This window comes from Coriobacteriia bacterium (assembly GCA_030652115.1).
Taxonomy (GTDB): domain Bacteria; phylum Actinomycetota; class Coriobacteriia; order Anaerosomatales; family Anaerosomataceae; genus UBA6100.
In genome coordinates, this window is sequence record JAUSBK010000001.1 from 55,043 (window position 1) to 509,538 (window position 454,496).

Consider the following 454,496-nt stretch of genomic DNA (forward strand, 5'->3'; position numbering starts at 1 on the left):
GACGGTCGCACGTTTCTCGACGCGAGCGACGGCGCCTACGACATCATCGTGATAGACGCCTACGACGACGATCACATCCCCCGCCCGCTCGTCACCGAGGAGTTCATGCGATCGGCCTACGCGCATCTGACCCCGGACGGTGTGGTCGCCTACAACGTGATCGGGACGATCGCCGGAAGCCAGAGCAAGCCCTTGCGGAGCCTGCATCGCACGGCGTCGAACGTGTGGCGCACCGTCTGGCTCTTCCGCGTCGATGCAGCGGTGTCCGGCGAGCAGCGTCCGGAAAACGTGATCCTGCTCGCGAGCGATGCCGAGCTCACCGACGACATCGTGCTTGAGCGCATCGCGAGCCGGGTCGACGGCAGCGTATCGGTTCCCGGCTTCGAGTGCTTCGGCGAGCAGCTCTACCGCGGCCCGCTGCGTTCGGGTGACGTGCCGATCCTGACCGACCCTCCATCTCGGCGCGGGCGCTAGCCCCACGCTGCGCCCTCGACGTGCAGCCCCCTCACCGTGCTACAATCCGCCACCTAAGGCCCGTATCGAGACGCGACCCACCCAGGGCGTGTACCCGAGGGAGCAACTCAAGTGAAGCGCACCATGCTCGGCGGCAAGATCCACCGCGCCGTCGTTACGGAAGCCAACGTGGCGTACGAGGGCAGCGTCTCGGTCGACGAGGACCTGCTCGACGCCGCCGGCATCCTGCCCGGCGAGTTCGTCCACATCTGGGACGTCACCAACGCCGCGCGCCTCACCACCTACGCGATCGCCGCCCCGCGCGGCTCGGGCGCAATCTGCGTGAACGGCGCTGCCGCCCACCTCGTTGCTGCCGGCGATCTCGTGATCATCGCGTCGTTCGTGGAGCTCGAGGACGCCGAAGCCCGCGCCTGGGCTCCGCGCGCGGTGTTCGTGGACTCTGCCAACCGCGCAGTCGAGGTCCGCGCCGAAGAGGCGTTCCGCGCGCACTAGCGCGTGCGGCGCCTCTCCGCTTCGGGTATCATCCCGCCGAAGGGGAGTAGCTGCCCGGCGTCGCAGCCGGGAGGCAGGCCGTCATCACGGGCATCCCGGCCCCGGCCCTGCTGCGCGGAACACCTCGCGTGCGAGACCTTCAGGATCGTTCGTGTCCTGACCCGCTGCGCACAGGAGGATGCATGTCCAAACGGATCCCGCTCGACCCCGCGTCTCTCGACGGGGCCTTCGTCGTCGAAGCGGCACACACCGTCCCCGCCGACGAGGTCCTCTCCCATCTCGCCAGCACGCCCGATGGCCTGACTGCCGATGAAGTCGCGCGGCGTCAGGAAGCGGTGGGCCCGAACGAGCTTCCCGAGGGCGAGAAGCGCACCATCCCCGCGATGATCCTGGACCAGTTCAAGGACTTCCTTATCCTGCTGCTCCTTGGCGCGGCTGTGATCTCCGGAGTACTCGGAGAGTTGGCCGACACCATCGCCATCCTCGTGATCGTCATCCTGAACGCCGTCATCGGTGTGGTGCAGGAGTTCCGCGCCGAGCGCGCGATGGAAGCACTTCGCGAGATGGCCGCCGAAACCGCCACTGTGCGCCGCGACGGTGTGGCCGCTGACGTACCCGCCGCCGACCTCACCGTCGGCGACATCGTGCTGCTGGACGCCGGGCGTGTGGTGCCCGCGGACCTGCGGCTCATCGAGTCGGCCGGCCTGCGCGTGGCCGAGGCGGCACTCACTGGCGAATCGCTGCCGGTGGAGAAGTACACCGAGGCCGTCGAGGGCGCCGACTCCCCCATCGGCGACCGCTCGAGCATGGCCTACCGCGGCACGCAGGTCGTCTACGGCCGTGGCGTGGGCGTCGTGACCAGCGTGGGTCTCGCAACCGAGCTCGGCAAGATCGCCCACCTGCTCGGCTCGACGGGCGACGTCAAGACGCCGCTGCAGAAACGGCTCGCGCAGTTCAGCAAGCAGCTCGGCCTGGCCGCCCTCGGGCTCTGCACGATCGTCTTCATCGTCGGCATGGTCCAGGGCGGCGACATGCTCGAGATGTTCATCACCGCCGTAGCCCTGGCGGTGGCCGCCGTGCCGGAGGCGCTGCCCGCGGTGGCGACCATCTCACTCGCCCTCGGCGCAAGCAGGCTCGTGAAGACCAACACGCTCGTCCGCAAGCTGCCGGCCGTGGAAGCGCTCGGCTCGGTCACCTACATCTGCACCGACAAGACCGGCACGCTCACGCTCAACAAAATGACCGTGGAGCACCTCGCCGCTGGCGACGCACAGACGATTGCCACCACAGCACTCGACGGCAGCGGCGAGGGTCTCACGTGGCTCGGCCGTGCGCTCGCACTCTCGAACGACGTCACCGGTAGTGACGACGCGCTCGTGGGCGACCCCACCGAGATCGCCTTCTATCGCATCGCCGCCGAGAACGGCTTCATCCCCGCCACGCTCACCGCCGAGCTGCCGCGCTCGGCCGAGGTGCCGTTCGACTCGGACCGCAAGCTCATGACCACCGTGCACACGCTGCCCGACGGTGGGTACGTGTCGTTCACCAAGGGCGCCGCCGAGGCGATCCTCGAGCGCTCGCGTGAGGCAATCGCCGCCGATGGCGCTCCCGTCGCACTCGACACCGACGCATCGTCCGCGCTGGTAGACAGCTGGTCGGCCGAGGGGCTGCGCGTGCTCGCGTTCGGCATGCGGCGTCTCGACACGCTGCCTGAGGACGGCAACATCTCCGCACTCGAGCAGGATCTCACGCTCATCGGCTACACGGGCCTCGTCGACCCGCCCCGCGAGGAGGCGCGCGAGGCGGTAAGCACCTGCAAGACCGCCGGCATCATCCCGGTGATGATCACCGGCGATCACCCGGCCACCGCGCTCGCGATCGCCAAGCGCCTCGGCATCGCGGACCACAAGGAGCAGATGATCACTGGCGTCGAACTCGACGCGCTCTCGCTCGAGGACTTCGAGGGCCGCGTGGAGGGCATTCGCGTGTACGCGCGCGTGGCGCCCGAGCAGAAGCTCAAGATCGTCCAGGCGCTTCAGGACCGCGGTGAGTTCGTGGCGATGACCGGCGACGGCGTGAACGACGCACCCGCGCTCGCCACCGCCGATATCGGCGTGGCGATGGGCATCACCGGCACCGACGTGGCCAAGGAGGCCGCCTCGATGGTGCTGTTGGACGACAACTTCTCCTCGATCGTGTCGTCGGTCCGCGAGGGTCGCCGCATCTTCGACAACATCCGCAAGTTCATCAAGTACACGATGACGTCCAACTCCGGCGAGATCTGGACGATCCTGCTCGCTCCGCTCCTCGGCATGCCGATTCCGCTGTTCCCCATCCACATCCTCTGGATCAACCTCGTCACCGATGGCCTGCCGGGCCTCGCCTATGCAAGCGAGCCGCACGAGCGCGCCATCATGGAGCGTCCGCCGCGCGCGCCCAAGGAGTCGATCTTCGCCGACGGGCTCGGCACGCACCTCATCTGGGTGGGCCTGCTCATGGGTGGCGCATCGCTGTTCATGCAGGCGTGGGCGATGCCGCGCTCACCCGAGGGTCACGACCTCTACTGGCGCACCATGGTCTTCACGGTGCTCTGCCTCTCGCAGATGGGCCACGCCATGGCCATCCGCTCCGACCGCCAGTCGCTCTTCCAGATCGGCCTTCTCTCCAACAAGCCGATGCTCGGAGCGGTGGCGCTCACGTTCGCGCTACAGATGGCGACCATCTACGTGCCGTTCATGCAGAAGGTCTTCAAGACCGAGGCGCTCTCGCTTGGCGACCTGCTGATCGCGCTCGCACTCTCGAGCGTGGTGTTCTGGGCCGTGGAGATAGAGAAGTGGGTCAAGCGTCGCAAAGACGCGCGCTCGGAGCTGGTGGCCGCTGCGGCCTAGCGTTCGAGCCACTCCAGCAACTCGACTATGCGCCGCTCGTCCGCACCTTCGACGAGCGGCGCAGCTGCTTCCAGCAGCGCGCGAGCGCGGACACGCTCGGTCGCTGCCTCGGCATCATGACCCTGCATCGCGAGAGCCTCGGCACGCGCCACGAGCAGCTCGGCAAGCATGTGCGCCCGGAAGGTGTCGAGGGTGCCGCCCGCCGAGAGCATCGTCACGAGGCCGTCGCCTGTGAGCGCGTCCACGAGATCGGGATCGGTATCGAGCAGCTCGTGGACCGCTTCGCGGGAGAGTTCGATGGCCTCCTCCGGGCGGTGCTCGCGGAGCGCAGCGAGCAGGCGCCGAAGCGCGTCACCCATCTGCTCGATCTGCCGCAGGAGCCAGTCGGTCTGATACACGCTAGTCCTTGCGGTCGGTGAAACCGACGTCCCAGTGCTTGCCGTCGCAGCGCGGCTTGTTCCGCGACTGGCCGCATCGGCACAACGTGCAGTGCTCGTGCGACTCGCCCTCGGCGTGCGGCTCGTCGATGACGCGTACCCCGCCTTCGAGGAAGTACGGACCCTCGGCCGACGCGATCACCGTGGGAGGGCGGTCTTCGTAGTTGCGGTACAACACGCCGTCAACCGTGCAGCTGAGCGCACCCGACGGACACTTGCGGACGAGCGCGATGATCTCTTCGGCACTCGCACCGTCCGGATCGACCCAGGGACGCTTGCTGCGATCGAACACGCCCGGCAGTTCCAGCACGCAGTACTCGACGTGCGCGCACAGCGCGCGGTTGTCGTGGATGGTCACGTGGGCGCCCACATGGTCCACGAGCCTGCCTGCGCCGGGCTTCCACACGCGCTTGCTCGAGAAGCCAGTCGCGACATGGGATCCATCGCAGAACGGCTTGCGGTCCGAAGCGCCACACCTGCACAGTAGCGCGCTGTCGCGGATGGAGAGCGGCATCCGGTCGGGACCCTGAAGCGTTCCCTGGTGCTCCGAATCGTCGCCACGACGGTAGCGCAGCGGGCCGTCCTCGAGGGGCTCGATGTGCGGTCCGCCGTGTATGTCGTCACCCATGAGCACCTCGACTCTCCGGACGATGGCCGATGACACGAGCATACCAGGCGGGCCCTCGTGTATCCTCGCTCTACTGACCACTGCTCCTGGGAGGCATCTGTGTCGCTCGGCAACGATTCCCGGCTGGCCCGGTACGACGACCTGCTCGACCTGTGCGGCGACGTCGACCATCCCACGCCGCTCGTTCGGCTCAATCGCACGCTCCCCAATCCCGCCGTGGACCTCTACGTGAAGTGCGAATGGGTGAACCCCTTCGGCTCGATCAAGGACCGCACCGCCAAGTGGCTGCTCAGGGGCCTCGCCGAACGCGGTGAGCTCGAAGGCAAGACGCTCGTGGAAGCCACGAGCGGCAACACAGGAATCGCGCTCGCGGCCATCTGCGCGCAGCTCGGCGTGCCGATGATCGCCACCGCTCCCCACGTTCTCTCCCCCGAGAAGACCGCCCTGCTGCGCGCGTTCGGGGCCGAGGTGCGCCTCACGCCCGCCGACGACGACTCGGGCCTGCACCCGATGGACGTGGCGTTTCGCATGGCCGAGGCGATCCGCGACAGCGACCCTGCAAAGTACGTGATGCCCAACCAGTACGACAACGCGGACAACGCGCGCGCCCACTACGAATCGACGGCGCCGGAGATCTGGGCGCAGACCGAGGGGAAGATCCGCTACTTCTTCGCGGGCTTCGGCACGTGCGGCACGCTCGTAGGCACAAGCCGCTTCCTGAAGGAGAAGGATCCCTCGATCCGCACCATCGGCGTGCAGCCGGTGCGTGGGCACCACATCTCCGGCCTCAAGAACATGGAGGAGACCGCCGTGCCCGCCAACCTCGATATGTCGGTGATCGACGAGATCGTGTGGGTCGATGACGCCATGGCAGACGAGGCCACGCGCCGCCTGTACCGGGAAGAGGCGCTCATGGTGGGTCCGTCGGCGGGTGCGATACTCGCTGGCACGCTCCAGTACCTCGGCGACGACGCCCGGAGCGGGATCGCGGTGGCGATCGCACCGGATAGCGGCCAGAAGGCCGCCACGTATCTCGCGCAGATCCTGGAGTGACCGGAGGCTCACCGTGAGCACGCCGAAGGCCGACCGCCCGCTGCTCGAACTCAGCTCGGCCGCCAAGTGGCACGCCTGGCTCGCCGCGAATCACGCAACCTCCGACGGCGCCTGGCTCGCGCTCGCGAAGAAGCACGCTGGCGCAGCGGCGCCTGGCTACGAGGAGGCCGTCGAGGAGGCGCTCTGCTGGGGGTGGATCGACACCACGGCGCGGCGTCTGGATGCCGAGCGCTACCTCCAGCTGTTCACGCCGCGCAAGCCCGACGGCACGTGGGCGCGCTCGAACAAGGAGCGGGTCGAACGCCTGATCGCCGAAGGCCGGATGCAACCGGCCGGTGCTGCGGTGATCGACGCCGCGAAGGCGAGCGGCGCGTGGACGCTCCTCGACGAGATCGAGGCACTCGTGATGCCCGAGGACCTCGCGACCGCACTCGCGGCGGACGGGCGGGCGGCGGCGGGGTTCGCGGCATTGCCCGACTCGGCCAAGCAGATAGCGCTCTACTGGATCGCGAGCGCGAAGCGGGCCGAGACGCGGGCGCGCCGCATCACCGCCACGGTCGTCGCCGCCGCCGAGGGCCGCTCGCCGCAGTGAACGCGGGCGGTTCGTGCGTGCGTGGTCAGCTCGCGCCCGCCTAGAACGCCCGCTCCGCCAGCCGGTGCGCGTGGTCCCGCACGTCGGGCGCCCAGGCGTCCGTGCGCGATGCGAACGCCGCGGCATCTCCTGCGTAGAGCGCCCGAACGGCCTCCTCGAATCCCGGCTCGTTACCGGCCACAGCGTTCATGAAGCGGAATGCGGCCTCCTGCGCGGTGCGCCGCGTCCCATCACCGACGCCGCTCCGCCGCGCCTCCTCAACGAGCTTGCGTAGCGTCACTGACGCGCCGCCCGGCTGTGCGGCGAGCCACTCCCAGTGGCGCGGCAGCAGCGTGACTTCGCGCGCCACCACGCCGAGCTTGGGGCGGCCGGGCGAGCGATGCTCGCGTGCGGCCGGGACTGCCTCGGCGGGAGCCATCGCGGCCGCCAATCGCTCCATCACGTCCCGCGCGTCGCCGCGAAAGTCGATCTCCACCGGCTCGGACGTCTCGTCGTCGAAGATGAACACGCTGGCATCAGGCCGCGCGTCGAGCTCGGCTTTGGCGGCCAGCGCCACTTCGGCGAGCCGACCGCGCTCGAGGCAGCGGCTGCCCGCAAATGCTATGCACGTGCGTGTGAGATCGGTGTTCATGAAGCTAGCCTCCTGCATCGCGTGGGCTGCGGCCAATTTTACCCGTATGAAATTCAGCACGTCAATATCACCCGGGTGAAATTCTCCATGCCCTGGCGCCATCCGGCCCGCCACTGCGACCTTTCGGCCGAAAGGCGGTGAGGCGCCGCGGCCCACGGGTACTATGTGAGAACACGCTGCCCCGTTCGGCGGCCCCGTCCCGTCCCCGACAGTGAGGAGTCCGGAGTATGACCATCAAAGGAACCCGCACCGAGCAGAACCTGCTGAAGGCCTTCGCCGGCGAGAGCCAGGCCCGCACGCGCTACACGTACTTCTCGAGCGTGGCCAAGAAGGACGGCTACGAGCAGATCGCGGCCATCTTCCTGGAGACCGCCGAGAACGAGCGCGAGCACGCTAAGGTCTTCTTCAAGTATCTCGAAGGCGGCATGCTCGAGATCACCGCGATGTACCCCGCCGGCATCATCGGCACCACCGCCGAGAACCTGCTCGCCGCCGCCAACGGCGAGCACGAGGAGTGGGGCGAGCTCTACCCCGAGTTCGCGACGATCGCCGAGGAGGAGGGCTTCCCCAAGGTTGCCGAGTCGTTCCGCGAGATCGCCGAGGTCGAGGAGAAGCACGAGGCCCGGTATCGCAAGCTACTCGCGAATGTCGAAGGCGGCACCGTCTTCAAGCGCGACACCGTCGTACGATGGAAGTGCCGGAACTGCGGCTACATACACGAAGGCCCCGAGGCACCCGAGCTCTGCCCGGCGTGCGCGCACCCGCAGGCCCACTACGAGATCTTCGTAGAGACCTACTAGGCGCTCTACCGCCTCCGCACATGAAGAGGGCCCGTCCGGAATCACCCGGGCGGGCCCTTCGTGCTTCGCGGACCCCGTCGAGTCTTAGCCGAGGAAGCGCCTCACCAGCGCAGCGCGCAACACGAGGTCTCGGGGAGCAGCATCTCCTGCCGCGCGCCGAGCGCCTCGCGTATCCGTCGTACGAGCTCCAGATGGGTGCTGTCGGGCTCCCAGTCGTAGCCTGCGCGCACCACGGCGTCGCTGACCGCCTTCGGCACCTGCGGCCCGTCGAGGTCGGCGAAGCGCAGTGCCTCGGCGATCTTGGCGTCGAACGACGGGTAGGCCTCGCGCACGAACACCAGGTCGTCTGCGGTGAGCGCATCGAGCGCGAGCAGCTCGGGCGGCAGCCCGATCGAGTAGAGCGCGCAGGTGAACGCGATCGCCCTCGGGAGCGTCACGTCGCCGAGCTGGCGGGCATAGCCGAAGAGACCGACGTGCAGCTTGCGGGCGCGCCGCTTCGGCACGAAGGCCGCGAGGCGGTTGATGGCGTCCGAGAGCGAGACGACCTGCGCGCGGTACGCCTCGCTGTAGCGTGCGATGATCGCACCGGCGCGCTCCTCGTCGATCGCAGGTGCGGGCCCGACCTCCTGCGACTCCAGCAGCCCGATGGCCGCGCGGACTTCGTCGGGCGGGTAGTCGTACTTGAACGCCGACTGGATGGTGAACGTCGCCACGCTCGGATACTCGCGCCCCACCCGTTCGGCGGTGACCGGCGACAGCCCGCCCCGGAACGGCGCGGAGCCCATGCCGAGGATCGGGTGGATGCGCGTGCCGCATCGACCGGCCAGGGCGTCGAGCCGCGCAAGCGCGATCTTGTTCGAGAGCGCCGCGCTCACGAGGCCGTAGTTCATTGCCGTATCCGAGCGCGCCAGGAAGACGCGCTGATCGGCGATCTCCTTGTCGGCGAGATACGCCTCCACCACCGAAGCGGCGTTGTACATGCCGTCCAGGTCCTCGAAGAGCGGGATGACGCTGATGCGGTCAGGACGTGTGGGGCCAAGCCACTCGGCCACCGAGATATCGCCCGGACGGAGCGCCTGGTACTGACGGCCGACCATGAAGTCGGCGTAGTAGCGGTAGATGCGGTCGATGTCCTCCACCGAGGTCGTCATCGGCAGGATGACCTCGAAGATCGGGGTCACGTCGCGTCCGTAGAAGAGCTGCGCGGCGTCGAAGGATCGCGGGATGCTCTCGAGCGTCTCCAGCAGGACCTTCGCCTCGGCGGTCTCCACGGCGGGGTTGGGCACGCGCACGGTGAGCCGCACGTCTTCGCCAAGCGTGTTGGTGCGGAAGAACGGCTCGTAGTACGAGAGCAGCTTCTTCACCACGAAGGAGTCGATCTCCTTGCCCTCGACGTCCCACATCTGTTCGTCGCAGCCGAGGTGCGAGTAGGCGTAGAAGGCCTCCTTGATCTCGTCTTCGCCGGCGAGCACCTGCGTTGAGGCGAAGAACGGCACCGACGCGTTGTCGGGGTGCTGGGTGCTCATGCAGCGGGGAACCGATCGCATTCGGCGGGTCTCCTTCTATCGGGTCAATCCGGCCCTGCGCGCGCCGACCGTGCGCGACTATTGTAGCCCGCGCGAAGCGCGCCTCTCCATCCGCACTCCACGACATCACCACATCCGTCCGACAGGCGCCGCACGCTGCCGCCCTACGGTAGTTCGTGAACGGCCAGCGAACGAGATGGGGGCGGCATGTCACTGTCGAAGGGAATCAGGCGATATCGCGGCTGGATAGCCGCAGGGATGCTCGTCGTCGTGGCGGGCACGGCGTACGTGCTCATGCGCGGCGGCAGTGAGGCGGAGAGCACCATCAGCTACCAGACGGAGGCTGCCTCCGTGGGCACGATCTCCTCCACCGTCTCCGGAACCGGGACGCTCGCGGTCGGCACCACGACGGACGTCTACCCGGAGACCGGCGGCACGGTCGCCTCGCTTGCGGTCGCCGAGGGCTCGGTCGTCGCAACGGGCGACGTGTTGTTCACCATCGACCCCGCCGATGCCGAGGCGGCCTCCGCCCAGGCGCTCGTGGGCCTGCGCCAGGCGCAGCAAAGCGTCACGCAGGCCGGGCTGCAGCTCACCAAAGCGAAGTCCACGCTGAGCACGCTCTACGCGAGGAGCGCCGAGCCCACCCCCACCGTCACCTCGGCCGACATCGCGGCAGCCGAAGGCGACGTCGCAGTCGCAAAGGCGCAGGTGGCCTCCGCCAACGCGCAGGTCGCCGCAGCCGACGATTCGTATGACGAGGCCGTCGCTGCCGAGGACGACCTCACGGTCACCGCGCCGTGCAGCGGCCAGGTGTACACGCTCTCCGTCGAAGTGGGCGATAGCGTGTCGACAAGCAGTGGCAGCACGGGTTCCGCCACCACGTCGGGCGCGACGAGCACGATGGGGGCGACCACCACGAGCGCGAGCTCCTCGACCGCGCCTGTCGTGATGGCGCCCGAGCAGCCACTCATGGTGCACCTCACGGTGAACGAGGTGGACCTCCCCACGCTCGAAATCGGGCAGCGCGCCGACATCGGGTTCGACGCCTTCACCGACATCACCGCGACAGGCAAGATCTACGAGATCGCCGACGAGGGCACGAACTCCTCAGGCGTTGTCACGTTCGACGTGTACGTGTCCATCGACAAGGCCGATCCGCGCCTGCGCCCCGGCATGTCGGCCTCGGCCACTATCGTGACCGACGTCGCGCAGAGCGTGCTCGTCGTCTCCAACTCGGCCGTGCAGTCCGACGGCGACGGCGGCTACTACGTGCTCCTGATGTCCGACGGCGCAGCCGAGTCCTCGCAGGTGACGGTCGAAACCGGTCTGGCGAGCGACACCCAGACCGAGATCCTCTCGGGCATCGCCGAGGGCGACATGGTCGTCACCCAGACGATCGACAGCAGCGATGAGTCCGACATCGAGGACAACGACAGCGGCTCGGGACTCCTCAACTTCGGCGGCGGAGGCGGCATGGGCGGCGGCACACCTCCCAGCGGCGGCCCGATGGGCGGCCAGTGATGGCGACGCACGTACTGGAGACTCCAAAGCGTCCGCCGGTGATCGACGCCCGCGACCTCGTGAAGATCTACGACGCCGCCGACGCCGAAACGCGCGCGTTGCGTGGCGTGTCGCTCAGCATCGAAGAGGGCGAGTTCGCGGCGGTCATGGGGCCGTCGGGCTCGGGCAAGTCCACGCTCATGCACATCCTCGGCTGTCTCGACACGCCCACCGAAGGCCAGTACTTCCTCGCGGGACGCGATGTGGCCACGCTTGATGACTACGAGCTGGCCGAGGTCCGGCGTGAGACCGTGGGGTTCGTCTTCCAGGCGTTCAACTTGCTGCCGAGGTCATCGGTCATGCGCAACGTGGTGATGCCGATGATCTACACTCGCGTGCCGCGCGACGAGCGGGAGGACCGGGCGGCGGCGGCGCTCCGGGCGGTGTCGCTCGACGAGAAGCTCTGGACGCACCGCTCCAACGAACTGTCCGGCGGGCAGATGCAGCGCGTGGCGATCGCGCGGTCGCTCGTGAACGACCCGTCGCTCATCCTCGCCGACGAACCCACCGGCAACCTCGACACAGTTACCGGCGATGCGGTGATGGAGCTCTTCGCGCGCCTGAACGACGAAGGCCGGACGATCCTGCTCATCACGCACGAGCCGGATATCGCCGGGAAGACGAAGCGCGTGGTGCGCATCACCGACGGCGTCATCATAGAGGACGCCTCCACGGCGTCGGCGCACGTCCCGCGCTACGGCGACGGGGCCGGTGAGCCCTCATGAGCTTCGCCGACCTCATCGCCGAGACGATCAACTCGCTCACCTCGAACAAGGTGCGCAGCGGCCTCACCATCCTCGGCATCGTCGTGGGCATCGCCTCGGTCATCGCCATGGTCGCCATCGGCGAAGGCTCGAAGGCCTCGATTGAAAGCAGCATCCAGGCGGCCGGCTCGAACATGCTCACCATCTCGCCCTCGGCAGGCGGGCAGATCGGTGCAGGCGCGCGGTCGTTCGGCACGAGCGTCGACTCGCTCACGCGCGAGGATGCCGAGGCGCTGTCCGGCCTCGAACTCGTAGGCGACGTAGCGCCCTCGTCTTCAGGTCAGGCGCAGCTGGTGGCCGGTGAGGCGAACTCGAGCACGACCGTCTACGGCGTGACCCCCGAGTACGCCACCGTCAAGGGCCTCACGGTCACGACCGGCTCGTTCATCTCCACGCGAGACGACGAGAAGAACGCGCAGGTGGTGGTGCTCGGCGCCACGCTCGCCGAGGACCTCTTTGGTGAAGGCGTGAACCCTGTGGGCGAGAAGGTCCGCTCGGGCAACATGCTGCTCACCGTCATCGGCGTGCTCGAGGAGAAGGGCACCTCGGGCTTCACCAACACCGACTCGGCGGCGCTTATCCCTCTTTCGACCTGCCAGCGCTACGTCACCGGGAGCGAGTACCTCTCGGCGATCACGGTCACCGTCACCGACGAGGAGCAGATGGATACTGCCGAGGCGACGGTCGAGGCGCTGCTGCTCCAACAGCACGGCATCGCCGATGTCGACTCTGCCGACTTCCAGATCCAGAACATGACCGACATGCTCTCGACCATCGAGGACGTCACGAGCACGTTCACCACCCTGCTCGCCGGCATTGCGAGCATCTCGCTCCTGGTGGGCGGCATCGGGATCATGAACATGATGCTCACCACCGTGACCGAGCGCACGCGGGAGATAGGCCTGCGCAAGGCTATCGGCGCGGACAGCAGCGCGATCTCCGCGCAGTTCCTCACCGAGTCGGTCGTCCTCACGCTCCTCGGCGGAGGCTTCGGCGTGCTGGCCGGATGGGGCATCGGCACGTTGGCCGCCGAGCTCCTCGACTACTCGGCGATCATCACCCTCGATTCGGTGCTGCTCGCCGCCGGCGTGTGCGCCGCCATCGGGATCGTCTTCGGCTACTACCCTGCCCGTCGGGCCGCAGCGCTCAGCCCGATCGAGGCGCTCAGATACCAGTGATCCGACCCGTCGCCCACGGGCGGCAGCACGAAAGGAGACAGTCATGAAGGGTCCCGTGAAGGCCATCATTCTCGCGGTGGCGGTGCTCGTCCTCGTGGGCGGCGCATTCTGGGGAGGCACGCTGTTCCAAGGCTCGCAGACGCAGACCGGATTCCCGGCCGGCGGCGGAGCGCAGGGCATGCGCGGCGGGGCGATGCCCGGCCTGACCGAGGAGGAGCAGGCCGAGATCGAGGACATGACCGATGAGGAACGGCAGGCCTGGCTGCAAGAGAACATGGGCGATGGGGCCGCCCTCGGCGGTCCAACGCGCGGCGGCAACCTCGAAGGCGAGGTCATCGAGGTCGCCGAGGACAGCATCACCATCTCGCTCGAAAGCGGCTCGCAGACCGTCTATACCGATGAGAACACCGTGATCGCGTACGTCGAGGGTGCGGGCGACCTCGCTGCGGGTTCGACCGTGATCGTTATCGCAGAGCCGGTGGGCGGCCCCACGGGCGACACCAGCACGAGCTCGATCACCACAGCGTCCCTCGTGGTTGTGGAGTAACCGCGCTGCGGAGCGACACTCAGAGTGATACCGGCTCGATCTCCCTGTAGCGGTCGCCAAAGGGCCGCCCCGCCGATAGAGCGGAGCGGCCCTTCTTCGCGTTCGAGCCGGAAGCGTCGCGGCCCTGTGCTAGTCCGTGACCACCAGGATCACGCCGAACGTGGTCCCGTCGTTCTCGGTCGTCATGCTTACGGTTGCCTCCATGTCGCCCTTCTCGGCGGTCAGCATCCCGCTGCTGCTCCCTGAGTCCGTGAAGAACGTGTCGCCGGTCGTCGTCCAGCCGTCGTCGAACTCCGCCTTGTACCACTCAAATACCTCGGTGACCTCGTCTTCGGAGGTCATGTTGATGTAGTAGGTGGTGGTTCCGCCGCTCGCGACGCTCGACGCGCCATCAAGCACGTAGTCGTCGTACAGCGGGAAGTCGGACGGGAAGCCATCGGGCATCTCGCCCGTGTCGTTCGCGATCGTGACTTCGCCATCGTCCGTCTGGATCGTGACGCTGTCGTCGTTGACCTCCACATCGCTATCCGTGGCCGCGCCGACGATCCCCTCACCGATCTCCTCGCCGATCTTGTCCTGGATGCTCTTGCACCCGACGAGTCCGAGCGCGAGCGCTATCACCACGATGCCGACCAGTACTCTCTTCATGCGTTGGTCCCCCTTCGTCTGTCTGCACATCGGCTCCGCGGCGCGCGAGCCGTCGCATTCCCACGCGCCCGTGTCCGTCGCGCACTCTGCGGGCATATACCCGTCCCGGGGGGTGGTTCTCATGACAGAACCCAGCGTGATCACGACAGAGCCCGTTGCCATAGCCTACATCACAATGCACGGCCGGTACGCGCAAACACCCGAGGGATACGGTCGGCTCTACGCGTGGATCGGGCAGCACGGGCTGCAGCCTTTGGGCATGCCCGCGGCGGTGTACCTCACCATGCCGCCGGAGACCCCTGAGGCCGATGCGGTGTGGGAGCTCTGGGCGCCTGTTGCGGGCGATCCCGCCGAGGCTCCTGCCGACGCCTCGGGCATTGGGATCAGGCACGTGCCGGCCACGCTCGCTGCCTCGGCGATGCACAAGGGGCCGTACGAAACGGTGGCTCCCACCTACGAGATGCTCTGGCGCTGGATCGGCGAGAACGGCTACGTGCTCGATGGGCCGCCGATGGAGCGCTACTACTCGGATCCGGCCGAAGTCCCGCCGGAGGAGTACCTGACCGAGGTCCTGATGCCGGTGAGGAAGGCATGAGCACTCGCCCGGCCGTCCCCGACCCCACGATCGCCTGGCTCACCGCCGAAGACAACCCGGCGGTGGCGGTGCTCGTCAGTCGCGAGGTGCTGGGGGAGTCGGTCACCCCGGCGCTCGATGCGCTGTGGTCGCGGCGCAACGAGTACGAGCCGGTTGCCCGGATCCTCGACCTCATGGACGAGGACGGCTCCTGGGGCAGGCCGTCGCAGGACTACCGGAAGTACGGCGGGTCGCTGTGGCAGGTGCACTTCCTCGGCGAGCTCTACGCGAGCGGTGACGACGAGCGCGTGCAGGCGGCGGCCGCGTACGCGTTCTCGCGCCAACTGGAGGACGGCTCGTGGTCGTGCAACGGCCGTCCGGCCGCATCCATCCCCTGCCTCACGGCCAACGTGGGCCGCGCGCTCGCCCGCCTCGGCTACGCCGACGATGAGCGGCTCACGAATGCGCTCGCCTACTGCGTGAAGCTTCTCGACACCTTCGGTTGCCTCACCTGCGGCGCCATCTACTCCCAGAAAGACGACGCGCCGAAGGATTGGGGCGCGAGTTCGTCCACGCTCAACGGCTACTGCCACATGCTCGCGCCGAAGCTGCTGCTGTTCCTCGCCGAGATGCCGCAGACATCGTGGCCCGACGGCGCGGAGCCGTTGCGAGACGAGTGCGTCCGCGTGCTGCGCGACAAGCAGGTGCATCGCTGTCTGCCCGAGGAGGGGCGCGAGTTCTTCGACGTCTTCTACACGGCCAAGTCCTCGGAGCGCGACGGGCTGCGCGAGCGGTATCTCGGGGAGCACCCGCTGCTGCACTACAAGGAGAAGGCCGGGTGGCTGCGCTTCGGCTATCCCCTCTCGTACAACTCCGATGCGCTCGAGGCGCTGTTCGCGCTCGCGCTCCACGGCGGGCCCGCGCGGCCCGAGTACGAGCCGGCCCTCGACGTGGTGCGCGCCGCCGCCGATGACCAGATGCGCTGGAAGCTGCGCAACACCTTCAACGGCAAGATGCTCGCCGACGTTGAGGAGAAGGGCCAGCCGAGCCGGTGGCTCACCTACCGGGCGCTCCGCGTGCTGCAGCACTTCGGCACGTGAACCCGGAAGCGCGCCGGGACGTCCAACGATCAGCGACATCCACTCAAGGAGGCCCGCAATGAAGACGCGAATCCCACTCATGCTGCTTGCGATGGTACTCGCCCTCACGCTCGGCGCATGCGCGGCCGAGACACCGGCACCCGACGAAGGCGCCTCACCGCCCGCCGACGATTCGACCGGCCTGCGGCTCGCGAACGGACTGTACGACCAGGAGGACGGCACCGTCCTCGCCCTCGGCACGCTCGAGTGGATCGATCTTGAAGGCGGCTTCTACGCGCTGACCGGCAGCCCGGAAGGCGACGGGAACATCGCCGTGATCGCGAACGCCGGCGAGTTCGAGGCCGAGCTTGAGGCGCTGCTCGGCAAGACCGTCTCGGTCACCGGCACGCGGTTTAGCGGCGTCTCGGTCCGCATGGCGGGGCCGGAGATCGTGATCACCTCGATCGAGGAGATGACTGACACCCCGGGCGCCGCCGAGTAGCGCTATCCGATGCTCGCGTGGTAGCTCTGCAGCGAACGCACCGTGCCCGCCGACTCCCGGTGGGCACGGATCCCCTGTGCCGCCGCAAGCGCCGCCGAGGTGGTGGTGATGTACGGCACGCGGTGCTTGATCGCCGTCTTGCGGATGTAGGAGTCGTCGAACTCGCTCGACTTGCCCGCCGGCGTGTTCACCACGAGCTGGATCTCGCCGTTAGCGATCGCGTCCTCGATGTTCGGCCGACCCTCGTGCAGCTTGAGCACCGCCGCAGTCTCGATGCCGTTCTCGGCGAGGAATGCGGCCGTGCCGCTCGTGGACATGATGCGGAATCCGATGTCGGCGAACTCGCGCGCCGCAGGCAGCACGTGCTCGCGATCGCGCGCGGCCACGGTGATGAGCACGCAGCCCTCTTCGGGCAGCTTCGTGCCCGTGGCCTCCTGCGCCTTGAAAAACGCGAGGCCGTAGGAGTCGGCGAGACCGAGCACCTCGCCGGTGGAGCGCATTTCGGGGCCGAGCAGCGGATCCACCTCGGGGAACATGTTGAACGGGAAGACCGACTCCTTTACGCCGAAGTGCGGGATCGGCTTGCGCTCGAGCGCGAGGTCGGCGAGCTTCTCGCCCATCATCACCCGGGTGGCAAGGCGCGCCATCTGGATGTTGCAGACCTTACTCACGAGCGGCACCGTCCGCGACGCGCGAGGGTTGGCCTCGAGCACATATACGACACCGTCGGAGATCGCGTACTGCATGTTCATGAGGCCCACGACGCCCAACTCGATGGCGATGCGCCTGGTGTAGTCGTCGATGGTGGCGAGGTCCTCGTTCGAGATGATGACCGGCGGGATCACGCATGCCGAGTCGCCCGAGTGGATGCCCGCGTACTCGATGTGCTGCATCACCGCGGGAACAAAGGCGTCCGTACCGTCGGCGATGGCGTCGGCCTCGCATTCGATCGCGTTCTCGAGGAAGCGGTCGATCAGCAGCGGCCGCTCGGGCGTCACGTCCACGGCGGCGGCCACATACATGCGCAGCATGTCCTCGTCGTGGACGACTTCCATGCCGCGCCCGCCGAGCACGTAGCTCGGCCGCACCATCAGCGGGTAGCCGATGCTCGCCGCCGCCTCGAGCGCGTCGTCGAGCGTCGAGACCATCGCCGACTCCGGCATCGGGATCTCGAGCTTCTCCATGATCTCGCGGAAGCGGTCCCGGTCCTCGGCGAGGTCGATCGTCTCGGGCGTCGTGCCCACGATCGGCACACCTGCCTCTTCGAGCGCACGCGCGATGTTGAGCGGCGTCTGACCCCCGAACTGGCAGATGATGCCCTCGGGGCGCTCTTTGTCGTAGATGGCGAGCACATCTTCGACCGTGAGCGGCTCGAAGTAGAGCTTGTCCGAGGTGTCGTAGTCGGTGGAGACGGTCTCCGGGTTGCAGTTCACCATGATGGTCTCGAAGCCGAGTTCGCGCAGCGCAAACGCTGCGTGGACGCAGCAGTAGTCGAACTCGATGCCCTGACCGATGCGGTTGGGCCCGCCGCCGAGCACCATGATCTTGCGCGCATCCGAGACGGGCACCGCGTCTGTGGCGTTGTATGTCGAGTAGTAGTAGGCGGCGTCCTCGACACCGCTCACCGGCACCGGCTCGTAGGCGTGCTTCACGCCGAGCGCGAGACGCCGGGTGCGGATCGAAGCCTCACTTACGCCAAGGAGGCGCGCGAGGTACGCATCGGCGAACCCGTCACGCTTCGCACGCACCAAGATCTCGTCGGGTAGCGTCTCGCTCGCCTTCGCGCCCGCACCCGCAACGCCCGCGTCCGCCGCGTACGCGAGAATCTCCTCCTCGAGCGCCACCAGCTCGGCCATCTGCTCGATGAACCATCGCTTGATGTGCGTCCGCGCGACGAGCTCGTCGATGTCGGCACCCTTGCGGAGCGCCTCGTACATCACCCACTGCCGCTCACTCGTGGGCTCGGCGAGCATCGACATGAGCTCGAAAAGGTCCCGGCGGTAGAAGTCCTTCGCAAAGCCGAGGCCCATGCGCCCGTTCTCGAGCGAGCGGATCGCCTTCAGGAGCGACTCCTTGTAGTGTTTGCCGATGGACATGACCTCGCCCACCGCCCGCATCTGCGTACCGAGCTTGTCGACCGCGCCCGGGAACTTCTCAAAGGCCCAGCGCGCGAACTTCACGACCACGTACTCCCCGCCCGGCGTGTACTTCTCGAGCGTGCCGTCACGCCAGTACGGGATCTCGTCCATCGTGAGGCCGCCCGCCAGGCGGCTCGAGACGAGCGCGATCGGGAAGCCGGTGGCCTTCGACGCGAGCGCGCTCGAGCGGCTCGTGCGCGGGTTGATCTCGATCACGACCACGCGGTCAGTCTCCGGGTCGTGCGCGAACTGCACGTTCGTGCCGCCGATGACCTCGATGGCCTCGACGATGCGGTACGAGTAGTCCTGGAGTCGCGCCTGCAGCTCGGGTGAGATCGTCAGCATCGGCGCGGTGCAGTACGAGTCGCCGGTGTGTACGCCCATCGCGTCTACGTTCTCGATGAAGCACACCGTGATCATCTGCCCCTTGGCGTCGCGCACGACCTCGAGTTCGAGCTCCTCCCAGCCGAGCACCGACTCCTCCACGAGCACCTGCCCCACCATGGACGCCTGCAACCCGCGCGCGCAGATGGTGCGCAGCTCCTCCACGTTGTAGACGATGCCGCCGCCGGTGCCGCCCATCGTGTACGCCGGCCGGATCACCACGGGGTAGCCGAAGTCAGCCGCGATCTTCTCGGCGTCCTCCACGCTCTGGACCGTGATGCCCTTGGCGGTCTCGATGCCGAGGCGCTCCATCGTCTTCATGAACTCGAGCCGGTCCTCGCCTCGCTCGATTGCATCCGGGCTCACGCCGATGATCCGCACGCCGTACTTCGCGAGGATGCCGCGGCGGTTCAGCTCGAGCGAGAGGTTGAGCGCCGTCTGCCCGCCGAGGTTCGGCAGCAGCGCGTCGGGGCGCGAGGCGGCGATTATCCGCTCGAGCGTCTCGATGTTGAGCGGCTCGATGTACGTCTCGTCGGCCATCACCGGGTCGGTCATGATCGTCGCCGGATTTGAGTTCACCAGCACGATCTTGTAGCCAAGCGCGCGCAGCGCCTTGCACGCCTGCGTGCCCGAGTAGTCGAACTCGCACGCCTGACCGATGACGATCGGGCCGGAGCCGATGATCATGACCTTGCTGATGTCGTCGCGACGCGGCATGCGGGCGCTCCTTACGGTGGCGTGGCCGGGCGGGAGTGGCCGGGTACCACCGGGGCGCATGTGCGAAGCCTGTGCCGGCGTGTTTCCGTGGTGTTGCGGCGACTCGATACATTCTAGCGGATACAGACTGCCGGGTGGCCTTTCTGACACGACGAAACGCGCCTGACATGTTCTCTCGAATCGGGCTTGACGGACCGCGTGGCGCAGCGTACCCTTACGCTGTACGCTTACAGTGTAAGGGTGTCAGGGGACGCCCGGGAGAGGAGTCACGATGTTCAAGATGCAGACCTGGCAGCTCATCGTCGTCGCGGCCGTTGCGGTCGCGTGCGTCGGGTACATGTCGTTCACCATCGTCCGGATGCTGTCGCGCCCGGCCGAGGGGACCGCGGCGGTCCGCCACTCCACCCCGCTCGAGACCGGCCTCGTGGGTGCCACGCCCGAGAGCGGCGAGCACGCGTTCGACGGCTTTGCGTACCGGGTGACCTCGCGCTACGCCGGTCGCGTCCGTGTGGTCGTGCGTGACGACACCGTCACAATCGCCGGCCCACGCGCGCCGCGCGGGCTCTACGTGCTGTGGATCTGGCTGCAGGGACTCACCCTCGCACTCGTGCCGCCCGCCCTCGTGCTTGCCATCGTGAAGCTCGACTGGCGCGCGCTGCTGCTCTCGCTCGGGATCATGCTCGCCAGCACGCTCTTCATGGCGATCGGCGCCGGGGTGTGGCCAGGCATGGGCGAGACGCTGTTCGTCGGCGAGGGCCGCTTCGACGCGACCGAGATCCCGCTGTCGGCGGTGCGCAACCTCACCATCGGCGACGACTGGGCGCGCGACGGGATGCGACTCGTGATCGCACCGTACGCACCGGGCATCGACAATCTTGCGATGGACACCGCGGTCTGCTTCAACGCGCCCGATGGCGAGGGCCGCGACGCGAGCTACGCGATCCACATGCTCTCGAAGGAAGATGCGATCGCACTGCGCGATCTGCTCGCCGAAGGGTCCACACCGTGACCCCGCGCGAGCAGACGCTCACGCGCGACGAGATCCTCGGCGCCGCGCTCGCCATGATCGACGCAGCGGGAACGGACGCACTCTCCATGCGCAAGCTGGCCGGCACCCTCGGCGTGGAGGCGATGACGCTCTATCATCACTTTCCCAACAAAGACGCGATCCTGGATGGCGTGGTCGAGCGCGTGTTCGCCGAGATGCGCATCCCAGAGCCGCTCCCCGAGGAGTGGATGGCATTGGCCGAGGAGATGTTCGTCGCATTCCGTCGCGTGCTTGTTGAGCACCCGAACACGATCGTCCTGCTGGCGCGCCGCCCACTCAATACCGAGGGCTCGGCTGACTTCATCGAGGCGCCGCTGTCCGTGCTCGCTCGCAGCGGTCTGCCGCCCGAGCGCGTCGGGCAGCTCTACCAGTCGCTCGTGGCCTACGCGTTCGGCAACGCCTTCATCGCGAGCGACAGGCCGATCGCGCCGGACGGCTCGGCCCTGCGCACGGACGACGACCGGTACCCCGTGGCGCGCGCAAGCGGCAGCGCCATCTCCCGCTTCGACGAGGCCACGTTCCGCGAGACGCTCGAGCACATCATGCGCGGGTTTGGCGGGAGCTGAGCGGGCTGCTCGCCGACTGCGCTGCGCAGCCTACGCAGTGAGTCCGAGTTTCGCAGCGACAGCCGTTCCCCACGCGGCGGCGGCCTCCGTGTCGCGGAAGTCGCCCTCGGGGGCCTTCATCGCCTTCATGACGAGCCGCTCGGGGAGCGAAAACGTCTTCGGCACGTTCATGCCGGGAAACAGGCCGATGTCCACCGGCTCGAGGCCGGTCTCCTTGAGCAGCAGGTCGGTGTACGCGCGCACCTCGTCGGCCTTCTCGGGGTTGGTGTGCATGGTGAGGCAGGCGGTGAACAGCGCGAGCGGACGCTCCTTGAGATCGGACGCATGCCCGACCAGCCACTGCTTCACCGACGCATGCCACATGCTGGCGCGAACGCCGCTCCCCACGAGCACCGCATCGTACGCCGAAGGATCGGGCTTCTCGTCGGCCGGCTTCACGTCCACCGTGACGCCCACGCTCCGCAGCCCTTCAGCGATCGCCTCGGCGACGCCCGCCGTGCAGCCGCTCTTGGTTCCATACACCACGAGTGCCGTGCTCATGTGTGCGACTCCCTGCTCGGTGACATCCGGCAACTAGCGTACCCCAGATGTCAGTGCGTCTCACGCCGTCACGCGAGACCCCCCAGCTCGGGCGGCCTTGGCGTGTATCGCTCGATGAAGAAGCCGCGCCACAGCTTGACGCGTTGCCCGTAGCGCTCGACGACCGGTTCGGCCGGATCGAGCGGAACGTCGAGGACCACGTCGTCTCGACGCGGATGGTTGGGGTCGTAGATGCGCACGGCCACGCGCTGCTCGCCAAAGTCGGCTGCGTACGCCAGCACCTGATGGTTGCGCGCGAGGTGCTTGAGCGTCATCCCGCTCACCATGCCCAGCGGCACCGGGCGACCCGACCGCAGCATGTCGAAGAGCGTCAGTAGCTCGCGCCTGGTGGCCACGCCGATGCCGAGCCGGCCTGCCGAGGGCAGGTACGTGTAGCGCGCGAACTCGACGAGGTTGACGCCGGTGCCCGCCACCACGCTTTCCACCTGCCGGCGCCAGATGGCGCGAGCCGCAGGTGAGCCATGGGGCGGCAGCTCCCGACCGAGCGCTTCGGGGCCGAGCGGCTCATCGGCGACGAATGCATCGAGTGCGGCGAACACCATGCCCCCGCAGCGGCCGCGTGAAGCGACGACGCCGAGGAGTGTGTCCTTCCAGGTATTGGGGAAGCCGAAACCGTGCTTCGACGGGCGAAATTCGGTGTCGAGCTCCATATGAAGCCGCCTGACGGTCGGAGATGCGCGGTTAGATGATAGCGCGCCGCGGCTAGGCGAGCGGTGGCTCCGCAGGTGCCTCAGGGTCCGGCTCCGCAGGTGCCTCAGGGACAGGCGCCGCGCCGATGATCTGTGCAACTCGCCCCGCCACCGTTGGTTCGTCCCAGGCCGGGTCGGCCGTCTCGCCGAGCGTGAGCAAGACCTCGCGCGCGATCACATCGCGCGCCTGGGCTGTGAGCGAGTCCCGGCGCCTCAGGTAGTCGAAGCCGAGTTCGGTCTTCTCGGACACAAGCGTATCGCCGATCTCGAGCGGGCGCTCCTTCGGCTCGTAGACCACCACTGTGCCCGCGGCCATGTCGCCGACACGCTGGCGCTGACGTGACAGCAGCACCGCGAGGATGCCCACGAGATACGCGCTTGGCAGCGCGTCGACGATACGCAGGAGATTGCGCGTCGCCGAGGTGCCGAACGAAACCCTGCCGCCGCCCTCACGCACGACCCGGATCCCCGCGATCCGCTTACCGGGAGTGCGACCGTTGCGTCGGACCTCGAAGAAGATGTGGTACCCGTAGCCCGTCAAGAACACCAGGACCACGCCCAGAGCGATCGCACCGTAGACGAACGCGTCTTCGCTGAACGCCTCGGTGAGCCCCGTCGCGGTGAGCAGCACGACCAGGAGGACCAGCAGGAGGGCCTCAGCGGCGATCGCAAGCGCGACGAAGAGCTGATCGATCACGAATGCGACACCGCGCGATCCGACGCCTGCGAGCTCGAGATCGAACGCCACGGCCTCCGGCGTCTCGACTGTGAGCCTGTCATCAAAGACCGTTGCGCCCACCGACCTGCCCTCCCCCTGTCCGAATCGGCTGCGCTGAATGCTAGCATAGGTACGCGGCCGGGCCGGGTGCCCGACCACTCCGTTCTTACCTCGCGCAAGGGGGCGTCTTGGACGAGCGGCAGTTCGTAGCCGGATCGCAGGCCACATGGAATCGCCTCGCCGAAGCGGCGGAGCGCTCGAGCAGGCACGGAGCTGCGAGCCTCGGCGCTCACGACCTCAAGCGCATGCACGAGGACTACCGGACCGCTGCCGCCGATCTCGCGTACGCGCAGACCCACTTTCGCGGCTCGGCTGCCTCAGCCCACCTGAATGCCCTCGTCGCGCGCGCACATGCCGAACTCTACAGCGCCCCCCAGGGTCGCATCTCGGCGGTATGGCGATTCCTTGCCTCAGGCTATCCACGGCTCGTGCGACGGCGTTGGCGCCCGATCGTGCTCGCCTCGGCAGTGCTCCTCGCCGCGGCGCTGAGCGGGTTTGCCGCATCGTACGCGAATCCGTCCCTTGCCCGGGTGATGGTGCCGGCACAGGTGCGCGACCTCGTTCCCGAGGTCGGCCGCAGCGAGCGTGCGCTCGTGAGCCCTGCAGAGTCGCCGGTCATGTCGGCGGCGATCACGGTCAACAACATCCGCGTCTCGTTCCTGGCGTTCGCCGGCGGCATGACGTACGGCCTCCTCACCGTCTACGCGCTGCTCATGAATGGCGCGATGCTCGGCGTGCTTGCGGGGACAGCGCACCAGGCGGGCGCCGCATTCGACTTCTGGGTGCTGATCGTCCCGCACGGGGCGCTCGAGCTTCCCGCGATCGTCCTCGCCGGTGGCTCCGGCCTTCTTCTCGCGGGGGCGCTGCTCTTCCCGGGCGACCTTCCGCGCGGAGCCGCACTCCGGGCGGTGACCGACGACGCCCTTAAGCTCGCGCTCGGCGCGATTCCGCTGCTCGTGATAGCTGGCTTCATCGAGGGGTTCGTGACCCCGCGGGCGTATGGCACCGAGCTCAAGCTCGCGGTCGGTTTGATCTCCGCCGTCTTGCTCACGGCATACATCGCACTGCCGGGCAGACGTACCGAGACCGCTGCCCGGGAGGCGGACGCCGAGAGCAGCGAGCTCTCTGCTCCGCGCATTCGCATCCTCTAGAGTCGCCCGCGCGCCTTGATCTCCAGGTAGCGGTTGACTGCCGCCACCGACAGCTCCTCGGGGTGCACGTCGAGGATGAGACTGCCCCGCGCGCCGAGAATCGCAAGTGCCTCGGCCTTGTCCCTCAGCAGATCCTGCGCAACGGCGACGCGAAACGCGGAGATCTCGTCATCCACCGATGCTGACGCCTCGACTTCGGTCAGGCGGTTGCGCTGGCAGATCACGAGCGGCAGGTGTCTCGGGACCAGGGCGCCGACGACCTTGAGAAGACGCTCGGACGGTCCGCGTCCAACGATGTCCGTCATCAGCACGATGAGCGCGCGGCGGCCAAGACGGCTGGTCAGATACGCCATCGCACCCGCGTAGTCTGGCTCTTCTACCCTCGCCTCAACGCTGTAGAGGGCTTCGAGGATGGCGTGAAACTGCCGCTGCCCCTTGCGTGGCGGCACGTATCGCACCACGTCTCGCCCGAAGACGAGTAGCCCCACGAGGTCACCGTGCTCGATGGCGAGATAGCAGAGCAGCAAGGCGGCGTTGACCGCCCGATCGAGCTTGGAGAGCGGCCCGGCCATGGCGGTCATCATGCGACCCACGTCGATCGCGAGCACGACCACCTGGCTTCGCTCCACCTCGTAGAGACGTGTGACCGGTGTGCCACGCCGCGACGTGGCTTTCCAATCGATATCACCGTAGTCGTCGCCCGGCAGGTAGTCGCGAAGCGACTCGAACTCGGTGCCTTCACCCGCCCGGCGAAGCGCGCGTATACCAAGCTCGCGCAACGCCCCGCGCCGGGCCAGGAGTGCGTACCTGCTCACCGCCATGATGTCCGGGTAGACACGGACGTCCTGGTCGAGCGGCGCCTGCCACTGCCAGCCTGCCAGGCCGAGGCCGCCGATGCATCTGAGCGCCACAGGACCGAAGCGGTATCCGCCTCGCCGCGGTGGTGTGAAGTGGAAGGTGATCTGCACTTCACCGTGCGGCGGGACTTCAACGAGTCGAACTTCGCGCTCACCGCTGAACCCGACCGGGGGCGTTTCGCGGAGGGAGAGCCTGGCTCGCTGTCCAGACGTGTTGACTAGGCGGACATCCACTGGATTCGGTACGCCGATCGAGAGCTTCACCGGCACAGTGCGCTCGCATCGTATGTCGCTCGCGCGCGCGGCTCGCCGGGCGTCTGCGACGACAAGTGCGATCAACACGCCGATCCCGGCTCCCGCAAGGACGACCGCGAGCACCGCAGGCAGTGCGGCCACGGCTGCCGCAGCGATAGCGAGCGCCACCGCGACACGTGTGGTCACGAAGAGGCGATGCCGGATCGGTCTGTCGGTGCGATCGGTCACCGCGGTACCGGCACCCTGTCGAGAACATCGGTAAGCACGGCGTCGGCATCCGTGCCCTCGATCTCCACCTCGGGGCGAACGAGAACCCGGTGGCGGAGGCATGACCCGGCCATCGACTTCACGTCATCCGGCGTCACGTACTCCCGCCCCTCGAGTACGGCACGGCCCTTCGCCGCTACGAGCAAGCTCACCCCCGCCCGAGGACTTGCGCCCAGCCACACCCACTGGTGCTCGCGCGTCGCCCGGACGATCGCACTCACGTAGGCGAGCACCCCGTCTTCGACCACGATGCCCGCGAGCGCCTCACGCGTGGCCATGACGTCCTCGGCGGTCGCGACCGGCTTCATCCCGAGGTCCGCGAAGTCGGTCTCCTCCATGCCACCGATGTGTCGCTTGAGGATAGCGACCTCCTCGGCATCGGATGGATAGCTGACCTTCAGCTTCTGCTGGAATCGATCGAGTTGGGCCTCGGGAAGCGGGTAGGTGCCTTCGTACTCCACAGGGTTCTGTGTGGCGATCACGATGAACGGCGCTGGCAGGTGGTGGGTCGTGCCGTCGATGGTGATCTGCCGCTCTTGCATCGCTTCGAGCAACGCCGACTGCGTCTTGGGTGGCGTGCGGTTGATCTCATCGGCAAGCACCATGTTGGCGAAGACGGGGCCTTTGCGCAGCGTGAATACCTGGCGCCCGGCATCGAAGACGTTCGTTCCAACCACATCGGCCGGCATGAGATCGGGGCTGAACTGGATGCGCTTGAAGCTCATGTCGAGCGAGTACGCGAGAGCCCGCGCGAGCAGCGTCTTGGCGGTTCCAGGGACGCCCTCGAGCAGCACATGGCCGCCGGTCACCAACCCGATCAGGAGCGAGTCGAGGATCGCGTCCTGGCCCACCACCGCCTTGGCAACCTCCCCACGTACCGCGCGTGCCAGATCCCGTGTCGCCTCGATATCAGCCATTTCTGTCCTCCACCTCACGTCGAGCCCGAACGAGCGCCCGGGCTGCTGCGACGAACTCCTCAACCTTCACCTTGTCAGCCGACCGAATCCGCTCCGACCGCTCCAGGGCCTCCGCCGCCCCGGGATGGCGGGCGAGCCCCACCGTGAGCATCCCATGCCGCCGCCGTAGTGACCGCGCGAGCGCGTCCTCGAGCACGCCGAGTGCGTGCGCGCGGGCACCCGCGCTTCGGTAGACCTCGGCCAGCTGCGCGATGTATGCGCCGGTACGAGCCATCACGGTCTGCGGCTGCGGGATCGCCGGCCCCAGCCGTCTGCTACGAGCCCCAAGTGCGACGACGAGCGCGGCCAGCGCGAACAGCAAGCCGATGCGGCCGCCGGGACTCAGACGATCCCAGATCGAACCACCGCGCGCATATCCCTGGTGATACTCGTCGAAGTACACCGGGCGCGCGCCTCCGGCAACCAGCAGCGTTGCCAGGCGAGCGTTGTCCTCCTGCCCAAGCCCATCGTTGGTCATCGGATACGGCGAGGACAGCACGACAACCTCGCCCGCCCCAAGACGTCGGGTAGCCACGAGAGACTCGTCTTCGCCCACAACCGTCACCCACTCCGCCGTGACCCCGGTGAGCCGGGCGGACCCGAACGATGCGGTCGTCACACCGCTCGCATACCGCGTGGGGATTGCAGGTGAATCCTCCATGGGCTCCGCGACCGTGGTCCAGACGTCCCCGAGGAGCGGGCCCGCGAACGCATCGATCGCGACCGGCCCCGCAAGCACCACCCGGCCGCCATCCTCGACCCACTCGGTAAGCCGATCGACGTCGGCTGCCGAGGGCCACTTGACCAGGAACGTGTCCGAAGCGACGACGATCGTTCCCTCGGCGGGCAGCGGGTCGAACTGCTCGAGCGGCTGCGCGTCCATTCCCAGTTCGCCAAGGTAGCGATACAAAGACTGCGTGCCCTCCGGCGCCGCGCTGTAGATGGACGATATCGGCAGCTCCTGTGAGTACTGCCGCTGCGCAAGACCGACCACCAGGGAGTAGAGGCCGGCGAGGACGCCGAGGATCAGGACGGTCACGACCAGCCTCGTGTCGAGACGTCGGAGGCCACGCCGCTGGCCGGCGCGCGCGCTTGGTACCCGCTTGCTCACGCGTCGCCCCCCTTCCAGCGCCCGGCGCCGTCGGTGATGGCGAGGTAGTGCGTGCGGGCAAGATCGAGCCCCGCCTTGCCAGGATCGCGCCGACCGTACCAGGCACTCTCGAAGATCCGGGCGAGCCCGTCCAGATCGGAGACCACACCGGGTGCGGACGTCCGCACGTCGTTCAGGAGCTCGCCGTTCGTGCGCGTCTTCGTTCGTGCGATCGCGCCCACATCCACGAGCGTGCGTGCAGCACCACCGAAGAGCGCTCGAACGGCCTCACGGAAGCGACCCGCCCCGGCGAGCCGGTCGGCATAGGCAAGAGCGTCAGGCGGCAGATCCTCGGCGGCTGCCACGACGGGCGCGCCATCCTCTTCGGCCGCGACCACGGCCCGCATACGGCGTCTCGCCATGACCCACATTCCCAGACGCACAAGCAGGCCCGCCGCTACCGCCGCGGACAAGGCGACGATGTAGGGCCAGGCGCCAGACAGATCGATGTCCGGAGCCTCGGGAGCGTTGACACCGGGAAGCCCGGCGAAGAGTCCCTCAAGCCAATCGGCCAGCCTCTCCGCCAGGTCGATGAGCAGGTCGCCGAGCGTTGTGCCCTCGTCGTCATCGTCCGCCTCGAGGATCGTGGCAAGGGCCTCCCGGTCCTCGGGCACCTCGACGACTCGACCCGTCCCGATCGCCTCGAGCAGGGCGATCGCCCGCGCCTCGACTTCATCCGCCGCAATCCGGATGCCGCTCGAGCTCCTCGCGCTGCCGAGGCGCCCGGCAAGCTCGAGCAGCTTCTTGTCGCGCACCGGGATCCGGGAGCCGTCGAGATCCACCGTCTCATCGGAGGGGAGCGCACTGTCGATCGCCTCGGCTACCTCGGCGGCGCGCGCGGGCGTCGCCTCGGTCAGGTCCGCCGCCTCATCGCGGATTTCGCGCAGCACTATGCGGTACTCCACCACGGACATCGCCGTTGCCGATGCGGCACCGACGCTCAGGGCGAGCAGGGCGATCGCGAACGAGACGAACGCGAACCAGATAACGCGCTTCCGGCAGAGGCTTTCGCGCGAGATCATCCTCGGCGCATGTGGCATCAAGCGACTCCGCGAAGCGTCCGTGCCCGCATCAGGAGGTCCATGCCTTCGCAACGCGACCGCAAGTCGAGGTAGTAGGAGTAGGTCGCGATGCTCGTGAGCGGCACGGTGATGGACAGCGCGATCGCGTTGATCAGGCCCGTGACCACGGTCAGCCACACCATACCCGGAGCGCCGAACCCGCCTGTCGCCCACACGGCATCCGGGTTCTGCACGATCGATACGATCAGCGGGATGAACGTGATCGATGAGATGGCCTGCTGCAGCACCGAGTTGATCAGCGCCATCATCACGAGGAAACCGACCGTGCGCCACTCGTTGCCACGCACGAGGGAGGCGCTCCGCGTGAACGCTGCGCTGAGCGACGCGCGTTCGACCACCACGGTCGGGCCGATCATGGAGAACCGGGCCCAGAAGTACAGCGAGCCGACGACGCTCCCGATCAGAACCGCTGGCAGTAGACAGATGATGAATGTGCCGATCATGCTGGCGACCGTCACGACGCCGTACAGGATTATGCCGACGACGATCGTCGCCCCAAGATAGGCGAGCCACCGCTCACGTCCGGCCTTCAGGAACTCACCGGGTGTGCTCCGTTGACCGAAGAGCATGACTTCGGCGGAGCTGTAGACACTCGAAGCGTAGTAGGCGCGAGCGAGTCCGGCGGCGGCGATGCCCACCAGCAACACCCCGTACAGAGCAATGAAGGAGACGAGGAATGCGGCGGCCTCCTCCTCGGATGCCGCGGACATCGACATGACGGAGTCCATGTACACGTAGTTGTAGACACTCGACGCGGCCAACTGAAGAAGCATCGCCGGGAAGATGATCCACAGGGCCGCAGTCGCGTAGGTCTTGAAGTGTGCGCGGTACATGGCGATCGCATCATCGATCACGCGCCCGATGCTTCGAGTACCGAATCCCATGCTCACCGGCGGCCGTCCTCCCCGTACCCCCACGGACACACCCTGCAAGGATACCGCACCGGCGGGGGGCGCGAGCCTCTCCGCCGGAGCCATCCCTCGGCCGTGCACAGCGCCCATCACAAGTCGACCTTCACGCCATCGAATCCGTCTTCTGGCGTTAGTCCTCCGTGGATGCGGGTATCTTACTGACTGACCGTCAGTCATTAGCGTGCAGGGGGCCCTCTCCCTGATCCCGGGAGGCGGATGGGCAATGAAACTCGGCAACCTGATCATCAAGAACGTGCTGCGCCAGAAGACGCGCACCGGGCTGACCCTGCTCGGGATCAGCATCGGCATCGCAACGATCCTCACGCTCGGCGCGGTGGCCGACGGGCTCACCGTGGCGTTTTCGGGCATAGTGAGTTCCGGCGAGGCGGACTTCCTCATCGGTCAGGCCGGCTCCTCGGACCTCACCTTCAGCCGCCTGAACGAGGACATCCTCGACCGCCTGCGCGACGAGGACGGCATCGAGCAGATCGAGGGCGTGAGCCTCGGCGTGACCCGCTACGGCGAGAACCCGTTCTTCATGGCGTTCGGGCTTTCCGAGAGCGGCGTGAAACTCGGCGGCTTCTCGCGGGTGCGCGGCGATGCCCTCTACCCCGGCGAGGACGAGGTGGTGCTCGGCAAGGTCGCCGCGAGTGTGACCGGCAAGGAGCCCGGGGACACGATCGAGCTCTTCGGCGAGGAGTTCGAGGTCGTGGGCGTGTACGAGACAGGCGAACAGCTCCAGGACGGCGGCGCGATGTTCCGCACGTCCACGCTGCAGCGCGTCACCCAGACCGAGGGCAACATCACCATCGCATTCGCCAAGGTGACCGAGGGAACGGATGTGGCGGAGATCACGGCGCACCTCGATGAGAAGTACGCCAAAGAGATCGTCACGATCAAGAGCGCCGACGAGGTCTCGCGCATCGACCAGGGCACGGAGATCATCAACGGGGCCACCTGGATGATTTCCGCACTCGCGGTGATCATCGGTGCGATCGGCGTGATGAACACGATGATCATCAGCGTCTTCGACCGCATCCGGGAGATCGGCGTGCTCAAGGCCGTAGGCTGGCGCCGCCGCACCGTAATGGCGATGGTGCTCGGTGAGTCGGTCATCATCGGGCTCGTGGCTGTGGTGGTGGGCTCGGCGATCGCAATGGCCGTGCTCGTTCCGATGTCGCAGACCGACATGGCCCGTGCGTTCCTGCAGCCTGCATACAGCGTCGAGCTCTGGCTGCGCGCCACGGCAGTAGCCGTGCTGGTGTCGGTCATCGGCGCGCTGTACCCGGCGTGGAAAGCAGCGAGTCTCTCCCCCGTTGAAGCCCTTCGGTACGAGTAAAGGAGTCGGCAATGGCAATCATCGAAGCCATCGGCGTGAAGCGTCACTTTGACCGCGGCGCGATCAAAGCGCTCGACGGCGTGGACCTCGCGATCGAGTCCGGCGAGTTCGTGGCGATCATCGGCCCGAGCGGTTCGGGCAAGTCCACGCTCCTGCACATGCTCGGCGCGCTCGACACGCCCGATGAGGGGCGCGTCGTCATCGACGACATCGATCTTGCCGAGGAGCGGGACCTCGCCTCGTTCCGACGGCGAACCGTCGGATTCGTATTCCAGCTGCACAATCTCATCCCGACCCTCACCGCGCTCGAGAACGTGCAGATCCCGCTCATGGAAGACGGACTCGGTTCAGCCGAGCGCCGCACCCGCGCGCTCGAACTGCTTGAGCGAGTAGGGCTTTCCGACCGGGTGGACAGCCTGCCCACTACGCTCTCCGGCGGGGAGCGTCAGCGTGTGGCGATCGCACGCGCGCTGGTGAATCGGCCGCGTATCCTGATTGCAGACGAGCCGACGGGCGCCGTCGACTCGGCAAACAGCAAGCGCATCATGGACCTGCTGCGCACAGTGAGCCGCGAGACCGGCATGACGCTGGTGGTCGTGACGCACGACCCGCAGGTGGCCGAGCAGGCCGACCGCGTGATACGGGTGCTCGATGGACGGGTGGTGACCGAGGCGGCATGAGTCCCAGGCAGCGCAAGGACCCGGGAGTCCGACGTGCGGAGCTCGTGGCGGCGGCCGCCGCTCTGTTCGCGGAACGTGGCGTGAGCGATACCGCTGTGAGCGACATCGTGAAGACCGCCGGTGTGGCGCAAGGCACCTTCTACCTGTACTTCGAAAGCAAGGACGCCATCATCTGCGCGGTGGTCGAGACGCTTATCGACCAGATGGTGGGCCACATCGAGGACGCCCTCGCCGATCCCGACCGGCGCGCGGTCGAGAAGCTCGAGGCGATGGCTGCAGCGCTCGTGGAGATCAACGACGAGCCGTTCGAGGTCGAGTTGATGGCGGTCTTCCACCGCCCGGACAACCTGCCCATCCACGACCGGGTGATGCGGAGCCTCGTTCCGCGGCTGATGCCGAATCTCGCCGCGATCATCCGCCAGGGGGTCGAGGAGGGGGATTTCGTCTCCGAGGACCCCGAAGCAACGGCCTGGTTCGTCCTCGGCGCACTCCAGGGCATGGAGACGGCGTTCACCGACGTGAACAAGACTCAAAGCGCGATCGTGCAGCTCAGGGCATTTGTGCTGAGGGGACTCGGGTACGCCGACGAGCGCTCCTGATGTCTTCCGCGATGACCCGGCTCAGGCGGTATCGTCCGCCTGTGGCCGGTGTTCCGCCGCGGGCGTTACCTCGGACGATGCCTCCATCGGCGCCGCAGCCGTCGGCTGCCTTCTCGGATACGGCTTCATCACGATGAAGTAGTACACGACGGCACCGATCACCCCCACGAGCAGCACGATGAGCAGCCAGATCATCCGCTCGTTCGGGTCATCCCGTCCGGCACGTGCGTTGGGGAAGTCCTCCGGCGCGCGCTGGACGACGTCCACGAGCGCGATGACCCACACCACGACCGAAGCGACACCCAGCACCAACGGGATCAGGTACATCAGGCACATCATCGAGGTCCAGAGCGCAACGAGCGCTCCGGCTGTCGCGTCGCTTCCGGCTCCGTACTCCATGACTCCCCCATTCGCGTGGACTGTCTTCTACAGAGAGAATTCCCCGCGCGCCACCACAGCGGCGCTTCCGCCGACGTCGACTCTCATGATGCCGTCCGGCCCGCCTTCGGCGCGTGCGTGCAGCGTGCTCGGGCGTCCGATCTCAGCGCCCTGCGAGATCACGATCTGATCGCCCCAGGCGATGCGTCCGTGCCGGGCGAGGTGGACCGCAAGGGGTCCGGCTGCCGAACCGGTGGCGGGATCCTCCCCCACGCCGAGCTCGGGGGCGAACATGCGGGTCTTGACCCGGTCCCCCGCTGCGCAGAAGCAGCTCACACCCGCCACGCCCGAAGCTTCGGCGAGCAACCGCATGTCGGGCTTGAGCGCGGCGACCTCGGCTTCACTCTCGAGCGTCACGAGCAGGTGCTGCACGCCGTTGTCGTAGCGCTCTACCGGAAGTGCCGAGCCGCCTACGCCGAGCGCGTCGAAGAGCGCCCCGGGTTCGGCGACCGGCTCGACCGACGGGATCGGTTGCTCCATCCAGCCGAAGACGATGCGCGCGCCTTCGCGCTCGAGGGTGACCGGCACCACACCGGCAGCGGTCTCGATACGCAGCACCACCTTCTGGAGCGGTCCCGCCACCGCAAACGCGGTCCCGAGCGTCGGGTGACCGGCGAATGGCAGTTCGCGTACGGGCGTGAAGATGCGCATGCGGATGTCGGCGTCGCCCTCGGGAGGCAGCACGAACGTGGTCTCGGAGAAGTTCAGCTCCCGCGCGAGCATCTGCATCTCGGCGTCGGACAGCCCGCCCCCGTTGGTGAACACGCCGAGTTGGTTGCCGGCGAACGGCACATCGGTGAAGACATCCACGATCACGAAGCGGTACCTGCGCGGCACAGCGGCTCCCTCCTGCGGGGATACACAATTGGTGGCGAACATCGCGAGCTGATGTCAGCTCTGATGATAGCGAGTCACGCAGGGAGTGTACGCTGGGCCCGTGTTCGCACCGCCGGACCGAGGAGAGAGCGATGACCTGGTACGAGGAACTCGTCAAGCCAGCGTGGGCACCGCCGGCACCCGTCTTCGGCATCGTCTGGAGCATCCTTTACCCGATCATCATCGTGGCGTACGGCTACGTCATCTACCGAATCTTCCGCGGCGATTTCCCACCGACGTTGCTGGTGCCGATCCTCTTGAACGTAGCCACCAACATCGCATTCACGCCGATCCAGTTCGGCCTGCGGAACCTCTGGCTCGCCGAGTTCGACATCATCGTCGTGCTGGCGACGATCGTCTGGTCGATGATCGCGATCTGGCCGCACACGCGCTGGGCGTCACTCGCGCTCACCCCCTACCTCGTGTGGGTGATGATCGCGACCGCGCTGCAGTCGAGCATCACGTGGCTCAACCGGTGAGCGTTGTGATGGACACGTCTGCGGCCGCGTTCGAGCGCAGCATCGCAGCCGTGCTCCCGAAGGCGCCGTATGCCGAGCGCCTGGAACTCCTCCAGGTCAACCTCGGCCGGCGCTGCAATTCGGCGTGCACGCACTGTCATCAATCGTGCTCGCCGTCGTGCACGGAGATGATGGACGAAGCGACGCTGGCTGCCGTGTCCCGGATCGCCCTCGACGTACGACCAGCGCTCGTGGACATCACCGGCGGCTCGCCGGAGCTCCACCCCGGCCTGCCCGCGCTGGTGTCTCAGCTGCGGTCCGCGGGTCTGCGCACCCGGATGCGCACCAACCTTACGGCACTTCTTGAACCGGATGCCGAGGGACTGATCGACCACCTCGCCGAGGCAGGCGTTGAGCTGCTTGCCTCCGTACCCGCGCTGACCAGCGACGCTTACGCCAGCCAGCGTGGCAGACAGCTCGATAGTGCGCTCGCGGTGCTCCGACGTCTCAACGATGAGGGGTGGGGGCGTCCCGGGGGCGTCCGCCTCGATCTCGCCGTGGACTCCAGCGTATACGGTGCTGACTGCGCGTCAGACGACCTCACCGCCCGCTACCGCGCTGAGCTCTGCAGTGGTCTCCGCATCGACTTCAACGACCTGATGCTCATCACCACGATGCCGATCGGTCGTTTCAGGGCCGCGCTGGAGCGGCGAGGTGAATACGAGTCCTATCTCAGCGGACTTGCCGGGCGATTCAACCCCGCCACCGTGGCGAACCTTTCGTGCCGGACAGCGATCGAGATCGCCTGGGACGGCACGCTGTCCGACTGCGATTTCAACCTCGGCGCCGGCCTGGGCACCGCCCGGGGAGAACCGGCGCACATCTCCGAGTTCGACGCACTGCGTCTCGCACAGCGCCGCATCCGGTTCGCGTCGCACTGTTGGGCGTGCGCGGCGGGTGACGGCTCGGGTTGACAGGGCGCACTTTTGTGACCCGGTCGGGACACGGCGTGCGACCCCGGCTCATCGTCCTGACGCGCTATCCGGTCCTCGGCACCGTCAAGAGCCGGATAGCCGCGGAGCTTGGCGCCGAAGCAGCGCTCGCGCTACACCGCGAGCTTGCGGAGCACGCGCTCAGGCGTGCCCGTGCCGTCGAACTCGCAGGCGCTGTCGACATGGAGATCAGGCTCGCCGACGGCTCTGCCGCAGACGGCAGACGCTGGCTGGGACACCGGCTCCGAGTGCGCCCACAGCGCGAAGGCACCTTGGGCGACAGGCTCGCCGAAGCCCTGGGGACGGCGATCTCCGAGGGTGCGCCGGCGGCGATCGCGATCGGCGCGGACTGCCCTGATGTGGGCGGATCGATCATCCGTGAGGCGATCGCCCACCTCGACCGCGCCCCCGTCGCACTCGGACCGGCCGAAGATGGCGGCTACTACCTGGTCGGCGTGCGCGCGGACGTTTCAGAAGCGGTCACGGCCGCGCTGTTCGAGCAGATCCCCTGGGGCACGTCGGAGGTGCTCGCCGTCACGCTCGCGCGGCTCTCGGCACGTGAGATCTCTCCGGTGCTGCTGCCCACGCTCGCCGACATCGACCGACCGGAGGACTCACGCCGTTGGGAAGCGCGGCGCAGCGAGGACGGATCACGCGTGAGCGTGGTCGTGCCCGCACTCGACGAGGAGTCGACCGTTGCGAGTGCGGTGCTGAGTGCCCGTGTAGCGGGCGCATACGAGGTGATCGTGGCCGACGGCGGGAGCACTGACGCCACCGTTGCGCTGGCCGAAGATGCGGGGGCACTGGTCGTGCACGCACCCCGTGGCAGAGCCGTGCAGATGAACGCGGGTGCTGCGATTGCCACCGGCGACACGCTCCTGTTCTTGCATGCCGATACCGTACTGCCCCCCGACGCCTGCGCACAGGCCGCTCGCGTGCTCGACGATTCCCGAGCGGTGGGCGGGGCCTTCGGCTACTCGGCGGGAAGTGAGACCGACCGGCTCGACCGCTTCATCTCGGCGATGGGCCAGCTTCGCTACGCCATCTTCCGCCTGCCCTACGGCGACCAGGCGATCTTCGCGCGGCGCAGCGTCTTAGAGGACCTCGGCGGCTTCCCGGAGCTTCCGGTGATGGAAGACCGCGAGTTCGCGCTCAGGCTCAAGCGTCTGGGTGGCCTGGGTCGCGCACCGGGCGCGGTCCGCACATCGGCGCGCGCGTGGCGTGAGCGCGGGCTGATCGGCGCCACCGCTCGCGACATGGCGACGATCGCGGGGTACCGGCTCGGGATCGACCCGGCGCGGCTCGCACGTTGGCGGAGCGGTCGCTAGACCCGTGCACCTCCCGGAGTCAATACAGGCTAGTAATCGACGTGCGACCCGTCGCAGTAAGGCGGGTTGCCGGTGAGACCGCAGGTACACACCGCGATCGACGTCACACCATCCGACTCGAACTCAAGTGGCGTGATCTCCGAGCCCGCGTGCGACCCGTCGCAGTACGGCGGCGTCTTAGTCTTGCCGCATTGGCACCAGGAGTACGTGCCTTCGGCCAGCACGCCCACCGCAGGCTTCTCCACTGATTCCGCATTCTCGAAACGCATGGCTGCTCCCGTCGTCGCATGAGGTCGTGGAATGTCCATACCCGCTGGGACCACGACCCAGATGACCGCACGTCAGGTGCTTGACGCCGCGTAGCATCCTGATTATTCTGATTCTGCTGATTCTGCCGAATGGAGGTCCCCGTGCCCGAGGACGCGAAATGCCCCACCTGTGGCCCCGCGGAGTGCTGCGCACTCGAAGCGGTCGTAAGCGTAGACGAGCGCGGCCAGCTCGTCTTGCCGAAGGATCTCAGGACACGTGCCGGAATCGCCCCCGGTGAGCGGCTCGCTCTCATGAGCTACCGCGGCGAAGACGGCGAGATCTGCTGCATCACGCTCGTGAAGACCGAAGCGATGGCGGGCGCGGTGCGTTCGCTCATCGGCCCTGCGCTCGGCCTGTGACGGCCGCACCCACCCCGCGATAGGAGACGACGATGAACGAGCAGGACACCATCAAAGACGCGGTGCGTGACCGCTATGCCGGGCACGCCGTGAACAAGACCTCGTGCTGCGGCTCCGGATCGTCGTGTTGCGGCCCGACCGCGGCGACCGCGGTACCCGACGGCGCGTACGACCTCGGCGACCTCTCGGCTCTGCCGGCCGATGCCGACCTGGGACTCGGCTGCGGCAACCCGTTGGCGTTCGAGTCGCTTGCCGAAGGCGAGACGGTCATCGACCTCGGCAGCGGCGGCGGCATCGATTGCTTCCTGGCGGCGCGTAAGGTCGGTCCCACCGGGCGCGTCATCGGCATCGACATGACGCCCGAGATGATCGCGCTCGCACGGCGCAACGCCGCGCAGGGCGGCTACACCAACGTGGAGTTCCGCCTCTCCGAAGTGGAATCCATGTCCGTGCCGGACGACACGGCCGACATCGTGATCTCGAACTGCGTGATCAATCTCGTGCCCGACAAGCACGCGGCATTCGCCGAGGCATTCCGGGTGACCAAGCCCGGCGGACGCCTCTCGGTCTCCGATATCGTCACGACCGAGCCGCTGCCCGAACTCGCGCGTGAGTCGGTGGCCGCCTACGTGGCGTGCCTCGGCGGCGCGTCGGTGCTCGACGACTACCTCGCGGCCATCCGGGACGCAGGATACACCGACGTGCGCGTGACGAGCGACGTGGCCTACGCGATGGATGATGAGGAGGCGGACGCGCTGGCATCCTCGTTCGGGATCGATGTACCGGCAGGCCTCGATGAGGCCGAGATGCGCCGGGTGGCGAAGCTCTTCCACAGCGTCACGGTGCAGGCGCTCAAGCCCGCGTAGGCTGCCCCGCCGCAGGGCCTGATCCGGCGGACGCGCTACACCTCGTAATCGACGACAGCACGTGATTCGCGCATCTCGCCGATGAGCTGGGCGATCCTCACATGCTCGGGATGCACCTGGTACGCCTTGAGATCGTCCACGGTCTCGAACTCCGAGTAGATCACCAGGTCGCACGGGTCGTGATCCGCGCGGATGTCCACGCCCACCTCGAGGTGTCGCACCTGCGGTACCGATTCGCGAAGCGACTCGATCGCCGCCTTCGCGTGCTCGAGGTTCTCGGCTCTGCTCGCGCCGAGCGCTTCATCTTTGAACCGCCACACCACGATGTGCTTGATCACCTGGACCGCCTCCCGTTCGGGAACCTCCCAATCATCGGGCGAGACTGTAGTGGCCGCAAGCGAGCGCACCGTCATCCGACCGTCACCGGCGCATGCGCGCACACTCTGCTAACGTAGAAGTCCGCCCCACCCCCGTCCAAAGGTCCCTCGTGAAGCCTGTTCTGATCGAAGCGTGGCGCGCCGGTCTGTTCCGCAAGGAGCACTGGCTGCCCAACATGGCTGCCGGGGTGGTCGTGGGCGTGGTCGCCATCCCGCTTGCGATGGCCTTCGCCATCGCGGCAGGCGCCAAGCCCGAACAGGGACTCTATACGGCGATCATTGCCGGCCTCGTGGTCACCCTCTTCGGCGGGAGCCGGGTGCAGATCGCCGGGCCCACCGGCGCCTTCGCTGTACTGCTCGCGGGCGTCACCGCGCGCTACGGACTCGGCGGGTTGCAGGCCGTCACCATGCTCGCAGGCGTCATGCTCGTCATCTTCGGCCTGGCAAAGCTCGGCACGGTGATCAAGTACATCCCCGAGTCGGTCGTGCTTGGCTTCACCGCGGGTATCGCGGTCGTCATCTGGGTCGGGCAGTGGCCCAACTTCTTCGGGCTGCCCGCCTCCGAGGGCGAGCACTTCGCAACCAAGCTCTTCTCGATGCTGCAGTCGTTCCCCTCGCTCGACCTCACTACGACGCTCCTCGGCATCGTGAGCGTGCTCGTGATCGTGCTCTGGCCCCGCATCCCGAAGCTCGGCCTGATCCCCGCACCGCTCGTCGCTCTCATCGGCGGCACTGCGTTCGTGGCGCTCGCCCACCCGGCCGGTGTGGCCACCATCGGCTCAGCCTTTGGCGGGCTGCCCGGCGGACTGCCGTCGCTCGCGATGCCCGACTTCGCGTGGGCCAACCTGCCCGAACTCGTCCGGCCCGCGTTCGCGATCGCGATGCTCGGCGCGATCGAGTCGCTGCTCTCGGCCACCGTGGCCGATGGCATGACCGGCACGCGGCACGACTCGAACCAGGAGCTCCTCGGCCAGGGGGCGGCGAACATCGCAGCCTCGTTCTTCGGCGGGTTCGCGGCCACCGGGGCCATCGCCCGGACGGCCACCAACATCCGGCACGGCGGCACGAGCCCGATCGCCGGCATCTTCCACGTGCTCACCGTGCTGCTCGTGGTCCTCGTCCTTGCGCCGCTTGCCGCCAACGTCCCGCTCGCGACGCTCGCCGCGATCCTCTTCGTGGTGGCGTTCAACATGAGCGATATCGGCCGCATCGTGCGCATCGCGCGCCGGGCGCCGCGGTCGGACGTTGCGGTCATGCTCATAACGCTCGCGCTCACGGTGTTCGCCGATCTCATCGTGGCGGTGGAGGTGGGCGTGATCCTCGCGATGCTGAACTTCTTCCGGCGGATGACCGCCGCTGTGGGTGTGACCGAGCTCGGCGAGGAAGCGTTTGCCAAGCACGCGCCCGAGCAGGTTCCGGCCTTCAAAGACGTGCTCGTGTACACGATCGACGGTCCGTTCTTCTTCGGCGCGGTCGAGCAGTTCGAATCCGCGCTGCTCCACACCCATACCGAACCTCGCGGCGTCGTCGTGAGCCTCGAGAACGTGCCGTTCGTGGACCTCTCCGCACTCGCCAGCCTCGCCGAGACGCTCGAGCGGCTCGAGAAGCACGAGGTACGCGTCGCGCTGTGCTGCGCAAACGCCACCGTGGCCGGCCACCTCGAGAAGTCGGGCATCACCGAGGGACTTCCGGTCCCCGCCACATCGACCCTTACCGAGGCGATCACAGCCGTTGCCGAGTAGCCGCCGCTGACGCACTATCTGAGGCGTCGGGTCGGGTTACGAAAGGAGCGTGCGTGCGACCTCGAGTGGCGCTGCCCGTCGCCGCTACGGCGCTCTCCGCGTTCCTGCTCTTCGCCCTCGAGCTCTACGCCGGGCGTATCGTCTTGCCCGTCTTCGGGGGAAGCCCCGCCGTGTGGACGACGGCGCTCTGCTTCTTCACCGGCGCCGTCTTCCTCGGCTACCTGCACGCGCACCTGCTCGTCACTCGCATGCAATGGCGCACAGCACGGGTGATCCAGCTGGTCGTGGTGGGCGTGGCGCTCGCGTCCGCCGCCCTGGCACCGGAGGACCTGGCGCAGCTTCGGGTCTCCGGGATGCCGCCCGCGCTCAACGTCCTGCTGGTCCTCGCCGCGATCGTCGGGCTCCCGGCGTTCTTGCTCGCGACGACGACCCCGCTCGTCTCGGCGCGCTTTGCCGCGCGCGGCGACGACCCCTGGTGGCTCTACGCGGCATCGAACGCGGCGAGCCTCGGCGGGCTGCTCGCCTATCCCTTGCTCATCGAACCCTGGATGCCGCTCTCGGCCCAGCGCACGGGCGCGCTCGCGCTCCTCGGCGTGCTCGCGGCGCTCCTATGCTGGCTGCTGATCTCCGACGCGTCCGGCCCCGCCCTGCCGGAGCACGCGGCGGCGCCACCCCTGCCGCGCAAACGGCAGCTGATCTGGCTGCTCGCGGCCTGCATGCCCGCAGGGCTGCTCTCCGCCACCACCACGCTGCTCGCGACCGATCATGCGTCCGCGCCGATGCTATGGATCGGCCCGCTCGGTGTGTACCTGGGCAGCTTCATCGTGGCGTTCTCCGCGCGCGGACGGCGCATCCTGCCCCTCGCCGAACGCCTCGTGCCTGCCGCCGTGACGCTGCTGTGGATCGCCTACGTGGCGCGCATAGACTGGCCGGTTCTCGTGATAGTCCCGATGGTCCTGCTCTCCTACGGCGTCCTTGCGGTCGCGGTCCACGGGCGTCTTGCCGAGGACAGACCGGGCGAGGAGCATCTCACGCGCTTCTACCTGTGGGTCTCGGCAGGCGGCGTGCTGGCCACGGGGTTCGTCGCATTGGCAGCGCCCGTGATCTTCGAGGACGTCTTCGAGTACCCGCTGCTGCTCATCGGCGCGCTTGTCGCCATCGCGGCGCTTACGCCACATGCACCATCGGGCGTCCGCGTGCCCGGCGCAACGCTCCGGGCCGCCGGCGCGCGACTCCTGCCGCTGCTCGCGTTCGGGCTGGTCGTCTTGGCCACGATGGCGCCCGCAGCCGGTCCGGGCCCCGCATTCGTGGGCATCCTGCTGGTGCTCGGCGCGATCGCCGTTGTGCTCGGAACGTCACCGCGTGCGCTCGCGATCAGCACCGTCTCGGCGATTGCCGTCGCGCTTCTGCTCTTCGCGCCGCACCCGGTCGAGCGCGTGCGGTCCTTCTTCGGCGTGACCGACATCATCGAAGCTGCAGACGGCGCCGCGTTCGCCGAGATCCACGGCACCACGCTGCACGGCCTGCAGTACCGCGACGAACGGGCAAGCGAGCCCACGGCGTACTTCGTGCGCGAGGGGCCGCTCGGCGACGTCATGGCCGACCTGCAGCAGCAGCATTCCGAAGGCGCCGACATCGGGGTCGTGGGATTGGGCGTGGGCACGATCGCCGCGTATGCGCGGCCAAACGACAGCCTCACGTACTTCGAGATCGACCAGACGATCGTCGACCTCGCGCGCGACGACCGCTACTTCACGTACCTCGCCGACGCAGCGACCGAACCCGAGGTGCTGCTCGGCGACGGGCGACTGCTGCTCGCCGAATCGCCGTCCGGGCAGTTCGACCTGCTGATACTCGACGCGTTCTCCTCCGACGCCGTGCCGACCCACCTGCTCACCCGCGAGGCGATGGACACCTACGCCCGGACCCTTCGCCCCGGGGGCATGATCGCCTTCCAGCTCACCAACCGCCACTTCGACCTCGTGGGAGCAGTGGCCGAGACCGCGCGCTCCGTCGGCTTGGACGCGCGGACGAAGTCGTTCGAGCCGGGGAGCGGCGATGATGTCGTCGCGCTTCCGTCCACCTGGCTCGTGGTGGGCGACTCCGAGGACGTATCGCGGCTCGACGCGCTCGGCTGGGACCCCGCACCGGACGGGCCCGTGCTCACCGACGACTACCACGACGTGAGGCGCCTGCTCAAGAACGCGTGGCGTCCCGCTCCCCGCCCGATCATCTAGCGGCCCGCGCTACGCCACCCACATCGCGGGCTCGTCGAGCGGCGCGGCCACCTGCAACGTGCCGGGCTCGCCGAGAGTGTCGGGCGCCAGTTCGAGCACCTGCCAGCCCCACGCGGGCTCGGCGGGATGTGGCGTGCGCACCCCGCTGGCCCCGGCCTGAACGAAGCCGAACCGCCCGTAGAACTTCGGATCGCCGAAGACGAGCATCGCCACCTCACCGCTATCCTGCGCAAGCGTGATCGCCGCCTCCACGAGCGCCGTGCCCACACCCTCGTGCTGCGCGGCGGGAACGACTGCGAGCGGCGCAAGGAGCAGCAACGGGAAGCCCGGCATGCCGTCGTCGCGGTTGAGCCATGCGCGCGTGAAGAGCACGTGACCTACGAGCTTCCCATCTTCCTCGGCGGCGAACGAGAGCGACGGCACGAACGCGTCGTCGAGCATCAGGTCGCGCGCGAGGTCCGCCTCGAGGTCGCTGCCAAAGGCGGCGCGATGCACCTCGGCGATCTCGGCAGCTTCAGAGGCGTCGGTCGGTCGGATGATCATGGCGGCCCCCTCAACAACGGCCATGCGTGTAGCATGAGGCGCGCAGGTATCTGAAACGGGAGTACCCATGCGCGACCCGCTCGACACATACGGCGATGCCAGCTTCCAGGCTGAAGGAGCGGCCTTCCTCGCCACACATCCCGGCTACGACGCGGACGCGATCGCCGAGCTCCGCGCCACCGAGTACGGGCGGCTGGATGCGTCCGGCTCGACCTACCTCGACCATACGGGCGCCGGGCTCTACGCGGCGTCGCAGGTGACCGGTCACCACGAGGTCCTCGCCACCGGCATCTTCGGCAATCCGCACTCACACAACCCGTCGGCGCTGGCCTCCACGGCGCTCGTTGAGCGGGCCCGCGCCGCGGTGCTGGAACACCTGAACGCCGACCCGGCCGAGTACGACGTTATCTTCACCGGCAACGCGAGTGGCGCGCTCAAACTGGTGGGCGAGGCGTTCCCGTTCACTCCCGCGAGCACGTACGTGTTGCTGTACGACAACCACAACTCGGTCAACGGCATCCGCGAGTACGCGAGGCGCGCCGGGGCGCGCGTGGTGTACGTACCCGTGCGGCCCCCGGAGCTTCGGCTCGATGCCGAGTTGCTCGAGCGCGCGCTGGCTGCACCGTGCGACGCAGGCGCACCGCGGCTATTCGCCTACCCCGCGCAGTCGAACTTCTCCGGCGTGCAGCACCCGCTCGAGTGGATCGCTCGCGCTCGCGCGCTCGGCTGGCGCACGGTGCTCGACGCGGCGGCGTACCTGCCCACCAATCGTCTCGACCTCGCCGAGGTGAAGCCCGACTTCCTGCCCATCTCGTTCTACAAGCTCTTCGGGTATCCCACAGGCGCCGGCGCGCTCGTCGCGCGCCACGAGGCGCTGCGCGAGCTCTGCCGCCCATGGTTCGCAGGCGGCACGATCACGCTCGCCTCGGTGCAGGGCGAAGGATGGTACCGGCTCGCTCCGGGCCATGCGGGCTTCGAGGACGGCACGGCGGACTTCCTCGGCCTGCCGGCCGTCACGATCGGGCTCGAACACCTCGCACGCGTGGGCGTGGAGCGCATCCACCAGCGCGTGATGGCGCTCGCGGACTGGCTGCTCGGCGAGATGGCCGCCGCCACGCACTCCAACGGGGCGCCGCTCTTCACGGTCTTCGGCCCCACCGATCTAAGCGCACGCGGCGCAACGATCGCCTTCTACCTGCTCGATCCCACGGGCGCGGTCTTCGACTGCGCGAGGATCGAACAGCTCGCGGGCGAGGAGCGCATCTCCCTGCGCACGGGCTGCTTCTGCAACCCGGGTGACGGCGAGGTCGCGCACCAGATCACGCGCGCCGAGATGGCGTCGTGTTTCGAGGAGCCCGAGGTCCCGGTCACGCTCTCGGACTGCCAGGCGATCATCGCCGACCACACCGGCAGGCTCCCGAACACCATCCGCATCTCGCTCGGCATCTCGTCTGACTTCGGCGACGCGTGGCGGTTCATGCGCTTCGCCGGATCGTTCCGGGACCGTGCAGCCGCGGAGATCGTCGCCTAGCCGCGGTTCCGCGCCCGACTCATCGGGGCGAAGGTCGGCGAGGCGCGAGCTGTGCCTGGCCGCAGTCGCAACGAATCGTGTGCGATTCTCTAACGCACCGCCCGCCCGGAGCCGATAGACACCTCGGCGACCGCATCGGTCGCTGGGTAAGAGGACCGCCTCGGCGACGCCGGGACGGACGTATGAGGGGGTGTTCAGTTGGCAGGCAGAGTCCATTCCATGATCGCCACGCTGATCGATCGTCGCGCCAAAGGAGATGCGGTGGCCGCCGCAGGGATCCGGGTCAGGCTGCTCCTGCGGGGCATCGATGCCGATGACTGGGGTCCGACGAGTGATGACGACCCCGCGGTGATTGCGAAGCTCGAGCAGATGATAGCTGAGACCGAGACGATGGGAGCGAGCCGATGAGCGTTGCGACTGCATACTCGACCAAGGCCGACCCGGCGGCGGCTGTGGCGGAAATTCGCGCCGGCCTCGCCGCCGTCGAACCTGCATTGGTGCTTGCGTTTGGATCGCCTGCGCTCGCGCCGGAGGCGACCGCTGCTGCCCTGGCCGCAGCCTTCCCCGGTGCCCGTATCGCCGGCTGCACCACCGCCGGCGAGATCGTGAGCGGCCAGATGCTGAAGGGCTCGCTCGTCGCCATGGCATTCGATGCCGCACATCTCTCTGAGCTCGACGTGCAAGTGGTGACCGGCCTGAGCGACGGAGTGGACGTGGATCCCGCCTTCGCAGGTTTCGCCGAACACTTCGGCACGCCGGTCTCTGCCATGCCGCTCTCCGAGTACGTCGGCATCGTTCTTGTCGATGGCCTTTCCGGAGCGGAAGAACGCCTGATGGAGGCCATCGGCGACCGGACGAACGTGGTCTTTGTCGGCGGCTCCGCCGGTGACGATGTGGCCTTCAAGCAGACACACGTCTTCGCGGACGGCAAAGCCGTGAGCGACGCCGCGGTCCTGGTTCTGATGAAGCCGGGCGTCGGGTTCAGCATCCTGAAGACGCAGAGTTTTGTCACCTCCGAGGCCACCCTCGTGGCCACCAAGACCGACGAGGCCGCGCGCGAGGTGCTCGAGTTCGACGGTCGCCCGGCGGTCGAGGCGTACGCAGAGGCCGTGGGCCTTCCGCTCGAGAGCGCGTCGGACGGCTTCATGAGCCACCCCGTCGGCCTCATGGTGGGCGATGAGCCGTACGTGCGGAGCCCGCAGCAGGCGCTCGAGAACGGGGGCATCCGCTTCTACTGCAACGTCGTTCAGGGCATGGAGTTGGCGGTGCTCAACAGCACCGACATCATCGCCGAGACCCGCACCGCACTGTCCGAAGCCGAGGCGCAGGCAGGCGGACTCTCCGCACTCGTCAACTTCAACTGCATCTTGCGCACGCTCGAGTTGGACGCAAAGGGCCTGAGTGGCGCCTACGGCGAGCTCTTCACCGACATCCCCACGGTCGGGTTCTCCACGTACGGCGAGCAGTACTTCGGCCACATCAACCAGACGGCCACCATGCTCGCGTTCGCCAAGGAGTAAACGGAGCCGCACGGTCGGCGACCTGCGGGTCGCCGACCGTGCGCCCCTAGTTCCGCCGCGCCTTCTTGCGGTCGTTCTCGGCGAGCATCCGCTTGCGCAGGCGGATGGACTTCGGCGTGATCTCCACGAGTTCGTCGTCCTCGATGTACTCGAGCGCCTCTTCGAGTGTGAAGGTGATGGGCGGCGCGAGCTGGATGCTCTTGTCGGCCGACGCGGCGCGCATGTTGGTGAGCTGCTTGGCCTTGGCCACGTTCACGACGAGGTCGTTGTCCTTGGCGTGCTCGCCCACGATCATGCCCTCGTAGCACATCTCGCCCGGGCCGACGAAGAGCTTGCCGCGGGTCTGCAACGCGTCGAGGGCGAAGGCGACGGACTTGTCAGTGGACATCGCGATAAGCGAGCCGTTGATGCGCCCGCCGATGTCGCCCTGGTACGGTCCGTACTCGAAGAAGTGGTGGAAGAGCGTGGCTTCGCCACGCGTGGCGTTCAGGATGCGCGTGCGAAGGCCCATCACGCCGCGGGTCGCGATCTTGAACTCGAGGTGCACGTGCTCGTCGCGCTGCACCATGTCGGTCATCTCGCCGCCGCGGCTGCCGAAGATCTCGATGACCTTGCCGGCGTACTCGCTCGGCACGTCCACCACGGCCTGCTCGATGGGCTCGAGCTTCTTGCCGCCGTCATGCCTGATGATCACCTGCGGCCGGCCCACCTGGAACTCATGGCCTTCCCGGCGCATCGTCTCCATCAGCACCGAGAGGTGGAGCACGCCGCGGCCGGCGACCTCCATGCCGCTCTTGTCCTCACTCTCGGTGATGCGCATCGAGATGTTGGACTCGGCCTCGCGGAGCAGCCGCTCCTTGATCTGGCGGCCACCGACGATGGTGCCCTCCTTGCCCACCAGCGGGCTCGTGGAGGCGGCAAAGACGACGGACATCGTCGGCTCTTCCACGTGGATCGGGTCGAGCTGCACCGGCTCCAGGCGGCAGGTGAACATGTCGCCGATGTCGGCGTCGTCCACGCCTACCACGGCCACGATGTCGCCGGCGTGTGCGCGTTCCGCTTCGGCTCGGCCGAGTGCTTCGAACGTGTAGAGCGCCTTCACGGTGGCCTGATAGCGGCTGCCGTCGTTCTTGATCACGAGGATCCTCTCGCCGTTGTGCATGGTGCCCGAGAAGATGCGCCCGATGCCGATCCGGCCCACGTACTCCGAGTGGTCGATCGTGCAGACCTGCATGGCCACCGGGCCGTCAGGATCCACGTCGGGGGCCGGCACGTGCTGCACGATGGCGTCGAGCAGCGGGGACATGTCCATGTTGCCGTCGTCGGGCTCAAGGCGCGCGTAGCCGTTCACGGCGCTCGTGTAGATGATCGGAAAGTCGAGCTGCGAGTCGTCGGCACCGAGGTCGATCATGAGGTCGAACACTTCGCCGATGACCTCGAGTGGACGGGCACCATCCCGGTCGATCTTGTTGATGACCACGAGCGGCTTGAGCCCATGCTCGAGCGCATGCCGGAGCACGAAGCGCGTCTGCGGCATGGGGCCATCGAAGGCGTCCACGATGAGCAAGCACCCGTCGGCCATCTTGAGTACGCGTTCCACCTCGCCGCCGAAGTCGGCGTGGCCAGGGGTGTCGATGACGTTGATCTTCACGTCACCCCAGCGCACGGAGATGTTCTTGGCGAGGATGGTGATCCCGCGCTCGCGCTCCTGGTCGTTGCTGTCCAGGACCTGGTCGACGACCTGCTGGTTGTCGCGGAAGACGTGCGTGGACTGAAGCAGCCGATCCACGATCGTGGTCTTGCCGTGGTCGACGTGGGCGATGATGGCGATGTTGCGGATGTCAGCGGCGCGCATGGGGAACTCGACTCTCTCGAAGGTGGTGTGCGAAAGCGGTACAGAGTACCACGCCGAGAGCGGAACGCGCACGCACCGCCCCGCTCGCTTCTACAGCGCCTCTCGCCTCTTGCAGTCGTACATCCGGTCGTCCGCCTCGGCCAGCACCTCGGACACCGTCCGCTCACCGTCGATCGTCGAGGACCCGATGCTGAGGCCGATATCGAGGTCATGCCGTGCCCCACACGTCTCGACCGCCTCACGTAGCCGTTCCTCGATGATGTCGAGCTCGGCTCCGCTCTGGCCCCGGAGGAGGATGCCGAATTCATCGCCGCCGATGCGAGCCACCATGTCGATGTCCCTCACGACGGCTTTCATCGCCTGCGCGATCTCCTGCAGCACACGGTCGCCCCGTTCGTGGCCGAAGCGGTCGTTGCACAGTTTGAAGCGGTCCAGGTCGGCGAACATGACCGCCGAGTGGAGCCCTCGGCGCGCGGCGGCCGCCGCCTCCGTCACCGCGACTTCGAACGCCCGGCGATTTGGCAGTCCGGTGAGCGGGTCGTGCGCGGCGAGGTGCGAGAGATCCTCGGCCATCTGTCGCAGGTCGGTGATGTCGTAGCACGCGCCGATGTAGCCAAGAAAGACCCCATCCGGAGCGTAGAATGGCTGACCGAAGTCCCGGATCCAGCGATACTCCCCGTCGTATCGCCTCAGGCGGTACTCCATCACGAAGCGGCTCCTGGCTGCGAAGTTGTGGGTCCAGACGTCCATGCAGTGCTGCGCGTCGTCCTCGTGAACGCCCTCGACCCACCTGTCGCCGATCTCTTCTTCCAGGGTGCGCCCCGTGAACTCGAGCCATGTGGTGTTGAACCAGTCGCACGAGCCCTCCGTGCTGCTTCGCCAGATGAGCGCCGGGAAATCCTGAAGCACCTGCAAGTAGAACTCGTTCGGCTCCGGGCCGAGGCTCGCGGCAGTCGTGCCGCTATCGCGTGCGGTCGGCTCCCCCTTCGCCATGCTGTGCCCCTTCCCGGGCGTTCCGGACATTAGTAGATACCCGCATCCACAGGGCCGTCCCACCTCGCGCCACGACGTCGCCGCATCGAGCCACCCTGCGTGGATACGCAGAGAGGGCCGCCGGTTGCCCGACGACCCTCTCCCATCGCTGCGTTAAGACAGCGACTTGCATGTGTCCTTTGCAGGAGCGCACTCGCGCCTTACGAGGTGGACACCTCCGCAGCGATGCTGTTTCTACTCAACGCTGAATCACCTCCTCGTATCGGCGGAACGCCGGATCGCGCCCTCGGGCGTTGCACCCGTGCCCGGGGTGTAGCGAGCAGCGTGCCGAGATGGGCGATACAGCGATGTTCGACGCATATCAGCGACGAGGACGGCGCACCCTCGGATTCCCGCTCCTGCAGGCGCGTTTGGCTCGCCTCTTGCACGGTGCTACCCTGTTGAGGTTCGTCGCACCCCTCGCCGGCATGGGGCTGCAGGCATCACTCCATTACCAGGAGGCCCACCGCATGGCACACGTCCGCTCGCTCTTCTTCGACGGTCCTCTCGCCGAGTCAGAGAACAAGGCGTTCAGAAACGCGCAGCTCGGCCGTCCGAGCGACATCATCTGGAACATCACCAACCGCTGCAACCTGCGGTGCGACCACTGCTATATGGCGGCCGACGGTCACGTGCTCCCCGAGGAGCTCTCCGATGAGGAGAGCATCGACCTCGTCCGCCGCATGGGTGAGGCCGGCGTGCCGGTCGTCTTCCTATCCGGCGGCGAGCCGATGATGCGCCCCAACTTCTGGGAGATCCTGGCCGAGGTGAACGCACAGGGCGTGCGCCCCACGATCTCGACCAACTGCACGATGATCGACGAGGCCACGGCGAAGCGTCTGAAGGAGTACGGCGTTCGCTGGATCGCGACCTCCATGTACGGACCAGCCGAGTTCCACGACGCGATGGTCGGTGTCCCGGGCACTCATGCGCGCGTGTTGCAGGCGATCAAGGCCCTGCGCGCCGAGGGCGTCGGCGTCGTGCTGAAGACCGCGCTTTCGCAGGACACGTGGCCGTACATCTTCGACATCATCCAGATGGCCAAGGATCACGACTGCGGCATGATCTACATCTGCGACCTCATCACCTCCGGCCGGAGCGAGGGTGAGGACGACTCTCGCGTGACCGTCGAACAATGGCGCGAACTCGCCGACTTCATCGTCGAGGACATGCTCGACCCGGACCTTGAGTTCGAGTACGACGTGGGTGCGCTCCCCTCGGTCATCCCCTACATCGCCGAGCGCTTCATCGAGCGTGGCGTGGACGTGAGCAAGGGACTCGAGCGGCTCAAGACGATCAGCGCCTGCCCGGTCGGCAAGGGCCACATGAACATCAACTCCGAGGGCGGCGTGATGCCCTGCCAGTTCGCGCAGGACTGGGTGGTGGGCAACATCCGCGAGATGAGTCTCGCTGAGGCAACCGAAGCGTGCTATCAGATCGACTTGCAGGAGTCCACGGGTATGTGCGCCCCGGAGAACTGCGAGTACTCGCGCATCTGCCGCGGGTGCCGCGCCAAGGCGTGGCAGCGCGAGGGCGACTCCATGGCCGAGGACCTCACGTGCATCCTGCACCCCGAGCGTGTGCGGACGATCCCTGTTTCACCTCCGGCCGGCCATTCGCCGAGCGCGCCGTGCGCCGTCCCGGGCGGCTGCGGCTAGTCGAACGCGCGCGGCTCCGTAGGCCCGAGCAACGCCGGCTCGATGGCCTCAGGCCGGAGCACGGGGTTGCGCGGCTCGCGCACGGGTAGCATCGCGCGATACTCCTCGAGCGCAGCTGCAGCACGTGCTGCCCTTCGTGGTTCGGTGAAGCCCCAGACAAGTAGGCCGAACGCCGCAAGGACGAGCAGCACCGACAACACGCGGACTCCGAGGGCGATGCCGTCGGTCACATCGAGCGCATCGAACACGCCCGGCCCCAGCAGGTACGCCCAGTCATGCCCGCCCTGCCCGCCGAGCAACGGCAGTACCCGCCTGGTGGCGTCGTAGATGTAGACGCTCACGTTGTTCGTCGAGGCGCCCGCCCAGGCAAGCATGATCGCCGCGGAAACCCGATCGCGGCGGGCGATCGCGAAGTATGCGCCCAGGCCAAGTGGGACCGCCACTTGCAGGAACGAACCCGCGGACGCGGTCAGCGGCCTGGGCGCCCAGAACATCGTGAGCAGGTGGCCGAGCTCGTGAAAGCCAAGGTCGGCGTAGCTGAAGGGAAAGACCCAGCCGTCGCCGGTGTACGCGCCGAGTGCCACGTATGCCACCGCGACGGCGCCGGCAGCCCAACGCCACGTTGTCTTCCATGCCTCCGGCGTGTCCATGCCCAAGGTATCGGCGACGCGAGGCCCACTCTGAAGTCGCTCCGGACAGGCCCCCACGCCGCGAACACGCCGGTCCGCCTCCCACCCGTCTGCGCTATCCAGTAACGTAGACGCGTCATTCAACGTTATTGGAGTTGTAGTGCATGGATAGGCCGGCGTCGAGCCCGCAGAAGATCGCGCGTCTCGTGCAGCGAGCCCGCAAGGGCGATGTCGTTGCGTACGGCGGTCTCTACGACGAGTACGCCGACCGGGTCTATGCGTTCGTGCGGACACGGACGCGTTCGGTGCACGACGCCGAGGACGTCACTGCGACCGTGTTCTTGAAAGCATGGGAGTCGATCCGGTCGTACGACGATCGGGGGCTGCCGTTCTCGGCGTGGCTGTTCCGCATCGCGCGCAACGCCAGCATCGACGAGCACCGGCGGAGCGCCCGGACGCCGATACCGACCGAAGAGCCGGCTGCCGACCGCGCGATCGAGGGTCCCGATGAGACCGTCATCGCCAAGGTCGACACCGAGAAGCTTCGCCAGGCGGTGCGGATGCTCACCGAGGAACAGGCATCGGTGATCGCGCTGCGGTTCTGGTGGGACCTGAGCCTCAAGGAGACCGCCGAGGCACTGGGCAAGAACGAGAATGCGGTCAAGGCGTTACAGCACCGCGCGACGAGAACGCTGGCGCGGATGCTGCAGGAGGACGGCGCAAATGAGCACTCATAACGATCGCATGCCGGAGAATGTGGCCGAGGCGCTGTCGCGCTCGGCCGAGCGCATGACGGACGACGCACGCGCAGGCGTCCGGCAGACGGTCATGGGCGCCATCCGCCACGATTCTCGCGCGCACTACCTCGCATCGATCTCCCACCGGGTCGCGGCCACACTGGCAGCGCTCGGACTGCTCGGCAGCGGGGTAGCATACGCCGCTGACAATGCCCTGCCCGGCGATACCCTCTATGAACTCAAGCGCGCCGCGGAGAACGCCCTCGTGGCTGTTCTTCCGCCCGGAGCGCTCGAGGACAGTGTGCTCGTAGGCGTCGCGGGCCGACGTGCCGAAGAGGCGGCCAGTCTCGCCTCGAAAGGCGCGGCCCAGCACCTCGTCAACGACGCGATCGGCGAACTCCGTATCGCCGTCCAGGAGGCCGAGGCTGCGAACGGCCCGCTCACCAACGAGGATGCCACCCGCATCCAGGAACGTGGCGAGGATGCTCCCGAGCCCACGCGCGAGGCGATCTCCAGCGCCGTGAACGCTCCTGACGGCGCCGGAACGAGCGGCGGCTCCGGCTCGTCGCCCGCCACACCGGGCGACGGCGGCACCACGCCGGGCGGCGGCTATCAGGGAAACCCTGACGCACCGGGCGGCTCGCCCGATACGACCGGCGGCGCCGGACCCCGGTAGCGCGCGGCCGCATTCTCGGCTTCAGGGATTCGCTTCCCGGTTTCCCCACAATGGCCGTAACCCAGATTCGTCCCGCACCGTTCTTCCTCATGTAGCGCGGGGGCGACGGCCGTGTCTACTAGTCAAGGAGTGATGCGTGATGAGGAAGACCCTGATAGCGGTACTAGCAGTGGCGATGTTGGCAGCCATGGTGGTTCCGGCATTCGCTGCCGAGCAGGCCGCGACGCAGGCCAAGGTCGGCGGGCAGGATCTCGAAAATCCCGTCCAGGCACAGGTCCAGGCACAGGTGCAGGCCGAGGAATGCGCCGACTGCGTGGGCACGCAGGCGCAGACCCAGGCCCAGGTGGGCCAGTCCGACGACGAGTCCTCCGACGTGACGGCCGCCGGCGACGAGCTCCAACTCAAGGACCGTGAGCAGCTCCGCGACGGCAGCTGCACCGACTGTGACGGAACCCCCGACCAGGTGCGCGATCGCATCGGTGTCGATGATGAGACCTCTGACGTAGCGGAATCGGATGGGGAGCCGATGGGATGGCTCGCCAAGTTCCTCTACAGGTTCAAGGAGGCATTCGCTTTCACGTCCGGGCGTGTCTGATCGTTCCCCCGCATCGACAGCACGCCAGGAAGGCGCCCGCACTTCGGGCGCCTTTCCCTATTCCGGGGGACGGTTGCCGACCTGCAGACTGACCCTCAGCGCACGATCTTGGTGATCGGCATCTCGAGGATGTCCTCGGCACCTGCACCCTTCAGCCGGGGGATCAGGATGTTCACGGTCGCCTTGTCGGCTACCGTCGTGATCTCGTAGTCGTCCGACCCGTAGAGCTGGCTCACCGTGGGACGCTTCATGGCCGGCAGTTCGGCGATGACCGAATCGAGCCGGGCGGCCGGCACGTTCATGGACAGCAGCACGCGACCCCGGGCTTCGATCACGCCGAGGAGCAGGGTGCGGACCTCCTCGATCGCCTGGCGCTTCTCTGGATCTTCCCAGGCGGCGCGATTCGCGAAGAGCCGTGTGGTCGACTCGAGAATCACATCCACGATACGAAGGCCGTTCTGCCTGAGCGTCGAGCCCGTCTCCGTCAGGTCCACGAGGGCGTCCATGAGTTCGGGCACCTTGGCTTCGGTGGCGCCGTAGCTGTAGAAGACCTCGACGGGCACGCCGAGCTGCTCGAAGAAGGCCCGTGTGACGTTCGGGAACTCCGTGGTGATGCGGCTGCCGGGCGCGATCTCGGCCGCGGAGCGCACGGGCGAGTCCTCGGCCACGGCGAGCACCATCTTGACGACGCCCGTCCCCGTCTTCGCGTAGGGCAGCTCCGCAACCTCCACGATGTCGGCCCCCGACTCGGTCACCCAGTCGTGACCCGAGATGCCGAGGTCGAAGTGGCCGTCTGCAACGTAGTGCGGGATCTCCTGCGGTCGCAGGATCTTCACGCGCGCGATGCGCGGATCGGCGATCGTGGGATTGTAGGCGCGGCCCGTCGCCCGTATGGCCAGGTCGGCTTCCGCGAAGAGCACCTTCGTCTGCTCCTCGAGACTGCCTTTGGGAAGTGCGATGGACAGCATGGGTTCTCCTGTCGGCGAGGGTGCGCGCGCGTCACTGTCACTACACTATAGTGCACTGCAGTGCTGCTGTACCGCAGTGCTTCCGTTGACCCCCTCCCGCCGGTGATAGACAATCACGGGGGGCACCGGCTCGGCGCATGGCCGTGCACAAGCGGATGCGAGAGGGGACGCAATGGGGGGACTGGCTACGACCGCGATCAGCGCGCTCGAGCCGCTCGTGGGCAGCATGGCAGCGTCCACCTGTGTTCGGGCGACAGCGCTCTCACTCGGCAAGACCGCTGACAGTCTGGCGGGAGAAGACCTTCCGGCTCTCGAGGAGAACATACGGCGCCTCCTGGGGCCCATCGCGCCCGAGGGCGTTATCGCCGAAGTCATCCGCGAGATCGAAGGAGGCCTGTGATGAGCGCTTCTGCATCTGCTGCTGACCGCGGCGCGTCACGACCCTCCTCGCGCGCACCCATCGCGATCCTCGTCGCACTCTCTGCGCTCTACCTCCCGCTCCGCTACATGATGGAGTCGGAGTCCGTGAGCGACGCGCTGTACAACGGCGCCTACCTCTACGGCACCGCACTGCAGATCGTGCTCGCGGCGGTCATCATCGCAGTCGCCGTCACGGTCGGCATGAAGCAGAGTATCGGCCGGCAGTGGCTTCTGATCGGCGTGGGCGTCTCGCTGTACGCTCTGGGCGACGTCACCTGGACGATGTTCGACCTGTTCCTGGGCATCGACCCGTACCCGAGCATCGCCGATGTCTTCTACACCGCCGAGTATGTGTTCTTCGTCGCTGCGATGGTGCTCGCGATTCGCGCCTACAGCGGCCTGGTCAAGACACGGACTCCGATCATCATCGGCGCGACCCTAGCGGTCATCGGCGTCGCCATCGTCTACTTCGTCCTGCTCAAGCCGTACATATTCGCCGAGGGTGTTGCGGGACTCGGGTTATGGGGTTTCGTCGTCAGTACGCTCTACCCGGTGGGCGACATCGCGCTCATGCTCGCTCCCGCCGTCGCACTCGCGCTCGTGGTGCGACAGCTCGGCGCCGGCAGACTCGCCCGCCCCTGGTGGCTCGTCGTCGTCGGCGCCCTGGTGTTCGCGCTCGTGGACTCGTTCTTCGTCTACGCCGAATGGGCTGGTACGGGACTCACGCCGGCGATGGACATGGGCTACGTACTAGCGAACCTGCTGTTCGCCTGCGCGGCTCTCGTGGCCAAGGACGCGTACCGGGTCGGCTAGCCGAGCGGAACCTCGCCGGAAGCCTGCTCGCAGGGCCCGAACCGGGCCCTAGTGTCGGCCGTCGGTGCGGTGGTACCGCTTGATCGCGCGTGCAAGCGACTTGTCGGCGCTCTTGCGCTCCTGGCGCGCGCGCACGTCGAGCTGCTCGCCCACGAATCGCGCTTCCGCCTGCAGTTCTCGGTAGCTTTCGAGCCGGCGCGCGGGCAGTTCGCCGGCCGCGACCGCCGCCTCCACCGCACACCCCGGCTCGCCGTCGTGACGGCAGTCCCGGAATCGGCAGTCCTTCGCGAATTCGGCCACATCCGCGAACGCGTGATCGATGCCGTCGCCCGACTCCCACATCCCCACCGCGCGAAGCCCCGGCGTGTCGATGACCAGGCCTCCCCCGGCAAGCTGCACGAGCTCGCGGGAGACCGTGGTATGGCGCCCGCGTTGGTCCGAGACCCGTACCTCGCGTGTGGCCCGGATGTCCTCCCCGGCGAGCGCGTTGATGAGCGTCGACTTGCCCGACCCCGACGGACCGATCAGCACCATCGTGGTGCCGGCCTGCAAGTACGCACGGATCTCCTCGAGCCCCTGGGTCGTGACCGTGCTCGTCGCGTGGACGGGCGTCCCGGGCGCGATGGACCGGACGCCATCGAGGGCCGCCTCCAGATCCGCGGACAGGTCGGACTTGGTCAACACGACGACCGGCTGTGCCCCGCTGTCCCACACGAGCGCGAGCTCGCGCTCTATCCGGGCCAGGTTCGGAGCCTCCTCGGACAGCGGATGGGTGATCAGCACCAGGTCGATATTGGCGGCCAGCACCTGAACGCGTGCCGCCCGGCCGGGATCCCGGCGCACGATCGCGGTCGTCCGTTCCAGCACGTACTCGGCCAGAGGCTCGGTCGCATCCCCGCCCAACAGCACCCAGTCGCCGGCCACCGGCATCCCACCGTCAGTGGCGGTCTTGACCAGTCGTGTTGCGGGCCGCGCCATCACGATGCCATCCGCAGTGAACACGAGCAGGAACCCCCGGTCGGAACGCACGACCCGGCCGGGCACGAGTTCCGGCGCGCATTCGGCAGCTTGAGCTGCAAAATACGGGGTGTACCCCAAAGCGATGAGCGGGTCTGCAGGGATCACGGACTGACCTTCAGCCTAGACGACACCCCATCCTACCGTTCGTAGCTGGGGCGCGCCATTCAGAAGCCTGCAGTGGGGGGCGCAGGTGCCGAGCCGTCGGCCTGTTGGCGGACCCACTCGTCGTATTCGGCGGGCGCGAAATTCGGGCGTCGCTCGAGGAACGAGTCCGCATGCTCCACGGTCTCACGCTCGAAGGTAGCCTTCACCGCACCCCAGGCCGCTACGCCCATGCCGATGAGAATGCAGACGATCGCGAACGCCTGAGCCACGAACGCGAGCTCCTCGACTGCCCCCATCTTCCCGAGCCCCTCAAGGACGATCGCCCAGTCATGCCCGGTATGGCCCAGTCCGGGAACGATCGTCTGCGCGACCGCGTCGCCGATGTAGACGCTCGTCTCGGCGGCCGAGACACCGGTCCACGCGAGCATGAGCGACACGCCGAGCAGGTCGCGATGAAACAGCAGGAAGTAGCCGGCGAGTCCGAGCGGGACCAGCACCTGGAAGGCGGATCCCATCATCGCTGCGTACGAGCCGGGCAGGAACCACGACATCAGATGCCCGAGCGCGTGGAAGCCATACGAGGCATCCGCGAGAATCGGGATGCGCGCGCCTTGCATGACGCCGAAAAGACCCAACACGAGGCATGCGGCAACGCCCATCGCGTGCCGCGCGAATTCCCACCGTTGTGGCTTGTTGCTGGCCATAGCGTCCTAATCGGCACGCTCGCACCGCAACGTGACGATGAAATGCCGAACGGCACACGAGGTGACGGCGGTTACAGGATGACCAGATGACCGGGGTACTGGCGCGGCAGAGTGACCGTGAAGACGGACCCTTTCTGCGGCGCGCTCTCAACTGTCAACACGCAGCCCAGCACCCCACACAGTTCGCGACAGATGACCAGCCCGAGACCGGTGCCCTGGGGCCGTGTCCGGTTCGGCGTTTCGACCTGTTGGAACGCTTCGAAGATCCGCTCGTGATGCTCCTCGGCGATGCCGATTCCCGTGTCGGCCACCGAGATTGCGACGTAGTCCTTGTCAGGTGCGACAGTCACCGTGACGCGCCCGCCCGGATCAGTGAACTTCACTGCGTTGGAGATGAGATTCCGCACGATCTGATCGAGCTTTTCGGCGTCGGTCGCCGCCACTTGCGCACCGGAGCAGTCGCACACGAGTGCGACCTGGTGGATCGCCGCTATCGCGCCCATCGAGGCGACGAGATCTCGCATGTGTGCGCCCACATCGACCGTCGAGACCGACACCGGGCTGTACCCTGCCTCGAGCCGCGATATGTCGAGCACGTCGTTGACCATCTCGAGCAGATGCTGGCCCGAGTTCCGCACCATCCCCAGCTGAGTCGCCTGCTCGTCGGTGAGCGGACCGGAGAGCCCTTTGAGCATGATCTCGCTGAAACCGATGATCGCGTTGAGCGGAGTGCGCAGTTCGTGGCTCATCTTCGTGAGGAACTGCTGCTTCGCGTCGCTCGCGTACTGTAGCCGGCGGTTCACCTCCAGCAGTTCACCCGTTCGGAGATCGATCGCCCGCTCGAGGCCCTGGCGGTACTCCTCGGCCTGCACGTCGTTGCGCACGCGATCGGTCACGTCCTCGAGCACCACCACTGCGCGCTCCGGTCCGGCCGCCCCCGCGGAGAGCAGGGTACAGCGTACCGCCACGTAGACGATGTCCTCGCCACTCCCAACCGGCTCCCGGTGGCGCGGAAGCCCGCCCGAACGGACGATGGCACCCAGGTCCAGCTGCCCCGGAACCACACGTTCGAGCATGCGCTCCGCGAGTTCGTTGGCGAAGTACACGACGCCGTCTGCATCGACGACCAGGATGCCCGTGGGGGTGGTCTCAACGATGCTCGTCAGCAGCTCGTGCTCGCTCCGGATCGCCTCTTCGGCACGCCGCGCGGCCACCAGCCGTTCGGCGCCGAGCCGACTGTAGATTGCTGACGCCACCAATGGCACGTAGAGCACCTCGGCGAAGTCCTCGTAGACATCGAAGAATGCGGTGACTCCCGCGTGCTCGAGAAGGTTGGAGACGCTCACGAGGGCGTACATCGCGGCCACGGCGAGCGTGGAGTACTTGACGAGACGCCCGACCGCCGGGGCCTGAATGGGCACACGTAACGCGAAGTACGTCGCCACGGCGAACGCGAGCAGTGCCACCAGGTCGGCGATCGCGTCGGGCTTCACAGCGGTTCCACCCGGCGTCGCAGATCTCGCGAGAAGCGGTACATGGCAAGAGCCAGGAAGACTCCTCCCACCGCGTAGGAGACGTGCTCCAGGATGTTCATCAGGTCGGCAGCGACGTAGCCCTCCGCGACCGTGAGGATGTAGCCGCATACCATCGCCAGGTACGAGGCAGCGAACCATCGCTTGCCGGGGACTGTGATCGAGTGGATCCCGTACGCGATCATGGGCGTCAGAAGGACGACCAACATCAGCTGTACGATCTCACTCGCCTGGTACACCGGATGCACCTCCTGCAGCAGCTGCCCCTTGATTGTAGCCGTGTGGCTACCGCTGCGCAGCAGGATCGAAGTCGAGTGCGATCGAGTTCATGCAGTAGCGGAGACCCGTCGGCTGCGGGCCGTCCGTGAAGACGTGGCCGAGATGTGATCCGCAGGCACGGCACCGGATCTCGGTGCGCGTCATGCCGTGGCTGGAGTCGACACGCTCCTCCACCGCATCGGGCGACACGGGCTCGAAGAAGCTCGGCCAACCACACCCGGAATGGAACTTGGTCTCGGAGCGGAAGAGGGGGTTTCCGCAGGCCCGGCAGCGATAGGCGCCCGGGTCCTCGGCATCGACATATGCGCCCGTGAACGGCGCTTCGGTGCCCGCCTCTCTGAGCACCCGGTACTCCTCGGGACTGAGAAGCGACCGCCAGCCATCCTCATCGCGTTCGATCGCATACTGCTTCATCTCGATGCTCCTACTGTGCTATTGCGCACGCCCGCCCGAGCATGCCGTTCTTCTCATAGTAGTGCTGGTGGTACTCCTCGGCGAGGTAGAAGCGCTCGAGCGGCACGATGTCGGTGTACACGCGGCCTACCGACTGTTCGACCGCGCGCTTGGATGCCTCGGCGGCTTCGCGCTCGCCCTCATCTGTGTAGAAGATGACCGACGCGTACTGGCGTGACCCCGCCGGTCGCGTGGGCCGATGGCTCGCCCAGAACTCGGCGAGAAGCCCGTCGTAGGTGATGACCTCCGGGTCGTAGTCGACCTGCACCGTCTCCGAATGGTCGCCCATCGAACGGTACGTGGGGTCGGGCGTGCTGCCGCCCGCGTAGCCGACTCGCGTGGCGGTCACCCCGGGAAGCTGCCCGAACCGGGCATCCGGATCCCAGAATCAACCGAGTGCCAACGTGATGGTGGCCATTATGGCTCCTTCCCTTGCACCCAGGCCAAGCAAGCAACGCGCCGACTCTCGTCAGGTGCGCTCGAGCTCGTCGGCGAGCATCTCCAGGAACAGGCCGACGTCGGTCACGATACCGATCGTCTGGAAGCTGCCCCGGTCGGCGAGCTTCGTAACCACCGCGGGGTTGATGTCCACGCAGACGGTGGTCACCTCGGCGGGCAGCAGGTTCCCTGTCGCGATAGAGTGCAGCATCGTCGAAAGCATGATGCACGCGCCTGCCTGCTGACAGTACGTGCGCATCGTACGCTGTGACTCAAGTACGTCCGTGATCACGTCGGGTAGCGGACCGTCGTCACGGATCGAGCCGGCGAGGACGTACGGCGTGCCGGTCGTCACCAGCATGTGCATCAGGCCTTCGGTCAGCACGCCCTGCTCAACCGCCTGGCGGATGCCGCCACAGGCGCGGATCCGGTTGATCGCCCGCAGGTGGTGCTCATGGCCGCCCACGGTGGGCACGCCGGCTTCCATGGAGACGCCGAGCGAGGTGCCGTAGAGCGCGCTTTCGATGTCGTGTACGGCAACGGCGTTGCCGCCGAAGAGCACCGAGACGTACCCCATGCGCACGAGGCGCGCAAGGTGCTCGGCCGCCCCCGTGTGAACGACTGCCGGCCCCACCACCAGGATGATGCTCTGACCGCGTCCTTTGACCCGGCGAAGCATGTGGGCGACATCGCGAATGACGAGTGCCTTGGGCTTCTCGGCTGAGACCTCCGAGTTCATGAACTCGAACTCCTGCTTGTCGCGCGGCCGCTCGATCGGTCGCACGCGGACACCGGCGTAGCCGACCACGATCGCCTCGTCGGCACGCACGTCGGCCATCGCTACGGTGTGCGCCGTCTCGCCTTCGATGACGATGCCGAGGTCCATCTCCGGACCGGCTACGGGCACCCACCGTCCGCCCATCCGCACCGCGGTCTCGAGATTGGTGGTCGCGTAGAACCCCTCGGGGAAGACGCCGTTGGCTGGTGCGGGCGTCGTGCGAACGTCGGCGACGTCGAGCGGCTCAGCGCCGAGCTGCCCGATCACGCCGAGGATCTTGTCGGTGTGCGCTTCGTCGCGTCCGCGGATGCGGAGCACCGCCACGGAGGCGTCCTGGTTGGTGCGGCCCACCTCGAAGGTAAGCGTCTCGAACTCACCGTCGAGCGCGACGATGTCGTCCATGATCTGGGACATGATCCCCGAGTCGATGAGGTGACCGGTGATGCGTACGTCCTCGTACGGGCGGTGGGGCATGGTACTTCCTCCGGCGTCGGTATGCGGCCACGACCGATTATCATGCATGCGCGCCCGCCGCGCACGCACAACGGGGCGCCCTTAGTCGGGCACCCCGTTCAGGTGGGTCCTGCGGTGTGGTCAGGCGGCCTGAGGCACCGCATCGGTACGAGCGACCGAACCCCGGCGGACTTTGCCGTACACCACGAAGAAGTAGGGAAGGGCCGCAAGCTGCACGAACGCGATCAGAAGCACCCAGAGCACACGGTTGTTGCTCGTGGGAGTGGCGCCCGGGTACTCGTGCTCCTCCCGGAGCAACGCGTCGATGAGCATCCACAGCCACAGCACCGGGGCGGCCACCGAGAGCAGCGCCCATGTGAGTGTCATCGACACGGCGCTTACCGCCGTCAGTAGTCCGAAGATCTCCATTGAAGTCGTGTCCTTTCGTTGTCTGAGCGACCGGCGTCGGTCGCGTCTACTCGATGGTCTCGATCGTCACATCGCCGAGCCCGCGCCTCAGCACCAGGTCGAAACGCACCTCGGCAGTCTCATACGCGTCGTTCACGAGCGCGTCGCCGTCTTGCTCGAAGCCATCCGCACGGTAGGAACCAAGCCCGTCGCGGTAGCCGACGATCCGTACGCCCACGTCGGCGGGCACCTTGAGCGTCAGCGAACCCGCGCCGGCATTGATCTCACCGGTGATGTCGTCGTCCCATGCGCCCGACAGGTCGATCGTCGAGTCACCCGCGCCGAGATTCACACGGATCTCCCGGAGCTGCGTGCCGCGCAGGTCGAGATCGGCCTCACCCGCGCCCATGTCCACCGCAAGCTCGAGCGGCAGATCGCTTGGCAACGCCACGTCCCAGTCGTAGCGCAGCCCGCCCTGCATGGTGAAGTTCGGCACCCGCGGGGTCCGCACCGAGAGTCGGCCGGTGCCGTCCGTGACTTCGTACGACACGTCGGGACGCCATGTTTCCCGGCTGAAGTCGAAGGCGGCGTCGAGCGCCCCTTCGGCCCCGCCGGTCACTGCGAGCTTGCCGGCCGCTATCTCCATCGACACGGCGAGCTCCGTCGCATCGCCCGACTCGATCACCTCGGAGGCGGACTCGTACTCGCCTTCCGGCAGTTCGACACGGACGCACCCCGCAGTAGCGACGAGTGCGAGACTGGCGAGTACCGCAGCCGCGCGATGGATCGTGTTGCTGGTCATTGCATTCCCTCCTTCTTCATTCCTACTGATCGCCCGAGGGCGCATCGGTGTACCTGCCAACGAGCAGCGCCTTCGCATAGGCCGCGTGAAGCCACCCGATCCCCTTGCACAGGTGCAGGGTGAGCACGAAGCCGAGCAGACCTGCGGCGATCACGAGCGGCGTGGCCCACGGCGCGAGCATGTAGCCGTAGCCGCCCCACTGGAAGAGCGGGTAGTCGGTGAACAACTGCACGATCGGGTATGCCACGCCGGACGCGGAGAGCGAGAGTGCGGTCACCACGAGCGTGAAGTAGATCACCCCGAGCGGGAGCTGCAGCACCATGTACAGGATGCTCGTCCACGTGCGTCCGTCCGTGAGCCAGTACTTGATGCGTTCGCCGAGGTCGCCGCTGCGTATCACGCCGCGCGGGCGTCGGGGCATCCGCACGCCGAGCAGCGCCTCTACGACACGGCCTTCGGCGAGCGAGATGGCGCGAACCATCGCGAAGAAGAGAAGCAGCAAGAGCAGCCCAACGCCGATCGGGAGCAGCGCGAGACTCGTCGGCAGCAGCGCTGCGACGAGCGTGAAGTACACGGCGCCGGTCACGAGCGACAGCAGAAGGTAGACGAGCGCGGCGTAGCTGCGCGGATCGGTCACCGCGCCGAAGAACCGGCCGAGCGGACTGCCCGGAGCGCTCACTGCAGGCGGCCTGAGGGCCCGGGCGACCGTTACCTCGGTCTCGAGGTACGCCGCAGCGACCTCCTCGGGCGTTCCGTACCGCTCGACGATCGCGGCGAAGCAGGTCTCCTCGTCGCCTTCGCAGTCGGCCATCTCGCTTCGGAGATACTCCTCGGCATCGTAGACCGCGTCCTGCACGAGCGCAGGGTCGGCGCCGGCGAGCGCTGTCCTGAGTCCATCGAGATACTGTTCGGTGTTCATCTAGCTCCGACCCCCTTCCAATGTCCCATCCACGAAGTCCCTCGTGCGGATCCATGCGTCCTGCCAGGCCGCGAGGACCTCTGTCCCTGCTGCGGTGATTGCGTAGTACTTGCGCGGCGGCCCTGCGACCGACGGCTCAACGCGGCTCGACAGAAGACCTTGCGCCTCGAGCGAACGGAGCACCGGGTAGAGCGTACCCTGCTTGGCGGGCACTCCCGCCGAAGTCGCCCGCTCGAGCTGTTTGGCTATCTGATAGCCGTACAGGGGCTCGCCGGAACGCTCGAGGATCGCGAGCAACACGAGCGCTGCGGTCCCTGCGTTCAGCTCCTTCTGGAACTTGCGGACCGCGCTGTCCACTACATCAGCCACTGGCTCACCTCCCCGCCTCCCATGTCGTTACTGTGAACTTCACACTAGTGCACGACCACAATACTACTAAGTTCACACTAGTCAACCCGCATTCTGAGAATTTCTGGACCGAGAGTGCATGCGTCACGGCGGAGTTCGGGTCGTGGTCGCATATCGCGCCCACCTCCGGCCCAGTCGGGACTCTCGACGTCCGCCGCGAATGACCGCCTCGGTCGCCCGATAACGGGTAGGAACCCCGTATGTCTAACCCAAGCGAAACCCTGCGCGGAGTCAAGCGCGTACGGCCCGGCCCAGGACAGGAATCGGTTTGGGACTACCCACGTCCCCCGGTGGTCGAGCCCACGCCCCGGCGCATCGAGGTCGTGTTCGCGGGCGCGGTGATCGCCGACACGACGAAGGCACTGCGCGCGCTCGAGACGAGCCATCCGCCCGTCTACTACATCCCGCTTGAGGACGTCAGGCCTGGCGTGCTCGCCACGAGCGGACACGCTACGTACTGCGAGTTCAAGGGCGAGGCCCGCTACCACGACGTGCGCATCGACGGGCGCAGCGCTTCGGACGCCGCCTGGGTCTACGAGACTCCTTCGGCTGGCTACGAGGTGCTCACCGGCCATGTCGCCTTCTACCCGCAGGCAATGGACGAGTGCCGCGTTGACGGCGAGGTCGTCAGGGCTCAGCCGGGCGCCTACTACGGCGGATGGATCACGGCCGACGTCGTGGGCCCCTTCAAGGGCGGCCCGGGTACGAACGGCTGGTAGCGCGCCTACACCTCGGTGGCGAGCGCGTCCTCTCTGGCTTCAAGACGCCAGCGCGACAGGTGCACGCCCAGCTGCGCCGCAACGATCGAGAGCAGGAACGTCGCAATGAAGTTGGCCGCGCCGAATCGCCCGGCAAGCCCGTTCACGCCACCTGCGAGTTCGAAGAACTGCTGCTGCATGGCGCCGAGGGTAAACGGGACGAAGAGCGCGAAGAAGACGTGCGGCAGACCCGACGGCAGACGAACGCCACCCGCGAACGAGATCGCCAACACGCCGAGAACGAGCACCGCATCGGCCCCAAGCAGCGGCACGAGCGCCGCGGTCGTGTCAGCGCTGCCGCCGGCGGTCATCGACCCGTAGATGTCGTACGCCACCTCGGCAAGCGCCCGCCCGAAGGGGCCGAAGCCCAGAAGCGCGACGGCGGTCGCCACCGCGAAGGCAAGGACAGTGCCGAGCTTACCCATCGGCGAGCGCCCGCTTGTAACCGGCGATGCGCTCGCGGTACTCCGGCATGCCGGCGCCGAGGATCTGAGTGGCAAGGATCGCCGCGTTCCTGGCACCGTTGATGGCCACACACGCCACCGGCACGCCGGTGGGCATCTGCACCATCGAGAGCAGCGAGTCGAGCCCGCCGAGATCGCTCGTCTTCATCGGCACCGTGATGACAGGCAGCGGCGTGTAGGCGGCCACGACCCCGCCGAGATGCGCGGCCTTGCCCGCCGCAGCGACGATCACGCGAATCCCCCGACCTGCTGCATTCGTCGCCCAGTCGTGCACCTTCGTCGGCTGGCGGTGTGCCGAGGCGATGATGACTTCGTACGGAACGCCAAGCTCTTCGAGCTGGGCGGCGCACTCGTCCATCACGGCCAGATCGCTCTTGGAGCCCATGATGATTCCCACGAGCGGCGTCTCTTCGGTCACAAGCTGCCTCCCTACGCGTCGTCCGCGCACCCGGTCGCGCATGCCGTAGCCCCGTCGCCGAAGAGCAGCTGGCGCTCGTCGGAGGCGAGCGCATTGCGCGCCGTGTCTCGCAGGTTGTTCAGGTGCGCGAACATCGTACGCTGCATCACGACCGCGAGATAGCGGCCCTTTGGCGTGAGCGTGAGCTCCTCGTCGTTGTCGGTGGCGAAGCCGCCGAAGGTGCGGAAGAAGAGCATCTCTTTCCAGAGGCCACGCTCCACACCCACGCCGAAGTCCCGCTTGAAGGCCTTCTTGTCGAGCCGAAGCCCGAACAGCCGCATCAGGAACCGGTAGCGCATCTGGTTCGCGAGGCTGTTGTTGGCGCTTCCCACCGCCACCGGCATGCGACCCTCGGCTATGGCGGCGCTGTAGTCGCGCAGCGAGAACGTGGTGAGGTAGATGTCACCGCGCAGGTAGCTGAACGCGCCGCTGCCGATGCCCACATACTCCTCGTAGTCCACGATGTACTCGTCGATCATGCCACCGCCGATGCGCGAGAAGGTCCAGGCGGTCGACAGCTCGAACGTGTCGGCGAGCTCGCGCGAGAGGATCTCGTAGTAGCGGGCCTCCCGGTCGTAGTCCACCATGCCGACCGTGCGCTTGAGCTGGGTGGCCACCGAGCGAGAGGCCATCAGCGGGTAGAACGTCGTCTGGTTGCAGCGGCTCGCCTTCACCATCTCGATGTCCCGACGCAGGACCTCCTCGGTCTGCGAGGGGAAGTTGAAGATCATGTCCACGTTGAGCGAGTGGAAGAAGCCCTCAAGCGACTGCAGGCGCTCGTGGATCTCGGCGCCCGAACCATACTTGTCGTAGCGGTCCATCTGCTTCAGCAGGCCGTCATCGAAGCTCTGCACGCCCACGCTCATGCGCTGCACCCGATCCTTGAGCGGCTCGAGGATCTCGGGGATCAGATGGTTCGGGTTCGTCTCGGTGGACACCTCAAGCGCTCCGAACAGCTCGCGCGCGAGATCGATGGTCTCGCAGAGCTCGTCCACGAGGATCGTAGGCGTGCCTCCGCCGATGTACAGCGAGTCGAACGCATAGCCGAGGTCGGCGACCATCCGCATCTGTGCGCGCAGGCTCTTGAAGTAGGCGCGCGCAGGATCCTCGGAAAACGGGAAGCGATTGAAGCTGCAGTACGGGCAGAGCCGCTCGCAGAAGGGCACATGCGCGTAGAGCAGGTACTGCTTCCCGGATTCAGGCCCCTGCAACGATGGCACCTGGCGAGGGGCCTTGGCGAAATAGCCGCCCTGCGTCGTAGCGACCGCTGCCGACAGGAGCCGCTCGGCAAGCATCAGGCGCCGTCCGCCTGCTGCAGCGCGCGCAGTCCGATGTCGGTGCGGTAGTGCATGCCGTCGAAGTAGATGCACTCGACGGCGCGGTACGCGCGGTCGCGCGCCTCGGCGAACGTCGGTGCTACGGCGGTCACGTTCAACACGCGACCCCCCGAGGTCACGAACGAGCCGTCATCGCGACGTTCGGTGCCCGCGTGGTACACCGTCACGCCTTCGATCGCGGCCGCCTCGTCGAGGCCGCTGATGACCTTGCCGACCGAGTAGCTGTCCGGATAGCCGCCCGAGGCGAGCACCACGGAGATGGCAAACCCATCACGCCACGTGAGGTCGATCTCGGAGAGGCGGCCTTCGGCGGTGGCCAGGAGCACGTCCACCAGATCGGTCTCCAGTAACGGCAACAGCACCTGCGTTTCGGGGTCGCCGAACCGGGCGTTGTACTCGAGCACCTTCGGCCCATCGGCGGTGATGATGAATCCTCCGTAGAGCACGCCGCGGTAGACGATGCCGTCGGCCCGCATGCCCGCAACGGTGCGCTCGAGGATTGAGACCATCTCGTCGAGGGTCGCCTGGTCGATCGTAGGCACCGGCGCGTAGACGCCCATCCCGCCGGTGTTCGGCCCCTCGTCGTTGTCGAGCGCGCGCTTGTGGTCCTGCGCGGTGAGCATCGGAAGCACGGTCTCACCGTCGGTGAAGGCGAGCAACGAGCACTCGGGACCCTCGAGGTACTCCTCGATCAGCACGAGGTAGCCCGCCGCACCGAACTTCTCGTCGACGATCGACTCACGCACCGCCGAGATCGCCTCCTCGACGGTCTTGGCGACTGTGACGCCCTTCCCTGCCGCGAGTCCGTCGGCCTTCACGACCACGGGCGCACCCACCTCGTGCAGGTATGCGCGCGCTTCGACCTCGCTCTCGATCACTCGGTACGCTCCGGTCGGGATGCCATGCGAGTCCATCAGCTCCTTGGCAAACGCCTTCGAGCCTTCGATCTCCGCACCGGCGGCCTTCGGGCCGAAGACCGGAACCCCGAACGCACCGAGCAGGTCGGCCGCACCCATCACGAGCGGCGCCTCCGGCCCGATGACTACGAGGTCGACCTCGTTGTGCTCGACCCACCCGACGACGTACGACGGATCCTCCAGGTCGATGGCCACGTTGGTCGCGATCTCGGCGGTACCGCCGTTGCCGGGTGCACAGAAGACCTCCGGCCGATGTTTCGAGGCGAGAAGCGAGGTGACGATAGCGTGCTCGCGGCCACCGCCGCCGAGGACAAGAATGCGCATGAGACAACCCCTCGGGTCCAGGACCTGCAGTGGGACGATTGTAGCCGATTGTCGGCCGTCAGCGGCGGCGGTGGGCCGCTACTGGCCAAGCCAGAAGGCGACGCCCTCGAGCTGGTAGATGTCCGGCCAGTTCGCGATCACGTGGTCGGCCTCCTCGGCAGAGGCCGTATAGAAGTGGCTGCCGTTCTTCAGGTTGAAGAACCGCCACACCGGCGCCTTGCCTGCTTCGGCATAGGGCGTCACCGGATACGACGCGCCATCGTACTGGAAGACGTTCATCCAGCGGCCCAGGACCATGTCGCGTTCGGTCGGCGATGACGTGTAGAAGTGACTGCCGTTCGCGCGGTTGTAGAAGCGGTGAAGCGGCTGCGTGTTGCGGGCCGGGTTGACGGTATACGCGATGCCCTCGTACTGCCAGACGTCGGGCCACCGTGCGATCACGATGTCGCGCTCCTCGGCCGATGGCGTGTAGAAGTGCGTGCCCGACTTCCGGCTGAAGAAGCGGTAGATCGGGACGATCGTCGGCACCGGGACGAACGGGTCGCGCACCGTGACGGTGACGGTCACCGCACCTGAAAGAGCCGAGGGGCTGACCGGGGCGCTCGACGCGCCCACTGCCGGCTCCACGTAGCCGGCCGCTACCGCTCCGACCGCGCTGGCTGCGCCAGATCGCGCGCCAACCGAGTCGTTCGCGTGCAGCGCGCTCATCGCCCCGTCCGGGGCGAGCACGGTCAGCACTCCGACGAGCAGGGCCGCCACGATATGTGTGCCTCTCGTTCGCATGCGCGCTCGTCCACACCTTCCGTGCACGACCAGCCTGCCTGAGGACGGCTCGAACGGCCGGGTTGCGCCTCATCGCCCCCGAGCCGTGGTCGTCGTCTTCGTTCCGTGCTGCACCTTACGTATCGGCTGAACGCAGTTCGTGCATGAAGGGATGCGAGCATCCCTCCGTTCAGCGGTGACCAGGGCCGGACGGACGGCACGCTTCGGCAGACGAACGACAGGCCCGCCAGCCGAAGCTGACGGACCCGTCGGTCGATCGAACGTGGTGTTCGGCTACTGCGCCAGCCAGTACGCGGGACCTTCGAAGCGGTAGACGTTCGGCCAGTTGGCGATCACGAGGTCCGCCTCCTCGGCTGACGCGGTGAAGAAATGGCTGCCATTCTTGAGGTTGTAGAAGCGGTAGACGGGGGCGGATCCCCCGGCGGCGACGGGCGTGACCCTGTAGGTCTCCCCCTCGTAGCTGTACACGTTGGACCACTGCGCGACCACGGTATCCCGCTCCTGCGCGGAAGCGGTGTAGAAGTGGCTCTGGTTGCTGCGGTTGTAGAAGCGGTAGAGCGGCTGGATGTTCTTCGCTGGGTTCACCCAGTACGCCACGCCCTCGTACCGGTACACGCCGGACCAACGGGTGATGACGCCATCCCGCTCGTCATGCGACGGCGTGAAGAAGTGCGTAGCGCCGGCCGGCTTGTAGAACCGGAACACCGGCTCCAGCCCCGGCGCGGGAGGCGCCGCCACGGTGAAAGCGACCCGGCGGGTGTAGGGCACTCCGCCGAGCGAAGCCGTCAGGGTGAGTTCGTGTGCTCCTGCCGACGAGACCGTGCTGCCCGAAGCGACGGGCGCACCGTCGAGGGTCGCCGTTAAGGTGCCCGCGTCGGCGCCCGTGCACGAGAAGCAGAGCGTCACGGGACAGTAGTAGGGCGGCATTCCCTCGGAGACGCCGGTCACGGCGAACGCGACCGGTAGGGGGCCCGCCGACGTGTACTGCGTGCCGAGACCGCTCGTTGCGGGCACGATCTCGTGTCCCGAGAGGATCAGCGGCGCCGGCTGGCCGTCGACTGCACGTGAGACGTGCATGTGGTCGCCTGTGGAGTTGCCCGTGCTGCCGGCATACCCGATGAGCGTCCCGCCGGCCACGGCGCCGGTAGCGCCGAAAGCGCTCAGGTGCGCCACGTGGATCTGCTCGCGCCCGTCGGCGGACATCCAGATGATCGAGTTCCCGTAGCCGTCGCCCCATCCGGTCGAAAAGATGGTCACGCTGCCCGCTTCGGGGGCGAACACCGGCCGCCCGGCATCGCCTTCGTTCGCGTTGATGTCCACGACCCACGCGTCCGGGCATGTGCCGAAGACGCTCCGGTGGTTGGAGTAGGTGGTCGCCCGATACGGGGTGCCTGCCGCGTAAAGGTCCCCCTGAGCGGCATGCGCGGCCACGGGCAGCACAAGCGCGGACAGAAGCGCGAGAGCGAGTGCGATGGCGAAGCGCCGAACCCTCACAGGCGCCCCTCCCACCGCCGCATGATCGTCTGTTCGCGGCTCGGTCCGACCGCGATCATCGCGACCGGCACCTCGGCGAGGTCCTCGAGGAAAGCGATGTAGTCCTGCGCCGCCTTCGGCAGTGCCTCGAACGTGCGGCAGCCGGTGATGTCGGTCTTCCAGCCGGGAAGCTCCTCGTAGATCGGCTTCGCGTGATGGAATGCCGTCTGGTGCGCGGGAAGGTCATTGTAGCGTTTGCCCTCGTACTCGTACGCCACGCACACCTTGATGCGGTCGAGGTCCGAGAGGACGTCGAGTTTGGTGATGACGAGATCCGTGAGACCGTTGACCTGCACCGCAAAGCGGGCGATGAGCCCGTCGAACCACCCGGCGCGCCGCTCGCGGCCGGTCGTGGTGCCGTACTCGTGGCCCACCTCGATGAGGTGCCGCCCGGTCTCGTCGAAGAGCTCGGTGGGAAACGGGCCGCTCCCCACGCGCGTGATGTACGCCTTGGCGATGCCGAGGACGCGGTCGATGCGCCGGGGGCCCACGCCCACGCCCGTGCAGGCGCCGCCCGCGGTGGGCGAGCTCGACGTCACGAACGGGTAGGTGCCGTGATCGAGATCGAGCAGGGCGCCCTGCGCGCCTTCGAAGAGCACCCACTGATCGGCGTCGAGCGCTTTGTTGATGAGCGCGCTCGTCTCGGCGATGTGCGGCTTGATGCGCTCCGCGTAGGGCAGGTACTCCTCGGCGATCTGGTCCACCGTGTAGGTAGGCAGGTCGTACACCTTGGAGAGGATGTCGTTCTTCTCGTGCAGCGCCGCCTCGATCTTCTTGCGGAAGATGTGCTCGTCGATGAGGTCCTGGACGCGGAGGCCCATGCGCGAGGCCTTGTCCATGTACGCCGGACCGATGCCGCGGCGCGTGGTGCCGATCTCCTGGCTTCCGAGCCGGCGCTCGCTCGCGCCGTCCAGGTCGCGATGGTACGGCATGATGAGGTGCGCGTTGCAGCTGATAAGCAGCCGCCGGGTCGAAAGACCGTCTGCCTCAAGGCGGTCCATCTCCTCGAGCAGCACCTTCGGGTCGATGACGCACCCGTTGCCGATGACCGGCGTGATGTGCGGATACATGATGCCGCTCGGGATGAGATGAAGCTTGAGCGTGCGGCCACCGTGAATGACGGTGTGCCCCGCGTTGTTCCCGCCCTGAAAGCGCACGACGTAATCAAAGTCGTCCGCGATGAGGTCGGTGATCTTGCCCTTGCCTTCGTCGCCCCACTGGGCGCCGACCAGGACGATGCCGGCCATCTGGTGAGCTCCTCGAAGTGTTCGGCCCCGCGGACTCTCGCCGCCGCTCCCGGGCCGGGCACGCCGCCGAGCCAGGCGGCATGCTCTGCGTCCCCCTCAGCCAAGGACGCCCGGGCTAGTATGCCCGAGGAGCGCGCGAAGCGCTAGTGCAGGTGTGCTCGGCGGCGGCGCACGCTGATCACTCGAATGCGCGACGGAGCAGATCGTTCGCCTCGCTGTTGCACTCGGGACATCCGACGCGCGGGTCACCGGCGATCGGCCCGTGAAGGCTGCACCACGCTTCGGCGGTCACGCGGCGACCGCTCCGGAGCTTCCGGCCGCCGATGCCGATACGGATCTCCAGGTAGGGACTGCCGTTGGCCGCGAGGATCGCCGGCACCGGGCAGCCTTTGCAGTCGCCAGGCTGCCACTCGGCCGAGCGCGGTGCCTTCGCGACCCGGCACTTCTGCCGGCTCGCGCCACGCGCGAAGTCCTCGTAGTAGTGGACGCACTCGTCGCCTGTGGGTGTGATCATCGGGCCGCTCCTCGGCACGCACGCGTGTACTCGCCGACACCAGTCTACCCGAGCCGGAACGCTCATCGGGACTTGGCAGGCGTGCGGAGCCGGGTGGATACTCGCTCAGGAGCATTCGACCGGGAGGGACGCCGATGAAGCGCATGCCGATGACCCGCATACTCACGATCCTGCTCGTGCTCGCCCTGTTCGCCGCGCTGCCGATTGCAGGCGGATGCGACAAGGACGAGGAGACGCCCGACGTCCCGGTGGCCGAGGAGGCAGACTCCGGGTCCGAGAGCGCCGATGGCGAAGCCGTGACCGACGCAGATGACGCTGTCGAGACGCCTGCCGAGGACGGCAGCGGCGCCGGCGAGGCCACAAACGCCCCGGCGACGATCACCGTGCGTCTGTACTGGGTCGAGGCCGGCGAGAATGCGATCGGCATCGAGCGCACGCTCCCCTACACGCAGGCGGTCGCCACCGCCGCGATGAATGCGCTGCTTGCCGGACCCACGGCCCAGGAGCAGGCCACCTGGCCTGCCATCAGCAGCGCGATCCCGGCCGGCACGACGCTCAACGGCGTCACGGTCGCCGGTGGTGTGGCGAAAGTCGACCTCTCCTCGGAGTTCGAGTCGGGCGGCGGCACGTTCTCGGTCACCGCGCGCCTCGCACAGGTGGTCTACACGCTCGAGCAGTTCCCCACGGTGGATGCCGTGGAGTTCTACCTCGATGGCGTGAAAGTCGAGATGTTCTCGGGCGAGGGACTCATCCTCGACGGCCCGCAGACACTCGACGACTACGACGGCTACCTGCCGATCGACGCGTAGGAACGCACCCGTCCCGGTGCATCGGCACGGAATCGCACGCACGCAGCCGCAATCACATCCTGCTGACAGTCGGACGGTTATGCTCTGCCAATACCGCATGACGAAGGGAACCTCGTGGCCGCCGGCACCACGCTGAGAGCTCGTCTCATGATCGGATTCACGGCAATCATCGCCGGTGCGCTTCTGCTCGCCGCGGCCTTTGGCATCTGGCGTTTCGATGCCACGATCACCCAGCAGGCGCAAGCCTCCGTGTCGTCCAACATGACCGTCGCCTCCAGCCTGCTCGCCGATGAGATCGCCGCGGTGACGGCTGCAACCGCCGAGACCGCCGTCGACGGCACGCTACCCTTTGCCGACGATGAGCAGCGTCTCGCGCTCACCAACGGCCTCGCGCGCAGGGCCGAGCTGACGGGGATCACCTACTTCGCGTTTGTCTCGCCGTCCGGCGAGGTGGGGGCAACGAGCATGGGCACGGCGGGCTACCCGTCGCAGTGGCCCCTGCTGCTCGAGTGGGCGGCTGCGGGCAGTACCGACGGCGGGCTCGCGATCGTCCCGGCCGAGGACCTCGACGCGATCGGCGTTGGGAGCCACCTCCGGTTGACGGCGAAAGCGACCGACAAGGGCACGGTCGTGGAGGGTGAGGGAGACGGAGCCCTTGCCGTGGTGTCGGTGGCACCCACGAACGGCGGCGTCCTCGTGGGCGTGCGCATCCTCAAGCTCGACAACGAGTTCGTGGACTCAGTGGTCGCGAAGGTCGGCGGAACGTCAACGCTCTTCCAGGGCGGCGTTCGCGTAGCGACGACCCTCACCGACGAGGACGGCTATCGGGCGCTCGGCACCGTGGTCTCCGACACCGTGCGCAGGGCCGTTCTCGAGAACGGCGAGTCGTATCTGGGTGACGCGTTCGTCTTCGATCGCACATACCTTGCCGCGTACGAGCCCCTCCGCGATCCGACCGACACGGTCGTCGGCATGCTGTACGTGGGTGTGGACGAGACCCCCTACTCGGACGCCACTCGAGGCTTCGCGCTCGCCTTCTCGGCCGTGATCCTGTTCGCGCTCGTGGCCGCGCTCATCGGAGCACTGAACGTGAGCAAGTCCCTCGCCACGCCGCTCATGCAGATGAGCGACGCCGCCGGGCAGGTGGCAAACGGCGACCTGACGGCTCAGGTGCCCACTGCGGGTTATCGCGAACTCCGGCAGCTCGGCGAATCGTTCAATACGATGACCGGCGGCCTGAAGACGATGATCTGGCACGTTGACCAGTCGGTGAGCCAACTCCGGACGGTCGCCTCACAGATAACGGCTGCCTCGCGGTCGTCCGCCGAGCAGGCCACGGCGCAGGCCTCATCGGTCGCACAGACCACGGCGACCCTGGAGGAACTCTCGCGGAGCTTCCAGTCCGTTGCCGACGGCGCGCGCAAGGTGCTCCACGTGGCCGAAGACGCGCTCGAATCCGCGCAGACCGGCGCCGCGACCATCGACCGCGCCCACGACGCTATGGACGAACTCGCGACGGGCGCGCGGGACATCGCCGGAGCCGCGTCCGCGATGAACGAGGTCGCCGACGGCATCACGGACATGACGTCGATCATCGGCGGGATCGCCGAGCAGACCAAGATCCTCGCGCTCAACGCCGCCATCGAAGCCGCGCGCGCCGGCGAGGCCGGCAAGGGCTTTGCGGTCGTCTCCTCGGAAATCCGCACACTCGCCAACAGCGTCTCGGTGTCCGCAGCGCGGATAGCCGAGATGGTCACCGGGATACAGGACGCCACCGCGCGACTCCAGGCCGCGGCCTCCCGCCAGACGGCGCTGTCCGACGGCACCGTGCGGTCGAGCGACGAGTCGCGCGCGACCTTCGATGCGATCGTGCAGCAGATGGCCGACACGGCCTCGGCCGCGCGTGAGATCGCCGAGGCCACCGTGCAGCAGACGCGAGCGTCCGATCAGCTCGTCGAGGCGATGCACCAGGTGAGCGTCAGCACGCGTGAGACGGCGTCGGCAGCGAAGCAACTGGCGAGTTCGGCCGAGTCGGTCGAGGCCGAGGCTGGGACGCTCACTGCCGGATTCACCCGCTTCAAGACCCGCTAGCGGGCAAGCGACTCCAGCGCTGCGCGCGCGGCCACCATGCCGCTCGAGCCTGACTGCACGAGGCCGCGGGTGACACCCGCGCCGTCTCCGACGGCGTAGAGTCCGGCGATCTTCGTCTGCAGCTGCGGGCTGAGCTCGAGTCGCGAGGAGTAGAACTTCACCTCGATGCCGTACAGCAGCGTTCCGTCGGCTGCCACGCCCGGCGCCAGCGTGTCCATCGAATCGAGGAAGTCGAGAATGTCCACGAGGTGGCGGTACGGCAGCACGAACGACAGGTCGCCGGGGGTGGCCGACGGCATCGTGGGTGTGACGACCGACTCGGCGATGCGCTTTGCGGTAGAACGCCGTCCCGCACGCAGGTCGCCGAGGCGCTGCACCAAGATGCCCTCGCCGAGCAGGTTCGCGAGCCGAGCGATCGACGTGCCGTAGGTGATCGGCTCGTGGAACGGATGGGTGAACTGCTGGCTCACGAGCACTGCGAAGTTGGTGTTCGCGGTGCGCTTCTCGGCATACGAGTGGCCGTTGACGGTGACGATGTCGCCGTAGCTCTCGGCCGTGACCGCACCGTACGGGTTCATGCAGAACGTGCGCACCTGGTCGCCGAAACGGTGCGACATCTGGATGAGCTTGGCCTCGTAGAGATGGTCGGTAAGCGGCTCCATCACGGGTGCGGGGACTTCGACGCGAACGCCGATGTCCACGGCGTTGTTCACGAGGCCGATGCCGAGCTCCCGCGCCTGGGCCGCGAGCCAGTCCGCGCCTTCGCGGCCCGGGGCGGCGATCACGACCTCCGTGCTCACGGTCGTGCCGTCGGCCAGTTCCACGCCACGCACGCGGCCTTCCTCGGCAAGGATCCGTGTGACTGCCGTGCTCGTGCGCACCTCGACGCCCGCCGACGTGAGGTACCCGTGCATCGCCTCAAGGACCGCTGGCGAGCGGTCACTGCCGATGTGGCGGATGCGCATCGGGACGAGGCGCATCTCGGCGAGCGTCGCCTGGCGCATCAGCCTGTCGGTCGCCTCGGGATCCGGGGTGTGCACCACGGTGGTCGCGCCGAACTCGAGCCAGATGCGGTCGCTGTCCTCGATGAGCTGCTCGAGGGCCGCGGTGCCGGTGTACTCGCCGAGCCACCCGCCCACCTCGGTCGAGAGCGTGAGCTTGCCGTCCGAGAACGCGCCCGCGCCTCCCCAGCCGGTCGTTATGGCGCAAGTCGCGCAGCCGATGCAGCTCGCCTGGCGTGCCGGGCACGAGCGCTTGTCGATCGGCTTGCCGCGCTCCAGAAGCAAGATGCGGAGGTCCGGACGTGCCCGTACGAGCTCGATGGCCGCGAAGATGCCCGCGGGACCCGCACCGATGATGACGACGTCGTAGCGCTGCTCGCTCATGCAAGGCCCTCCGTGGGTGGCGGGACGCGCTCGCTACGGATTCCTGGCGAGCGACACGAACCGCGTGAACCGCTCGAGATACGAGAGGCGGCAGCTATCGGTCGGGCCGTTGCGGTGCTTGGCCACGATGATCTCGGCCTCGCCCTTCTGCGGGCGGCCCGGTTCGTCCTGCGCACCGGGGTCCGTGTTGCGGTCGATGAAGATGACCACGTCGGCGTCCTGCTCGATGGCGCCGGACTCGCGCAGGTCGGAGAGCATCGGTCGCTTGGAGGTGCGCTGCTCGACGGCACGCGAGAGCTGCGAAAGCGCGACCACGGGGCAACCGAGCTCCTTGGCGAGGATCTTGAGCCCTCGGGAGATCTCGGCGATCTCAACCTGCCGGTTCTCTGAGCGCCGTCCATGCGGCTGCATCAGCTGCAGATAGTCGACGATGATGAGTCCGTTCTCCACGCCGCGGAACAATCGCCGCGCCTTCGCCCGAACCTCAAGGATGGAGATCGAGGGCGTGTCATCCACATGGAGCCGGTCGAGGGGCAGTCGGCCCATCGCCTGCATCAGAAGCGGCCAGTCCTCGTCGGCCAGATACCCCGTGCGCAGTTTCTGTGAGTCCACGCGAGCCTCCGCGCACATGATGCGCTGCACGAGCTGGGCCGAGGACATCTCGAGGCTGAACACGGCGGTTGTCGCACCCGCCTTGGCCGCGTTCACCGCGATGTTGAGCGCGAGTGCGGTCTTCCCCACCGATGGACGGGCCGCGAGGATGATCAGGTCGCCCTTGTGCATGCCGGCGAGGATCTTATCCAGATCCGGGAAGCCGGTGGGCACGCCGGTGACGTGGCTCTTGTGGTCGTAGAGCTTCTCGAGTTCAGCGAAGCTCTCCTTGACGAGATCGTCGAGCACCCGGAAGTTCGACGACACGCGCTTGTTCGTGACCGCGAAGATGGTCTTCTCGGCGCGCTCGACAACTTCATCGATGTCGTCGGGGTTCTCGTAACTGTACGCCTGGATGGTCGTCGCCGCGTCGATGAGCTGTCGCAGCATCGACGTGCGCTTCACGATCTGCGCGTAGTACTCGGCGTTCGCGGCGGTCGGCACGGCGCCGGTGATGTCCAGCAGGTACGGCTTGCCTCCGGCCGCGTCCAACTCTCCCGACGACTCGAGCCGCGCGGCCACGGTGATCTGATCCACGGCGTCGCCGCGCAGGTGCAGGTACTTGATGGCCGAGAAGATCTTGCGGTGCGGCGGGCGATAGAAGTCGTCCACGTCCACGATCGTGATGCAGTTCTCGACCGCATCCGCCGACAGGAACATCGAGCCGAGCAGCGACTGCTCGGCCTCTATGTTGTGCGGCGGTACACGCTCGCGGAGGGCCTGGACTCCATCGTCAGCCATCGTCGGACTCCAATCGGGCAGACGAGGCGCCGCACTCGCGGCGCCCCACCGGTTCCCGGCGCCTTAGACCTCGTCTTCGGCCTCGGTTGCCTCATCGGCGACCTCGGCTGCTTCATCATCCTCGTCAGCGGTGACATCGTCGTCCGCCTCGGCGGGCTCGGCGTCGTCGGCCACAGCCTCTACTACCGGCTTGGCCTCGACGGGAGCCGCCTCGAACGGCAGAAGCACGCCGCCCAGCGGAACCACGTTGAGCACGAGATGCGCCGTGACGTCCTGGTAGATCCGGACATCGATCGTGTGCTCGCCAACGGTCTTGATGTGACCGTGCAGGTCGAGCTTCTTGCGGTCGACATCCACGCCGAGCTGCGCGCTGAGTGCGTCGGCGACCATGCCCGAGGTGACCGAGCCGAACAGCTTGCCGCCGTCGCCCGCCTTAGCCTCGATCACGAGGGCCTTGCCCGCGATCAGTGCGGCCTGGCCTTCGGCCTCGACACGCTTGGTCTCCTCGCGCTTGCGGATGTTGTGCATCCGGGCCTCGAGCTGCTTGAGGTTCCCGGACGAGGCCAGTATGGCCATGTTGCGGGGCAGGAGGTAGTTCGTGGCGAAGCCACGCGCGACATCGATGACGTCGCCTTCCTTTCCTCTGCCCTTCACGTCAGTCAACAGAATGACCTTCATCGTTTCTCCTACTCGTTCTTTGAGCCGCTCCGCGGACGCGCGGCGCGGTCGTGCACTGTCTCTAGTCCTTCTCGGGCGTGGTGCCGGACTGTGCCGACGAAGACGCCTCGCGCGGCAGCCGCCGCAGGTTCAGCCACATATCCGCCAGCCCCGTGAGACTGACCGCCGGAGCGAACGCCTCGGTCACGCCCAGGAGGACGAAACCTGCGATCCTAACCGGCCGGGAGAACTTGGCTCGTTCGTACAGACCTGCGAAGACGGCCACACCCTGCAGGAAGAAGACCAGCCGAGCGACCATCAACAGGTTACTGCCCACGATCTCGAGCGACGGTGCAAGGTCCACCGGCAACCGTCCTGCTGCAAGCAGGGCGATCGCGACGATCGGCAGTACGACCATCCGCACGTCGAGATCGAATGCCGCCAGCGGCGGCATGCGCTTGAGCGCCACGCCGAGGCGGGCTCCCATCGCACCAACCGCGACCACGACCAGAACGGCGGTCAGCCCGTTCACTGTCACGAGCGCACCCGGCCACAGGGCCACCAGCGGCTGCATGACCTCGTCGCCCAGCTCCGCCTGCGCGAAGAGGGCCCGAACGGCAGCTTCGACGTAGGCGTTCACACTCTGGCCAGCTTCGGCGGCGTACACCGAGAGCTCGACCACGCTGAGCGCGGTCAACAACGCAGTCACGACGGTCATCGTCTCGAGCGCGGACCTGTACCGCATCAGGACCGCGGTCAGCGGTCCCACGATGAGCAACGAGATCACCAGCAGTGCGGTGTAGACGTACGGCTCGCTCGCTCCGACCGCCGAACCCAGCAGCGGCACGATGATGCCGTACAGAAGACCGCCTGCTGCAAGACCTCCCAGGATGACTGCGACGATCGAGACCGCCACCTGACGGCCGTAGACCAGCCCGGCCAGACCAGCTGCCGCGATCGGCAGCCCGATGACAGGATCGATCAGCACCGCCGTTAGGGCGCCCATGATCGCGACGAGTGCCAGAGACACCGCCCGCCGACCGTTGAGCGCTCCAGGCGCCGTGTTACCTGCGACCCTTGCCATCGACCTTGCCACTCACAACCGGAACGGCGTAGGGGATGAGCGCCATCTCGCGCGCGCGCTTCACGGCCGTGGCCAGCGAATGCTGATGCTGTGCGCAGTTGCCCGAGACCCGGCGCGGCTTGATCTTGCCACGGTCGGTCGTGTACTTGCGTAGCATGTTCACGTCTTTGAAGTCGATGTACTCGACCTTGTCCTTGCAGAAGGCGCAGTAGCGGCGCTTCGGCTTCCTCGAGTAATCACTCATGCACGTACCTCCTTCCAGCCCCCTGCGGGGGCGGTGTATCGACCGCGCAGCGGGAGGGTACCGCCTGCGGCTGATGCGTCATCTAGAACGGGATCTCTTCTCCCGAATCGTCACCGGAGTCGGGCGCCGGCGCATCGGCCATAGCCGAGCCACCGCCGTGTCCGCCATCCCTCGACGACAGGAACTCGATCTCGTCGGCGACGACCTCGAGCTTCGAACGCTTGTCGCCCTGCTGGGATTCCCACTGGCTCCAGCGGAGCTTGCCTTCGATCGCGACTTTCGAGCCTTTGAAAAGGAAGCGCGAAAGCGCTTCAGCCCGTGCGCCGAAGACGGTCACGTCCACGAAGTTCGGGACGTCTTCCCACTCACCCGTCTGCTGGTTCTTGCGACGATCGTTCACGGCAACGCCCATCTTGAGGACGTTCATGCCGCTCCCGGTCGCGCGCAGCTCGGGATCGCGGGTCAGGTTGCCAGTTATCACCACTCGATTGATGCCCACGTGTGCCACCTCACTCGTTGATACCGGTCGTTACGACGCCGGCCAGATGTCTAGTCAAGATCGTCGCGACGGACGATCATGAATCGGAGCACCTGGTCGGTGATGTGCAGGACGCGGTCGAGCTCGGCGACGACGGCCGTGGCAGCGTGGAATTGGACGACCTGGTAGTCGCCCTCCTCCGTGTGGTCGATCTCGTGGGCAAGACGGCGCTTGCCCCAGGAATCCTCGGAATCGACCGTGCCGCTCTCGGCGGTGATGAGGCCCCTGATCTTCTCAAGGACGGCATCACGTGCCTCGTCCTCGAGGTTGGGGCGCAAGATGAGCATAAGTTCGTAAGCCTTCAATGTTCACCTCCCTCGGACTATGCGGCCCCGGGACCATTGAAGGCGATGCCCGGAGCAGGAAATGAAGCTTCCGAAGTGTACCAGAGGCTCGACAGCCCTACAATGACGTCTACCCCAACCCTCTGACACCCTGCGGCTTCGCCTTCAGTCCACGTGAACGGGAGCTGCTCGGCGCACAAGCACCAACCCGGCGGCTGCAACGCCCACCCCAAGCGCCAGCACTGCGCCGGCAGCGTTCCGCCCTGCGGGAACCGCGACGTGCGGACGATCGCGCACCGTGGCGCGAACGACGTTTGGAACCAGAGCGGAGGCTTCAGGCACGCCCGCGTCGCGCAACGCTGCCTCCACTGCTGCACCGCTTCTGCCGGCCGATGGCGCCGGGATGGCCGACTCGATGCTCGTCAGCGAAGCCGCAGAGCCCGCCTGCTCGGACACGGCGCTGGGACCCGGCACTGGCACGGCTGCTGGCGCGGCTGCTGGCGCAGACACGATGGCCGCCGAGCCGCCGGCCCCCAGTACCGTCTGCCCCGAGTCGGGCGTTGCGGCGGGTACCGCTGCAGGCACCTCAGCACTAACGGGCCCGACCGCAGTGAGCTCGCCCGGGTCGAGGTACAGGTCGCCGCTTCGCAGCCCCACGTGAAGGTGGGCCTCGGACGACGAGTCATCGCCGGATGCGGCCGCGTGGCCCAGGGCATCACCTGCCGATACCGCATCTCCGGTCGTCACCGTCATCCCGTCGAACGGCAGGAGGCTCATCCGTCTGCCGTCGGCAAGCTCCACAGTGACCGCGCCGCACGTTCCACCGCCATCGGCTGGCACCTGCCCCGCGAACGCCACCACCCCGGCCGCGGGAGATGTGACCAGCGCACCGGCGGTGGCGCGGATGTCCACGCCACGGTGCATGCCCCCCGGATAGACTGCGCCGAATCCCAGAAGCATCACGCCACCCTCGATCGGTGGCTGCCACTCGGATGCATGCGCACCTGTCACGTGCGCGAGAAGTGCGAGCAGAACCGCCGCAGCGATGATCGATCCCGTGAGACGCCTCGACATGGTGGACCCCCTTGACTCGTGCTTCGGAGGGGCCGAGGCAATCGAACCTGTGTTCGGTAGCATACGTGACTGCTGCGCGCACGCGCCAGGTGTCTGGCGACGAACGGCAGTATCACTCGACCGGCGGGGCTACTCGCACACAGGGGCCCCTCTCGGGGCCCCTCGGAACTCGTATGGAGCGGGTGACGAGACTCGAACTCGCGACACATGGCTTGGGAAGCCAATGCTCTACCACTGAGCTACACCCGCACGCGTCTGCATAGTTTAGGTCACCGCTCTGAGGGCGGCAAATCAGCGGCGACGAGGCTCGGTGCCGCGCTGCCAGAGCCGGTTGACCAGGTAGAGGCCGAGCGCCAGCAGTGCGAGACCGGCCGCCCAGGCGACCTTGGCGGGCCGGATCTCATCGACGACCTCGCGGCCCGTCTGCACGACGGTGAGCGAGGTCGCATGGATTTCGAGATCTCCCCCGTGCTCCGGACACGCCGCGTTGAAGGTGCCGGTGACCTGGACGATGTCGCCCTCGTGCTTGTAGTCGCCGTAGTACTCGATGTCCTCCACGAGCGCGGCGGGCAGCCACACCGCCATCCCGCTGTTGTAGCCGCCGAGCTGAGCGCCCTCTTCGACGTTCTCAAGGTAGTAGGCGTCATCGTTGATGTGCAGCCACGCGTTGTCTCCACGGACCATCGCCTCGCCGATGACCTCACCGGTGAAGGTGACCTCGGTCCCGTCGTGCTCCTTCGGCTCTTCCACGAGTCCGGCACTCGACGGCGAGTTCGGACTGGACTGAGGCGTGCCCTCGGCCCGGCAGCCCACCGTGAGAGCGAGCAGTCCGAGCAGTGTCGCCGCCACGAGGGCACGTGCCAGCCGGGTGCTCATCGACGACCCCTGATCATGGTAACGATGTAGCCGCCGAGCGCGAAGACGGACATGAACTCCAGGCGGCCGAGCCACATGGCAGCGATGTAGAGCACCTTCATGACATCGGGCATGGCCGGGGAGGTCACGCCGCACGAAAGTCCGGTGTTCGACCCTGCCGACACGCCCTCGAATGCCGCCTGCAGAAAGTCGTAGCCGTAGAAGGCGCCGACGATGGCGTTCAGTCCGTAGAGCGCCAGGTAGGCGATCGTGATCGTCATCGTCGTGCGCACGAGCGGGTCCTCGAGAAAGGCATCCTTGATGTGATGGTACTTCGAGGCCACAACGGCGCGCTCCGGAGAGAGCACTCTGCGGATGTCCTGCATGAACGCCTTGAAGATGATGCCGATGCGCATGCCCTTGATGCCGCCGGCCGTCGAGCATGCCGAGGCGCCGATAGCCATCGCCACGGTCGTGGCGATGAGCCCGACCGGGCCCCACTGCGTGACGAATGCACGGGAGTAGATTGTCGAGAACCCGGTGGTGGTGTGCCCGGATGCGAGCTGGTAGAAGGCCTTGCGGAAGAGCGTCATCGCGTCGGGGTATACGCCGGCCTTTGCGAGTGCGAAGGTCGCGATCAGTACGGTGAGCGAGAGTGTGATAGCGAACGAGACGGTCTCGATGTTGCGCAGGATCTCCTTGCGCTTCCCGGTCCACACGGCCCAGTGAAGCGCGAAGTTGAAGGAGCCGGCCACGAAGATGATGATGGTCACGATCTCGTAGGACAGCGCGTGATAGTAGAACGTGTTGTACGAACTCGGCGCAAAGCCACCGGTCGACCATGCGCCCATGTACACCCACAGCCCGTGAAGCGCGGCACGCAGCGGCTCCTGGCCGAGCGCGAGTCCTGCCACGGCCAGCACGACCGTGCCCACAGCGAGCCACGTGAGCGACACGAGCCAGATGGCGCGCGCGGTCTGCACCACATTCGGCAGGAGCCGTTCCTCCTTGCCCTCGCTCGCATACACCTTGTACGCGCCGGCGGTGCCCTTGAACAGAAACGTGAGCGCGATGACGACGATTCCCTGGCCGCCCGCGTACGTGAGCAGGTGTCGCCACATGTTCATGCCGTGCGAGAGATGGTCCAGGTCCTGCAACAGATACAGTCCTGTCGTCGTGTAGCCGCTCATCACGTCGAACATCGCGTCCAGATACGAGCCTTCGTGTCCCGAGAGCCAGTGCGGCATCGCGCCCAGAATGGTCGCCACGATCCACGACCCGGACGCGACCACCATGCCGTGGCTCCAACTCAGGTCGCGGTCCGTGCGACAAACGATCTGCGTACCGAAACCGAAGATGAGACACAGCGACATGCCGATCACGAAGTCGAGGACCGTGTCCCACTCACCCAACGCCAGCGACGTGAGCATCGGCAAAGTCATCAGCAGGCCGACGCCGATGATGATCTTGCCGGTGTACTTGCCGATGACGAGGTGATCGTCGCGGCGAGGGCGCAGCAGCATCCTAGAGGACCGCCTTCGCTACAAGCGCCATGACGAATGCGATGAGCGTCAGACCGAGGATGAATGCCGCCTCGGTCACGAGGCCGCCGATGTACTCGGGCCAGTTCTCCCGACTGGTGAGCCCGCGCTCACTGGGCTGTTTGCCGCGCATCGCCTAGGCTCCCGTCAGCGCCTTCTTGAGCGCGCGCTCGTGTTGCACGTTGGTGAACGCGATGACCACGTCGCCCGGCTGCATCTCGGTGTCTCCGTGAACGGGCATCGCATCGTCCCCGCGGATGAGCGCAACGATAAGGCAGTCCACCGGGAGGTTGAGGTCGACCACCTTCTTGCCACAGACGACGCACCGGTCGGTGGGCAGCTCGATCTCGACGATGGCCATGTTCCCCTTGCGCAGCGCCATGAGCGTGCGGATGTCGCCGATCGTGGCCTCTTCTTCGATGAGGCGGCTGATGATCGTCGTCGAGGAGATCGCCTCGACACCGAGCGCGTGGAAGATGTGCTCGTTCTTCGGGTTGTTCACGCGCGCGACCGCCCTCGGCACGCCGAAGGCGACCTTGGCGAGCTGGCAGGCGACGAGGTTGTCGTCATCGTCTCCGGTAGCCGCCACGAAGACGTCCGCCCGGCTGAGGCCGGCGTCCTCGAGGTAGATCGAGTCGCAGCCGTCGCCGTGGATGATGAGCGGCTCCCCGGGCAGCTCGGTGACGAGCTTGCGGGCGATCTCCTCACGCTTCTCGATCACGGCAACCGCGTGACCGTTCTCGAGGAGCTGCCGGGCCAGGTACGACGCCACCTTGCCGCCGCCGTTGATAACGACGTACATCGCTCACTCCTCCATGAAGCGCTCGACTTTGGGGAAGACCTCGTCCTTGACCGCGGCGAAGATGATGTCGCCCTGATGGAGCACCATCTGCGGCTCAGGGATGTGGGCGACCCGCCCGCGGACGACCGAGAAGATACGGAAGCGACGCTCGATCTCGATCTCGTCCACCTGCTTCCCCTCGACCGCTGATCCGCCTTTGAACTCGATCACCTCGATATCGTCGATGCTGTTGAGGTGGTGTCCGTGACCGGACTTGATCTTCTCCATGAGCGACTCGGCCACGAGCGTGGTCCCGCAGACGTAGTCGAGGTCCAGCAGCTGGTAGGTGCGCTCCCGCACGGGATTGTAGAGACGCGCCACCACGTGCCGCACGCCGAAGATGGTGCGCGCCACCTCGGCGGCCATGAGGTTCGTGTTGTCGAGGTCGGTCGTGGCCGCGAAGGCATCAGCCTCCCGGATGCCGGCCTCCTCAAGAACTTCTTCATCGAAGCCGAGACCGAGAATGGTGACGCCATTGAACGTGCCGCCCAGCCGACGGAAGGCCGACTCGTCGCGGTCGATCACGACGACGTTGTGCCCCTCGACCGAGAGCATCATGGCGAGTTGTGAGCCCACACGCCCACATCCCACAACGACGATGTTCATCGCCTGCGACCGCCTTCTTCCCCGGCCGGGACTCCCCTACCGGCTGAACAACAACGCTCGACGCTACTCCTGGCCGTATGCCCCGTCAAGATAGAACGTTACACCCCGCATGCGGTGCCGTCCCCTGTCACGACCCGGGAACACGAACGGGCGCCCGGTGTGGGCGCCCGTTCGATACCTATGAAGCGAAGACCGGCTACTTGCCGATCTTGAAGATCTTCGTCCCGCAGACGGGGCACAGGCCCTGCGTGGCCGGACGGCCGTTCTTCATCACGATGTCCTTGGCGTCCTTGATCTCACGCTTGGCCTTGCACTTGACGCAGTAACCTTCCTTGGCTGCCATGCGCCTAACCTCCTTGATTCCGTCGTCGCGTCCCCCAACGGGAAGCGGATACCCACTCGGAGCATCGCGCTCCGAGGCAACTATACACCGTAGTTACCCCGTGTGAAGCCCAAGCGTCGCCCAACGATGAAGAGCATGAGGGCGGACATAAGGACAAGCACCCCCCAGAGCGCTCCTGCTGAAACCCAGAACGCGATGGGGAAGACCCGTATGAGCAGGGCATTCTCGGGGAATGTCCACGTTCCGGGCTCGAAGAACAGGCTGTGAAACCAGGAGAAAAACGAGCCGAAATCGACTGTCCCCACGAGTACGCTGAGCACGGCACCAATCGCCAGAAGCAGTGCTGCGCCGCGCAGGCCGGAGCCCACGACGCGTCGGCCGTCGGCCGTCCTCGCACGCAGCACGGCCCACATGACCGCGAGCACCAGCAGGACGAACGTGAGTCCTCTGGCGGGCAGCAGCACGTCCCTGACGTCCACCAGGTGCGATACCGCCGCCTCGTCGAACGCCGGAGCACCCGCGATAGTCTCGGGCAGCGCTGGAGCATCGGCCTCGAGCACGAAGACGCGCACCGCCTCGGCCGCCTCGATGGTGGCGTCCTCGCCAAGGCCGGTCAGGCTTGCCGAGTCGACCGCCAGCACGATCGCGCGAACGCAGGGCGCCGTCGTGACGGGCAGCAGAGCCACGCCGATGGCGGTGATGGCGAGCAGGATGGCCGCGAGTGCGGCTTCGGCACGCGCTAGGCCGCGAAGGCCCGTCTCACGCGTCATCGTCGGCATCGTCGACCAGCCAGGAAGCCCGGACGGTGTTGCCGCCGGCGCGCACCGCGGTCGAGAGCATGCGGTCGGCCGCGTCGATGAGCGCATCCGAGGACTCACCGTCACGCGGAGCGACTGCGACACCCACGCTCACGGTGGCGCTCACCCCGCTTGCTCGCACGGACTCGACGCCTGCCCGGAAGGCCTCGGCGATCGCCAGCGCCCGATCGCCGATCGGCAACGGCGCTCCCTGGTACCGGCCCACCTCGGGAAGGATGAGGGCCAGCTCCTCACCGCCAAAGCGACACGGCACATCCACGTTGCGAGACCACTCCCCTGCCTGCGAGTCGCTGACCTCCCGCAGCTTACGGCCGATCGCTGCGAGCAGCGCGTCGCCAATGTCGACCCCGAACGTGCGATTCACCTCGCCCAGCCCGTCGATGTCAGCGAGCACAAGCGCAACAGACCGATCGTTGCGCCGTGCTCGTTCGATCTCGGTCGGGAGCACGCGCTGGAAGTACGGGCGGTTGAACAGGCCGGTCAGCTCGTCGACGAACGAGCTCTCCTGGAGCTCGCGCTCGCGAGAACGGATCGTCTTCATCATCAGCATGCCGACAAGCGCGGCTCCGGCGTACAGGGTCACCTTCCACAGATAGCGCACGAGAACGTACGTAAGATTCGCGTGGAGCTCATTCGCCACGAAGGGCAGATCGATGTGGGGCAGCCATCCCAGGTACTCGCCGAACAGCACGAAACCGTAGAGCGCCGAGCACGCTGCAACGAGCATCCAGACTTGCGATCGCTTCGGCAGGATGAACGCGGCCTCGAGTACGAACAGGACGTACATCGACGAGAACCACGAGTAGACACCGCCGCTGTAGTACACCAGCACCGTCACGACGATGGCGTCGAAGAGCAGCTGCGCCTGGTTCAGATAGGCGATGTTGGCGAACCTGCGGTACGTGACCTGATACAGCCCGTTGTAGAGGAGCACGCCGAGGAGCGCGATCGCGGGGATGATCATGTTGCGCATGAGGATGTCGAGGTCGGTGCTCAGTCCGTAGATCGACGCCGCCACGACAGAGTAGGCGGCGAGCACCGCGACGATCGCCCAGCGCACGCGAATGACCAGCCCGACTCGCTCGGCGTTCGCGCGAAGCGCTTCGATGTCGTACTGTGTCGGCTGCTCCCGCCATGAGACGACCGCGGTGCGGGCCAGCGTCTTGGCGATCTTGCTCTGGTTCACACGCTGCCTCCGAGCGCCCGGACGTATCCGTCCGAGCCATGCGCTGGCGCTGGCCGGGACCCTACAGGTCGCGTACCAGCGCGGTGACGAATCCTGCGGCCTGCTCGACGGTCTTAGCTGTCACGTTGTCGACCGTGTCGGTGCGCCAGCGCCAGTTCGGCACACGCCCGTTGATGTCGAACGCCATGATCGTCATCGCTTTGAACCGCCGGGCGAGCGCCGGCGTGACGCTGGTGGTAAGGCCCCTGCGAGTGCCGCCCTTCACCGCGATGCCGTTCTCGCGTGCGGTCCGCTTCGCCTGGGTCACCAGGCGCCGGTCGGAGCGATAGGTCCGGCCCATGCCCTCTTCGGTGACGTAACCGACTGCGCCAGCGCCGACGTTCTCGATGTTGATGATCAGCGCGTCGTCGAGATCGTCTCCGTACTCTTCGAGCAGGGCCCGGATGCCGCACCCGCCGGCGTCGTCTGCTCCCGTCGCGACGAACCAGATCTCCTTCTCCACCAGCGCCCGGTCTACGTTCTCGGTCACGCGCCTGCGTATGCGTGCTGCCGAATCGACCGCCGAACCGTCTTCGCCCGCTGGGTCGCCCGCCGTTCCGGCCTTGAATCCGAACTCGTCGTCATCGTCGATGTTGTCCCAGCTGCCGATCTGCTTGCCCGCCTTGCGGACGTCGAAACCCTTGCCGATGCCGAGCCATGCGCTGATGCCGTGACCCTGATGGACCTCGTCGTCGTCATCGGGCTCCGGCGACGGCCCGGCTGTGGGTTGTGGCTTCGGCGCGGGGGCCGGTGCCTCCTGGGCAGGCTCGAACATCAGCCGCTCCTGCCCCTCGACCAGGTCCTCGTCCTCCGCGGGCGGCGGCGGCGTTGCGTCCCAGCGCGCGGGGATAGGCGCAGGGGCCGGTTTGCTTGGCGCCGCTGGGCGCGATGTGCGCCACGAGTCAACGACCGGGCGAGGCGTCTCCGCCGGCGTCTCAACGTCCTCCCAGAGCGGACCCACACCGGCCTCCTCGGCCCAATCGCCTGAGGGCGCGCTCGAGGCAGGCGCCGACTCCGGCACCACCGGGCTCACCGGCTCGGACACGCGCGGGCTCACCGGCTCGAGTGTCCCGGTCTCCCAGTCGATGTCGCCGAAGCCGCCGAGCGACGCATCTTCGACCACGGGGACAGAAGCGTCGTCGACAGATCGGTACTCGAGCAGCGCCTCGTCGGGCGCCACGCCGGCGTCGTAGGCGGCCTCCACGCTCCGGCGCAAGGGCCGGTCGTGGAACTGCACCTCGTCGGGCTCGGGAACCGTCGCTTCCATCACGCTGATCATCGCGGCCACGCCCGATGCGTTGGCGTTCGCGCCGTCGGTTGCGTGCATGAGAAGCTCGCGATGCACGGCGATCAGCAGCGGAACGACGAGGCCGCCGCCAACCACGATCGCCGCCACCCCAGTCCACGGCTGCCAGGCGGACGCGAACGGCAGCGCCGCGAACACGATCACGAACGGCGTCGCGAATGTCATCACTTTGGTGGCGGTCACGATCGTCCGCTGGTGCTTCACCATGCCCGGGCTGTACGCGAGCGAGGACTTGGCCGAGTCGTAGTGCGCGACGATGACGACGCGCTTCAGCCGCTCGCCCCGACGCTGCCTCGGCACGTGCCTGGCGATGATGTTCTGGCTGGGGCCCTTCGGCATGAAGCGGGAGAGCAGCGACCGCGTCGAGAGCTCGAACCACAGAAGTACGGCTGCCAGGACCGCGGGAACGACCGCTACCAGGGGCAGCCAGAACGTGAGCGCCACTGCAAGCAGCGTGAGCACGTGGCAGATGACGAACGGCCACGATGTCGTACGCGCTGCGTCGAACTCCTGGCGCTCGACGTCGAGCCCCCGGGTCCGGAAGACATCTTCGATGTAGTCCGCCGCGTTCGCCTCGGCGTCAGTCGCCGCCGGACGCGGGCCGATGACCTCGGCTAGTTGGTGGACGTGTTCCATGACCTGCGACATCGGGCCTCCCGAAGCTCATCGCGAAAGAGTGCGGCTGTCGCTCATGATACCGCAGGCACCGTCACATCCCCGACGCGGAGTCCTCGTCAAACACGGTACGCCGTATCGCCGACTGACGCGTCTTGCCGTAGACCTCGATCTGGTCGACGGCCACGAGCACGCCCGGTTCCGTGCGCGAGAAGTAGAGGATCGCCGCACTGTGCGGAATGTGCGGATCGGAGCGCAACTCCGTGAAGTGGACCCCGCCCGTGGTCCCCGCGCCGAGAAACACCGTCCCGTCGCGAGTCTCGAGCGCGGGCGCGTGCGTGTGGCCCGATAGCACGATCGTCGTCGCACCCGCGAATGCCTGCCCGGTCGCCGGGTCGTGCACCGCGACGATGTCGAAGACCTGCCCTGCCCGATCGTCCGCCACCTCACGGCCCCGCTCAGCCGCACGCGCCGAGTCGGGCTCAACGTCGCTGCCCGCGCCGGCCGGGTCACCGACGCCCAGGATCGCAAGACCGCCCGCGGTAATCGTCGTCTCGGCGTCGAGAACCGTAACGCCGCTGTCGGCGATCGCAGCCACGATCGAAGGCGAATCGTGGTTTCCGGGCACGAACACGTACGGGCGGCCGCTCATCTGCGCGACCGCGAGTGCTGCCTCCTGCTCGGTCCCGAAGTGCGCGATATCGCCCGTGTCGATCACGAGCGCTACGTCGTACGCCGAGGCCAGATCCAACGCGAGTTGCATGCCGACAGGATCAAGATGCAAGTCGCTCACGTGCAGCACTCGGTACGTATCGGAGAGCAGTCCTCCACCGACGTACGCCTGGTCCACTCCGTAGTAGGCGGCAAGGCCCTCCGCGAGTGCGCCAATTTGTCCCTGCAGTGTCTCGACATCGGCGATGCGGCCCTGCACGAGTGAGATCGCCTGGGGCGCATAGCTGAGCGCGCCTTCATACGTGGGTTCCTCGAATGCGGCAGCGTCGAAGCTGCCGGCGCCGATCGCAAGGCCCAGGCCGAGAAGAACGAGCACGATCAGGCTGGACGCCGCCGTCACGCGGCGCGACCGCACGAGCGCCCGTGCCACCACCGCGCTCGCGGCCACGGCCGCCAGCAGACCCTGGATTCCCGCGAGGGCGACCGCCCAACGGAGCGATGCGACCCACGCATCGATCTCCTCACGTGAAGGGACGCCGTTGTTGGCGAGTGCGGTGATCCCAGCGACATCCACTTCTTCAAGTGAGATCGTCGCCGAGATCGGCCCGGCGTGCGTGTCTGCCGAGACGCTTCCGAACGGAGGCAGCACGAGCGTGAGGACTCCGTCAGTCGCAGGCGACAGCCGGACCCCGATTCGAGCCGGACCAACCGCACGGACGGTGGATGCGGCCAGTCCAAACACCACCAGGCCGGTCACCACCGCCAAGAGCACGGAACCGATCGTCCTCACACGGTCGGCGCGCACGGACCCGATCCAGCGTTGGATGTAGCTCTCTGCCTCCATGGGACAACGATACCCCGCGACCGGCGGTCGCGGGGTATCGTTTGCGCCGCACGCACGGGTCCTAGGGCCCCATCGCAGACGTGCCGTCCTGGTGGCAGCCGAAGCACTCGCTCATGCGATAGGTGGCGTGCTCGGCCGCCACGTCGGGATCGTCGCTGTGGCACACGCAGCCCGGGATCTCGATCGCGAGCGGATCGGACTTCTCGTCCTGTGTGGGGACCAAACCCCCGGTCTCCGAAGTTGTCACTGCCCCGGAAACCGCGACAGGCGCTGCCGCTTCCGGACGCACCTGCGTGTTCACGGGCTTGCCGAGCGCGAACATGACCACGGCGATGCCGCCCAGCACGAATAGGCCCACAACCACAATGAGGCCGGTGCGCTGCAGCGTCTTCATCTGCTTCAGGCCGCGCTTTCGCCGAGGATGACGTCGAGGTCCTCCTGCGCGGTGGCCGCGATCGGCTTGATGGCGAAGGTATCCACGAGCACCTGGAGCACCGCAGGCGTGATGAACGCCGGAAGGGTGGGCCCAAGCCGGATGTCGGTGATGCCGAGGTGCAGCAGCGTGAGCAGGATCGCGACCGCCTTCTGCTCGTACCACGACAGGATCATCGAAAGCGGCAGCTCGTTCACGCCCACCTCGAACGCATCGGCAAGCGCGACCGCGATCTTGATCGCCGAGTAGGCGTCGTTGCACTGGCCCACATCGAGCAGGCGCGGGATGCCGCCGATCTCGCCGAGCTGGTGGTCGAAGAACCGGAACTTGCCGCACGCGAGCGTGAGGACGATCGTGTCCGCCGGGGCAGCATCGACGAAGTCGGTGTAGTAGCTGCGGCCTGGCTTCGCGCCATCGCAGCCGCCCACGAGGAAGAAGTGCTTGATCGCGCCGGTCTTCACGGCCTCGATCACGGTGGGAGCCACCGAGAGCACCGCGTTGCGGCCGAAGCCGACCATCACGGAGCCGCCGTCGACCTCGTCGGTGAAGCCGGGCAGCTCGAGCGCGCGATCGATGACGGCCTTGAAGTCGCCGTTCTCGACATGCGCGGCCTTCGGATGCGCCACGCGGCCGGTGGTGAAGATGTTCTCGGCGTAGGTGTCCTTCGGCAGCTGGATACAATTTGTCGTCATGAGGATGGCACCGGGGAACTCGTCAAACTCCTTGCGCTGGTTCTGCCACGCAGTGCCGTAGTGCCCGTAGAAGTGCGGGTGCTTCTTGAGTTCCGGATAGCCGTGCGCCGGCAGCATCTCTCCGTGCGTGTAGATGTCGATGCCGAGGCCCTCGGTCTGCTCCAGCAACTCCTTCAGGTCCTTGAGGTCGTGGCCCGAGACGACGATCGCCTTGTTCGGACGGTGGCCGAGCGGCACGGTCGTGGGCACGGGGTGCCCGTAGGTGCCGGTGTTGGCGGCGTCGAGCAACTCCATGACCCACAGGTTGACCTCACCGGTCTTGAGCGCGAGACCGACCCAGGCCGTGAGGTCGAGATTCCTGTCGGACAGCGCTGCCAGCAGCTCGTGCATGAACGCGTAGACCGCAGCGTTCTCGTGACCGAGGACGCGCGCGTGGTCAGCGTAGGCCGCGATGCCCTTGAGACCGTAGATTGAGGTCTGCTGTAGCGCCTGGATGTTCTCGTCCCGGTCGTGGTCCGAGAAGATGCCGACCGCCTCACCTTGCGTGATGAGACCCGTAAGGTCGGCGGCGGGCTCGAACGCGACTGCCGGATCGTCCGCCGGAATGGCGCCCCCCGCCGCTTCGACCGTCGCACGAAGCGCTGCCTTCATGGCGGCGCCCTCGGCGATGACGCCGGCGAGATGCTCCGCGTCGAAGTCCACGTTGGTGACGGTTGTGAAGAGCGCCTGCGTCGTGTACGCGGCAGCCGCATGGTCGACGACGCCGACCCTGTCTCCGGCCACAGCGATCGCGGCGATGCCCTTGAGCTGGTGGATCAGCAGGTCCTGAAGCGCCGCCACTTCAGGCGTCTTGCCGCACACCCCCGACTTGGTGCATCCGACTCCCCCGGATGCCTGTTCGCACTGATTGCAGAACACCTGCCTCACTCCTTCTCACTCGTAGGACGGCCGACCCTGCGGTACCTAGCCGTGGATGAGCGCCGGCAGGCAGCGGGTGCAGACCCACTCGCTCCGGCCCTGCTGCCGCACCGGCAGCAGCGGCGCGCTGTCCTCATCGGTACCGCAGCGGAAGCACGCCTGCGGGATGTAGGTCCGCTGCTTCTCGGCGATGATCGGCTCGGCGGCTTCGTGGTCGAACGGCACCGCCTCGCGCACCTCGATCGTGAGCGCACCAGTAGGACACACGCCGAGGCAGAACCCCGCGCCATCGCACAGCTCCTCGCGGATGACCCTGGCCTTGCCGTTCACGATCTCGATCGCGCCCTCGGCGCAGGGGCTGACGCACAGGCCGCAGCCGGTACACAGCTCCTCATCGATCCGCACGATCTGCCGATTGGTGGTCGTGGACATAGATGGTTCCTCTCTCGCTTTGGCACCGCTACTCTGCGGTGTGGTCGCCTGACCTGTCGGCTGGCGGCGCTTGCGCGGCACGCCTCGCCATCTCGCCCTTCCACCTGCGGGCCTCGAGCGCGTGCCTGATGCCCGCGATCGCGTAGCCGTGCCACATCGAGCGCGGCCCGGCGTACCGCATCATCTGCCGCTGCCACTCAGCCTCGCCGGGCTTGTAGCAGTGGGTGTCGCAGTGCGCGCAGAACGGCTTCGGATCCCTGGGGCAGTAGGCCCGCCGCTTCTCGGCGTAGCGGACGTGCTCGGCGCACTCGGCGCACAGTTTCGGCACCCGTCGTCGATACACGCCGAGGGAGACTGCGTCGCTCGCCAGGTGCTCGCGCTCGCGGTCGCGGTGGTTGCCCACGCAGTAGATGGCAGCCAGTCCCGCCACGATGCGCGTGTCGCTGCGCACCTTGTCGTCGGCCATCCGTTCCGCGAACCGGTCGCTCACGCGAGCATCCTTCCTTCGGGGCTGTCACACGTTGGAACGTACCCGCAAGCGGCGGCGGCGTCCTTGACGCACGTCAATCCGACGCCGAATGTATGAGCGGTCCTGAGAGGAGGTGCCCGTGGGAGATGTTCGAGACGATGTGGTGGCCGCACTGCGTGCGTGCCGTCTATGGCATACCGCCAGCGACGAGGGCGTGTTGCGGATAGCGCGCGCCGCCTCGGTCCAGGAGGTTCCACGCGGCACGGCGCTCGCGGTGGAGGGCGACCCGGCCGACCGGCTGGGGGTGGTTGTCGCCGGCCGCGTGCGCGTCTTCCACGCCGGGGCCGACGGCCGGGTGATCGTGCTCGAGGCGCTGGGGAGCGGCGAAGCCTTCACTGCCGTGGCCGCGCTCGCAGGCAGCCGCTATCCCGCCAATGTCGACGCGGCCACACCCGCCACGATCGCCTGGGTCTCGCGCGAGTCGCTCTTCGCGCTCCTCGACGACGAACCCGAGATCGCACGGGCCCTGATCGCGGACCTTGCCGGTCGCGTCATGAGTCTCACGAGCGTCGTCCAGACACTCGCGATGGATGTTCCCTCGCGCCTGGCCCGCTACCTCTTCCAGCGCTCGCTCGCCGCAGGTGAGGCGACCGCCGAAGGACTGCGCGTGCCGCTCGGCATGCCGAAGTCCGAGCTGGCCGCCTCACTCGGCACAGTTCCCGAGACGCTCTCGCGCGCGCTGGCGCGACTCCGCGATGACGGCGTCCTCGAGGTGCGTGGCAGCGACGTCATGGTGCTCGACGTGGGAGCGCTCGCGCGGCTCGGCAGCGGCTACGACGAGTAGGCGGCCGAGGCTACTCCTCGGCGAGCCCCTTGGCAGCGCCGTCGCGCTCTGTCGCGATGCGCTCCCTCACCGCTGCGGCACCCTTCTCGAGCGTGCCCGCGAGCAAGAAGCCGGCGAGCAGCACCGCGCTCGCCACCATCTCAGCCGGATAGAGCCCGACCGTAGAACCCGCGCGCGCCATCGAGCCCGCGCCCGCGATGATGAGCGTGCCGAGGATGATGAGCGCGTTCGCCCACACCCGATAGCGATACTCCCGCTTGGGCCAGAACTTGATGATCGACCACAGCGATCCGCCGATGAGCAGGAGCGTGCCGGTGATGTTGAACGGCAGCGACATCACGCGCGGGAACGACGAGCCCGCGCCGAGCGCCGAGCCGCCTACGGTGATGCCCGCCACAAGGTTCTCCTCGACCAGCGTGGTATCGAACACGCCCCACAGGAAGATGGCAAGGCACGAGAGCACGAAGACGAGGTAGATGGTCGGGAGCGTCCGCTTCTTCGTGATCAGGTAGAGCGTGCCGAGGCCGAGGAAGCCGACCATCGAAGCCGCCATCACGATGTAGAAGCGGTAGATGGTGGGATCCCAGGTGCCGGTGTACTCCGAGTAGGCCTCCATGAGCGCGGCGACCGCGTAGAACAAGAACCCCGTGGCCCACGCGAGCTGATGCGGCTTGCGACGCTTCGCCCACTGCGAGAGCAGTAGCCCCACGTAGACGAACCCGATGAGTCCGGTGGCCAGCGGCCACCACCAGCTCGACCAGAACGCGTCGCCCATGCCCGCCCCTTTTCAGTCGTCGGTGATGGCGGGCTCTCCGAGCTCGCTCACCCGCTCGCCCGCTTTCCGCGCGCGCTCGCGTGCATCAAAGTACCGTTTCGAGACATCGGCTGTCTCGGCGTTGTAAGCGTTCGCGATCGGATCCCGTACCGAGGCCGGCAGTGCCTGCGCCATCGCGACGATCTCCGCGTCACGCTGATTGTAGGTGTCGAGCTTGGTATTCGATCCGGCGATGTCGCCCGCGAGCCACACGGCATCGATCTCTTTGGCAAGTGCAATGAGTGACACCTTCGCGTCCACGTAGCTGCTGAACGCCGTGAAGTCGGCTCCCGGGAACGATGCCGTGGCGCTCGCGATGAGCGAGTGCGCCACCTGAAGCCGGGCCTCTGCCTGAACCGAGTAGTCGTCGGAGGCCCTCACGCCGTCCGCCGTGTGCTTGTTGAACTCGGCCACTGCCTGCGCGCTGAGGTCCTCGGCTGCCTTGATCTCGACCACTGCCTGATCCGCGTACTGGATGGCTGTCGCCGCCCTGATGTCGGCCTCGAGGATCACGGGTGCAAGCTCCATCATCTCGGCGCGTGCGTCCGCGCTATCCCTCAGCGCATCGGCGTACGCGACCCGCTCCTCGGGCAGGTTGCCGAGGGCCCGCTCGACGATCTCAGCTGCCTCGAGGACATCGGACCGCACGTCGTCGGCAAGATCGACCGCCTCGATCGTCGGGGTGGCGATCACTGCCGAGATCTCTATCTGGACCGCTTCGTCCACAAGCAGCAAGTCCTCCTCCGCGTCCTCGAGGATGGTCGCCGCCTGCGCAAGGTCCGCCTCGGAGGACCGCACGCGGTCGTAGGAGCTCCAGGCGTACCAGCCGGCCGCGACAAGCGCGATCACGGCAACAACGGAGAGCACCCATCCGAGGACGCGGAACGGCTTGCGGGGTTGCTCGACAGCTGGCGCGGAAGGCCGGGTAGCCGCGCCCGTCGAACTCGGCGCGGCGAGTGGCGCGGTCGTTTCAGGCGCCGGGGCGGCGGCGGGCTCAGCTGCAGTGGCATCGTGATCGCTCATGGCACCCCCTTCATCGTCACAGTTGTAACGCCCCCCGCACACAAGGGCAACCACGGCGATATGAGAGCAGGCCAGATGCATAAGTTGGGGCCTGTTTCGCATACCCTTGTGGCATACGTTTCGCTATCATGACAGCGGGACGGGCGACCCGCCCTCTCCTCCCCCCTCAGGGGCGGGGAACGCCGCCCACTATAGCCAGGCGCGCATCCCCCCGCGCGCCTGGCTTGCTTCTTCCCCGGGCTGCATGCTGAATGCGGGCACCTGTCGCGCTAGAATCGACACGGAGCCCAACGACAGGAGCCCGGTCATGCCGGATGCGGTCGAACGACTGGTCAATCTCGCCCTCTTGCTTGCCTCGACACGGCAGCCGGTCACGGCGGCACGGGCCCGGGCAGCCGGCCTCGGTTATCCGGATAGCCAGGACGACATCGCGTTCATCCGCATGTTCGAGCGCGACAAGGACGCGTTGCGCGCAGCGGGCCTCGTGATCGAAGTCGTCACAGACGGAGGCACCGAGGCGTACCGCCTCGATGCCGACGCCACGTACGCCCGGCCGATCGAACTCGCTCCGGATGAGATGGCTGCGATCGGGGCAGTCGCGGCCGCACTCGCCGAGGATCCCGGCTTCCCCTTTCGCAACGACCTCGTGCTCGCGTTGGGCAAGCTCGGAACGAGCTCACTCGAGCATCCGCTCTCCACGACACAGACCGTCGACGACGACTCAGCCGGTCAGGGTCTCTACGCACGAGCGCTGGCAGAGGCGATCCAGACGCGCAAGACGGTCACCTTCGACTACACCAACGCGCAGGGCGAATCTCGACGTCGCATCGTGGACCCCTACGGGGTCTTCTTCCGCGGCGGCATCTGGTATCTCGCCGGCCAGGACCGCGATGCCGACGCGACACGCACGTACGCCGTGAGCCGGATCCGCGACCTGGACGTCAATCCACTCCGCCCCCACACACCTGACTTCGAGCGGCCTGAGGAGTTCGATGTCCGCGAGCACGAGCGGCTGCCGTTCGAGCTCGGCGCCACCGCCATCACCGCGCGCATCCGCTTCGAGCCCGAGATCGCATGGCGCGCCGAGAGTCTCGCACGCGGTCGCGGTTCGATTGCGATGCTCTCTGACGGCTCGGCTGTATGGACCGTGCCCGCTGCCGACCTGCAGCGCCTCGCCTCCTGGCTCGTCGATGAGGGCCCGGGACTCCATCCGGTGGAGCCGCCCGAGCTCGTGTCCGCTCTGTGCGACGGTCTCCGTGCGGTGGTGTCGGCACATGAGTAAGCAACTCGATGCCGCCACCCGCGCGCGCCGGCTGCTTGCGCTCCTCCCGCACCTGCGCAAGGGCGACTGCGTGCCGTTGACCGACCTCGCGACGGCGGTGGGCTGCACGGCCGAGGAGGTCGCCTCCGACCTCGGCACGCTCACGATGTGCGGCATCCCGCCGTTCACACCCTTCGATCTGGTCGACCTCGACATCGAGGGCGACGCTGTCTGCGTGTACATGGACCCGCCCGGTCTTGAGCGACCACTCAGACTCACGACGGCCGAGGCACGTGCACTTGGCGCCGCGTTGGAGGTCGCCGGGTACGCCGCCGACGCTCCGCTTCGCGTGCGCCTTTCCGCCGTGTGCTCCCAGGACGTCCCGCTCGAGGAGCTCGAGCGCACCGTGCGCACGGGCGCTGCGCCCGGCGGTGCCGCCGATGTTTACTCGGCACTCGCAGTCGCCGCCGAGGAGCACGAGAAGCTGCGCATCGCGTACTACACCGGCTCGTCCGGCCGAGTCGCCGAGCGAGTGGTCCACCCGTGGGCGCTCGTCCAGCGCCTGGGCATCTGGTACCTGGTCGCATGGTGCGAGTCCGCAAGCCAGGAGCGGGTGTTCCGCCTCGACCGCATCCGCGGGATCGAGCACACAGGGGCCACGTTCCCACCCGCGAGCCAGGTCTCCACCCTGGTGACCCCCGATACCTCGACCTTGCCTCCCGCCGAGATCCGATTCGCGCCGGGAGCAGCACTGCCCGACGATCGCCAGTGGCCCGGCGTGAGCTTCGAGCCTCAAGCTGACGGGAGCACCCTCGCGCAGGTCCCCTATCAGTCGGCTGCCTGGATCGCCCGGCGCGTTGCGGCATACCTCGGCATGGCCGAGGTCGTATCGCCGGACGAGGTCCGCACGGCCGTTCAGGCACTCGCCGAGGACCTGCTGCACCGCGCGCGGTAAGACCTATGCCTCCCGACCGAAGCGCGCCTTGATCACTCCGGGGAGTTCCACCGCGGGCAAGTGCTCGACATCGCGGACCGGCAGCGCCTCGAGAAAGCGATGCGCGTACGACTTCGGCCCGGTGAGACGAGCGTCAGCGAGCACGAGGCATCCCTCGTCTGTGGACGAGCGGATGAGTCGGCCGGCCGCCTGCTTGAGCTCGAGCACGGCCTCGGGCAGGTAGTAATGCGCCCACCAGTCGCGGTCCCGGTCACGCCGCTCCTCGAGCACCGGATCGTTCACCGGACCGAACGGGAGACGCGGCACCACGACGCACCTGAGCGTGTCGCCCTTGGCGTCGAACCCCTCCCAGAACGACTTCGTGGCGAAGAGCGACATGCGTTCGTCAGCGATGAACTCGTCGGCCACCCGTCTGCGCGATACGCCTCGCGACTGCACGAGCAGAGGCAGTCCCTCGCGCTCGAGCGGCGCGGCGAGCCGGCCGTACAGTTCGTCCATGTCCCGGCGGTTGGTGAAGAGCGTGAGCACCGACCCGCCCATCGCGGTGTGAACGCCGAACAGTAGCTTCGCGAGCGCGTCGACGTATGCCGCGTAGCCGCGTGAACCGGGCTGACACGGCTCGGGCAGGTCGGTGGGCACGAAGACCGCCATCTGCCGCTCGAAGTCGTAGCTGCTCTCGAGCCGGAGCGTGCGATAGCCGCCCGGTCCCAATCGATCGAGTCCGACGGCGCGCTCGAAGTGCGAGAAGTCGCTGCCCGCCGCGATCGTTGCCGACGTGAACACGACCGAGTACACCTTCGGGTACAGCTGATCCGCCAGCGCCTCGCCCACATCGAGCAAGAACGCGTCGAGCCGCTCCGCCGAGTGGTCGCGCCTGCGATCCACGGTGACCGAGTAGACGTACGAATCGTCGGTGCCGTCGAGGACGGCTACCAGCCCCGACAGCTGCTCCGCGATTCCCGAGAGCTGGCCGACGAGGTCGGCCCGCTGTTCGGCCAGCGTTTCAGATGATGCCTCGAGCGCCGTCACGAGCGCCCGCCCTCGTTCGAGGAGCGCCTCCAGCCGCTTCGCGAGCGAGCGGCCCACCCCCGCCGCCGTACCCCACGCGCCACTCTCCCTGAGCTCGCCGGTGACGCGCAGCTCGGTGCGATCGTACGCGCTGGCACTGTCCAGCCCCAGATCCTTCACGAAGTCGAAGAACGAGGCGGCAATCGTCGCCGTCTGCTCGGCCAGCTCCCGCATCTCATCGATGATGCCGAGCGTGGCGGCCAGGCCGTCCGCGCCCTCGAGCCCGACCTTCGCCCTGAGTGCGCTCAGGAATCCGCCCCGGCCCTTTGCGTGCAGGCCACCGAGCAGCCCGCGCACCTCCGCGCATCCTACGCCGAGGGAGAGCTGATCGCGTGCTTCGGCCTCCGCCGCATGCGCCTCGTCCACGATCCAGTGGCGGATCGGCGGCAGGATGCCACCGTCGGTCATCAGGTCCCGGAAGAGCAGCGCGTGGTTGGTCACCACGATGTGGGCCGCGCCGGCCCGACGGCGCACGCCGTGCAGGTAGCAGTGGTTCGGGTAGTAGCGGCACCGCTTCTTGGTGCAGTCCGCGAACGACGCCAGTACCTGCGGCTTGAGAGGCGGCGGCCAGTGAAGGTTGATCGCCTCCTTGTCGCCCCACGACGACTGCGCCACCCACGTGACGAGCATGCCCAGTGCGGCTGCGGTCTCGGCATCCCGGGGCGCATCGAGCAGCCGCTGGAGCTTACGCAGACACAGGTAGTGCTCGTAGCCCTTGAGAGCGGTGTACCTGAGTTCATCTCCGAGGACCTCGGCGAGCCGCGGCAGCTCGCGGTACATGAGCTGGTCCATGAGCGTGTTGGTCTTCGTCGCCACGCCGACCGGTACGCCGTTGCGCTGCGCGAAGCGCGCCGCCGGCAGCAGGTACGCGACCGACTTGCCCACACCGGTGCCGGCCTCCACAGCGGCGCATCGCGCCGAGCCGAACGCCTCGAGCACCGCTTCGGCCATCCGCGCCTGCTCCTCGCGTGGCTCGTAGCCGTCGTACATGCGACCCACCGCGCCGTCCGGTCCAAACTCGGCGAGGACCTCACAGGTCTCCGGCGCGCTGATCGAGGTCTCGCACGCGTCCGAGAGCGTTTCGAGGCGCTCGGCACGGAGCCTGTCCGTGCGGAGCTGCCGCAAGTCGAACGGTTTCGCGGGCGCTCCTGCTGCGAGGTGCGAGAGCAGCGGGCCGAGCTGCCACCCCGGCACTGCCGAAGCCAGACGCGCAAGCTCGTGCAGCATGCCCGGAGGCAGATCGCCGAAGGCGGTGAGCGCAACGCGCCAGACGGAGAAGAGCGCTTCAACATCGTGGGTGGCGCGGTGCTCGTGGCCGGTATCGCACCCGAATGCCCGCGCCATGTCGGCGAGCCGGTGTGACTTCAGCCGAGGGAGCGCGAGCCTGACCACCTCGAGAGAGTCGATCCACACCCCGCGCAACCCCGCCGAGACCGAATCGGCTGCCTCGAGGAACGCCCTGTCGAACGCGGCATTGTGCGCGACGAGCGTGCGCGCGCCCGCGAACGCCGCCAACTCCGCAAGGGCTTGCTCGACGGGCGGAGCATCGGCCACCATCGCATCGTCGATGCCGGTGAGTTGCGTCGTCTCGTGCGGGATCGACCGGACCGGGCGCACGAGCGTGCTCCACCGGCCAAGCACCTCGGGGCCGCGAGCGATGAGCGCAGCGGCCTCGATGATCTCGTCGCGTACGGGATCGAAACCAGTGGTCTCGAGGTCGAGGATCACCACCTCGTCCTCGAAGCCGTAGACCGTTTCGAGGGCGCGCGCGGCAAGCGTGGCATACGCCCCCGCGATGTCGGAGTCGGTGCCTGGCTGAAGGAAGGACGAAATCGGCTCGGTGACCATGCCCCGAAGAGTAGCACGGCCGTATGACCCGGATCTCAACGGGATCTCACCGTGTTCGGCCCCCTCAAAAAAGGAAGAGGCGACGCCCCGGGAAGGGACGTCGCCTCTGTCAGTACGGTCGATCGCGGGCTAGTTCATGCCCGGAAGGGTGCGCGACTTCACGAGCCAGTTGTCGCCGTCCTTCACAAAAGTCCAGAGGTAGCTGAAGTTGCCGCCCGGCATGGCCGCAGTGGCGGTCACCTCGGTCTCCTCACCGTTCTCGACCGTGGAGTCGATCGTGAACGATGTGATGCCGTAGCCCGTCAGCTGCGATGCGAACGCGGCCTCGTCACCGTACTCGGCCTGCTTGGACGTGGGAAGCATCTTGAACGCGGTTGTGTAGTCACCCGCGAGCACCGCGTCGAAGTACGCGGTCACGTGCTGCTCGGGCGTGACACCCTCCTCGACGACGGTGGCGGTCGCCGCGTCGAATGCGACGTCCTGGCTCATCGTGCCCGTGGTGGTCATCGAGCCCGAAGTGTCCCCCGTGGTCGTGTCGGTGGTCGTGCCGGTACCGGTGCCCCCGTCGGCGAACACGAAGTACGCGACCGCCGCCGCCAGCAGAACGATGATGACGACGAGCAGGATCACGATGTTGCGGTTCGGTGAAGCGGTGGTCTGCGTGCCGTTCTCCGTGCTTTCTTCCATGATCGTCCTTCCGCATGCTTGCCTGAACAGCGCCTGAGCGCTCGGACAGCATACGCCCTCACGCTCGGAGCGTACAACCGGTCGCGCTACAATAAGCGAATGGCGCGCCAGCGAAGCATTTTCGATGTCGTCGGACCGATCATGGTCGGTCCGAGTTCGAGCCACACCGCGGGTGCGGTGCGGCTAGGCGCGCTTGCCCGGGCAATCGCGGGAGCTCCGGTGCGTTCGGCCGAGGTGACCCTGCACGGGTCGTTTGCGTCCACCGGTCGCGGCCACGGAACCGACCTCGCCATCATTGCGGGACTGCTTGGTCTCGCTCCGGACGACACGCGCATCCCCACAGCACGAGCACTGGCGTCGGCGGCCGGCATGCACGTGACCTTCGCCGCGGCCGACCTCGGCGACGTGCATCCGAACACGGCGGAGATGCTCATCGAGACCGAGGCTGGAGAGCGTGTGCTCGTGCGCGGCTCGTCGGTCGGCGCGGGTGATGTCGAGATCACGCTCATCGACGACTTCCCGGTTCTCCTCACCGGCGAGCTGCCGGCGCTCGGCGTCATCCATCACGATCAGCCGGGCGTGGTGGCGTCGGTCTCGGCCGGCCTTGCCGCCGAGGCGATCAACATCGCGTCGATGCAGGTCTTCCGGGAGCGGCGCGGCGCGCGTGCGCTCATGGTGATCGAGACCGACAGCATCGTCCGCGAAGACGTGGTCGCAAGCCTCGCAGGGGTCGACGGCGTGATCGGCGTGCGGGCGATCCCTTCGGTCTAGGAGCGGCGACACCCCGGCAGGCCGCCGTTGGCACCGAAAGCGCCCAGTCGTCGTGGCGCGTTCTCGGCCAACTCGATGCGCATCTCCGACGTAGGCTTGAAGCCGAGCTGCTCGTAGATGGGACGCGCCTTGTCGGCCGCGTGAAGCGTCACGAGATCCCACTCCCGCTCGCGTGCGTACGCGACTGCCGCGGAGACCAGACGGGCTGCAATGCCCTGACCGCGCTCGGCCGGATCCACGTACAACCCGTAGATGGAGGCCACCCTGCCCGCGAGCGAGCGATACTGGGGCAACGTCGACGAGAGCGTCATCGAGACGCCTCCGATCACGAGGCCATCACGCTCGGCTATCCACCCCGCGAGACGCCCATCGGCAAGTGCGGCGTCGGACCACTCGATCGAGACCCGGGCGAGTTCGGCCAGCCGGCCGGGGTCGTCGGCGCCGAGCTCGATGAGCATGCGCCCCCGAAGCTCGACCAGAATGCCCGCCTCCGTGGGCCCGGCAGGTCGTATGAGGATGTCGTCGGCCATGCGGAGGATGTTACCGCGTGGCACACCCTTCGCGCGACCGGCATGAAGAGCACGCGCCCGAGCACGAGGTGAGCTTGAACGCATTGCAGCGCGGACAGCGCACCCCTTCGGCCAGAAGCCCGCAGACCGGGCACGGGGTTGCCCGCCGTGCAGGTGCGTCCGACGGTGTCCGACGGCTCACGCGACCACCTCCAGCGCCCGGGTCAGCAGTCCGCCGAGCAGGAACGCGAAGCCCACCGAACCCGAGAACAGCCCCAGCAGGTATCGCCAGCCACGCTCTTTGAGGATCACCATCATACTCGCGATGCATGGTACGAAGAGCGTGATCGTCACCATCGCCACCAGAAGCTGCACCGCCGAGAGATCCATGGCGAAGAACCCTGCGGCCCCGAAGTCGCGCCGCACGAAGCCCATCACGAACGCCGTCGCGGCCTCAGGCGGAAGGTGGAGCCACGAGACTGTGAGCGGTGTCGCAGTCGCCTGGATCGCCGCGAGGGCACCGGTGAGGTCCAGCACGGAGATGAGCGTCGCTCCTGCCAGGAAGAAGAGCGCGACCTCGCGCATGAAGCCCCAGACCTTGATGGCCGTCTTCTTGACCACGTTGCCGATCCTCGGCAGACGAAGCGGCGGAAGATCGATCAGGAGATCGGTCGACGCACCCGGCGTGAGCCGGTTCAGCAGCGTCCCTACTCCTACGAAGATGACGAGCAGGACCGCCAGGTAGGCGGCCGCATACCAGCCGCCGACTCTCCCCATCAGAGTCGCGATCACCGCGATCTGCGCCGAGCACGGCACCGCGATAGCCATTAGCGCTGTGGCGATGAAGCGCTCGCGCTTCGAGCCGAGGATCCGCGTGGTGAGCGTGCCCATGGTCACGCACCCGAGCCCGAGAATGAGCGGGATCACCGCGCGCCCGTTCAGGCCGAGGCCTGTGAGCGCGCGATCGGCCAGCGCCGCGATGCGCGGCAGGTAGCCAGAGTCCTCGAGGAGCGCCATCAGCAGGTAGAAGCCGGCCACGAGCGGCAGGATGACGCCGATGAGGTAGGTGGGCGTCATCGTGAGCACGCCGAACTCGCCTGCAAGGAAGGTATGCAGCGCCGTCCCGGGGACCGAGAACGACTCGACGAGCGAGCGCACGAACGGTTCCCAGTATCCGGCCATGAGCGTTCCCTCGGTGAAGCCCACCACCCCGCCCGCGATCCACTGTCCGAGGACCACGTAGACGGCGGCAAGCAGCCCCAGCAGGAGCGGGATGCCCGTCAGCGGTTCGAGCATGATGCGCGAGATCCGCGTCGCGAGCGACAGGCCTTGGTCTGACGCCGACAGCACGTGGCCAACGATGTCGTCCACGCGGGCTCTTCGGCGGGTGTAGATGACGTCACGAAGATCGCCGGGGTCTACGCCGAGACGACCGGCAACGGTCTCGTCCCCCTCAAGAACGAGGAGCGCCGCGGCGCGGCTGCCGACGAGGGCGGCCACAGGCAGCAAGTCCGTCTCCAGCACGGGGTCGCTGTGTCCCGGTCGGGCCTCGGGCAGTCGGGCCAGCAGCGTATCGAAGCCGGCGCCGTCCACCGCGACCGTCTCGACCACGGGCACGCCGAGAAGGTCCTCGAGCAGGTCCCGATCGATGGCCACCCCCTGCGCCCTGGCCTCATCGGCCATGTTGAGCGCCACGATGATCGGCAGGCCCATGTCCACCAGCTGCAGGGTCAGGAAGAAGTCCCGCTCGGGATGTGCGGCATCGACCACGTTCACCACACAGTCGGCGTCGAGGATGACGTCGCGCGCGACAGCCTCTTCGTCGTTGAAAGACCCGACACCGTAGACACCGGGCGTATCGAGGACTTCGCGGTCGCCGTGACGCCCGCGCATGATCTCCACGGTCGTGCCCGGGAAGTTGCTGACGTCGACGTAGGTGCCGGTGAGACGGTTGAAGAACACCGACTTGCCCACGTTCGGGTTGCCGGTAAGCACGAGCGTCGGTGACGTGCCCCGCACCTCCGTGGCGACAGGCGTGCGGCAGGTGCTCATCGCCTACGCCACCTCCCCGCCGGTGCGGATGCGGCGAGCCAGACCGCGGCCGACTGCGACCTCCTGCCGGCCAGACCGCAGAACGACAGGCCCGGCGGGAATCGAGGTGATGCAGCTTACGGTCGCGCCCTCGCCCATGCCGAGCCGCAGTGCCTGAGCGCGCGCCTGCGGGCAGTCTATGCGCTCGATCGTGGCACGCGCGCCGGGACGGAGCGCCGCCAGCGTGTGCGCGTCCTCGATCGTGCGGCCGAAGCCCGCGCGCCGACCGCCGCCTGCGCCGCTCTGACCGTGGTGATGGCGGGATGTCATGGGTGAGTCTCCTCGTGTAGTTAGTCGGTACTAATCGCAAGTGATTGCTCATACTAAGTGCGGCGGGCGATTCCGTCAACTTCCGTGTCCCGGATGCTCGTGACGCCGACGGCCCGCCCGTCGGGATACAATCCATAACGGACCCCGATCCGAGAGGGCACCGATGGCGCACACGACGTTCGCCGCGCTTGCCGAGGCGGCACGCACGCACGGTTCGTTGGGAGCGGCGGCGCTCGCGCTCGAGAGCGACGAGAGCGGACGGTCTGCCGCCGACTTGCGAGCGGCGATGGATGCCGAGCTCAGGGTGATGGAGGAGGCCGTGGCAACGGGCCTCTCACACCGCGAACGCTCGCGCTCAGGGCTCACCGGAGGGGATGCCGCACGCGTCGCCGACGGGCCGGCGCTCCTCGGACAGCCGTTTCGTGACGCGCTCGCCGATGCGCTCGCCGTGGGCGAGACCAACGCGCGCATGGGACGCATCGTGGCCGCCCCTACCGCCGGAGCCTCCGGCGTGCTCCCCGCCGTCTTGCTCGCCCTCGGAAAGTCCCGTCACGCGTCGCGCGACGCGCTCGTGAACGCCTTGTTCGCCGCGGGAGCCGTGGGGGCGGTCATCGCCGCCCGGGCCAGTCTCTCAGGAGCGGCCGGTGGCTGTCAGGCCGAGATCGGGGCAGCGTCGGCCATGGCTGCCGCGGCAGGGGCCGAGCTGTACGGTGCCGACCCGGAGACCTGCGGGCACGCGGCAGCGATCGCGCTGCAGGCGCAGCTCGGACTTGTATGCGACCCTGTCGGCGGGCTCGTCGAACTGCCGTGCGTGATGCGCAACGCCACCGGAACGGCCGTCGCCCTCTCGGCGATCGAGCTCGCCCTCGCGGGCGTGTGCTTCCCCATCCCGTTCGACGAAGTCGTTGTTGCGATGGGGCAGGTTGGGCGCAGTCTGCCACCAAGCCTGCGCGAGACCGCGCTGGGAGGACTCGCTGCGACACCGACCGGCCGGAGTCTGGCCGAAGATGCATGCACGCCGCTGTCAGACGGAGCGGTAGACTGAGGGTGTCCGTGCGTGTTGGGGTCGCACGGTTCACGCCGGCTGTTGAGGGGAACGATGGCGGGTCGCACGACATCTCGGAACGGGTGGCTGTACAAGCTGGTTCCCGCGCGCCTGGGGGCACGCCTCACCACGAGCATCATGCTCGCGGCTGCGGTGGTGTTCATCCTCGTCGCGACGATCATCGGCGTCAGCCTCTCCTACTACACTCGGTCCCTGGCGACCGTCAGAGCCGAAGGCCAACTCACCGAGGCGCGCACCCAGCTCGACTTGCGGGCGCGCGAGCTCGACGCACTCGTTCTTGCGCTGACGGACACCGACGAGTTCTACCAGCAGACGACCGGTCCTGACGCGGCCTTCATAGACGACCGCTTCGACCCATGGCTCAAGAACCATGCGTCGGCCTCGGCGGTGCTGTGGATGGACTCGGACGGCACCGTGATCAGCTCGTCCGGCGACGAGGACGACCTGCGTTCGCTCACCGAGCTTGCCGACCGCAACCCGGACGGCGCTCGCGGGCCCATGACACTCCCCACAGGTCCGGCGATCGTGGCGATACGACCCGTGGTGGGAAGCGTGAACGGGAGCTCGGTCGGCTTCGTCGCTGTCGCTCGCACGATCTCCCCGGACTGGTTCGCTTCTGGTAACGGAGGCAACACGACGGTAGTCGCTGTCGAGTCACTGCCGGAGGAAGGCGGCGGCTGGAACGCGGTCTCTCCGCCTCACGGCTACAGGATCGCGCTGAGCCGTGTCGACGCCGGGATGCTCCTGATCCGCGGGGCCTTGAGCGGGATTGATGGACGCTCCACCCTCGTGATCGAGATCAGCCAGCCCGACCCCTGGCTGGGTGAGGGCCGCGCGTGGACCGTCGTCCTCGTGCCGTTCGGACTGGGCGTGGTCGTTCTCGGCGTCGCATACCTGCTCGCCACGGCGCTCGGTCGTAGCATCGTCGGACCGCTCCAGCGCTTCGTCGCGTACCTGCAGGACCAGGGGTATCTCGCGCTTCAGGGCCTGCGCACAGACGAGGGGTTGCTGGTGGAACCGGGCCTCCCGACGGACTACGCCAAGCTCGGCGAGGTCATCACCGACCTGATGACGCAGCTGCGCATCAACCAGTCGGAACTTATCGAGGCGGGCGACCAGGCCCTCGCAGCAGAGCGGGCGTTCCGTACCGTGGTCGAGGAGTCGCCGGAAGTGAAGATCCTCGTGCGCGGCGGGGTCGTCGAGATCGCCAACCCGGCAGCCGCGCACTTCTTCGGACTGCAGCTGGGGGACTTGCTCCGCGCTGCGCCGGACGGCCTGTTCACCGGCATCCAGCTCTTCGACGAGGAAGGCGCGCCGCTGCAGCTCCTCAGCATCGCGCGACAGGCCTTCGAGACGCCGGTCGTGGCCCGGTGCGTCGCCCCTGAACAGCCCGACCGGTGGATCGAGTTCAGCATTGCCTTCATCGATCCGATGGCCGTCGACTACGTCATCTCCGCGCGCAACATCACGGAAGAGCGACGGCTCGAAGCGTTGCGCCAGGAGGTCCTGTCGCTCGTTTCGCACGACCTGCGCAGCCCGCTCACCGTGGTGCGTGGCTACCTCGACATCCTTGACAGACCGCTCGACGGGGATCGCAGGACCACCGCCATCGACAGCGCGCGCAGGGCCGCACAGCGCATGGAGGGCCTCCTCGACGACCTTCTGCATGCCACTCGCGCAGAGACCGTGTTCGCGCCGAGAGTCATGCGGCCCGTCGACCTCTCCGTGCTCGTGGAGGGCATCGCGACGTCGCTGCAGATGGGCGCCGAACAGGAGATCGTCACCTCGCTCGAACCCGGCGTGGCGGTGCTCGGCGACCCCGTGCGTCTGGAACAGGCCATCGCTAATCTCGTCGGCAACGCCCTCAAGTACGGACCGGCCGAAGGGCAGGTGCGCGTTGGCGTGATCGCCCACAACGATCGGGCTGTCGTGAGCGTCGAGGACGATGGCCCCGGACTCTCGGACGACGAACGTGAAACGATCTTCGAGCGCGGTGCACGGGGAGCGGCGCCGCAAACCACGCCCGGCATGGGACTCGGCCTCTACATCGTCCGGGTCGTCGCGGAGGCACACGGAGGGCTCGCGTTCGTGGACGACGACGCGAAAGGCACGCGGTTCGTGCTCGATCTGCCGCTGATCAAGCCGGACGGTATCAGCTAGCGCTCGAGCGCGAGTTCCACGAGCCGGTCGCACAGGTCCGGGAACTCGATCCCCGCCGCGCGCGCAGCGTCCGGCAGCAGGCTGGTCGAGGTCATGCCGGGAATCGTGTTCACCTCGAGCAGATAGACCACACCCTCGTCCGACACGATCGTGTCCGCGCGCGACATCCCTCGACAGCCGAGGGCGACGTGCGCCTCGATCGCGACGCGCTGGCACTCGGCCCTGGCTATCTCGCTCACGCGCGCCGGGATGATGTGCCGGCTCATGCCGGGCACGTACTTCGACTCATAGTCGTAGAACTCGTGCTCCGGCACTACCTCGAGTGTGGGCAGGGCGGTGAGATCCCGATTGCCGATGACACCGACCGTTACCTCGGCACCTGCGATGAAGGCCTCGACCAGCACGGCCTTGTCGTGCTTGAACGCCAGCTCGAGCGCCGGCAGGAGCTCCTCAGGTGTATGCACGATCGACATGCCCACCGATGACCCCTCACTCACGGGCTTGACCACGAGCTTCGTCCCGAGCGCTGCATTCACCGCCGCGGCGTCCTCGGGCATCTCGGTGAAGGCCATCGACGCCGGCGTCGGCAGCCCTGAGGCGGCGAAGATGTGCTTGGACGCTACCTTGTCCATTGCGAGCGCGCTCGCAAGAACGCCAGAGCCCACGTAGGGAACGCCGAGGATCTCGAGCAGACCTTGAATCGTCCCGTCTTCGCCAAAGCGGCCGTGCAGGCAGATGAACGCCACATCGAAGCCGCCGGAACGCAGACGCTCTATGAATCCGAGGTCGTCCGTGTCCAGACACACGACCTGATGGCCGTGCTCCTCAAGGGCGCCCGCTACCTGCGCTCCCGTGTTCAGCGACACCTCTCGTTCGGCCGAGCGGCCGCCCATGAGGACGGCGATCTGTCGCGCGGAACGCGACATCAGAGAGTGCCTCCCACCGCGACGATCTCAAGCACGAAGAGTGTGGCGACCCAGATCGCCACGCCGAAGAACGCGACCAGCGCACCACGCGTCATCGCCGAGGCGAAGAGCCCGCGGCGCGCGGACTTCGGCCTGCGTGCCCGGGCGAACAGCCACACCGCCACCGAAAGGATCGGGCCGAGCGCCGTGAGACCGACCCCGGACCACAGCAACGGGACGTACTCCGGCATCCAACGCGCCGGCTGGTCGGGGGATGCGCCATAGAGGAAGTATGCGGACAGCCCGGCAAGCACGATCCACAGACCGAGATAGCACGCGAATGGAATCCAGGTGAGCCCGCCGCCGACCGCCTCGACCAGCGCGGCGTCGGCGGAGTCCACCGCGGGTGCGGGTGTGGGTGCGGGTGCGGGCTGTGCCTCTTCGGGCGCAACGACGTCGGCGTCCGGCCCGGTCTCCGCGTCCGGCGAGTCGGTCTCCTCAGGGCCGGGTGCGCCGTCGGCTACCGGTGCGTTGCTCTCGTCCGGGTCCCTCACGGTGTCGGCTTCGAGTCCGGCGATGTCGTCTGCATCTGACACGTGTTCGCTCCCCTCCCTGGCTCTCCGCGCCAGTCTAGTCGAGCGGGCGCAGCCCGACAACGTGAACCGCCGTGGTGTGGAGAGTTCGTGGATTCTGGCCTACGAGAGCCTGGCGAGCACCATCCCGGCGTAGTATTGGCTTACCGCGTGATGTGACCGCGGAGAAAGGGACACACAATGGACATGGACGGTAACGAAAACGTCACGAACGAACCGATCGGCGGCACAGCCGATACCTCGCCTGCTGCTTCGGCAGGCTTCGCCGCACCTGCACCACCGTACGAACCCGCACCGCCGACCATCCCGGAGCCGGCAGCGGAACCCAGCCCCGTGGCCGGTGCGACGCCCTCACGGCATTCGCACGCCGCACCGATCGCGATCGCGGTGATCGCCTCGCTGCTGATCGGCGGCCTCGCGGGTGTCACGGGCGGCTATCTCGCATACAGCGGCCTGAGCTTGACGGAGTCCGAGGGCGAAAGCGCGGACGGCGGCGGCACCACCCAGGTCGAGCTCGTGAGCGGTGAAACCGATGAAGTGGTCGCAGCCGTGGCGGCCGTCGGGCTGCCAAGCGTCGTCGACATCTACGTGACGGCCGGCGATAGCTCCGGCAGCGGTCTTCCCTCCACCCACCCGGACGTCCCGGTCGAGGGCGAGGGCTCGGGAGTCGCGTACAAGGTCGCCGAGGAGGGCGGCACGTACATCCTCACCAACGAGCATGTCGTCGAGGGCGCTGCCACGATAACCGTGACCGACTCCGAGGGCGAGAGCTACGACGCTGAGCTGGTCGGATCCGATAGCGAGAGCGACATCGCCGTCGTGCACGTGGATGCGGAGATCCCCGTGATCAGTGTTGGCGACTCGGAGGCACTCGTCGTCGGGGAGCTGGTCGTCGCGATCGGATCGCCCTATGGTTTCGAGCAGTCGGTCACCTCGGGCGTGGTCTCGGCGCTCCATCGGTCGATCACCGACTTCGGCGGCGACGAGGGCGAGTATCCGTACGTGGACGCCATCCAGACCGACGCCGCGATCAACCCGGGCAACTCGGGTGGCGCGCTGCTCAACAGCGACGGCGAGCTCATCGGCATACCGGCCGCGATCTACACCGAGACCGGCAGCTCGGCAGGCGTGGCGCTCGCGATCCCGATCAACCGTGCCGCGCAGGTCGCTGACGAGCTCATCGGCGATGGCACCGTGGACACGCCGTTCCTCGGCGTGCTCGGTCAGACCGTCACGCCCGACTTCGCCGAGGAGGAGGGCCTCCCTGTTGACGAGGGCGCCTACGTCGTCGAGATCACCGAAGGCACCGAGGCCGAAAAGGCGGGTATCCGCCCGGCCGATGTGATCGTGGCCGTGGATGATGATCGGGTCCGCTCGATGGACGACCTCATCCTCGAGGTCCGTCAGCGCTCGGTGGGCGATCAGGTCACCATCACGCTGTGGCGTGACGGCGCGGAGACCACGATCGACATGACCATTGGCGCCAAGCCGACCAACGACACGGCCAGCTAGGCGTTCGCACGGCAGTGCCGACATGATGCAGGGGCGCCCCTCGGGGCGCCCCTGCTACTCTCCGCGTGCTTCGTGCGCCTACTTCTTCCTGCGCATGAGGATCGCGATCACCACAGCCACGGCCACGACGGCCGCGACGACGAGCAGCCACGTCGAGCCGCCCGGGCCACCGTCGTCCTCTTCGGCCTCATCGGCAGCCGCGTCGCCCGCGGCCTTGGCCTCCGCCGTCGGATAGACGGTCTTGGTGACCTCGGCCATGGTCGTCGTGGGAATCTCGACGCCCGCCTTCTCGGCCATCTCCTCCGAGCACGAGCGGTAGTAGAGCGTAGCCGTCACCGTCACCGCGTCGGTGGCCATCGGGAAGGAGTAGTCGTTCGACGTCGACTCGCGGGGGGGGATCCGGTCGTCGCTCTGGAAGTCGACCGCGTCCCACAGCTCCGCGGGGTAGTTGCCGTCCGCGTCTTTGAGCACGCTGCCGAACTCGCGGCGCTCGCTCAGGAGCTCCGTGCCTGACCCATCAGTAGCAACGACCTCGAGCCACATCTGCCGCACCTCGGTGAGACCGGTGGGCAGATAGTGGCCCGCGCCGACGTTGGTGATCGTCGTTGTGACGGCCACCTCGCCGCTCTCGACCACGTCAGGCACGTCGATCTCAAGCTCGGCTGCAGCCTTGAGCCGCTCTTCGGCCAGAGCCGCGTCACCCAGGCCCACATTGCCGCCGGCAAAGGTCATCGTGTAGATGTGCTCCCGGTCCGGTCCCATGCTCGCGGCCTTGCCGGGATTCGGCTTGGTCACGCCCGCGCCCGGCGTCATATGGCAGTCCTGGCACACGATTCCCTCGGCGGCGTAGGGGCCGCTCTTCCATTCCGAGTACGTCGCCTCGAGGTGCATGCCGTTGCCCGGGTGGTCGACGTTGTGGCAGTTGCCGCAGAACTCGGCGGTCTCGTGGAACGGCGAGTACGCCGCCGCATGCGGCGCCTGCGGATCCCGCAGCTGCGCGAGCTTGATCCCGTCGCCGGTCACCGCCGTAGACGTGTTTCCGAGCGCCCCCTCGGTGCCGTTCACTTGGTGGCAGAAGTCGCAGGTGACGCCCTCCATGCCGACCTTCGAGACACCGGACTGATCGAGGCTCGTGAGCTCACCAGCCATCACCGCGATCGGCGCGTGGCACCCATTGCAGAAGGGACCGAGGGCGCCGTTGGTGGCCTCCTCGGCTTCCTTCAGCTTGAGCAGGTACAGGGGGTCGGTGATCGCCTTGGCGTGCATCGACTCCTGCCACTGCGAGAGGAGCGCTGCGTGGCAGCCGCAGCCGGACGAGGAGCCGAACGTGGCACTCGGCATCGACGGGAGCGCGCACGCGACTGCCGGCATCGATACGATCACGAGTGCGAGTACGATAGCGAGCAGCAACCGCTTCCTCATGCAACCACCCCTCTCTGTCACCGGCGCGTCGCCGGCATGCCCCTAGGTGCGCAGCATCAACGTACCCCAGCCGGCGCAATCCCGACCGGGCAGCCCGCCAAACGGCAGACGCTGACGGACGAGTGGTGCGATGGAACGCGGTCGCAGGGACGCCGCGGTAGAATGGTCAACACCGGCTCCGGCCGGTCAGATCCCGTGAGAGGAGTCCCGATGGTCGAGATGTATCGCTGCAAGGGCTGTGGCTACCTGCATGTGGGTCCCGCACCCGAGCGTTGCCCGGTCTGCGGCGCGCCGCAGTCGTTCTTCCTGCCCTCTGAGGGTCCGGGCGATCTCACCGGCACCAGAACGCTTGAGAACCTCAAGGCAGCCTTCGCCGGCGAGTCGCAGGCCAACCGCCGCTACACGCTGTTCGCTCGTATCGCGGAGCTCGAAGGCAACGACGCAGCCAAGGCCGCCTTCGACCACGCGGCAACCGAGGAGACCGCGCACGCCCTCGGCCACCTCGCGTACATGGGTGCCTTCGGCACGACCGCCAAGAATCTCGCCGCCGCCTACGAGGGCGAGGAGTACGAGACGACCGAGATGTATCCCGAGTTCGCCCGGATCGCCGAGGAAGAGGGCCACGCCGAGATCGCGCAGTACTTCCGTGCTGTGGGCGGCTACGAGCGACAGCATCGGGACGGCTTCAAGAAGGCTCAGGGTTAGCGTGGCGCAACCCGCGTCCACCGACGTCGCTTCGCTCGACGCCGTCGGACTGTCCGGCGCGCTCACGGAACTCGGTCAACCCGCGTTCCGCCGCGCCCAGATGGTCGCCTGGCTGTACGCCCGGCTCGCTCAGTCGTTCGATGCGATGACGGATCTGCCCGCCGGCCTACGTGCGGAGCTTGCGTCGCGCTACACACTGCAGCACCCAACACCCACAGAAGTGCAGCACTCGGCCGACGGCACGCGCAAATATCTCTGGCAGCTGGCCGACAGCGTACTGGTCGAGAGCGTGGGAATCCCTGCGGGCGACCGGCTCACGGTGTGCTTCAGTACCCAGGCCGGATGTGCGATCGGGTGCTCCTTCTGCGCTACCGGCCGGGGTGGCTTCGTCCGTGACCTGCTGCCGGGTGAGATGGCCTGGCAAGTCGCGCTCGTGGCGGCCGACTTCGGTATGCGCGCCTCGAATGCTGTCGCCATGGGTCAGGGCGAGCCGTTCAACAACTACGCGGCCACGCTCGGCGGCCTCCGGCTCATGAACGCGAAGGAGGGGCTCGGCATCGGCGCGCGCCACCTCACGGTCTCGACCTGCGGCGTCATCCCGGGTATCGAGGCGCTTGCCCGCGAGCCCGAGCAGTTCACCCTCGCTGTGTCGCTCCACTCGGCGGTCCAGTCGACCCGCGACCGCATCATGCCCGGCGTGCGGCGCTGGCCGCTCGGCCTGCTGCAGGCGACGCTCATCGACTACACGCAGCGCACCGGCCGCCGACCGACGCTCGAGTTCGCGTTGATCGCCGGAGAGAACGACACACCCGCCGAGGTCTCGGCGCTCCTGGCGTTCGCGCGCGGCTGGATGTGCCACGTGAACCTCATCCCGGTGAACCCGGTTGCCGGCACGAGCGCCGGACGGCCCGCCGATTCGCATGTGGCCGAGGTTGCGGCGATCCTCACAGCCGCAGGCGTCGAAACCTCGGTCCGCGTCGAGCGCGGCACCGACATCGAGGCGGCCTGCGGTCAGCTCACCCAGCGCCACCGTCCGAAGGACGCGTGACCGGGCACATCCCGCCCAGACCGGGACAGGTCTCGCACAGCTCGCGTTCGTAGGTCTCCCGCGGCAGATACCCTTCGTCGGCCATGCGTCGAACGATCGCCCGCACGTCCGCCTCGATCCGCTCACGATCGGACTGTCCATACTCGTAGGCGGTCTCCCGCCCGCGCTCCAACTCCGCGAACACAACGCGCACCGACGCGGCTCCCACGGCGAACGCGGCAAGCGCGTAGCACTCTCCTTGCAGCCGATAGCGCTCCGCCGCCTCGGCACCCGACAGCGGCGCAGTGCCCGTCTTGTAATCGACTATCAGAGCACGGTCGTCGTTCCACGCGATCGCGTCGATCGCGCCCGCAAGGACGGTTGCGCCGAGCGGCACGGCGATGGGCGCCTCGCGTATCACGCGGTCGGCGGCGAACACGTCGGCTGCGACCGGAGAGGCCAGGTACGCAGCAACAGCCTCGTGCAGCCGGCGAACCGAGGCGCGCTCGAGGCTGGCAGCCCGGGCCGCAGCGGCCACCGGCTCCCCGGTTTGCGCATCGGGCGAGCGGAGGCCCTCGAGCACCGCATGCACGGCGCTACCGAAAGCGAGCGCATCACCGCCCTGCATCGCAGGCGGGGCCGGCAGGTGCACCACGCTCGTAAGGAAGAAGCGGTACGGGCAGCGCTGGTAGGTCGCAAGCCCGGAGTACGAGACCTGTTGCGGCGCCTCGGCTGCCGGAAGCGCGGTCTGCGCCGCGGTTTCGGGCACCGGCGTTCGTTCGACCGGGGAATCGTCCGGCCCCGTGAGCGCGCATGCTGCGGCGCTCGCGGCATCGCTCCTCTGCTCCGGTGGCTGCAGGAGCGTCACGTTCGCCCCGCCCCCGTACACCGTGGTCGTGCCGTCCGGAATGCTATCGGCGACACCAAGACCGAGCGCCTGCCGCACCCGTCCACCAAGGGAGCTCTCGGCATCCTTGGTAGGGTCGGTTCTCGTGACGATGGTCAGCGACTCCTCCGCACGCGTGCATCCCACGTAGAGGAGCCGAACGGACTCCTCGTCCGCTGCCTCGGAAGCAGCTGCTCGTACCGTCTGCGAGCCGATGGTGGGCAACGTGGCATCGGGTGTTCGCAGTTCCATGCCGAGGAGCGGACGCTCGCCTATGCGCTCGATCGCGATTCCGGGAACCTCGCCACCACTGCCAAGCCCGGCGAGCACCACGACCGGGAACTCAAGGCCTTTCGCCGCATGGATACTCATCACGCGGACCGCGTCCGACTCACCGTCGAGAATCGCTTCCTGCTCGCCCGGCGCGTGGGACTCCCGCAGTTGCAGGTACGTGAGGAATCCGCCGAGGTCGCCCGTCGATGCCGTCTCGTACTCGCTGGCCAGACGCGCGAGTTTCAGGATGTTGGACCATGCTCGCGCACCACCGCGTCCCGATGCGAAGAGCACGAGATCAGCCTCAAGATCCAGCAGCGGTTGGGTCACCGTGTCTGCGAGCGGCCGCATGCCCCGGAGGTCCCGCGCCGCGCCGACCGCTCCCAACAGCCGGTTGACTGCTCCTGCGTCGGGATCTGCCAGCTCGAGTCCGGGACTTGCGAGCGCCTCCCACAAGTGCGCCTCGGACTGCCGGCGGCCAGTCCCCACGGCGATCTCGTCGACATGGGCCCTCACGCGCACAAGCGCATCTGCCGAGAGTCCGCACAGACGTCCCGCGAGTACGACCGTCATGGCTGCGTCATCCCAGACGTTGTCGATCACCTCGAGCAAGGCCCGGGCTTCCGCGACCTCCGGACACTGAAAGAACGCCCCTCCGCTGGCCAGGTGTGCCGGAATGCCCCGGGCGATCAGGGCCCGCTCGACCTTCGTGCCGCGTCCGCGCGCAAGCGCGCGCATCAAGACGGCGATCGCGCCGGGTTCCACGCCCGCATCGATGAGCTCGGACACGCGCTCGGCCACACACTCCGCCTCGACCTCGTGCGGGTCGCGACCCTTCGGCTCGGACCAGTCGATGAGGCGCGCCTCGAACCGGGGGCTACCCGCGTACTCGGCGGCGACATCTGACCTGTCGGGCGAGGGACGCAGTGACATGAACGCGGATCCAAGCAGCGCCGGTTGGCTGAACAGCCGATTGGTGACCTCGAGAAGCGATGCGGCGGTCCGGTAGTTCGTGTCGAGGCGCTGGCTGGCTGCCGCCCGCGACGAGCGCTCCCGGAAGACGCCGACGTCGGCGTGCCGGAAGCGGTAGATCGACTGGTTCTCGTCCCCGACGGTACACAGGTTGTTCTTGGTCAGCTGCCCGATGAAACGGGCCTGCAGCCGGTTGGTGTCTTGATATTCGTCCACCATGACCATTGCGAAGCGTGAGCGGTACTCCTCGGCGATCTCTGGCCGCGTTTCGAGCAGCCGCGCGGCCTCCACTTCAAGATCCGTGAAGTCGAGCGACCCGCGGTCCCGCTTCAGCCGCGAGTAGTGCACCTCCAGCAGTCTGAGCAGCTCGATGAAGGCGGTCTCGTGCGCTCCGACGGCGATCTGGGCAGCTGCGGCGCGGCCCTCGCCGATGCACTCGCGAACAGCCTCCAACAGCTCGTCATGGCCGTCGACGGTTGGGACACGGCGCAGCCCGCCCGTGCTCAGGTGAATCGTGAGCGCGCACCCGTCAACCGTCCGGGCGGCCAACGCATCGGCGATCATCTTTGCTGCCGCCGAAGCGACGGAGGCGTTCACGGTCACCGACGGCGTCTGCCGCAACTCCAGGATTCCCGCCGCGAGGTCCTCAAGGGCGACCGCGCACTCTGCGAGGCGGGTGACAGCGTCTTCGGGAGCGATGGTGACGACGTCGGCGATCGTCATGCCGAGCGCCCGGATACTCGCCCGGACCAAGCGGGCCGCCGTGACGACCGTGCCGTAACCGTAGATGTCCAGCAGAGCGGCCGCACTGTCCTTCGTCTCCAGCAGCTCCTCGATTGCTGCCTCAAGCGCCACGTCCTCGAGCACGGACGCCTCGACCTGGTCGAGGACCGTGAACTGCGGGTCGATTCCCGCAGCGAACGCGTGCTGCCTGAGGATGCGTGAGCACATGCCGTGAATCGTCGAGATCCATGCCTCGCCGAGTACCCGGGCCGCCGAGGCGTCCCCTCCCGCCCTGAGCGCCCGCCGTATCCGCTCGGCCAGTTCGCCGGCCGCCTTGTCGGTGAAGGTCACGGTCGGCAACGCGCGCGGGTCGCACGCAACGTAGGGTGGCTCCCCCAGCACCGCGCTCACGAAGCGAGCGGTGAGCACGCGTGTCTTGCCCGATCCGGCTCCCGCCTCTATGAAGAGGTCTACCGGCCCGGCGGTCACAGCCGCCGTCTGTTCACGATCGAGGTCCGCCACGGCGCTCCTTCCAACCGGGGCAGAACGACCGCGCCGGGCAGTAGGCAGGACAGAAGCCGCTCCGTGGCTCGGCGTGGATGTCACCTTCGCGCATCCTCGCGACGGCTTCCGCCGCGCGGTGGATCGCCGATTGGAGGACCTCCTCGGTCCTCGCCCCGGGGATTGCGTCCGTCCGCACAAACCCGCCGTCGCACAGCGCCTCGTCGATGAAGCCACGAGGCTTCCCGCCACGCACCGAGCGGTACAGGCCACCCGCAACCGCACGTCCGAGTCGGCGCGACGCGACGGCCGCATAGAGCGGAAGCTGCACAAGTCCCTCGGACTCGAACTTCGCGACCCCGCGCTCGGCCTCCACCCTGCCGAGCTTGTAGTCGCTGACCACGAGCGCGTGCGCCGATGCGTCGATGCGGTCGATGCGGCCCTTGAGCGAGAAGCCCACGAAAGGCTCCGGTTCATCCCCATCGCCGAACCCGAAAGTCCACTCGCGACAGGTGGGCTCGAATCCCGGGAGAAGCGTTGCATCGGCCTCGACCACGCGGAGCGTCCCGAGCGCCGCCGCCCGCGCCGCCGCCGTCTCCGAAGCGCCGACCGCAACCGCTTGCTCGAGCACTGCGTTGGCGACCTCTTCGTGAACCGTCCGGGCGAGCGCGAGCGAGTCCGGCGTCACCCGTCCGAGTCCGCTCCGCTCGGTGAAGGCGTCGTAGAAGCGCTTCAGGACGTCATGGGCGAGCAGCCCCGCCGCCGACGCATCGAAGCGCTCGTCCAGCTCATGCGGCGCCACGATACGCCCCACGTACCAGCGGAACGGGCACTGCAGGTAGGCTTCGATCTCACTCGGCGAGAAGACCTGACGTTCGGCCGTGGCGCGGCGGACCGCATCCGAAGTCGGGTCTTTGCCGCGCACCGCACGTCGCCGTGCCTCGGCGATGGTCGCCTCGTCCCCGCCAGTCCCCGCACCCTGGGAGGCGCGTGCTCGCAGTGTCCGACGCCAGGTCTCCGGCCCTGCGGGATGCAGGGATGAGCCGTCGAGTCCCAGCGTGCGGAGCGGCGGAGCGTCCGCATACCACTCACCGGATACCGGGTCCATGTAGAGGTCCAGCAGTTCGTCAACGAAGACCGAGCGGCGCAGGGGCTGTCCATCGGCGCTGTGAGACTGCCAGCTCAAGACGAGCCGTTCCGAGGCTCGTGTCGCAGCGAGGTAGAACAGAAGACGCTCGGCCTCGAGGTCGCTCCGGGGCGACATGTCTATCCCCGCCCGCTCGAATGCCCGCGCGATCCCCGGCGCCGACAGCGCGTCCTCATGGGTGAGGCGGGGGAACTCGCCGGCCGTCAGGCCGCCGATGATCACGCAGTCGTAACGCCGCCCACGGACACGCTCTGCACTCACGATCTGAACATGGTCCGGCCGATCCGCCGTCGCCAGGGCCACCTGGGCTTCACGAAGCGCGGCTGCCAGAGCGCGGGCGGCTCCGCCTGACGGGCCGAGTGCATTCACGCTGCGGACTGCGTCGATGAAGACCCGGGCTGCAGCTGCATCCATCACCAGGTCGGGGTCCGTCGACGCCTCGGAGCCGTGTGCCCGCCGCATCATTCCCGCGACCAGCCGATACCACCGGCGCTCCGAGCTGCCCATGCCGGCGTCCCGGTGCGCGCGGCGGGCCTCGGAGATGAACGTCGCATCCCCGGGGCTGTGGCGGCGCAGCCGTGCCTCCGCCGATTGCGGGTCTCGGGAGCGCGTCCGCCGGGCATGGGCGTCGAGCTCGTCGAGTGCGGCATCACTCGCCGGGCCAAAGGGCGATCGCAGCACGTCGAGGAGCTGCTCGTACGAGGCGCACGGCCCCCCGAGCTCCAACAACATGAGCAGTGTACGGCCGAGGCCCGTAGACGCCAGCGGTACGCTCATGTCGTACTCGGCGGATATTCCGGCCTCATCAAGCATCGCTCGCAGCGCCCGCGCGTGAGCGGCCGGGTCGCGGAAGACGATCGCTACGCGCCCTGGTGACACGCCCCCACGGAGGGCATCCTGCACCTCGCGGGTGATCCGCCCCGCCTCGGCTGCCTCTCCCCAGGCCTCCGACAGCACAACAGCACCGTCGGCCCGGACGTCCGGCGTTCCGGGCAGGCCGAACGCACGCTCGATGCGCGTTAGTTCATCCGGTGCCCCGTCGTCGCCACGCGGAGGCAGAACGCACGCGATCCCTACTTGGGTGAGTCGGTCGGCCAGAGAGCCCGCGGACGCCGTGGCCGGAACTCCAGGGTCGTACGTCAGGCCCACGAGCACATCGGTCCGAGCAGCTGCATTCACAACGTACTGCTCCTGTGCCCGGGTGAGTCCGCTGAAGCCGTTGATGGCGATCAGGGCAGGCGGATCCATCTCGCCGAGGCGCTTGCCGGCGAGCCGATGTGCCTCGCCTCGCTCGATGAACCCTGCCCGCCGCAGCGTCGACTCGTACACGGACACGCAATGAAGCAGGTCTGCGGCGACACCCTCGACACCCTCTGATGAGATCCCATTCGGCGACTCTGCGGCACGCTGCACGATTCGGGCCAGCATCCGAACCGCGCTGGTCGTCCGTCCTGAGTCGGCAAGCCACGCAGGCGCGCACAGATTGACAGATTCTTCCAGCACTATGAGCCGTTGTACACTCGTCACGATCGCCCGGCCATCACCGACTGCCGCCCACAGGGCATCCAGGTGGTTGTCGAATGCACGGACGCCGATCCCGAGGGCGATCTCGGCTGCCAGCTCGCGCGTGACACGTGAAACATCGGGACCAGACGGTACCAGGAGTAGCGTCCGGTCGCCCGAACGAGCGCGGTCGACCAGCTTCGCTCGGACGAGTTCTGTGACGCCGGCGTTCGCCGGCCCTGTGATCAGCTCAAGCGGCACTGCTCCTCCTCGCTGAGGAGCCTACCGCGAGCCCCTGACATCACGAAGACATGACGGTACGCGAATACCGCTGCACGCCCTCCCTGATCTCTTGCACCTTGCGCCACGCCACTTCTTCGTCTCGGCCGAGGTAGTGGTCCATCTTCACGCCGAAGGTCTCGGCGACCGACTCAGCACGCTCCGCTGCGTGACGGGCAGCGTCCGCCACCTTCGTCGCCTCCCCTGCGATCCTCTGGCGCGTCCGCACGCCGCTCTCTGGCGCGAAGAGTAGTCCGACGACCACGCCAAGGAGACCTCCAACGAAGACGCCGATCAGGAAATAATCAAGCCGTTTGTTGGTCACGCGTCTCCCCCACTCTCCGGAGCGGACTCAGCGCCCTCTGTCAGTACGCGCATGATGCGCTCGAGTTCCGCTTCATCCTGGAAATCGATTTCTATCTTGCCTTTGTTCGCCGTCTGTCGAACTCTTACATTTGTCATAAGTAGTCGTCTGAGCTTCCGCGCCACTACCTTGTAGGACTTCGGGGCGATCGGGCGATGGTGCTGGATTGACGCGCCAGCGGCCAGCAACTTCGCCAGACTCTCGGCCTCCCGCACCGACAGCCCCTCGTCCACGCACTTGCGCGCGAGCGTATGGCGACGGTCGTCGTCGCTGACAGACAGTATGGCCCGTGCGTGGCCGGCGGAGAGCTTCCCGTCGTAGAGGAGCTCTTGGATGTCCTCGGGCAGGTCGAGGAGCCTGAGAGTGTTCGTCACTGCAGAGCGTGACTTAGAGACCCGGTCTGCAAGCTCGGACTGCGTCATCTCGTACTCAGTGATCAGACGGCGGTACCCGCGAGCTTCTTCGATCGGGTTCAGGTCCTCGCGTTGCAGGTTCTCGATAAGCGCGAGGGCGAGCGCCTCTGTCTCCGTGGTCACCATAACTCTCACCGGAACGCGTTGGAGGCCCGCCGCTTGAGCGGCACGCCACCGCCGCTCACCGGCTATGATCTGATAGCTCGTTCCGTCCGGCCGAACGATAATCGGTTGAAGCACGCCAACCTTCTTGATCGAGTCAGCCAACTCCGCTATCTGGTCTTCCCCGATGTCGGTTCGTGGCTGCAGTGGATTGGGTGAGATCTCCCGCACATCGAGCTCGAGGACCTCGCCGCCGACCTCTTGGCCAGCTCCCGGGATCAGCGCCGATAGTCCCTTACCCAGACCGCGTTTAGACACGAGCGATCACTTCCTCCGCCAGATTCCTGTATGCCTCGGCTCCCCGCCCGTTGGGATCGTAGAGCGTCACCGGCTGCCCGAAGCTTGGCGCCTCCGAGAGCCGAACGCTGCGGGGGATGAGTGTCGCGAACACTTGCTCGCCGAAGAAGTCGCGGACTTCATTGACGACCTGCTGTGACAGTTTCGTTCGAGCATCGAACATCGTCATCACCACTCCGAAGACCTCAAGGCCCGGATTCAGATGGGTCTTCACGAGACGAACGCTCTCGAGGAGCTTCGTGAGCCCCTCAAGTGCGTAGTACTCGCACTGGACCGGTATGAGCACTCCCGTTGCCGCCGTGAGCGCGTTTATTGTCAGCAGGCCGAGCGACGGGGGACAGTCGATGATCACGAGGTCGAAATCGCCGAGAACCGGGCTGAGAACCTGCTTCAACTTCGTCTCTCTGCTGAACGCGGAGACGAGTTCGATTTCGGCTCCCGCGAGCTGAATGGTTGAGGGGACCACGAAAACGCCCTGAACCCCCACAGGCTCAATGAGTTGCTCGATCGGCACGTCTCCCAGAAGCGCGTCGTACACGCACTGTTCACGCTGGTTCTTGTCGAGTCCGTACCCGGAGGTTGCATTCCCCTGCGGATCGAGGTCAACGAGCAGGACGCGCTTCCCCAGGTCAGCAACTGTGGCGGCCAGATTCACCGAAGTGGTGCTCTTGCCGACGCCGCCCTTCTGGTTCACCACGGCCAGTACACAAGCCGTGTTCCCCTCGTTTCCGACGGGTTGAGCCGGTACGTCAAGCACAAGCCCTCCTCACAGACGACGACCACGCACAGTATACGGCATGCTAGCGTCAAGCGGTACGCCGTTCGTCAGCCGAGCGGATGATTCTGAGCCAACCCTGGCCGCCTGGGGAGCCTCGTGCTCGCGGAACCCGTACGCTCATACACAAGCACCGTTCGATTCTCACCGGACGGTAGTGTATACCGCCGCTCATCGACGGGCTTCATTCCGCAGAGCGACCCGGCGCGGGCGCCAGCCCGCCGCTCGTCTTCGGTCACTGCAGCTTTCAGCGCGATCGCTCGTGCGCCGTCACGAAGCAGCGGGGATGCCAGCTCAACGAGAGAAGCGAGCGAACTGACCGCTCGAAACACCACGGTGTTGTACTGCCCGGGCGCCGTCGCGGCAAGTTCCTCAGCGCGCACGGCATGAACTTGAACCGGCAGATTCAGCGACTGCACGCTCCCAGCGAGGAACGCTGCCTTCTTCTTGACGGACTCGCAGAGTTGCACGTCGTAACCCATGATTGCGAGTGGGATGCCCGGGTAGCCGGCGCCGGAACCCACGTCAAGGATTGGTCCCCGCAGCGGTTCTACCAAGTTCACAAACATCAGCGAGTCAGCGAGGTGCAGGCGCATGACGTCTTCGGGGGCGGTAATCCGCGTCAGATTGATGTGCTGATTCGCTTCGAGCACGAGCTCTGCGTGCCTGGCTAGAAGGGTAGCTTGCTCGGTTGTCAGCTCAACGCCACACGACTGCAGGACCGCCATCACCCGCGGCACTTCGATCCCAGCAGCGGGGTCCTCATGTTTCACGTGAAACATCCCAGCCCTTCGTCGACAGCCCGAGTCAGCTTCCTGCCCGGCGCCACTTTGTCGCAGAAGCACCGAACTTGCGTCCGCTGCCCCGAATCCTCGAACCAAGAACTCTGGACAGTCACTCGAGGTCTACCTCGTCGCACTATGCCGCGCCTGAACCAAGCGTAGCACAGGAACGTCACGCGCAGTTCGGGACTAACCGTCAGCATTGCCTGGCCGGGGTACGACGTGACGCGAGCTGCAGTGCGATGGTCCCTTCGGATCGAATCTGGCTCTGGTCCATGCGCGCAGGCCGTGGCTCTTCCCACGCCGCGCAGGTTCGCCCACGAGAGAACAGAGGGGAGCGCGGTAGATCCGCGCTCCCCTCTGTTCTCTCGATCCGCTTTGACACTACCTTGGGTGGATGACGACCATTCGTCTGGGCTCGTCGCCCTCGCTCTCGGTGCGTACCCGACGGTCATCGCGGAGGACAACGTGTACCACTCGACGCTCGAAGCTCGTCATCGGCCGAAGCTGAACGAGACGATGCTGCCTCGCCGCGCGGTCGGCAGCTCTGCGCGCGATATCCTCAAGCTTGACTCTGCGCCGGTGGCGATAGCCTGATACGTCGACGACAACCGGATACCGCTGATCCAGCCGCCTGTTCGTTATCGCGGAGACCAGGATCTGCAGGGCGTCCAGGGTCCGGCCGTGACGTCCAATCAGTATCCCGAGATCGTCTCCGACGATGTCGAGGATGATCTCGCCCTCGTCACCCTCGTACTCCTCTACCGACGCCTCAATCCCAAGACGGGCCATGATCTCCTGAATCGTGGCCGCGCCGGCGTCGGCGATCGCGTCAAGCTGCTCATCGGTGAGCTCCGGGAGGGGAGTTGGGCCCGTCGCCTGGGTCTGCGGCTCGGACGTTGGCGGCACGACATCGCCGTCTTCGACTTCCTCCTCGTCTTCGTCGGGGGATTGCAGCTGAACCCCCGGCTTCAGCCAGACCCGCACCCGCGCCGGTTTGCCTGACGAGCCAAAGAGACCTTTGCTGGGTTCGTCCAGCACCTCGAACTCGACGGCATCCTGCTGGACCCCCATCTCCTCAAGCGCAGCGTCGAGCGCTTCCTCGACGGTGGGTCCCTCCATGACTGTCTCGTTGATCATGCGTGCTCCTCTCGGGCCTTATAGACCCGTGTCTGTATCTGCTGCTGGATCAGACCCAGGAGTCCCTGAGTCACCCAGTAGAGCAGGACGCCGCCTGAGACCTGCCAGCCGAAGAACAGCATCATGCCGCCCATTAGATACGCCATCTGCTTCTGCTGAGCCTGGGCGCCGGGCTGCATGAGTTGGGGAACTACGGTCGCGAGACCAAACAGGATCACGAAAACGATGTAGGGGATGGCCGGACCGATGCCGCCGACCTTATACATCTGGCTGGCAGACATGGTAATATCTGGCAGCACTATCCAGAATCTGGAAGCCGCTTCTGCAGCCGCATCCGGCAGGCCTGCAATGTACTTTGGGAACAGCCCCGTAGTGTCTCCGTACGAGCTCAGCATCCGATACAGCGCGAGGAAGATCGGCATCTGCAGAAGCATCGGGAGACAGCCACCGAACGGGCTCACGTGATTCTCCTTGTAGAACTTCATCGTCTCCTCGGCGGCCTTCTCTTTGTTGTCCTTGTACTTCTCCTGCAGCTCCTTGATCTTGGGCTGGATGCGCTGGAGCTCGTACATGGACTTGGTCTGCTTCACCGTGAGAGGAAGCAGGAGGATCCTGATGAGAAGAGTCAACGCGATGATCGCGAAGCCGTAGTCGCCGACCACGGTGTAGATCTGCTGGAGCACGTCGAAGAGCACTTTGCCTATCGCATCGAACACAGAGCGTCGACCTCCTCAATGAGGGTCACTGGCGGGGGCGTGGTCCTTCGTCCACTCCCGATCCGGGTCGGGGGGTGATTTGCAGTCTACACACTATACTACGCGCGCGTGCGCGAGTCCCCAGTCTCCTCACGGGACCGGATCGTACCCTCCCGGGTTCCAGGGATGGCACCTGCCGATTCGCTTGAGCGCGAGCCATCCGCCTCTGAAGACACCGTACCGCCCTATGGCGGTGAGTGCGTAGTTGGAGCAGGTGGGCATGAATCGGCATGATGGAGGCAGCAGTGGCGAGATGAGGCGCTGATAGACTCGGATAGCGAAGCTCACCGCTATGACCGCGGGATTCCTCATCTTTGGATTCCAAGTACAACGAGCGCTTCTTCGTAGGAGCGGTCCAGCACGGCTGGTTCGGCGGCGGCCGTGCCCTTGCGCGCCACGAGCACGACGTCCCACCCGGCCAGATCCACGCCAGCCCGGCGCACTGTCTCGCGCATGACCCGCTTGCAGCGATTCCGGTGCACGGCGGGACCTAGCCGCTTGCCGGCGACGAACAACACCCGGCCACCACGGTCTGCTCCCTCGGGGGTCGGTGCGGCCAATACAAGAAGCGCCGGGTAGGATACCCGGCGCCCGCCGGCGAAGAGCCGGTCGATCTCATCGTGTGCGGTGATCGTCCGCATGGTGGCCCTGGCGGCCTACGCTTGCTGTTCCCCTACGCGGCGCTCGGGCACAGGACCTTACGGCCCTTGCGGCGACGCGCCGCGAGAACGGCCCGGCCTGCCTTCGTCGACATGCGCTTGCGGAAACCGTGCGTCTTCGCACGCTTGCGGTTGTTCGGCTGATAGGTGCGCTTCATCGCAGTCCCTCCAAGTCAGTGCCCCGGCGCAGGGCCGGGCACAAGCCTGGCGATTATAGCGGCGTCAGGATTCCGGTGTCAACGCATTGCTGCTTGCGAGGGGTGGATTCGAATGGAAAAGTGCCGGGCCTCACGCTCATACTCGCTCAGGAAAATAGTATGAAATCTGTGGATAGTGTGGAAAACGCAGGACTCAAGCGTGTCGGGCCTGTGGATAACCATATTCGGCGCGTTGTTGGCGCAGCATCCCCTCTGCTACAATCAGCGCCACTCGAAAGGGAGGCGATTGGCGCTCGTTAGTGGCGGAAACCGCAGGTCAGAAGCTTACACCTGTGATGCTCCGTAGGAGTACAGGGAGTCCGTCGCCGTTGGTTATCCACAGCATCAGGATTGACCCCGAATCACCATTGACAGTCTAGCGAAGATTTCCACAGCACGGATCCGGTTCTCCACCGGTCCAGGTGTCCCGGAAAGCCATTCCATGGTCTCGGAACGCCTTCACCTGCGTGTTCGACCGGTGTTCGATGGTTCGTGCGGAAAGCTTATCCACAAGTGTGGAAAGTATTGTGGAAAACGTGAGAAACGCCTGTTCATAGCGTGTCAGGCGCAACGGCTCAAGTGGTGCAGGAGGCTTCTGGACACGGCTTCTACCAGGCGTTTCTCCAACATGTTGTATGTGGATTGTTGTGTGGATGAACGCATCGTCAAGGGGTGAGTGTGAAGTCTTTCTATGACCAGCGGGACCCGGCCGCCCGGATCATCCCACCTGATGAGCGGCCGCTTTCGACCGCGAATCCAGTGTCGTTTGGGACAACCGCGCTTGTCGCGGTTTACGACGCGCTCACAGCTCCGCCCCGTGTGGAGGGGGTGAGTGGTGACTCGGCACGGGATCTCATCGAGAACCTCACCACTCGCGCGTACCAGGTGTCACACGAGGCGGGCGGGCAGATCCCCTACACGGTCATCCGCGAGATCGTCGAGAACTTCATCCATGCTGGGTTCGACGAGGTTGTGGTGAGCGTCCTTGATCGGGGACAGACGCTCCGGTTCGCAGACCAGGGGCCGGGCATCCCCGACAAGACACGTGTCTTCCTCCCGGGCTTCACGACTGCCTCTTCGGATATGAAACATGTGATCAAAGGTGTGGGCTCGGGCCTCCCTGTGGCAAGAGAGTGCCTAACATTCTCGGGTGGAACGATAGAGATCGACGACAACCTCGGTGCAGGGACTGTTGTGACCCTGCGTATGACCTCGCCCGTTCAACCTGCCGAGATCGAGCCGGAGTTCGACCGACAGACCGAACCATACGAGCCGCCGGAGTTGAGCCTTCGCCAGAAGCAGGTGCTCTCCCTCGCGATGGAGTTGGGCTCACTCGGCCCGACGGTCGTCGCCCGTGAGCTCGGGGTGGGGTTGTCCACTGCTTTTCGCGATCTCGAGCACCTGACCAGCCACGGCCTCATCACAGCCGACAACGCCGGCAAGCGTGTTCTGACCGACCAGGGTGTCCAGTGCCTCGATGCGCTCTTCCGGAGATAAGGTGGCGATTCGCTGATGCTTGACGTTCAGCAGGTCTGGCAGGACACCCTCGATGTGGTGCGGGGAGAACTGAATACAACGGCCTTCAAGACATGGTTTGAGCAAACCGCGCCGCTCGGCATCATCGACCAAGAGATGGTCGTGTCCGTGCAGAACAACTTCGCTCGTGACTGGCTCGAGACACGGTACTCAAGCCTGCTCGCCGCCGCCCTGACCCAAGTGACGGGGGCACCGATCACGGTTCGCTTCAGTGTGTCGGGGGAGGCTGCTGCTGCTGCGCTGATCGAACCAGAGACATACGAACTTGCCGCAGAGCCGGAATCGATCGTGGTCCCCCGGGAGCGCGCGGAGGAGTCGGACCTCGATGCGAAGAGCACGTTCGACTCGTTTGTTGTCGGTCCCTCAAACCAGTTTTCCTACCATGTTGCGCTCGCTGTGGCCGAAACTCCCGGCACGGCATACAACCCTCTCTTCATCTACGGTGGGGCCGGTCTCGGCAAGACGCACCTATTGAAAGCGATCGGCTCCTACGTTCGTATGAGCTACCCGTATATGAAGGTGAAGTACGTCACGAGCGAGCAGTTCACAAACGACTTCATCAAGTCGATCGGGGACAAGAGTAGGATCCCTGGCTTCCGACGCGCCTACCGTGAGAACGACGTCCTACTCGTCGATGACATTCAGTTCATCGCCGGAAAGGACAGCACGCAGACTGAGTTCTTCCACACATTCAACACGCTACGCGAGGCCGGCAAGCAGATTGTGATGACCTCGGATCGGCCTCCCGGAGAGATCGGCAATATCGAGGAGCGTCTTCGGACCCGGTTTGGTGGCGGCTTGATAGCCGACATCCAGCCGCCTGATCTCGAGACTAGGATCGCGATCCTCCGGCGCAAGGCCCAAGCCGAAGGCCACGCGGTTCCCGATGATGTGCTCGCGCTCATCGCAGACCGCTTCTCCAGCAACATCCGGGAGTTGTGGGGGGCGCTGTTGCGGGTGGTGGCCTTCAGCTCGGTGACTCGCCACCCGATCAATCTTGATCTTGCGCAGAGCGTGCTCAAAGACATCATTCCTGAGCGCTCTGTGAAGCCGATCTCGATCTCAGTCATCAAAGACGAGGTTAGTAGGTTCTACGGGATCAGTAAGAACGACCTTGTCGGCAGCAAGCGTTCTCAGTCCATCGCATATCCGCGTCAGATCGCGATGTATCTCACGCGCGAGCTTACCGATCACTCTCTCCCAAAAATCGGCAGTGAGTTCGGCGGAAGGGATCACACGACGGTCATCTACGCCAATACGAAGATCCAGCGTTTGATGACCGAACAGCGTGACGTCTACAACCAGATTCAGACCCTAACCAACCTCATCCGTCAGAAGAACTAGGGTGTGGAAACTCCGGGGAGTAACTGGTGGTGAATGATCCCAGCTTGTGGAGAGAGTGGTGACACTGTGGATATGTGGAGAGACTGGTACAGTTCTCACACAGGTACCCCACAGGCAGAACACCGGTAGTCACCTGGTAGAACAGGCCTACTCCACACTACTAACAGCACCTATTACTACGACTACTGATTGATATATCTCTAAGAGACATAGAGAAAGGGCGGAAGATGAAGATCTCGATCGCGCGCGGCGAACTGCTCGAGGCTCTATCGGTGGTATCCCGGGGGCTGTCATCACGGACCACACTCCCGATCCTCTCCGGAATCCACATCGCCACCCGCGGAGATTCTGTGATCTTCCAGGCGACCGACCTTGAGGTCTCGATCAGAACGTCGTGTAAGGCGCGAATCGAACAGGCTGGAGAAAGCGTTCTTCCCGGCAAGCTTCTGACCGATGTCACACGGAGCCTTCCTGAGGCAGCCGTGACGATCGACACCACGACAACAGGTGTCGCGTCGGTGACGTGTGGTCAGTCATCCTTCTCGCTCAAAACGCTTTCGGCGGAGGACTACCCGAGGTTCCCCGAAGTCGACGCCGAGAAGACGGTGTCACTCCCAACTGACACCTTCTCGCATGTCGTACACCAGGTTTCACGTTCTGTGAGCCGAGATGAGACCCGGCCGATCCTGACCGGCATCCTGGTTGCCGTCGAAGCAGGGTTGCTGCGCATGGTAGCCACCGACTCATACCGCCTCTGCGTACGAGAGGTGCCACTCAGTGGAGCTCTCACCGAAATCGAGTTGGTCGTGCCTGGAAAGGCGATGGAAGATGTGGCGAAGTTGATCGGCTCGAGTGAGTCGGTCTCCCTTGGTGTGGCCGAGAATCAGGTCATCTTCACGTTCGGGGAGACAACGTTCGTTTCCCGCCGCATTGAAGGCGCGTTCCCGAACTACCGCCAGCTCCTGCCGAAGGAACACACCACCAGAGCTGTCGTTGACCGAATCGAGTTCCTCGAAGCTGTGAAGCGCGTGTCGCTGATGGCCCAGCACAACACACCGCTCCGGGTGAAAGTCTCGGCTGCTGACCACACACTGACCCTCTCTGCGGCAACCCAGGACATCGGCGACGCCAGTGAGGACATCCAGGTGACTCCGGAGGGGGAGGATGTCGAAATCGCCTTCAATCATGCGTATCTCCTAGACGGCATCTCGGTGGCCGAAGACGACACGATCGCACTTGAGGTGACTAGTCCGCTCAAGCCCGGTGTTCTGCGTCCGACGGAGGGTGACGGCTTCACCTACCTGCTCATGCCTGTTCGCCTCGGGTAGGAGGCGGCGGCCGGCGTGCGTATCACCCAGCTCGAACTCAGGGACTTCCGCAACTACACCCATTGGCAGATGAAGCCCGACTCGGCACTGACGGTGTTCGCGGGCCCCAACGCGATCGGTAAGACGAACATCATCGAGGCTATCCAACTCGTTGCAACGGGCGCGTCTTTCAGGAACCCCCGCTGGGAGGATGTCGTGAGATGGGGGGCAGCCGGGGCGATGGTTGGGATGACCGCTGATGGAGATGGCTCTCACGCCGACGTACAGGTAAGGATCGACCCCACGGGTGCGAAGACCTGGATCGTCGGTGGGGTCCGGAAGCGGCGCACTGTGGACGCGTGCCGGTATGTCCCGATCGTCGCCTTCACACCCGATGATCTCTCGCTCGTCAAAGGGCCCGCGGAACAACGCCGCTCAGCATTGGATACACTCGGTGAGCAACTGTCTCCGCCCTATGGCGCCTTGCGGCGGGACTACGGGCGCGTCGTGCGCCAGCGCAACACGCTCCTGCGGGAAGGCGCACCGCAGGCCGATGTCGACCCATGGAGTAATCAACTGGTTCGGCTTGGTGCGAGGCTGCACACACACCGCCGCCGTCTCGCCCGCCAGGTCCTCGATGCGGCCGCGCCCATCTACACACATCTGGCCTCGGGTGAGGCGCTCGAAGTCCGGATGTGCGACCGGTGTGGGATTTCCGAGGCGGACCTCACAGCTGAGGTGGAGGTGGCCGCCGCAGAAGCAGCGCTGTCAGCCGAGCTCGAACGGCGGAACGCCGACGAACGCGCGCGCGGTGTGTCGCTTGTGGGGCCGCATCGGGACGACATCACCTTCCTGGTGGGGGGTAAAGACGCACGCTCCTTTGCCAGCCAAGGTCAGCAGCGGACGATCGCACTGGCGTGGAAGTGGGCCGAAGTCGTGGTGGTACAGGCGATTTTGAGAAAGACCCCGGTCCTCCTGCTTGATGATGTGATGTCCGAGTTGGATGAGGCGCGCAGGGGCGCACTCACGGACCTTGTGCAGCGCGACGTGCAGACATTCGTGACCACCACGACGACCGGCTACTTCGACCCGGCGCTTCTGCGCGAAGCGAGGGTCGTAGACCTGAGGGGGGCGGTCTAACGGTGGCGCGCATGAAGAAGACCCTTCCACTACGGACGCTTGTATCCGGCGTGATTCAAAAGACCGACACCGCGGGTCGGCGATACGGATCGCTTGCGGTCGAGGCGTGGCCGAAGGTAGCCGGCGACGAGATCGCGCGTCACACGCGAGGATTCGCACTCCGCGACAAGCAGGAGCTCGTGGTGTTCGTTGATGGCGCTGCCTGGGCAAATCAGCTATCGCTCATGTCCGAGGACCTTCGGCAGAGACTGAACACACATCTGGGTGACAACGCGGTGAAGACCTTGCGATTCACTGTCTCCCGGGCGGTGGCCGAAGCGACCACCCGGGAAGGCGTGGAGCAGGCGGCGGAGGAGTACTACACACCCGAGGTCCCCGACCCCGCCCCGCTTGATGGGGTTGAACTCGAGCAGGCGAAACACGTCGCTACGGCGGTGCGCGATACCGAGCTTCGGGAGGTAGCGCTGAAAGTGATGATCAAGGATCTTGAGCAGAAGAAGGGCGCTCGCCTTCGCACGGGCCGTACGGGCCCTGAAGAGGCCTCTTGAGGGGTTGGAGAAACCGGGTCAAAAACACCACTTGTGGTATACTTGAGCAGGGAGAACGACTATATATCGTGGTCGTTCACGTTCTCGCTCCAGAACCCTGCACGTGTCTCGTCACGAAGGAGTAGTCGTGCCCGAAAGTTCGTATTCCGGCAAAGATATCCAAGTCCTCGAAGGGCTCGAGGCGGTACGCAAACGCCCGGGCATGTACATCGGCTCAACAGGGCCGAAGGGCCTGCATCACCTCGTGTACGAGGTCGTCGACAACTCGGTCGACGAGGCGCTCGCGGGCTACTGTGGGGCCATCGAGATCGTCATCCACCCCGACAACTCCCTGTCGGTCACTGACAATGGCCGCGGCATTCCAGTGGACAACGTCCCGAAGTATCGGAAGTCCGGCGTTGAGGTCGCCCTGACGATCCTGCACGCGGGAGGCAAGTTCGGCGGCAGTGGCTACAAGGTCTCCGGTGGTCTCCATGGCGTGGGTGTGAGCGTGGTCAACGCGCTCTCGAGCCGGCTCGACATCGAGGTCAAGCGTGATGGTCAAGTCTGGACAATGGCCTTCGAGCGCGGCAAAGCACTCGGCTCACTAAAAGCGACCGGCAAGTCCAAGGCCACTGGCACAAAGATCACCTTCTGGGCAGACCCCGACATCTTCGAGACCACCGAGTACTCGTGGGACACGCTCGCGGCGCACATGCGAGAGACAGCGTTCCTCAACAAGAACCTCAAGATCACCCTCACCGACGAGCGCGAGCTGGAACCCCGCGCGGAGGAGTTCCGCTACGCCGGCGGCATCGTCGACTTCGTGAAGTACTTGAACGAGAAGCGCGAGACCATCCACGCCAAGCCGATCTACTTCGAGGCCGAGGGTCCCGAGGGCATGGCAGAGGTGGCGCTGGGGTGGAACACCGGCTACTCGGACACGGTGCTCGCCTTCGCGAACAACATCAACACGCATGAGGGCGGCACACACCTCGATGGTTTCAAGAACGCCCTCACCCGTACGATCAACGACTACGCGCGACGCCAGGGGATCCTCAAGGAGAAGGACGAGAACCTCTCCGGGGAGGACATCCGCGAGGGCCTGATCGCCGTCATCTCGGTGAAGCTGACCGATCCGCAGTTTGAGGGTCAGACCAAGACCAAACTCGGCAACACAGAGATGCGCTCGTTCGTGCAGTCGATCGTGACGACCGGACTCGCGGAGTTCCTCGAGGAGCACCCCAAGCCGGCGCGCGCGATCGTGACGAAGTCCTCACAGGCTGCCAAGGCCCGGATGGCTGCGCGCAAAGCGCGTGAACTGACACGACGTAAAGGACTCCTCGAGAGCTCGACTCTCCCGGGCAAGCTTGCCGACTGCTCCATCAGGGAAGCGGCGCTGACGGAGATCTACCTCGTCGAGGGCGACTCGGCCGGTGGGTCGGCGAAGCAGGCGCGCGATCGAAGCTTCCAGGCGATCCTGCCTCTTCGCGGGAAGATCCTGAACGTCGAGAAGGCCGGTATGACGCGGGCGTTGTCATCGCTGGAGATCCAGGCGATGATCACCGCTCTCGGCACGGGCATCGCCGAGGAGTTCGACCTCGCTCAGGCCCGCTACCACAAGGTCATCATCATGACCGACGCCGATGTGGACGGCGCACACATCCGCTGTCTCATCCTGACGTTCTTCTACCGCTTCATGCGGGAGATGATCGACGCCGGCTACATCTACATCGCGCAGCCGCCGCTCTACAAGGTGAGCTACGGCAAGAAGCACGAGTACGCGTACAACGACAGGGAGTTGCAGCGCATCCTCGGCGGACTGGCCGAGAGCGCCAAGTACGGGCTCCAGCGGTACAAGGGCCTAGGTGAGATGAACCCGGATCAGCTCTGGGAGACCACGATGGACCCCGCCAAGCGCACGCTCCTGCAGGTGACGCTCGATGATGCGATGGCAGCCGAGGAAGCGTTCATGGACCTCATGGGCGACCAGGTCGAGCCACGGAAGTTGTTCATCCAGCGGCACGCGAAGAACGTGCGCTTCCTGGATGTGTAGCGAGTGAGTTGTCCGGAGGAGCCCGATGGCCGCCGATCAGCCGATACCGCGCTTCGAGCCCCCACCCTGGGAGCAGGAAGCGTTCGACCGCTTTCGCAAGGAGCAGGAAGAGGCGCGGGCCAAAGACGAGCTGAACGCGGCATTGCGGGCGGTCCGGGAAGAACCGGCGGATGTACCCGCGAAGCCAGTGGATGCCACGCCGGCGGAGGCCGAGGCGGCCGAAGTGCCGGGCTTTCCACAGCCTCCTGTCGACGAAGGCCCCCCGGCGGTGCTTCCGGAGGCGAAGGTCGAGTCGATGCTCATCCAGCTCCGAGGCGAAGAGAAGCCTACTCACCCGGTCAATATGGTGGTCGTCAACAGCGTCATGGGCTTCATGGCTGCGGTGGGGGTCTACATCCTCATCAGGTCGCTCGTGCTTCTCGGCGATATCCGGGCCGCGGCGCCGGAGAACATGCTTCTTGCCGTGACGATCTCGTTCGTGGTGTTCCTGACCGGATGCGCGTTCATCGGGGGCGCGTACTTCCTGTACCGCAAGTACCACACGTGATGAGGAGATACGCTCAGTGACTGATCAGGAGTTCGTGTCCAACGTGGTGCCGGTCGATATCGAGGACGAGCTGAGGCGCTCGTTCCTCGAGTACTCGATGAGCGTCATCGTCGCCCGCGCGCTGCCGGACGTCCGGGACGGGCTCAAGCCGGTGCACCGCCGCATCCTCTACGCGATGCACGAGTCAGGCCTGTTGCCGAACCGGTCGTACAAGAAGTCGGCGTGGACCGTCGGTGAAGTGCTGGGCAAGTATCACCCCCACGGCGATTCAGCTGTGTACGACACGATGGTGCGCATGGCCCAGGACTTTGCGATGCGCGTGCCGCTCGTCGACGGACACGGCAACTTCGGTTCGGTTGACGGCGACTCTGCGGCGGCCATGCGCTACACCGAGTCGCGCCTCGCACGGCCGGCGATGGAACTCCTTCGGGACCTCGAGAAGGAGACGGTCAACTTCGGCCCTAACTACGACGAGTCGTTGACCGAGCCGCTTGTGTTGCCGGCCCGCTATCCGAACCTCCTGGTGAATGGTTCAGCGGGTATCGCGGTGGGCATGGCCACGAACATCCCCCCGCACAACCTGAGCGAAGTCATCGACGCGGCTACCGCGCTCATCGACGACCCGGATATCACCACCGAGGGTCTGATGGAGCACCTTCCCGGGCCGGACTTTCCGACCGGCGGCGCCATCATGGGCCGCGAGGGGATCCTTTCGGCATACGAGACCGGTCGCGGTTCGATCAAGGTTCGCGGCAAGGCATACGCCGAGCAGACCTCGACCGGCCGGATGCGGATCATCATCACGGAGATCCCGTATGCGGTGAACAAGAGCAAGCTCGTCACGAAGATCGCCGAACTCGTTCGCGAGAAGAAGCTGCCTGAGATCTCCGACCTGCGCGACGAATCGGACCGCAAGGGCATGCGGATCGTGATCGAGCTCAAGCAGATCGCGATCCCGCAGGTCGTCCTCAACAAGCTCTACAAGCATACGCCGCTCGAGACCGGCATGGGCATCATCCAGCTGGCGCTGGTGGACGGCACGCCCCGAGAGCTCTCTCTCAAGCAGATGCTCGTCTACTACGTGGAGCACCAGAAGGACGTCATCGTCAGGCGCACGCGCTACGACTTGCGCAAGGCCGAGGAGCGCGCTCACATCCTCGAGGGTTACGTCATCGCCCTCGACAACATCGACGAGGTCATCAAGATCATCCGTGCAAGCGCGGATGACCAGGAGGCCAAGGCCGGACTGATGGGCCGGTTCGCGCTGTCCGAGGCGCAGACCGACGCCATCCTCGAGATGCGCCTACGCCGCCTGACCGGACTCGAGCGCAGCAAGATCGAAGAAGAGCTCACGGAGCTGCGCGAGAAGATCGCCTGGTACCAACAGGTACTCGGCGACATGACGTTCGTCCTGCAGATCATCAAAGACGAGATGGCCGAGATCAAGGAGAAGTTCGGCACCAAGCGCCGGACCGAGATCTCGGGGGTGGCGCGCGACCTCGACGTCGAGGACCTGATCGCCGAAGAGGACATGGTCGTCACCATCACGAAGGCCGGGTATGTGAAGCGGTTGCCGGTGGCCACCTACCGCCAGCAGAAGCGTGGCGGCAAGGGGATCTCCGGAGTCAATCTCAAAGAGAGCGACTTCGTGGAGCAGCTGTTCATCAGCTCCACGCACGACTACGTCCTGTTCTTCTCGACCAAGGGCAAGGTCTACCGTCTCAAGGTCCACGAGCTGCCGGTCGGCTCGCGCCACGCCCGGGGCACGGCGGTCGTGAACCTCTTGCCGTTCGGGCAGGACGAGCGCATCGCCGCCGCGATCACCACTCGCGAGTTCGGCGCGGATGAGTACCTGCTCTTCGCCACCTCGCACGGCATGGTGAAGAAGACCGCCATACAGGCCTACGATCGTTCCCGCCGCGACGGCATCATCGCGATCAACCTGCGTGAAAACGACGAGCTCATAGCGGTGCGTCGCGTGAAGCAGGGCGAGCGCGTGATGATGGTCTCGGCCGATGGCAAGGCCATCAAGTGGGACGAAGCCGACGCCCGTCCGATGGGCCGCGACACCACCGGCGTCCGAGGCATGAACGTGAAGGACGACGACCGCGTCCTCGGCATGGAGATCGCGTACCCCGGCTCCGAGCTCTTCGTGGTGACCGAGCGCGGGTACGGGAAGCGCACACCGGTCGACCAGTATCCGATCCAGAACCGCGGCGGCATGGGCGTGAAGACCATCCAGGTCACGCCGAAGAAGGGTCGCCTGGCCGGCATGAAGATCGTCATGCCCGGACATGAGCTCATGCTCATCTCCGATGAGGGCGTCATCATCCGGGTGAAGGCCGAGGACATCAGCCAGCTCGGACGCTCCACGCAGGGCGTCAAGGTGATGAACGTGGGCGAGAGCGACCGCGTCTCGGCGATCGCCCGAGTGAGCGGCAAGAAGAAGAAGAAACCCGTGACGGTGGACGGCCAGCAGGCGCTCATCGAGGAGCCCGAAGACCGCGTGCCAGGCATGACCGACCTCGAGGCCGAGGCCGAGGATCTCGTAAGCGAGGAGTTCGACGAGGAAGAGTAGCGTCAGGTCCTGACTCACCAACGCCCCCTCGGCTACGCATATCGAGGGGGCGTTGATATTCAGTCGGCGCTGGTCGCTCACCATGAGTGCATGCAGTAGGGTTGCGCGCTAGTATGACGTGAGCCGCCCGGCGCTCCCGACGAAGAGCGCCGTTCTTCGTGTCATACAGGGTTGGAGCGCATGTCGCGAGCGTGGAGCATCATCGGCCGGCTGCTTCCGGCCAGGTACCGCGGCATCGCCCGCGACTTCACCATGAACGCCCGTCGCTACCTCGTGACGGTCTCCCTCCAGAACGCCGGCTATGGCGTCATCGGCACGGTGTTCGCCATCGAGCTCAAGAACCGGGGCTTCGCCGAGTCGGTCGTCGGCGACGTCGAAGGGGCGCTCGCGCTCGCCGCAGCGATCGTATGCCTGATGCTGCCGCCGCTCGTCTCCTCTCTCGGCTACCGGCGTCTCATGATCGCCGCCGGATTTGCGCTCGGTCTCGCACGGCTCGGCCAGGCGTACGTCCCTTCGGCGACGCTCGTCGTGGCGCTTGGGCTGCTGTACGGTCTCGGGGATGGCGCCATGCAAACGCTTTCGACGGCGTTCCTCTCCGAAAACGCGGGACGCTCGGGGCGCACACAGCTGTTCACCGCCGACTTCGTGACGCGCACAGCAGCGATTGTCGTGGGGTCGCTCATAGGCGGCGTGACGCCGGCACTCCTGCGTCCGCTCACGGGTGAGGCCGAGGCGTATCGCCTCACGATCGTTCTGGCAGCGGTCCTGATGGCGGCAAGCACGGTATTCGCCTCGGGCATCGAGGACCGCCACCAGCGCGGCGGACGGCTGTTGTCGGAGTGGCTTGCCTCGCTCAAGGGTTTCAGCTCCTGGGGTCGGGTCGGCCGTCTGCTTGTGCCCGAGATGCTCATCTCCTTCGGCGCCGGCCTAGTGATGCCGTTCGTGGCGCTATTCCTCAAGCATCGGCTCGGCGCGACCGTGACCGAGGTGGGGATCATCCAGGCCGTGAGCGCGCTCGCGATGGCGACGGCGGCGCTCGCGACCCCGAGGCTGGCGCGACGGTTCGGTCTGGCAGGCACCGTGGTCATCACCGAGCTGGTGTCGCTGCCGTTCCTGATCTCGATCCCGTTCGCGGCGAGCCTGCCGGTCGCCGCCGTCCTGTTCTGGCTGCGAGGCATGCTCATGAACATGTCGTGGCCGATCTACAACCAACTCTCCATGGAGGGGCTGCCGGCTCAGGACAAGCCGCTCGTGGCCGGATGGGTGCGATTCGGCTGGAGCATCGCCTGGCTCGGCGGCAGTGCGCTCGGCGGCCGTCTCATGGCTGCGTCGTACACGACGCCGTACTTCTACACCGCGGCACTGTACGCGAGTGGCGCGATTGCGACGTTCCTGCTCCTGCGGAAGATCAAGGCCTCCGAGGAGACAGACGCTGCAGCCGTGTCCGCTGAGGCACGGTGAGGTTCTCACGCGCGGATGTGGCATCCACGAGAAACGTCCCGGCGGGAACTGGCCAGAATGGTAGGATTGCGCCTGTGAATGAACACACATCCAGCGCGACGCGCCTTACCGGTCCCGCCGCAGTTCTCTTCGATCTCGACGGCACGGTGGTCGATACGATCCCGCACATCCTCGCCTCGTTCCGCCACGCCACGAAAGCGGTCCTTGGCGAGCAGCTGCCGGACGACGTGCTGATGCACCACGTGGGCGTTCCGCTCGCGGCCCAGATGCGCTACTTCACCGACGACGAGGTCGTCGCCGAGCGGCTGCTTGCGGCATACCGCGAGTTCAATCACCGCACGCACGACGAGATGGCCCGCCTGTACCCGAACACTCGCTCCACGCTTGACGCGCTGGCCGGGGCGGGCCTGCCGATGGCGATCGTCACCTCGAAGAGCCGGCTGATGGCTCAGCGCGCGATCGATCTCTTCGGACTGGGCGCGTACTTCTCGGCCGTGGTCACCGCCGACGACACGCCCGTTCACAAGCCCGACCCGCTGCCGGTGCTCGAGGGCGTCCGGCTGCTCCGCGTGGATCCGGCGCGCGCGGTCTACGTGGGCGACAGCCCTGCGGACATCGAATCGGGCAACGGGGCCGGAGTCGGCACAATCGCTGCTACCTGGGGTGTGGCGAGCCGCGAGCGACTTGAGGCCGCTGACCCCGACGCCATCATCGACGACATCGCCGAGCTGCCAGCAGTGCTCGGCGTGAACACCTGAACGCACTGAGTCCCGGGAGGCATGCGTGTCCAAGAGGATCAAGACCATCATCGCGCTCGTCGTCGTGCTTGCGCTGAGCGGGACCGCAGTCGCTCTCGCGGTCGCGAACTCCGATGTTGCGGAGGTCGAGGTCGGCGAGGTCATCTCCGAGGACCTTGCGGTGCTCGTCTCCGCGTCCGGCGCGGTTGAGGCCGAGGCCCGGGCGGCTGTCTATCCGCCGACGACGGGAACACTCGCAAGCATCGAGGTGGCCGAGGGCGACGAGGTCATCGCCGGGCAGGTGCTTGCCGTGATGGACACGGCGCCCATCGAGATACAGATCGCGCAGGCGCAGGCCGCGTATCAAGCCGCGCTTGCGCAGCGCAATGCCGTCACCGCGTCGGCTCCGGGCTCCTCCGCCCTCAAGGCGGCGCAGGCCGGCGTGGACGCGGCATGGTCGGCCTACTCGCTCGCCAATGCCGCGTACGAGGCCGCACTGGCGGGTGTGGGCGCGCCGACCGCAAGCGACATCGCCCAGGCACAGGCAGCCGTGGCCCTTGCACAGACGGCGGCAGATACCGCACAGACGGCGTACGACAGCTTCTACAACGGCGTGTACCTGCCGGCACCGCTGCCGCGGGACGCAACGCTCGAATCCACCCTCGCGGCGCTCGCGATCGTGCGTGACCAGGCTGCGGCGAGCCTCTTCGACGCGCAGACCGGCCTCGCCGCGCTGCTCGCCGCATCGAACAACAGCGCCACCATCGCGCAGGCGAAGATCGCGCGCGACCAGGCGTACGCGGGCTACCTCGCGGCGGTGTCGCAGCGCGATGCGCTCGCGAAGGCCTCGAACGTGAGCACCTCGCTCGCTGCGGCCAACGCAGCGGTCGCTGCCGCCGAAGCGGCGCTCTCGTACGCCAACGACACGCTCGATCGGGCGGAGATCGTCGCGCCGGTCGGCGGCGTGGTGCTGTTCTCGGGATCGGGCGCTTCGGCATCGCTGCTCAGCGGCGCCGGTTTGACGAGCGCCACGAGTCCGGGCAGCACCCTCTCGGTGGGCTCCTCGGTCACGCCCGCCTCGGCGCCCTTTGAGATCGTATCGTTCGACGCGCTGGCCTTCGCGGCACAAGTCGACGAGACCGATGTGGTGCGGGTCGAGTCCGGCATGAAGGCGGTCATCTCGCTCGACGGCATCATGGACCGCGAGTTCACCGCCGCAGTCGATCGCATCGGTCGCGAGGCGGTGACGACGCCCACCGGCGGTACGGCGTTTCCTGTGCGCCTGCTGTTCGAGCCCGGCGACGCGGCCGTGCTCCTCGGCATGAACGGCTCGGTGGAGATCGAGGTCGAGACTATCGGCAACGCGGTCACCATGCCGGTCGAGGCGCTACTCGAAGCGGACGGTGCGAGCTTCGTGTACCGCATCGTGGACGGGCGGGCACAGCGAACCGAGATCGAGGTCGGCCGTCTGACGGAGACCCGCGTGGAGATCCTCGGCGGTCTTGCCGAGGGCGACGAGGTCATCGTGAGTGGCGTCGGCGATCTGAGCGACGGCGACCGGGTCCGGGTTGAGTAGCCGATGACCGGACGACCTGCCGAGCCCCACGTCGTTCTCGAAACGCGTGATGTGACGAAGACCTACGTGCTCGAGAGCATCGAGGTCAACGCGCTGCGCGGTGTCGACGTGCGCATCCACCGGGGCGAGATGGTCTCCATCATGGGGCCCTCGGGTTCGGGCAAGTCCACGCTGATGCATATCGTCGGACTGCTCGACCGGCCCAGCACCGGGCAGGTGATCCTCGATGGCGAGGATGTGTCCGAGATGTCGCCAAACCAGCTGTCAGCACTCCGGAACAGGCACATCGGGTTCGTGTTCCAGTCCTTCAACCTGCTCCCGCGCACGAGCGCGCTCGCGAACGTCGAACTGCCGCTCGTCTACGCCGGTGTGGCGGGTACCGAGCGCTCGCGCCGCGCGAAGGAGGCTCTCGAGCGGGTGGGCCTCGGCGATCGGCTGGGGCACTTCTCGAGCCAGCTCTCGGGCGGCCAGCAGCAGCGTGTAGCGATTGCGCGGGCGCTCGTGAACAGTCCGAGCATCGTGCTTGCCGACGAGCCCACCGGCAACCTCGACTCGCGCTCCGGCGTGGAGGTCATGGCGACGCTCCAGGAGTTGCACGAACAGGGGATCACCGTCGTGCTCGTGACGCACGACGACCGCGTGTCGCGTCATGCCGAGCGCGTGATCAGCGTGTTCGACGGGCGGGTGCGCTCGGATGTCGCCGTAGAGTCGCGGGTCATGGCTGCCGACGAGGTCGCCGCGATGGATGCCGATGACGAGGCGGGGGAGGCGGACGAATGAACTTCGTCGAAAGCTTCCGCATCGCCATTCGCGCGCTCGCCGCCAACAAGGCGCGGAGCCTGCTCACCATGCTTGGCGTGATCATCGGCGTGGCGGCGGTCATCCTGCTCGTGGGCATCGGAACGGGCGTCCAAGACGAGGTCACGGGCTCGCTCGAGGGCCTCGGCTCGAACCTGCTGTTCGTCATTCCCGGTCAGTACAGCATGGGCATGGATAGCGGCGGTCCGCCGTCGCGGTATTTCACGCTCGACGACGCGGAGACGCTGCAGCGCCGCGTTGAAGGCGCGAGCGCCGTGGTGCCGATCATGCAGGCGAGCGCCACGATCAAGGCCGGCAACCGGTCACTGCGGGTGGTGGTTGCGGGGGGCAACGAGTACGGGAGCGAGGTCTTCACCTCGGAGCTGGCGGGGGGCCGTCACTATCGCCGAAGCGAGGTCCAGGCGGCGTCGCGCGTCATCGCGCTCGGTTACCGGGCCGCGACCGAGCTCTTCCCGAACCAGGATCCGCTCGGCAAGCAGGTGACCCTGAACGGCCAGCGCTTCACCGTCATCGGACACTATGAGTCCATGGGCGGCGGTCTCGCGGGCGATCAGGACCTGCAGGTCTACATCCCGATCACGACCGCGCAGAAGCTCTTCGGCGTCAACGACATCTCCACTATCGTCGTGAAGGCGGCCAACCCTGAGGAAGTCGACTCGGTCAGGCGCGAGATCCAGCGGGCGCTCAAGCCCACGTTCGGCGACGAGTTCACCGTCTTCTCCCAGGAGCAGACGCTCGGCATCCTCTCAGACCTGCTTGGAATGCTCACGTACATGCTCGCGGGTATCGCGGGCATCTCGCTACTCGTGGGCGGGATCGGCATAATGAACATCATGTTGGTAAGCGTGAGCGAGCGCACCCGTGAGATCGGCATCCGCAAGGCGGTGGGAGCGCGCACCTACGACATCCTGTCGCAGTTCGTGATCGAGGCCGTGGCGCTCTCGATCCTCGGCGGCGTCCTCGGGATCGCGATCGGATGGGGTGGCGCGGCACTCATCGAGATCACGAGCCCGGTGCCGACGAACGTGACGCCGTGGGCGGTTGCGATGTCGTTCTTCTTCGCGGTGGGGGTGGGCGTGTTCTTCGGCGTCTACCCGGCGTGGAAGGCGAGCCAGCTCGATCCCATCGAGGCGCTTCGCTACGAGTAGGCTTTCGGAGCGGGGCCGCCGCGCGCGATCAGGACATGAAGTCGCTGGGGTCGACGTGGTCGAGGAAGTCGCGGAAGCGCTCGACCTCTTCCTCCTCATCGACCTCGGTCACCGCAACCGCAGCCTCTTCGAAGATCTCCTCGGCGATGTAGACCGGGCAACCGAACCGCAGAGCGAGCGCGATCGAGTCCGAAGGGCGCGCGTCGATGGCGATCTCGCGGTCTTCGCCGCGCATCACGAGTGCCGCATAGAAGGTACCTGCCTCGAGCCGCGTGATCTCGACGCGGCTTACCAGGAACCCTGCCGCCTCGATAGCGGTCTTGAGCAGGTCGTGCGTCATGGGGCGCGGTGGCTCGATCCCCTGGATTGCGAGCAGAATAGCGGTGGCCTCGGCGTGACCGATCCAAATCGGGAGCGCACGCCGGATCTCGCCCTCGTCGGCGGAGTTGTCAGCGGGCGCCAGCAGCAGCACCGGCTGCTCGGTGCTGGCATCGAGGCTTAGTCCTGCGACTTGGACCAGAAGCATGCAGGTCTCCTTCGTCGGTCGTGCCCACAACCCTATCATGCCCGTATGGTGGACCGGATACGCGGCGTGTACGCTGGCAGGGACAGGAGGCCGCATGGAGCTCGAGATCCGCACACAACGCCGCGAGGAGATGGTGGACATCACCGCCGAGGTGGCTGCCGCCGTGCGCGGGGCGGGTATGAGTTTGGGGCACGTGTGTGTGTACTGCCCGCACACGACCGCCGGTCTCACCATCAATGAGGCGGCTGACCCGGACGTACGCGCCGATATCCTCAGCGGGCTCGGGCGCCTGGTGCCGCGCACCGGGGGGTGGCGTCACGCCGAGGGCAACGCCGATGCGCACATCAAGGCATCGCTGATGGGCTCCAGCGTAACGGTGCCGATCGACGGCGGAAAGATGGCGCTCGGTACCTGGCAAGGCGTGTTCCTGTGCGAATTCGACGGCCCCCGGCGGCGCACAGTCCTCGTCTCGGTGACGGGACCCCGCGATTCTTGACGCTGATTCGAGGCGTAGGCTATGGTATCGAGGCTGTTCGCAGCGCGGGCCCATAGCTCAGCTGGCTAGAGCGCACGGCTGATAACCGTGAGGTCGGAGGTTCAAGTCCTCCTGGGCCCACCATACGACACCATTCGAGCGGGGCTAAGCGCCCCGCTCGAATCCTTTTCCAGGGTCGCTCCCTCCGCGCTTCGCGTGCGGGATGACTCCCAGCGAAGGCACCTTCCGGCGCCGAGATTGCGACTCTATGCGCCAAAGCCGATAAACGGGGTACGTTCTACCTCGGAGGTGGTCGCATTGGTCCCAGGAGAACCCCGCGAGAGCGCGCAGAGTACGTCACCCAGTTCTCATGAGAACACGCAGATCCCCATACCACCCATCGCGCTAGCCGTTCGTCTGCGCGACAACGCCCCGGAGTTGGATGCGGCGTTCGCGGGCATGAGCGAGCAGGTAAGCGTCCAGGACGTCCGCCAGAGGTACCTCTACGCCAACAAGGCGGTTCTCGAATCGTTTGGCGAGCAACTCGGCGATGTGGTCGGCAGGACGTGGCAGGAGCTCGGCGCCGGCGGCGAAGTAGCCGCGGCGCTGCTTGCCCAGCGCGACGAGGTGATCCTATCGGGGAAACCGGTGCGAGGGGAGTTCCCGTATTTGACGGATACGGGCGAGGGCGTGGTGACGTACGCGATCTCACCGCTGGTGGGGCCCGAGGGCGCGGTGCATGCCACGACGACCGTGTCCCGCGTGACCACTGGCCCGCCGGAGGCTCCGGAGACCGAGAGCGCCGCGTTCCGGTATCGCGCGGTGTTTGAGCACTCGAGTCAAGGCGCCATGCTGATCGACGGCACGATCACCTCGATGAATCCAGCCGCGGAGAGCATCCTCGGCCTCTCGATCGAGGACCTCAAGAGGAACGCATTCGACGACCCGCACTGGCATGTCATACGTGGCGACGGAACCGTCTTTCCCGCGGGCACCAACCCCCTGAGCGTCGCGCGCGTTACCGGCGAGCCGGTGATCGACGTGTTGATGGGCTTCCTCAATCCGCTCACGGGCGCGAACCGCTGGCTGTGTGTGAGCGCGATCCCTGTCGTCTCAAGAGAGGGAGCCGACGAGGAGAGCATGACCCTCGTGGTGTTCAACGACGTGACTGCCGAACACAACGCAGGTCAAGAGAACCACGAGCTCAGGCGCAGGATGGAGCAACAGGTGCTGGACGGCACCGCTGCGCTCTACGAGGTTAGAGCGCAACTTGCGGAGGAGCTCCAACACCATGCTATGGCCGATGATCTTGCGCGCCAGAGCCTCGCAGGGACCCTGCGCGCGCTGGCGAGGATCTCCGAGATACGCGACATGTACACCGCGGGGCACCAAGGGCGTGTCGCCGGACTGGCCCTGGCCATAGCGGTCGAACTCGGCTGGACGGCCGAGCGCCGACGATTTGTGAGCGTCGCAGCCTCCCTGCATGACATCGGAAAGCTCGTTGTGCCGGCCGAGATCCTTTCGAAGCCCGCATCATTGACGTACGCCGAGTTCGAACTCGTGAAGAGTCACCCGGAGGCCGGCGCGGCGATTCTGCAGCACATCACGTTCCCATGGCCAGTGGCCGACGTGGTTGCACAGCACCACGAGCGGCTGGACGGGAGCGGGTACCCGCAGGGCCTGAGCGGTGACCAGATCAGACCGGAAGCCATGGTGATCGCAGTCGCGGACGTGGTGGAGGCGGTCTCTTCGCACCGGCCGTACCGGGCAGCGCACGGCGTGGAATACGCACTCGACTTGATTCGTGCCGGTAGCGGGACGGCGTTCGACCCGAAGGTCGTCGATGCCTGTGTCGCGGTGTTCGAAAAGGGAGAGTTCGTGTTCGCCGAGAGCACGGTCTTCACGTTCGGAGAGTCTGCAGCTGCAGCGGGGCGTCAGACCCCCGCCACGTAGAAGCCGGGGCGGGGGTCTGACGCGTCACGCCCGCCTCACCCCTTCTTCGCGCCACACTCCGGGCAGAACTTCGCGCTCTCCGGCACTGCCGCGCCACACTCGGGGCAATACGCCTTCTGCGCCAGCTTCTGACCGCACTCGGGGCAGAACTTGGCGCCCTTTGTCTCGGCGCCACACGCGGGGCACACGAGCTGCGCACGCTCCTTGACGTCCATGTGCTTGCCCTCGTGGATGCCGGCGAGCGCTGCCTTCTCACCCGCAGCCTGAACCCTGCCCGCCGCGAACGCGCTCTCGATCTCGACTTCCGCCGAGGGCGCGTCGTTAAGGCAAAGCCCGGCCTCCTCGTTCCAGCAGGCGTCGCAGAAGTAGTTGGTGCACTTGGGGCACCGATGGAAGTGGACCTGCGCCGCCTCGATGGCGAGCTGGAACTGCTTGTCGTGCTCGAGCCCGAACGCCTTGTCGGACACGCCGTCGGCCACGTCGCTCACGTTGCCGAGGACCCCGCCGAAGATGCCCGCGGCCTTGCCGACCCACTCGGCAGCCTGACCGGCCTTGAACGGGACGAACTCGCTGCGCCACGCGTCTCCGCACCGCTCGCAGTTGAACTCGAACTGGAAACCGGCGCGCGCACCGTCCTCTGCGCTCAGGTCGGTGTAGTTGTCGGAGAACTTGAACTCGGCCATCAGTGCCCCCTCGTGTCACATGAGTCATCACCGACGATGCTAGGGCGACCGCGCACCGAGCGTCAACGCCGAAATGTCAGATCAGTAGCGCAGCACGGCGACCACGTCAGCTCCATGCGGCATCTGCTCGCCGGGGAGACTGACGACCCTCCCACCGTTCTCCAGCGTGTGGAGCGCGGCAAGGTCGAGAAGATCCTCTCCATCGGCGCCGTCCTTCACGGTCACGCGGCCCGAGTCGGCGTCGTAGGTGCCATGACGCTCGGCCTCATCAGCGAGCAGCAGCGTCTCCACACGCCCGTGGTGCGCCGCAGGCACGATCGTCTCCGGGTCCGGCGTGATCTTGGAAGACCCCCACGCCTCCTCGATCCGGGCAACGAGGCGTGCGTACTCCTCTTCGGCGAGGTGGTCGGCCACCTCGGTCGCCCGGGCGTGCAGCGCGGACGTGGTCAGGGAGTCGGTGTTGCCGGTGATCGCTTCGACGGCGAGGTGTCGGTACGTGTTGGTGTCGCGGTAGAGCGGCAGCAGGTAGTCCACCCCTGCAAGGATGAGTGGAGCGTCGCTGTCGCGCAGATGGTCGTGCAGACCGCCGTCGATCGCGCGGAAGAACCGGACCAGCTGGTCTTTGACCGGCGTCTCGCCTGTTCCGTGGAAGATCGCCGGGCCGCGGCTGCCGCTGCCGGAGTGGAACTGCAGCGAGGCCTTCTCAAAGTCGTCCCACTGCATCGCGTCAGACAGGCTCTCGGGAACGTGCTCGGCTGGCACTTCCGTGAGGGCCGCGCGCGAGCCCTCGAAGAGCCGGACGTGCTTCTGGCTGATCGAGAGCAGCCAGTAGGTCCGATGAGTGCCGATGAGATCCAGGACGGGGCGCAGATGATACCGGTCGTTCACCACGACGGACTCCTGTGCGGCGCGTTCCAGCCTGAAGGTACGCATCCCCTCAGGCCCGATCAGGAGGACCAGGCCCTCGGTCGACCGCAGCCAGAACGGGCGGTCCTCGGACAGCGCCTGAGCGGGTGCGAGCAACCCGACGATCTCGGCGGGCTTCACGCCGCGTGCTGCGAGTGCGTCAGCGGCGCTCCGCAGCAGGTTCCTGAGGCGTGTGGTGTCCTCCTCCTGGCTTCCGGGACTGAACCGGTGCGTGGGCATGACGAGCGAGATCCGGTGTCCTCCGCGCGTCCGGGCAAGCTCGAGTGCATCGTCGAGGGTGAGTCCATCCACGGCAACCTCCCTGTGTCGGGGCTGGTGGCATCGCTGGAAGGCGGCGGCGTTTCGCGTGTCCGCGCATCCAGGCATAGGTGGATATACCCACCAGCGGGCACATGCCCGAAACGCGCAAGTGCGGCCGCCCGGGGGCGACCGCACTTCGTGCACAACGCTTCAGAGGTGCAGCAGCCCTGCGGCTACAGATCCTCTTCAAGCATATCGGCGATGTTCTTGATCTCGGTCACGCGCCAGATATCCTCGTCGCCGACGGTCTCCTTGACCATGCCGAGGACGTAGGTGACCTCCTCGCCGTCCTCGATCGTGACGATCGTGATCTCGGCGGTGCTGTTCTCGATCGACGTAGAGGTGGTGGTGTAGTTCGGGAAGGGAACCTGGCCCTCTTCGAGCGCATCCACGCTGAACTCGCCAATCATCTCGTCCACGAACGCGTCCTCGGGGAGGATGTCCTCACGCAGCATGCGGTCGGCCTCTTCCTCGCCGAGCTCGGTGACGAGGGACTCATAGTCCGGCGTGCTCTTCACGTAGTCGATGAAGTCGGAGTACGCCGAGCGGGACACCGACTCCGAGTCGAAGTACTTCTCGAACGTTGCGGTGTCGCCATCGAGTGCCGCCTGGTTGATCGCGTCGATCGACGCGCCCGGCTCAGCGGCCGCACTGAACAGGGAGACGCCGGCGATCGTAAGGCCGATGCAGCCGAGCAGACCCACACCGACTATCGCGAGGACGATCCACAGCCAGGTCTTCTTCTTCGGCGGCGCAACGGGTGCAGGCGCATAGCCGGCCGGTGCAGGCGCATAGCCGGCTGCCGGGGGCGCAGCGGGCGTCGGCGGAGCCGGCTGCTGGTATGCCGGCGCGGGAGGCTGCTGGGGGTAGGAGGGCGGTGGAGGCGTGCCGGGGGCCGGGTTCTGGCCGGGGTAGTCGTCCATGAGATCTCCTCGCATGAAGACGGGCGGCTGGCGTTGTGCAGATTGTGCGCCCCCGCCGTCCGTGCGTCAAAGAGTCCGGCAGTTCCGCCGGTACCGTCGTTCGGGGATACTCACTAGTGTGCGAGGCTCAAGGAAGGAGCGCGGCGCCATGCCGTCGATCTTGATCACCGGGGTGTCCTCCGGGCTGGGGCAGGCGCTTGCGCTGCGGGCACACGCGGCGGGGTGGACCGTCTTCGGGACCGTGCGCGACGACACGAGCGCCGAAGCCAACGGGCTGCCCGCCGATGTGAGCATCTACCGCCTCGAGCTCAGATTCCCGCACGCGGTCAACAGCTTCACGCAGCGCTTCATCGCCGATAACGGCGTGCCGGACGTGCTCGTCAACAACGCCGGGTACGTCGTCTACGCGCCGGTCGAAGAGGTGTCGGCCGAGACCCTTCGCGACATCTTCCAGGTCAACACGTTCTCGGCGATCGAATTGACGGGTGCGATGCTCCCGTCCATGCGCGAGCGGGGCAGCGGGACGATCGTGAACGTCAGCTCGATCGGCGGGCGTTTCGTCTTCCCGTTCTTCACGGTCTACAACGCCACCAAGCACGCGCTTGAGGGGTTCAGCGAGGGGCTGTGGCACGAACTCAAGCCCTTCGGCGTGCGCGTGAAGATCGTCGAACCCGGCTACGTCGAGACGCCCATCTACCGGGCGATGGACGACCGCGCCGAGCCGACCGGCCCCTACGCGCCGTACCTTCGGGCGATGAACAGCTTCGGAGCGAGCGTTGAGAAGCGTACGGGCGCGGCCGACGCGGCCGATGAGGTCTGGGCGGCGATCATGGACCCCTCGGACCGCTTGCGTTACCCGGTGGCCGCATACGCTCGCGCGCTTCTTCGGGCCCGCGCACTCCTTGGCGGCCAGCGCTTCATGCGCCTCATGCACCCGCGCTGGATGGGGCAGGACCGCTAGCCGAAGCCGCTACGCGCCGATCAGCCCCACAACCACCTCGTGCGTCGCGCCGTCGTCGGTGAGCGCCACGCGGACGCCGGCAAGACGCTGCCCGTCGAGCGTCACGTGCGAGACGCCGCGGTTGACGCCGCGCGGGTTCTCCACGGTGATCGCATAGGTCGTGGTGCCGAACCGGTAGGTCATCGAGTAGCGGTCCCAGTCCTTCGGGATGCACGGGTCGAACTCGAGGTAGCGTGTGCCTGACTCGGCAACCGTGCGAAGGCCGAGGATGCCGCGCACCGCCACCTGGAAGAACCAGGCAGCCGAGCCGGTGTACCAGGTCCAGCCGCCGCGCCCGGTGTGCGGGTCGACCGCGTACACGTCGGCAGCCACCACGTACGGCTCCACCTTGTACCGCTCGACCGCTTCGGCATCGAGCGCATGGGAAAGCGGGTTGAGCAGGTCCAGCAGCGAGACAGCCTCGTCGCCGTCACCGAGCCGCGCATACGCGAGCGCCACCCAGAGTGCGGCATGCGTGTACTGCCCGCCGTTCTCGCGTACGCCCGGAACGTAGCCCTTGATGTAGCCGGGGTCGTGCTGCATCGCGTCGAACGGCGGGGTGAGCAGCCTGATGAGCCCGTCGTCCCACCTGACGAGCTGCTCCTCGACGGACTCCATCGCCCGTCGAGCGCGATCGCGATCGGCCCGGCCCGAGAGCACGGACCACGCCTGTGCGATGGCGTCGATCCGGCACTCGGCGGCCTCTGCGGTGCCGAGCGGGGTGCCGTCGTCGAAGAATGCGCGCCGGTACCACGAACCGTCCCATGCGCTCCGCTCGATCGCGGAGATGAGCGCATCGGCGCGCGCTCGCAGCTCCGCGGCGCTCTCGGTGTCGCCACGCAGCGTGCAGACCTCGGCGAACGAACGGAACGTCACGTCGAGGAACCAGGCCATCCAGACGCTTTCTCCCTGGCCGCCGATGCCGACACGGTTCATGCCGTCGTTCCAGTCGCCGCCGCCCATGAGGGGTAGGCCGTGCATGCCGAGTGGGGCGAGACGGAGCGCAGCCATGCAGTGGTCGTAGACCGACGCGACCTCGAGGGAGGGGTTCGGCTGCAAGTAGAGATCCTCGCGGTCTGCCGGGACCACCGCGCCCTCAAGGTACGGCGTCTCCACGTCGAGAACCGAGGTGTCGCCCGTGGCGAGGACGTACTCGGCGGTCACGTAGGCGAGCCAGTGACGGTCGTCCACGAAGCGCGTGCGCACGCCGCGGCCAGAGACCGGTTGCCACCAATGCAGCACGTCGCCTTCGGGGAACTGGCGGCGCGACGCTTCGACGATCACCTCGCGTGCCAGTTCCGGCCGAACGTCGAGCAGCGCCAGGCTGTCCTGGAGCTGGTCGCGGAAGCCGTACGCGCCGGACGACTGGTACGTGGCCGTGCGGCCCCACACGCGACACCCGAGCGACTGGTAGAGCGCCGCACCGTTGACCATGAAGTCGAGTCTCTCGTCCGGCGTGCGCGCCTGGATCGTGCCCAACAGTCCGCGCCATTGGGCGCGTGCCGCCTCGAGCTCGGATTCAGCGGCACCGGGCGCGCGAAGGCGAGTGACGAGCGTGTGCGCGTCCTCGATCGTCTCGCACTGTCCGAGCATGAAGACCACTTCGGCGGTCTCGCCCGGCGCGAGCTCCAGCGTGTGCATGAGCGCGCCGCAGTTGTCGTGGAAGCGGCCTGTCTGCGCGCCGAGGTTGCGGCGGCGCATCGCTTCCGGGGAGGCGGGGATGCCGTTGCGGCCGATGAACTCGGTTCGGCTTGCGGTGTACGAGCCGACCATGCCGCTGCATGCGACAAACGCCGGCCGGCCGGGGAAGTCCAGGTTGAACCAGCTGTGCGCCATCAGCATCTCGGCGTTCTCGTCCCACCACGTGACCACGCGCTGCTGCGCCTTGCTGCGCGAGTCGCCGAGACTCCACTCGACGAAGTGCGTGGCCGAGATGCGACGCGCACGGTCACCCGTGTTGGTGAGCCGGAGGCGCGCGATGCGCACCGGGTCTGTGGCCGCCACGAACCAGTCGAGCGCGTGGCTGATGCCATGTCCTTCGTGCTCGAAGCGCGAGTAACCACGTCCGTGGCGCACGATGTATGTGCCGTCCTCCCACACCGGAAGTGGCGTGGGGCTCCAGAACTCGCCGGTCTCCTCGTCGCGCAGGTAGATGCACTCGCCGCTGCCGTCGGACACCGGGTCGTTGTTCCATGTCGTGATGCGGTTCTCGTGGCTGTTCTCGGCCCACGTGCACCCGATCCCGGCCTCTGATACGAGCGTGCCGAAGCGAGGCGTGGCGATCACGTTCACCCACGGCGCGGGCGTGGTCCGGCGGCCGTCCAGGACGATCACGTACTCTTCGCGTTCGCGGTTGTACCCGCCGTAGCCATTGTCGAAGGCGAGTGTCGGACGCGTGACCGGGGTGACCGGGTACGCCTCGGCCTGGCGGGTGGGCACGAAGCGGTCGGGGTGCTCGGGGTAGCGCGCGCGCTGGTTGAGCTGCAGCGCGATCGGTCCGCCGTCACCGGTGATGAGCACCCGGGAGACGCTCTCGAGCAGGTTGCGGACCTCGGGAGCCATCTGGTCGGCGGTGCGCAGGTGCACCCCGCCTGGCTTGTCCGCGAGCTGCAGCGCGTGCGCGGTGCGCATGAGCATGCGCAGCCGGCCGTCGAGTTCCGAGGAGTAGGCGCTCGGCTTGGTGTTGAGGATGACGAGATCGGAGACGAAGCCCTTGCTCCGCCAGTACTGATGCGCGAGGAGCGCCTGGCGCACGATCGGGGCCTCCTCGAGCCGGTCGATCGTCACGAGCAGGATCGGGTCGTCGCCGGAGATGCCGATCTGCCAGAGACCCGACATCCCGAGCCGGTTCTCGGTCTCGGTCAGGCACTTGATTCGCGAGTAGGGGTCGGTGAGCAACATGCGCGAGGCCAGACGCAGGAACGTGACCGACTCCTCCGGCGTGATGCCGAGGTCGCGGAGCTCGATCTGGCTGGTGGACCATGCGAGGTCCGCCGCCCGCTGAGCCGTGACGATGTCCTGGTACTTCTCGGCGAGCGTGAGTGCCCGTTCGCGCGAGTCGGTCACGCCGGTGATGAAGGCCAGCCGCACGGTCTCGCCGGGCGCCACCACCACGGGCTGGCGGATGGAGCAGATCGGGTCGAGCACCGCGCCGGTCGTGCCGGTGAGCCGGGCATCGTCCCAGATCGCGTGCGCGCTTGACGGCGTGCGCAGCCTGCCGAGGAACGCCGCCCGGTCGGTCTCGTAGGACCACGAGCAGCTGCCACGCGTCTCGCAGGCGAGCGTGTGGAAGCCCCAGTGGCGCCACTCGTGCTCCGAGCGCGGCCGGCGCGTGAACAGCAGCGTTCGGAGCTCGTCGACCGCCTCGGTCTCTACGAACAGGTTGCTGTACGCCTTGTGTGCGTGGTCGGCGCCCTGGGGGGCGAGCGTCACCTCGAGGTACGACGTGACCTCGAGGGCGAGCGGCGCGTGGCCATGGTTGGCGATCGTGAGCCGCCGGACCTCGAGGTCGTCTTCGGGCGAGACGATCACCTCGGTGTGCGTCTCGACGTCGCCGTCGAGCCGTCGATAGTCCGCCTTGTCCGCCGAGAAGGTCACGTGGTAGTCGTCGGGCTCGGCGAGCGACGGCTGGAACGTGGCCGACCACACCCGGCCGGTCCCCACGTCTTTGAGGTAGAAGAACGTGCCCCAGCAGTCGCGGGTGATGTCCTCGCGATAGCGGGTGACGGTGCGATCCGCCCAGCGGCTGTACCCGCCGCCGCCGTTGGTGACCATGACCGAGTAGTTGCCGTTCGAGAGGAAGTGGGTGGCCGGCACGCGCGTGTCTGCCAGGGGATAGGCGCGGGTCACAGGCGGCGGCGTCTCTCGCACCGACCGCACGAACTCGACCTCTTCCACACGAGGCTGGGCGAGCTGGATGCGCCGAGGCACGCGCTCCTGGAGCAGCAGTTCGGCCGAGCCGACGAGCGGATCGGCGTGGAAGCGGTCCTGCATCCGGAAGTCGGTGAGCATGTTGCCGAGCGACACGAAGCACATGCCCTGATGGTGCGCCATGTATGCGCGTACGATGGCCCGCTCCTTGCCGGCGGGGACGCGGCCCGGCGTATAGTCGATGGCCTCGTAGAAACCGTACCGCCCCTCGGCACCCTGGCCCGCAAGCACGGCCATGTTGTCGAGTGCCTCGCGCGGCGCGACCATGAGCGCGAGCACGGTGGCGTACGGGGCGATCACCACGTCCGCCGAGAGACCCCGCTTGAGACCGAGGCCGGGAACGCCGAACGCCTGGTACTGGTAGGTGAGATCGACGTCCTTGGCGTTGAACGCGGACTCGGAGACGCCCCACGGCACGCCGCGCTGGCCGCCGTACTGGATCTGCCGACGCACGACGCTCTTATAGGTGCGGTCGAGGAGAGTAGTCGGCCAGCTCTTCATCACCAGCAGCGGCATAAGGTACTCGAACATGCTCGCGCTCCAACTCACGAGCGCCGTCCCGCCCTCGGTGCGCGTGATCGCGCGGCCGAGCCGGAACCAGTGCTCCTGCGGGATCTCGCCTTTGGCCACGGCGAGGAAGCTTGCGAGGCGGCACTCGCTCGCGAGCATGTCGTAGTAGGAGTCATCGAGGCGGCCTTCGGCGGCGTTGAAGCCGATCGAGAACAGCAGCCGACTCTCGGCGAAGAGCATCGCGAAGTCGGTGTGGTTCCACATCTCGCGAACGATGTCCGCGCCGAGGCGGAGTTCGGCGAGGAGTGCCACCGCCGCGCTGCGACCGCCGCGGATGCCGGCTGCCACGCGCACGGCCCACTGCGCGTCCCTGCTGTCGCCGGCGGCGAGGGCATCGAGCGCGACAAGCGCGGCTTCGAGGCCTTCGGCGAGTCCGACGAGGCTCGGCACGAAGGACAGCAGCGGGGCAAGTGCCGGATCCGGCACGCCTGCATGCGAGCCGGCAGCAGCGAGGACCTCGCGCGCCCACGGCGCACAGGTTCCGATGAGATCGAGAGGCGCGCGCACCGCTGCAGCCGCGTCGCGAACCGATGCGGCTGCCCACGCGAGTGCGACGTTCTCGGGATCGGTGCGCATGACCGACGCCATGCGGCCTTCGAGGGTGCCGGTGAGCGCGGCGAGCCCCTCGAGAGAGGCGAGCCATTCGCCGAGGTTCTCGGGCGGCGTGTCCAGGCTGATGCGGCGGATGACCTCTTCGAGCGCCGTGCGTACCTCCGAGAGGGTGCTGTTGCCGCCCGACGACGACCGTGCGGCCTGGAGGTCCTCGAGCGCAAGCCGCACCGTATCGGCGATCCCGTCGAGTGTGGCGATGTCGAGCAGCGGCCGTTCGGAGATCTCGAGCATCGCCACGCGGAGCGCCACCAGGTGGCCGGCCAGGTTCCCCGAGTCGACCGTGGAGACGTAGGTGGGCCTGAGCGGCTGAAGCGTGCGGGTGTCGTACCAGTTGTAGAAATGTCCGCGGAAGCGTTCCATGCCGGTGAGCGTCGTGAGCGTCCGGGAAACGCTTTCGACGAACCCCGAGACGGTCAGATAGCCGAGGTCGTAGGCGGACACGTACGACAGAAGCTGAAGACCCATGTTCGTGGGTGAGGTGCGGTGCGCCACCTCATCCTTCGGGTCCTCCTGGTAGTTGTCGGGTGCGAGGTAGTGGTCCTCGGGCGTGACGAAGGTGAGGAAGAAGCGCCAGGTCAGGCGCGCGACACGCCGCATCACGGCCACGTCGGCGGGCGTCACCCCGGAATCGGGCTCGGGCGTGGGCGTGCTGGCGCGCCACGCGGCCGCGGGCGCTCCGAGCCACAGCAGGAGGAGTGGGGTGGCCGCGAGCAGTGCCATGAGGCCGCCCGGGCCGAGCGCGATCGGCACTCCAGCCGCGAGGGTGATCGCGCCTGCAGGCCACATGCGTCGCACGAAGGCGGAGAGCGTCGAGTTGCCGATCCGTCGCTCGGACTCGGCGGCGGTCTCCCACTCCAGCAAGTTGCGGTGCGAGACGGTCATCCGCCACAGCGCGCGGACGATCGCGTCGGTCATCACGTACGCCTGGTGCGGCAGAACCGCGATGTTCAGCGCGTTGCGGAGCAGGTCGCGCCGCATGTCCGAGACGAACGTCGTCCGGTCGCTGCGCGTGTCGCGCGGCGGGCGACGGAAGAGCATCGAGTCCAGGAGGCCGAAGTAGAGCGGGAAGCCGAGGAGCGCCAGCACGAGCAGGAGCCACGCCCAGTGTCCTTCGGACAGCACTGCGAATCCCGCGAGCGAGAAGAGCATCATCAGCGGCGGATAGAGACTCCGCCGCAGGTTGTCCACGATCTTCCAGCGATGCAGCCGCGTGAGCGGGTTCTTCTGGCGTCCGTCGGGCGTCGGGACGCGCGGGAAGAGCCATGGCAGGGTCTGCCAGTCACCGCGCACCCACCGGTGGAGCCGCGCGCAGTGCGAGATGTAGCTCGCGGGCTGGTCGTCGAGCACCTCCACGTCCGAGGCGAGCGCGGTCCGCAGGTACGAGCCTTCGAGCAGATCGTGGCTGAGCAGCGTGTTTTCGCAGAAGCGGTCGCCGAGCGCCGCATTGAAGATGTCCACCTCGAAGATGCCCTTGCCGGTGAACGAACCCTCGCCGAAGACGTCCTGGTACGTGTCGGACACGGCGCCCGCGTATGGGTCGACGCCGGTGATCCCCGAGTAGAGCCACGCGAACAGGCTGCCGCCAGCGCCTTCAAGTGACATCGACACCCGCGGTTGGACGAGGCCGTAGCCGCGCCGGACCGTGCGCGTGACCGGGTCGAGATGCGCGCGGTTGAGCGGGTGAGCGATCGTGGAGATCAGCTTGCGGGCGCCATCACGCGGGATCACGGTGTCGGTGTCGAGCGTGATGACGAACGTCAGGCCGGGGAAGATGGCCGAGTCAGCCTCCACGACCTCGAACGACGTATCGGTGGCACCCCGGAGCAAGCTGCAGAACTCGGTGAGCGCGCCGCGCTTGCGCTCCCAGCCCATCCAGGTCTTGTCGTGCTCGCTCCAGGTGCGTCCGCGCACGAATAGCCCGAACGGGCGCTCGCCGGGCAGACCATAGCGGTCGTTGAGGATCGCGATACCGCGACGTGCGGCCTCGATGATCGCGTCGTCCGGCGGCGTCCGCTGCTCGGCTGCGCCTTTGAGGTCCGCAAGCACCGCGAACCGGACGTTGTGGTCCGTGTTCGCCAGGTAGCCGATCTCCATGTTGTCGATGACGTGCTGGGCGGATTTCGCCGAGGTGAGCAGTGCCGTGTATACGACCATCGTGCAGTGGGCGCCCGACACGGGATGGCGGTGGTCGATCTTGGGCAGGGTCCGCGCAGGCCACACCCATGCGGCGAGGCGGTTGACCACCGTGAGGGCCACCTCGGAGACCGGCACGATCGAAAGGAGCCCGAGTGCGACCGCAGGCCAGACGCCTGCGGTCACGGCGTAGGTCACTGCGGCGCATCCGCCCGCAAGTAGGGCGGTGAACAATCCGAGCATGCTCCAGTAGATCGTGCCGCGCGCAGCGAGGGGCCCGCGGTAGAGACGCTCGCGGGGGTGTGGGCGGTAGCCGATGCTTTGCTCGAAGCGGTATCGCCCGGCGCTGACCAGGTGGAAGCCGACGTGGCTGCGCAGTCCGTCTGCGGCATCGAGGCGCAATGCCTCGAGGGAGTGGCTGATGACGGCCTCGGCGACCTCGATCTCGCCGTGCTCGCATCGGCGGGCGATGCTCTCGATTGCGTGCCGGTAGCGGTCGCGGCTGACAAAGTCCATGCGAGGATACACGCCGGCCGGATCCTCACGGAGGATGTGCTCAACGAGACTCGCGTCCTCGAAGAACTCGCGCCACTCGAAGCCGTCCATGAACCGGACGCTCGTGATGGCATTGGCGACCGAGACCTGATCGGCTGCCTGCTGCTGGTGCGTGGCCTGCGTGAGCCGGGCGAGATCGTCGCCGCGCCGCTCGAGCGTGGACTGAAGCCAGTCTGCGAGTGGCGCAAGCACCACCTCCTGGCCGGCGAGCCGCTGGGAGAGCCGCACGAGGAACGGCGCGGGCATCTCAACGTGAACGCCGTCGAGTTCAGCGATGCGCGCGGCGACCGCCTCGGGACCCTCATCGGCCGCGACGATGATGCTGTCCGCGAACCGGTTGCCGCCCACGATGGCCTGATGGGCCTCCAGGACACGCCGGGCCAGCCGCCGCAGGTCTTCGATGAGGGCGATGCGAAGCATGATCGGCACTGCCCAGACCTCGCCGATCGAGAGCGGCGAGACATCCTGGTAGGCCATGATGAACAGCTCGAGGCCCTCGCGGTCCACGCGCGCATCGGTGTGCACCACGAGCGCGACGATCGCCTCGAAGATGCGGGGGTACGCAGCGAACTCGCCGTTCTCGAGCCGGGGAAGCTCGGCGCCGTAGTTTGCCGGCAGGTCATCGCGGACCAGTGTGATCTGCTCCTCGATGAGGTAGAAGTTATCGAGAAGCCACTCGGCAGCGGGGGACACGGGCGTGTCGTCGCGGATATCGGCAGCGAGTATGCGGTACACGCCGGCCAGTTCCCGCCCGGCAGCGTCGATCAGCTTCAGCAGGGGTGTCTTCGCCCGGGTGCTCGAGCGAGTCCACGCCTGGGAACGGGCGAGTTCCCGGGCCGCCGATGCGAGGCGGTCCATGCCGAGGAGTTCGCCGCGGAGAGGCTCGTCACCTTCGGGAAGCGGAATGCCGTTCGGCTCTCCGGTGCGATCCATGCCCTGTCTCTCCCGTGTCCGAGCGACACGTGTTTGGATGCGGCGGGGTCCACTGCACATTGTGCCACGTTTGAGCGTCGGCGGGCGTCGGGGCGAATGCGGCACGCAGGTTGCTTGGGCTGATAGCGCGGACTCCGGTGAGCCGCGCCGAACGAGGGAGTGAGATGAGTCGCGCGAAGTGGATCGCCCTTGCGGTGGGGCTCGTCGTGTTGGTTGCGGCGGCGTTCACCCTGGGCTCAAGTGGCGCGTCGGGTGGCCTCGTCGACAGCGGTGAACTGCAGGAGCTCATCGGCGACGGCGTTCGGTTGGTGGACGTACGCACGGTGGGCGAGTTCGAGATGGGGCACATCCCCGGAGCGCTGAACGTGCCGATGAGCGAGCTCGCGGCAGCGGCGGCATCATGGGACACGGGCGAGCCGATTGCCCTCTACTGTGCGACGGGGAGCCGAAGCGCCGAGGCGGCGTCGACGCTGCGTTCGCTCGGTTTCGAGGCCGTTTACGACCTCGGCGGCGGTATCGCGGTCTGGGGCGGCGAGATCGAGGACGGCTCGGCGGCCGTGGCCGCGGCCGAGCCCTCGACATCGGGGCTTCCGGTGATGTACGAGTTCTACACAGACTGGTGACCCAGCTGCCAAGCGATGGCGCCTGTGGTCGACAGGCTTACTGATGAGTACGAAGGCACCGTCGAGATTCGCGCCCTGAATGTCGAAAACGACGCGGCGGCGGCCCAGCTCGCTTCGAGTTTCCGGGTGCAGTACGTCCCCACCTTCGTCTTCGTGGGCGCCGACGGCACCACGACCGAGACGCTCGTGGGCGAGGTCTCCGAAGATGCGCTGCGCGAGACGCTCGACGCCCTGAAGTAGCCTGAGCGTTCGGGCAGGTATGCCGCGCGTGCAGGTGGGTACGAACTTCTTGAGGACGCAACAGGGCGTCCTGCTCCGTTCTTTGAAGCGAGGTGACCGTATCGGTCAGCAACGGTGTCTGTTGTTTACCACCGGGGTGGTCGATGAAGGATCCCGCAGGACACGTGCGTAAGAGAGCGTTCGTTCGTGTACCGTTCGCTTCAACTCGATTGAGTGCGTGTTCATACAGTTCACTACGTTCGTGGAAGACCACGTGGAGTGCGGGGTACCGGGCATAAGCCTCTGGAATCCGTAGGGGTGCGGCCGGGAGGCGGGAATGCGTCTGCCGGGCCAAGAGCTCCTCAGGATGGCCCTTTGGAGGGGCGACTTGGGCGGTGCGAAGGCCGCCCCGGTGTCTAGATTCGACAAGCGGCGGGCGCGCATGTGCGCACCCGCCGCTTCTGCGTCCGAAACGCAGGTCAGATCGCTTCGGCCCCACGCTCGCCGGTGCGCACGCGGTACACGTCTTCCACCGGGGAGACGAAGATCTTGCCGTCGCCGATCCGGCCGGTCTGCGCGGCCTTCACGATCACATCCACCGCGTCGCGGACCTCGTGCTCGTGCACGACCAGCCACACCATCACCTTCGGCAGCAGGTCGATCGTGTACTCCTGGCCACGCCACTGCTGGGTGATGCCCTTCTGCACGCCGTGCCCCTTGACCTCGATCACCGTGAGACCGGCATGACCCGTGAGCGACAGCGCATGCTTCACGTCCTCCAGCTGCTCAGGCCGGATGACCGCCTCGATCTTCTTCATCACGCATCACTCCCCACGGGAACCTCGGTCAGGATGCCGCCGCCCATCGGACCGCTGCCGGCAAAGTCGGGGTAGGCCAGCACGCCCATCTCGGTCACGTCCAGGCCGGCGAGCTCGTCGGCCTCGGCCGAACGGAGGCCCGTGGTCTTGGACTGGATCTTGAAGAACACGTACATCGTGCCGAACGCCCACGCTGCCACGACCACGCTCGCGATGAGCTGCGCCACGAACTGGCCACCGTTGCCGTAGAACAGGCCGGTGACCGCGCTCTCGACGCCGTTCCAGCCGGCGCCGTACGTCCCGTCGGCGAAGAGGCCCAGGGCGAGCATGCCCCACAGTCCGTTCACGCCGTGGACCGAGACCGCACCGACCGGGTCGTCCACCTTCACCACACGCTCCCAGAAGATGACCGAACCGACCACGAGCAGGCCCGCGACCACGCCGATGATGATCGACGCCCACGGAGTGACGAACGCGCACGGGGCGGTGATCGCCACGAGTCCGGCAAGCATGCCGTTGGCGGTCATCGAGGGATCCGGGTGACCCCAGAGCTTCCACACGAGGAACATCGCTGCGAGACACCCCGCCGCACCCGCCAGCATCGTGTTGCCGATGATGATCGGGAACCGCAGATCGCCCACGGAAAGCGTGCTCATCCCGTTGAAGCCCATCCAGCCGAAGACCAGGATGATCGTCCCGAGGATCGCCATCGGGATGTGGTGGCCGGGGATTGCGACCGGCGTCCCGTCGGCCTTGAACTTGCCGAGCCTGGGCCCGAGGACAAGCGCACCGGCGAGCGCCGAGAAGCCGCCCACAGCGTGCACCACGCTCGATCCCGCGAAGTCCACGGCGCCGTTGCCGAGACCGAAGTTCACGCCCATCTGAGCCAGCCAGCCGCCGCCCCACATCCACATGCCGAAGAGGGGGTAGGTGAAGACCGCCATATAGACGCCGAACGGGATGAACGAGGAGAACTTCCAGCGCTCGGCCATGCCGCCGGTGACGATCGTGGCGGCGGTGTCCATGAACACCATCTGGAACAGGAAGAACGCGAAGGCGCCCACATCGAGCGTTCCGTCGCCGAGCGAGCCCAGGAAGAAGCCCTTTGTGCCGGCGAACGCAGCACCGAACAGGGCAAAGGCGTCACCGTCGAGCACGCCCTGCGCCCCGCCGAGAAGGCCGATGGGTCCGAACGAGCCGAACTGCAATCCGAACCCGATCGCCCAGTAGGCCAGCGCTCCGATTGCGAAGATGACGAAGTTCGTCATCGCCACGTGCGCGGCGTTCTTGCCACGGCAGAAGCCGGTCTCAACGAGCATGAAGCCCGCCTGCATGAAGAAGATGAGCGCCATGCCGACGGTGACGAAGAAGATGTTCGTCGCGACCGAGAGGTGTCCGACGGCTGCGCCCACCTCCTCGAGCGTCGGTTCGCCGGGCGTTGCGGCCGCAACGCTTTCGATCGTGCCGGTCTCGGCGCCGGTAGGATCCCCGGCCGCCCAGGCCACCCCGACCATGAGCATGAGTGCCGCAAACGTCAGCAGCAGCGTCCGAATGGCCGCTTTCGCCACGAACGTCCGCCACGCCTTCCGCCCCCTTGGTAGGGCGGAGCGTAGTGCCTCCATGTGTACCGCCTCCCTCGTTCCAGAAGTCCGAACGGAGGCGCACCGCCTCCCGCCCACCACGCTAGGAGCCGGGCGTTTCGCGGGTGTTTCCCTTCCGGGGCGCGTCAGATAAATGAAGAAGGCACGGATGTTGCGGGTCCGTGTCGGTGCCCCGCAGGTCCTCAGGGGTGCTATACTGCCGTCCTGCCGCGGTAGCGGAGCCACGGGCGAGTGGCGCAACGGGAGCGCACCTGCCTTGCACGCAGGGGGTTGTCGGTTCGAATCCGATCTCGTCCACCAGACATGCATGCGGCCGGTCACCCGATGGGGGACCGGCCGTTTCTTGGCTTCGGACGCGTGCGGGCTACTGGTTGTAGTACGGGTCGGTACCGTCTACGAGGCTGCTCCACTCGTACGTGCGGTCGCCGAAGATGACCCGCACGCCGAAGGCGAAGTCGGCGCCCGAGGAGTTCACCGCGTCGATGATCGTCTGCGCGGCCCGCAGGTCGCCCAGAGCCGTCGGGTCGAGGTCGGTACTGATCACAACGTAGCCGTCCGCATCACCCGCATCACTCTCGATGCCGGTGATGCGGGTGGTCCACGCCTCTGCGGACGGTGAACCGGAGCCGTACGTCTCGTCGATCCAGGACTTGAGCGATGCGGCGTCAGTGGGCGTTGCCGCGGCCTCGAGCTTCCAGCGTTCGTCGGTCACAGCGACCTGGCCGATCATGTCGCCCTCGGAAGAGAGCACCTGTATCGAGAAGGTATAGGGGTCGCCGTCTGGCGTGGAGAGCCCGGCAGCGAAGGTGGCGAGCCCCGAAGACATCTGGTCGGAGAGGTCCGCCTGTTCTGGTCCGATGTCGGTGGACACGAGGATGACCGGCCGACGGAGCACGGTGAGCCTCTCTACGCTCGTCACGTGTGCGGCCCAATCCGCGCTGGCGTTCCGGATGGCCTCGGCCACCATGTCGCTCTCCCAGTCGATCCCCGAGGGCGTGTCCTCGGCCGGCTGGGATGTCGCGACCGGATCGGACGCGGGTTCGACCGTCGTGATCTCGGAGCGCACGGGCCAGAACAAGGCCATGCCTGCCACGACGGTTGAGATCACGATGCACGCGAGCACGCCGAGGACGATGGCCACGATGATGACCGTCCTGCGAGGCTGTCGGGTCTCTTCGGGCTGCTGCACGGACCCATCCTTTCGGAGTGCTTGGACTCCCGGAAGCTGTCCGGGCGAGGTGCCGGTGCAATCTGATATGCGAGGGGTATCATAGTGCACTGTCGACGTTCGTGTGCGGTCGCTATCGGACGACGAGCGGTGGGGCGTCAGCGACTCAGGGGGTGTCATGGGCACGATCGTAGAAGTCAGCGACCTGGTCAAACGTTTCGGTGACCTCGCAGCGGTCGATGACGTTTCGTTCGCCATCGAGGAGGGCGAGATCTTCGGCCTGCTCGGTCCGAACGGCGCGGGCAAGACCACCACGATCTCGATGATCTCGTGCCTCCTGGAGCCTACGGCTGGGACGATAACCGTGGCGGGCAGCAGCGTCGCCTCCGCGCCTGGCGCGGTGAAGTCGGCGCTGGGTGTCGTGCCCCAGGAGATCGCGCTCTATCCAACGCTCACCGCCGCAGAGAACCTGTCGTTCTGGGGCCAGATGTATGGCCTCTCGGGAGGCGAGCTCAAGCAAGCCGTCGCCGACGCGCTCGAGCTCGCGGGTCTCGCGGACCGCGCGAAGGAGCGCATCGAGAAGTACTCGGGAGGCATGAAACGGCGGGTCAACATCGCAGCCGGCATCCTCCACAAGCCGAGGGTGCTGCTCATGGACGAGCCCACCGTCGGCATCGACCCGCAGAGCCGCAACCACATCCTCGAAACCGTGAAGAACCTCAACGCCTCAGGGATGACGGTGCTCTATACGAGCCACTACATGGAAGAGGTCGAGTACCTCTGCGACCGCATCGCCATCATGGATCACGGCAAGATCATCGCGTCGGGCACGCTGAACGAACTGCGTGATGTCGTGGGCGGCATGGACGTCGTAGACGTGAAGGTGACCGATGTGAGCGACGGCGTGCTCGAGGGGGTTCGCGCCATCACCGGTGTGAAGCAAGCCGATCGCACCGACAGCGCGTTGCAGGTGCTCACGCCGAGCAGCGGCTCGATCCTCGGCAAGCTCGTTACCACACTCGAGAGCGAGGGTGCGCACGTGGCGTCGGTCTCGGTGACCGAGCCGAACCTCGAAAGCGTCTTCCTGCACCTTACGGGCAAGAGCCTGCGGGACTGACGATGAGCCGACTGCTTGATATAGCCGCGAAGGACATCAAGATCATGGTGCGCGACCGCGCCGCGCTGCTGGTGATGCTCGCCATGCCGCTCGGGCTGATCTTCATCCTCGGCTCGGCGCTTGGCAGCATCGGCGAGGGTGACTCGCTCGACGCCCCGGTGGCCATCGTCAACAAAGACGCGGGCGACACCGGCGAGCGGTTCGTCGAGGGTCTCACCTCCGCGGAGGAGATCGATGCGGTGTTCAACATCAGCGTGCGCGATGATGCCGAGGCGGTCCGCACTGAAGTCGAGCAGGGCGATCTTACGGCTGCGCTCATCATCCCCGAGGACCTGAGCGAGAAGGTCGTGAGCGGTGAGCCGGTCGCGCTCGAGGTACTGCAGGATCCCGGCTCGCAGATGAGTGCGGGTATCTGGGCGGGCGTCGTGCGCGCGGGTGTGGCCAACGCCTCGGCGCAGATCATCGCGATGCAGACGCTGCAGGACGCGTTCGCGGGAGCCGCGCCTTCCGGTGCCCCGGCGACTCCGCCGGCAGGTTCGGACGCCCCGGCATCGGCACAGCAGATGCCCGAGCTGTCGTTCGATGCGGTGACCGTGCGCGAGGTCGACGTCGAGATCGAAAAGCAGATCTCGATGATCTCCTACTACGCCGCCGGGATGTCCGGCATGTTCCTGCTCTTCGGCGGGATGTTCGGCGCGTTCTCGTTCGTTCGTGAGCGTCGTGAGCAGACGCTCGCACGCATGATGGCCACGCCTGCGAGCAAGGTGACTATCGTCGGAGGCAAGGCGCTCGGCGTCTTGCTCATCGCAGCGCTGCAGTTCGTCGTGCTGCTCGGAGGGACGATGCTGCTCTTCCGGGTGGACTGGGGGACGAACATCCTCGGCACCGTGATCGTCGGTTTCGCCGAAGCGATCGCAGCCGCGGGCCTGGCGATGACGCTTGCGGCGCTGGGGCGTTCCGAGAGGGCGATCGGCGGCATCGCGCCCGCGTTCATCATGCTGTTCGCCGCGCTCGGCGGCTCGATGATTCCCGCCGAACAGCTGCCGTCGTGGCTGCTTCCCGCGCAGGTGCTCTCTCCTGTGTACTGGACGGTCAACTCCTTCCTCGATCTTATGCGGGGAGCGACACTCACCGATGTCCTGCCGAACGTCGGCGCGGTGCTCGCAATCGGGCTCGTGCTCTTCACGTTCGGCGTCTGGCGGCTGAGGTACGAATGATGCGCAAGATACTCGCCCTCGCGTGGCTGAACGCGATCCAACTGCTCCGCAACCCTGCCGAGGTGGTCGGCGTTGTGGTGTTGCCACTCGCGCTCACGATGCTGTTCGGCTCCGCGTTCGCCGGAGCGCAGGCCACCGAGCTCAGCGTGCTTTTCGTGGACGAGGACGCGAGCCAGTACTCCGGGCAGGTGGGCGAGCTCATCGATGCCGAGGAGTCGCTCAAGACGGAGACCCTGTCTCGCTCCGAGGCCGAGACGAAGATCGCCGAGGGGGATGCAGCCGTGGCCGTGCTCGTCCCCGAGGGCTTCGGCGATGACCTGGCCGGGGCCGGCGCGACCATCGAGATCATGCGCAACCCGACCTCGCAAAGTGCGTTCGCTGTGTTCTCGGTCGTTCAGGGCATCGCGATGCGGATGTCGGGCAATGCGGAAGCCGCGCAGATCGTGACCGACATGAACCTGCCTGGCGGCGGCACCTTCGGCGACTGGTACGAGCGGACCGATGACAGGTGGGAGCCCACACCGCCCATCTACACCGAGGGGCAGACGGTCGTGGCCTCGGAGGTGCGCGGCGACAGCGTGATCGCCGACGGCGCCACCCAGAGCTCGATCGGCTTCACCGTGTGGTTCATCCTGTTCATGACGTTCGGCAGCGCCGGTGGCATCCTCGAGGAACGCGAGCAAGGCACGCTCCGTCGCCTGCTGGTTGCGCCGGTGGGCCGGGGCACCATCCTCTCCGGGAAGGTTCTCGGCACGGTGCTCGCGGCGACCGTGCAGGCGCTCGTGCTCGTGCTCGTCGGCGCCCTCGCCTTCGGCGTGCCGTGGGGTCGTGACCCGCTCGGCGTGGGGCTCGTGCTCGGCTCGTACATACTCGCCGGGACCGGACTCGCGGTGATGATCTCTGCACTCGTGCGGACGCGCGACCAGATGGGTGGTCTGTCGCCCCTCGTCTCCACCGGGCTCGCGATGCTCGGTGGCTGTCTGTGGCCGCTCGAGGTGGTGGCGCCGGCGATGCAGTTCATCGCCAAGCTCACGCCGACAGGCTGGGCCGTGATGGGGCTCACCGACGTGGTCGCGCGCAATCAAGGGGTCGAGGCCGCCTTGGTTCCCACGCTCGTGCTCCTCGGCTTCGCTGCGGTGACCCTCGGCGTGGGCGCAAAGATGCTGAAGTTCGAGTGAGACGCGCGCTCGAGCCGAAGACCGCCGTTGCGATCGCGCTCACTCTGCTGCTGTGGTCGTCCGCGTTCGCGGGCATCAAGGTGGGGCTCACAGGCTACGGTCCGGGCGAGCTCGCGCTGCTGCGATTCGGGACCGCATCGCTCGTGCTCGGCGCGTACGCGCTGGTGACGCGCATGCGCCTGCCGGCGTGGCGTGACGTACCGCGCATCGCGCTTGCGGGAGCGCTCGGCATCACCATCTACCACGTGGCGCTCAACTTCGGCGAGCAGAGCGTGAGTGCGGGCGCAGCGAGCCTGATCATCGCGTCTGGTCCGGTGTTCACAGCCATCATGGCCGCACTCGTGCTCGGCGAGCGGCTGACGGGGCTCGGTTGGACGGGTATCGGCATCTCCTTCGCGGGTGTGGCGCTGATCACGCTCGGCGAGGGCGGCGGCGTTCGGTTCGAGCCGGCTGCGGCGCTGATCGGCCTGTCTGCGGTCTCGACCGCCGCGTACTTCGTGGTCTCCAAACCGCTGCTTGCCAGGTATCGGCCGCTCGAGTTCACCACCTACGTCATCTGGTGCGGCACGGTCCCGATGCTCCTGTGGGCGCCGGGTCTTGCCGCCGAGCTGCCGGTCGCGCCTGCAGCGGCAACGCTCGCGGTGGTGTACCTGGGCGTCTTCCCCGCGGCGCTGGCGTATCTCGCGTGGTCGTATGCGCTCGCTCGCATGCCCGCCTCGGTGCTCTCGGCGTTTCTCTATCTGTCGCCCGTCTCGGCGATTCTCATCGCCTTCGTATGGATCGGTGAGGTGCCCGAGACGCTCTCTCTCGTGGGAGGCGCCATCGCCATCGCGGGCGTGGCGCTTGTGAATGCACGCGGACGCGCGCCTGCCGAGGCATAAGCGCGGGTGCCCGAACGTCTCCGACGCGTGCTATCGTCACGAGTGACGGCTCGCGCGACTGCGGAGGAGGAGCGGTGTCGGCCGAAGACCAGTCAGGCGCGTTGACCGCTGCGCAGGAATCCGGTGCGCGCGGCCAACTCTACCGCCCGTATCTTGCGGCGCTCATAGAGGCACAGCCGCTCCCGATGATGTACTACGGATCCGCGGGAGCCGGGCTCCTCCACAACGCGATGGCCTCGATGCTCATGACGACGGCCTCGGACGGAACGCAGCGTGTGCTCGCGCACGACGGGACCGACCTGTGGACGATCATCGCCGCCCGGAGCGAGGAGGCGAACCCGATCCTCGATCTGCGGCTGCGCATCCGCCTGGCCGACGGCCAGGCACCGGAGACGACCATCTCCGTCTCGGCCCTGCGCGGAGCCGAAGGCAGCCTTGCCGGAGCGCTGGTGATCGTTCTGAGCATGCCGAGCCAGCGCCTGCGCGAGGTGATCGCGGGAACGGTGCCGGGCCCGTCATACGACTTCAACCTCACCGCAGGACTCCTCGGCGAGTTGGCCGGCGCGGCGCGGGTGGCGGTCTTTGAGGCTGATCCGGACTTCCCGACCGACGTCGGCGTGCTCGCCATGTGGGCGGTGGACGGCTCCACGTACGATCAGCCGACCGTCCCGCTGCGCGGAACGCTGCTCGACACATTCGGGGGGAAGCGGTTGGTCTGCGTGCCGTCGGGTCTGTCGGTGGCGTACCCGGACGACCCCTTGGTCGGTGGCGCGGAATACGAGGCGTTCGTGGGCGTTGCTCTCGCGAACCAGTCGGGGCGGCAGGTGGGTCTGCTCGTGGGCCTGTGGCGCGAACCGCTCATCGATATCCCCGGGACGACAGCCCTCTTCCTCATCGTTGCGAGGCAGGCGGCGCGGGCGCTCATCGACATGGTCTCGCGCCGCGAGCTCCGTGAGAGCGAGCAGCGGTACGGCTCGGTCTTCGAGGGTAGCGCGGTGCCGATCTTGCTGGTAGAGCCGCACACGACCCAGGTCGTGGACGCGAATCCCGCAGCGTGCGGAATGTACGGGTATCCGCACGAGGAGTTCGTCACGATGAGCATCCTGCAGATCGACGCGCTTGCCGCGGAGAGCGTGCAGGCCGAGCTCCAGCGTGCGCTCGAGGGCAGCAGAAGCAGCTTCAACGCCCGGCACATGCTCTCGAACGGCCACGTCCGGGACGTCGAAGTGAGCATCGGCCCCATCACGGTAGGCGGTCGTCAGCTGCTGTACCTTATGGTGAACGACATCACCGAGCGCAAGCGCATGGAGGCCGAGCTGGAGCGGAGCCGGCGGAATCTCGAGATCATCGTCGGACAGCGGACCGAGGACCTGCTGCGCGCGAATGCGGAGCTTCAGCAGGCCTCGACCGCTCGCGACATGGTGTTCGCGAGCCTCGCGCAGGAGCTTCGGACCTCGCTTCAGACGATCACCGGCTTCTCGGACCTACTGGCCAGCGGTATGGCGGGGACACTCAGCGACGAGCAGCGCAGACAGGTCCAGATGATCCAGCAGGCCGGCAAGCGCCTGGCCACCTTCGCGACCACCCTCATGGAGTCGCGACGCATCACGCGAGCGGGTCTCAATTGCGAAGCCGAGGAGTTCGATCTGGTCTCGCTGGTCGAGTCGGTGCTGTTTGGTCTGACCGCTTTCGCCGAGGACAAGGGCCTCTCACTCACCCTCGTCGCCGATGAACGTCCCATCGTGGTGACGACAGACCGTTACAAGCTGCAGCAGGTCCTTCTGAACCTGCTTTCCAATGCCGTTCGCTACACGGCACACGGTGGGGCGACGGTGAAGGTCGCGCGTGCCGGCGAAGACATGGTATCGGTGGCCGTGGAGGACACCGGCCCCGGGCTGCTCCCCGAGCAGCTTGCGACGATCTTCGACGGACCGGAAGTTCATGACTCGGTGGCAGGTATCGGTCTGCCGACGAGCCGTCGTGTCGCGGCCATGCTCGGCGGGACGATCGAAGTGGTAAGCGCTCCCGGCAGGGGGTCCATCTTCACGCTGCGGGTCCCGGTGAGCTGCCTTGAGTTCGTACACGAGCCGGAGGAGTAGCCACGCGATGAGCGATCGCACCACTGCAGACCACTTCGCCGTCCTGCTTGGCACGACGCTCGGCATCGTGGGCATCTTGCTGACGCTCACGCAACTGCTCGGACTTCGCATCATAGAGCTCGGCTGGCCGCTATTCGTCATCGTGCCGGGGTTCGTCATCGCTGCCGCCGCGTTCGCGTCGCCGCCGGGACGGGGGCTGGGGTACATGGCCGTCCCTGGCATGATCGTGCTGGTCACCGGCCTGATTCTCGAGGTGCAGGCCGTGACCGGCGACTGGCAGAGCTGGTCGTACGCATGGGCGCTCGTTGCACCCGGCTCAGTCGGGCTGGGGCTGCTGCTCGCGGGGCTTCGAGAACGTTCGCGTTGGGCGCGCACAGCCGGTGGGATCCTGCTCGCCGCCGGCGCGGCGCTCTTCGTCTTTGCCGAGTGGTTCTTCGTCCGCATCGCCGAGGTGGGCGGTCCCGGTCTCGGCTGGGGCTTCGGGCTCGTGTTCCCTGCTCTCGTGATCACGCTCGGGCTGGTGATGGTCGCCCGTGGACTCGTGCGTGGACGGTGAGGGCGCGGGCACCCGGCGCCCCATCTACGGCATACCGCCCGGGGAGGCCTCTCGCTGGCTCGAAGTCGTCCCGGTGCGTCACGCGCGCCGCAGCTACACGGGAGAACCCGTAGCCTCCGCCGAGCTCGACGCGCTCGAGGACCGCGCCGCTTCGTGGCGTCCGTGGCCCGGCGCACGCGTCGTGGTGATACGCGAGGCGCCGGCGGCGCTCTTCGTCGGCATCGTCGGCGCGTACGGCGGGATCTCGCACGCTCCTTCGGCACTCGCCTTCGTGGGTGGGGACGGGACGCGCGGGGAGGCGGTGGGCTACACGGGCGAGGGTCTCGTGCTGGAGGCCACCGCACGTGGACTGGACAGCTGCTGGGTGGCCGGGCTGTTCAGCGCGCATGTGACGGCGGGGCTTGCGGGTCTTGCGCCCGGCGAGCGGGTGCATGCGGTCGCGGCGCTCGGTCACGCCCGGGGGACCGCGACGGTGAAGGAGCGACTGCTGTTCGGTGCGGGTCGGCCCAAGCACCGCCGCTCGCTCGACGAGATCGCCCCGGGGCACGAGCGGTGGCCGGCATGGGCCCGCGCAGCCGCCGAGGCGACGCGCGTCGCTCCCTCGGCGATGAACCGGCAGCCATGGCGATTCTCACTTGCAGACAGTGCGCTCACGCTGCGCTTCGCCGGCGCCGACACGCCGCGCACGTCCAAGCGGCTCGACTGCGGGATCGCGATGCTGCACGCCGAACTCGGCGCGCTTGGTCAGGGTGTCGCGGGAACGTGGGAGTTGCGTGACCGGCCGGAGGTGGCGGTGTTCCGTCCCGAGCAGGGTCGGTAGCTACCAGGTGACGGCGCCGCTGGCGGCGGTCCGTTCCTCAAGCGAGATCGCATCGGTGCCGCATGCCGAGCGGCAGATGCCGCATCCGTAGCACGCATCCGTATCGACCACGACCACCCGGCGCTCGTCGAGCGACATCGCTCCGAACGGGCAGCGCTCCTCGCACGCGCCGCATCCGATACACCCGGTATCGTCCACCCGGGCGACGTACTCGCCCTTCCACATCGACTTGTAGCCGAACTCGAGCGTCGTACGCATGGCCATGCAGCCGCTCGCGAGGTTGCAGTTGCAGATACCCGCGATGAACGGCGACTTGAAGGTCCACACCGAGTGCATCATGCCCTCGGTCTCGGCGCGGTGCAGAACGCCGACCGCCTCATCGCGCGTGAGGCGCTGGAACGCGGCGGTGTCGGGACCTGCGCCGAAGTCGCGGAACGCTTCGGCGAACAGGTCGTCTTGCGGCGTCACGGTCACGCCGATGCAGTAGCCGCGCTCCGGCGTGCCTGCGAAGTGACGACACACGCACGGGAGCTGCACGATCGAGGTGGCGATGTCGAAGATGTGCTCGCACTCTTCTATCGGCACGGGCTGGCCGAAGTGATCGCGCATCTGGCGGGGCTGCGAGTACGCGCGGAACGCGCTTTGGATCGGCGCGGGCGAGGCCTTGAACGCCTTGAGCAGCGGCACGTCGCGGCGCATCCTGCGGCTGAAGCCGCTCACGAAGTCGATGACGTACTCGCGGCGCTCGAGATCGTGTGACAGGTCGACGGCGTAGTTCTCGGCCTGGAGGTACCACTTCTTGCCGTCACCGTGCTGGGCACAGAACTCGCACATGGACCCTCCTGCTCAGGTGGCACGAGGGTACCATGCTGCGAATGCTACTGCGTCAACGCGAGCACGAAGAGCAGCATGATGGCTGCAAGCACCGCGACGTTCAGCCCGATGTCGCGTGCGTAGCGCTGGATACGAAAACGCATCGTCACGACCGCGGCCTCGTTGGCGAACCGGCTCTGGCCGGATCGGTCCGCCCGCTCTCGCGTGAGCGCGTCCACGGTGAGACGGGTCATCTCCAGGAGCCAGGCGGCCGCCCGCTCCATGCGCGTGAGACCGCTCGTGCTTGCTGCCCGCAGTGCCGCAGCGGTGGGGAGCGCTCCGCGTAGGGCCGAGGTCGCTTCGGCGGTATGACCGAGCGCTGCCGCGCTCAGCGATGGACGCGGGGCGAGCATGTGATCGAAACGTTCGGCCGACAGGAGCGAGTTCACCTCGGCGGCGATATCGCGCGAGACGTTCTCACCGCGCATCCGACGCGGAGCGAGAGCAAGCGCGGTCTTCGTGATCGGCTCGCGAGTCGCCGCGAGCAGTCTGACCGCCTCGTCGAACGCCGCTTGCGCCGACTGGAGCCGGCCCGCGCGCGCGAGGTCGGACAGCACACCCATGCGCTCGTTCATGAGGCGTTGCGCGATGTAGCCGGCGATGTCGCGGACGGAATCGATGAGCGCCACGTCCGTGGGTGCGACAGCATCGCCAGCGCTCCGGGACTGCTCGAGCGCCGCAAGGACCGCGAGCCGCACGCTGTCCTGCCGCTCGCGCTCGAGCACCACGTACGCATGGCCGATGAAGTGCTGGTCGCGTGCCCCGGGTGCGCCCGTGAGCATCGTGGAGATGATCAGCCTGCGTCGGCGCCCGAGCCGCGTCACGGCCTCCGCGTACTCGAACCGACTGCGTCGGAGAACCGCTGAGGTGCCATGCCGCAGCGCCTCGTAGCCCCGGTCGACAACACCGCAGAGCGCCACGAGGCCCCGCGCCGCCTGACGGTACCAGTAGTCCACGCCGAACCACTTGGGCGCGTGGAGATGGAACAGGCCGAACTTCATCCCGACGAAGAAGAACGTGAAGCCGAGTGCGAAGGCGATCACGACGCTCATGAGGTCCGAAGGCGAGAGGAACATCTCGTTCAGGAACTCGTCGAGGATGTCAGAGTGCAGGGCCCAGGTGTGCAGCCCGGGCTGGAACACGCCTTTGATGAGCAGCTGCGGGAACCAGCCGAGCGCGATGATCGCGGTGGCGAGGATGCCCATACCGGTGAGCATCCTCCATGGCGCGTCCTTCACCTCGGGGCCGTACTCCACTTTCGGCTTCCCCAAGAAGACCAGCCCGATCAGCTTGATGAAAGAACACGCCGTGCCACCGCACGTCACGACGTAGATTTTCTCGGCGATGCCGAGGGAGGCGAGCTCGTGATACTCCCATGCCTCGACGATCGCGTGGTGGATGAGGCACTTACTCACGAACCCGTTGAAGAGCGGCACGCCGGTGATGCCTGCTGCCGCGATGCACATGAACACGAACGTGAGCGGCATCTTCTTCCACAGTCCGCCTAAGTGGTACATGTCGAGCGAGTGCGTGCGGAAGTAGACCGCACCCACGCCGAGGAACAGGCATGCCTTGAACAGCGCGTGGTTGACCACGTGATAGAGGCCGCCCGCCACACCCATCGCGCCGTGCGCGCCGAGATAGCCCGCCGCGCCGATGCCCGCGAGGATGAAGCCCATCTGGCTTACCGAGTGATACGCGAGCATGCGCTTGGCGTTGGACTGGCCGAGCGCCAGCAGCACGCCGATGGCCATCGTGGCGATGCCGATCCACAGCACCACCAGCCCGAGCTGTTCGGAGAACTCCCACGCCACCGACTCCACTTCGGCGCCGAGTTCGGGTCGGAAGAGCGCGGTGACTATCCGGAAGATGCCGTACGCGCCGGCCTTGATCATCACGCCGGAGAGCAGCGCGCTGGCGGGTGCGGGCGCCACCGGGTGCGCGTCGGGGAGCCACACGTGCACGGGCACCATGCCCGCCTTCACTCCGAATCCGAGGATCAGCAGCACGGCCGCCGCCCACCGCAGAACCTCGCTCCCACCCTCGGGCAGTGGCTCGAGCGCGCCGCTGCCGCCGAGCGCGAAGGTGAGGAAGATCCCGCCGATGAGCGCGAACCCGCCGATCACCGTCATCCAGAAGTACTTGCCGGCTGCGGCTTTCGCCTCATCCGTTTCGGTGTGGATCACGAGCAGGAACGCCACGAGCCCGAGTGCTTCGAAGAACAGATAGAGCGTGACGAGGTCTCCCGCCAGCACCACGCCGAGGTTCGCCGCGAGCACCACGAGCACCGTGGTGTGATACCGGTCGTGCTTCTTCTCATGCTTGAGATAGTCGAGCGAGTGGAACGTGGCAGCGAACCACACGAACGACGTGAACAGCGCGAACAGCATCGAGAACGCGTCGACTGTGAAGGTGAGCTCGCCGAGGAGCGCGGGCACCACGCTCTGGATGCGGTGGTGCTCGGCGATGAGCGGGATCAGCCCGGCGGCGCCCAGAAGTGTGAGCGCGGTGACGACCACCATGTAGACGTTGCGCACCCCGGGCCACCGCTTGCCGATCGGATAGACGAGCGCGGCGGCCAGGAGCGGGCCGAACACGAGCGCCGCAGGCAGTGGGCTCGAGACGATGTGCGCAACCTCGGTGGCGACTTCAGCTGCGTGTCCGGCATCCATCATGCGCTCCTAATGGAAGAACGCTTCGGCGGCCATGCGCGCCAAGGCCGCGGGCATCCAGGGCAGCGCGGCCCCGAGTCCCAGGGCCACGGTGAGCAGGGAGGTGATCACGAGCGGCACGAGCATCGAAGCGGGCGCCTCCCGGCCCTCGGTGGCGATCTTGTCTTCGGCGGTGAGCACCGCTTCACGGAAGTACATCCGGTAGACGATCGGCAGCAGGTAGATAGCGGCCATGAGGGCGCCGCCGAGGAGCACGATGAGCAGCAGCGGCTTCTCCGACTCGAGCATGCCGAGGCCGAGGTACCACTTGCTCACGAAACCGGAGAGCGGCGGCGTGCCGATCATGGCGAGCGTGGCGAGCGTGAAGGCGGCGGCGGTGACGGGCATCCGCTTCGCGGCGCCGTTGAGCTGGCTCACGCGCCGGACGCCGAGCCGCTTGATGAACAGACCCGCGCACAGGAAGAGCGCCCCCTTCATGAACGCGTGATTGGTGATGTGTACCAGTGCGCCGATGGTGGACTCGGGTTCGAGCAGCGATAGGCCGAGCACCACGTACGCCATCTGGCTGATCGTGGAGTAGGCGAGTCGGCGCTTGAGGTCGTCCTGGTTCACGGCGAGCATCGCCGCGAAGATCACGGTGAAGCCGGCGATCCAGGTGAGGTAGTGCATCACGTCGAGTTCGCGCATCAACTCGACGCCGAAGACCTGGAACACAACACGCATCATGCCGAAGCTGCCGGCCGCGACCATGACGCCGGAGAGCACCGCCGAGAAAGGAGCAGGTGCGGCCGGATGTGCATCGGGCACCCACCCGTGCAGCGGCACGAGCGCCGCCTTGACCCCGAAGCCCACCATGAAGCACCAGAAGATGGCGAGCAGTCGGGTCGTTCCCATGTCCGCGGTCAGGATGCCGCCGGTAGTGAGCGTCTGGTCACCTGCGGCGAAGAAGGTGAGCACGATGGCCAGCAGCACGAGCGTTCCGCCGATGAGGATGTAGATGATGTACTTCGTGCCCGCGGCCATCGCCTCGGGGGTCTCCTCGTGCACGACGAGGGGGTAGGTCAGGATGCTGAACAGCTCGTAGAAGATGAGGAAGGTGAGCAGGTTGCCGGCGTAGGCCACGCCCATCGTCCATCCGAGGCACAGCATGAAGAAGGCGTAGTAGCGTGCGGGACGATGTCCGTCGGCCATGTATCCCCAGGAGTAGATGAGGGCGAGGAGCCACAGTACGGCCACCGTGGCGCCGAACAGCGCTCCCATCGTGCCCACGTGGAAGTACATCCAGATGTCCGGTGTCAGCTGCAGCAGCCAGGTCTCGTACGTGGCGCCGTGCGCCGTTCCGGCAGCGAGCACCAGTGCGAGCGCGGCTACGGCGGCGCAGATGACAGCGAGCCCGATGTCCCTGGCGCGGGTGGAGATCCGCTGCAACGGGACGGTGAGAATCGCGCCCAGGATCGGGAGCAAGAACAGCAGCGGCGGGACCAACGAGCGAGTCGCCTCGGCTTCCACATTAACCACCCCTACATTCCGAAGACGAACTTGACGGCGGCCTGCGCGAGCGACAGCGGCATACCGGGAACCGATGCTGTGCTGCCGAGGAGGATCACGTATGCGGCGCATGCGAGCGTTGGAAGCAGCAGCGTCCAGTGCGCCTCGCGAGTCTCGACCTGGCCCCCCGCCGGTGCCTTGAAGAACGCGGTGTAAACGACCGGCAGCCAGTACGCCGCATTGAGAAGCGAGCTGCTCAGCATCACGATGACGTACCACCACGCGTCTGCCTCGAGCGCGCCGAGCGATAGGTACCACTTGGTGACGAACCCCGCGAACAGCGGCACGCCGATGAAGCTGAGGGCGGCGACCGTAAAGGCGCCCATCGTGTACGGCATCCGATAGCCGATGCCGGCAAGCTCGTGGACGGTGGTCTTGCCCGTTGTTCGTTGGATGGCGCCTGCCACGAAGAACATCGTGATCTTGGAGAACGCCTGGTTCGCGATGTGGACGATCGCCGCCGTGGCGGCCAGGGGCGTGAGCAGCGCTGCGCCCAGCACGATGTACGAGAGCTGGCTCACCGTCGAGAACGCGAGCCGCCGCTTGAGATTGTCCTGGAAGATCGCGATCACCGAGGCGGCGAGGATCGTGAAGGCCGCCAGCGCGGCGAGCCAGTTGCACACGCCGAGCTCTCTGAGCAGCGCCACCCCGAACACGTTGTAGATGACGCGCAGAACGCCGAACGCACCGACCTTCACGACGGCGACTGCGTGCAGCAGCGCGCTCACGGGCGTTGGCGCAACCATCGCGCTCGGCAGCCAGCCGTGAAGCGGCATGATCGCGGCCTTCACCCCGAAGCCCGCGATAAGGCACACGAAGAGCGCGGTAAGAGTGGTGCGCCCGGCTTCGATCGACAGGATGCCGGGCTGTGACAGCGTCATCGTGCCGGCAAGCTGGTAGGTCCAGATCGAGCCGAGCAGCACGAATGCGCCACCGGTGAGGGTGTAGGCGAGGTACTTGCGCCCCGCGCGCATCGCCTCCGGCGTCTCCTCGTGGATGACCAGCGGGTACGTGCAGATGGTCAGACTCTCGTAGAACAGGAACATGGTGAGCAGGTTCTCGGCGAACGCGACGCCCACCGTGGTGGACACGCACAGTGCGAAGAAGCCGAAGAACCGTCGTCGGTTCGGCTCGCGTTCCATGTACCCGATGGCATAGATGGTCGTGAACAGCCACAGCGTGGAGGACACGACCGAGAAGAACATGCCGAGCGCGTCGGCGCGGAAGGCGAGTCCCACACCCGGCGTGAACTGGACGAGATCGAACGTGTAGACGACGCCCTTCAGGGCACCGGGCAGCATCGACATGACGATGCCGAGTTTGAGGACTGCCGCCGAAAGGCTGAAGAACCGGCGCCAGAACGTGTGATCTGCGGAGGCGAAGACGAGTGCGGCGCAGATGAGCGACACTGCTGGCGCGAGTGCGGCCCGTGCATCAACGACTTCCACCTAGCCACCCCCAACCGTCGCGAGGAGGCGGTTGACCGCGGGCTCGATGAAGCTCAGCGGCACGCGCCCGAGCACGCCCATGACCAGGCAGAGCGTCGCGAGGATGAGCGTCGGCACAAGCATGGTCGCCGGCGCCTCTTTGACTTCGAGGATCGCGGGATCCTTCGGCTGTTGGAAGTAGAACGCGTTCACCATTCGGATGTAGTAGATGAAGATGAACAGCGCCCCGAAGACGAGCGCGAACGCGAAGAACGGATGCCCTGCCTGCATGGCGCCAAGGGCGATATACCACTTGCAGAGGAAGCCTGCCGTGGGAGGCATGCCGACGATCGAGATTGCCCCGATGGAGATGGCGGCCACGGTGAAGGGCATCGAACGGCCGACCCCGGCGAGATCGGTCAGCGTGCGCTTCCCGGTCCGGTAGATGAGCGCGCCCGCGCCGAAGAAGAGCGTGGCTTTGATGAGCGCATGGTTGAAGACGTGCACGCTCGCGCCGATCAGACCGTAGGTCGAGGCCAAGCCGAGCCCCATCACGATGTAGCCGATGTTCGAGATAGTGGAGTACGCGAGCATCATCTTGATGTCGTCCTGGAACACCGCGAAGAATGCGCCCATCACGATAGAGATCGCGCCGAGCCACATGAGCACGAGGTTGAGGCCGCTCATGTCGATCGCTCCGGAGCCATAGGCGATCTGATAGACGCGCAGCATGCCGATGATGCCGACCTTCACCACGAGGCCCGAGAGAACCGCGGAGATGGGGCTCGGAGCGATAGCGTGGGCATCCGGCAGCCAGATGTGCAGCGGGAAGAGCGCCGCCTTGACCATGAAGCCGAGCGTGAGCACCGCGAACGCGACCGCGAGCGGTGCCGACGGGGCGCCTTCGAGGCGCGTGGCGATGTCCGCCATGTTGAGGCTGCCGGTGAGCGCGTACAGCAGGCCGATTCCGAAGAGCACCATGAGCGAGGAGACCGCGCCCATCACGAGGTACTTGAACGCAGCCATCTCCGCGATGCGCTCGCCGCTCACCGCAACCAGTGCGTAGCCGGAGAGGGACAGAATCTCCATGAACACGAAGAGGTTGAACAGATCCCCCGTGACCGTGAAGCCCATCATCGCGACGAGGTTGAGCAACAGAAGCGTGTAGTAGTAGGGGATCCTCGGCTCCGCGATGGCGTGGGCCACGTAGTCCTTCGAGTAGACGATTGCCAGAAGGCCGAGCAGACAGATGATGGCGATCGCAGCGCTGAACTCATCGAAGTGGAGCTCGATCCCGTACGGCGCAACCCATCCCCCGACGACATAGGAGAAGGGTCCCTCTTGCGACACGCGGGCGATGAGCATCGTTGCGATCACGCTTGCGACCGACATCACGCCAAGCGCCCACCAGAAGGCGCGGTTGCCGTTTCCTCGTGCGACCGCAGGCGTGAGCACGGCCGAGGTCATCGGAATCGCGATGAGCAGTGCCAGGAGTGGTGGCCAGGTGATCATCACTCGATCTCCCTGAGTTCATCGGCTTCGATCGTCCCGGTCTGCTTCCAGATCCGAATGATGAGGCTCAGTGCCAGCGCGGTCGTGCTCACCGCAACGACGATGCCGGTCAGGATCAGCGCCTGCGGGAGGGGATTGATGAACGGCGGCTCGGCACCGGCGCCCATGATCGGCGCATCCCCGCCGTCCACCACGCCAAGCGCGACGATGAAGGCGAAGACGGAGGTCTCCATGATGTTGAGGCCCATGAACTTCTTGATGAGGTTGCTCTTGGTGATGACCGTGTACAAGCCGATGCAGAAGAGCACCACAGAGGCCACGTAGTCGAGGTTCTGCCACAGTCCCTGAAGCATCATTCGGTCCTCATCGCTCGGAAGATGCGGATGAGCACGCACGCACCGCCAACGCCGATACCGATCTCGATGATCGTGAGCATGAGCACGCCGATCCATCGCTGCGCTTCGTCCCGGGGGAAGTAGAGATACTCGCCCCAGTACAGCAGCCCGGCCATCCCCACGAGGAAGAAGGCGATGGGGGCCGCCGCCTGCAACAGATGCTCCGGCTTGCGCGGCAAGAGTGCGTCCGCATCCTCCCGGCTCAAGACCAGCGAGAGCGCGATGACGAGCGCACCGAGGATGGTGCCGCCCTGGAAGCCACCGCCGGGCGTGACGTGACCGTTGAGGATGACGTAGATGGCGAACATCGCGATGAAGGGCGCCAGCACCCGGACGATGAATCGCACGACCACGCTCACCGGGAGCTCTGGTGTCGGCGCCACCCTGGGCGCGCGATCCGGCTTGGCGAGCATCAGCACGGCGAGCACAGCCGCCATGGACGTGAAGATGACCGTGACCTCGCCCTCGGTGTCGAAGCCGCGGTAGTTGAGGATGACGGCGGTCACGATGTTCTCGGCGCCGCCCTCCTCGGCTCCGTGCTCCAGGTAGTAGGGCGAGACGTGCGTATTCGGCGGTGTGTCAGGCGAGCCGTGTGGCGGCAGCTGGGACATGGCGAGCAGCAGCGGCACGGCCACCGCGATGAGGAGTGCGACGACGAGGGCTCGACGTATCATCGCTCGCGCCCCGTGGTCCGACTGATCGCGATCAGGAAGAGCACCGTGGTGATGCCCGCCCCCACAGCAGCCTCGGTCATCGCCACGTCGGGAGCACCCCGGTGCAGCCACAACAGGCACATGGTCAGGCTGTATGTGGAGAAGACCACGGTGGCCGCGAGCAGGTCCTTGAGCCGCACCACCGCGACCGAGCAGGCGATCAGCAGCAGGATCAGCGTGATGTCGAAGATGGTGCTCACGAATCATCACCAGGCTTCAGCCAGGGCTGGAGTCCGGTGCGGTAAGCCGCGCGCGCCAACGCATGCGCGGCGGTGGGACTCGAGAGCATGACGAGCCCGGCGAGCAGCACCAGCTTCGGCATGTCCGGCTCGAAGCCGCGGAGAAGGGCGAGCGCCAACAGAATCGAGCCCGCGCCGACGGTGTCGCACTTTGTGGCGGCGTGGGTGCGTGCATAGAAGTCCGGGAAGCGGAGCATGCCGAGCGTGCCGACGATGAAGAAGAAGGCGCCGAAGCAGCACAGCACGATGGCGAGCGCGTCACGTGCTGAAGTGAGCCACCCCATCACCAGTCACCCTTGAGGTGTCCGGTCTCCAGGAATCGGCCCGCCGCGATGGTGACGACGAAGTTGAGCAGCCCGTAGACGATCGCCACGTCGACGAACAGGCTCCGCTCGAACACGAACGCGAGGAGACACAGAACGACCATGGTCTTGGTGCCCACCACGTTGATCGCAAGGATGCGGTCGGCGACCGTCGGGCCGAGATAGCCGCGCAGGAGGCAGAGGAACGCGTTCACAAGCAGCACGATCGCTATGGCCCAGAGGAACGTCGTCACGTCGTCTCCTAGCCGTCGAAGGTCCGGGCGACGCGGCGCTCGAAGTCGCCGCTCGAGACCCCGTCCGAGAACGATGCGTTCAGACAATGGATGACGAAGGTGTCCTCGGATACGTCGACGGTGATCGTGCCGGGAGTGAGGGTGATCGAGTTCGCGAAGGCCACCCGTGCGGTATCGCTCTTGAAGTGGACACGATGGGCGTGGATGACCGGTGCGATGCCGAGCTTGGGGTCGAGCACCCGCTCGGCAACGTAAAGGGCCGCCACCACGATCTCCTTGACGAGCCAGAGTAGGTACGCGGGCACCCGGAGCCAGGCGTGCGCGGTGAGCGGTTCGCGCTCGCCGCGCCACAGGACGTGCTCCGCCCAGTAGCCGATCGCCACGCTCAGGACCAGGCCGATGCCCAGATCGAGCGGCTTGACCGACCCGGTGATCACGAGCCAGAAGACGAACAGGACCGCGGAAGAGACGAGGCGTCTCATAGCACCGCTGCGTTCTTCTCGCCTGCGTCACGCTCGGCTGCCCGTCGTTGTCCAAGACGGGACTTCGCCTGCTGCAGCAGTTCGATCTGGTCGACGGCCTCGGCCGGGTAGCTTGCCGACGCGGCGGTCGTGACGCAGGCCGTCACCGGCTCGAGCGCGTCTCCCTCGAACTCAGCGGCACGGGTCGTCGAGGTGAGCCGTTCGGCGACCGCTGTTGCACGTGCTGCGTCGGCGTGCGGCAGAGCGACTGCGAAGGTCGTGGGATCGAGCCTGCCGACGGTGTCGGTGGCGCGCACCGTCAGGCGGATGACGTCGCAGAGATGCTGCAGCATCGACTCGGTCTTGTAGTGTCCGAATACGCGGGAGAACTCGTCGAAGCCTTCCACGTGGACAAGCACGAGCCCCACGTTATGTGCATAGCGATCGCCACGCCGGACTTCGTCGCCGAGTTCGGAGACGAAGTGCTCCGCCTTGAGCACTCCCGTCAGCGAATCGAAGAGCGATGCGCGCTCAAGTGCCACGCGCTGCACTCGCTGCCGGCGCGCCTGGAGGCCGACCACGATCCCGCACACAGCAAAGACCCCAAAGCCTGCGACGAGCTCGAGGCCTCGACCGGTGAGCGTCGTTGGTGGTGCGGCGAGGATCAGGGCACCTGCGCTGAGTGCTGTCACGAGGATGCCGCCTGCGATGTCGTACGCCAGCGCACCGATGATGATCGGCAGCAGGTACAGGAACCACGCAGGTGATGGTTCGCCCGACAGCACGATGAGTGCTGTGACGAACGCCAATGCTGCGGCGACGAGCAGGATGCTCGATAGGGCGAACCTGCTTTGCGGGACGCGTTCCTCCTCGGCGCCAGCGGTCACTTCATACATCAGTGACACCCCTCGCTGTAGCCTCAAAGATCTACGCGCGCGATACGCCCCCGCGATCGTCGCGCGCGACGCCTGACGAACGACCGCATTTGCAGGAAGAACCTGGCGCCACCGATATCATGCCACTTCGCGCACACAGTTACACTGGGGGTTGTTAATAATTATCGAACCTGTTTTCGTGATCCGCGCAGGCGCGGCATCGCGGCTGACGTTATAGTGGGCGTGCTGGAGATTGCGAGGAGGCCGCATGTCAGAAACGGTGCCACAGCCCGGCGATCAGGAGACCACCGAGCGCGTGTCCGGCTCCCGCGTCACGGCGTGGCTCGGTGCGGCTCTCCTCGTGGTGGTTGTGCTCGTTGTGTTCATGCACATCTTCGCCCCCGCGATCGGATCCGATGAGGAGCCACCGCCCGGGCATCCGCAGTCGGCGTGCATCGCCTGCCACCTTGTGACCGGCAGCGCGGGAACGGAGTAGTCGTGACGGGCGAGGATCAGTCCAACCACGGACATCCCTACTCGTTGGGCGAGGAGATCGCCAACGCGGTCACGCACGGCGTTGGCGCCGCCCTGAGCGTCGCGGCGCTGGTCGCGCTCGTGTTCACGGCGGCTCTCTGGGGAAACGGATGGCATCTGGCGAGTGCGATCGTCTACGGCGTGACCATGTTCCTGCTCTACATCGCCTCGACCCTCTACCACGCGATCACCTATCCGAAGGCGCGCCGGGTGTTCAAAGTGATCGACCACGCGGGCATCTACCTCCTGATCGCTGGCACCTACACGCCCTTCACTCTCGTGACGATCCGTGACGACGGGGGCTGGTTGCTGTTCGCCGTGGTGTGGACGCTGGCCGCCGTAGGCATAGCGCTTGAGGCCTTCTGGGTGGACCGGCCGAAGTGGCTCTCGGCCCTCGTCTACCTGGGGATGGGCTGGCTCGCGATCTTCGCCATCAGGCCGATCGCCGCCAACCTGGAGCCGGCAGGCGTGTGGCTTCTGTTCGGCGGCGGGCTGGCCTACACGCTCGGAACGATCTTCTACGTGCTCAAGCGCGTGAGGTTCATGCACGCGGTCTGGCACCTATGGGTGCTCGCCGGCAGCGCACTCCACTTTGTTGCTGTGATGTTCTACGTCTTCCCGCGTGCGTAGAAGGTCGTGTCGCAGGTGGGAGGGGCGAGCAACACCGGTGTCAACGACCCGCGGATGACCGAGCTCGTGACCGAGCCGAAGGCCTGATCGATGGTGTCGTGGCATCCGGGCGCGAGGACGACCAGGCTGTAACGGCCGGTCGCCGCAAGCCGTGCGACCTCCTCGTCGGGTCTTCCCCGAACGATGGTCGTGATCACCTCGGCAGCACCCGACGCACGTGCGGTGGCCGCAAAGTCGTCGAGCATCGCGCGCGCCCGGGCCTCACGATTATCACGAACCGCCTCAAAGGACATCTCGATCGCGTGCAGGATCTCGACTCGGGGTGCACCGGTGCGCACGAGCCCGCACGCGAGCTCACACACGCGCTCGGCGCCCGAGGCGAGGTCCACGGGGACGAGAATCGAGGAAAGCAGTCGAGCGCACACGGCCCCGCCCGACTCCGCGCTGGCGCCCGTCGCAGCCGGCACAAGCAGGACCGGGACCGTGCTGAGGCGCACCACGTCCGAGCTGACGCTGCCGGAGAACCCCGTGTGGAACAAGCCCTGTCCGCGCGTGCCCATGACGATGATGCCGGCGTTGTGTTCGAGTGCCAGTTGCGTGATCGCATGCGGTGCATAGCCGAGGGGAGTCTCCACGTGGACCCGCACACCGACGGCCTCGAGCGAGTCGAGTTGCTGCTGGAACGCCACGTCCTGGTCCGCCGAAGGTTCGGTCTCCAGGTCGATCGCGTATACCAGGATCGCCTCCCGGACGCCGAGCGCCTTGAGCGCGCCGGCGCAGGCGACGATGCCCTCGGACGCCGGGCCCAGGTCCGTGGCGACTATGGCGTTCGAGAACATGCGGCCTCCCCTCTGCAGACACCGGTCATGTGGCGGTTCTCTGCTGGATTTGTACCCGCAACGGTTGGTCGGGAGCCCGCGCGAGATCCTCCAGCACCGCCGACCGTCGGCCCCTGGCCGCCGTCGGGCGGTTGGGCGTGCCGTTCGTCGGTTTCAGCTGTTATGGTGATTACGCACACAAGGCTGTCCGACCAACGAGCCGATGTTCTATGATGCAGATGAGCTGCGGGGGCGGCGTCGCCCGCGACTCAGTCGCGGACTGGCACTGAGAGTGGCACTGGGAAGGTTGGCCTTGTACGATCTGGAAGGTGTGCTGGGTCCGACGGTCATGGAGTTCGTGGATCAGCACGTCCGCTCTCTCCTGACCTGGGACATTCTCGTGTTCTATCACCGCAATCCGGACGCGGTGTTGGACATCGATGGCCTGGCATCGCGCCTCGGCAGGCGTAGCGAGGAGCTTCAGCCCGAGATCGAGTCGCTCTGCGACGGCCACATCCTCTCCCGCGCAGGTGGGCTCATCCGCTACAAGCCGAGCGCCGAGATGCGCGACACGGTCGCCCGCTTTGTGGAAAGCTGCCAGGACCGCGGCAGGCGCCTTGCGCTCATCGCGCTCGTCTTGCACAAGATCAACCCCGGAATCAGCAGCTAGCCGGCGCATCGCGGACACGGCGGTGTTCGCGCTCACAGGTGATCCGAGACTGTTTCGCTCAAGTCAGCGGGCGGCACGACCTCTACGATGCTCAGCTCCGAGCCGGCCAGGTCCGTCTCGACTTTCGTTTCGAGCGCGAGACCGTCGGCGCCGTAAACCAGCCGCACCCTCGGCTGAAGCGGATCCTCACCCGGGGCGCACACGACGCCTACCGACAAGTCCGACAATCGGACGAGGCACCCAACCGGGAACGCGCCCATCTCGCGCACGAACACGCGAGTGAACGTCTGGTCGAGGGAGCCCGTGGTCTCGCGAAGCAACTGGACTACCGCGCGGTCGGGGGTGAAACCCTCCCCGGCGGGGGGGTCGGTGGTGAGCCGGTCGTAGCGATCCGCGATGCCCACCATGCGGCTGTACGGGTGCGCGATGTAGTTCGGCTCCATCTCCGGCCAGCCCGTTCCGTCGGGCTTGAAGTGATGCTCGTAGGCTACGAGCATCGCCGACCGGTCTATCTCGGGCATGCGGCTCAGGATCTCTGCGCCGATGCGCGGATGAAGCAGGCGGATGCGGTCGGCCTGAGCGGGATCGTTCCGGTCGAAGGCGAGCTTGCCGATGTCATGCAGCAGCGCGCACGCACCGAGGTTGTTGAGCCCCTCCTGCGGTATCTCCAGGCCCACGCCGATGGTGAGCGAGTAGATCATCGTGTTCACCGAGTGGAACAGGTCGGCATCGCTTGGATCCCGCATCATCGCCAGGCCGAGGACGGCGGCGCTGTCCTCCATGAACCGGTCGAGGATGCTCTCGACGATCGTCCCCGTCTCGCCGAGGCTTGCTGATCCACCGCTGCTCAGCTGGACGTTGATGCGCTTCATCGCGGCTACCAGCCGGTGATACATCGCGCGATCTCGCCCCCGCTGCTCCTCGCGTTCCTGGGCGGCCTCCGCGTCCGGGCTTTCGAGCCGCTGTGCCGTCACCCCTGCGACTCCACGAGACTCGAGCTCGATCGCTACGTCGAGCTCGGGCGACGGCTTGAGCGCGAGCACGTCGATCAGCGCCACGGCGTCTGATCCGGTGAAGCCCGAGTGGAACGTCAGGCTCTCGATGCGATGAGCCTCGAAGCACTCAGCCATCGAACGCATGCCCGGGGCGTCCGCCGGCAGGACGCGGCTGTCGTGGTACAGCCGACCGATATGCAGGTTCAAGGTGAAGGGCCCGGCTGCGGCGGCCTCTCCGACCCCGCCGACGAAGCCGTCCAGTGCGGCGCGGTGCTCGGGATGGGCCTCGGGATAGAGGCTGTGCGCTTTGCGTGCCCCCGAGAGCGCGGTCACGAGTGTTGTCGCCGATGCTTCGCTCACGGTCGCGGACCTCCCTTCGGACGCGCGGCAAGTGCCTGCCGGGCGAGGTCCTGGATCTCCGCGAAGTGCCCGCGCTTGATGAGCGTTCGCTGCCCCGTGACCTTCTCGAGCACGCGAACGGCGTCGGAGTCGGGTGTCCGCGCGAGCGCGCCGAGGATCTCCCGCGCGAGCGCAAAGTCCTTCCCCGTCCAGTCGAGCGCATCGAAGCCGCGCTCGAGCGCTGTGGCGGTCCCGAGCCCGGGCGAGTGGCCGAGCGAGCGCACGGCGGTCACTGACACCTCGAGCGCCGGGTCCTTGATAAGCTCGGCCAGGATGCTCACGCCGAGCGCAGCGGATGAGGCCGCCAGCGCCTTGGCAACCTCCTGTCGCGAGCGTTCGTCGGGCCGACGCGCGAGTGCGATGAGCGCATCGCGCGAGTGCAGGTCGGTCTCCTTTGAGAGGTGGAGCGCCACCGCGCCGGCCTGGAACCACGGGACTTCGGGCGCGAGGTTCACGAGCAGGCCGACGAGCCTGCGTCCGAGCAGTCGCTCCGCCATCTCAAGACCGCCGCGTTGCCTCTGGTCGATGGCGGCCGCTACGAAGCGCGCCTGCGCGGGTTGGTCGATACTCCTTAGGATCGACTCGGCATGCCTGACCTGCTCCGGGTCGTCGAGCACGGCGGTCAGCAGGGCCGACATCGCGTCGGCGGAGGTAGCGCGCTGGAACGCTTCGCGCATCTGCTCGGCCAGGCCCGGCCAGGGCTGCGTGGTGCGCGACTCCCTGCCCGAGAGGTCCGTGAAGACCCGACTGGCAAGGGCGGTGTCGCCCTGTTCGATGAGCGAAGGGACGATCGACGCCAGGTTCTGGAGCGTCTTGGACCACAGGTCGAAGTCCTGTTGCTGGTCGAGCAGCGAGAGCATCGTGTTGACCGTGCGCGTGTTCACGGTGCTCCCGGACGCGCCGATCTCGGTGCGGGCTGCGTGGAGCGATGCCGCGTCGATGTTGGCGAAGTCCGCGACCCGCTGGTAGTCGAGCTGCCGGTCCGCAAGCGGCATCTCCCGACCGGAACTGGTGCGCGCATCGAGCATCCGGTCGAGAAACTCGAGCTCGCGTGCGGTGTGACCTTCGCCGGCGAGCATCGGACGCAGCTCGGCGATGATCTGGTCGAGCGAGGCGAACGGGATCGCCGTGAGCACGTTGGACATCGAAAGCATGTTCCTGGCATACAGCCCGTCGGCAAGCGAGGTGGCGACCTCGTCGGGCCGCAGCGACCCCATCATGCCCTTCAGCACGGGCGCTCCATCGCTGTCGCCCAGCGCGAGACCCACGAGCGCGTCACGACTTGCGGTGTCCTGCGCGGCATACGCCTTGCCGAGGGCCGCCTGTAGCGATTCGAGGCCGCCGGGCCCTACAGCGCGTGCAAGCTCGGCCAGCCCGTCCGAGAGCGCTCCAGGATCGCCCGCGGCCGCCGTCGCTAGCCAGGTCGCGAGCTTCTGTTCGTCCCCGGCGAGTTCCCGCAGAAAGGCGTCGATGTCCCCGGCGGCCTCCATCTCGGCGGCGACGGTGGTAAGCACCACTTCGGAGACGACGATATTCGCGGCTCCCGCCATTGCGAGCGCGGCCGCCGCGCCTCCACCAGCGAGCACCTCGGCAGGGTCACGCAGCACGACATCCATGAACGCCGAGAGTTCGGTGGTTGTGCAGCCGGGTAGGAAGTCGACCTGCGCCACTCCGTGCGACGTGAGCAGGTTGGCGAGATCGACTGCGCCCGCCGTGTTCACCGGGGCGCCGCGGAAGGAGAAGCCCTCCCGGGCCACCACGAGCGGGAGCGTGGGCTGGGCCTCGAGGACGCCGGCAAGGGCATCGGTGGCGGTCTGCATCGCCTGTGTGGGGATGGGGCTCGAGGGCGGATAGAGCCGCAGCGTCTTGGCTGCCGTTGTCAGCGACCGGATGACCGCCTCGACGGCTCGCATCTCCACGCTCAGTTCTGGCACGCGCGATACCCCCGGATCGGCTCGGTCACCGCTGCAATCGTACTGTAGTGCATACGGGTGCGCGTAGGCGCACCCGGTCGGGTCCAACGATTCCTGCTACCCTTATCGTCATGGAGGGCATGTTGGGTGAGATTCTTCTTGTGATCGTCCTCATCGCGATCAACGGCTACTTTGCGGCTGCCGAGATCGCGCTCGTCAGCGCGCGCCGGGCGGCCCTCAAGATGGATGCCGACGAAGGCTCGCAGAGCGCGCGTTCCGCCCTCAAGCTCACCGAGGACCCGTCGCGGCTGTTGGCGGCCATCCAGGTGGGCATCACTCTCGTCGGCTTCGGTGCCTCGGCTACGGCTGCGGTCACACTCGCCGAGCCCGTAGCGCAGTGGTTCGCCGGACTCGGTGTGCCGTGGATCCGGTCGGTGGCCTCGGGCCTCGGCGTCTTCTTCGTGACGCTCGTGATCTCGTACCTGACGCTCGTCTTCGGCGAGCTGGCGCCCAAGCGGCTCGGTCTGCAGCGCGCCGAAAGCGTGGCGAAGTCGGTCGCCGGTCCGGTGACGGTGCTGCAGAAGATCACCGCGCCGCTCATCTGGGTGCTCTCGCACTCCACGGACGCCGCCGCCCGGTTGCTCGGCGTAACGCCGGGCTCGGTGCGACCAGGGGTGACCGAGGAGGAGATCAAGCTCCTCGTGACCGAGCAGGGCACGCTGCTTCCCGATGAGAAGCGCATGATCCACGAGATCTTCGAGCTGGGCGACATGGTCGCCAAGGAGATCATGGTGCCCCGCGTGGACGCGCTGATGCTTGAAGACACGGCGACGGTGGGCGAGGCCATCGAGGCCTTTCGCACGTCGGGGTACTCACGTCTTCCGGTCTTCCATGAGGACGCGGACACCGTGATAGGCATCGCGATGCTCAAGGACCTCGTGGGGCCCGCGTCACGGGGCGGCTTTGAAGACCCGGTGGCCGACTACGTTCGACCCGCCGTGTTCGTGCCCGAGACGAAGCCCATACTCGTGATGCTCAAGGACATGCAGAGCGCGCACAACCACCTGGCCGTCGTGGTCGACGAGTACGGCGGGACTGCGGGCCTGGTCACCATCGAGGACATCGTCGAGGAGATCATCGGCGAGGTGGCCGACGAATTCGACCGCGAGCGCAAGTACATCACCGTCCTCGGGCCGGACGAGTGGATGGTCGACGGCCTGCTCTCAGTCCATGAGGCGAATGAGACGCTCGGCTGGGACCTGCCGCTGTCCGACGAGTACGAGACCGTCGCGGGGTGGCTGCTGGTCGAACTCGGTCACATACCTGCCGGCGGCGAGGAAGTGCGCCACCACGACCTCGTCGTTGGCGTCGACGCTGTTCGGCGTAGACGTATCGCGCGAATCCGGGTATCAAGGACTTCGGTGCCCGACGAATCGTGAGCGGGGAGCCACGATGCGGGACTGCACGAATACCCTTATTGAGAGCGAGTGATACCTATGTCCGACGAGAACACCCCTCTGCCCGACAGCAGCGTTCCGGTCGAGCCGGAGCCGACTCCGGTGCCGGCTCCAACGCCGGTGGCGCACGTGGCGGTGACTGCCGCCGAGAAGCCGGGTAGGACGCGTTCGGGCGCGGTCTGGTGGGGAGTCATCCTCATCGTGGGCGGCCTGGCGCTGCTGGCGAGCCAGCTCGTGCCCCAGTTCCAGCTCTGGCGGTTCTGGCCGCTCATCATCATCGCGTTCGGCATCAGGGCGATGTTCGGCACCTCCGGCACGCCCTGGTCGGTCAAGGCGCTCACCGAGGGTCTGTCCACCGTGGCAGTGGGCCTCATCTTCCTCGGCCAGATGCTCGGCTACCTGGCGTGGGACGTGTGGCTCAACATCTTGCGGCTGTGGCCGCTGCTGCTCGTGGCGCTCGGTCTCGAGATCGCGGGCAAGGGCCTCAAGAGCGAGTGGGTCCGCGCGCTTGGCAACGTGGTCGTGATCGGCGGTCTCGCCTACGGCGCACTCGTGATGACCTCCACCGGCGGCGGCTGGCCCGTTGTATTCATGCCGATGGGTGAGTCCGAGCCGTTCGAGTTCTCCGCCGAGGCGGAGTCGGGCGTGGAGGATGGCACGGCGCGCATCGAGGGCGGCGTGGGCGAACTCACGGTCTCTGCGGGCACGGCGCTTGCCACTGCCGAGGGCCGCTCGCCGTTCGATCCTGAGTTCGACGTGATGAGTGGATCGCGGTCGGCGGACGTGAGGATCGGCCTCGGCTCGCACAGCTGGGGTCCAGCCAATAGCAACACCGGACTCGACGTTACGCTCTCCGAGGACGTTGTCTGGGACCTCGAAGTCTCAGCCGGAGTAACCGAGTACGACCTCGATCTGAGCGAACTCGTCCTGAGCGCGCTCGCGCTCGACGCCGGGGTATCGGACGGCACGGTCACACTCGGCGAATCCGACGCGGGGGATGCGGACGAGGCCATTCCCGTCGAGATCGAGTCCGGCGTGTCTGCCTTGCGCATCCGCGTGCCCGAGGGCGACAGCGTGCGGGTCACGGTGCAGGAGGGACTGACGGGCGTTGACATGCGGGGTGACTGGGACCGAATAGAAGACGAAGATCCGAAGGTCTACGAGAGCGATCGCTTCGACGATGGCGGCGCGTACTGGGACATCGAGATCCAGGCCGGCATCGGCGGCATCACCGTCGAGTACTACTAGGAGGTAGCGGACGTGACTGACCAGAATCATCCCGCAGGCAATGGCGACCAGGACTCCACCGGGTGGGTCATCCTCGGGGGCGTGCTCATCGCAGCCGGGCTCTTCCTCGGCGCTCGCACGCTCGGCATCCTGCCGTGGCCGTTCGTCGAGTTCTGGGGTCTCGCTGTGAAGGCGCGCTACGGGATCGGCATTGTGGTCGTCGGAATCCTGCTCATCGTCTGGGCCCAGTCGGGTCACCGCTTCACGGCCCCGGTTCGCGGCACCAAGCTCTATCGTTCGCGCGAGGGCAAGTGGCTTGCCGGTGTGCTCGGCGGGCTCGCCGAGTACTTCCAGGTCGACGTGACGTGGCTGCGACTCGCATTCATCGCACTCGTGGTGCTCTTCGACATGGGTGCCCTCGTGGCTGCCTACATCATCATGGCGATCGTGGTTCCCCAGGAGCCCGAGGTGCCACAGGGCGTCGTGACGGCCGCACCCGCGCCCGTAGTCGCGCCAGCGCCTCAGCCGCCGTTCGAGCCCGCTCCACCTGTGGCAGACAACGCGGCTCCCGCGGCCCCGGAGCAGTTCGCGGCTCCCGCTCCGCCGGTGGAGGCTCCTGCCGGTGAAGATGCGGGGCCCGACCACCCAGCAGGCATCACGCACGCATGACGACACCCGGGTCGAGTGCTTCCGGCACTCCGGCACCCGCCACGGCGCCGGGTGATGTCGTCGACGCGCACGTCCACCTGTTCTCGGTTCCGCTCTTCCGGGAACTCATCGAGCGCGAGCCGAAGGTACCCGCACGCTGGCGCAAGGCGCTTGAAGACGGGAAGTGGGGACGGCGCAACGAGACCCTGCCGGATCTCGACGCGCGAGAGATGGCCGAGTGGTACGGTGCGCGTCTTGACGACGCGGGCATCGCCAAGGCGGTCGTGGTCTCGGTGTGGCCCGACTCGCAGTACACGCGCGACTTCATCGCAGCTTCGGCCGGCAAGGTCTCGGCGCTCTGCAACATCGATCCGCGCTCGCCTGACGCGCCCGCGCTGCTCGAGCGCGAGATGGCGGCCGGCTTCAAGGGCGTGAAGCTCTACCCGGTGAACCGGTGCTTCCACCTGTCGGACCCCGCGTGCCGACCGTTCTTCGAGAAGGCAGCCGAGCTTGGCGCCTCGATCATCATCCACTACGGGGTGACGGTCGATCCCTCCGGAGACCTGCGGTATGCGGACCCGACCGATCTCTCGCCGGTGGCGCGCGACTACCCGGACATGCCGTTCGTGATCGCTCACTTCGGGGCGGGCTACCTGCACGAGGCGCTGCGCCTGGGCTACCAGTGCAAGAACGTGTGCCTCGACAGCTCGGGCACGAACAACTGGATGGACTACGACCCGCACGGATACACGCTCGCGCAGGTGTTCGATCGCGCGCTCACCGCCTTCGGGCCCGAACGGGTGCTCTTCGGCACCGACTCGGGCACGACGGCCCCGTACCGGAAGTGGATCGCGTTCCAGCAGCGTCGCACGCTCGAGGAGCTGGGGCTCTCGGATCACGATCGCGACCTCGTCCTGCGCGCCAATGCCGTGCGCATCTTCCGCCTGGACGAGTAGGGGCGAGGCATGAGCTGGGGCAAGCACAACGAGGAACGCGAGTACGACGAGCTCGTGAACTGGGAGGCCCGGCTCGCACGCGAGGGGCCGTTCTTCCAGCGGCTGTTCGCCGAGCATGAGGTGCACTCGGTGGCCGATGTGGGCGCCGGCACCGCGCGCCACTCGATCCTGTATCGCTCGTGGGGACTCGACGTGTGGGCGATCGACCCAAGCGCCGACATGCTCGAGCTCGCGCGCGAGAACGTGGCGCGGCTCGGCAGCGACGTGCCTGTGGTCGAAGGCGGTTTCGGCGACGTGGCCCGCATCGTGGGACGGCCGGTCGATGCCGTCACGTGCACGGGCAACGCGCTTCCGCACGTGCGCTCGCTCGAGGGGCTTCGCGAAGCGCTCGCCGATATTGCGGCTGCGCTGCGCCCCGGCGGCGTGCTCGTGCTGCACTACCTCAATCACGACCGGTTCATCGCACAGCGCATCCGCACGATGTCGCCGGTCTTCCGCGAGACGCCGGCAGGCGACAAGTTCTTCCTGCGCCTGCTCGGCTACACGCCAACGGGCGACGGCATCCTCTTCGACTTCGTCACGCTCGTGCGCGACGCGAGCGTGCGCGAGACACCGCATACGATCGAGAGCTGGCCCAAGACGCTCGAGGACGATCCGAGCGGCGGCTGGAGTCTGCGCTCGCGGCGCTCGCTCCACTTCGCGCTGCCGGTCGCGCTCATCACCGCCGAGTTGGAGCGCGCGGGCTTCGGCGGCGTGCGGATCCTCGGCGACCACGAGGGGCGTGAGGCCGACCTCGAGAACGACGAGAGCCTCATCGTCGTGGCGTTTCGCGGCTAGAGCAGCGGCAGCCTAGGTCCCGGGCGCGCACACCTTCGGCCCGAGCAGGCAGTGCCTGCCGAGTGCTGCGTCGCACGCGATCACCGGGACGGTGAGACCCGGCGGCACGATGCCGGCCCGGCCGGACGCCAACTCGGCGTACACGTGACACAGCGGCATGCCTGCGACGTTGTTGAAGCACTGGTCGTCAGCCACGCTCGCCAGGTGATGCTCGATGTTGTAGGCGCCGGCACATCCCAGGACCTCGTCGCCGCCGAGCCAGGCGTCGACCGTCTCGGCAGGAAGCGACCGCATCGCGACCGGCGTCACGACCGCGAACGTGTCCGGCGTCGTGGTGCCTGCCGGGAGAATCGCCACACCGGTGACGACGTCGTGCGTGCCGCCCGACAGCTCGGCGAGCATCCGGCGGGCGTCGTCGCGATCGCGCGGCTTGCCGAGCACGCGGCCCCCGTGCACCACGATCGTGTCGAAGGCGAGCACCGTTTCGGCTGCTCCGTCGGCCTGCACCGCGGTCGCCTTCTCCGCGGCCAGTGCGCACGCAAGGTCGGCGGAGTCGAGCGGGGGGGTGAGGTCCTCGGCGGTGTCGGCTGCCGCGAGTCGAACCGGCACGCCGAGCCAACTCACGAGCCGTCGGCGGCGCGGAGACGCGGATGCCAGCACGAGGGAGGGGGTATCCATGCGGGCGATGATAGCATCGTGCTCGGGTAGGCTGCATAATCGAGGGCGACGAACACCCACCCGGGAGTGACGCGATGCGGGACATGGCACGGGAACCGGAGCACGCACCCGAAGCGGTCGAACGCTTCGTGAAGCAGCTCCTGGTCGCTCACCGCGCCTGTCGGCTGTACCCGGCCAGCAGCGAGATTCCCATGTCCAGCGCCGGCGAATGCCTGGGCATTCTGCGCGGACTGCTCCGCGAGCAACCCGAGCTCCGCTTCCAGGTGACGAAGGAAGGGCTGCTCTACAACGCGCTGCCCGTCCTGCCGGGACTGAAGTCATTCGAGTCGTTCGCGCGTGAGTTCTACCATCGGAACATCGCCGAGGTGCGCTTTCACTCGGGCGTCACGCCGCGGGAGATCGTCGACTTCCTGCGCGCGCTTCAGGAGGCTCCGGATGCCATAACGGTCGCCGGTGGCTTCGAACAACGGCTGTGGGACCTCCAGGTCGACGGGATCACGGCTCGCATGGTCTCCACAAAGATCGTCGATGCCGAGCTCGAGGACGAATCGCAGGCTCCCGTGCCCGGTGAGGACTGGCCGCCCACGCGCGAGCGCATCGACGAGCTCGTTGACGCCGCGTACGGGGCACGGCCCCGCGATCAGCGGATGCTCGTGCGCTTCGTGCAGAACCCGAAGCTGGTCTCCCGCTATCTGAGCGAGCTTGCCTCCGAGGGCCGGGGCGGCCGGCCGCTCGTGAACCTCATCGCCGGCAAAGTCGTCTCGCTCGCGCACGCGGCGATGGCCGAACTCTCCGAGGACCAGCCCGAGCTCTTCCGTTCGATCGCCGAGAGTCTGCTGTCGCTCGATCCCGACGTGCGCCGCAACGTGCTTGTTGAGCGGCTCCTGCCGGAATCCCGTCTGGACGAGGGCGCGGCGGCGGTGATCCGCCAGTTCGAGCTCGGCGAGCTGTGCAAGGCGCTGGTCGAAGGCCTCGGCCCCGACCCGGTCTCCCGGGATGGGCTCGCCCGCGCGATCCGGAACCTCGCCGTGATCAGCCTGAGCCCGCGCGAGACGGTCATCGAGGCTATGGCCTCGGCGATGCGCGAATCCGGTATGGACGAGGACGCGGTGAGCGGCGTGCTGCAGGGTGCCGCGCCGACGCAGATCAAGGTCCGCAGCACGGATGCGCGCGGCGAGGGCATCGAGAGCATCCTTCGCCTGGTGGACCTCGCTCCGATCGCGCCCGAGGCGATGGACAGCGGCGTGGCGGGCCTGCGTGCCGAGGTCGCCGACGGCGTCACCGACGGCGACATCCTCGTGAGCATCATCACGCTCGTGACCATCGAGCGGCGGGCAGAGATGTTCGCCTCGCTCATGAGCGTCGTCGAAGATGGGCTCGGCCTGCTGCTGGAATGGGGCGAGTACGGCGACGCCGTGATCGCGGCGACCGCGCTTTCCGCGCTCCGAACCGACGACACGCTCGACCCCGCACAACAGGACAGGGCCCGGCAGGCGCTTGCGGACATGGCCTCGCCGCGCTACATGCGCGATGTGGCAACTGCGGTCCGCGTCCACCCTGCCGGTACACCGGAGCACGACGAATGCCGTCGGCTCATCGCAATCCTCGGCGACGTCGCCATCGCGCCGCTGCTCGAAGTGCTCGCCGACGAGCCCGACATGGCGGCGCGCAAAGCGCTCGTCGACATGATCTCGGCGATGGCGCCACGCCACATCGCCGATCTCGGCGGCCGAATCTCCGACTCCCGCTGGTACTTCGTCCGCAACGTGGTCGGGATCCTCGGCTCCACGCGCGATCCGGCCGCGCTCCAGCACCTCAACCGAACGCTGCGACACAGCGACGCTCGCGTGCGCCGCGAGACGATCCGCGCGGTCGCGTCGATCCGGGACGTGCTCGCCGAGCAGATGCTGGCGGCCGCCCTCACCGACGACGACCCGCAGAACGTCGGGCTCGCGGCTCGCTACCTCGGCAACCTGGGCTCGAAGCTTGCAGTCCCCGCGCTGGGGGCCGTCGCTCGCGGCGAGGGCAAGGGCAACCGTGACCCCGCGACGCGCATCGAGGCGATCGAGGCGCTCGGCAGGCTTGCGACTCCTGAAGCCGAAGCGGCCGTCCTCGACGTGGGGCACTCGCGCGCCATCCTGCGCAGCGGGCGTATCCGTGAGATCCAGGCCGCTGCAGAGGGTGCGCTGGCGAACATCAGGCGCGCCCGTCGTGAAGGGGGTGCGTGATGGCCGATGACGATCGCCTGATCGTGCCAGAGCCGCCCCGCGAGGAGGCGAGGGCGCCCCAGAGCGACCTGGATGCCGCGGCCGGCGTGACCCCGTCGGGCGTCGAGAAGATCCGCGCCGAGGTCACGGATGCGGCTTCCGGGGTGCGCACCTTCTCGGCTAGGCAGACGCAGCGCGCACGCGACCTGCTCGCGAGGATGTACGGACTGCGGCGTGCCCACCGGCTGTACCCCCTCGAGCATCCCGCCGTCGCCGAGGCCGCGCGCGAACTGTTCGAGGTCATCTCGGCCTATCACGGCGAGGGAGTCGACGTGCCGCTCACCTTCTTCGAGGAGGAGGTCCTGCTCGGCGAGCAGGTGCTGGCCGAGGACAGCGTCCTGTTCGACCAGCTGATCCGCGACATGACCGCCATCGGCGCCGGCAGTGTGACGTTCTTGCGCGGGCTGGGCATCGACGAGGTCGTGCGCTTCGCGGGCGTCATCGGCAAGCGCTACGACGAGGTGGCCGAGCTGCCCGAAGGCCTTGCGACGCTGCTCCAAGCATCGCCGCTCCCGAATATCGTCATCAGCGCCGTGAACGTCGTGCGCGACGATGTGACGATCGTCGACGAGGACTCGGAACAGGCCGCGAAGTTCGCGTACACGAGCGCCCTCGACCTGCTCCGTGAGCTCGAGCGTCTCATCCGCGTGAACCAGTCGTTCAGCGCCGGTCACGTGAAGGGTGCCGTCCGAAGCCTCGTGGACAACGTGCTCCGCAACCGCTACGCGATGCTCGAGCTCTCCGGGTTGAAGAGCTTCGACGAGTACACCTTCTACCACTCGATCAACGTGGCGATCCTGTCGCTGGCGCTCGGCAGCACGCTCACCCGCGACTACCGGTTCCTGTCCTCACTCGGCGTGGGCGCCCTGCTGCACGACATCGGCAAGATGTCCGTGCCGATCGAGACGCTGAACAAGACGACACCGCTTACGAGCGAGGAGTGGGCCGAGCTGCGCGAGCATCCGGTGCGGGGCGCCGAGATCGCCACCCTCACCAACGGCGTCGACCGCGCCTCGACGGTGTGCATCCTCGAGCACCACATGCGGTACGACCTCGCGGGCTATCCGGCACGCAGCTTCGAGCACATGCAACACGTGACGAGCCGGATCGTTTCGGTCGCGGACGCGTACGACGCGATGACCTCGCAGCGCCCCTACAGCGCGCCTCGCATGCAAGACGAGGCGATGGGCATCATCGTCAAGAACGCCGGGACCGCGCTCGATCCCACCCTCGTGCGGCTGTTCGTGGACACCCTCGGCTACTTCCCGCCGCGCTCCGTGGTGCTCCTCAGCACCGGCGAGACGGCGATCGTGGTGAGTCCGAGCCCGTCCGAGCCCGCCAAGCCGGTGGTTCGGATCATCGCCGACAGCGAGGGGCGGATCACCGGGGCTCACGACCTCGATCTCAGCGACGCCTCTGAGGCGGGAGGACGCACGGTCGTGCGTTGCCTGGATCCCACCGGCATGAACGTCGACGTCGCCGACTTCCTGTGATCCGCGCCATAACGCGCGGGCGTGGGTAGGTACACCTTCGACGCACCACCCTCAGCAGGAGGCCCCATGAACGAGAACCGTGCCCGCGTCCGCCCGACCACCGTCATCGCGATCGGCATCGCTGTGCTGCTCATGGCATCGGGATTCATCGCCGAGTTCTACACCGATGTGCTGTGGTACCAGGAACTCGGCCAGGCGGGCGTGTTCTGGCGCACGTTCGGCTGGGAGTGGGCGAGCGGCGCAGTGGCAGCCGTGCTCTTCTTCGCGTTGCTGTATGTGAATCTGCGGATCGCCCGCTCGATGACGCCGACCACGGTCTTCCGGATCGACGGCGGTCCGTCGGCCCAGCTCGAGGAGGCACTGCAGCGTCTCCGGGAGTGGATCGGGAGTGTGGGCGGCACGGCCGTGCTCGTCGTGAGCGCTGTGGCCGCTCTGATATCCGGCGCGGCGATAGCCCAGGAGTGGCAGACGATCGCGCTCGCGTTCACGGGCGGTTCCTTCGGCGCGACCGACGCGCAGTTCGGCCGGGACCTCGGCTTCTACTTCTTCACGCTTCCGGCGCTGCGCATGGCCGAGCAGTGGCTGTTCGGTACGCTCATCTTCACGTTGCTCGCCACGGCGGTCGTCCACACGCTCAACGGTTCGATACGTCCGTGGGACCGCTGGCGCGGGTTCGATCCGCACGTGAAGGCGCACCTCTCGGTCATCGGCGGGCTGATCGTCGTGACGCAGGCGTTCGGCTACTGGCTCGACATCTTCGAGCTCAACTACTCGCCGCGTGGACAGGTGGTAGGGGCCTCGTACACCGATGTGCACGCCCAACTGCCGGCGTACACGATCCTGATCGTCATCGCGCTGCTGTGCGGTATCGCGCTCATCGTGAACATCCGCTTCCGGGGTTGGAAGCTGCCCGCCATCGCCCTCGGCACATGGGTGGCAGCCGCCGTGCTCGTGGGCGCCGTGTATCCGGCACTCGTGCAGCAGTTCCGCGTCTCCCCGAACGAGGTGGAGGCCGAATCGCCCTACATCGAGCGCAACATCGCCGCCACGCGGGCCGGCTACGGCCTCGACGAGATCGACGTACGCGCATTTCCTGCCGAGGAGAGCCTGCTCGCCTCGGATCTCGCCGCCAACGACCGGACTATCCAGAACGTGCGGTTGTGGGATCCGGCCATCGTGGTCCAGACGTACCGCCAGTTGCAGGGGATCCGCCCGTACTACGACTTCACCGACGTGGACATCGACCGCTACACGATCGACGGCGTCCGGCAGCAGGTCCTCGTCTCAGCGCGTGAGCTCGACGTCACGCGGCTCGCGGATCAGGCGCAGACCTGGGTCAACCAGCATCTCGTGTACACGCACGGCTACGGCCTCGTGGTGAGCCCCGTGAACGAGGCAAGCGGCCAGGGCTATCCGCGGTTCATCGTGAAGGACATCCCGCCCACCTCGGACACCGACCTCACGATCGAGCAGCCGGCACTGTACTTCGGCGAGGACACGACCAACTACGTGATCGCCGATACGGACCTGGCCGAGTTCGATTATCCGGTCGGTGACTCCAACGCGGAGACGACCTACACGGGCAGCGGGGGCGTGGAGATCGGCAGCGCACTGCGGCGCACAGCGTTCGCGCTCCGGTTCTCGGCGCCGCAGATCCTGTTCAGCAGCTACATCCGCTCGGACAGCAAAGTGCTGTACCGGCGTAGTATCGACGAGCGCGTCGAGGCGCTGGCGCCGTGGCTGTACACCGACTCGGACCCGTACCCTGTGATCGCAGACGGCCGCGTGGTGTGGGTGATCGACGGCTACACGGTCTCGGACCGGTATCCGTACTCGGAGCGCTACAGCGCCATCAATTACATCCGGAACTCGGTCAAGGTCACCGTCGACGCCTACGACGGAACCACGACCTTCTACGCCTTCGACCCCGACGACCCGCTCCTCGCCGCGTGGAGCGAGGTCTTCCCCGGGCTGCTCACGAGCGCAGATGAGATGCCTGCCGAGATCGCGGCCCACCTCCGCTACCCGTCCGACCTGTTCATGATGCAGGCCGAGGTGTACAAGACCTACCACATGCTCGACCCCAAGGTCTTCTACAACAAGGAGGATCAGTGGGCGCTGCCGGGTGAGGGTACCGAGGGCACCGGCGCGGCGATGGAGCCCTTCTACGTGCTCATGGAGCTTCCCGAGGAGTCGGTCGAGGACTTCATGCTCATGATTCCGTTCACACCGCGCACGAAGGCGAACATGATCGGCTGGATGGCGGCCAAGTCGGACCCCGACAGCTACGGCGAGCGTGTCGTGTACACCTTCCCCAAGCAGCGTCTGGTGCTCGGCCCCGAGCAAGTCGAGGCGCGTGTGAACCAGGATCCGCTCATCTCCCAGCAACTCACGCTCTGGAGTCAGCGGGGAAGCAGCGTGATCTTTGGGAACCTGCTCGTGATCCCGATGAACGAATCGATCGTCTACATCCAACCGCTGTACCTTCAGTCCGAGCAGACCTCCATGCCGCAACTCACGCGGGTGATCGTGGCCTTCGGTGATGAGGTGGCGATGGAACCCGACCTGCCGGCGGCACTCCTCGCTGTGTTCGGCGCTGTCTCCGAGACCCCGATCGACGGTGCTGCTGCGGCCGATGTGGAGACCGCCAAGGACCTCTACGACAAGGCAGTCGAGGCGCAGCGCAGCGGTGACTGGGAGGCGTACGGCCGTTACATCGACGAGCTCGGCGAGGTCCTGGGAGAGCTCGCGGGGACGGCTGAGACCGACGCCGGGACGCCCGCACCGTAGGCGCCGGCGACTGTCTGAGGTTTCCATGTCCGCCCGAAATGTGCTAAGGTTCGCTCTCGTTGGCTGGAAAGAGGAGTCTTGCGCGGCGTGTGCGGGCTGGCCGAAGGGCTGCCACACGGGACCGGCGACGCGCAGCTCACCGGCACGAGACGAAGCGGTCGACCGCGCTAAGACGTGCGGCGCCCGGTAAGGATCACGGTCCACACCACGAACAGCACAAGCGCGTGCTTGAGTGGCTCAAGGCGGTCTCATCGAGATCCCGATGGCCAGAGCGCGGCGACATGCTTCCTTCCCCACCCCCCTCACTGTGTCGTCGTATGCCCTGCGACCGCCTGTCCTGTAACCGTACATGGAGGACAGTGTGAAGGTAGAGAGTACCCTTGGTTCCGGTTCGCGGACGGCGCTGACCGTCCTCACAGGCATCGTTGTGGTAATCGCGATGCTGGCCGGAGCCGGCTTCGTCCCGGTATCCGAAGCGCTGGCAACGGTCCATGCGCCCGGTAGAACCGGAGAGGATTCATCGGAGGCGCTGACGCTGCCTCTCGCCGATGGGCAGAAATCCGCTGACAGCATCCGACAGCCGTCGGACCTGGGTGTCGTGGACGCTCAACTGGCCGGCACCCGTACCCCCACGACCGTGAGGCGCGTTACGCGCACGGCCGCCGCACCGACAGGCTCGGCCCCGGCCGCAGCGCCGGTCAGCGGTGACGGTTGGAGGAGCGCGAAGGTGTCCTGGTACGGCCCCGGCTTCATCGGCAACACCATGGCAGGTGGCGGCACGCTCGAGTGGGGCAGCATGGTCGTGGCCCACAAGAGCCTTCCGTTCGGCACGATGATCGAGTTCGAGTACAACGGCCGCACGTGCGTCGCCGTGGTCCAGGACCGCGGCCCCTACGCGGGCGGCAGGACGTTCGACCTCGGGCCGGGAACGGCAGCAGCGCTCGGCTTCTCGGGCGTAGGCACCGTGCAGTACCGCATCCTCTAGACGAAGCAGCTCCACGTTCACCGTGCGGCGCCTCGCGGGAGTACCCGGGGCGCCGCTTCTCGTCTCGGGGGGCGCACGTCGCGCGCTTTGGGGTATCTTCGACTGTGGCATGCATGCGATCGAGGAGGACGCTATGGCCGAGACCGGTCAGGAGCCCCAAGGGCCCGGAACGGGCATCGAAGGCATCATCGACGCGGTGGCCGATCTGCTCCAAACGGCGGTCGACTGGCTGCGTCAGGAAGCCGCTGCGGTGGTGCGGGAGAAAGTCGTTCTGCCCATCCAGCGTCTCGGGCTCACGCTGGCATCGGCGGCCGCGGCGGCTGCGTTGTTGGTGTTGGGCCTTGCCTTCCTCGCGGTCGCAGCCTTCCTGGTGCTCGCCGAGTGGGTCGGCTACCCCGGGGCGCTCGCCATCATCGGCGGGTTGTACGTGCTCGTCTCCGTCGTGTTCCTCGTGATCAAAGTGAGGTCGATGCAGAAGTGACCGAAACCCTCGCCACCACCCCCGCCATCACGGTCGACGATCTCAAGCACAAGGCGATCCACATCAAGGACATGACCGAGGCGGAGGTCCGTCTCGTCGCCGACGAGCGAATGACCCAGATGGTGGTCATCGGCGTGGTCGCCGTGCTGGCGGCCGTGTCGCTCGCATACTACCTGGGGGCACGCCGCCGCTAGGCGGCATCGGACGGACGTTCGGGAGGCTGCATGCGCGTGCACAGTGTCACCGTGTGTCCCGACCGGGTCGACGTCATCGTGCGTGTCGACGCCCCGGAGGTGCTTCGGACTTCACAGTCGGCGGCCGTGGCCGAGCGAGCGCTCCGCATGCTGCCGGGTCTGGCCGACCATCGGTGTCACAACGATGACGACCTGACGTTCGCCGACGAGCTCGCCGACACCGAGGTACCGCACCTGTTCGAGCACGTGGTGCTCGAGCTCATGGCCGAGGCCGGCTCGCCCCGGAGTCTCAAAGGCGAGACCGAGTGGGACTTCAAGCGCGACGGGCGCGGGGTCTTCCGCGTGTCGCTCGAGTACGACGACGACCTCGTCTGTCTCGGGGCGATCAAGAGCGCGGGCACCCTCATGACGTACGTGCTCGAGGGCGGCGACCCGCCTGATGTACAGGCCGAGACCGGGCGTCTGGCCGGGCTCCGTGGATGGCCAGCCGGCGCTGCCTCGTGACCCTGCCGTCGGCTGCAGCGCGTTGACCGGCTGCGAACGGCGGTGCTAAGGTTGCCTGCAACCCCGCCAGCGGCGGGGGCCACAGCGCAGTGGACGTGAGGGAAGAGGGCATCATCGGCCCGGCCACCCCTCCTCTAGGTCCTCCGCCAGTCCCGCTCCTGCGAGCGGGGGGAAGCGGACGGCATCGGGCCGTTACCCCGGACACGAGGTCCGGCGAGCGCACTCGAGCGTCGGACGAAGACAGGTGGTACCGCGACGACCCTCGCCCTGTCGGCAGGGTCGTTCTCTGTTGTCCGGGAGCGTGACCAAGCGCCAGAGGAGCAGCGATGGGTACCGCACGAGTGGTGTTCGACCGATGGAGCGGCCGCTACAGCAAACGCATGGCGGACGTGCGCTCGAGCGCCGTTCGCGACCTGTTCGCAGCAGCCACCCGCCCCGACATGATCTCCTTCTCGGGCGGCATGCCCGAGATCCGCCGCGTTCCCATCGACTCGGTCATCGCCGCCACCACGGCCGCGCTGCGCCACTCGGGCACCGAGGCGCTGCAGTACGGCTCCTCGGAGGGCCGGGTACAGATCCGAGACGTCGTGGTGGGCCTCATGGGCGAGGTGGGCGTGCGCGTGAAGCACGACGACCTCGTCATCACGGCGGGCGCGCAGCAGGCACTCGACTTGCTTGCGAAGATCTTCATCGACCCGGGCGACACGATCATCACCGAAGGTCCCACGTACCTCGGCGCGCTGCAGGCGTTTTCGGCATACCAGCCAAACATCGTGTGCATCCCAATGGATGCCGAGGGCATGCGCACCGACCTGCTCGCCGCTGAGCTCGAGCGCCTCGGACCGCGCGGCGCCAAGTTCATCTACACGATCCCGAACTTCCAGAATCCGGCGGGCGTCACGCTCGCTCCTTCGCGCCGGCGCGAACTGCTCGACCTTGCGCGCCAGTACGACATCCCGGTGATCGAGGACGATCCGTACGGGCGGCTCCGGTTCGAGGGCGGACACGCGCTGCCGCTGCGCGCGCTTGACGACGACATCATCTACCTCGGCACGTTCTCGAAGATCTTCGCGCCGGGACTGCGTCTCGGCTGGGTCATCGCGCCGAGGCCGATCCTCGCGAAGTTCCTGCTCGCCAAGCAGGCGGCCGACCTCTGCGGCAGCGCGTTCACGCAGACCTGCGCGGAGCGCTACTTTGCCGACACACGCTGGCGCAAGGTGCTGCAGGACCTCACGCACGCGTACACAGAGCGCCGCGACGCGATGATCGCCTCGCTCGAAGAGCACTTCCCGGCCGAGGCGAAGTGGACGGTCCCCGAGGGCGGCTTCTTCGTGTGGGTCGAGATGCCGTCGTTCCTCGATCTCAAGTCCGTGCTCGCCGAGGCGGTCGAGCGCGGCGTCACGTACGTGCCGGGCGACGCCTTCTTCCCCGACGGGCGCGGGCGCAACTGCATGCGCCTCGCGTTTTGCTACGTGGAGCCCGAGAGGATACGCGAGGGCATCGCGCGCCTCGCCGAGGTGCTGGAAGACCGTTTGGAACTCTACCGTGCGTTCGCGGCGGCAGGCGTGCTGCCGACGGCCGCTGTCGATGAGAGGGGCTGAGGGCATGAAGGAGAAGATCGCGGTGCTCATGGGCGGGCAGTCGCTCGAGCGTGAGGTCTCGCTCGTGAGCGGACAGCGCGTGTGCGACGCGCTCGAGGCCGAGGGCTACAAGGTTCTTGCTCTCGACGTGACGCCGGAACTCGTGACCACGCTCCGCAGCGAGAAGCCGGACGCTGTCTACATCGCGCTCCACGGCAAGTACGGCGAGGACGGCACGGTGCAGGAGCTGCTCGAGTTTCTCGGCATCCCGTACACCGGCCCGGGTGTCGTAGCCTCCACGCTCGCCTGGGACAAGTCGCTCAGCAAGCGGCTGTTCCGGATCGAGGGCGTGCCCACGCCGGCGTGGGTGGCGTTCACCGCCGACGCCTTCAAGCAGATGGGCGCTGCCACGGCGCTCGACCTCGTGCCGGACGCCGTGGGGGGCTTCCCGGTCGTCGTGAAGCCGTCGAAGCAGGGTTCCGCACTCGGCCTCACGAAGGTCGAGACTGCCGAGGCGCTGCCCGAGGCGCTGCTCACCGCACTCTCCTTCGGCGACACGGCGATTGTGGAGAAGTGGATCGACGGGCGCGAGCTCGCCGTCTCCGTGCTCGACGGGCCGGACGCTCCGCGCGTGCTGCCTCCGGTCGAAATGGTGCCGGTCTCGGGACTGTTCGACTTCTCGGCGATGTACACGCCGGGCGAGACCGAGTACTACGTGCCCGCACGGCTCTCCGAGACCGAGATGGCCGAGGTCGTGGCGCTCGCCGCCCGGGTGCACCAGCTGCTCGGGTGCCGGCATGTGAGCCGCGTGGACATGGTACTCGGTGCCGACGGTGTCCCCTACGTTCTCGAAGCGAACACGTCACCGGGCATGACCGAGATGTCGCTTCTGCCCATGGCAGCGGCGGCCGTCGGCATCGACTTCCAGGAGTTGGTAGGACTTCTGGTACGCTCTGTACGACACGAAGGCGCGTGATGGGTACATACACCAATGCCGTCAGGCGCCCGTAATGTAACCGCACGATCCCGGAGGTGGCTTCATCATGTATGACTATCGCAGGGGAGAGAGCATCCTTGGCGCGTTCCTTCTCGGTGGAATCGTAGGTGCCGCACTCGGTCTGCTGTTCTCACCGCGGTCCGGACGCGATAACCGCGAGTTCGTCGCAGCCAAGGCCCAGGAGTACTGGGGTGAGGGCAAGGAGTTCTACGAGACGTCTCGAGCCAAGGTCGTTGACGAGACCGAGGAGATCCGCGCCAAGATCGACGCGGCGCGCGATCGGCTGAAGGACCAGGTCGACTCCGTCTCACAGCAGGCCAAGGAGAAGGTTCACGAGATCGCACCGCAGGCGAAGGACGCCGTCGCCAAGGCCGGCACGTCGGTGAAGACCGGCGTCGAAACGGTCGAGGGCAAGGCACAGGGTGTGCTCGACAAGCTGGCCGAGAAGACCGCTCCGGGAGTGGAACCAATCGCCGATCTGGCGGCTCCCGAGGCGCCTTTCGCCGAGTAACGCGCTGCTCGCGCTATCATGAGGGGCCGGTCGCTCCGCGCGACCGGTCCCTTTCGGTCTTCAGACCACGGGAGATGAGCCGGCTTGCCGCGTATGACGTCCTACAACGGCCGAAGTGTCCTGGGGAGCGATGGGCGTGCTCTGGGGCGCGTGAACGCGGTCCTGTTCCACGCGTCCGAACCGCGCGTGGTCGGCGTTCAGATCGATCCGGGCGTCCTACTCGGCGTTATCGACCGGAAGCCCTCCTTCGCGCTGCTCACCGAGCTCGCGCTCAGCGAGGACCGCATGTCATTCCAGCTGTCCGACACCCGACTGCCGAAAGACGGCGCCGGCGAACGCGCTCTCGGCTTCAGCTGGGACGACTCGGTCATCTGGCTACGGATGCCGGTACGCTCCGAGGACGGCGGGGAGGTCGGCACCGTGCACGACGTGACGTTCGACGCCGAGACGGGCGTGGTCACGCTGCTTCGCATCTCGGGCGGCGCTGTGGGCGATGTCGCCGTCGGCAGGCTCGAGGTGCCCGGTGAGCTCGTGCGCGGTTTCGACGGCGAGGCCGTGGTGGTGCTCCCCGGCTACGCCGACATCACGGCGGAGGGTGGTGCGGCCAAGGTCGTCGCCTCGGGTGTCGCCGTGGTGAAGTCGCGGGGAGGCCAGGTGGCCGAAGGAGCGCTTGAGGTCGGTGTCGCGGCCTCCCGGGCGCTCGGTCGCTCGATCAAGGGCGGGGCCATCCGCAAGGCGATAGACAAAGCGAAGTCGCTCATGGACGAGGACGGGTAGGCGGCCATGGCGCGTCGTCTCATAGGGTTGAGCATCGCCGACAGGGACCACCTGCCTGCGCAGTGCTCCGACTGTGTGTTCTGGGAGTCCGCTGAGGTGCTGCCGCGCGAGTGCGGGTCGGCGTGCGACGCCCGAATCGCCGCCGACTGGGTGCGCACGGTAGCCGCCGAGTGGGGTGAGTGCGGCCGAGTAGCCGTCGAGGACGGGGCGTTCCTCGGCTTCATCAAGTACGCGCCTCCCGGCTATCTGCCGCAGGCGTGGAACATGCCGTCCGGCCCGCCGCTCGAGGGTGCACCGCTGATCGCCTGCATGCACCTGGCGCCCGAGGCGCGGCGCCACGGCCTCGGCGGCGTGCTGCTGCGGGCTGCGTTGCGCGACCTGGCGGGTCGGGGAGAGCGGACGGTCCAGACGTATGCGCTTGCGCGCCGCACGGACTACGAGAACGCGCCGATGGTGGGTGTCGAGTTCCTGCTGCGCAACGGCTTCACGGTCGTGAGGCCGCATCCGGAGGTGCCGCTGCTCAAGCTCGATCTCAAGTCGCTTGTCTCGTGGTCGGATAACCTCGAGGCGGTTCTCGAATCGCTGCGCATCCCCGTGCGGGTGCCCAAACGGGCCCCTGCCACGATCGCATCCGGCGGGCGACGCCCGTGACCGACGAGTCCGCGGCGCCATCCGGTCGTGCATCGGCCGAACGAGTGCGCCGCTTTCTGGACGCGCACGGTCTTGCGGATGGCGTGCGGACCTTCGATGTCTCGACGAAGACCGCGCAGGCCGCCGCCGAGGCGGTCGGCTGTGAGCTCGGGCAGATCGCCAAGTCGCTCGTCTTCACCGCCGACGGGACTCCCGTGCTGGCAGTGGTTGCAGGAGACCGACGCGGAGACGCAGTCGCGATAGGCGCGGTGACCGGTGCGACGAAGGTCAGGCTGGCCGACCCTGGCACGGTCCTTGCGGCCACAGGGTATACTGTCGGTTCCGTCTCGCCGTTCGATCTGCCCGCGGCGCTGACGGTGTTGATAGACGAGTCGCTGGGCCGCTACGACACGGTCCTGCCGGCCGCCGGGACCGCGAACTCCGTGGTCCCCGTGCCGTTCGATCGGCTTGTCGGACTCACGGGCGGACGAGTGGTATCCATCGGCCGATAGTGGGGTTATGAGCATCAGGAGACGCATAGCGCGCGGGGCGCGCGTTGTTCTGGTGGTCCTTCTGCTGGGCATCGTCGTCCCCTACACGCACCAGGGCTACGCGGCGATCGCTGTAACGGTTAACGGCGAGTCGGTCTCGCTTGCACGCGGCGCCACGGTCGAGGACGCCATCGAAAGCTGCGACGGGCTGCGCAACGGGCGAGTCTGGTCGGTCGCAAGCCATCGTGTGCTCTCCGAGTCGGTGTGCCGCCCCGGCCACGCACAGCTGAACGGCGCCTCGGTGCCACTCTCGGCCGCGGTCCGCAACGGCGATCGCATCGAGACCGTCCCCGGCGAGGATGTCGTCGAACCTGTGGTCGAGGAGTTCGTCGAGGTCGAGGTCCCCGCACGCACGATCGGCGCGGGCTCGGTGCCGAAGGTCGCAGTGGCGGGAACCCCGACCGTGCTCCTGGTGACCAAGGGCGCCGTCTCCGGTGAGACTGTGACGACCGAGACGGTCTCGGTCGGCGTCCCTGCGGTGGTTCGCATGGTTCCCGAGCCTGGCGCCAACGTGGTCGCACTCACCTTCGACGACGGGCCGTGGCCGGGACAGACCGAGCAGGTGCTCGCGATCCTGCAGGAGCGCAATGTGCCCGCGACGTTCTTCATGCTCGGCATGCGCGTGGAGCGTGCCCCGGATCTTGCGCGGTCGGTCGTGAACGCAGGCCATCTCGTGGGTAACCACACGTACTGGCACGTCGACCTCAGCGGGGTGCAGCCCGACGTGGCTCAGTGGGAGATCGAGGCCACCAGCCAGCTCATTCTGGAGACCACCGGTGTGCGCCCGGCGTGGATCCGCGCGCCCGGCGGCAGGCTTGGCGGGCCGGCCCAGGCGTACATCGCGCAGACGGGGATGCGTCATGCCCTGTGGACGGTCGACCCGCAGGACTGGAACGAGGGCAAGACGCCCGAGGACCTCGCGTGGAGCGTCATCTCCTCGGCACACCCCGGAGCGGTCATCGTGTTGCATGACGGCGGCGGCAACCAGGCGACGACCATCGCCGCGCTCCCGCTGATCATCGATGGACTGCGCTACTACGGCTACGAGTTCGTGACCCTCGACGAGCTTCCGACGGTCAGGTCTGACTGGTAGCGCACCTCACGGTTCGGGTGGGGGTCACCAGGATGTCGACCGGACGGTCGCGGTCTTCGTGGGGGACCTCATCGAAGACCTGCTCGTCGTAGGCGATGCCGATCGTCGGCGGTGCGCCATCGGGGCCGGCGAACAGCGTGTCGTAGTAGCCTCCTCCAAAGCCGAGCCGGTTCCCCTCGAGGTCGAACGCGACGCCCGGGACCACGATCACCGAGAGATCGGTAAGCACGGCACCGGGAGTGCCGTCGACAGGCTGCAGCAGGCCATACGGTCCTTCGGCGAGCACATCGTGGCTGTCGACCCAGTGGATGGTGAGGTCACGACCGCCCGCGACGCGTGGATACGCGATCCGCTTTCCGAGGTCGCGCAGTGCGTCCTCGAGCACGCTTGGGTCGGCCTCTTCGGGAGAGGCGCCGTACAGCATGACCGAGGCGGCGTCGGCGATTTCGGGCAGCTGAAGTGCGCGCTCGGCGATCGCATACGCGTGGGCCACACGCATCTCGGGCAACACGGTTCGCCGCGCCGCCCGCGCCCGCAGTCGGACGACGGTCTTGGCGCGGTCGAGTTCCTCGTGGCTGGAAGCGAATACCATACGCTCAGCATACCCCGCCGTCAGCCGATGCCAACGAGTGTCATAACCAGAAGTGCCCCGGTGAGGGTGATAACGACGGCGATGGTGGTCCAGGAGAGCACGTTGTTGAGACGCCCGTTGACGTGTCTGCCCATGATCGTCCGGTCGTTGATGATGATCATCATGAACACCAGCAGGAACGGAAGCAGCACGCCGTTGATCACCTGAGAGACCAGCATGATGGCGATGAGGTCGAGTCCCGGGATGAGGATCACCGCGGCGGCCGCGACGATGACGAAGGTGTAGAGGGAGTTGAACAGCGGCGCCTCGGCCCAGCTTCGGTCGAGGCCGGACTCCCAGCCGAACGCTTCGCAGATCGCGTAGGACGAGGTGAGCGGCAGCACCGCCGCGGCGAGCACCGAGGCGGACAACAGGCCGATGGAGAACAGCAACTCGGCGTAGGGGCCGGCGAGTGGCGCGAGCGCCCGGGCCGCATCCTCGGCGCCGGTGATCTGGATCCCCGCGGGGTGCAGGACGGTCGCGGTGGTGATGATGATGAAGCAGGCGATCAGGTTGGCTGCGAGCGCGCCCACCATCACGTCCCAGCGTGCAAGCGACCACTCCTTCACGGTGGTGCCCTTGTCCACGATGTTGCTCTGAAGCAGGAACTGCATCCACGGTGCGATGGTCGTACCGGTCAGGCCGATGGCGAGCGCGATGAACGCGCGGTCGGGGATTACCGTGGGGACCACGAACGAACGCCCGACCTCGAGCCAGTCCGGTCCGGCGAGGAACGCCGCAACGACGTACGCGATGAAGATCGACGACAGCGCGAGCAGCACGTTCTGGACCCGCCGATAGCTCCCGCGCACCACAAGCAGCCACACGACGAGCGCCGCCACCGGCACCGAGACGAAGCGCGGCACGCCGAAGATCTCCATGGCCGCGGCGATTCCCGCGAACTCGGCCACGGTGGTGGCCGCTGTGCTCGCGAGCAGCATGAGCATCGCGCCGAAGGTCAGCCGAACGCCGAAGCGCTCGCGGATGAGTGCGGCGAAGCCCTTGCCGGTGACGGCTCCCATCCGCCCCGCCATCTCCTGCACGATCATGAAGCTCGGCGTCATGGCGAGCATCATCCACAGCATCGCGTAGCCGTACTTCGCGCCGGCGACCGAGTACGTGGAGATGCCACCGGCGTCGTTGCCCGCCGACGCGGCGATGATCCCCGGGCCGATGACGGCCAGGAGCGCGAAGAACGGCAGCCGCCGCTTCTTGTCGGTCGTGGAACTCACGCGTTAGCCCTGAGGCATAAGGTCAGCCGAGACCCACAGGACGCCGGCCAGATAGGCTGCGGCCATGTAGATCGCTGCGGCGGCAATCATGGCCGTCACGGCGAGCGCTGTTCCCGAAACGCGCTTCCCCTCATCGCTGCGCTTGAGTGCGAGGTGGCCCAGTATCGTGCCTACCAGCACGGATAGCAGCATCGCGGAGAACGTGGCCACTCCGAAGGGCATCGCGAAAAGGGCTGCTCCGCCATACCCGAGCCAGATGAACGCATAGGCAAGGGCGGCAGCGACCAGGCCCGTCACCACGCCGATGGATGACTCGCGCAGCAGGCGGCGAGCCAGGGATGGACGACTCTCCGAATCGGCACCCTCGATCAACTCAGCGAGGCTTCGCGACGAGATCTCCTCGATCGTGCGCAACAACACCGGCATCAGCACGAGCGCCCACGGCACGAATCGGACCAGTGCGGTGGTCACCGCCGTGTCCATCGTCTCGGCGAGCCCGGGCCGGACGGTGTAGTACACGGCGAGGTACAGGAGCAACGCGCCGGTCCATACGAACACCCACGCGGCGCGTCGCACCAGCCACCACCACGTGTTCGCCAGCCCGCCGCGCTCGCGCGTGGAGCCGGTAGCGATCGCCAGATCCTCGGCGGACTCCTCCTCCATGACATCGAGGGCGTCGTCGACGGTCACGATGCCGAGCAGCTTGCCGGTCTCGTCCACCACCGGGAGCGCGAGCAGGTCGTACTTGCTCATCGTGTCGGCCACGTCTTCCTGGTCGTCGTCGGGACCGACCATGATGACCTCGCGCTCCACCAGCCCGGCCACCGGAGTCGTGGGCTCAGACATCACGAGGTCGCGCAGCGAGATCACGCCCTCGAGGCGCCGGTTCTCGTCCACCACGTAGATGTAGTAGATGCTCTCGTGCTCGGCCGCGCCGGTGCGCAGGTAGTCGATCACCTGCTGGACGGTCATCTCGTCGTTTACGGTGGTGACCTCGGGCGTCATGATGCCGCCCGCTGTCTTCTCGCGGTAGCCGAGGAGCGAGCGGATGGCGCTCGCCTCCTGCACGCCCATCAGGCGCAGCAGCGCCTCGGCCTTGTCGTACGGCAGGTCGCCGATGATGTCGGCCGCGTCGTCGGGGTCCATCTCTTCGAGGATGTCGGACGCCCGCTGATCGCCGAGGTCGTCGATGAGGTCTGCCTGGAACTCGTCCTCGAGCTCGGCGACCGTGAGTGCGGCCTGCACGTTGTCGAGGTGCTCGAACACCCGCGCGCGCTGCGTGGGGCCGAGTTGCTCGAGCACGTCGGCCACGTCGGCGGGGTGCAGCTCGTGCAGCCGCTTGTGGGTGACGGAGAGCCGCACGTGGCTGAGGTCGCGGTCGAGCAGGTCCATGTAGTTCCACGCGATGAGGCTCTCGGGAAGCTCGCGGCCGACGAGTCTGGCCAGTCCCGCCGCCGCATGCTCGACCACCGGATGCAACCCGCGCAGAATGCCGCGGATGCCCACCTCGGCGCCGAGTAGCCGGAGCTGGCCCTTGCTCTCGGAGAGCTTGAGGTCGTTCACGCGCACGACCTTCATGCCCTGGGTGTCGACGATCTGCTTGTTGAGCAGGTCGCGCGCGAGCAGCACCTCGTCGGGCTGCAGGTAGCTGAAGCGCAGCGCGGGGCGCTCGGCCGAGAGCTCGACGTGCTCGTCGGTGAGCGCGGCCACGTACTTGCGCCATGACAACATGAACGGTGTCTTGGTGGGGCCGAGGAAGGCGAGTGAGGTGACGCGCGGGAACACTTCGCCGGTGGCGATCGCGATGTCGCTGATCTCGCCGATGACCTCGCCGGCAGCATCCACCACCGGCTTGCCCAGCATCTGGGTCAGGTAGAACATATGGCTCCTTCCCTCCCGGCGGCTATCGCCGGCAGGTCGATCGTGACGGGGGTCCCGGACCCCGACGCGATCGTCAGGAGCCGGGACCTAGGGACTTGATGGAGTCACCAGGGTCCGTTTCTCTCGGCAACAGTGCAGACGACGAAAAGAGGCCCCTCATCTGTGAGACGGGGACCTCGCTGCGGCGTGCACCGCGTACGACGCGGCATCAGGCTCGCCGCACCGCTGCTCCGTCCCTCGTCTGCGGATTTGGCACTGTCCGACGTAGGGCACACGAGAATCTCGTGCGGCGAGGTTCCGCCTTTGCAGTCCCAGCCACGTTAGCCTTCCCCTTAAGCCGGGGAGGGCTGTTATACCCATTGGCGTCTCTCGACATTTCCGGGCAGTGGCCTGTGTTCGAACAGGAGCCGCACCGTAACAGATGGAGCGCTCTTGTCGCTGTCAATGCGTCGAGCCGCGACGCACCTGCGATTGTAGGCCTGAGCAGCGGAAACGGCAAGAGTGTGAAGCGCATCACGTGCCTGCAGGAATCGGGCGCAGCGAGAGGCGACTCTGCCGCTTACGGCCGCTGCGGGGCGAGGCGGCAGGGCCTGCGGCCATTCCCTCGGCTTCGGCCGCCGTCTAGCCGCCGAGCGCCTCCAGCCACGCCTGCCCGAACTCCGCCCAGCCCTCGGTCCGCTCGCGCTCGGTGCGCCACACATTGTCGCGCGGGGTGCTCGCCAGGCCACTCACCACGCCGTTACTGCCGAACGCGTTTGCCACCAGCGCCATCACGCCCACAGCGTCGGCCATCTGAAGGTCGGTGGCCGAGTCGCCGATCGCGGCGGCCTGGTCGCGCGTGAGGCCCCGCCATGCAAGATCCAGGTCGATCGCCCGGGTCTTCGAAACGCCCCGCGGTACCACATGATACGCGTGGGGCGGCATGTCGCGGCAGGTGAGCGTTCCGTAGCTGCGCAGCATGCCGTTATCCACCAGGTCGAGCGGGAGCGGGAGCGTGTCGAGGACTGCCTGGCCCTCGGCAACATCCAGACAGCCCCTGAGGAGCAGCGAGACCTCTCGGTCCATCTGCCACGGTGCGTAGTGTTCGATGCGGCCGGGGAGGGCCTCCATGAGCGTCTCGGCGGCACGGACCCCGTTGATCGCCTGAAAGGGCGTCATGCCTTCGGCGAGCGCATCCTGGGCCCAGGTGCCGTGGTCGACGCGCTCCTCGAAGTCCAGCCCCGCGCCGTGCACGATGATCCCGCCGGCCTCCGCGATGTAGCCGTCCCAGCCGAGGAGCTGCGTGAGCTCACGCAGCTGCAGCCGACCACGGCCGGAGATCGGCACGACCGACAGGCCCGCATGTGCGAGCGCGACGATCGCCTCGGCTACCACGAGCGACGGACGCGCCTCCGCGTCGGCGAGCACGCTACCGCCCTTGGCTACGAGCGTGCCGTCGAGGTCGGTATAGAGCACGCGCACGCCCGCGAGCGCTTCGAGAGCGCGCGGGTCAGTGGCGAGGAGCGGCGTGTCGGTCGACATGCGGGCGTTCCCTTCCCGAAGGTGCGTCCATTGTAGGTCATGCCGCTCCCGGTAGGTGCCCGGGGGAATACACACACCAACACTCCCCGAAAGGAGCAACGATGTCGTTCACGAAGCTGGCGGGGCCGTATGCGATCTGCGCGGTGGTGTTCTTCGCGGTGGACCTGGTCTGGCTTTCGATCGCCACCAAGCGCATCTACCAGCCGTATCTCGGCTCCCTGCTTTCGAGCGAACCGAAACTGGGTGTCGCGGCGGTCTTCTACCTGCTGTACGTGATCGGCGTCGTCGCGCTCGCGGTGGTGCCCGGACTTCGCGAGGGTGCGGTGCTCGGCGCGCTGTGGCGCGGGGCGCTGTTCGGACTGCTCGCGTACGCAACCTACGATCTCACCAACCTCGCCACGATCGAGGGTTGGGCATGGCAGGTCTCCGCGATCGACCTCGTGTGGGGAACCACCGTCACGAGCATCGTCTCCGTTGCCGGATACTATGCGGGGAAGTGGTTGGGCATCAGCTAGGTCTCTGCCGAAGGTCTGACCGGCGCCCGTGGTACAAGGACGCCCGCTCCGGACGGAGCGGGCGTCTTGAGGTGCACGAGCAGTGCCGGGCTACTCCATCGGCCAGCCTGAGAAACCGCGGTGCATGACGCCGGGGTTCATCTCGGCGTCGAACCCGCCGTGCAGCTGCGCGTGTTCCGCGTGATGCAGACCGAAGTCACGGCCCGCGCCACCCGAGCCTGGTAGTGCGAACGCCGGAGCGGCGAGTACGAGTATCATCACGATAGCCAATGCGATCACGATCATCGTCCGTGTCATGGCCCCTCCTTTCCTTTCGCCGAGGGCTAACCCTCTGGCGACGAAGCCTTAACAACACTTAATACCCTCAGAATTGTCGAGGCAAACCCCGGTCCCTGGGGGTCGACTGCCGTCCGCCGAGGCATCATGCCACCCGCCGACTCGTGTGCCGAAAGGCGCCATCCGGGGTCTATACTGGGCACGCTCGCGCTCGCGTCGTCGCCCGAGGAGGCTCTCCCGTGACCGATCAGTCAGGTATCCCGTTCCCGCACTATCGCTGCGGCGAGTGTGGCAAGGAACTCCCACTCACGCAGGCCAGACTTACCGTGACGTGCGACGGGCATCAGCCCGGCAGGAGCGATGTGGCCGTGGAGGTACGCGCTGCCACGCGCGCCGATCGCGGCGATATCGAGGACATCTGCGATCAGGCGCTCGGAGAGACCGACGTGGACGTGTTCGGGCGCTCGTTCGACGTGCTGGGTCAGGAGAACCTCGTCGCCGCCTCCGAAGGCCGCTTCGCGGGTGTCGTCTCGCTTGCGGTGGATGGGGGCGACCTGGCGGTCGTGTTGCTGAGCGTATTCCCCGGTTTTCAGGGCCACGGCGTTGGCGGTGCGCTCCTCGACGCCGCAGTGAAGGTGGCGGCAGACCGCGGTCTGCCCGGCGTGAAGGCGGCGATCAGCAACGACGACGTTCCGTCGTTCTCCTTCTACCAGCGGCACGGTTTTGTGATCGACTCGGTAGCCAAGGGGCTGCTTGCGGACCGCTATGGCTCCGCCGAGCCCGGCTTCTCAGGGATTCGCGTGCGCGACGAAATCCGCCTTCGGCGTTCGGTGTGCCCGGCCTGACGGCGTGCTACTGCGCGGTCTCTCCGTCTGCACCGTCCGACGCGGCCAGCATGCGCTCGACGTGCGCGCGCAGGTCGCTCGGCGTGAACGGCTTGGTGAGGTAGTCGCTACAGCCGAGCGACGCGCCGTGCTCGAGGTCCACCTTCTGCGCGGCCGTCGTGAGCATCATGACGGGCACTTCTGCTGTCTCGGGCCGCAGCCGCAGGAAGTGCAAGACCTCCCAGCCATCGAGCTTGGGCATGGTCACGTCGAGCAGAATGAGATCGGGCGTGCGATCGAGGGCGAGTTCGAGCGCTTGCTCGCCGTCCACCGCCTCGATGAGCTCGTGTCCGAGCGAGCGTAGCGCCGCCTTCACGAGCATGCGGATCTGCTGGTTGTCGTCAGCGGTGAGTATGAGCCGTTCGGCTGCCACATCTGCCCCCTGGAAGTGACGGTCGGATGGTCTCTCTAGTCGCGATCGCGGTGCATGATCTCGACGATCTTGTTGAGCTTGGCTTCGCGGCTCCTGCGCTCGCGCTCGTGCTCGGCACGCCGTGCCGGATCCAGCATCGCCGAGATGTGATCGGCCACTTCCGAAGGCTTGAACGGCTTGGGCAGGTAGTCGCTGAATGGGTCAGCGGCGATCTCCCGGTGCTGCTCCTCGAACGTGCCCGCCGCCGAGAGGAAGAGTATCGGAAGCTCCTTGGTCGCAGGGTTCTGGCGGAGCTTGTCGTGTACCTGATGGCCGGTCATTCCCGGCATCATCACATCGAGGACTACAAGATCCGGCTTCTCGGCAGCAACCATGCCCATCGCCTGGAGCCCGTCTTCGGCCTCGAGGACTTCGAACCCACGGCCCGTTAGGGCCACGTTCAGCAGTCTCCGAATCGACGATTCATCATCGACAACGAGGATCCTCTTCATGCGCAGACGTCCCTTCCGCTAGGTGCCGAGGATCTCCCCGACCCGCTGACACAAGTCCTTCGGCGTGAATGGCTTGCAGATGTACTCGCAGGCCCCCCCGGCCAGCCCCTCTTCGACCTCGGTGCGCTGGCTCTTTGCGGAGAGCATGATCACCGGTATGTGTTCCGTCGCCGGATCGGCCTTCAGTTTATTGAGAACCTCGTACCCTGTCATCACCGGCATCATCACGTCGAGCAAGATCAGGTCCGGGGTCTCGGCGCACGCCAAGTCGTATGCTTCGCCGCCGTCCGTGGCCTGTAGGACTTCATACCCCCTGTTCGCGAGGGTGAACGACACCAGCTTCCTGATGTGCGGTTCGTCATCTGCGATGAGGATCCGGGTCACCGTGCCTCATCCTCCGTCATGACCGACTCCACACGCGTGACGAACTCCTCGACATCGAACGGCTTGCTCACGCGCTCCGTTGCCAGTCCGAGCACGTCGGATCGTTCGCGATCGATCGGGTAGGCGGACATGATGACCACGGGAATGTCCATGGTCTCCTCGCTTGTCTTGAGCTCCTCGAGGACCGCGTAGCCGTCCATGACCGGCATCCGCAGATCGAGCAGGATGGCGTCCGGCTTGGCGCGCTTGACGGCGGCCATCGCCTCGCGTCCGTCGTAGGCGCCCATCACCGTGTAACCGCGCTGCTTGAGTGTGTGACAGAGCAGGTCGACGATCTGCTTGTCATCGTCCACCACCAGGACCACGGGTGCAGCGATCGAACCCACGAGGCCGTCGATCACGCCGATCAGCCGGTCCTTGTCGATCGGCTTCTCGAGATAGCCGGCCGCGCCGCACCGTTCGCTCTTGCCCTCATCGCAGATGATCGACAGCACCACGACAGGGATGTCCCGAGTGGCGGCATCTCCCTTGAGCTTCTTGAGCAGCTGGAACCCGGCGCCCTCGTCGAGCATCACGTCGAGCGTGATCACCCGCGGCTCGAGCTCTACCGCGTACTCCCACGCTTCGCCGGCCGTGAACGCCTTGACCACCTCGTAGCCGCGGCGCGACAGATAGGTGGCGATAAGATTCGCCACGTCTTCGGAGTTGTCGACCACCAGTACCCGACCGCCGGGGGAGCCGAGCGGGCCTTCGAGCGCAGGGGTCCGCACATGCTTGTCCGAAGCGAGCGGCAACTCGAACCAGAACGTGGAGCCCTCTCCCTCGGCGCTCTTCACACCCACGCGTCCGCCGAGGAGTTCGATGATGCTCTTGCAGATGGACAGACCCAGGCCGGTGCCGCCGATCTCGCGCGTGAGCGAGGAGTCGACGCGGTAGAACTTGGTGAAGAGCTTGCCCTGGTCCTCCGCTGCAATGCCGATGCCCTGGTCGGTGATGCTCACTCGCACCATCTTGTCCTCCACCGAGGCACGTACGTGCACGTCGCCGCCTTCGGGTGAGTACTTGATGGCGTTGCTGATGAAGTTGATGAGCACCTGGCCCACGCGATCGGGGTCTCCCGCAGCGAGTGGGAGGTCCTCCGGGACGTCGGCGTGGATCGTACGTCCCAGCTGGTCGAGCACGGCCCTGAACGTGTTGACGGCGCCGGCTACACGCTCGGCCACATCGAGGGGCTGCACCTTGAGCACGATGCGGCCGCTCTCGATGCGGGAGATATCCAGCATGTCGTTGATGAGGTCCACGAGCCGGTCGGAGTTCTCCTTGACGATGCCGAGGAACTCCTGCTGGATCTCGTTCACCTCGCCGGCCTCGCCGTCGAGGATGAGATCGATGTAGCCCTTGATCGACGTCAGCGGCGTGCGCAACTCGTGGCTTACGGTGGAGACGAACTCGTTCTTCATCTGCGTCGCCTCGCGCTCGGCGGTGACGTCGCGGATGTTGGTTATGGTTCCGAGGTAGCTGCCATCGTCATCGAGCACCGGGTCAACCCGCACGTCCACGATGCGGTGCTCCGGCTCCTCCATGCGGACCTCGCGCAGCTGGGTGCCGGTCTCGCGCACCGTGCCCTCGGGATCCGCGGCCAGACGGAAGACCTTCCACGTGTCCGTGATAAGGCCCACCAGGGCCTCCGCGCCGATGCCAAGGATGCGTTCCGCAGCCGGGTTCACGAAGGTGATGCGGTCCTCGGCGTCGAAGACCACGATTCCGTCGCTCGTGCTCGTGAGGATGGCTTCCGAACGCCGTCGCACGGCGGTGATCTCGGTGTTGTCCCTGATGGTGACGACCGCGCCCCACGCGATGCCGTCCACATAGGGGGTCACCGTGAACGTGTAGTCGTTCCCGTTGAGCTCGCACTTGGAGACGACCGCGCTCTGCTTGTCGAGCGCCTCACGGAGCGCGGCATTGAGCCCACAGACGCCCAGACCGTCAATCGGGATGCCGACACACTCGTTCCGTACGACGCCGAGCATGGCCGAGGCGGCCTCGTTGATCATGCGGACCGTGCGATCGGGCGACACGGCGATCATGCCTTCGCTCGTGCCGGCCAACAGCGCCCTGATGTGCGAGTAGCTGCGCCGTTCGTTGCTGTCGGGCACCGAACACCACCTCCGTATGGGCATACCTCCACACCGGACTATTCGGGTTAGTCACCCTGAATCCTGCCTGTGCCGAGCACGAGCGGCCGCTGATAAGGCTTGCGTCTCTCGCGGTCCTGCGAACGGGCAGAGCGCGCCTGTCTCCAGGCACGCTCTGGCGGTGTGTATGGTGCCCCCTGCTGGAATCGAACCAGCGACACCAGGTTTAGGAAACCTGTGCTCTATCCCCTGAGCTAAGAGGGCGGGTCGACGCCCGCTAATGGTACCCGACTCGGCACGGCGGCTCCACCTCGGCGTGCGTGCCCGCATGCGCGGGTATGAACCCGGCAAGCACGATACGAGGAGGCGGCACGACGGCGTGAGTGCCGCTGTACGGGCGGGGCTGACATGCCGATAAACTCGGATAGGGACCGACAACGGAGGTGCACATGAACCGCTATGACCTCGACTGCCGTGGGCAGAAGTGCCCGATGCCTCTCGTGAACCTGCAGAAGCGCATGAAGGAGATCGAGCCGGGCGACGAGGTGGACTTCGTGGCCGACGACTCGAGCTGCGTCCAGGACGTTCCGGCCTGGTGTGGCGTCACGGGTCACGAACTCGTCTCGATCGAGAAGAAAGACGGTCTCATCACTGCGCTGCTGAAGCGCGGTCCACACTAGATTCACACTCCAGACCTACGCGCGAGGGTGCGTCTCGGGCATCGAGCACGTACAATGCACCGTGCCGGACGTTGATGTCCGCGCTCGCGAGTCACGGAGAATCCCCTGCGCTCTCTGCGGACATTGGCTACGTTCCTCGTGGTGGTGCTTGTCGCCACCGCGGTGACGCTTGCCGGCCTCAGTTGGTGGCCGCTCGTGCTCCCGCAGCACGCGATGGCCACGCCCGACGTGGTCACCTGGCCGGAGGCCTCGGCAGAACGCACGGTGCCAAGGCCTCCCGACCCGGTCGAGCGCTTCACGATCGTAGCGGTCGGCGACCTGATGGCGCACCTCCCGCAGGTCTCGGCGGCCAAGACTACATCGGGCTACGACTTCACACCGTGTTTCGCCCCCGTGGCCTCCCGCGTGTCGGCAGCCGACCTGGCGATCGGCAACTTCGAGACCGTGATGGCCGGCAGCGGCGCCGGGTACACCGGGTATCCAGCCTTCAACACGCCTGACGAGTACGCGCAGGCGGCCGTGGGCGCGGGCTTCGACGTGCTCACGAACGCGAACAACCACGTACTCGATCGAGGGACGAACGGACTCACCCGCACGCTCGACGTCCTCGATGGGCTCGGTGTACTCCATACCGGTGCGGCGCGGACCGCCGAAGAGGCCGACCGCGTCCTCGTCGCCGATGTGCGCGGCGTGAAGGTCGCTGTCATCGCCTACACCTACGGGATGAACGGCGCCTCCGCACCCGCAGGCAAGTCGTGGATGGTGAACGTCATCAGCGAGCAGAAGATGGTCGCCGACGTGAAGGAGGCGCGCGCGCTGGGCGCCGACCTCGTGGTCGTGAGCATCCACAACGGGACCGAGTACCAGCGCCAGCCCTCGGCAGCGCAGGAGAAGCTCGAGCAGGCGATGGTGGACGCCGGCGCCGACGTGGTGCTCGGCAGCCATCCGCACGTGATCCAACCGATGAAGACGGTGGAAGCGACTCGTGCCGATGGCACGCCGCGGACGGCGTTCATCATCCACTCCCTCGGCAACTTCGTGTCGAGCCAGCGCCCCCGGTACCGCGACACCGGGCTGATACTGCAGTTCGAGTTCGAGAAGAACCTCAAGACCGGCGTGACCACGCTGCTTGGGGTCTCCTACGTGCCGGTGTGGGTGGACGAGACCGACGCCACCGGCGCAGAGACCCGCGTGCTCCCCATCGGCGACGTGCTGGCCGATCCGGCGTACGCGGGCGTGAGCGCAGCCGAGCGGACGAAGATGCAGCAGGCATGGGACGACACCACTACGCACCTCGGGAGCATCGAGACCACGCTTGCCGATACCGCGGCGGTGCCGTTCTACCGCACGGCGGCTACGCGGTAGGCGCCCCTAGCGCTCGCCGCCGCGATCGGGCTCGGGACCGAAGCGGTATCCGCGGTCGAGTGCGGCAATAGCGCCCATCTCCTCGGCGGTGAGCGAGAAGTCGAACACGTCGGCGTTCTCGGCCACACGCCCGGCATGCACGGACTTGGGGATGGTCACGACCTCGAGCTGGAGCAGCCAGCGGATTGCCACCTGGGCCGGGGTCTTGTCATGCGCCGCGCCGATCGCGACGAGCTCTGGCACCTCGGCCACGCGGCCCTTCATGAGCGGCGCCCACGCCTCCACGACGATGTCGTGCGCCTGGCAGTACGCGCGCAGCGCTGGTTGCTGCAGCCAGGGGTGGGACTCGTACTGGTCGACCATCGGCGGCACGTCGGCCACCGCGAGCAGGGCTTCGAGGTGGTGCTCGAGGTGGTTGCAGACGCCGATCGCGCGCACCGCGCCCTCGGCGTACAGGCGCTCGAGCGCGCGCCAGGTCTCGGGCGTCTGCGGGCGTGGCCAGTGCACGAGGTAGAGATCGAGGTAGCTCGTGCCGAGGAGCTTCAGGCTGCGCTCGTACGCCGTGAGCGTCTCGTCATAGCCCTGCTCGTCGTTCCACATCTTGCTCGCGAGGAAGATCTCGTCACGCGGCACGCCGCTTGCGGCGATCGCAGACCCGATGCCCGCTTCGTTACCGTAAAGCGACGCGGTGTCGATGCTGCGGTAGCCGAGTGCGAGCGCGGCCGCTACCGAGCGCTCCACGTCCCCGCCCTCGGCGGACTTGTACGTGCCGAGGCCGAGGCGGGGCATCTCGACCCCGTTCGCGAGACGGACCGTGGCTGTCATGTTCTCGAGCATCAGGCACCTCCTATGGGCATGATACCTGTGTGGAGGTGAGCTTGATGTTCGACGATCGCGTCTCGGCGGGCCGACACCTGGCAACGGCCCTCGGGGGAAGCGTCCATCCGGACTCGCTTGTCCTTGGCGTGCCGAGGGGAGGCGTGGTGGTTGCCGCCGAGGTGGCGCGGGTGCACTCGCTCGAGCTCGACGTCGTCGTGGTGCGCAAGATCGGCGCGCCGGGGAACCCCGAGTACGCGGTGGGCGCCGTGGACGAGGACGGACGAATCATCGGGGGGCACGACCCGTTGGTGGAGCGCGACTACCTCGAGCGGGCGGCCGAGGCCGGCCGGACCGAGATCGTCCGGCGCCTTGCGGCGTATCGCGGCAGCAGACCGGCGCCGCGGATCGCCGATCGCGAGGTGATCATCATCGATGACGGCATCGCCACCGGGCTTACGCTCGAGGCCGCGCTCGAGTCGCTCCGCCGCAGAGGCGCCCATCGGATCACGGTGGCAACGCCCGTGGCTGCCCCCGAAGCGGCCAATCGCATCACCGGTATCGCCGACGAACTCGTGGTGCTCGAGCTGCCGCACGGTTTCTCGGCGGTGGGCCAGTTCTATCGCGACTTCGGCCAGACGAGCGATGCCGAAGTGGTGGCCCTGCTTGAGGAAGCGTGGTCCCGGCGTGAAGCGAGCCCGCCGGAGGGCGGGCCCGCGTGAGTGCTGTTCGATCGCAGGCGAGCGCTACGGCACCTTGCCGACCTCAAGCTCCACCTGGTCGCCGCGCTTGGCCGACGCACCGGCGATCGGGAACTGGTTGATGACGAAGCCGTCCTCGGGCGCATCCACGTAGACCACCTTGGGCACGAGTCCCGCGGCGGTGATGATCGAGCGCGCCTCGGCCTCGGGCTTGTCACGCACCTCGGGCACGATGATCACTTCGGGACCCTTGGAGACCGCGATCGTGACGGTGCTCCCTGCCTCCAGCACGACGTTGGGGCTGGGGTCCTGCATCATCACGGTGCCTTTGGCTATGGTGTCGCTGAACTCCTCGACCACCGACACCGCGAGCCCCACGGCCTCGAGGGTGGCCTTGGCTTGCGCCTGCGCCTGACCCACGACGTTGGGGACCTTCACTTGCTCGATGCCGGCCGACACGAACAGGATCACGCGCGTGCCCTTGGGCACCGGCGTGCCCGCGGCGGGCTCGGTGCGGATCACGAGGCCCTTGGCGATGGTGGCGCTGTTCTCGTCGGTGGTCTTGTCGTACTCGAGATCGCCGGTGGAGCGGAGCGCCTCGATGGCAGTCGCCTCGGGCATGTTGGTGAGGTCGGGCACGGTCACCTGCGCGATGCCCATGCTCACGACGATGTTGACGGCCGCGCCCTCCTCGACCTCGGCCCCGGCCTCGGGGTCCTGCGAGATGATCAGGCCGAGTTCCACCGTGTCGCTGTTCTCGGTGGTGATCTCGCCGAGCGCGAGCCCCCCGGCTTCGAGTGTCGTCTTCGCCTGCTCCTCGGTGAGGCCGGAGAGCGTGGGCACGATCACGCCGCCGCCGCCGCCCAAGAGCGCATAGGCGATGCCCAGACCGACGAGCAGCAGCACCGCTGCTAGACCGACCCAGAGCCACGGGTTCGTGCGCCGTTGCGGTACGGGACGGATCTGGGGGGCCACGGTCGGCCGCGTGCTTGCGGACTGCTCGATCGGCGGCAGCACGCTCGTGTGGTCGGCAGCGGCTGCTCCGCCGTACGCCCCGCCCACCGCCGCCTGACCGGTTGCGACGCGCCTGAGATCGTCGCGCATCTCGGCGGCCGAGGAGTACCGGTCCGCGGGATTCTTCCGCATCGACCGCAGGATGACCGCCTCGAGTGCCGGAGGGATCGATCCGCGGATCTGCCGCGGCGCGATCGGCTCCTCGTTCACCTGCGCGAGCGCGGTGGCTACGGGTGTCTCGTGGTCGAACGGCAGCTTGCCGGTCACGAGTTCATAGAGCGTCACGCCGAGCGAATAGAGGTCCGAGGCAGGAGTGAGGGGCTTGCCCTGCGCCTGCTCGGGGCTGATGTACTGGGCGGTGCCGAGCACCGAGTTGGTCTGCGTCATGGTGGTGTTGCCGGCGCGCGCGATGCCGAAGTCCATGACCTTGATCTGGCCATCCGGGGTGAGCACGATGTTGTGCGGCTTGATGTCGCGGTGGATCACGTCGTAGCCGTGCGCCACCGAAAGCGCCGCGCACACCTGCTGCGCGTACTCGGCAGCTTTGTGCGGGTCGAGCGGGCCGCGCATGACGAGCGACTTGAGGTCGGTGCCGTTCACGTACTCCATGACGATGTAGTACGTCTCGTCCTCACGACCCCAGTCGTACATGTTGACGATGTTGGGATGCGAGAGGTTGGCCGCCGCCTGTGCCTCCTGGCGGAACCGCGCGACGAAGTTGGGCTCCGACGCGTAGCGCGGGTGCAGCACCTTAACGGCCACGGTCCGGCCGAGGACGTCGTCCACGGCCTTGTAGACGTCGGCCATGCCGCCCGAGCCGATCTTCTCGGTGACGCGGTACCTGCGTCCGAATACCAGATCTTCCACGTCCGCCCTGCCCTCTCTCACCTGCAACGACACGCTCGCGCGCTGAACCATTCTATCCCATGGCCGCCGGAGGCGTGCGCCCCCAACGGCTCGCGCTGCCTACTGGGTGACCTGCAGCGCTGTCTCGAGCACCGGCCTGACCGCCGGTGCGGCCACCTGCCCGCCCACGCCCGCGTTCTCGAGCACGATCGCGATGGCCACGCGCGGCTCCTCTGCAGGTGCGAACGCGATGAACCAGGCGTGCGTCTCGACCGACTTGCCCGCCTCGGCGGTGCCGGTCTTGCCCGCGACCGTCACGCCGCTGATCTTCGCCCGCGTTCCCGAGCCACTCTCGACCACGCTCACCATGATGTCGGTCACTCGCGCAGCGGTCGCGGCATCGAGCGCGGTCCTCCACGTGCGCGGCGTGGTCGAGCTGAGGACCTCGCCCGCGCGATCCGTGACGGCGCTGATGACGTACGGCCGCATCACGTCTCCGTCGTTGGCGATGCCCGACGCCACGAGCGCCATCTGGAGTGCGGTCACCTGCGGGCCGGGCGGGCTGTCATGCTCGCCCACCGGCTGCCCCACACCTGCCCATGCCGTCTCCCACGTGGTCATCTCGGTCGGGTCGGGCATCAGCGAGGTGACACTCGGCAGGTCGAACGGCACCGGGCCGTTGATGCCGAACGCTTCGCTGCCCTCTACCAGTCGCTCGGCGCCGACGTCCACCGCAAGCTGTGCAAAGACCGTGTTCACCGAACTTGCGGTGGCCTTCCTGAGATCGATCGCACCGTACGAGCTGCCGCCGTAGTTGGTGACGGGCGCTCCGCCAATCTCGATGCTCGCCGGCCCTGTGTAGGTCGTGTCTTCGGTCGCCACCCCGCTCTCGAGCGCGGTGGCGAGCGTCACGACCTTGTAGGTCGAGCCGGGCGGGTAGAGGCTCATCGCCGCACGGTTGAGGAGCGCCGCGTTGGTGCTGTCCGAGGTGAGCGCCGTCCACTGGTCGTCCACGGTGCCCGGCGCGTATGCGGGGCTCGAGGCCATCGCGAGCACCGCGCCGGTGCGCGGGTCGAGTACCACGATCGCCCCGGTGCGGCCCGCGAGCGCGGCCTCGGCTACCTGCTGGATGCGCGAGTCTATCGTGAGCCGGACGTCGTTGCCGGGCACCGGGGTGCCAGCGGCGGCTTCGATCATGTCGGCGAACGACGCGAAGTTGCTCTTGCCCGAAAGCGCCTCGTTGCCGGCGGCCTCGACGCCGGCACGCCCGTAGCGAGTGGAGTAGTAGCCGAGCACGTGTGCCGCGAGCGATCCCTGCGGGTACTGCCGAACGTAGACGCTGCCGCTCTTCACCGACTCGGCGAGCACCACGCCGTCGGCCGAGATGATGGCGCCGCGCTCCTGGCGCATCTCGGCAGCCAGCCCCCGCGTGTTGGCGGGGTTGGCGGTGAGCGAGTCGGCCGCAATCGCCTGGACGTACGTGAGGTTGGCGGTGAGCGCGACCATCAGCGCGACCATGAGCCACGCCACCCCCGTGAGCCGTCTCGTGAGCGCGATGCGCCCGAGCAGCCCGGTGCCGCCGCTCACCACGATCTCGGTCTCGCTGCCGGTGCCGGTGTCGCCGGCGCGCATGAGCAGGCCGAGCAGGATGAAGTTCGAGAGTATCGAGCTGCCGCCGTAGCTCACGAACGGGAGCGTGATGCCGGTAAGCGGGATGAGCCGCGTGACGCCGCCGATGATCACGAACGCCTGCAGGCCGAAGGTGGCGACAAGCCCGGTTGCCGCGAGGGCCGCGACATCCGAGCGCGCCCGCGTCGCGGTGGCGAGGCCCCGCAGGCAGAAGGCGAGGTAGGCGATGATGAGCGCCGCTCCACCGAGCAGACCGAGCTCCTCGGCGATGGCGGTGAAGATGAAGTCGGTCTCGACGAACGGGATGCGCCCGGGCAGCCCGTGCCCGATGCCCACGCCGAGCACGCGTCCGGCGGCGAGCGCGAACAGCGACTGCGCGAGTTGATACCCGCGCCCCGCCACGTCGGCGAACGGGTCGAGCCAGATGGAGATGCGCTGCTGCACGTGATCGAACGCGAGGTACGCGCCCGCGGCGCCCACAGCGAACAGTCCCATACCCACCGCGATGTAGCCCGGACGGCCGGTCGCCGCATAGAGCATCACGAGGAACACACCGAAGAACAGCAGGCTCGAGCCGAGGTCCTTCTCGGCCACGAGCACGATGAGGCTCACCGCCCACATGGCGAGCAGCGGCCCGAGATGCTTCGCGGGCGGCAGCCACATGCCGAGGGTGCGCTTCGTGCTCACCGAGAGCACCTCGCGTTTCTCGGCGAGGTACGCGGCGAGGAAGAGCACGATGAGGACCTTGGCGATCTCGGCTGGCTGGAAGGAGAACCCGGCGAAGCGAAGCCACAGCTTGGCGCCGTTGACTTCCACGCCCACCAGGGCCGGCAGGACCAGCAGCACGATGCCGGCGAGTGCGATGGTGTACTTGAAGCGCGCGAGGCGCTCTAGCGAGGGCACGAGCACGAGTACCGCTGCGAGCGCGGCCACGCCGGCAAGCACCCAGAGCACCTGGCTCGCGGCGAGCTCGGCATCCAGGCGCGTGATGGTGGCGAGCCCGACACCGGTGAGCAGGAAGGCGATCGGCAGCAGGGACGGGTCGGCGCCGCGCGCGAGGTAGCGCGCGGCTGCGTGGGCGCCCAGGAAGCAGACGAGGAGCCCGACGGGGACAGTGATGGTGCTCCAGGTGAGCGTGGAGCCTTGCGCGCCGTGGACGAGCACGAAGAAGAGCACCACCACGGGAGCGGCGGCGAGCAGCAGGAGGAGCTCGGTGTCACGTCGGCTGCGCATGGGCGGCCTCAGGGTGCGGGGGTGGGCGTGGACTCCGCCGCGACCCGCGCCCGGTACCCGTCGAGCAGCGCCCGGGCCGAATCGAGCCCGTCGACCCGTATCCCCTCGGTAAGGCGGTTGGCGGTGATGGCGTCGAGGGAGGAGACCGGAAGCGTGGTCTCTTCCGAGAGCCAGCTCAGCTTGATGCCTGCGAGGCTTCCCGGCACGCCTTCGTAGACCGTCACCACGCCGTTCTCCGAGATGAGGTACGCCTGCGAGCGCGCGTAGGAGTCGGCGGCCCATGCGGCGGTGGCGACGACCGCGACCACTGCGAGCAGCCACAGGGCGCGCAGACCCCAGCGCGGTCCGCCCGGCTGCCGCGTCGGCTGGCCGTGCGTCGGTCGGCCGATGTCGACGACCACCGCGGTGACGTTGTCGTGCCCGCCCGCGGCGAGCGCTCGGTCGACAAGCGCGTCCACGGCGTCTTTCGGCGTGGGCTCCGAGGCAAGCACCCGGGCGATGTCGTCGTCGGTGACCATACTGGTCAGCCCGTCGGTGGCGAGCAGCAGGCGGTCTCCTTCGGCGGCCTGCACGTCGTACGAGTCGGCGAGCATGTTGGGGTCGCTTCCGAGTGCGCGCGTGATCACACTGCGGTTCGGGTGATGACGCGACTCCTCGGCGGTGAGCTGCCCCGAACGCACGAGGTCGGCCACCATCGAGTGGTCCTGCGTGACCTGCTCGAGCGTGCCGAGGTGCAGCAGGTACGCGCGACTGTCGCCGACGTGTGCGAGCGCGATGCGCGTGCCCTCGATCATCGCGGCGGTGAGCGTCGTGCCCATGCCGCTGCGCCCGCGGCCGATCTCGGCGGCCTGGATCACCGCGGCGTTCGCGCGACGGACCGCGCGTCCGAGCGCCTTGGAGTCCGCGGTCCTGGGGGCGTTCTCGAGCAGCTCGTCGATCGCGATCGAGCTTGCGATCTCGCCCGCCTGATGCCCGCCGAGGCCGTCGGCAACCGCAAAGAGCGGGGGCGCCACCAGGAAGGCGTCCTCGTTGTCGGTGCGGACGAGCCCGACGTGGCTGTCGCCCGCGAATCCCTCGGCATGCCGCGCGTTCACAGACGCACCACCTCGAGACGGTTCTGGCCGAGCTCGATCACGTCGCCCGCCGCGAGCGGCAGCGGGCGCGTGGCGGGCTGGCCGTTGACGAGCGTGCCGTTGGTCGAGCCGAGGTCCTCGAGCACGTGACCGTCATCGGAAGGCACGATCTTGGCGTGGGTCGAGGAGACGAAGTCGTCCGCGATCACGAGGTCCGCGTCGGGCGAGCGCCCGATGATCACGGGGCCTGCAAGGGGGATCGAGATGCCGGTGATCTCCTTCGGCCCGCGCACCACCCGTACTGCGAGGCCCTTGCGAACGTTCTTGGCCTTGCCGCCCACCATCCCGATGCCGGTCTTCACCGCGGCGAACAGGAACAGGTACAGCAGCGCTATCAGCACGATGCGTCCGAAGAGGAGTGCGACGTCGACCATGGCCTCAGCCCTTCGGCGCGTGATACACCAGGCGGGTCAGGCCGATCTCGACCACGTCGCCGTCAACGAGGCGCACGCGTTCGATCGGGCGGCCATTCACGCGCGTCCCGTTCGTGGAGCCGAGGTCGGTGATCGCCCAGCCGTCGTCGAGCCGGATGAATGCGGCGTGGCGACGTGAGACGTTCGCGTCGTGGAGCTGGACCTGACATTCGGCGAGCCTGCCCACCGTCACCTCGTCGCCGCCGAGCGCCACGTCGTGGTCGATGTCGCCGACGGTGACGGTTGCCAGGTCGCTTGCGCCTGAGGGTGCGTCGGGCAGGCGCACCGCCGGGCCCTCGTCGTGCTCGTCGACCTCGGCAAGCGCTGCGCTCACGCGAAACCGCCCGAGCTTGAGGTCGTCGTGGACGAGGAAGCCGACCTGCGGGCGTATGGGCAACAGGTAACCCTGCTCCCGCGCGTGATCGACGAGGTAGGTGGCAAGCTCGCCCGCGAGCACCGGCTTGAACGTGCCGAGCGCCTCGCTGTCCTCCGGCGAGAGGGCGACAGTGAACGAGGTCGGAGCGTAGACGGTTCCCACGCCGAGAACGCGTCCGTCGTCTGCGGCGCGGGTGAGCGCACGCGCGATCTCGACGGGCTGCACGGGCGAGCGGAACGCGCCCGCGAACAGGCCCTCGATACCGGATGCGATGCGATCTTCAAAGTCGGAGAGGATGCCCATGTGCCTGCGCAAACGTCGGCGACGTGCCAGCGGACACTCAATGATAGCAGGGGGCGCACCGTGGCGGCTCAGGCGTCAGCGTGCCGTTGCGTGCCACACGAGCGCGAGAGGCCTGCCGCTACTCCTCCTCGGGCCGCGTGGGCGCGCCGAGTGCGACGACCACGAGCGCAAGCCCGACGCCGAGTGTGAGGTCGAGCGCGAAGCCCTCGGGGCCGAAGGAGCGGCTGAGCCAGCTCCACGCAACGTACCCGCCGAGGAGCGCGGCGCCGCCTGCGAGCACCCCGGCGAACGCGCCCGCGCGGGTAGCGCGTCGGCAGCCCAGCGAGGTGAGCGCGCCGGCGAGCATCCACGCGAGGACCATGATGCCCGTTCCGGGGGTGAGCAGGCGCGAGACGGGGTCGGCCGCCACCGGCGCCAGTTGCAGCGGGTCGCTCAGGAAGTGCCAGCACACGGAGAGTAGCGGCGGCCACGCACCGGACACGACTGCCGCGGCAGCCACGGCGAGTGCCGTGACGCCGGAGGTCAGCGCGGCCACCAGCGGCGGGTACGCGAAGCCCAGCAGCAGCGGCGCGACCGGCGCGGCATGGACTACCCCGAGCGCCGGTCCGATGACCGGCGCGAACGCGTCGGTCCGGCCCGCGCGCCCGCGCGCTGCCCAGAAGGCGGCGAGGACGAGGCCGATCACGAGGCCCGGCAGCCAGCCGAGTGCGATCGCCGCACCCGCCGCAAAGAGCCCGAACCCGAGCGCGGCACCGAGCCCCGGCGCGAGTGCCGCCGCAAGCGCGACAACGACGGCGCCGGCGACACGGGCGGGCCGGTCGAGCCCGAAGCCCTCGATGGCGGAGTATGCAAGCCATGCGGACGCAATCGCGGCTATCGCGCGCCTGAAGGTGCCCGCATACGGCGCGAGCCGGTCCCAGAGCCCGAGGGGCGCTTCTCCGGCCTCCTCGTCTGACTCGTCGGTCCCGAGCAGCCCGTCGACCACTTCCGACAGCGACTCGCGACCGGCCTCGGGGCTGCCGAGGTGGGGCAGCAGCGCCCCGGCGAACGCGGTCGCGCTCTCGTATCGATCGAACGGGTCGGCGGCGAGCCCGGCCACCAGCACGTCGTCGATCGCCCGGGGGAGGTCGGGCTCGAACTCGGAGGGCGCGGGGAGGTCGGCCACGTCGATCTTGAACAGCGATCCCTCGGCGGTCTCCGCATCGAACGGGTTGGCGTTCGTGAGCACCTCGAAGGCGAGTGTCGCAAGCGCCCACCCATCGGTGCGTTCGTCGAGCGCCTGCCGACGTAGCTGCTCCGGTGGCATGTAGCCGATGGTGCCTGCCGCGCCGGTCGCGCGGCCGGTGATGTCGGTGAGGGCCGAGACGCCAAAGTCCGCCACTTTCACGTGGCCGTCGCGGGTGACGATCACGTTGGCAGGCTTGAGATCGAGGTGCAGCACGCCGTTGGCGTGCGCGAACGCGAGCGCGGCCGACACGCCGGCGACGATCGCCGCCGCCTCGTCGAGCGTGAACGGTTCGTCGGTAGCGTCGAGGATCTCGGCAAGCGAGGCGCCGTCGAGGTGCTCCATGACGATGAACGCCTCGTCGGCGTCCGTGTCCCACTCGTGCACGGTGACGATGTTCGGGTGGTTGAGCATCGCGGCGGTGCGTGCCTCGGCAAGGCCGGTGCGCGCGAGCGGGCGTCCGGCAGCGTCGAGAGGACGTGGCAACCGCTTGATCGCCACGCGACGCGCCATCTTGGTGTCGAATGCGAGGACGACCGAGCCGTGCCCTCCCGCGCCGAGATCGGCGAGGGGCCGATACCGATCGAGGATGAGCGGCGCCTCTACCACGCTATCGGCCGACGATCTCCACGAGGCTGAGCTCGAACGTGAGGTCCTGGCCCGAGAGCGGATGGTTGAAGTCGAGGACGACATGGCCGTCGAGGACCTCGGCAATGGTCGCCGCCATCTGCTGCCCATCGGGGCTCTGCACCCCGATGACCATGCCCACTTCGGGTTCCATGTCCGCGAAGATATCCATCGGCACGTTCTGGACCGCCTCCGGATGGCGCTCGCCGTAGGCTTCATCCGAAGGGATGGTGACCGTTGCCGACTCGCCCACGGCAAGTCCCGCCACCGCGGCCTCGAAGCCGGGGATCACGGACTCCTCACCGAGCGTGAACGTGAGCGGGTCGCTCCCTGCGCTGCTGTCGAACTCCGATCCGTCGGACAGCGTGCCCCGATAGTGCACGCGAACGGTCTCGCCGGTTTGTGGATTCACGGTGCGGCTCTCCTGTCTGAACGGTGCGTTTCAGCCCACACTCTACCGCACGCGGAGCCCCTGCGGGGCGACGCGGCACGAGCGGCACTCAGCGCTCGACGAGCGACATCGCCTCGGCCACATAAGCGGCAGCTTCGGCCCGGAGCGCTTCGCGGACTTCCTCCGGTTCGAGCGGTCCTTCGGCCGGTAGCGCGACGTAGGTGTGGAACGAACGCCAGTACGCCGGATCGCCGTGGATCGCGGGGTCCCAGACGCCCTCGAGGTCGATCTGCCACGCCTGGCGCAGCGCCGAGTAGCAGTCGAGTGCGGAGGTCACTGCGTGGTCGACCCGGTTGTCGGCGGGATTGCGGACTGCCAGTGCACGGTGCGTTGCCAGCGCCGTGCGCAGCGATGCGCTGAACTCCGCGTAGTCCGCATCGTCCTCCAGGGTCGCATCGATCTCGGCCACCGCCACGGTCATCCGGCGCGCGTTAGTTCCCGGCTTGGCGATCCCGAGCTCTACCGAGTAGGCCGCCAGGAGCACCACCGAGACGAGGACGACTGCGAAGATCCCGAGGTACACGGGCACCGTCGCGGCCTTCCTGCCTGTCTTGGCCGAGCGTGTCACCTACAGGCCCCTTCGCCGATTCCTGCTGGTAGTATACGAAAGGCGCACGTGTACACGCAGGAATCGGAGGACGGCATGGGGCTGGGGCAGGCACCGCACGCGGCTGACGCGCCGGTCGCGGTTCCCGCGAAGTCGCGTCGGGCGCCCTGGGCATTCGTGGCCGTGGTGGCCGCTGTGTGCCTCGGCGCAGGCATGCTGTTCGGCTACTCGTTGGCGCAATCCGATGTGCGCGACGCGCGCGCCGAGGCGACGGCGGCGCGCGAGAGCCTCGACCTGCTCGCAGAGGCGCATGAGACGTTGCACGAGCGCAACTGGATCCTGTACGAGGAGGCCACGGCCGCGCAGGCTGAGGCTGCCGCGCAGTCGCCCGATCTGCCGCCGGGCACCTACGGCGACGGGGTGTACGGCGTGGGAACCGACATCGCGCCCGGTACCTATCGCGGTGAGGTCACCGGCGAGTGGGGCTACTGGGCGCGCCTTTCCAACACGTCGGGCATGATCTCCGGCATCCTCGCGAATGCGGTCGTGCGCGGCGCGTTCGAGATTACCGTCCTGCCGAGCGACACCGCAGTCGAGCTGCGCGGCGTGACGCTCACGGCCGGGGGGGACTGACCACCCGCACGAGCTTGCGCGCCGCCCGCCGCGCGATTCGCAGAGGGAGCCGAAGGGCGGCCGCACCCCGCATCGCTCTGAGCTTTCGGGCGCGCTTGACGTGCTCGGCACCCGCGAGGTCGTAGGTCCGCGCGAACTCCTCGAGCTGCTTGAACGCACCGCCCTCGAGGTGCGCGGCGCGGCGTGCGTCCATGTCCGCCGCAGCCTGGCGGCCGATACTGGCCCGGAGTTCGGGGTCTCCGGCGAGCCGGGCCATCCACTCGGCAGCGTGATCCACGCTCGGCTCGGCCCAACGCGCGCCGCCGCCGGTCTGCGCATCCTGGTAGTCGTGGTGGAGCGCCTCCACCGGTATCAGCTCGAAGTCCACCAGCGCTGCGTTCTCGGCCGTAGCGAAATCCATGCTGCCGGAGTATGCGGTGGAGATGACCGGCTTGCCGAGCGACATCGCCTCCATGAGCACCAGCCCGAGGCCCTCGGCACGATGGAGCGAGACGAAGACGTCGCTCGAGGCGTACAGGCACAGTGCGTCGCGGTAGGTGAGCTGCTCCTCGATGAGCGTGACGCGCGGGTCGGTTGCGGCGATGGCGTCAAGTTCGTCCACGAGTGACGCGTACGCCGGGTCCACGCGCGCGTTGCTGAGCTTCACGAGGAGCCGCACGCGGTCGCCGCCACCGGCAGGAAACGCCTGCTGGAACGCCCGGATCCCGGCCCACGGGTTCTTCCGGCGCATGTCACTCGTCACGTCGAACGCCGAGAAGAAGACGGTCTCGTCGTCGGCAAGGCCCCACCGCGCGCGATCCGGCGCGATGTCATCGGGCAGGTAGACGGCAGTGTAGACGCGCATGAGCGGTAGGTCGGGAAGCGCCGTGCGCACCGTTTCGGCGACGAACTCGCTCGATGCCAGCACCACGTCCATCATCTCGAAGCCTTCGCGCCACGCCGGGGGCAGAACGTCGAGTTCCCAGGCGGGCAGCATCACGTTGATGCGCTTCTCGAAGGGGACCGTGAGCCACGTGCGCTGCACGAGGTTCCAGAGCGTGGGAGGATTGAAGCCGAAGAGGTTGATCGCGTAGGGCTGGCTTCGGTTGGATGCGATGTAGAGGTCCTCGTACGTACGGTCGTGGCCGCTTCGGCTGTCGCCGGTCTCGAAGTTGCGCACGGCCACCCGGTGTCCGCCTGCCAGCAGCACGCGAATCGTGCTGCGCAGCACGACGGCCTCGCCGAAGTTGCCGGATGCGCAGCCCATCACGTTGAAGCCGAATGGGGGTTTGGACGGCACGCGGACCTCCAGGTCGCGGGAGCGGCTGACGCCGCTACTCGAATCGGTATCGTAGCACCCCATCCGTACCGCCCGCGACAGAGCGTCGCTGCTGCTCACGGCACGTGCGCCACCATCTTCCCCCTGCTTGTGCGGCTGTGGTAATCTTCTCAGGCACCACACGCGGGTGTGGCGGAATGGCAGACGCGCATGGTTCAGGTCCATGTGGGGGCAACCCCGTGAAGGTTCAACTCCTTTCACCCGCACCACACGAATGAGCAGGGGCTTCGCCAAGACACTGGTGAAGCCCCTGTTGTTGTCTCAGGCATCTGAATGCTCGATACCAACTGGTTCGTCAAACGAGTGCGGCCATTGGAGATAGCGTCGTAGTCGCCTAGGGGCTCGGTTCGCCCGTTGGCTCACGGGCGTCCAGCACGCGCATGGTCGCCTCCAGCAGTATTGCCGCCGCTTCGCGCTGTGCAGCGAGGAGCAGGTCCGCCGCGTTCAACTGCATCTCGCGCAAGATGGCTGCCACCTCGTCGTAGGCTGCGAGTAGTGCTGCCTTCTGCTCATCGGGCAGCCCCTCCACGGCGTTCAGTTGCTTCCTATGGAGCGTCTCGGCGGCTCGCTTCTGAGACGCCTCGAGAATGTCCGCCGCCTTGTCCTGAGACACTTTCAGGATTGCCGCAGCCTTCATCTGAGAGGCCATCAGCAACGCCGTTTCTTGCTGCAACTCGACGGTCAAGCGCAGCAGTTCTTTCTCGCTCGATTGCTCGGAGCTTTCTTGAATGTCCGTCTCGTCCATGCTGTTGCCCCCAATGCCTCGGCTTACGCCTTGCGACCAATCTAGTGCTTGACGCGTGGGGTGGCAATTCTGATTGGAATGAGGTTCAGGTCCATGTGGGGGCAACCCAGCGGTACACTCATTACCAACATCCATCAGGGGTAGTCGAGATCGGGGGGAATGTGGACGCCATCATAGGTGTGCTCGGCGTGCTTGGAGCCGTGATCGTCCTTGCCATCGTCGGCATAGCGATCCTGTGGTTTCTCTTGGGCGTGCGGGTTATCCGCTCGGACCGCGTCGGCATCCTCGAGAAGTGGTGGTCGCCGAGGGGGTCCCTCAAGGACAACATCATCGCGCTCAAGGGCGAAGCCGGTTACCAGCCCGGCGTTCTGCGCGGCGGTATCCACTTCCGGACCCCGCTCATGTACCGGGTGCACGTGATGCCGCTCATCACGATCCCGCAGGGCAAGATCGGCTACGTCTTCGCCCGTGACGGTCAGCCGCTCGAGCCGCAGCAGACCCTGGCGCATCTGGTGAGCTGCAATTACTTCCAGGACGTCCAGGCGTTCTTCGCCAACGGCGGGCAGCGTGGTCCGCAGCGCGCGATCCTCCGCGAGGGCACCTACGCGTTCAACCTCGCGCAGTTCGTGATCATCACCGAGAGCCGAACCTTCTTCCTGCCGATGGGCAGCCGCGAAGAGGAGTCCACGATCATCTCGATGGCGCAGTACCTGCAGGCGCTCAAGGGCTTCGACCCGGTCGTCATCCGCGGTGCGGACGACCGCACCGGCATCGTGACGATCCACGATGGTCCGTCGCTGCCGGGGGGCGACATCATCGCTCCGACCGTGGGAGACGTCGCAACAGACCCGAACTACCACAACAGCTTCCAGAACCCCGAGAAGTTTCTCGCCGCGGGCGGCTACCGTGGCCGTCAGTACCAGGTACTGACCGAGGGCACGTACTTCATCAACCGTCTGTTCGGTACCGTCGAGGTCATCCCCAAGATTACCGTGCCGGTCGGTTTTGCCGGCGTGGTCGTGAGCTACATCGGTCCGCGCGGCGCGGACACGTCCGGCGAGGAGTACCGACACGGTGAGCTCGTGGCACCGGGCAGCCGCGGCGTGTGGAACGAAGCCCTGCTCCCGGGCAAGTACGCGTTCAACACCTACGCGGGCTCCATCGTGATGGTTCCGACCACCAACATCATCCTCAAGTGGGTGCGCGGCGAGTCCGGCGAGCACCACTACGACGAGAACCTCGCCGAAGTGAACCTCATCACCAAGGACGCGTTCGAGCCGCTGCTGCCGCTCTCCGTGGTCGTGCACATCGACTACCGGAAGGCTCCGCTGGTCATCCAGCGATTCGGCGATATCAAGATGCTCGTGAACCAGACCCTCGACCCGATGGTCTCGGCGTACTTCAAGAACGTGGGCCAGACCAAGACGATCATCGAACTCATCCAGCAGCGTTCTGAGATCCAGAAGACCTCATCGGTCGAGATGCAGGAGAAGTTCGGTCACTACAACCTCCAGCTCGAAGAGGTCCTCATCGGCACGCCGCACTCCCCAGCCGGCGACGATCGCATCGAGACGATCCTGATGCAGCTCCGCGACCGGCAGGTGGCGTTCGAGAAGCTCGAGACGTTCGAGAAGCAGCGCATCGCTGCCGACAAGGAACGCGAGCTCAAAGAGGCCCAGGCAACGGCCGAGCAGCAGACCACGCTCACGCAGTCGCAGATCAACATCCAGGTGCAGGAGAATCAGGCACGTGCCGACCTGCAGCGCGCGGTGCAGGACGCCGAGCGCGTGCGCACGCTCGCCAAGGCCGACGCAGACAGGGTCAAGACGCTTGCCGACGGTGACGCCGAGAAGATCAAGCTCATGGCGAACGCGGACGCCAAGAAGGTCGAGATGATGGCCGAGGCGGACGCTACCCGCGTGAAGAAGATCGGCGAGGCCGACGCTCTTCGCGTCAAGCTCATCGCGCAGGCCGACGCCGAGAAGGAAGCCAAGGTCGGTGTCGGCAAGGCCATCGCCATCGACGAGCAAGTCCGCGCCTACGGCGGCCCGCAGCTCCAGCTCATGCAAGACGTGATGACCAAGCTCGCGACGGCCATCGAGTCCTCCAAGGTGCCGATCGTCCCCAGCACCGTCGTCAACATGGGCGGCGAGGGCGGCGAGGGGGCCGGCGCGAACCTGAACGCCTTCGGCCTGCTGATGGGTCTCATGGCCACCGACAAGCTCGGCGAGTTCACCGCGGCGGCCGAGCGGCCGATCGATCCCTCGCAGCTGCAGATGGTCGCCGAGATCAAGAAGCAGATGCGCGACCAGGCGGTTGCCGAGGCCAAGCCGGCTGTGAAGCCGGCGGCGAAGGCGCCTGAGCCTCCGGCCGCGCCACCCAGCGCGGAGGTGTAGAAGACCACCCGCACGAATCGTACGAGAGGCCCCGCTTCCGGCGGGGCCTCTTCGCGTCCGGTCGTTGTGTTCGCGTTGCGGGGGGCACACAATGGCATGTGCGGGCGAAAGGAGCTCCACTGTGATTCGCCGGGTACTTCTCGCAACACTCGTTCTCGCAATCGCCGTGACGGCCTTCGGCTGCGACGGTGTCGCTGACGACACGACCGCGACCGACGATGCGGTCGACACAGGCGCACCAAATGCGGCGGACGGCGCGGTGGATGCCTCGGCGCTGCTCATGCCCGCCGACGTTGAAGCGATCTCCGGGCTCACCGGTTTGGAAGTCGTGCCGTACGATCCGGCTGTCGGCGCCGGCGGGGACGTGAACATCGCGACCGCCGACGGACAGCTGGTGACGATGCTCGTCGTCGAGGGTCCCGAGACCTGGGATGCATGGCTCACGGACGGCTACACCGTGGCCGAATCGGTCACACCACCGGTGGGCGATGAGTCGTTCATCGGCCCCAACCCGGACACCTCGTCGACCGTCTATATCTTCGGCTTTCGAAAGGGCGACATCGCTGTCGTGCTGGACACGTATTTCGACACGAACGGCGAGACGGTCCTGAGCGTCGAGCAGCTGCGGCAGCTGGCCGAGATCGTCGAGGGTAGGCTCTAGCCTCATCCGTTGCCTGCCTGTAACCGCCTCGGGCAGGGAAAGCGGCCTTCGCGTCGTACACTCCCAAAGGGACGACCTGTCCCCATGATCCGGTTAGGACGTGCTATTCATGCTCTCCGAACGCATCGTCACTGGTGCGCTGCGCATACTCAATCGAAGCTACCTCGGCCAGCAGCCCGCTGATGTGACACAGCTTCCGGCTCCGTCGCCCGGCAAGCAGTACACCCTGTATCTGCACGTGCCGTTCTGCGAGCGCCTGTGCCCGTACTGTTCGTTCAACCGGTTCCTGTACGGCGAAGACCGGGCACGCACGTACTTCAAGTCGCTGCGTACCGAGCTCGAGCGCTCGGCCGACCTCGGCTACAACTTCGCGACGCTCTATATCGGCGGAGGCACGCCGACCATTCTGATCGACGAGCTGTGTGAGACGATCGACCTCGCGCGGCGGTTGTTCCCGTCGATCCGTGAGGTTTCCGCCGAGACGAGCCCCAACCACATCACCGAGGCGACAATCGAGGCGCTCAAGGACCGCGTGGACCGCTTCAGCGTTGGCGTGCAGAGCTTCGACGACACCCTGCTCAACCAGATGGCGCGTTACGACAAGTACGGCTGCGGCGAAAAGGTGTTCGAGCGCGTGCAGTTCGCAGCCGGCAAGTTCCACTCGCTCAACGTGGACATGATCTTCAACTTCCCGAGCCAGAGCCGTGCGATCCTCGAGCGCGACATCGAGATGGTCAAGGCCACCGGCGCGAACCAGACCACCTTCTACCCGCTCATGGCCTCGCCGAAGAACCGCCGCGAACTCGCGCGCACCATCGGGTCCATCGATTTCACGCGTGAGACCGAGTATTACCGCATCGTGTGCGAGGGATTGGCGCCGGAGTTCGAGCCAGCGTCGGCGTGGACGTTCTCTAAGGACAAGGGCGGCATGATCGACGAGTACATCGTCGACTACGACGAGTACGTGGGTCTTGGCTCGGGCGCGCTGTCTTTCCTGGGCGGTCGCATCTACAACAACACGTTCTCGCTCTCGGACTACTCCACCCGCATCGATGAGGGTCGGACTCCGATCGCCAACATGGGCCGAACGTACAGCCGCAAGGCCCGGATGCGCTATCGGTTCGTGACCGATTTCTTCGGCCTCCGGCTCGACAAAGAGCGCTTTCAGCGCGATTTCGGCATGCCGGTGGAGCGGGGCCTGTGGGCCGAGCTTGCGTTCATGCGGATGGCGGGAGGGATCGCCACTGACACGCCCACCGAGATCACCCTCACGCCGGTCGGCCGCTACCTGCTGCTCGTGATGATGCGCGAGACGCTCGCCGCATCGAACGATCATCGTGATCACGCGCGCGAGCTGCTGCCTGCCGAGGAGAAGCTCCTCTTGAACGACGATGCTGAGATGTCGTGCCAGGCCACGGCGGAGGAGTTCGAGGTCTCGCTTGAGGGATACAGCCTTCCGATAGACGCTCCCGAGGCTCCGATGGAGGAGTGCCGCGCCGTCTGCTAGCGTGGGTTCGGGGGAATCCTCACAAGTAGACGTAACATCGCGCGGATCCGACCACGTGATCGAGGGGCGGACGGCATGAGCGAGTTCTCGCCCATACGCGGCAAGTGCCTGTACTGGCGCGAGCAGCCGCACTACGACGACCAGTACGACCCGCACGTGAAGCAGGGCCAGCACCGGGTCGTGTGCACGTGCTTCGTCGAGGGCGACACATGGACGTACACCGAAGACGAGGTCCCGTCGGACTGCCCCCAGAAGATGCACTGCCGGTACTACATCCACTTCGGCTGAGTAACAAGAAGCGGCCCCCCTCGTGAGAGGAAGGGCCGCCTCCGGAAGCCGGCTCGATCGAATGCTTTGCAGGTCCGACTTGTACGAGCCAGCGGTTCCGCAATCAGTAGCGCACTGAGCACCCGATACCGTGTACGACCCGGATCTGGTAGCCCGCCCCGTTGCAGGCGTGGCACTTGCGCCAGTCCTTGGAGCCGGAAACCGCCGCAGACTCCACGACCTTGTTGCCCTTGCAGATCGGGCACGTTTCTCTCTTGACCATCGCGGGCACCTCCTCAGCAGCTTGTTCGGCCATGTTAAGCAACGTTCAGGCCAACTCCACAGTGGGCCAGCAGTGGCTTGTTCATTTCGGACGAGCGGGCAAAGCGCGTTGCCGTGGGTGATATCGGTCCCCGTGTGACGGCGCGGCAACGAATCAGGGGCAGCACGGCAGCGGAGGGTTGTTGCATAACGGTATGCGTACGATAGTCAGGTGGAATGCATACGAGCAATGCACGGCAAGAGGATGACCGAGATGGGTGCACTGAGATCGGAACGGCACATTCGCCAGGCGGCCGAGGCGCTGGCGCCTCGCATGGAGCGCGCCGAGGCGGCGATCGAGCCGCACGTGAACCGGGCCGTCGTCCTCATCGGCATCGCCTACCCGTTTGCGATGACACCGCAGCTGTACAACGTCTGGGCGCTGCACCGCACGGCCGGATTCTCGGGTATCACCTACGGAATCGGCCTGGCGATGGCCATCACGTGGACGGCATACGGCCTGATCCACCGCGAGAAGGCGATCTGGATGCTCAACACCATCTGGGTCGGCGTGCACGGTGCGATGATTGCGGGGCTGCTCCGCTAGGCGCTGCTTCAGCTACGTGCTCGCATGTGGCCCAAGGGGCATACTCCCAAAGGGAGATGTCGCAGGGAGGGGGTTCGCATGAGTTCACGGCGTTCGGGACGCAGATCGACACGACCGGAGGACCGGGCCGGGCACACGCCCGAGGAGCAGGCGGCCTTCGAGGAGCGCATCGATGCGCTCGAAGGCTATGGGGAGCTGGTTGACGATGCCCGGCAGACCGAGCGTGCCGACGAGCGCGCCGAATTGCAGGAGGCTTCGAGCCGTGGCACGTCCGCCTCGGAACTGAGCGCGATCAAGGCGCGTCACCGGAACCCGTGGGCTATGGGACTCCTACTGCTTGCGCTGGCGCTGGCGTGTGCGATCACGGTCGCGGTCACGGCGTTCTACGAGCGCGGCACCGATCTGACGGCCGGTCTTGCGGGCGGCGACTCCGACGCCATCGAGGATATCGCGCCTCCCGAGCCGGCGGAAACGCCGCATGAGGTGCTGCCGCCGCAGGTCTTCACCTACGCATGCGCCGACTGCGGCGACACCAAGGTCGTCCAGGTTCCGCTCGACCTGAACAAGGACGCCCGGTACCAGTTCGCCTACGAGGCGGGTGGTTCGCGCATCGCGATCTTCACTGTCGTGGACGGCGCCGAGTACGACACAATGGTCGAGGCCCTTGAGGCGGAGTATGCCCGTGCGCTGAGCGAGGGCCTGGAGGTCGAAGCACCGCGGTACTTGGACGACGTCGGCGAAGGCGGGATGGTGTACGAGTCCACCGCGATATTCCGCAACCGCGGTGACTGCGGGACGCTCTGGGCCAACACCCTGCAGGATGCCGGGGGTGACGAGTTCGTCACCATCACGCCCGAGGAGCTGGAGCGACTGGCGCGCATCGCCGCGCCTCGGATGTGACGCGCGGCACCGAGCGCCTGAAACACGTGGGGGCGCCCGGCGGGGCGCCCCCACGCCAAATGCGAGTGAGTCTACATCGCTTCCTTGCTCGTCTCCTCGATAGCCTTGTCGATCTGCTTGCGCAGCACGTCCGGCAGACCCGGGATGTCGATGTTCACGAACCCGCGGGTGATCATCGAGACAGCTTCGTCCTTCGGCAGGCCGCGCGTCATGAGGTAGTAGATCTCCTCGGCGGCGATCGGTGAGATCGCGGCCTCGTGACTGAGCTCCGCGCCGGGTGCGCCCTCGCTCGCGAGGTCCGGGATGGCCCACTGCGTGGAGTTCGGCGACTGGACGATGCCGCGGCAGTCGAGGTGCGCCTTGCAGTCGTCCGTGCGGCCGATGAGGCGGCCGCGAGAGTACACGACCGACTGGTCCATTGAGACCGTGCGCGCTACCGCCTCGCTGCGCGAACCCTCGCCGATGAGCTGGGTCTCGCTGCCCAGGTCGATGATCGAGTCCTTGAGGCCATAGACGATCGAGTTGAAGACAGCGGTGGAGTTCTTGCCCTCGAGCTTCGCCACCGGGAAGGCCTGGATCGACTTCACCGGGGTGAGCAGCACGTAGTTGTTGATGTAGATGCCGTCGTCGTCGACGATGATGCCGGTGCGGGGCCGCACGCTGAAGTCCGCGGCCCAGTTGTGCACCATCGTGAAGGTGAGCTTGGCGCCCTTGCCCACGTAGAACTCGGAGATGCCGGCGTGCAGGCCCTCCTTCACGTCCACGTGCACGTTGCACCCGGTGATGACGTTCGCCTCGGCGCCGTCCTCCACGATTATGACGTTGTGCACGTTCTGGCTGACGTTGCTCTCGGACACGAAGAGGCACGCCTGGATCGGCTTCTCCACCTTGCGGCCGGCCTTCACGCGGATGAAGTAGCCCTCGGTCTGGTGAAGCGCCACGAGTGCGGTGTACTTGTCCTTGTCGGGCATGACCGCGCGCCACCAGTACTTCTCGAGCATCTCCTCGGGCCACAGCTTGAGGGCCTCCTCGGTGCTCGTGATCTCGATGGCGTCATCGAATGCCTTCTGGACGCGCTCGTAGATGGGGGTGCGGTCCATCTGAAAGTAGCTGGCGGAGCGGTCGGACTCGTCGGCCATGAAGCCCGAGTGGATGACGGTCTCCTTGACCTGCTTCTGCAGCGACTCGAGCGAGTCGATCTTCTGCTGCTCCGAGACGGTCTTGAAGCGTGTGATGTCCACGTCGGGGCCGAGTGCGGCCGGCTTGTCGATAGCCGACTCCGCCGTGAGACGGATCTCCTCGAGGCGCGCTGTCGCGCTGGGGCTTAGCTGAAGCTCTGGCATAGTTTGCACTCCACACAGGCGTCGTAACCGTGGCTGGATATCTCTTCGATCAAGTCGAGCGGGTTGCCCTTGCAGGCGAGCCGGCCGCTGTAGAGGACGTGCGCCACGTCGGCGTTCACGAACTCCAGGATGTGGCCGGTATGGGTGATGATAAGGCCGGCGCGGGTGCGCTCGGATATGCGCTCCTCGCCCTTGAGCAGCGCGTTCATGGCGGCGCCGACGACCGCGATGTTGTCGAGGTCAACGCCGCTTTCGGGCTCGTCGAACAGCGCGAGCTCGGGCATCTGAGCGAGCAGCTGGGCCATCTCGGAACGCTTTGCCTCGCCGCCGGAGAAGCCCATGTTCACGTCGCGCTCGAGCATGTGGCCGAGATTGAGATCCTCGTCGAGGGCGGCGACCGTGTCGTCTGTGAGCTCCCCGCGCGCCGCTACTTCGATGAGCTGGCGCAGCTTCACGCCGCGGACCGCTGGTGGACGCTGGAACGCGATGCCGATACCCATTCGGGCGCGTTCGTCTATCTCGAGGTCCGCAAGGTCCACGCCCTTGAAGAGGACGCGGCCTTTGGTCACCTGGTAGCCAGGCATGCCGACGATCGTATTGAGCAAGGTCGACTTGCCGCCGCCGTTGGGGCCGAGCAGGACGTGGGTCTCGCCCTCATTGATGGTGAGATCGACGCCGCGCAAGATCTCACGGTCGCCAACGGAGACGTGCAGGTCTTCGATCTGCAGCAGGGGTACGGGCTGCTCTGAGGCCATCGGTCACCTCGGTTCACTGGTCGTGGGGTCTGACAGGTCATACTACCGTTTAGCGGGGATGAGATGCGGCACAACTGTAGCAGTATGCGCCCAACGTTATACCCCTAGGGGGTATAACCCAACCAACACCGGTCGAGCCGAGGGAGGCGAGTGATGGAACGCAGGGGAGCGGACTCGCCCGCCGCCGCCGCTCTCGCGTTGTTCGGACGTCGTGTGTCGGAACACTATCGCGATCAGGGGCGCGATCTGCCCTGGCGCCGGACCAACGACCCGTACGCGGTGCTCGTCTCGGAAGTCATGCTCCAGCAGACGCAGGTGAGCCGCGTCGTTCCCAAGTACGCAGAGTTCCTCGAGACGTTCCCCACGGTCGAGGCGCTGGCCACGGCGCCGCTCGATGAGCTGCTGCGTGTCTGGCGCGGCCTCGGCTACAACCGGCGCGCACTCAACCTCAAGCGAGCAGCCGAGGTGATCCTCGCGGAGAACGGCGGTCGTGTGCCGGACACGCTCGACGGCCTCACCGCGCTCCCCGGCATCGGTCATGCCACGGCCGCTCAGGTCCTCGCGTTCGCGTTCGATGTCGGCGTTCCGTTCATCGAGACGAACATCCGCAGCGTCTTCCTGCACGAGTTCTTCGGCGATGCCGAGGACGTGCCGGACGCCGCGATCCTGCCGCTCGTAGAGGCGACCCTTCCTGCCGAGGGCGCGCGCGAGTGGTTCTGGGCGCTCATGGACTACGGCACGCACCTCAAGGCGACGCTGCCCAATCCCTCGCGCCGCAGCCGCCATCACGTCCAGCAGGGTCGCTTCGAGGGGTCGAACCGCCAGCTGCGCGGGCGGCTGCTCGTGGCGCTTGCCGAAGACGCCGGGAGTGCGGCCGGGTCCCACGGGCTCGCCGCCGACGTGCTCGCCGGGATCGTCCGCTTCGACCCGGAGCGCGTTTCGGCCGCACTTGCGGCGCTTCAGTCGGAGGGCTTCGTCGTCTCCGAGGACGGCCGCTGGCGCATCGGCTGAACGCCGGTGATGCGTGCGGCATCGCGTTCGAGGATGCGCGCTGCCTCGTCCACGGGCAGGTTGTGGCTCGCAGCGATGCGCGCTGCGTCGTCGCTTTCCACCCGGAGTGCGCGCGTCCCGTCGGGAAGATACGCGGTCTTGAACCGCGCGGTGCCGAGCGAGGTCTCGACCTCGGCCACATCGCGCTCCACGAGCCGACGAGCAGCCGGCATCAGGCGCACGCCGAGCGTACCGGTCTCGGCGATCACCCGGTCGGCGAGACGCGCTGCATCGGCCGCGGGCGCAAGGGCCGAGAGCAGCGAGGCCGCCCGCCCCTTCTTCATCACGATGGGCGTCTGCCAGACGTCGAGCGCGCCTGCTTGCCGCAGCCGCTCCGAGGCCACGGCGAGCTCCTCGGGCGTGAGGTGGTCGATGTTGGTCTCGAGCACGACAACGTCCTCGGCATCCGACGCAGGCGGCAGTGGCTCGCCGAGGAGCAGGCGGCAGATGTTGGGAGTTCCGAAGTCGCGCGTTCCGCACCCGATGCCCACGCGGCGGAGCGTCATCGGCGGAAGGACGCCGAAGCCTGTGGCGAACGTGGCGAGCAGCGCCGCTCCGGTGGGGGTGGTGAGCTCCCCGGGTGCGGTGCCCGGCACGACGGGCATGCCGCGTAGCAGGAGCGCTGTGGCGGGCGCAGGCACCGGCAGCTCGCCGTGCTCGGTCATCACCGTGCCGCTGCCCACTGCTACCGGCGAAGCGACGAGGTCGAGCACTCCCAGGTGATAGAGCGCGAGCGACACGCCGAGGATGTCGGCGATGGTGTCGGCTGCCCCGATCTCGTGGAAGTGGACGTCCTGGGGCTCCACACCATGCACCCGCGCCTCGGCGCCTGCGAGGATGCCGAGCGCGTGGAGCGCGCCGTCGGCCACCTGTGCGGGGAACTCGGCTGCGGCGATGAGGTCAGTCAGCTCGAGTGAGTTGCGGCGGGGCGCGGCGGGCTCCTCAACGTGGATGCCGATGCCGCTGATGTCGTGCGAGCTGCATTCGTGCGCGGACACGCGCACGGTGCCGAGGCCGAGCGTCTGGAGCGCATCGCCGAGGATCGCCGGGTCGAACCCGGCATCGACGAGCGCGCCGAGCAGCTTGTCGCCCGAGACGCCCGTGGAGCAGTCGAGGTACGCGATCACCCCTCCTGCGCCACCATCTGGTTGATGCGGCTTGCCATGGCCGCCGCGCCGAAGCCGTTGTCGATATTCACGACCGCCATACCCGAGGCGCAGGCGTTGAGCATGCCGAGCAGCGCCGCAATGCCGCCGAGGTTCGCCCCGTAGCCCACCGAGGTGGGGACAGCGATGACCGGGCAGCAGACGAGCCCGGTGATGAGCGAAGGCAGCGCGCCCTCCATGCCTGCAACCGCGATGATCGCCTTGGCGTCGCGCAGCAGCTCCTCATGGGCGAGCAGCCGGTGAACGCCCGCCACACCCACGTCGTAGAGGCGGGTCACGCGGTTGCCCATGACCTCGGCCGAGATCGCCGCCTCCTCGGCCACATGCTGGTCGGCCGTGCCGCCGGTGGCGACCACGATGTGGCCGAGCGCCGGGCGCTCGGCGCGGCGGTCCACGAGCAGGATCCGCGACTCCTCGAAGTAACGGGCGTCGGAGGCCACCTGCGCCACTTTCTGGAAGTGCGCGGCGCTTGCGCGCGTGCCGAGGAACACCTCTCCATGCTCGAGGATCTCGCGGGCGATGGAGCGCACCTGCGACGCTGACTTGCCCTCGCACAGCACCACTTCGGCAAAGCCGCACCTGAGCGCGCGATGATGGTCGATCTTCGCCTCGCCGATGTCGGCGAATGGGAGGTGCTCGAGACGCGCGAGCGCGTCATCGGCGCTCGACTCTCCACGGGCGACCGATTCCAGCAGCTCCCTCATGGTATTCGGATCCATCTGGCCCTCCTGGTCAAGCATCCGCCGAAGGCGTTCCGTACGACAATCCATCGTGAAGGTTATACACTGTTCAGACACGCAACAGGTGGGGGTAGTCCGGAGTGAACCTTCCGAAGTCCCTTGAACGGATGGATCTGGCGACGAGAGTCCTCGTGGCCGGTCGCGCGGTTGTGCTTGTGCTGATGCTCGCGTTCCACATCCCGATGGGCGCGGGCGAGTTCACGCATTCCGCGGCCCTCAGCGTGGGAGTCACGCTGTACGCAACGTGGTCGATCATCTGGATCGTCCACTGCTTCATGAGGCCCACCAGCAACCACGTGACGATGCTCACGGTATCCGCGGTCATCGACGGAGTGGGACTCGCGCTCCTGGTCGCAGCCACGTCGCAGTATCGGGACCCCTTCTTCGCGTGGTACGTGGCCGAGGCCACCGTGTTCGGTCTCATGTTGCGGCGACGCCGGGCGTGGGTCCTCGGTGGCGTGCTGACGGCGTCGTACCTGTTCGGACACCTCTTCGGCGGCCTGCTGGCCGATCCCATCGAGGCCGTGTTCGTTCTGGTGAACGCCGGCGCCCTGATGGGCGTGGGCGTGGCCGTGTCGCTTGCACTCCGGGGACAGGAGCAGCGGCAGGCCCAGGTCGAGTCACAGCGCTCCGAGGTCGTCAACCTCAACGAGAGGCTCGAGCGCAGTGTGGCCGAGTTGCGCGCGGTCACGGAGATCACCGAACGCATCCACTCCACACTCGAGGTCGAGTCGGTAGGACCGGTACTCCTCGACATCCTCGAGAAGGTCATCAACATCCCGGCCGGGTCGCTTTACGTCATCGACAAGGCCAAGCAGGAGACCATCTTCTCCACGAGCAGCGTTGCCGCCGCCGCCTCCCGGTCGTACTCGGGTCTCGAGCTCGCGGGGGCGCTGCCCGTGGGCTCTCCCGACGGTGCGCTCTCCTGCATGGAACTGGTGGACCACAATCAAACGGTCGTCGTCTTCTGTGCGGACTCGGCGGCCATAGACGGTCTGTCGTCTGACGACCGGATCGTTCTCCAGGCCGTGGCATCGGAGCTCGTCGTGGCAGTGGAGAACTCGCGGCTGTACCGGCTCACCAAGCGCCTGGCCATCACCGACGAGCTCACCGACCTGTACAACTACCGCTTTCTGCAGCAGCGTCTGGATGACGAGATGGGGCGGGCCGACCGTTACAGCAAGCGGCTGTCGCTTCTCATGCTCGACATCGACGACTTCAAGCGCATCAACGACACCTACGGTCATCTCGTGGGCGACCTCGTTCTGAGCGAGGTCGGACTCGTGCTGAAGAGCACCGTCCGCGAGGTGGACATCGTGGCCCGCTACGGCGGCGAGGAGTTCACGATCATCCTGCCCGAGACCGACGCTTCGGGCGCCTTCATCGTGGCCGAGAAGATTCGCGAGACCATCGCGATGCACCGCTTCCCGGATGCCGAGGGCGGTCACTCGATCCACCTCACGGTGAGTATCGGCCTGTCGAGCTACCCGGTGCACGCCGCCGACAAGGAGTCGCTGCTCCGCTCGGCCGACGACGCTGTCTACCACGCCAAGGAGACCGGCAAGGACCGCGTGCGCGCGCCTCGGCTGCGCCTGCGGAGGATGCCAGCTGCAGACCCGCTCGAGGAGGCCGCCGAATGACGACCGTCGCATTCCTCGGACCAGCAGGTACGTTCAGCGAGATGGCGGCGCTCTCCCTCGGCCTGGCCGACGTGGCGCCGCTGCCATGCGTGACCATCGGTGAGGTCTTCGAGGCCGTGGAGCGCGGCAAGGCCGATGTGGGCGTGGTGCCGATCGAGAACTCGATCGAGGGCTCGGTCGTGGCCACGCTCGACGCGCTCGTCTTCGACTCGTCGCTCGAGATCCAGCAAGAACTCGTGCTCGACATCCGCTTCGCCCTCGTGGCGGCACCCGGCACGAAGCTCGCCGACGTCACCTCGGTGGTCGCCCACCCGCAGGCGGGCGGGCAGTGCCGCCGATGGCTGGAGCGGAACCTCCCCGGGCGTCCGGTCTCCGCTGCGAACAGCAACGCTGAGGCGGTGCAGACCGCGGCCGGCACGCCGGGCGTCGCCGCGCTAGGGCCGGCACTCGCCGCGGAGATCTACGGCGCCGAGGTGCTTGAAGAGGGCGTGCAGGACTACGCCGGCAACCAGACCCGTTTCGTGGTGCTCGGCCGGGGCCTACAGCCGCGCACCGGTCACGACAAGACGTCGCTCGCGCTGTTCATGAAGCAGGACAAGCCGGGCGCGCTGCTGATGATCCTGTCCGAGTTCGCCTACGGCGACATCAACCTCACGAAGATCCAGAGCCGGCCCACCAAGCGCCAGCTCGGCGACTACATGTTCTTCGTGGACCTCGAGGGACACGTGGATGACCCGCACGTGCGCCTCGCCCTCGACTGCCTGCGCCTGAAGCTGCGCGAAGTGAAGGTCCTCGGCAGCTACCCCGTCGCGCAGTAGGCCCATGACGCGCTACGTCGTAGATCTCCACAACCACACACCGCTGATTCCGAGCGACTACCGTGGCGACATCACCACGACACCGCGGCAGATCGTCGAGCGCGCGCTCGAGGCGGGCATCGACGTCTGGGGCATCGCCGACCACTGGAGCCTCGCGTACGGCGCCCGTGTGGTGGCGGCGGCCGCCGAGGTGACAGCCGAGACCGGACGCACGCTTCTCGTGCTGCCCGGCGCCGAGCTGCGCATCCGGCATGAGGGCGAGGAGACGCACCTCGTCGCGCTCTTCCCGCCGGAGGATGCTGCCCGGCGCTTCGACGCGTTGCTCGCCGAGCTGGGTCTGCGGGCGCCGGTGGCGCCGCTCGACGAGCTCCCGTACTTCGCCGTCGATCGTGACCCGCGGGAGGTGGCGCGGCTGGTGACCAAGGTCGGCGGCCTCTGCCACGTGGGGCACGTGGACCGCCCCTTCGGCGAGTATCGCTTCATCGACTCCGAGCTCGTGCATCACCTGGCCGAGTGCGAGTACGTCTCTGCGATCGAGCTCATCGAGGATGCGAGCCGACGCCACTTCCGCGACGGACTCGCAATCGCGCACATCGCTTCCTCGGATTCGCACTCGCTCGAGGAGATGGGGCGCCGGACGGCGACCCTCGAGATGTCCGAGCTGTCCTTCGAGGGCCTCGCATCTGCCCTCCGCGTGGCCAGGTCGGTTGAGTCGCCCGGATAGTTGACGCCGCGCCGCTCGCGGGAACACACTCCCTGTATGGGATGACCGTACCTGGGGAACGGTCGTGAGCAGCCGGCGGCGGCGCGAGGTTCATCCCTGCTCCGCGGTCGCTGCACCGCGGCGTATAGGGGGCAAACATGTCACGGAACCGGTTGCGCGGACTCGCTGCAACGGTGTCGGCAATCATCCTTCTCTCAGGACTGGTGATCGTCCCAGGGGTGTCGGCGACAGAACCCTACTCGATCGAGCAGAAAGTCACCGAGGCCGGTACCTCGCACTACGGCATCAGTACGGCGGTGTCGGGAACGACAGCCATCGTGGGCTCGTACTGGGCGCCGCAGGCGGCGTACGTGTACGTCCGGTCCGGCGACACCTGGACAAAGCAGCAGACCATCACGCACACCGAGGGGTCGGCGTCGGACATGTTCGGGTTTGCGGTGGACATCGACGGCGACACCCTCGTCATCGGCGCCCCTCAGCACGAGCACAGCGCGCTTCTCTCAGCGGGAGCCGCGTACGTGTACGTGCGTTCCGGCTCTACGTGGTCGCTCCAGCAGAAGCTGGTCGCCACCGACGCGGGAACCTATGACTTTTTCGGCCACTCGGTGTCACTCCAAGGCGACACGGTCGTGATCGGTGCGGCTGCGGCCGAAACGACCGAGGGTGACAACAGAGGGGCTGCGTACGTCTTCACCCGCTCCGGCTCGACGTGGACGCAGACGCAGAAGCTCACCGCCGCCGGAACGACCGCCCCGGGGCTCGCGGATGACAGCTTCGGTCACTCGGTGGCGCTTTCCGGTGACCGGATCGCGGTCGGGGCACCGTATGCCGACCCGAATGGGGAGGCCTTCGCTGGACGCGTCTACACGTATGCGCGCTCGGGCGGAACGTGGTCGTTTGACGAGCACATCCAGGCTGCGACGCCCGTGACGTATCACTACGTAGGGCGGGATATCGCGCTCGACGGTGCGACACTCCTGGTTGGTGCGTTTGGCGGTCCAGGAGCGGCGAACATGTATGTGGACACTGCCTCTGGTTGGACGCTCCAGCAGACGCTGCTCCAACCGGATTACACACCGGGAAGCTACTTCGGTTACACCGTGGACCTCTACGGCGATACGGCAGTGATCGACGCTCAGTACGCGGACGGCGGTTCGGTTCAGGATGCCGGCGCCGTGTACGTATTCACCCGGAGCGGGTCGACCTGGACGTACCTCAAGACGCTCTACGCTGCCGACGGAGCGCTCTCTGACAGGCTCGGCGCATGCGCCGTCGGTCCCGGTGTGGTGACGGCCGGCGCTGAGTGGGGGGCCTCGGCCACCGGCAAGGCGTACTTCTTCAGCACTCCCACGCCGCCCGTGACGCTCGCCCCCGTCTACCGCTTCTACAACTTCACCAACAACACGCACTTCTTCACCTCGTCGCTCGACGAGGCGAACTCGGTCATCCTGAACTACCCGAAGGTTTTCCGCTACGAGGGCATCTGCTATTACACCAACCCCGCTAACAACACGCAGCCCCTCTACCGCTTCTACAACCGTGTGAGCGCGAGCCACTTCTATACTGCGTCGCTCGACGAGGCGAACCACATCCTGGCCACCTGGCCGCACATCTTCACCCTTGACGGCCAGACCTACGCCGTGAACCCGGCGCCGGTCCCCAACAGCGTTCCGGTCTACCGGTTCTTCAACCTCACAAACGGCAGCCACTTCTACACGTCAAGCGCGGAAGAGGCCGACATGGTGATCGCCACCTGGCCAACGATCTACAGCTACGAGGGCCCGGCGTTCTGGATCGGGCAGTAAGGGGACGGGCGCACAGCCTGCGCGAGAGGAGCCGACGATGAAGAGGCGCTGGACAACTCGAATTGCGGCAATCGTGATCGGGGCGCTGATGCTTGCCACGATGGCGCCGGTTGCGGTGCCGTCAGCGGCGGCGAGCGCTGCGCCGTTCGCGATACAGCAGGCGCGGGTGTTTTCGGGCATCACGCCGAGCCTCGACGGCTACGCCACCTCGGTGGCGATCTCCGGGAACCTTATGGCGGTGGGCTCGCCGGACCTGAGCAACGACCAGGGCGCTGTCTACGTGTACAAGCGAACAGGGACGACCTGGTCGTGGGTTGAGACGCTCTATGCAGCCGGAGTCTCCGACGGCGACGAGTTCGGCAAGTGCGTGGCGATGGACGGCAACCGCCTCGTGGTGGGTGCTCCGCACCACTGGACCGGAGGCGGTCCGGTGGGCGTGGCCTTCGTGTACACCTGGAACGGCACGACCTTCGGCACCCCCGTGCAACTGTCCGGCGAGACGATCGCCGCTGACGAGCGCTACGGCGAGGCGGTTGCCATCGACGGGGACACCCTCGTGGTGGGGGCGCCGCTAGACGGCACCGCCGGGTCGGCGTGGCCGTACCGGTGGAACGGCGCATCATGGATCAACCAGGGCACGCTCAACGGCTCGGCTGGCGACGCGCTGGGCTGGTCTGTCGCGATCGCCGGTGACACGATTCTCGCGAGCGCCACCGGCCGCGACAATCCGGTGGGGCCCCTTGTGGACGCCGGCAGCTTCATGGTCTTCACGCGTACCGGCGCCGCATGGTCGTACCAGCAGCGTCTGTATGCCCCCGACCCCAAGGCAGGCGCCTTCTTCGGATCGCCCATCGACATGTCCGGCTCGGGGTACACCGCGCTGATTGGCGCGCCGAACTGGGATGCGGGCGCCGGCGACGATAACACCGGACGTGCGTACATGTACGCGCGCGGGCTCACGAGTTGGGCACACAGCCAGACGCTCGCGAACCCCGGCACCAACTCGCCCGATGGCGACTACTTCGGCACGGGCGTGGCGCTGGACGGGGACCGTCTCGCGTTGGTGGGTGCGTTCTGGGACGACTCGCATCTGGGCGCCGGCTACTACTACACCAGGACCAGCGGCGACTGGGGCATGAGCCAGAAGATCAGCATGAGCGGTACGAGCCCTGCGGTGGCGCTGTTCGGTCGCTCGGTGGACATGGACAACGGCACCACGGTTGTAGGGGCTCCCACAAGCGGCAATGCGGGTCCGCCGCTCGTGTCGATTCCCGGGTCGGCCTTCGTGTACTCCACCCGCGCGACGATCACGGGCATCTGCCGCAACGCGCAGACGGGTCTTCCGATGGCGGGTGTTGAGGTGCAGGCGCACTACCTAGACGCGTGGGGTGATGCTTCACCGGCCTCGGAGTTCGTGGTGTCCGGCGCCGACGGCAGGTATACGCTCACTGTTGACTCGGGACGCGTCTACGTCAACTTCCTTCCTGGAGCCCTGTATGAGGCTGGGTGGTACAACGACGTCGAGTCGTGGCCAGAGGCGTCACCGATCGACGTCTGGGCCGGCAACACGTACAACGTGGACTTCACGATCTACCCGAAGTTCTCGGTTTTCCGCTTCTTCAACGTCACCAACAACACGCACTTCTTCACCGACTCGCTGCAGGAGAAGAACATGGTGCTCGCCACGTGGCCCGCGATCTTCCGCTACGAGGGGATCGCGTACACCACGAATCCCGCGCTCAACCTGCAGCCGCTCTATCGCTTCTACAACCGGGCGAGCAAGAGCCACTTCTACACGGCGTCACTCGATGAAGCGAATCACGTGATTGCCACCTGGTCGCACATCTTCACCTATGACGGGCCGACGTACTCCGTCTCTCCGATCGCGGGTGCGGGCATGTCGCCGGTCTACCGCTTCTACAACGTGCGCAACGGGAGCCACTTCTACACGGCCTCTGCGCAGGAAGCCGACATGGTGATCGCAACGTGGCCTGACGTGTACCGCTTCGAAGGGCCAGCGTTCTGGGTGGGCGGCTCGTTCTAGGCCGAGGCAGCGAGCTCGAGGGGAGCTGTGATGAGGATGCGAAGGGTCCGGGCGCTTGCTGTGACTGCGGCGCTGCTGACTACAGTGGTCGTGCTTACGGCACCAGCGGCGGCCTACGGTGCGTTCGCCGAGCAGGTGGCGAGACTGCACGCGACCGATGGTGCGCAGAACGACTGGTTCGGGAACAACGTGGACATCGACGGCGACACGGTCGTGGTCGGCGCACCAGGGGATGACTCGCAGCGTGGCTCGGCCTACGTATACATCCGAACGGCCGGCGGCTGGGTCTTCCAGCAGAAGCTCACGGCGCCGGCGCTTGCGGCTGGAGACATGTACGGCGCGGATGTGGCCGTTTCGGGCGACTTCATCGTCGTGGGTGCGCCGTACCGTACCGCGGGTACCGAGATCCTGGCGGGTCGAATCTACGTCTACCGCCGGGTGGCCGGCGTGTGGGGTCCCGTGTATGACACGGCAGCCCCCGTTCCACATGCCGGTGACTCATTCGGCTGGTCGGTGGACATCGAGGGCAGCACGATCGTCGTGGGCGTGCCCTACTTCGATAGCGTGTACGGTCCCGAGCATGGACTCGCCTACGTCTACCGATGGAACGGCTCGGCATGGTCGTCCTTCCAGTACCTCGAGGACACCGACCCTGGTGAGGACAACATGCTTGGCCGATCGGTGAAGATCTCCGGCACCACCATCGTTTGCGGTTCGCCCGGCGAGGATTCCTTGGCGGGCAGTGTGGTCGTGTTCGGCTGGAACGGCGCCGTGTGGACGTTCAGGCAGAAACTCTACGTTTCGGGCGGGGCGGCGGGAGACCAGTTCGGCAACTCCGTCGATGTCTCAGGCAACACCATCGTCGCCGGTGCGCCAGGCCGCGACCTGATGACGGGAATAGACGCGGGGGCGGCCTACGCCTTCGTGAACCCGGGCGCTGCGTGGGCGTGGCAGGCATCGTTCGTGTCTCCCGATCCGAGCGAGTACAAGGGCTTCGGCTCAGGCGTCGGCATCGACGGCGACACGCTTGCCGTCGGCGAATGGCAAGGCTCGGCGGGTGCTGGTGCGGCGCATTTCTACAGGCGAAGCGGCACACTCTGGCCACGCGTGCAGTCCACGGACATGTCGGCGGCCAATCCGGCGGTGCGCATGTTCGGCTGCTCGACTGCAGTGAGCAAGGGCACCATCGTCGTCGGCTCGTACCTGGCGAGCACCGCCACGGTGACCGAGCCGGGCGGCGCCTTCATCTACTCACATCTTGAGCCGGTCTATCGCTTCTATAACCCGGGTGCGGGAACGCACTTCTACACTCCCTCGGCAACAGAACGCGACCATGTGCTGGCCACCTGGCCGAACGTCTTCTCGTACGAGGGGGTCGTGTACAAGACGAATCCCGAGAACAACCCGCAGCCGCTCTACCGCTTCTTTAACCACACGAACGGCAGTCACTTCTACACGGCGTCGCTCGTGGAGGCGGACCATGTGATCGCCACGTGGCCGGGCATCTTCACGTACGAGGGGCAGACGTACGCGGTCACCCCGTGGCCGTGCGCCGGGCCGACCGTGTACCGCTTCTACAACCTGAAGAATGGCAGTCACTTCTACACGGCCTCTGCTGAAGAGGCCGACATGGTTATCGCCACGTGGCCAACGGTGTACCGTTACGAGGGACCGGTATTCTGGCTCGGGCAGTAGGGGGTGCGAGCGGGGAGCTCGCGCGGAGGGAGTCGTACATGAGACGTCGTTGGGTGACCCGGTGTGCAGCGATCGCGACCGGAGCGCTGGTGCTTGCCACGGTGGTGCCGCTTGCGGTGCCGACCGCGATGGCCGGCTCGGCTCCATTCGCGGTCGATGAGGACATCATCTACGCGCAGACTCCGGTGACGGATGAGAGATTCGGCTCCGCGGTGGCGATCGACGGCGACACCCTCGTGGTGGGCGTGCCCGAGTACGACACCTTGGCCGGTCCGCAGAATGTCGGCCGGGTGGATGTCTTCGTGCGGTCCGGGACCGACTGGGTGAAGCAGACGTCGCTGTACGCTTCAGCGCCCGGTGACGGTGACAAATTCGGCACCTCGGTGGCGATCTCTGGTGACCGGATCGTGGTCGGGGCACCTTTCTACTACGGGTCGCATGGCGAATCGGGCGCCGCGTATGTCTTCACGCGTACCGGGACGGCGTGGTCGGCGGCGGACATGCTGCCTGATGAGTTCGCTCAGGAAGGCGATCAGATCGGCCAGTCCGTTGACATCGAGGGCACCACTATCGTGGTCGGCTGCCCCGGGGACAGCAGCGGGCGCGGAGCGGTGCGTCCGATCTACTGGAACGGGAGCGACTGGGACTCCGGCGGTGGCGTGCATCTGCTCGACCCGTCGGGCATGGCGGGAGACCGCCTCGGCACGTGCGTGTCGCTCTCGGGCAACACGGTGCTTGCATCGGCCGGTGGAGATGACGTGGGAACGGTGGCGGCGATCGTGGACGCGGGCAGCGTGCTGTCGTTCACGCGCAGCGGCACGACGTGGTCGTTCGAGCAGAAGTGGCAGGCGCCCACGCCGGTGGCCGACGAGCAGTTCGGCGGCCCCATCGACCTGCAGGCAGGCGGCTATGTGGCCGTCATCGGCTCGCCCGCGCATGACGTAGGTGCCGAGGTGGATAAGGGCATCGCGTACGTGTACGCGCGTGGCACGAGCGGTTGGGTGCTCACCGCCACGCTCGATAACCCCGGCCCCAACTCGCCGGACGGCGACTGGTTCGGCTCGGCGGTAGCCTTCGACGGTCATAACCTGATCCTCATCGGCGCCTTCTGGGACGACCTCCACACCGGCGCGGCGTACTACTTCCAGTACCGCGAGGGCGAGTGGGTGATGGCGCAGAAGGTCACGCCGGACGCATACCCGTGTTGCGCGCTCTTTGGCGATTCGGCGGCGCTCGACGGCGGGATCGCGATGATCGGCGCCACGCTCGCCTCTACGGGTTGAGCGGATCAAACGGGCGCAGTTTACGCCTATAACAGCAACGCGACGATCACCGGCACCTGCTACGACGCGCTAACGGGACTCCCGCTCGCGGGCGTTGAGGTCTCGGCATACTACCCGGATGGCTGGGGCGATCCGGAGCTTGAGCAGTACGTGACGACCGGCGCTGACGGCAGGTACACGCTCACCGTCGACTCAGGCGAGTATTACCTCGGCACGATGGGGCCAAGCTCTCTCTACCAGGCTGGCTGGTACAACAAGGCCAGCGGATGGACAGATGCCGACCCCTGGACGTTCTGGGCGGGCACCAGCACTACGATCAACTTCACCATCTACCGGAAGGCGCCGGTCTTCCGGTTCTTCAACAAGCTCAACATGACGCATTTCTTCACCGACTCGATCGCCGAGCGCGACCACGTGATCGCGACCTGGCCCGGTGTGTACGACTACGAGGGCATCGCCTACTACACAAGTCCGAATACCGACCTGCAGCCGCTGTACCGTTTCTACAACACGCGATCGAACAGTCACTTCTACACCGCGTCGGCCGACGAGCGGAGTCGTGTGATCGCAACGTGGCCGACCATCTTCAACTACGACGGCCCCACCTATCGCGTCTCGGCGGGACCGGACTACGGCAGGTCTCCTGTCTACCGCTTCTACAACGTGCGAAATGGCAGCCACTTCTACACGGCGAGTCTCGATGAAGCGAACCACGTGATCGTCACGTGGCCGGACGTGTACCAGTTCGAGGGCCCGGCATTCTGGATCGGACAGTAGCGCTGCTGCAGCCGCAGATCGACGTGGGCGCCCCTCCGGGGGCGCCCACTTTCGTTACGTCTGCCTCCGCCCTGGGAACCCACGTCTCTAGGGAGGGGTTTGAGGGGGGAGGTGGCAGTGATGCCGCGCATTCGTTTGTGTGCATCGGCGCTCGTTGTGGTGCTTGCATTTGCGCTGGTGGTGGGTCCACTACCCGAGGCGGGCGCTGCGGTGGAGACGCCGCCTCCTGTTCAGTACACGGCCCGCGTGTTCGCCGCTGACAGCCCGACCGACGAGGACTTCGGCTACTCCGTGGCGATCGACGGGAACACTGCGGTGGTGGGCTCGCCAGACTACAACGGGAAGGGCGCCGTCTTCGTCTATGAGTATGTGAGCGGACTGTGGACGTTCAGCGAGGAGCTGCCGGCGGATTCGGGCGTCGGGGACCGTTTCGGCCACTCGGTGGACATCGATGGTGATCTCATCGTCGTGGGCATGCCGTACGGGAACTCGAGCGCGGCGGACGATACGGGTGCGGCCATCGTGTACGAGCGCGGTTTGGCGGGGTGGGAGTACCTGACCGAACTAGCTCCCGAGCCCAGCTCGGTCGGCGACCTCTTCGGCTGGTCGGTTGCCATGTCGGGGAACCGGGCAGTCGTGGGCTCGCCCAAGGACGACCAGATGGCCACCGATTCAGGTGCGATCTACATCTTCACGAGGACCGAACCCGCCTATGTCAAGTACATGTCCTCGGCGGCCGAGGCGGGCGCCGAGTACGGCACGTCGGTCGACCTTGATGGCGACTACATCATCGTGGGCGCTCCCCGGGACGACACCGCCGCAGGCGCGGATGCGGGCGCGGTCCACTTCTACCACTGGGACGGCGCGTTCTGGGACTACCAGGGGATCCGCTTCGGCTCGAGTGACGATGCGGGTGACCGGTTCGGCTACGCGGTATCGATCTCCGGCGATCGCGCGCTGGCGGGGGCATTCCTGGACGATGTCGCCACGGCGGAGGGTGCGGGGTCGACGGACGTATTCAACCGTTCGGGCACGAACTGGTTCTGCACCCAGACACTGGTCTCGCCAGCGCCGAACGCCGGCGACAACTTCGGCATGGCCGTGTCGGTGGAGGGTACGTTCGCACTCGTGGGCGCGCCATGGGACGACAGCTACGCGGGTTCGGTGCACGTCTATCAATGCCTGGGTGACACCTGGACGCTCATGCGGAAGATGACGCCGCTGCCGGGTGACAGCCTTGCTGGATTCTCGGTCGCGGCGTCATCGCAGGGCCGCGGTATCGTCGGCAACGTCACGGGCACGGGCGCCCAGCCGGCCTCGGGCACAGCGTGCATGCTCGCACACCTCGAGCCGGTCTACCGCTTCTACAACGCGGGCGCGGGCACGCACTTCTTCACCAACTCGGCCGAGGAGCGCGACCACGTGATCGCCACCTGGCCGACCGTGTTCACCTACGAGGGTCCGGCGTACAACACGAACCCGCACAACAACACGCAGCCGCTCTACCGTTTCTACAAGCCGAGCAGCTCGAGTCACTTCTACACGGCATCGCTCGACGAAGCGAACCACGTCCTTGCAACGTGGCCGCACATCTACAGCTACGATGGCCCGACGTACGCGGTCACGCCGTACGCCGAGGCGGGCACGCTGCCGGTCTACCGCTTCTACAACGTCCGCAATGGCAGCCACTTCTACACGGCGAGTCTCGATGAGGCGAACCACGTGATCGCCACGTGGCCGACGGTCTACCACTACGAGGGACCGGCGTTCTGGCTCGGGCAGTAGAGTTCGAGGGGGAGGTTGCAGCGATGCCACATGTTCGTTCGCGTGCCCTAGTGCTCGTGGTTGTACTGGCGGTCTCGTCGTTCGCGGTGCCGTTGCCGGCGGCTGGAGTGTTGGACACGCCTGCGCCGGTGCAGTGCACTGGGACGGTATGGCCTGCAGGCGGTGTGGTCGACGACCAGTTCGGTTACTCGGTGGCTATCGACGGCAACACGGCCGTGGTGGGAGCGCCTGCCTACGAAGACAGGGGCGCTGCGTTCGTCTACGAGTACAACGGGACCAACTGGGTCTTCGCGCAGCGGATTCCGGCCGACCCGGCGGTCGGAGACGGCTTTGGGACAGCGGTCGACATAGACGGGGACTACATCGTGGTCGGCGCCCCATGGGACACTGTCTCCGCCGTTCAGCGCGGATCTGCGGTCGTCTTCCACCGTGGGCCGGGCGGATGGGCGTACTACGCGGAGCTTGTTCCGACCACGGCTGCTGCAGGCGACCGGTTCGGCTTCGCGGTGTCGATCTACGGGACCACCGTCGTGGTTGGCGCGCCGCGGGATGACTCCCTGGCCGCGGACGCGGGCGCGATCTACATCTTCAAGGAGGGCAGCTCCACACTCAAGCGACTCATGGCCAGTTCCGAGGCCGGCGCCGAGTTCGGCAGGGCGGTGGACGTGTACGGGAACTATCTGGTCGCGGGCGCTCCCTTCGAGGACAACGCCGGCGGTACGAACGCAGGATCCGCGCTCATGTACTACGGGGACGGCGCGACCCCGTGGACGGCGACGGGCTACGTATACGCGCACGATCCACAAGCCAACGCCGGCTTCGGCTTCTCGGTAGCCACCAACGGCGCGAACGCCATGGTGGGCGCATACACCTACGATGTCGGCACTCAGGCCGCTGCGGGTGCGGTCGACGCGTTCACGCGTTCCTCGAGCGGTCTGGGCGCCACGTGGCCCTGGTCGCAGACGCTTACTTCGCCGCAGCCGAATGCGAACGACAACTTCGGCCAGGCGGTCTCGGTGAGCAGTTCAGTGGCGGTCGTGGGCGCGCCGTGGGATGACGGCATGGCCGGCTCGGCGCACTTCTACGAGAAGACGGCCGGTGGCTGGACCCTTACGCGGAAGATTCCGGGCGCCGGATGGTTCGGCTACTCGGTAGCGGCGTCGGCAGAGGGGCGCTTCGTCGTGGGCGCGATGGTCGGCGACGGCGCCGCCATGGACTCCGGCGTGGCGTACTTCTACGCCATCTGGCACCCGGTCTACCGCTTCTACAACGCGGGCGCGGGCACGCACTTCTTCACGAGTTCGGCCGAGGAGCGCGCCCATGTGATCGCCACGTGGCCGACGATCTTCGCCTACGAGGGCGTGAGTTACTCGGTGAACCCGTACAACAACAAGGAGCCGCTCTACCGCTTCTACAAGCCGAGCAGCTCGAGTCACTTCTACACCGCCTCGGAAGAGGAGCGCGACCACGTGATCGCCACGTGGCCCACCATCTACCAGTACGACGGTCCCACCTACGAAGTCTCGCCGTCGCCCGAGGCGGCCAAGCTACCGGTGTACCGCTTCTACAATCTCCAGAACGGCAGCCACTTCTACACAGCGAGTCTCGATGAGGCGAACCACGTGATCGCGACGTGGCCGACGGTCTACCGCTACGAGGGGCCGGCGTTCTGGCTTGGCCAGTAGCACGTGACGGCTGACGCCCGATCATCGGGCAAGCAGCCTCACTCCACGGCCCGGAGGCCTTTCAGGTCTGCGGGCCGTGGTATGCCGAAGGCCCGGTGGCCGGTGATGCGGTCGGCAAGGAACGCCGAGCGGTCGGCTGCATCGAGCGCGAGCGGGAGCACGTCGGTGCCGCGTACCACGCCGAGCGAGCCTGCGGCGGCGGCCGTTTCGCCGTAGGCGGTCACCCCGTCGGCGCCTGCCACGCCGCCCGCGATCGTGAGCGGAACCGCGCCTCCGCCGTGGTAGAGCGGCCCTGCCGATGGCGTCTGGTGGTCCGGGCACACGATCACCACGATCTCGCCACGCTCGGCGAGCGGCACGAGCGGCGCGAGCGCGCGGTCCACCGCCGCGATGATCTCCGCCTTGCGGGCGGGGTTCTTGTGGTGCCCGGCCTGGTCGGTGCGCTTGGTGTGCAGGTGCACGAACTCGTACCCCTCGGCAAGCAGCGCGAGCGTGGCCTCTACGCGCACGGCCACGTCAGCCTCGGCATCGCTCACCGTGCCAAACTCGCGGTGGTCGAGCCCGATGGCGGCAGCGAGGCCGTGGTAGAGCGGTCCCGAGCCGAGGCTGACCCCGCGCATGCCGAAGCGGGCCGGAAACGACGTGTAGCGTGCGGGCGCGCCCGCCCACTTGGCGAGCATCGCGTCGAGCGGACGCCCGGCGAGCACGGTGCGCGAGTGGCGGATCCAGGCGTTCACCGCACACGCGGTGCGCGCGGCCGCCTTGGCGTCGGGCGCCTCTTCGAGCGGCAGCACCTCGAGGACTGCGGTGCCCGCATGCAGCGGATCGGCGTCGCTCACGAAGTGCGAGAGCGCCGGCCCGTCGGTGGGGTTGAGGAAGAGCAGACCCTGCAGGGCACCGGTGTGCACGAAGTGGGCCTGCACGCTGCCGTACTCGAAGTCGAGCGAGATGCCGTCGAGTCCGGCCTCGCCCTCGCGCGGGTCGGGCCGCTCCTCGATCCACAGCACACCCTCGCGCTCGGTCACGCGCGCGAGGTTGGCGCGCAGCACCACTTCGCCGGGAGAAGGCGGCAGGTCCTCGCCGAGCGCTTCGAGCAGTCCGCGCCCGGGGAACTCGGCTTCCGTGTAGCCGAAGAGCGCGAAGTGCGCCTGGTGCGAGCTGGGCGCAAGGCCCGGGCCCACGGGGTAGAGGAGGCCGCTTCGGCCGAGGGAGGCGAGCGCGTCGAGGTTGGGCGTCTCGGCGGCCTCGATCGGGGTGCGTCCGTCGAGCTCGGGCTGCGGGCGGTCGCCCGCGCCGTCGGGCACCACCATCACGATGGGGCGCCGTACGTCCGCGCTCTCGCCCATCCGTCCCCTCCGTCCGAAAACGCGCGTGCGCGTGAGCACGCCCTCGGGCTAGTATGTCACAGGGGATGCACGCAACCGGGGGAGGCGGCTTTGACCGAACTGTCTGCAGACGAGCTCAAGGCGCTCGCACGGGAGCGCTTCGGCGCGCGTGCCGATGACTACCGCACGAGCGCGCTTCACGCATCGGGGCCCGACCTGGAGCTGCTGCTCACCTGGTTGGATCCACAGCCCGCCGAGTGCGCGCTCGACGTGGCCACCGGCGGCGGACACACCGCACTCGCCCTCGCGCGCACGGGTGCCGACGTGGACGCGTGTGACCTCACGCCCGAGATGCTCGAGGCGGCCGACGCGCTGCTCGCCGAGCACGACTGCACGGCCACGTTCGCGGTGGCCGAGGCGGACGCGCTGCCCTATCCCGACAGCACGTTCGACATCGTGACCTGCCGCATCGCCGCACACCACTTCCCGGACGCGCAGGACTTCTTCGAGGAGGTCGTGCGCGTGCTCAAGCCGGGCGGTCGGTTCGGCTTCCAGGACCAGACGCTGCCGCCTGAACCTACCTCGGCGGTGCTCACGGACGCCTTCGAGCGCACGCGCGACGCGAGCCACAATCAGTCGTACAACATCGACGGCTGGGTCACGCTCGTCGAGCGGGCAGGCCTTTCGGTCCAACACACCGAGATCATCGACAAGCGCCACGACTTTGCCCGGTGGACCGCGCGCCAGGATTGCAGCGAGGCCACGGTCGAGGAGTTGTGCCAGCAGATGGCCGAGGCGCCGAGCGGGATGCGCCGCTGGCTCGAGCCGATCTACGAGGACCATCAGCTGACCTCGTTCCGCAACCGGCACCTCGTGCTGCTCGCGCTCAAGCCGGTCTGACGCGCCGCGTGTCCGGCGCGCCGCCGGAGCGGGGACATACACTCACGTCACGCATCGTGAGGAGGCGCCCCGTGAATCGCAATCGCACTGTCGCACTGGCGCTCGTCGTCCTGCTCGTGCTCGGCGGATGCGCCGCAGGTTCCGACGAGGCACCTGCGCCCGAGCCCGACGCAGGCGGTGGGGAGGTCAGCGAGCTCGCCGATGTCGAGATCACCGAGTATGAGGGCGAGCGGCTCGACTCGTCCGACGCCTTCCGCGAGAACTCGATCTCAGGTCCCCAGGACGTGGACATCGAGGAGTACCGCCTCGAGGTGAGCGGCCTGGTGGACGATTCCGCCAGCTACACCTACTCGGAGATCACGAGCGGCTATCCCAACTTCGAGAAGGTAGTGCAGCTCGACTGCGTGGAGGGCTGGAGCGCCAAGGTGCTCTGGCGCGGCGTGCTCGTGCGCGACATCCTCGACGCCTCCGGTGTGCAGTCCAGCGCACAGAGCGTCATCTTCTCGGCGGCGGACGGTTACACCACCTCGTTCCCGGTGGAGTACTTCTACGACAACGACATCATCCTCGCGTACGCGATGAACGGCGTGCCCCTGCGCCCCGAGCGCGGCTTCCCGTTCCAGCTGGTGGCCGAGGACAAGTGGGGCTACAAGTGGTGCAGGTGGGTCACCGGGATCGAGCTGTCCGCCGAAGAGGACCCGGGCGGCTACTGGGAAGACCGCGGCTACAACAACTCGGGTGATCTGGACAAGTCGTTCTTCGGCAGCTGAGTCGCGTACACCGCGCCACCGCCCACCCGGGCACGCGCCCTGGGGGATACTGGTCATGTTCGGTTCCCGTGCCGAGGAGGGGCGATGCTGAAGGAGTTCAAGGAGTTCGCGTTCAAGGGGAACGTGATCGACCTGGCCGTGGGCATCATCATCGGCGGTGCGTTCGGCAGCGTGATCACGTCACTCGTCAAGGATGTCATCATGCCGCCGATCGGCGCGCTGCTCGGCGGTGTGGATTTCCCCAGCAAGATGTGGGTCATCAAGGAGGGCGCAACGGCCGCTCCGTATTCGACGCCTGCTGCGGCTGCCGAGGCCGGTGCCGTGGTGATGAGCTATGGCGCGTTCATCAACACGGTGATCAGCTTCCTGATCGTCGCGCTCGTGGTGTTCTTCCTGGTGAAGGCGACGAACAAGCTCCGCAAGGCCAAGGAAGAGGAAGTCACCACCAAGGAGTGTCCGTACTGCAAGACCGAGATCGCGCTCGAGGCATCCAGGTGCCCGGCGTGCACGAGCGAGGTCTAGCCGTGCTCTAGCCTTCGAGCACGCTCCGCACCACGGCGTTGAAGTCGGCGGCGGGGCCGCCATCGCGCTCGGCGCGCCAGGCGTCGATCACGGCGCGGCCCACCGGCTCGAAGTACTCGGCAAGGTAGCGCTCATAACGGGCCTCGTCGTAGGTGACGCTGCCGTCGAAGTTCACGTAGTTACCCGCGAGCTGGCAGCTGAGTTGCCCTGGCTCCTCGTCCCAGCCGGCATCCACCAACTCGGCGATCTCCTCGCCGGTGGCATACTGCACCGGCTGCAGCAGCTGCACGCCCGCGTATGCGAGCACCCGCTCGGCGGCGGCGATGCTTGCCGGCGTCTGCGAGAGTTTGATGCGGCCGTTGTGGGAGTTGCGCTCGCCTGAGATCACCGGCGCATTGTCGTTCGACCACGCGAGCGGAACGCGCAGCAGGTGGAGGTACAGATGGCAGGCGAGGCATGGCGAGCAGATGCCGAAGCGGCGCTGCAGTTCGGCTGCGGGACGCGCATTCATCGCGGACCAGAGCGCGGGGTCGGAGAGCGCGAGCGGCTCGCGGATCGTGACCCGGTTGTCGAGCAGCCCGCGGAGGACGCCAACCGCCCGGCCCGGCGCGCCGCGGTCGCCGGTCTCGGTGCCGGTGTACGCGACCGTGGGCACCAGCGTGCGGAAGCTGTGATCGCGCACGGCGGCCACCGCAGCGGCGATGCTGTCCCGCCCGGCGATCTCCACGATGGCTACGGAGTGCTCCATGTGCACAGTGTACCCGAGTGGACGAGCGCTCTCAGGGGAGCAGTCGCACCCGGCACTCGGAGACGCGCGCCTGCATCCGGTCGGCTGTGACGAGCTCGGCGTCCAACAGCATCGCGAGCGCGGGGAACAGAGCGTCGTTGATCGTGAGTCCGTGAGTGCGGGCGAGCGCGACAGCTGGTTCTGTGAGGCGACGGGTGAGAGGGACCGTGACGAGGTCGATGTCGTCGAGCGCGCCAGCCGCGGACTCCACGTGATCGAAGCCGAGGCGCGAGTACCGAAGTGCATTGAGTACCTCAGCGGCGAAGTGGCCGGGCGCTGCGAGAGTCACAAGCCGCGAGCGATGCTCCTCGAGGAGTGCCCTCGCAGCGTCCACGGATGACTCGTCTTGCGTCTTGTACCACTTCACAGCGACCGAGCTGTCGATCACGACAATCCGTGCCTCCTGGGATCCTGTCGTCACAGCCATCACTCGTCTTCCTGTCGCAGCCATCGAGGCGGAGCGTCTCGGATGGCGCGGATGGCTTCCTCGGCGGTCGGCGCATCCTTTGGCATGTGCGTGGCGATCTCCCGCATCGTCTTCATCGCTTCGCCGATCCGCTTCGAGCGTGCGTCTTGCTCGCGCTCCATATCGAGCGACTCGCCGTAGCGCGCGATCGCTTCCTGGATGAACGCCGAGCGGCTGACGCCGGCCTGGGCGGCGCGGCGGTCGACGTCTTCCAGCATGCCGTCGGGGATGGAGACGGTGGGCTTGGCCATTGTGCGCTCCGGTGGTAGGACTTCTGGTACCACCGAGAGTAGTACCGTCGAGGATCCGAGGTCAAGTGCGTGCTGACATTGCGGCCGCATCGGTCCAGCGCGACTATGATAACTTGAGTTAGTCATATGAATGGTCTACCATTCATAGCATGACAACCGACATCGACATTCTCGAGGCGCTCTTCGGCGGTCCGGGGCGGACGGCCGTGCTGCGACTGCTCGCCGCTCAGACATCGGATCTCACCGGGAGGCAGATTGCCGAGCTTGCTGGTCTGAGCCAGCCAGGTGCCGCAGGTGCGCTCAACCATCTTGCGGGTCTGGGCGTGGTCCAGCGGCGCCGCGCCGGGCGCGCGATCCTTCATCAGCTGGACCGGGAGAACCTGCTCGTGCAATCGATCGTCTTGCCTGCACTGGCCGCCGAAGCCCACCTGATTGAGGACCTGCAGTCCGAGCTCCGCACGGCGTTTGGCCCACTGGCCGAGAGCCTCGTGCTGTTCGGGAGTGTCGCGCGGGGGGAGTCCGCGCCCGGAAGTGACATCGACGTACTCGTGGTGACTGCCGACAACGACGATGCGACTCGGGCGATGCAGGTGGCGGACCGCGAAGGACCGAGGTTCTTCAGACGGTACGGGATGCCACTGTCGGTGATCGTGACCGCTCGCGATCGGCTTCCCGCCGAGCCGGGAGCGTTCTTGGCCCGGGCGCGCGACGAGGGAATCCTCGTCAGCGGGATCGGACTCTCGACACTGATGCCGCATGGTTCCGCAGAGTGACCGAACTCGGCCGAGCACCAAGGCCGACGCCCGGCAGTATCTCGCCAAGGCCGACGAGTTCCTCGCCGCCATGGAATCCCAACTCGCCGCACAGCAGTGGGATGCGGCCGGCCTTGCGGCGATCCACTCGGGAATCTCTACGGCGGATGCGGTGCTGTCGTACCGCGGCGGCGTCCGCAGCGCGGGTCAGGATCATCGTGCTTCCGCGGAGCTTCTGGTCCAGGTGCTGGGTTCAAATGCCGAGGATGGCTCCAAGCATCTCCGACGGCTCATCCAGAAGAAGACACTCGTGGAGTATGAACAACGGAGGCTTACGCAGGCCGAGGCGACGGATCTGGCCGAGCACGCCCGCCGGCTCCTGAAGTGGGCCCAGACGCAGGTGCCTTCCTGAGTCTCACTCCATCCGCGTGCCCACGAGCTCCCAGGTGCCGGTATAGAGGTGGCCGTCCACGCCGGAATCAATGGACCCCTCCATCACACCCGTGAAGGCGTCGCTGCCGTCCTGGGTAGCGCGGACCACGATAGTGCTCGTCCAGGTGGCGCCGTCCTCGTCGGCGTAGGCAGCGGAACCTTCGTAGACCCAGTCATTGCCGTTCGACTCCACGACGCCTGAATACCGGTCGTCGTTCATCTGCATCTGCATCACGGGGCCGACAACTGCACACTCCCACTGCGCGCTTGGCTGGTCGCCGAGGAAGCGGTACTCCTCGTTGTCGATGTCGGTGAGTGTGGTGGCCACGGTCCAGCGACCCTCGAGGATGGCAGGGTCGATGTCCTCGGCGGACTCGCCGGGGCTCTCGGCGGGCTCGGAGCTCGTGGGTGTCTCCGACGGCGCGGGTTCACAGCCGAAGGCGACAAGGGCGAGCACGAGTGAGAGTGCGACGAGCAGCAGGCGACGAAGCGACATGCGAACCACCCCCTGAAAGGGTGTGTACCCGCCGAACGAGGGTTGGGCATACACTGATGCGGGAGGTTCGCCTAGTGGAGTCGCCGCTTCAGTTGGTGCTCGACCAACTCGACCCCGAGCATGCTCGGGCGCTGTTGTGGTTCGCCGAACACGAGGGCGACATCGGGCCGCGACCGTGGCGGGTCGACGGGCAATCCGTTGTGACCGGGGTGCAAGTACCACTTGTTGCCCAGCGCGGCATCCACCAGCCCAGCGGCTGGCAGGTGGCACTCAGCATCACCGCCACACGAGCCAGCGTCTACTTCGATGGCGTACCGCAGCCGATTGATTCGGATACATGGGCGCTGCCCTACATGGCGCACACCGGGCGAGATGGTACGGGCACCGAGTCTCCCTGGAATCGAGCTCTCCTGGGCAACCTGAATCGCAGAATCCCCGTCGGGGTATTCGTGCCGCATGGGGCTCACTATATGAACCTCGGCCTGGCGATGGTGGAGTCATATGACCCGCGGACGGGGACGTTCCTGCTTCGTGGTCCCCTGAAGTTCGGGCAGCGTTCGGACGTCTGGTCTAACGGTGATGATGAGACTCCGACGACTCAGGCGGCCATGGCGCGCGAGTCCGAGGGGTGGTCCGATCAGATCCGAGAACTCGACGAACCGATTGTGTACTCTCGAGGCAAGCGTCGCGTTGCGCAGGTTCAGTTCCGCCAGAACCTGTTGCGCGCGTACGACAACAGGTGCGCCGTGACGGGGTACGAAGCTCACGACGCTCTGCAGGGAGCGCATATCCTCTCCTACCGCGGTCGATCAAGCCAGCTTGTGCGCAACGGGTTGCTCCTTCGAGCAGACATACACCTGCTGTTCGATCGCCATCTGATCGGAATCGAGCCGGAAGTGCTCAAGGTTCGGCTGGCCCCGGGGCTGTTGTCGACCGCCTATTCGGGTCTCGAGGGGCGGTCGCTCTCACGTCCGCAGCGCGACGATGATGCACCAGATACCAAGCGTCTGGCTGTTCATTGGGCGGTCTTTGAGAGGTCCTTCTGACGCGGACTCTACTCTGAAGCCCTTGCCCTTCCGCCACTTCCGAGTAGACTTCAGAGTATGGATCTCAAATCGCTCAAGAAGCGCCCCGAGGGCAAGACGCTCGAGTTCAAGCGCGACGTCTCCTCGGCGGGGCCGATCCTCAAGACGGTGTGCGCCTTCGCCAACACCGCCGGCGGCACGCTGCTCATCGGCATCGAGGATCGCACCGGCTCCATCGTCGGTGTGGCGGATCCGCTGGATGCAGAGGAGCGCCTGAGCAGCATCATCGCCGACGGCATCACACCGCGCCTGCTCCCCGAGATCGAGATCATTCCGTGGCGCACCACGCAGGTGCTCGCGGTGCAGGTGCATCTCGGACAGTCGCGTCCGTATCACGTCACGTCGGTGGGCCCCGCCGAAGCCACATATGTCCGTCTCGGCTCCACGAACCGCAGTGCCGACGCGGAGCTGATCGCCGAGCTGGCCCGCTCGTCGCGAGGCGAGAGCTTTGATGAGCAGCCGGAGCGGGGTCTTGGCGTGGACGCCATCGATCTGGCCGCGCTGCGTGACGCGTTTGCAGGCACGCGCAGCATCCGTCGCGCCGACCTCACGACGCTCAGGCTCACCACGCTCGTGCATGGTGCCGAGACACCCACCGCCGGCGGCATGTTGCTCTTCGGCCAGGATCGCCTGTCGCGGTATCCGGATGCGTGGATCCAGGCCGGGCGCTTCAAGGGCCTCACGAAGAGCACGGTGATCGACTCGGCGGACATCACCGCCTATCCCACGACGGCCGTGGACCACGCGCTCGCGTTCGTGGTGCGCAACACGTCGCTCACCTACGAGATCGGGCGGCCGCGCCGGCTCGAAGTGCCCGAGTACCCGCCGGTGGCCGTGCGTGAAGCGATTGTGAACGCGCTGGTGCACGCCGACTACTCGCAGCGGGGTGCGCCCATCCGCATTGCGATCTTCGACGATCGTCTCGAGATCGAGAACCCTGGCATCCTTGTGCCGGGGCTCACGCTCCGCGATGTGCTCGGCGGCGTGTCCAAGCTGCGGAACCGGGTGATCGCGCGCGTGTTCCACGAACTCGGCCTGATAGAGCAGTGGGGTAGCGGGATCACGCGCATGCGCGAGGCGTGTCGTGCGGCCGGGCTTGCCGAGCCGCTGTTCGAGGAAGTGGGCATGCGGTTCCGCGTGACGCTCTTCTCCGCGCGGCGGGCGACGCCGGCTGCTGATCCCGTGGACGCCTCGGCCCTCGAGGCCCTCAGGGCGGCTGACGGCCTCACCACGAACCAGGTCGCTGCGGCGATCGGTCGCACGCCCCGGGCTACCCGCGCCCGGCTGATCAAGCTGATCGAGCAGGGCCTGGTGGTGGAGATCGGCAGCGGCCCGAATGATCCGCATCGGCGATACCACGTGGCAGAAGACCCTGCGCGCTGGGGGTAGCGGGCCACCTCGGCACCTCTGACGGGTACGTTCTCCTGAGGAGGTTGTACGCATGACGCTTCGGCTGAGAACGAGCCTGACCCACCCGTGGATCATCACGCACGGTGAGGCCGACGCGGTCCAGCACCGGTTGGCCAGCGTGGTGGAGTTGCGCGCGATGCCTGTGGACGGCCGCGGCAGCCCGAAGATCGCCGCCGGCGTGGACGTGGCGTACACAAAAGACGGCACGCACGCGTGGGCTGCCGCCGTGGCGATGGACCGCGAGTTCCACGTACTCGCTTCGGCCGTGATCGAGGGCGATCCGGACATCCCGTACAAGCGCGGCTACCTGGCGTTTCGCGAGGGCCGGCTCACCATGGAGGCGCTCATGAGCCTCGGCGTGGAGCCTGACCTCGTGTTCTGCGACGGCCACGGCGTGGTTCACGAGCGCGGCTGCGGCCTCGCGTCGCACGTTGGCGTGCTGCTCGGCGTGCCCACCATCGGCGTGCCGAAGACGCCGTTTCATGCGGTGGACCACCCTCCCGGCCCGCATCGGGGCGACTACTACGTGCTCACCAAGGAGTGGGGCGCGCAGGGCGCGTCGGTGCGGCTCAAGGCTGGCTCCAAGCAGGTTTACGTCTCGCCGGGGCATCTCACCGACCTCGACAGCGCGCTCGCGCTCGCCATGGCGTGGTCGAGCGGGCGCCACCGCGTGCCCGACCCGCTTTCGGCGGCGCACACGCTGTCCGTCAAGACGCGCGGGGCGGGCTAAGGTTCGGCTGCGTTCCGGTTCACGAGCGGTTGATACCCCGGCGGTACGCTCCTTCGGTCCACCCCGACAGGAGCTTCCCATGCCCACGGAACTGCTCGAGACGCCCGACGATGATCGCGCGCTTTTCGGCGATGTGAGTGGTCTGATCGAGGCCGCACGCACGCGCGCTGCGGTGGCCGTGAACAGCGAGCTCGTGATGCTGTACTGGAGCATCGGCAAGCGCATCCGGGAGGATGTGCTCGGTGGTGAGCGGGCGGCGTACGGGCAGGCGGTGGTGAAGCGGTTGGCCGAGCGTCTGACCGAGAGGTATGGACGAGCCTACAGCAGGCGCAACCTTCTACGCATGATGCAGTTCGCTGGTTCGTGGTCGGACGCACGAATTGTGTCGCCACTGGCGACACAATTGACCTGGTCCAACATCTGCGAGGTCATGAACATCTCTGACCAGCGCAAACGAGACTTCTACCTCACGTTCGCTGCGCACGAGAGCGCGCGATCCTCGATGAGATGTGGCGCTTCATCATCGAGCTTGGCGGCGGGTTCGCCTTCGTGGCGCGGCAGAAGCGCATCACGGTCGACGGCGACGACTACTACCTCGACCTGCTCTTCTACCACCTCGGCATGCGCTGCTTCGTGGCCGTGGAGCTCAAGTCGCGCAAGCTACAGCCCGCCGACTACGGTCAGATGCTGCTCTACCTGCGCTGGCTCGACGCCAACGAGCGAGGGCCCGCCGATGAAGCGCCGGTCGGGCTGATTCTCTGCACCGACAAGGGGCTGCAACAGACGAAGCTTCTCGGCTTGGACGACGGAGAGATCCGCGCGGCGCGCTACATCACCGGGCCGCTCCGTGAGCAGATGCAGCGCCGGCTGAGGGAGGCGGTTGACGCACTCGAGGAGGGGTTGCCGTGATGGGTTATGCTCCTGGTATGAAGACCGCCATCTCGATACCGGACGACCTCTTCGTGGCCGCCGATGCGCTCGCGCGCGAGCTCGGCCAGTCGCGCAGCCGTCTGTACTCTCAGGCGATGCGCGAGTACCTTGCTCGGCACTCGGCTGACAGCGTGACCGAGGCGCTCGACAGGGTGTGCGCGGAGATACCAGCGGCCGATGCGGATCTCGCCCGCGCTGCCGCGCGACGGACCCTCGAGCAGGTCGAGTGGTGATCGCACAGGGCGAGATCTGGTGGGCCGATCTCGGCGAGCCGTCGGGATCCGCGCCTGGCTACCGTCGGCCCGTGGTCGTGGTTCAGGGCGACTCATTCAATCGGAGCCGCATCTCGACCGTTGTGTGCGTGCCACTCACGAGCAACCTGCGATGGGGCGACGCACCCGGTAACGTCGTCCTCGATGCTGCCACGACCGGCCTGCCCAAGGACTCGGTCGCCAACATCACGCAGCTGGTGACACTCGATCGCGGCATGCTCGCGGACCGTGTCGGCAGCTTCCCGCCGCACAAGCTCGACCTCGTGCTGTACGGCATCGACATCGTCCTCGGCCGCTGACGAACGCCCCCGGCGCACTGTGCGGCCACGAGCGTCCCATGAATACCCGTCCGGCACGCGGGCCGATTCGGGCGCATACTCGAAGGGAGATTACCCTTGGAGGTGTGCGCCATGGACGGCGAAGCGATCATCGCGATCATCAGTGAACACGGACCGGCTCCGGCGAGCGCGATCGTCGGGTTCCTGGCGGCCGAAGGGGTAGAGGCAACGACTGCTGCGACCACCGCAGCGTTGCGCAGGCTGGAGACGCAGGGCAAGGTCGCGTGCACGCCGCGAGACAACTGGCGGCTGGCCGGCGCACTCGCGCCGGAGCGCACCGCCAAGGCGCGTGCAGCACGCGTGTCTGCTGCCTCGGGCAGCCGCGTGAAGGCGCTCATCTACTGCCCGGAGATGATTCGCGACGTACCGCGCCTCACGCGCAACACCGTGCTGCACTTCTCGGCGCTCGACACTGGCGGCTTTCGGCTGCGCGACTACGCGGATGGTCATCGCGTCGAGATCAAGGAAGTCGCCGGCATCACCAAGACCGTCTTCCTCGAGGCGGCCTATAGCTGGACGCAGTTCGAGTTTGACGCTGACGACTCGGCCACGCCGGTCACCGACACCGAGTACTGGACGCGGCGTATCACCGCGATGAACGCCTCGCACGCCGAAATGCTCGCCGCGGGCGAGCGGACGATGGGTGCGACTGCAGGCTGAGGACTTCCCGGCGGCACGCACAACAACTATCATAAGGTCGGCAGGCGGAATGGGGATTCCGAGTGCCGTTGGGGTGCGGCGCGGGGGCGCCGAATGCACGACCGGGGGACGGGGGATCGATGTCCGCAGCCGACGGGATCCGCGTCGTCGACGTCGACGCACAAACGACCGACACATTCCTGGAGTACGCGCGCACCTTCGGCCCCGTGCATGACGATTCGTACGTCTCTTCTGAGGACCTCGCCTCGTTCAACATCGCGCACGAGCCCGCCTTGTTGGCGCTTGATGCCAGCGGCGCACCGCTGGGCGCCGTCTCCCTGTTGCTCAACGGGTTCGCCACCGAGCATCTCGCGCGATTCCGGATTCTCCACGCGACCGATCCCGCAGCCTATCCGCTCCTGCTCGATGCCATACTGCTTCGCGTCCCGGAGGGCATCGAGCGCGTCTACCTGTTTCTGCCGGAGCATCCGGGCGACGTGCTCGAGAGCCTCACTGCGGCGGGCTTCGGGCAGTGCCGACGGGCGTACATCATGCTGAACGCGAGCCCGGCGAGCATGGCAGAACTCGACTTGCCGGGTGAGACGACGTTCGAGCAGGCGCAGCCCATCGTTGCCAAAGACTGGGCGAACATCATCAACACTGCGTTCCACGGCCATCCGGGGCACTTCAACATGACCGCCGAGCAGGCTGACGAGATGCTGTCGCAGAGCCGGGTCATCCGCGCAGGCACGCTCATGGCGCATCGCGGGGGCAGGCCGGCGGGCCTGGTGCTCACGCTGGCCGACGAGCACAGCCCGTACTCTGCAACGGTCGAGACGCTCGCGGTCATGCCGGCCGACCAGCACATCGGCATGGGCCGTGCGCTGCTGCGCGCCGCGCTGCGGGCTGCCGGGCGCGACGGACGTTCGTCGGTGAGCCTCTCGGTGAGCACCTTCAGCAAGCGCGCGATGGCGATGTACCTGGACGCTGGCTTCAACGTGCACGACGTCCGGGTGTGCTGGGAGAAGCGCCTCGCGTAAGGCGGCGGCGCGGTCTCAGGTGACCGGCGCGCCGAGGAGCGTCCGGATCTCGCCGATAACACTCGCGCGTTCCTCGCCCTGGAACTCATCTATGCGCTTGAGCGTGATGAGCACGCTCCGGTACGTGTCCTTGCGCGCACGGCTGGCGAATCGGCCCGGCTCGGGCGGAAGGAAGATCGCGAGGTCCTCGGAGAGCTTGATTCGGGCCGCCACAGCGCGTGCCTTCTCGAGGTCGACCCCGGTGGGCTCTTCCCATGCCGAGAGGGTGTGCATCACGTAGGCGATCGCGAACGCCCCCGCGGCGTTTCCGGACTGCTGGAGGCCGAGCATGCCGCCCGCCATCATTCTGTTCATCTGCGAATCGCGGCTCATCTCGGCGGCTCCCATCCTTCGGTGCGCCTGAGCGCGTGTCCCTGCCACAGGTAGAGCGAAGCGCACGTGCGGTACGGCGCCCATGCCTCGCCCACGCGTGCGATGGCCGCGCGGCTGTCCTCGCTTTCGAGCCGGTAGAGCCAGGCCACCGCCGAGCGCAGCGCCCCGTCGTCAACGGCGAGCACGTCGGGGCGGCCGAGCGAGAAGATGAGGAACATCTCGGCGGTCCAGCGGCCGATGCCCTTCACCTCGGTGAGTTTGGCGATGACCTCCTCGTCGGGGAGGGTGACCACGCGCTCGAGGTCGAGCGACCCGTCGGCCACGCGGGCGGCCAGGTCGCGCAGGAACGACGCCTTGCTGCCCGACAGCCCTGCGCCGCGGAGCGTGGCGTCGTCGGCTGCGAGGATGTGCGCGGGCGTTGGGTCGCCACCGAGTGCGGTCACCAGGCGCGCCCAGATCGTCGTGGCCGCCTTGTCGGAGAGCTGCTGCGCCACGATGGCACCCGCAAGCGAGGAGTAGAGGTCCGCCTCGAGCCCCTGCTCGATCGACCCCACGCGCGCGATCAGCGCACCGAGCGTCGCATCGGCGGCCGAGAGGTGGCGCACCTCGGCGGAGCTTGGCGTGTACGAGAGCGTCTTCGGCATGCGCCGATTGTAGCGCGCCGAGGGCGTCCTACCGTTGACGGTGTCAGAGCACGGTCGTACTGTCGGTACGACCAGATGGTACGACCAGGAGGCATCGATGGCGGTCGAGAAGTTCTCCATTTCCCTGCCCGAGGAGCTCGTGGCGGATCTGGATGAGTTTGCGGGTCAGGATGCGCTCACTCGCAGCGGGCTCATCCGTGAGGTGGTCTCCGAGTACGTGTCCAAGCGGCGTTCGGCCACCTACGAGGAGGAACGCCACGCGCGGATCACGCGGGCGATCGAGGGTTTCGAGCGCCTCGCCGATGAGTGGGGTCCCGACGAGCGGAGCTCGTTGGACCTTCTCCATGAGATCAGGGAGGAGTCGCTCGGTGAGGAGTGAGCGAACGCCCATGGTGCTTGATGCGTCGGTTGGGGTGAAGTGGTTCAAGGCGGAGGCCGGTTCCGATGACGCCCGGAAGGTTCTCGCTCTCCACGATGCTCGGCAGGTGCACGTCGTGGTGCCCTCGCAGTTCATGCTCGAGGTGGTTGCCGTTGCCTCCCGGGACAGCGTCGACCGGGGCCGGGAGGTGTGGGCGCTGCTACGGGATGCGGACCTCACCGTTGTCGGCCTGGATGACGCACTAGCCGGCGCGGCCCTTGAGCAGTGCCGGCTCCTCGGCTGCTGCTTCTACGATGCGCTGGCGCCCGGTCTCGCGGCTCTACTCGGCGCTACCCTATACTCGGCTGACGCCAAGGCGCATATGCGTTTTCCCGGCGTGCAGTTGCTCGGCTGACGGTATGCTGTGCACGGGAGGTGCCGACGTGAGCGACGAGTTGATGTCAGGCGCGGATGAGGCGGCCCCGGTGGAGCCGGGAGCGACGGGCGAGACGATCGAGTGGGAGTACCGCGTCCCGCTGCTGACGAGCCGCTTCATGCTTTACGACTTCATCAAGGTCATCATCCTGTCCGTGTTGATCATGTATGTGCTCGTTGCGGTGATGGGCTGGTTCGTCGACGGCGAGTTCGTATGGATGCCTCCCCAGGTGTTCCTCATCGCCAGCGGCGCCATGGCGGGCCTCTTCACGATCGCCTGCCTGCTCCTCGGCAATCACGTCACGATGCAGTTCTCCGTTGGCCCAGACGGTGTGGGTTACGCTTCGGGCACCCGCGAGAAGAAGTGGAATCGCGCGGCGATCATCGTCGGAGCGCTCGCAGGCAGTGCGACCGCAGCCGGCGCGGGGCTGATCGCCTCCTCCCAGGAAGAGGGCGGCTGGCCGTGGGCCGAGCTGCACCGGGCGAACGAATACCCCGGACCGCGGGTGATCACGCTGCGCAACTCATGGCGAGCGGTGCTGCGGTTGCACTGCACGCCGGAGAATTACGAGCAGGTGCGGGCCGCGGTGTTGGCGGGTCTGGCGAAGGGCGCCGCCGAGCGAGTAACGATCGAAGCCGAAGCACCGCCGAGCGTGCCGCGGCCGTGGTACTCATGGGCTGCCGCGGTGGTCGTGCCGGTGGTGGCAGCGATCCTGGTGACCGCGTGGCCGTGGCTGCAGTACGAGGACGGCATGCGATTCGTGGTGTTCTCGGCGCTGCTGCTGATCGTCGCGGGGCTTCTCGGCGGCTGTCTCCGCCGATGGGCTGCCGCGGCGTCTCTGGTACCCACGGCGTATATCGCGTTCCTGACGGTGCGCGAGATGCTCTCGACCTCTGAAGGCTGGTTCCCCGGCGAGATCGTCTACGGCTGGGAGTACGACACGGCGCTGCTCGCGATCACGCTTGCGGGTGAGGCAATGCTCGTGGGGCTCGCGCTATGGCGGCTGTTCAGTCGGGAGCGCGCAGCGGCCGAGGGCTAGGTGGCCGAGTCGACCCAGAGCACCTCGACGCCCGCCGCTTGCGCGACCTCTCGTAGCCTGCGGTCAGCGGTGACGAGCGGTACGTTCTCGGTTTGGGCCAGAGCGACGTACGCGCAGTCGTACACCGAGTGACGGTGCGCTATCGCGATATCGAAGGCGAGCTCAACAAGGTCGGTCGATTCCAACAGCTGGAGATCGATCCGCTGAAGGATGCCCAGCGATTCTCGAACGACTTCGGGCGTGTACTCGCCTCGGTCGGCCTTCTTCCAGAGTGCCTGCGTGCATTCAAGCATGCACCAGTCTGGGGCGACAGGAGTCTCGGACGCCTCGAAGCGCGAGCGGGCATCCGCCGTACCGGCTTCCTCGAGGACGAGCTTGACGAGCACGCTGGCGTCGAAGACCGCGCAGCTCATCGGGAGTCCCGGAACTCACGAATGATCTCGGTCGAGTCAGTCGTGCTCGGAGGGATGCTCGCTCGGAATGCGTCGAGCAGCGCGAGCGACTCCTCCTTGTTGAGGCGCACCGACTTCTTGAGAGTGCGCTTGATCTCGGCCTGAAGCGATCGGCCGTTCTGCTCCGCACGGCTGCGCAGCTGCTCCAGCACCTGTGGGTCGATGTCGCGAATGAGGAAGTCTGTCATGGCGCCCGGCCTTTGCTGACGATGTGGTATCGAAACGATACTACCCATTCTGTTCTTCCCTCCGCAATCGTCGTGCAACTCGTTGTGGGCGCAACCTCGGCTATACTCGCAGGCGACGTGTAACGCGCGGTCACCCGCATCTGAACCGCATCTGACCGGCCGACTCACCCGGAGGCAACAATGCTCGACGGCCGCTACCTTCGCGACAATCTCGAAGCCGTTCGCACCGCACTCGGCACGCGCGCTGGCGGGTGGGACTTCGACCGCTTCGTGGCGCTCGACGACGAGCGTCGCCGGCTGATCGGCGAGGTGGAGAGTCGCCAGGCGCAGCGCAACGACGCTTCCAAGCGCATTGGCGAGCTGATGAAGGCGGGACAGCGCGATGACGCTGAAGCCGCCAAGGAGCAGGTGCGTGTCATCAACGACGAGATCACCGGGCTCGACGCCGATCTCGCCCTGGTTGATGCCGACGTCCGCGAGATGCTCCTCACCATCCCGAACGTTCCCGATGCCAGCGTGCCGGTGGGCGCCGACGAGAGCGACAACGTTGAGATCCGCCGCTGGGGCACGCCGCCGGAGTTCAGCTTCGAACCGGTGGCGCATTGGGATCTCGGTCCGGCCCTCGGCGCGATCGACTTCGAGCGCGGTGTGAAGCTCGCCAAGAGCCGCTTCGTGGTGCTCGGCCGCGACGGCGCGCGCCTCAACCGCGCGCTCATCAACTTCATGCTCGATACCCACGGCGCCAAGGGCTACACCGAGTGGTCGGTGCCGGCGCTCGCCAACGAGGAGACGCTTCTCGGCACGGGCCAGCTTCCCAAATTCGCCGACGACCTCTTCCACACCGACGAGGGGCTGTTCCTGATTCCCACCGCCGAGGTGCAGCTCACCAACCTGCACCGCGACGAGGTGCTCGAGGCCGACACGCTCCCACGCCGCTACTGCGCGTACACGCCGTGCTTCCGCGAGGAGGCGGGCGCGGCGGGCCGCGATACCCGCGGCATGATCCGTGTGCACCAGTTCGACAAGGTCGAGTTGGTGAAGCTCGCCGCCCAGGAGAGTTCGTTCGATGAGCTCGAGGGCATGGTCGCCGATGCCGAGGACATCTTGCAGCAGCTCGGCATCGCCTACCGGACGATCGTGCTTTGCACCTGCGATATGGGCTTCTCGGCAGCTAAGACCTACGACATCGAGGTGTGGCTCCCGAGCTACAACAACTACAAGGAGATCTCGAGCTGCTCCAACTGCACTGACTTCCAGGCGCGTCGGGCAAGCATCAAGTACCGCTCGCCGGGCGAATTCAAGGGTTCGCGTCTCGTGCACACCCTGAACGGCAGCGGGCTCGCGGTGGGCCGAACGCTCGTTGCGGTGCTCGAGAACTATCAGCAGGCCGACGGCTCGGTGGTTGTGCCCGAAGTGCTGCGCCCGTATATGGGCGGCCAGGACGTGATTCGGGGGGAGGCGCGATGAAGCGCGCAGCGCCGTTTGCGATGCTGCTGCTTGTGCTCGCACTTGCGCTGGGTGGATGCGGGGACGACGCAACCGGGGATGCAGCGGACAGCGGTTCCACGGGGACCACCACTTCGGCGATCACCGTTGTGGAGGGCTTTGACGCCATGGCGACCGATGGCGCAAACGAGTCGGCCGCGCTCTCGGCGCTGCCCGCGCTGGCGGAGGCCCAGAAGGAGTCCGGCGAGTGGGACGATGTGGACTGGGAGGCGGTCGACGCTGCCGAGCCCCGGTTCGTCGCGTACATCGTGCGAGTCGAGCTTGCCGACCAGGTCGCGCTGTTCGAGGTTCGTGCCGACGGGATCCCGCACAATCTCTACGGCTACCAGCGGGCCTTCGACAGCGGTTCGATCATCTGGACGGCGGCTGCCGACTCGCAGGGCGCGACAGCGGTAGCTGCGAGCGCGGGGGAGACGCTGGTCACCTCGGCCGTTGAGACAGCGATGCGCGATGCGTTTCCGGAGGACCCGTTCACGGTCTTGGTCGCGGGTTACCGGTTTGCCTACCTCCTCGAGGGGACGGACCCGCTGCTTTTCGAGGTGGCCCCCGACGGCAGTCTCATCTCGGCGAGCAGGTAGCGGACGCGAACCGCAGCGGCGGCGCTAGGCGGTACTCAGCATCCCCAGGAACCTCGGAACGCTCGGCGGCGACGCGTTCTTGTCGGCGGGCATGCCCGCAGTGACCCTCGCCAATGTGATCGACTCGAGTTGCTGCCAGACGAGCGCGTCGAGCTCGTTCCACATCCTGTGCGCGCCGCAGTATCCGGAGCGGTTGCATGCTTGGGGGTCACGGGTGCATTGCGCCAGTGAGAACTCCGGCTCACACGCCCGGATGATCTGCGCCATCGTGATCTCCTCGGGAGTCAACGCGAGCGAGAGCAGATTCTTGTTGTAGCCCTCGTTGCGCACGAGGTTGGCCGCAGTCAGGAACATCACGATGGAAGCGCCGAAGTTCTCCGGCACATCGGCTGCCTCGCACAGATCGCGCACGGAGATCGTCGCCCCCACCGGGATCTGCGCGAGCTCGTACATGATGCGGACGGCATAGTCCGTCCGTCTGGTGATCGCCACCGTACCCCACCTCTCGTGCGCCCCCGCGCATACGAATTGGTCGGAATGGTACCACCATTCGGGGGGCCAGGCGCGCTGTCCTGCCAATCGGCCCTGCCGATTTGGCGAACGGCGACAAACGGAGTGTGAGCGGCATCACATTAACCGAAGGTAACGACGACGTAAGGTTCCCTAGTGCCGACGACGGGCGAGCGTGCTAGCGACGAGCGCGATCGCCTCTTCAGCCGAAGAGGCGAGAAGCAGCAGGTCGGCACCGGCCGCGCGCAGCGACTCGCCCGGGTCCCAGCCCAGCGCGATGACGGTCCTGTCGGCCTTGAGCGCGAGGGCCACCTCGGAGATCGTGCCCGTGCCGCCGGGAAGCGCGATCACCACGTCGCTCGAGAGCACGTTGATGACGTTGCGCGCATCGCCCATACCGGTTCGGATGGCGATATCCACGTGGTGGCTGGCTTCGTCGGCGGTGTCTCCCTTGAGCACGCCGACCACGAGGCCGCCCGCCTCATGCGCGCCGCGGGACGCCTCGTCCATCACTCCGCATGCGCTGCCACCGGTCAACAGCACCCATCCGCGCTCGGCCACGAGTGCGCCCACGCGATAGGCCAACGCCCGCGCGGGTGCATCGAGCGTACGACCGGCCCCCATGACGCCGACGATCGTCTGCATCGAGCGTCACCTCCCGTGCCCATCGTACTCACATGTTGCGCGTCTCGCACGCATTGCTTGACCGGTCGATGCCGACGGCACACACTCGCGGCAGGGTTCAGGGGAGCGCGGGGAGACGCACCGCTGATGGATCTGTTCGCGGGCAAGATGACGCTCTACGCGCTTCTGAGCGCGTTTGCCGCCGCGCCGCTCACGGTCGGGCTGCTCTCCCTGTTCAGGCGGTCGGTCGTCCGGGGGATGAAGGTTGATACCGGAGCGACGCACGGGGACAGGCCCGGCGCGGCCGATTCGAGCGCGGGGCGCTCACGGCTCACGCTCAGGTCCTCGGACGCCGCCCAGCTCGCCGCGCTCGGCGTCTACAGCGCTGCGGGGGTGACGTTCGCTCCGTTTGCGCTTCGTCGGCGGAGCGAGCTGCTCTTCGACTACCTGTCGAGGGTGTGGCTCCATGTGGGCGCGGTGCATATGATCGCTGGTCCGGACCTGGTCACGGCGACGGTCTCGCCGCCCGAGTTTCTCGTGTTCCTGAGCGGTCGTATGTCGCGACGGTTCATCCACGATTCGATTGATCTGGGGGCGTACTTGTCTGGTCTCGATCTGGCGCCGGACCCCGACGGCCGTTATCGCGTGAACCAGCTGTTCTGCCGCGACAACGTGTGGCGCGATGCCATGCGTGGCCTCGCCGGGGTCAGTGCCGCGGTCCTCATGGACCTGCGCGGCTTCACTCCCGCCAACCGGGGCTGTGCGTACGAGATCGGCGAGCTCCTCCAGGGTGTGCCGTTGGGACGGGTAGTGTTCGCCGTTGACGGGACCACCGACCGACTGTTCCTCGATGCGTTGTTCGAGGAGATCCGAACAGGCTTGCCCGTGGAGTCGCCCAACGCGTGGCCCGGAAGCATCGCATCGCGCATCGTTTCGGTGGATGATTCGGTCGAGGGGCGCAGGAGGCTGCTGCGCGTGCTTGCCGACAGCGTTCCCGCCTGATGGAGGGCCAATGAACGAAGAGGAGTACCTCAGCACGCGGCTCGACGACCAGCTCGCATGGTACGACCGCAAGGCGAACCTCGCGCGCCGCAGGTACAAGACCCTGCGGGCGATCGAGTTCACGAGTGCCGCACTCGTCCCGGTCGCGGTGGTGCTGGGAAGCAGCCTCTACCACCGGCTCGCTGCCGCATGTCTCGGCGCGCTGGCGGCAGCAGCAACCGGCTTTCAGTCGGCCAACCACTACCAGGAGAACTGGGTCGAGTACCGGGCGGTGGCCGAACAGCTCAGAAGCATGCGTTTTGCGTTCCTGGCGAGGACAGCGCCGTACGACGGTGACGACGGATTCAAGGTGTTCGTCAGCCGTGTCGAGGAGCTCCTCTGCGGCGAGCACGTCTCCTGGGGCGGCCGTATGGGTGCTCAGCAGAAGAGTCCACTTCCGGACTACCTCCGCTAGCGAAGCCAGACTACCAGCATCCCTACACCGAACGAGGCCACGTTCATCACGACCGACATCCTGAGTGCGCTGCCGCGCCACTCGGGCAGCAGGCGTGCCAGCACCTGCCACTCCACGAGCACCACTGCCACCTCCAGCACGGCCAGCGTTGCCGCCGTAACGGGATCTGCGAGTGAACGGCTTCCGCTGGCGGCCATCTCGGCCGCAAGGAGGAGGTTGACCGTCGGATTAGTGGCGACGTTGATGAGCCCGAGGACGGCCAGCTCGCGCGGTGCGCGCATGCCGAACCACGCGGCTACAACTGCCAGCTCCACCACCAAGGTGATGGCGAGCGAGGTACCGAGCGACCGCACGACCATCAGTGCGGCGCCTGCGATCTCCGCGTTGTTCACAGTCCGTCGGTGGGCGGTGTCTCCGCAGCTCCGGCGGCCGGTGCCTGCGGCTGAGCCGCCGGCGCGGGTTCGATGCCTGCTGCGGCGAGCGCCTCGGCTTGCTTGCGCCTGTCGCGACGCACCAGCCAGACGATGAGCAGCACCACGAAGGCTATGAAGCCGACCACGGCGAGGCCGAAGCAGCCGAAGATGATGCCGAACGTGGTCGTCATCATGCGCTCGTACTCTGCGGCGGCCTCGGGGTAGAGCTCCGGATCCACGGCGTTCGCCCACGCCGGGGTCACGCCCGCGAGCCAGGCCGCGGCAGCGAGCGGCAGTGCGGTCAGCCGCGCGGTCGTGCGCATGGGGCCTCCTCCGCTAGCGGACGCTCTCCGTCTCGCCGAGTGTGACGTCGCCGGAATAGACGTCCCACTCCTCGTTGTCATCCATCCGCCAGACCTCGACCTCCAGCAGCGCCCCGATCTCCTTCGACCGGATGGTGCCGGCCAGATTGAGCTGCGTCGTGATCGCCTCGCCGTCGACCGCCACGATGATGTCGCCCGGCTCGAGCCCGGCCTCCTCAGCAGGCGAGCCCTCGTCGATCGTGTCGATGTACGCGCCCTGCTCGACCGGCAGTCCGTAGAGATCCGCGGTTACCAGGTCGATGGTGATGGTGTTGGCGCCCAGGTACGGGTTGAACGACCGGCCGTGCGCGATGAGATCCTCGATGATGCCTTCGGCCACGCCGATCGGGATGCAGAAGTTCAGTCCCTGCGTGCCAAAGTCGCCGAGTCCGGCCGACGGGATGCCGACCCACTCGCCTCTGTAGTTCACAAGCGCACCGCCCGAGTTGCCGTGATTGACGGCGGCATCCACCTGGATTGCGGCCGCGAGCTGCGCGAGTTCGAGCTCGCCGGCCTGCTCGCCGGTGAACAGCTCCTGGCCGAAGGTGCGGCCGGTGGCCGAGACGATGCCGGTGGTGACCGAGATGCCGATGCCGACGGGGTTTCCGATGACCACGATCGGGTCGCCCGGCCTCAGTTCGTCGGACGAGCCCACCTCGATCGGGTTCAGCCCGTCACGCTCGACTTTGATGACCGCGATGTCGTTGATGGCGTCGCGACCTACGATGCGTGCGGGCACGTTCTCCACGCCGAGCTGCACGAGGACCTCGTCCTGGGGCGTGACGAGGTCGCTCTGGGTGACCACGTGGTTGTTGGTGACGATGTAGCCGTCCTCGCTGATGATCACGCCGCTGCCGGTGGACTCGGGCGAGGAGGTCGCGTAGCCGGTGTTCGGATCCACGAGCTCGGCGCCCGAGATGATGGAGACGACCGAGGGTGCGGCTGCGTCGGCGGCAGTTCGGGCGAAGTCGGCGCTCACCGCGCCGGCGGGCATACCTGTCGAAGCGTCGCCGCCGCTGAACGCGCCAAAGATCGCAAGGATGAGCGACAGGAAGATCGCCGAGGCGAGACCGCCGCCGATGGCGGCGAGCACGACCGGCAGGACGATGCTTCGCTGGTTCGGCTGACCGGTTGCGGGATCGTACGCCATATCCTCACGTCCTCCTTCGTGGCGGTCCGCCAAGTGCGCGCTGGCCGACCGGTGGCATCGGGCAGCGGTTACTCGTCGGCGGAGCCTATGTCCGAGACGTACCAACCCTCGTCACCCACGACGAGGAGCGCGCCGACGTTTTCGGTGGTCCCGTCGGACCAGTACATCGTGAAGAGCACCACCGCGCTCCCGTCTTCCTGGATCTCGGCGCCGAGGAACTCCCAGTCGGTGTACTCGCCGGTGAGTTCGCTCAAGTCGTAGTCGTAAAGTGGCGTGGTCGTGAAGGTGTACGCGTCGTCGATGCGTCCCTCCATGATCGCGAGCAGCATTTCGTTCACCGTCCACGCCGCGGCCTCCTCGGCCGTGAGCGCAGTCGTGTCTGTCGCCGGCTCATCGGCACCCTCTTCGATGGCCACCTGGGTCATGTCGACGGTGTAGACGTCGGTTGCGAACCATTCTCCGTTGCGGCTCTCGAGGATCACGCCCTTGTCGTACGTGGCCTCGTCGGGCGTGATGTAGTACTCCTCGTAGCCGTCCTCCATGGTGATCTCGACGTACCACCAGTCCTCGCCGCGGTAGTACTGATCGGCGACATCGGTCAGGGCATCCATGGATGATTCAAAGCCCTGCTCCTCGCTGATCTCGATCCGACCGCGCTCGCCCTCCTGCTCGACCACGATCGAGTTCTCATCGTCGGTCGTGGTCTCGTCGTCGGGGATGAAGAAGAGCGTGACGCAGCACCCGAGGATGCACAGCAGTATCACGCCGGCCACGATTGCGATGATCATTCCGGTCTTCTTCTTGGGTGGTGTGGCTGGTGGCGCCGAGTAGGTGGGCTGTGCGGACGGCGCCTGCTGCTGATAGGTGGGCTGTGAGGACGGCGTCTGCTGGTAGGCAGGTTGCTCGTTGGCGGGCTGCTGCTGGTAGCCCGAGGTGGGCGGGGCCACGGGCGTGGCCGAGTACTGCTCGTGGGGGATCGCCGTCGTCTGCACGTAGGGCGACTCCGGCACCCTTGAGGTCGGCGCGGGTTCTTCCAAGACGCCCTGCACGGCCTCATCCGGGCCGGGTTCCGGCGCGGCGGGAACCTCTCCCGTTGTGAGGTGGACACCGCAGTCTCCGCAGAACTCCTTGTCCTCAGGGTTCGCGGCACCACATGCGGGACAGATCATTGCGTCTCCTCCCCCGTGCTCGGACTATGTAGAGCGTATCCCCGTAAGCGGGGGTCGTCCAGGCGGCGCAGCGGCCTGGACCCGCTACTTCGCGATCTCGGCGAAGTGCGCCTCGTAGCGCCCGCCTCCGGCCTCGGCGAACGTCTCGTACGGCGGGATCTCGTACACGCGCAGCCGGTTGTCGAGGAAGTCGCTGAAGATGAGCAGCTTCCCGTCGTCGGAGACATCGAGCGCGGTGGGCTGGTTGCCCGCGATGAGCGCGTCGAGCGGCGCGCCGGTGGCCGCGTCGAAGACCAGGATCGAGCCCCACTCGGGGCCGGGGATGTAGTAGCTCTTCTCGTTGTTCTCGCCGCGGCAGCTCACGAACAGCATCGTGCCGTCGGGCGTGAGGTCGATCGTGTTGGGCTTCTCGTCCACGTCCACGAACTTGGTGGTGGCTCCGGTCTTCATGTCGTGCACCCAGATGAGGTCCTGCGACATGTCCGAGATGAACAGGCGTCCGTTCTTCTCGTCGGCCACGATGTGCCTGAGCGCACCACCCTCGGTGAACAGGACTTCTTTGGTGTACGTGGCGAGGTTGATCCGCTCAAGATCTCCCGAATCGAAGCCGGCCACGTACAGCCACGTGCCGTCGTCGGTGGCATACATGCCGCGCGGCGTGTTCGAGACGCCGATCCGCTTCACGAGCTTCCCGGTAGCCAGGTCGATGATCGACACGTCGTCGCCGGACCAGTTTGATGCGTACAACGTCTTCTCATCGGGGGAGAGCTCGACCCATTTCGTCCATGTGCTGCCGGAGTCGAACTCGCGCACCACCTGTCGCGTCTTCACGTCGATCTCGAAGCACTTGGCGGTCTCCATCTGGCTGGTGTAGGCGAGCGTCCCCGCCTCGTTGAAGATGACTTCCACCGCGCCGTACTCGCCGATGTCCACTCCGCCAAGCAGTTCCCCGGTGCGCGGGTCGAAGATCTGGATGGACGGGGGGCCGTCTAAGATGCTCGTCCACGCCTCGCTGCCGTCGTGCGTGACCGAGACGCCCTTCGGCGCGCCGAGTGTGGTGATGAGGCCGAGGCCGTGCAGCACCTGGCCTTCGGGGTCGAGGTAGTACTCGAGCGCGAGTGGCGCGTCGATCGAGTACTCGCGCGTGAAGGTGTTGTAGCCAGCCATCTCGATGGTGAGCGTGACGGTTCCCGACAGTACCTCGGCGTTGAACGGGGCCGTTCCGCTCAGTGCCTTCCCGCTGGCAGGTTTGATGGTGACCTTCGCGCCCCCGGGATGCGTGGTCACCGTCACCGCCTGTGGCAGAGGCTCGAGGTCGTAGTCGAGCTTCGACTTACGAAGGCGCTTGAGCTCGACGGTGGTGCCCACCGGCTCGTAGCCCGTGCGCTCGATCTGGACCGAGTACATGCCGGGCTCGAGGTCCTCCACTTCCAGCGTCCCAGTGCCCACCACCGAGCCATCGAAAAGGATCATCGCATCGCTGGGTGCCGCGGTGATGATCGCCGAGGCGGGGCGGGTGAAGAGGAACGCGGCGAGGCCGATCGCCGCGAGTGCTGCGACGACGAGCCCAAGACGCGTGAGCGGTGACACGCGAGAGGATGTCCGACGGGGGCCGCGACCGCCGCGCTGACGGTGGCCGCGCGGAGCCACGAACTGCGGCTTGTCCTGCCGACGGGGGTTCGCAACGTGAGCCGCGCTTCGCCCCGCGACAGTACGGGCCGGGTCGATCGTCCCGTACTTGCCGTGGAAGGACTTGCTCGATCCTCGTTTGCGGCTCCGGTACTGCTCCATGAGCACCCCCGGCAGCCATACTACTTGAGTTCGAACACCACCGTCACGGATGCGGTGATGTCCAGCTGGCCGGGCTCTATGGCAACCGATCCTGCCGCATCCATCGACTCGGCGGCAGCGCGGTAGTAGATGGGTGTGCTGAGGCCGGTCTCACTCACGCTGATGATCTCGCCCAGGTTCTTGCCCGCGGCCTTCGCCATCACTTCGGCGCGCTCGCGCGCATCGGCGATTGCGAGCTCGATCGCCTCGTTGCGGACGTCGGCGTCGTCATCGAGCATGAACGAGGGGCCGCCGATCTCGTTGGCGCCCGCCTCGCTTGCCGCGCCGATCACGTCGCCGATCTTCTCGATGTCGCGGATCTTCGCGCGCACCTGGATGCTTGCGCGGTAGCCGGTGATCACGGGCGTGTCGCCGGTGTACGACTGCTCGGGGTAGACGCTCACGTTGGCGGTCTGGATGTCCTCGGATGCGACCCCGGCGCCTTTCACGGCTGCCGCGACCCCCTCGGCGATGGCGTTGGCCTTCGAGAGCGCGTCCGACGCCTCGTCGGACTGGACGGTCACGCCGAAGTACATCTCGGCCACGTCCGGTGCGGCGACGCTCTCGCCCGAGCCGCTCGCCGTGACCGTGTACAACGGCGCAGCGCCATCGGTGGTCACGACCTTCGTCTGACAACCGCCGAGCGCAAGGACGCTCAGTGCCAGCGCCGCAGCGATGATGAGCTTGGTGTTCATGGCTGCTCCTTTCGGACGGAGCGGTCGTACCCGCGCCCGCCTCCCGGGTGTGTCTTACCCGTTGGACGGGGTCACGCCACGGATGGTTCGCCGAAGTGTGCAGCATGACAGAAGCAGGTCGCGTGGCGCGTGCGTCGAATGACGGTTCAGTACGACCCAAACCCGCTCGGCACGCCCGGCCAGTGGTACGTAATGGACCTTGATCTCAGCGGTATCCAGACGGCGCAGGGTGGCGGCAACCCGTCGGAGTACCTCCAGTACATGAAGGCGTACTCCACGGTCGAGCAACTCGATGACGCGAGCGTCAACGGCGTGGACTGTGAGCACTACTTCCTCACGATCGACACCACGAAGCTTGCCGACATGGCCGTGGAGAACTACAAGACCCTCGCCGAACAGATGCCCGCGGGTGCCGCCGAGCCGGACGAAGAGGCGCTCCGAGCGATGTACGAAGGCGCGACCATGACGGTCGACATCTACATCTCCAAGGAAGATGGCATGCCGCGCCGCCAGGAGATGTGGATGGATTTCAGCGGTGATCTCGATGCGACGATGGAGATCACGCTCGACCTGTTCGACTTCAACCAGCCGGTCGAGATCACGGCGCCCGATGGTGCGGTGCCCCTGCCCGAGCTTGACTCGGGAGTCTGACTCGAACGTCAGCGCATATAACGAAGGGCCCTGCCGATGGCGGGGCCCTTCGTGTAAGTCTTCGTGGCGCGCCCTGCAGGATTCGAACCTGCGACCTTCTGATTCGTAGTCAGACGCTCTATCCAGCTGAGCTAAGGGCGCGTGTGTGCGCGAGGCTTCAGTATCCTGCCTGGTCGCACGTTAGTTGTCAAATGGCGGAGAGTGAGGGATTCGAACCCTCGAAGGGGCTATTAGCCCCTTACTCGCTTAGCAGGCGAGCGCCTTCAGCCGACTCGGCCAACTCTCCGCGTGAGAGAAGCGCCGCCCATTGTAGCAGGGGTGCCGCCGAGCGTCACCGCCTCGATCTACGAAGGCTGAACGCCGGCTTCGGTAACCTCACGCGCGCCGCTGCCGACCACATGGCCGTCCACGAGCCGCAGCTCCTCGTCGGCGTGATCGGCCATGCGCGGGTCGTGGGTGACCATGATGCACGTCATCGCGCGCTCGTGGACCTGACGCTTGAGCAGCTCGACCACCTGGAGGCCGCGCTCGGTATCCAGGTTCGAGGTGGGCTCGTCCACCAGCATAACCTCCGGCTCGTTCATAAGCGCTCGCGCGATCGCCACGCGCTGACGCTCGCCGCCTGAGAGCAGTGACGGGCGGTGGCCTGCGCGCTCGGCCATGCCGAAGTCGGCGAGCAGCCCGTCGGCGCGCTCACGGTCGGCGCGGGTGACCTTGCCCGAGAGGTGTGGGACGAGCAGGAGGTTCTCGCGCGCGCTCAGGTACGGCACGAGGTGATGCTCCTGGAAGACGAGCCCGACCTCGGTGCGGCGGTATCGGGCCGCCTCGGTGGCGCTGCGCAGGTGCACGGGCTTCCCGCCGATGATGATCTCGCCCGAGGTGGGTTGGAGCAGCCCGGCGATGATCGAGACAAGCGTCGTCTTCCCCGAGCCCGAGGGCCCGAGCACGGCGAGCAGCCGGCCCTTGCCGAGGGCGAACGACACGTCGTCGAGCGCGGTCACCTGCGTACGGCCGCTGCCGTAGACCTTCGTGATATTCCTGACCTCGAACATCAGGCCTCAGCGCTCCTGCCGAGGGCCGTGGCCGGGTCGGTCTTGAGGATGCTCCTGAGTGAGAAGAGGCTTCCCACGTACGCCATTCCGAAGACGGCGAGCACGGCGACCGCCCAGCGGCCGAGGTCGGGGTCGAACGCCATCATCGGCGGCATGCCGGCGCCCGCGCCGAGCGCGACGACGATGCCGAACGCGGTCGCCACCGCCACGAGGATCGTGATCTGCAGCAATAGCTGGCGGTAGAGGTAGGCGTTGGAGGCGCCGATCGCCTTGATCGCCGCGATCTGCCCGGTCTTGTGCAGCGTGGTGATGTAGAAGAACACGCCTACGAGCAGCGCGCCGATGATGATCGATACCCACTGGATCCCGCCGACAGCCAGGATCATCTCGGGCATGCCGTTGCCGGCACGGGCGGCCTCTTCGGGGGAGGCGAGCGTGTACGCGTCCCCAAACTCGGCCTGCACGTCCTCGAGGCTGGCGTCATCGGTGAGCTCGATCGCGGCCACCGAGGCGCTGCCCGCGAATTCCGCCTCCATCTGCGCCGCGCCGGCGGCGTCCGCGCCGCCCTCCTCCTCGACGCGCCCGAGGACGGAAGCGACGTGGAGCTGCTCCCAGGTATCGAGGCTCACGAAGAGCGTCGGCACCATCACGTAGCGGCGGTTCTCGGTGAAGCCGACCACGGTGAGCTCGGTCTCCACTGGTGTGAGGGTGACCGTGTCGCCGAGTTCGATGCCCTCGAGCTTGGCCGTGATGTCCATGACGGTCTCACCGGTTCCGATCTCTCCGGTGCCCTCAACGATCGGCAGCTGGTCGAGCCGGTCGCCCAGGCCGATGACGCGCACGTCGAACGGCTCCTCGGCGGAGCCCACGCTCGCGAAGGTGTGGCCCACGCCGTAGGCGCTCGCCACGCCGGGCGTATCGGCGATCGTCTCGAGGTCGTCGGCCGAGAGGATGGACCGCTCGAGTGTGGGATACGTGTCGCGCTGGAAGACGAGCGCGTCGGCGTCGAGCGAGGACTTCGCGCCCGACATGCCGGTCAGCAGACCCTCGGACATGGCCGAGGTGACCATGGTGAGTGAGACGACCAGACCGATCGCGAGGGCGATCAGCGCGAACTTGAGCTTGCTGCCGAGCAGTTCCTTGAGCGCGAGCATGCGGCTCCTTCGCGTGGGCAAAGCGAGCGGGCTATGGCGGAGGGGGTGGGATTCGAACCCACGAGACCCTTGCGGGCCTACTGGTTTTCAAGACCAGGGCGATCAACCGCTCTGCCACCCCTCCGCGCACGTGGATTATAGCGGAGGAGGGTCATCGCCGTGCTACGCGGCGCCACCCGGGCCGCGCGCAGGTACGGCCTCGCGCGCGGCCCGGGTGCAGGATCGATCTCGTCGGTGCTATGGCTCCAGGTCCCGCAAGAACACGTACACAAGCGTGCTGTACGCCTCGAGATGATCTTCCGGCCTGTCGCCGAGCAGCCAGTCGATGAACTTCAGATAGTCGAACTCCGTGTGCCAGATCTCCCAGAGGTCGTCGTAGTCCGTGCCCGCGAACTCGGTCGCGGCATCGAGCTGCAGATAACCGTCAAGGTCGCCGATCTCCCAGTTCGTGGACTCGAATGCCGCCACAGCGATGCCCGCTTTCGAGAACGCCGTGTAGTCGCTGAAGCCCGGCGGGGTGATGCCCGCCGGGTATCGGGGACTCGTGTGCGTGCGAATGCCGAGGTCGTAGTCGTCGATGATGCCGAGCATTTCATCGCGAACCCAGGTCTTGTGGTTGAAGGCCGCGTGGATGTAGCGGTAGTCGCCCACGATCAGCGAGTCGAAGTTGATCATCGCGATCGCGCGTTCCCGGTCGGCCTTGCTCATCTGCTTCACGTAGTAGTTCGAGCCTTCGAGGCCCACCTCTTCCGCACCGAAGGCGATGAAGGCGATATCGTAGGGCAGGTCGGCGTCGGCCAGGCGCTCGGCCACCTCGAGCATCACGCCCACACCAGAGGCGTTGTCATCGGCACCCTTTCCCGCCGGCACGCAGTCGTAATGCGCCCCGACGATCACGAGCGGCACGGTCTTGCCGGCAGGGGACGCCGTTGCCTTCTTGAACGCGATCACGTTCTGCGAGTACGACGGTTTCGAGGTCGGGCCGTAGGTGAAGGACTGGAACCCGGCGTTGTAGCCCATCGAGTCGAACCATGTGTCGATCTGCTCCGCAGCGGCGAGTTCCTGTCCGGTTCCGGCCGCGCGTGTCTCGGCTGCCAGCTCCTCCACATAGCCGTAGGCGAGCGTGCCCATCCCCTCGGGCACCACCGGCGTTGCAAGCGCGCTCGGCGCGAGCAGCGCGAGCAACAACCCGCCGGTCAGTGCAAGTGAGGTCAGCTTCTGTAAGCGACGCATAGGGGTCACTCCTCCCAGTCCACGCCCATGACAAGACTTCCTACCCCTCGGCGGGAGCCTACACGCCCTCCGCTGTGTTGAGATGCTGTAGCATCGGTGGGGATGGACGAAGACGTCGTATACATGGCGCTCGCGCTCGAACAGGCGCGTTTGGCCGCCGCCGAAGGGGAGGTCCCCATCGGCGCCGTTCTCGTGTGCGACGGTGCCGTTGTGGCGCACGGGCGTAACGCGCGCGAGAGCGCCGCCGATCCCACCGCGCATGCCGAGTTGATCGCGATCCGTGAGGGCGCGTGGCGACTCCGCAGGTGGCGCCTGTCGGGGTGCACGCTGTACGTCACGCTCGAGCCATGCCCCATGTGCGCCGGCGCGCTCGTGAACGCGCGCGTCGACCGGCTCGTTTATGGCGCAGCCGATCCCAAGGCCGGGGCCACGGGCACGCTGTACGACCTCTCGGCCGATTCGCGGCTGAATCACAGTTTCGAGGTGCGCGGCGGAGTGCTGGAGGACGAGTGCGGGCAGATACTCAAGGAGTTCTTCCAGGACCTGCGGGGGCGTCGGTAGGAACACATCGGGGAGGCGTCGATGAAGTCTCGGTCGGCACGGTTCGCACTGGCAGCATTGGTCGTGGCGCTCGGCTTTGCGCTCGCGGCTGCGCCGGCTCACGCCAAGTCGTACAGGATGACGAACGTGGCCATCACCGCCGAGGTCGCGCCTGACGGCTCGATGCTCGTCACCGAAGAGCGCACCTTCGACTTCAACGGCGACTACACCTTCGCGTACTGGGACCTCTACAAGAGCGGCCCGATCGACGCCCAGACGCTCGGGGCCTACCCGGTCATGGAGATCCTCGGCGTGTCGGGTCCTGAAGGCGACTACGCTATCACGGAGGACTTCGACGCGATCGAGATGCGCCCTCCGCAGACCTACAAGGTCACCGACTTCGGTGACTCGATCGAGGTCCGCGCATTCTTCCGGGCCGCGGACACCGAACATACGCTCACGCTTCGGTATCGAGTCTACGGCGCCGCCGTGCGCTGGCAGGATACCGGTGAGCTCTACTGGCAGTTCGTGGGCGACGCCTGGGAGCTCGACAGCGAGAACGTGTCGGTGCACATCATCCTGCCGGAGGGCGTGACGCGCGACGAGGTGAGGGCGTGGGCGCACGGTCCGCTCACGGGTGACGTGATCTTGAACGACGACGGCACGTTGGATCTCGTCGTCGACCGGCTGCCCGTGGGCTACTACGTGGAGGGGCGCGTGCTGTTCCCTCCCTCGGCGCTCAGCACTGCCGAGATGATCGACGAGCCGCGCCTGCAGTCGGTGCTCGCCGAGGAGGACAAGCTGGCCGACGAGGCGAACACCGAGCGCTTCTGGAGCCGCGCGCAGATGGTGCTCTGGAGCGTGCTGCTCGGCATCCTGCCGCTCGCGGCGCTCGCCTGGGCGTATCTCTACTGGAAGAACCACGGCAAGGAGTACGTCCCGCAGTTCCGGGGTGAGTACTTCCGCGAGGAGCCCTCCGACTTGCCACCGGCACAGGTCTCGGCGCTCATCAACATGGGCGCCCCGAGCGAAACCGCGATGACCGCCACGCTGATGGATCTCATCGATCGGGGTGCCATAGCCATCGGGCGAGAGTACGCGGAAAAGAAGGCGCTTCTCGGCCTCATGAAGTCGGATGTGGAGACGTACCGCCTCACGCGGGTGCGAGAGAAAGAGATCGGGCTTGCGGCGAGCGAGCAGAAGCTCATCGACTTCCTCTTCGGCACGATGGCGCGTTCCGACAGCTTCACGATGGAGGAGCTCAAGCAGATCAACCAGAGCAAGACGCGCGCGGACGACTGGCTCGAGGGCGTGGCCGAGTACAAGAAACTCGTGACCGAAGAGGTCGAAGCGCGTGGCTTCTTCGAGCAGAAGGGCGGTAAGGCCGTCGGCGGCTTCATGGCGCTCGGCTTCCTCATCATGTTCTCCGGCATCGGCCCGGTCATCTTCGCCGGTACCGGGTGGTTCCTCCTGTGGACGATCCCGATCGGTCTCGCGATCGCCATCCTCGGCGGCAGCATGAAGCGCCGAACGCCGGCGGCGGCGGAGCTGGCGGCCAAGTACGCGGCCGTGCAGAGCTACCTCGAGGACTTCGGCCGGCTGCAGGAGAAGCCGCCGACCTCGATCGTGCTGTGGCGGCACTTCCTCACGCTCGCCGTGGTCTTTGGCATCGCCGAGCAGGTGATGCGCGACCTGAAGATCGTGGCTCCCGAGATCATGGCCTCTCCGATGATGGGCACCTGGATGTGGATGGCTACGCCGAGCTCGAGCGGCCTCTCGCCTATGAACTCGCTCTCCACCGGGATGGTGTCCGTGGCCTCCGTGGCGGCGAGTCACAACTCGTCGTCCTCCGGTGGCGGCGGCGGGTTCTCGGGCGGTGGCGGCGGCGGTGGCGGTGGCGGTGGCGGCGGGGCAGGGTGACCGTTCGTCGGGTTTCGATCGCCGTTCGGGTTAAGGAATGGCCGCAACACGCCGATTTGGTAAGAACAAGTGACACCACCGCGCCCGTGCGTCAAACGAAGAGAGAGCGATTCTAAGGCTATGCATCGGTCCAAACTGTTGCTGACAACCGCCCTTCTTCTGACGGTTCCCGCTCCCGCCTACGCGATGAGCGCGGGTGACGTGCCTCAGTGGCTGGCAATCGGCGCGGGCGTTGCGGCGCTCATCGCCGCTGCTGTGCTCCTGGCAGGCATCCTTGCGGTGGCAAAGATCGCCGAGGGCGCCGCTATCGCTGAGAACATCCGCTACGCCGTTCTCGCCGTGATCTGCATGACCGCTTCGGTCCTGATCGGCTGGGTCGGGCGTTGGCTTCCCGCTTTCTCGGCCGACCACGCACGGCTGGGAGCCGACCTACTCCTGGTGGTGGCGATGGCGCTGTTCAGCGTCTACTTCGTGCGCGTGAGGCTGGCGATGTCTCGCTTTCTGAAACGCCTCACTGGCGAGGAGCAGCTCCTGGCTGCCGTGATCGACCCCGACACACCGGACGGCGAGTAGTCCGATGGCCAACGATCTGGCACTGTCGATCGAGAAGACGCTCGGACCTCTTGTGGGGGTCGTGCTCGCGGGCGTCTCAGTCGAGTTGGAGACCAAGCGAATCGGCAAGGACCCCGACTCGATCGACATCCTCGATCTGCCGGTCATCGCCGACAACCTGGCGCTGCAGCTGAGACTGCTCGTTGGCAAGGAGATGGCCGAGGCCGCGGCGCAACAGGTGCGTAGGCTCCGCTGACGGGCGGGTCAGCGCCCCGGGGCGCTCCCGGCACGCGCGTTGCTCCTCCCGACCGCGGCGGCTATACTCGCGTATGCGTTTGTGGCCGCCTCGCGGCCTCACGAGCCGGAGAGTTGTCCGAGTGGTTTAAGGAGCACGACTGGAAATCGTGTATGCGGCGTTAAACCGTATCCAGGGTTCGAATCCCTGACTCTCCGCCAGATCATCTACCGTGGGCCGCCCCGTACGGGCGGTCCACGCCTATGATGGAGCCATGAAGAACCGCCATCTGCTGATCATCTTTGTCGTCGTGCTCGTGAACATGCTGGCCTTCGGCATCGTCATCCCGTTGCTGCCGTACCTGGCGGACAAGACGGGCGCCTCCGAGTTCCAGATCGGTCTGCTTGTCGCTTCCTATCCGCTTGCGCAGTTGGTGGGAGCGCCGCTGCTCGGCCGGCTGTCCGACCGATACGGGCGCAAGCCGATCCTGCTGCTGTCGATTCTCGGCACGGCCATCGGGTTCGTGGTCCTTGCGCTCGCGAACTCGCTCCCGCTGCTGTTCCTGAGCCGTGTCATCGACGGGTTGACCGGCGGCAACATCAACGTTGCGCAGGCCTACATCGCCGATGTGACCGACCATAAGGAGCGCGGCAAGGCGATGGGGCTGATCGGCGCCGCCTTCGGACTCGGCTTCGTCGTCGGACCGGTCACCGGAGGTCTGCTCTCGGACATCAGCTACTCGGCGCCGGCATGGGCTGGCGCGGCTATCTCGGTCGTGAACCTCGCGGCGGTGACGCTGTTCCTGCCGGAGTCGCTGTCCTCCGAGGCGCGCGCGCGCCTCGTCGCCCTTAAGCGCAAGGTCTTCGATCTGGCCGGGCTGCGCCACGCGATCAAGCATCGGCGCGTGGGGCCGATCCTCACGATCCGGGCGGTCACCGGCGTATCGTTCGCGCTGTTCGAGACGATGTTCTCGCTGTGGGCGCTGGCAGCCCTCGGCTTCAAGGCCAGTCAGACCGGCATCTTCCTCGGCTACATCGGTGTCTTGAGCGTCATCGTGCAGGCTGGCCTCATCGGCAGGCTGACGAAACGCTTCAGCGACGACGCGCTGCTCCTCGGGGGAGTGGGCCTCTCCGGTGTTTCGCTTCTGGCGTGGGCGTTCGTGCCGAACGTCCTCCTGTTGGTCCTGGTGGTCGTTCCGCTGTCCCTCGGTCTTGCGGTCAGCTCGACCGTGATGACGAGCGCGCTTTCGAAGGCGGTCGGTGCCGATGAGGTGGGCGGCGTACTGGGAGCGCAGACATCCATCATGAGCCTCACACGCGTGGTGGCGCCGATCATCGGCGGCTTCCTCCTGCAGCACGCGACGGTGTGGTCCCCCGGGCTGCTTGCCGGGCTGCTCACGCTTGCGATGGCGCCGTACGCGTGGCGAACGCTCTGCCTCGCCCCGGGACGCAGCTCCTGCGAGGAGTCGTTCGACGAGGCATGATGGCCGAGGAAACGCCGCGTTCCCGGTGCCCTGGCGCGGTATCCTGTGAGTGTCGCGCAACACCTCGAGGAGGCTTCATGCCGGATACCGTCGGGCGCCTGCACGTGATCGCCGGGTGCATGAGCAGTGGAAAGACGGGCGAGCTCATCCGCCTGCTCTCCCGCCACACTGTCATCGGCGACACGATGATCATCTACAAGCACTCGGTCGACTCGCGCGACGGCTGCAAAGCGCGCTCGCGACTCGGCACCGAGATGGAGGCTGTCGTGGTGGGCGATCCCGTGGAGATCGACGCGCGGGACTGCACCGTTGTGGCCATCGAGGAGGCGCAGTTCTTCGGCGAGGGTCTCGTTCCCGTGGTGCAGCGGCTGCTCGCCGAAGGTCGGCTCGTGTACGTGACCGGCCTCAATCAGGACTTCCGCGGCGAGCCGTTCGGCGTGATGCCCACGCTCATGGCGCTTGCCGATGAGATGTCGCTCCTGACCGCCATCTGCCAGAAGTGCCACGGCGTGGCCACGCGAACCCAGCGGGTGATCGACGGGCAGCCGGCGCCGTGGAGTTCGCCGCTCATCTTGGTGGGAGGCGCTGACTACTACGAGGCGCGCTGCCCCGACTGCCACGAGGTTCCGGGCAGGTCGTAGCCTCTGGCGTGACGCCTACCGAGGACCGGGCTGGGCGCGCCGCTCCACCATCACCGAGCTGCCGGGTTGCTGGCGCGCGTATGCGCGCAGCTCGGCGCCGGCGTCGGTGAGTGTGATGACCGAGTCGGGGTACGAGTCGATCACCGGGACGATGCCGATCGAGAGCGTGAGCGGACCGTAGTGCGTTGCATCTCCCGAACGCGTGGTGAGGATGAAGAAGCCGCGGTCGCGGTCTTCGTCCTCGTAGAAGTCCATGACACTGAGGTCGAAGGACTCTGCGATCCCCTTCGCCACGGCTTCGGCGGTCTCGGGATCGCAGATGACGACGAAATCGTCGGCTCCCATGTGGCCCACGAACGATTCTCCACATCCTGAGAAGCCCACGGACTCGAGGATGAGCTCCGAGACATGCCGGAGCAGCAGATCGCCGCGTGCGTAGCCGTAGCGCCGGTTGAATGGCTTGAAGTCGTCGATATCGATGAAGACCGCCGCGAACGGATGCTGACGAGCGAGCATGAAGGCGAGGCGCTCCTCGGTGAGCGCGTTACTCGGCAGGCCGGTGAGCGCGTTGGCGAAACGCTCACGCCGCATGCGCCGCACGACCATTTGGATGCGGGCGTCGAGCACGAGCGGATCGACTGGCTTGGCGATGAAGTCGTCCGCGCCCGCCTCGATCGCCATGATCTCGAAGCCGGGCTGGTCCAGGCCGGTCATCACCAGCACGGGGATGTTGTGGCTGCCAGGCGACGCTTTCATGCGCTTGCACAGCTCGAAGCCGTCGATGTCGGGCAGGTTCAGGTCGAGGATGATCGCATCAGGTACGTGCTCGGTGAGCGAGTGGAGCGCGGTGATGCCGTCGGCCGCGCTCCAGACCTTGTAGCCGCGTTCCTCGAGGGACATCGTGACCATCTGCCGCAACGTTGCTGAGTCCTCGATGATCAGTACGTTGCACTTCTCCGAAGTCCCGTGCGATTCCATGCGGCACCTTCTTCTCGTGTCGCCGAGCCGGGTGTTCGCTGGCGCGGCCGCAGCTTCCACTGCGTGTATACCCGGTGTCATCTCCCGAAAGCGACTACCCAGTGGGCGCACTTCTTGCTTCGATGCGGTATCCGCCCTGAAAGGGACTGCTATGACCGATACCGCTCCCGCAACCGTACGCGTGATCGCCCTGCTCCACGGCTACTGCCGCGAGCACGGGCTTCCTACCAGCCTCACGATGCGCGTTCCTACCGAAGGGATTCGCGCCCTGGACCTTGCTTCCTCTTTGGGTCTGCCTGTCGAGCGCATCGAAGGCCTGTTCCTGAACGGCCACCTCGTCGGCCTAGGGGCCACGATCCGCCCCGGCGATCGCGTGGCGTACGTGCCCTACGGCACGCCGGCGTCGCACCCCGCGTTCTTCGGTCGTGCAGGCATCGAGGAGTACGCGATAGCCTAGGGCTCTCAGGTTCCCGACACACGTGCGATGAGTGTCGCCAGCGCTCCCGATGACAGCGGCGCCATGCCGCCCCCTTCGGGAGCGAGGTTCAGCATGAGGAGCATGCCGCGGCCGTAGGCGAGCAACACGGACTCGTACGCGATGGCGTCGTCGCGCTTCTCGAAGAGCGTGAACGCCACGCGTCCGGTGGCTTCGGCGATGGTGTGCAACGTGACGAGTCCCGCGTCCGTGGGGTGGTAGATCGCGGGCAGCGCGCCGTTTCGATCGGTGACCGCGAAGAGACCGGCTTCGGCAAGCCTACCCATCGCCAGGTCGACGGTGGGCGTGTCCATGAACGCGCTCGCGTCGAATGGGAGCACAGAGGCGAGGAGGTTCGAGCTCCAGCGCGGGTCGTCGATCATCGACTCGGCGAGACGCGCGGCCACCTCCGAGGCGACGAGACCTTCTGGGTACTGCGTGTGGTTCGCGAGCGCGGCGAGTCGGCCGTACCGGAGTGCGTCGGCCGCAGCCACGAGCGCGACAATGCCGCGACCGTCGAGTTCGAGGCGCGTGTCGCTGTCGATCACTGGCGGCTCGCCGACGAGCGCCGTGCTCATGACCGCAGCTATCTCTGCGGCCGAGGACGCGGCGAGGAAGTTCGAGTCGAGCGCGCTTGCCAGGACGCTCGTGCCGGTGTCGTCGAACGCGTAGACCGCGCGGTGCAGCCACGCATCTCCCGCGGCCGCGGTGATCTTGAGCGCACGCGTCGGGTTCGCGATGCGGGCGAGGTTGGCTGCCAGGAGGTCGCGAGCCGCCGAGGGCAGTGTCAGGAGACCGTCCTCGAACGCACGAAGCGCGTCCGGCCCTCCGCCGCCCAGCCGTCCGGGCGCGATCGGACCGAGCTGAAGCTCGAGGCCGGAGACTGCACCAGCAAGCTCAACGGCGGACAGTTCGATGCGCGAGTTCTCGGCGTCGTATCTCACGTCACGCACTCCTCTACTTGTTCGCCAGCGTGGGAGCCACGCGCTGGATGTGTTCGGCAAGGCGGCTGCCCTCAGCCTGGATGGCCGAGGCGAACTCGTCCGGGGTGTAGCCGTTCTTCGCGAGGTAGGCGATCGTGCCCTTGTCCATCTGCGGGCTGGCGGCGATGGTCCGCGCCATCTGCGCCAGGTGCGGGTTCGCCACTACGCCCGTCTCGGCGACCGCGGTGCGCTCGGTCATCAGCAGCAGCCGGTCCATCGCCTTGGCCGCGGTCTTCGGGTCGAGCGCCGGCTTGGCGAGCGCCTGTACCTGCTGCTCGGCGACGGCGGGGAACTCCGAGACGGGGAAGCTCGGGTTGGTGAAGCGCGGCGGCTCACCCACTGCGGCCTGCATCATGCGCGTCTGATCGACCACCGACTCGCCTGACGTCGTGACCACATTGCCCGTGGACGCGTCCACGACCGTTCCCTTGCCCTGGGTGGCCATGCGCAGCTCGGTGAACTCGCGCGGGTAGGCATCTTTCGGTCCCGCTTTGCCGCCCATGCCGCTGTAGAGCTCGACCTTCGCGTCCGATGGATCGAGTCCGCCGGGAAGCTTCACGTTGCTGGCGACATCGTTCGTGACCTGCTTGTTGAGCCGTTCGTAGAGTTCCGAAGGGGAGATGCCCCGGCGTGAGGCCTCGGCAGCCAGTTCGTCGGGGTTGAAGATCGCAACGACCGCCTTGTCGTTGTCGGTGAGCGCCGAGGCAGCCTTCATCGCGCGTCCGGCCGAGCTGCCCGAGTCACCGATGATCACACGCTCGAGGGTGACGCGCTGCGCGGCGGTGTCCCACTGCGTCACCGCGGTCTGAGCGGCCTTCGTGACGGCACCGTCGACGTGCTCGGCAACCACGCGGTTCATGACGGCGGCCTGTGCCTTCGAGATCTGCCCGAGCTTCTCGAGCTCGGCGAGCTTGGCCATGCCGCCCTTCTCGTAAAGCTTGAGGATCGCCTGCTGGTCGACGGTCTTGGTCGCCGCGGCCACGCCCTGACTCGCGACGACGTCATCGACACCGGCGGTGAGCTGCTGCACCGCGGCTTTCGGCACCAGGAGCGACGACGGTACCGGCGGAGCGGGCGCGAGCTCCTTCCACAGCTGCGGCTGGCCAAGGAGCTTGCGCGCGCCAGCCTCGATCGTGAAGTCGAGTGCGGTGTTCACGGCACCGTACTTCGTGCCGCGCGCCAGGTCCTCGGCGGTGAACGAGTGCCGAACGAGCGCCTGTCCGGTCTCCGGGTCGATTGCCTGCAGGCCGGTCTCTGGGTCGATCACGGGGATGCCCACCATGTTCTCGCCAACGGCGGTGCCGACGCCCTTGAGCATGTTGTAGCCCGCGCGCAGGCCCTGGGCGAGCGGCCCCAGCGGGGTGGGGGTCAACACCGTGGCGATGCCGCTCACGGCCATGTCCGCCGCGAGCTGCACGCCAGCGACGGGGTAGTAGGCGAGATCGGCGACCGTAACGTCGTACGCGAGCGCATCGGATACCAGCTCGTTCGAGCGAATCTGGTTCTGTAGAACCCACTTGCGCTGGGCATCGATCTGCTGCTGCCTCCAGTAGGCGGCCTTTGCTTCGCCCTCGGCCCGCGCGAGCTGGATCTGGCGACAGATCTTGGCGAGCTCCGGGTCCTGCTGCAGGTTCTGTCTGCGGTTGGCGTCGAGCGTCGCGTCGTACTGTGCCTGCTCGCTCCCGGTAACCCAGCCCCAGCGCTTGTCCCAGGTGTAGCCCTGCTGCTGCATTTTGAGTGTCTGCGCAGCCTCTTCGGCGCTGACCCACGCCTCGCCGGCCTCGTCCCAGGGCACGCGCATGTACACACGCCCGTCTGCGCTCTGCGGGAGGCCTGCAATCGCGTCGGGTACCGGCGGTGTCACCGGCTGCGCGCCGGGGCTCTCGGAGATGAGGCCCCTGAGAGACTCGAGGATCTCGTTCGGGTCGAGCTTGTCGGTGAGTTGCAGCAGCGATCCGGCGGCGAGGATCAGGCTCGAGAGGCCTACCGCGGCGGCGCCCTGCACGGGGTTGAGCGGCTGTTGGCCGCTCGTATCGAGGACGTTGCTCGGATCGTACTCGCTGCCCACGGCGCCGTAGTCGTCGGAGGTGTTGGTGGGTTCGTCGATCCCGTCGGGTATCAGCGCCCGTACCGCCGGATCCATGGTCTCCAGGCTGCCGCCGTCAGTCACATACCAGAGCGCCTGCTGGCCGATGCTGTCGAAGGCCCCCGCTTCGTAGATGTTGCGCAGAACCCGGAGCATGTCCTCGTCGGCCATCTCGAAGAACGAGAAGCGCTCACCCGATGAAGGTGCGCTGGCTGAGTGCAGCGAGCAGAAGCCCTTGACCAAGTGTTCGGTTGTGCCCGGATCGACACTGAGCAGTTCGTTGCCGGCCGTGACCATGATCTGGGTCTGGGGGGACTCGGGCAAGAGGCGGGTACCCATGGGTACGAGGACGGTCACGGGCTCACCGAGCTCGTTTGTGAAGATGGCCTGGATGCAGTCGCCGCTAATGCCGCCCACGCCTAACACCTCGACCGAAAGCCCGTCGACCTCGCCCCGCATCACCTCGGGAAGCGCGGTGTCGTAGTCCTGCTGCGCTTCGGCAGGGGCCGGCGTCACGCCCGCGAGCAGTGCGAGCGCGAGACCCGCGGTTGCCACGGCCGCGACCGTGCGATAGCCGAGCAGGATCCGGGCATTCATCCCGATGTTGATGCCGAGGTTGAGGATTGCGAGTCCGTAGATGAACACGGGCACCGACCTGAACATGACCGACGACAGCTGCGTGATCGTCATCAGCGCGCCCCAGGTGATGAGCCAGGGGAGCGTGTAGCTCATCGTCACGCCCTTGGCCCCGGTACGCACGTTCACGAAGCTGCCATAGGCGATGCCGCCGACGAATCCGAGCGTGAGCAGCACGACCCACCAGATCGGACCAGGCGGACGGAGCGTGATGATCGAGAAGACCACCATCGAGAGAAACGCGGCCGACTGGCTGATCATGATGCGCTTCGGCTTGACCGCCTTCTCTTTGCGGTAGGTGAGGACCTGGATGAGCACGCCGACGGCGAAGAGGCTGATGAAGAAGACGGAGAAGATCTGCACCGTCGCGCCTCCCTATCCTGCTACGTCGTCCCGCTTGAGCACGATCCTGACCGCCCAGCTGGTCCCGGCAAGCGCGCGCACGGCGTCACGCACGCCGGGATCGCGTCCGGTGCGCAGTCGCTCCCAAAACACGATGCGCCCGTTCGTGCCGTCGACGGCCACCGAGCACTCGTACTCGTCACCTCGGCTGGCCGAGTAGACGCCGTTCTTCTCGGTGATCGCGAGGTTCAGGCCCTCGAGCCGACGGCGAATGAGCTGGCGCAGCGTCACCGCGGGATCGGGGGCCGGCGCAGGTTCGGGCACCGGCTCGGGTAGCGGGGTTACCGGCACAGCGGCCGGGACAGCGTACGCGGGCTGCTGCGGAGCGACGGGAGTTGCCGCGGGTGTGTACGCGGGCTGCTGCGGAGCGGCCGTTTGCTGAACCCACGGCGGGGTCACCTGCTGACCGGAGTCGGTGTCGTACCACCCCGAGATCGCGTTCCAGGCATGCCCTCGCGTGCAGCTCCAATTAGCGTCGAGGTACACGTTCTCCCGACACTGACTGCAGAATCCCGCTATCGCCATCGATGCTCCCCCTGCCGGCGCTGCGCGCAATCCAACCGCCCGTGCTAGCACGAGTATAGGGGAGACTTCGGCAGGCGCTACAGATGACTTGAGCGGCCGCCCTCAGTTGGTGAGCCGTGCGATGTCCTCGGTGGTCCATCTGCCGGGCTCGAGGTACATGTCGCCCGGCGCGATGAATGCCTTCTGGCCACCTGTGCCCGGATCGTAGATGATGACCTGCTGCTCGCGCTGATCGAAGCAGGTGCCGCCGGGTGCGTCGTTCCAGTACTTCTGCGTCTTCACCCACACGAATATCCGAACGTCTCCAACAGGCACGCCCAGGCGATCGATGTCGAACGTGCGGATGCTGGTGTTGGCCTCTGCATCGTCCGTGTACGAGAACCACTGCGCGCGGTTCGTGTAGTAGACCTCGCCGGTCGTCTTGTCCACCACGTCGATGCCGTCACAGCGCACCGCGGTGTCTTGAACGCTGGAGCCACCGATGACGATCGGAATGGCGAAGCTCGTCGGGATGGCCTTGACGACGCTGCTCGCCGAGTCGTACGGGTGGTTCCAGTCCCAATCGTCGACCACCTGGAAGTCGTCGAGCGACTCCTTCCACGTGAGGACCTCGGCACCCTGGCCGAGAACCAGCCATTGGTCCTCGTCGGAGAACGCCTCCTTGACGTCCTGGATGCCGCTGTAGATCGACTTGCCGAGGTTGATGACCGGGTCGTACTCCTTGTACACGCTCACCGCCGTCTTGAGCGCCGACTTCCACCACGCCTGGCTCGGGGCGTCGGTGGTCTTCGCCATCGCCGTCGGTAGTTTCTTGCCGGAGTGGCCGGTGAGGTCGTCGCCCGAGACCGGGAACTCGATCTCGCCCTTGGTCACGTGCGTCTCGTACGTGCCACCCCACGTGGTGACCTGGACGCGGTTGAGGTCGCGGCTGCCGTCCCAGTACTGCGCGCCGACTCGCACCGCGTAGTTGCCGTACCAGACGTAGATCGACTGTCCGCCCACATCGAGGAACCCGGGCCAGGAGGCCTTGAGCATCCACGACGTGTACCCCTCGGTGGCATCGCGCTGTGCGAGCTCACCCCGGTCGGGCACGAGCTCGATCATGACCGAGGCCAGCTCGCCACCGGAGAGTGCGATGGGCTCGGTCACGGTGAGGCCCGCTCCGGTGGCTGTGATCACGTACGCGCCACTCGGCTTCACGGTGAGCTCCCCGGCGTCGAAGTGCCCCTCGGCGTCGGTCGTGAGACTCGCCACTGTCTCGCCCTTGTTGTTGGCGATCGTGACCGGCGCGCCTGCCACGCCCGTGCCGAGCCGGTCGATCACGCGGCCGGTGAGCTGCGCTGTCGTGGCCTCCTTCATCGTCACGGTCCCGGCGGTCTCCTCGCCGAGTCGTACCTCGAAGTCGACGGGCGCGAGGCCCTGGTAGCCACCCTTCTTGAACGCGATGCGATACGTGCCGTACGGCATCTCGAGCACGAGATCGCCGTTCTCATCGGTGATGTCTGACCGGTCGTAGCCGACCAGGTAGGTCTGCACGCCCGAGAGCGCCACGCCGGCCTCGTCGGTCACGTGGACCCTGAGCGTCCCGTGGTTGTCCAGCCGGATGCCCACTGAGGCGATCGGTTTCGTGCGCGTTGTCTCCACGGTGGTACTCGCGGGGTTGAAGCCCTCCTTGGTGGCAGTGATCGTGCCGCTGCCGAATTCGACCTCCTCGATCACGAAGCACCCGCTTGCGTCGGTCAGCACGGTCCTGCCGCCAAAACTCACCTCAACGCCGGCGAGCCCGCCCGTCCACCAGCCGAGGTCGGCCATCCCCGAGGCGTTCGAGACGCGCCCCTGTACCACGCCCTTCTGGATGACCTGCACGATGCTCGCGGCGGTGTCGTTGTCGGCCGTGTACTGCTCGCTCGTGGTGGTGAGTGCGTACGAGATGTCGACTGTCTCGGCGGTGAGGTCGGCCGGTACGTCCCACACCTTGGCGAAGGTGCTGGTCTCGCCCGTCTTGATGGTTCCGATGTCGAGCGTGCCGATCGCCTCTCCGTCCACTGCTACCTCGAGCGTGATGCTCTTCGCGTCCTGGCTGCCCCGGTTCACGACCGCACCGGTGAGCAGGCAAGGCGAGCCACAGACGGCCTTCTTCGGATTGCTCTTGAGGCTGGCTAGATCGAACGTCACGTCCGCGAGGATGGGCTGCCCGCCGTCGAGCACGATCGGGTCGCCCGCAGGACCGTCCTCGGAGATCGGCTGGAGGACGAAGCGGGCCTGCTCCGCGGGTGTTCCGCCGAGTTCCTGGTGGCGCGTCTTGTCCACGAAGAGGATTGCCGGGCCGCTTTCGAGCTGCACCAGCTCCAGGTCGCGGAGCTCGGCGGTGAGCGCCGGCATACCCTCGCTGGATCGGCTGGCCCACGTGTCCGTGACCTCGCCGGTGCGCAGGTCTACGAGCGAGATCCGCTGGTTGAGGGCATCGGCGGTCTCCCAGTACACGAGCACGCGGCCGCCCTCGGCCACTATGCCCAGTGCCGACGGTGTCGCGCCACCGAACTCCTCGTTGCCGGCGAGGAGCACGTCGCGCGTGACTCCCATCGTGTCGGGATCGATGATCGCGAAGCGGGACTCGTACTCGTTGCTGGCGGCGAAGAAACGGATGTACGACACGGCCAGCAATCCCGTATCGGCGTCGAAGGCGAGGTCGAACGATCCGTCCGACACCTTCTCGGGCGGATCGGTGATGACGGAGCTTCGTACGCGCATAGGCGGGGTGCCGGGAGCGATCTCCATGATCGCAACCGCCGGGCGTGGGCCGGTCTGCGTGCCGAGACTCTGCGGCGAGGTCTCTTGCGTCGCCATCCAGATCCGCTCGCCGTCGGTGGCGAGCGCGCAGGTGTCGCCGTGCGGGGTGAGATAGGTGGGCACACCCTCCGGCTGCATGTCGAGACCGAACCGGGTGATGTATACCGCGCTGTTTGAGCGGAACGACTCGTAGATCGCATCGTCCACGCGGACCACGTCCATCGGGTCGTACGACTCCCAGGTTCCGGCCGGCACCCACCGTGTGCGACCGGCGCCCAGCTGCGGCGCGAGGACCTGCGTGCCGTCGGCGAGATAGTGCTCCCACTGCACCTGGTGTGCGGTGCCTCGCGCGTAGAAGAGCAGGTAGGAACCGTCGTCGAGCGTGACGAGCGCGGGGTCGGCGTTCTGGATGCCGGTAACCTTGTAGGGCGCGAGCCCGCCCTGCGTCTCGAAGTCCGTCTCGTCATACGCGGGGTGGCCGAGTGCGTTGACGCTGAGCGTGGCGCCCGCGTCGCTTACCTCGGTGACCTCGAGCGTGGCATCGGGCAGCGAATCCGCGTTGAGATCGGCTTCAGCGGACACGCCCTCGGTGAGCACGTAGCTCGTGGGCGAGGAGGAGATCACGAACTCCGCCGAGGAGCCGACCACCCGCACCAACTCGGCGGTGTGCGTCTCACCGGCGTAGTCGAACTCGGCGGATTCGCCCACCTCGAGCGTGAGCGTCCCCTCCGCCTCGCCGCCGTCGCCTCCGCCATCGTCTTCCGAGCATGACGACGGCCCGCATCCCGACAGCGCGAGCATCACAGCGAGCACGACCAACAGAAGCGACCGAAGTCGTCTCACGGTTCCTCCCCCCGAGGACTCTCTCAGACGATGGTACCCCAGCGGCACCCACCTCCGACGCGAAACGGGCGACCCGCAGCCGCCCGTTCACACCACTGACCCGTGCGCGACGCCTACGCGTCGCCGCCCATCGCGTGAAGCGCACCCTCGTGCACGATCTTCCCGTCGCGGGTCACGAGCGCATGCCGCACGATCTCGTCGTCCCAGGCGGGCGTCTCGAGGCCGTTCTGGAAGAGGTTGCGCACGAAGTCGAGCATGTTCTTGCCGTACAGCCAGCTCGCGTGCACGGCAACCGAGCCGGGGATGTTGATGTAGCCCATCACCGTCACGCCGTGGACCACGAACTCCTCGGCGGGCACGGTGGCGGCGCAGTTGCCGCCCTGGTCGACCGACACGTCCACGATCACCGAGCCGGGCCGCATGGAAGCGACCATCTTGTCGGTGATCAGCACCGGCGCGACCTCACCGGGTACGAGCACGCTCAAGATGATCACGTCCGCCGAGGGGACGAGCGGCTTGAGGGCCTCGCGCTCACGGTTGAGCCAGTCGGCCGGAAGCGCCTCGGCGGAGCCCACCTCGTCAAGCACCAGGTCCTGCGGCATCTCGAAGCCGACGATCTCGGCGCCGAGCGCCTCGGCCTGCTTGCGCGAACCCTCGCGGATGTCGAACACCTTGACCCGCGCTCCGAGACGCTTGGCTGTCGCGATCGCCTCCATGCCCACCACGCCTGCGCCGATGATGAGGAACTCGGCTGGCTCGGTGGTGCCCATCGGGGTCTCGATGGCCGGGATGAAGCGGGGGAGCGCTGCCGCTGCGAGGATGACCGCCTTGTAGCCGGTTACGAGCGACATCGAGGAGAGCGCGTCCATGGGCCGGGCCCGTGGGATCCGGACGATGCCGTCCATGGTGAGCGACGTGACGTTGCGGTCGCGGAGCGTGCGGATGATGTCATGGTTCGCCGGCGCGGCGGGGTGGAGGAATGTGATGAGCATCGCGCCCTCGCGCACCATGTCCGCTTCATGCTTGCCGACCTTCACGTTGAAGTGCGGCTGCTTGACCTTAAGGATGATGTCGGCGCGCGCAAAGACCTCCTTGGCGCCAGCGACGACCTGCGCGCCTGCGGCCACGTAGTCGGCGTCGCTGTGCAGCGTGGCCTCGCCTGCCGAGGCCTCGACGATCACCTCGAAGCCCATCTGCACGTACGCTGCGACCTCTTCGGGGAGAGCCGCCACCCGGTGCTCGCGTTCGAGAATCTCCCTCGGAATGCCGATGATCATGCTTCCTCCCCGTGTCAGTGCCCCAACGACTGCATAAACCGAGTAGCGCAGTGCATACACTCACACTACTCTTGATCCCTCTGTCTATGTTCCCAACATCGTGCGCAGCACCGCCACTGCGTGGGTATCATGATGTTCTCGGCTGCATACGCGCCGCCGCTCGCGAAGGAGTGCCGCTCCATGCCCAAGAAGACCATCGTCGTGGCGCTCGGTGGCAACGCGCTGCTGAAGCGCTCCGATCCGATGACCGCCGACGCGCAGCGCGCGAACGTGCAGGTGGCCGTGCGGCAGCTCGCGCCGCTTGCGAGTGAGTACAACCTCGTGCTGGCGCACGGCAACGGCCCGCAGGTGGGGCTGCTCGCGCTGCAGGCCGCCGCGTACACGGACGTGGAACCGTACCCGCTCGATGTGCTCGGCGCCGAATCGCAGGGCATGATCGCCTACATGCTCGAGCAAGAGCTCGGCAACCTCGTGCCGCCGGAGATGCCTATCGCCACCATCCTCACAATGGTGGAGGTCGACCTTGCCGACCCGGCGTTTCAGACTCCCACCAAGTTCGTCGGGCCCGGCTACGACAAGGCCGAGGCCGATGCGCTCGCCGAGCGCAGGGGCTGGTTCTTCGCGCTCGATGGTGAGAAGTGGCGCCGCGTGGTGCCCTCGCCAGAGCCGAAGCGCATCTTCGAGATCCAGCCGATCAAGTGGCTGATCGAGAAGGGGTGCGTGGTCATCTGCGCCGGCGGTGGCGGCATCCCCACGGCGTTCGATCCCGAGGCGGTCAACCGGCTCGAGGGCGTGGAGGCCGTCATCGACAAGGACCTCGCGGGCGAGCTGCTTGCGCGCGAGCTCGACGCCGACCTGTTCGTGATGGCCACCGACACCGATGGCGTGTACGTGGACTGGGGTCTGCCCGGTCAGCGCCGGCTCGGCTGGGTCACACCCGAGAAGCTTGACATGTACTCGTTTGCGACTGGGTCGATGGGGCCGAAGGTGGAAGCGGCGAAGCGGTTCGTGAAGACGACGTGCAGGCGGGCCGCCATCGGCAGACTCGAGGACATCGCTGCGATCGTGGAGGGCAAGGCGGGGACGAACGTGGTCTGCGGCATCCCGCGCGAGTACCGCAGCAATCCGGACCTCACGTAGGACCGTCGGCAGCGTCAGGAGGCAACGGTGAAGAAGCTCGGCTGGCGCGTGAAGTTCGGTCTGGTGCTGGTCGCCATCAGCGCCGTGCTGCTCTATGCGCACTCACTCGCGTTCCACGACTCCGACTTGCACGAGTTCGGGCCGTTCCTCCTCACGCACGAGATCGCCATGATGCCGCTCGAGGTGCTCGTGGTCACGCTCGTCATCCACTCGCTGCTCCAGCGCCGCGAGCATGAGGAGAAGATGCAGAAGCTGAACATGGTGATCGGCGCGTTCTTCAGCGAGGTGGGCGACGAGCTACTGCGTCGCGTGTCAGCGCTCGACGAGAAGGCCGACATCCGGGAGCACTTCCTCGTGGACGACACGTGGGACGCACGGCGCTACGCCGAGGCGAAGCGGATCGCATCGGCACACAAGTATGGCGTCCGCATGACCGCAGCCGACCTCAAGTCGCTCCGCGACTTCATCGTCGCCAGGCGCCAGTTCCTGCTCGGCCTCCTGCAAAGCCCCACGCTGCTCGAGCATGAGGCGTTCACCAACGTGCTGTGGGCGGTCTTCCACCTTGCCGAGGAGCTCGACCACAGGACCGACTTCGACGCACTGCCCGAGAGCGACATCGCCCACCTGACCGGAGACGTGAAGCGGGCCTACGCAGCCACGGCGGCCGAGTGGCTCGACCATGCGCGGCACCTGCAGACGCGGTACCCGTACCTCTTCTCGCTGCTGGTGCGGACGAACCCGCTCGACACGCAGGCGTCCGCGGTGGTGGCCGAGTAGCGCCTACCGCGGCGTGATGCGGACGGTGTGGACCGCCGTGTCCGCCCTCGGCGAGTAGGTGAGGAGCTGCCCCTCGAGGCGCACCTCGCCGTCGGGCGCGTCGATCACCGCTCCGCCCGGGTACTGGCTCGCCGGCACGAAGAACTCGGCCGGGGCCGGAATCGCCGGATCGCGCCGGAAGCGGAACTCGAACGCCTTCGAGCGGATAGCGAAGCTCATCGAGAGCGGCTCGCCGGGGACCGCCATCGCGTACGGGCGCACCGCGGCGGCCAGCGCGCGGCCTCCGTCATCGGGCGAGCCGTCACCCCGCTGCTGGTCGCGGCTGAAGATCGAGAGGTCCTCGTCGTTCCACAAGTCGCCGCGCTCGTTGGTGTTGTCCGCCGTGTAGTTCCACAGCGTGAAGCTCGCGCAGTTGGCCTCGAGCGCGCGCATCGTGGCGTCGAGCGCGCGGGTCTGCTTTGAGAAGTCGCCGGTGGTGTACGCCCGCTTGCCGTCCATATCGAACGGGATCCCGCACTCGCCGATCACCGCAGGGATGCCGCCCAACTCGACTCGGCCACGGGCCACGAGCGCGCCGATCTGCCGCGCGAACGACGCAGCGACGCGCCTCTTCCCGAACGCCACCTTCGCGGTGGTCATGTCCGCGCCGAGCCACGGCGTGTGCGACTTGCGGAGCAGGGTCATCCCGTCGTACCAGTGCGGCGCGTAGGCCGCGTTCTCGATCCCGGCCGGCGTGAGCGCCGCGCCGCTCTCCGGCTGCCCCTCGAGGAAGATGACGGCGTGTGGCATGCGTTCGCGGATCGCCGAGGCGAACCTGCGAGCGAACGGCAGATAGAAGTCGCGGTTGAACTCGACCGGATGGCCGTCGATCTGCGTGAAGTAGTCGGGCTTGAGGACGCGGGGTGTGCTGCCCTCGGCATCCCACACGCCGTGTGCGCGCCAGACGCATTCGGCGCCCGGCAGCCACGCGCTGCGACCGTGGGGGTTCAGCTCCACCTCGCCGGTGCGCTTGAAGCCGGTGAGACCCAACTCGTACGTGCCCACGCGCTGGGGGATCCCGCTGCCGAGCGCGAGCGACTGCAGCGGCGTGGGCGAGGGGCCGAGCTTGAGCGGGAACGTCACCCCGGCAAGGTCGTGTGCGCCGATGAGTCCGGTGCTCGGCTCGTTCAGCGTGTCGAAGCCGATCACGTTCGGCAGGTCGCCCAGGCGTTCGGCAAGGTGCGCCACGGCTGCGATGTAGTGACCCTGCAGGTACTCCTGCGCGGGCACGCCCGCGATCCGCATGTCGGGCGCGAACACATCTCCGCCGAAGAAGAGCGTCCACATCGTGAGATTGGCGAGCTTGCCGTAGTTGGTGGGCCAGATCATGCGCGGGAACGGGTCGCCGTGTTCCTGGTGCGTGAGGGCGCCGCCGGTCTCGGCAAAGGCGGCCATATCGAGGCCCGCGGCCTCGAGCGTCCAGCCGGGCGCACCGTCGCCGCCGGTGAAGCGGCTCCACACGTCCTGGTGCGGGTCGATGAAGACGCTGATGTCGTACTCGGCGGCCTTCTCCACGATCGCCCGGAAGTAGGTGAGGTATGCCTCGTCGTACTGGCCGGGACCGGTGTGCTCGATCGCCTCCCAGGTGGTGAGCAGGCGCAGGAACGTGAAGCCCCAGTGCCGGAGCCTGCCGAAGTGCTCGTCGGCCTCCTCGAGCGGGAAGGGCCGGCCGACGAACGAGACATCGCGGTGATCGAAGAAGCCCTCACGCCGCCAGGTGGCGCCGTCGGGGGAGAACGGCACCTTGGAGCTGCCGCCCAGGTTCACGCCGCGCAGGATGAGCGTGCGGCCGTGCTCGTCGGCGAAGCGGTCACCCTGGATGCGGATCACGGCGGCTCCTTCTCGGCGGGTCTGGAGGGTGTATGCCCGGGGCGGGAGACGGTGTCACCGTTCGGCACTCCAAGCCTGCCGCCCGTCGCTCGCGCGTGCTATGTTCCTACGATGGAAGCAGTGGAGTCCCCGAAGCGCGCTGCAACGGCGCGAATGATTGCCGTAGGTCTGGCGCTCGCGGTCGGCCTCCTGGCGTTGAACTGGGCTGGCCGCACCAACTACCTGCTCTTTCATGCGATTGTCGAATCGTTCTCGCTGGTGGTAATGGCGGGCATCTTCGTTGTGGCGTGGAACACCCGGAAGGTCGCCTCCAGTCCTTACCTGCTCATCCTCGGCGTCACGCACCTGTTCGTCGTCATCGTCGCGGTGCTCCACACATTCGCCTACAAGGGGATGGGCGTCTTCCCGGAGGGCGGCGCGAACCTTCCAACTCAGCTGTGGATCATATCGCGCGTCCTCGAGTCGCTCGGCTTCATCGTTGCGGGTGTTGCTCTGCGCAGAACCGTGCAGTTGCGCAGCGTGTTCATCTTCTTTGGCACGCTGACCGCCCTTACCCTCGCCAGCATCTGGCTCGTGCCGGTGTTCCCGACCATGTACGTGGAGGGCGTTGGGCTGACGACCACCAAGGTCATCTCCGAATACGTTGTGATGGCGATGTTCCTCGGTGGCTTCGCGCTGTTATGGCGAGGGAGGGACCGCTTCGAGCCGCACGTTGCCCGGCTCCTGCTGTGGGCGATCGCTCTCCTGATCGCGGCGGGCATGGCATTCACTCTGTATGTGGACGTGTACGGCGTGCTTAACCGCATCGGGCACTACCTCACGCTGATCTCCTTCGTGCTCATCTACCGTGCGCTCATACACACCGTCCTGCGCGAGCCGTACAGCGTGCTGTTTCGCGAGGTGAAGCGCCGCGAGGAGGCGGAGCACCGCATTGCTGAGACGCTGCAGACGGCCATCCTCTCGGTCCCTGACCGCATCGAAGGTATCGATGTCGATCACGCGCACATCTCAGCGACGGAGGCCGTCCGCGTGGGCGGTGACTTCTGGGACCTCTTCTCGCCGGCCCCGGGGCGGGTGGCGTTCGTCCTCGGGGACATCTGCGGCAAAGGGATCGAGGCTGTGGCGTCCAATGTGATGGTGCGCGTTACACTGCGTAGCTTCGCCTACCAGAATCCGGATCCGGCAGTGGTGCTGAAGCGGACAAACGATGCGGTCGGCCGACAGCTTGCCGACGACAAGTTCGCCACCGTCATATACGGAGTTATCGATGTGGAAACGGGGGAGGTGGTCGTCGCGTCCGCCGGTCACCCCGCGCCGATCATGCACCTCGAAGACTCGGCCGTGCCCCTCGACCTGCCGACGAACCCTCCGCTCGGCGTCCTGGATGAGCACGACTTCGAGACCGGCACCTTTACGCTCGACCGCGAGGGGGCTCTGGTGCTGTTCAGCGACGGCCTGATCGAAGCCGGCCACAGGGCCGAGATGTTCGGAGTCGACCGGGTCGTGAGTCACCTGGTGTCACACGGCCACCAGCGGCGAGGCGCCGCCAGGGCGCTTCTCGACAGATCGCTCGAGCATGCCGGCGGAAGCGTCGATGACGACGTCGCGGTCATCGTGCTTAGCTTCGCGCCGTAGCGGCCGGGGTCAGCAGGCACGCGCCGAATCCAGTTCCCGCGCCGACCGCCGTCGTTGCCCGCGTGTGCTCCTGTCGCTATACTCCGAGGCTGCCGCCTTCGCGCAGGCGGCACCCACCCGGAGGGGTGGCAGAGTGGTTGAATGCGGCAGTCTCGAAAACTGTTTAGCGGGTATCCCCCGCTACGAGGGTTCGAATCCCTCCCCCTCCGCCATGAGCAGCACAAACGTGGTCCCGACAGCCCGATGAGGGAGGTCGGGACTGCGTCTACGTAGGGCGATTTCGGGCGATTTGCACGAGACTGGGTGATTTCGGATCCGATACGCCGGGTGTCGTAAGCAGAGGCTGGAGGGTACACCAGCGCCGATTCGGGCGTCGTCGGGGGAATAGACTTGTTGCCAGGGCGGGGAGTCCCGGCGATTCGGCCGAGAAGTCCCGGCCATCCGGTCAGCCTGCTCCACATGGAGGAGGACCATGTCCAGGACATTCGAGAACACGGATCCCGAATCGCCGATTGCGTACAACATGCGTGACGGGGAGACCGGATGGCAGATCATGGAGGGCCTGCTCAGGGATGACGGCGTTGTCCGCGCATTTGACGAGCGGATCGCGTCACTGGCCGGACTCCCTCTCACAGATAACTGGTCCCACTCCCGGGCCCTCAGCCTCGTAAGAGCGTGCTCAACGGTCGAGATTTCGACGTTCGGTGACCTGAGGCGCAGCATCGAGGACAACCTCGAGGCCACGTGCCTGTTCAGTAGCATCATGAACGGCATCCCGGGGCGGCCGGCACTGTACGGCTGGTCGGATAGTCAAGTCCGCCCGGGCACATCTCTGATACACCTGTGCTACCTGCTGGCCGCCCGACAGTATCCGAGCGCCGAATCCTCGCACGACAGGGTCTACTTCGACTCCGTGGTGTGGAATCTGAACTCCGATCCCCTTACCCCGATGGTGAAGCCGGATTCCGGACGCATCGATGAACTCAAGACGCTCATCCGCGCTGCGTACGATCTCTACGCGAAGAGCTGAGTGAGTGAGGCCTCAGAACCAGCCGATGAGCCCCGCTCATGGGACACTCGGTGTGCAGAGTGTCCCAGGGTCTCGGGATGTATTCCTTCGGAATGCCCCGGCGAACCCAACAGAGTGGCTGGACGGGCAAGCGATGACGGTCGAGTGACTCTTCGCGGCGCGTGACCGGGGGACTGCATGTCTGACGATGGTGGTTCGTACGAGGGTAGGCAGGAACGTCCGGCACCGCGCCCGCGGCGCAGCGAGCATGCTCGTGCTGCAAAGCGTCGCTCGAAAGCGCCGAAGCGCTCGAAGCCGCGATCAGCTCCTCGCTCGGCCACGCCGCCCACCCATGAAGCACTTCGCGCATCCGGGCCACATCGCCGCCGCTCACCTGTCCCGCTCATCGCGATCGTGCTGCTGGTCGTCATCGTCCCGCTCGCCGTCGGGCTCGTGGCGACCTCTTCGGCAGGCTTGTGCACGCGTTCGTGCCACAGCGTGCACGGTGACGACGTCGCAGCCTTCGAGCAGAGTACCCACCAGCGCGCGTCGTGTGTGACCTGCCATGTGGATGCCGAGGCAGGTGCGCTCGGCCGCTTCGCGTATCGCCTCGGCAAACTCGGTGACTACGGTCCGATGCTGTTTGGCAGCGTCGAGCAGCCCGTGAACGCAATGAGCGAGGTGGCGCTGTCGATGTCTTCGGGTCAATGCACGCAGTGCCACGTGATGGACAGGCGGCGCGTCACACCGAGCGTCGGCATCGTGATCGACCACGCCGTGCACGAGGCGGCGGGTATCGGCTGCACCGCGTGCCACAACCGCGTAGCGCATCCGGAGACCGCCATCACGCTCGAGATCGAGGGCAACGCGCCCAAGCAGGACTTCATGTCGATGACCGCGTGCTATCGCTGCCACTCGCTCGGCGAAGCCTGGGCGAGCGAGTACCGCGCGTCGGGCGAGTGCGTCGTCTGCCACACGGCCGGCTTCGATCTCATTCCGCCGTCGCACGATGCCGAGGACTGGTACACGGAGCGCGGCGCGTCCGCGGGACACGCGGCCGCGTACACGGCCGCACTTGATCGGGCGGCCACGGCGCAGGCGAGTCCTGCCGAGGGCGCGGCGCTCGTGCGAGTCCCACCTGTGGCGGCAGTCAACGAGTGCTATACGTGTCACCTGGCGGCGTACTGCACGGGATGCCACGGCACGCAGATCCCGCATCCGGACGGATTCACGGCGACACACGGCCAGGAGTTCACCACTGCTGACGCAGATGGCTGCGCTAAGTGCCACAACAAGACAGGCGCCGAGGCGAACGACCGCTACGCGTGCACGCTGTGCCACCACCCCGGCTTCAACCCCGCCGAGGGAGCGTGGCGCAAGCGCCATGATGATGTGATCGCCGGTGGCGTCAGCCCGCTGGATTCATGCTACGGATGCCACGACGAAACGTACTGCTCGAGCTGTCACGTGCGCGGCGAGCCCAGCACACCGTACTAGTCATCCCGAGTGGTCCCGACAACCCGTGGCATATCTGTCGAGCCGCATGGGTAGGATAGAAGGACATTGTCGGCGCTCCGTTCGCCGGGCTTCCTGCAAACCCATTCTTTGGTGCGGTCGGAAGATCTGACAATGCGAGCGCGTTCCCGGATTGGTTGAGGGGTGATCGGCATGAGGCGCACATCGGGCGGTGGCCGAAATCGTGTGAAGCAGCGCGTGGCGGCGGTGATCCTGATGGCGTTCACGATTGCAGCCGTCTTGCCCCCGCTGACAGCCTGGGCCCTGCTCCAAGGCACCACCACGCGCGTGAGCATCACCGATGGCGAGGCTCAGGCGACTACATGGAGCGCCGGCAGTTCCATCACCCCCGACGGTCGCTATGTGGCGTTCTACTCCGGTGCGGCGAACCTGGTGTCCGGGGACACGAACGGCTCGGACGACGTCTTCGTGCGCGATCGTATCGGGGGCACCACCACGCGTGTGAGCATCACCGATGGCGAGGCTCAGGCCCTGGGGGGCGGCAGCAGTTGGCCCTCCATCTCCGCCGACGGCCGCTATGTGGCGTTCTACTCCGACGCGACGAACCTGGTGTCCGGCGACACGAACAGCGCGACCGACATCTTCGTGCGTGATCGCATCGCCGGAACGACCACCCGCGCAAGCGTGGCCACTGGAGGAGCGCAGGGGTTTGGCTCATGCAGCGATCCCTCCATCTCCGCCGACGGCCGCTACGTGGCGTTCTACTCCGATTCGACGAACCTGGTGTCCGGCGACACGAACGGCGTTACCGATGTCTTCGTGCGTGATCTCATCGGCGGAACGACCACCCGTGTGAGCGTGGCCACCGGCGGCGCACAGGCCAACGGCTACAGCGACGAGCAAAGCATATCCGCGAGCGGCCGCTATGTGGCGTTCCGATCGACCGCAACGACCCTCGTATCAGGTGATACGAACGGCAATCAGGACATCTTCGTCCGCGACGTGGTCGCGGGCACCACCACGCGTGTGAGCGTTGCGACCGGCGGGGCACAGGCTACCGGCGGCAACAGCGGCTGGCCTTCCTTCTCGGCCGACGAGAGCTGCATCGTGTTCGACTCGGGAGCGACGAACCTCGTGCCAGGAGACACCAACGACACAGGCGACATCTTTGTTCGCGATCTCGTTGCAGGAACCACCACTCGCGCGAGCGTCGGCGCCGGTGGCGTGCAGAGCAACGGCTCCAGCCAGTTCTCCTCGATCTCGTCCGACGGTCGGTATGTTGCGCTTGCCTCGGCGGCCACCAACCTCGTTGCGGGAGACACCAACTCCCTGAGGGATGTCTTCGTTCGCGACACAGCTACCGGTATCACGATACGGGTCAGCGTCACGACCGCCGGCGCACAGGTGAGCGGTGGCCACAGCGGCTGGCCCGTGATCACCCCTGACGGCCGCTACGTAGCATTCGGCTCGGAGGCCACGAACCTGGTCTCGGGCGACACGAATGGCGCCACCGACGTCTTCGTTCGGATGGCGGCTACCGCGCCGCTGGCCCCCGTCTACCGCTTCTACAACTTCACCAACAACACGCACTTCTTCACGCCGTCGCTCGATGAGGCAAACTCGGTGATCCTCAACTACCCGAAGGTCTTCCGCTACGAGGGCACCGCCTACTACACGAACCCTGCGAACAACACGCAGCCGCTCTACCGCTTCTACAACCGCAGGAGCGGGAGCCACTTCTACACCGCCTCGACAACCGAGGCCGACCACGTGATCGCCACCTGGCCGGACATCTTCACCTACGAAGGAGAGACCTACAAGGTCTCACCCTCGCCGGTCTTCGGGTCCACAACGGTCTACCGCTTCTACAACCTGACGAACGGGAGTCACTTCTACACGGCCTCGGAAGACGAGCGCGACACTGTCATCGCCACCTGGCCCCACATCTACAGCTACGAGGGCCCGGCGTTCTGGCTGGGTCAGTAGCCACGAATCTAGGAAACTACGCGGCCCCGACGCTGAGCAGGCGTCGGGGCCGCGTTCTTGCACGTGCACTCTGGGAAAGTCCGACCGCTTGGGCCCGTCACTCGTTCTTGTAGTTGTAGATCTGGCCTTTGTACTTGACGGCGGTGACTTCCTCGCCGTTCTCGAGCTTCACCGTCGCATGGATGAGTTCGCTGTCCATGATGTTCGAGGTGTCGATCCCATGGCTGTCGAGGATCATGAGATCCATCATCACCTGGGCCTCATGGGGCGAGACGGTGACGTTCATCGTATCCACCGAGGCCCCCTGCTCCTCGAAGTGGCCCGTGAACTCCTCCGACAAGGTGGGGCCACTGCATCCTACGACCGCAATCAGGGAAGCGGCCAGGATCGTGAGTACAAGCGCGATTCGGTAAGTCCTTATCATGGCGTACCTCCCGTGACGGTTGACGGCACAACCCACGCCCTTTGGTATCCTACGCTCCGATTCTACCTCCTGGCCTCCACTGATATCGAGACTTGCCGGCGTGGTGGTCGCAGGGAGCGTCCCGTTGGGGGCGGGCATCGGTGCTTCGGGGAACACTCTGTATGGTCACCGTAGCCGACACAAGGACACCTCACCGTGAGCGACCTGCTTGCAGCAACCGCACACTCCGCGCCGCTACGCTACAGGCTCTCGAAGCCCTGGCACCCCGGCTGGTACCAGAACGGCCGAAAGCGGCAGGGTTACTTCGAGGGCTGGTACTTCAAGTGCGTTGACGCGAGCGCACAGCATGCGGTTGCTCTCATCCCGGGCATCTCGCTCGCGCCCGACGGGGTAGGGTCTCACGCGTTCGTCCAGCTCATTCGCGCCGGTGGCCGAACGGCGTACTGGGAGTATCCGGCCGAGGAGTTCCGCTTCGCGACCGACCGATTCGAGATCGAGGTGGGACCCAATCGGTTTTCTTCGGCGGGCGCATGGCTCGACACAGGCGGTGCGGAAGGTCGGATGACAGGCGAGTTGCGATTCGGCGACTGGAGCGCCTGGCCGGTGAGGCCGCTCTCTCCGGGGGTCATGGGCTGGTATCGCTTCGTGCCGTTCATGGAGACGTACCACGGCGTGCTGGGGCTGGACCACGCGGTGAACGGTGCGCTTGAGATCGATGGCAGCGCGCTCGATTTCTCCGGCGGTCGTGGATACGTCGAGAAGGACTGGGGTCGATCATTCCCGAGTGCCTGGGTGTGGGCGCAGAGCAATCACTTCGGTGCGGCTGGAACCTCGGTGATGATCTCGGTGGCGCGCATCCCGTGGCTCGGCGGGTCGTTCGTCGGCTACATCGTGGGGCTGCTGCATGACAGGGTACTCCACGAGTTCACCACCTACAACGGGGCGCGGATGCGCGCATTCTCTCTCCAGGACGGCGAAGCGCGCATGACCCTCGAGAGAGCAGGTCAGCGGCTGGAACTCACCGTCGAGGGTGCACATCCGGGAGAGCTCCGCTCGCCGCTACTCGGCTCGATGGACGGCACCGTGTGGGAGAGTCTCGACGCGCGCATCGGTGTGAAGCTGAGCCAGGGAGATTCGCTGGTGTTCGAGGGTCGGGGACTGCATGCCGGCGTGGAGCTCATGGACGAGTCCGGAGACCTCGAGGCCGGGCTGAGGCCGAAACGGTAGACTCCTCGGCATCCCCCTAGCGGAGTTCGGTCGAGTAACCGACGATCTCCTCGGCTGCGGCGAGACGCTCGATCGCGGTCTCGTGCGCCTCCTCAGTCCCGCGGGTGATCCAGAGTGCCACGTCCCCCGTGTCACTGACGTCCATCCTCCAAAAAGTCGCCTCGAGTCCGGCATCTTCAAGGTAGGCGGGGGAGATGACCGTGGAGACCTGTGTCGCCGGATCGAACGTGAGCTCATACGTGCGCGTCTCCCGGCGGACAGCTCCGAAATCGATCAAGGACAGAACGGTGAGGATGATGAGGGTCAGTGCGGTGCCCACTGCGACCAGAACGTATTCGCCGAGGGCCGCCGTCACGCCGAGTGCGGATGCCATCCAGACCGTCGCTGCGGTCGTGAGGCCGAAGACGGTTCCGCGGCTCTGGATGATAGCGCCGGCGCCGAGGAACCCGATGCCGGTCGCGATGCCCGCCATCATGCGCACACCCTCGTTAGGGGAGCTCGCCGCAGCCGCGAGGACGAATATCGCACTGCCCGTCGACACGAGTGTCAGCGTCCTGAGCCCTGCGGACTTCTCGCGCCATTCACGCTCGAGGCCGATTAGCGCACCGGCCGCTGCCGCGACAGCGATGTGTACGATGAACTCTCTCCATTCGGTGAGATCGAGCACCTATCCCCCTCATCTCCTGCGCTCGACCTGCAGCGTCGTCGCTTTGGTCGTGTTGATACCCTATCCAGGGACTACCCAGTTCTCACGAGCCGAAGCCCCCATCCCGGTACTCGGATCGGGGCTTCGGCCATGGTGGAGCGAGTCATGCCGACAGCTACTTCTCGGCTTCCTCGGCCTTCTCGTACGCCTTGTGCAACGCGTCCAGTTCTTCCTTGCGCTCGTCGGGATTGACGACGCTCTTGAGTCGCTCTCCGAGTGCGAGTTGCTTCTCGTGATCCTTGATCAGGTGCTCAATGAACTCGTGCATCATCGCTCCCTTCATCGGTGTCCTTGCGTTACATCCGTTCTCCTGGACGTCGGCTCCCGTTCCCATTGGCGGGTCTTCGCCGCCCTGACGAACGCTTGGGCTTCTGACGCGTCGACGACGCCGGCGTCCGGCATTACTCCGGCGTCGTCGAACAGCGTCCGGGCTCCCTTGTCAGCGGCAATCGCCTTGGTGCGCATCCGCGACGATAAACTGCGCCCACTGCTCCGATGGAGGAGCGGGCGCAGTGAGAGGCTGGAATCGTTGCGCGTACCTCGCACATCGGGCGCGTTGCCCCTGCCGGGTCTAGGTGGTCTCGTCGCTCGGCGTCACGATGTTGATATCTTGGTCTGGCTGTTCCTGTTCTATGTTGATGGTGTCCGAGTCGCCAGCAAATGGCGCCACGACCCAGCCCGGCCAGACGAACAGAAGGATGAGCAGCACAACCGCGAGCAGCGCGACGATGCCCCACACGGCGCCACTGCCGCGCTCTACGGTCGAAACGTGCCTTTCGGTGTCGATATCAGCCATTCTCGGTCACTCCTCACATCCGGGTAGCTGCGATCTGCTGGCCACCGACCCTGCGGTTCAGACTCGGCCGCAACCTGGGTTACCCAGGTTGCGGCTGTCGTTCCATCCATAGAAGGACTGGGGATCAGACTACTCTTCGTCCTGACACCATCTGGAAGATGAACACGATCAGGGCAATCACGAGCAGCAGATGAATCAGTCCGCCTCCGACATTGGTGAGCAACCCCACCAACCAGAGGACCACCAGAATCCCAACGATCGTCCACAGCATGGTCTCGTCCTCTCTCACGTGGCCTTCGCGCCGACCTTTGCGAAGTGGCCTTCTTCAACATCTCCATTGGGATTTCCCCGCCTGCTCTGCGTGCTTGCCTTAACTGACCGTGAACTCGTGTGACATCTGGGTGGCTCCAGGCCTGTTCGGTCTTCGAGCCGACGGTGCAGGGGTTTTGAGCTCAGCAGTCTGTGGGCTAGGGGATCCGGCGGGTATCAACACCCTGTGGCTGGCCGAAAGGGCGTTCTTGGTGAACCCCATGCATGCACCTGAAGATCCTGACGACATGTCCCTCGAGTCTCTGGGAGCGCGTACACTCTCGCTTCTCGAGGCTGTAGGCACCGCCGTCGTGATCACCGACGCTTTCGCCCGCGTCCGGTTCATGAACGGCGCCGCTCGCGCTCTGCACGGAATCGACGAGAGCGACACAGCGTACGTTGGTGAGGAATACGGGTCCGGTTTCGACATGTTCGACCGGCGGGGGCTCCCTGTACCCGAGGCCTCGTCTCCGGTATGGCAGGCTGTATGCGGGCGCATCGTGGGCGCAGAGACAGTCGTCGTCAGGTTCACGGATGATGAGACGCCCCACTTGTGGGAGTACTCGGCTTCGGCAGTCGATGCACAGGGCCCGTCGCCGGCTGTGGTGCTCACCATCCGGGAGATCACCGATGCTTTCACCGACGATCGAAAGGTCGGCGGGCGCGGTGTCTCAGAGGAGAGGCTCAACTCACAGAGCCTGGACACCCTTCTGGAGTTGCTGCCGAGCGGCGCAGCCATCTGTGATGACCAGGGCAAGATGCTCGCGACGAACACCAGGATCGAGGAGATCTGGGGCGGACTGCCCCGCTCGGAGAGTTTCGACGATTTCGGAATCTACCGCGCACGATGGGCGGATACCGGCACACCGCTCCTCCCGCAGGACTGGGCGATGTATCGCGCGGTCATGTTCGGTGAGACATGCACAGGCGAGCTTCTGGACATCGACCGGTTCGACGGTGGACAGGCGACCGTTCTGAACTCCGCGGCGCCGATTCTGAACGAGCGCGGTGTGATCGCTGGCGCCGTCGCGGTTCTGGCTGATGCCACCGAGGTCACGCGCAGAGAACGTGTTGGGCGGCAGATGGTCCGTGCCATCCCGGAGGTTCTTCGAGCGCGGAGTATCGAAGAGCGCATTGGTGTTGTGGTGGGCCTGATGGACAGCATGTTCCTGGGTTCGACGGTGTTTGTGTCCATTCAGGAAGAGGGTGGACTCGCACTCACTGATCGGAGCAGTGTCCCAACGGCTGCACTTCTGGAGCGCCATGCGCCTGATGTGTGGGATGCGCTGAAGTCGCTGCGCGCCCAGCACGTGCCCCGTTCGACCGGTTCGAGGAGATCCTCGCTCCTCATCATCCCGGTCCAGTCAGGTGCTCGCGCCTCGGGCTGCTTCCTGACGACGAGCGACGAAGCCTGGATTCCCGAGCTGGGGCTCGATGTGGCGCAACAGATGGTCGAACTGCTGCCCTCGCTCTTCGAGGCCCCCTTCTTCGATGACGACGAACGCCAGGAGATTGCGAGTTACTCCTTCTCGCTCGCCGGCCCTCTCGTGGGACTGTTGAGTGATGAGGTTCTGGGCTTCGAGGAGCCCGAGTGGATATCGTCCCGCGTTCTCGAACTGCTGATGGAGTACGCCGAAGCCGACTACGGGCGCGTAGTCGAGTCGAATGGGGGGGACTTCGAGCAGAGCTTCCGTGTGCTGTGCGAGATCGGCGCTGAAGCAGGGCGAGTCCCCGTCGAGTCTCTAGGCGTGCCCGCTGCTACCGTGACGGGTCAGACGATCATCGTCGCTGCCGGCGCCGATGTAACTGACGCTGTCGGCTACAAGTCCTTTGCAAGCTTTCCTTTCGTGACGGATTCCGGGATCGGGGCAGTCACCCTTGCATGGCTGGAGACTCGAGATTCCGTCAGCATGCGCGCAGGTGACCTAGCACTAGGGGCAGCCTTCCTTGGGCTGCTCCTGAGTGGCTCGCAATTGCGATCACGGCTGCAGCGAGCTCAGGAGGAGCACCTCTTCGTTGGCGCCGTGGCGGCAGCGGCAGCCTCTTGTTTCGACGCCGCCGGCATTCGCGACGCGGTATCCAAGGTCGTCAAGAGGCAGTTCGGTTCTGGCGTTGAGACACGCCTGTTCCGGATGGATTCGACGAGCCGGCTCCGTGAGGTTGCGCCAACCTTCACCGCCGCGCCAGCCGTGGTGTTCGACTGGTCGGAGGTTGAGGAATCCCTGGCCGGCTCATCGACCGGGGTCTTGCTGATCACACCACACGACAACCCATTCTGCTCTCTACTCCCACTGGGCGAGGGCGAGCAGGCTGTGGTGGCCGTTCTCCTGGTCCGAGGCCGTCCTATCGGCCTCGTGATGACCGTCCTTGATGGAGAGCGTGATGTTGACGCGAACATGCTTAGCCTGCTGGGCGCTGCGGCTCGTGAAGTCGCCGAAGCGCTCGCGGTTGCGGGGTACTGCAGTACTCAGGTCAGAATCGCGATGCGGGGTCGTGTCGCAGAGGCCATAGAGGCTGAGGTTCGTGCGCTGAGCGACGAGGACGATATCATCGACGCGGCCGTGCGCACGGCCCTCGCTGCGCTCAAGGCCGAAGGTACCGTCCACCTGCGGAAGACACACACCGGATGGCAGGTCGGTTGCCGGGCGGGCGAGGTGGACGAGACCCGCGTCGTGAACATGGTCGACTCGGCTGTTTCGGACTCCTCGGCCGGATCAGCGACCCTTGTCGACAACGACGCAGCACTCGTCTCGAGCATGTGGATTGATGAGGAGCTGTGTGTGCTCGTCGCGTTCAGGACGCGTCATCAGATTACATTCTCCAGAGACGACCTGGAGCTGCTGTATCGGATCCACGTGATCATCTCCGAGGCGATTCGCTCCCTCCGGCTCGCCCAAGAACGAGAGGCTCTGCTGGTAGCGAGGGAACGCTGGCTCGCAGACATCTCACACGACCTCAAGACGCCGCTGAGCGCCATCCGTGCGTACGCCGAGCTGCTGTCCAGTCCCGGAGACTCCACACCGGACGAGGTGAGACACCAGGGGGGGCGCATCTTGCAGCAGGCCTCCGGGATTCAGTACCTGATCGACAATCTCCTGCTGGTATTCCGGATCCGCGCCAAGGCGCTTCCTGTCCAGATGACCGTTCAAGATGCCAATGATGTTGCGTCAGAGGCCGTTCAGCTGGTTCTGGCTGACCCTCGAGCGCGTGGTGCAAGCGTATCGCTGGAGGGGGCTTCTTCCCCCATTCCCGTCGAGATCGACAGACGGCTGCTGGTGCGCGCTCTCTGCAACGTGACCGTAAATGCGGTAGTGCACGGAGGCGCCGGGGTGAACGTGCGCGTGAGTGTCGCCTCCGGGGGAGGCATGTGCAGGATCGAGGTGTCCGATGACGGCAAGGGCATCGAGGCGGACATTCTCGCCCGTGTCTTCGATCGTTACTATCGCGGCGAACCCGCGCGGGGGGATCAGGCCGGAAGCGGACTGGGGCTGCCGATCGCCCGGGAGCTTGTCGAGCTCATGCGCGGCTCGCTCGACGTGGTCTCCTCGCCAGGGAGCGGCACGACCATCAGTATCGAGTTCGCCACAGCCGAGTGAGGCCACGCGTGCGGTCCTTGCCATCGGTTACGGCATCAACCACCGAAGCGGCTCCCCGCCCATAGCAGGCGCCGCCTCCTGGCGGCAAAAGGGGGCCGACGACCGGGCGGGGGGGCCCAGTCGTCGGCGGAAGGGGACCGACGACCCAGTGGGGGGGGATGGTCGTCGGAGGGGGGTGCTTACTAATTGCGCTCCGTACCGTAGTAGTCGTACACGCTGCCAAGCCATTCATCATCGCCCGTCAAATGCCGAGGTGCTTGGCACGTGTCCGTTGCCAGCGTGTTCGTCATGCCGGAAGATTCGTCGATCGGGTGACGGCGGCCAGAAGTCCGGGTCGAAGCCCGGGGCCTCCTTCAAGGTCTCTTTCGCCACGTCCATGACGAAATGGCCTTGTTCGCCGTCGAGCCGCAACGCCTCCCACGGAACGGCGAAGAACTTCTCGCCAGACCCGAAGATCTCACCGAAGGACAGCACCGCATACTCGATGCATCCACGATCGAGGTCGATCACGAACTCCTCGATTCGGCCGAGATCCTCGCCCCGCGCATTCACGACATTGCATCCGGCCAATGTCTGGCTGCGAAAGAGCGTTCGAGCGCCGCTCACCACCGTTCACCCACCCCGATCTTCTACTCTCTAGCGCTTTCAATGTGCTCACGGCCTCTGCGGCATTACGCCACAGGACTGTGTAATCGCTGACACGCCCGGTGTCCTGTAGGCATCCGAATCGAGCCAGCGCAACACCACTACCTATTCCCGTGGCCACCGCGTCTTGATGTGACGCTGAGGTGAAGCCGTGTGAAATCGACGCCCGGCGTGCTTTGCTGTCTCGCCGAGGCTCGCACGTCCGGAGTTGGGAACATTCAATCGTGCGGCTACATCGAGGGCGCAGGAGGTGTCAATGGATGGCGTCCTGATCGTCGAGGATGAACTCGATATCGCCGACGCGGTTCGCCTGGCGTTGGAGCGAGATGACGTGAGGCCTGTGTACATAGCGGGCAGCCTTGCGGATGGGCGCGATGTCCTCGCGCGCGCAGAGATAGCTGTCGCTATCATCGACATCGGCCTGCCGGACGGAAGTGGACTCGACCTTGCAGTCGAGATGCGCTCGTCCGGGTCGAGCGCTGCGATATTCTTCCTCACCGCCCGGGACTCCGAGGTGGACAGGCTTGCCGGGTTCGGGGTCGGAGCGGACGACTACATCACGAAGCCCTTCAGCCCCCTCGAACTCAGCGCACGCGTTCGCGCCTTCTTCAGAAGGTCCCACGCGGGCACCCAGGACGACCAGTCTATCGTTGTCGGGCGAGTTCGCATCGGCGTACGGTCCGGGACCGTCGAGGTCGACGGTGAGCCCGTGGCGCTTCCGGCGCTCGAGTTCAAGCTGCTGCGGTTCCTTGCGGAGCACCGCGGCCTGGCCTTCACGCCGGCCGAGCTCTACGAGAAGGTCTGGTCCGCCGCCGCGCTCGGCCAAACGGACGAGAACAACGTCCGGGTCCATGTGCGGCGGCTGCGGGAACACATCGAGACCGATCCCTCGCATCCCGAGCTCCTGGTGACCTTGCGGGGTCTTGGCTATCGGTTCGATGAGCCCCCCGCAGGGAGGTGAACCCAGTGTCGGCGGTCATGACCGGCATGACGAAGGCCCGCTTCCTATACGGGAGGCGGGCCTTCGTGTGATAAGGCTCGTCGCTAGTGCGCGGTCCAGCCGCCGTCGACGGGAAGCGCTACTCCAGTGACGTAGCTTGAGAGGTCGGAGGCGAGGAAGAGCGCTGCCTTCGCGATCTCGTCGGCCTGGCCCCAACGCTTGATTGCGCCGCTCTGCACGAATTCGGGCGCCTCGTTGAAGTCCTTCGTCATGCCCGTGACGATAGCGCCCGGGCAGATGGCGTTCACACGGATGTTCTTGTCGCCCAGGTCCATGGCCGTGTGCCGGGTGATGCCCACCAGGCCGTGCTTCGACACCGTGTACGACAGGCCACCCGCCTGGCCGACCAGTCCGGCTACCGATGCGGTGTTGACGATCGACCCGCCGCCGCGCTGCTCCATGAGCGGGACGACCTTCTGAATGAACATCGCTGCGGCCTTCGTATTGATGCCCTGCACGCGGTCCCAGTAGTCCCAGTCCACGGGGTCATTGATCCCGAGCATGTCGAGGATGCCGGCGTTGTTGCACAGGATGTCCACTCCGCCGAAGTTATCGACGGCTGCTTTGATAGCGGCATCGATGTCGGCTTCCTTCGAAATGTCGCCGCTGAGCCCGATACAGGTGCCACCTGCCTCGGTGACCTCGAGTGCGCACGCACCTGCGGTATCGCCCGCGTAGTCGAGCGCGACCACCTTCGCCCCCTCGTTCGCGAACCGCAGTGCCATCGCGCGCCCCATGCCTGATCCGGCCCCGGTGATGATCGCTACCTTGCCATCGAGAAGTCCCATCACGTACCCCTTTCAGTTCGGGCGCCCCGCCCGGGCGCCGCATCTCGACGATACCCAGTCCCGATCTCTGTGTAACTATTGTTACAAGATGCACACAGAGTGACAGCCATTGCGGCAGGAGGTATCGGTTCGAGAATCTGCTGAATCCGCAGGATACGGTGACGGACGCAACCGCACGCTGTGCGACACTGTGATCAGTGAGACCGCGAGAGACTGCGCAGGTGGGTACGTTGCCGACCGACCCTGGGCCTCAGAAGTCCGTCTTCATCGACTTGCACCAGGACCTGCTGTTCGGCGTGGCGCAGCTGGCTGGAGGCTTGCCGGCCTACAGCTCGAGTTACCTCGCGGGCTCGCTTCATGCCACGGCTGTTCTGTCGTCGCTGTTTCCGTGTCTTCCGGAGAGCTCCCTCATCCGCGAGCTTGACGCGCATCACGAGCTGCTGAGATCCCATGCCTCCGCCCTGCGTCTCATCACCACTGTGGAGGACTTGGATGCGAAGGATCCGCGGATCGGGGTGCTGACCCACTCCGAGGGCCTTCATCTACCCGCCGTCGAGCCCGAAATGCTGGAACTGCTGTGGACGCGGCACTCCCTGCGCAGCTTGTCGCTCACGTGGAATCACGAGACCCCCTACGCGTTCAGCTGCTACGGCGACGGCGCAGCTCCTCTCAAGCCGACGGGCAGGCAACTGCTGCGCGCGCTGGAGCAAAGCCCTCTCCTCCTCGACCTGTCCCACCTGAACGACGCCGGGTTCTACGAGGCGCTTGACCTGTACGCTCCTGCGGTGCTCGTGACTCACACGTCGTGCCGGTCGATAGTGAACCACCCAAGGGGCTTGACCGACGACCAGCTGCGAGCACTGGGCAGTCACGGCGGACTTGTCGGCCTGGCGTTCTTCCCTGACTTTCTGGGCGAGAAGGGATCTATCGAGGAGGCTCTGCGTCACATAGAGAAGATCGCCTCGCTGGCTGGCGAGGACGCTCTTGCCATCGGCAGCGACTGGGGTTCGGCGGGCATGGGCGAACTGGGAGACACCGCGTCCCTTGGCGGGTTGGTCAGCGCCGTCAGCAAGAACTATGGTCCGGGCTTCGCCGAGAAGTTCGCATTCGCCAATGCCCGCAGCTTCCTGCGCGCTCAGCTGCCCCCGAGCTAGCGTTCGCCGATCTTCTCACGGAACTCGGGGAAGGCGCGAACCACCATGTCGACCAATCGATCGTGTGGCCGCGTGAGTGCGTCGCTGACCGGGATGCCGAGTTCGAACTCGTACAGCTTGATGGCCGCGGTGACCTCGGCGTCGGTCATGTTCTCGTGGTTGAGGGTGAGGCCGATGACCTTCGTGTCGGCGAATGTCTCAATGAGATTGATCTCGCTTTCGGCGCTCGGCCTCGGCACGTCCGGGAAGTCGCCCAACCACCTGCGCGCCGGTGCGTGCTGCAAGATGACCGCGTCGGGCTGGCCGCCCCGAAGGATGAAGATGGATGACAGGTAGGCGGGATGACTCAGCGCGCCCTGCCCTTCGATTATGATCACATCGGGGTGCTCGCTCTCGAAGGCTTCCAGCACGGCCGCTTCCATCTCGCCCGAGCAGAACTGGCAGGGGATGGCGTCGAGCACCACGCCGTAGCGAGCGCCCTGGATGAGGCCGGTCTGTCCTGTGCCGACCAGGATCGCCTTGATCCCCCGATCGTTAAGCGCTTGCGTGAGGATCGTCGCGGTGGTGCGCTTGCCGATCGCACTGTCGGTGCCCAGCACGGCGATGCGCGGACAGGAAACCGTGGAGATGCGTCCGCTGAACACCCGCAGATCCTTCTTTGCCGCCGGGCGCCGAACGTCGACGATCGTCACGTTGTGCGCTGCTGCCGCCGCTACAAACTCCGGGTCGTCGTTCAGGAATTCGTGGAGGCCGTTGACGATGTGCATCCCTCGCCCGATGGCTTCGAGTACCAGGCGCCGTTCGACGGGCGAAAGCATGCCGCTGAGGGGCGCCATTCCGTAGATGAAGAAGTCCGGAACGCCACCCGCAAGGACGATCGCCTCCGCCAGGTCGGTACAGATCGGTATGCCGTTGGGCGCGTCGCCAAGCACCTCGCCCGAGTCGAGGCCCGACTTCGTACTGTCGATTACCGAGAGGATCGTGTACTTCTCGGAATGGCGTACCAGGCCATTGGCGGTCTTGCCGTCGGGGGCACCGAAGTTCCCTTCGCAGTAAACGACCGCAGTCGCGCTCATCGCGGCGATATCCTCCATTGGAACCGTCACTTCCCGGGGTGAAGATCGTTTCCCCACGACGTCTGATGCAGGCGCAACCCGCAATGGTCAGCGCGACGGCCGCTTCCCGCACCATAAGGGTGTCTACCCAGACTCGGCCCCCAAGCCCTCGGTTCCCCTCTCACGGTGCCTCCCGGTGGAGTCTGCAGGCCCGTCTGCAGACCGTCTGACGCTCAGCATCCTCGGACATGGGAATGATGTTGCAGAAGGGGGGCCATTCAGATGTTGGAAGATCTGAACCCACGAGAGGTGTTCCGCCATTTCGAGGAACTGACCAAGATCCCGAGATGCTCAGGAAACGAGAAGCAGGTCAGCGACTACTTGGTCGGCTTCGCCAAGGACAAGAAGCTCGACGTCGTTCAGGACAAAGCGCTGAACGTGATCATCAAGAAGCCCGGCACGGCGGGATATGAGAAGTCGCCCGCGGTGATCATCCAGGGACACATGGACATGGTCTGCGAGAAGTCCAAGGAATCCCGCCACGATTTCTCACAAGACCCACTCGTTCTGAAGATCGAAGACGACTTCGTACGGGCAGACGGCACGACCCTCGGTGCGGACAACGGCATCGGGGTGGCGTATGGGCTGGCCTTGCTGGACAGCGTGGACATCCCTCACCCTCCCCTCGAGCTTCTCGTCACCACGAACGAGGAGACAGGAATGAAGGGCGCTCATGCCCTGACGGCAGACCATCTCACAGGAAAGACGCTCCTGAATATCGACGCTGAGGAAGAGGGGGTTCTGTACGTCAGCTGCGCAGGAGGCGTGGACGTCGTATGCGAGTTCGACACCCACTGGGAGGACGTCACGGCCCCCGCGCTGACGATCACGATCTCGGGCCTGAGCGGCGGCCACTCGGGCATGGAGATCATTCGGCAACGGGCGAACGCGATCAAGCTGCTGGGGAGGATCCTGGCTGAAGCCATGGCGGCGGGCGAGTTCCATATCGCCGCGATAGCAGGGGGTTCGAAATCCAACGCGATTGCGAGAGAAGCGCAGGCGACCGTCACGGCAGACGCGGAGGTGCTGGAGAAAGTCGAGTCCATGGTGACTCGCATGTCCAAGGACCTGAAGGCGGAGTTCGCCACCGCGGATCCGGAAATCAAGGTTGCTGCGGCTAGTGCCGACGAGGTGAGTCGGCAGCTCGATACCGCTTCTACTGAGAAGATCGTCGACTTCCTGATGGTTGCCCCCAACGGTGTTCAGTCGATGAGCCAAGAGCTCGAGGGCCTCGTAGAGAGCAGTCTCAACCTTGGCATCCTCGAGCAGTCGGGTGAATCGATCAAGATGACGGTCTCGGTACGGAGCTCGGTCGATTCGATCCTGGAGGAAGTCGCCCGCCGGATCGAAACCCTGGCGAGGCTGGTGGGCGCGAAGAGCGCCAGGGCAGGTGCGTATCCCGGGTGGCAGTACGAGGAAGACTCCAAGATCCGCGATCTGTGCGTCAGCGCGTACAAGGAGGTCTCCGGCAAAGACGCGCAGATCCAGGCCATCCACGCCGGGCTTGAGTGTGGCCTGCTGAGGCAGAAGCTCCCGGAGACCGACATGATCAGTTTCGGACCGAACCTCTACAACGTGCACACCCCGGACGAGCATCTCAGCATCGACTCGGTCGCGAACACGTGGACGTTCCTGACAGCCGTCCTCGCGACGCTGAAGTAGGGAGGGGAAGGCGAAAGTGAACGCCGAAAGCAAGAAACACGAGCTCTCCAAGCACGCCTACGGAGGCTGCTCGGGAAGCGAGTACGTGCCCTATATCCCGACGACGGAAGTGATGCCCGAACTCACCGGCTACTCCATCATCATGGGCGTCCTGTTCGCGCTCCTGTTCGCTGCGGCGAACACGTATCTCGGCCTCAAGGTAGGCATCACGATCTCTGCCGGTATACCCGGCGCAATCCTCGCCACAGGTCTCCTGAAGGGCCTCTTCCGAAGAAACAACATCCTGGAAGCGAACATGGTGGCGTCCCTCTCGGCGATGGGCGAGTCCATCGCAGGCGGCATCATCTTCGTTCTCCCCGCGCTGCTCCTTCTCGGCTTTGGCCTGAGCATCACCACGGTCGTGATCGTCACGATCATCGGCGGTCTCATGGGTGTCTTCTTCATCACCCCGGTGAGGAGATACCTCATCGTGGAAGAGCACGGCGAGCTCATCTACCCCGAGTCGATGGCGGCCGCGGAGGTTCTCGTCACCGGAAGCGAAGGCGGTAGCGGGTTTCGGACAGTGCTTCTCGGTATGGGCGTTGGTGCCGCCTACAAGATGCTGTCCGGCGGATTCAAGTTCTGGGGTGAGAACGCTTCCTACACCATCAATTCCTATCAGGGGACGATCGTCGGCGTAGACACGCTCGCTTCCCTTATGGGCGTCGGCTTCATCATCGGCTCGAAGACTTCCACGCTGATGTTCGCCGGCTCTGTCGTCGCATGGCTTGGACTCATCCCGTTGATCAAGTTCTTTGGGGCGGGCATGCCAGACCCGATCTTCCCCTCGACCGTCCCGATTGCGGAGATGGGCGCATTCGACATCTGGTCAAGCTACATCCGCTACGTCGGCGCTGGTGCCGTTGCGACCGGAGGCTTCCTGTCGCTTGCCCGATCCCTTCCCACCCTCATAAACAGCTTCAAACAAGCCATCGTCGGAATGCGCAAGGGTGGAGCCGGCGCCGTTACCAGGATGGATCTTGAGGCGCCTCTGACGTGGGTGATCGCGGCAGCGGTGCTCGGCTTTCTCCTGACGTGGTTCGTTCCTGCGGTCGGCGGCGGTCCCGTGGACGCTCTGCTGGTCGTGGTCTTCAGCTTCTTCTTCGCGGTGGTATCGGCCAGGATGGTCGGCTTGATCGGCGCGTCCAACAACCCCGTGTCAGGCATGACCATCGCGGCCCTTCTCATCGTCACCACGGTTCTGAAGCTGATGGGACAAACCGGCGATGCCGGTATGACAACCGCGCTCATGCTCGGCGGGATCATCTGCGTTGCCATCGCCGTCGCCGGCGGCACAGCGCAGAGCCTGAAGACGACCTTCATCATCGGAGGCACGCCCAAGAGCGTTCAGATCGGCATGTTCATCGCCCTGGCGATCGCATCTGTGGCCGCGGCAGGCACACTGATCATGCTGCACACGGCATACGGAATCGGAGACGTCGCCGTGCCCGCCCCACAAGCGACGCTCATGAAGCTGATCGTGGAGGGCATCATGACCGCGCAGCTGCCGTGGACCCTGGTCCTGATCGGTGTGGCGATGGCCCTGTTCTGCTACCTGGCCAAGCTTCCCATCCTCGCCGTCGCGCTCGGCATCTATCTTCCGATGGGCCTGACGGCCGCGGTGTTCTCCGGCGGCATCGTGAGAGATCTTGCTGAGAGGAAGACCGGACGCAGTCCGAAGGAGAGGGAAGCTGCGGCGAGCAAGGATGTCGTTCTCAAATGGGATGATGAGAAGGACAAGGCCGTTGAGAAGGGCATACTGCTCGCCTCTGGGCTTGTGGCGGGAGACGCTCTGACCGGCATCGTCATCGGGATATTCGCCGCGATCGGGACGGATATCGCCTTCGGCCTCAAGCTCTTCCCCGCAGTTGCTGAGAGCCCGCTGTTGGCGTTCGCTCTGTTCCTGCTCCTGGGAATCTGGGTGTATGTGTACGCCACGCGCAAGGCCCGGTCGAGATGACCCCGGAAGACCACGGGAAGGATAGGTACAACTTCGTGCTCTATGTTCCTGAGATCAGACATCAGGAATTCCGAGTGAATGATGCAGGCAGGGTTGTTCTCAATCTTGAGATCAACCCCGCGAAGAGGCTGATGGGCAAGCTCGTCAAGAGAGAGCCGGTTTCGGATATCGAGCTGGACCCGCTTTCCTCTTCGGCCTGGCTCAGCATCGACGGCGCGCGAAGCATCCTGGACATCGCTCGAATCCAGAGCGAGAAGACCGGGGATGACATCGACGAGTCTGCAAGAAGAATCGCCGCGTTCATGAGGTACGTAGCAAAGCGAGGTTGGATCAGATTCAAAGAGGTGAAGCAGGGCTGACGCACGTGCCCGACGACTCACAGGAGGTCGACATGAATCACTACTTCCACCGTCTACGGGACCCCGAGACCGTGTACGGGCTGTTGCGTGACATCTTTCTCGCAGCCGCGATCACGTGCTTTCTTGACGCGCTTCATCGCATTGCGAAGGGGCTCACGCTCAGTGCCCGCGTGAAAGCGCTCGACGAGCTCGAAGACGAGTACACGCCTGAGGAGCGCGAGGTCCTGATCCACAAGATCAAGGTCAAGTCGCTGCACTGCTAGCGGAGTGCCGTCAAGGTGCGACTGTGCAGGGGAGAACCAACGCGTGCGCGATGAATCCGGCGTGGTGACGCGATCGTCAGCCGAGGTCGTGGCGGCAGCCGTGGCTCAAGACATCGGCGCGCTCGACGAGTGGCAGGCGAAGGCGTTGCTCGCCAGCTACGGTATCACCGTCCCCGAGGGCGGCCTCGCGCGCGATGAGGACGAAGCCGTGGCTATCGCCCGGCGGCTCGATGGCCCGGTGGTCGTCAAGGCGGTAGGGTCCCACATCGGCCACAAGACGGAGCACGGACTGGTTGCGCTCGACCTCCGCGGGGACGAGGCTGTCCGGTCTGCTGCTCGCTCGCTTCTGGCCACGGCCGATGGTCAGGACGTCCGGCTGCTCGTCGAGCGGATGGTCCGGGGAGCGCGCGAGTTCATGATCGGGATGAAGCGCGATCCTCTCTTCGGCCCCGTCGTCATCTTCGGCATCGGCGGGATCTTCGCCGAGGCGCACAAGGACATCGCGTTCGGCGTGACGCCTCTGGAGGAGCAGGACATCGAAGCCATGTTCGCCGGGATCAGGGCGAGCGTGCTGCTCGACGAATTCCGCGGCCTGCCGCCCGTGGATCGTGCGTCACTGGCAGACGCTATCCGCGCTCTTGCGCGCATCGCCGAGGACCATCCAGCCGTGACCGAGATCGACGTGAACCCGCTGATCGTGGAAGGCGCGACACCGGTGGCCGCCGACGCGCTGGTGATCCTCGATCCCGCTGCTGCGCGACATCCGGCGGCACTCCATCCGCATGTCACTCCCGACCTGGGCCCTGTGTTCGCGCCGTACGCCGTCACCGTCATCGGCGCCTCGAACGACCCGCTCAAATGGGGCGGCTCTCTCCTCCGCAACCTCATCGACGGCGGCTTCGCCGGTGCCATCTACCCCGTGAACGGGCGTGGCGGCACCGTGTGCGACCTGCCCGCCTTCGGAAGCGTCGCGGAGCTGCCGGAAGCCCCGGGCCTGGCGCTTGTGGCAGTGAAGGCCGCGCAGGTGAACGCCGCGATCGAGCAGTGCGGCGAGCGCGGGATCCCCGCTGCGCTGGTGGTGGCCGCGGGCTTCTCGGAAGCGGGCGAGGCGGGGGCCGCCCTGGAGGCGGAGCTGGTCGACACGGCCCGGAGATGGGGCATCACGCTCATAGGCCCCAACTGCATGGGCATGCTCTCGATACACAGCCGGCTCCATGCCGTCGGCTTCCTGGAGTTGCGGCCGCAGGCCGGCCGTCTGAGCATCGTCACCCAGTCCGGCAACATTGGCGTGCAGCTCGTCACCAGGGCCGAGCGGCGCGGTATCGGCATCGACAAGTATGTGAGTGTGGGCAACCAGGCGAGTACGAGCGCCGTTGATGTGCTCGATGCGCTTGGAGACGACGCGCAGACCGCCGCGGCCCTCGTCTATCTCGAAGGGGTCGGCGACGGCCGCCACTTCTTCGATGTGGCGCGCCGCATCACGCCGAAGAAGCCGGTAGTGGTGCTGCGTGGCGGCCTCACGGAGATCGGCGGCCGCGCAGCCGCGTCGCACACCGGCGCGATGGCGGGTGCGGCGGAGGTCTTCATGGCCGCAGCCCACCAGGCGGGCTGTCTCGTGCGCACCGGCCCCGACGAGAGCCTGGACCTGGCGATGTGCCTCACCTCGCTCCCGCTGCCGGCCGGCCGCCGTGTGGCGGTCATGACGCTTGGCGGGGGCTGGGGCGTTCTGGCGGCGGACGAGGTGGCCCGGGCCGACCTCGAGCTGGCCCCCCTGGAACCGAGCGTCCTCGCCGAGCTGGACAGGCTTCTGCCCGGCTACTGGAGCCGCAGCAACCCCATCGACCTTGTGGCGGCGATCGGCTCGGATCTCGCGCAGCGTGCGCTGACGGTGCTGGTCGAGAGCGAGATGGTGGACGCCGTCGCGGTGCTGGGCATCCTCAGCAGCCCGTCCACAGGCTCGGTTTCAGACGACGCGGTACCCGCCGACGGAGCGGGCGGGGCCGGCTGCGTGGGATTCAACCCCGGGGAAACCGCGTTTCTCACGCGCGTGACCGAGCTCATGGAGAGCACGGGCAAGCCGATCATCAACGTCCCCCTGCTTCCGCTCGAGGTCGCGACCTTCCGCGGCCGCGGGCGATACGATGCGGTCATCCTCTACTCGCCGGTCGCTGCGGTACGTGCCCTCGGCGCCATGGCCTGGTACGGGGAGTACATCGCAGCCCATCAGCCGTAGAAGCGGTCACCCCTTGAGGGAGCCGAGGTACTGCGCGTACTCGGCGTCCTCAAGGAAGGCCAGCACCCGCTGGCGGCCGGTGCGGAGCACCGCCCACGGCGCGAACTTGAACTGCAGATGCAGCCACGCCCACTCGCGAACGCGCTTCATCGGCGGGAGGCTGTGCAAGTAGCGGCGCTGGCCCGGTCCCAGCCGGCGGTACCTCAGCAGCAGGCCTGCGAGGAAGGCGCGCGCGATTCGCAGCCGAGAGTAGAAAGCCCGGTACTCGGCGGTCACGAGATCCTGCATCTGTTTGGCGGGCATTCGTTCGGGGCGGATGGCGACGTGCATCCCGTCGAGGAATCGCAGGTGTGGGATCTCGTGGAAGAGCACGCGGCCTGCTGCCTCGTGCTCGGCCGTGCTCTTGGTCCCGGGAAGCGGCGTCTCGAACAGGTACTGCAGGGACGTGAGGTACTTGCGGGCGAATCGCCCATTGCGCTTGAGAGTCTCGGCGGTATCACCCGCGAAGGCGATGAGCATGCCGTGCACGAGCAGTCCGTGGTGGCGCATCGCCGCGAGCGCCGTCGCCATGCGGTCGCTGCTGATGTGCTTGCCGACTTCGTCGAGGTCGCTGTCTTCCGAGGACTCTACGCCGATGCACAGCATCGTCATCGGCGCGAGGTCGTGCAGCAGCCGGAGCAGCTCTTTGTCGAGACGACCGAAGCGGTCGAATACCGCATCTGCGCGGAGCTGGATGGCGATTGACCCGGCGTAGCCGCGCTCGATCGCGCCTCGGAGGAAGTCTTTGAACGACGGCTTGTTGGCAGCGGCGTTGTCATCGATGAGGAAGACGTTGCCTCGGCCCTCGGACTGACAGCTGAGAAGCTCTTCGACACTCGTGTGCTCGTCTCGCAGGACGTACCGCGGCCAGATCTCGTGCACCTCGCAGAACGAACAGCGCTCGGGACACCCCCGCGATCGCCACACGAGTCCGGTCGTGCGGCTCGCAGACCCTTCCACGAGCGACATGTCTATCAGTGGCAGGGCGCATACCTCCTCGCGCGTCAGCTGGACAGGCGGGGGGCCGAAGGCGATCGCGTCGTGCTCCCACCAGACGATGCCGGGAACGCTCGTCACGGCCTCGCCTGGAGGCGTTCCGCGCGGGCAGTTCTGCAGCGCGATCAGCAACTGCTGGAGGGAGAACTCGGCCTCGCCCCTGATGACGTAGTCGGCGCCCGCCTCGAACGCCCGCTCCGGCGCGCACGTGGGCTCCGGTCCGCCGAGCACGATCGTCGCGTTCGGATTGAGACGCCGGGCCTCGCTCACCAACTCGGCGGTTCTCGTGAGTGTGCATGTGATCGCTGAGAACCCGACGACGTCGGCGGAGCGCACGAAGTCCCAGTCCACGGACCCCTTGCCCGAGATGTCCTCGACGAATGCCCGAACGTCGTGCCCGGCGTCGTGCAGCACGGTGGCGAGGAGTGGTACTCCCCTGCCCATCGCCACATGTGAGTAGATGTTGAGTCCCGGGGAACCCGCTTCGATCAGTACCACGCGCATCGTGCCGGTTGAGGGCATGGCGGCCACCTCCGTATCTTTCGTAGGTACCCATCGAGGGGAAGGCGGCGGAGCCTTTCGGACGAACGGTACGGGGCGATGCGGTCCGGACTTCTAGCCAGGCCGTCTTGACCGATGTGTCCGGTTCCCGTTCAGTGGTCATTACCGGCTGATCAGGAAACGGGACGACACCGGATGTGAGAAGGGGAGAGGGTCGATGTCACCACGCACCGCACGATTCCTGGGGTCTATGGTCGCGTCCGTCTTGGCGCTCGGCGTGTTGAGTGGGTGCACCACGACCCCTGAAGCCGCCGCGCCGGAGGACCGGCCTGCAGCCGAGGTGCCCGAGCCCGCAGAGCAAGTCGATCCTGACGAGCAACCGTCGATCGCACAGGCCGAGGCGGCCGTGCTCGCGATCGCTCGCGAGGAGTACCCGACCATGCCCATCGAGTCGGCCACCGCGTACGCGATGGGCCGTGACGCGCAGGGCACGTGGTGGGTGCAGGCGTGGACGACCGCGAGTCCCGAGTTTGAGGGCGAGCAGGGAGAGCAGTGGTTCGTGACCTGGGACGGCGAGTCCTGGACGCTCATCGACTACGGGACCGGTCTCGGGACCGAGGACTTCCCCGGGGTCTCCGAGTGGGAGGCGCTGCAGTAGCGCCCGGCGTGCCCTTGGCTCACAACTCGGTCGCGCTGAAGGTGTCCCATTCACTCAGGTCCCCGGCCTCGAACCCCTTCTTGAACCAGCGCATCCGCTGCTCGGACGTGCCGTGCGTGAAGCTGTCCGGTACCACGTAGCCCTGCGACTCCTTCTGGATGCGGTCATCGCCCACGGCGTTGGCGGCTGCGAGCGCCTCCTCCAGGTCGCCTTCCTCGAGCAGCCCCCGGCCCTGCGCGTGACTGGCCCAGACGCCCGCGAGGTAGTCGGCCTGCAGCTCCAGGCGGACCGAGTACTCGTTGTACTCCTCCGGGCTGAGCTGCTGCCGCAACTCCTGCATCTGAGTCATCACGCCCAGCTGGTTCTGGACGTGATGCCCCACCTCGTGGGCCACAACGTACGCCATCGCGAAGTCCCCGGGAGCCTGAAATCTAGTCCGGAGCTCCCCGAAGAAGCTCAAATCGATGTAGAGGTTGTTGTCGGCAGGGCAGTAGAACGGGCCGGTGGACGCACCGGCTACGCCACACGCCGACTCCACGCTGTCCGTGTACAACACCAAGGTAGGTTCGGCGTACTCCTGCCCGGACTCGCTGAAGACCTCCGTCCAGACGGTCTCGGTGTCGGCAAGTACCACCGACACGAAGTCGGCAAGCTCCTTCTCCTCTGCCGTCTCCACGTACGGCGTCTCGCTTTCTGGGGCTGCGCTCTGTACGGTGTCGAGCACGGCACCAGGATCGGCGCCCAGCAGGGTGGCGATGATCATGATGATGATCGCTGCGCCGCCCCCGATCGCCACCTTGCCGCCCATGCCTCGGCGGTCCTCCACATTGGTGCTGCCCGGCTGCCCCTTCCACTTCATGGAACTCACTCCTTCAGGGCTTCGGCTCGCGGCCGCGACGTCGGCGTTGCTCTTGGGAGGTTCGTACCCACGTCGCTGGCCGGGCGCGCACTTAGGGTGTTGACTACGTAACGAAACAATGTTACGTTACACGCCGGAGGTGCATCACATGGACGCCGAGATATCCAAGAAGGACCTGTTGCGCGAGACCGGCATCAGCTACGGCCAGCTCTACCGCTGGAAGCGGATGGGGCTCATCCCGGAAGAGTGGTTCGTCCGCAAGTCCACCTTCACGGGCACCGAAACGTTCTTCCCGCGCGAGCGTGTGCTCGCCCGCATCGCCAAGATCACGTCGATGAAGGGCGATGACCTCTCGCTCGAGCAGATCGCCGATGTGGTGGCGCCCCCGCTGGCGAGCGTCGCTCTGTTGCCCGCCGAGGTGCTGGATCGCCGGATCGCAAGCACGTCCACGATCGGCCTGTATGCGACCGTGCGGCCCACCGAGGGCACCTATGCGCTCGGCGACATCCTCACGCTCCACGTGCTCGACAGCCTGCTGCGTGAGGGCGTGGTGACCGCCGACGAGGGCCGCGCGCTCGTGGGCACGATGGCCTCGGGGCTCGTCGGCGAAAGCGAGGGCGAGTTCGAGGCGCTGCTCGTGCGCAAGGCGGGGCTGTCGTTGTGGATGCTCGTCTCGCGAGGCTGCGCTCCTCGGCTCGAGGAAGAGGCTCGCGTGGTCGCTCGCATCGACCTCGGCGCGCGCCTCGAAGATCTGAAATCACTGCTCGCGGCAGATGAAAGGACGACACGATGAGCGACACGATGAAACGCGGCGACGTACGGGTGTCAGGCGCCGGCACGATCGCTACCGGTACCTACCGCACTGTGAGCGTGAGCGGCTCGGCCACGCTCGCGGGCGACGTCGACTGCACGGACTTCAAGGTCTCGGGCGCGGCCGAGGGCGATGGCACGCTCCGCGCGGAGAACGTCACCGTGCACGGCACCCTCGGCTACCGGGGCGATGCCGACGTGGGCCACCTGCGCGTGACCGGTACAGCATCCTTCCACACCCTCAAGGTCGCCGATGTCAGTGCCTCGGGCACCCTCGCTGTAACCGCGCTGTCCGCCACCACCGTGAAGGTGCTGGGCTTCCTGAACGTCTTGGGGGACTGCGAGGCAGAGCGCTTCGAGACACAAGGCGCGTTCACGGTCGTCGGCCTACTGAACGCGGGGGCCGTGGACGTCACACTCGGCGGCAAGTGCTCCGCCGGTGAGATCGGCGGCGAGGCGGTGACCGTCCGCATCGGCGTAGGAGCGCTCAAGCGGTTCGTGACGTCGCTCGTCCCCGGGTGGGAGCTGCGCCTTACGGCCGACTCCATCGAGGGAGACGATGTCCGGCTGGAGCACACCACGGCTCGCGCGGTGCGCGGGACCACCGTGGTCATCGGGCAGGGCTGCGAAATCGATCTGGTGGAGTACACCGGCGAGTACTCGGCCGCTCCCGACGCGAAGGTCAAGACGGTGCGCAAGGTGAGCGAGGGTGAGCCCGAAGGGGGCGACGCCGGCGCATAGAGAGATGGCCTTCGGCTGGCAAGGCTACGCCAGCCGCTGTACGCCTATCCCGATAAGCCCGGGGCCGGTGTGCACAACGAGCGCAGGGGTCAGCTGCTCCTCGATCGCATAGCGGAAGTCCGGCAGGCGCTCCTTCATGGCTGCCATCAGCGCCTTTCCCTCTGCTTCGGCGGCGCCTTGTACGACCGCGATGTTGTACTCCTTGGCGCCTTCGGCGAACTCGACCGCCTTCTCGAGCGCTAGCTTGAGTGATTTCTCGCGCCCCCGGGCCTTGCCCACGGTGTCGTAGATGCCGTCCTCATTGCATGAGATGACCGGCTTCACGTCGAGGAGCATGCCCACCATTCCCGCAACGCGACCGATCCGCCCGCCCTTCACCAGGTACTCGAGTGTCGCGACGCAGAAGAAGATCTTCGTGTTCTTCACGGCGAACTCGGCTTGGCGGCACACCTCGGCAAACGGGAGTCCCTGCTCGATCAGCTCGCCCGCGCGAATCGCTGTGAGGCCGCTGCCGATGCCGATGTTCTTCGTGTCGACGTAGTACGCCTCGAGCCCCTCGGGTTCCGGGCCGAAATTGCTCAGCATGTTGAAGGTCCCACTGAGCCCGCTGGAGATGACGACGACGATGACCTTCTCGAAGCCGTCCGCCTTGATCTGCTTGAAGAGCTCGGTGACCGTGGCGGGGCTGGGCAATGACGTCGAAGGAACTTCTTCGGAGAACCGTGCGTAGACCGTCTCCGGATCGATGTCGATCCCGTCCTGGTATTCGGCGTCCTTGTAGATGATCGTGAGCGGGGCGACGTACATGTTGTACTTCTCGCGGTACTCGCGAGGCACGTCACAACCGGAATCGACCATGATCGCTATCTTCTCGACGGTCATGCGGTCCTCGTTTCCTCTACTGGCCTTATCTACCCACTCGCACCAGTGTGACACTTCTGCACGGCGCGGTGACTCAGAAACTGGAAGAGGACCCCCACCGCCGGGCCTCGCCGATTTGGGAATGAACCGACTGATCGTCCCGTCCGATCCCGCCGGGGAGGCGCGTCACCCATGCAGCGGTTCGACGTCATCGTCATCGGCACCGGAGTAGCCGGTCAGACGGCCGCCGGTGAACTCGCAGCGGCGGGTAAGCGAGTCGCGGTGGTCGACAAGCGCGAGTTCGGTGGGACGTGTGCGCTTCGCGGATGTGAGCCGAAGAAGGTGCTCGTGGCCGCCGCCGAGGTTGCCGAGCGCGCTGCTACGCAGGCCGGCAACGGCCTGTCAGGGGCGGTTCGTCTCGACTGGCCGTCGCTCATCGAGTTCAAGCGGACCTTCACCGATCCGATGTCGCCGGTCATAGAGAAGTCGCTCACCGATTCCGGAGTCGTCGCGCTCCATGGCGTGGCGCGATTCGTTTCGGAGGACACCCTCGACGTCGGCGGCGCGCAGTACGCAGCCGAGCACTTCGTGGTCGCCACTGGGGCAGTGCCCCGCGACCTGGGGATCCCGGGGGCAGAGCTGGTGACAGACAGCGAAGGCTTCATGGCGGCCGAGACTATCGGCAGCCGGGTGGTCTTCATCGGCGGTGGCTACATCTCGTTCGAGTTCGCCCACATGGCTGCCGCGGCCGGGGCTCAGGCGGTCGTACTTCACCGGGGGGCCCGTGTGCTGGAGGGGTTCGATCCGGATCTGGCGGAGATGCTCGCTCGCGCCTATCGCAGCGCGGGAATCGAGATTCGAACCGGCACGGTCGTAGCCGAAGCCCGCGATGCGGGCGGAGCGCTGGAGATCGTGTGCGGAAACGGAGACATCGTCGCCTGCGACATGGCCGTTCACGGGGCGGGCCGGGTGCCGGACCTCGAGGGGCTCGACCTCAAGGCTGCCGGCATCGCGTACGGGCCCCGCGGCATCGACACTGACGAGTCGATGCGCTCGACCACCAACCCGCACGTGTTTGCGGCAGGAGACGCGGCGGCATCGGGGATCCCGCTCACGCCTGTCGGGATCGCGCAGGCTCGCATCGTGGTGGCGAACATTCTCGAGCCGGGTGCGGCCACGTTCGCGCCGGTCGTGACCCCGTCGGTCGTGTTCTCCGACCCGCCACTCGCCTCGATCGGACTCACCGAGGAGCAGGCGCAGGAGCGCGGTCTCGACGTGGAAGTGAAACTGACCGACACGTCAGCGTGGGCGTCCTCGCGCAGGGTGGGTCAGCGCGCCTCGGGCGCCAAGACGATCGTGGAGCGTGGGAGCGGCCGCATCGTTGGTGCGCACCTACTCGGGCATGGTGCCGAGGAGGTCATCAACGTGTTCGCCGCCGCGATCATCGGCGGCCTGACCGCGAGCGACATCAAAGGCGGACTCTGGGCGTACCCGACGGCAAGTTCGGAGATCGTGTACCTGCTCTGATCGTTCGCTCGAAGGTGCGGTGCGCCGGTTTCCGGCCGGGGGCTACTTCGACGTCCCTGGTGCCAGCCCGTGGCCGCCGAACTCGTTGCGCAGCGCCTGCACGACCTTGCCCGTGTAGCTGGGGCTGTCATCGGCATCGATCCTGAACTGCAGCGCCGCTTCGATCGCGGGCACCGGAATTCCCGCCTCTCTCGCTGCGTCGATCGTCCAGGCGCCCTCGCCGGTGTGGCCGGGGGAGCCCGACACGGGCTCGAGGTCACAGCCGAAGCGCTCGTATGCCGAGCCCAGCCATCCCACGAGTCTCGACTCGATGACGCTCGCATGCTGGTAGACGTCGGCGACGGCCGCAAGGTCCAGATCGCGCGACGAATCATGCATCAGGGCGAAGCCCTCGGCGATCGCCTGCATCATGCCGTACTCGATGCCGTTGTGGACCATCTTCACGAAGTGTCCCGAGCCTACTCCGTCGAAGAACCGGTAGCCGTCCCGGACGGCGACATCGGCAAACACCGGCTCGACGCGCTCGAATGTGGCCCGATCGCCGCCGATCATCAAGCACGCCCCGTGGCGAGCCCCGGCCGGGCCGCCGGACGTCCCGCAGTCGAGGAACCCGATGCCGCGTTCGGCAAGGCGCGCAGCACGCGGCTCGTCGTCGGCGTAGCGGGAGTTGCCGCCGTCGATGACGATGTCGCCGGGCTCGAGGAGGTCCGCAAGCCCGTGCTTGCCGTCATCGCTGAAGAGCACGGCGTCGACGGGCCTGCCGGCGGGGATCATGAGCCACACCACGCGTGGTGGCCGAAGCACCGCGACCAGGGCCTCAAGCGTATCTGCAGGAAAGACGCCGTCTTCGGCGAGATCGTGCGCCACCTGTACCGTGCGGTTCCATCCCACGACCTCCCAGCCGTGATCGGCCAGGTTGAGCGCGATGCCGGCGCCCATCTTGCCGAGTCCCGCGACCCCGATCTGCCGCCCCCGTTGGTTCGCTCGAAGCGCGGCCGCGGCATGCCGCACCGGCTCCTCGGTGTCGGGCGCATACGTCTCCAGCGGGGTCACGCCCTCGCGCCACTCGTCGATCACCGGGTCGATGAAGGCCCACATCGCGCGGACCTCGTCGGTTGAGACGAATGCCGTCTGGTCGCCGAGTATCGCGTCGTAGAGCAGCTTGGCGTACTCGGCCACATACTGGAGCCGCTCGGTCTTCTCATAGAGCGCGAAGCCGAAGGTCCGCTTCTCGACCTCGTAGTCGAAGCCGGGTCGCTTCGCCCAGAACGTGATCTCGATGGTGTCGTTGGGCTCGAGCGTGAAAATGACCTGGTTGCGCAGGTGTGTCTTTGCCTTGCCGCACAGGCAGGGGTGGCGGTGGCGGAACGTCACGACGATGCGCTTCAGGGGCGCCTCACCCACGCGCTTGCCGCTCTCGAAGGTCACCGGCACGCCCGCCCATCGGTGCCCGCTCATGACGGTCTCGAGCTTGAAGTATGTCTCGGTCTGCGACGCCGGGTCGACCCCGACGATCTGGCAGTAGCCGTCGTACTGAGCCCGATAGGTCCGGCGCGCCACCTCCTCGGAACGCAGCGGCCGCAGCCCGCCGAGAAGCGCGGCGCGCGCCGCCCTGATGGAATCGGCGTCAAGCCCCGCAGGCTGCTCCATGGTGACGAGCGCGAGCATCTGGAGCAGGTGGTTCTGCCCCACGTCGCGCAACGCACCGACGCCGTCGTAGAAGGCGCCCCGCTTCTCCACGCCGAGGGTCTCGAGCAGCGAGATGTCGATGCGCTCGATGGTCTCGCGGTTCCAATCGGACTCGAGCAAGTCGTTGTGGAAGCGGAAGGCGAGGATCCCTTGGAGCATCTCCTTGGCGAGGTAATGGTCGATGCGGTAGATCTGCTCCTCGCGGAAGAGCGAGGCGAGCAGATCGTCGAGCGCTTTCGAGCTGCCGACATCATGGCCGAAGGGCTTCTCCACCAGCACGCGCGTGTAGCCGGTCTCGGCGCTGCACGCGGCTGTGAGACCGCTACGGGCGAGGTTGCCGAGGATCGTCTCGTAGTTCTGGGGAGGAACCGCGAGGTAGAAGAGCTTGTTCGTGCACGCGTTCCACTCGCGAGCTGCTTCCTCGGTGAAGCGGGCGAGCTCGGCGTAGGCGGATTCATCGGCGAACGTGCCCTGCTGATAGGTGAAGAGCGCCAGGAACTCGTCGAGCGCATCCGCGGAGGGGTACTTCTCGGCGATGATCGCCTTCACGTGCGCCTGCAGGTCATCGTCGGACCAGTCTCGCCGTGAGAAGCCGACGACGCGCAACAGCGGGGGCAGAAGGCCTTCGCGGCTGAGGTGGTAGAGCGACGGCACGATCTTGCGTGCCATGAGGTCGCCCGTGGCGCCGAACACGACAAGGACCGTGGGCGCAGCATCCCGTTGTGGCATCGAGGAGCTCCTCTTCTTGCTGGATCAGGTGCGGTCCGGATTCCGGGCCGGCGGGCGAGCAACGGCCGTGGGGTCGGCGCTTCGTTCCCCTATCCGCCGCCGACTTCCTCACCTTCGTATCCGAAGATCCCGTAGCCAGGCTTCGACTCCTCAAGTACCTGGTCTTCTGCCGAAGTGGAGTCGCAGGGCTCGGCCTGCTGCGCCTCATCGTCGGTGTCGCAGACCTCGGCGCCGATGCCCGGCGGGTTGCTGTACTCCTCGGGTGGAGGAATCGCCCGTCGGTTGCGGGCGTTGCTCTCCTCTGCGCGGTCTGGCTTAGGGCTGTTCGTAGGCATCAGCGGACTCCTTACGCCGGTTGGTCGTTACGAGGCCTCACCAGACGTAAATACCCACCTCCTTGGCAGGAGCGCCTAACAACGACGCTACCGCGAGACCATGATGAGCGCCTCGTAGGGTTCCAGCTTCAGCCTGGGACCTCGGATCTCGCCCTCGGCGGTGTGCGTCGAGAGTGCGCATGACCATGGCCGGTGGTCGCAGAGGTCGGTGGGCAATTCCAGCTCGCTCGCCCGGGCGGCGAAGTTGAGGAGCACGGCTGCCCGCTCGCCCCCGTGCTCCCGGACGTACGCGTACACACTACCCGGCGTGGCTCGGATCGCCCGGTACGAGCCGGTCTGGAGCGCGGGTGTCGCGCGGCGCAGCCGAATGAGCCGGCGGTACCAGTCGAGCAGCGACCGGGGCTGCGTGAGCTCGGTTGCGACGTTCCTTCGCGCGCACAGAGCATCGACCGGCAGCCACGGTGTACCGTCGGTGAACCCGGCGTTGGGCCCCGGTGCCCACTGCATCGGAGTGCGCGACCCGTCTCGGCCCACACGAAGCGGCCAGAACTTGATCCCCACCGGGTCATCCATCGCCTGTCGTGGCACCCGGCTCCGCGCCATGCCGAGCTCCTGCCCGTAGTAGATGATCGGCGTGCCGCGGAGCGTCAGCAGCATCGCCGCGGCGACTCGTGCTCTCCGCTCCTCGGCCCCGGGCGCGCCGAGTCGCGTGAAGCTGCGCGGCAGGTCGTGATTGTCCAGGTAGTAGCACGGCCAGGCTGCGGGGGGCAGATGCGCCTCGAGCCACCCCACCGAGCGGCTGAAGCCGGTCGCGCTCCAGCGCTGCCGGATGAAGTCGAGATAGAAGGAGAGGTGCAGGCGGTCGGTTCCGTCGCCGAGGTATGCGAGGCAGTCGTCGGGCGTGTCCGTGCACACCTCACCCATGAGCGTCCGCTCGCCGAACCTGTCGGCCAGATCGCGCAGCGCCTGCGCGATCCCCAGGCTCTCCGGCTGCGAGAAGTCGTGCACATGCCGCTGTGCGAGGTAGGGCCGGACTCCCAGCCGCCCCGGGTTGTCACGCAGCGCCGCATCCTCGTAGAGGAAGTTGATGAGGTCGAGCCGAAAGCCGTCCACGCCCCTGCCGAGCCAGAACTCGGCAACGTCGAGCATCTCCTGCCGCACCTCGGGATTTCGCCAGTTGAGGTCGGGCTGGAACGGCAGGAACGCGTGGTAGTAGTACTGTCCGGTCGTCTCGTCGTACGCCCAGGCGCTTCCCTCCACCACAGCGAGCCAGTCGTTCGGTGGCTTGCCCGGCGAGCGGCCGTCCTTCCAGACGTACCAGTCACGGCGCGGGTTGTCGCGCGACGACCGCGACTCGACGAACCACGGGTGCTCGTCGGATGTGTGGTTCAGCACGAGGTCCATCATCACGCGCATGCCTCGCCGGTGGCACTCGGCGATGAGTTCGTCGAGGTCCTCTATCGTGCCGAAGCGGGGATCGATGGCACGGTAGTCGGCCACGTCATAGCCGAAGTCCCTGAGCGGGGAGGTGTTGATCGGTGTGAGCCAGATGGCGTCGACGCCGAGCGATGCCTCAGTGCCGTCGTTCAGGTAGTCGAGCTTGCCGATGATGCCGCGCAGGTCCCCGCGCCCGTCGCCGTCACTGTCGGCGAAGCTCGGCACGGCGATCTGGTAGATCACCCCTGTCTTCCACCATGGCGATCCCAACATCGGGCACCCCCGTTCGATCCTCCTCAGACTCTACGCGAGCGTGACCGCTCAGCGGTAGACCCGATACCGATCCTGTGGCCAGACGCGCCCGGCGCCTGCCCCCGGCTGCGGGATGCTATAGTGCCCTGCACACCCAAGAACATGTACGACATGGGGGGGACCGTGACCGAAGCGCGAACAGTCGGACTGCCGCGCGCACTCCTGTACCACAAGTACCACACGCTGTGGACGACCTTCTTCGAGGAGCTCGGTTGGCGCACGGTCATCAGTGGGCCGACCACCCGTGGGACGCTCGAGCGCGGGGTCGGGCTTGCCGTCGACGAGTCGTGCCTGCCGATGAAGGTCTTCCTCGGACACGTTGATTCGCTTCGCGACCACTGTGATGTTGTGTTCATTCCACGGCTTGAGTCGCTGACGCCCGACGAACATCTCTGCGTCAAGTTCATGGGCGTCTACGATATCGTGCGCAACACCATGCCCGACCTGGCCGTGATCGGCTACGACGTCGATGCCGCCAATGCCGTGCACGAGCGCTCGAGCATGATCGCGCTCGCGCGCCAGCTGGGAGCCGGCCGGCTTGCCAGCCGCCGCGCCTACGACCGGGCCCTCACGGCCCAGCGCGCACACGAGCGCGAGCTCGCCCGGCTGCAGGAGTCGCTCCTCGAGACCGGCGGCCCGCACCCCGACCGGATCCGCATCCTGGTCGTCGGACACACCTACAACCTCGCCGACGAGCTCATCGGCAAGCCGATCATCACGTATCTCGAGTCGCTTGGCGTAGAGGTGATCACCTCCGATGCGATCGACAAGCCGCTCGCCCGGAAGTTGTCCGCACGGCTGTCTCCCGGCATCAGGTGGACGTACAACAAGGAGCTGCTCGGGGCGGTCGAGCTCTACCGGGATGTCGTCGACGGGATCGTGTTCATCGTGACCTTCCCGTGCGGACCGGACTCGCTCATGGGCGAACTGTGCCAGCGCAAACTCCACGGCGTGCCTGTTGCGACGATCGTCTTAGACGAGTTGCAGGCCGAAGCCGGGCTGCGCACCCGCCTGGAGAGCTTCGTGGACATCATCGCGGCCAAACGGCACGCCCGGCAGCGCTGCGAGGTGGGGTCGTGACCGGGAAACGCCGCGTTACGTTCCCGCACATGGGCGAGTACTGGATCGCCTTCGAGACGCTCGCCGAGATGCTCGGCGCGGAGGCGGTCATCGCGCCCCGTATGACGCGGCACACGCTGGAGGCGGGCGCGCACGTGAGCCCCGAGTTCGTCTGCGTGCCGTTCAAGTACAACATGGGCAACTTCCTCGAGACGCTCGAAGGGGGCGGAGCCGACGTCATCGTCCAGGCAGGAGGCGGCTGTCGGTTCGGCTACTACGGCGAGGTCCAGGAAGCCATCCTGAAGGACATGGGGTACGAGTTCGAACTCGTGAACCTGATCAAGGCCGAGAGTGCAGCACAGCTGGTGCGCGAGGTTCGGAGGATGCAGCCGTCGGTTTCCTACGTGCGGGCCGCCCGCGCGGTGGCCGTGGCATACCGGCAGGCCCAGGCCATAGAGGCGGCCGAGGCTTACGTGCGGCTGAACATCGGGTTCGAGGTCGAACGTGGCGCGACGGATCGCGCGCTGAACTCCTTCCTGCGCGATCTACGCACGACGCGAACGCTCAGGGCCGTGCGTGAGGTGCGGGAGCGCGGCCTCGCCGACCTTGCCGCCGTGCCGATCGACAAGCCGGCTGACCCGCTGCGCGTTGGTGTTGTCGGCGAGCTCTACGTGCTCATGGAACCGTTCGCCAACTGCGGCGTGGAGCGCAAGCTCGCCGCCGCTGGCGTAGAAGTCCACCGGTTCATCAACGGCACGTCGCTCATTGCGCAGGGTGTGGGCGGACGCAAGCATGTGCGCCATGCGCTGGACGCGGCAGGTCCGTGGGTCGAGTACCACCTGGGCGCTGATGCGACCGAGAGCGTTGCGAAGACGTGGGAGCTCATGAACGCGGGATTTGACGGGATGGTGCACCTCAAGCCCTTCGGCTGCATGCCCGAGGTGAGCGCCATGTCGGCGCTCCAGCGGATCTCGCGCGAGCACACGTTCCCGATCCTGTTCCTCAGCTACGATGCGCAGACAGCCGAGGCAGGAGTCCAGACACGCGTGGAGGCGTTCTGCGACATGCTTGCCATGCGACGGAGGAGAGACGCAAGTGCGTAAGGGTTACCTGGGTGTGGACATCGGTTCGATCTCGACCAAGGCCGTGGTGATCGACGAGGGGGGCGCGATCCTCGCCGAGTCGTACCTGTGGACCGAGGGCAATCCGATCGCGGCCGTCAAGCGCGTGCTGATCGAGATGGAATCGCAGCTTGCAGGCTCGGACGTCTGCGTTCTGTCGTCCGGTACAACCGGTTCGGCGCGCGAGCTCATCGGCTCTGTGCTCGGCGCGCAGGTGGTGAAGAACGAGATCACGGCGCACGCGATGGGCACCCTGTCGCTTCATCCCGACGTCCACACGATCTTCGAGATCGGAGGCCAGGACTCGAAGATCATCGTCCTGCGCGACGGCGTCCCGGTCGACTACGCGATGAACACGCTGTGCGCGGCGGGGACGGGCTCGTTCCTCTCCTCGCAGTCGCGGCGCCTCGGCATACCTGTCGAGGAGTTCGGCGACTACGCGCTCCGGTCGCAGCGTCCCACCAAGATCGCGGGCCGCTGCACGGTGTTCGCCGAGTCGGACCTGGTGCACAAGGCGCAGATCGGGTACGCGATCGAAGACATCATCGCGGGGCTGTGCAACGCGATCGTCGGCAACTACCTCAACAACGTCGGCAAGGGCAAGGAGATCCAGCCGCCGATCGTGTTCCAGGGCGGCGTGAGCAAGAACGTCGGCGTGGTCGAGGCGTTCAAGCGTCTGACCGGACACGATGTCCAGGTGGACGAGTGCGGCCACCTCATGGGCGCACTCGGCATCGCGCTGCTCGCCAGAGACACGGGCGTCGAGAGGGAGTTCGACTTCGGCGTGCGCGACATGAGCTTCGACACCGTCGGCGACGAGTGCGGCGGCTGCGCGAACAACTGCGAGGTGGTCTGCGTCCTGCGCAACGGCGAGTTCGTCGATGGGTGGGGCAACCGTTGTGCGACCGGGATCGAGCGGGTGAAGACTACGCTCCGCGCGTAACTCCTGACCCTCGCCCTGTCTGCGGCGACCTACTTTGCAACGATTGTTACAAAGTAGTAGGATAACGCCACTCAGACCGATCAGCGTCTGCGGCAAACGGGAGGTACGACATGCCTCGTACGTACGTCATCACAGGAACCGCCTCGGGCATCGCGGCGGCGACCGCAAAGATCCTCAAGGAGCGCGGCAACACGGTCATCGGCATCGACATCCATGACGCGGACATCGTCGCCGATCTCAGCACAAAACAGGGTCGGCTCGACGCTGCCAGTAAGGCGATCGAACTGGCTGGCGGGAGCATCGATGCGGTGATCGCGTGTGCCGGTCTGGCACATCCGATCGCCAAGACGGTGTCGGTCAACTACTTCGGCATGACCGAGTTTCTCGAGGCGCTCGCGCCCACGCTCGCGAAGTCCGATGCGCCGCGTGCGGCGCTCATCAGCTCCATGGCCTCCCTTATGCCGAACGACCCGGCTCTCGTCGAGGCGATGTTCGTCGACGACGACGAGGCCAAGGCGGTCGCACGGGCCCAGGAGCTCGTGGACGCCGGCGGCGGCATGGAGCAGCTCATCTACGGCTCAACGAAGCGCGCCATCAGCCGCTGGGTCCGGCGCGAGTCCCCCAAGCCTGAGTGGGCCGGCGCGGGCATCCCGCTCAATGCCATCGGTCCGGGCATCGTGAAGACGCCGATGGTGGCCGAGATGATCGCCACCGCCGAGGCGCGCGCGGGCCTCGACCAGGCGGTTCCCATGCCGCTCAACTACTATCTGGAGCCGGAGGGCGTCGCCTATCTGCTCATCTGGCTCACCAGTGTCGAGAACACGCACGTGACCGGGCAGACGATCTACATCGACGGCGGCTCGGACGTGGTGCTCCGTGGCGACAACGTTTGGGATCTGGCGGCCAGCTGATCGCGAGGCCAATGACTCACGCCGTCCGACGTTAGCAGCACGAACGTGGTCCCGACAGCCCGGAGAGGGAGGTCGGGACCACGCGCATGAACCGCAGGAGTGCGCTCGGACCTCGGCGGGTATCAACGATGTGAGGAGGGGCGACCATGCCAAAGCAGCCCGATACCGAGTACAGCCTCTCGTCTCGTTCCGAGGGGATGCGCTACCAATGGCAGTCCTATACGCGGGCCGAGGTCGAGGCGCTGGCCCGCAAGCTGGGCGAGCCGGAGGACCGGTGCGCGAGGAACATCGACCCGCGTATCCCGCGTCTGCTCGCCACGCTGCTGCACGGATACGCCGAGTGACCCTCCGGTCGCGTCGGGGATCCCGCGCTCAGGCAAAGCGCCCGGGGGGCTAGCTCAGGCCGGGCTTCCTGGTGTGGGCTCTGCCCCCGACGATAAGGCGATCGTGGCGCATGTGCTCCCGGTTCGCGGCGCGCATAGTCTCGCGGGCTTGCTTACGTTCAAGAGCTGCGCGGAATGCTGCGGCTTGGTCCTTCGCGCTCGCGCCCTCCTGGAATGGCCAATGATCGGGCTTCGGTGCTTCGGATGGCATTGCACTCGCCTCCTCGGTTCCGGGCGGTGTTGCCCGGCGGCACATCTCGCGATCACGCACTCGTCTTACCGACGCGTTAACCCCGTGGGGGTCGCCTCGCAGGCGCGCGGTGTGTCTCGGTGTATGTACCCTCCGCGCGGGCCCTCGGCCCACCGAGTGCCCGGCGGCCTGCATTCATCGGCTGACCGTAACATCCACCACTCGTGTATCATTCGCAGACGACTTCTCGTGTGCCGGTGCCACATGTGCCCGGCTGATCCACTGGGGGACCGTTGGAAGACCAGATAGTGCTGCACCGACGTGTCCGGTCGACGCTGCTTACGGGCGTCATCGTGCTCGCCGTCTCGGCGGCGCTCATCGCCATCGTGCTCTACGTCCGGGATGTCACGGGCGTGCCGATGGGCACGCTCACCCGGGACCCGCTCTCCGGCAAGCCAGCTTATTTCGGCTTCCTCTCGCAGGCCGGCATCCTGTTCTGGGCAGCCGGTGCCGCTGCCGCATTCCTCGCGGCATCCGCGCTCACCGGCGCACCGGACGCGAGCGGCCGTCGCTTCCTGTTCTCAGCGGGGCTCTTGACTGTGGCGCTATGCGTCGATGACGCGTTCCTGCTGCACGATGAGGTCCTGCCGAAGCTCGGCGTGCCCGAGGAGATCCTCTACGCGGTCTACCTCGGCTGCATGCTGGCGTTCCTGATCGCGTTCCGAAGGCACATCCTGCGGACCGAGTACCCGATTCTGCTTCTGGCGCTCGGCTTTCTCGGGCTCTCCGTCATCTGTGATGCGTGCGGCCTGCCCTGGCTGGACCCGTACCTGCTCGAGGACGGCGCGAAGGTCGCGGGCATCGTGGCCTGGGCGGCCTATCTGTTCCGGACGGGTGGCTCGCTCATCGGGGGCCAGCTCGACGGCACGAACCGGTAGGTACGTCGTCGCATCCGCGACGAGGACCCTCTGCGCGCGCTCTACCGCACTGCCACGCCCAGGTAGTACGGCCAGATGAACAGGCCGAGGACCGCCGTCCAGAAGCCGAGCTTCACGTAGGCGATCGTGAAGAGCCATCCGATGAACCAGATGATCCCCATGCCCGTGTCGACGTGGACCTTCTGAGTGCCTTCGCCCCATGCCATGGTGCCCGTCCTCTCGGTCTGCCGCGCTCCCGGCGCGGCGTGAGTACCGTCTCAATCGCTCCCTCAGGCGCAGAACACCCTGATGGTGTCGCCGTTGGCCGCGCTCACGTTGACCTCCATCTCGCGGAGGCTCTGGATGATGTCCTCGATGTCCTCCGGCTTGATGTTGTTGAGGTCGAACGACATGCCGGCCTCGGTCATCGACGTGTTGATCTGCTCCATCGCCTGTGGCGGGATGAGCGACGTGAGCTTGAGCCCGGTGCGCAGCAGCGCGAGCGGGACCTTCACGTCGACCTTGTCGCTATTCACGCTGTCGACTTTCACGTACATGAACTTCGGCGTGCCCGAGGCCGAGGGCCCGGTGGGCCAGTCCGCCGAAGGCGGCGGGGTGGGGACCGGCTGGGCCGGATCGGTGTCCGCGCCGATCGAATCGAGGAGCATGTCGGCCTCGTCGGCCGTGATCTTGCCCTCGGCGAGCATGCCTAGGATGCGCTTGCGGTCTTCGTTCATCGTTGATCAGTCCTCTCAGTAGATGTCGACGTTCACGCGGCTGCCGCCGTTGTTCGCCCGGACATGGGTGCCTCTGGCGGCGGAGAGCAGGCCGAGCGAGCGGAGCACGAGCAGCGTGTAGTGGTGATAGCGGGCGCCTCCGAGCAGCAGTACGAGGTCGGCGATCAGGGTGCCGATGAGCGCGAGTGCCACGAGGGGCAACAGCAGCGGCCACAGCAGGAAGACCGGCAGCCAGATCCTGAAACTCCGGGAACCCTCTTCTTTCACCCGCACGTCGATGACGAACGGGGGCAGGTAGGTGCTCATCGCCGCAGCCTCTCCGCGGCCTCAACCGCGGTGATCTCGCCGCGGTCGAGCAAGTCGAGTACCTCATCGCTGGGTTCAGACGCCGGCTCGATGTCGATCTGCACGAGCTGGAGCTGCGCGGCGATGCGGTTGAGCCGGTTCTTGATGGTGGGGTAGCTCACGCCGAACGCCTTCTCCATGTGCTTGATCGAGCCGTGGCATCGAACGAACTCGCCCACGAAGACCTGGTCCTCGTAGCGAAGCCCTGCCAGCGGCGGCGGCTCGAACTCACCCTCGAGGGTGATGCCGCTGTCCTTGAGACGGACCTGCGTGACGACGAACGCGCGGTCGCCCGTGAGGTCGGTCAGATCGTGCCAATCATGTGCCATAGCGCCACTCCCTTTCAATTCCCACGAGCATAGTGTACCCGCAGATTGAGAAAGTCAAGACCGGAATCAATAAAATCAATATGTGAGGCTTGCGTCGGCATGTGGTCGTGCTGGCGGGCACGCCAAAGCGCACGCTCTCCGACGTGGAGGGCGGGCGCTCGAGGTTCGGGCGTTCAAGAGGACCCGCTGGTGCCCGGGACTGCGTGTCTACTGCGAGACGATGCGGTAGCGCACCTCGTGCACGCCGGTGAAGCCGAGCACGCGCGCCACGCCGGGGCCGAGGTCGAACTCCCGGCCGGCGGTGTACGGCCCGCGGTCTGCGACTTTGGCGACCGCGCGCTTGCCGTTGTACTCGAATTCGATGAGCGTGCCGAACGGCAGCGTCTTGTGCGCGACCATCATCGAGTAGGGCCCGATCGCCTCGCCGCTGGCTCCCCTGCCGGTGAAGTTCCAGCTGTAGTGCGATGCGACCGCCGTCCCCCACTCGCCGGTGCCGACGAGGCCCTGGTTCACCTTGGTTGCGGCGTCAGCGGCGGCTTTGGCGGCCTTGGCCTTGGCGGCCATCTGCGCCTCGTATTCCCTGAGCGCGGCCTCGCTCGCCGCGAGTTGCTGTCGCGCTACGGCGACCTCCTGCTCGAGCACAGAGAGCGCCTCGGCCTGCTCGGACTGGAGTGTGAGAAGCTCCTCGGCGGACGACGTGGCCTCGGCCTGCGCGGCCTTGAGCGCGGTGAGATTGTCGTTGGCCTGCCGGGCGATCCGGTCGAGCAGATCGAGCCGTGCCGCGAGTTCCTGCAGATCGGACGCACCCAACAGGAGCGACAGCGTGTCGGCGCCGGTGGAGCGGTACATCGCGGACACATGAGCCTGGAGTCGCGCCTGGCACTGCTGCTCCTGGAGGACCAGGCGGTCCAGCTCCCCGGAAGCCGCAGCCACTTGGGCGTCGATCGCCGATGATTCTGCCTGGGCTGCGTCGTACTTTGCGAGTGCAGTCTCGAGCACGGCGCGGTCGGCCGTGACCTCTGTGGCGGTGGGCAGGGCTGTCGCCTGCGTCATAGGGAGCCCCACGACGCTTGCCGCCATCACCACGGCCAGGACGAGCCCGGCTGTCCTTCGGAGAAACATGTCGAAGAGTTTAGCACCGTAGGCCGTGAGGTGCGCCCGCGTGGCGAAGGGAGGTCCGTCTCAGTAGTACGTCCGCACCCTGACGCCGAGCCGCTCGAGGTGCTTCGGCAGGGCTTCGAAGTGCTTGCTGCTGCCCGGGAACGCCTTGCCGGTCGGGATCGTCAGGGGCATGGCGCAGATGTCCGTGACCCGCTTCTTCATGTCTTCGTCGATGTCGTCGGTCCAGTCGAAACCGATGTCGAGCATTGCGCCATTCTCGTCGAGCTTGTGCCAGGTGAGCGTGGCAAGCAGCTTGTCGCTCTTCGTCAGGTCCATGTGCGACTTGAGCATCGGGTTCCCTTTCTCCGTGACGGTACTCCCGATCGTACACGACCAGCAGGCTGTGCCGTTCAGAATACGCAAGCGTGCTGACCGTTCGGCAACTATGCGTGCCGCTCATCCGAATATACCGGTCGGTTCGTCGGGACGGTGTTGTTGTGACGCTTGTCACAGGGTACTGTGATGATAGTCACAGTACGAGGCGATGAGCGGAACCCCTCCGGTCGGCCTCAGTCGCAGAACACATTGCAGCCCCACGCCGCCTGATCGTGCGCCGTTCTTCCGGGTGAGACCCGGGGCGCCTGCGGTCCCGGTCTCGGGGGGTTGAGAGCAGGTCCGTGGCGAGTCGGATCGCCAATCGGTCGAGTCCGAGTCTCGTGGGTACGCGGATCCAGCTGTTGCATATGCATGTCGGGGACAGCAGGGGGTAGTCCGCATGAATACGGGTAGCGCCGCAGTCCGAGTCGAGCAGCACCGTCCACAACTGTTCGAGGTCCCGCGCCTGGAATCGTACACCGAGCCTGTCAAGGCCGGTGCTTTCGTGTCCCGGGACGTACGTCACCGCCGCGTGGCATCCGCCCTCGTGGCGTCCGACGCCACGATGCTCTTGCTCGCATCGCTTGCGGCCACCGTCGTCTACCGGTATGCGCTTCAGGCCATGTCCGGCGGCATCAGCCCGATGTCCGCGCTCTGGTCCGTGCTGTTCGCCGTGGCGACCGTCGCCGCCATGGCCTCGTCGCACCTGTACTCGATAGAGAGCCTCGGTTGGGGATCCGCCGAGTTCACGCGGGTCGGCCGTTCGATCATCGGCGGGCTCGTCTCAACGGTCCTCGTGCTCTTCCTCCTCGGCGTAGACAGCCCGTCGCGCCTCTGGATGCTGCTTGCGAGCACGTTTGCCGTGGTGTCGGTCACCGTCGGGCGCGGCGTGCTGCGCACGATCGGCTCCCGTCTCACGAAACGTGGCGGCTGGCTGCAGCGGCCCACGCTCATCGTCGGCTCGAATGGTGAGGCGGCCGAGCTGGCCTCGCTGCTCAAAGTCCAGCCCAGCTCGGGCCTGGTGCCCGTCGGCTGCCTGCGTAGCTCGCTCAAAGACAAGCTCTCCTTCGACTACTGCGCTCCGTGCCTGCCCACGCTCGGCACCGCGCGAGATCTGTGCCGGGTCGTGCGGGAGCAGGGCATCGACACCGTGATCATCGTTGCCTCGGCGTTCGACTACGAGATCACCCAGCGGATGATCAAGGACCTTCGCGACCTCCCGGTGACCGTGCACATCTCCTCGGCGCTCAACGAGGTGCTCTCGAACCGCGTGGTCATGCGCGAGGTGAGCGGGGTCCCGCTGATCTCGCTCCGGGGCGTGTCGCTTTCCGACGCAAAGGTCCGCGGCAAGCGCGTCTTCGACTCGATAGTCGCCGGCGCGATCGTGGCCGTGGGCATGCCGCTGTGGGCGGCGCTGGCCGCGCTCATCAAACTCACGAGCGACGGACCGGTCTTCTATCGCCAGGAGCGGATCGGCCGCAACGGCGTGCCGTTTTACATGTACAAGTTCCGCTCGATGGTGACTGACGCCGACGCGATGCTGCAGCAGCTGCAGCAGGACAACCAGGCCGACGGTCCGCTGTTCAAGATGAAGAACGACCCCCGCGTGACGTCGGTGGGCCGGTGGATGCGCAAGTTCTCGCTCGACGAGTTCCCGCAGCTCATCAACGTTCTCAAGGGCGAGATGAGCCTCGTGGGTCCGCGACCGCCGCTTCCCGCCGAGACGATGCAGTACACGGATCAGGACTGGCGGCGCCTTGAGGTACTCCCCGGCATGACCGGCCTGTGGCAGGTCTCGGGGCGTTCGAAGCTCACGTTCCGCGACATGGTCCGTCTGGATGTCTTCTACATCGACAACTGGTCGCTCGGTTTGGATCTCTCCCTGCTGGCACGCACCGTGCCGGCTGTGGTTCTCGCTCGGGGCGCCTACTAGTATGTAGGAGCGAGCTGCTCTTCGAGACGCCGTCGCGTCCGCTTAGGCGGTGCGGCGGCGCTTCTCTTTGAGCGTGAGGAGCGCGAAGCGCGAGTTGCCGACGAGGTAGCGCTTCCACATTCGGCGCGGCTCCTGAGCGAAACGGTAGAACCACTCGAGCCCGGTCCGCTGCATCCACACGGGCGCACGCTTGGTGAGCCCTGCGATCACGTCAAAGCTCCCGCCTACTCCCATCGCGAAGACGGGTCCCATCTCGGGAAGGCGCTCGGCGAGGAAGAACTCCTTCTTCGGGCTCGTGATCCCCACGAACAGCAGGCGTGCGCCGGAGTCGCGGATCGTCCGTGCCACAGCCGCGTCGTCGTCGAAGTAGCCGTTGCGCGCGCCGGCGACCACCAGGCGCGGATGGACCTCCAGGATGCGTGCGAGACAGCCCTGGAGCACCTCCTCCCGCGCGCCGAGGAGGTAGACGGGCCAGGCATGCTCCTCGGCTTCGGCGAGCAAGCGCCACATCAGATCGATGCCGGCCACTCGCTCGGGCACGTCGAGGCCGAGCATGCGCCCCGCCCACACGACGGACTGGCCGTCGGCGTTGACGATCTCACAGCTCGCGATCGCCTCGCGCAGGCCGGGCACGTCCTGCATCATCACGACCTTGCCCGCGTTGATGACCACGTGCTGTGCGGCGCGGCCGCTTTCCACGAGTTCGGCGCAGCGGGCCACCGATTCGTCCATCGTGAGCAGATCGAGCGGCACGCCAAAGAGCTCAGCGCGCATCAGCGTTCACCCCGCTGAAGCTCGGCGACTGCCGCTTCGAGCGGATCGCGTCGCTCTCCATGCAGGAGGCCGAGCGAGGACGTGCCGAGCGCCCAGTGCGCGTCGCCCCACCTGAGGAAGTGCCGCCGGTCGGTCGCAAAGCGCCCCTTCTGGTAGTACGTCGCGCCGGAGATCGGGTCGACGAGGAATCGCCGGGTCCAGTCGGCCACGCGTTCGGCGAGCGCAGCTGTCTCGAAGCCCCACGTTGCGAGCCGCGCCGCGACGTCCACCGCCGTGCCGGCGCTGTGGATGTCGTACGGGTGCGGCCGGTCGGTATAGTACTTCGGCTCGCCTTCTTCGCCGAAGAAGTCCCGCGTCCAGTGCGTCACGCCCCGTTCGAGAGAGCCGCGCACGGCTTCATCGCCGGTTGCCAGCCATACCTGCAGCAACCCGTCGAGGTTGTACGCGGTGTGGAAGTTGTCGGACCAGCCAAGTGATGCACCCTCACCGTACGGCCACGACCCGTTCTCGAGCTGCGCGGCGATGGAGGTGTGCGCGCACGCGACCGCCGCATCCACCAGCGAGATGTCGCCGCGAAGCGTACCCGCCATGGCCACGAGTCCCGCGCCCAGCAGGTTCGCGTTGTGCACGAGCCGCGCGGAGTCGAGCGTGTAGCGGAAGAAGGGACGCCCGGCCGGTTCGAGCATGTGGTCGCTCAGGAAGGATGCCGAGGCTGTGAGCTGCGAGCGGAGGGACGGGTCGTCGGCGACGATGCCCGCGGTTCCGAGACCACGCGCCACGAACACCGTGGCGATCAGGTTGGGGGATCCGACCGGATAGAACGCCCAGCGCGTCTGCACATCGAACTCGTAGCCCCACGCGCCCTCCTCCAGCCGCGCGATGTCGTCGCGGTGAAGCAGCGCGTCCACGAGGGAGCGGGTCGCATCGTCGGGCGCCGCTTCGCTTCGGCACGCGGCGGTCAGGTGTGCGCCGAGCGCTTTGGCCATCGGGAAGGGGGAGATGCCGAGTGCGCGCGACAAGTCGAGCGGGCAGCGCTTGCGTAGCTGTATGGCGACCTGGCGCGCCCGTGCGTGTCGCAGCACCCACGCGGGAATGCGGGAGCCGCGCAGTGCATCGAACGGATCGATGCCGACGAGCTCCATCAGCTGCCCGTGATCTCCGCGGTGTAGACCGCGATGTCGATCGTGCTCTCGGAGCGCAGCGACTCAACCGCCGCGAACGTCGCGATCGTGGAGTGGACGCATTCGGCGAACGTGAGCTCGGAGGGCTCGCGCCCGGCCTTGGCGGCATCGACGAAGGACGTGACCTCGGTCCGGTGGCCCTTGTCCTGGGCGCCCTTCGAGCCCTTGACGCGCCCGCCCGAGGCGATCCGAAGCTCCCTGAAGTCGTCGATCGCCACGGTGCTCGCCCCGCCGAAGAGTTCGATGCGCTCCTTCGGGATGGCGGTGTCCCCGTCTGCGGCGTAGACGACGGACGAGAGCGACCCGTCGGCGTGCATGACAATGACCGAGAGCGAGTCCTGCAGCTCGGGACTCTTGCCGTTGCCGATGGCGCGAGCCGTGACCGAGGCTGCCGGCGAGCCGGTGAGGCAGATCGCCAGATCGATGAAGTGGCAGACCTCGCCGATGATCCTGCCGCCGCCCACCTGCGGGTCCTGGATCCAGCTGTCGGGCGGGATCGCGCCCGCGTTCACCCGGATGAGGCACTGCACCGGGCCCTTCGTCCGGTCGCGGACCTCGAGCGCCTGGCGGGTCATCGGCGCGAAGCGACGGTTGAAGCCCACCATGCACACGGCCCGGTGCTCGCGCTGCGCTTCGAGAAGCCCGGGCAGATCGTCGGAGCGCAGGCACAGCGGCTTCTCGACGAAGACCGCAAGGCCCGCGCGCAGCGCGCTCATCGTGAGCGCGGCGTGCGAGTCGTGGCGCGTGGAGATGAACGCGAGGCCCACTTCGGGACGTGCGAAGGCCTTCGCGGCGTCGCTCTCGGCGTGGGCGAACCCGAACTTCGCGGCGGCATCGACAGCGCTCAAGCCCCGGGCTGAGATCACGGTATCGAGCGGTACGCCGGCCGCGCGCACCGCGGGCAGGAGCACGCGGGTGGCGAAGTTGCCGGCGCCCACGAACGCAACACCGTCGCCGCGCGCGGGTGTGACCTGCGTCCCGGCAGTCGTGTCCGCCTCAGGCAACGGGTCCTCGCTGTAGGCGAGCACGATGCCGAGGTAGGGCTCGCGTCCGGTGGCGAGGAGGTCGTATGCGTCCGGGGCCTCCTCGACCGCGAAGCGATGCGTGGTGAGTGCAGCTGCGTTCACGTCGCCTCTCGCGAGTGCGCCGAGGAACGCGGCCATGTTGCGGCCCTCGGTCCAGCGGACGTAGCCCGCCGGGTAGTCGTGGCCGTGGACTTCGTACGAGGCGTCGTAGCGCCCGGGTCCGTATGAGCGGGACAGGACGACCGACAGCTCCTTCTCGTAGTACGGCGAGCGCGGCACCTCCATCGGAGTCGCACCCACGAGCACGACGCGCGCGCGGTCGCGCGCCACCGCACCCGCGAGCACGAACGGGGAGTTGTCGGGTGCGCCCGCGGTGATGATCACCGCGTCGAAGCCCATGCCTTCGGTGAAGGCCATGAGCAGCCCCTCGACGCCGGGTGCGTCCGCTGCGGTCGTAAGGTCGCAGCCACCCGCCCGGGCGCCCTCCACGGCTGCCGCGGAGACGTCGGTGCCCGCCACACGACAGCCCGACGCCTGCAGCAGCTGCACGGTGATCCGGCCGATGAGCCCGAGTCCGATCACCAGCACGCGCTCGCCGTAGCTCACCCCGCTCTGGCGGATGCCGTTCATGGCCACGCAGCCGACTGTCGTGTATGCCGCGTCCTCGAAGGAGACCTCGTCGGGCATCTTCGAACAGAGCAGCTCAGGCACGCACACGTAGCCCGCGTGCACCGCCGACTCGGCGCCGGCGCACGCCACGCGGTCGCCGATGCGGAACGAGGAGACACCTGGCGCGACGCGCTCGACAACGCCTGCGCAGGAGTAGCCGAGCGGCGACCAGGAGTCGAGGCGGTTGCGCACGGTCTGCACGGTGGCGGCGATGCCCTCGGTCTTCACCTTCGACAGCACCTGCGCCACGAGGTCGGGCCGCGCCTGCGCCTTGCCGACGAGGCTCTTGCGCCCCAGGTCCACCTTGGACTTCTCGGTGCCTGCCGAGAGCAACGACGCCTCAACGCGCACGAGCACGCAGCCGGGCTGCAGGGCCGGTACCGGCACGTCGAGCACCCGGATCTCGCCCGTGTTGAAGTTCTGCGCAACCTGCTTCACGACTTGCTCCTCACGTCCCGCCTACGGGTGGCGGTCCCCCTCGAGCACCGAGCGCTGCCAGATCTCGAGCGTCAGCAGCGCCCACAGCCGGAAGGCGTGGTCTGCCTCGCCCGACCGGTTCTCACGAATCATACGTGTTACCGCTTCCGGCTGGAAAACGCCGCGCCTGCGGATCGTCTCCTCGGACAGCAGATCGCCGAGCATCTCGGCCAGGTCGGTCTTGAGCCACTGGCGGATTGGCGCGCCGAAGCCCGCCTTGCGGCGCGCAAGCACCCACTCGGGCAGATCGGGCGCGAGCGCCTGGCGCAGCGCGTACTTGCGGGTGCGCCCGTGGACCTTGAGATCGGAGGGCATGGCAGCGGCCACGGACACCACGGCGAGGTCCAGATACGGCACGCGGCTCTCGATGGAGGCCGCCATCGACATCTTGTCGCAGTAGGCGAGGTTGAGCTCCGGCAAGAAGAGCTTCGTGTCGAGGTACGACGCCTGACTCACCGCGTCGAGCGAGGCGACTTTCTCGAAGTACTCGTACTGTCGCGCCGAGAGCGATTCGACCACCTGCGCCTGCGCATCCGCCGACAGCAACGCGTCGATGCCGGCAGCATCGTAGTAGGTGCGCAGCCCGGCGGCGCGCTCGCGGGGATCTGCTGCGCCGGCAGCGACGATGTCGTCGAGCACGCGCTGTACGCCGAGGCCGAGCCCCTTGGAGAGGCCCGGGACCTTCCCGCCCGCCCACGCCGACGCGCCGCCGATGCCGCGGAGCACCGGTCCGGCGACCGGACCCCCGAGCCAGGGATGGCGGTCGGCCACGTGCAGGATCTGGTGGAGCCGATAGCCGCCGAAGAGCTCGTCGGCGCCCTGGCCGGTGAGGAGCACGGTCACGAGCTCCCGGGCCGCCTCACTGATGAGGTAGGTGTTGATGGCGGCCGGGTCCGCAAGGGGCTCGTCCATGTGCCACAGCAGCTTGGGCAGGAGGTCCGCCACGTCCGGCGCGACGATCGTCTCGTGATAGCGGGCGCCGTAGTGCGCGGCGGCACGTCGGGCGTAGAGGTGCTCGTCGGGGCACTGCTCGAGCACCGCGTCCTCGGCACGGAAAGCGATGGTGAAGCAGTCCACCGGCTCCGAGCGCTCCTTGGCAGCAAGCGCGAGCAGTCCGGTGGAGTCGAGGCCGCCGCTCAGAAGCAGGCCGACCGGAACGTCGCTTCGGAGTTGGCGGCGAACCGAGTCGTGCAGGGCGGTTCGAAGGGCCTCGATATGCTCGGTGGAGGACAGGTCGTTGTCGGGATGCAGTTCGAGGTCCCAGTACTCGCGGATCGAGGTGACGCCGTCGCGCCACTCGATGAGGTGGCCGGGGCGAAGCTTCAGGACTCCCTCGATGAGCGTTTCCGGTGCGGGCGTCCACAGGTAGGTGAGGTACTTGGGCAGAGCGGCCACATTGAGCGCGCGCCCCGCGAGTCCGTCCGGGTACAGCGACTTCGCCTCGGAAGCGAACACGAGCGTGTCGCCGTCCTGGCGGTAGTACAGCGGCTTGATGCCGAGGTGGTCGCGCGCGACGAGCAGCGTGCCCATGCGCTCGTTCCAGGCTGCGAAGGCGAACATCCCGTTGAGTCGTCCGGGCAGTCCGTCCCCCCACTCCTCGAAACCGTGGACGAGGACCTCCGTGTCGGCACGCGAGGCGAACACATGCCCCCGCGACTCAAGCTCCGCGCGCAACGCCGGGGCGTTGTAGATCTCACCGTTGTAGGTGACCCATACGGAGCCGTCCTCGTTGCCCATCGGCATGTGACCGGCGGCGGAGAGGTCGATGATGCTCAGCCTGCGGTTGCCGAGCACGACGCCGGTGGAGGGCGAGGAGTACACGCCGCTGTCGTTCGGGCCGCGGTGTGCGATGGCTTCGAGCGCCCGGTCGATGAATGCGCCCGTGGCCCCGGGGCTGAGGCTGGCGAGCCCGACTATGCCGCACACGTTGGACGTCCGCTCAAACGGGACCCGGTTTCTCAGTCCTGACCTGGGGTGTAGTAGCTCCGGTAGCCCGTGCGGGCCGACGAGCGCTTGTTGAGACCCCACATCACGATACCGATGAGCCGTGACCCCGCACCTGCGAGGGTCTCCCGGCTCGCCTTGGCCATCTCACGGGTGGTGAAGCCCGCCGCCGTCACCATGAGCACGCCGTCCGCCCAGCGGGCGACCGCCGAGGTGTCTGCGACCGACAGCAGCGGTGGCGCGTCGACGATGATCCAGTCGGCCCACTCGGCCAGCGAATCGAACAGACGCTTCATCGTTGCAGAGCCGAGGAGCTCGCTCGGGTTCGGAGGCATGCGGCCGGCCGTGAGCACCCAGAGGTTCTTGACGCTCTCGGGCCGCTGCAGCACGTAAGCGGCGTCGAAGGCCCCGGTCAGCACGTCCGAGAGCCCGACATTCTCCTTCACGCCAAAGAACCTGGCCGCGATCGGCCGACGGAAGTCCGACTCGATCAGGACGGTCTTCTTGCCCGACTGCGCCAGCACGCTCGCGAGGTTCGCCGCAACGGTGGACTTGCCTTCCTGGGCTACCGCCGAGGTGACGAGAACGACCTTGACGTCGTGCTCGAAGTTCACGAAGTCGAGCCCGTTGCGCAGCACGCGGTACGACTCGGCGGCCTGTCCGTCCGGCTGCAGGATGACCGACAGGTCGGGTCCTTCATCTTTGGTGAGGACGGTGCGAGCGACCTGCCCGAGCACGGGCGATCCGTACAGTTCCTCGGCCTCGGCAGGCGACTTGATGGTGTTGTCGAGCGTCTCGGCCACGAACGCGGCGCCGAGACCTACCACGAGGCCGAGCGCGAAACCGACCACGCTGTCCCGGGCGGGCTTGGGCGACACGGGATCGGGATCCGGCACCGCGGTGGCAAGCACGCTGCCCGACCCGGTCTCGAGCTGTTCGTTGATCTGCAGGTCGACGAGCTGTTCGGAGAGCGTGGCGTAGAGGCTCTTCGCGGCCTCGAGGCTCACCTGCTCATCGGCGGAGGCGCCGTTGGCCGTCTGCGCTTCGAGTGCGACGATGTCCTGCTGAGTCTCGGAGAGCCTGGCTTTCACGTCGTCCACGGCGGCCCGGATGCTTGCTCGCTGGAGGTCGCGCGACCATGCAACGTAGCTTTCGGCGAACGCGTTCGCGATGGCGGCCGCACGCTCCGGGGAGGGGTCCGTGACCTCGACCGTCGCGATGTTCGTGCCCGTCTCCGTGATGAAGACGACCTGCTTGAGCAGCTCAGTGCTCGTCGTGTTCAGCTCGAGCGAATTGATGACCGCCTCGACGATGGGGCGAGACTTGAGCACTCCCACCTGGGTCTGGAACTCGCGCTCCTGCGAACTCGACTGCATCTGCGTCGAGCCGAGCAGCGTCGCGCCCGCGTTCTGCTCGATCATCAGGACCTGTGACTGCGCCTGATACTCGGGCGTCTGGAACAGGCTCATCACCAGCGCGGCGCCGGTGGCTACGAGGAGACACGCCGCGATGAGCTTGCGCCGATTGACGAAGATCTTGATCAGGTGTCCGAGATCCACTTTCCCCCCGTACCAGCGGCATCATCTGCTGCCTGCACTGTACCAGCGGGGCGCGAGGACTGTCACGCTGCGCACGGCGCCGATGGCGGGCCGTTGCCCGCGCCGTAAGGGCGTCTGACGTGCAGGTACGATACACTCTGGTGCATGCGCCGGGGAGTCGGCGACCGCACACGACCGGCACACGGCGGAGCCACGGGGGGTCGGGTTGCACGTTCCTTCTGGGCCACTCATGTCGCAGCCGCGAGGCGCGAGGCGGTGCTGGCCTCGATGACGCAGGATCAGCACAGCCCCGTTGCTGCCGTTCGAGGCATGCGCGACGCGTCGCTTGGCCGCGCCGGGCAGCAGGTACTCCAGTTCGCCTTCACGATCGCGCTCGTGCGGCTGCTCGACCCCGGGGACTTCGGCATCGTGGCGCTCTGCAGCGTCATCACGGGCTTCATCACGCTGCTCGGCGACCTGGGGACCTCGGCTGCGATCGTCCAGCGCAAGGAGCTCAACCCGCGCCTCCTGAGCTCGGTGTGGGTCCTGAACGTCGGTGTGGGCGTGGGCGCGGCGGCGCTGCTCATCGTAGGAAGCGGGCCGCTCGCCGCGGCGCTCGGCAACCCGCATGCGGCACCTGTCATCAGAGGGCTCGCGCTCGTCTTCCCCATCCGCAGCCTCGCGCTCGTGCACGGTGCGCTGCTCCAGAGGGACCTGCGCTTCAACACGGTCGCCCGCTCCGAGGTGTATGGCACGCTGGCCGGCGGACTCTCGGCTGTGGGTGTGGCGCTGCTCGGCTGGGGCCCCTGGAGCCTCGTGGTGCAGCAGATGGTCGCCACCACGGTGAGCGGCGCGGTGATGGCGGTTGGCGCCCGATGGCTCCCGCGGGCGCGCCCGTCGCGTGCCGAGCTGCGCGGCATCGCCTCGTTCACGGCCAATCTGAGCGCGTACAACACCGTCTACTACGCGGCGCGCAACGCCGACAACCTGCTCATCGGCAGGTTCCTCGGCACGGGCGCGCTCGGCGTGTACGACATCGGCTACAGGACGATCCTCTACCCGCTGCGCAACGTCACCAACGTGGTCTCGACCGTGGCGTACCCGGTGCTCTCGCGCCGTCAGGACGACGACCCCGGCCTGCTGCGCGGCTACCTTCGGATCGTGCGCTCGATCGCCCTGGTCACGTTCCCGATGCTCGCGATCATGGCGTTTCTGAGCCCCGAGTTCGTGGGCGTGGTGTACGGACCGAAGTGGGCAGACCTCGTGCCGGTGCTCGCGGTGCTGGCGCCGGTGGGCGCCCTACAGTCGGTCACCTCGACGGTGATCATCTTGTACCAGTCCAAGGCACGGACGGACCTGCTGCTGCGCGTGGGCCTGGTCGAGAGCGCGGTCATCGTGGGCGGCTTCGTCGTCGGGCTGCGCTGGGGCGTGCTCGGCGTGGCGGTCTCGTACCTGGTGACGAATCTGCTGCTGCTCTACCCGGTCGTCCGGATACCGATGGGGCTGGTGCACGCGCGCGCTTCGGACTTCTTCGCAGCCACGTGGAAGCCCGCGGTGCTTGCCGCGATCGCGGGCGTATGCGCCTACGCGGCAGGTCTGTGGCCCCCGCTTCACTCGGCGAGCCTCGTCGTGCAGCTGATCGTCCTGTCTGCGGTCGGCGCCGGCGTGTACGCGGCGCTCGGCTTGGCGTTCTTGCGCGACGACGTCGACTGGCTGGCGGCGCGCATCCGAGAAGCATTGGGCAGGTAGGCCATGGCGCGGATAGCCATCGTGACGTACTTCTTCCCGCCGGGTGACGAGATCGGCGGCCAGCGCCCGTCGGCGCTTGCGCGCAACCTCGCGCGGCTCGGTCACGACGTCGTCGTGCTCACGCGTCAGGCGGCGCCTGCCGAAGACGGTTTCCGCGCGGTGACCGTCGGGCGCGGGGCTGGTGCGTCGGGTTCGGCCGCACCCGCCGACGCCGGTGCCACGACCGGGATCAGGGGCCTTGCCCGGAAGCTGCTCGCCGTGCCGGACGGGAAGACCCGTTGGGCCGTGCAGGCGGCCGCGGCGATTCGCCGGGAGAACGGTGCAGGCGCCTTCGACGCGGTCATCACCACCGGACCGCCGCACTCCGTGCACCTGGCCGGGCTCTGGGGGCTCCGGCACCGTGGCGGGAATCGGCCGCGGTGGATCGTCGACATGCGCGACCTGTGGACGGACAACCCCTACTACGACTACGGTGCCGCCCGCAGGCGCCTCGACCGCCTCATCGAGGCGGACGTGGTGCGCAGCGCCGATGCGGTCACCGCGACGACGGCGGGATTCGCACTGTCGCTCGAGCGCCGTCATGGCATCCGGGCTACGAGCATCCTCACGGGTTTCGATGACCGCGCTCCGCGTCCCGCGCCGCGGGAGGCCGGAGGGCCGCTACGGGTCGTGCATGCGGGCAATCTGTATGGCGGACGCCGGGACCCGGCCCCCCTCCTCGAGGCGGCGGGCATGCTCGTACGAGAAGGTCGCGCGAGCGCGGACCGGGTGCGCCTCATCTTCATCGGCCCCGGGTCCGAATCGGTTGCCGAAGCAGCGTACACCCTCGGAGCGAGTGAGATCGTGGAGGCCGCGCCGCCGATCCCGCATGCCGAGGTGCTCGAGCACCTTGCACGGGCCGATGCGCTGCTGCTCGTGCAGTGGCGCAGCGACCTCACCGCCGCAGAGGTGCCGGGCAAGCTCTACGAGTACCTCGCGTTCCGCGCGCCGGTCATCGCACTCGGCGCGGCGCCCGACGGCGAGGTGGCGGGGATCCTCGAGACCACCGGTGCAGGACGGGTCGTGAACTCGGTGGCAGAATGTCGTCAGGTGCTTGAACAGCTGCTCGAGGGCGGCCTCACAGGTCCGGATGAGGCGCGGTTGGCGGCTTTCGGCCAAACGCGGATGGCGGAGCGGTTCGGGAGTGTGGCCGAAGGGCGGGAGGTGGTGACCGGGTGACCGCAGGACGCGAAGGCGCGGCCCGTCGGCCTGCGCCCTACGCCTACGTCGTGGCCGCCTGCCTGTTGGTGAGCCTGTTCATCGGCATGCTCACGCCGATCATGCCGGCGATGGCTGTGGCGCTCGTGGTCATCGGCGCGCTTGCGGCCGCGGCGTTCTCGCAGCCGCTGATAGCGGTGGCGCTGCTGCTGGCTATCGGCGGGATGCCGCTCGAGCAGCTCACGGGTGGCGAGAAGAGTCTGCTGCAGGGCTTCGGCGGCGCAAGCGCCTCGGGAATCGTGCTCGTCGCCATGGTCGGACTCCTGTCGATCATGCTCCTGAACAGCAAGGCGTTCTCGCGGATATCGTTCCTGGACGGAGCTTTCGGTCTTCTCCTCATCGCGGGCGCCGCTAGCATCCTGTGGGCGCCAGCTCCGCTCGAGGGCTTTCGCGTGCTCTCCAAGATGGCGTATCCGTTCCTCATCTACCTGGCGGTGCGCAGCCTCATGTCCGGCGAGCGACAACGCGATCTCGTGGTGCGTCTCGTCTTGCTCGGTGGTGTGATCGTGAGCGTCTGGGCGTTCTACGGGTTCGTCACAGTGGGTCTGCCCGCCTTCATACACGGAGGTGTCTACAACCTCACGGTCTCCACCACGCACCCCACGCCGTTCGGCTTCTACAATGTCTGTCTCTTTGCGCTGTGCTACGCACGCTGGCGGCAGCACGGCTCGAGGGGCTTCGCCGCTTTCGCGGTGCTCTTCGGCATCGAAGCCGTCATGAGCCAGTCGCGCATGGCGATGTTCGGCGTGGTGCTCGTGGCCGTCTTGGTGGAGCTTGCGCTCAGCCGGCGGCCGACGCGCTGGTTGCAGGCGGCACTCGTCGCGGCGCTGCTTGTCGTCGTGGGCGGCGTGACGATCCTCTCCGTGCCCAGGCTGCAGGAGGGGGTCTTCTACACGCCGCAGTCCCTGCGCAGCACGCCTGCCGAGATTCTCGCATCGCTCAACGACCAGGGACGGGGCAACGTGGCCACGGCGATGGTCAGGGACCTGGTCAACGACCGTGCGTTGGTCTTCGGCGAGGGCCTGGGGTCGAGCACAGTCGAGCTGCAGCAGGGCACACTCGGCGACCTGGGCGGCGTCGGAGTCGCGCACAACGAGTACGTTCGGCTGCTGTACGAGACAGGCGTGCTGGGACTGACGCTTGCCGTTGTAGCGTTCGCGGCTCTCGTGCTGTCGGCGTGGAAGATCTCGCAGCGGATACCGGACGACCACCGCTGGCTGGGCGCTGCGGCGTTCGGCCTGAGCGTCTGCTACGTGGTGTTCTGCGTCACGGACAACGTGCTGGATTACTACAACACATTCTCGCAGTTCGTGTTCTTCGCGCTGGGCGCCTCGCTCGCCATGGAGGCCTCGCATGCCCGTGGGGCGTCTGAAGCCGAAGGTCGCACGCGTGGGTTCGATGGGGCGGCTCTGTCCGCGCGCGGGGCGGAGTCCTGATGCACGTTGCCGTGGTCGGCCCCGTGCCGCCTCCGTATCAGGGGATGACCGTCTACACCCGCATGCTGCTCGACGAACTCGACGCCGAGGGCATGCCGGTGCGCTGGATCGACAGTTCGGACCACCGCGACCTCTCGAACATGGGTCGCATCGACTGGGAGAACCTGTGGGGCGCGGCGCGCACCGCGTTCGGCATCCTGGGGTCGGTTCGACTCGAGCGGCCTCGGCTGCTGTATCTGCCGATCGCGCAGTCGGGACTGCCGTTCGTGCGGGATGCGATCCACCTGCTGCTCGGCCGGATCGTAGGAATGCGGCTCGTCGTCCATCTGCACGGGGGCGACTTCCCCAGCTTCTACACCGGAGAGCCGGGCATGGTGCGGTGGATCATCCGCAAGACGCTCGACGGCTGCTCGGCGATCGTCGTGCTCGCTCCGTCGCTCGGCACTCAGTTCGAGGGGATCACCGCACGTCCGGCGATCCGCGTGGTCGCCAACGCGGTCGCTCCGGTGCTCGACGAGGCGGCGATCGAGGCGCGCTACGCCGACATCACGGAGCGCCCCGTGCGGGTGTCCTTCCTTGCAGCCATCACCGGTCCCAAGGGCGCGGTGGACTTTGCGCACGCGATCGAGAGGCTGCCGGATGACGTGCGTGCACGCGCGAGGTTCGTGATCGCCGGCAACCGGGACGGGAACTTCGAGGACGACTACCGGCTGGTGGCGGCGACCGTCGAGCGGCTCGCCGCCGACGGTACCGACATCGCCCTCGAGGGTGTGGTGGACGCTGGCGGGAAGGCCACCTTCTTCGGCGAGACCGACATCTTCGCGCTGCCTTCGCACCGCGAGGGGCAGCCGCTCGTGGTGCTCGAGGCGCTCTCGGCGGGCTGCGCGGTCGTGAGCACGACGGTCGGCGGCATACCCGAGACGGTCACCGAGGGTGAAGATGGCCGACTGGTCGCATCGGGCGATGTCGACGCGCTCGCTCGGATTCTGCGTGAGCTGATCGAAGACCCTGTGGCGACGGTCGCCCTCGGCCGTCGGGGCAGGGAACGCTGGGAGCGCTGCTACCAACCACGTGTGCACGGCGCGGCCATAGCCGAGGTCTTGCGAGACGTGCTCGGCGGCTAGCTGCACCGTCGGCCGGAGGACCGCCTAGGACGCGGGCGACTTGTAGGCGTCCGGCATCGGCTGATCGAAGAAGCGGCGGAACCAGCACTCCAGCGCGAGCCAGCGGAAGATCTGGGCGCTGGCATCGATCTCACCTGCGTTGTGTCGCGCGAGCGTGTGCTCGATCTGGGCCATGTCGAGCACGCCCCGGTGCTTCGTCCGGTCGTCCACCAGGTAGTTGCGTACGTCGTCCCGCACCTGGTCGCGGAACCAGCCGCTCGTGGGTGTGGCGAAGCCCATCTTGTCTTTGCGGTCGAGGATCTCCTGTGGCGTGATGCCGCGCATCGCTTCGCGCAGCAGCCACTTGGTGGCGCCCTTGCGCATCTTCTCGTGGCCGGGGAGTCCGGCGAGATACTCGACCAGGCGGTAGTCGAGGAACGGCGTGCGCGACTCCACCGAGAACCCCATGCTCAGGCGGTCCTCGTAGTGGAGGTAGCCGGGGAGCTTATCACGCAGCAGGTCGTCGAAGAGCGCAGCATTCACCGTGTCGCTCGTGCGTATCGTGTGCCGGGGCAGCGGGGCGCTTCGGTACGGGCCCCACATATCCGGGGATAGGCCGCCCGCCACGACGCCGCCGTGACGGCCGCTGTGGGCGTGCAGCATGCGCCGCGGCGCACTCGCGCGCGCGAGCGTCAGCGCCGGGCCTTCCGACCGGAAGCGAGCTGCCGAACCGACCGCATCGGCGAGATTCCCGGCATGGCCGAGGCGGCCGGTGAGCACCTGGCCGAGGAGCCATCGAACGTTCGCATCGACGTGACCGTGATACCCGCCGAACAGCTCGTCGCCCCCCTGACCGTCGAGCACGACCTTGACGTGGGGCGCCACCAGCTCGAAGACCTTCCACTGCGAGTACGAGCCGGGGGAGGACACGGGTGGTTCGTCCATGAACCAGGTGAGCCGCTCGAGCACCTCGAGGTAGTCGCGCGGATCGGGAGCGCCACGCACCGAATCGCAGCCGAAGCGCTCTGCAACCAGCCGCGAGTAGCGACTCTCGTCCGAGGTGGTCCCCGGGTACTCAACGGTGAAGGTCGAAAGCCTGCCGGGCGTGTCGCGTGTGGCGAGCGAGACGATCGACGACGAGTCCAGCCCGCCCGAGAGACAGCTGCCCACGGGCACGTCGCTTGCGAGCATGCGCAGGTGGACCGCGTCGGCCAGAAGCGCGCGGACGGTCGTGACCGGATCGGTGTAGTCATAGGTCTCTGCGGCTTCTGCCGGATCGAGCTGCCAGTACGCCTCGGGCCCGCTCAGCCCGTCGCGCGGGGAGAAGCGCAGGAGGTGTCCGGGCGGAAGCTGCCTGATGCCCGCGAAGAGCGTCTCAGCGCCCCGATCGTCGAGCAGGCCGTCGGCGATCACGTGGGCAGCGTAGGGCTCGTTGATCGCCGGTGCCACGCCAGCCGCAAGGATGCCCTTGATCTCGGACGCGACGGCGAGCCGGTCGCCGTCAACGTGATAGTAGAGCGGTTTCACGCCGAGGCGGTCCCGCGAGCAGATCGCCATGGTGCGCCTGACGTCCCACAGCACGATGCCCCACATGCCGTTGAACCTCTCGAAGCACCGCTCGCCCCACTGCTCGTACGCGTGGATGATGATCTCCGTGTCGCTCGTGGAGCGCATGGTGTGGCCGCGGCGCGCGAGTTCCCGACCGATCTCGGCGTAGTTGTAGATCTCGCCGTTGAAGACGATCCAGATGCTCCCGTCCTCGTTGGACATCGGCTGATGCCCGCCGGCGCTGAGGTCGATGATCGAGAGGCGGCGATGGCCGAGGCAGACGCCTTCATCAAGCCAGATGCCGTGGTCGTCGGGCCCGCGATGCTTCTGCACCTCGAGCATCGCGCTCATGCGTGCTCCGGGCTCGCTCCAGGGACCGATCAATCCCGCGATGCCGCACATCAGTCTCGCCCCTGTTCCGCCGTCGGGGCGCGGTCGGCATCGGCGCACTCGGCCACCAGCTCGGCGAGATGGAGGAAGCGCACGCCGTCCTCGGCGAGTGCACGAAGCGCGGCGAGTGAGACCGGCGACATCGACTTGGGGTGCCCGATGAGCGTGACCGCGTCCGCTGCGTGAGCGAGGATGGCGCGGAGGAGATCGGGCGATGTGGACTCGACCGCAAGCAGTGCCTGCGACGGCAGCAGCTTGCTGAGCAGCGTGCTGTACCCGGGCATGTGCGTTCCGTCGCCGAAGCTCTTGTAGTCGCGGGGATTGCGCAGCATATCGGAGCGGCGACGCAGTCGCGTGAGCGGCCCGACGCGAGCGGAGCTTACCGGGACCTCGGCGAACCGACCGCCGGGCGTGGGCGTCACCGGGTCCGTGTCGAAGCGCCAACACGGCCGGCGCGGAGCGTTTCTGTAGTCGAACGAGTGCGTGGCGGTGTGCGCGACCGTGCCGGCAGCAACGGAGCTGTCGATCGTCAGACCTGCGGCATCCATCGCCTCGCCGATGATGTCGAACGGCTGCGCGCAGAACCCTCCCGCCCGGTACGCCTGAACCGAGTACTGCGGGTCGACTTCCCGCACGATGGCGGCCATGGCCTCGGTCGCCGAGACCACCAGGTCGACGGCACGCTCGCGCCCGAGCGCGCGGAGCTGATAGTAGCGGTAGGTGGGGAAGACCCACCTTCCCTCACCGAACCACACGGCGTCGACCCAGTGAGGGTGCATCTGCAGCTCGACGCGATGCCCACCTGCGACCATCCGCTGGAGCTGGTCGCTCACGCGTCGCGCGTCTTCGGAGGCGCGCGGCTCCTCGAGCACGCGCAGCAGATAGGCGGCGTCCACGAAGAAGCAGCCCGGAGCCCCAAGTTCGGCGAGCTCAGCGAGCAGGGCGTCGGTGGGTTCGAGCAGGCAGCGTTCGGGGGTGCCAGACCGGCCGAAGAAGAGCTCGTAGTCAAAGGTGAGCACGACGCTGCGCTTGCTCACCGCGTCTGCCCTACCTGATCGATGATGTCCGCCGCGTCTCCCCGCATGCGCCTCATCATCCCATACAGGGCGTACTTCCATTCGTTCAGCGGCATCTTCCACAGGAATCTCTCGATGACCTCGCCGCCGAAGCGCGTCTTGAACTGCAAGAGCCCCGCGTACTTGCTGTCGGGCTCGGGGTTCAGGCGAACGCCGACGAAGTCGTAGACGCCGGCGCCGTGCTGGTGGGCGCGGAGCATCGCCTCCCACTGCAGCAGGTTTGCGGCGCCTTGTGTGGGGGAGTCTGCGGTGCCGGCGAACAGACAGTGCGCGCCGAAGCGACTCCAGGGATTCACCACGCAGGCCTTGGGGGCACCGTCGAAGCGCGCGACCCCGATGTCGAGTGCGTCGCCGAGGCCCTCGACCAGCGCCCGGAACTCGCTCAGGCCCGGGAAGGAGAGCCCGGAGCGAGCCATCGTGCCGGCACACAACGCGTGCGCCTCATCCGCAAGGTGGGATCCCCATTCGGCGGACACGCCGAGTGACTTCGCTTTGCGGATGATGGCGCGGTTCCGCCCTGTGAGTCCGCCCCACAGTTCTTCCTCGGTGACTGACAGGTCGACGAGCACCGTGCCGAAGGGTGCCGAGGCGGCACCGGCGGGGGCGGTTCGGAAGAGCGCCATCGTCGCGGGCTGCGTGATGAAGTCGAATCCATCAGCCCTGCACTGGAGGACCGCACCTTCGAGGAATGCTCGCTCGGTCTGAAGATCGATCGGCCTGCTGGACCATACGCCCCACTGGAACTGCAGCCAGCGAAGGCCCACCCTGCGTCGGCCAACGAACGGAACCGCGATATGCAGATCCGGCGTGGGCCGGGCCTCCAGCCATCCGAATTCGGCCCCCTGGCTTCCCAGCCAGGCCGGAGCCATGAAGATCGGCATATCGTCGGTCCACGTGGGCTCGGTGCGGGCGACGGCCATCGCGGGAAGGCCGGTGGTCGCAGGCGCCGTAGGTGCGGCGTCGCCGGGCGTCGCTGTCATCCGATCTGTGCTCTCCACGCGACCCGATCCCCCCACATCCACCCCGCGTGCATGCTGTGGCGCCCGCGGCAAGTCTACCACCTCGGCATTCGGGAACCGGCCTGCGACCGCTCGTCGCAAAGGACCGCTGCAAGGTCAAGTGCGCTGCGGCCGGAGCCGATAAGAACAACGTGTGAGTTGAGTACTGAATAGCGGGCTAATACCCCGGAAAGGCAACTCCGCCGAAAGGCGGACGACGCAAAGTCACGGGCCTACAGGAAGCGGGCGCTTCCCACGGCAGCCGGACCGCCCAGGAGGACGCTGGTCACCGTCCCCGATTCCTGAGCGATCTTCCCGGGAGTCGGGGGCGGTTTGCGTTCTATCTGGGCAAAGGGGCAGCTCGATGAGGTATCTCGCCAAGTCTTCTTTCCGTTCGGCAGTCGTCGCAGCACTCTCCGTAGCAGTACTCGCAGTCTCGATCGGCTTCTCGCCGATTTCCGCAGCAACCGAAGCGGCCGTCGCTGCCGAGGTCTCCGCAACCGCGAACGCCGGGTATCCCCGCCTCGTGGCCTGGTGGCCCGATGTCCACTCGCTCGCCGCCGAGGACATCGCCCGCTTCGACGCCGTCATCCTCTACGACTGGGCCGGCCCGCAAGCTCAGGCGATCAAGGCCGCCGACCCGGCAACCGAGATCTTCCTCTCGACCAGCGCGAGTGAGCTCACGATGTACACCGAGCTCAACCCCGAGTCGTGGAAGAACGCGAAGCTCGCTGCCGCCTCGGCGCGTTGGTCCGTCACGCAGCCCGGGTCGACGCTCACCTCGGCGATCACCGCTGCCACGACCACGATCGGCGTGGCCACAGCGGACTCCACTCGCTTCCGGGTGGGCGACGTGCTTGCCATCGACGAGGAGTTCCTCGAGGTCCAGGCCGTCAACGCCGGAACGCCCGGAAGCCTCGTGGTCCGCCGCAACGCGGTGGTCTCGGGCACGCGCCACGCGGCCGCCTCGCACGCGGCAGGGACGCGGGTCGCAGCGGTCGTTCGCGAGTTCCCGAACACGGTGCTCATGGACCTCACCGACTCATGCCCGCTCGTGGATGTGGGCAACGGCCCCGAGAACTTCAACATGTACCTCGCCCGCGTCTCCGCCGCTTCGATCAGCGATCCGGTGTGGGACGGCATCTACTTCGACATGATCGAGAGCAACAAGAGCTGGGTGCTCGACGCGGCGTTCGCCCGGGCGTTCGACCTCACCCGCTCGAACGTGATCCCGGCCAACGCGGACGCCTTCAACGCGGCGTGGGCCGTCGGGGTCCGGACGTTCGAGTCGCGGATGCGGACGCTCGCGGGCGACCGGCCGGTGCTCACCAACGGCGCGGATGCGAACTGGGACCTCGTCAACGGCACGTGCGTGGAGCGGTTCCCGGCAAAGACGACGACAACCGCTGAGTGGCGCTCGCGGGTGTTCGGGTCGCAGGTGCCGTACGCAGGCGCCAACTACTTCGCGGGTCTTTCGGGCCTCGGCCCCAACTTCTCGAACCTGATCACCTACGACCAGGAGACCGACCCGGCGGTGGCGCTCAACTCGGCCACGTGGAAGCCCGACTACCGCAAGATGCGCTTCGGGATCGCCACCGCGCTGCTCGGCGACGGTCTCTACAGCTACGACCTTGGGACCTGGAACCGCGGGGACGTTCCGCAGCTTCAGTGGTTCGACGAGTACGACAACGCCGGTGCCGGCGAGGGCTACCTCGGCTCGCCGCTCGGTGATGCGCAGCGGGTGGGCATGGCCACGGCCTCGGCGGACCTCCTCAACGGCGACGGCGCGTTCAGCACCTCGACGCAGCTTGCGGCCTGGACGCTGAACTCGGCCGAGAGCGGCTATGCAGGCACGAAGTCGCTCGACAGCGGCGCGGCGCGCGTGGACGTGACGGGAGCGCTCGGCGAGGCGTGGAAGCTCACCTTCCTCCATCCGGTGCAGGTGACCGCAGGCACACCGTACACGCTCACCTTCCGCATGAAGGCGGACCGTCCGGCCGACGTGCAGATCTTCGCGCAGATCTCGAGCAGCCCGTACACGATGCCGCTGAACTACGAGTGGGTCGAGGCGGACACCGAGTGGCGCACGTACTCGCTCACGACCACCTCGTCGAGCACGCTCTCCCCGAGCCTCCGGTTCGCGCTCGGCTCGGCCACGGGCACCGTGTGGATCGATGACGTGAAGCTGCAGACGGGAACCACGAGCGAGGTGTGGCGCCGCGACTTCGAGGGCGGCATCGCGCTCGTGAACGCGTCGGACAGCCCGGTCACGGTCGACCTCGGCGGCACCTTCAGCAAGATCGACGGCGCGCAGGACCGCACCGTGAACGACGGCAGCCAGGTAACGAGCGTGACGCTGCCGGCGAAGGACGGGATCGTTCTTCTCCGCGAAGCGGCGCCCGCGCCCGTCGTTCCCGAGCCGGAGCCCGCGCCCGTGACTCCCGAGCCGGAGCCCGTCGTCCCGGCACCGGCCCCCGAGCCCAGCGTGCCCGCGACCGTGACCCCGACGATCCCCACCACCCCGCCGGCAACCTCGGTTCCCGTGGCCAAGCCGACGAAGGTGTACCGCTTCTTGAACCGCACGAACGGCACGCACTTCCTGACCGCCTCGGCCGAGGAGCGGGACACGGTCATTGCGAGCTGGTCGAACGTGTACGCCTACGAAGGCGTGGCGTTCTCCACCGTCCCGGCCAGCAACTCCCAGCCGCTGTACCGCTTCTACAACCTCGCGAGCGGGAGCCACTTCTACACCGCGAGTGCCGACGAGGCGAACATGATCATGGCGAAGTGGTCGAACGTGTACTCGTTCGACGGCCAGGCCTACAACGTCTCCCCGCAGCCGGTTCCGGGCTCGGCGCCGGTGTACCGCTTCTACAACCTCAAGAACGGCAGCCACTTCTACACGGCTTCCGAGGAGGAGAAGAGCGCGGTCATCGCGAAGTGGTCCGGGACGTACCAGTACGAGGGCCCGGCGTTCTGGCTCGGCCAGTAGTCCTCCTTCCGAACGTGCGTGCTGACAATGCCCCATGCGTGTGGGCATATCTACTACGCACACCATGATTCGGACCGGAGGTGTCGGCGTGGCCGCAGGACCATCGGACCTCCCCCTCTTGAAGCTTCGCGACCTCGTGAAGGTCTACGACACCGGCGAGGTGCCGTTCACCGCGCTCAAGGGCGTCGACCTCGACGTCTACTCGGGCGAGTTCGTCGGGCTGATCGGCAAGTCGGGGAGCGGCAAGACCACGCTCATCAACATGATCACCGGTATCGATCACCCCACCTCCGGTGAGGTGATCGTGGGCGACACGCCGGTACATGCACTCGGCGAGAACGCGCTCGCCAAGTGGCGCGGCCGGAACATCGGCGTGGTCTTCCAGTTCTTCCAGCTTCTGCCGACCCTCACCATCCTCGAGAATGTCCTCCTGCCGATGGACTTCTGTGCCACCTATCCCCTCAAGGAGCGGGTGCCGCGGGCAATGGATCTCCTCGAGCAAGTCGAGCTCGCCGATCAGGCGCACAAGCTGCCGGCAGCGCTCTCGGGTGGACAGCAGCAGCGTGCTGCGATCGCACGCGCGCTCGCGAACGATCCGCCGATCCTCGCTGCCGACGAGCCTACAGGCAACCTGGACTCCAAGACCGCCGAGGCGGTCTTCGGCCTGTTCGAGCGGCTCGTGGAACAGCACAAGACGATCATCATGGTGACGCACGACAACGACCTCGCGTCGCGCGTGCGGCGTGCGCTGCACGTGTCCGATGGGGAGATCGTCGAGGAGCTTATCCACCGCGAGCGGCACACGGGCTGAAGACATGAGCCCGGTCGCACCCCGCTACCGCAAGATCCTGCGCGACCTTGCGTCGCACTGGTTCCGGACGTTCCTGGTCGTGGTGTCGATCGCCATCGGCATCATCGCCGTCGGCGTGATGCTCGGCGGTCGGGAGATCCTGCTGCGCGAGTTTCACGCAGACCACACCTCTTCAGTTCCAGCGAACGTCACCTACCGGACGTCCGGCTTTGACGATGAGGTGGTAGCGGCCGCAACGGAGCAGCCCGGGGTCGCAGAGGCTCAGGCCCGTCACAGCGTGATGCTGCGGTACCGATGGGCGGGCAGCGACGACGACCGCACGATCTCGATCGAGGCGTTCAGGGACTTCGAAGATATCCGGGTCGGTACGGTGATTCCCGTGGGCGACGGCCACTGGCCGCCGGCTTCGGGCGAGATCGTGCTCGAAGCGGCTGCGAAGCAGGTGGACGATTACGCGATCGGCGATGTCCTCGAGATCGAGACCGCCGACGGGGAGACCGTCGAGCTGCGCGTGGCCGGATTCGCACACGACATCAACGCCGTGCCGGCGCAGTTCGTGGGCTTCGAGACCGGCTACGTCTCCTTCGGCGCGATGCATGACTTTGGCGAGGAACTCGAGTACAACCAGCTGTCGCTGACCTTCGCCGACGAGGACATCACGTGGGAGGAGGCGTCTCGCCTCTCGGTCGATCTGCGTGAGGAGCTGTTCGACTCTCGAGGTGTACAGGTCTACTACACCGACGTCCCCGAGCCGGGAAGCCACTTCCTCGGCGACATCTTCAACGCGTTGTCGCTGTTGTTGCTCTTCCTTGGCGCGCTCGCGCTCGGCCTTTCGGCGTTCCTCGTGGTGAACACGGTCTCGGCGCTGATGTCGCAGCAGGTCAGGCAGGTCGGCATCATGAAGGCGGTGGGCGGGCGCGCGGGACAGCTGGAGCGGCTCTACACCGTCACGGTCATGATGTATGGCGTGCTTGCGTGCGCTGTCGGCCTGCCGCTGGCGGCGGCGGGCACGCGGTGGTTCAGCGACTTCGCCGCCGAGATACTGAACTTCCGTGTCACGAGCTATGCGCCGCCGACGTGGGTCGTGCTCGTAGAACTCGCCGTGGGCATGCTGGTGCCGCTGCTTGCCGCCGCGGGGCCGATCCGCAGGGGCGTGAAGATGAGCGTCGTGCGGGCGCTCAACGCCGGCAGCATGACCGGGGCGCACTTCGGTCACGGACTGGTCGACCGCGTCCTCGGGATGATCCGCGGACTGCCCCGGCCGGTGGCGCTCGCACTGCGCAACACGTTCCTGCGCAAGGGACGTCTCGCGCTCACGCTCTCCACACTCGTCCTCGCCTCGGCGGTGGTGATGGCCGTCTGGAGCGTGCAGGCCTCGATCGAGCGCACGATCGATGACCTCGAGACGTGGTGGAACTACAACGTGCAGATCGAATTCGCGATGCCGCAAGACGCCGATGCGGTGCTCGAGGCCGCCGAAGACGTCGACGGCGTGACGGCTGCCGAATCGTGGCCGGTCTTCAGTGCGACGCTCCTGCGCGACGATGGCGCCGAAGACGAGTCGTTCCACATCGTCGGCCTCGACCCTGAGACGGACTTCATCGGCCCTACGCTGGTAGAGGGCAGGTGGCTCGAGCCGGATGATACCGACGCGATCGTCATCAACACCGACGCCCAGAGCAGGGATGGTTCGTTCGCCCTCGGCGATGAGGTCACGCTGCGCGTCATGGGGCAGGGGTCCGACTGGCGGGTCGTCGGCGTGGTGAAGGGGCAGTTGGGCGGGGGGTCGCTCTTCTGCAACGAGGCCGAGCTCAACGATCTGCTCGGCGATCCGGGCGTGACGCGGATTGCTGTTCGTGGCGAGTCAGGGGAGGCCGAGGCGGAGCGTGAGTTGCTGACCGCTGTGGAAGACAAGCTGACCGGGGCCGGATTCCAGGTCACCTCGGCCGACACACGCTCCGAACTCTCCGGGCATGTTCGCGAGTGGCTGGGCATCCTCATAGCGTTTCTCGTGCTCATGGCGACCATGCTCGCGGCGGTGGGCGTGATCGGCCTCACGGGCACGATGACCATCAACGTCCTCGAGAGTACCCGGGAGATCGGCGTGATGCGGGCCACGGGCGCGCAGCACAAGGCGATCTACCAGATCTTCGTGAGCGAGGGCGTGACCGTCGGCGTGATCGCATGGTTCTTCGGGACGTTGCTCGCGTACCCGATCAGTTACGGGCTCGTGCGGGCGCTCGAGGTGGCGATCGGCGTGCCGCTGAGCTACGTCTTCTCGTGGTCGGGCGTGGGGTCGTGGCTCGGGCTGATGCTGCTCATATCCGGCTTCGCCAGCATCGCGCCGGCCTTCCGCGCGTCGCAGGTGAGCGTCCGCGACGCCATCGCGTACGAGTAGCGCTCCCGGACCCTACTGCCCGAACTTCCTAGTACCTAACGCCATCAACCGATGGCCGTTCCACCCCTCCCGGGTGGCTACCCCATGTTCCCCGCAGGTGTGTCGAATCGCCCTATGCCTCGTCATGCAGTGCCTGCCGTTACTTGAAACAGGTGCGGACAGTGGCGAGGAGTACCGGCGATGGATGTCTTGGCTTGGATCGTGTGGGGACTTGGCGGCGCGGTGTATGCTGCGACGCTCCTGCTCACGTCCCGGGCCGAGCGGCGCTTCATAGACGATCCTAACCGCTGGACCTCGAACGGCCGAGCGATTATCGTTCAGTCCCCTGAGCTGTTGCCGCGCACCACCCCTGCGCTGAGTCCCGGGCGTGACGACCTCCGAGCGCCCGGGCTCGCGCGCGAGGTGGCGTGATGCACAGGCGTTTCGCACGCATCCTGGTAGCGGTGGCGCTCGCCACCCTCCTCGGCGGAACCGCAGCCGTGGGCGCACCTGCACCCACGGAATCGGCTCCCCAGACTACCGGGCACGTTGCGGTGAGGACGACCGTGCTGCCCACACTCGAGAGCACGTTCACTGAGGACGGTGTGGTCGTGCGGTCCAACGTCCCGTGGGTCGTGTCGGCCGAGACCTCCGCCGGCGATCGCATCGTGATCGAGGGCGAAGCGACAGCCGGCCAGCACGTCGCCCTGCCGGATGCCGCGGGCCCGATCGAGGTCTGCGCGCGATGAAGCCAGCGAGCGCGAGCACCGCGCAATTCTCTTTGGCGGTCAGGCGGGTCGTCGCGCTCATCGACGACCGTCAGCCGGGGTACGCACGGCACGCGAACAGCGTGGCGCGCCTCACGCGGATGGTCGGCCTCCAGTTCAATCTCGGCAGCCGTGCGCTCGAGAGCCTGCGGCTTGCTGCGCTGCTCCATGACGCGGGTTCACTCCGGCTGCCGTTCGGTCACGTGGGATCGCGATGGCAGCTCGTGGCCGAGGAACGCCTTGTATGGGAGGCTCACCCGGCTGCTGGAGCGATGCTGGCGCGGACGCTCGATCTGTCGCCCGAGGTCGAGCGCGCGGTGCTCGGTCATCACGAGCGGTGGGACGGCTCGGGTTATCCGTACGGGCTCTCGGGCACGCAGATACCGCTCATGGCCCGCATCCTCGGCGTGTGCGACAACTACGACGAGGCGCGCTCGGGGCACCTCGAGTTGGACTCGCAGCAGCTCACCGAGGCCGAGGCGCTCGCGCGCTTGCGCAGCGACGAACTGCGGCGCTTCGATCAGGACGTGGTGCTCGGGCTCGGCGACGCGCTCGGTCAGGAGCGCGAGATCAGCGCGCTGACCGGCGTGCTCGGCTAGGGTGTTGCCAGGCCGCGGCGAATGGCCTCACTGACCGCCTGCGAGCGTGACTCCACGCCCAACTTCGAGTAGAGCGCATGCAGGTGGTTCTTCACGGTGCTTTCCGAGACGTGCAGTGTCTGCGCGATCTCGCGGTTCGACCGGCCCGCAACCAGGAGTTCGAGCACATCATGCTCGCGCTCGGTCGGCGTCGCATCGCGGGCAGGTCCCGGTCCGGTCGAGCGCGCCAGCCGGCGCATGCGCGAGAGCACGCCAGCGGAGAGCCTGGGGTCGAGCGCGGCCTCGCCAGCGGCGACGGTCGCCACCACGCGACGGACGTCTTCGGCGCTCTGGCCTGAGAGCGTGAGATAGCCGAGCGCGCCCGCCTCGAAGGCGTCGATGATGCCGGCGTCGGCCTCGGGTAACCCGACGATGATCACCTTCGAGTTCTCGAGCGCACTCACGCACGCCACGGGAGCGGCGGCCCCGCACTCCTCGCAGTGCACCATATCAACGATCACGATGTCCGGCTCGAGCGTGGCGGCCCGCGCCACCCCTTCCTTCCAGTCCGCCGAGCGTCCAACGATCTCGACTCCCGGACTGGCGGCGAGTATGGCGCTCAGCCCCTCGAGGCACATCGTCTTCCGGCCGATCAGCAGAACGCGGGTTGCGGACATGTCGTCCTAGCCTTTCATTCGCAGCGATCGCGGCACTGTGCACAGGTTGCTTGCCGCCGGCGCGAGCATGGTCCCGGCCACCCGCGCCACGCCCAGCGTCTCCAGCGCTGCCAGCGCCGAGGAGTCCTCGACACCCGTGACGGTCACGATGGAGCCGGCCTCGCGCCACTGCTCGAGCAGCTCGCGCACGTTCGGGCGCGGTTGGCCGGCCTCATCGAGAACTGCGGACACGGGCAACTCTATCTCATCAGCGCCGAGGGCCGACGTACCGTTCGTCCCGAGCGACGAGAAGTCGATGCATGAGTGCACCAGGCGGATGGGGGAGCGTTGCGCCGCCTGAAGCCAGCCAGCGGGTGGGCGGATGCCGCCGGCGCTGCACATGGGGATCTCGAACAGCAGCTGGGCGGGGTCGACCGCAAGGCGGCTCGCTGCCAGTTCGGCTCGCTCGAAGATTGTGGGATCGAGGACGTCGGCGGTCGAAAGCTGCATCGAGCATGGTACACCCGCAGCGCGCGTGTGCTCGAGCGTGAGCTCCACGATACGCATGTTCACGCGGCGCGCTACACCGTGCTTCGCCGCGCCGAGGGCAAGTTCGTCGCCAGCGACCAGCCGCTCTTCGACGGCGTACGCGTAGCGGACCGCGCAGCGGGCCAGATGCCCGGCGGGAAGTGAGTAGACCGGGTTGAAGCTCATCGCCGGCGGCCCCTCGAGCGCTTCGATCAGGCGTCGTTCACTGTCACTCTTGGCATCGGCCGCAGGTGCAGTTCGGGCGGCCGCATGCAACAGCCGCACCTCGGGTATCACGTTGATCGCAACGTTCACGCTGAGTCGCATCTCGGGCGCTGCCGGCACGAGCGAGGACCGGGCTATCGCTGCGCACAGGGTGTCCGAGAGGTCGCTCGCCTCATCCCAGCCGAGTCCCTCGGCGAGCACCACGAACTCGGTTGCGCACAGCCGTGCCACGAGGTCCCCCGGGCGCACAGCATCGGTGATGGCGTGCGCGAGGTTCGCCACGGTGGCGTCGCCCACGTCGAAACCGTAGCGGTCGTTCACGCCTTTGAGGCTGTCACTGTCCACGAACAGCAGCGCGCAGTTCGAGCCCTTGCCCACATTGCGCAGGATCTCATCGAAGCGGCGGTCGAATACGTGTCGGGTGGGCAGATCGGTGAGGGGATCGTGTTCGGCCGCGTGGAGCAGGAGCTCCTTCTGCTGCTCCCGCTGCGTCACGTCGAGCGCCGCGAGCACGAAGCCGAGGCGGACCCCATCGGGGCTCTTGTACGGCAGGCCGGACACCTCGAACACGCGGTACGCGCCATCGTGTCTGGAGATGCGCATCGACGTGTGCATGGGATGGGGATCGCGCACGAGTGAGCCGAGGAAGGCCGCCGCCGCTGGGGCGTCCTCGGGATGCACGGCGGCAAGCAGTGCAGACGCCTCCAGCTGTCCCGTGAACGTGCGCGACGTCTCGTTCGAGAAGTCCGGCTTGCCGCTCTCGTCGAGCGTGACGATGTGAACTGGGAGGTGGTCGAGCAGAGCGTGGTAGGAGTCACGCAGTGCGCGCGACTCGTCGAGTGCCGCCACCTTCTGGTCGAGCTTCCGCTCGATGCGGCCGCCATACCGATCGAGGATCGAGACGAGCCGCGCCTCGGTGAGCGCCGTGCGCCCCTCGGAGGAGTGGCTGCGCAGGACCTCGTTCACGGTCCTGATGAGCTCAGCCGGCTCGACCGGCTTGAGCAGGTACGCGTCCGCGCCCATTGCGGAGGCCAGCTGCAGATCGTCCGGGTGCGTGAAGCTCGCCGTGTGGAAGATGAAGGGCAGCCCCGCGAGTTCGGGGTCGCGCTTCAGCTCCAGGCACAGGCGGAAGCCGTCCATCACCGGCATCAGGCCGTCGGAGATCACCAGATCGAACGGCTCGGACTGCGCGCGCTTGAGGGCCTCGGCGCCGTCCGGCGTCTCGACCACCTCGTGCCCGGCGTGCGTGAGGATGACTCGAAGGAGATGTCGCGCCTCCGCCGAGTCGTCAGCAACGAGGATGCGCGCCATCGTTGGACTCCTCTCGGTATCAGCATTCAGGCTACCCAGGGTTCCTACCCCGCTAGGGTGTATACCGTTCGTCGCATAGCTGGCTTTCGCAGGTGCGCTTATTGGGCATCATCACTCAGGACCCGTTCTGCGCCGATGCAGCACGCTTGATCGGTTTGAGGTGTCGGGAGATATGGTTCTCTCTCTTGTCCAGAATGTCGCGCTCGTGGCGATGCTGGTCGCCGTGCAGCGCTACCTCGCCCGCATGCTCGATGCGCATCCCCCGCTCGCGAGGGTGGCCTCGGGCATCCTGTACGGCGCCGTGGCGATCGTCGGCATGCTCACGCCGTTCAACTTTGCGCCGGGTGTCTTCTACGACGGCCGCTCGATTATTCTGAGCCTGGCCGGCCTGTTCGGCGGTGCGCCGGTCGCGCTCATCGCTGTTGCGATAGCCGCCGGGTATCGCATCTTGCTCGGCGGGGTCGGCGTGGCTGCGGGCGTGGCGACCATTGTGATCTCGGCACTGCTCGGCGTGGGGCTACGGCATCTGGTTCGCGGTCGCATCACGACGCTGCGCGGTCCGCATCTGCTGGCGCTCGGGGTGGCCGTACACGCCCTCATGCTGGCCGCGGGGAACCTCTTGCTGCCCGAGGGGGTGGCGCCGCAGGTCCTTCGTACGGTCGGGCCCCTCGTCATCACGATGTTCCCGGTCATCACCGCGATCACCGCGCGCATGATGATCGAGGAGCTGAAGGGCGAGCAGGCACGCGTTGACTTGCTGCAGGAGACCGAGCGCGTGCGCCTGGCGATGCTGGCCGCCGATGAGGGCGCGTGGGACTACGATCCCATCAAGGACGAAGTACGCGTGTGCGCCGAGGCGGCAGCGTTGCTGGGGCGCGGCCAGCAGGCCTTCACCGCTACCGCCCAGGAGAGCATCGATCATATCCACCCCGACGACCGTTCGGCCGTACTCGAGCAGCGCGACGCACTGCTGCGCGATGGCTCGGACGACTTTCAGGTGTACCAACGACTAAGGCTGCCGAACGAGGCCTACCGCTGGTTCTACGTGCTCGGCTCGGTCGTGGCGCGTGACGCCGAGGGACGGGCCACGCGGGTGCTCGGCATCATCACCGACACCACACGGGCCCAGTCGGTCGCCGAGTCGCTGGAGCGGCGTGCCATCGAGGCCGAGCTTCTCGCCACGGCGAGCGCTCGCCTGCAGCGGAGCCTCGACCGCGATTCGGTGTTCGGTGTCGTGCATGACTACTTCCAGGCGCTGTTCCCGCGCGACGTCGTGATCGTCAACGAGGTGCAAGCGGGAGGCGACCAGCTCGTCATGCGCGAGGCACTCGGCGTGGGCGATGCGCTCTTCCGCAAAGCCGAGTCCTTCATGGGCTGGGCGGTCGCCGAGCGTCGATTCCCGGTGACGCCCGCGTATCGCGTGATTCTCGAGGCCGGCCGGATGGAGCGCATCGAAGGTGGACTTGCAGTGCTTGCCAAGGGCCAGCTGCCCGCTACCGTAAGCCGCTCGATCGAGCAGCTCCTCGGGGTGCGCGAGGTGTGGAGCATCGGCGTGGCGGACGCAGGGCGCGCCTATGCGGGCATCCACGTGTTCATGCTCGAGAAGCGGCCGGAGATGCCCGCCGGCGTGGTTGAGTCCTTCGCGAGCCTCTGTTTCGTCACGCTCGCCGGGCTCGAGGCGCAGGCGCGGCTGGCCGAGAGCGAGGAGCGCTTCCGGACGCTCGTGGACACGGCACCTGAGGCGATCTTCGTCCAGACCGACTACGTGTTCGCGTACGTGAACAAGGCTGCGTGCACGCTCTACGGCGCCACGCGGGCCGCAGACCTCGTGGGCACCTCGGTGATGGACCGCTTCCGTGCCGACTATCACGAGGTGATCCATGAGCGGATCAGGGGCCTCAATGAGGAGCGCCAGTCGCAGCGTGCGATGGAGATGGTGCACGTGAGGCTCGACGGCTCCGAGGTCCCGGTCGAGGTGAGCGGTGCGCCCATCATCTACGAGGACCGGCCCGGCGCGGTCGTCTTCGTGCGTGATGTCACCGAGGCGAAGCAGGCGGCAGCCGAGATCAAGCGGCACCACGAGCATCTCGAGGAGCTCGTGGCCGAACGGACGCGCGAGTTGGAGGCCGCCAACGAGGGACTCGAACGCGCCACCCGGGCCAAGAGCGCGTTCCTCGCGCGGATGAGCCACGAGCTGCGCACGCCGCTGAACTCGATCATCGGCTTCTCGTCGCTGCTCGTGGAGGGGATGGCGGGTCCGCTCACCGACGAGCAGCAAGCGGAGATCGGGACGATCAACTCGGCGGGGCATCATCTGCTTTCGATCATCGGCGATCTGCTCGACCAGTCGCGCATCGAGGCCGACAGGGTGGTGGTCGACGCCGCCGAGTTCGCAGCCGGGGAGCTGCTCGGCGAGGTGGCCGGGATCCTCAAGCCACTCGCCGACCGGAGCGGCCTCGACGTGCAGGTGCGCACGCCTGATCGCCCTGTCGTCATGCTCTCCGATCGCGTGAAGGTGAAGCAGATCCTGCTCAACCTCGGCGGGAACGCCATCAAGTTCACCATCGAGGGCACCATCGAATTCGCTCTTACCGCCGACGACAGCTCGGTTGTCTTCACCGTCCGCGACACGGGCCGGGGGATCAGGCCGGAGCAGACCGACCGCATCTTCGAGTCGTTCACACAGGGCGACATTCCTGCCGACGAGGTGCTGGCCGGAACCGGTCTGGGCCTGAGCATCTCGCGCGAGTTCGCGCGCCTGCTCGGCGGCGACATCACGGTCACGAGCGAGCTCGGCGTGGGCTCCACGTTCACACTCACGTTGCCCCGCACCCGCGCGTAAGCGGTAAGGTGTTCACGGGCGACGGCACCGCACGAGACAGACCGCTCACCGCTCGCCCCTGGGTCTCACCCGTCGCGCGATACGAGGGAAGCTATGGCATTCGTGCGCTTCGAGGACGTCCGCAAGGTCTACCACGTCGGCGAGGTCGACATCCACGCCGCTGACGGCGTGACGTTCGACGTCGAGCAAGGAGAGCTCACCGTGATCGTCGGGCCGAGCGGCGCCGGCAAGACGACGGTTCTCAACATGCTCGGCGGGATGGACACCGCCACCTCGGGCACGATCCTGCTCGAGAACGACGAAGTAAGCGCGTACTCGCCTCGGAGGCTCACCGAGTACCGTCGCTACGACGTGGGCTTCGTCTTCCAGTTCTACAACCTGGTACCCAACCTCACGGCGCTTGAGAACGTGGAGCTCGCGGCACAGATCTGTCGCGACCCGCTCGATCCCGCCGAGACGCTTCGCGAGGTGGGCCTCGGCCACCGCCTGGACAACTTCCCCGCACAGCTCTCCGGCGGCGAGCAGCAGCGTGTCGCGATCGCGCGGGCGCTGGCGAAGAACCCACGGCTGCTGCTGTGCGACGAACCCACCGGTGCGCTGGACGACGCCACCGGCAAGCAGATACTCAAGCTGCTGCAGGACACCGCGCGCGCACGCGGCCGCACGGTCATAATCATCACCCACAACCACGCGTTCACGGCGATGGCTGACCGGGTGATCCAGATCAGCAACGGTCGAGTCGTCGACATGCGCGCGAACGCCGCGCCCGTCTCGGCCGACGAGATCGAGTGGTAGGCGCAGGAGTGCGCTTCGCGTTCAACAAGGAGATCGTCCGCTCGATCACCCACTCGTGGACCCGGTTCATCGCCATCTTCGCGATCGTGGCGCTCGGTGCGGGCTTCTACGCGGGGCTGCGCATGTGCGCGCCGGACATGCGCATCACCATCGATCGCTACCTCGACGACACGGCGTTCATGGACGCGCACCTCATCTCCACGCTCGGCTTCTCGGATGCCGATGTAGCGGCGGTCGGCCGTGTGGAGGGCGTGGATGCGATCATGCCGTCGCACGTCGCGGACGCGACGGCGAGCACCGGTGACGCGAGTGTCACCGTGCGGATCCACTCGCTCGATATCGAAGCGGCCGCGGCGAGTGACACCACAGACGGCGAACGCGCCCTCTCGGCGGACCCGGGCTACCTCAACCGCCCGATCCTCGTGGAGGGGCGGTGGCCGGAGCGTTCGGGCGAATGCGTGATAGACCGGACCAGGGTCTACTCCAGCGGGCCGCAGATCGACGACACGTTGCTCCTTACGGCCGGCACGATGCCGCTCGAGGACACGTTCGCGCGTACGGACTTCAGGATCGTGGGCGTCGTCGACTCCTCGTATTACCTGCGGTTCACACGCGGAACCACCACGCTGAACGACGGCAATATCGACCGGTTCATCTACATCCCTGAAGCCGACTTCGCCGACCCCGACACCTACACCGACCTCTTCCTCACGGTCGACGGCGCGGCCGCGCTTTCCACCTTCTCGTCCGACTACGACGAGCTCGTGGAGCCAGTGGCGCTCGCGCTATCGGACATCGCGCCCGAGCGCACTGCTGCGAGGCTCGCCGAGGTCAAGCTGAGCGCGCAGGACACGCTCGACGAGAAGCGTGCCGAGTACGACGAGGCCCGCGCTACCGCGGACGCCGAATTCGCATCCGGAGCTGCCGACCTGGACGCCGCCGCCGCGGAGATCGCCTCCTCGGAGACGCAGCTCGCGTCCGCGCGCCGGCAGTACGACGCCGGCGTGGCCGAGCTCGCAGCGCAACGCAGGGCCTTCGAGACGCAGACCTCGGCCGGCCAGGCGCAGATCGACGCCGGGTGGGCCGAACTGGCGACGCAGCGCGCGCAGCTCGATGCGCTGGCGGCTGCACTCCCGCTCCTCCAGCAGCAGGTCGCCGCCGCGCAGGCCGCGGTCACCGACCTGCAGCTCGCCTACGACGCAGCGCTCGCCGAGGAGGCGCTCGGCCACGCCACGTCGCCGACCTCCGCCGAGCTGCTGGTGCAGCTCACGGCCGCGCAGTCGCAGCTGGTCGCCGCACAGACCGCGTACGCCACGCAGGTGGCCACCTACGACGCCGGGACGGCCGCGCTCGCTGCCGGGGAGCAGGAGCTGAACGCCCGGCAGGCCGAGCTCGATGCGGCCAGGGCTTCTGCCGAGGCGCAGTTCGCCGCAGGGCGCGCCAGACTCGCGGCCGCGAAGCGTCGGATCGACGAGGGGTACGCAGCGCTCGCCGAGGGCGCGCAGACGCTCGCCGAAGGTCAGGCCGACTACGAGCGACAGAAGGCGGACGCCGAGGCGGAGCTTGCTGACGCGCTTGCCCGGCTCGACGATGCGCAGGCCGAGATCGACGGCCTCGAGCGTCCCGACTGGTACGTGCTCGGCCGGGGTACGAATCTCGGCTACGCGAGCGTGGCCGGGGATGCTGATGGCATCGATGCGATCTCACTCGTGTTCCCGCTCATCTTCTTCCTCGTGGCGGCACTCGTGTCGCTCACCACCATGACCCGCATGGTGGAAGACGAGCGCACGCTCATCGGGACCTACAAGGCGCTCGGGTACGGTAACGGCCGAATCGCCCTCAAGTACCTGGTGTACGCCGGCATCGCGAGCGTATTCGGCAGCATCTCGGGCATTCTCATCGGCTCGCAGGTCCTGCCGGACACCGTCTGGAACGCCTATACGACCGTCTACACGGCGCCCCCGGCGGCCACTCCGATCGACGTGCCGCTCGCGTTGCTGGCGGGTCTGGCCTCGGTGAGCATCACGCTGATCGCGACCTTCGTCGCGGTCGAGGCCACCCTGCGCGAGGGGCCCGCGACGCTCATGTTGCCGCGCGCTCCGAAGCCCGGAAAGCGCATCTTGCTCGAGCGGATCAAGCCGCTGTGGTCCCGGATGTCGTTCTCCCGAAAGGTCACCGCTCGCAACCTCTTCCGCTACAAGAGGCGCCTGCTCATGACGGTGATCGGTATCGCCGGCTGCACTGCGCTGCTGCTCACCGGCTTCGGCCTCAAGGACTCCATCAACGACATCCTCGATATCCAGTACGGGGAGATCTCGCACTACACGACTATCGTGGGCTTCGATCCGGGGACGCTCGAATCCACCGCGACCGCGGGCACCCGTGACCTCCGGGACGCGCTCGAGGACCAGGCCGTCTTCACCGACTATCTGGTCGTGAACGTCGAGGGCATGCAGATCACCAACGCCGCCGATCCACCGACGGCGGCCTCTGCGAGCGACGGCGGGACCGCCGTCCCCCGGGGCTTCGGCAACGAGGGACCCGACGAGATGTCGATACACGGGTACGTCTGCGCGCCGCGTGAGCCAGGTCGCTTCGGCGACTTCATCTCGCTGCGCGAACGTCGAGGTGGCGACGGGCTTGCGCTCGACGACTCCGGCGCGGTCATCACCGAAAAGATCGCCGACAAGCTCGGGCTCGAGGTCGGCGACGAGGTGCGCATCGAACGCCTCGATGAGAACGGCAACACGGTCGCCGGCTCGGCTGCGGTCTTCCCGGTCTCGGGCATCACCGAGCACTACGTGTCCCACTACGTTTACGTGATGCCCGCGCTCTACGAGCGCACGGCGGGTAAGCCGCCGGTCTACAACGAGGCGCTCACCATGGCGGTGGCGCGCGATGCCGGGGAGCGAGACGAGCTGTCGCAGGCGCTGCTCGAGCTGGATGGCGTGACCACCGTGCAGTACAACGACGACATCACCGAGTCGTTCGACGAGATGCTCACGGGTGTCGACTCGGTGGTGCTCATCCTCATACTCGCCGCCGGCATGCTCGCGTTCATCGTGTTGTACAACCTCACCAACATCAACGTCACCGAACGAAAGCGCGAGATCGCGACCATCAAGGTGCTCGGCTTCTTCGATCCCGAGGTGAACGCGTACATCTACCGCGAGACCGCGGCACTCGCGATGCTCGGCTGCGGGCTCGGTCTGCTGCTCGGCATCGGGCTGGAGGCGTTCGTGATCTCCACGGTCGAGATCGACGTCGTGATGTTCGGCCGCACCATCCATGCGGCGAGCTACCTGTACTCTGCGGCGCTCACGCTGCTGTTCGCGGTAGTGGTGAACCTCGCCATGGCGCCAAAGCTGCGCCGCATCGACATGGTGGAGTCGCTGAAGTCGGTGGAGTGAGGCTCGCGGCCGCATGGGGATAACCGCGTCCCTGTTGTCGACGCAAAGCCGCAGGTCAGCCGAGTGATGATACCTCCGTGTAACCACCCATCCACGCTATCCACAGGCCGAGCCAGCGAACCGGGTCGAGCCCGTCTGGCGTCGGTTCACTTTGGCCTAACCTCGGCTACACGCGCTCCTAACCCGGGTTTTGCAGCAGTTCAACCACCTGACGTGCGCGCGCGACCACAATGACCACGGACACTCGTCCGAGGGGGGTGGTAGCGGAAGACCATGGCGCGCGGAACCTTCACCCGACTGGACTGACACGACGACGGCCCTTGCGCCGTCCCAACCCAAGGGGCACTCGAAATGAATCTCGCACGTACGATGAAGCGCGCGTCCGCGGCCCTTGTAGTTGTCGCGCTGACCGCTTCGATCGCGACGCCGGCCATCGCGAAGCCGGCAGGCGACAGCGGCGAGCGACAGAACTCGAAGGTCAAGAACATCATCGTGATGATCTCCGACGGCATGGGCTACAACCAGATGCTCGCCGGTGACTACTACCTCTACGGCCAGGCCGGCCGAAGCTTCGCGGGCATGCCGTTCAAGTCCGCCATGAGCACGTACGCGCTCGGCGACTCGTACGATCCCGCCGCCGCCTGGGCCTCGTTCGACTACGTGATGCAGAACCCCACCGACTCTTCGGCGGCCGCCACCGCGATGTCGACGGGCATGAAGACCTACAACGGCGCCATCGGCGTGGATGTCGACGGCCAGCCGATCGAGCACATGATGCAGGCCGCCGAGGCCGAGGGCATGGCCACGGGCGTGGTCTCAAGCGTCGAGTTCTCGCACGCCACCCCCGCAGGCTTCGTCGCGCACAACGTGAGCCGCAACAACTACGTGGCCATCGCCGATGAGATGGTCCGCAGCTCGGCAACCGATGTGATCATGGGCGCGGGAAGCCCGTGGTACTACGACAGCGGCGCCGCGCGGTCAGCCGCAAGCTACAAGTACATCGGTCTGGACGCCTGGAACGCGCTCGCGACCGGCACGCCGTGTGCGGACGCTGACGGCGACGGCACGGGTGACGCGTGGACCCTCATCCAGTCGCGCGACGAGTTCCTCGCGCTTGCCGAGGGCGAGACGCCGGAGCGCGTGTGCGGCGTCCCGCAGACCTACACCACGCTTCAGCAGGCTCGTCCGGGCGACGGCTCGGCGGCTGCGTACGCCGTAGCCTTCACGCCCGGTGTGCCCACGCTCACCGAGATGACAGAGGGCGCGCTCAACGTGCTCGACAACGATGAGGACGGATTCGTCCTCATGATCGAGGGTGGCGCAGTGGACTGGGCCGGCCATGCCAACCAGAGCGGTCGTATGCTCGAGGAGCAGGCCGACTTCGTAGCCGCCTTCCAGGCCGTCAACACCTGGGTCGAGGAGAACTCCAACTGGGGCGAGACGCTGCTGATCGTGACCGGCGACCACGAGACCGGCTACCTCACCGGCCCCGGCTCGGGTCAGTTCGCCTCCGGTCCGGTGTGGATACCCGTTGTGAACCTGGGCGTCGCCACAATGCCGGGAGTGCAGTGGAACTCCGGTGACCACACGAACGCCCTCATCCCGTTCTTCGCCAAGGGTTCCGCAGCACGCCAGTTCAAGGTGGAGTCCGATGAGGTCGATCCGGTTCGCGGACGCTACATCGACAACACCGAGATCGCCGAGGTGTGCTTCGGGCTGATCGAGCAGTAGCGGATGATCCGCCGGCCAGCCGGACTCCTGAGCAGTCCGGCTGGCTACACCTCCAGGCGCGGGTCCGGCCCCTGCGGGGCGGGGCCCGCGCCGCGGAGTAGGGCACAAAGTGTCGTGATGAACCGAGGAGTGCCGTCATGAACCTGTACATGCTGCGGCATGGGCCTGCGCTCAGCCGCGAGGAATGGAGTGGCCCGGACGACTTGAGACCGCTGTCCGCCGACGGGATGAGGGCCGTCGCTGACGTAGCGGCTCGCATCGAAGCCCTGGGCATCGGCACCGAGGTCGTCCTCACCAGCCCCTACGAGCGCGCGCTTCGTACCGCGACGATGATCTGCGACGTACTGGGCGATGGGCTGCTGCCCGTTCCTGACAGGCGCCTTGAGCCGCTTGCGTTCAACGCCCCCGCGCTCGCGGAGATGCTGGAGCCGTACATCGACGCGACGGCCGTGATGCTGGTCGGGCATGAGCCGTCGATGTCGGTGGTGCTCTCGCAGATCGTAGGCGGCGGGCAGTTCGTTCTCCGCAAGGCGGGGCTTGCGCGCGTGAAGCTGGACCCGGGGTCGCTTCGGCGCGGTGTACTGGAGTGGCTCGCGCCCCCACGGCTCTGGCGCTAGCGCGCCTCCCGCACGCCCGACCCCCTGCGCCGCGCCCGCACCGTGAACCTCGCCATGGCGCCAAAGCTGCGCCGCATCGACATGGTGGAGTCGCTGAAGTCGGTGGAGTGAGGCGGAAACGGGCATCAAACAGGGAGGATGGGCCACGTAAGGGGAGCTACAGTGGGCCGACGCCAGGATCTCGACGGGACTATGCGCGGACAGCCGGACGCGGTGCCGGGACTTGCCGCCCTCGTCGACGTGCCGATGCTCCAGTCGATGATGGATGACTTCAACACGATCACCCACATCCCGATGGCGCTCATCGATCTGGACGGGGCGGTGGTCGTCGGGGCGGGGTGGCAGGAGGCGTGCACTCACTTCCACCGGGTGAACGAGCAGACACGCGCCCACTGCGTGGCGAGCGACACCGTCCTCACCGCCGAGATTCCCGTCGGTGAGGTGAAGCTCTACAAGTGCCGGAACGGGATGTGGGATGCGGCCACCCCGATCTTCGTCGGGAACCGACGGGTGGGCAACCTGTTCACCGGGCAGTTCTTCTTCGAGGACGAGACCGTCGACCTCGTGTTCTTTCGCGAACAGGCGCGTCGGTACGGGTTCAGCGAGCCAGAGTACATCGCGGCGATCGAATCCGTTTCCCGACTGAGCCGCGAGACCGTGGAGACAGGGCTCCGGTTCCTCACGAACCTCTCAAGCATGATCTCGCAGCTGAGCTACACCAACGTCGAGCGCGCGCATGCCGAGGCCGAGTTGCAGGAGGCGCTCGACACCCAGGTCCGGTCGGCGCGGCAGCTGGTCACCGAACGTGGCGTCTTGCAGGCGATCATGGAGAACACCGAGACGTGTCTCGCGTACCTGGATACCGAGTTCAATTTCGTGGCGGTGAACTCCGCCTACGCGCGTGGCTCGGGGCACGAAGCGAACGAGCTGATAGGCAAGGGTCACTTCGAGCTCTTCCCGAACGAGGAGAATGAGGCGATCTTCCGCCGTGCGCGGGACTCCGGCGAGGCCGCGGAGTGCCGCGCCAAGCCTTTCGAGTTTCCCGGTCAGCCCTGGCGCGGCATCACGTACTGGGACTGGAGCCTCAGCCCCGTCAAGGACGACAGCGGTGCACTGCAGGGGTTCGCGTTCTCGCTGCGTGATGTGACCCACAGCGTCCGTGAGCACGCCTTCAGTGACGCGATCAACCGGCTGAACGACGTGATCCACTCCGATCTCGACACCGGCAAGATCCTGGCGCAGATTCTCCCTGAACTCGCCACCGCGATCGGCTCCGAGTTCGTCTCGGCGGCTCTCCTCGGAACCGACGGACGATGGAGGCTGGCCGAGGTGTACGGTCTGCCCGAGTCTCTGAAGAGCGCAACGTACTCCGACGAGGAGTTTCCGACCGCCACGCTGGTAGCTCGTTCGGGCTCTCCCGCGGCGATCCGCATCGAGCCGTCCACGCCGAGGTCCACGCTGGCGGAGTCGCTCGGTGTCCAGTCGGCGCTTGTCGCGCCACTCTCGGTTCCCGGACTCACGATGGGCGCACTCTCCTTCGGCTATCTCACGGGCCCCGGCGAGTTCGACGACTACGCAGTCGACTTCGCTGCGAAGATCGCGGCCTCGTTGTCGCTCGCGCTCAACAACGCGCGGCTCTTCCACGAGGCACGGCATGCGGCCAGACTCTCCGAGACGCTCGCTACGGTCAACGAGATCCTCCTTTCCGCGCTCACGGCCGAGAATGTGCTGGCGCGACTTGTCGGGGAGGTCTCCGAGGTCGCGGGCGCGGACAAGTCATTGGTGATCGACGTGCGCGGGGGCGATTTTGCGATCACCCATGTCAGGAACGTGTCCGATGATCTGGTGGGCGTCCCGAAGCCCGCGTCGTTCTACCCGGCGTTCGCACTCGCCGCCACGCGGAGGGCGCCCGTCCTCGTCGAGGACAACTGGAACGACCCACGAACGAACAAGGAGTTCGTCGTGCCGCGCGAGATGCGCGCCTTCCAGCTGCTTCCGCTGATGACCCAGGGTCAGGTCACCAACGTCCTCGCACTCGCATACGCGAGCCCGCAGACCTTCGACGAAGACGATTACCGTTCCGCGGAACGGATGAGTGCCGCCATGTCGGTTGCGCTCAACAACGCCCGGCTGTACGAGAACGAGCACCTCATCGCCGACCGCCTGCAGGAGGCGCTGCTCGCCCTTCCCGGCAGCGTGCCGGGCGTCGAGTTTGCACACGCGTACGACGCGGCTACCGGTGCCTCCCGTGTGGGCGGGGACTTCTACGATGTCTTCCCGCTCGACAGCGACCACGTCGGCATAACAATCGGGGACGTGGCGGGCAAGGGCCTGAACGCCGCCGTGCTTACGTCGCTGGCAAAGAACACGATCCGTGCGCACGCCAACGAACCTGGCAAGGCTCCCGATCGAATCCTCACCCTCGCCAACAACGTGGTCTTTCGGGCGACCCCGGCCGAGTCGTTCGTGACTCTCTTCTTCGGCATCCTGGACATCCGGGACGGGCGGCTGCTCTATGCGAGCGCTGGTCATCCTGCGGCGGCGGTGATCGTTCCCTCGGGAGCGCTGACCCTGCTGTCCAACACGGGGCCGATCCTGGGGGCGTTCGAAGGGGTCGTGTTCGGAGAGGCCGAAGTGCGGCTGGGCCCCGATGACGTACTCTTCCTCTATACCGATGGTCTGACCGAGGCACGAAGCGGCGATGACTTCTTTGGAGAGGAGCGGCTCCACAAGCTCCTTGCTACGATGCACGGCCGAGAGCCACGCGAGATGATCGACGGCGTGCTGACCACCGTGCTCGCCTTCAGCGGCGGCAAGCTTCGCGACGACCTGGCACTCCTGGCCGTACGGCGGCATCGGAACCCGATGTCGGATTCTGGTACGGTAGTCCCCGCGCGGGATTAGCCTGGGGATCGAGGATCGGGGACTCAAGATGACGGCGAGTGCACATCCTGGCGACGCCATCCGCACGCAACTTGCGGAACTCGGCCTCGCGGGTACGGGTGCGGTGCACCGCAACCTGCCGCCCGCGGAGCTCATCGCGCGCTCGCTCGCGCGCGGCGAGGGCATCCTGGCCGCCAACGGCGCCATGGTCGTGAAGACCGGCGAGCCCTCGGGCCGCTCGCCAGAGGACCGCTTCATTGTGGATGCCGCCGAGGCCACCGACCTCGTCTGCTGGGGCGACATCAACATCCCGTGCAAGCCTGCCCTCTTCGACCGTCTCCTCGACAAGGCGCGCGGCTACCTGCACGACCGCGACCTCTACATCTTCGACGGCTTCTCGGGCGCCGAGCGTACCTACCGTCTGCCCATCCGGGTGGTGGCGGACGCCACCTGGCACGCGCTGTTCGCCAACACGCTGTTCGTGCGTCCCACGCAGATCGAGCTCGAGGATTTCGTGCCGGGCTTCACTGTGATCAACTGCGGCCCGCTTCGCGCAAGCGCGGACTTCGACGGCACCCGCAGTTCGGTGTTCGTGGGTATCAGCTTCACGCGCAAGATCGTCCTCATCCTCGGCAGCATGTACGGCGGCGAGATGAAGAAGGCCATCTTCACGGTCATGAACTATCTCCTGCCGCAGCGAAACGTGCTCCCCATGCACTGCTCGGCGAATACGGGCGAGTCGGGCGATGTGGCGCTGTTCTTCGGCCTCTCGGGCACCGGCAAGACCACGCTTTCGGCCGATCCGTCGCGCCGGCTCATCGGCGATGACGAGCACGGCTGGAGCGACCACAGCGTCTTCAACTTCGAGGGCGGCTGCTACGCCAAGACGATCCACCTCTCGCAGGACGCCGAGCCGCAGATCTACAACGCGATCCGTTTCGGCTCGATCCTCGAGAACGTGATCGTGGATCCGCAGACGCGTGCGATCGACTACGACTCGGACTTCCTCACCGAGAACACGCGCGCCACGTACCCGATCGACCACATCCCCGGGGCGGTCCTCGGCGGGGTGGGCGATCACCCGCGCAACGTCTTCTTCCTCACGTGTGATGCCTTCGGCGTGCTGCCCCCGATCTCGAAGCTCACGCCCGAGATGGCGAGCTACCACTTCTTGTCGGGGTACACGAGCAAGGTCGCCGGCACCGAGGTGGGCGTGAACGAGCCGCGACCGGTGTTCTCCACCTGCTTCGGCGCGCCGTTCATGCCGCTGCCCGCAACGCGCTACGCGACGATGCTGGCCGAGCGTCTGGCCTGGCACGAGACCGACTGCTGGCTCGTGAACACGGGGTGGACCGGCGGGTCGTACGGAGTCGGCCACCGCATGGAGATCGGCCTCACGCGAGCGTTGCTGTCCGCGGCGCTCGATGGCTCACTCGCGCAGTCCGGCTTCACGCCGCACCCGATCTTCAAGGTGCTCGTCCCTCACGAGGCGCGCGGGGTGTCTGCCGAGGTCCTCGATGCGCGTTCGACGTGGGCCGACGGCGCCGCGTACGACGAGACGGCGCGAAAGCTCGCGGGCATGTTCGCCGATAACTTCAAGCAGTACGCGCAAGATGCATCCGCCGAGGTTCTGGCGGCAGGGCCGGATGCGGGGTGACGGCATGGCGGGGACTGAATACGCACACGAGCTCGGGCACATGCTTGAGGCGTCGACCTCGTCTGAAGAGCGCGTGACGCTCTGCAAGCTGCTTGCCGCGACGGGCGTGCCTGACGCGCAAGGCTACCTGCTCGATGCGCTCGCCGAAGAGAGCGATGAGCGCGTTATCGCCGCGATCAAAGAGGCGCTCGGCACCCTCGGCGATCAGTTCTTCGACTAGCGCTCAACGAGCGGTCGTCGGCGCCGTCACCGCCCGGCGGAGCCGTCCGAACAGCTGCCCCTCCGCCCACTCGCGGCTTACGAAGTAGCCCAAGAGCAGCCCGCCGACGATGTCGATCGAGTAGTGGCCGCGCGAGAACAGCATCGTCACGATCACCACGCCGAGGAGCCACGCCTGCACGGTGCGCAGGCGTGGCGTACGTCCGGCGTCGGTGAACAGCACGATCAGCAACGCGAGCGCGGTGTGGCCCGAGGGGAACAGGGTGTTCACGAACAGCGGGAACGGGATGGCCGATCCGTCGCGGGCGGCCGCAAGCGGCGTGAGCACGAGCATCGGGGCGCGCAGCAGGTACATGAGCGCGAACACGCACAGGTACTCGGGCAGCCGGTCGGGTGCCGTGCGGACCACGTGCGCGAGGAACAGTGCCAGCATCACGGTCATCGCGATCAGCGTGACGTAGCTCGCAGCCGGTGTGTGCGGCAGCCAGTCGTAGAACAGGTCCGGAGCGGACGGACGATCGGGGAACCTGAGCGCGATGAACCGGCTCGCCGCTTCGCTTGCCACGGCCGCGGAGAGGCCGAGCGCGATCGCGATCGGCCACCGACGGCTCACGCGCCTATCACGCCCATCCTTGTCCCCACGCGGATGAAGGCCTCCACCGCGGCGTCGAGCTGCGCGTCGGTGTGCGCAGCCGAGACCTGCACGCGGATGCGCGCGGCGCCCTTCGGCACGACCGGGTAGCTGAAGCCGATGACGTAGATGCCCTCGTGGAGGAGCGCGTCGGCCATCTGATGTGATAGCGCCTCGTCGTAGAGCATCACCGGCACGATCGGGTGCTCGCCGGGCCGGATGTCGAAGCCGGCCTCGGTCATCCGTGCGCGGAATGTGCGCGTGCTTCGCTCGAGCCGGTCGCGCAACTCCGTGGTCTCGGAGAGGAGCCCGAGCACCGCCACCGTGGTGGCCGCCACCACCGGCGCGAGCGTGTTGGAGAACAGGTAGGGGCGGCTCTTCTGCCGCAGCCATTCCACGATCTCGGCGCGCCCGCTCACGCACCCGCCCGACGCGCCACCGAGCGCCTTGCCGAAGGTGGTAGTGATCACGTCCACGCGGTTGGCCACGCCGCAGAGCTCGGGCGTACCCCGGCCGGTGGGTCCGACGAACCCGGTGGCGTGGCTGTCGTCCACCATCACGAGCGCGTCGTAGCGATCGGCCAGGTCGCAGATGGCTGCAAGATCGGCGATGTCGCCGTCCATCGAGAACACGCCGTCGGTGGCGATCACGCGATACCGCGCGTCGTGCGCCTCGGCGAGCTTCGCCTCGAGATCAGCCATGTCCGAGTGCTGGTAGATGAGCCGCCGCGCCTTGGTGAGCCGCACGCCGTCGATCATGGAGGCGTGGTTGAGCGCATCGGCAAGGATCGCATCCTCAGGGCCGAACAACGGCTCGAAGTAGCCGCCGTTGGCGTCGAAGCACGACGAGTAGAGGATCGTGTCATCCGTGCCGAGGAACTGCGAGATTCGGTACTCGAGCTCTTTGTGCACGGCGAAGGTGCCGCAGATGAAACGCACCGAGCTCGTACCGAATCCCCAGCGGTCGAGCGCTGCGTGCGCGGCGGCCACCACGCGGGGGTCGTCGGCGAGACCGAGGTAGTTGTTGGCGCAGAAGTTGACCACCTCGAGCGGCTCGTTCTCGCCGGGCATGGCGACCCGGATCACGGGTCCCTGCGGTGAGACGATCACCCGCTCGGTCTTGTAGAGGCTCGCATCATGCAGTCCCGCGATCTCAGCCTGCAGCGCTTCGCGCATCGTACCGAACATCGTGTGCCTCCCGCCCCCGTGCCTCTAGCACTCCCCGTCGTCGGCTCCTGGCGCCACTTCGAGGACTACCTTGCCGCTCTCGCCGCTGATCATGGCCGCGAAGCCCGCCTCGTACTCCTCGAAGGGCAGTTCGTGCGTGATGACGGGTGCGATGTCGAGGCCGCTCTGCAGCATCGTCTGCATCTTGTACCAGGTCTCCCAGATCTCCCGTCCGTAGATGCCCTTGATCGTGAGGCCGCGGAAGACCACTTCGTCCCAGTCGATTCTGACCGGCCCGGGCGCGATGCCGAGAAGCGCGATGCGCCCGCCGTTGTACATGCTCTCGAGCATCGACTCGAACGCCTCGCCGTTGCCGCTCATCTCGAATCCGACGTCGAAGCCGACCATGCCGAGCTCGTGCATCGCGTCGGGGATCGACTCGCGCGTGACGTTCACCGTGCGCGTGGCACCCATCTTCGCCGCGAGCGCGAGCCGGTAGTCGTTCACGTCGCTGATCACGATGTTGCGCGCGCCCACATGTCGCGCGATTGCCACCGCGATGATCCCGATGGGACCCGCGCCGGTGATGAGCACGTCCTCACCCACGAGGTCGAACGACAGGGTGGCATGCGTCGCGTTGCCGAACGGATCGAAGATCGCTGCGATGCGCGATGGGATGCACTCGGCCACGTGCCACGCGTTCGTGGCCGGGATCACCAGGTACTCGGCGAAGCAGCCGTCGCGATTCACGCCCACGCCTACCGTGTTGGTGCACAGGTGACGCCTGCCCGCGCGGCAGCTGCGGCACACGCCGCACACGATGTGGCCTTCGCCCGAGACGCGCTCGCCGAGCGCAAAGCCGCTCACGCCGTCGCCGATCTCGGCGATGTGGCCCACGAACTCGTGTCCGAGGATCTGCGGCGGGTGGATCGTCTTGCGCGCCCACGCGTTCCACTCGTAGATGTGCACGTCGGTGCCGCAGATCGCCACTTTCTCGATGGCGATCTTGAGTTCGCCCGGCCCCACGCCCGGCACGGGCACCTCGACGAGTTTGACCCCCGGTTCGGGGCCGGGCTTCACGATCGCCTTCATCGTGCGCTGTGGCATCGAGCTACTCCTCGGCGGCTGGCGTGGGGACGTCGGCCTTGAACTTGTCCGCGAGCGTACCGGCGAGGGACACGAACTCGCTCGGCATCATCACGATCGTGGTGGTGTTCTGCTCGGCACCCACCTCGGTGATCATCTGCATGCGGCGGAGTTCGAGCGACATCGGGTTGGCCGCCATGAGCGCGGAGGCCTCGGTGAGCTTCTTGGACGCCTCGAACTCGGCGTCTGCCTTGATGAGGCGCGCTCGCTTCTCGCGCATGGCCTGTGCTTCCTGCGCCATCGCTCGCTGCATGCCCTCGGGTAGCTCCACGTCCTTCATCTCGACCATCTCGACTTTGATGCCCCACGGGTCGGTGGCCTTGTCCACCACGTCCTGCAGGATCTTCGAGATCTGGTCGCGCTCGCGAAGGATCTCGTCCAGATCGTGCTGGCCGATGATGTTGCGCATGCTCGTGAGTGCGATCTGATAGGTGGCTGCGTAGTAGTTGGCCACGTTCACGACCGACGCGACCGGGTCCATGATCTTGAACCACAGCACTGCGTTCACCTTGATAGTGACCGAGTCCTTGGTGATGGTCTCCTGCCGCTCCACGTCCACCGTGTTCGTGCGGAGGTCGACCTTGCGCTGTGTCTCGATGCCGAGCGGGATGAGCCAGTACAGGCCGGGACCCTTCAGCCCCTTGAGCCGCCCGAGCCGGAACACGACCGCCCGTTCGTACTCGTTGGCGATGCGCAGGCCGGAGATCAGTATGCCGATGACGGTCAACACGACCGGAACCGCGATTTCCCAGAACACGCAGACTCCTCTCGACAGCGCCGGACCTCATGCCCGACGCGTTTTCACATGTGATGCACAAAACGGGCCTATGCGATGCCCTCTGCGTCAACGGATGCAGTGCCGCCGTCGGCTACATCGCCGGTCCAGCGGGTCCCGTCCCAGTAGCGCTGTTCGTGCCGCCCGACAGGATCCGCGTACCATCCGGCCGGCACCGCCGCCTGCTGTGGTGGCGTGTATGCCACGGGCGTCCCACCGAGCCGGCTCTCGAGTTCGCGGACGCGCTTCTTCAGCGCCGCCTTAATGGCGAACCCGTAGGCACCCTCCATCGGGTCGAGCTCTCCGCCGTAGACGCCGGGCATCAGTGCAGCCCCCGCCATCCAGGCCTCGATGTGCACGTTGCCATCGGGAAGGATCTCGGTCTTGATGAATTGCGGAGACGTCAGCGCGCCCGTGCCCTTGCGCCAGACCATCTCGCCGCGTTCGTCGCGGTACTCCAAGCCGTCGCTGGTCAGGTACTCGGTGATGATGCGCTGCGCGTCATCGGCCGAGCGCCCCGTGTTGAGCGTGTTCATGTACCTGGACATCGTATCTCCCCTCGATATGGACCCCGCCTAGACGATACCCGAACGGGCGTCTGGGGAACTGCGATGAAGCGCACCCGGACGTAACCCCGGTCGCGTCACATCGTGAGTGTGTCCACCCGGGCAGATGCGGATTCGGCGGACCGGCGCTCGGGTACCCATCTGAGAGAGAACGACATCCGTGAACGAGGGGGGAGATGTGGTATGGCGACCTACATCATGTTGTCGCGACTGACCGACCAGGGTGCGCGGACCGTGAAGGAGCATCCGGGACACATCCTTGAGGTGAACGACGAGCTCGCAGCCATGGGCGTGAAGGTCGTCCAGCAGTTCGCCACACTGGGACGCGTGGACTTCGTGAACATCGTTGAGGCACCGGACACCGAGACCGTGACGCGTGCTTCGCTTGAGTTGGGAGCGCGTGGCTCGATCCGGATCGAGACGCTCCCGGCCATGCCGGTCACCGACCTCATCGGAATGCTCAAAGGCTAGTGTGCCCGCGCCGTTCCGGCGACGGCGCCGATGGGTACCAATCGAGCAACACGCACGGTACGATGCGTGTATTCCCCGGCGGCGGAGGTGGTCCGGCTTGCGGCAACGACAGCGCTTCCTGTGTACGACCTGCATGCTCCTGGTGGTGTGGCTGGCAACGGCCACGGTGGCGCTTGCGGCGCCGCCGCTCAAGCTCGACGCGGGTCTTCTCACCGACGACGCGCGCGTGCTCGGCGATTCTGCCGACAGCGTTGAAGAGGCGCTCGAGCAGCTCGAGAGCGACCACAGCGTTCAGCTGTTCGTGGTCTTCGTCGAGACGTTCGACTCCTACGACGCCCAGGATTGGGCTCACGAGACTGCGGAGATCAACGGTCTCGGCATGAACGACATCCTCCTTGCTGTCGCGGTCACGGACCGCGAATACGCGTGGTCGGTGGACGCGGACTTCCCACTGAGCGATAGCGAACTCAGCGAGGTGGCCGCCGACGACATCGAGCCCGCCCTCAGCGACGATGATTGGGCCGGTGCGGCGATCGCCGCAGCCGAGGGGTACGCGGACGCGCTCGACGCGCAGGCCGCCGACGATGGCGTGGTGACGACCACGACCGACGGCGACAGTGGCGGCGGTTCGCTGTGGTGCTGCCTGCTACCGGGCATTCTGGCGGCAGCGCTCGCTGCGGCCGCCGCATTCTTCTTCAAGCACAAGAAGGGCGGCAAGGGCGCTGGCACGGGCGGCGCGCAGGGCGAGCCCAGCACCAAGGAGCTCGAGACCACTGCCGGTAAGCTGCTCGTGGATGTCGATGAGGCGCTCCGCGCCTCCGAGCAGGAGCTCGGCTTTGCGGAGGCCGAGTTCGGCGATGCCGCGATCAAGGAGTATCGTGCGGCGCTCGACGAATCCAAGACGGAGGTCGCCGAGGCGTTCCGCATCCAGCAGCAGGTATTCGACTCCGAGCCGGAGGACGAGGCCACGCGTCGCGGCATGCTGCAGAAGATCATCGCGCTCGCGGGTGCAGCAGATGCCCGGCTCGACGAGAAGGCCGACGGCTTCTCGCACTTGCGCGACCTGGCGGGACGCGCCGATGAGGTCATCGCTGCGCTCGGCGATCGGCTCGCGAAGGTCGAGGCTGGGCTGCCCGAAGCGAAGGACAAGCTCGCGCAGCTCAAGACCCGGTATCTGGAGAGCGCGCTGGGCGATGTGGCCGACGACGACACTGAGGCCGCTGCGCTCATCGAGGCAGCGCGCAAGGCGACGGGCGAGGGAGCCGAAGCAAGCGCAAAGGGCGACCGCAACGCCGCAGCGCTCGCGGCCCGCTCGGCCGAGAACGCGACCGCAACCGCGGAGCAGCTGCTCGCGGCGATTGCGGCGGCCGGCGAGAATCTGAAGTCCGCGGAGGCTGCGCTCGGCGACGAGTGCACGCGGCTCGAGGGTGCGGCTGCCGGCGCGGAGGCGGCCGACGCGGCCCGCTACGCGGCAATCGTGGCGGCGGCCCGCTCGGCAGCGGCTGCGGCACGCGGCGCGCTCGGCTCACCGCCGTTCGACCCGCCCGCTCACCTCGCCAAGGTCCGGGAGGTTGCTGGCCAGCTCGACGCAGCGCTTGCGGAAGCGCGCGATGCGGCGCAGAAGGCCGAGGCGGCACGCGCATCCGCGCAGGCGGCGTTCACCACCGCGCGTGACCGCATCCAGTCGGCCGAGTCGTATATCGGCACCCGCGGCGGCGCCGTGGGCACGCAGGCGCGCTCGAGCCTCGCCGAAGCACGGAGCCGTCTGCAGAAGGGCGAGCAGCTCCTCGCCACCGATCCTGCAGCGGCGCTTGCCGAAGCTCAGGCGGCGCAGCAGTACGCCGAATCCGCGCTCCGCTACGCGCAGGGAGATGCCGCGCCATCGGGCGGCGGCGGGATGCCGGTGATCGTTCCGGGCCCGACCTACTCGGGCGGTTCTTCGGCTGCATCCGGCGGCGGCTCCTCAGGGTGGGGCAGCTCGTCATCGTCGAGCGGTTTTGGCGGCTCGACGCGAAGGAGCGGCGGGAGCGGCTTCTCGAGCTCGAGCCGGTCGTCGTCGAGCTCCTCGAGCTCGCGGCGGAGCAGCAGCAGTAGTAGCAGCAGGTCTTCAGGCGGTCGCCGCGGAGGCGGCGGGCGCTTCTAAAGACAGGAGTCAACGGGGCATCGCCCCGCGACCATTGAGCGAAAGGGAGGACGAAGATGGGATCACAGCAGTCCATTCTCGGCAGGATCGCGCAGCTTGCGAAGGCGAACATCAACGCGCTGATCGACTCGGCCGAGGACCCGCAGGTCATGCTCGACCAGATGATCCGCGACTACACCAATGGCATCGCAGAGGCCGAAGCCGCCGTGGCGCAGACCATCGGCGGGCTGCGCATGATGGAAGACGACGTGCGCGAGGACGAGGCCGCCGCTGCCGAGTGGGGCGGCAAGGCCAAGGCCGCGAGCGCCAAGGCCGATGAGATGCGGGCCGCCGGTCAGACCGCCGACGCCGACAAGTTCGACAACCTCGCGCGCGTGGCGCTCAAGAAGCAGATCGACTTCGAGGCGGAGGTCGCCACACTCAAGCCCACGATCGTGTCGCAGACCGAGGTCGTGGACAAGCTCAAGGCCGGCCTCGACAGCATGAGGGGCAAGCTGGACGAGCTCAAGGCCAAGCGCGACGAGCTCGTTTCTCGCGCGCGCATCGCCGACGCCCAGGGCCAGGTGCAGGATGCGATCAAGTCGATCGACATCACCGACCCCACGAGCGAGCTGGGCCGCTTCGAGGACAAGATCCGCCGCGAAGAGGCCAAGGTCCGCGGTGCCGCCGAGCTGGCCGAATCCTCCCTCGACGCACAGTTCGAGGACCTCGAGGACGCGGAGTCCGACGCCGAGATCGAGGCACGCCTGGCGGGCCTGAAAGGCACCGGCGCGTAGGCGCATCACCGATTCGCCACACACACCCCGGTCGTCCGTCTCGGACGGCCGGGGTGTTGCTCTCTCAGCGGGTCCGAAGGCTGGTATGCTCTGCCGATGACCGCCGAGCGCACCCTCGTCGTCGGGGACCGCAGCATCCCGTATTCGGTCCTCAGAAGCGACCGCCGCAGCATCGCCGTGACCGTCTCTCGTGACGGCCAGGTTCGCGTGCGGGTTCCCCGGTGGCTGCCTGACCGCGACGTCGTCCGGTTCGTGAGCGACCGCGCCGCGTGGGTCGTACGCAAGCAGGCCGAGGCCACGGAGCGCGCCGCGCGGTCGGCTGGCCCACTCACCGCCGAGGAGCTCGCGAGGGCCCGGATGCTCTTCGCCGAGCGGTTCGACGCGTGCTGGGCGGTGTTCGCGGGGCCCGGAGAACGCAAGCCGCAGCTTCGCGTCCGCAGCATGCGCAGCCGTTGGGGGAGCCTCGCCCCGTCCGGGGCGATCACGCTCAACGCGCATCTCGTACGGCTCCCCGAGACGTGCCTGGACTACGTGATCTTCCACGAGCTCTGTCACCTGCGCGTTCGGGGGCACAACGCTGCCTTCTACGCCGAGGTCGCACGCTACGTGCCCGCGTGGCGTGCGCGCAGGGCGGAGCTGCATCGCCACCCGTTGTGAGCCGCGCGCCGGCTTGGAGTACCCTGGAGCCGACGACCCGACACGTCACGCACAAGGAGCCCGATGGCACGCACCCTCAAGACCTTCCTGCTCGGCGATCCGCTGCACAACCGCGAGGCGATGCACCAGCGCCTGAGCAATCCAGTCGCGCTCGCGGTCTTCTCGAGTGACGCGCTCTCGTCGGTGGCCTACGCGCCGGGCGAGATCATGCTCATGCTGGCGCTTGCCGGCACGGCCGCGCTCAGCCTCACCCTGCCGATCGCGATAGCCATCGGCGTGCTGCTGATCGTGGTGGTGTTGTCCTACCGGCAGACGATCCGCGAGTATCCGGGCGGCGGCGGCTCCTACATCGTGGCCAAGGAGAACCTCGGCACTATTCCGGGACTCGTGGCGGGAGCGTCGCTCCTGGTGGACTACATCCTCACCGTGGCCGTGTCGATCTCGGCGGCGGTCGCCGCCATCACCTCGGCGCAACCGCAGCTGCTCAAGTACACCGTGCCGATGGCGATCGCCTTCGTTCTACTGCTCGCGATCGCGAACCTGCGGGGCGTGAAGGAGTCCGGCGCGATCTTCGCGGGCCCCACCTTCATCTTCATCCTGCTGATCGGCTTCATGGTGGTCGCGGGGCTCGTGCGCTTCGCGACCGGCAACGGCTTCAGCGTTCCCGTGCCTCACGAGCCGATCGAGGCGATACAGTCGCTCGGCCTGTTCCTGGTGCTCAAAGCGTTCGCTTCGGGATGCACCGCCATGACCGGCGTGGAGGCGATCGCCAACGGCGTCCAGGCCTTCAAGCTGCCCGAGGCTGAGAACGCCTCCAAGACGCTCACCTGGATGGCGGGCATCCTGCTCTTCCTGTTCATCGGCGTGGCGCTGCTCTCCACGCTCGCCGGCGTGCAGCCCTCCGAGACCGAGACGGTCATCAGCCAACTCTCGCGCGAGATGTTCGGCACGGGGTGGCTCTACTACGTGATATCCGCGAGCGTGGCGGCCATCCTCGTGCTCGCCGCCAACACCGCGTATGCGGACTTCCCGCGCCTGTCGTCGTTCGTGGCGAGCGACGACTTCCTGCCGCACCAGCTGCGGGACCGTGGCCACCGGCTCGTCTACAGCAACGGGATCATCCTGCTCACGCTTGCGGCGATCGGCCTCTTGGTAGGCTTCGGCGGCATCACCACCAAGCTCATCCCGCTCTACGCCGTGGGCGTGTTCAGCTCCTTCACGCTCTCGCAGGCCGGCATGGTGGTGCACCACCTGCGCATCCGCGAGGAGGGCTGGCAGCGCTCGATGGTGATCAACGCCGCGGGCGCGATCACTACCGGCGTCGTGACCGCTGTGATCGCGATCGCCAAGTTCACGCACGGCGCGTGGATCGTGCTCATCCTCATCCCGCTCATCGTGGCGTACTTCCTGTGGGTGCGGCAGCAGTACGATCGCGTGCGCCGCGAACTGGCGATCCGCCCCGAGGAGTTCGCCGACCTCGACTGGCAGTCGTACAACCGGATGCACAACCATGTGATCGTGCTCGTGAAGGACATCGACCGCAGGCTCATCCGTGCGTTGCGCTACGCCAAGTCTCTCGAGGCCGACAGGCTCGAGGCGGTGTACGTCGACATCACGGGGAACACGGGCGCCTTCGAGCGTCGCTGGGACAAGGCCGGTTTCGGCGTGCGGCTCACCGTGATCGAGTCGCCCTACCGGGAGATCGTCGCGCCGATCCTCGACTTCATCCGCGCGGTGCCGAGGCCCACGAACGATCACGTCGTGACCGTCGTCTTGCCCGAGTACGCGCCCGAGAACGTCGGCGATGCGATCCTGCACGACCAGACGTCCTTCATCCTGAAGCAGCAGCTCTTCGGCGAGCCGGGCGTGATCATGACCGACGTGCCGTACCACATCAATGAGCCATGCACGCCTGGCGGGGCGAGCTGCCCGCTGCCGAGGCAGGAGTAGGCGAGGCGTACTTCCGAGGGCCGCGTGGGCGTGCGGGAGTCCCGCGCTGCGTAGTCCTCGCCGGGGGCCCTCGGCGCCTCGGAGGACATGCCTCCTCGGCGCCTCCCCCGGCTGCGGAGTGACTCCGCGCAGAACTCCTGCACGACCGCGCCGAAAACGGTGTGCGTCTCACTCGATCGAAGGCACGACCGTGAGGGTGTTGAGTCCCGCGAAGGCGGTCGCCGACTGCTCCAAGTTCAGGAACGCAGTGAGCCGTTAACGGTATCACGTGGGCACGTAGTGATTCATTGTTCTCACGCAGGGTGATGACATCATGAGTCATTAACGATATCATTCTGGCGCACTACGATTCATTCTTTCGGCGACGGGGGGAGCCATGCGCGGCTCGTTTGCACCGGGTCGGCTCGAGAACACGATGATCCCGATGTCGACCGTGCGGTCCATTGGCAGGCTCTGCGAGTACAAGGGCCGCCAACAGCTCTGTGAGCGCCAATCGCCGCAACTGCTGGAAGCCCTTCGAGACATCGCTCGGGTCCAGAGCATCGAATCCTCCAGCCGCATCGAGGGCGTCGTCGCCGATGAGGGACGCGTTGCGGAACTAGTGGCAGAAGCCGCGGCCCCGAGGAATCGGTCGGAGCAGGAGATCGCGGGTTACCGCGACGCGCTCGCAACGGTTCACGCCAACGCGTCGGGCATGCGCGTCACGACCGGACTCATCCTCGAGCTCCACAGAGACCTGTACCGCTTCACGCCCAATCCTGGCGGTGCTTGGAAGGCGGCGCCCAACGACATCGTGGACGTGCTCGCTGATGGCACCCACCGTCTTCGATTCGCGCCGGTGGCGCCAGCTGTCGTCGAGGCGGCGATGACCGAGCTCGTCGACGGCTACCAGCGTGTCTCGGCGCAGGGCACCGTGGATCCGCTGATCAGTGTCCCCGCCTTCGTGTTCGACTTCCTATGCATCCATCCGTTCGCGGACGGCAACGGTAGGCTCTCGCGGATCCTGAGTCTTCTGATGCTCCATCAGACCGGGTTCGAGGTGGGCCGCTACATCAGCCTCGAGCGGATCATCGAAGACACCAAGGACACCTACTACGAGTCGCTCGAGGCATCCTCGGCAGGATGGCACGAAGGCGAGCACGATCTCCTGCCGTGGCTGCAGTACTCGCACGGCGTGCTGCTGGCAGCGTACCTCGAGTTCGAGGAGCGCGTCGGCAGGGTGGGTACTGGGCGCGGCGCGAAGCGGCAGATGGTTATCGACTGCATCCGCCACATGCCCGAAACGTTCCGTTACGCCGATGTGGAGCGTGCGTGTCCCGGCGTGAGCCGTCCGACGATCGTGCGCGTGCTTGGGGAGCTCCGCGACAAAGGTGAGATCCGCTGCGCCAAGGGCGGACGTGACGCCACCTGGGAGCGGATCTCGTGAACGAGGCTTGGGCGAGACTGGCGGCATCCAATTGGATGAGGCCGATGGTGTGCCTTGTCACAACGGGTGGCTGAGGGAGACATGGGCCTGACGCTTCCCGGATATGTTGCGATTGCCTCACTCATCGTGATGGGGATAGCGCACGTGCTGATCGCGGTGCGCTTCGGCTACTTGCATCCGATGTCTCAGAAGTACCTGCGGATCAGTCTCCCGCTTGTGCTGGGGGTCATTCTCCTGGGCTCGATCGAGGCGAGATCCTGGCAGTGGGGGCGAACGGTCATCTACGGAGCGCCTTGGATCGTGACGCTCGTCGGAGGCGGGGCGTGGATCGTGCTTGTCGGTGCAGCCCCAATGATTCGCCGTCGCTGAGCCGCCAAGAGGCGCCCGTTTGTCCTTCGAGCGGACGAGCCGACGGCGGGCGCGGCGAACAACCTGCTCAGGCCAGAAGTGGCGTGTCTGTCCAGGACCAGCAGGGCACTCCTGCGACCGACCAACGTACACCCCGAACGACTTCAGGCTCTCCGCCTTCTCATGTTCGTGAGTTGCTTCTCGTGTTTCCTGAGAGTATGGTGTTTCCCATGTGGGACACATGGCACCAGGAGGAAACATGCCCCTGCAGTACGAGAAGCACTCCAGACTCGAGCGTGCACTTCGCGATCTCTTCCCGGATCAGCCGATTGAGCTTCATCCGGAGAATCGCAGGCATGCTACGGCAGGCCGCGCTGACGTCGAAGCACGCGTAGGTGATCTGTACCTGCTGATCGAGATCGTCGATCAAACGAGCACCGCACAGCTCAAGGACGCCGCCGGGCTGCTTTGCATGCGGCAGGGCGAGCGGAGCGACGCTCTCGCCGTTCTCGCCGCGCCCTACTTCAGTCCTGCGAAGCAGGAGCTGCTTCGGGCGGCCAGCATCGCCTTTCTCGACTATGCGGGCAACGCGTGGATCAGCGCCCCCGGGGTCCACATCGACCGGCGGGGGTTCCTCAACCCAGACAAGGAGACGCGCGAGCACAGGGACCTGTTCTCAGACAAGGCCTCTCTCGTGTTGCGGACGCTCTTGATGGCGGAATCGCCGATCGGCATCCGGCAGATCGCCGAGCTCGTGGGTTCGTGCGATGAGCGGATCACTCTGACACCGGGCTACGTATCGAAGGTGGTCCAGGAGCTCGAGCGTCGTGGGTACGCTGCGCGGAGGAGCGAGGGAATCGTCCTGCGTCACGGCCCCGAGCTGCTCGGCGATTGGGTGGCAGCGCACCGCTCGAGGAGACCACGTGACGTCCGCATGTACTTCATCACCGCACCCAATGCCGAGTCGGTCATCGCGCCTGTTGCCGACGTCCTTGCGGCGAGGCGGATCGATCACGTCTTCACAGGTCACGCTGGCGCGAGCGTCGTCGATCCCTACGCCGCTTTCGATGCTGTGGACCTCTACGTCCGTGAGGTTGACTCCGCGCGCGGTGCGCTCGAGGACTTCGGCGCCCGGCCGGTAGACCGGGGCGGCAACGTGAACCTGCTGGTGCCCTACTACAGGACCTCGGCGTTCTATGGGAGTCAGGTGGCAAGGGTCGGTGAGACGACGGTCAGGGTTGCATCCGACATCCAGCTCTACCTGGATCTCTACGATGCCCCTGTGCGTGGGCGCGAGCAGGCCGAGCACCTCTACGACCGTCGCCTGCGGCCCTTGCTCGAGAGGGATGACCGATTGTGAGCGGCCTCGACCCGGTCCTTCGGCGCGGCCTGAGCGCGATCGAGCCGTATCTGGATGAGGTCGTGCTTGCTGGCGGATGGGTGCCCCACATCTACGAGCTGCTCTATGACGCGACCGCATCGGGCCGCTCGCCGAGGACACGTGACATCGACCTCGCCGTTCGGCGGACCGTGCCTCTCAAGGGCCGGAGCATCGACGAGCTGCTCACGGCTGCCGAGTTCGAGTGCCGGTTCCATTCACTCGACACGCCGCCGGTGACCAAGTATGTGGCGACCACCACCGAGGGGGAGGTTGAGATCGAGTTCATCACCGATGCGCCGGGCGCGGCCGAAGGCGCGGTCCAGGTCCAGTCCGACCTGACGGCACAAGGGCTGCACTACGTCGGCATCATGCTCGAGGACCCATGGGCGGTCGATCTTGGCGCGCTCACCGGCGAGGCAGCTGACCATACCGTCTTGGTACCGCGGCCGGGGGCATTCGTGTTCCACAAGGCGCTGGCGTTCAGGGACCGCCGCGACCGCCTCAAGCGCGAGAAGGACCTCTACTATGTCTTCTTCGTGCTCGACGCCTTCCCGGCGTGGAGAGAGATGATCGCCGCTGAGTTCACGAGGTTCGCCGCAGTCCAGACCGCGTGGTTCAAGAAGGCGCATCGCAACCTGTCATCGCTGTTCGACAGTCCCGATTCGGCCGGGGTTGCCGCGCTTGTCAATCAACGCCCTCAGACAGCGTTTCCCGGCATGGCGGACGAGCAGTTCCGTCAGTATGCATTCTCTGTCATGAGCGATCTCGTCAGCATGATGAGCGCGGCGTCGCAGGACTCGCTCGAGTGCTGAGGTGCGACCGGCACCTTCCGCCGGGCGGCTTCGTCCCTTGCCTCGCGCGGTCTTGCTCACCAGGGCACTACATCGTATGGCGGCGACTATCTCCACTAGAAGGAGCGACAGCGTGGATCCGATCTCCGAGTACCTCTCGTCATCGCCGTTGGCATGGGGCTGTTCCTGATGCTAGTTGGAGTCATCGCTCTCGTCAGCGCAGAGACGCTGGCGAACATTCAGGTGCGGTTCGGTGCTGGCGAGGGGGAGAGGGCGTTCCAGAAGTGGATCGCCAGGGCTGTTGGAGTGGTGTTTATCATTCTGGGTCTATCCCGTCTGGCAACTCACTTTCTCTGAGTCGTTGCACGGTCCGCTGCGTCGTGACACTCAGCTAACGACGTGGTCTACCGTTACCTTGGGACCGTGACGCTCGTCGGATGCAGGGCGTGGATCGTGCTTGTCGGTGCAGCCGCGATTGTCCGCTGTCGCTGAGTCCGCGAGAAGCACCCGTTTGCCCCGAGCGCGGACGTGCGGGGTTCTGCGCGGAGTCACTCCGCAGCCGGGGAAGGCGCCGAGGAGGCATGTCCTCCGAGGCGCCGCGGGCCCCCGGCGAGGACTACGCAGCGCGGGACTCCGCACGCCCGCGCCAGTCCCACCCTAGTGCTGCCCCGGCTCCTCGTCCGCCTCGGCCTCCCGCTTGATTCCCAGCGCGCTCAGAACCGCAACGTCATCCAGCGCTCCCTGGGCGAGCAGCAGCAGCTGATCGCCGGCCTCGAGCACCGTCTCGCCGCGGGCCGCGCGCACGCCACCTTCGGCGGCAAGCACCGCCATCACGGTGATGTTCGCGGGAAGCGCAACCTCGGCAAGCGTCTGGCCCACCGCTGTTGCGTCGGCGGGTAGGCGCACCTCGTCGACCGCCACATCGTCGGCGCGCAGGTCGAGGAGCGGGATCACGTCGCCGAAGACCAGGTCGCGGCCGATGAGGCCGTAGAGCATCGCGGGAGATGAGACGGCAACGTCCACGCCCCACGCCTTGTCGAAGAGCCACTCGTTGCGCGGGTGGTTCACGCGCGCGTAGACCGTGCCGCCCTCGAGCACCTTGGTGAGCATGGCCACCACGAGGTTGTCCTCGTCGTCGCCTGTGACCGCGATGACCATCTCGGCATCGCCGGTCCCCGCGCTCTCGAGCACCGAGGGCTCGCACGCGTCGCCGGTCAGGGTCTCCACTTCGGGCAGCGCCGCGCGCAGGTACTCGACCCGCTCGGCGCGCTGTTCGATCAGCGTGACCGCGTGCTTCTTGTACAGCCGCTCGGCGAGGTACTCTCCGGTCTTGCCGCCGCCGACGATGACGACCTTCATCTTCGGCCTCCTATTCCAGCCCCAGGAGCTTCTTGAGCTCCGGGAGCGCGTCGCGGGTCACGGTGATCTTCAGGCGGTCGCCCTTGTGAAGCTCGGTCCGCGGCTCGGGCAGCATGGCCACGCCGTCGCGGACGAGCGTGGTCACGTGGAACTTGCCGGGGTAGGCCACGTCGTTGATGGTGCGACCGGTGAGATGCGTGGTGGCCTCGGCAGTGATGACCACGACCTCGCCGCCGCCGAAGGTCGCCACGGTCTTGAGGTCCGGCTCGAGGATGCTTGCGAGCAGCATGTTGCTCGACCAGTTCACGCTCGAGATCGTGGGGATGCCGAAGCGCTTGTAGATGACCGCGCGCCGCGGGTCGTAGATGCGCGCCACCACGCACGGCACGTTGAAGCGCTCGCGCGCGACGCGTGCGCTCACGATGTTGGAGTTGTCGCCGCTCGTGACCGCCGCGTAGGCGTCGGCTTTCTCGATGCCTGCCTTCACCAACGTGTCGCGGTCGAAGACCTCGCCGGCGATGCGCCGTCCGCGGATGTCGGCCCCCGCGATGGAGAACGACTTCTCGCTGCGGTCGATGACCGCGACCGAGTGACCGCGCTCCTCGAGCATCGATGCGAGGTACCGCCCGACGCGCCCGTACCCTCCGATGACGACGTGCATGCGCAGCTCCTGAAAGCCGAGGCGGGTCTCCCCGCCAACCGAGGTGTGGGTACTCATGCTAGTACCTCTCACCCGCCGAGGCCACACCGCACGACCCCTCGGCCGGCGTCTCAGCTGAAGAGCAGCACCATGTAGCCCGCGTAGAGCGCGAGGAAGACGCCGCCTTCGATGCGCCCGATCCGCCCGCGGACGAGCAGCAACAGCGCAAGCGTCACGCACACGCCGAGCATCACCCACACGTCGAGCGAGGCCATATGCGCGGCCACGCCGATGGGACGCACGAGCGCTGCGATGCCGAGGATGCCGAGGATGTTGAAGATGTTGCTGCCCACGACGTTGCCGACCGCCACGTCGGCATGCCCGCGCGCCGCGGCCATCACGCTTGTCGCCAGCTCGGGCAGCGATGTGCCGACCGCCACGAGCGACAGCCCGATGATCGCCTCGGACACGCCGTAGGTGCGGGCGATATCCGTCGCGCCGGTGATGAGCAACTGCGAGCCGATGACGAGCGCCCCGAGCCCGAGTGCGAGGTAGCCGATCCCGGCACCGATCGATCCCGGCCCGGTGAACTCCTCGGCCTCATGCTCGTGAAGCTCCCTCGAAGGTTGCGTCCCGGAAAGCTCGGTGCGGTAGGAGTAGGTGACGAACGCGGCGAGCGCCACGAGCAGCACCGCGCCCGCAACGCGGCCAATCTCGCCGGTGAGCGCGATGAGCGCGAGTGCGAGGGCGGCAGCGAGCATGACGCCCGTGTCGCGGCGCAGCGCCTCCGGCTTAACGATGATCGGTGCGATGACCGCCGAGGCGCCAAGCACGCCGAGGACGTTGAAGATGTTGCTGCCCACGACGTTGCCCACGGCGATGTCTGAGCTGCCCCTGAGCGCGGCGCCTAGGCTCACCACAAGCTCCGGTGCCGAGGTGCACCATGCCACCACGGTCATGCCGATGAGCAGCGGCGAGAGCCCGAAGCGGCGGGAGACGGCGACGGCGCCGCGGACGAGGAACTCGCCGCCGCCGAACAGCAGCGCGAATCCTCCGACCGCAGCGAGGTACATCATGCCCGATCACTCGTCCTTCCACCCGCCGGCCGCCATGAGTTCGGCGTGCGTGCCCTGCTCGACGATTGCGCCCTCGTTCATCACCAGGATGAGGCCCGCATCCCGAATCGTCGAGAGGCGATGCGCAGCTCGTGCGGCCGTGCATGAGCTCGCTCTCGATCTTCCCCGGGCTGTTGCGGGTATATCCACCCAGGGGCAGGGGGCCGCAGCTGCAGGCGAGGGGAGCTGCCGGTGGATCCATCGCGTGCACAACTGCTCGAGCGGTTCAAGCGTCTCGGGTTCGTCTTCGTCATGGTGCCCGCGCTTATCGTGGCCGCCGTGGTCGTGGTCGGCATCCGGCAGGTCCAGATCATGAGTTATGGCCGCATGATCGCGTCGGGCCTGAACGGAATCGGTGTCGCCAGCATGGGCCAGGGCGACTCGATCACGGACCCGGTGGTGCAGGAGCACTTCGAGACCAACTTCTATTCGCTCGTGGACCAGGGCTCCTTCGTCTGCATCACGCTGGTCTCGGTCGACGGAGAAGTGTATGCGACCACCGCCGAGGAGGGGTGTCAGCTCACCGCGCGCGGGCTTGCCGAGGTCGACCAGGTGCTCCCCAAGGATGCCCCGTACAACGCCATCGTGCACGAGGAGGAGGTCGACGCGCTTCTGGTCGTGGCACCGCTTCGGCTGACACCTGACGATGAGCCGTACGGCGCGGTCATCGGGGCGCGTCCCTACTCGCTCATCGGGCCGTTCATGAACGGCGTCTCGACTGCCATCGCGGTGGTGGTGCTCTCAGGAGCCATGCTCACGTACACCCTGCTGAGACTCTTCATCCGAAAGGCAGAGCAGGAGATCGATATCCAGGCGCGGCATATCGATGTGCTCAGTCAGCGGCTGAGTGCCTCTCTGCGTGATGCAGAGCAGCAGAGCGTAGGCACGCTCCAGGCGCTCGTGGCGGCGGTCGACGCCAAGGACAGCTACACCGCGCGCCATTCCTTGAACGTCGCCGACTACGCGGTCGCCCTTGCCAAACACATGGGCCGAGACGACCTGGTTCCGCAGCTCGAACGAGCGGGGCTGCTGCACGACGTGGGCAAGATCGGTGTCCCCGAAACGCTCCTGGCGAAACCGGCGGCACTCACGCGGGAGGAGTACGCGTCAGTCAAGGAACACTCGGCCGTCGGCGCCGATATCATCACCATGATCCCGTTCCTCGCCGATATCGTCCCCATCGTTCGCCACCATCACGAGCACCTGGACGGCTCGGGATATCCGGACGGGATCACTGGCGACGAGATCCCACTGCCTGCCCGGGTCCTTGCGGTAGCCGATGCGTTCGACGCGATGACGACCGTGCGGCCGTACCGCAAAGCGATGCGTCCGGCAGTGGCGGTCGCCGAGATGGTGGCGTGCAGCGGCACCCAGTTCGACGGCAACGTCGTCGAGGCGCTGGCCGAAGCGATGGCCGACGGTCTGCTGAGATTCAGGGGTGACACCGCGTAGAGGCCGGGGCTGCCTACACCGCTTCGTCGAACGCCTCCGAGAACTGGCTGTTGTACAGGTCGGCGTAGAAGCCATCGGCCGCCATGAGCTCGTCGTGCGTGCCCTGCTCGACGATCGCGCCTTCGTTCATAACCAGGATGAGACCTGCGTCACGGATGGTCGAAAGGCGATGCGCGATCACGAAGCTCGTGCGGCCTTGCATGAGCCGCGTCATCGCCGCCTGGATCAGCGACTCGGTGCGCGTATCGACCGAGCTCGTCGCCTCGTCGAGGATGAGGATCGGCGGGTCGGCCACGAACGCGCGCGCGATCGTGAGCAGCTGCCGCTGTCCCTGCGAGATGTTCGAGCTGTCGTCGTTGAGTTCGGTCTCATAGCCCTCGGTGAGCGTGCGCACGAAGTGGTCCACGTGCGCCGCGCGCGCGGCCGTCATGATCTCCTCGTCGGTCGCGTCTTCGCGGCCGTAGGCGAGGTTCTCGCGGATCGTGCCCTTGAACAGCCACGTGTCCTGCAGCACCATACCGAAGGTATGGCGGAGCTCGTCGCGGGTCATGTCGCGCGTGTCCACGCCGTCGATCAAGATCGCGCCGCCGTCGAGCTCGTAGAAGCGCATGAGCAGGTTCACAAGCGTGGTCTTGCCCGCGCCGGTGGGGCCGACGATCGCGACCGTCTGGCCGGGAAGCGCCTCGAGCGATAGGTCCTCGATGAGTGGCTTGTCCACCGAATAGCTGAACTTCATGTGCTTGAACTCAACGTGGCCCTTCGGCTCGGTCAGGTGGACCGGCGTCGTGGTCTCGGCGATCTCCTCGGGTGCGTCGAGCAGCTCGAAGACGCGCTCGGCGGACGCCACTGCCGACTGCAGGACGTTGGCTGCCGAAGCGGTCTGCACGATCGGCTGGGTGAACTGGCGCGAGTACTGGATGAACGCCTGCACGTCGCCGAGGCTGAGCGTGCCGTTTGCGACCTTGAGGCCACCGATCACGGCCACGCCCACGTAGTTGAGGTTGTTGAGGAAGTGGAGCGACGGCTGGATCGTGCCCGAGATGAACTGCGCGCGGAACGACGCCTGGTACAGACCCTCGTTCTCGCGGTCGAACACCTCGACCGCCTCGGCCTGACGGCCGAAGACCTTCACCACGCCGTGGCCGGAGAACATCTCCTCAACGTGGCCGTTCAGCGTGCCCGTGCGCTCCCACTGCGCCGCGAACTGCTTCTGCGAACGCTTGGCGATGAACATGGTCACCACCACCGAAAACGGGATCACCAGCAGCGACAGTCCGGCGAGAAGCGGGCTGATCCACAGCATCATGCCGAGCACGCCGATGATGGTCAGCACCGAGGTGACGATCTGGGCCGCCTGCTGCTGGAGCGTCTGCGCGATGTTGTCGATGTCGTTGGTCACACGCGACAGCGTGTCGCCGCGCGAGTTGTCGTCGAAGTACTTGAGCGGCAGGCGCGCGAGTTTCTCGTCGACTTCTTTGCGAAGGCCGTAGATGGTCTTCTGCGTGATGCCAGCCATCAGATACCCCTGGCCCCAACTGAAGAGGGCCGAGAGCAGGTAGATTCCGGCGAGCAAGAGCAGCCACTTGGCTACGAGGTCGAAGTCCACGCCCTCGCCGATCGTGATCGACATGCCCGAGATCATGTCGGCAAGGTTCTCCTCACCTGCGGCGCGCAGCATCTCGACCGCCTGGTCCTGCGTGGTGCCCGGCGGCAGCTGCTCGGCCATGGCTTTGCCGATCACGCCTTCGAACAGCACGTTCGTGGCCGTGCCGAGAATCCGCGGCCCCGCCACGCTGCAGGCCACGCTTGCCGTGGTGAGCAGGAGCACGATCACGAGCATGGCGGTGTGCGGCTTGAGATAGCCGCCGAGCCGCTTCAGCGAGCCCTTGAAGTCCTTCGTCTTCGCCCCGGCTGTCATCAGCCCGTGGCCGCCCGGGCCCATCATCGGGCCGCCGGCACCCGGTCCGCGACCGGGACCGGCTGCGGGAGCAGGCGCCGCGTTCGGCTTCGTGTTCTCGCTCATGCGACCTCCTCCTCGGTCAGCTGGCTTCGGACGATCTCCAGGTACGTCGGGCAGGTCGCCATGAGTTCGCTATGCGTGCCCATGCCGACGATGGTCCCCTCATCGAGCACGACGATCCGGTCGGCGTGCATGATCGTGCTCACGCGCTGAGCGACGATGATCACGGTCGCTTCGGCAGTGTCGTGCGCGAGCGCTGCGCGCAAAGCCGCGTCGGTCTTGAAGTCGAGCGCCGAGAAGCTGTCGTCGAATACGTAGATCTCGGGGCGCTTCACGAGTGCGCGGGCGATGGCCAGACGCTGGCGCTGGCCGCCCGAGACGTTGCTGCCGCCCTGGGTGATCGGCGACTCCAGCCCGTCTTCCATCGCCGAGACGAACGCCTTGCCCTGCGCGACCTCGAGCGCGTGCCACAGCTCGTCGTCGGTGGCCTCCTCGCGTCCGTAGCGCAGGTTGCTCGCGACCGTGCCGCTGAACAGGAACGCCTTCTGCGGGATGAAGCCGACCCGGCTCCACAGCTCGGCCTGGGTCATGTCGCGCACGTCCACACCGTCCACGAGCAGCGTGCCGCCGGTGACGTCGTAGAAGCGCGGGATGAGGTTGATGAGGGTTGACTTGCCGCTGCCCGTGCTGCCGACGATCGCCGTGGTCTGTCCCGGCTGCGCGGTGAAGGAGATGCTGCAGAGCACGGGGTCCTCGGCGCCAGGGTAGCGGAACTCCACGTTGCGGAAGTCCACCACGCCACGGGTCTCGGCCGGCGTGACCGGCTCGGCCGGGTCGCAGATCTTCGGCTCGGTGTCGAGCACCTCGTTGATGCGGTCGGCGGATGCCTGCGCGCGCGGCACCATGACGAACATGATCGCGGCCATCATGACCGACATGAGGATCTGCATGATGTACGTGAGAAACGCGGTGAGGTTGCCGATGGGCATTGCGCCGCTGTCGATGCGCAGGCCGCCGAACCACATCGTGGCCACCAGCGAGAGGTTGAAGATCGCCATCACCGCGGGCATCACCATGGCGAACAGGCGGCCGACCCCGAGCATCGTCTCCGAGAGCTCCCGGTTGGCGCCGTCGAAACGTGCCTCCTCGAAGTCGCTTCGCACGAACGCGCGGATCACCCGGATGCCCGAGAGCTTCTCGCGCATCACCTGGTTCACCCGGTCGATGCGCGACTGCATGCTTCTGAACATCGGCATGGCGTTGCGCATGATGAAGCCCAGCATGAGGGCGAGCACGGGGATCACGACCACGATGAGCAGCGAGAGCGGTGCATCCTGCCGAACGGCCATGATGATGCCGCCGATGGCCATGAACGGCGCCATGATCATGATGTTCAGGCCGATGACGACGAGCATCTGGATCTGCTGCACGTCGTTTGTCGTGCGGGTGATGAGCGACGGCGCGCCGAAGACGTTCAGTTCGGCGAGAGAGAAGCTCTGAACCTTGTGGAAGACCGCGTGGCGCAGGTCGCGTCCAAAGGCCATCGCCGTTCGAGATCCCCAGTAGACCGAGATGATCGAGACCACGCCGAGAACGAGGGTGACGGCCAGCATGATCGTGCCCTCGCGAAGGATGAAGTCCGTGTCGCCCTTGGCCACACCGTCGTTGATGATGTTCGCGTTCAGATCGGGCAGGTAGAGGTTCGCGATCGCCTGGATGAGCACGAGTGTCGATACCAGGGCGATCTGCTTCCAGTAGGGCTTGAGATAGCGGAAGATCCGCATCATTGCGGCCCCTCCTCTGCGTGTCCGGGGTGGACCCAGGCGCCCACGCCACGCTGCTTGAGGACGGCCTCCACATGATCGTTCACCGCGCCGAGGATGCGCGCGAACTCCCGCTTATCGGCATCGGGCATCGAGCCCATGCTGACGTTCAGCATGTCCACGAAGCCCGCGTGCATCTCATCCGCGAGCGCGCGGCCAGCCTCGGTGAGGTACACGCGCGAGACGCGCGAGTCGGCTTCGTCCGGCCGGCGCTCGATCACCTCGGCGCCCTCCATCCGCTGCAGCATGGTGGTCACGGTCGGCCGGGAGACGTGCAGCATCTCCGCCAGGTCACTTTGGCTCATGCCGTCGCGGTGGGCGAGCGCCTGCAGGCAGCCCGCCTGCGCCGGATGCATGCTCTCCTCGGCGAAAGTCGCCATCAGCAGGCGCCGATGGAGCATCATCGCACGCTTGAACGCGCGGAACGCTTCCATCGTAGTGGCGTCGACCTCTTCGGGGCCGAACTCGAACACAGGGTGGGTCACGGGATCACTCCCTTGCGGTGATTGTTAGCGACCGAAAGATTAGCAGACTAATGGTTAGGTCGCTAATCTAATGCACCGGAACGTCGAATGCAAGGTTCTCGCGAGGAGCCGGTGCGCTACACTCGGACGTGGCCCGATCGGGTGAAAGGGGCGGAGCGCATGAACAAGGACCTCATCGGCTCGGAGATCACCGCCGCGATGCGTGCACACGACAAGCCGCGGCTGTCGATCCTGCGTCAGGTGAAGAACGAGATCGACATCAAGGAGAAGGAGTCGCAGCGAGACGTCACTGATGAGGAGGTCATCGCCGCGCTCAAGAAGGTGCTCAAGCAGACGGGCGAGACGCTCGAAGGGTCGATCAAGGTGGGCACCGACGACGCGCGGACGGCGCTGCTCGCCGGGCAGGTGGCCATCCTCGAGGGCTACCTGCCGGCGCAGGTGACCGGCGACGCGCTCGCGCAGGTCGTCGAGTGCGTGATCGCCGACGGCGGCTTTACTGAGAAGCGCGACATGGGCCGGGTCATCGCCGCCGCGGCCGCCCGATGCGGCGGCAACTGCGACAAGGCCGAGCTTGCCCGCGTCGCCGGATCGAAGCTGGGCTGAGCGCCATGGACCTCACGCCGCACCACATCGGCATCGTCGTGAGCGACCTCGAGCGCTCGAAGGCGTTCTACCGCACGCTCGGCTTCGAGCAGGCCGCCGAGCGCGTGGGCGAGGACAAGACGCTCTCGTTTCTCCGGCTCGGCGCGATCCAGTTGGAGCTCTTCTGGTATCGCGAGCCGGTGCCGGCTGCCGAGGTGCCTTCGCGGGTCCTCGGCTTCAAACACCTCGCGCTCGAGACGCACGACATCGACGCGGCGTTCGCAGAACTCCGCTCGGCGGGTGTACTGCCCGAGGATGCGGCCATCCGCGAGATCCCGCCAGACTGGCGGCTCCTGTTCTTCAACGACCCCGACGGGGTCGAGATCGAGATCAAGCAGGCGTAACGTCGGCGGCCGCGCAAGCGCGGGCGCCCGGAAGGGAACGTGATGCGGGTGAAGCGGATTCTTGGTGTGCTCCTGATCGTACTTGTTGTGGCGGCCGCGCTGGCGGGCTGCACTGACGAGACCACTCCGGATGAGTCAGGGACCACCGGCACCGAGGCGGAGCCAAACGAGCAGCCCGCAGGCGAGTGGGCCTCGACGCTTCCGATGGAGCCGGGCTACGCCTGGGACATCGCCATGTACCCCGGTGGCGGCACCCTGCCGGTCGCGCTTCCCGTGGCCGGCCCGTGGACGCTCGAGGCGGGCGCCGACTGGGCGGTGAGCACCACCGAGATCGTGGACCCCGCAGACGTTGATGGCATCGACGCTTTCACCGACTACGACTACGTGGTGAAGGCGTCCGACGCCACTGCGACCTACTTCTATCCGCGTCAGGTGACCGGCGAGTGGATGCTCCAGCTCGGCAAGATCACCCTGACCGGCGACCAGGCCACGGCTGAGCCCTACGCCAACCCGCTCAAGTTCTGGCCGGTCGACTTCGAGGTTGGGGAGACCTTCGTGGTCTCGGACACCGGCAGCTTCGGCATCAACGCCACCGTGCTCGCCAAGAGCGCGGTGACGACCCCGGCCGGCACGATCGACGAGGCGTACCTGGTGCGGTTCGACTACACGCCGCTCGCCGAGGGCGCGATGGAGGGCACCCAGTACTACATCCTGTCGCCCGAGGTCGGCTTCGTGGCGCTCTTCAGCGTCGCGGCCGGCGATGAGGCGACCGGCTTCACGGCGCTCGACTCCGCGCAGGTGCTCGTGACGATGCCCGAGAAGCGATAGCGCTCCAGCCGATCGGAGGAACCATGCTGAACCCCACGCTCGAGCTCATCGAGCGGCGCCGTTCCACGCGCGTCTACGATCCAGCGCCGCTTGCCGCCGAGGAGCGCGAGGCTATCCTGCACGCCGCACTGCGGGCGCCCACCGCCGGCGGCATGGTGCTCTACACGATTCTCGAGGTCGAGGACCAGGCGCTGAAAGACCGCCTGGCGATCACCTGCGATGATCAGCCGTTCATCGCCAAGGCCCCGTGGGTCCTGGTCTTCGTCGCTGACTACCAGAAGTGGCTCGACCTGTTCGAAGCGAGCGGGTGCTTCGAGATCGACGACATCGCGCCTCGCAGGTCCCCGGGCGCAGGCGACCTGCTGCTCGCATGTTCCGACGCGCTGATCGCCGCGCAGACCGCCGTGATCGCCGCCGAGTCGCTCGGCATCGGGTCGTGCTACATCGGCGACGTTCTGGAAAACGGCGAGATCCACGCCGAGCTGCTCGGCCTGCCGGCTTACACGCTGCCGATCGCGATGGTGTGCTTCGGCCGGCCGCTCAAGGAGCAGGAGCCGATCGAGCACTTCGGCAGGCACCTCGTGCATCGGGACCGCTATCGACGCCTGGAGGCGTCGGAACTCGCCGAGGTGGCCACGGACCTGGAGCGCCTCCACGCGCCTCACGGGCTTCCTCCTGGCGTCACGAGCTATCCGCAGGCGGTGTACCGGCGCAAGTTCACGCCCGCCTACATGGATGAGATGAACCGGTCGGTCGCCTGGTGGCTGGAGCGCTGGCAGGGCCGATAGGCAAGGGCGCGCTACCCGATCGTCTCGGGCAGAGGGCGGGCGTCGGCGAACCACTCGCCTTCGAAGTCGCCCTCGGCGATACGGTCGATCGGCAGGCGCAGGTAGCGCCCGCGCGCCTCGACTGCCACGGTGCCGTCGTCGAGCAGGATCTCGCCGGTGCCCTCGAACAGGCGTCCCGAGTCCTTGGTGATGCGGGCGTGCGCCACCACGTCGCCGTCGAGCGGCACGGGCTTGCGATAGCGGACGGTAAGCTCGACGGTGACGCCCCAGGCGCTGGGATCGGTCAGGTTGATGGCGCGTCCGATCGCCTCGTCGAGGATGGTGGAAGCGAGCCCCCCGTGGAGTCTGCCGGGATACCCCTGATGTTCGGTGCGGGGCCTGAAGACCCCCACGAGCTCCCCGTTGTCGAGCTCGAAGAATCGGGCGTGCAGCCCGGCTGTGTTCTCGATGCCGCACACCATGCACATGCGGCTGACGTTCTGTGCGGCGCGTACCGTTGGGGCCATGGCCATCCTTCCGCTCGGGGCGTCTCATTGTAGTCTGACTGCATGGTGCGTCGGTGCCGCCGTGGGGACATACTCGAGGGGACGCCGAGTATCGGGGGTCGAGAATGCACGAGGAGTACATGCGGCGAGCCATCGCGCTCAGCCGCGAGAAGATGCGCGAGGACGAGGGTGGGCCGTTTGCGGCCATCGTCGTGCGCGACGGCGCCATCGTCGGCGAGGGGTGGAACCAGGTCACGGGCCACAACGACCCGACCGCGCACGCCGAGATCGTGGCCATCCGTGAGGCTTGCCGCACGCTCGGCACCTTCTCGCTCGAGGGCTGCGTCATCTACACGAGTTGTGAGCCGTGCCCGATGTGTCTTTCGGCGATCCACTGGGCGCACATCGATTCTGTCTTCTACGCCAATACCGCCGACGATGCTGCAGCCATCGGCTTCGACGATGCGCGGCTCTACCACGAGCTCGCGCTCTCGCCCGACGAGCGCACATTGCCGATGGCGCGCCTGCTCGCGGGCGAGGCCATCGAGGTGTTTCGCGAGTGGGCGGCGGATCCCGACCGGGTGCCGTACTGATGGCCGACTGGCACGCACTCCTCGCCTGCCCGCACTGCGGTGGAGCCCTTGCGGAGACGGCCGGCGCACTCGTCTGCACGCAGGGCCACTCGTTCGACATCGCGCGGCAAGGCTACGTGAACCTGCTGCCCGGTGGCGCCCGGGCGGACACCGCCGATACCCCGGAGATGGTGGCCGCTCGCGTGGACTTCCTCGCGCGGGGCCATTTTACGGCGCTCGACGAGGCGCTCGCCGAGGCGGCCGAGAGGGCCGCCGCAGACGTCGCGGGCTGCGTCGTGGATGTGGGAGCCGGGACGGGCGAGCACCTGGCGGCCGTGCTCGAGCGGCTGCCGGAGCGCACGGGTCTGGCGCTCGACATCTCGAAGCACGCAGCGCGGCGGGCCGCCAGGGCGCACGACCGTATCGGCGCGGTGGTCTGCGACGCGTGGGCGGCGCTGCCGCTGCGCGACGGGATCGCCGCGGTGGTGATGAGCGTGTTCTCGCCTCGCAACGCTGCCGAGTTCGCGCGGGTTCTCGCGCCCGACGGTGCGCTCATCGTGGCCGCACCGAACCCCGAGCATCTTGCGGGGCTCGTCGGCCCACTCGGCATGGTGAGCGTGGACGAGCGCAAGGAGGAGCGGCTGGAGGCGACGCTCGGCGGGCACTTCCACCGCGCTGACGGCACGCGCGTGTTGCGCGAACTGCAGCTTTCGCGAGATGACGCGCTCGCCGCGGCGCTCATGGGGCCGAGTGCGCACCATCTTGATCCCGACGAGACCGTCCGAAAGCTGGCCGCACTCGGCGAGCCGCTGGCGGTCACGCTGTCGGTCACGGTGAGTACGTGGAGACCGAAAGGAGCGTAGCCGATGGACGATCCTGCCCGCGACGCAACTGCCCGGGTGGCGGAGCACCTGCGGCTCCTCACGACGTTTCCCGACCGCCACGTGGGCGGCGAGGGCAATCGTGCGGCCACGTCGCTCTTCGCCGACGAGATGGCCTCTTTGGGACTCGACGTTCGGCGCGTCCCGATGACGTGCGTCGAGTGGGTGCCGGGGTCCGCGTGGCTCGAGGTCGGGGGTCAGCACCCTGCCGTGCATGTCGGACCATACTCGCTGCCGTGCGAACTCGAAGCGCCGTTCGTGGCGGTCTCGAGCATCGAGGAGCTGGAGAGCGAGGTGGTGCGTGGCGCTGTGGTGCTTCTCCACGGCCAGGTTGCGACGGGCCAGGTCATGCCGCGCAACTTCACCTTCTACAATCCCGACAGCCATCGGCGCGTCTATCAGGCGCTCGACACGTTCGCGCCTGCTGCCGTCGTGGCCGCGACAGGCCGTGACCCTGAGATGGTGGGGAGCCAGTACCCGTTCCCGCTGTTCGAGGACGGCGACTTGGACATCCCGAACGCCTACATCACCGACGTCGAGGGCGCGCAGTTGGTGGCTCTCGGCGAAACTCGTGCCCGGCTGCGCATCGCATCGCAGCGGCTGCCGGCGACTGCCGAGCATGTGGTGGCCACGCTCCCGGGCACCGGGGACGGCCGCATTGTAGTGACCGCTCACATCGACAGCCGACGCGGTTCACCCGGTGCGCTCGACAACGCCACCGGGGTGGCCACGCTGCTCGAGGTCGCGCGGCTGCTGTCGGAGGACTACGCCGGCGAGGCCGCCATCGAGTTCGTGCCGTTCAACGGCGAGGACGACTACGCCAACCCCGGCGAGCTGCAATGGATCGCCGAGAACGACGGCCGCTTTGGCGAGATCGCGCTCGGCATCAACATCGATGACTCCAGCCAGCACGACGCGGTCAACCACGTCTCGTTCTACGGGTGCCCGGAAGGGGTTGAGGGCGCGGTCCGCTCGGCCATGGGGCCGTACCCTGAGATCGCCGAAGGCCCGCAATGGTTCCAGGGCGACCACGCCATCCTCGGCATCTACGGGCGTCCGGCCATCGCGGTCGCCTCGGCCGAGATGATGTCGTTCATGGCGAACTACGCGCACACCGAGGGCGACGTGCTCGAGCTCGCGGATCCCGCGCTCGTGGCGAGGACCGCCGCGTTCATCGCCGATGTCGTCCGTCACGTTTCACCCTTGGCCTAGCCCCGCGACCCAGGTCCAACTATCGAGAAGTACTTCGCGTTCTGTGATACCGGACACGGTATTGCGACCTGCGTATCTCTACGATACTCGCACGCACCCCTTCCGGCAGAGGAGGCCAGCGATGGCGGGATGTCCGAGCAGCGCGTACTGCGTGTTCTACAAGACGATCGAGCCGAGCATCGTTAAGCGCGTCCGGTACGCGTCGATCTACTCGTACTGCAGAGGCGGCGAGCACGCCGTCTGCGCGCTCTACGACAAGGTCGCGACCGGTCTGCCCGTCATGCACAATCTCATGCCCGACGGGTCGATCGGCGAGTATCTCGATGAGGACCGTGCGGTGGTGCACCGCTTCCTGGTGATCGAAGACTCGCCTGTCTTCGCCGCATTGGCCGCGAGCGTGATCTCCTCGCACTTCACCGGCGCCCAGATAGTCCGCAAGTCAACATACGACGATGCCGCCGAGGAACTCGCTGATGGTATGTTCTCAGCGGTGGTCTGCGGGTTCGGCCTTGGCGGGGAGCGCACTGCGCACGACGTACGACGGATCACGACGGCTCCGCTGGTGGTCCTCACCGGGCGGCCCGGCAAGATCGATCCCCCGTCGGGATCCCGCGTGGTACACAAGGGCGCCGGCCCCGAGGCGCTGGCCTCCGCGCTCCGGGCGTGTCTGGCCTAGGCAAGCCGCAACAGACGAGGGCGCCGCATGTGCGGCGCCCTCGGTGAGTTCGGGAGTCTCGCGTGCTACCGCCGCCGGCGACCGCGGCTCCGGCTCGAGCTGAACACCGTGCGAACCGCGCGTGTGGCGGCGCGATCCGGGTTGGGGACGAGCCGCTGCTGCGAGTAGTCGAAGCCCTCGGCGTCGTGCGTCTCGAGCACGGTGCCGATCTTCGTCTCGATATCGCGGAGCTGCTCGTGCTCCTCGGGGGCGAGGAGCGAGACAGCCGTGCCGCTCTTGCCGGCGCGGGCGGTCCTGCCGATGCGGTGGACGTAGTCATCCGGCGAGTTCGGGATGTCGTAGTTCACCACATGGCTCACATCGTCGATGTCGATGCCGCGCGCGACCACGTCGGTGGCCACGAGCACGCGACAGCGGCCGGTCTTGAGGTTGTCGAGCGCGCTCTGGCGCTGGCTCTGCGAGCGGTCGCCGTGGATGGCGGCGCTCTTGATCCCGGCCTGATGCAGCACCTTAGCCACGCGGTCCGCGCGGTGCTTGGTGCGGGTGAAGACGATCACGCGGTCGAGGTTCTGCTCGTTGATGAGGTGCACCAGGAGCTGACCCTTCTGCTGGCCGCCGACCGGGTACACGCGCTGGTCGATGAGCTCGATCGGTGTTGCCGAAGGAGCGACCTCCACGCGGATCGGGTCGTGCAGCGTGGAGCTCACGATGCGCATGACGTCCGAGGACATCGTGGCCGAGAAGAGCAGGTTCTGCCGCTCGGGCGGGATGGTCGCGATTATCTTGCGGACCTGCGGCCAGAAGCCCATGTCGAGCATCCGGTCGGCCTCGTCGAGGACGAGGATCTCCACGTTGGAGAGGTTCGCGATCCTGCGCTCCATGAGATCGAGCAGGCGGCCGGGGGTGGCCACGAGCAGATCCACGCCGCGCTTGAGCGCCTTGGTCTGCGGCTCGTAGCCGACGCCGCCGTACACGACCGCGACACGATGCTTCGTGAACTTGGTCACCTGTATGGCCACTTCTTCGATCTGCTGTGCGAGTTCGCGCGTGGGGGTGACCACGAGCGCTCGGGGTCCGCCGGGCTTGCTCTCGAGACGCTGCAGAAGCGGCAGCACGAAGGCGGCGGTCTTGCCGGTGCCCGTCTGGGCGCAGCCCACGACGTCACGGCCTTCAAGCACCATTGGGATTGCATCACGCTGGATGGGGGTCGGGCTGGTGTAGCCCATCGCCGTCACGGCCTCGAGAAGGCGTGGCGAAAGACCCAGATTGTCGAAACTCAAGTATGAGCTCCTTCCTCGTGCGCCATGTCAGGTCGCACTGCGGCAGACGCAGTCGTTCCGACACATCACGAGGAAGCGAGGAGGGACAACCGAGTCTTAGATTGAGCGCCCACAATGGGGCGGACGCGTTACTCGGCGCATTATAGCTGCTCACAGGCCAGAAAGCGAATCGACCGTCCGCGCGGATCGTGTAGGCCGCATGCAGGTGCTCGCGTAGAATATGCATGAGGCACGCCGTGTGGGGTATGAGAAGCATGAACCGAGGAGGAGCGCCGTGCCCGACAACACCGTGAGCGTTCGCATGTTCGGCTGTCTTCACACGCTGCGCAAAGAGCGCGGCCTTCCTACCACCGCCGATGTCCCGATCGCCGAGGCGGGTGTCACCGCCGCTGGCCTCGCCGAGCAGCTGGATCTCCCGCTCGACATGATCGAGGGCGTCTTCTGCAACCGGACCGTGTACCCGATGAGCTACCCGATCCGGCCCGGCGACCGCGTTGCATTCGTGCCCAAGGGCACGCCCGGTCCGCATCGGTTCTACCTCGGCCTGTACGCGGCGGGCCAGGAAGAGGGCGCATCCGACGCGCCGCCTACCGATGGGGACTGACTCGGCCGCTGCGCACCGAGGCAAAGGCACTGAATAGGGGGATTAACTGGGAGGTGGACCACCACGGCGCATGCTCTCCGGCCAGTGAGCAGCGCCGTGAACAACGAAGGGAGCGGCATATGCGGGACATCGTGCGTGTCAACATGGCTACCGGCGCCATCACTCGGGAACCACTTCCCGATGGATGGGCGCGCTACGGTGGCCGGGCGCTGACCTCCGCGCTCGTGTTCAAGGAGGTACCGGCCGACTCGGATCCTCTGGGCCCAGACAACAAGCTCGTCTTTGCGCCCGGCCTCCTCGGTGGCACGTCCGCTCCGAACGGCGGGCGGTTGTCCGTGGGTGCGAAGAGCCCGCTGACCGGCGGTCTGAAAGAGGCGAACGTCGGTGGTCAGGCGGCGCACGCCCTCGCTAAGCAGGGCATCGCCGCTCTGGTCATCGAGGGTAAGCCTGCTGACGCTGCGGCTCGCTACCTGCTCGTGCTCGAGGCCGATGGAGCGATGAAGCTCGAGCGTATGGACGCATGGGCGGGTCTCGGCAACTACGCTACCGCCGATGCGATCAAGGAAACCCGTCCGGCCGATGACCGGTATGCGACCATCACCAACGGGCCGGCCGGTGAGATGCTTCTCAAGGCGGCCGCGATCGCCGTGTCAGATCCGAAGATGTACCCGAACCGCTTCGCCGGTCGCGGTGGCCTCGGCGCCGTCATGGGCAGCAAAGGCCTCAAGGCGATCGTCGTGTCGGACAAGGGTCTCCCGTACGTTGAGCATGCGGACAAGGATGCCTTCAACGCCGCGGTGAAGAAGTTCGCGAACGCGCTGACCACGCACGCCGTGTCGGGTCAGGCGCTGCCGACGTATGGCACGAATGTCCTTGCCAACATCATCAACGAGGCTGGCGGCTATCCCACGCGCAACTTCTCGGCCGGTCAGTTCGAGGGCGTTGAGAACATCTCCGGAGAGACGATGCGGGAGATGACCCTGGAGCGCGGCGGCAACGTCAAGCACGGGTGCCACACCGGTTGTGTGATCCAGTGCTCGCGCTACTGGTACGACAAGGATGGCCACTACAAGACCAAGGGTATGGAGTACGAGAACGTCTGGTCACTCGGCGCCGACTGCGGTATCGATGACCTTGACGCCATCGGCGACCTCGACCGCGAGGTCAGCGACCTGGGACTCGACGCCATCGAGATGGGCGCAACGCTCGCCGTCTACATGGACTCCGGCAAGATCGCATTCGGGGACGGCGCTGCCGCTCTCGCCGCGATCAAAGAGATCTGGACCGGCACCGAGTTGGGCAAGACCCTCGGCCAGGGTGCCGAAGTGACCGGCAAGGCGTTCGGCGTGAAGAACATCCCGGTCGTGAAGCACCAGGCGCTGCCGGCGTACGACCCGCGCCCGATCCAGGGCATCGGCGTCACGTACGCCACGTCTACGCAGGGCGCCGATCACACCGCCGGCTACTCGATCACCGCAAACGTGCTCGCTGTCGGCGGCAGCGTCGATCCGCTGAAGCCGGAGGGACAGGCGGCGCTTTCGCAGGGCTTGCAGATCGCGACCGGAATGCTCGACGCATTCGGTCTGTGCATCTTCGTCGCGTTCCCGGTCCTCGACATGCCCGAGGCCTTCGAGGCAATCTTCGAATTGGCCGAGGCGCACACGGGACTCAAGTGGGATGCGGATGCGCTCATGCAGGTCGGCAAGGAGACGCTGACCTACGAGCGGCTCTTCAACGAGCATGCGGGCTTCACGAACGCCGACGACCGCCTGCCGAAGTACTTCTACGAAGAGAAGCTCCCGCCGCACAACGTGGTCTTCACGGTCACGGACGAGGAACTCGACAGCGTGCACGACTTCGTGCCGGCTGTTGCTGCTTCACTCGGCATCAAGTAGGCAAGTGGCACAAGTACGCGCCCCGTGGCATCGTGAGTCCAGCGGTGTCACGGGGCGCGTACGCGCCGGGGAGGTTCACGTGAAGGTCGACGTGGTGCTCTTCGCCCATCTGGCCACCTTCCAGCCCGACGGCAAAGGGGGCAGGCATTCGCGTGCTTTCGACCTCGCGGAAGGCACCATCATCGCCGAGGTCGTGGAGATGATAGGCTTGCCTGACGAGCCCCGCGTGGTCTTCGTGAACAGCCGCCATGCGCCGGAAGACCAGGAACTCTTCGAGGGAGACCGGCTTGCGATCTTCCCGCCTGTAGCCGGAGGTTAGTGTGATGCCCGAGTGGGACACCGACCCACGTCTTGCGGACAAGCGTGTGGCGATCATCGGCTGTGGGGGGCTCGGCAGCAATGTGGCCGGGATGCTCGTGCGTGCCGGGGTGGGCCACCTCCTGCTCATCGACTTCGACACTGTTACTCAGTCGAACCTCAACCGCCAGTTCTTCTTCGCCGACCAGGTGGGCATGCTCAAGACGGACGCGCTTGCACTCAACCTCCGCCGGATCCGTCCGGACGTCGAGCTCGTGCTCCATCCCGAGCGGCTGACGACTGCAACACTCGTGTCAGCCATCCGCGATACCGATGTGGCGATCGAGGCGGTCGATGCCGCCGACACCAAGGCGACGATAACCGCGGCATTCATGGACCACCTTCCGCTCATGCCGCTGGTGACCGCATCGGGGATCGCGGGGTGCGGCTCGGCGAACACGATCGTCACCGAGCGTCTCGCCGAAAGGCTCTACCTCGTCGGCGATCTCACAAGCGATGTGAGCGTCGGCCTGCCGCTGTACGCCACGCGTGTGATGGTGGCTGCGGCTGCGCAGGCGCACATGGCGCTCAGACTGCTTCTCGGCGAGAGCGAACCGTAGGTCGCCATCCACGGCTCAGAACGGCAGGAACACGAGCAGGGCCCCGCATCGCGCGGAGCCCTGCTCCATACTCTGCTTGGATCGTCGGGCTACTGGACGGTGGGATAACCGGGGACCGTGGCCGGATCGAAGCCGGTGAGGCCTCCCATGCCGGCGTCGTTGGTCCAGCCGCTCATGCCGAACTTCATGTTGGAGGCGTCGTAGCCCATGAGGATCAGGAACATAGTGGCTTCTCCACCGGTGTGGCCGGTGTAGCAGTAGATGATGATCTTCTTGCTGGGATCGACCTTGTCGAGGTTGTCGGCGATGTCGGTCCACAGGATGTTGATGGCTCCATCGATGTGGCCCTTGGCGTAGTCCTCGGGCTTGCGCACCGAGATGATCTGATAGTCCGAGTCCTTGGCCTGCACGATGCTGTAAACGTCCTCGGGGGCGATCGTGGGGGCGGCGTCGCTGGCGAAGTACGCCTTGGCCTGTCCCTTGATGGCCTCGGCCACGTCGGCGTACTCGTCGTCGAGCTCCGGTGCCTCGAACGGGCCAGCAGCCTCGGTGGGCGTGCTGACGGTGGGATAGCCCGCGCCGGCCTTACCGGGGATGTCCACGCCAACGATAGCCTTGTCGGCTATCCAGCCGGCCATGCCGAACTTCAGAGTGTATGCATCGTAGCCGAGCATGTTCCAAACCATGTTCGTCATCGAGGCGGTGTGACCCGTGTAGCACACGACGACGATCTTCTTGGTGTCGTCGAGCTTCGCGAGGCTCTCGTCATCCGCGGTCGTCTTGAACGGTATGTTGATCGAGCCTTCGATGTGACCGAGGGCGTAGTGCTCGGCCGAACGGATGTCGACGATCTGATAATCCGGATCCTTGTCGGTCACGATCTTCAGCAGGTCAGCTCCCGCGATGGTGGGAACCGGCTCGTTCTTGAAGTACTCGTTCGCCGCCTCGATCATGGCGGCTCTCATGTCGGCGGACGGCTCGCTCGCTGTGGTCTCCTCGGCGACCTCTTCCTCGACCGCCGGCTCTTCAGTGGCGCACCCCGGCACGGCCACCAGGCCGAGCACGAGGACTGCGGCCAGAAGGGCGGTCATCCAGCGCTTGTAACTCATGGTGGATCCTCCTGTTCGTGCAGTCTGCGGCGAGATGGTCGCCGCGGCCCCTGTGCGGTCAGTCCCTGTTGGAGAGTTGCTTGAGTGTTACCGACACGAGCGAGATGAAGTTCGCGAAGAACGTCTCGAACGATCCGATCTCATCGGTCGTCCCATCTGGCTGGAAGACGGCTTCGAAGTCGCCGCCGGCCAGGCGCACCGAGATGTCCTGCATGTGCTCGGTCATGCGCGCCAGGCGCTTCAGCACAAGGGTGTCGATGAGTGCGCCGATGGTCAGCGCAGCGGCGACGAGCGTCAGGGCGACGGCCAGGAGCGTCCGCGCGAGCGCGGTTGCCGACTGATCGGCCTGAACAGAGAGGTCCTTGACCGCGTAGACGATGCCGATCGGCTCGGTACCGCCGGCATAGACCGGAAACGCTGCGTGTGCCGAGCTCCAGCCACTGTCGTCCGAGCGGATTCCCCAGTAGGCGCTGTCTTCCGGTGTGCTGTGGCACGCGTTCCAGCAGGCGCCGTTCGTCATCCCGATGAGCGCGCCTTCGTCGGTGAGATCGGACGGGGTGGCCTCGAACTGCATGTCGCCAATCACTGCGGAATCGGTGTTCGCCAGTAGCGCATAGGCGCTGTCTTCGTCCCACAGCGAAGGCTGGTCGATCGACTCCCGCGCATGGATGTACGCGCCTTCGTCAACGGCGTCCTCGTACACGAACAGTGCGTACTCGACGCCCGTGACCGACTTCATCTCCTTGAGCACCTGTTGCGCGCGCGAGGGCTCCGCGATGGGGTGGAATCCGTCCGGTGGTGAGAACTGCTCCCAGGCGACGAGCCCCTGGGCGGCAGTCCCGCTGGCCGACTCCGTGAGACTGTCGGCGTAGGACTGGTGCAGGAACATCATCAGCACCACAGCGCCGAGCAGGTTGACGATGACCACACTCGCAAGTATGCGGGTACGGATTGAGAGATTCTTCATGCGGTGCTGCCCCCTTGCCGGTCGTCTTGATCTGCACTCCATGGCCAGCGCGCCTGCGCGGAGCATCTCCTGCTCGCCGGGGCGCACCGCGCGCTACAGTCTGATGCCGAGGACCTCCTCGGCGGCCTTGCGCAGCAACTCGATCTTCGTAGAGTCGTCGGGGTCGTCGGGCTTGATGAGTGAGATGATGAATCCTGATCTCATGGCGATCGCACCCCGGGTCTTGAAGACATCGAGGTGGTTGCTCCGTATGTGCTGCTCGATCTTCTCTGCGTAGTCGTACAGAATGCCCATGTTGCTCACACCCCCTTGCGACATTATCTTCATGTTCGGCAAGTTTTGCACTCCTCATGAGAGCGAAGAGAGATTTGGCCGGGCCAGATGCGTGTCTGCGGGTTCCGTCTGTCTGTGTTCGAGACGCCGCTCGTGCTACGGTGCCCGCATGATCACCACGTTCCGATACGCGGCTACCTGCCCCAAGGGCGTCGAGCCGCTTCTTGCGGCCGAGCTGCGCGCACTCGGTGTCGCCGAGGTGCGCGAGACGCGTGCGGCGGTGACCTTTACGGGTCCTGTTGAGGCCGGGTACCGGGCGTGCCTCTGGTCGAGGCTCGCCGCCCGGGTGCTCATCAACCTCGCCGAGTTCCCCGCGGCTACCGCAGACGAGCTGTACGCGGGAGTTGCGGCCCTTCCGTGGGAGGAGCACCTCGCTGCTGACGGGACGCTCGCGATCGACGTCGTCGGCGCGACCTCCGGGCTCACGCACACACGCTTCACGGCGCAGAAGGCGAAGGATGCGATCGTCGACCGGCTGCGCGAACGGACCGGGAACCGGCCCTCCGTGGAGTTCGAGCGACCGGACCTGCGCGTGAATCTGCGTCTGGCGCGTGAGCGAGCGATTCTCTCGATCGACCTCTCGGGCGAACCGCTCCACGAACGCGGCTATCGCACGCCGGGCGAGCAGGCCGAGGCGCCACTCAAGGAGAACCTGGCGGCGGCGGTGCTCGTGCGCGCCGGGTGGCCTGAAGTCGCCGCGGCCGGCGGCGCGCTCGTAGACCCGATGTGCGGCTCGGGCACGCTTCTGGTGGAAGGCGCGCTCATGGCCGCCGACCAGGCTCCGGGGCTCCTGCGCGAGTACTGGGGATTCACGGGCTGGCTCGGCCATGACGCCGACGCGTGGCACGGGCTGCTCGACGAGGCCGACGACCGTGCCGAGGCCGGCCGCGACCGGTTGCCGGTGATCGCCGGCTTCGACGAGGACGCGAGCGCCATTGCGCTTGCGCTCGCATGCGCGAAGCGCGCGGGCTTCGGCGCCGCCATCACCGTGGAGCAGCGTGAACTCAGGTCGCTCAGGGCGCCCGCCGGCGCACGGCCGGGGCTCCTCGTGACCAACCCGCCGTACGGCGTTCGCCTCGGCGAGAGCGAGGCGCTGGTGCCCCTCTACGCCACGCTCGGCGAGCGGCTGCTCGCGGAGTTCGACGGGTGGCAGGCTGCGATCCTCACGAGTGACGAGTCGCTTGCGCGCGCGACCGGCTTGCGGAGCTCGGTGGCGCACACCCTCTACAACGGCACGATCGAGGTGAAGCTCTACCGATTCGAGGTCGCTCGCACCCAGGTGCGTGCCGAGGTGCGTCGCGCGCCAGATGCTCGCTCGGCAGGCGCTCAGATCCTCGAGAACCGGCTGCGCAAGAATGTCCGCCACCTCGGCAAGTGGGCGCGGCGCGAGGGCGTGACGTGCTACCGCGTCTACGACGCCGATCTGCCCGAGTACGCGGTGGCGATCGACCTCTACGAGGGCGCGGGTCCCGACGCCGGTCGGCGCCTTGCGCACCTGGCCGAGTACGCGCCGCCGCCGGAGATCGACGCGGCGATGGCTGAGGCGCGTCTGGCCGAGGCGATCGAGGTTGCCTCGGCCGTGCTCGAGGTCGCGCCCGCAGACGTGGCCGTGAAGGTGCGGCGCCGTCAGCGCGGCACCTCGCAGTACGAGAAGCTCGCCGAACGCGGCGAGTTCGTGGAGGTCGCCGAGGGCGGGCTGCGCTTCCAGGTGAACCTGCACGACTACCTCGACACCGGGCTCTTCCTCGATCACCGCCCGGCGCGTGCGATGCTGCGCGAGCTGGCGGCAGGCAAGCGCGTCTGCAACCTCTTCGCGTACACCGGTGCCGCGAGCGTGTACGCGGCGGCCGGCGGCGCCTCGGCGGTCCACACCGTGGACCTCTCGGAGACGTACGTCGAGTGGGCGAGGCGCAACATGGCGCTCAACGGCTATGCCGAGGCCACAGGCGTGCGCTTCTTCGCGACCGATGCGCTCAGGTGGCTTGCCGAGGAGCGGCGGCGGGTCGAGGGCGGCCTCGCCGAGCCGTACGGCGTCGTCTTCTGCGATCCGCCCACGTACTCATCGAGCAAGAAGATGACGCAGGGGACGTTCGACGTTCAGCGCGACCACGTGCCGCTGGTGACCGATGCGGCGGCCCTGCTCGCAGACGACGGGGTGCTCGTGTTCTCCACGAACCTGCGGACGTTCAAGCTCGACTCTGCGTCGCTTGCGGACCTGGCGATCGAGGATGTCACGCCGGCGACCATCCCGCCGGACTTCGCGCGCACGCCGCGGGTTCACCAGTGCTTCCTGGTGCGACAGCGGTAGGCAGCCGGGAATTCGCCAGGTTTCAGATGCTTCCACGGGTCCAGCTGTGCGGCTACGCTATGCGGAGGCGTGGTCGTGTCCGGCAGAGCACGTCGACCGACAACAGGGGGTCTCCATGTACGACGCTGCTGCGCTGCCGAACGCACCGCGGCAACTCGAGCCGCTCGTGCGCAACGGCACGATCCCCGCGAGGCGGGTATGGATCATGCTCGCCCTTCGGTCCTTTGTCTCTTTCACGCTGCTGCTTACCGTGGCGGGGATCTTCGCCGCGCGCGGGAGTGCCGATGCGGTACTCGAGTCTGCTGCCTGGTGGCTGTGGTTCGTGACCATCACCAACGTCCTGACCGTGGTACTGATGCGCCGGTTCGCCCATGCCGAAGGGCTTCGGCTGCGAGACCTGTACTTCGTGAACCGTGCCTCGTGGAAGGGCGACTTGCTCTGGCTGGTCCTCGGTCTGGTGGTCACAGCGGTCGTGGCACAAGCCCCCGGCCTGGCACTCGCGAAGGCCCTGTGGGGAGATGCCGCATTCCCCAACGATATGCTGTTCCAGCCGCTCCCCCTGCTTGCGGTCTATCCGTTGTTCGTCCTCATGCCCACCATCCACGCCTTCGCCGAGCTGCCGCTGTACTGGGGCTACGTCGCGCCGCGGCTGCGCGCCCGCGGGATGAGCGCATGGCTCACGATCCTGCTGGTCGCCTCGGTGCTCTCGGTGCAGCACATGTTCTTCAGCTTCCAGCTCGACTGGCGATATGACCTGTGGCTTGCGGTGAAGTTCCTGCCGTTCGCGGTGTGGACCGGCTACTTGGTGCACCGCCGTCCGACCGTCTTGCCGTACATGATGGCGGCGCACTTTGCGCTCGATGCGATGCTTCCCGTGCTGGTCTACATGGTCTCGACCGGCGTCTCACTGAGCTGACGAGGGGAGACCTCGTACTCGAGTCTCACCTCATGCTGAAGCCGCTGGTCTCCTCGGGTTCGCTCCACCGGACGTCCACGCGTTCGACCGACGCTCGTGGTGGTCCCTCGTGACACCAGGCGATCAGCCGCTCGACTGCGGCCCGTGGTCCCTCGAAGACGGCCTCCACGTCCTCGCCGGCGTTACGCACCCAGCCCGCGAGGCCGAGCGATCGTGCCTCATCGGCGGTGCTCTGGCGAAAGTAGACGCGCTGGACGCGCCCGCTGATGACGAGGTGCGCGCGGACGACTTCCTCGGCTGACATAGGCACTCCCCCCAGAAATCCGCTCCCTGCCGAGCCTACCTGCGACGGCGTGCTCCAGCTACTACTGCTGGGGCGCCATCGGCGTTTGCTGCTCGAGCAGGCCCGAGCCGATGACCTGCCTGAACACATCATCCGGGATCGTCGTGTCCCAGTTGCCGGTGAGCTTCGCCGCGCCGATGATCCCGAACCACAGTATCACCACGAGCAGCGGCCATACCCACGGCGCGATGCGCACTCGACCGGCCACCTTGGCCTGAAGACAGCCGTCGACGGGGCACACCCTCACGCAGTCCATGCAGCCGTCGCACTCGGGCGCGCGGACGGTACTCGCGTGCTGCACGTCGACGAGCGCATGGCACGACTTCGTGCAGCGCGAGCAGTCGATGCACGTCTCGGCGTTGCGCGTCACGGCGCACGGCGACGCCATGCCCACGACCGAGTAGAGCGCGCCCAACGGGCAGGCATAGCGGCACCACACCGGTCCGAACAGCATGGACAGCACGAAGGCCAGCAGCCCCACGATGATGAAGAGCGGGTGGCCGAATCCTTCGATGATCTTGATGTCCGCCACCCACATGTACGGCAGCTCGCGGAAGCCGACCGCCTCCGAGACGGACACCAGCCCCACGAATGCGAAGAAGCCGAAGCCGAGCAGGTAGCGCAGGCCCCGGCCGGCGAGGTCGAGCCACTTCGGCAGCGGGACGTTCTTGCCGCCGAGGAGGCGTCTGCCGATCGCCGCGGCGCTCTCCCACACCGTGCCGACCGGGCAGATCCAGCCGCAGAAGCCGCGCTTGAACAGGAGCGAGGTGGCAAGCGCGCCGAGGATGATCACGAGCCCCGCAGGCAGCAGCGTGTCCCAGCCTCCGCCCTTGATCCAGCCGAAGAAACTCGTGAAGTGGCCAACGGGGAGGATGCCCGCAACCGCTTCCGGCCTCGGCACGTACGGCCCTTCGCCGCGGGCCCATGCAGCGAAAGCCAGCAGGCGGAATGCGAGCCAGACGAAGAGGGCGAGGAACGCGCCCTTCACGAACCAGCGGGACCGAGCCGCATCGAGCGCGCGACGGGGGAGATCGGACATGCGGCGGGACCTTTCGTCGGAGTCGTTCGGCGCGATGACGTATCGCCGCTGCCGGACGGTGACGCACGAGCACGGATTCTAGCAGAGGCCGTGCCGGGGCAGCGTGTTGGCCCTACACTAGCGCGTTGCCGAATCGTCGCGTACACTTTTTGCGGGGCCAGAGGCGGCCCTTTGGATCTGCGGCGTGACACCCGCGGGCTCGCGGGGGACGAGTCGCGCCGCAACTGTTTTGCCCTACGGGGCGAGAGGATGGGTTTCATGGCACAGGGTACCGTCAAGTGGTTCAATCCGGACAAGGGCTACGGCTTCATCTCGCGTGAGGATGGCGACGATCTGTTCGTCCACTTCTCCGAGATCCAGGGCGATGGCTTCAAGACCCTCGATGAGGGTGCGGCTGTCGAGTTTGACGTCACCGCCGGCCAGAATGGCAAGATGCAGGCGAGCAACGTTCGCAAGGCATAGCCTTCGGCTCAACATGACACCACAGGGAGCGGCCCCAATAGGGGCCGCTCTTCTTGTCTCAGAGGATGTGTCGTGTGCTAGCGTGGACGCGGCCGTGAGAGGAGCTGGCGATGAACGGATGGATCGGGGTTGCGGCGGGCGGAGCCATCGGCGCATCGCTGCGCTACGGGGCGACTCTGCTGTTTGCGCGCTCTGAGTCCGGAGCCTTCCCCTGGCACACGCTCGGCGTGAACGTGCTCGGCGCCTTCGCCCTTGGGCTGCTGATGGCCCTGCTGCCCGAAGGTGACGCCGCTGAGCAGTGGCGGCTGTTCCTCGGCGTGGGTGTGCTCGGTGGCTTCACCACATTCTCGACGTTCTCGTTTGAAGCGCTCTCACTCGCCCAGCACGGTTCTTGGGGGCCGGCAGCGGGGTACGTGCTCGGCAGCGTGGGAGCTGCGCTCGCAGGCGTCGCAGCTGGCTACGCGCTTGGGCGGGCACTCTAGGAGCACCCGCCCGAAGGCCGCAACGTGTCCGCGAGACTACTGCCGCGCGGCGTTCGCAAGAATCGCGTCGTGCCAGTACTGCGCCATGCCCGCGTGGATCTTCTCGTACGTGGCCGTGAAGCGCGGGTCCGCGATGTACATCTCGGCCAGGTTCACGTGCATCTTGTGCGAGCACGCATAGAACCAGGTGTCGATCTGCAGGCGGGCCGCCTCGGCCAGGTCCATCGCGCGCGGGTCGCTTGCCGCCACGCCCGCGTCCATCAGCGCCGCCGTGTCCGTGCCGATCTGCTGGTTCTCGGCCTTGAACCGCTCCCAATCGGCCCTGGTGTAGCGCGCCGTGCGCCGCGCCGACTCCTTGTAGGCGTCGGTGTCGCTCCAGCGCTCCTTCACCTCGTCTTCATACTCGGCCGGGTCGAAGTCGCCGAAGACCTCGAACGTCTCTTCCTTCGTCATGCGTACACCTGTCCTTTCTGCGTTGATCGCGCGCTCCACCGAGGTGATGAGTGCGGCGGTGCGGGCCGATTTCTGCGTGAGCATCTCGCGCTGCAGCTCGAGCGCGGCACGGCGGTCGAACGCGCCCCCGGCGAGGAGCACCCCGATGTCGTCAAGCGGGATCTCGAGCTCGCGGAAGAGCAGGATCTCCTGCAGGCGGTCGAGGTCGTCCCTGCCATAGAGGCGGTAGCCCGCCTCGGTGCGTGCCGAGGGCACGAGCAGCCCGAGCTCGTCGTAGTGGTGCAGAGCGCGCACGCTCACACCTGCCAGGCGAGAGACCTCGCTCACCGTGAGGAGTTCGTCTGCGGCGACACCCGTCGTTCTGGTCATTCCGATCACCTCCGCAGCGGAGCATAAACCCTCACGTAACGTGAGGGTCAAGCCCTCCGACAGATTATCTTCGGTCGGCTCGCTGAAGCGATACGATGGGCGGGGTCATGCATCGTCCGAGGAGGCGCTCATGGGGGCAAGCGGATGGCGTACGAAGCGGGGGCGCAAGGCGCTCGCCGCGGTGGTCTACTCGGTGCTCGGCCGCGGGCTGGTGGCCTGCGCGAGGCTCGATCCGCGGGTGCGGGACGAGGTGCGCACATGGCCGGACGGTGCCGTGGTGACGCTCAGGATCGCGCCGTTCGGCCCGCAGGTCTCGTGGCGCACCGCAGGCGGGGTGCTGTCGTACCTCGGCGGTGCCGAAGTGACGTCGGATCTCCTCGTGACTTTCAAGAGCGTCGATGACGCGGTGCCGCTGCTCCTCGGCATGAAGGCGGTGCTGGGCTCGTTCGCCGAGCATCGGGCGACCGTTCGCGGTGACCTCGCCGCGGCGATGTCGCTCGTGCGCTGTCTGCACATCGTGGAGGGCTACCTGTTCCCGGACGTGATGACGCGTCGCATCCTGCCGCACCCCGCCAAACGACACGTGAGTCACGCGAAGGCCTACCTCTTCCTCGTCTTCCGCACCGCGTCACTGGAAGGAGCCACCTCGTGATCCCCGACTACTACGAGTTCTGCAACTCGGCAAAGATCGTCTCCGGCAGCAAGGCGCTCGAGCACATCGGCTACGAGCTCGCCGCGCTCGGCGCCAGCAAGCCGCTCGTGCTCACCAACAAGCAGCTGCTCGAGCTCAAGGTCGCCACCGTGGTGCTCGACGCGCTCAAAGACACCGAGGCCGAGGTGGTCGCCGTCTACGACGACGTGCCGGTGGACAGCTCGGTTGCGGTCGTGAACGATGTGGCCCGCGTGTACCGGGAGACGGGCGCGGACGCGATCGTGGCCGTGGGCGGTGGCTCGGTGCTCGACACTGCCAAGGGCGCGACGATCGTCCTCACGCACGGCGCCGAGGACCTCATGGACTACCGCGGAGCCGAGAGCCTGATGGGCCGGCGTGCAATCGCGTTCATCGCGATTCCCACCACGGCCGGGACCGGCTCGGAGGTCACCTCGGCGGCGGTCATCAAGGATACCGAGCGGCACGTGAAGATGGGCTTCACCTCGCTTTCGCTTCTGCCGGATGTGGCCATTCTCGACCCGCGGATGACGACCGGCCTGCCACTTCGGCTCACCGCATCCACTGCGATGGACGCGCTCACGCACGCCGTGGAGTCGTTCAGCTGCGTGCAGGCCAACCCACTCTCCGACGGCTACTCCCGTGCGGCGATCGATCTCATCCGCGAGTACCTGCCGAAGGTGATGACTGACTCGAAGGACCCCAAGGTGCGCCTTGCGCTCGCCAACGCGGCGTTGCTCGCCGGTGCGGCGTTCAGCAACGCGATGGTGGGCATCGTGCACGCGATCGGGCACGCTACCGGCGGAGTGGCCGGCGTACCCCATGGCGACGCGATGGCGATCCTGCTGCCGCACGGCATGGAGTTCAATCTCGGCTGCGCGGGCGACCGCTACGGCGAGCTGCTCCTCAATCTTGCGGGCGCCGAGGTGTATGCATCCACGCCGCGCGAGGAGCGTCCGGCTGCGGCGATCGAGGCGGTGCGCGCGATGATGCGCGCGCACCACGAGCAGGCCGGGCTGCCCCTGACGCTGACCGAAGCCGGCGTGCTGCCCGAGCAGGTCCCGGATATCGCGAAGGCTGCGCTCAACGACGGCGCCATGTCGATGAACCCGAAGCAGCCCACCTACGAAGAAGTCGTGGAGATCCTGAAGGCCGCGCTGTGAGCACGGCGGACGCTTCCGGCGTCTGCGGCTGGATGGGTCGCGTGCTGCGCATCGACCTCACCTCGCGCGAGGTGAGCGACTACCCGTGGAGTGCCGATGACCGCCGCACCTGGCTCGGCGGCAAGTCGATGGCGGCGCGCATTCTTGCGGACGTGCTCACTGCGGAGACGGACCCGCTCGGGCCGGAGAACGTCATGGTGATCGCCACCGGGCCGCTCACCGGCACGGGCGCGCCGTCGAGTGCGCGGTTCGACATCTCGGCACGCTCGCCGCTCACGGGGCTGATTGCCTCGTCCAACTGCGGCGGGCCGTTCGGGACGTACCTCAAGAAGGCGGGCGTCGATGCGCTCGTGATCGAAGGCACCGCGGGCTCGCCGGTCTGGCTCGAGGTCAGCGAGGCGGGCGTGGTATTCCACGATGCGGACGGCATCTGGGGGATGCGCACCACCGAGGCGCAGGAGGCGATGGCATCGGCAATCGATGCGCGCTGCGGAACGATGGTGATCGGACCTGCGGGAGAGAACCGGGTGCTCTACGCGAGCGTGCTCTCGGGTGAGCGGGCAGCGGGTCGCGCAGGGATGGGAGCGGTGCTCGGCGCGAAGAACGTGAAGGGCATCGCGGCGTGGGGCGAGCGCACGGTCGAGGTCGCACATCCCGAGAAGTACCGGCAGCACCTCAAGAAGTGGATCGCTTCGCTCAAGAGCCACCCGATCGCGGGTGGGTCGCTCCCGGCACTCGGCACAGCCGGCTTCCTCGAGCCGATGCAGGAACTCGGCATCGTGGCCACGCGCAACTTCAAGGCCGGACGCTACCAGCACGCCGCCGAGATCGACGGGCGCGCACTCGCCGAGCGCAGGCTGGTCGCCAACGCGGGCTGCCTGTCGTGCCCGATCCGCTGCGCGCGGGTGGTTGAGCTCGAGGGTCGCCGCGTGAAGGGGCCCGAGCTCGAAACGCTCGTGCTGCTCGGCGCCAACCTCGAGAACCCGGATCTCGACCGCATCATCGAGTGGAACGTGCAGCTCGACGAACTCGGGCTCGACACGATGTCGACCGGCGTCACGCTCTCCTACGCGATGGAGGCAGCCGAGAAGGGCCTGTGGGACAACGGCCTCGCGTTCGGCCAGACCGACGGCCTGGCGGTACTCTTCGAAGACATCGCGTACCGTCGCGGGCTGGGTGATGAGCTTGCCGAAGGTTCGCGCGCGCTCGCGAAGCGCTACGGTGGCGAGGACTTTGCCATGAACGTGAAGGGGCTCGAGCTTGCGGCCTACGAGCCGCGCGGTGCGGTCGGCCAGGGACTCGGCTACGCGGTGAGCAACCGCGGCGGCTGCCACCTGAACGCCGGCTACGCCGTGGCACTCGAGGGCCTTGCGCTCCGCATGGACGGCCGCTCGCCGAGGAGCAAGGCGGCTCTCACCGCGTTCTTCCAGGACCTGCTCGAGGTCGTGTCTGCTTCCGGAGTGTGCCTGTTCACCACGCTCGGCGTGTTTCCCGGCGCGCTTGTCGAGCATCCGGAGCGCGGACTCGGCGCGGCCGTGGCGCGTGTGTTCTCCTACGCGGGCGGCGTGATGCATCTGCTGCGCGTGTTGCCGCGCGGTCTGCTCGGCATCCCGATGCCGCTCGTGCCGCACATCCGCGCACTCGAGCTCGTCACGGGCGAGCGCTACCGCTTCGGCGGCTTCTGGTCGGTGGGCGAGCGCGCGTACAACCTCGAGCGCGTCTTAGGCCTGCGCTTCGGCAACGGTGGTGCGCTCGGCGATACGCTGCCCACGCGTCTGCTCGAGGAGCCGCAGGACCCGGCGGACCCGACGAGCGTGGTGCCGCTTGAGCGGCTGAAGGCTGACTACTATCACCAGCGTGGTTGGACCGCCGATGGGGTGCCGGAAGCCAAATTGCTCCGGCGGCTGGGCATCCCGGCGCGGTAACTTCGATCCGGCGCGGGAGCGCTGGGGTATCCTCAGCTGCATGACTGCAACCGTCATCCTCGCGCTCTCGACCTCGTTGCTCTTCGGCGTGGGCGACTTCCTCGGCGGCGTCGCTACGCGGCGCGATTCCGCGTACGCGGTCACCGGCACGTCTCACCTGCTCTCGATCGTGCTGATGACCGTGGCCGTGCTGCTGCTTCCCACAGCGCATCCCACCACGGCCGATCTCGCGTGGGGGGCCGTCTCAGGCCTCGCCGGCGTGGTGGGTGTGATCTCGCTCTTCGGCGCGCTTGCGGTGGGCCGCATGAGCATCGTGGCGCCGGTCTCGGCCGCGCTCTCGGCGTCGTTGCCGGCGATCTACGACCTCGCGACCGGGACCTCGCTCTCACCGCTCACGATCGCCGGGATCGCGCTTGCGCTCGTGGCGATCGTGATCGTGAGCATCGCTCCCGACGAGCAGTTGCACGAACCCGCGCGCGAGTACCGTCCGAGGCGCGCGCTCGGACTCGCAATGCTCTCGGGCGTGGGTTTCTCCGGCGCGTTCATCGCATTCTCGTTCACGGCTGCCGAGAGTGGCCTCACGCCGGTGCTCGCCGCGCGCGTGGTGTCCATCGTGGTCTCAGTGTTGCTCGCGCTGCGCTTCGGACGCGGATTTCCCGTCGACCGCACGGCGCTCGCGCCCACGCTCGGCGCCGGTCTCACCGACGCGCTCGCCAACATCACTATGCTCACCGCCATCCGCCTCGGCCCGCTTGCGATCGCCTCGGTGCTCGGATCGCTGTTCCCCGTGGTGGTGGTGACCCTCGCGCGGGTCTTCCTCGGCGAACGCCTGCACGCGTGGCAGAAGGTCGGCGTTGCGATAGCGGTTGTTGCCGTGCTGCTCTCGGCGCTCCCCTGACCCGTCTTCGGGTACCCTTATCTGCAGACACGCAGATGATGGTTGACCGAGAGGAGCGCGCATGCTCGCACTGGATATCCCCGGCTATGGAGCGCTCGCCCTCGAGCATCTCGTGCTCGACGTGAACGGCACGATCGCGGGCGGCGGTGAGCTGCTGCCCGGCGTGGCCGAAGGAATCGCTGCGCTTGCCGGGGTGCTGCACCCGGTCGCGATCACGGCCGACACCCACGGGACGGCGAAGGCCCTCGGCGAGCGTCTCGGCATCGACGTCCACATCATCGCCTCGGGCTGGGAGGCGGGCGACAAGCTCGCGCTCGTTCAGGAGCTCGGGGCCGACTCAGTGGTGGCCATCGGCAACGGCGCGAACGACGCGCTCGTGCTGAAGGCATCCGCGGTCGGCATCTGCGTGATCGGACCGGAGGGTGCCTCGCGAGCAGCGCTCGAGGCCGCCGACGTCACCGTGCCCTCGATCGAGTTCGCCCTGCAGCTGCTCGCCGATCCCCGGCGTCTGCTGGCGACGCTGCGCACATGACGACTGCTGCGCGCAGACCGCTCATCACCGTCGTCGGCGGCGCGAACGCCGACCTCGTCGGCATTCCTGAAGGCCGCTTCGCCCTGCGCGACTCCAACCCCGGTCACGTCCGGCGCAGTCCGGGTGGGGTGGGGCGCAACGTGGCGGAGAACCTCGCCCGCATCGGCGCCGAGGTGCGGCTCGTGACCGCATTCGGTGATGACGAGGAGGCCACGTGGCTGGCTGCCGAGTGCGAAGCTGACGGCATGGACACCTCGTTCAGCGTTCAGGCTACAGGTATCCCCGGCTGCCGGTATGTGGCCGTGCTCGACGGCACCGGCGACCTGGCCGCCGCCGTGAACGACATGCGCGCGCTCGACGTGCTGACGCCGGATGCGCTCGACCCGGCCGCGTTCGAGGGAGCCGACGCCGTGGTGTTCGACACCAACCTCCACGGCTCGACCATCGCCCGCATCGCCGAGCTGGCGGGCGATATCCCGCTCGTGCTCGATCCCGTCTCTACCGCCAAAGCGCCCAAGACCATCCCCGTGCTCGGCAGACTCGCGGCCTTCAAGGGCAACCTTCGGGAGGCCGAGGAGCTCTCCGGTGCTGCCGGAGCCGAGGGGGCTGCCAACCGGCTTCTGTTGACCGGCGCGGAGCGCGTCTTCGTGACGATGGGGGCGGGTGGCGTGTGGTGCGCTTCGGCCTCGGGGTCCTTCGCCGTGCCTGCCTTTCCCGCGAGCGTGGCGAACGCGACCGGCGCAGGAGACGCCTTCACGGCGGGTGTGGCCTGGGGGATTGCGACTGGCATGACGCTACGGCAGACCGCCGAGTGGGCGAGCGCGATGTCGGCGATCGCCCTGGAGAGCGAGCGGACCGTGAGTGAGGAAATGACCGCGGAAGCGGTGCGCGTACGGATGGAGGCGGATTCCCGATGAGGCCGCATCTCAGGATCACCGATGAAGTGAAGGAAGCGCTCGATGCCGGTCGTCCGGTCATCGCGCTCGAGTCTACGATCATCTCGCACGGCTTCCCGTACCCGGCAAACGTCGACTCGGCCCGGGAGTGCGAGCGCATCGCCCGCGAGGAGGGCGTGGTGCCGGCGACGATCGGCGTCATCGGCGGGCAGCTCGCCGTGGGACTGAGCGAAGGCGAGATCGAGCGGCTCGGCTCCAATCGCGACACGCCGAAGGCGAGCCGTCGCGACCTGCCGATGCTCCTGGCGACCGGCTCCGACGGGGCGACCACGGTGGCCGGCACGATGGCGGTCGCAGCGATGGCGGGCATCAGCGTGTTCGCCACCGGCGGCATCGGCGGCGTCCACCGAGGTGCCGAGCGCTCGTTCGACGTCTCGGCAGACCTCGAGGAGCTCAGGCGCACGAGCCTCGCGGTGGTCTCGGCCGGCGCCAAGGCGGTGCTCGACATCGGGCTCACGCTCGAGTACCTCGAGACGCGCGGCGTGCCGGTGCTCGGCTATCAGACCGACGCGTTCCCGGCCTTCTATACGCGCGACAGCGGCTTCGGCGTGGACGCGCGCTTCGAGACGCCGGACGACATCGCGGCCGTGCTACAGGCCAAGTGGGAGACCGGCCTTCATGGCGGCGTGCTCGTGGCCAATCCGATCCCTGAGGAGTACGCGCTCGACCCGGTGGAGATCGAGGAGATCATCGCTGCCGCACTCGCCGAGGTGCGCGAGAGCGGCGTCCGGGGCAAAGCGATCACCCCGGTCCTGCTCGCCCGGATCCACGAGCTCACAGGAGGAGCGAGCGAGGCGTCGAACAAAGCGCTGGTGTGGTCGAATGTCCGTCTCGCGTCCAATATCGCGACTGCGCTTGCGGCGCGCGTCCGAACAAGCCATATCGCCGGGAGGCATCAGTGACAGACGAACCAAGCAACCACCGGGCGTACGACGACTCGCTGCTTGAGATGGTCCGCGGCGCCGAAGCTGACTTCCTCGCCGGCAAGCATGGGCGATACGGCGACGTCGAAGGCGCCGTGCGCATCTTCCTCGAGATACTGCGTGGGTTCGAGTTCATGCAGAGCGACAGGCCGATCGTGACCGTCTTCGGCTCGGCGCGCTTCCGCGAAGGCGACCGCTATTACGAGCAGGCCCGCGAGATGGGCCGCGCGCTCGGCGAGGCTGGCTTTGGCGTGATGACCGGCGGCGGGCCGGGGATCATGGAGGCGGCCAACCGCGGCTGCAAGGAGGCCGGCGGCCTGTCGATCGGCGCCAACATCCGTTTGCCGCACGAGCAGGATCCCAATCCGTACATCGACCGCTTCATGGAGTTCGAGCACTTCTTCGTGCGCAAGGTGATCATGGTGAAGTACTCCTCGGCGTTCGTCGCATGCCCCGGAGGCTTCGGTACGCTCGACGAGATCTTCGAGACGCTCGTGCTCATACAGACCGACAAGATCGACGACTTCCCGGTTATCGCGCTCGGCGCAGACTTCTGGGGTCCGATGGTGGACTTCTTCCAGCAGCGCATGGTGGCCGAGGGAACGATCACGCCGGCCGATATCGATCTGATGCGCATCACCGACTCGATCGACGAAGCGATGGTGCAGATTCTGAGCAGCCCGTACACCGGCACGCTGGCTCGCTAGTTGCAGCGCCCCTGCCGGGCGGGTATACGCTTAGGTGTCCGGTGACACCTCACCCGGCAGGTTGCCATGGCAGCAACGCTCGCGACACGTGCGCGCCGAAGCCCGATCCGCTACGGGCTTGGGGTAGTGTGCGGCCTGCTCGTGGTCGCGCTCCTCGTCGCCAACCTCGTCGGGTATGCGCGCTTCCTCGCCTTCAGCGCCGCGCTTGACGCCGCGCTCGCCGCCGAGTCTTCCGGGCGCACCGTCGAGTGCGCGTGGAGCTTCCCCTTCCAGGAGAGCCGCTGCATGGTGAGCGTGGAGGTCGACGAGGCCGAACTGGTCGCGGCGGACCGGGTACCGACATCGGCGATCTTCGGCTCGGACGGATGGCTGCGCGAGCGCTACGTCGCCGAGGTCGTGGGTGCGCAGGCCGACAGTCCGGTGGTCGAGCGTCTGGTGACCGAGTTCCGGCGCATCCGCGCCGAGCGTTCGCTCGACTCCGACGAGTACCTCGAGCTGATGGTGGCGGCCGTGCAGGCCATCCCGTACGGCGATCCGGACGAGGAGACGATGCTCGCCGCCGAGGTGCTCGTGCAGGGCCGCGGCGTGTGCACCGACAAGAGCCTGCTGCTGGCGAGCCTGCTCGCCCACGAGGGATACGAGACCGTGCTGTGGGTCTTTCCCACGCAGCGTCATGTGGCGCTCGGTGTCGCGAGTGATGGCGCCAACTTCCGGGGCACGCGGTATGCGTTCGTGGAGACCACCACCCCCGCGTTCGTCGGCCAGGCCTCGCCCGAGTACCGCGCGGCGGGACCTGTGGTGCTGCCGCCCTCGCAGGTGGACCTCGGCGGCAGCAGGTCGTACGGGTCGGGCGAGCAGGTGGAGGTGATCCTCGCGGAGCTGCGGCGCCTCCAGGTGGTCTCGCTCACGGCCGATGGCTATGACGCCTACGCGCGTACGTCCATCCAGCACCGCGAACGGTATGCCGCACGGGCGATGGAGCAGTGGATCGCCGATGCGATGGCCACCTTCATCCTCACGCATACGCACGACCGCGCCGGCGTGCACTCGCTGCTCACCGCATCGCCGCCGTTGCCGACTCTCCGCTCCTAGCCTCGCGGGTCCCTAGCGGCGCTTGAGGTCGCGCGAGAGCGCCATCGCCGCCCGGGCGCCTTCGCCCGCCGCGATGATGATCTGCTTCCCCGGCGTGTCGGTGACGTCGCCGGCCGCGTAGATCCCCGCTGCGCTCGTGGCACCACGGTTGTCGATGACGATCTCGCCCTTCTCGTTCATCTCCACGAGTCCGGCGGTGAACTCGGAGACCGCGATCGAACCGCTCTCGATGAAGATGCCGGTCACGGGAACCGTCTGCTCGGTTCCCTCCTTGGGGTTCATCACCTTCACGCCGGTCACCCGGGTGTCGCCCACGATCTCGGTGACCTTGAAGCCGGTAAGCAGCGCGATGTTCGGCGCCGAGGTCACGCGCTCCATCATCGCCTCGGGCACCTTGGGCGTCTGGAGCGAGATGAGGGTAACGCGGGCACCGAGTGTGGCGAGCTCGAGCGCGGCGTCGGCGGCCGACTCGCCCGGGCCGACCACAGCCACATCGGCGTCTTTGAAGAACGCCGCGTCGCAGGTGGCGCAGTAGGAGACGCCACGTCCGGTCAATTCGCTCTCGCGCGGGACGCCAAGCTTGTTGTACTCCGCGCCCGCCGTGTAGATGACGGCCCGCGCGAGGAAGTCACCCGCGCCCTCCGTGCTCAACGCGAAGCGCCCATCCTCCGCGCGACGGATGCCGGCAACGCGCGCGTAGACCGTCTCCATCCCGAAGCGCTCCGCCTGCTGCTGCATGGCGATGGAGAGGTCCAGGCCGTTCACCCCGTCCGGGAAGCCCGGATAGTTTTCGACCGCGTCCGTCGTCGCGATCTGCCCGCCGAGCACGCCGCCCTCGAACATCACGGTCGAACGAAGGGCGCGCGCGGCGTAGAGGCCGGCGGCAAGGCCCGCCGGGCCGCCACCGACGATGGCGATCGCGATCTCGCGGACGGGGGGGGCTGCGGTCACTGGGTCACCCTTCCAGGTGGTGTCATCACTTGCGAGGGCCGCCGGTCGCGGCGAGACTGGACAGGCTCGAAGGGGGCATCGTGACGCTCGACCAGCCGTCAGACGCAGACCGCGCCGTCGCGAAGCCGGAGACGCTCGCCAAGATGCAGAAGTTCGTGGAGAACTTCGCACAGAAGTCAGGCACGTTCCTCCACCCCCAGCCCGAGATCACGGAGTTCCTCGTGATCGGCCTCGCCAAGAACGTGGACGAGGTCGGGAAGCCGCTCTGCCCCTGCATGTTCTTCGAGGACAAGCAGGAGGAAATCGAAAAGAAGTTCTGGATCTGTCCCTGCGAG

Annotated in this window: 435 protein-coding genes, 10 tRNA genes, 2 pseudogenes and 2 riboswitches (1 of these 449 cut by a window edge); of the genes and pseudogenes, 231 read left to right on the forward strand and 216 right to left on the reverse strand. The window is 66.9% G+C overall.

The genetic code is table 11. The features are described 5' to 3' along the window. The 3 genes from Q7W51_00320 to Q7W51_00330 form a co-directional block, all read left to right on the forward strand. Positions 1–474, forward strand: partial view of a fused MFS/spermidine synthase gene (locus Q7W51_00320; GenBank protein ID MDO8846820.1) — the 3' portion only. 348 nt of this gene lie to the left of the window's left edge; 474 of the gene's 822 nt are visible here — the last part of the coding sequence; the start codon falls outside the window, past its left edge; it ends in the stop codon at positions 472–474. 111 nt (positions 475–585) lie between these two features. Then, the gene (locus Q7W51_00325; protein ID MDO8846821.1) at positions 586–966 is read left to right on the forward strand and encodes an aspartate 1-decarboxylase; all 381 of its coding nucleotides are present in this window, start codon (positions 586–588) and stop codon (positions 964–966) included. 182 nt (positions 967–1,148) lie between these two features. After that, the gene (locus Q7W51_00330) at positions 1,149–3,854 is read left to right on the forward strand and encodes a cation-translocating P-type ATPase (protein ID MDO8846822.1); all 2,706 of its coding nucleotides are present in this window, start codon (positions 1,149–1,151) and stop codon (positions 3,852–3,854) included. Here Q7W51_00330 and Q7W51_00335 read toward each other — a convergent pair. Continuing rightward, a complete protein-coding gene (locus Q7W51_00335; GenBank protein MDO8846823.1) occupies positions 3,851–4,252 on the reverse strand; it encodes a hypothetical protein in 402 nt (133 codons plus the stop codon). The two genes, Q7W51_00330 and Q7W51_00335, sit on opposite strands and share 4 nt — an antisense overlap. Before the next feature lies 1 nt (position 4,253). Beyond that, the gene (locus Q7W51_00340) at positions 4,254–4,961 is read right to left on the reverse strand and encodes a (4Fe-4S)-binding protein (protein MDO8846824.1); all 708 of its coding nucleotides are present in this window, start codon (positions 4,959–4,961) and stop codon (positions 4,254–4,256) included. Between the two features lie 57 nt (positions 4,962–5,018). On the opposite strand from Q7W51_00340, the gene Q7W51_00345 reads away from it, so the two are divergent. Beyond that, positions 5,019–5,972, forward strand: coding sequence for a cysteine synthase family protein (locus Q7W51_00345; GenBank protein ID MDO8846825.1), 954 nt, complete (start codon positions 5,019–5,021; stop codon positions 5,970–5,972). Positions 5,973–5,985: 13 nt separating this feature from the next. Continuing rightward, the gene (locus Q7W51_00350) at positions 5,986–6,564 is read left to right on the forward strand and encodes a YdeI/OmpD-associated family protein (protein MDO8846826.1); all 579 of its coding nucleotides are present in this window, start codon (positions 5,986–5,988) and stop codon (positions 6,562–6,564) included. Positions 6,565–6,604: 40 nt separating this feature from the next. Here the strand turns inward: Q7W51_00350 and Q7W51_00355 are convergent, their stop codons facing one another. Further along, positions 6,605–7,195, reverse strand: coding sequence for a DUF2239 family protein (locus Q7W51_00355; protein ID MDO8846827.1), 591 nt, complete (start codon positions 7,193–7,195; stop codon positions 6,605–6,607). Between the two features lie 227 nt (positions 7,196–7,422). On the opposite strand from Q7W51_00355, the gene Q7W51_00360 reads away from it, so the two are divergent. After that, on the forward strand, positions 7,423–7,995 hold the full coding sequence (locus Q7W51_00360) for a rubrerythrin family protein (protein MDO8846828.1): 573 nt from the start codon (positions 7,423–7,425) through the stop codon (positions 7,993–7,995). A 101-nt stretch (positions 7,996–8,096) separates the two neighbouring features. On the opposite strand, the gene ppcA is transcribed toward Q7W51_00360, so the two are convergent. Beyond that, entirely contained in the window at positions 8,097–9,542 is a 1,446-nt protein-coding gene (gene ppcA, locus Q7W51_00365; GenBank protein ID MDO8846829.1) for a phosphoenolpyruvate carboxylase, read from the reverse strand. Positions 9,543–9,728: 186 nt separating this feature from the next. Here ppcA and Q7W51_00370 point away from each other — a divergent pair, with 186 nt between their 5' ends. The 4 genes from Q7W51_00370 to Q7W51_00385 are packed head-to-tail and all read left to right on the forward strand — an operon-like array spanning position 9,729 to position 13,570. After that, positions 9,729–11,042, forward strand: a complete 1,314-nt coding sequence (locus Q7W51_00370) for an HlyD family efflux transporter periplasmic adaptor subunit (protein MDO8846830.1) — start codon at positions 9,729–9,731, stop codon at positions 11,040–11,042. Further along, a complete protein-coding gene (locus tag Q7W51_00375; GenBank protein MDO8846831.1) occupies positions 11,042–11,806 on the forward strand; it encodes an ABC transporter ATP-binding protein in 765 nt (254 codons plus the stop codon). Before Q7W51_00370 ends, Q7W51_00375 begins: the two co-directional genes overlap by 1 nt. Beyond that, positions 11,803–13,023 (forward strand): ABC transporter permease, encoded by a 1,221-nt coding sequence (locus Q7W51_00380; GenBank protein ID MDO8846832.1) that lies wholly within the window; start codon positions 11,803–11,805, stop codon positions 13,021–13,023. Before Q7W51_00375 ends, Q7W51_00380 begins: the two co-directional genes overlap by 4 nt. A 43-nt stretch (positions 13,024–13,066) precedes the next feature. Continuing rightward, on the forward strand, positions 13,067–13,570 hold the full coding sequence (locus Q7W51_00385) for a hypothetical protein (GenBank protein ID MDO8846833.1): 504 nt from the start codon (positions 13,067–13,069) through the stop codon (positions 13,568–13,570). Positions 13,571–13,699: 129 nt separating this feature from the next. Here Q7W51_00385 and Q7W51_00390 read toward each other — a convergent pair whose 3' ends face one another. Further along, positions 13,700–14,218 carry a hypothetical protein gene (locus Q7W51_00390; GenBank protein MDO8846834.1) on the reverse strand — a complete coding sequence of 173 codons (519 nt, stop codon included), beginning with the start codon at positions 14,216–14,218 and terminating at the stop codon, positions 13,700–13,702. A gap of 121 nt (positions 14,219–14,339) precedes the next feature. Between Q7W51_00390 and Q7W51_00395 the strand changes: the two genes are divergently transcribed. The 3 genes from Q7W51_00395 to Q7W51_00405 are packed head-to-tail and all read left to right on the forward strand — an operon-like array spanning position 14,340 to position 16,373. Continuing rightward, positions 14,340–14,813: a GyrI-like domain-containing protein gene (locus Q7W51_00395; protein ID MDO8846835.1), complete on the forward strand. Its 474-nt coding sequence runs from the start codon at positions 14,340–14,342 to the stop codon at positions 14,811–14,813. After that, complete coding sequence (locus Q7W51_00400; GenBank protein ID MDO8846836.1) at positions 14,810–15,892, forward strand: hypothetical protein; 1,083 nt, start codon at positions 14,810–14,812, stop codon at positions 15,890–15,892. The genes Q7W51_00395 and Q7W51_00400 overlap by 4 nt, the downstream gene beginning before the upstream one ends. A gap of 58 nt (positions 15,893–15,950) precedes the next feature. Further along, a complete protein-coding gene (locus Q7W51_00405) occupies positions 15,951–16,373 on the forward strand; it encodes a hypothetical protein (GenBank protein MDO8846837.1) in 423 nt (140 codons plus the stop codon). A 2-nt stretch (positions 16,374–16,375) separates the two neighbouring features. Here Q7W51_00405 and carB read toward each other — a convergent pair whose 3' ends face one another. Then, complete coding sequence (gene carB / locus Q7W51_00410) at positions 16,376–19,612, reverse strand: carbamoyl-phosphate synthase large subunit (GenBank protein MDO8846838.1); 3,237 nt, start codon at positions 19,610–19,612, stop codon at positions 16,376–16,378. 271 nt (positions 19,613–19,883) lie between these two features. On the opposite strand from carB, the gene Q7W51_00415 reads away from it, so the two are divergent. After that, a complete protein-coding gene (locus Q7W51_00415; GenBank protein MDO8846839.1) occupies positions 19,884–20,621 on the forward strand; it encodes a hypothetical protein in 738 nt (245 codons plus the stop codon). Further along, a complete protein-coding gene (locus Q7W51_00420) occupies positions 20,618–21,226 on the forward strand; it encodes a TetR family transcriptional regulator (protein MDO8846840.1) in 609 nt (202 codons plus the stop codon). Before Q7W51_00415 ends, Q7W51_00420 begins: the two co-directional genes overlap by 4 nt. A 30-nt stretch (positions 21,227–21,256) precedes the next feature. Here Q7W51_00420 and Q7W51_00425 read toward each other — a convergent pair whose 3' ends face one another. The 3 genes from Q7W51_00425 to Q7W51_00435 all read right to left on the reverse strand — a co-directional run bounded on the left by Q7W51_00425 (position 21,257) and on the right by Q7W51_00435 (position 23,314). Continuing rightward, positions 21,257–21,766, reverse strand: coding sequence for a flavodoxin domain-containing protein (locus Q7W51_00425; protein ID MDO8846841.1), 510 nt, complete (start codon positions 21,764–21,766; stop codon positions 21,257–21,259). A gap of 68 nt (positions 21,767–21,834) precedes the next feature. Further along, positions 21,835–22,476: a hypothetical protein gene (locus Q7W51_00430; protein ID MDO8846842.1), complete on the reverse strand. Its 642-nt coding sequence runs from the start codon at positions 22,474–22,476 to the stop codon at positions 21,835–21,837. A 52-nt stretch (positions 22,477–22,528) separates the two neighbouring features. Continuing rightward, positions 22,529–23,314 (reverse strand): RDD family protein, encoded by a 786-nt coding sequence (locus tag Q7W51_00435; protein ID MDO8846843.1) that lies wholly within the window; start codon positions 23,312–23,314, stop codon positions 22,529–22,531. 107 nt (positions 23,315–23,421) lie between these two features. Between Q7W51_00435 and Q7W51_00440 the strand changes: the two genes are divergently transcribed. Next, positions 23,422–24,444: a stage II sporulation protein M gene (locus tag Q7W51_00440; GenBank protein ID MDO8846844.1), complete on the forward strand. Its 1,023-nt coding sequence runs from the start codon at positions 23,422–23,424 to the stop codon at positions 24,442–24,444. Here Q7W51_00440 and Q7W51_00445 read toward each other — a convergent pair. Genes Q7W51_00445 through Q7W51_00465 form a run of 5 tightly spaced genes read right to left on the reverse strand, consistent with a single transcriptional unit; the run spans position 24,441 to position 29,901 of the window. Next, the gene (locus tag Q7W51_00445; protein ID MDO8846845.1) at positions 24,441–25,784 is read right to left on the reverse strand and encodes a DUF58 domain-containing protein; all 1,344 of its coding nucleotides are present in this window, start codon (positions 25,782–25,784) and stop codon (positions 24,441–24,443) included. The two genes, Q7W51_00440 and Q7W51_00445, sit on opposite strands and share 4 nt — an antisense overlap. Next, positions 25,781–26,740 carry a MoxR family ATPase gene (locus Q7W51_00450; protein MDO8846846.1) on the reverse strand — a complete coding sequence of 320 codons (960 nt, stop codon included), beginning with the start codon at positions 26,738–26,740 and terminating at the stop codon, positions 25,781–25,783. Before Q7W51_00450 ends, Q7W51_00445 begins: the two co-directional genes overlap by 4 nt. Continuing rightward, a complete protein-coding gene (locus Q7W51_00455; GenBank protein ID MDO8846847.1) occupies positions 26,733–27,890 on the reverse strand; it encodes a DUF4350 domain-containing protein in 1,158 nt (385 codons plus the stop codon). The genes Q7W51_00450 and Q7W51_00455 overlap by 8 nt, the downstream gene beginning before the upstream one ends. Next, a complete protein-coding gene (locus tag Q7W51_00460; GenBank protein MDO8846848.1) occupies positions 27,887–28,969 on the reverse strand; it encodes a DUF4129 domain-containing protein in 1,083 nt (360 codons plus the stop codon). The genes Q7W51_00455 and Q7W51_00460 overlap by 4 nt, the downstream gene beginning before the upstream one ends. After that, positions 28,969–29,901 (reverse strand): hypothetical protein, encoded by a 933-nt coding sequence (locus Q7W51_00465; protein ID MDO8846849.1) that lies wholly within the window; start codon positions 29,899–29,901, stop codon positions 28,969–28,971. The genes Q7W51_00460 and Q7W51_00465 overlap by 1 nt, the downstream gene beginning before the upstream one ends. A 244-nt stretch (positions 29,902–30,145) precedes the next feature. Here Q7W51_00465 and Q7W51_00470 point away from each other — a divergent pair, with 244 nt between their 5' ends. The 3 genes from Q7W51_00470 to Q7W51_00480 are packed head-to-tail and all read left to right on the forward strand — an operon-like array spanning position 30,146 to position 32,540. After that, complete coding sequence (locus Q7W51_00470; GenBank protein MDO8846850.1) at positions 30,146–31,261, forward strand: ABC transporter permease; 1,116 nt, start codon at positions 30,146–30,148, stop codon at positions 31,259–31,261. A gap of 11 nt (positions 31,262–31,272) precedes the next feature. Next, on the forward strand, positions 31,273–31,941 hold the full coding sequence (locus Q7W51_00475; protein MDO8846851.1) for an ABC transporter ATP-binding protein: 669 nt from the start codon (positions 31,273–31,275) through the stop codon (positions 31,939–31,941). After that, positions 31,938–32,540: a TetR/AcrR family transcriptional regulator gene (locus Q7W51_00480; protein MDO8846852.1), complete on the forward strand. Its 603-nt coding sequence runs from the start codon at positions 31,938–31,940 to the stop codon at positions 32,538–32,540. The genes Q7W51_00475 and Q7W51_00480 overlap by 4 nt, the downstream gene beginning before the upstream one ends. Positions 32,541–32,561: 21 nt before the next feature. Here Q7W51_00480 and Q7W51_00485 read toward each other — a convergent pair whose 3' ends face one another. Then, on the reverse strand, positions 32,562–32,939 hold the full coding sequence (locus Q7W51_00485; GenBank protein ID MDO8846853.1) for a PLDc N-terminal domain-containing protein: 378 nt from the start codon (positions 32,937–32,939) through the stop codon (positions 32,562–32,564). 27 nt (positions 32,940–32,966) lie between these two features. Then, a complete protein-coding gene (locus tag Q7W51_00490; protein MDO8846854.1) occupies positions 32,967–33,815 on the reverse strand; it encodes a PhzF family phenazine biosynthesis protein in 849 nt (282 codons plus the stop codon). Between the two features lie 92 nt (positions 33,816–33,907). Between Q7W51_00490 and Q7W51_00495 the strand changes: the two genes are divergently transcribed. Genes Q7W51_00495 through Q7W51_00505 form a run of 3 tightly spaced genes read left to right on the forward strand, consistent with a single transcriptional unit; the run spans position 33,908 to position 36,632 of the window. After that, a complete protein-coding gene (locus tag Q7W51_00495) occupies positions 33,908–34,333 on the forward strand; it encodes a TspO/MBR family protein (GenBank protein ID MDO8846855.1) in 426 nt (141 codons plus the stop codon). Between the two features lie 8 nt (positions 34,334–34,341). Further along, positions 34,342–35,286, forward strand: a complete 945-nt coding sequence (locus Q7W51_00500; protein ID MDO8846856.1) for a DUF3641 domain-containing protein — start codon at positions 34,342–34,344, stop codon at positions 35,284–35,286. A gap of 35 nt (positions 35,287–35,321) precedes the next feature. Next, positions 35,322–36,632, forward strand: a complete 1,311-nt coding sequence (locus tag Q7W51_00505) for a TIGR04283 family arsenosugar biosynthesis glycosyltransferase (GenBank protein ID MDO8846857.1) — start codon at positions 35,322–35,324, stop codon at positions 36,630–36,632. A gap of 29 nt (positions 36,633–36,661) precedes the next feature. Here the strand turns inward: Q7W51_00505 and Q7W51_00510 are convergent, their stop codons facing one another. Beyond that, the gene (locus Q7W51_00510; GenBank protein ID MDO8846858.1) at positions 36,662–36,901 is read right to left on the reverse strand and encodes a CDGSH iron-sulfur domain-containing protein; all 240 of its coding nucleotides are present in this window, start codon (positions 36,899–36,901) and stop codon (positions 36,662–36,664) included. Between the two features lie 141 nt (positions 36,902–37,042). Between Q7W51_00510 and Q7W51_00515 the strand changes: the two genes are divergently transcribed. Beyond that, positions 37,043–37,300 (forward strand): HgcAB-associated protein, encoded by a 258-nt coding sequence (locus Q7W51_00515; GenBank protein ID MDO8846859.1) that lies wholly within the window; start codon positions 37,043–37,045, stop codon positions 37,298–37,300. A 32-nt stretch (positions 37,301–37,332) separates the two neighbouring features. Next, a complete protein-coding gene (arsM, locus tag Q7W51_00520; GenBank protein MDO8846860.1) occupies positions 37,333–38,166 on the forward strand; it encodes an arsenite methyltransferase in 834 nt (277 codons plus the stop codon). 35 nt (positions 38,167–38,201) lie between these two features. Here the strand turns inward: arsM and Q7W51_00525 are convergent, their stop codons facing one another. Beyond that, complete coding sequence (locus Q7W51_00525) at positions 38,202–38,579, reverse strand: Dabb family protein (GenBank protein MDO8846861.1); 378 nt, start codon at positions 38,577–38,579, stop codon at positions 38,202–38,204. 74 nt (positions 38,580–38,653) lie between these two features. Between Q7W51_00525 and Q7W51_00530 the strand changes: the two genes are divergently transcribed. After that, the gene (locus Q7W51_00530) at positions 38,654–40,285 is read left to right on the forward strand and encodes a SulP family inorganic anion transporter (protein MDO8846862.1); all 1,632 of its coding nucleotides are present in this window, start codon (positions 38,654–38,656) and stop codon (positions 40,283–40,285) included. A gap of 53 nt (positions 40,286–40,338) precedes the next feature. After that, positions 40,339–42,522 carry a fused MFS/spermidine synthase gene (locus Q7W51_00535; protein ID MDO8846863.1) on the forward strand — a complete coding sequence of 728 codons (2,184 nt, stop codon included), beginning with the start codon at positions 40,339–40,341 and terminating at the stop codon, positions 42,520–42,522. Between the two features lie 9 nt (positions 42,523–42,531). Here Q7W51_00535 and Q7W51_00540 read toward each other — a convergent pair whose 3' ends face one another. Further along, entirely contained in the window at positions 42,532–43,065 is a 534-nt protein-coding gene (locus Q7W51_00540; protein MDO8846864.1) for an N-acetyltransferase, read from the reverse strand. Between the two features lie 67 nt (positions 43,066–43,132). Here Q7W51_00540 and Q7W51_00545 point away from each other — a divergent pair, with 67 nt between their 5' ends. The 3 genes from Q7W51_00545 (at position 43,133) to Q7W51_00555 (ending at position 46,116) form a co-directional block, all read left to right on the forward strand. Next, on the forward strand, positions 43,133–44,596 hold the full coding sequence (locus Q7W51_00545; GenBank protein MDO8846865.1) for an aminotransferase class V-fold PLP-dependent enzyme: 1,464 nt from the start codon (positions 43,133–43,135) through the stop codon (positions 44,594–44,596). Positions 44,597–44,794: 198 nt separating this feature from the next. Beyond that, the gene (locus Q7W51_00550) at positions 44,795–45,004 is read left to right on the forward strand and encodes a hypothetical protein (protein ID MDO8846866.1); all 210 of its coding nucleotides are present in this window, start codon (positions 44,795–44,797) and stop codon (positions 45,002–45,004) included. Further along, complete coding sequence (locus Q7W51_00555; GenBank protein ID MDO8846867.1) at positions 45,001–46,116, forward strand: FIST N-terminal domain-containing protein; 1,116 nt, start codon at positions 45,001–45,003, stop codon at positions 46,114–46,116. Before Q7W51_00550 ends, Q7W51_00555 begins: the two co-directional genes overlap by 4 nt. 46 nt (positions 46,117–46,162) lie before the next feature. Here the strand turns inward: Q7W51_00555 and typA are convergent, their stop codons facing one another. Beyond that, complete coding sequence (typA, locus tag Q7W51_00560) at positions 46,163–47,971, reverse strand: translational GTPase TypA (GenBank protein ID MDO8846868.1); 1,809 nt, start codon at positions 47,969–47,971, stop codon at positions 46,163–46,165. Between the two features lie 90 nt (positions 47,972–48,061). Further along, positions 48,062–48,964, reverse strand: coding sequence for a sensor domain-containing diguanylate cyclase (locus tag Q7W51_00565; protein ID MDO8846869.1), 903 nt, complete (start codon positions 48,962–48,964; stop codon positions 48,062–48,064). A 509-nt stretch (positions 48,965–49,473) separates the two neighbouring features. Between Q7W51_00565 and Q7W51_00570 the strand changes: the two genes are divergently transcribed. After that, positions 49,474–50,661 carry a radical SAM protein gene (locus Q7W51_00570; protein MDO8846870.1) on the forward strand — a complete coding sequence of 396 codons (1,188 nt, stop codon included), beginning with the start codon at positions 49,474–49,476 and terminating at the stop codon, positions 50,659–50,661. On the opposite strand, the gene Q7W51_00575 is transcribed toward Q7W51_00570, so the two are convergent. Further along, a complete protein-coding gene (locus Q7W51_00575) occupies positions 50,658–51,311 on the reverse strand; it encodes a hypothetical protein (protein MDO8846871.1) in 654 nt (217 codons plus the stop codon). The genes Q7W51_00570 and Q7W51_00575 overlap by 4 nt on opposite strands. 143 nt (positions 51,312–51,454) lie before the next feature. Here Q7W51_00575 and Q7W51_00580 point away from each other — a divergent pair, with 143 nt between their 5' ends. The 3 genes from Q7W51_00580 (at position 51,455) to Q7W51_00590 (ending at position 53,298) form a co-directional block, all read left to right on the forward strand. Next, positions 51,455–52,027, forward strand: coding sequence for a sigma-70 family RNA polymerase sigma factor (locus Q7W51_00580; protein ID MDO8846872.1), 573 nt, complete (start codon positions 51,455–51,457; stop codon positions 52,025–52,027). Next, positions 52,014–52,703, forward strand: coding sequence for a DUF5667 domain-containing protein (locus Q7W51_00585; GenBank protein ID MDO8846873.1), 690 nt, complete (start codon positions 52,014–52,016; stop codon positions 52,701–52,703). Before Q7W51_00580 ends, Q7W51_00585 begins: the two co-directional genes overlap by 14 nt. Positions 52,704–52,842: 139 nt before the next feature. Further along, positions 52,843–53,298, forward strand: a complete 456-nt coding sequence (locus Q7W51_00590; GenBank protein ID MDO8846874.1) for a hypothetical protein — start codon at positions 52,843–52,845, stop codon at positions 53,296–53,298. A gap of 95 nt (positions 53,299–53,393) precedes the next feature. On the opposite strand, the gene hisG is transcribed toward Q7W51_00590, so the two are convergent. After that, complete coding sequence (hisG, locus tag Q7W51_00595; GenBank protein MDO8846875.1) at positions 53,394–54,266, reverse strand: ATP phosphoribosyltransferase; 873 nt, start codon at positions 54,264–54,266, stop codon at positions 53,394–53,396. A 172-nt stretch (positions 54,267–54,438) separates the two neighbouring features. Between hisG and Q7W51_00600 the strand changes: the two genes are divergently transcribed. Then, the gene (locus Q7W51_00600; protein MDO8846876.1) at positions 54,439–54,666 is read left to right on the forward strand and encodes a hypothetical protein; all 228 of its coding nucleotides are present in this window, start codon (positions 54,439–54,441) and stop codon (positions 54,664–54,666) included. After that, positions 54,666–55,499, forward strand: coding sequence for a hypothetical protein (locus Q7W51_00605; GenBank protein ID MDO8846877.1), 834 nt, complete (start codon positions 54,666–54,668; stop codon positions 55,497–55,499). Before Q7W51_00600 ends, Q7W51_00605 begins: the two co-directional genes overlap by 1 nt. 48 nt (positions 55,500–55,547) lie before the next feature. On the opposite strand, the gene rsgA is transcribed toward Q7W51_00605, so the two are convergent. The 11 genes and pseudogenes from rsgA to Q7W51_00660 all read right to left on the reverse strand — a co-directional run bounded on the left by rsgA (position 55,548) and on the right by Q7W51_00660 (position 63,759). Beyond that, entirely contained in the window at positions 55,548–56,624 is a 1,077-nt protein-coding gene (gene rsgA, locus Q7W51_00610) for a ribosome small subunit-dependent GTPase A (protein ID MDO8846878.1), read from the reverse strand. A gap of 59 nt (positions 56,625–56,683) precedes the next feature. Further along, positions 56,684–57,328, reverse strand: a complete 645-nt coding sequence (locus Q7W51_00615; protein ID MDO8846879.1) for a hypothetical protein — start codon at positions 57,326–57,328, stop codon at positions 56,684–56,686. A gap of 71 nt (positions 57,329–57,399) precedes the next feature. After that, positions 57,400–58,821 carry an ATP-binding protein gene (locus Q7W51_00620; protein ID MDO8846880.1) on the reverse strand — a complete coding sequence of 474 codons (1,422 nt, stop codon included), beginning with the start codon at positions 58,819–58,821 and terminating at the stop codon, positions 57,400–57,402. After that, positions 58,818–59,099 (reverse strand): hypothetical protein, encoded by a 282-nt coding sequence (locus tag Q7W51_00625; protein ID MDO8846881.1) that lies wholly within the window; start codon positions 59,097–59,099, stop codon positions 58,818–58,820. The genes Q7W51_00620 and Q7W51_00625 overlap by 4 nt, the downstream gene beginning before the upstream one ends. 46 nt (positions 59,100–59,145) lie before the next feature. Then, a complete protein-coding gene (gene msrB, locus Q7W51_00630) occupies positions 59,146–59,553 on the reverse strand; it encodes a peptide-methionine (R)-S-oxide reductase MsrB (GenBank protein ID MDO8846882.1) in 408 nt (135 codons plus the stop codon). A 10-nt stretch (positions 59,554–59,563) separates the two neighbouring features. Next, positions 59,564–59,968, reverse strand: a pseudogene (locus Q7W51_00635) (peptide-methionine (S)-S-oxide reductase). Between the two features lie 93 nt (positions 59,969–60,061). Beyond that, positions 60,062–61,282, reverse strand: coding sequence for a TIGR00300 family protein (locus Q7W51_00640; protein MDO8846883.1), 1,221 nt, complete (start codon positions 61,280–61,282; stop codon positions 60,062–60,064). Positions 61,283–61,402: 120 nt separating this feature from the next. Beyond that, positions 61,403–61,690 carry a hypothetical protein gene (locus Q7W51_00645; GenBank protein MDO8846884.1) on the reverse strand — a complete coding sequence of 96 codons (288 nt, stop codon included), beginning with the start codon at positions 61,688–61,690 and terminating at the stop codon, positions 61,403–61,405. Between the two features lie 46 nt (positions 61,691–61,736). After that, complete coding sequence (locus Q7W51_00650) at positions 61,737–62,471, reverse strand: toast rack family protein (protein ID MDO8846885.1); 735 nt, start codon at positions 62,469–62,471, stop codon at positions 61,737–61,739. A gap of 22 nt (positions 62,472–62,493) precedes the next feature. After that, positions 62,494–63,390, reverse strand: a complete 897-nt coding sequence (locus tag Q7W51_00655) for a sensor domain-containing protein (GenBank protein MDO8846886.1) — start codon at positions 63,388–63,390, stop codon at positions 62,494–62,496. Then, positions 63,391–63,759 (reverse strand): PadR family transcriptional regulator, encoded by a 369-nt coding sequence (locus Q7W51_00660; GenBank protein ID MDO8846887.1) that lies wholly within the window; start codon positions 63,757–63,759, stop codon positions 63,391–63,393. It abuts the gene before it with no gap. A 239-nt stretch (positions 63,760–63,998) separates the two neighbouring features. Here Q7W51_00660 and Q7W51_00665 point away from each other — a divergent pair, with 239 nt between their 5' ends. Further along, entirely contained in the window at positions 63,999–64,517 is a 519-nt protein-coding gene (locus Q7W51_00665; GenBank protein ID MDO8846888.1) for a DUF427 domain-containing protein, read from the forward strand. Between the two features lie 5 nt (positions 64,518–64,522). Here Q7W51_00665 and Q7W51_00670 read toward each other — a convergent pair whose 3' ends face one another. The 8 genes from Q7W51_00670 to Q7W51_00705 all read right to left on the reverse strand — a co-directional run bounded on the left by Q7W51_00670 (position 64,523) and on the right by Q7W51_00705 (position 72,132). Next, positions 64,523–64,981 carry a hypothetical protein gene (locus tag Q7W51_00670; GenBank protein ID MDO8846889.1) on the reverse strand — a complete coding sequence of 153 codons (459 nt, stop codon included), beginning with the start codon at positions 64,979–64,981 and terminating at the stop codon, positions 64,523–64,525. Next, on the reverse strand, positions 64,974–65,405 hold the full coding sequence (gene purE, locus Q7W51_00675) for a 5-(carboxyamino)imidazole ribonucleotide mutase (GenBank protein MDO8846890.1): 432 nt from the start codon (positions 65,403–65,405) through the stop codon (positions 64,974–64,976). The genes Q7W51_00670 and purE overlap by 8 nt, the downstream gene beginning before the upstream one ends. Positions 65,406–65,449: 44 nt before the next feature. Beyond that, the gene (locus tag Q7W51_00680; GenBank protein ID MDO8846891.1) at positions 65,450–66,772 is read right to left on the reverse strand and encodes a coproporphyrinogen III oxidase family protein; all 1,323 of its coding nucleotides are present in this window, start codon (positions 66,770–66,772) and stop codon (positions 65,450–65,452) included. After that, positions 66,772–68,055, reverse strand: coding sequence for a phosphoribosylamine--glycine ligase (purD, locus tag Q7W51_00685; GenBank protein MDO8846892.1), 1,284 nt, complete (start codon positions 68,053–68,055; stop codon positions 66,772–66,774). The genes Q7W51_00680 and purD overlap by 1 nt, the downstream gene beginning before the upstream one ends. Positions 68,056–68,133: 78 nt before the next feature. Further along, the gene (locus tag Q7W51_00690) at positions 68,134–68,814 is read right to left on the reverse strand and encodes a hypothetical protein (GenBank protein ID MDO8846893.1); all 681 of its coding nucleotides are present in this window, start codon (positions 68,812–68,814) and stop codon (positions 68,134–68,136) included. Positions 68,815–69,111: 297 nt separating this feature from the next. Then, entirely contained in the window at positions 69,112–70,332 is a 1,221-nt protein-coding gene (locus tag Q7W51_00695) for a peptidoglycan DD-metalloendopeptidase family protein (protein MDO8846894.1), read from the reverse strand. Further along, a complete protein-coding gene (locus Q7W51_00700) occupies positions 70,329–71,618 on the reverse strand; it encodes an adenylosuccinate synthase (protein ID MDO8846895.1) in 1,290 nt (429 codons plus the stop codon). Before Q7W51_00700 ends, Q7W51_00695 begins: the two co-directional genes overlap by 4 nt. 178 nt (positions 71,619–71,796) lie before the next feature. Beyond that, on the reverse strand, positions 71,797–72,132 hold the full coding sequence (locus Q7W51_00705; GenBank protein MDO8846896.1) for a hypothetical protein: 336 nt from the start codon (positions 72,130–72,132) through the stop codon (positions 71,797–71,799). 134 nt (positions 72,133–72,266) lie between these two features. Between Q7W51_00705 and Q7W51_00710 the strand changes: the two genes are divergently transcribed. Together Q7W51_00710 and Q7W51_00715 are read left to right on the forward strand one after the other, a co-directional pair. Beyond that, a complete protein-coding gene (locus Q7W51_00710) occupies positions 72,267–72,941 on the forward strand; it encodes a GerMN domain-containing protein (GenBank protein MDO8846897.1) in 675 nt (224 codons plus the stop codon). 114 nt (positions 72,942–73,055) lie between these two features. After that, a complete protein-coding gene (locus tag Q7W51_00715) occupies positions 73,056–75,032 on the forward strand; it encodes a methyl-accepting chemotaxis protein (protein MDO8846898.1) in 1,977 nt (658 codons plus the stop codon). Here Q7W51_00715 and Q7W51_00720 read toward each other — a convergent pair. The 23 genes from Q7W51_00720 to Q7W51_00830 form a co-directional block, all read right to left on the reverse strand. Next, positions 75,029–76,417 carry an FAD-dependent oxidoreductase gene (locus Q7W51_00720; GenBank protein MDO8846899.1) on the reverse strand — a complete coding sequence of 463 codons (1,389 nt, stop codon included), beginning with the start codon at positions 76,415–76,417 and terminating at the stop codon, positions 75,029–75,031. The two genes, Q7W51_00715 and Q7W51_00720, sit on opposite strands and share 4 nt — an antisense overlap. A 33-nt stretch (positions 76,418–76,450) precedes the next feature. Further along, the gene (dnaB, locus tag Q7W51_00725; protein ID MDO8846900.1) at positions 76,451–77,809 is read right to left on the reverse strand and encodes a replicative DNA helicase; all 1,359 of its coding nucleotides are present in this window, start codon (positions 77,807–77,809) and stop codon (positions 76,451–76,453) included. 63 nt (positions 77,810–77,872) lie between these two features. Continuing rightward, the gene (gene rplI, locus Q7W51_00730) at positions 77,873–78,487 is read right to left on the reverse strand and encodes a 50S ribosomal protein L9 (protein MDO8846901.1); all 615 of its coding nucleotides are present in this window, start codon (positions 78,485–78,487) and stop codon (positions 77,873–77,875) included. A 61-nt stretch (positions 78,488–78,548) separates the two neighbouring features. Then, positions 78,549–79,550, reverse strand: coding sequence for a DUF2232 domain-containing protein (locus Q7W51_00735; GenBank protein ID MDO8846902.1), 1,002 nt, complete (start codon positions 79,548–79,550; stop codon positions 78,549–78,551). Next, positions 79,531–79,794, reverse strand: coding sequence for a 30S ribosomal protein S18 (gene rpsR, locus Q7W51_00740; GenBank protein ID MDO8846903.1), 264 nt, complete (start codon positions 79,792–79,794; stop codon positions 79,531–79,533). Before rpsR ends, Q7W51_00735 begins: the two co-directional genes overlap by 20 nt. An 82-nt stretch (positions 79,795–79,876) precedes the next feature. Continuing rightward, entirely contained in the window at positions 79,877–80,293 is a 417-nt protein-coding gene (gene ssb, locus Q7W51_00745) for a single-stranded DNA-binding protein (GenBank protein MDO8846904.1), read from the reverse strand. Between the two features lie 50 nt (positions 80,294–80,343). Then, entirely contained in the window at positions 80,344–80,637 is a 294-nt protein-coding gene (rpsF, locus tag Q7W51_00750; protein MDO8846905.1) for a 30S ribosomal protein S6, read from the reverse strand. Between the two features lie 144 nt (positions 80,638–80,781). After that, positions 80,782–81,690 carry a M23 family metallopeptidase gene (locus Q7W51_00755; protein MDO8846906.1) on the reverse strand — a complete coding sequence of 303 codons (909 nt, stop codon included), beginning with the start codon at positions 81,688–81,690 and terminating at the stop codon, positions 80,782–80,784. A gap of 174 nt (positions 81,691–81,864) precedes the next feature. Continuing rightward, positions 81,865–81,939 (reverse strand) — tRNA-Gly (locus tag Q7W51_00760). A gap of 42 nt (positions 81,940–81,981) precedes the next feature. Next, positions 81,982–82,566 (reverse strand): hypothetical protein, encoded by a 585-nt coding sequence (locus tag Q7W51_00765; GenBank protein ID MDO8846907.1) that lies wholly within the window; start codon positions 82,564–82,566, stop codon positions 81,982–81,984. Then, positions 82,563–84,068 carry a potassium transporter TrkG gene (locus Q7W51_00770; GenBank protein ID MDO8846908.1) on the reverse strand — a complete coding sequence of 502 codons (1,506 nt, stop codon included), beginning with the start codon at positions 84,066–84,068 and terminating at the stop codon, positions 82,563–82,565. Before Q7W51_00770 ends, Q7W51_00765 begins: the two co-directional genes overlap by 4 nt. A 1-nt stretch (position 84,069) precedes the next feature. After that, positions 84,070–84,219 (reverse strand): hypothetical protein, encoded by a 150-nt coding sequence (locus tag Q7W51_00775; GenBank protein MDO8846909.1) that lies wholly within the window; start codon positions 84,217–84,219, stop codon positions 84,070–84,072. A gap of 3 nt (positions 84,220–84,222) precedes the next feature. Next, complete coding sequence (locus Q7W51_00780) at positions 84,223–84,888, reverse strand: NAD-binding protein (protein ID MDO8846910.1); 666 nt, start codon at positions 84,886–84,888, stop codon at positions 84,223–84,225. Positions 84,889–84,891: 3 nt separating this feature from the next. Continuing rightward, positions 84,892–85,533, reverse strand: coding sequence for a TrkA family potassium uptake protein (locus Q7W51_00785; GenBank protein MDO8846911.1), 642 nt, complete (start codon positions 85,531–85,533; stop codon positions 84,892–84,894). Positions 85,534–85,729: 196 nt separating this feature from the next. Continuing rightward, positions 85,730–85,876, reverse strand: coding sequence for a DUF5679 domain-containing protein (locus Q7W51_00790; protein MDO8846912.1), 147 nt, complete (start codon positions 85,874–85,876; stop codon positions 85,730–85,732). Between the two features lie 80 nt (positions 85,877–85,956). Continuing rightward, entirely contained in the window at positions 85,957–86,646 is a 690-nt protein-coding gene (locus Q7W51_00795) for a DUF1461 domain-containing protein (protein ID MDO8846913.1), read from the reverse strand. After that, a complete protein-coding gene (locus tag Q7W51_00800) occupies positions 86,636–87,880 on the reverse strand; it encodes a GGDEF domain-containing protein (protein ID MDO8846914.1) in 1,245 nt (414 codons plus the stop codon). Before Q7W51_00800 ends, Q7W51_00795 begins: the two co-directional genes overlap by 11 nt. Before the next feature lie 61 nt (positions 87,881–87,941). Continuing rightward, entirely contained in the window at positions 87,942–89,873 is a 1,932-nt protein-coding gene (locus Q7W51_00805; protein ID MDO8846915.1) for a hypothetical protein, read from the reverse strand. 61 nt (positions 89,874–89,934) lie between these two features. Continuing rightward, complete coding sequence (locus Q7W51_00810) at positions 89,935–91,356, reverse strand: metallophosphoesterase family protein (GenBank protein ID MDO8846916.1); 1,422 nt, start codon at positions 91,354–91,356, stop codon at positions 89,935–89,937. Positions 91,357–91,417: 61 nt separating this feature from the next. Further along, complete coding sequence (locus Q7W51_00815; protein MDO8846917.1) at positions 91,418–91,750, reverse strand: hypothetical protein; 333 nt, start codon at positions 91,748–91,750, stop codon at positions 91,418–91,420. Between the two features lie 5 nt (positions 91,751–91,755). Further along, on the reverse strand, positions 91,756–93,399 hold the full coding sequence (gene hcp, locus Q7W51_00820; protein MDO8846918.1) for a hydroxylamine reductase: 1,644 nt from the start codon (positions 93,397–93,399) through the stop codon (positions 91,756–91,758). A 45-nt stretch (positions 93,400–93,444) separates the two neighbouring features. After that, complete coding sequence (locus Q7W51_00825) at positions 93,445–93,831, reverse strand: 4Fe-4S binding protein (protein ID MDO8846919.1); 387 nt, start codon at positions 93,829–93,831, stop codon at positions 93,445–93,447. 28 nt (positions 93,832–93,859) lie between these two features. Then, entirely contained in the window at positions 93,860–94,321 is a 462-nt protein-coding gene (locus Q7W51_00830; GenBank protein ID MDO8846920.1) for a nitrous oxide-stimulated promoter family protein, read from the reverse strand. A 118-nt stretch (positions 94,322–94,439) separates the two neighbouring features. Between Q7W51_00830 and Q7W51_00835 the strand changes: the two genes are divergently transcribed. Continuing rightward, positions 94,440–95,144, forward strand: coding sequence for a Crp/Fnr family transcriptional regulator (locus tag Q7W51_00835; GenBank protein ID MDO8846921.1), 705 nt, complete (start codon positions 94,440–94,442; stop codon positions 95,142–95,144). Between the two features lie 10 nt (positions 95,145–95,154). Here the strand turns inward: Q7W51_00835 and Q7W51_00840 are convergent, their stop codons facing one another. Both Q7W51_00840 and Q7W51_00845 read right to left on the reverse strand, forming a co-directional pair. Next, positions 95,155–95,919 (reverse strand): hypothetical protein, encoded by a 765-nt coding sequence (locus Q7W51_00840; protein ID MDO8846922.1) that lies wholly within the window; start codon positions 95,917–95,919, stop codon positions 95,155–95,157. A gap of 12 nt (positions 95,920–95,931) precedes the next feature. Beyond that, positions 95,932–96,981 carry a hypothetical protein gene (locus tag Q7W51_00845; GenBank protein ID MDO8846923.1) on the reverse strand — a complete coding sequence of 350 codons (1,050 nt, stop codon included), beginning with the start codon at positions 96,979–96,981 and terminating at the stop codon, positions 95,932–95,934. 307 nt (positions 96,982–97,288) lie between these two features. Between Q7W51_00845 and Q7W51_00850 the strand changes: the two genes are divergently transcribed. Next, entirely contained in the window at positions 97,289–98,263 is a 975-nt protein-coding gene (locus Q7W51_00850) for a WYL domain-containing protein (protein MDO8846924.1), read from the forward strand. Then, complete coding sequence (locus Q7W51_00855) at positions 98,256–99,197, forward strand: WYL domain-containing protein (protein MDO8846925.1); 942 nt, start codon at positions 98,256–98,258, stop codon at positions 99,195–99,197. Before Q7W51_00850 ends, Q7W51_00855 begins: the two co-directional genes overlap by 8 nt. Positions 99,198–99,200: 3 nt before the next feature. Here Q7W51_00855 and Q7W51_00860 read toward each other — a convergent pair whose 3' ends face one another. After that, positions 99,201–102,152, reverse strand: a complete 2,952-nt coding sequence (locus tag Q7W51_00860; GenBank protein ID MDO8846926.1) for a helicase C-terminal domain-containing protein — start codon at positions 102,150–102,152, stop codon at positions 99,201–99,203. Between the two features lie 90 nt (positions 102,153–102,242). After that, a complete protein-coding gene (locus tag Q7W51_00865; protein MDO8846927.1) occupies positions 102,243–102,800 on the reverse strand; it encodes a hypothetical protein in 558 nt (185 codons plus the stop codon). A 99-nt stretch (positions 102,801–102,899) separates the two neighbouring features. On the opposite strand from Q7W51_00865, the gene sdaAB reads away from it, so the two are divergent. Then, positions 102,900–103,571, forward strand: a complete 672-nt coding sequence (gene sdaAB / locus Q7W51_00870) for an L-serine ammonia-lyase, iron-sulfur-dependent subunit beta (protein MDO8846928.1) — start codon at positions 102,900–102,902, stop codon at positions 103,569–103,571. On the opposite strand, the gene Q7W51_00875 is transcribed toward sdaAB, so the two are convergent. The 3 genes from Q7W51_00875 to Q7W51_00885 form a co-directional block, all read right to left on the reverse strand. Further along, positions 103,568–104,125, reverse strand: a complete 558-nt coding sequence (locus Q7W51_00875; protein MDO8846929.1) for a GNAT family N-acetyltransferase — start codon at positions 104,123–104,125, stop codon at positions 103,568–103,570. The genes sdaAB and Q7W51_00875 overlap by 4 nt on opposite strands. 153 nt (positions 104,126–104,278) lie before the next feature. Further along, positions 104,279–106,132: a ferrous iron transport protein B gene (gene feoB / locus Q7W51_00880; protein MDO8846930.1), complete on the reverse strand. Its 1,854-nt coding sequence runs from the start codon at positions 106,130–106,132 to the stop codon at positions 104,279–104,281. A gap of 3 nt (positions 106,133–106,135) precedes the next feature. Then, a complete protein-coding gene (locus Q7W51_00885) occupies positions 106,136–106,441 on the reverse strand; it encodes a ferrous iron transport protein A (protein ID MDO8846931.1) in 306 nt (101 codons plus the stop codon). A 163-nt stretch (positions 106,442–106,604) separates the two neighbouring features. Here Q7W51_00885 and sdaAA point away from each other — a divergent pair, with 163 nt between their 5' ends. Then, complete coding sequence (gene sdaAA / locus Q7W51_00890) at positions 106,605–107,486, forward strand: L-serine ammonia-lyase, iron-sulfur-dependent, subunit alpha (protein ID MDO8846932.1); 882 nt, start codon at positions 106,605–106,607, stop codon at positions 107,484–107,486. A 54-nt stretch (positions 107,487–107,540) separates the two neighbouring features. Continuing rightward, positions 107,541–109,667, forward strand: coding sequence for an ATP-binding protein (locus tag Q7W51_00895; GenBank protein ID MDO8846933.1), 2,127 nt, complete (start codon positions 107,541–107,543; stop codon positions 109,665–109,667). On the opposite strand, the gene Q7W51_00900 is transcribed toward Q7W51_00895, so the two are convergent. Further along, positions 109,664–110,593 (reverse strand): D-alanine--D-alanine ligase, encoded by a 930-nt coding sequence (locus Q7W51_00900; GenBank protein MDO8846934.1) that lies wholly within the window; start codon positions 110,591–110,593, stop codon positions 109,664–109,666. The two genes, Q7W51_00895 and Q7W51_00900, sit on opposite strands and share 4 nt — an antisense overlap. Next, positions 110,593–111,168 (reverse strand): hypothetical protein, encoded by a 576-nt coding sequence (locus tag Q7W51_00905; GenBank protein MDO8846935.1) that lies wholly within the window; start codon positions 111,166–111,168, stop codon positions 110,593–110,595. The genes Q7W51_00900 and Q7W51_00905 overlap by 1 nt, the downstream gene beginning before the upstream one ends. 183 nt (positions 111,169–111,351) lie before the next feature. On the opposite strand from Q7W51_00905, the gene Q7W51_00910 reads away from it, so the two are divergent. Next, entirely contained in the window at positions 111,352–112,677 is a 1,326-nt protein-coding gene (locus tag Q7W51_00910; GenBank protein MDO8846936.1) for a trypsin-like peptidase domain-containing protein, read from the forward strand. A gap of 78 nt (positions 112,678–112,755) precedes the next feature. Here the strand turns inward: Q7W51_00910 and Q7W51_00915 are convergent, their stop codons facing one another. After that, a complete protein-coding gene (locus Q7W51_00915; GenBank protein MDO8846937.1) occupies positions 112,756–114,099 on the reverse strand; it encodes a multiheme c-type cytochrome in 1,344 nt (447 codons plus the stop codon). A 210-nt stretch (positions 114,100–114,309) separates the two neighbouring features. Here Q7W51_00915 and Q7W51_00920 point away from each other — a divergent pair, with 210 nt between their 5' ends. Both Q7W51_00920 and rlmN read left to right on the forward strand, forming a co-directional pair. Continuing rightward, positions 114,310–114,804, forward strand: coding sequence for a ferritin family protein (locus tag Q7W51_00920; protein ID MDO8846938.1), 495 nt, complete (start codon positions 114,310–114,312; stop codon positions 114,802–114,804). 1 nt (position 114,805) lies between these two features. Then, positions 114,806–115,852 carry a 23S rRNA (adenine(2503)-C(2))-methyltransferase RlmN gene (rlmN, locus tag Q7W51_00925; protein MDO8846939.1) on the forward strand — a complete coding sequence of 349 codons (1,047 nt, stop codon included), beginning with the start codon at positions 114,806–114,808 and terminating at the stop codon, positions 115,850–115,852. On the opposite strand, the gene Q7W51_00930 is transcribed toward rlmN, so the two are convergent. The 11 genes from Q7W51_00930 to rpmH form a co-directional block, all read right to left on the reverse strand. Next, complete coding sequence (locus Q7W51_00930; GenBank protein MDO8846940.1) at positions 115,821–119,207, reverse strand: UvrD-helicase domain-containing protein; 3,387 nt, start codon at positions 119,205–119,207, stop codon at positions 115,821–115,823. The genes rlmN and Q7W51_00930 overlap by 32 nt on opposite strands. Next, the gene (locus Q7W51_00935) at positions 119,188–122,097 is read right to left on the reverse strand and encodes a PD-(D/E)XK nuclease family protein (GenBank protein MDO8846941.1); all 2,910 of its coding nucleotides are present in this window, start codon (positions 122,095–122,097) and stop codon (positions 119,188–119,190) included. The genes Q7W51_00930 and Q7W51_00935 overlap by 20 nt, the downstream gene beginning before the upstream one ends. Positions 122,098–122,137: 40 nt before the next feature. Next, positions 122,138–122,440: a YtxH domain-containing protein gene (locus Q7W51_00940; protein MDO8846942.1), complete on the reverse strand. Its 303-nt coding sequence runs from the start codon at positions 122,438–122,440 to the stop codon at positions 122,138–122,140. After that, the gene (locus tag Q7W51_00945) at positions 122,437–123,312 is read right to left on the reverse strand and encodes a ParB/RepB/Spo0J family partition protein (GenBank protein ID MDO8846943.1); all 876 of its coding nucleotides are present in this window, start codon (positions 123,310–123,312) and stop codon (positions 122,437–122,439) included. Before Q7W51_00945 ends, Q7W51_00940 begins: the two co-directional genes overlap by 4 nt. Further along, positions 123,305–124,108, reverse strand: coding sequence for a ParA family protein (locus Q7W51_00950; protein ID MDO8846944.1), 804 nt, complete (start codon positions 124,106–124,108; stop codon positions 123,305–123,307). Before Q7W51_00950 ends, Q7W51_00945 begins: the two co-directional genes overlap by 8 nt. Before the next feature lie 68 nt (positions 124,109–124,176). After that, positions 124,177–124,899, reverse strand: a complete 723-nt coding sequence (gene rsmG, locus Q7W51_00955) for a 16S rRNA (guanine(527)-N(7))-methyltransferase RsmG (GenBank protein MDO8846945.1) — start codon at positions 124,897–124,899, stop codon at positions 124,177–124,179. 393 nt (positions 124,900–125,292) lie between these two features. Beyond that, positions 125,293–126,048, reverse strand: a complete 756-nt coding sequence (gene jag / locus Q7W51_00960) for an RNA-binding cell elongation regulator Jag/EloR (protein ID MDO8846946.1) — start codon at positions 126,046–126,048, stop codon at positions 125,293–125,295. Beyond that, a complete protein-coding gene (locus tag Q7W51_00965) occupies positions 126,045–126,764 on the reverse strand; it encodes a YidC/Oxa1 family membrane protein insertase (protein MDO8846947.1) in 720 nt (239 codons plus the stop codon). The genes jag and Q7W51_00965 overlap by 4 nt, the downstream gene beginning before the upstream one ends. 129 nt (positions 126,765–126,893) lie before the next feature. Beyond that, positions 126,894–127,115 (reverse strand): membrane protein insertion efficiency factor YidD, encoded by a 222-nt coding sequence (gene yidD, locus Q7W51_00970; GenBank protein ID MDO8846948.1) that lies wholly within the window; start codon positions 127,113–127,115, stop codon positions 126,894–126,896. Further along, positions 127,112–127,444, reverse strand: a complete 333-nt coding sequence (gene rnpA / locus Q7W51_00975) for a ribonuclease P protein component (GenBank protein MDO8846949.1) — start codon at positions 127,442–127,444, stop codon at positions 127,112–127,114. Before rnpA ends, yidD begins: the two co-directional genes overlap by 4 nt. A 32-nt stretch (positions 127,445–127,476) precedes the next feature. After that, positions 127,477–127,620 carry a 50S ribosomal protein L34 gene (gene rpmH / locus Q7W51_00980; GenBank protein MDO8846950.1) on the reverse strand — a complete coding sequence of 48 codons (144 nt, stop codon included), beginning with the start codon at positions 127,618–127,620 and terminating at the stop codon, positions 127,477–127,479. A 717-nt stretch (positions 127,621–128,337) separates the two neighbouring features. Between rpmH and Q7W51_00985 the strand changes: the two genes are divergently transcribed. From Q7W51_00985 to Q7W51_01045, 13 genes are all read left to right on the forward strand, one after another. After that, on the forward strand, positions 128,338–129,156 hold the full coding sequence (locus Q7W51_00985; protein ID MDO8846951.1) for an ATP-binding protein: 819 nt from the start codon (positions 128,338–128,340) through the stop codon (positions 129,154–129,156). Between the two features lie 15 nt (positions 129,157–129,171). Further along, positions 129,172–130,539, forward strand: a complete 1,368-nt coding sequence (dnaA, locus tag Q7W51_00990; protein ID MDO8846952.1) for a chromosomal replication initiator protein DnaA — start codon at positions 129,172–129,174, stop codon at positions 130,537–130,539. A 227-nt stretch (positions 130,540–130,766) separates the two neighbouring features. Further along, entirely contained in the window at positions 130,767–131,867 is a 1,101-nt protein-coding gene (gene dnaN / locus Q7W51_00995) for a DNA polymerase III subunit beta (protein ID MDO8846953.1), read from the forward strand. Between the two features lie 15 nt (positions 131,868–131,882). Further along, positions 131,883–132,986, forward strand: coding sequence for a DNA replication and repair protein RecF (recF, locus tag Q7W51_01000; GenBank protein MDO8846954.1), 1,104 nt, complete (start codon positions 131,883–131,885; stop codon positions 132,984–132,986). A gap of 11 nt (positions 132,987–132,997) precedes the next feature. Then, a complete protein-coding gene (locus Q7W51_01005; GenBank protein ID MDO8846955.1) occupies positions 132,998–133,534 on the forward strand; it encodes a DUF721 domain-containing protein in 537 nt (178 codons plus the stop codon). A 127-nt stretch (positions 133,535–133,661) separates the two neighbouring features. Beyond that, positions 133,662–135,569, forward strand: coding sequence for a DNA topoisomerase (ATP-hydrolyzing) subunit B (gene gyrB, locus Q7W51_01010; GenBank protein MDO8846956.1), 1,908 nt, complete (start codon positions 133,662–133,664; stop codon positions 135,567–135,569). A gap of 25 nt (positions 135,570–135,594) precedes the next feature. Further along, on the forward strand, positions 135,595–136,116 hold the full coding sequence (locus Q7W51_01015) for a hypothetical protein (GenBank protein MDO8846957.1): 522 nt from the start codon (positions 135,595–135,597) through the stop codon (positions 136,114–136,116). A 16-nt stretch (positions 136,117–136,132) separates the two neighbouring features. Then, positions 136,133–138,694 (forward strand): DNA gyrase subunit A, encoded by a 2,562-nt coding sequence (gene gyrA, locus Q7W51_01020; protein MDO8846958.1) that lies wholly within the window; start codon positions 136,133–136,135, stop codon positions 138,692–138,694. A gap of 180 nt (positions 138,695–138,874) precedes the next feature. Next, entirely contained in the window at positions 138,875–140,155 is a 1,281-nt protein-coding gene (locus Q7W51_01025; GenBank protein MDO8846959.1) for an MFS transporter, read from the forward strand. Positions 140,156–140,229: 74 nt separating this feature from the next. Continuing rightward, entirely contained in the window at positions 140,230–140,913 is a 684-nt protein-coding gene (locus Q7W51_01030) for an HAD-IA family hydrolase (GenBank protein MDO8846960.1), read from the forward strand. Between the two features lie 25 nt (positions 140,914–140,938). Beyond that, entirely contained in the window at positions 140,939–142,468 is a 1,530-nt protein-coding gene (locus Q7W51_01035; protein MDO8846961.1) for an efflux RND transporter periplasmic adaptor subunit, read from the forward strand. 3 nt (positions 142,469–142,471) lie between these two features. Continuing rightward, positions 142,472–143,248, forward strand: a complete 777-nt coding sequence (locus Q7W51_01040) for an ABC transporter ATP-binding protein (GenBank protein MDO8846962.1) — start codon at positions 142,472–142,474, stop codon at positions 143,246–143,248. Further along, complete coding sequence (locus Q7W51_01045) at positions 143,245–144,435, forward strand: ABC transporter permease (protein ID MDO8846963.1); 1,191 nt, start codon at positions 143,245–143,247, stop codon at positions 144,433–144,435. Before Q7W51_01040 ends, Q7W51_01045 begins: the two co-directional genes overlap by 4 nt. 28 nt (positions 144,436–144,463) lie before the next feature. On the opposite strand, the gene Q7W51_01050 is transcribed toward Q7W51_01045, so the two are convergent. Next, the gene (locus Q7W51_01050; GenBank protein MDO8846964.1) at positions 144,464–144,961 is read right to left on the reverse strand and encodes a bifunctional nuclease family protein; all 498 of its coding nucleotides are present in this window, start codon (positions 144,959–144,961) and stop codon (positions 144,464–144,466) included. 94 nt (positions 144,962–145,055) lie between these two features. Here Q7W51_01050 and Q7W51_01055 point away from each other — a divergent pair, with 94 nt between their 5' ends. The 3 genes from Q7W51_01055 (at position 145,056) to Q7W51_01065 (ending at position 147,389) form a co-directional block, all read left to right on the forward strand. Continuing rightward, entirely contained in the window at positions 145,056–145,457 is a 402-nt protein-coding gene (locus Q7W51_01055; protein MDO8846965.1) for a secondary thiamine-phosphate synthase enzyme YjbQ, read from the forward strand. Positions 145,458–145,503: 46 nt separating this feature from the next. Beyond that, positions 145,504–145,580 (forward strand) — tRNA-Ile (locus Q7W51_01060). 315 nt (positions 145,581–145,895) lie between these two features. Beyond that, a complete protein-coding gene (locus Q7W51_01065; GenBank protein MDO8846966.1) occupies positions 145,896–147,389 on the forward strand; it encodes an HD domain-containing phosphohydrolase in 1,494 nt (497 codons plus the stop codon). Positions 147,390–147,424: 35 nt separating this feature from the next. Here Q7W51_01065 and Q7W51_01070 read toward each other — a convergent pair whose 3' ends face one another. The 3 genes from Q7W51_01070 to Q7W51_01080 all read right to left on the reverse strand — a co-directional run bounded on the left by Q7W51_01070 (position 147,425) and on the right by Q7W51_01080 (position 150,222). Further along, positions 147,425–148,072 (reverse strand): zinc ribbon domain-containing protein, encoded by a 648-nt coding sequence (locus Q7W51_01070; GenBank protein ID MDO8846967.1) that lies wholly within the window; start codon positions 148,070–148,072, stop codon positions 147,425–147,427. 81 nt (positions 148,073–148,153) lie between these two features. Next, the gene (locus Q7W51_01075) at positions 148,154–149,290 is read right to left on the reverse strand and encodes a hypothetical protein (protein MDO8846968.1); all 1,137 of its coding nucleotides are present in this window, start codon (positions 149,288–149,290) and stop codon (positions 148,154–148,156) included. Positions 149,291–149,472: 182 nt separating this feature from the next. Then, complete coding sequence (locus Q7W51_01080; GenBank protein ID MDO8846969.1) at positions 149,473–150,222, reverse strand: hypothetical protein; 750 nt, start codon at positions 150,220–150,222, stop codon at positions 149,473–149,475. Between the two features lie 148 nt (positions 150,223–150,370). Here Q7W51_01080 and Q7W51_01085 point away from each other — a divergent pair, with 148 nt between their 5' ends. Continuing rightward, complete coding sequence (locus Q7W51_01085; GenBank protein ID MDO8846970.1) at positions 150,371–151,183, forward strand: SDR family oxidoreductase; 813 nt, start codon at positions 150,371–150,373, stop codon at positions 151,181–151,183. Between the two features lie 9 nt (positions 151,184–151,192). Here Q7W51_01085 and Q7W51_01090 read toward each other — a convergent pair whose 3' ends face one another. Then, positions 151,193–159,955, reverse strand: coding sequence for a glucoamylase family protein (locus tag Q7W51_01090; protein MDO8846971.1), 8,763 nt, complete (start codon positions 159,953–159,955; stop codon positions 151,193–151,195). Positions 159,956–160,119: 164 nt separating this feature from the next. Between Q7W51_01090 and Q7W51_01095 the strand changes: the two genes are divergently transcribed. Together Q7W51_01095 and Q7W51_01100 are read left to right on the forward strand one after the other, a co-directional pair. After that, on the forward strand, positions 160,120–160,578 hold the full coding sequence (locus Q7W51_01095; protein ID MDO8846972.1) for a rhodanese-like domain-containing protein: 459 nt from the start codon (positions 160,120–160,122) through the stop codon (positions 160,576–160,578). Between the two features lie 15 nt (positions 160,579–160,593). Next, positions 160,594–160,818, forward strand: a complete 225-nt coding sequence (locus Q7W51_01100) for a thioredoxin family protein (GenBank protein ID MDO8846973.1) — start codon at positions 160,594–160,596, stop codon at positions 160,816–160,818. A 458-nt stretch (positions 160,819–161,276) separates the two neighbouring features. On the opposite strand, the gene Q7W51_01105 is transcribed toward Q7W51_01100, so the two are convergent. Further along, on the reverse strand, positions 161,277–161,615 hold the full coding sequence (locus Q7W51_01105) for a P-II family nitrogen regulator (protein ID MDO8846974.1): 339 nt from the start codon (positions 161,613–161,615) through the stop codon (positions 161,277–161,279). Next, a complete protein-coding gene (locus Q7W51_01110; protein ID MDO8846975.1) occupies positions 161,615–163,237 on the reverse strand; it encodes an ammonium transporter in 1,623 nt (540 codons plus the stop codon). The genes Q7W51_01105 and Q7W51_01110 overlap by 1 nt, the downstream gene beginning before the upstream one ends. A 204-nt stretch (positions 163,238–163,441) precedes the next feature. On the opposite strand from Q7W51_01110, the gene Q7W51_01115 reads away from it, so the two are divergent. Further along, a tRNA-Ala gene (locus Q7W51_01115) sits at positions 163,442–163,516 on the forward strand. A 64-nt stretch (positions 163,517–163,580) separates the two neighbouring features. On the opposite strand, the gene Q7W51_01120 is transcribed toward Q7W51_01115, so the two are convergent. After that, positions 163,581–164,405 (reverse strand): hypothetical protein, encoded by an 825-nt coding sequence (locus Q7W51_01120; protein ID MDO8846976.1) that lies wholly within the window; start codon positions 164,403–164,405, stop codon positions 163,581–163,583. Positions 164,406–164,562: 157 nt separating this feature from the next. Here Q7W51_01120 and Q7W51_01125 point away from each other — a divergent pair, with 157 nt between their 5' ends. The 7 genes from Q7W51_01125 (at position 164,563) to Q7W51_01155 (ending at position 172,252) form a co-directional block, all read left to right on the forward strand. Continuing rightward, a complete protein-coding gene (locus tag Q7W51_01125; protein ID MDO8846977.1) occupies positions 164,563–165,501 on the forward strand; it encodes an ABC transporter ATP-binding protein in 939 nt (312 codons plus the stop codon). Between the two features lie 2 nt (positions 165,502–165,503). After that, positions 165,504–166,718 carry an ABC transporter permease gene (locus Q7W51_01130; protein ID MDO8846978.1) on the forward strand — a complete coding sequence of 405 codons (1,215 nt, stop codon included), beginning with the start codon at positions 165,504–165,506 and terminating at the stop codon, positions 166,716–166,718. Further along, on the forward strand, positions 166,715–167,896 hold the full coding sequence (locus Q7W51_01135; GenBank protein MDO8846979.1) for an ABC transporter permease: 1,182 nt from the start codon (positions 166,715–166,717) through the stop codon (positions 167,894–167,896). Before Q7W51_01130 ends, Q7W51_01135 begins: the two co-directional genes overlap by 4 nt. Beyond that, positions 167,893–168,777 (forward strand): DMT family transporter, encoded by an 885-nt coding sequence (locus Q7W51_01140; protein ID MDO8846980.1) that lies wholly within the window; start codon positions 167,893–167,895, stop codon positions 168,775–168,777. Before Q7W51_01135 ends, Q7W51_01140 begins: the two co-directional genes overlap by 4 nt. Before the next feature lie 74 nt (positions 168,778–168,851). Further along, positions 168,852–170,876 (forward strand): PAS domain-containing sensor histidine kinase, encoded by a 2,025-nt coding sequence (locus Q7W51_01145; protein ID MDO8846981.1) that lies wholly within the window; start codon positions 168,852–168,854, stop codon positions 170,874–170,876. 7 nt (positions 170,877–170,883) lie between these two features. Continuing rightward, positions 170,884–171,432 carry a hypothetical protein gene (locus Q7W51_01150; protein ID MDO8846982.1) on the forward strand — a complete coding sequence of 183 codons (549 nt, stop codon included), beginning with the start codon at positions 170,884–170,886 and terminating at the stop codon, positions 171,430–171,432. Then, on the forward strand, positions 171,422–172,252 hold the full coding sequence (locus Q7W51_01155; GenBank protein MDO8846983.1) for a nitroreductase family protein: 831 nt from the start codon (positions 171,422–171,424) through the stop codon (positions 172,250–172,252). The genes Q7W51_01150 and Q7W51_01155 overlap by 11 nt, the downstream gene beginning before the upstream one ends. Here Q7W51_01155 and Q7W51_01160 read toward each other — a convergent pair whose 3' ends face one another. From Q7W51_01160 to Q7W51_01215, 12 genes are read right to left on the reverse strand one after another with little or no spacing between them, the layout of a single operon-like run. After that, complete coding sequence (locus Q7W51_01160; GenBank protein ID MDO8846984.1) at positions 172,253–173,086, reverse strand: 4Fe-4S dicluster domain-containing protein; 834 nt, start codon at positions 173,084–173,086, stop codon at positions 172,253–172,255. It abuts the gene before it with no gap. A gap of 44 nt (positions 173,087–173,130) precedes the next feature. Then, positions 173,131–175,797: a complex I subunit 5 family protein gene (locus Q7W51_01165; GenBank protein ID MDO8846985.1), complete on the reverse strand. Its 2,667-nt coding sequence runs from the start codon at positions 175,795–175,797 to the stop codon at positions 173,131–173,133. Between the two features lie 9 nt (positions 175,798–175,806). Beyond that, positions 175,807–177,306, reverse strand: coding sequence for a proton-conducting transporter membrane subunit (locus tag Q7W51_01170; GenBank protein ID MDO8846986.1), 1,500 nt, complete (start codon positions 177,304–177,306; stop codon positions 175,807–175,809). Positions 177,307–177,317: 11 nt separating this feature from the next. Further along, on the reverse strand, positions 177,318–178,793 hold the full coding sequence (locus Q7W51_01175; protein MDO8846987.1) for a monovalent cation/H+ antiporter subunit D family protein: 1,476 nt from the start codon (positions 178,791–178,793) through the stop codon (positions 177,318–177,320). After that, a complete protein-coding gene (locus Q7W51_01180) occupies positions 178,794–180,284 on the reverse strand; it encodes a monovalent cation/H+ antiporter subunit D family protein (protein MDO8846988.1) in 1,491 nt (496 codons plus the stop codon). Continuing rightward, positions 180,284–180,640 carry a cation:proton antiporter subunit C gene (locus Q7W51_01185; GenBank protein MDO8846989.1) on the reverse strand — a complete coding sequence of 119 codons (357 nt, stop codon included), beginning with the start codon at positions 180,638–180,640 and terminating at the stop codon, positions 180,284–180,286. Before Q7W51_01185 ends, Q7W51_01180 begins: the two co-directional genes overlap by 1 nt. Beyond that, entirely contained in the window at positions 180,637–181,353 is a 717-nt protein-coding gene (locus Q7W51_01190) for an MnhB domain-containing protein (protein ID MDO8846990.1), read from the reverse strand. The genes Q7W51_01185 and Q7W51_01190 overlap by 4 nt, the downstream gene beginning before the upstream one ends. Further along, complete coding sequence (locus Q7W51_01195; protein ID MDO8846991.1) at positions 181,350–181,592, reverse strand: DUF4040 domain-containing protein; 243 nt, start codon at positions 181,590–181,592, stop codon at positions 181,350–181,352. The genes Q7W51_01190 and Q7W51_01195 overlap by 4 nt, the downstream gene beginning before the upstream one ends. After that, on the reverse strand, positions 181,589–181,915 hold the full coding sequence (gene mnhG, locus Q7W51_01200; protein ID MDO8846992.1) for a monovalent cation/H(+) antiporter subunit G: 327 nt from the start codon (positions 181,913–181,915) through the stop codon (positions 181,589–181,591). The genes Q7W51_01195 and mnhG overlap by 4 nt, the downstream gene beginning before the upstream one ends. Continuing rightward, positions 181,915–182,187, reverse strand: a complete 273-nt coding sequence (locus Q7W51_01205) for a monovalent cation/H+ antiporter complex subunit F (protein ID MDO8846993.1) — start codon at positions 182,185–182,187, stop codon at positions 181,915–181,917. Before Q7W51_01205 ends, mnhG begins: the two co-directional genes overlap by 1 nt. Positions 182,188–182,195: 8 nt before the next feature. After that, positions 182,196–182,669 carry a Na+/H+ antiporter subunit E gene (locus Q7W51_01210; GenBank protein ID MDO8846994.1) on the reverse strand — a complete coding sequence of 158 codons (474 nt, stop codon included), beginning with the start codon at positions 182,667–182,669 and terminating at the stop codon, positions 182,196–182,198. Continuing rightward, positions 182,666–183,544, reverse strand: a complete 879-nt coding sequence (locus Q7W51_01215; protein MDO8846995.1) for a diguanylate cyclase — start codon at positions 183,542–183,544, stop codon at positions 182,666–182,668. The genes Q7W51_01210 and Q7W51_01215 overlap by 4 nt, the downstream gene beginning before the upstream one ends. Before the next feature lie 247 nt (positions 183,545–183,791). Here Q7W51_01215 and Q7W51_01220 point away from each other — a divergent pair, with 247 nt between their 5' ends. After that, positions 183,792–184,019 carry a hypothetical protein gene (locus tag Q7W51_01220; protein ID MDO8846996.1) on the forward strand — a complete coding sequence of 76 codons (228 nt, stop codon included), beginning with the start codon at positions 183,792–183,794 and terminating at the stop codon, positions 184,017–184,019. Between the two features lie 2 nt (positions 184,020–184,021). Continuing rightward, positions 184,022–184,687, forward strand: coding sequence for a hemolysin III family protein (locus tag Q7W51_01225; GenBank protein ID MDO8846997.1), 666 nt, complete (start codon positions 184,022–184,024; stop codon positions 184,685–184,687). Here Q7W51_01225 and Q7W51_01230 read toward each other — a convergent pair. Then, positions 184,666–185,526: a universal stress protein gene (locus Q7W51_01230; GenBank protein MDO8846998.1), complete on the reverse strand. Its 861-nt coding sequence runs from the start codon at positions 185,524–185,526 to the stop codon at positions 184,666–184,668. The two genes, Q7W51_01225 and Q7W51_01230, sit on opposite strands and share 22 nt — an antisense overlap. 292 nt (positions 185,527–185,818) lie before the next feature. On the opposite strand from Q7W51_01230, the gene Q7W51_01235 reads away from it, so the two are divergent. Beyond that, entirely contained in the window at positions 185,819–186,175 is a 357-nt protein-coding gene (locus Q7W51_01235; GenBank protein ID MDO8846999.1) for a hypothetical protein, read from the forward strand. A gap of 32 nt (positions 186,176–186,207) precedes the next feature. On the opposite strand, the gene Q7W51_01240 is transcribed toward Q7W51_01235, so the two are convergent. Together Q7W51_01240 and Q7W51_01245 are read right to left on the reverse strand one after the other, a co-directional pair. Further along, entirely contained in the window at positions 186,208–187,530 is a 1,323-nt protein-coding gene (locus Q7W51_01240) for an HD domain-containing protein (protein MDO8847000.1), read from the reverse strand. Next, the gene (locus tag Q7W51_01245; GenBank protein ID MDO8847001.1) at positions 187,527–189,503 is read right to left on the reverse strand and encodes a hypothetical protein; all 1,977 of its coding nucleotides are present in this window, start codon (positions 189,501–189,503) and stop codon (positions 187,527–187,529) included. The genes Q7W51_01240 and Q7W51_01245 overlap by 4 nt, the downstream gene beginning before the upstream one ends. Before the next feature lie 122 nt (positions 189,504–189,625). Between Q7W51_01245 and Q7W51_01250 the strand changes: the two genes are divergently transcribed. From Q7W51_01250 to Q7W51_01270, 5 genes are read left to right on the forward strand one after another with little or no spacing between them, the layout of a single operon-like run. After that, entirely contained in the window at positions 189,626–190,921 is a 1,296-nt protein-coding gene (locus Q7W51_01250) for a hemolysin family protein (protein ID MDO8847002.1), read from the forward strand. Positions 190,922–190,978: 57 nt separating this feature from the next. Further along, positions 190,979–192,187, forward strand: coding sequence for a DUF5668 domain-containing protein (locus Q7W51_01255; protein MDO8847003.1), 1,209 nt, complete (start codon positions 190,979–190,981; stop codon positions 192,185–192,187). A 12-nt stretch (positions 192,188–192,199) separates the two neighbouring features. Next, positions 192,200–192,835 (forward strand): PspC domain-containing protein, encoded by a 636-nt coding sequence (locus Q7W51_01260; GenBank protein MDO8847004.1) that lies wholly within the window; start codon positions 192,200–192,202, stop codon positions 192,833–192,835. Further along, on the forward strand, positions 192,832–193,770 hold the full coding sequence (locus Q7W51_01265; GenBank protein MDO8847005.1) for an amidohydrolase family protein: 939 nt from the start codon (positions 192,832–192,834) through the stop codon (positions 193,768–193,770). The genes Q7W51_01260 and Q7W51_01265 overlap by 4 nt, the downstream gene beginning before the upstream one ends. A 9-nt stretch (positions 193,771–193,779) precedes the next feature. Continuing rightward, positions 193,780–194,607 carry a class I SAM-dependent methyltransferase gene (locus Q7W51_01270; protein MDO8847006.1) on the forward strand — a complete coding sequence of 276 codons (828 nt, stop codon included), beginning with the start codon at positions 193,780–193,782 and terminating at the stop codon, positions 194,605–194,607. Between the two features lie 12 nt (positions 194,608–194,619). Here the strand turns inward: Q7W51_01270 and Q7W51_01275 are convergent, their stop codons facing one another. Then, entirely contained in the window at positions 194,620–195,285 is a 666-nt protein-coding gene (locus tag Q7W51_01275) for a Maf family protein (GenBank protein ID MDO8847007.1), read from the reverse strand. A 74-nt stretch (positions 195,286–195,359) separates the two neighbouring features. Here Q7W51_01275 and Q7W51_01280 point away from each other — a divergent pair, with 74 nt between their 5' ends. The 14 genes from Q7W51_01280 (at position 195,360) to Q7W51_01345 (ending at position 210,138) form a co-directional block, all read left to right on the forward strand. Then, entirely contained in the window at positions 195,360–197,513 is a 2,154-nt protein-coding gene (locus Q7W51_01280; GenBank protein ID MDO8847008.1) for a HEAT repeat domain-containing protein, read from the forward strand. Continuing rightward, on the forward strand, positions 197,513–199,045 hold the full coding sequence (locus Q7W51_01285; protein MDO8847009.1) for an HD domain-containing protein: 1,533 nt from the start codon (positions 197,513–197,515) through the stop codon (positions 199,043–199,045). Before Q7W51_01280 ends, Q7W51_01285 begins: the two co-directional genes overlap by 1 nt. Positions 199,046–199,111: 66 nt before the next feature. Then, positions 199,112–201,835 (forward strand): UPF0182 family protein, encoded by a 2,724-nt coding sequence (locus Q7W51_01290; protein MDO8847010.1) that lies wholly within the window; start codon positions 199,112–199,114, stop codon positions 201,833–201,835. A 361-nt stretch (positions 201,836–202,196) separates the two neighbouring features. Beyond that, positions 202,197–202,820, forward strand: a complete 624-nt coding sequence (locus Q7W51_01295; GenBank protein ID MDO8847011.1) for a septal ring lytic transglycosylase RlpA family protein — start codon at positions 202,197–202,199, stop codon at positions 202,818–202,820. Positions 202,821–202,953: 133 nt separating this feature from the next. Further along, positions 202,954–203,301: a hypothetical protein gene (locus tag Q7W51_01300; GenBank protein ID MDO8847012.1), complete on the forward strand. Its 348-nt coding sequence runs from the start codon at positions 202,954–202,956 to the stop codon at positions 203,299–203,301. Continuing rightward, positions 203,298–203,495 carry a hypothetical protein gene (locus Q7W51_01305; GenBank protein ID MDO8847013.1) on the forward strand — a complete coding sequence of 66 codons (198 nt, stop codon included), beginning with the start codon at positions 203,298–203,300 and terminating at the stop codon, positions 203,493–203,495. Before Q7W51_01300 ends, Q7W51_01305 begins: the two co-directional genes overlap by 4 nt. A gap of 30 nt (positions 203,496–203,525) precedes the next feature. Continuing rightward, positions 203,526–203,999 carry a hypothetical protein gene (locus Q7W51_01310; protein ID MDO8847014.1) on the forward strand — a complete coding sequence of 158 codons (474 nt, stop codon included), beginning with the start codon at positions 203,526–203,528 and terminating at the stop codon, positions 203,997–203,999. A 326-nt stretch (positions 204,000–204,325) separates the two neighbouring features. Next, positions 204,326–205,600: a PLP-dependent aminotransferase family protein gene (locus tag Q7W51_01315; GenBank protein MDO8847015.1), complete on the forward strand. Its 1,275-nt coding sequence runs from the start codon at positions 204,326–204,328 to the stop codon at positions 205,598–205,600. A gap of 4 nt (positions 205,601–205,604) precedes the next feature. Next, complete coding sequence (locus tag Q7W51_01320) at positions 205,605–206,555, forward strand: D-alanine--D-alanine ligase (GenBank protein MDO8847016.1); 951 nt, start codon at positions 205,605–205,607, stop codon at positions 206,553–206,555. Between the two features lie 67 nt (positions 206,556–206,622). Continuing rightward, positions 206,623–207,087 (forward strand): YtxH domain-containing protein, encoded by a 465-nt coding sequence (locus Q7W51_01325; GenBank protein ID MDO8847017.1) that lies wholly within the window; start codon positions 206,623–206,625, stop codon positions 207,085–207,087. 93 nt (positions 207,088–207,180) lie between these two features. Beyond that, complete coding sequence (locus tag Q7W51_01330) at positions 207,181–207,864, forward strand: PRC-barrel domain-containing protein (GenBank protein ID MDO8847018.1); 684 nt, start codon at positions 207,181–207,183, stop codon at positions 207,862–207,864. 6 nt (positions 207,865–207,870) lie between these two features. Further along, complete coding sequence (locus Q7W51_01335; GenBank protein ID MDO8847019.1) at positions 207,871–208,515, forward strand: GNAT family N-acetyltransferase; 645 nt, start codon at positions 207,871–207,873, stop codon at positions 208,513–208,515. Beyond that, positions 208,512–209,006 (forward strand): YbaK/EbsC family protein, encoded by a 495-nt coding sequence (locus tag Q7W51_01340; protein ID MDO8847020.1) that lies wholly within the window; start codon positions 208,512–208,514, stop codon positions 209,004–209,006. Before Q7W51_01335 ends, Q7W51_01340 begins: the two co-directional genes overlap by 4 nt. 7 nt (positions 209,007–209,013) lie before the next feature. Next, the gene (locus Q7W51_01345) at positions 209,014–210,138 is read left to right on the forward strand and encodes a polysaccharide deacetylase family protein (protein ID MDO8847021.1); all 1,125 of its coding nucleotides are present in this window, start codon (positions 209,014–209,016) and stop codon (positions 210,136–210,138) included. On the opposite strand, the gene Q7W51_01350 is transcribed toward Q7W51_01345, so the two are convergent. From Q7W51_01350 to Q7W51_01365, 4 genes are all read right to left on the reverse strand, one after another. After that, positions 210,122–210,730, reverse strand: a complete 609-nt coding sequence (locus tag Q7W51_01350) for a 5-formyltetrahydrofolate cyclo-ligase (GenBank protein ID MDO8847022.1) — start codon at positions 210,728–210,730, stop codon at positions 210,122–210,124. The genes Q7W51_01345 and Q7W51_01350 overlap by 17 nt on opposite strands. 20 nt (positions 210,731–210,750) lie before the next feature. Further along, on the reverse strand, positions 210,751–212,001 hold the full coding sequence (locus tag Q7W51_01355; protein ID MDO8847023.1) for an Nramp family divalent metal transporter: 1,251 nt from the start codon (positions 211,999–212,001) through the stop codon (positions 210,751–210,753). Between the two features lie 3 nt (positions 212,002–212,004). Continuing rightward, positions 212,005–213,882 carry a magnesium transporter gene (gene mgtE / locus Q7W51_01360; protein MDO8847024.1) on the reverse strand — a complete coding sequence of 626 codons (1,878 nt, stop codon included), beginning with the start codon at positions 213,880–213,882 and terminating at the stop codon, positions 212,005–212,007. Positions 213,883–214,108: 226 nt separating this feature from the next. Then, a riboswitch (M-box (ykoK) riboswitch) is annotated at positions 214,109–214,311 on the reverse strand. Between the two features lie 192 nt (positions 214,312–214,503). Beyond that, a complete protein-coding gene (locus Q7W51_01365) occupies positions 214,504–215,403 on the reverse strand; it encodes an HAD hydrolase family protein (protein ID MDO8847025.1) in 900 nt (299 codons plus the stop codon). A 101-nt stretch (positions 215,404–215,504) separates the two neighbouring features. Here Q7W51_01365 and Q7W51_01370 point away from each other — a divergent pair, with 101 nt between their 5' ends. Continuing rightward, the gene (locus tag Q7W51_01370) at positions 215,505–215,918 is read left to right on the forward strand and encodes a DUF2177 family protein (GenBank protein ID MDO8847026.1); all 414 of its coding nucleotides are present in this window, start codon (positions 215,505–215,507) and stop codon (positions 215,916–215,918) included. Between the two features lie 90 nt (positions 215,919–216,008). On the opposite strand, the gene Q7W51_01375 is transcribed toward Q7W51_01370, so the two are convergent. Next, positions 216,009–216,215, reverse strand: coding sequence for a hypothetical protein (locus Q7W51_01375; GenBank protein ID MDO8847027.1), 207 nt, complete (start codon positions 216,213–216,215; stop codon positions 216,009–216,011). A gap of 218 nt (positions 216,216–216,433) precedes the next feature. On the opposite strand from Q7W51_01375, the gene Q7W51_01380 reads away from it, so the two are divergent. Then, a complete protein-coding gene (locus Q7W51_01380; GenBank protein ID MDO8847028.1) occupies positions 216,434–217,039 on the forward strand; it encodes a GNAT family N-acetyltransferase in 606 nt (201 codons plus the stop codon). Between the two features lie 7 nt (positions 217,040–217,046). Here the strand turns inward: Q7W51_01380 and Q7W51_01385 are convergent, their stop codons facing one another. From Q7W51_01385 to Q7W51_01405, 5 genes are all read right to left on the reverse strand, one after another. Further along, the gene (locus Q7W51_01385) at positions 217,047–217,451 is read right to left on the reverse strand and encodes a response regulator (protein MDO8847029.1); all 405 of its coding nucleotides are present in this window, start codon (positions 217,449–217,451) and stop codon (positions 217,047–217,049) included. Positions 217,452–217,486: 35 nt separating this feature from the next. Continuing rightward, positions 217,487–217,942, reverse strand: a complete 456-nt coding sequence (locus tag Q7W51_01390; GenBank protein ID MDO8847030.1) for a response regulator — start codon at positions 217,940–217,942, stop codon at positions 217,487–217,489. Between the two features lie 18 nt (positions 217,943–217,960). After that, positions 217,961–218,326 carry a response regulator gene (locus Q7W51_01395; protein ID MDO8847031.1) on the reverse strand — a complete coding sequence of 122 codons (366 nt, stop codon included), beginning with the start codon at positions 218,324–218,326 and terminating at the stop codon, positions 217,961–217,963. Next, positions 218,323–220,482, reverse strand: coding sequence for a response regulator (locus Q7W51_01400; protein MDO8847032.1), 2,160 nt, complete (start codon positions 220,480–220,482; stop codon positions 218,323–218,325). Before Q7W51_01400 ends, Q7W51_01395 begins: the two co-directional genes overlap by 4 nt. Before the next feature lie 167 nt (positions 220,483–220,649). Then, positions 220,650–220,725 (reverse strand) — tRNA-Arg (locus tag Q7W51_01405). A 185-nt stretch (positions 220,726–220,910) separates the two neighbouring features. Between Q7W51_01405 and Q7W51_01410 the strand changes: the two genes are divergently transcribed. Both Q7W51_01410 and Q7W51_01415 read left to right on the forward strand, forming a co-directional pair. Continuing rightward, positions 220,911–221,141, forward strand: coding sequence for a sulfurtransferase TusA family protein (locus Q7W51_01410; GenBank protein MDO8847033.1), 231 nt, complete (start codon positions 220,911–220,913; stop codon positions 221,139–221,141). A 123-nt stretch (positions 221,142–221,264) separates the two neighbouring features. Beyond that, a complete protein-coding gene (locus Q7W51_01415) occupies positions 221,265–222,506 on the forward strand; it encodes a CapA family protein (protein ID MDO8847034.1) in 1,242 nt (413 codons plus the stop codon). A gap of 6 nt (positions 222,507–222,512) precedes the next feature. Here Q7W51_01415 and Q7W51_01420 read toward each other — a convergent pair whose 3' ends face one another. Continuing rightward, positions 222,513–223,343, reverse strand: coding sequence for an aldo/keto reductase (locus Q7W51_01420; GenBank protein MDO8847035.1), 831 nt, complete (start codon positions 223,341–223,343; stop codon positions 222,513–222,515). A 44-nt stretch (positions 223,344–223,387) separates the two neighbouring features. Here Q7W51_01420 and Q7W51_01425 point away from each other — a divergent pair, with 44 nt between their 5' ends. After that, positions 223,388–224,044: a phosphoribosyltransferase family protein gene (locus Q7W51_01425; GenBank protein ID MDO8847036.1), complete on the forward strand. Its 657-nt coding sequence runs from the start codon at positions 223,388–223,390 to the stop codon at positions 224,042–224,044. Positions 224,045–224,068: 24 nt separating this feature from the next. Here the strand turns inward: Q7W51_01425 and pknB are convergent, their stop codons facing one another. From pknB to Q7W51_01465, 8 genes are all read right to left on the reverse strand, one after another. Continuing rightward, positions 224,069–225,904 carry a Stk1 family PASTA domain-containing Ser/Thr kinase gene (pknB, locus tag Q7W51_01430; protein MDO8847037.1) on the reverse strand — a complete coding sequence of 612 codons (1,836 nt, stop codon included), beginning with the start codon at positions 225,902–225,904 and terminating at the stop codon, positions 224,069–224,071. 99 nt (positions 225,905–226,003) lie between these two features. Next, positions 226,004–228,745 (reverse strand): FtsW/RodA/SpoVE family cell cycle protein, encoded by a 2,742-nt coding sequence (locus Q7W51_01435; GenBank protein ID MDO8847038.1) that lies wholly within the window; start codon positions 228,743–228,745, stop codon positions 226,004–226,006. Positions 228,746–228,753: 8 nt separating this feature from the next. Then, a complete protein-coding gene (locus Q7W51_01440) occupies positions 228,754–229,839 on the reverse strand; it encodes a Stp1/IreP family PP2C-type Ser/Thr phosphatase (protein ID MDO8847039.1) in 1,086 nt (361 codons plus the stop codon). Further along, complete coding sequence (locus Q7W51_01445) at positions 229,836–230,252, reverse strand: FHA domain-containing protein (GenBank protein MDO8847040.1); 417 nt, start codon at positions 230,250–230,252, stop codon at positions 229,836–229,838. The genes Q7W51_01440 and Q7W51_01445 overlap by 4 nt, the downstream gene beginning before the upstream one ends. A 4-nt stretch (positions 230,253–230,256) precedes the next feature. Further along, on the reverse strand, positions 230,257–230,970 hold the full coding sequence (locus Q7W51_01450; protein MDO8847041.1) for a DUF3662 and FHA domain-containing protein: 714 nt from the start codon (positions 230,968–230,970) through the stop codon (positions 230,257–230,259). Between the two features lie 118 nt (positions 230,971–231,088). Continuing rightward, entirely contained in the window at positions 231,089–232,804 is a 1,716-nt protein-coding gene (locus Q7W51_01455; protein ID MDO8847042.1) for a serine/threonine-protein kinase, read from the reverse strand. 1 nt (position 232,805) lies between these two features. Next, complete coding sequence (locus Q7W51_01460) at positions 232,806–233,234, reverse strand: peptidylprolyl isomerase (GenBank protein MDO8847043.1); 429 nt, start codon at positions 233,232–233,234, stop codon at positions 232,806–232,808. A gap of 88 nt (positions 233,235–233,322) precedes the next feature. After that, complete coding sequence (locus tag Q7W51_01465) at positions 233,323–233,841, reverse strand: hypothetical protein (GenBank protein MDO8847044.1); 519 nt, start codon at positions 233,839–233,841, stop codon at positions 233,323–233,325. A 48-nt stretch (positions 233,842–233,889) separates the two neighbouring features. Between Q7W51_01465 and Q7W51_01470 the strand changes: the two genes are divergently transcribed. Beyond that, positions 233,890–234,453: a hypothetical protein gene (locus Q7W51_01470; protein ID MDO8847045.1), complete on the forward strand. Its 564-nt coding sequence runs from the start codon at positions 233,890–233,892 to the stop codon at positions 234,451–234,453. Here the strand turns inward: Q7W51_01470 and Q7W51_01475 are convergent. Further along, positions 234,434–235,732 (reverse strand): glycosyltransferase, encoded by a 1,299-nt coding sequence (locus Q7W51_01475; GenBank protein MDO8847046.1) that lies wholly within the window; start codon positions 235,730–235,732, stop codon positions 234,434–234,436. The genes Q7W51_01470 and Q7W51_01475 overlap by 20 nt on opposite strands. A 162-nt stretch (positions 235,733–235,894) precedes the next feature. On the opposite strand from Q7W51_01475, the gene Q7W51_01480 reads away from it, so the two are divergent. Further along, positions 235,895–235,980, forward strand: a tRNA-Leu gene (locus Q7W51_01480). Positions 235,981–236,105: 125 nt separating this feature from the next. Here the strand turns inward: Q7W51_01480 and Q7W51_01485 are convergent. Further along, positions 236,106–236,516, reverse strand: a complete 411-nt coding sequence (locus Q7W51_01485; GenBank protein MDO8847047.1) for a hypothetical protein — start codon at positions 236,514–236,516, stop codon at positions 236,106–236,108. Between the two features lie 170 nt (positions 236,517–236,686). On the opposite strand from Q7W51_01485, the gene Q7W51_01490 reads away from it, so the two are divergent. The 4 genes from Q7W51_01490 (at position 236,687) to Q7W51_01505 (ending at position 241,368) form a co-directional block, all read left to right on the forward strand. After that, positions 236,687–238,912 carry an SPFH domain-containing protein gene (locus Q7W51_01490; GenBank protein ID MDO8847048.1) on the forward strand — a complete coding sequence of 742 codons (2,226 nt, stop codon included), beginning with the start codon at positions 236,687–236,689 and terminating at the stop codon, positions 238,910–238,912. 121 nt (positions 238,913–239,033) lie between these two features. Next, positions 239,034–239,573 (forward strand): hypothetical protein, encoded by a 540-nt coding sequence (locus Q7W51_01495; GenBank protein MDO8847049.1) that lies wholly within the window; start codon positions 239,034–239,036, stop codon positions 239,571–239,573. 109 nt (positions 239,574–239,682) lie between these two features. Continuing rightward, positions 239,683–241,080, forward strand: a complete 1,398-nt coding sequence (locus tag Q7W51_01500; GenBank protein MDO8847050.1) for a coproporphyrinogen III oxidase family protein — start codon at positions 239,683–239,685, stop codon at positions 241,078–241,080. Positions 241,081–241,155: 75 nt separating this feature from the next. Continuing rightward, positions 241,156–241,368, forward strand: a complete 213-nt coding sequence (locus tag Q7W51_01505; GenBank protein MDO8847051.1) for a hypothetical protein — start codon at positions 241,156–241,158, stop codon at positions 241,366–241,368. Positions 241,369–241,471: 103 nt separating this feature from the next. Here the strand turns inward: Q7W51_01505 and Q7W51_01510 are convergent, their stop codons facing one another. Beyond that, positions 241,472–241,630 (reverse strand): hypothetical protein, encoded by a 159-nt coding sequence (locus tag Q7W51_01510; GenBank protein ID MDO8847052.1) that lies wholly within the window; start codon positions 241,628–241,630, stop codon positions 241,472–241,474. A gap of 252 nt (positions 241,631–241,882) precedes the next feature. Here Q7W51_01510 and Q7W51_01515 point away from each other — a divergent pair, with 252 nt between their 5' ends. Continuing rightward, positions 241,883–242,215, forward strand: a complete 333-nt coding sequence (locus tag Q7W51_01515) for a hypothetical protein (protein ID MDO8847053.1) — start codon at positions 241,883–241,885, stop codon at positions 242,213–242,215. A gap of 78 nt (positions 242,216–242,293) precedes the next feature. Next, complete coding sequence (locus Q7W51_01520; GenBank protein ID MDO8847054.1) at positions 242,294–243,115, forward strand: hypothetical protein; 822 nt, start codon at positions 242,294–242,296, stop codon at positions 243,113–243,115. A gap of 71 nt (positions 243,116–243,186) precedes the next feature. Here the strand turns inward: Q7W51_01520 and Q7W51_01525 are convergent, their stop codons facing one another. Both Q7W51_01525 and Q7W51_01530 read right to left on the reverse strand, forming a co-directional pair. Beyond that, positions 243,187–244,458: a SufD family Fe-S cluster assembly protein gene (locus tag Q7W51_01525; protein ID MDO8847055.1), complete on the reverse strand. Its 1,272-nt coding sequence runs from the start codon at positions 244,456–244,458 to the stop codon at positions 243,187–243,189. Next, a complete protein-coding gene (locus tag Q7W51_01530; GenBank protein ID MDO8847056.1) occupies positions 244,440–245,213 on the reverse strand; it encodes an ABC transporter ATP-binding protein in 774 nt (257 codons plus the stop codon). The genes Q7W51_01525 and Q7W51_01530 overlap by 19 nt, the downstream gene beginning before the upstream one ends. Before the next feature lie 153 nt (positions 245,214–245,366). On the opposite strand from Q7W51_01530, the gene Q7W51_01535 reads away from it, so the two are divergent. Then, positions 245,367–246,224, forward strand: coding sequence for an A/G-specific adenine glycosylase (locus Q7W51_01535; protein ID MDO8847057.1), 858 nt, complete (start codon positions 245,367–245,369; stop codon positions 246,222–246,224). Here Q7W51_01535 and larC read toward each other — a convergent pair. Together larC and larB are read right to left on the reverse strand one after the other, a co-directional pair. Beyond that, a complete protein-coding gene (gene larC / locus Q7W51_01540) occupies positions 246,173–247,390 on the reverse strand; it encodes a nickel pincer cofactor biosynthesis protein LarC (protein MDO8847058.1) in 1,218 nt (405 codons plus the stop codon). The genes Q7W51_01535 and larC overlap by 52 nt on opposite strands. Further along, on the reverse strand, positions 247,387–248,148 hold the full coding sequence (gene larB, locus Q7W51_01545) for a nickel pincer cofactor biosynthesis protein LarB (protein ID MDO8847059.1): 762 nt from the start codon (positions 248,146–248,148) through the stop codon (positions 247,387–247,389). Before larB ends, larC begins: the two co-directional genes overlap by 4 nt. 101 nt (positions 248,149–248,249) lie before the next feature. Here larB and Q7W51_01550 point away from each other — a divergent pair, with 101 nt between their 5' ends. The 10 genes from Q7W51_01550 (at position 248,250) to Q7W51_01595 (ending at position 262,425) form a co-directional block, all read left to right on the forward strand. Further along, a complete protein-coding gene (locus tag Q7W51_01550; protein ID MDO8847060.1) occupies positions 248,250–249,809 on the forward strand; it encodes a GGDEF domain-containing protein in 1,560 nt (519 codons plus the stop codon). Next, a complete protein-coding gene (pheA, locus tag Q7W51_01555) occupies positions 249,806–250,627 on the forward strand; it encodes a prephenate dehydratase (protein ID MDO8847061.1) in 822 nt (273 codons plus the stop codon). Before Q7W51_01550 ends, pheA begins: the two co-directional genes overlap by 4 nt. A 4-nt stretch (positions 250,628–250,631) precedes the next feature. Then, a complete protein-coding gene (locus Q7W51_01560; protein ID MDO8847062.1) occupies positions 250,632–251,351 on the forward strand; it encodes a PHP-associated domain-containing protein in 720 nt (239 codons plus the stop codon). 137 nt (positions 251,352–251,488) lie between these two features. Further along, the gene (locus Q7W51_01565) at positions 251,489–253,156 is read left to right on the forward strand and encodes a hypothetical protein (GenBank protein MDO8847063.1); all 1,668 of its coding nucleotides are present in this window, start codon (positions 251,489–251,491) and stop codon (positions 253,154–253,156) included. 37 nt (positions 253,157–253,193) lie between these two features. Next, complete coding sequence (locus Q7W51_01570) at positions 253,194–255,200, forward strand: hypothetical protein (GenBank protein ID MDO8847064.1); 2,007 nt, start codon at positions 253,194–253,196, stop codon at positions 255,198–255,200. 30 nt (positions 255,201–255,230) lie between these two features. Beyond that, complete coding sequence (locus tag Q7W51_01575) at positions 255,231–256,895, forward strand: hypothetical protein (protein ID MDO8847065.1); 1,665 nt, start codon at positions 255,231–255,233, stop codon at positions 256,893–256,895. A gap of 38 nt (positions 256,896–256,933) precedes the next feature. Continuing rightward, positions 256,934–258,178 carry a hypothetical protein gene (locus Q7W51_01580; GenBank protein MDO8847066.1) on the forward strand — a complete coding sequence of 415 codons (1,245 nt, stop codon included), beginning with the start codon at positions 256,934–256,936 and terminating at the stop codon, positions 258,176–258,178. A gap of 150 nt (positions 258,179–258,328) precedes the next feature. Further along, positions 258,329–258,955, forward strand: a complete 627-nt coding sequence (locus Q7W51_01585) for a hypothetical protein (protein ID MDO8847067.1) — start codon at positions 258,329–258,331, stop codon at positions 258,953–258,955. Positions 258,956–259,075: 120 nt separating this feature from the next. Next, positions 259,076–260,740, forward strand: coding sequence for a hypothetical protein (locus Q7W51_01590; protein ID MDO8847068.1), 1,665 nt, complete (start codon positions 259,076–259,078; stop codon positions 260,738–260,740). A 23-nt stretch (positions 260,741–260,763) separates the two neighbouring features. Beyond that, positions 260,764–262,425, forward strand: coding sequence for a hypothetical protein (locus tag Q7W51_01595; GenBank protein MDO8847069.1), 1,662 nt, complete (start codon positions 260,764–260,766; stop codon positions 262,423–262,425). Between the two features lie 38 nt (positions 262,426–262,463). On the opposite strand, the gene Q7W51_01600 is transcribed toward Q7W51_01595, so the two are convergent. Further along, entirely contained in the window at positions 262,464–263,771 is a 1,308-nt protein-coding gene (locus Q7W51_01600; GenBank protein ID MDO8847070.1) for a hypothetical protein, read from the reverse strand. Between the two features lie 90 nt (positions 263,772–263,861). Between Q7W51_01600 and Q7W51_01605 the strand changes: the two genes are divergently transcribed. The 3 genes from Q7W51_01605 to mscL all read left to right on the forward strand — a co-directional run bounded on the left by Q7W51_01605 (position 263,862) and on the right by mscL (position 265,942). Then, the gene (locus Q7W51_01605; GenBank protein ID MDO8847071.1) at positions 263,862–264,650 is read left to right on the forward strand and encodes a class I SAM-dependent methyltransferase; all 789 of its coding nucleotides are present in this window, start codon (positions 263,862–263,864) and stop codon (positions 264,648–264,650) included. A gap of 71 nt (positions 264,651–264,721) precedes the next feature. Continuing rightward, on the forward strand, positions 264,722–265,420 hold the full coding sequence (locus tag Q7W51_01610) for a molybdopterin-dependent oxidoreductase (GenBank protein ID MDO8847072.1): 699 nt from the start codon (positions 264,722–264,724) through the stop codon (positions 265,418–265,420). A gap of 84 nt (positions 265,421–265,504) precedes the next feature. Beyond that, positions 265,505–265,942 (forward strand): large-conductance mechanosensitive channel protein MscL, encoded by a 438-nt coding sequence (gene mscL / locus Q7W51_01615; GenBank protein MDO8847073.1) that lies wholly within the window; start codon positions 265,505–265,507, stop codon positions 265,940–265,942. 7 nt (positions 265,943–265,949) lie between these two features. Here the strand turns inward: mscL and Q7W51_01620 are convergent, their stop codons facing one another. From Q7W51_01620 to Q7W51_01630, 3 genes are read right to left on the reverse strand one after another with little or no spacing between them, the layout of a single operon-like run. Continuing rightward, positions 265,950–266,690: a hypothetical protein gene (locus Q7W51_01620; protein ID MDO8847074.1), complete on the reverse strand. Its 741-nt coding sequence runs from the start codon at positions 266,688–266,690 to the stop codon at positions 265,950–265,952. Between the two features lie 31 nt (positions 266,691–266,721). Next, positions 266,722–267,156: a type II toxin-antitoxin system VapC family toxin gene (locus Q7W51_01625; GenBank protein ID MDO8847075.1), complete on the reverse strand. Its 435-nt coding sequence runs from the start codon at positions 267,154–267,156 to the stop codon at positions 266,722–266,724. Continuing rightward, a complete protein-coding gene (locus tag Q7W51_01630; protein ID MDO8847076.1) occupies positions 267,156–267,446 on the reverse strand; it encodes a ribbon-helix-helix domain-containing protein in 291 nt (96 codons plus the stop codon). Before Q7W51_01630 ends, Q7W51_01625 begins: the two co-directional genes overlap by 1 nt. A gap of 149 nt (positions 267,447–267,595) precedes the next feature. Here Q7W51_01630 and Q7W51_01635 point away from each other — a divergent pair, with 149 nt between their 5' ends. Further along, positions 267,596–268,219 carry a nucleotidyltransferase domain-containing protein gene (locus tag Q7W51_01635; protein MDO8847077.1) on the forward strand — a complete coding sequence of 208 codons (624 nt, stop codon included), beginning with the start codon at positions 267,596–267,598 and terminating at the stop codon, positions 268,217–268,219. Then, positions 268,203–268,610: a hypothetical protein gene (locus tag Q7W51_01640; protein MDO8847078.1), complete on the forward strand. Its 408-nt coding sequence runs from the start codon at positions 268,203–268,205 to the stop codon at positions 268,608–268,610. The genes Q7W51_01635 and Q7W51_01640 overlap by 17 nt, the downstream gene beginning before the upstream one ends. A 3-nt stretch (positions 268,611–268,613) precedes the next feature. Here Q7W51_01640 and Q7W51_01645 read toward each other — a convergent pair whose 3' ends face one another. Beyond that, positions 268,614–269,126 carry a hypothetical protein gene (locus Q7W51_01645; GenBank protein ID MDO8847079.1) on the reverse strand — a complete coding sequence of 171 codons (513 nt, stop codon included), beginning with the start codon at positions 269,124–269,126 and terminating at the stop codon, positions 268,614–268,616. Between the two features lie 74 nt (positions 269,127–269,200). Here Q7W51_01645 and Q7W51_01650 point away from each other — a divergent pair, with 74 nt between their 5' ends. The 9 genes and pseudogenes from Q7W51_01650 (at position 269,201) to Q7W51_01690 (ending at position 275,570) form a co-directional block, all read left to right on the forward strand. Then, the gene (locus Q7W51_01650) at positions 269,201–270,172 is read left to right on the forward strand and encodes an HNH endonuclease (GenBank protein ID MDO8847080.1); all 972 of its coding nucleotides are present in this window, start codon (positions 269,201–269,203) and stop codon (positions 270,170–270,172) included. Positions 270,173–270,229: 57 nt separating this feature from the next. After that, complete coding sequence (locus Q7W51_01655) at positions 270,230–271,600, forward strand: helix-turn-helix domain-containing protein (GenBank protein MDO8847081.1); 1,371 nt, start codon at positions 270,230–270,232, stop codon at positions 271,598–271,600. A 52-nt stretch (positions 271,601–271,652) separates the two neighbouring features. Continuing rightward, positions 271,653–272,351: an endonuclease V gene (locus Q7W51_01660; GenBank protein MDO8847082.1), complete on the forward strand. Its 699-nt coding sequence runs from the start codon at positions 271,653–271,655 to the stop codon at positions 272,349–272,351. A 79-nt stretch (positions 272,352–272,430) separates the two neighbouring features. Next, a pseudogene (locus Q7W51_01665) lies at positions 272,431–272,778 on the forward strand (DUF1016 N-terminal domain-containing protein). A gap of 80 nt (positions 272,779–272,858) precedes the next feature. After that, positions 272,859–273,260 (forward strand): PDDEXK nuclease domain-containing protein, encoded by a 402-nt coding sequence (locus Q7W51_01670; GenBank protein ID MDO8847083.1) that lies wholly within the window; start codon positions 272,859–272,861, stop codon positions 273,258–273,260. Continuing rightward, positions 273,260–273,514 (forward strand): ribbon-helix-helix domain-containing protein, encoded by a 255-nt coding sequence (locus tag Q7W51_01675; GenBank protein MDO8847084.1) that lies wholly within the window; start codon positions 273,260–273,262, stop codon positions 273,512–273,514. Before Q7W51_01670 ends, Q7W51_01675 begins: the two co-directional genes overlap by 1 nt. After that, positions 273,508–273,852 (forward strand): type II toxin-antitoxin system PemK/MazF family toxin, encoded by a 345-nt coding sequence (locus Q7W51_01680; protein ID MDO8847085.1) that lies wholly within the window; start codon positions 273,508–273,510, stop codon positions 273,850–273,852. Before Q7W51_01675 ends, Q7W51_01680 begins: the two co-directional genes overlap by 7 nt. A 111-nt stretch (positions 273,853–273,963) precedes the next feature. Then, positions 273,964–274,551 (forward strand): hypothetical protein, encoded by a 588-nt coding sequence (locus tag Q7W51_01685; GenBank protein ID MDO8847086.1) that lies wholly within the window; start codon positions 273,964–273,966, stop codon positions 274,549–274,551. A gap of 119 nt (positions 274,552–274,670) precedes the next feature. Further along, positions 274,671–275,570, forward strand: a complete 900-nt coding sequence (locus Q7W51_01690; protein ID MDO8847087.1) for a GNAT family N-acetyltransferase — start codon at positions 274,671–274,673, stop codon at positions 275,568–275,570. A gap of 15 nt (positions 275,571–275,585) precedes the next feature. Here Q7W51_01690 and Q7W51_01695 read toward each other — a convergent pair whose 3' ends face one another. Together Q7W51_01695 and Q7W51_01700 are read right to left on the reverse strand one after the other, a co-directional pair. Next, the gene (locus tag Q7W51_01695) at positions 275,586–275,942 is read right to left on the reverse strand and encodes a hypothetical protein (protein ID MDO8847088.1); all 357 of its coding nucleotides are present in this window, start codon (positions 275,940–275,942) and stop codon (positions 275,586–275,588) included. Next, positions 275,939–276,586: a DNA-3-methyladenine glycosylase gene (locus Q7W51_01700; protein MDO8847089.1), complete on the reverse strand. Its 648-nt coding sequence runs from the start codon at positions 276,584–276,586 to the stop codon at positions 275,939–275,941. The genes Q7W51_01695 and Q7W51_01700 overlap by 4 nt, the downstream gene beginning before the upstream one ends. A 97-nt stretch (positions 276,587–276,683) precedes the next feature. On the opposite strand from Q7W51_01700, the gene Q7W51_01705 reads away from it, so the two are divergent. The 3 genes from Q7W51_01705 to Q7W51_01715 are packed head-to-tail and all read left to right on the forward strand — an operon-like array spanning position 276,684 to position 278,419. Next, positions 276,684–276,965 carry a ribbon-helix-helix protein, CopG family gene (locus tag Q7W51_01705; protein ID MDO8847090.1) on the forward strand — a complete coding sequence of 94 codons (282 nt, stop codon included), beginning with the start codon at positions 276,684–276,686 and terminating at the stop codon, positions 276,963–276,965. Continuing rightward, positions 276,955–277,359: a type II toxin-antitoxin system VapC family toxin gene (locus Q7W51_01710; GenBank protein MDO8847091.1), complete on the forward strand. Its 405-nt coding sequence runs from the start codon at positions 276,955–276,957 to the stop codon at positions 277,357–277,359. The genes Q7W51_01705 and Q7W51_01710 overlap by 11 nt, the downstream gene beginning before the upstream one ends. 28 nt (positions 277,360–277,387) lie before the next feature. Then, on the forward strand, positions 277,388–278,419 hold the full coding sequence (locus Q7W51_01715) for a hypothetical protein (protein ID MDO8847092.1): 1,032 nt from the start codon (positions 277,388–277,390) through the stop codon (positions 278,417–278,419). Here Q7W51_01715 and Q7W51_01720 read toward each other — a convergent pair. Both Q7W51_01720 and Q7W51_01725 read right to left on the reverse strand, forming a co-directional pair. Continuing rightward, positions 278,416–278,832 (reverse strand): type II toxin-antitoxin system VapC family toxin, encoded by a 417-nt coding sequence (locus Q7W51_01720; protein ID MDO8847093.1) that lies wholly within the window; start codon positions 278,830–278,832, stop codon positions 278,416–278,418. The genes Q7W51_01715 and Q7W51_01720 overlap by 4 nt on opposite strands. Continuing rightward, positions 278,829–279,059, reverse strand: a complete 231-nt coding sequence (locus tag Q7W51_01725) for an Arc family DNA-binding protein (GenBank protein MDO8847094.1) — start codon at positions 279,057–279,059, stop codon at positions 278,829–278,831. Before Q7W51_01725 ends, Q7W51_01720 begins: the two co-directional genes overlap by 4 nt. 180 nt (positions 279,060–279,239) lie before the next feature. Between Q7W51_01725 and serS the strand changes: the two genes are divergently transcribed. Both serS and Q7W51_01735 read left to right on the forward strand, forming a co-directional pair. Continuing rightward, complete coding sequence (gene serS / locus Q7W51_01730) at positions 279,240–280,526, forward strand: serine--tRNA ligase (protein MDO8847095.1); 1,287 nt, start codon at positions 279,240–279,242, stop codon at positions 280,524–280,526. After that, positions 280,523–281,143 (forward strand): hypothetical protein, encoded by a 621-nt coding sequence (locus Q7W51_01735; protein MDO8847096.1) that lies wholly within the window; start codon positions 280,523–280,525, stop codon positions 281,141–281,143. The genes serS and Q7W51_01735 overlap by 4 nt, the downstream gene beginning before the upstream one ends. 24 nt (positions 281,144–281,167) lie before the next feature. Here Q7W51_01735 and Q7W51_01740 read toward each other — a convergent pair whose 3' ends face one another. Together Q7W51_01740 and Q7W51_01745 are read right to left on the reverse strand one after the other, a co-directional pair. Continuing rightward, entirely contained in the window at positions 281,168–281,635 is a 468-nt protein-coding gene (locus Q7W51_01740) for an Rrf2 family transcriptional regulator (protein MDO8847097.1), read from the reverse strand. A 171-nt stretch (positions 281,636–281,806) separates the two neighbouring features. Further along, complete coding sequence (locus Q7W51_01745; GenBank protein ID MDO8847098.1) at positions 281,807–282,298, reverse strand: TIGR00725 family protein; 492 nt, start codon at positions 282,296–282,298, stop codon at positions 281,807–281,809. 126 nt (positions 282,299–282,424) lie between these two features. Between Q7W51_01745 and Q7W51_01750 the strand changes: the two genes are divergently transcribed. Together Q7W51_01750 and Q7W51_01755 are read left to right on the forward strand one after the other, a co-directional pair. Then, on the forward strand, positions 282,425–283,279 hold the full coding sequence (locus Q7W51_01750; GenBank protein ID MDO8847099.1) for a hypothetical protein: 855 nt from the start codon (positions 282,425–282,427) through the stop codon (positions 283,277–283,279). A 10-nt stretch (positions 283,280–283,289) separates the two neighbouring features. Next, positions 283,290–283,733 (forward strand): DUF4231 domain-containing protein, encoded by a 444-nt coding sequence (locus tag Q7W51_01755; protein ID MDO8847100.1) that lies wholly within the window; start codon positions 283,290–283,292, stop codon positions 283,731–283,733. Here Q7W51_01755 and Q7W51_01760 read toward each other — a convergent pair. From Q7W51_01760 to Q7W51_01785, 6 genes are all read right to left on the reverse strand, one after another. Continuing rightward, positions 283,730–284,125, reverse strand: coding sequence for a hypothetical protein (locus tag Q7W51_01760; protein MDO8847101.1), 396 nt, complete (start codon positions 284,123–284,125; stop codon positions 283,730–283,732). The genes Q7W51_01755 and Q7W51_01760 overlap by 4 nt on opposite strands. Next, a complete protein-coding gene (locus Q7W51_01765; GenBank protein MDO8847102.1) occupies positions 284,122–284,469 on the reverse strand; it encodes a hypothetical protein in 348 nt (115 codons plus the stop codon). Before Q7W51_01765 ends, Q7W51_01760 begins: the two co-directional genes overlap by 4 nt. Before the next feature lie 13 nt (positions 284,470–284,482). Then, on the reverse strand, positions 284,483–285,658 hold the full coding sequence (locus Q7W51_01770; GenBank protein ID MDO8847103.1) for a trypsin-like peptidase domain-containing protein: 1,176 nt from the start codon (positions 285,656–285,658) through the stop codon (positions 284,483–284,485). Positions 285,659–285,726: 68 nt separating this feature from the next. Beyond that, on the reverse strand, positions 285,727–286,827 hold the full coding sequence (locus tag Q7W51_01775) for a hypothetical protein (GenBank protein ID MDO8847104.1): 1,101 nt from the start codon (positions 286,825–286,827) through the stop codon (positions 285,727–285,729). Between the two features lie 84 nt (positions 286,828–286,911). Further along, positions 286,912–288,618: a PEGA domain-containing protein gene (locus Q7W51_01780; GenBank protein MDO8847105.1), complete on the reverse strand. Its 1,707-nt coding sequence runs from the start codon at positions 288,616–288,618 to the stop codon at positions 286,912–286,914. Between the two features lie 20 nt (positions 288,619–288,638). Further along, complete coding sequence (locus Q7W51_01785; GenBank protein ID MDO8847106.1) at positions 288,639–289,352, reverse strand: SIMPL domain-containing protein; 714 nt, start codon at positions 289,350–289,352, stop codon at positions 288,639–288,641. A gap of 129 nt (positions 289,353–289,481) precedes the next feature. Between Q7W51_01785 and Q7W51_01790 the strand changes: the two genes are divergently transcribed. Beyond that, positions 289,482–290,003 carry a hypothetical protein gene (locus Q7W51_01790; GenBank protein MDO8847107.1) on the forward strand — a complete coding sequence of 174 codons (522 nt, stop codon included), beginning with the start codon at positions 289,482–289,484 and terminating at the stop codon, positions 290,001–290,003. A gap of 64 nt (positions 290,004–290,067) precedes the next feature. Here the strand turns inward: Q7W51_01790 and Q7W51_01795 are convergent. The 6 genes from Q7W51_01795 to Q7W51_01820 all read right to left on the reverse strand — a co-directional run bounded on the left by Q7W51_01795 (position 290,068) and on the right by Q7W51_01820 (position 293,442). Then, a tRNA-Arg gene (locus Q7W51_01795) sits at positions 290,068–290,144 on the reverse strand. A 51-nt stretch (positions 290,145–290,195) separates the two neighbouring features. Continuing rightward, a tRNA-Ser gene (locus Q7W51_01800) sits at positions 290,196–290,289 on the reverse strand. Between the two features lie 58 nt (positions 290,290–290,347). Further along, positions 290,348–291,055, reverse strand: a complete 708-nt coding sequence (locus Q7W51_01805) for an ABC transporter ATP-binding protein (GenBank protein ID MDO8847108.1) — start codon at positions 291,053–291,055, stop codon at positions 290,348–290,350. Further along, complete coding sequence (locus tag Q7W51_01810; GenBank protein MDO8847109.1) at positions 291,055–292,209, reverse strand: ABC transporter permease; 1,155 nt, start codon at positions 292,207–292,209, stop codon at positions 291,055–291,057. Before Q7W51_01810 ends, Q7W51_01805 begins: the two co-directional genes overlap by 1 nt. 34 nt (positions 292,210–292,243) lie before the next feature. Continuing rightward, a tRNA-Ser gene (locus Q7W51_01815) sits at positions 292,244–292,333 on the reverse strand. A 113-nt stretch (positions 292,334–292,446) separates the two neighbouring features. Further along, positions 292,447–293,442: a M20/M25/M40 family metallo-hydrolase gene (locus Q7W51_01820; protein MDO8847110.1), complete on the reverse strand. Its 996-nt coding sequence runs from the start codon at positions 293,440–293,442 to the stop codon at positions 292,447–292,449. 102 nt (positions 293,443–293,544) lie between these two features. Here Q7W51_01820 and tadA point away from each other — a divergent pair, with 102 nt between their 5' ends. The 7 genes from tadA to Q7W51_01855 all read left to right on the forward strand — a co-directional run bounded on the left by tadA (position 293,545) and on the right by Q7W51_01855 (position 298,813). Next, complete coding sequence (tadA, locus tag Q7W51_01825) at positions 293,545–294,003, forward strand: tRNA adenosine(34) deaminase TadA (protein MDO8847111.1); 459 nt, start codon at positions 293,545–293,547, stop codon at positions 294,001–294,003. A 21-nt stretch (positions 294,004–294,024) separates the two neighbouring features. Then, positions 294,025–295,902, forward strand: a complete 1,878-nt coding sequence (locus Q7W51_01830; GenBank protein ID MDO8847112.1) for a DUF2207 domain-containing protein — start codon at positions 294,025–294,027, stop codon at positions 295,900–295,902. Between the two features lie 120 nt (positions 295,903–296,022). Then, positions 296,023–296,475: a hypothetical protein gene (locus Q7W51_01835; protein MDO8847113.1), complete on the forward strand. Its 453-nt coding sequence runs from the start codon at positions 296,023–296,025 to the stop codon at positions 296,473–296,475. A gap of 4 nt (positions 296,476–296,479) precedes the next feature. Then, positions 296,480–296,710, forward strand: a complete 231-nt coding sequence (locus tag Q7W51_01840; GenBank protein ID MDO8847114.1) for a hypothetical protein — start codon at positions 296,480–296,482, stop codon at positions 296,708–296,710. 107 nt (positions 296,711–296,817) lie between these two features. Then, positions 296,818–296,910: transfer RNA gene (locus Q7W51_01845), tRNA-Ser, on the forward strand. Between the two features lie 11 nt (positions 296,911–296,921). After that, positions 296,922–298,172, forward strand: coding sequence for an MFS transporter (locus tag Q7W51_01850; protein MDO8847115.1), 1,251 nt, complete (start codon positions 296,922–296,924; stop codon positions 298,170–298,172). Between the two features lie 77 nt (positions 298,173–298,249). Continuing rightward, positions 298,250–298,813 carry a thymidine kinase gene (locus Q7W51_01855; protein ID MDO8847116.1) on the forward strand — a complete coding sequence of 188 codons (564 nt, stop codon included), beginning with the start codon at positions 298,250–298,252 and terminating at the stop codon, positions 298,811–298,813. 15 nt (positions 298,814–298,828) lie between these two features. Here Q7W51_01855 and Q7W51_01860 read toward each other — a convergent pair whose 3' ends face one another. Beyond that, positions 298,829–299,791 (reverse strand): response regulator, encoded by a 963-nt coding sequence (locus tag Q7W51_01860; protein MDO8847117.1) that lies wholly within the window; start codon positions 299,789–299,791, stop codon positions 298,829–298,831. 151 nt (positions 299,792–299,942) lie between these two features. Here Q7W51_01860 and Q7W51_01865 point away from each other — a divergent pair, with 151 nt between their 5' ends. Then, on the forward strand, positions 299,943–300,248 hold the full coding sequence (locus tag Q7W51_01865) for a MoaD/ThiS family protein (GenBank protein MDO8847118.1): 306 nt from the start codon (positions 299,943–299,945) through the stop codon (positions 300,246–300,248). A gap of 5 nt (positions 300,249–300,253) precedes the next feature. Here Q7W51_01865 and Q7W51_01870 read toward each other — a convergent pair whose 3' ends face one another. From Q7W51_01870 to Q7W51_01890, 5 genes are all read right to left on the reverse strand, one after another. Continuing rightward, positions 300,254–301,210: a hypothetical protein gene (locus Q7W51_01870; protein ID MDO8847119.1), complete on the reverse strand. Its 957-nt coding sequence runs from the start codon at positions 301,208–301,210 to the stop codon at positions 300,254–300,256. 13 nt (positions 301,211–301,223) lie between these two features. Further along, a complete protein-coding gene (locus Q7W51_01875; protein MDO8847120.1) occupies positions 301,224–304,334 on the reverse strand; it encodes a hypothetical protein in 3,111 nt (1,036 codons plus the stop codon). Between the two features lie 12 nt (positions 304,335–304,346). Next, complete coding sequence (locus tag Q7W51_01880) at positions 304,347–304,898, reverse strand: hypothetical protein (protein MDO8847121.1); 552 nt, start codon at positions 304,896–304,898, stop codon at positions 304,347–304,349. Between the two features lie 102 nt (positions 304,899–305,000). Then, positions 305,001–308,531, reverse strand: a complete 3,531-nt coding sequence (locus Q7W51_01885) for a carboxypeptidase-like regulatory domain-containing protein (GenBank protein ID MDO8847122.1) — start codon at positions 308,529–308,531, stop codon at positions 305,001–305,003. Between the two features lie 113 nt (positions 308,532–308,644). After that, positions 308,645–309,808 (reverse strand): NAD(P)(+) transhydrogenase (Re/Si-specific) subunit alpha, encoded by a 1,164-nt coding sequence (locus tag Q7W51_01890; protein ID MDO8847123.1) that lies wholly within the window; start codon positions 309,806–309,808, stop codon positions 308,645–308,647. Positions 309,809–309,988: 180 nt separating this feature from the next. On the opposite strand from Q7W51_01890, the gene arcC reads away from it, so the two are divergent. Both arcC and Q7W51_01900 read left to right on the forward strand, forming a co-directional pair. Further along, positions 309,989–310,948, forward strand: coding sequence for a carbamate kinase (gene arcC / locus Q7W51_01895; protein ID MDO8847124.1), 960 nt, complete (start codon positions 309,989–309,991; stop codon positions 310,946–310,948). A gap of 27 nt (positions 310,949–310,975) precedes the next feature. Beyond that, positions 310,976–311,725 (forward strand): hypothetical protein, encoded by a 750-nt coding sequence (locus Q7W51_01900; GenBank protein ID MDO8847125.1) that lies wholly within the window; start codon positions 310,976–310,978, stop codon positions 311,723–311,725. Positions 311,726–311,728: 3 nt separating this feature from the next. On the opposite strand, the gene Q7W51_01905 is transcribed toward Q7W51_01900, so the two are convergent. After that, positions 311,729–313,594: a cellulase family glycosylhydrolase gene (locus Q7W51_01905; GenBank protein MDO8847126.1), complete on the reverse strand. Its 1,866-nt coding sequence runs from the start codon at positions 313,592–313,594 to the stop codon at positions 311,729–311,731. 120 nt (positions 313,595–313,714) lie between these two features. Between Q7W51_01905 and Q7W51_01910 the strand changes: the two genes are divergently transcribed. The 5 genes from Q7W51_01910 (at position 313,715) to Q7W51_01930 (ending at position 319,700) form a co-directional block, all read left to right on the forward strand. Next, entirely contained in the window at positions 313,715–315,229 is a 1,515-nt protein-coding gene (locus Q7W51_01910) for an MASE3 domain-containing protein (GenBank protein ID MDO8847127.1), read from the forward strand. A gap of 119 nt (positions 315,230–315,348) precedes the next feature. Continuing rightward, positions 315,349–315,441: transfer RNA gene (locus Q7W51_01915), tRNA-Ser, on the forward strand. Between the two features lie 260 nt (positions 315,442–315,701). Next, entirely contained in the window at positions 315,702–316,259 is a 558-nt protein-coding gene (locus Q7W51_01920) for a hypothetical protein (GenBank protein MDO8847128.1), read from the forward strand. Positions 316,260–316,436: 177 nt separating this feature from the next. Further along, on the forward strand, positions 316,437–317,735 hold the full coding sequence (locus Q7W51_01925) for a cytochrome c3 family protein (protein MDO8847129.1): 1,299 nt from the start codon (positions 316,437–316,439) through the stop codon (positions 317,733–317,735). Positions 317,736–317,906: 171 nt separating this feature from the next. Next, entirely contained in the window at positions 317,907–319,700 is a 1,794-nt protein-coding gene (locus Q7W51_01930; protein ID MDO8847130.1) for a hypothetical protein, read from the forward strand. A gap of 97 nt (positions 319,701–319,797) precedes the next feature. On the opposite strand, the gene Q7W51_01935 is transcribed toward Q7W51_01930, so the two are convergent. Then, entirely contained in the window at positions 319,798–320,124 is a 327-nt protein-coding gene (locus Q7W51_01935; protein ID MDO8847131.1) for a hypothetical protein, read from the reverse strand. A gap of 195 nt (positions 320,125–320,319) precedes the next feature. Here Q7W51_01935 and Q7W51_01940 point away from each other — a divergent pair, with 195 nt between their 5' ends. Further along, positions 320,320–321,351, forward strand: a complete 1,032-nt coding sequence (locus tag Q7W51_01940) for a tocopherol cyclase family protein (GenBank protein MDO8847132.1) — start codon at positions 320,320–320,322, stop codon at positions 321,349–321,351. A gap of 16 nt (positions 321,352–321,367) precedes the next feature. On the opposite strand, the gene Q7W51_01945 is transcribed toward Q7W51_01940, so the two are convergent. From Q7W51_01945 to Q7W51_01960, 4 genes are all read right to left on the reverse strand, one after another. After that, a complete protein-coding gene (locus Q7W51_01945) occupies positions 321,368–322,018 on the reverse strand; it encodes an MgtC/SapB family protein (GenBank protein ID MDO8847133.1) in 651 nt (216 codons plus the stop codon). Positions 322,019–322,172: 154 nt separating this feature from the next. Beyond that, on the reverse strand, positions 322,173–322,325 hold the full coding sequence (locus Q7W51_01950) for a hypothetical protein (protein MDO8847134.1): 153 nt from the start codon (positions 322,323–322,325) through the stop codon (positions 322,173–322,175). A 303-nt stretch (positions 322,326–322,628) separates the two neighbouring features. After that, entirely contained in the window at positions 322,629–322,853 is a 225-nt protein-coding gene (locus tag Q7W51_01955; GenBank protein MDO8847135.1) for a hypothetical protein, read from the reverse strand. Between the two features lie 124 nt (positions 322,854–322,977). Next, positions 322,978–323,124 carry a lmo0937 family membrane protein gene (locus Q7W51_01960; GenBank protein MDO8847136.1) on the reverse strand — a complete coding sequence of 49 codons (147 nt, stop codon included), beginning with the start codon at positions 323,122–323,124 and terminating at the stop codon, positions 322,978–322,980. 286 nt (positions 323,125–323,410) lie between these two features. Between Q7W51_01960 and Q7W51_01965 the strand changes: the two genes are divergently transcribed. Next, positions 323,411–326,758, forward strand: coding sequence for an ATP-binding protein (locus tag Q7W51_01965; protein MDO8847137.1), 3,348 nt, complete (start codon positions 323,411–323,413; stop codon positions 326,756–326,758). A gap of 231 nt (positions 326,759–326,989) precedes the next feature. Here Q7W51_01965 and Q7W51_01970 read toward each other — a convergent pair whose 3' ends face one another. Continuing rightward, a complete protein-coding gene (locus Q7W51_01970) occupies positions 326,990–327,364 on the reverse strand; it encodes a PRC-barrel domain-containing protein (GenBank protein MDO8847138.1) in 375 nt (124 codons plus the stop codon). Positions 327,365–327,659: 295 nt separating this feature from the next. Between Q7W51_01970 and Q7W51_01975 the strand changes: the two genes are divergently transcribed. Further along, positions 327,660–328,364, forward strand: coding sequence for a response regulator transcription factor (locus tag Q7W51_01975; GenBank protein MDO8847139.1), 705 nt, complete (start codon positions 327,660–327,662; stop codon positions 328,362–328,364). 83 nt (positions 328,365–328,447) lie between these two features. Here Q7W51_01975 and Q7W51_01980 read toward each other — a convergent pair whose 3' ends face one another. Further along, entirely contained in the window at positions 328,448–329,191 is a 744-nt protein-coding gene (locus Q7W51_01980; GenBank protein ID MDO8847140.1) for a glucose 1-dehydrogenase, read from the reverse strand. A gap of 230 nt (positions 329,192–329,421) precedes the next feature. Between Q7W51_01980 and Q7W51_01985 the strand changes: the two genes are divergently transcribed. Beyond that, positions 329,422–330,345 (forward strand): membrane dipeptidase, encoded by a 924-nt coding sequence (locus Q7W51_01985; protein MDO8847141.1) that lies wholly within the window; start codon positions 329,422–329,424, stop codon positions 330,343–330,345. Here Q7W51_01985 and Q7W51_01990 read toward each other — a convergent pair. After that, a complete protein-coding gene (locus tag Q7W51_01990) occupies positions 330,342–331,439 on the reverse strand; it encodes a DUF1611 domain-containing protein (protein MDO8847142.1) in 1,098 nt (365 codons plus the stop codon). The genes Q7W51_01985 and Q7W51_01990 overlap by 4 nt on opposite strands. A gap of 243 nt (positions 331,440–331,682) precedes the next feature. Here Q7W51_01990 and Q7W51_01995 point away from each other — a divergent pair, with 243 nt between their 5' ends. Genes Q7W51_01995 through Q7W51_02015 form a run of 5 tightly spaced genes read left to right on the forward strand, consistent with a single transcriptional unit; the run spans position 331,683 to position 337,976 of the window. Then, a complete protein-coding gene (locus tag Q7W51_01995) occupies positions 331,683–333,122 on the forward strand; it encodes an aminoacyl-histidine dipeptidase (protein ID MDO8847143.1) in 1,440 nt (479 codons plus the stop codon). 16 nt (positions 333,123–333,138) lie between these two features. Further along, a complete protein-coding gene (locus tag Q7W51_02000) occupies positions 333,139–335,121 on the forward strand; it encodes an oligopeptide transporter, OPT family (GenBank protein MDO8847144.1) in 1,983 nt (660 codons plus the stop codon). Continuing rightward, on the forward strand, positions 335,118–335,480 hold the full coding sequence (locus tag Q7W51_02005) for a PqqD family peptide modification chaperone (protein ID MDO8847145.1): 363 nt from the start codon (positions 335,118–335,120) through the stop codon (positions 335,478–335,480). The genes Q7W51_02000 and Q7W51_02005 overlap by 4 nt, the downstream gene beginning before the upstream one ends. A 32-nt stretch (positions 335,481–335,512) precedes the next feature. After that, positions 335,513–335,743: a hypothetical protein gene (locus tag Q7W51_02010; GenBank protein ID MDO8847146.1), complete on the forward strand. Its 231-nt coding sequence runs from the start codon at positions 335,513–335,515 to the stop codon at positions 335,741–335,743. Positions 335,744–335,786: 43 nt separating this feature from the next. Next, positions 335,787–337,976: an acetate--CoA ligase family protein gene (locus Q7W51_02015; protein ID MDO8847147.1), complete on the forward strand. Its 2,190-nt coding sequence runs from the start codon at positions 335,787–335,789 to the stop codon at positions 337,974–337,976. Between the two features lie 6 nt (positions 337,977–337,982). Here Q7W51_02015 and Q7W51_02020 read toward each other — a convergent pair whose 3' ends face one another. Further along, positions 337,983–339,533 (reverse strand): radical SAM protein, encoded by a 1,551-nt coding sequence (locus Q7W51_02020; protein MDO8847148.1) that lies wholly within the window; start codon positions 339,531–339,533, stop codon positions 337,983–337,985. Between the two features lie 196 nt (positions 339,534–339,729). Here Q7W51_02020 and Q7W51_02025 point away from each other — a divergent pair, with 196 nt between their 5' ends. Further along, complete coding sequence (locus Q7W51_02025; protein ID MDO8847149.1) at positions 339,730–340,170, forward strand: hypothetical protein; 441 nt, start codon at positions 339,730–339,732, stop codon at positions 340,168–340,170. 19 nt (positions 340,171–340,189) lie between these two features. Here the strand turns inward: Q7W51_02025 and Q7W51_02030 are convergent, their stop codons facing one another. Continuing rightward, a complete protein-coding gene (locus Q7W51_02030) occupies positions 340,190–341,029 on the reverse strand; it encodes a neutral zinc metallopeptidase (GenBank protein ID MDO8847150.1) in 840 nt (279 codons plus the stop codon). Positions 341,030–341,177: 148 nt separating this feature from the next. On the opposite strand from Q7W51_02030, the gene Q7W51_02035 reads away from it, so the two are divergent. Together Q7W51_02035 and Q7W51_02040 are read left to right on the forward strand one after the other, a co-directional pair. Beyond that, positions 341,178–341,822, forward strand: a complete 645-nt coding sequence (locus Q7W51_02035) for a DUF4004 family protein (protein ID MDO8847151.1) — start codon at positions 341,178–341,180, stop codon at positions 341,820–341,822. Beyond that, complete coding sequence (locus Q7W51_02040) at positions 341,819–342,580, forward strand: polymer-forming cytoskeletal protein (protein MDO8847152.1); 762 nt, start codon at positions 341,819–341,821, stop codon at positions 342,578–342,580. The genes Q7W51_02035 and Q7W51_02040 overlap by 4 nt, the downstream gene beginning before the upstream one ends. 24 nt (positions 342,581–342,604) lie before the next feature. Here Q7W51_02040 and Q7W51_02045 read toward each other — a convergent pair whose 3' ends face one another. Next, positions 342,605–343,462 (reverse strand): DegV family protein, encoded by an 858-nt coding sequence (locus tag Q7W51_02045; protein ID MDO8847153.1) that lies wholly within the window; start codon positions 343,460–343,462, stop codon positions 342,605–342,607. Positions 343,463–343,633: 171 nt separating this feature from the next. Between Q7W51_02045 and Q7W51_02050 the strand changes: the two genes are divergently transcribed. Beyond that, positions 343,634–344,968 carry an NAD(P)/FAD-dependent oxidoreductase gene (locus Q7W51_02050; protein MDO8847154.1) on the forward strand — a complete coding sequence of 445 codons (1,335 nt, stop codon included), beginning with the start codon at positions 343,634–343,636 and terminating at the stop codon, positions 344,966–344,968. A 42-nt stretch (positions 344,969–345,010) separates the two neighbouring features. Here the strand turns inward: Q7W51_02050 and zwf are convergent, their stop codons facing one another. The 3 genes from zwf to Q7W51_02065 form a co-directional block, all read right to left on the reverse strand. Continuing rightward, a complete protein-coding gene (gene zwf, locus Q7W51_02055; protein MDO8847155.1) occupies positions 345,011–347,386 on the reverse strand; it encodes a glucose-6-phosphate dehydrogenase in 2,376 nt (791 codons plus the stop codon). 89 nt (positions 347,387–347,475) lie between these two features. Continuing rightward, on the reverse strand, positions 347,476–347,721 hold the full coding sequence (locus Q7W51_02060) for a hypothetical protein (protein ID MDO8847156.1): 246 nt from the start codon (positions 347,719–347,721) through the stop codon (positions 347,476–347,478). An 87-nt stretch (positions 347,722–347,808) separates the two neighbouring features. Beyond that, the gene (locus Q7W51_02065; protein ID MDO8847157.1) at positions 347,809–349,431 is read right to left on the reverse strand and encodes an alpha-amylase family glycosyl hydrolase; all 1,623 of its coding nucleotides are present in this window, start codon (positions 349,429–349,431) and stop codon (positions 347,809–347,811) included. Between the two features lie 162 nt (positions 349,432–349,593). Between Q7W51_02065 and Q7W51_02070 the strand changes: the two genes are divergently transcribed. The 6 genes from Q7W51_02070 to Q7W51_02095 all read left to right on the forward strand — a co-directional run bounded on the left by Q7W51_02070 (position 349,594) and on the right by Q7W51_02095 (position 355,015). Further along, positions 349,594–350,550: an acyl-CoA dehydratase activase-related protein gene (locus Q7W51_02070; GenBank protein ID MDO8847158.1), complete on the forward strand. Its 957-nt coding sequence runs from the start codon at positions 349,594–349,596 to the stop codon at positions 350,548–350,550. Then, positions 350,547–351,632 (forward strand): hypothetical protein, encoded by a 1,086-nt coding sequence (locus Q7W51_02075; GenBank protein MDO8847159.1) that lies wholly within the window; start codon positions 350,547–350,549, stop codon positions 351,630–351,632. The genes Q7W51_02070 and Q7W51_02075 overlap by 4 nt, the downstream gene beginning before the upstream one ends. Further along, entirely contained in the window at positions 351,625–352,593 is a 969-nt protein-coding gene (locus tag Q7W51_02080; GenBank protein ID MDO8847160.1) for an acyl-CoA dehydratase activase, read from the forward strand. The genes Q7W51_02075 and Q7W51_02080 overlap by 8 nt, the downstream gene beginning before the upstream one ends. Before the next feature lie 110 nt (positions 352,594–352,703). Next, the gene (locus tag Q7W51_02085; GenBank protein ID MDO8847161.1) at positions 352,704–353,504 is read left to right on the forward strand and encodes an SDR family oxidoreductase; all 801 of its coding nucleotides are present in this window, start codon (positions 352,704–352,706) and stop codon (positions 353,502–353,504) included. 146 nt (positions 353,505–353,650) lie between these two features. After that, complete coding sequence (locus Q7W51_02090) at positions 353,651–353,848, forward strand: hypothetical protein (protein MDO8847162.1); 198 nt, start codon at positions 353,651–353,653, stop codon at positions 353,846–353,848. A gap of 522 nt (positions 353,849–354,370) precedes the next feature. Next, a complete protein-coding gene (locus Q7W51_02095) occupies positions 354,371–355,015 on the forward strand; it encodes a hypothetical protein (GenBank protein MDO8847163.1) in 645 nt (214 codons plus the stop codon). A gap of 41 nt (positions 355,016–355,056) precedes the next feature. Here Q7W51_02095 and Q7W51_02100 read toward each other — a convergent pair whose 3' ends face one another. The 6 genes from Q7W51_02100 to Q7W51_02125 all read right to left on the reverse strand — a co-directional run bounded on the left by Q7W51_02100 (position 355,057) and on the right by Q7W51_02125 (position 357,857). Further along, a complete protein-coding gene (locus tag Q7W51_02100) occupies positions 355,057–355,221 on the reverse strand; it encodes a hypothetical protein (GenBank protein ID MDO8847164.1) in 165 nt (54 codons plus the stop codon). 63 nt (positions 355,222–355,284) lie between these two features. Next, positions 355,285–355,731 carry a hypothetical protein gene (locus tag Q7W51_02105; GenBank protein MDO8847165.1) on the reverse strand — a complete coding sequence of 149 codons (447 nt, stop codon included), beginning with the start codon at positions 355,729–355,731 and terminating at the stop codon, positions 355,285–355,287. A 15-nt stretch (positions 355,732–355,746) separates the two neighbouring features. Next, positions 355,747–356,037, reverse strand: a complete 291-nt coding sequence (locus tag Q7W51_02110) for a hypothetical protein (protein MDO8847166.1) — start codon at positions 356,035–356,037, stop codon at positions 355,747–355,749. After that, entirely contained in the window at positions 356,034–356,405 is a 372-nt protein-coding gene (locus tag Q7W51_02115) for a DUF2089 domain-containing protein (GenBank protein ID MDO8847167.1), read from the reverse strand. The genes Q7W51_02110 and Q7W51_02115 overlap by 4 nt, the downstream gene beginning before the upstream one ends. A 207-nt stretch (positions 356,406–356,612) precedes the next feature. Continuing rightward, positions 356,613–357,458: an RlpA-like double-psi beta-barrel domain-containing protein gene (locus Q7W51_02120; protein MDO8847168.1), complete on the reverse strand. Its 846-nt coding sequence runs from the start codon at positions 357,456–357,458 to the stop codon at positions 356,613–356,615. Between the two features lie 129 nt (positions 357,459–357,587). Continuing rightward, positions 357,588–357,857, reverse strand: a complete 270-nt coding sequence (locus tag Q7W51_02125) for a hypothetical protein (protein MDO8847169.1) — start codon at positions 357,855–357,857, stop codon at positions 357,588–357,590. Between the two features lie 424 nt (positions 357,858–358,281). Here Q7W51_02125 and Q7W51_02130 point away from each other — a divergent pair, with 424 nt between their 5' ends. After that, entirely contained in the window at positions 358,282–359,814 is a 1,533-nt protein-coding gene (locus Q7W51_02130) for a sugar transferase (protein MDO8847170.1), read from the forward strand. Between the two features lie 42 nt (positions 359,815–359,856). Here Q7W51_02130 and Q7W51_02135 read toward each other — a convergent pair whose 3' ends face one another. From Q7W51_02135 to Q7W51_02155, 5 genes are read right to left on the reverse strand one after another with little or no spacing between them, the layout of a single operon-like run. Next, on the reverse strand, positions 359,857–360,588 hold the full coding sequence (locus Q7W51_02135) for a WecB/TagA/CpsF family glycosyltransferase (protein MDO8847171.1): 732 nt from the start codon (positions 360,586–360,588) through the stop codon (positions 359,857–359,859). After that, positions 360,588–361,730, reverse strand: a complete 1,143-nt coding sequence (locus Q7W51_02140) for a hypothetical protein (GenBank protein MDO8847172.1) — start codon at positions 361,728–361,730, stop codon at positions 360,588–360,590. Before Q7W51_02140 ends, Q7W51_02135 begins: the two co-directional genes overlap by 1 nt. Further along, the gene (locus Q7W51_02145; GenBank protein MDO8847173.1) at positions 361,730–363,901 is read right to left on the reverse strand and encodes a bi-domain-containing oxidoreductase; all 2,172 of its coding nucleotides are present in this window, start codon (positions 363,899–363,901) and stop codon (positions 361,730–361,732) included. The genes Q7W51_02140 and Q7W51_02145 overlap by 1 nt, the downstream gene beginning before the upstream one ends. 21 nt (positions 363,902–363,922) lie before the next feature. Continuing rightward, on the reverse strand, positions 363,923–365,866 hold the full coding sequence (asnB, locus tag Q7W51_02150; GenBank protein MDO8847174.1) for an asparagine synthase (glutamine-hydrolyzing): 1,944 nt from the start codon (positions 365,864–365,866) through the stop codon (positions 363,923–363,925). A gap of 32 nt (positions 365,867–365,898) precedes the next feature. Next, a complete protein-coding gene (locus Q7W51_02155) occupies positions 365,899–367,443 on the reverse strand; it encodes a polysaccharide biosynthesis tyrosine autokinase (GenBank protein ID MDO8847175.1) in 1,545 nt (514 codons plus the stop codon). A gap of 267 nt (positions 367,444–367,710) precedes the next feature. Here Q7W51_02155 and Q7W51_02160 point away from each other — a divergent pair, with 267 nt between their 5' ends. The 4 genes from Q7W51_02160 to Q7W51_02175 are packed head-to-tail and all read left to right on the forward strand — an operon-like array spanning position 367,711 to position 372,988. Beyond that, positions 367,711–369,171: a lipopolysaccharide biosynthesis protein gene (locus tag Q7W51_02160; GenBank protein MDO8847176.1), complete on the forward strand. Its 1,461-nt coding sequence runs from the start codon at positions 367,711–367,713 to the stop codon at positions 369,169–369,171. Between the two features lie 3 nt (positions 369,172–369,174). Continuing rightward, a complete protein-coding gene (locus tag Q7W51_02165) occupies positions 369,175–370,389 on the forward strand; it encodes a glycosyltransferase family 4 protein (GenBank protein MDO8847177.1) in 1,215 nt (404 codons plus the stop codon). Continuing rightward, complete coding sequence (locus Q7W51_02170; GenBank protein MDO8847178.1) at positions 370,386–371,864, forward strand: O-antigen ligase family protein; 1,479 nt, start codon at positions 370,386–370,388, stop codon at positions 371,862–371,864. The genes Q7W51_02165 and Q7W51_02170 overlap by 4 nt, the downstream gene beginning before the upstream one ends. Further along, a complete protein-coding gene (locus tag Q7W51_02175) occupies positions 371,864–372,988 on the forward strand; it encodes a glycosyltransferase family 4 protein (GenBank protein MDO8847179.1) in 1,125 nt (374 codons plus the stop codon). Before Q7W51_02170 ends, Q7W51_02175 begins: the two co-directional genes overlap by 1 nt. A gap of 24 nt (positions 372,989–373,012) precedes the next feature. Here Q7W51_02175 and asnB (Q7W51_02180) read toward each other — a convergent pair whose 3' ends face one another. Genes asnB (Q7W51_02180) through Q7W51_02190 form a run of 3 tightly spaced genes read right to left on the reverse strand, consistent with a single transcriptional unit; the run spans position 373,013 to position 376,961 of the window. Beyond that, positions 373,013–374,917 carry an asparagine synthase (glutamine-hydrolyzing) gene (gene asnB, locus Q7W51_02180; GenBank protein ID MDO8847180.1) on the reverse strand — a complete coding sequence of 635 codons (1,905 nt, stop codon included), beginning with the start codon at positions 374,915–374,917 and terminating at the stop codon, positions 373,013–373,015. Continuing rightward, positions 374,917–375,942, reverse strand: a complete 1,026-nt coding sequence (locus Q7W51_02185) for a hypothetical protein (GenBank protein ID MDO8847181.1) — start codon at positions 375,940–375,942, stop codon at positions 374,917–374,919. Before Q7W51_02185 ends, asnB (Q7W51_02180) begins: the two co-directional genes overlap by 1 nt. Then, on the reverse strand, positions 375,939–376,961 hold the full coding sequence (locus Q7W51_02190; protein ID MDO8847182.1) for a peptidoglycan bridge formation glycyltransferase FemA/FemB family protein: 1,023 nt from the start codon (positions 376,959–376,961) through the stop codon (positions 375,939–375,941). Before Q7W51_02190 ends, Q7W51_02185 begins: the two co-directional genes overlap by 4 nt. Before the next feature lie 201 nt (positions 376,962–377,162). Next, a riboswitch (cyclic di-GMP riboswitch) is annotated at positions 377,163–377,254 on the forward strand. A gap of 89 nt (positions 377,255–377,343) precedes the next feature. Here Q7W51_02190 and Q7W51_02195 point away from each other — a divergent pair. The 6 genes from Q7W51_02195 (at position 377,344) to Q7W51_02220 (ending at position 384,525) form a co-directional block, all read left to right on the forward strand. Further along, complete coding sequence (locus Q7W51_02195; protein ID MDO8847183.1) at positions 377,344–379,971, forward strand: putative glycoside hydrolase; 2,628 nt, start codon at positions 377,344–377,346, stop codon at positions 379,969–379,971. Positions 379,972–380,059: 88 nt separating this feature from the next. Continuing rightward, complete coding sequence (locus tag Q7W51_02200; GenBank protein ID MDO8847184.1) at positions 380,060–380,782, forward strand: ABC transporter ATP-binding protein; 723 nt, start codon at positions 380,060–380,062, stop codon at positions 380,780–380,782. A 4-nt stretch (positions 380,783–380,786) separates the two neighbouring features. Then, positions 380,787–383,180 carry an ABC transporter permease gene (locus Q7W51_02205; GenBank protein MDO8847185.1) on the forward strand — a complete coding sequence of 798 codons (2,394 nt, stop codon included), beginning with the start codon at positions 380,787–380,789 and terminating at the stop codon, positions 383,178–383,180. Between the two features lie 180 nt (positions 383,181–383,360). Next, complete coding sequence (locus Q7W51_02210; protein ID MDO8847186.1) at positions 383,361–383,591, forward strand: hypothetical protein; 231 nt, start codon at positions 383,361–383,363, stop codon at positions 383,589–383,591. Next, the gene (locus tag Q7W51_02215; protein MDO8847187.1) at positions 383,591–383,908 is read left to right on the forward strand and encodes a hypothetical protein; all 318 of its coding nucleotides are present in this window, start codon (positions 383,591–383,593) and stop codon (positions 383,906–383,908) included. Before Q7W51_02210 ends, Q7W51_02215 begins: the two co-directional genes overlap by 1 nt. Then, complete coding sequence (locus Q7W51_02220; protein MDO8847188.1) at positions 383,905–384,525, forward strand: HD domain-containing phosphohydrolase; 621 nt, start codon at positions 383,905–383,907, stop codon at positions 384,523–384,525. Before Q7W51_02215 ends, Q7W51_02220 begins: the two co-directional genes overlap by 4 nt. Here Q7W51_02220 and Q7W51_02225 read toward each other — a convergent pair. Beyond that, positions 384,522–385,181, reverse strand: a complete 660-nt coding sequence (locus Q7W51_02225; GenBank protein MDO8847189.1) for a response regulator transcription factor — start codon at positions 385,179–385,181, stop codon at positions 384,522–384,524. The genes Q7W51_02220 and Q7W51_02225 overlap by 4 nt on opposite strands. Before the next feature lie 6 nt (positions 385,182–385,187). Beyond that, positions 385,188–387,224 (reverse strand): response regulator, encoded by a 2,037-nt coding sequence (locus tag Q7W51_02230; protein MDO8847190.1) that lies wholly within the window; start codon positions 387,222–387,224, stop codon positions 385,188–385,190. Positions 387,225–387,396: 172 nt separating this feature from the next. On the opposite strand from Q7W51_02230, the gene Q7W51_02235 reads away from it, so the two are divergent. From Q7W51_02235 to Q7W51_02270, 8 genes are all read left to right on the forward strand, one after another. After that, positions 387,397–390,066: a PAS domain S-box protein gene (locus Q7W51_02235; protein MDO8847191.1), complete on the forward strand. Its 2,670-nt coding sequence runs from the start codon at positions 387,397–387,399 to the stop codon at positions 390,064–390,066. A 93-nt stretch (positions 390,067–390,159) separates the two neighbouring features. Further along, entirely contained in the window at positions 390,160–390,861 is a 702-nt protein-coding gene (locus tag Q7W51_02240; protein MDO8847192.1) for an ABC transporter ATP-binding protein, read from the forward strand. Continuing rightward, positions 390,855–394,271 carry an ABC transporter permease gene (locus tag Q7W51_02245; protein ID MDO8847193.1) on the forward strand — a complete coding sequence of 1,139 codons (3,417 nt, stop codon included), beginning with the start codon at positions 390,855–390,857 and terminating at the stop codon, positions 394,269–394,271. The genes Q7W51_02240 and Q7W51_02245 overlap by 7 nt, the downstream gene beginning before the upstream one ends. 351 nt (positions 394,272–394,622) lie before the next feature. Continuing rightward, the gene (locus Q7W51_02250) at positions 394,623–396,002 is read left to right on the forward strand and encodes an alkaline phosphatase (GenBank protein ID MDO8847194.1); all 1,380 of its coding nucleotides are present in this window, start codon (positions 394,623–394,625) and stop codon (positions 396,000–396,002) included. Positions 396,003–396,139: 137 nt separating this feature from the next. Further along, positions 396,140–396,619, forward strand: coding sequence for a histidine phosphatase family protein (locus Q7W51_02255; protein MDO8847195.1), 480 nt, complete (start codon positions 396,140–396,142; stop codon positions 396,617–396,619). Between the two features lie 162 nt (positions 396,620–396,781). Then, positions 396,782–399,523 (forward strand): SpoIIE family protein phosphatase, encoded by a 2,742-nt coding sequence (locus Q7W51_02260; protein MDO8847196.1) that lies wholly within the window; start codon positions 396,782–396,784, stop codon positions 399,521–399,523. A 28-nt stretch (positions 399,524–399,551) separates the two neighbouring features. Beyond that, positions 399,552–401,159, forward strand: coding sequence for a phosphoenolpyruvate carboxykinase (ATP) (gene pckA, locus Q7W51_02265; protein MDO8847197.1), 1,608 nt, complete (start codon positions 399,552–399,554; stop codon positions 401,157–401,159). Positions 401,160–401,163: 4 nt separating this feature from the next. Then, complete coding sequence (locus tag Q7W51_02270; GenBank protein MDO8847198.1) at positions 401,164–401,379, forward strand: hypothetical protein; 216 nt, start codon at positions 401,164–401,166, stop codon at positions 401,377–401,379. Between the two features lie 3 nt (positions 401,380–401,382). On the opposite strand, the gene Q7W51_02275 is transcribed toward Q7W51_02270, so the two are convergent. The 5 genes from Q7W51_02275 to Q7W51_02295 all read right to left on the reverse strand — a co-directional run bounded on the left by Q7W51_02275 (position 401,383) and on the right by Q7W51_02295 (position 405,644). Next, positions 401,383–401,991, reverse strand: coding sequence for a phosphatase PAP2-related protein (locus tag Q7W51_02275; GenBank protein MDO8847199.1), 609 nt, complete (start codon positions 401,989–401,991; stop codon positions 401,383–401,385). After that, complete coding sequence (locus Q7W51_02280) at positions 401,988–403,196, reverse strand: glycine C-acetyltransferase (GenBank protein ID MDO8847200.1); 1,209 nt, start codon at positions 403,194–403,196, stop codon at positions 401,988–401,990. Before Q7W51_02280 ends, Q7W51_02275 begins: the two co-directional genes overlap by 4 nt. A gap of 24 nt (positions 403,197–403,220) precedes the next feature. Further along, positions 403,221–404,267 (reverse strand): L-threonine 3-dehydrogenase, encoded by a 1,047-nt coding sequence (gene tdh / locus Q7W51_02285; protein MDO8847201.1) that lies wholly within the window; start codon positions 404,265–404,267, stop codon positions 403,221–403,223. A 19-nt stretch (positions 404,268–404,286) separates the two neighbouring features. Then, positions 404,287–405,078 (reverse strand): slipin family protein, encoded by a 792-nt coding sequence (locus Q7W51_02290; protein ID MDO8847202.1) that lies wholly within the window; start codon positions 405,076–405,078, stop codon positions 404,287–404,289. 68 nt (positions 405,079–405,146) lie between these two features. Next, the gene (locus Q7W51_02295; GenBank protein MDO8847203.1) at positions 405,147–405,644 is read right to left on the reverse strand and encodes a DUF2510 domain-containing protein; all 498 of its coding nucleotides are present in this window, start codon (positions 405,642–405,644) and stop codon (positions 405,147–405,149) included. Between the two features lie 201 nt (positions 405,645–405,845). On the opposite strand from Q7W51_02295, the gene Q7W51_02300 reads away from it, so the two are divergent. The 9 genes from Q7W51_02300 to Q7W51_02340 all read left to right on the forward strand — a co-directional run bounded on the left by Q7W51_02300 (position 405,846) and on the right by Q7W51_02340 (position 415,626). Continuing rightward, entirely contained in the window at positions 405,846–406,133 is a 288-nt protein-coding gene (locus Q7W51_02300; GenBank protein MDO8847204.1) for a GYD domain-containing protein, read from the forward strand. A gap of 97 nt (positions 406,134–406,230) precedes the next feature. Beyond that, positions 406,231–408,276 (forward strand): TPM domain-containing protein, encoded by a 2,046-nt coding sequence (locus tag Q7W51_02305; protein MDO8847205.1) that lies wholly within the window; start codon positions 406,231–406,233, stop codon positions 408,274–408,276. A gap of 56 nt (positions 408,277–408,332) precedes the next feature. Then, on the forward strand, positions 408,333–409,052 hold the full coding sequence (locus tag Q7W51_02310) for a PspA/IM30 family protein (GenBank protein MDO8847206.1): 720 nt from the start codon (positions 408,333–408,335) through the stop codon (positions 409,050–409,052). Positions 409,053–409,148: 96 nt separating this feature from the next. Beyond that, positions 409,149–409,709 (forward strand): DUF45 domain-containing protein, encoded by a 561-nt coding sequence (locus Q7W51_02315; protein MDO8847207.1) that lies wholly within the window; start codon positions 409,149–409,151, stop codon positions 409,707–409,709. A gap of 63 nt (positions 409,710–409,772) precedes the next feature. Next, complete coding sequence (locus Q7W51_02320; protein MDO8847208.1) at positions 409,773–411,659, forward strand: APC family permease; 1,887 nt, start codon at positions 409,773–409,775, stop codon at positions 411,657–411,659. A 376-nt stretch (positions 411,660–412,035) separates the two neighbouring features. After that, complete coding sequence (locus Q7W51_02325) at positions 412,036–413,085, forward strand: Fic family protein (GenBank protein ID MDO8847209.1); 1,050 nt, start codon at positions 412,036–412,038, stop codon at positions 413,083–413,085. Positions 413,086–413,166: 81 nt separating this feature from the next. Next, positions 413,167–413,454 carry a hypothetical protein gene (locus Q7W51_02330; protein MDO8847210.1) on the forward strand — a complete coding sequence of 96 codons (288 nt, stop codon included), beginning with the start codon at positions 413,167–413,169 and terminating at the stop codon, positions 413,452–413,454. A gap of 238 nt (positions 413,455–413,692) precedes the next feature. Next, positions 413,693–414,793 carry a type IV toxin-antitoxin system AbiEi family antitoxin gene (locus Q7W51_02335; GenBank protein ID MDO8847211.1) on the forward strand — a complete coding sequence of 367 codons (1,101 nt, stop codon included), beginning with the start codon at positions 413,693–413,695 and terminating at the stop codon, positions 414,791–414,793. Next, positions 414,790–415,626 (forward strand): GSU2403 family nucleotidyltransferase fold protein, encoded by an 837-nt coding sequence (locus tag Q7W51_02340; GenBank protein MDO8847212.1) that lies wholly within the window; start codon positions 414,790–414,792, stop codon positions 415,624–415,626. Before Q7W51_02335 ends, Q7W51_02340 begins: the two co-directional genes overlap by 4 nt. Positions 415,627–416,262: 636 nt before the next feature. Here the strand turns inward: Q7W51_02340 and Q7W51_02345 are convergent. The 3 genes from Q7W51_02345 to Q7W51_02355 are packed head-to-tail and all read right to left on the reverse strand — an operon-like array spanning position 416,263 to position 418,680. Continuing rightward, a complete protein-coding gene (locus Q7W51_02345) occupies positions 416,263–416,964 on the reverse strand; it encodes a TrkA family potassium uptake protein (GenBank protein MDO8847213.1) in 702 nt (233 codons plus the stop codon). Between the two features lie 10 nt (positions 416,965–416,974). Then, positions 416,975–417,682: a TrkA family potassium uptake protein gene (locus Q7W51_02350; GenBank protein ID MDO8847214.1), complete on the reverse strand. Its 708-nt coding sequence runs from the start codon at positions 417,680–417,682 to the stop codon at positions 416,975–416,977. 53 nt (positions 417,683–417,735) lie between these two features. Beyond that, entirely contained in the window at positions 417,736–418,680 is a 945-nt protein-coding gene (locus tag Q7W51_02355; GenBank protein MDO8847215.1) for a calcium/sodium antiporter, read from the reverse strand. 231 nt (positions 418,681–418,911) lie between these two features. On the opposite strand from Q7W51_02355, the gene Q7W51_02360 reads away from it, so the two are divergent. Further along, positions 418,912–420,171, forward strand: a complete 1,260-nt coding sequence (locus Q7W51_02360; GenBank protein MDO8847216.1) for an HD-GYP domain-containing protein — start codon at positions 418,912–418,914, stop codon at positions 420,169–420,171. A gap of 13 nt (positions 420,172–420,184) precedes the next feature. On the opposite strand, the gene Q7W51_02365 is transcribed toward Q7W51_02360, so the two are convergent. The 3 genes from Q7W51_02365 to Q7W51_02375 form a co-directional block, all read right to left on the reverse strand. Next, positions 420,185–422,113 (reverse strand): ABC transporter ATP-binding protein, encoded by a 1,929-nt coding sequence (locus Q7W51_02365; GenBank protein MDO8847217.1) that lies wholly within the window; start codon positions 422,111–422,113, stop codon positions 420,185–420,187. 77 nt (positions 422,114–422,190) lie between these two features. Next, the gene (locus Q7W51_02370; protein MDO8847218.1) at positions 422,191–423,918 is read right to left on the reverse strand and encodes an ABC transporter ATP-binding protein; all 1,728 of its coding nucleotides are present in this window, start codon (positions 423,916–423,918) and stop codon (positions 422,191–422,193) included. After that, positions 423,915–424,439: a MarR family winged helix-turn-helix transcriptional regulator gene (locus Q7W51_02375; GenBank protein ID MDO8847219.1), complete on the reverse strand. Its 525-nt coding sequence runs from the start codon at positions 424,437–424,439 to the stop codon at positions 423,915–423,917. Before Q7W51_02375 ends, Q7W51_02370 begins: the two co-directional genes overlap by 4 nt. A 159-nt stretch (positions 424,440–424,598) precedes the next feature. Between Q7W51_02375 and Q7W51_02380 the strand changes: the two genes are divergently transcribed. The 4 genes from Q7W51_02380 to Q7W51_02395 are packed head-to-tail and all read left to right on the forward strand — an operon-like array spanning position 424,599 to position 427,041. Continuing rightward, positions 424,599–425,042: a GatB/YqeY domain-containing protein gene (locus Q7W51_02380; protein ID MDO8847220.1), complete on the forward strand. Its 444-nt coding sequence runs from the start codon at positions 424,599–424,601 to the stop codon at positions 425,040–425,042. Between the two features lie 5 nt (positions 425,043–425,047). Then, entirely contained in the window at positions 425,048–425,425 is a 378-nt protein-coding gene (locus tag Q7W51_02385; GenBank protein MDO8847221.1) for a VOC family protein, read from the forward strand. A gap of 42 nt (positions 425,426–425,467) precedes the next feature. Next, positions 425,468–426,253, forward strand: coding sequence for a hypothetical protein (locus Q7W51_02390; protein MDO8847222.1), 786 nt, complete (start codon positions 425,468–425,470; stop codon positions 426,251–426,253). 23 nt (positions 426,254–426,276) lie between these two features. Continuing rightward, complete coding sequence (locus tag Q7W51_02395) at positions 426,277–427,041, forward strand: nitroreductase family protein (protein ID MDO8847223.1); 765 nt, start codon at positions 426,277–426,279, stop codon at positions 427,039–427,041. Positions 427,042–427,052: 11 nt separating this feature from the next. Here Q7W51_02395 and Q7W51_02400 read toward each other — a convergent pair whose 3' ends face one another. Beyond that, complete coding sequence (locus Q7W51_02400; GenBank protein MDO8847224.1) at positions 427,053–427,547, reverse strand: PaaI family thioesterase; 495 nt, start codon at positions 427,545–427,547, stop codon at positions 427,053–427,055. 104 nt (positions 427,548–427,651) lie between these two features. On the opposite strand from Q7W51_02400, the gene Q7W51_02405 reads away from it, so the two are divergent. From Q7W51_02405 to Q7W51_02420, 4 genes are all read left to right on the forward strand, one after another. Next, a complete protein-coding gene (locus Q7W51_02405) occupies positions 427,652–428,119 on the forward strand; it encodes a nucleoside deaminase (protein ID MDO8847225.1) in 468 nt (155 codons plus the stop codon). Then, positions 428,119–428,961, forward strand: coding sequence for a methyltransferase domain-containing protein (locus Q7W51_02410; protein MDO8847226.1), 843 nt, complete (start codon positions 428,119–428,121; stop codon positions 428,959–428,961). The genes Q7W51_02405 and Q7W51_02410 overlap by 1 nt, the downstream gene beginning before the upstream one ends. Positions 428,962–428,964: 3 nt before the next feature. Further along, complete coding sequence (locus Q7W51_02415) at positions 428,965–430,191, forward strand: M28 family peptidase (GenBank protein ID MDO8847227.1); 1,227 nt, start codon at positions 428,965–428,967, stop codon at positions 430,189–430,191. 121 nt (positions 430,192–430,312) lie between these two features. After that, complete coding sequence (locus Q7W51_02420) at positions 430,313–430,867, forward strand: hypothetical protein (GenBank protein ID MDO8847228.1); 555 nt, start codon at positions 430,313–430,315, stop codon at positions 430,865–430,867. 65 nt (positions 430,868–430,932) lie between these two features. Here the strand turns inward: Q7W51_02420 and Q7W51_02425 are convergent, their stop codons facing one another. After that, positions 430,933–432,147: a DEAD/DEAH box helicase gene (locus Q7W51_02425; GenBank protein ID MDO8847229.1), complete on the reverse strand. Its 1,215-nt coding sequence runs from the start codon at positions 432,145–432,147 to the stop codon at positions 430,933–430,935. A gap of 274 nt (positions 432,148–432,421) precedes the next feature. Here Q7W51_02425 and Q7W51_02430 point away from each other — a divergent pair, with 274 nt between their 5' ends. The 4 genes from Q7W51_02430 (at position 432,422) to thiF (ending at position 435,563) form a co-directional block, all read left to right on the forward strand. Continuing rightward, positions 432,422–432,751: a MoaD/ThiS family protein gene (locus Q7W51_02430; GenBank protein ID MDO8847230.1), complete on the forward strand. Its 330-nt coding sequence runs from the start codon at positions 432,422–432,424 to the stop codon at positions 432,749–432,751. A gap of 119 nt (positions 432,752–432,870) precedes the next feature. Continuing rightward, on the forward strand, positions 432,871–434,646 hold the full coding sequence (locus tag Q7W51_02435) for an aldehyde ferredoxin oxidoreductase C-terminal domain-containing protein (protein ID MDO8847231.1): 1,776 nt from the start codon (positions 432,871–432,873) through the stop codon (positions 434,644–434,646). A gap of 79 nt (positions 434,647–434,725) precedes the next feature. Next, on the forward strand, positions 434,726–434,965 hold the full coding sequence (locus Q7W51_02440) for a MoaD/ThiS family protein (protein MDO8847232.1): 240 nt from the start codon (positions 434,726–434,728) through the stop codon (positions 434,963–434,965). A 4-nt stretch (positions 434,966–434,969) separates the two neighbouring features. Further along, on the forward strand, positions 434,970–435,563 hold the full coding sequence (gene thiF / locus Q7W51_02445) for a sulfur carrier protein ThiS adenylyltransferase ThiF (GenBank protein MDO8847233.1): 594 nt from the start codon (positions 434,970–434,972) through the stop codon (positions 435,561–435,563). Between the two features lie 89 nt (positions 435,564–435,652). On the opposite strand, the gene Q7W51_02450 is transcribed toward thiF, so the two are convergent. The 3 genes from Q7W51_02450 to Q7W51_02460 form a co-directional block, all read right to left on the reverse strand. Further along, positions 435,653–436,672 carry a rhodanese-like domain-containing protein gene (locus Q7W51_02450; GenBank protein MDO8847234.1) on the reverse strand — a complete coding sequence of 340 codons (1,020 nt, stop codon included), beginning with the start codon at positions 436,670–436,672 and terminating at the stop codon, positions 435,653–435,655. 58 nt (positions 436,673–436,730) lie between these two features. Next, the gene (locus tag Q7W51_02455; GenBank protein ID MDO8847235.1) at positions 436,731–437,639 is read right to left on the reverse strand and encodes a hypothetical protein; all 909 of its coding nucleotides are present in this window, start codon (positions 437,637–437,639) and stop codon (positions 436,731–436,733) included. A 93-nt stretch (positions 437,640–437,732) separates the two neighbouring features. After that, entirely contained in the window at positions 437,733–437,933 is a 201-nt protein-coding gene (locus tag Q7W51_02460; protein ID MDO8847236.1) for a hypothetical protein, read from the reverse strand. A 148-nt stretch (positions 437,934–438,081) separates the two neighbouring features. Here Q7W51_02460 and rlmKL point away from each other — a divergent pair, with 148 nt between their 5' ends. Beyond that, positions 438,082–440,280 (forward strand): bifunctional 23S rRNA (guanine(2069)-N(7))-methyltransferase RlmK/23S rRNA (guanine(2445)-N(2))-methyltransferase RlmL, encoded by a 2,199-nt coding sequence (rlmKL, locus tag Q7W51_02465; protein ID MDO8847237.1) that lies wholly within the window; start codon positions 438,082–438,084, stop codon positions 440,278–440,280. A 115-nt stretch (positions 440,281–440,395) separates the two neighbouring features. Then, positions 440,396–441,196, forward strand: a complete 801-nt coding sequence (locus tag Q7W51_02470; protein ID MDO8847238.1) for a hypothetical protein — start codon at positions 440,396–440,398, stop codon at positions 441,194–441,196. Positions 441,197–441,221: 25 nt separating this feature from the next. Here the strand turns inward: Q7W51_02470 and Q7W51_02475 are convergent, their stop codons facing one another. Together Q7W51_02475 and Q7W51_02480 are read right to left on the reverse strand one after the other, a co-directional pair. Further along, positions 441,222–441,500, reverse strand: a complete 279-nt coding sequence (locus Q7W51_02475; GenBank protein MDO8847239.1) for an acylphosphatase — start codon at positions 441,498–441,500, stop codon at positions 441,222–441,224. 61 nt (positions 441,501–441,561) lie between these two features. Then, a complete protein-coding gene (locus Q7W51_02480) occupies positions 441,562–442,578 on the reverse strand; it encodes a 4Fe-4S binding protein (GenBank protein ID MDO8847240.1) in 1,017 nt (338 codons plus the stop codon). A 258-nt stretch (positions 442,579–442,836) separates the two neighbouring features. On the opposite strand from Q7W51_02480, the gene Q7W51_02485 reads away from it, so the two are divergent. Beyond that, the gene (locus Q7W51_02485; protein ID MDO8847241.1) at positions 442,837–443,040 is read left to right on the forward strand and encodes a cold-shock protein; all 204 of its coding nucleotides are present in this window, start codon (positions 442,837–442,839) and stop codon (positions 443,038–443,040) included. A gap of 110 nt (positions 443,041–443,150) precedes the next feature. Beyond that, positions 443,151–443,522, forward strand: coding sequence for a fluoride efflux transporter CrcB (gene crcB, locus Q7W51_02490; GenBank protein ID MDO8847242.1), 372 nt, complete (start codon positions 443,151–443,153; stop codon positions 443,520–443,522). A gap of 36 nt (positions 443,523–443,558) precedes the next feature. Here the strand turns inward: crcB and Q7W51_02495 are convergent, their stop codons facing one another. Beyond that, entirely contained in the window at positions 443,559–444,344 is a 786-nt protein-coding gene (locus Q7W51_02495; GenBank protein ID MDO8847243.1) for a MerR family transcriptional regulator, read from the reverse strand. Between the two features lie 130 nt (positions 444,345–444,474). Here Q7W51_02495 and Q7W51_02500 point away from each other — a divergent pair, with 130 nt between their 5' ends. The 9 genes from Q7W51_02500 to Q7W51_02540 all read left to right on the forward strand — a co-directional run bounded on the left by Q7W51_02500 (position 444,475) and on the right by Q7W51_02540 (position 453,210). Further along, positions 444,475–444,996 carry a hypothetical protein gene (locus Q7W51_02500; protein MDO8847244.1) on the forward strand — a complete coding sequence of 174 codons (522 nt, stop codon included), beginning with the start codon at positions 444,475–444,477 and terminating at the stop codon, positions 444,994–444,996. Beyond that, positions 444,993–446,177: an iron-containing alcohol dehydrogenase gene (locus Q7W51_02505; GenBank protein ID MDO8847245.1), complete on the forward strand. Its 1,185-nt coding sequence runs from the start codon at positions 444,993–444,995 to the stop codon at positions 446,175–446,177. Before Q7W51_02500 ends, Q7W51_02505 begins: the two co-directional genes overlap by 4 nt. Next, positions 446,174–448,102, forward strand: a complete 1,929-nt coding sequence (locus tag Q7W51_02510) for an aldehyde ferredoxin oxidoreductase family protein (protein MDO8847246.1) — start codon at positions 446,174–446,176, stop codon at positions 448,100–448,102. Before Q7W51_02505 ends, Q7W51_02510 begins: the two co-directional genes overlap by 4 nt. Positions 448,103–448,142: 40 nt before the next feature. After that, positions 448,143–449,000 carry a GRP family sugar transporter gene (locus Q7W51_02515; GenBank protein MDO8847247.1) on the forward strand — a complete coding sequence of 286 codons (858 nt, stop codon included), beginning with the start codon at positions 448,143–448,145 and terminating at the stop codon, positions 448,998–449,000. A 61-nt stretch (positions 449,001–449,061) separates the two neighbouring features. Further along, complete coding sequence (locus tag Q7W51_02520) at positions 449,062–449,532, forward strand: HAD family hydrolase (GenBank protein MDO8847248.1); 471 nt, start codon at positions 449,062–449,064, stop codon at positions 449,530–449,532. Further along, positions 449,529–450,449 (forward strand): carbohydrate kinase family protein, encoded by a 921-nt coding sequence (locus tag Q7W51_02525; GenBank protein MDO8847249.1) that lies wholly within the window; start codon positions 449,529–449,531, stop codon positions 450,447–450,449. The genes Q7W51_02520 and Q7W51_02525 overlap by 4 nt, the downstream gene beginning before the upstream one ends. Beyond that, the gene (locus Q7W51_02530) at positions 450,446–451,390 is read left to right on the forward strand and encodes a pseudouridine-5'-phosphate glycosidase (protein ID MDO8847250.1); all 945 of its coding nucleotides are present in this window, start codon (positions 450,446–450,448) and stop codon (positions 451,388–451,390) included. The genes Q7W51_02525 and Q7W51_02530 overlap by 4 nt, the downstream gene beginning before the upstream one ends. Continuing rightward, positions 451,387–452,118, forward strand: coding sequence for a TIGR00730 family Rossman fold protein (locus tag Q7W51_02535; protein ID MDO8847251.1), 732 nt, complete (start codon positions 451,387–451,389; stop codon positions 452,116–452,118). Before Q7W51_02530 ends, Q7W51_02535 begins: the two co-directional genes overlap by 4 nt. 66 nt (positions 452,119–452,184) lie before the next feature. Then, the gene (locus Q7W51_02540) at positions 452,185–453,210 is read left to right on the forward strand and encodes a hypothetical protein (GenBank protein MDO8847252.1); all 1,026 of its coding nucleotides are present in this window, start codon (positions 452,185–452,187) and stop codon (positions 453,208–453,210) included. 12 nt (positions 453,211–453,222) lie between these two features. Here the strand turns inward: Q7W51_02540 and Q7W51_02545 are convergent, their stop codons facing one another. Further along, positions 453,223–454,161: an FAD-dependent oxidoreductase gene (locus Q7W51_02545; GenBank protein MDO8847253.1), complete on the reverse strand. Its 939-nt coding sequence runs from the start codon at positions 454,159–454,161 to the stop codon at positions 453,223–453,225. 80 nt (positions 454,162–454,241) lie between these two features. Here Q7W51_02545 and Q7W51_02550 point away from each other — a divergent pair. Then, positions 454,242–454,496: ferredoxin-thioredoxin reductase catalytic domain-containing protein (locus Q7W51_02550; GenBank protein ID MDO8847254.1), on the forward strand; the 255-nt coding region annotated here is incomplete at its 3' end.

Excerpts from the sequence above, each read along its gene's own strand:
- Q7W51_00330 (MDO8846822.1), top strand. The coding sequence starts at position 1,149 with ATGTCCAAACGGATCCCGCTCGACCCCGCGTCTCTCGACGGGGCCTTC.
- Q7W51_00340 (MDO8846824.1), bottom strand. The coding sequence starts at position 4,961 with ATGCTCGTGTCATCGGCCATCGTCCGGAGAGTCGAGGTGCTCATGGGT.
- Q7W51_00355 (MDO8846827.1), bottom strand. The coding sequence starts at position 7,195 with ATGAACACCGATCTCACACGCACGTGCATAGCATTTGCGGGCAGCCGC.
- Q7W51_00360 (MDO8846828.1), top strand. The coding sequence starts at position 7,423 with ATGACCATCAAAGGAACCCGCACCGAGCAGAACCTGCTGAAGGCCTTC.
- ppcA (MDO8846829.1), bottom strand. The coding sequence starts at position 9,542 with ATGCGATCGGTTCCCCGCTGCATGAGCACCCAGCACCCCGACAACGCG.
- Q7W51_00370 (MDO8846830.1), top strand. The coding sequence starts at position 9,729 with ATGTCACTGTCGAAGGGAATCAGGCGATATCGCGGCTGGATAGCCGCA.
- Q7W51_00375 (MDO8846831.1), top strand. The coding sequence starts at position 11,042 with ATGGCGACGCACGTACTGGAGACTCCAAAGCGTCCGCCGGTGATCGAC.
- Q7W51_00380 (MDO8846832.1), top strand. The coding sequence starts at position 11,803 with ATGAGCTTCGCCGACCTCATCGCCGAGACGATCAACTCGCTCACCTCG.
- Q7W51_00385 (MDO8846833.1), top strand. The coding sequence starts at position 13,067 with ATGAAGGGTCCCGTGAAGGCCATCATTCTCGCGGTGGCGGTGCTCGTC.
- Q7W51_00390 (MDO8846834.1), bottom strand. The coding sequence starts at position 14,218 with ATGAAGAGAGTACTGGTCGGCATCGTGGTGATAGCGCTCGCGCTCGGA.
- Q7W51_00395 (MDO8846835.1), top strand. The coding sequence starts at position 14,340 with ATGACAGAACCCAGCGTGATCACGACAGAGCCCGTTGCCATAGCCTAC.
- Q7W51_00400 (MDO8846836.1), top strand. The coding sequence starts at position 14,810 with ATGAGCACTCGCCCGGCCGTCCCCGACCCCACGATCGCCTGGCTCACC.
- Q7W51_00405 (MDO8846837.1), top strand. The coding sequence starts at position 15,951 with ATGAAGACGCGAATCCCACTCATGCTGCTTGCGATGGTACTCGCCCTC.
- carB (MDO8846838.1), bottom strand. The coding sequence starts at position 19,612 with ATGCCGCGTCGCGACGACATCAGCAAGGTCATGATCATCGGCTCCGGC.
- Q7W51_00415 (MDO8846839.1), top strand. The coding sequence starts at position 19,884 with ATGTTCAAGATGCAGACCTGGCAGCTCATCGTCGTCGCGGCCGTTGCG.
- Q7W51_00425 (MDO8846841.1), bottom strand. The coding sequence starts at position 21,766 with ATGAGCACGGCACTCGTGGTGTATGGAACCAAGAGCGGCTGCACGGCG.
- Q7W51_00430 (MDO8846842.1), bottom strand. The coding sequence starts at position 22,476 with ATGGAGCTCGACACCGAATTTCGCCCGTCGAAGCACGGTTTCGGCTTC.
- Q7W51_00450 (MDO8846846.1), bottom strand. The coding sequence starts at position 26,740 with ATGGCTGATATCGAGGCGACACGGGATCTGGCACGCGCGGTACGTGGG.
- Q7W51_00460 (MDO8846848.1), bottom strand. The coding sequence starts at position 28,969 with ATGCCACATGCGCCGAGGATGATCTCGCGCGAAAGCCTCTGCCGGAAG.
- Q7W51_00470 (MDO8846850.1), top strand. The coding sequence starts at position 30,146 with ATGAAACTCGGCAACCTGATCATCAAGAACGTGCTGCGCCAGAAGACG.
- Q7W51_00475 (MDO8846851.1), top strand. The coding sequence starts at position 31,273 with ATGGCAATCATCGAAGCCATCGGCGTGAAGCGTCACTTTGACCGCGGC.
- Q7W51_00480 (MDO8846852.1), top strand. The coding sequence starts at position 31,938 with ATGAGTCCCAGGCAGCGCAAGGACCCGGGAGTCCGACGTGCGGAGCTC.
- Q7W51_00485 (MDO8846853.1), bottom strand. The coding sequence starts at position 32,939 with ATGGAGTACGGAGCCGGAAGCGACGCGACAGCCGGAGCGCTCGTTGCG.
- Q7W51_00500 (MDO8846856.1), top strand. The coding sequence starts at position 34,342 with ATGGACACGTCTGCGGCCGCGTTCGAGCGCAGCATCGCAGCCGTGCTC.
- Q7W51_00510 (MDO8846858.1), bottom strand. The coding sequence starts at position 36,901 with ATGCGTTTCGAGAATGCGGAATCAGTGGAGAAGCCTGCGGTGGGCGTG.
- arsM (MDO8846860.1), top strand. The coding sequence starts at position 37,333 with ATGAACGAGCAGGACACCATCAAAGACGCGGTGCGTGACCGCTATGCC.
- Q7W51_00525 (MDO8846861.1), bottom strand. The coding sequence starts at position 38,579 with ATGACGGTGCGCTCGCTTGCGGCCACTACAGTCTCGCCCGATGATTGG.
- Q7W51_00540 (MDO8846864.1), bottom strand. The coding sequence starts at position 43,065 with ATGATCATCCGACCGACCGACGCCTCTGAAGCTGCCGAGATCGCCGAG.
- Q7W51_00545 (MDO8846865.1), top strand. The coding sequence starts at position 43,133 with ATGCGCGACCCGCTCGACACATACGGCGATGCCAGCTTCCAGGCTGAA.
- Q7W51_00555 (MDO8846867.1), top strand. The coding sequence starts at position 45,001 with ATGAGCGTTGCGACTGCATACTCGACCAAGGCCGACCCGGCGGCGGCT.
- typA (MDO8846868.1), bottom strand. The coding sequence starts at position 47,971 with ATGCGCGCCGCTGACATCCGCAACATCGCCATCATCGCCCACGTCGAC.
- Q7W51_00565 (MDO8846869.1), bottom strand. The coding sequence starts at position 48,964 with ATGGCGAAGGGGGAGCCGACCGCACGCGATAGCGGCACGACTGCCGCG.
- Q7W51_00570 (MDO8846870.1), top strand. The coding sequence starts at position 49,474 with ATGGCACACGTCCGCTCGCTCTTCTTCGACGGTCCTCTCGCCGAGTCA.
- Q7W51_00575 (MDO8846871.1), bottom strand. The coding sequence starts at position 51,311 with ATGGACACGCCGGAGGCATGGAAGACAACGTGGCGTTGGGCTGCCGGC.
- Q7W51_00580 (MDO8846872.1), top strand. The coding sequence starts at position 51,455 with ATGGATAGGCCGGCGTCGAGCCCGCAGAAGATCGCGCGTCTCGTGCAG.
- Q7W51_00585 (MDO8846873.1), top strand. The coding sequence starts at position 52,014 with ATGAGCACTCATAACGATCGCATGCCGGAGAATGTGGCCGAGGCGCTG.
- Q7W51_00590 (MDO8846874.1), top strand. The coding sequence starts at position 52,843 with ATGAGGAAGACCCTGATAGCGGTACTAGCAGTGGCGATGTTGGCAGCC.
- hisG (MDO8846875.1), bottom strand. The coding sequence starts at position 54,266 with ATGCTGTCCATCGCACTTCCCAAAGGCAGTCTCGAGGAGCAGACGAAG.
- Q7W51_00600 (MDO8846876.1), top strand. The coding sequence starts at position 54,439 with ATGGGGGGACTGGCTACGACCGCGATCAGCGCGCTCGAGCCGCTCGTG.
- Q7W51_00605 (MDO8846877.1), top strand. The coding sequence starts at position 54,666 with ATGAGCGCTTCTGCATCTGCTGCTGACCGCGGCGCGTCACGACCCTCC.
- Q7W51_00615 (MDO8846879.1), bottom strand. The coding sequence starts at position 57,328 with ATGGCCAGCAACAAGCCACAACGGTGGGAATTCGCGCGGCACGCGATG.
- msrB (MDO8846882.1), bottom strand. The coding sequence starts at position 59,553 with ATGAAGCAGTATGCGATCGAACGCGATGAGGATGGCTGGCGGTCGCTT.
- Q7W51_00640 (MDO8846883.1), bottom strand. The coding sequence starts at position 61,282 with ATGCCCCACCGCCCGTACGAGGACGTACGCATCACCGGTCACCTCATC.
- Q7W51_00645 (MDO8846884.1), bottom strand. The coding sequence starts at position 61,690 with ATGGAGATCTTCGGACTACTGACGGCGGTAAGCGCCGTGTCGATGACA.
- Q7W51_00650 (MDO8846885.1), bottom strand. The coding sequence starts at position 62,471 with ATGACCAGCAACACGATCCATCGCGCGGCTGCGGTACTCGCCAGTCTC.
- Q7W51_00655 (MDO8846886.1), bottom strand. The coding sequence starts at position 63,390 with ATGAACACCGAACAGTATCTCGATGGACTCAGGACAGCGCTCGCCGGC.
- Q7W51_00665 (MDO8846888.1), top strand. The coding sequence starts at position 63,999 with ATGTCTAACCCAAGCGAAACCCTGCGCGGAGTCAAGCGCGTACGGCCC.
- Q7W51_00670 (MDO8846889.1), bottom strand. The coding sequence starts at position 64,981 with ATGGGTAAGCTCGGCACTGTCCTTGCCTTCGCGGTGGCGACCGCCGTC.
- purE (MDO8846890.1), bottom strand. The coding sequence starts at position 65,405 with ATGGGCTCCAAGAGCGATCTGGCCGTGATGGACGAGTGCGCCGCCCAG.
- Q7W51_00680 (MDO8846891.1), bottom strand. The coding sequence starts at position 66,772 with ATGCTTGCCGAGCGGCTCCTGTCGGCAGCGGTCGCTACGACGCAGGGC.
- purD (MDO8846892.1), bottom strand. The coding sequence starts at position 68,055 with ATGCGCATTCTTGTCCTCGGCGGCGGTGGCCGCGAGCACGCTATCGTC.
- Q7W51_00700 (MDO8846895.1), bottom strand. The coding sequence starts at position 71,618 with ATGGCCGGCATCGTCCTGGTCGGCGCCCAGTGGGGCGACGAAGGCAAG.
- Q7W51_00705 (MDO8846896.1), bottom strand. The coding sequence starts at position 72,132 with ATGATCACACCCACAGGCGACGAGTGCGTCCACTACTACGAGGACTTC.
- Q7W51_00710 (MDO8846897.1), top strand. The coding sequence starts at position 72,267 with ATGAAGCGCATGCCGATGACCCGCATACTCACGATCCTGCTCGTGCTC.
- Q7W51_00720 (MDO8846899.1), bottom strand. The coding sequence starts at position 76,417 with ATGAGCGAGCAGCGCTACGACGTCGTCATCATCGGTGCGGGTCCCGCG.
- dnaB (MDO8846900.1), bottom strand. The coding sequence starts at position 77,809 with ATGGCTGACGATGGAGTCCAGGCCCTCCGCGAGCGTGTACCGCCGCAC.
- rplI (MDO8846901.1), bottom strand. The coding sequence starts at position 78,487 with ATGAAGGTCATTCTGTTGACTGACGTGAAGGGCAGAGGAAAGGAAGGC.
- Q7W51_00735 (MDO8846902.1), bottom strand. The coding sequence starts at position 79,550 with ATGGCAAGGGTCGCAGGTAACACGGCGCCTGGAGCGCTCAACGGTCGG.
- rpsR (MDO8846903.1), bottom strand. The coding sequence starts at position 79,794 with ATGAGTGATTACTCGAGGAAGCCGAAGCGCCGCTACTGCGCCTTCTGC.
- Q7W51_00755 (MDO8846906.1), bottom strand. The coding sequence starts at position 81,690 with ATGTCGAGGCGTCTCACGGGATCGATCATCGCTGCGGCGGTTCTGCTC.
- Q7W51_00765 (MDO8846907.1), bottom strand. The coding sequence starts at position 82,566 with ATGAGCACCCGGCTGGCACGTGCCCTCGTGGCGGCGACACTGCTCGGA.
- Q7W51_00770 (MDO8846908.1), bottom strand. The coding sequence starts at position 84,068 with ATGCTGCTGCGCCCTCGCCGCGACGATCACCTCGTCATCGGCAAGTAC.
- Q7W51_00775 (MDO8846909.1), bottom strand. The coding sequence starts at position 84,219 with ATGCGCGGCAAACAGCCCAGTGAGCGCGGGCTCACCAGTCGGGAGAAC.
- Q7W51_00780 (MDO8846910.1), bottom strand. The coding sequence starts at position 84,888 with ATGTACGTCGTTATCAACGGCGGCGGCAAGGTGGCGTCGTACCTGGCC.
- Q7W51_00785 (MDO8846911.1), bottom strand. The coding sequence starts at position 85,533 with ATGAACATCGTCGTTGTGGGATGTGGGCGTGTGGGCTCACAACTCGCC.
- Q7W51_00790 (MDO8846912.1), bottom strand. The coding sequence starts at position 85,876 with ATGGCAGCCAAGGAAGGTTACTGCGTCAAGTGCAAGGCCAAGCGTGAG.
- Q7W51_00795 (MDO8846913.1), bottom strand. The coding sequence starts at position 86,646 with ATGACGCGTGAGACGGGCCTTCGCGGCCTAGCGCGTGCCGAAGCCGCA.
- Q7W51_00805 (MDO8846915.1), bottom strand. The coding sequence starts at position 89,873 with ATGTCGCAGGTCATGGAACACGTCCACCAACTAGCCGAGGTCATCGGC.
- Q7W51_00810 (MDO8846916.1), bottom strand. The coding sequence starts at position 91,356 with ATGGAGGCAGAGAGCTACATCCAACGCTGGATCGGGTCCGTGCGCGCC.
- Q7W51_00815 (MDO8846917.1), bottom strand. The coding sequence starts at position 91,750 with ATGAAGACGCTGCAGCGCACCGGCCTCATTGTGGTTGTGGGCCTATTC.
- Q7W51_00825 (MDO8846919.1), bottom strand. The coding sequence starts at position 93,831 with ATGTCCACGACCACCAATCGGCAGATCGTGCGGATCGATGAGGAGCTG.
- Q7W51_00840 (MDO8846922.1), bottom strand. The coding sequence starts at position 95,919 with ATGGGCGACGCGTTCTGGTCGAGCTGGTGGTGGCCGCTGGCCACCGGA.
- Q7W51_00845 (MDO8846923.1), bottom strand. The coding sequence starts at position 96,981 with ATGAGCGATCACGATGCCACTGCAGCTGAGCCCGCCGCCGCCCCGGCG.
- Q7W51_00850 (MDO8846924.1), top strand. The coding sequence starts at position 97,289 with ATGCCGGATGCGGTCGAACGACTGGTCAATCTCGCCCTCTTGCTTGCC.
- Q7W51_00855 (MDO8846925.1), top strand. The coding sequence starts at position 98,256 with ATGAGTAAGCAACTCGATGCCGCCACCCGCGCGCGCCGGCTGCTTGCG.
- Q7W51_00865 (MDO8846927.1), bottom strand. The coding sequence starts at position 102,800 with ATGGAAGAAAGCACGGAGAACGGCACGCAGACCACCGCTTCACCGAAC.
- sdaAB (MDO8846928.1), top strand. The coding sequence starts at position 102,900 with ATGGCGCGCCAGCGAAGCATTTTCGATGTCGTCGGACCGATCATGGTC.
- feoB (MDO8846930.1), bottom strand. The coding sequence starts at position 106,132 with ATGAGCACCTGCCGCACGCCTGTCGCCACGGAGGTGCGGGGCACGTCA.
- Q7W51_00885 (MDO8846931.1), bottom strand. The coding sequence starts at position 106,441 with ATGACATCCCGCCATCACCACGGTCAGAGCGGCGCAGGCGGCGGTCGG.
- sdaAA (MDO8846932.1), top strand. The coding sequence starts at position 106,605 with ATGGCGCACACGACGTTCGCCGCGCTTGCCGAGGCGGCACGCACGCAC.
- Q7W51_00895 (MDO8846933.1), top strand. The coding sequence starts at position 107,541 with ATGGCGGGTCGCACGACATCTCGGAACGGGTGGCTGTACAAGCTGGTT.
- Q7W51_00900 (MDO8846934.1), bottom strand. The coding sequence starts at position 110,593 with ATGTCGCGTTCCGCGCGACAGATCGCCGTCCTCATGGGCGGCCGCTCG.
- Q7W51_00910 (MDO8846936.1), top strand. The coding sequence starts at position 111,352 with ATGGACGGTAACGAAAACGTCACGAACGAACCGATCGGCGGCACAGCC.
- Q7W51_00915 (MDO8846937.1), bottom strand. The coding sequence starts at position 114,099 with ATGAGGAAGCGGTTGCTGCTCGCTATCGTACTCGCACTCGTGATCGTA.
- Q7W51_00920 (MDO8846938.1), top strand. The coding sequence starts at position 114,310 with ATGGTCGAGATGTATCGCTGCAAGGGCTGTGGCTACCTGCATGTGGGT.
- jag (MDO8846946.1), bottom strand. The coding sequence starts at position 126,048 with ATGATCAACGAGACAGTCATGGAGGGACCCACCGTCGAGGAAGCGCTC.
- yidD (MDO8846948.1), bottom strand. The coding sequence starts at position 127,115 with ATGAGGAATCCCGCGGTCATAGCGGTGAGCTTCGCTATCCGAGTCTAT.
- rnpA (MDO8846949.1), bottom strand. The coding sequence starts at position 127,444 with ATGCGGACGATCACCGCACACGATGAGATCGACCGGCTCTTCGCCGGC.
- rpmH (MDO8846950.1), bottom strand. The coding sequence starts at position 127,620 with ATGAAGCGCACCTATCAGCCGAACAACCGCAAGCGTGCGAAGACGCAC.
- dnaA (MDO8846952.1), top strand. The coding sequence starts at position 129,172 with ATGCTTGACGTTCAGCAGGTCTGGCAGGACACCCTCGATGTGGTGCGG.
- dnaN (MDO8846953.1), top strand. The coding sequence starts at position 130,767 with ATGAAGATCTCGATCGCGCGCGGCGAACTGCTCGAGGCTCTATCGGTG.
- Q7W51_01005 (MDO8846955.1), top strand. The coding sequence starts at position 132,998 with ATGAAGAAGACCCTTCCACTACGGACGCTTGTATCCGGCGTGATTCAA.
- Q7W51_01015 (MDO8846957.1), top strand. The coding sequence starts at position 135,595 with ATGGCCGCCGATCAGCCGATACCGCGCTTCGAGCCCCCACCCTGGGAG.
- Q7W51_01025 (MDO8846959.1), top strand. The coding sequence starts at position 138,875 with ATGTCGCGAGCGTGGAGCATCATCGGCCGGCTGCTTCCGGCCAGGTAC.
- Q7W51_01040 (MDO8846962.1), top strand. The coding sequence starts at position 142,472 with ATGACCGGACGACCTGCCGAGCCCCACGTCGTTCTCGAAACGCGTGAT.
- Q7W51_01045 (MDO8846963.1), top strand. The coding sequence starts at position 143,245 with ATGAACTTCGTCGAAAGCTTCCGCATCGCCATTCGCGCGCTCGCCGCC.
- Q7W51_01050 (MDO8846964.1), bottom strand. The coding sequence starts at position 144,961 with ATGCTTCTGGTCCAAGTCGCAGGACTAAGCCTCGATGCCAGCACCGAG.
- Q7W51_01055 (MDO8846965.1), top strand. The coding sequence starts at position 145,056 with ATGGAGCTCGAGATCCGCACACAACGCCGCGAGGAGATGGTGGACATC.
- Q7W51_01065 (MDO8846966.1), top strand. The coding sequence starts at position 145,896 with ATGAGCGAGCAGGTAAGCGTCCAGGACGTCCGCCAGAGGTACCTCTAC.
- Q7W51_01070 (MDO8846967.1), bottom strand. The coding sequence starts at position 148,072 with ATGGCCGAGTTCAAGTTCTCCGACAACTACACCGACCTGAGCGCAGAG.
- Q7W51_01080 (MDO8846969.1), bottom strand. The coding sequence starts at position 150,222 with ATGGACGACTACCCCGGCCAGAACCCGGCCCCCGGCACGCCTCCACCG.
- Q7W51_01085 (MDO8846970.1), top strand. The coding sequence starts at position 150,371 with ATGCCGTCGATCTTGATCACCGGGGTGTCCTCCGGGCTGGGGCAGGCG.
- Q7W51_01090 (MDO8846971.1), bottom strand. The coding sequence starts at position 159,955 with ATGGATCGCACCGGAGAGCCGAACGGCATTCCGCTTCCCGAAGGTGAC.
- Q7W51_01095 (MDO8846972.1), top strand. The coding sequence starts at position 160,120 with ATGAGTCGCGCGAAGTGGATCGCCCTTGCGGTGGGGCTCGTCGTGTTG.
- Q7W51_01100 (MDO8846973.1), top strand. The coding sequence starts at position 160,594 with ATGGCGCCTGTGGTCGACAGGCTTACTGATGAGTACGAAGGCACCGTC.
- Q7W51_01105 (MDO8846974.1), bottom strand. The coding sequence starts at position 161,615 with ATGAAGAAGATCGAGGCGGTCATCCGGCCTGAGCAGCTGGAGGACGTG.
- Q7W51_01110 (MDO8846975.1), bottom strand. The coding sequence starts at position 163,237 with ATGGAGGCACTACGCTCCGCCCTACCAAGGGGGCGGAAGGCGTGGCGG.
- Q7W51_01125 (MDO8846977.1), top strand. The coding sequence starts at position 164,563 with ATGGGCACGATCGTAGAAGTCAGCGACCTGGTCAAACGTTTCGGTGAC.
- Q7W51_01130 (MDO8846978.1), top strand. The coding sequence starts at position 165,504 with ATGAGCCGACTGCTTGATATAGCCGCGAAGGACATCAAGATCATGGTG.
- Q7W51_01135 (MDO8846979.1), top strand. The coding sequence starts at position 166,715 with ATGATGCGCAAGATACTCGCCCTCGCGTGGCTGAACGCGATCCAACTG.
- Q7W51_01150 (MDO8846982.1), top strand. The coding sequence starts at position 170,884 with ATGAGCGATCGCACCACTGCAGACCACTTCGCCGTCCTGCTTGGCACG.
- Q7W51_01160 (MDO8846984.1), bottom strand. The coding sequence starts at position 173,086 with ATGTGCGAGTTCTGTGCCCAGCACGGTGACGGCAAGAAGTGGTACCTC.
- Q7W51_01165 (MDO8846985.1), bottom strand. The coding sequence starts at position 175,797 with ATGGATGCCGGACACGCAGCTGAAGTCGCCACCGAGGTTGCGCACATC.
- Q7W51_01180 (MDO8846988.1), bottom strand. The coding sequence starts at position 180,284 with ATGATCACCTGGCCACCACTCCTGGCACTGCTCATCGCGATTCCGATG.
- Q7W51_01185 (MDO8846989.1), bottom strand. The coding sequence starts at position 180,640 with ATGATGCTTCAGGGACTGTGGCAGAACCTCGACTACGTGGCCTCTGTG.
- Q7W51_01190 (MDO8846990.1), bottom strand. The coding sequence starts at position 181,353 with ATGATACGTCGAGCCCTCGTCGTCGCACTCCTCATCGCGGTGGCCGTG.
- mnhG (MDO8846992.1), bottom strand. The coding sequence starts at position 181,915 with ATGGGGTGGCTCACTTCAGCACGTGACGCGCTCGCCATCGTGCTGTGC.
- Q7W51_01210 (MDO8846994.1), bottom strand. The coding sequence starts at position 182,669 with ATGAGACGCCTCGTCTCTTCCGCGGTCCTGTTCGTCTTCTGGCTCGTG.
- Q7W51_01215 (MDO8846995.1), bottom strand. The coding sequence starts at position 183,544 with ATGTATGAAGTGACCGCTGGCGCCGAGGAGGAACGCGTCCCGCAAAGC.
- Q7W51_01220 (MDO8846996.1), top strand. The coding sequence starts at position 183,792 with ATGTCAGAAACGGTGCCACAGCCCGGCGATCAGGAGACCACCGAGCGC.
- Q7W51_01230 (MDO8846998.1), bottom strand. The coding sequence starts at position 185,526 with ATGTTCTCGAACGCCATAGTCGCCACGGACCTGGGCCCGGCGTCCGAG.
- Q7W51_01255 (MDO8847003.1), top strand. The coding sequence starts at position 190,979 with ATGTCCGACGAGAACACCCCTCTGCCCGACAGCAGCGTTCCGGTCGAG.
- Q7W51_01265 (MDO8847005.1), top strand. The coding sequence starts at position 192,832 with ATGACGACACCCGGGTCGAGTGCTTCCGGCACTCCGGCACCCGCCACG.
- Q7W51_01270 (MDO8847006.1), top strand. The coding sequence starts at position 193,780 with ATGAGCTGGGGCAAGCACAACGAGGAACGCGAGTACGACGAGCTCGTG.
- Q7W51_01275 (MDO8847007.1), bottom strand. The coding sequence starts at position 195,285 with ATGGATACCCCCTCCCTCGTGCTGGCATCCGCGTCTCCGCGCCGCCGA.
- Q7W51_01280 (MDO8847008.1), top strand. The coding sequence starts at position 195,360 with ATGCGGGACATGGCACGGGAACCGGAGCACGCACCCGAAGCGGTCGAA.
- Q7W51_01285 (MDO8847009.1), top strand. The coding sequence starts at position 197,513 with ATGGCCGATGACGATCGCCTGATCGTGCCAGAGCCGCCCCGCGAGGAG.
- Q7W51_01290 (MDO8847010.1), top strand. The coding sequence starts at position 199,112 with ATGAACGAGAACCGTGCCCGCGTCCGCCCGACCACCGTCATCGCGATC.
- Q7W51_01300 (MDO8847012.1), top strand. The coding sequence starts at position 202,954 with ATGGCCGAGACCGGTCAGGAGCCCCAAGGGCCCGGAACGGGCATCGAA.
- Q7W51_01310 (MDO8847014.1), top strand. The coding sequence starts at position 203,526 with ATGCGCGTGCACAGTGTCACCGTGTGTCCCGACCGGGTCGACGTCATC.
- Q7W51_01315 (MDO8847015.1), top strand. The coding sequence starts at position 204,326 with ATGGGTACCGCACGAGTGGTGTTCGACCGATGGAGCGGCCGCTACAGC.
- Q7W51_01320 (MDO8847016.1), top strand. The coding sequence starts at position 205,605 with ATGAAGGAGAAGATCGCGGTGCTCATGGGCGGGCAGTCGCTCGAGCGT.
- Q7W51_01325 (MDO8847017.1), top strand. The coding sequence starts at position 206,623 with ATGTATGACTATCGCAGGGGAGAGAGCATCCTTGGCGCGTTCCTTCTC.
- Q7W51_01330 (MDO8847018.1), top strand. The coding sequence starts at position 207,181 with ATGACGTCCTACAACGGCCGAAGTGTCCTGGGGAGCGATGGGCGTGCT.
- Q7W51_01335 (MDO8847019.1), top strand. The coding sequence starts at position 207,871 with ATGGCGCGTCGTCTCATAGGGTTGAGCATCGCCGACAGGGACCACCTG.
- Q7W51_01345 (MDO8847021.1), top strand. The coding sequence starts at position 209,014 with ATGAGCATCAGGAGACGCATAGCGCGCGGGGCGCGCGTTGTTCTGGTG.
- Q7W51_01350 (MDO8847022.1), bottom strand. The coding sequence starts at position 210,730 with ATGGTATTCGCTTCCAGCCACGAGGAACTCGACCGCGCCAAGACCGTC.
- mgtE (MDO8847024.1), bottom strand. The coding sequence starts at position 213,882 with ATGTTCTACCTGACCCAGATGCTGGGCAAGCCGGTGGTGGATGCTGCC.
- Q7W51_01365 (MDO8847025.1), bottom strand. The coding sequence starts at position 215,403 with ATGTCGACCGACACGCCGCTCCTCGCCACTGACCCGCGCGCTCTCGAA.
- Q7W51_01370 (MDO8847026.1), top strand. The coding sequence starts at position 215,505 with ATGTCGTTCACGAAGCTGGCGGGGCCGTATGCGATCTGCGCGGTGGTG.
- Q7W51_01375 (MDO8847027.1), bottom strand. The coding sequence starts at position 216,215 with ATGACACGGACGATGATCGTGATCGCATTGGCTATCGTGATGATACTC.
- Q7W51_01390 (MDO8847030.1), bottom strand. The coding sequence starts at position 217,942 with ATGAAGAGGATCCTCGTTGTCGATGATGAATCGTCGATTCGGAGACTG.
- Q7W51_01410 (MDO8847033.1), top strand. The coding sequence starts at position 220,911 with ATGAACCGCTATGACCTCGACTGCCGTGGGCAGAAGTGCCCGATGCCT.
- Q7W51_01420 (MDO8847035.1), bottom strand. The coding sequence starts at position 223,343 with ATGCTCGAGAACATGACAGCCACGGTCCGTCTCGCGAACGGGGTCGAG.
- Q7W51_01425 (MDO8847036.1), top strand. The coding sequence starts at position 223,388 with ATGTTCGACGATCGCGTCTCGGCGGGCCGACACCTGGCAACGGCCCTC.
- Q7W51_01435 (MDO8847038.1), bottom strand. The coding sequence starts at position 228,745 with ATGCGCAGCCGACGTGACACCGAGCTCCTCCTGCTGCTCGCCGCCGCT.
- Q7W51_01445 (MDO8847040.1), bottom strand. The coding sequence starts at position 230,252 with ATGGTCGACGTCGCACTCCTCTTCGGACGCATCGTGCTGATAGCGCTG.
- Q7W51_01450 (MDO8847041.1), bottom strand. The coding sequence starts at position 230,970 with ATGGGCATCCTCTCCGACTTTGAAGATCGCATCGCATCCGGTATCGAG.
- Q7W51_01485 (MDO8847047.1), bottom strand. The coding sequence starts at position 236,516 with ATGGACGAGACGGACATTCAAGAAAGCTCCGAGCAATCGAGCGAGAAA.
- Q7W51_01500 (MDO8847050.1), top strand. The coding sequence starts at position 239,683 with ATGCTCTCCGAACGCATCGTCACTGGTGCGCTGCGCATACTCAATCGA.
- Q7W51_01505 (MDO8847051.1), top strand. The coding sequence starts at position 241,156 with ATGAGCGAGTTCTCGCCCATACGCGGCAAGTGCCTGTACTGGCGCGAG.
- Q7W51_01510 (MDO8847052.1), bottom strand. The coding sequence starts at position 241,630 with ATGGTCAAGAGAGAAACGTGCCCGATCTGCAAGGGCAACAAGGTCGTG.
- Q7W51_01515 (MDO8847053.1), top strand. The coding sequence starts at position 241,883 with ATGGGTGCACTGAGATCGGAACGGCACATTCGCCAGGCGGCCGAGGCG.
- Q7W51_01520 (MDO8847054.1), top strand. The coding sequence starts at position 242,294 with ATGAGTTCACGGCGTTCGGGACGCAGATCGACACGACCGGAGGACCGG.
- Q7W51_01525 (MDO8847055.1), bottom strand. The coding sequence starts at position 244,458 with ATGCCAGAGCTTCAGCTAAGCCCCAGCGCGACAGCGCGCCTCGAGGAG.
- Q7W51_01530 (MDO8847056.1), bottom strand. The coding sequence starts at position 245,213 with ATGGCCTCAGAGCAGCCCGTACCCCTGCTGCAGATCGAAGACCTGCAC.
- Q7W51_01535 (MDO8847057.1), top strand. The coding sequence starts at position 245,367 with ATGGAACGCAGGGGAGCGGACTCGCCCGCCGCCGCCGCTCTCGCGTTG.
- larB (MDO8847059.1), bottom strand. The coding sequence starts at position 248,148 with ATGGATCCGAATACCATGAGGGAGCTGCTGGAATCGGTCGCCCGTGGA.
- pheA (MDO8847061.1), top strand. The coding sequence starts at position 249,806 with ATGACGACCGTCGCATTCCTCGGACCAGCAGGTACGTTCAGCGAGATG.
- Q7W51_01560 (MDO8847062.1), top strand. The coding sequence starts at position 250,632 with ATGACGCGCTACGTCGTAGATCTCCACAACCACACACCGCTGATTCCG.
- Q7W51_01565 (MDO8847063.1), top strand. The coding sequence starts at position 251,489 with ATGTCACGGAACCGGTTGCGCGGACTCGCTGCAACGGTGTCGGCAATC.
- Q7W51_01570 (MDO8847064.1), top strand. The coding sequence starts at position 253,194 with ATGAAGAGGCGCTGGACAACTCGAATTGCGGCAATCGTGATCGGGGCG.
- Q7W51_01575 (MDO8847065.1), top strand. The coding sequence starts at position 255,231 with ATGAGGATGCGAAGGGTCCGGGCGCTTGCTGTGACTGCGGCGCTGCTG.
- Q7W51_01580 (MDO8847066.1), top strand. The coding sequence starts at position 256,934 with ATGAGACGTCGTTGGGTGACCCGGTGTGCAGCGATCGCGACCGGAGCG.
- Q7W51_01590 (MDO8847068.1), top strand. The coding sequence starts at position 259,076 with ATGCCGCGCATTCGTTTGTGTGCATCGGCGCTCGTTGTGGTGCTTGCA.
- Q7W51_01595 (MDO8847069.1), top strand. The coding sequence starts at position 260,764 with ATGCCACATGTTCGTTCGCGTGCCCTAGTGCTCGTGGTTGTACTGGCG.
- Q7W51_01600 (MDO8847070.1), bottom strand. The coding sequence starts at position 263,771 with ATGGGCGAGAGCGCGGACGTACGGCGCCCCATCGTGATGGTGGTGCCC.
- mscL (MDO8847073.1), top strand. The coding sequence starts at position 265,505 with ATGCTGAAGGAGTTCAAGGAGTTCGCGTTCAAGGGGAACGTGATCGAC.
- Q7W51_01620 (MDO8847074.1), bottom strand. The coding sequence starts at position 266,690 with ATGGAGCACTCCGTAGCCATCGTGGAGATCGCCGGGCGGGACAGCATC.
- Q7W51_01625 (MDO8847075.1), bottom strand. The coding sequence starts at position 267,156 with ATGGCTGTGACGACAGGATCCCAGGAGGCACGGATTGTCGTGATCGAC.
- Q7W51_01630 (MDO8847076.1), bottom strand. The coding sequence starts at position 267,446 with ATGGCCAAGCCCACCGTCTCCATCCCCGACGGCATGCTGGAAGACGTC.
- Q7W51_01635 (MDO8847077.1), top strand. The coding sequence starts at position 267,596 with ATGACAACCGACATCGACATTCTCGAGGCGCTCTTCGGCGGTCCGGGG.
- Q7W51_01640 (MDO8847078.1), top strand. The coding sequence starts at position 268,203 with ATGGTTCCGCAGAGTGACCGAACTCGGCCGAGCACCAAGGCCGACGCC.
- Q7W51_01645 (MDO8847079.1), bottom strand. The coding sequence starts at position 269,126 with ATGTCGCTTCGTCGCCTGCTGCTCGTCGCACTCTCACTCGTGCTCGCC.
- Q7W51_01655 (MDO8847081.1), top strand. The coding sequence starts at position 270,230 with ATGGATCTCAAATCGCTCAAGAAGCGCCCCGAGGGCAAGACGCTCGAG.
- Q7W51_01660 (MDO8847082.1), top strand. The coding sequence starts at position 271,653 with ATGACGCTTCGGCTGAGAACGAGCCTGACCCACCCGTGGATCATCACG.
- Q7W51_01670 (MDO8847083.1), top strand. The coding sequence starts at position 272,859 with ATGTGGCGCTTCATCATCGAGCTTGGCGGCGGGTTCGCCTTCGTGGCG.
- Q7W51_01675 (MDO8847084.1), top strand. The coding sequence starts at position 273,260 with ATGGGTTATGCTCCTGGTATGAAGACCGCCATCTCGATACCGGACGAC.
- Q7W51_01685 (MDO8847086.1), top strand. The coding sequence starts at position 273,964 with ATGGACGGCGAAGCGATCATCGCGATCATCAGTGAACACGGACCGGCT.
- Q7W51_01690 (MDO8847087.1), top strand. The coding sequence starts at position 274,671 with ATGTCCGCAGCCGACGGGATCCGCGTCGTCGACGTCGACGCACAAACG.
- Q7W51_01695 (MDO8847088.1), bottom strand. The coding sequence starts at position 275,942 with ATGAGCCGCGATTCGCAGATGAACAGAATGATGGCGGGCGGCATGCTC.
- Q7W51_01700 (MDO8847089.1), bottom strand. The coding sequence starts at position 276,586 with ATGCCGAAGACGCTCTCGTACACGCCAAGCTCCGCCGAGGTGCGCCAC.
- Q7W51_01705 (MDO8847090.1), top strand. The coding sequence starts at position 276,684 with ATGGCGGTCGAGAAGTTCTCCATTTCCCTGCCCGAGGAGCTCGTGGCG.
- Q7W51_01720 (MDO8847093.1), bottom strand. The coding sequence starts at position 278,832 with ATGAGCTGCGCGGTCTTCGACGCCAGCGTGCTCGTCAAGCTCGTCCTC.
- Q7W51_01725 (MDO8847094.1), bottom strand. The coding sequence starts at position 279,059 with ATGACAGACTTCCTCATTCGCGACATCGACCCACAGGTGCTGGAGCAG.
- serS (MDO8847095.1), top strand. The coding sequence starts at position 279,240 with ATGCTCGACGGCCGCTACCTTCGCGACAATCTCGAAGCCGTTCGCACC.
- Q7W51_01735 (MDO8847096.1), top strand. The coding sequence starts at position 280,523 with ATGAAGCGCGCAGCGCCGTTTGCGATGCTGCTGCTTGTGCTCGCACTT.
- Q7W51_01745 (MDO8847098.1), bottom strand. The coding sequence starts at position 282,298 with ATGCAGACGATCGTCGGCGTCATGGGGGCCGGTCGTACGCTCGATGCA.
- Q7W51_01750 (MDO8847099.1), top strand. The coding sequence starts at position 282,425 with ATGGATCTGTTCGCGGGCAAGATGACGCTCTACGCGCTTCTGAGCGCG.
- Q7W51_01755 (MDO8847100.1), top strand. The coding sequence starts at position 283,290 with ATGAACGAAGAGGAGTACCTCAGCACGCGGCTCGACGACCAGCTCGCA.
- Q7W51_01765 (MDO8847102.1), bottom strand. The coding sequence starts at position 284,469 with ATGCGCACGACCGCGCGGCTGACCGCACTGCCGCTCGCTGCCGCGGCC.
- Q7W51_01770 (MDO8847103.1), bottom strand. The coding sequence starts at position 285,658 with ATGGCGTACGATCCCGCAACCGGTCAGCCGAACCAGCGAAGCATCGTC.
- Q7W51_01775 (MDO8847104.1), bottom strand. The coding sequence starts at position 286,827 with ATGATCTGTCCCGCATGTGGTGCCGCGAACCCTGAGGACAAGGAGTTC.
- Q7W51_01780 (MDO8847105.1), bottom strand. The coding sequence starts at position 288,618 with ATGGAGCAGTACCGGAGCCGCAAACGAGGATCGAGCAAGTCCTTCCAC.
- Q7W51_01785 (MDO8847106.1), bottom strand. The coding sequence starts at position 289,352 with ATGAACACCAAGCTCATCATCGCTGCGGCGCTGGCACTGAGCGTCCTT.
- Q7W51_01805 (MDO8847108.1), bottom strand. The coding sequence starts at position 291,055 with ATGTTCGAGGTCAGGAATATCACGAAGGTCTACGGCAGCGGCCGTACG.
- Q7W51_01810 (MDO8847109.1), bottom strand. The coding sequence starts at position 292,209 with ATGCTCGCGCTCAAGGAACTGCTCGGCAGCAAGCTCAAGTTCGCGCTG.
- Q7W51_01820 (MDO8847110.1), bottom strand. The coding sequence starts at position 293,442 with ATGCGTCGCTTACAGAAGCTGACCTCACTTGCACTGACCGGCGGGTTG.
- tadA (MDO8847111.1), top strand. The coding sequence starts at position 293,545 with ATGGACGAAGACGTCGTATACATGGCGCTCGCGCTCGAACAGGCGCGT.
- Q7W51_01830 (MDO8847112.1), top strand. The coding sequence starts at position 294,025 with ATGAAGTCTCGGTCGGCACGGTTCGCACTGGCAGCATTGGTCGTGGCG.
- Q7W51_01835 (MDO8847113.1), top strand. The coding sequence starts at position 296,023 with ATGCATCGGTCCAAACTGTTGCTGACAACCGCCCTTCTTCTGACGGTT.
- Q7W51_01840 (MDO8847114.1), top strand. The coding sequence starts at position 296,480 with ATGGCCAACGATCTGGCACTGTCGATCGAGAAGACGCTCGGACCTCTT.
- Q7W51_01855 (MDO8847116.1), top strand. The coding sequence starts at position 298,250 with ATGCCGGATACCGTCGGGCGCCTGCACGTGATCGCCGGGTGCATGAGC.
- Q7W51_01860 (MDO8847117.1), bottom strand. The coding sequence starts at position 299,791 with ATGGAATCGCACGGGACTTCGGAGAAGTGCAACGTACTGATCATCGAG.
- Q7W51_01865 (MDO8847118.1), top strand. The coding sequence starts at position 299,943 with ATGACCGATACCGCTCCCGCAACCGTACGCGTGATCGCCCTGCTCCAC.
- Q7W51_01880 (MDO8847121.1), bottom strand. The coding sequence starts at position 304,898 with ATGGCGATAGCGGGATTCTGCAGTCAGTGTCGGGAGAACGTGTACCTC.
- Q7W51_01890 (MDO8847123.1), bottom strand. The coding sequence starts at position 309,808 with ATGATCATCGGCATTCCGAGGGAGATTCTCGAACGCGAGCACCGGGTG.
- arcC (MDO8847124.1), top strand. The coding sequence starts at position 309,989 with ATGCCCAAGAAGACCATCGTCGTGGCGCTCGGTGGCAACGCGCTGCTG.
- Q7W51_01920 (MDO8847128.1), top strand. The coding sequence starts at position 315,702 with ATGTCCAGGACATTCGAGAACACGGATCCCGAATCGCCGATTGCGTAC.
- Q7W51_01925 (MDO8847129.1), top strand. The coding sequence starts at position 316,437 with ATGTCTGACGATGGTGGTTCGTACGAGGGTAGGCAGGAACGTCCGGCA.
- Q7W51_01930 (MDO8847130.1), top strand. The coding sequence starts at position 317,907 with ATGAGGCGCACATCGGGCGGTGGCCGAAATCGTGTGAAGCAGCGCGTG.
- Q7W51_01935 (MDO8847131.1), bottom strand. The coding sequence starts at position 320,124 with ATGATAAGGACTTACCGAATCGCGCTTGTACTCACGATCCTGGCCGCT.
- Q7W51_01950 (MDO8847134.1), bottom strand. The coding sequence starts at position 322,325 with ATGCACGAGTTCATTGAGCACCTGATCAAGGATCACGAGAAGCAACTC.
- Q7W51_01955 (MDO8847135.1), bottom strand. The coding sequence starts at position 322,853 with ATGGCTGATATCGACACCGAAAGGCACGTTTCGACCGTAGAGCGCGGC.
- Q7W51_01960 (MDO8847136.1), bottom strand. The coding sequence starts at position 323,124 with ATGCTGTGGACGATCGTTGGGATTCTGGTGGTCCTCTGGTTGGTGGGG.
- Q7W51_01965 (MDO8847137.1), top strand. The coding sequence starts at position 323,411 with ATGTCCCTCGAGTCTCTGGGAGCGCGTACACTCTCGCTTCTCGAGGCT.
- Q7W51_01975 (MDO8847139.1), top strand. The coding sequence starts at position 327,660 with ATGGATGGCGTCCTGATCGTCGAGGATGAACTCGATATCGCCGACGCG.
- Q7W51_01980 (MDO8847140.1), bottom strand. The coding sequence starts at position 329,191 with ATGGGACTTCTCGATGGCAAGGTAGCGATCATCACCGGGGCCGGATCA.
- Q7W51_01990 (MDO8847142.1), bottom strand. The coding sequence starts at position 331,439 with ATGGAGGATATCGCCGCGATGAGCGCGACTGCGGTCGTTTACTGCGAA.
- Q7W51_01995 (MDO8847143.1), top strand. The coding sequence starts at position 331,683 with ATGTTGGAAGATCTGAACCCACGAGAGGTGTTCCGCCATTTCGAGGAA.
- Q7W51_02005 (MDO8847145.1), top strand. The coding sequence starts at position 335,118 with ATGACCCCGGAAGACCACGGGAAGGATAGGTACAACTTCGTGCTCTAT.
- Q7W51_02010 (MDO8847146.1), top strand. The coding sequence starts at position 335,513 with ATGAATCACTACTTCCACCGTCTACGGGACCCCGAGACCGTGTACGGG.
- Q7W51_02020 (MDO8847148.1), bottom strand. The coding sequence starts at position 339,533 with ATGCCCTCAACCGGCACGATGCGCGTGGTACTGATCGAAGCGGGTTCC.
- Q7W51_02025 (MDO8847149.1), top strand. The coding sequence starts at position 339,730 with ATGTCACCACGCACCGCACGATTCCTGGGGTCTATGGTCGCGTCCGTC.
- Q7W51_02030 (MDO8847150.1), bottom strand. The coding sequence starts at position 341,029 with ATGAAGTGGAAGGGGCAGCCGGGCAGCACCAATGTGGAGGACCGCCGA.
- Q7W51_02035 (MDO8847151.1), top strand. The coding sequence starts at position 341,178 with ATGGACGCCGAGATATCCAAGAAGGACCTGTTGCGCGAGACCGGCATC.
- Q7W51_02040 (MDO8847152.1), top strand. The coding sequence starts at position 341,819 with ATGAGCGACACGATGAAACGCGGCGACGTACGGGTGTCAGGCGCCGGC.
- Q7W51_02045 (MDO8847153.1), bottom strand. The coding sequence starts at position 343,462 with ATGACCGTCGAGAAGATAGCGATCATGGTCGATTCCGGTTGTGACGTG.
- Q7W51_02050 (MDO8847154.1), top strand. The coding sequence starts at position 343,634 with ATGCAGCGGTTCGACGTCATCGTCATCGGCACCGGAGTAGCCGGTCAG.
- zwf (MDO8847155.1), bottom strand. The coding sequence starts at position 347,386 with ATGCCACAACGGGATGCTGCGCCCACGGTCCTTGTCGTGTTCGGCGCC.
- Q7W51_02060 (MDO8847156.1), bottom strand. The coding sequence starts at position 347,721 with ATGCCTACGAACAGCCCTAAGCCAGACCGCGCAGAGGAGAGCAACGCC.
- Q7W51_02065 (MDO8847157.1), bottom strand. The coding sequence starts at position 349,431 with ATGTTGGGATCGCCATGGTGGAAGACAGGGGTGATCTACCAGATCGCC.
- Q7W51_02085 (MDO8847161.1), top strand. The coding sequence starts at position 352,704 with ATGCCTCGTACGTACGTCATCACAGGAACCGCCTCGGGCATCGCGGCG.
- Q7W51_02090 (MDO8847162.1), top strand. The coding sequence starts at position 353,651 with ATGCCAAAGCAGCCCGATACCGAGTACAGCCTCTCGTCTCGTTCCGAG.
- Q7W51_02100 (MDO8847164.1), bottom strand. The coding sequence starts at position 355,221 with ATGGCATGGGGCGAAGGCACTCAGAAGGTCCACGTCGACACGGGCATG.
- Q7W51_02105 (MDO8847165.1), bottom strand. The coding sequence starts at position 355,731 with ATGAACGAAGACCGCAAGCGCATCCTAGGCATGCTCGCCGAGGGCAAG.
- Q7W51_02110 (MDO8847166.1), bottom strand. The coding sequence starts at position 356,037 with ATGAGCACCTACCTGCCCCCGTTCGTCATCGACGTGCGGGTGAAAGAA.
- Q7W51_02115 (MDO8847167.1), bottom strand. The coding sequence starts at position 356,405 with ATGGCACATGATTGGCACGATCTGACCGACCTCACGGGCGACCGCGCG.
- Q7W51_02120 (MDO8847168.1), bottom strand. The coding sequence starts at position 357,458 with ATGACGCAGGCGACAGCCCTGCCCACCGCCACAGAGGTCACGGCCGAC.
- Q7W51_02125 (MDO8847169.1), bottom strand. The coding sequence starts at position 357,857 with ATGCTCAAGTCGCACATGGACCTGACGAAGAGCGACAAGCTGCTTGCC.
- Q7W51_02130 (MDO8847170.1), top strand. The coding sequence starts at position 358,282 with ATGAATACGGGTAGCGCCGCAGTCCGAGTCGAGCAGCACCGTCCACAA.
- Q7W51_02135 (MDO8847171.1), bottom strand. The coding sequence starts at position 360,588 with ATGCGCGCTGAGCTCTTTGGCGTGCCGCTCGATCTGCTCACGATGGAC.
- Q7W51_02140 (MDO8847172.1), bottom strand. The coding sequence starts at position 361,730 with ATGGAGCTCGTCGGCATCGATCCGTTCGATGCACTGCGCGGCTCCCGC.
- Q7W51_02160 (MDO8847176.1), top strand. The coding sequence starts at position 367,711 with ATGACGCAGGATCAGCACAGCCCCGTTGCTGCCGTTCGAGGCATGCGC.
- Q7W51_02165 (MDO8847177.1), top strand. The coding sequence starts at position 369,175 with ATGGCGCGGATAGCCATCGTGACGTACTTCTTCCCGCCGGGTGACGAG.
- Q7W51_02175 (MDO8847179.1), top strand. The coding sequence starts at position 371,864 with ATGCACGTTGCCGTGGTCGGCCCCGTGCCGCCTCCGTATCAGGGGATG.
- asnB (MDO8847180.1), bottom strand. The coding sequence starts at position 374,917 with ATGTGCGGCATCGCGGGATTGATCGGTCCCTGGAGCGAGCCCGGAGCA.
- Q7W51_02190 (MDO8847182.1), bottom strand. The coding sequence starts at position 376,961 with ATGACAGCGACGCCCGGCGACGCCGCACCTACGGCGCCTGCGACCACC.
- Q7W51_02195 (MDO8847183.1), top strand. The coding sequence starts at position 377,344 with ATGAGGTATCTCGCCAAGTCTTCTTTCCGTTCGGCAGTCGTCGCAGCA.
- Q7W51_02205 (MDO8847185.1), top strand. The coding sequence starts at position 380,787 with ATGAGCCCGGTCGCACCCCGCTACCGCAAGATCCTGCGCGACCTTGCG.
- Q7W51_02210 (MDO8847186.1), top strand. The coding sequence starts at position 383,361 with ATGGATGTCTTGGCTTGGATCGTGTGGGGACTTGGCGGCGCGGTGTAT.
- Q7W51_02215 (MDO8847187.1), top strand. The coding sequence starts at position 383,591 with ATGCACAGGCGTTTCGCACGCATCCTGGTAGCGGTGGCGCTCGCCACC.
- Q7W51_02220 (MDO8847188.1), top strand. The coding sequence starts at position 383,905 with ATGAAGCCAGCGAGCGCGAGCACCGCGCAATTCTCTTTGGCGGTCAGG.
- Q7W51_02225 (MDO8847189.1), bottom strand. The coding sequence starts at position 385,181 with ATGTCCGCAACCCGCGTTCTGCTGATCGGCCGGAAGACGATGTGCCTC.
- Q7W51_02230 (MDO8847190.1), bottom strand. The coding sequence starts at position 387,224 with ATGGCGCGCATCCTCGTTGCTGACGACTCGGCGGAGGCGCGACATCTC.
- Q7W51_02235 (MDO8847191.1), top strand. The coding sequence starts at position 387,397 with ATGGTTCTCTCTCTTGTCCAGAATGTCGCGCTCGTGGCGATGCTGGTC.
- Q7W51_02240 (MDO8847192.1), top strand. The coding sequence starts at position 390,160 with ATGGCATTCGTGCGCTTCGAGGACGTCCGCAAGGTCTACCACGTCGGC.
- Q7W51_02250 (MDO8847194.1), top strand. The coding sequence starts at position 394,623 with ATGAATCTCGCACGTACGATGAAGCGCGCGTCCGCGGCCCTTGTAGTT.
- Q7W51_02255 (MDO8847195.1), top strand. The coding sequence starts at position 396,140 with ATGAACCTGTACATGCTGCGGCATGGGCCTGCGCTCAGCCGCGAGGAA.
- pckA (MDO8847197.1), top strand. The coding sequence starts at position 399,552 with ATGACGGCGAGTGCACATCCTGGCGACGCCATCCGCACGCAACTTGCG.
- Q7W51_02270 (MDO8847198.1), top strand. The coding sequence starts at position 401,164 with ATGGCGGGGACTGAATACGCACACGAGCTCGGGCACATGCTTGAGGCG.
- Q7W51_02280 (MDO8847200.1), bottom strand. The coding sequence starts at position 403,196 with ATGTTCGGTACGATGCGCGAAGCGCTGCAGGCTGAGATCGCGGGACTG.
- tdh (MDO8847201.1), bottom strand. The coding sequence starts at position 404,267 with ATGAAGGCGATCGTGAAGCCCGGCCCCGAACCGGGGGTCAAACTCGTC.
- Q7W51_02295 (MDO8847203.1), bottom strand. The coding sequence starts at position 405,644 with ATGTCCAGGTACATGAACACGCTCAACACGGGGCGCTCGGCCGATGAC.
- Q7W51_02300 (MDO8847204.1), top strand. The coding sequence starts at position 405,846 with ATGGCGACCTACATCATGTTGTCGCGACTGACCGACCAGGGTGCGCGG.
- Q7W51_02310 (MDO8847206.1), top strand. The coding sequence starts at position 408,333 with ATGGGATCACAGCAGTCCATTCTCGGCAGGATCGCGCAGCTTGCGAAG.
- Q7W51_02315 (MDO8847207.1), top strand. The coding sequence starts at position 409,149 with ATGACCGCCGAGCGCACCCTCGTCGTCGGGGACCGCAGCATCCCGTAT.
- Q7W51_02320 (MDO8847208.1), top strand. The coding sequence starts at position 409,773 with ATGGCACGCACCCTCAAGACCTTCCTGCTCGGCGATCCGCTGCACAAC.
- Q7W51_02325 (MDO8847209.1), top strand. The coding sequence starts at position 412,036 with ATGCGCGGCTCGTTTGCACCGGGTCGGCTCGAGAACACGATGATCCCG.
- Q7W51_02330 (MDO8847210.1), top strand. The coding sequence starts at position 413,167 with ATGGGCCTGACGCTTCCCGGATATGTTGCGATTGCCTCACTCATCGTG.
- Q7W51_02335 (MDO8847211.1), top strand. The coding sequence starts at position 413,693 with ATGCCCCTGCAGTACGAGAAGCACTCCAGACTCGAGCGTGCACTTCGC.
- Q7W51_02345 (MDO8847213.1), bottom strand. The coding sequence starts at position 416,964 with ATGAAGGTCGTCATCGTCGGCGGCGGCAAGACCGGAGAGTACCTCGCC.
- Q7W51_02350 (MDO8847214.1), bottom strand. The coding sequence starts at position 417,682 with ATGAGTACCCACACCTCGGTTGGCGGGGAGACCCGCCTCGGCTTTCAG.
- Q7W51_02355 (MDO8847215.1), bottom strand. The coding sequence starts at position 418,680 with ATGATGTACCTCGCTGCGGTCGGAGGATTCGCGCTGCTGTTCGGCGGC.
- Q7W51_02365 (MDO8847217.1), bottom strand. The coding sequence starts at position 422,113 with ATGGGCCCGGGCGGCCACGGGCTGATGACAGCCGGGGCGAAGACGAAG.
- Q7W51_02370 (MDO8847218.1), bottom strand. The coding sequence starts at position 423,918 with ATGATGCGGATCTTCCGCTATCTCAAGCCCTACTGGAAGCAGATCGCC.
- Q7W51_02380 (MDO8847220.1), top strand. The coding sequence starts at position 424,599 with ATGAACAAGGACCTCATCGGCTCGGAGATCACCGCCGCGATGCGTGCA.
- Q7W51_02385 (MDO8847221.1), top strand. The coding sequence starts at position 425,048 with ATGGACCTCACGCCGCACCACATCGGCATCGTCGTGAGCGACCTCGAG.
- Q7W51_02390 (MDO8847222.1), top strand. The coding sequence starts at position 425,468 with ATGCGGGTGAAGCGGATTCTTGGTGTGCTCCTGATCGTACTTGTTGTG.
- Q7W51_02395 (MDO8847223.1), top strand. The coding sequence starts at position 426,277 with ATGCTGAACCCCACGCTCGAGCTCATCGAGCGGCGCCGTTCCACGCGC.
- Q7W51_02400 (MDO8847224.1), bottom strand. The coding sequence starts at position 427,547 with ATGGCCCCAACGGTACGCGCCGCACAGAACGTCAGCCGCATGTGCATG.
- Q7W51_02405 (MDO8847225.1), top strand. The coding sequence starts at position 427,652 with ATGCACGAGGAGTACATGCGGCGAGCCATCGCGCTCAGCCGCGAGAAG.
- Q7W51_02410 (MDO8847226.1), top strand. The coding sequence starts at position 428,119 with ATGGCCGACTGGCACGCACTCCTCGCCTGCCCGCACTGCGGTGGAGCC.
- Q7W51_02415 (MDO8847227.1), top strand. The coding sequence starts at position 428,965 with ATGGACGATCCTGCCCGCGACGCAACTGCCCGGGTGGCGGAGCACCTG.
- Q7W51_02420 (MDO8847228.1), top strand. The coding sequence starts at position 430,313 with ATGGCGGGATGTCCGAGCAGCGCGTACTGCGTGTTCTACAAGACGATC.
- Q7W51_02435 (MDO8847231.1), top strand. The coding sequence starts at position 432,871 with ATGCGGGACATCGTGCGTGTCAACATGGCTACCGGCGCCATCACTCGG.
- thiF (MDO8847233.1), top strand. The coding sequence starts at position 434,970 with ATGCCCGAGTGGGACACCGACCCACGTCTTGCGGACAAGCGTGTGGCG.
- Q7W51_02450 (MDO8847234.1), bottom strand. The coding sequence starts at position 436,672 with ATGAGTTACAAGCGCTGGATGACCGCCCTTCTGGCCGCAGTCCTCGTG.
- Q7W51_02455 (MDO8847235.1), bottom strand. The coding sequence starts at position 437,639 with ATGAAGAATCTCTCAATCCGTACCCGCATACTTGCGAGTGTGGTCATC.
- Q7W51_02460 (MDO8847236.1), bottom strand. The coding sequence starts at position 437,933 with ATGGGCATTCTGTACGACTACGCAGAGAAGATCGAGCAGCACATACGG.
- rlmKL (MDO8847237.1), top strand. The coding sequence starts at position 438,082 with ATGATCACCACGTTCCGATACGCGGCTACCTGCCCCAAGGGCGTCGAG.
- Q7W51_02470 (MDO8847238.1), top strand. The coding sequence starts at position 440,396 with ATGTACGACGCTGCTGCGCTGCCGAACGCACCGCGGCAACTCGAGCCG.
- Q7W51_02475 (MDO8847239.1), bottom strand. The coding sequence starts at position 441,500 with ATGTCAGCCGAGGAAGTCGTCCGCGCGCACCTCGTCATCAGCGGGCGC.
- Q7W51_02480 (MDO8847240.1), bottom strand. The coding sequence starts at position 442,578 with ATGTCCGATCTCCCCCGTCGCGCGCTCGATGCGGCTCGGTCCCGCTGG.
- Q7W51_02485 (MDO8847241.1), top strand. The coding sequence starts at position 442,837 with ATGGCACAGGGTACCGTCAAGTGGTTCAATCCGGACAAGGGCTACGGC.
- crcB (MDO8847242.1), top strand. The coding sequence starts at position 443,151 with ATGAACGGATGGATCGGGGTTGCGGCGGGCGGAGCCATCGGCGCATCG.
- Q7W51_02495 (MDO8847243.1), bottom strand. The coding sequence starts at position 444,344 with ATGACCAGAACGACGGGTGTCGCCGCAGACGAACTCCTCACGGTGAGC.
- Q7W51_02500 (MDO8847244.1), top strand. The coding sequence starts at position 444,475 with ATGGGGGCAAGCGGATGGCGTACGAAGCGGGGGCGCAAGGCGCTCGCC.
- Q7W51_02515 (MDO8847247.1), top strand. The coding sequence starts at position 448,143 with ATGACTGCAACCGTCATCCTCGCGCTCTCGACCTCGTTGCTCTTCGGC.
- Q7W51_02520 (MDO8847248.1), top strand. The coding sequence starts at position 449,062 with ATGCTCGCACTGGATATCCCCGGCTATGGAGCGCTCGCCCTCGAGCAT.
- Q7W51_02525 (MDO8847249.1), top strand. The coding sequence starts at position 449,529 with ATGACGACTGCTGCGCGCAGACCGCTCATCACCGTCGTCGGCGGCGCG.
- Q7W51_02530 (MDO8847250.1), top strand. The coding sequence starts at position 450,446 with ATGAGGCCGCATCTCAGGATCACCGATGAAGTGAAGGAAGCGCTCGAT.
- Q7W51_02540 (MDO8847252.1), top strand. The coding sequence starts at position 452,185 with ATGGCAGCAACGCTCGCGACACGTGCGCGCCGAAGCCCGATCCGCTAC.